The organism is Methanocaldococcus sp. FS406-22 (assembly GCF_000025525.1).
Lineage (GTDB): Archaea > AGJL01 > Methanococci > Methanococcales > Methanocaldococcaceae > Methanocaldococcus.
The window spans coordinates 862,957-1,324,329 of record NC_013887.1; the positions used below are offsets into that span (position 1 = coordinate 862,957).

Below are 461,373 nucleotides of genomic sequence, written 5' to 3' on the forward strand. Positions count from 1 at the left end.
GTTGAAAATGCTGAGTATTTAAAAGAGGTTAAAACTGGAGATGATGTTTATGTATTGCTAAAAAAATAAAAATAATTTAGTGATTAGGCAACTATTTCAATTATTATTAATATTTTTGCTTAAATCTTCTGGAATGGAAAAATCATAATATCCATTAATTCCAGATATTGTTGTTTCAACAACTATATTTCCATTTATATCTCCTTCACTTGAAGTTCCATACAATTTTCCTTTTTTAATAATCTTTATTGGAGTCCCATCTTTGTCTAAGATGATATTTACTTCCTCCCCAGAGATTCTTAAGTCAATTCCAGGAATTTTTATTCCTCTATAGAAGAAAGGATTTAACTGCTTATTAACGGTTTCATCTTTTAATCTTATTATGTAATAACCATCTTCCTCTTCAACTTTTATGTCATTTTTTATAATTAAGTCTTTTATATAGGTTAAAATATTCCAGGTATGGTTACTTAAATCATTATTTGTTATCTTCTGCCATTTCCCCTCTAACTTTATAAATGTTCCTTCCTCATTTACATAGAAAGGAATTGTCTCATTTTTGCTACCAAAGTAATCAGTAGTGTAATAAACGTATATAACTCCTTTAGATTGTTTTCCATTGCTGTAACCGTCAATAATCATTTTCATTTCAATTTTGTTTATCATTGGATTTGAAACACTAAGGTTTATAAACACTTTTGAGTTATAAGAAAATGTGTTAATTTCATCAATCTTTTTAATTATCTCTTCCTTACTTATCTTCTCATTATTTAAACAACCGCTAGATATTATAGCCAATAAAATTAACAACACTACGAATCTCATCGTGCATCACCATTATATAATTATAATAAACATTATATTTAAATCTTTATATTAAAATAAAAGGTGAAACTGATGGAATTAACACCATGGGAGACACCGGCAGTTATTGATTATAAAAAGACGATGGAACAGTTTGGAGTTAAGCCAATAGCTGATGTCTTAGGGGATTTAAAAAATGAACATCATTTTTTCAGAAGGAATATTATATTGGGGCATAGGGATTTTGAGAGAATAGTTGATGCAATAAAGAATAACAAAGAGTTTGCAGTTGTTAGTGGAATGATGCCTTCTGGTAAGATGCACTTTGGGCATAAGATGGTCGTTGATTTGCTAAAATTTTATCAAAAATACACTGACAATATAAACATCCCAATAGCTGACTTAGAGGCATACTGGGCAAGAAATATGAGCTTTGAAACAACAAAAGAACTTGCTTTAAATGAATATATAACAAACTACATAGCCCTTGGCTTAGACCCAGAAAAAATTAATGTTTATTTGCAATCAAAATATCAAAAAGTTAAGGATTTGGCTTTAATTTTATCTAAAAGAACAAATTGGAATGAGATGAAGGCAATTTATGGATTTAAAGGAGAAACAAATATTGGGCATGTCTTTGCCCCAATAGTTCAAGTTGCTGATATACTGCATCCTCAACTTGATGAGAATTTAAATCCAGAACCAAAGCCAGTTGTTGTTCCTGTTGGAATAGACCAAGACCCGCATATAAGATTAACAAGAGATATTGCAAATAGAGCTAAGGAATTTAAGTTCATTCCACCTTCTTCAACTTACCATAGATTTATGACTGGATTGTTAGGAGGAAAGATGAGTTCTTCAAAGCCAGAGACAGCTATATTTTTAACTGATGATGAAAAAACTGTTAAAAAGAAAATATTCTCAGCTAAAACTGGAGGAAGAGAAACTTTAGAAGAGCATAAAAAATATGGAGGAATTCCAGAGGAATGTGTTGTTTATGAGTTATTCTTATATCACTTAATCTTAGATGATAAGGAATTAGCTGATATATATCAAAAATGTAAAAGTGGAGAGCTAACTTGTGGTAAATGTAAAAAAATGGCTTATGAAATGGTTGTAGAGTTTTTAAAAGATTTGAAAGAGAAGAGGGAGCAGGCAAAAGAAATTGCTGTAAAAATCTTAGAAGGGAAGTATTAATTTACTTAATCATTTATTATTTTTTCAAATAGCCCCAATAATTCTTCTTTTGTTTTTGGCGGTTCATTAAATCCTAAATCTTTAAGAGTTTTTATGTTTTTAAATTCTCCATATCCATGTTCTTTACATTTATTTTGTAGTTGTTTTATAACCGGGTCTGGATTAATATCAATAATATATAATGGTTTTCCTTTATCAAAATTTTGGCAGATTGCTTCTACAATATGAGGGTCTGTTCTTAAAGAATTTCCCCAAATTACGAATTTTGAACAATGTTTTAAACTATCTTTAAAATATTCAAAATATTTACTCAACACATCATTCCTTTCTATTATCTTTTGTTTAATCTTAGGATTATTGTATATTATTACTGGAAAATCTACTTCAAAATTTCCATTTTCATATTGCTGTCTTGCATATTCTTGTGTCATTTTTACAGTTTTTTCATAAAGTCGTATAAATTTATAAGAGCCATGTATATGTAAAATCATATTTGTATTCTCTCTGTTAAATATACCGTTAAAATATTTATAATTCTTATCTACTCCTCCAAAACCATCTTTACCTAAAAATTTTGTTCTTTTATCATCAAAATACTCCAACAACAAAGTATCAATTGGGAGTTCTAAGGGATTTTTAGAAGTGTGTTGTGTAGTTTCACTGTCATACATCAACAAGGTATCAATAATACCATCATAGTTAGTTGTATATATGTGGATATATTTTTATTATCTTCATTATCTTTATTGTCAATTAGCTCCTTTATATAATTTCCAAAGGGTTTTTGATTAATAGAAAATTCTTTTTTTAGTTTTCCATGATAATTGTTAAGCTCTAAATTGTGAAATTTCTCTACAATGTCCTTTGTAGATTCATCCATAATTTCATTAAGAATTTTTCTATATTTTGGAATAATCTTATTGTTTAACTCATTTATTTCCTTATATTTCTCTGCAATTTTTGAAGATGAAGAGAATGTTTCTAATAAATTAAGGGCATTTAGGGCATCTATTGCACTATAAACCAATTTAATTGCTTCTTCTCCATTAATTTTATACTTTTTTTCAATCTCTTTGAAATATTTATCAAACTTCTCCCATAAGGATATTATATTTTTAGTTTCTTCTTTCAATTCTTCATTTTCAATTATATCCCTAACCATGTAATTAAACCCATTCCCAATTAAAAAACAGATTAATTCTCCCACAATATACCTCCCCCATTTATAAACAAAAAAGAATCTTAAAAAACAGAAATATATAAAATTTACTTATTAATCTATTCCAATTTCTTCCTACTCTTCAACAATTCAACAACAAAATCTTTCTTTTTAATTGCTTCATCACATGCTTTCCTAACTTTTTCCTTCATCTCCTCAAAGTTCTCTGGTTTTTTCTCACCAACAACCTTTTTAACTGGTGTATAGGCAGATTCTCTAAACATTGGTTTTAATGGAACTCTATTATTTCCATCAACTAAATAACTCTCATTACCTTCTTCAACATATCCAACTTCTATAGCCCCAGTAACTTTTTTTATATCCTCAGCATACTCTTCAGGGCAGATAATCATTAAAGAATCTGTAGAAACTCCAAGAGGGTCTATATTCAATGCCTCAAGCATTTCCAAGACCTTTGGATTGATTGTTTTATAGACCTTCTCTTTATCAAATATTAATGAAACTTTGGCTGTTTTTGATATCTCATAAGCATCTCCTCTTAAACCTCCATTAGTTACATCAGTCATAGCATGAACCTTTTTAATTAACCCACTTCTAATCAAATTCTGACATGCCTTTATAAAATCTACATTTAAAGTTTCATAAATCACATCAAACCATCCATAATACAAAGCAGTTGTTGTTATAGTTCCTCCTCCACTACCTTCAGTCATCAATATAACATCTCCAACCTCGGCATTTCTTCTTGCAGTTGGTTCCCCTTCTTTAATAACTCCTATTGCACCAACAGCACTAACCAACCTATCTCCAATTACCATATCTCCTCCAACTCTCAATGTACTTCCACCAATCAATGGAACATTAACAGCCTCAGAAACAGCACAAATTCCAGCTGTAAAATCAAATATCTTTCCCACATCTCCATCATCAGCTAAATGCACATCACTAATTAATGCTACTGCTTCAGCTCCCATAACATAAATATCTCTTAAAGCAGCTCTTGCAACATGAAAACCTCCCAAAAATGGAAAATCACTCAATCTTGAATGTGTCCCATCTATTGCGGCAACTATATATTTTGCATCTGCTCTAACAATTCCTGCATCATCTTGCTCTTCAGCTGAAACATAAGCTTTAACTTTAGTGCTTTTAACAATCCTTGCTATTTCTCTATGCACGAAAAAATCTCCTTCTCCTCTACTCCCAACTCCCATCTTCCCCATTGTAACGCCAGATTTTGGATAGCTTAGGAGAGTTTTTAAATCTTTATCATCAATCTCTTTAAATTTTTCAGTGGTTTTTACCTCTTCCAATATAGCTTTTATAAACTTTTTTGCAAATTCTTCACCAACATCTTCCTTAATCTCTAAAATTCTCTTAAATCCATCCTCAATAATCTTATTTTCCGGAATTTTTTTCCTTAAACATCTCCTGACATATCCCTCTAAATCCATCATATCACCATAACTAAAAATTATAAATATAAGATTATGATATTTATGATAAAGCATCTCCCTTTTAATATAGGACTTTCGCAATTTATATATTAATTAAGGAACTTAGACATCCAAAGAGTACCAATGTGCAATAGGAAATGTTATTCCTGCGAAAGTCCTAAAGTCCTACAATAGTCTCTAAAAATTTAAAAAATTTGTATATGTTAGTATATATTTACAGAAGATTTCAAGGTGTGAATATGTTTTCAATAAAATTTAAAACTACTGAAGAATTGCCAGAACCATCACCAAGATTAATTGACCAAGTTATTGGGCAGGAAGAGGCTGTTAAAATTGTTTTATCTGCTGTAAAAAATAAGAGAAATGTTATTTTATTGGGAGAACCGGGAGTAGGAAAGTCGATGATAGTTAAAGCAGTCGGAGAAATTTTATCTGATTTTGGAGAATTTACCCCTTATTATGTAATTGCAAAACCAAATTTAAAGAATATGGAAAGACCAATAGTTGAAGTTATAGATGGGGAGTATAAAGAAGATTTAAAAGAAATGCCAAAATTGGATTTAAAAACTCCAAGCTCAACAACTCTCCTCTTAATAATGATTGGTGCTATATTATTATCAGAGTATCTTTTAAAATATTTGCCACAGAATTACTTACTCGCCGCTGTAACTATAACTGCTTTAATAGTATTGATATTTGGCTTTGTGGTTATATTAACAAGCATAATGGGTGCTTCAAGAGCGTCAATGCCAAATAATCTAAATCCAATGGATTTAAAGCCAGTCCTCTTATATGAATGTAAAAAAAGACCTCTTGTAAGGGCAAGTGCTTACAACGTAACAAGATTGTTGGGAGATATAAAACACTGCCCATTAGGTGGAAGACCACCGTTAGGAACTCCTCCTCATAAAAGGATTATATTGGGAGCTATTCATGAAGCCCACAGAGGGATTTTGTATGTCGATGAGATAAAGACAATGCCATTGGAAGTTCAAGATTATATTTTAACTGCTCTACAAGATAAACAACTTCCAATCAGTGGAAGGAATCCAAATTCAAGTGGAGCTACAGTAGAAACAAATCCAATACCTTGTGATTTCATCTTAATAATGTCTGGAAACATGGATGATGTCTATAACTTAAGAGCTCCATTATTGGATAGGATAGATTATAAAATAGTTTTAAAGAATAAAATGGACAATACCTTAGAAAATAGAGATAAGTTATTGCAATTTATAGTCCAAGAGATAAAGAACAACAACTTAAACCCAATGACTTACGATGGGTGTTGTGAAGTTGTTAGAATTGCTCAATACTTAGCCGGCTCTAAAGATAAATTAACTTTAAGGTTGAGATTGCTTGCAAATATTATAAAGATGGCAAATGATGTAGCTATGGGTAGGGATGTTGAGGAATTATTAGGCAATTTTGATGAGAAAGGAAATTACAACCCAGAAACTCAGAAAGATAAAAATAACAAAGTGTATATAACAGCTGAACATGTAAGAAAGGTATTTGACACTGGAATCTACAGCATGGAGAAGCAGGTGGCATTAAACTACATCAAAAACTTCAAGAGATATAAGCATATCGTGCCAAATGATGAACCAAAGGTTGGAGTTGTATATGGCTTAGCTGTTTTAGGGGCTGGAGGCATTGGAGATGTAACAAAGATTATAGTCCAAATATTAGAATCCAAAAACCCAGGAACTCATCTGTTAAATATTTCTGGAGATATTGCAAAACACTCAATAACTTTAGCTTCAGCATTGTCAAAAAAATTAGTAGCTGAGAAAAAACTACCTCTACCTAAGAAAGACATTGACCTAAATAATAAAGAGATATACATCCAATTCAGTCAGTCATATTCAAAGATTGATGGAGACAGTGCTACAGCTGCAGTTTGTTTGGCTATAATCTCTGCCTTATTAAATATTCCATTGAAACAGGACTTTGCTATAACTGGAAGCTTGGATTTAAGCGGGAACGTCTTAGCTATTGGAGGAGTTAATGAAAAGATAGAGGCAGCTAAGAGATATGGATTTAAGAGAGTTATTATTCCAGAGGCAAACATGATAGATGTCATTGAGACAGGGGGAATAGAAATTATTCCTGTAAAAACCTTAGATGAGATAATCCCTCTTGTATTTGATTTGGACAGCATAGATAAAAATAAATCAGAAAAAACAGAACAAGTTAATAAATAATAGCAAATAACTAAAAGGGCTACTATGGATGAAAAAGAGATAAATGAAAAACTCGACGCATTGAGTAAAAAAATTTTAGAAATAGAGAAGAGGGTAGATGCAAAACTAAAGGAAAATGAGAAAAAATTAGATGAAAAAACTAATAAAATATTAAAACAAGAGGCGTTATTAGCTTTTGGCATATACGTGAAAATTATAGATGATTTAAAAAGAAACCTAAAAATAATCCGTATTAACATCCTAATCTTGGGGATTTTAGTTATATTTCTCTATATAACCATTATCATTTTGATGTTAAAACTAATAAAAATATTTTAAGTGAAATCATGGACAAAAAGCTATTTATTGAAATATGTAGAAGATTGTATGATAGAAAATATGTCGTAGGTAGTGGAGGTAATGTGTCTGTTAGAGAGGGAGATAAAATATACCTAACTCCAACTGGTTCTATTTTAGGATTTTTGAAAGAAGATGAAATAGCTGAAGTTGATTTAGATGGTAATGTTATAAAAGGAAAACCCACATCAGAAAAAAATCTCCACTTAATGATTTATAGAAAAAGAGATGATATAAACGCAATAATTCACACCCACTCTCTTATATCAACTTTTTTATCAACTATAGATAAGGAGATTGAACTTTTAACACCAGAGGGAAAAATATTTTTAAAGAAAATTGGATATGTTGATTATTTTGAGGCAGGTAGTTTAAAATTAGCTGAAGAAACTGCAAAGAGAGATGAAGATGTAATTATATTAAAAAATCATGGTGTTGTGTGCTTAGGAAAAGATTTGATGGATGCCTATATAAAAGTGGAGGTTTTAGAAGAACAAGCAAAGCTTACACTTTTAAACCATCTTGTAAAAAGAAATAAAAATCTTTTTTAAATTTTATTTCTATTATTTAACTCTCTCCAACTCACTAACAATGCTCCAAATCTGTGTTCTTGTGTGAAGTGGCATGTTTGGGTCATTGCTAATCTCATCTAAGATATGGATTGCTGTTGCACTTCTAACAATTGGCTCCTCCCCCTCTTTTAAAACAGCTTCTTTAGCCTTTTCAGCAGCAGCTCTAATGTTTCTTGGAACTGTTGTATCGTTAATTATCTCATCTAACATCAAAGCAACTCCCTTTAATATCTCTTCAGGTGTTTTCTCACTCGCTGCACTACCAAATACCATAACTCACCACCTCCAAACAAAACATTATATATAAATTATTTAAAAGAGAAGTTAAAATTAATATTAATATTACTGTTTAGTGGGCTTTAACTATTTATTACTTTAGGAAATATTTAGGTTTATCGGTGAAATTTATGTGTGGTATCATTGGCTATATAGGTAAGGATAAGGCTTCAAAAATCTTATTAAATGGCTTAAAAAGGTTGGAGTATAGGGGATATGACAGTTGTGGGATTGGGGTTGTCGATAATGATAAATTAATCATTAAAAAAAATGTGGGAAAGGTTGAAGAGGTTGCTGAAAGAGAGGGATTTTTAGATGTTGATGGTTGTGTCGGAGTTGGGCACACGCGTTGGGGAACTCACGGTTTTATAACTAAAGAAAACTCCCACCCACATACTGACTGTAAAGAAGAGATAGCAGTAGTTCATAATGGAATCATAAGCAATTATAAAGAACTAAAAGAAGAGTTGATAAAGAAAGGGCATAAATTTAAATCAGAAACAGATACTGAGGTAGTCCCTCATCTAATTGAAGAGGAGTTAAAAAAATTTGAAGAAATTAATGAAGAAAACTACATAAAAGCAGTTAAAAATGCAATTAAAAAATTAAAAGGAACTTATGCATTGGTTATAATAAACAAAAACTTCCCAAATTTGTTAATTGGAGCAAGAAATGAAAGCCCTTTAATATTGGGAATTAAAGATGATAGCTATTTTTTAGGGAGTGATATAACTGCCTTTTTAGACTACACAAATACGGCAATTCCATTAGAAGATGGAGATATTGTTGTAATTAAAAAGAAAGATAATGGCTATGATGTAGTTATAGAAAATAATGGAACTCCTGTAAAAAGAGAAGTAATGGAGATTAACTGGGATATTAGCTCAGCTGAAAAGATGGGGTATCCTCACTTCATGCTAAAAGAGATTATGGAACAGCCAGAGGTTTTAAAGGTTTCTGCTAAGATATCTGCTGAAGAAATTAAAGAACTAGCAAAATGTATTAAAGATTACGATAGGATTTATTTTGTAGCTATGGGAACTTCTTTACACGCGGCAATGGTTGCTGAGTATCTATTTGCAAAACTTGGTAAGTTGGTTATAGCTTGTGATGCATCTGAATTTTTAAATAAGGGAGTTGTTGATAAAAAAACCTTAGTTATAGGCATTACCCAAAGCGGAGAAACCTATGACACATTAAAGGCATTAAGATTTGCTAAAAGCAAAGGAGCAAAAACTGGGGCTATAGTTAATGTCTTAGGAAGCACAGCTACAAGAGAGACAGATATAACCGTTATGATAGGGGCAGGGATAGAGATAGCTGTCTGTGCCACCAAAACTTACACCTCCCAGTTGATGATACTCTATAGGTTGTTTATTGAGTATGGAAAATTATTGGGCAGAGATATGAGCAGATATGAGAAAGAGATTGATAAAATTCCAAATTATATAAAGGAAGTTTTGGATAAAAAAGAAACAATTAAAAAGATAGCTAATAATCTAAAAGTAAATAACTACATATTTATATCAAAGGGAATAAATCTTGCAAGTGCTATGGAAGGAGCTTTAAAATTTAAAGAAATAACTTATTTACATGCTGAGGGAATGAGTGGAGGGATGTTAAAGCATGGAACTATTTCCCTAATTGATGAAAATATGGATACTGTAGCAATAGTCCCTCCAAGGAATTCATCAGTATTCAGCTCAATATTATCGAACATTGAAGAAGTTAGGGCAAGAGGAGGAAAAGTTATAGCTATAACCCCAGTTGAGATAGAAGGGGCTGAAAATATCTTAGTCCCAGAAGTTATTGAGGAGATATCTCCAATTGTTTATGCCCCAGCCTTTCAGTTGTTGGCTTACTATAAAGCTGTTGAATTAGGAAGGGATGTCGATAAACCAAGAGGTTTAGCCAAGAGTGTTACTGTTGAATAACTTTATATAATAAGACGCAAAATAACATTTTAAGATTTGGAAGAGGGAAGGGTTATGGTCATAAAAAAAATTATAAAAAAGATTAGAGGGAATAAAGATTTGCCCACTCCAGTTGAAGTCCCTGATGAGGAGTATATAGTTATTGGAGAAGAAAAACCAGCTTACATATTGGAAAGTGAGGCTGAAACTGAATCAGAAGTTTTAGAACTTAAAGAATCCAAGGAAGAAGAAGTAAAAGAAGTAGAGACAGTAGTTAAAGTAGAGAAAATTCTACCAAAATTGTATGTTGTTAGGGTTAAGCATCCCTTAGACTTTGAAAACATAAAAGATAAAATCCCTGAATATGATGTTGTAATTGTAAATTTTGAGGAAGTGCCATTTGAATCAATTTTAAAAGAACTTAATGAATTTAGAGATTATATGAACGTTTTAAATTATAAATTGGGGCTTGTTGCTGAAAATGTGTTGTTAGCTTATAGAGACGATGTGATGTTGGATAAATATGTCTCAGATATTACAGACGATGCTGAAAATGTGTAAATTTTTTATTTTTTTATTTTGGTGGTTAAATGAGAATAGCTATAACTGGAACTCCAGGAGTTGGAAAAACTACTGTATCAAAAATATTGGGGAAAAAATTAGGGATAAAAGTTATTGATATAACTGAGATAGTTAAAAAATATAAGCTATATAGTGAAAAAGATGAAGATATGGATTCTTATGTTATAGATTTTGAGAAATTGGAAAAATTCATTGATGAGATTGAAGAGAAAGAAAAAACTATTATATTGGATGGACATGTATCCCATCTTTTAAATCCCGATTATATTATAGTGCTTAGATGCAATCCAGAAATCATTAAGGAAAGATTGGAAAAAAGAGGTTATAAGCCAAAAAAGGTTTTAGAGAATGTTCAGGCAGAGATTTTAGATGTTTGCCTTTGTGAGAGTAAAGGAAAAGTTTATGAGATAGATACAACAAATAGGGATGTTGAAGATATAGTTAATGAGATTATTGAAGCTATAAAGCATAAAAAAGAGATGAAAGGAATTGTAAATTGGATAGAGGATTATTTTGATTACCTAACCTTGGAGATTGAATAATTCCCTACAGCCTTTTTAGAAAAGGTTTAATCAAAACTTTGTAATATCCTAATAAAATTAAAAGAAAATTCGATTTATTTAGAAATTAAATAATTCCCCAACAACAAAGCATCAAAATCTGCCTTTAAAAAGCTATTTATTGCATCTCTCTCAGTGCAAACTATCGGCTCTCCATGTAAGTTAAAGGATGTATTTAAAACCACTGGCAGATTTATAGAGTCGTAGATATATTTTATTATCTCATAATATGTTTTATTTGCCTCTCTTTTTAATGTTTGAGGTCTTGTAGTTTTATCTACATGGATAACTCCTTCTATTTCTTTTATTTTGTCTTCTCTAACCCTAAATATCTGAGTCATAAATGGGGAGTATCTTGGGTTTATTAAATAATCATCTACAGACTCATACAGTATTGTTGGAGCAAATGGCATAAACCAGCTTCTTTTTAATCTTTTGTTAATTTTCTCCTTATTTTCTTTTGTTGGTAGGGCAATAATGCTCCTATTACCCAAAGCTCTCGGTCCAAACTCCATTTTTCCTCTTGCTAAGCACACAACCTTATTCTCTAAGATTAGATTTCCAACAACTTCTGGAATATCTCTCTCTTCAACAAACTCTATTTTATAATCTTTAAGCTTATTTTTCATCTCTTCCAGGACTTTTTCAGCTATATCGTTATCTATCTCATATCCAAAGTATGTGTTATCAATATTTATTTTATCTATTCTTTTATCAGCTAAACTTGCCCCTAAGCAAAGTCCTTCATCTCCCATAAACGGAGGGACAAACAAATTGTATCTCTCAGCAATTTTTGAATTCAATTTAACGTTTTGAGCTACTCCACCAACAAAAACGATATTATTTATGTTATATTCATAAGCCAAATCATCAATTGCCTTTAAAACTATATCCTCTAAGGTCCTTTGAGCAAATTTTGATATTCTAACCTTATCTTCAAAAGATAACTGGCTTTTATCCATAACTATAAGTTTTCTTAATGCCTTTGTAGCTTCATAGCCAATAACTCCCAAATAGTTTTTGAATGATTTTAGCTCTTTTATATAGTCAATGGTTTTTAGATTTATATCATCCTCTCCTTCATAAGAGGATAAAGACATTACTTTGCCCTCATTTTCCATTGGTTTAAATCCTAAAAGCTCTGTTATTGAGGCATAGAAATCACCAACAGAATCGATTAAATCACTCTGAGCTATAATATCTAAGTTATTTTTGTTTGCTATGGATGCTAAAAACGATAGTCCATCTCCTCCCCCGTCTATTGAGATAATCAAAGCCTCTTTAAACTCCGACAACTTAAATAAATATGAATGTGCTATGTGGTGATAAACATAGAGGAATTTTTTGTTTATCTTATTTTGGAAGTTTTTTAGTTTTTTTATTCTTTCTCCTCTTCTAAAAACTCCTCCAATTGATACATACTCAATATTATCAGCATTAACCCTACTTAAAATATAATCTAATGATTTTTCTGGAAAACCTCTTTGATTCTTTTTCCTTGTGAATCTCTCTTCACTCATTGCAAATAAGATTTCATCCTTTTTTATTAGAGAAGAGCTTGCATTATGTCCATCACAGATACCCAAAATCATTTATAAACACCAATACAAAATTATAACTCTCCAATAGCTTTTAACTTCCTTTCAATTGTATTTTCTTTATCTTTCCTTTCATCAATTTTTAAGTTACTCACAACTCTATCAACGTCATTTAAAACTATAGAATGAGCTTCTTTAAATGCCTTCAAAATCTCATCTAAGTCCCCCTCTAACACAGTCCCCATGGCATTTGGTTCAACTTTTAAATCATATTTCTTAAAAACCTCAATGGCTTTTTTAACATATTTTGAAACACTAGCTCCTCCTCCTAAAGGAATTATAGAGATTTCAGCAACTACTTTTCTCATAAAAATCACCTAAAAATTATAAAATAAAAATTATCAAGAATAACTAAAACATTAAAAGACAAAATAGAAAGCTTTATTTCTCTAATTCACTTAATAATTCTTTCAACTTCTCTTTAACTTTTTCTAATTTTGCTGCCAATTCTTCATTCTCTTTCTTAAGTTTTTCAATTTCTTCTTCCAACTTCTTAATGTCAGTTAGCTTCTCCAACTCTTCTTTTCTGACAATTGCCTCTAAGAATTTCTCTACCTCTTCAATGTTTAGTTCTCCTCTCTTCATCATCTCATAGGTTTCTTTAACAAGCTTTCCAGCCTTTGTCTCTCCTTTTAAGTGCTTTCTAATTGTTTGTTCAGTTCTTCCCAATTCATCTGCAATTTCTCTTATTGTGTAGCCAGCTTTCTCTCTTGCTAAAGCTCCAGCGGCAATAGCTAAGGAATCAACCCATGTAACTTTCTCTACAGGGTCTTTTATTAACTCTAAAATCTCAGGTCTAAATAATGTTCCCAATATTAAAACATGCTCCAATTTGTCTATTTCTGTCTTTGATGTTGGAACTAATGGTATCATAACTCTCCCCCACTATAACTTTTATTTTTTATTTAGTATTCTATTATTATCTTATAATTTGCTTAGTATTTAAAGTTTTTGCGGATTTCACAAACAATACCTACAACTAAAAACACGATAACAAGAACAACAGACAGTAAAGCAACTTTTATTAAAAGATTTGGATTATATTTACTTATATATTTAAAAATTTGTAGCGTCTCTAAACATGTTGATAAAACAACGGCAATCCAAAAAGCCCTTTTTTCAGAAATGGACAAGGAAGTATCATTAAGAAACAAAAATCTCAACAAAAAATATACTACTATCGAACATATCATGGATAATGTAATTGGATGGATTATTTCAAATAAAAAACTGTAATTTTCTATAATCAACCAATTTATTAGAAAAGCGAGAATCACACTTAATATAATAAAAACCATTTTTAGACGATTCTCTTTGAACGTTGGAAAATAATCTATCAACCTTAAACCCATAAGCTTTATGAATATTAAATATAATCCAAGAATGAAAGAAATTCCTAAAAATATAAAAATATACATCCATATTCATCCCAAAATATCTTATTTAAGGTTATCTGAGCTTTAATACTTTATCTGGGTATACTATTATCCCCTCATTGGTTATATCAAATGGATGCCTCTTCAAAGAGTGGCTTGTTCCTCTCATCTTCCAGACGATTAAACTTCTCTTAAGCTCTCCATCAATTTCATCTAAATCTAACCTAATTATTCCGTCAACTGCATGTTCAACTCCCGGTCCTCCAAATCCTCTCTCTCCAACAGATATTTGAGATGTGAATATAGCAGTGCATCCTAAGCCAGAGATAACCCTCTTTAATAAAAACACTGTCCTTCTTGCCATCATTGGCTTGTTTATATATAATGTTGTGACAGAGTCAATACCTATTCTCTTAGCTCCAATGTCATTTATAGCAGTTTTTAAAACGTCTATTAACTCCCTCTCATCGTTTGGGTCATTTACAACATACTTCTCTCTCTTTGCAGCGCTACCAATTCCATAGGTAAATGCATCAATTATAGCAAATTTTCCTTCCTCCTCTAACTTCCTAATATCCCATCCAAACTGCCTCATGTTCTCTCTAATCTGAACTGGATGCTCTTCCAAAGCTACCAAAATACTTGGCTCGTTGTAATCAACAGCCCCTTTGTATAAAAATTGCTGACAGAATATAGATTTTCCAGTTCCAGGTCCTCCAGATAGGAGAACGACGTTTCTTTCAGGTATTCCACCATGTAAGATTTCATCCATTCCTGGAATTCCTGTTTTTACCCTTTTCATATTCTCACCTTAATTACTTTGTTAATCTTTTAATTAACTAAGAGGACTAATCCCCCTCCCTAAATGACCTCATTTCTAATTTCTTTTCAGGAATATCATCTAAGAACATTAATGACCCTTGTATCTCTACAGCACATACTTTTGATGGGTCAATAATGGCAAATGACTTACTTTCCATATTCCAAATTATTACCGGGTCTTTTTTTCCAGTCCATAGATATTTTAATATACCATTTTTTAAGTGTGTAACTGCATCAAAATCGTATTCTCCCTCTACAACATTACCCTCAAAATAAACTTTTACATATAATTTATCTATTTTTCTTCTTGGCATACTCCCCCACATAGTTAAATTTTGATTTTATTCTAACAGAATAATACTTTATCAATTAGGTATATTTATAAATATCCTATCAATTCAATATAGCTAAGACAAAATGCTAATAGTTTTTTGTAAAACTTATTAAAAAACTAAAAAGACATATTTTTTGCAAAAAACTAATTTTAACATGTGAGAGTATGAAAGCTTATCCTATTAGAACAAAATACATAAAAAGAGGAGAAAATTTTATCCCAATTGTTGTTGAAGCAATAAAAAACAGTGGAATTAAGTTAGAGGACGGAGATTTTGTTGTATTGAGTGAGAAGATGGTATCAACTGCTGAAGGTAACTTTGTTGATGAAAGTAAATTCAAACCCGGAATTTTTGCCTATCTTTGCTACTATTGGTCTAAGTATGTCTGGGGATATGTTCTTGGAAAGTTGTTGAAAGTTAAAGAAGATAAAATAAAAAATTTGAGAAAGATGCCAAAAGAAGAGACTTTAAGGCATAAACAAACAATTATAGAGACTGTTGGATTGAGATATGCTCTAAAGCCCTATGCTGAGGGTGGAGTAGATTTAACAAATGTTCCAGGCACTTATGTCTGCCCTCTCCCAAAAAATCCAAAGAAATGGGCTGAAATGTTATATAAAGAGATAAAAAAAGAGCTTGGTGTTGATGTTGTTGTTATGGTTGCTGATACTGATGCCACTTATAAGGTTTTAAACTTTTATGTTACTGCTTTACCTTATGCAATTAATGGAATAATAAGTGGGATTGGTGTTTTTGGCTTCATTCTTGGAAGATTGGCTGATGTTTTAAAGATTGGTGGATTTGCTGGATGCACTCCATTAGCAATAGCTGGAAACGAAGTTTATAAAAAATATTCGATAGGAGAGCTTGTTAGAATAGCTTTTATCTGTGATAGGGTGCATAAAACAATAAAAAACATTAACGAAGTTTTGGAGAAGTATAACAGCTATATCATAACTGAAGAGATTTTAGAGAAGTTGGAGCACACACCGGTAGTTGTTGTTAAGATTAAGGAAGAATATAAACCAGAATCTCAAAATTAACATTTTTAAAGTCAAATATTTTGTAATCTTTAATGACTCTGCTATTATTAAGCAATTTTACCTCCTTCAGCATTTTCTACTCCTTTTAATTTTCTTCCCAATTCTTTAAGTTTCTTATCATAACTTAATCACTCAATATTAGTTTTTTGCAAAATATCTTAAAGTGAATAAGGAAGAAATAAGGCTCTAAAGAGCCTCAAATATCCTTTTATCTAAAAACTCCTCTAATAATTCTTTTGTATTATAAACTTTAACTTTATTTTGCTTCTTTAAATCGTTATCATTACTCCAAATTGGGCAGTTCAGCTTTAAAGCTAATGCTACATAGTGAGTGTCTTTCTCATCAATGTCTTTCATTATCTCATAAGCTTCTTTAATCTTATCTTCATAATATTTTGAAGGAACTACCTCAACAACTTCAAAAAATGCAACTTAATAGGTAATCATAAGACAACTTTTGTTTATAGTTGTTTCTCTTCTTCAATATGTATGGTTCATACTCCCTCTATTTCTTTTAAACCATCTTCTGGGAAAAATAGAGAGAATTCATTGCTAAATATAATCCTCCCAGTTAATGACTCATCTTTTTATTAATGCTGAAAATATAATATTGGCATCAATTACAATCCATATTTTTTCTTTATCTCCTTCCATGCTTCCTCCCGTGCTTTTTCAAAATCTTTTAAATCCTCCTCTGTTAAATTTAACTCCTCTTTTGCCTTTTCGAATAACTCCCATTTTAATTGCTCTTCTTTAATAAGTTTTTGAATCTTTCTTTTAATAATCTCTACTGGAACATTTTCTGGAACATCTATTGTTATAGTTAGCATAATATCACCATTTTTATTAAATCAAATTCTAATCTTTTCTTCTCCTCTTTCCATACCATCTCCCTAACTTTTCAAACTCTTCTAAATCTTCTTCTGTTAGATTTAACTCTTCTACATTAAATTTTTAATAATATAGTGCCTTTTCAATATTTCCCACAATTATCAATTATTCTAACCTTAGTATGTATATATAAAAATTATTTACTCTCTACCATCCAAGCAATGCAAATATAAATCCAATAACTCCAATTAGTGTTGCTACATAGGAGATAGGATATATCTGCTTAAATAAAAGCACTGGAGAGAATGCCCTAACAAATGTTGCAAATATAGGGAATATCAAAGCTACAGCAAAGTTTTCAACAATTGTTATAGGATTCTCTATATCTGGAGCTATTCCTAAGTATAGGGTTGCAAATAAACTTCCCAAGGCTATTAATAAAAGCTCCTTACTTGCCAAATATAAAGCTCTGTATTTAGCCATCAGCTCCATAGTTGCTCCTTCAATAACATCTGCCTTTGTGTGAGTTATTGAGAATGGATATTCTTTAATCATTATCACATAACCAATGAAATAACACACAGCTCCAAATATTCCAGCCAATGAGAATAAAAACGGCTCTCCAACAATATCTTTTAAAAATATGCTCTTCTTTTGGACAAATGGTAAAAATGTTGCTAAATAAAATGGAAATGAACCAATAGTAATCATTTTAAAGCTCCTTACAGCCCCCAACTGCTCTAATGAGAGTTTTAAAGTTTTTATGTAGGAAGTTCCCTTACATTCATCTATAAATGGCATTCTCCAGCCCATAATTGAACATGATAAAGAGCCTAATATAACATACATCATCTCCTCCAACTTCAGCAAACCAACGATACCAATCTCGTTAGATAAAATATGGAAAGATGTCAATGATGTTATAGCCAACAATGCCCATAACACAGTTATAGATAACAAAGGCAACAAATTATATAACCTTGGCAAATTTGCATCTGGCATTTTTGTCTCTTTAAACAAAAACTTAAAAAATGCCCAAAATCCAGGAGATAGGATGCTCGGTCCTATTCTCTGCTGTATCCTTGCTTCAATCTTTCTCTGGATTCCTGGGATATAGGTAGAGATTGCAAAAGCCAATGCTGGAATGCCAATTATTGAAATAAGTTCATCAATCATAATCTATCCCTCACTCAAGAAATTTTCTAAGAGGCATCACCGAGCGAAGCGAGGTGATGCATCATGGGTATCCGCAACCATAGGGCTTCGCCCTATTGGTATACCCAAATTTCCTAATTTACACCTCCGAGCGTAAGCGAGGAGGTGTTAGGTTTTGATGAACCTTTTACTAAAAGGTTCATACCAATAGGGCGATAGCCCTATGGATTGAGATTAATTCATCAATCATAATCTATCCCTCATTAAAAATCATTTTCCTTCAACAACCTTGGATATTGCCTTAGCTATACCAGCAATAATATCCTCTGGTCTTGGAGCACAGCCCGGCACTTTAACATCAACTGGAATGATGTTTTCAACAGGTCCAGCTACAAAGTCTGAAGTGCCTAAATCCCCTCCAATGTTTTTATAAACTCCCCCCATTAATGCACAAGCTCCAACAGCAACAACAGCCTTAGGTTCAGGGATTTTTTCATAAATCTTTCTCAATGATTCAGCAACAACTTTAGTAACACAGCCGGTAACAACTAAAATATCTGCCTCCCTTGGATTAAAAGTTAAAAAAACATTATATTGCTCAGCATCATAAAATGGGGAGAATATGGCATTAACAACCTCGATATCGCATGCGTTACAACCTCCAGTATAAACAAGCATGACATGAATGCACTTTTTCCTTGCGATTTTTTTTAGCATGTTGCCACCGATAATTTATCATTATCATTAATGACAAATTGAGATAATCAAAATATAAATAGGTTATGGTTGTTTCCTTCCAACGGCTACATAGATGTTATTAGCCCCAATTTTATCTCCGAATTTTGAAAAAATCTCAATACCTTGCTCTTTACAAAAATTCTCCACTTTCTTCCTACAAGCATCTTTTGTCTTCTCTCCAAATGATATAACAACGATATTTCCATCTATTTCCTCAAAACCTAAGACTGGTTTTTTTATTTTTTTATAGAGTTCATCAAAGTCCTTTAAATGAGTAATAATCATCTTTGCATCTTCAATAAATGGAAAGTCCTTTAAATGCTTAGTTATAAATGATATATCCCTCTCTCTATCTTGCCCAAATTTCTTTAAATCTACCTTGTAGTAGTTAAGTTTTCCATCCTGATACTCTTTTATAACTGTCTTAGCTGTTCTAATTAAATCTACTTCTCCTCCTTTGGTTAAATAACCTCTCTTATTTCCAATCTTTTTTAACAACTCCTCATCAACTGTTTCATAATCAACTCCAAAATACTCCCTTAATATTGAGTTATCAAAGTTATCTATCCTACTCAAAATCTTTAAAGCTGGAGGTATTGGATTTTCTACCTTTTCCAATCTCAAAGCTCCACTTATAACCAAATCATCCTCATCTCTCATCTCCAAAACTCCAGGAGTGTCCATAAGTTTAATATTCTTAGTTAATCTAACCCATTGCTCTCCTTTAGTTAAACCAGCTACACTTCCAGTTAAAGCCTTTCTCTTCCCAGTTAATGCATTTATAATGGAGGATTTCCCAACGTTTGGATAACCAACAATGCCAACTTTTCCTTCTTTCTTTCCCATCTCTTTTAAAGATTGTTTTATCATCTCTCTTAAAATTTTTGTTCCTAATCTTCTTTTAGCAGATACAAATACGGTATTTTCTCCAAAAACTTCTTTCCATCTTTCTAAAATATCTTTTGGGACTAAATCAGCTTTGTTTAATACATAAATTACTTTCTTTCCTTTACTTTTAATTTTTTTCTCCAACTCTCTGTTTCTTGTCATCTCTGGGTCTCTCGCGTCTAAAACCAATAAGATGACATCACATTCATCAATAATCTTATTAACTATTTTTTTAACTGGCACTTTCTTGTATCTCATAACTCTCACCTCAAAAAATGTTATCTTCCCTCTCATTTATATTTTTTATTAATAAATGTAACCAAATAAATTTATCAATTATAGAAAAGTATTTATAGAACTTCAAACACATCTAAAGATAGTTAATGAAATTTTCAATAAAAAATATGAATAAAAGGTGATATTGTGGTTGTAGATGCAAAAGAAGTAGAGATGGTAAATACTTTAGTTTTTGAAACATTGGGAAATCCAGAGAAAGAGAGAGAATTTAAGTTAAAATCATTGAAAAGATGGGGATTTGATTTAATATTTGGTAAGATAGATGGGAAAGAAACGTACTTTACTGTTGAGTTGGATGAAAGAAAAGCTGGAGATAAGTTCTCAAAAGATGGAAAGGAATACGAGGTTATTGAAGTTCTCGAAGAATTACCAAAGAATACTGAGCTCTATGCTCATATAGAGATGGAGATGGGTAGGGCATATATAGTTTGCCAGTTAAGAGATGAAGATGGAAAAAATACAGAGGTTTTGAGAGTTCCAGCTGCTACATTGTTGTTAGCTTTCTTTAAAAAGAATAAATTAGGAAATTTAATAAAAGCAGTGAAAAATGTTGGAATTAGCTTAGAAATTTCTATGCAAAATGGTGTTGGAGGGAAACCACTATCTTATGATGAACTTCCAAATGTTGCGAGAAGGTTTATAAGAAGTGCGAGAAAGGTTGAGAAAGAAACTGGCTTTGGAAGGTTGTCATTTGCTTACTATGGAGAAACAAAGGATAAAATGCCAAGATATAGGTTTAGCTGGCTATTGCCAACCATTGCATTATTTGATTTAGATATAGCTAAGAAAGTAGAACAAACCTTGGGAATTTTAAAGGTTTCTGAATAAATAATTATATTATTCTAAATTTAAAATAAAAATTTTTGAGGTGAGATGATGATTTATGGTATTTTATTGAATATTCCTGAAAAACATGCTACAAAGTATGAGGATTTAATTAGGAGAATAATTGGAGAAGGGATAGCAAGGGGAGATATATTATCATTTACTGAGGCAAGATATAAAGGGGATGTTGCTTTTGTTATGCTTGCAAGGTCAAGAAGAGCGGCTGAAAAAGTTTATCAGCAACTTAAAGAGCATCCAATCTATGTTAAAGTTATAGAGATTGAAGGGAAAGGAGATTAATAGTAATAGATATATAGATATAGTAATAGATATATAGATGAACATAAAACTTTAAATATAAGAATTGATACATTTGCTTATCGGGATTTCCCCTATTATTTTTTATGTTTTATAAAATGGTGGAGGTATAGCATAATGGGAAAAATAATATAAAAGGGAGGGGGATTGTGGAACTATTTGATTTTGATAGTATCTTTAATAGTGCTATATGTAATATGAAATATTTTATTAAAAAAGTTAAGAAATATGAAGAGATTAAAAAGCATGAAGATACCTTAAAAAAAGATTTATTAAAGGCAGTAGATGAATTTATTGAAAAATTTAGGAATAACCCATATATATGCAAAAATGGAAATAATCACAATACTTATAATACAAATGCATGTAGGGAGATAGAAAATCGCATGAAAAACTGGGTAGAAAAGCTATTTGAATATAGTGACGATGAAGAAAAATTAAATGAATTTTTTAAAATTATAGCAAGAGATGCAATGAAATTTGTTGAATTGGACTTTGAGCCAGCGTATATACTATGTGCATTGGAGGAAATAAGAGAAACTGCAGAGGAGAAATTGAAAGAAGAACTACAAACTGAAGAATATCTAAAAGTTATGGAAGAGATTGATGATTTAATTGAAAGAATGTCTTTAGTGGCTACTGCTGTTTATATGGAGTTTGAAGACAGAGTTTTTGAAAGAATGGGTATAAACAAAAACTTAAAATATAACATTATTAAGTTAGGGCTAAAAAAGATGAATATTAATTAATTTGGTTATATATTCATATAGTTATTTATTTTTATGTATTTTTATTTAAATAGTAGTGCTTGTTCGTGGCATACTATTAAATAATATAGCAATTAAATAACATTATATAATAGATACCAAATATTCAGAAACTTAAAATTAAATCGGTGGATATTATGGAAAAAATCTTCCCCAATATTTTAGAGGCAATAAAAAATGAAGAAATTATAAAGAAAAGTAAAAAAATACCCGTCCCATATTTTGGATTGTTGGCATTGGTGATATTTGAGAAGGTAAAAGAGCTCGGTTCAGAGATATCCCTATATGAAATAGGTGTAGAATTTGGAAAGATATTATCTCCAAAAAATATAGAAGAGTTGAAAAAAATATTTAAATTAATGAATTTTGGTGATTTAGAGATAGATAAAAATGAAATACTTCTCAAAAATCCACCATACAAAATAAATCTCTCTAACCCTCCATATGGATGGATACATAAAGACGAACCAATCCATGATTTTATAGCGGGAATTTTAGCTGGATGCTTAGAAGAGATATATGAAAAGAAATTTATAGTTAAGGAGATAGAATGCGTTTGTCAGGGAAAGGATAAATGCGTGTTTGAAGTTATTGAAGTCAAGTAAAGGATTTTACAACCTAAGTTATTTCGAAACTTCTACAAATAAATCAACTAATTGCATATCTTTAACCAAACCTTTGTCAGTTATTTTTAGCTCTGGAATTACTGGAAGGGAAAAGAAGCTCATGCTCAAAAATGGATTATCAAAAGAACTCCAACCTTCTATTCTTTTATACAAAGCGTTAATCTTCTCAAATACATATTTTCCATCATCCCCCATTATCCCCCCAACTGGTAAAGGAAGGCATTCAACAACCTCTCCATCTTTAACAGCCATAAATCCTCCACCAATATCTTTTAATTTATTTACAGCCAAAGCTAAATCCTTTTCATCATTTCCTATGGCTATTACGTTATGAGAATCGTGGGCATAGGAAGATGCTAAAGCCCCTTCTTCTAAGAAGTTGTATATCAAACCTTTTCCAATATTTCCAGTGTTTTTATGCCTCTCTATAACGAATATTTTGTTTATAGCATTTTCATTCAATAATATTTTTACTTCTTCAACACTAAATATCAGCTCTTCAGTTATTAAAGAATCTTTTAATGGTTTTATCACTCTAACAAATCCATCTCTCTCCTTATAATCAATCCCTTTAATTAAAAAAGCTTCTCTATCTTTATATGAGTATCTTAAGGTGTTCATGAGTTTTTCAGGAATCTTTCTTTTTCTATTTTCATTTAGTTCATTTAAAACATCATCTAAAAATCTTCCTTTTATAACAATATCATAAACTTTAAAATTGTCTAAATCTTCAAAGATTACAAAACTTGCCTCATTTCCAGCTTTAATTCCTACATCAAATCCAAAATAATTTGCTGGATTTATTGTAACCATTTGAATAGCTTCAATTGGGGAAACATAGTTGGTGGCTTTCCTTAAAATATTTAGCATATAGCCATCTAAGTCCCTAACACAGACATCATCACTAACTAACATTATATTTCTAAAATCTTTTATCTTTTTAGATATATTAAGCAAATAGATGTTTTTTGAGGCAGTTCCCTCCCTAATCATTAATTTTAGTCCTAATCTAAGTTTTTCTAATGCTTCATCTTCATCAACACTCTCATGGTCGCTCATTATTCCATGGGAGATATATTTGTTTAACATCCAACCTTTTAATTTTGGACAATGCCCATCTATTAATTTGTTGTATTTTTTAGCTACTTCTATTTTTCTTAAAACCTCTTCATCTTCATTTATCACTGCAGGATAATTCATAACCTCTCCTAAACCTAAGACATTATCTAAAAGGATGAGTTCTTCAATATTCTCTGCTGTAATCTCTGCCCCACTCGTCTCTAAGCTTGTAGCTGGCACACAAGAAGGGAGCATAACATAAACATCCAAAATTTTGGCATCACTCAACATAAACAAAATTCCATCTTTTCCAGAGATATTGGCTATTTCATGCGGGTCTATAACTACTTTTGTTACTCCACTTTTTAACACAAATTTCTCAAACTCTGAAGGTATTAAATGGGAAGATTCTATATGTATATGCCCATCTATGAATGTTGGAGACAAATATTTCCCTTTTAAGTCAATAACTTTAACATCTTCCTTTATTTTTTCAATTATCTTATCAATTTCATCATTTAAATCTACGAATGATATTTTATCCTTTTCAACTGCAACATTCCCTTTAACAACTTCTCCAGTATATACATCAATAATCCTTGTATTTTTGAAGACAATCATAAAACTCTCCCTTTAACCTTATTTATGTCAAATTTTGCTGTTTCAGCAATAGCCATAACTGCCAAAACTCCTGCCTGCAATGGGTCTCCAACAACTAAATCAGCTACTTTTGGAACAGAGCCAAACATCTTTAAGCTTATTACTGGAATGCCTGTTTTTTCCTTTAACTCTTTAACTGCTTCAGTAATTTTCCCTCCCATTAAAGAGCCAGCCAAAACTAAAATCCCCACTCGTGGGAGAGTAGCTACTGCCTTAACTGCCTCATATAAGTTGTCTTCACCAACTATTGGGAGAGTATCGACACTAATTCTCTCCCCTCTGATATTATGCCTATCTGCCTCACTTATTGCTCCTCTCGCAACTTCAGCAACTTGGGCTCCACCACCAATAATAATAACTCTCTTACCATAAATCTTTTTTAATGAGCTGTGAATTTCAAAGCTCTTTATATGCTCACAGCTTTCCATTCTTCTCTTTAGTTCATCTATATCTTTAATTCCTTCAACTTCCATATAAATAAAGCCAGTTTCTCCATCATTTTTAATAAATTGCTGAGTATAAGTTATATTTCCTCCTAGTTCAGAAAGAATTCCCGTAAGTTTGTGTAAAACTCCAACTTTGTTTTCTGCCTCTATACTTATCCCAATCTCCATGCTCTCACATTAATTTTTATTATTACAAAATTTGAGTATATATAAATAAGATAAAGATGTCAAATAACTAAAAATCAGTTAAATTATCTAAATCGTCAGTATCATCAAAAGCATCTGCCGTTTCAGTAATATCCTCTCCTTCTTTCATATCTTTTCTATTGTCCTCGTCCTCTATCACATCTTCTATAGCATCAGCTATTAATTCTCCAGCTATAACGCCTCCAGCAACAGCTGCGGCAGTACCCAATAGGTTGTTATCTCTTTCGACTATAACTGTTCTATTAACGGTTTCATTTACAGTTTCTTTCCTTCTACCAAATATCAAATATCCCAACATCAATCCAAAACCAACTAAAATAAATGCTAATCCAAAAAATAAAATTAATAAGGTTAATGGTGTCATAACCATCACACAAAAATTTTATTTTAATCTTCTCTTAACAGCTTCAGCATGTCCATACAATCCTTCAGCTTCAGCTAAGGTGATAACAATATCAGCTATATTTTTTAAACTCTCTTTATCCAATTTTTGATAAGTTATTTTCTTTAAAAATGTCTCTACATTTAAACCAGAACTCATTCTTGCAAATTGTGAAGTTGGCAAAACATGGTTTGTTCCTGATGCGTAATCTCCAACAGGAACTGGGCTATATTCTCCTAAAAATACACTTCCAGCATGTTTAATTTTATTTAAAACTTCTTCTGGATTTTTGGTTAATATTTCCAAATGTTCTGGGGCGTATTTATTTGAAAATTCAATACACTCTTCTAAATCACCAATTAATATGGCAGAGTTTTCTAAGGCTTTTAAAATAATCTCTTTTCTTTCAGCTTTTTCTATCTCATCAAATATTTTATTTTTAATTTCCTCTGCTTTCTTTTCAGATGTTGTTGTTATTATGCAAGAGGCATTAGGGTCGTGTTCAGCTTGAGCAATAAAATCTAAGGCAACAAATTCTGAATCTGCAGTTTCATCAGCAATAATTAAAACCTCTGAAGGACCTGCTAAGAAATCTATGGCAACTTCTCCATAAACCATTTTTTTGGCTGTTGTTACATATATATTTCCAGGCCCTACAATAATATCAACCTTTGGAATTGTTTCTGTTCCATAAGCTAAAGCTCCTATTGCCTGAACTCCTCCAACTTTATAAATAGCTGAAACTCCAACAATATCTCCTGCTATCAATGTAGCTGGATTACCTTTCCCTTCTTTTGTTGGTGGGGAGGTGATATATATCTCTTCACATCCAGCTACTTTTGCAGGGATTGTTGTCATTAAAACTGTGGATGGATAGAAAGCCCTTCCTCCAGGAACATAGCATCCAACTTTTTCTATTGCTCTAACAACCTGTCCTAAAACTATACCATTATTTTTAACCTCTAAATCTTTAATTTGTTCCATTTGCTTTTTGTGGAAGAAGTATATGTTATCCTTAGCCTTCTCTATAGCCTCAACAACCTTATAATCTACTGAATTATAAGCCTCTTCTATTTCCTCTTCTGAAACTCTAAAATCTTCTATTTCTACACCATCAAACTTTTTTGTGTAATATTTTAATGCTTCATCCCCTTTTTCTTTAACGTCTTTCAAAATCTCCATCACTGTTGGTAATATTTCCTCAAAGTTAGCTTTATTCCTATTAATTATTTTTTCCTCCTCTTCTTTTGTTAATTCCTTAATTTTTTTGATTATCATCTTTGCCACCATAAATTTTTGATTGACAAACTTTATATATAGTTAGTGCTTATATTATTTACTATTAAGAAAAATTTAGGGTGAGAAAATGATATTGTTTGAGTGGGGGACTTATAATGCTTTATCAACATTAAAGCAGGCAGCATTATTGGGGACAAGAATTACTGAAATTCCACCAGCAGTGTTATCAAGAAGATTGCCATCTGGATACTATGAAAGCTACAAAAAATTAGGTGGGGAATATTTCACCTCAATCTTAGCTCACGGTCCATATTACAGCTTAACGTCAGAGAAAGGATTAAAAGGACATCTCTCAGCCATAGAAAAAGCTACATTATGTGGGGCTGAGATATACAACTACCACCTTGGAAAAAGAGTGGGAGATGATTTGAACTACCACTTGGATGTTTTAAAAAAGTTCAGTGAAGTTAATAATGACATAATTTACTCTCCAGAACCAGCCACAAACATTGGTGAGTTTGGAACATTAGATGAGCTTGAAGAACTTGTAAAGGCAGCTAAAGAGGAAGATATAAAAATCATTCCATCATTACAGTTAGAAAACATATTCTTAAATGAATTGGGTGTTTATGAGAAGGATGATTTAGATGAAGCAGCTGAAAAGGCAGATGTTGATTGGTGGCTAAAGATTTTCAGAAGAATGGATAAAATATCAGATTATATAATGCACTTCAGGTTTTCACAGGTTATAGGGTTAAAATATGGAAGAAGATTCTATAAGAAGAGAGTTCCTTTAGGTAAAGGTTATCCACCAGTTGAACCATTAACTGAAGCTTTAGCTACATACTTAGTAGATAATGCTACAAGAGGGGGCTTTAAGAAAGTTCTATTTGTCTATACTGGGTTACCAGAAGTTAAGTATAGAGATTTAATTGACTTATATGCAATGATTATGAAGAAATCCATTGATAAGTTAATGAGCAAGGAGAGCCAGGTTGAATATGGTGATTTCTACAAATTTATGAGTTCAGAAGAGGAAGAATAATTTTCTTTTTTTCTATTTTTATATTTTTAAAAATTAATTACACTAAACTTAAAATATTATTTCGCATTCTATTTTTAAATAAAACAGAATAAGGTAGAGAATATGATATGTCTACCAGTAGTTGAAGATAGTGTAGAAAAAGCAATAAAAACAGCTGAAAAGTATTTAGAAATAGCAGATATTGTTGAATTTAGGATAGATATGCTTAAAGAAGTTAGTGAAGAAGATATAAAGAAATTTGCTAAATATCCTTGCATAATAACCGTTAGACCAGATTGGGAAGGTGGTTATTGGAAAGGAAATAATGAGGAAAGATTAAACTTAATAAAAAAGGCAATTGAATATAATGCTAAGTATGTTGATATTGAGTTAAGAGAAGAGAAAAATAAAGAAATTGTAAAATTTAGAGATGAAATTGGTTCAAAAACAAAAATTATAATCTCTTATCATGATTTTGAAAAAACTCCGTCAAAGGAAAAATTGGTAGATGTTGTTGAAAAAGCTCTTAGCATTGGAGATATAGCAAAATTTGCAACAATGGCAAATAGTAAAGAAGATGTCCTCAATATTTTAGAAGTGATAAATAAATATCCTGGAAAGATTATAGGCATTGGAATGGGGGAGAAAGGGAAACTAACAAGAATCTTGGGGGTTTATTTTGGCTCAATATTAACCTTTGCTTCTTACAAAGGGAAAAGCTCTGCCCCTGGGCAAGTTGATGTTGACACACTAAAAGAGATTTGGAAGTTAATGAAATTAGAGTAAATTTAAATTTCTTAGCATGGTTTCAGCCAATTGTTTATGCTCTCTACCACCAACTTTTTTAATTATTGAGAAATATTTCTTCATTTCTTTTTCCATCTCTTTTTTGTCTTCTTCATCAATTTTTATGTTTTTGTTAGCTAATCTTGAATAAATAACTGCCATCTCAACCAATAATCCGTCTGCTCTATTGTATGGCTTTGGAACTTTATCTAAATATATTCTTTTTATCTCTTCTCCCTCTACAATCATCAATCTGTTTTTTCCAAATTTATCTTCCTTATCAATAAACTCCCTTTTAACAACTTTATAAAATATAGTATAATAGGAGTTTTTTAAATAGGGGATATCATTGTAGTAGAGATATTCATCATTATCATCTAAAACTGCCTTTGCTATTTCAATTGGTGGAACTACATTAACCGAAAAATAATCTTCAGTTGAAAGATTTTCATAGGTATGAGAGCCAGAAAAAAGATGCATGATAACTTTTTTATCTTTAAAATAAACACCAATTGGGGCTTTATTGTCTTTGTTATCTTTCCTTGTTGCTACAACTACTTCATTTATCATAATTATCCCAATTTAATGTTTAGTAATATTGCTTATAAAACACTAACCCATCTTAGAAATACTTAAAAGTAAAATTTATATATTCCCCTTTTTTTGTATTATAAAAATGCTATATTTTAGGTCACTGATGTGGGGGTAAAGCTTATGGATAACACATATAAATATTTAGATAGTGAATATTTAAAAAAACTTCTTGAGGTAGTTTCTAAGAATCATTATCAGATGCTATTAATTTCAGAACCTGAGAATCTTGATCTTAATCCTAAATCTAAAAAATTAAAGGAAGAAATAATAGACTGGATAACAAAAAATGGTGGAAAATATTATGACATCTCACAAATTGTTGTAGAATTGCTTGAAGAAGATATATCTTCAGTAGAAATTGGGCTGAAACTTAATGATATAATTTATGACATTATATCAAAAAATAGTGGTATTCCTGAACCAATAATATTTGATAATGTTGGATTACTGTTTTCAAAAGATTTTGGGGGATTAGAGCCAATAAGAACATTTAAATACCACTCAAGAACTCATCCAATAGTTTTATTTGTCCCATTAAAATTAAATAAACTTAGACAAACTGCAACATTCGGAAATCCTGGAGATGAGGATTATAGAAGCGACATAGATATCTCAGAAATTATATGTGTAGAGTTAAAGGAGATGATGGCCGATGGTTAAGGTAAAAGAACTTTTTAATTTTCAGGAGATTCGTCCAGTCATACAAGTAGTAAAAGATGATCCAAAAGAGCTTGTTTCAACCTTTGTAGTTTCAGATAAAATGAAGAAAGATATTGAGCTTATAGTTCAGAACTTAAATGATATCCAACATCGTTCAATCTTTATAATTGGTGATTATGGTACTGGAAAGTCACATTTCTTGGGTTTTATTGTAAATATAGCAGGAGATAAATCTCTAATTGATTATATACAAGATGAAGATCTTAAAAAATACTTAAAAGAAAACTTAGAAAAAGATTTCATTATTGTTGTATATGAGTTAAATCCAATTAGACAGCCATTTGGACTCATTTTTTATCTTATAATGCAAATGTACCTTGAGAAAAATTACGGAATAAAAATTAACGTCCCAAAAACAGAGGAAGAATTTAATAGCATTTTAGACCATAAGCAATACATAATCGACAATATAATTAAACCTGTAAAAGAAAAATTTCCTGATAGAGGGATTATAGTCGCATTTGATGAGTTATCCGACTTTCTTAGACAGAAACATAGGGAGGACGTTAATCAAGATATGCAGTTTATAAGGATACTTGGAGAATTATCTGAAAAAGAAGATATAATATTCATTTTTTCAATGCAAGAAAATATCTTTAGAAGCCCTCTTTATGTTGACCAAGCAGATGCCGTAAGTAGAGTTTACCAAAGATACCATATAATCGAAATTACTAAAGAGGACGTTGAGAAAGTCCTTGCACAAAGGATAGTTCCAAAAACTCCAGCCCAAATTGCAAAGCTTAGAGAACTTTTATCACAGTATAAAAAATATTATGAGGATTTTGAAGGAAAAGAAGATGAATTTATCGAACTCTATCCAATTCATCCGTCCGTTTTACATGCATTTAGGCAATTACCTTACTTCCAAAAAAGAGGAATTTTAAAATTTGCGATGGACAAAATAAAGGAAATACTTGATAAAGAATTCCCAGCTTTTGTAACAATGGATTCAATATTTGATGAAATTTATAATAACCCTACAATATCAAATACTGAAGAAGTAAGGGAAGTTTTAGATGTTGTTGAAAGATTGCTATACAAGATACAATCCATTCCTGCTCTTAGAAAAGATAGGGATATTGCAGAGCGTATAATTAAATCTCTTGCAGTATATAAGTTGATGAAACCTGAGGAAAAACCAACTCCCTACCAAATTGCTTATGATTTAATGGTTCTTCCAAGATTAGAATCAATAGAGATAAATGACTATATACTCGGTATTATAAAAAGAATTAGAAGAGAAACTGCTGGACAATTTTTAGGTTATGATGAAAAGGAAAAGAAATTCTATATAGATTTGGAAAGAAAGATTGACTACGATGAAATAATAAACAGAAAGATTTCTATACAGAGTAATGATGACCGCGAATCTTACCTTTTTGAATTTTTGAGGGAGAGTTTAGAACTCTCCAGAGATGACGTAAAATTAGAAAGGCCAAGTATAAAGATTTTTAGAACTACAGCATTCTGGGAAAGTAGAAAGGGATTCCGTAATGGATTTATAATATTTGAAGGTAAAAATCTTAAAAATTCCGCTAAAGAATATAAAAATTTCTTAGGAAATGATTTTGCAGTAGTGGTTGTTTCTCCATATAAGTCAGAATCGATTTTTGAACCATCTGATGCTACCATATTAATTAAGCTAAAAATTAAGGAATCTGAAGAAAATCTAAAGAGATATTCAGCAATTAAAGCCCTTATTGGAGATAGACAGTATGTTAATGTTATGAAAGATAAATTAGCTACAGTAAAAAGAAAATTGGTAGATGAATTAACAAATGATATGCTAAATTCTGTAATTAACTATAATGGAAAAAATATTGTTGTTGGAGACTTAGTTGGTGAAGAAGTTGGAGATATCTACACTATTATTGAAAAGATAAAATCAAAATTGTTGGAAGATTACTTTAGTAGAGAGTATAGTGAGTATCCAAAATTCTCAATAAAAATAACTCCAGAAAATATTGAAGATGTTGTGAAAAGAGTATTGGAGGATATTTTAGCATCTCCAGACCCTGAAAATTATAGGAAAGATACCATTAAAATACTCTCAGACTTGGGATTATATAGCCAAGGCAAATTGAAAATAACTGATAACCCATACATATCAAAAATACAAGATTTATTGAGTGGAAAAACAAAGGATTTCAAGTCAATCCTTGAAAAAATGTCTCAAAAACCTTATGGAATACAAAAAGAGATTTCCTACATTTTTGTTAGTGTTCTACTCATAAATGATGAGATTGAATTAAAGAAATCAACAAAAGATCGTATAGGGCCATTAGAGATACGTGAGCTTTTAAAGAAAAAAGGTTTATCAGCATTTGATATTGTTAAATATATAGAACCTGTTTCAGAATTCCCAGTTAATGACCTTCAAAAGATATTTGATGCTTTAGAATTAGATTCAACAAAAATTAGAATAAAAAATCAGAGATTAGATGCATTAAAGGACTACAAATTCAGAGTAAGTGAATTAGAAGATGTAATTAAAAAACTTAATGACTTACAATCCAAGATTGATAAAATAAAAAATTTAGGATTTACAGTTTCTGAGGATAAAATACAATCATTATTGAACATTGCAAACAATAAAGAGTTATTGAATAAATTAAAAGAAGTTAATTCACTACATGATTTCAATAAGATACACAAAATATCTCCTGAATTAATTAAAGAATGGAGAGAAAGCATAGAAATCTTAGGAAGATTAACGAACGACCTTGAGAAGATAATCCCACTACTTGAGTATGCAAAATCTGCAAAAGACATTATAGATGCATGTGAGGATATATTCTCAGAAATTTATGTCAAAAAGTTGAATGAGCTATACGAAGAGGTAGTTAAAATTATTGAAAGTGATAAATTACTTGATATTCAACATAGGTTGCCTATTCCAGGAAAACTTGAAGAATTTAAGAGACTATATATCGAGGCTTATGCTGAAGCACATAAAAGGTACTTTGAAAAAGAAGAGTGGAAAGAACTTAACAAACTTCTGAATTCTGAAACTTTAAAAGAACTTAAGATACTCTCACAAGTGAGGTGCATAAATGGTTCTATAGTAGAACAAATTGAAAATGAAATTTATGAACTTCTTAAGAAAAGATGTAATATCACTAATCCAGAACAACACTTAACATATATGCCAGTATGTTATTGCGGATTCCCAAGAGATTCTCCTATAGGTATTGATTTATCACAAAAAGTTCAAGAATTAAGTAAAAAAATTGATGAATTAAGAGATGAATGGGAGAGAGTAATTATTGAGGAGATTAAAAAAGTTCAAGATAAAATAGAGTTCTTAAAACCAAATGAAAAAGATGCTATTGAAGATATTATTGCTCAAAACTCACTTGGAGAGGTTGATAGAGAGTTAGTAAGTATTATAAATAAACTATTTGAGGACTTCCAAGTTGTTGAAATTAGACTTGAAGAATTTTATGAATGGTTAGGGGAGGGAGGATACCTATTAACTCCAGAGGAACTAAAAGAAAAATTTGAAGAATTTATTAAAATAAAAGTTCCTAAGGGAGAAAATGTTAGGGTAAAAATTGTAAAATGAGGTGTTTATAATGGAAGACAATATTATTAAAGACATTGAAAAAGTTAAAAACATTGAGGGGTTTCCATTAGGAGATATTGAAGATATCGTTGAGATATCAAACCCCCCAGAATTTACTCTTTACCCTAACCCTTACATTGAAGACTTTATAAAAGAGTTTGGAAAGTCTTATGATGCAGAAAATGATGATTACCAAAAAACTCCTTATGTTTCAGATGTAAGTGAGGGGAAGAACGACCCAATTTATAATGCACATACTTATCATACAAAAGTTCCATATAAAGCAATAATGAAGTTTATAAAGCATTATACTGAGCCTGGAGACATAGTTTTTGATGGATTTTGTGGTAGTGGGATGACTGGTGTTGCGGCATTGATGACTGGAAGACATGCAATCTTAAATGACCTCTCTCCAGTTGCAACATTTATAGCATATAATTTCACGCATCCTGTAAATCCTAAGGAATTTAAAAAAATGGCAGAGCAAATTTTAAAAGAAGTTGAAGAAGAATGTGGATGGATGTATAAGACAAAACATGATGATGGTAGGGAGGGAGTAATAAATTATGTTGTTTGGAGTGATGTTTTTAGATGTCCAAATTGTGGTGCAGAGTTGGTATTTTGGGATATTGCAGTAGATTTTGAAAAAAATAAAGTGAAAAAAGAATTTATCTGTCCAAGTTGTGAAATTAAATTGGATAAGAGGAAACTTGAAAGAGTTTTTGTGAAAAAGTATGATTCTGCTCTTGGAAAAGAAATAGAACAAGCAAAACAAGTGCCAGTTTTAATAAATTATAAGGTTAGAGAAGGTAAAAAATGGAAAACTTATGAAAAAACCCCAGATGATGAAGATTTGAAGTTAATTGAAGAAATTGAAAAAAGAAATATTCCATACTGGTATCCAACATATAGAATGCCAGAAGGATATAATACTGAACAACCTAAAAAATCGCACGGAGTAACTCACGTTCATCATTTTTACACAAAAAGAAATTTATGGTGTTTAGCATCATTTTATGATAAAATCAGAAAGATTGAGGATAAAAATTTAAAATATGCGTTGATATTTTGGTTTACTTCAGCATTACTTAGGACTACCAAAATGTATAGGTGGAATCCTAAAAGACCAACAGGTTTTTTATCTGGAACATTATACATTCCTTCCATAGGTTATGAATTTAATATAATATATATGATGAATTATAGAATAGACCGACTGTGTAAGTATTTGAATAGTTATCCAAAAATAAATAATAAAATATACATAACAACACAATCCTCAACAGATTTAAGGAATATTCCAGACAATTCCATAGATTACATTTTTGTTGATCCACCATTCGGAGATAACCTAATGTACTCTGAATTAAACTTTATCTGGGAATCATGGCTGAGAGTTTTTACAAATAATAAACCAGAGGCAATAATAAATGAAACACAAAATAAAGATGTTTATGAGTATAAGGAACTTATGTATCAATGTTTTAAAGAAATGTATAGAATATTAAAGCCAAATAGATGGATAACTATTGAATTCCATAATTCAAAAGCAAAAGTATGGAACGCAATCCAAGAAGCTTTATCTAAAGCAGGATTTATTATTGCAATGGTATCTACATTGGATAAAAAACAAAAAACATTCAAACAAATAACTGGAACTACATCAGTTGCTACAGATTTGATTATAAATGCTTACAAACCAAAAAAAGAATTTGAAGAAAGATTCTTAAAATCTAAAGGTAAAGGATTTGAAAAAGAATTTGTAGAAGAGCATTTACAACATTTACCATTAGAACCAAATATAGAAAGAACTGATAAAGTCCTTTATTCAAGAATGTTAGCATATTATGTGCAACATGGTTATGAAATTACCATGGATTCAGAAGAATTTTATGAAATGTTAAAAGAAAACTTCATAAATATAGATGGTTATTGGTATACTATTGAGCAGGCAGATAAATTAAGAAAAGAGCAGGAAAATAAATTGGGAGAATTATTAGCCAAAAAGAAACAATTAACATTATTCATTACAAATGAAGAAGATGCTCTTCTTTGGTTATGGAATTTCTTAAAAGAGCCAAAAACTTACAGTGAAATTTATACAAACTATACAAAGTTCTTAGGAAACACTGAGGAAGACATTCCAGAATTGGAAGAACTTCTAAGACAAAACTTTATAGAGGAAAATGGAAAGTGGAGGAGACCTACCGAAGAAGAGAAAAAATCTCTCGAAAAGAAAAAGAGAGACAAACTACTTAGAGAATTTAACAAATTACTTGAAGATATTAAAGCAGGAAAGATTAAAGCTAAAATTAAAAATGTCAAAAAGAGTGTTATTGTCGAAGGATTTAAAGAATTATACAAGAAAAAGTGTTATGAAGACATTATTTTGGTAGCTGAGAAATTACCAACAAAACTTGTTGAAGAAGATGAAGATATTTCAATGTTTGTAGATATAGCATACTCAAAATTAGAGGACTGAAAATATGAGGCTATATTTATGGGTTAAGGATAGGTTAGACCCTGGAAGACCAAATTTAATCCTTGACCCTGATTTTTCTGTATCTTATGATATAATTGATAAACTAAAAAATGAAGGATACATTATTGAAGATCTTAGAGACAAACCAATACAACAACAAAAAAAGAGGATTATTGAAATTTATTCCAAACATTCTAAATTTAGTGGAATAATATTAATCTCAAGTGTCAAAGAATCAAAAATCTATTCAATAATCAAAAATTCTGGAAGAATAAACACACTATCTAATTTCCCTACATCCACAAAAATAAACTTAAATGAAATTCATTCCTATATTGATAAAATTTCTTCAGACATAAATTCAGTATTTAGATGGATTAAGTTAGCAAAAACTATAGGAAATTTAAAATACCAAGCTAAAGATATTGAAAGTCGTAAATCTATAAACCTCTTTTTAGAAAGAGTTGTAGATCCTAAATTCTTTGATTTTGTTTTTAATTCATATAACAAACTTTTTACTTACGGTTCAAAATTTTTAACTATAAATAAAGCTATAGATTACATAATCTCATTAGTGAAAAATAATAGTACAGAAAAAGTGCTTTTGGTTGTAATTGATTGTATGGCATGGGATGATTATTTTTCCATAAAAGACTTCTTTGAAAAAACATGTGATAGAGCCATTTTTGCCATGATTCCTACACTAACGTTTTATTCCCGTATATCACTTTGTTCTGGATTAATTCCAAGAAATTTTGACAATTTAACAATTAATGATGAAAAAAAGTTATTTTATCAGAAAATCAGTAATGAACTTGGAAAAGAATTAGGAATTTACATAAAGAACAATATAGAAGAGTTAAAAAATGCAATTTCTCAAGATAATCACAAAATGATATGTTTTATATATAGCAAATTTGATGAAGTTATACATTCAGAAGATGTAAACAAAAACCATGCCTATCATAAACTCCAAGAACTCTTTAAAAGAGACCTATATGACATTATAAAAACTGCTAAAGATTTGGGATGGAGAGTATTCATAACTTCTGACCATGGGAATATTGAAACGTTTGAAAAAGGATTCCATCTTCCTAAATATTTAGATTATGAAGGTAAACGATGTGGACGTGTGGATGATTTAAATCTAATAGATGAAAGCATTAAAAATCAACTTATAATAGTGGAAGGAAAAAAATTCAGACATTTAAATAACAATGATATTTTTATTTTCCCTAAAAAAAGAATACCCCTCTCAAAAGAGTCATATTCTATTACACATGGTGGTATTACAATAGAAGAGCTGATTATTCCATTTGTAGAGGTTTTAGAGGTGAAGAAAATTGTTAATAGGTCTTGAAATGCCAATAAAAGCTCGATGGGTGTATGACTTATTGAACATATTAGAACCTGGAGATAAAAATGATGAAATAAATAGAAAAATAGATCAAATACTTTTTGAAATTGCTGGAAAAGAAAGTAGAAGAAAAATTAAAACAATATTACTTAGATATTTTGTTGAGACTAAAAAAATTGATGCAAGGACAATTGAAGTTCAAAGTTCTCCATTACTATACTATTCAAAAAATTATGATTTCCAAATCATGAAACCTCTATATTTAGAAGTTTTATTAATAAGAAGTAACTCAATTAGAATCATATTAAACTCAATACTAAAAAAATATGAAAATATAAACTTCAAACGAAAGGATGTTATGGAGATTGTTAGCACAAAATTTGGACAAAGAAGATCAACAGAAAAATTTGTGGATAATTTTCTTAAAGTCATGGTTGAATTTGATATATTTTCAAAAATTGATACTGGCGTATATGCAATAAAACCAAAAATTAAACTAAATGAAAAACAAAAGGTATTATTTATACTGTTATATTCATACTATACAAAAACATCTACAATTGAATTACAAACATTTGATTTAATACAAGAATTTAATGTATTTGATTTAGATTTTGATGAAATCTTACAAAAATATAATGGAAAATTATGGCAGTTAAGTTATAGAGCAGGCGGATATTTAGTATATATCACGCAAAAATTTGATATTATTATATAAAGCAAAATTTAAGGTATTGGCTATAAAGTCGATTTTTATAAAGTTTACAAAGATATTTAATCATATTCTTCCTCCCTCAGTTCTTTTAAGTATGTTGAAGACTCTTTTCCTAAAGGGATTAAATCTTTATATTTTCCAACCATTTTCTTAGAACATCTTTTTTTTATCTTAATTGTATCCATTAAATGGGTTAGTTCTTTAATATTTACTATCATTCTTTCACCACGTTTTTACTTTTATACTCTCTAAATCTCCTCCTCTTCTGTATGATAAGTTTATTTTAACATTTCCTTTATCTACCTTTTTATTTAATGGAATTACCAATGGAGGGTTTAACATTGGTGTTTGTCCTGCTACATGTTTGTCATCTAATATTGTGTATGTCCTTAGCTTTATTCCTAAGTTTTCACAACTTTTTTCAAGCTCTAACTCTATATTATAGCTTACTTCAATAGGATTTATCTTATAGAAATTAACTTCCTCATAAATAACCTCTTCAGAAACTTCCTCTGATTTAATATCTTCATCATAATAGATATGGTTCATTTTTGCCTCTACAAGTTGTATAGTTGATATTGCTTTAGCTGGAATAATTTTAGCATCTTCTTTTAAAAAATCTCTCTCTATTATTGAATTCATAACCTTAACTTGCGGTTCAGTAATTAAAGCAGTGTCTAAAAGCTCGGCTATAATTACATCAGCTTTCTCTTTAAAGTTGTAAGTTGAGGCATCTCCCTCAATAATTTCAATATTACTGAATCCATTAACTTTTATGTTTTCCTTTGCGTAATCATAGGTGAATGGGTCTAACTCAATAGCATAAACTTTTTTTGCTTTCTTTGCAGCAATCATTGCTAAAATTCCACTGCCCGTTCCTAAATCAAAGACAACATCATCTTTATCTACAACTCTCTCTATAGCGTTTTTAAAGATTGCTAATCTTTCATAATCTGTTAGTAAAGAGTAATGCCATTGTGGGACTTTTAATTTTACTTTCATGTTCATCTCCTTCAGGTTTTATGTATTCAATTTAAACTTTAATGTTAATTTTACCTCTACGAAAGTTATATATTAATATAAATAAAAAATTTAATAGATTGAAGAGTGCGTAACCTATATACACTAATTTTCCATATTTTTCAAAAATAAAAAAATATATATAGAAGGTATGCTAACAATATTATTACGTGGGGGCATTAGAATGTCTATTTTTAATTTGAATGTTCAATATTAGAGATATTTTATATAATGATGGGGGAGGGGTTTTACGTCCTGACATTCATATAACATTTTACAGATATGATTTAAAGAACAAAGAGTAATAATTTTTAGTATAAGCATCAATATTTCATTTAAAATGTTATTTTGTGGAAATCCTATATATTTGGCATTTAATCCCTTATCATTCCCCTTTCTTTTTGCCATTTCCTTCTTAGACCTAATATACATCCTCCGCCCCTAACACCTCCAATAGGCACTTGCGGGGTTCCTAAACAGTTCATACACCTTGCCATAACTGAAGCTCCTAAGGCTAATCCATCTTCAACAAACACAACATTCTCCTCAACCTTATCCCAAATCTCCAAGGTTTTGAGCTTTTCAATAATCAACTCCGGCTTTTTTCCAGTAATTCCTGCTCTTCCAGTAATTCCAATAGCCGATTTTTCATTGATTAATCCTTTTTTATAAGCTAACTCCACCAATCTTCTAACGACTTCACTCATAACATAATCCAAACAACACATTAACGTTGGAATATCACTTTTTTCAACTAACTCTCTTCCCAACTCTTCCAATTTTACCAAATCACTACCATTTTTACCAACATCGCATCCAATTAAGGTAGTCCCTGCCTTTTCAGCAGATTTTGGATCTACTGGAACAGTTCCGAATCTATCAACATCCTTTGGAACCTCCTTAATTATAATATACTTATGCATCTCTTCAGCATACTCCTTAGCCAACTCTTCCTTTGGCTTTCCTTTTATATTTGCTAAATCTAAAGCTGCTCCTGTTTTTTCATCTATTTTTCCAGAACCTCTTGCAATTGCATCAGCTATAGCACCAGCTAAACCGCATAAATTACCAATAACCTTTGCATAGGGTAGAGTGTCATTTGTAATCCTACCAGCTAATGTAGTTCCAAAGTCAATACTCATACATGGGTTTCTGAAATCTACATCTGTCCATTTGCTCCCCACTTTAATTCCAGCAGTAACAAGCTCCCCTTCCATTTCGTTGGCAACAACCTCCTTTCCTGTAGGAGGGAGAACTCCAGTAACTGCCCCATCAAAGATAATCTTATCTAAGAAGGAGTATTTATCAAATGGTTTTGGTATTTGCTCTTTGGTCATTGCTGGTGTCATCTTTGCTGGAGGAACGCCAGCTTTCATACATCCTTGAGCTAAGGCAATAATCATCTCTCCAACCTCTTCTGGAGAAGCAAAACCAGCAGTAACTCCAGTACTTCTAACAACAAAGTGTAAGTCATCAACAGTTAGCCCAGCTTTCTTTAAGCTTTCCAACAAAACCTCCTTGACCATATCTGCTACAGCATCTCTTGTTAGTTGAACTCCCCATAATGTCTCTCCAAAGACCTCCTCTCCTTTTTTTGGAGGTCTAACATCTCTCGTCATTTTCACATATTTGCTAACAATGTATGTTTTACCGGTATCCATATTTGTCGCTGTTATAATGGATTTTGTTGTTGTATTTCCCAACTCAACTGATGCAACTATATAGTAAGGATTTCTCTTAAGCTCAATCAAATCAACACTCTGAGATTTTGCATACGCAATTTTTGGCTTCTTTTTAAATATACCAGAGATGATATCAAAGACTCCCATACTATCCCCACCCTAAAATAAATTGCAATAATATTTATCTCTGTTAATTGTAGTTTATAAAACCTCCCTCACAAATTTCTTAGCTAATGCTATAATTGAAACTATTGGCGGAACTCCTAACGCCTCTTTAAATATAGAGGCATCGCACACATAAAGCCCCTCTTTAACCTCAAACTCTTTAACTACCAAACTTAAACTTCCTCCTGGATGAGAACCTCTTGGTATGGTAGTGTATATATCATCAACACCCAACTTGTATAAATACTTTGATGCCTTGGCTATACCCCTTGCAAGGGTTTTAAAATCTTCCTTGGTTATTTCCTTTTTAACATCGTTATCTAAAACTACCCCATTATTTTCATCTTTAATCTTTATCATAATCCCTACAATATCTTTCTCTCTCACATCCTTATAATCCTTTTTTATCTCATCAAATAGGAGTTTTGAGTAATGAGTAGCTAAAATAAAGTTTTTATACCTCTTATAAACAAGCATTGATATGTCTTTGTTTAAATAGCTATCTTCTAAAATTCCACCAACAGTTACAAATGTATCTATGAAAAGATTTTTCCCAATGTTTTCATCGTCAATTAGCTTTTTTAAGATTCTTGGGCTATTTATTCCACCAGCAGAGATTATAAGATTTTTAGCTTTAATCTTTCTGCCTTTATCATCTAAGATTTCATAATAGCTGTTATAGTTTATTGCTTTTATGTTAAATTCAGTAATTATATCTGCTTTTGACTGTTTTAGATAATTTAAAGGTGTCCATTTTGCCTTGCATAGCTTTCTTGCACACTCTCCACACTTATCACATTTGTTAAAGTCTATGAATTTCTCCATCTTTTTAAACCCTAATTCAATAAAAGCTTTATCAATATCATTTAAGAAATCATCTTCTGGGACTTTGATGTTTAACTCCTCCCAAATTTCTTTATAAATATCTTTATCTATTTTGTAGCCTTTAATTTCTGTTTTTATGGCATTTCCTAAGGAATAAACCTCACTCCCTCCTAATCCATAGACATAATTTATCTCTACATGCTTCCCTTCTGAGGCATAAGTTGGTTTTTTCCCTTTTTCTATCACTGCTATTTTATATTTATCCCCTAACTCCTTAGCTAAGGTAGAGCCAGCAACTCCAGAGCCGATAATGGCAAAATCGTACATATCTATCACTAAAAATTAAGTTTTAAATGTCAATATCCTCATCCTCATCAAAATACAGCCTATATGTGTCTATATCATAGCCCATCTTATTTATAAACATTCTAATTACTCTTCCCGGGTCTCTTGATTTTGTAATCGCCCTACCAACAATCAATATTTGATATTCTTTTAATAACTCCTCAACATTCTCTACTCCAACTCCTCCAGCAATTGCTAATAGGCAGTTTCCTTTAAACTTCCATTCTTTTTTAACTCCAAATGTTTCTTCATCAATCCCTCTATGCAAGATAACAACATCTGGCTTTAATTTTAAAGAGTCATACAATTTTTGAGGTTCAGAGACATTCATCATATCTAAGTAGCTAATTAAACCACATTTTTGACACTCATGGATTGCTTTGATTATTGTTGATTTTGGTGCCACTCCACTTATCGCTACCGCGTTAGCTGTGGTTTCAAATGCCAATCTAACCTCAACCCTTCCAGTATCTAATGTTTTTAAATCAGCAACTATAAATCCATCAAAATACTCCCTCATTACCTCAATAACCTCTAAGCCAAATTTTTTAATCAATGGAGTTCCAGCCTCTAAGATAATGTGGTCACTCTTTGGGATTGTTTGTAATAAAAACTCCAAATTCTCCATAGTTGGAACATCCAAAGCAATTTGTAGATATGGCGGATATTCTAATCTAACATCTCTAAATCCAACCAATGGATGCAAAGCTCTGTATTTTTCCTTCTTTACTTTTTCTTTTGAAGGATATTCATTTAAAGCCCTGTTTATAGCCAACCTTGTTGAAGCATAGAAGTATTGGAAGAGTTTTCTTTTATTTAAATTTGTTATTGGAACTTCTGGAACATTGACAGAAACGACGACCTTTAAATCTTCATCTAAATCTAAATCAGCAACTGCCTTAGCAACCGCATATTGAATAACCCCTTGAAATAGCTCATCTTGTATATCGCTCTCTATATTATGCCTTGGAACAACCAAGGTTAAAGGCTTAACTATTAAATTAGGTCTTAAGTTTGCAAAAACGCAGTTACCTCTCGTTAATGCATTAGTGAAAACTTCATCAATCCCTTTATCCTTCCCTAATGCAACATTGACTATTGCTTTAATCTCATTTCCCAAAACTGCTTCTCCAAATTTTATCATACTAATCCCTTGAGCTATTTTATTTAAAATTTAACAATCTTACCACTCGCGTCCCTTTTATACTTACCAAATTCTTTAATAAATTTCAACTTATCTCCCCAAAATACCGGGCCGTCTTTACAAACGCAAAGCCCCTCATCATCTACACAGCATTGCCCACAGATGCCGATACCACACTTCATATATCTCTCCAGTGAGACTTGAACTGGAATATTATATTCGTTAGCAATATCAACAACCTTCTTCATCATTATCTCTGGCCCACAAGTTATAATTAAATCAAATCTCTCATCTTTGAGGACTTCTTTCATTTTTTCAGTTGTAAAACCTTTAAATCCAAAACTACCATCGTCAGTGCAAATCTCTAATCTCCCTGCTTTTTCGAATCTATCTAAAAATAATAACTCTTCTTTAGTTCTCGCCCCCAATATGGTTGTTATTTCAATTCCCTGCTTTGAAAATTCTTCAACTGCAGTAACAATTGGAGCAGCTCCAATACCTCCAGCAACAGCCAAGATTTTATCCCCTATTGGTTCAAAATATGTTCCATAGGGCCCTCTAACTCCTATTATATCCCCTTCTTTTAATTCATGCATTTTTTTGGTAAATTCTCCAACTCTTGCAACGCTAAAACTATTTTTGGAAGAAAATCCAAATGGTTTCTCGTCAACTCCTGGAATCCAAAGCATTGCAAACTGACCTGGCTTAAAATCAAACTCTTTATCTATAACAAATGTTTTTACTGTGGGACTTTCCTCTATTATTTCTTTTATTCTGCAAATAATTGGTTTTTCCATGATATCACCACATAAGGTTATAACAAAAAAACCATATATGGTTTTTGTAAAAATGTTTTGGGATAAATGATTATAGTTGTTTTCGAATTTTATTGGAATCTATTTATATGCCCCAAATTTTTAAATGGTTGTATTTGTTTTAAATTTTAAAATAAGTTGTAATCTTTCTTTAATGCAAACAACTATATATTAGTCAATGTAATGTATATATTGAAGATTTTTATTTTTTTATCTACATCTCAAAAATACATTGTTTGATAATGGTGATGACATGGATATTATAACTTTAACAACTGACTTCGGAACTAATGAGGGATATGTTGGAGCAATGAAAGGTAGAATTCTAGACATTTTAAAAAAGTACGGTAAAGATGCAAAAATAGTTGATATCTCCCATGAAATAAAGCCATTCAATATATATCACGGTGCCTATGTTTTATTAACAGCTATCCCATACTTTCCACCATCAGTTCATGTTGCAGTTATAGACCCAACAGTTGGGAGTGAGAGGAAATCTATTGTTATTGAAACAAAAAATGGACATTATTTAGTTGGGCCTGATAATGGGCTATTTACATATGTAGTTGAGAAGTTAGGGATAAAGAGGATTATTAAAATTGATGAAAACAAATATCTTCCATCTTCAACATTTCATGGAAGGGATGTTTATGCTGTCGTAGGGGCTGAGATTTTAGTTAATAACGGCTATGATGGAGAGGAGCTGGATGAAGATGAAATAGTTAAGATAGACGAAACAAAAAAAAGAGTTATACATATAGACAGATTTGGAAATATAATAACAAACATAAAAAAAGAAGACGTTACATTTAAATATTATGATACCATAATGATAAAGATAAGACATAAGAATGATATTGAAAAGATTATAAAATGCAAGTTTGTTAAGTCCTATTTTGAGGAAAAGAACAACTTTATATGTTTAATAAACAGTGAGGGTTTTTTGGAAATCTCTAAGTTTATGGATAATGCTTCAAAATTGTTGAATGTTGATTATTTGGATGAGATTGAGATTATACATTAAAAATTATTTTTACATTTTTATGAGAATTTACGAAAAATTTACAAATAATTTTTGGTGATAGTATGAAGATTAGAGGAATTTGCTACAGATGTGGGGCTGAAGATGAGCTTATAGACGGACTCTGCCCTATTTGCTATGCTCAAGAGCATCCATTAATTGAAGTTCCAGATAGAGTTGAGATAGAAGTTTGCCACATGTGTGGCTCTTACAAAAGAAAGATATGGCAAACTCCTAAAAGTGAAGAAGCATTTGAGATATTAAATGAAATTGCCTATTATGCTACAAAAGATGCTATTAAAAAGAAGAGTGTTATGGTAGATGTTGAGATTTATCCAGAAGTTACACAACTTCCAGGAGGAAAGAGGAGTAAGCTAATTATTCCAGTGCATATTGTAGCTAAGGGAAGATTACCAGGAGAAAAGGAAGATAGAGTTTATGAGAAAGATATAGAGGTTCATTTAAGGATGGTTCAGTGTCCAAGATGTTCAAGATTTATGTCTAACTACTATGAGGCAACCTTACAAGTTAGGGCTATGAATAGGTATTTAACTGAGGAGGAGAGAGAAGAGTTGGATAATTTTGTTAGAGAGGAGCTTGCTAAAAGACTAAAAAAGGATAGAATGGCATTTATAGCAAAATTCATTCCACAAAAAGAGGGATTGGATTATCAGCTTGGTTCAGTTGGGGCTGCAAGAAATGTAGCTCAAAAAATTAAAGAAAGATATGGAGGAAAGATTACAGAGACAGCAACATTGGTTGGAGTTGATAGAGACAGTGGAAAAGAGCTCTATAGAGTTACAGTCTCTGTAAGAATTCCTGAATATAAAGTTGGAGATGTTGTGGAGTATAATGATAAATACTACTTAGTTACTGCGATAACTGAGGATAAGGTTTATATGAGGTCTATTGATTATAGAAGGGAAAAAATTGGATTAGCTTGGCATATAGCAGAGAAGGAAACAAAAATGGCAAAAAAGAAGGATGAGTTAGATACTGGAACGGTTATAGCAACTACACCAAACATTATGGTTATGGATGACAGGAGCTATGAGGTTTATGAGTTTGACAACATTGGGGATATTGAAGTTAAAGAGGGAGATAAAGTTAAGATATTTAAAAAAGAGGGAGTATCTTATTTGGTAAATAAAGTAGAAAATGAGACCAAACAATGACTTTGGTGATAAAATTGATTAAATTGGAAATAGATAAGAGGGCTTACAATTCAATAAAAAATTTTTCGAGGTTGGTTTATACAAAAGCTATAAAAAACAGAGAAGATTTACCAAAAAAAGAGGAAATTGTTACTCTAACATATAATGGAAAATTTGTTGCTAAAGCTCTCTATAATCCTAAATCAGTAATTCTAAAGATTTTAACTACAGAAGATGAAAATATTGATTATGATTTCTTCTATAAAAGGATATCTAATGCCAAAATTTACAGAGAAGAGATTTTAGGCTATAAAGATACTTACAGATGGATTTACGCTGAAGGGGATGACTTGCCAACAATAATATTTGATAAATACAACGAGCTCGGAGCTATGCAGTTGATGTCAAAGCTCATTGAAAAGGAGTATTTAAAAGATATAGTTAGTATTTTATTTGAGTTGTCTGACTTAGAAACAATATATGTTAAAAGAGGAAAGAAAGGAGAAAAAATTAAAGATAAAATCTTTGGAGACAAAAATAAATTTGAAACAATTATTCGAGAAGGAGATGCCAAATTTAAAGTAAATGTTAAAGGGCATAAAACTGGATTTTTCTTAGACCAGAGAGAGAATAGATTGGAAATTGAGAGGTTTGTAAAAGAGGGAGATAAAGTTTTAGATATCTGCTGTTACACTGGAGGATTTTCTGTTCATTGTGCTATAAAAGGGGCTGAAGTTGTAGGAGTCGATTTATCTAAAAAAGCTTTAGAAACTGCTGAAGAAAATATGAAGCTAAATAATATTCCCAAGGATAAATATGAGTTTATAGAAGGGAATGCATTTGAAGTTATGAAAGAGATGATTGAAGATGGGGAAAAGTTTGATGTTGTTATCTTAGACCCTCCTGCCTTTACACAAACTGAAGAGGATGTAAAAAATGCTTTAAGAGCTTATGCCTCTCTAAATTACTTAGGGATAAAATTGGCCAAGAGAATATTTGTTACATGCTCATGTTCTCATCATGTAGATAAGGAGATGTTTAAAAAAACCGTTATATCTTCTGCCTTTAGAGCAAAAAAAGAGCTAATTATGATTGATTATAGAGGACAAGCTCCCGACCATCCAATATCAATAGCCAATAAAAATCTTGAGTATTTAAAATGCATATTCTTTTATGTTAAAAACTAATTTTTTATAGATATTTAGCAAACTCATCAAAATCTATTTTAGCAAGTTTTAAAATTCCTTTTAAAGTTCCAATTTTTAGACTTTTATGCATTGGAACAACAGTTCCAACTTTTCCATTAGGAGTTTCTTTCGATAACCTAACATGGCTACCTTTTCTTCCAGTTATTTTAAATCCAAATTTGTTACATAAAATTTTGACAACTTCTTCCCCAGAGACATTTCTATACTTTGGCAATATTATCCCCCTTAGTAGAAACCTCAAATGTCGCTAAAATCATTTCTTTTTTATCTTCTATTGGAAATTCCTCTAAATATAGTTCAGTAGCTTCTTTTAAGTTTTTTAGTGCTTCTTCTATTGTCTTTCCTTGGCTAACTGTCCCAACTTCTGGACATTCTGCAATATACATGTCATCTTCCTTATAGATTATTGCAGTTAAAATCATGCATATCACCATATATAATCAGAATTTAAATCTTCTTAGCATAGTCCATCATGCCTTTAAACATCTTCAACCCATCATCTGAACCAAGAATCTTTTCACTTGCTCTCTCTGGATGTGGCATTAATAAAACGCAGTTTTGATTTTCATTACAAACTCCAGCTATATTGTCAATAGAACCGTTTGGATTTGCCTCCTCTGTTATCTCTCCAGTCTCATCACAATATTTAAATACAATCATATTATGTTTATACATATAATCCAACGTCTCATCATCAGCATAAAATCTTCCCTCAGCATGGGCAATAGGTATTTTTAAGACATCTCCTTTTTTATAATATTGGGTAAAAGGTGTTTTGTTATTCTCAACCCTAATATAAACCCATTTGCAGATAAATTTTGCATTTAAGTTATTTGTTAATGTTCCCTTTGAAAATCCTGCCTCTAAACCAATTTGAGCTCCATTACATATCCCTAAAACTGGTTTTCCCTCTTCAACCATCTTTTTTAGACCTTTAATTATTGGTGTTCTTGCACTTATAGCCCCAGCTCTCAAGTAATCCCCATAAGAGAATCCTCCAGGAATAACAGCTCCTTTATAGGCATCTAAATTTTCCTGAGTAAAGAAAACAAGCTCCGGCTCTCCACCAGCTAATTTAACTGCATGGCACACATCCAAATCACAGTTAGTCCCTAAGAACTTCGCCACTGCTATTTTCATATTAATCCCCTTAATCATTCTAATTCAGATGTTATTACATTCAACATCTCTTTAATTAATATTGGCATTTTATCAGTTCTTTCACTAAGTTCCATAATTCTTCTCTTCAATCTTTCATCATCACACTGCTTAATATCCCTTGCTTTGATAGTTTTTCTTCCTTCTTTTCTTGCATTTTGTTCAGCTACTTCAGTTGTTATTTTTATAATTTCTTCGAGCATATTACAGAGTTCATCAACAGCCTCAGCAGAGATATTGAAGTTTGTATACTGCTTCATAATCCTCTTTACTGTAGCTTTTGGTAGCATAAATATATACCTCCAAAAATTTTTAGGATAAAAAAATAAAAATTTAAGAAAATATTTAATTTTTATTTTTCCTCTACATTTACAACTCCCACTCTAATTAGTGGAATTAAAGGAACTCCTTCAATTTCATCCAAGCCACTTTTATCTATTAATACAACTACCAATTTTGGACTGCAGATTTCTTTTAACTGCTTTATACACTCTTTTAATGTGCTTCCACTTGTTACAACATCATCTATGATAACAGCCCTCTTGTAATTTACAGCAGAAAAGTTTTGTGATATAGAGCCAGTTATCTTTTTCCCTTCTTCAGATATATGTTTCTTTGGTATGTAGATAGTTAAATCCTTCCCTAACTCAGATGCAACCAAAGTAGCTATTGGAACACCACTTGTAGAAACTCCAACAACTGTATCAAACTCTATATTCCTGCTCTTTAAAATATCAACGATTATTGAGCTAATGCATCTCAACCTATTAGCTGAGCTACCAATATTTTTCCAATCTATGAATATATCTACATTTTCAAGTTTTATGGCTTTTTCCTCCTCTTTTAACAATTTTTCAGCATTTAAAACCAAATATCTCGCCGTCTCCATTGATACATTTAGTTCTTCAGCAATCTCTCCAATTGTAAGGCCATTATTCTTTAGCTCTATAACCTTTTTTAGTAATTCTCTATTCATAATCTCCCTCTAAGTAAGTGTTAATATTATCGCACTTATACTATTTATAACATCCCCAAATACTTATGCATTTGTATTGTTAGCATAACATTATCTTTTAAATACTCTCCACACGCTTCCATAATTTCAAACAATTTTTTTTGAGAAGGGGATTTTATATTTCCATGAGGTGTTACTGGTTGAATGCATAAAGTTATATTTCCTATCTCACTCAAATCCTTTGCTATTATTTTTACATCATCTACCTTTGTCTCTTCCATTATAACAACCTTTGCATAAACATCAGAATTCAAATTATACAGCTTTTTTATTGTTTTTAGTTCATTTTTATAGAGCTTTTTGTAGTCATCATCTTTTATATACTCAAAATGCTCTTTCAGCTTTATGTCAATGGATGCAATATCAAAATAAAACACTTTCTCTGGAAACATTCCATTGCTCTCTAAAAAAGTTCTATATCCTTTATCTTTTAAAATATCTGAGATTTCTTTTATTTGTTTATGATATAATAATGGCTCCCCTCCTGTAAAAGATACTGCAAATAAATCTGGTGTTTTTAGCTTATCTATGGCATTTATTATATCTTCAATATCAATCTTTTGTAAGGTCTCAAATTCTCCACTACCGGGGGTTTTTTCCACTCTGTTAAAATATCCTTTGCTCTCTTCATCGCAATAAACGCAATTTAATGGACAGCCGGCAAATCTTACAAATATAAACCTTCTTCCAATATACTTCCCTTCTCCCATTATTGAGCTAAAAATTTCTCTTATCATTCTCCCACATATATTTTATTCTTTTTTTAAATCATCAGGTAAAGAGAAATATGCAACAATTTCTAAAATCTGAGCAACAATTATTACTATAATTCCAACAATCACTATTAAAAGTATTGTTCCAATAAAATACAGCAATCCAGAAATTCTAAATGAATCAACGCCAGTATAGGATGAAACCTTCTCGTAACTTTTCTTTATAAAGTAACCTCCCATAACTGAGAGGATATAAAATAAAATAACACCAATTAAAAAAGAAGATATTGAGGTTAATCCATAATCTAATGGAGCGAATGTAAGGGATACAAAGGAAATTCCTATTGCAAAAATTGCAATTACTACTGCTATTATCCATAAAATAACCCCATATAGATATTTTCTAAACACTTCATCATCATTAAAAATCTTTGAAATTTTATTTAGTGCCAATAATATCAAAACATATCCTGCAATAGCCAAAATCCCTCCAACTGCATAAGAAACTAAGTTCAATATAGCTCCAATGCCTCCCAAATATTTAGCTTCTTTTAACTCCATTTTACCCACCTAAAAATAAATACTAAGATTATAATCTTATCCCTACAACTCTACTCAATCCATTTTCCATATAAACACCATAAACAACATCTGCCTTACTAACCATCTGCTCTCTATGGCTTATAACTATAAATTGGCTGTCCTTAGAGGCATTTTTAATCATATCAGCAATTAGAGAGACATTTTTTACATCCAATGCGGCATCAACTTCATCCAATACATAGAACGGAGAAGGATTTAGCCTTTGAATAGCAAACAAAAATGCTAAGGCAGTTAATGACTTCTCCCCTCCACTCATCGCATCTAAGCTTAAAAGCTTTTTGCCCCTTGGAGATGCATCTATTAAAATCCCTCCTTCAAAAGGATTTTTTTCATTTTCTAAGCTTAATTTTCCAATTCCTCCAATCTCCTTATAAACCTCTTCAAAGTTCTTAGCTACCTTGTTAAATACTTCCATAAAGACCTCTTTCTTTTTATTTTCAAGCTCTTCCATTAATTGGAGGTATTTTTTCTCATCTCTTTCATATTCTTCTCTTTTTTCTATCAACTCTTTGTATCTTTCAGCAACATAGTTATAGTCTTCAATAGCCCTCATATTGACAGGCTCTAAGCTTTTTATTTCACTTTCAAGCTCTCCTATATATATCTCAAGTTCTTCAATGTCTTTTTTCTCAAGCTCCTCACTTATATCAACCTTTTCACATAGATAGAGTTTTCTCTCCTCTTCCTCTAACTTACTCTCATACTTTGCCTTTTCAACCATAAGTTCATTTATTTTATTTTCAATGTCTCTAACTTTTCTTAATATCTCTTTTCTCTCTCTTTCTAAGTTTTCTATTTCTTTCTCAAGCTCTTCTTTTTTTGTGGTGAGTTCTTTTAGATTTTTAGCTAATTCTTCATACCTCTTTTTCTTCTCTTCCAATATGGATAGATTTTTTTCAATACTCTCTTTATAGAATGATATATTCTTCTCCAATATGGCTTTTTTATTTATTAGCTCAGAAACCTTCTTATTCAGCTCTTCAATCTTTGGAATCAATATTTCTTTAACTAAAGTAAGTCCTTTATCAATCTCATTCTTTAATTTGGCTTTCTCTTTCTCTAAGATTTTTAATTCATCCTCAATCTCATTCATTCTCTTTAAATTCTCATCGCTTTCATACTCCTTCAACTCATTGATTATCTTCTCTCTTCTTTCAATCAGCTCATTTATTCTGCCTTCAATCTCATTAATCTTATTTAGAATCTCTTCTTTTTTAAGGTTTAACTCCTCTAACTCTTCTAAAATCTCCTTATTTTTCAACTCCAACTCTTTTATCTTTATGGTATTCTTTTCAGCTATCTCCCTCTTTCTCATTTCGTTCTTTTTAATTATCTCCAAGGTATTTTCAATTTCCATTTTTTTGGCTGAACTTCTCTTTATTATCTCATTCAATCTCTCAATCTCATCCTTTATATTTCTCAACTCACTCTCAATAGCTATAATTTCATCAGCTATTTTATTTAGCTTGCTTAAATCAATATCAACCTTTATCTTTGCCTTACTTTTAAAAGTTCCTCCAATCATAGCTCCACTCGGCTCTATAACATCCCCATCTAATGTTACAAATCTCACCTTTCTGTATTTTTTGGCTAATTCCTTAGCTATATCTATATTTTTAACAACTACCGTGTTTCCAAACACATACTCAAAAACTCTTCTATATTTCTCATCAAACTCCACTAAATCAATGGCTCTACCAATAACTCCATCCTCATCTAAATACTCCGCCTCTCTGCCCTCAATCCTATCCAATGGTAGAAAAGTAGCTCTCCCTAATCTCCTCTCTTTTAGATACTTTATAGCTCTAACTGCATCCTCCATTCTCTTAACAACTATATGGTTTAGCCTATTCCCAGCCGCTACTTCAATGGCTGTTTTGTATTCGATCTTTGTCTTTCCCAAATTCCCAACAATATCAATAACTCCCGGTAAGTTTGCATTTAATATCTCTCTAATTGCCCTATCCATAGATAGCTCTTCCATCTCCTTCAAAGCCTTAATTCTTGCGTTCTCCTTAACATATTCAGCATGAAGTTCATCCAATTTAGCTTGCAGTTCTTTCTTTTTTTCTTCAAGCTCTTTAATTCTTCTCTTTGAAAACTCAATCTCAACGTTTAAATTTTCAAGCTCTAAATATAATGGTTTAGTATCAACATCTTCAACAGATTCGAGTTCTTCCTTTAACTTTTTAATCATCTCATTGTTTTTCTCAATCTCAAAATTCTTCCTGTTTATTAAATTCTCTAAGTCGTTTAGTTCTTTTTTTAGTTTATAGAGTTCATTTTGATTTTTGGCTATCTCATCAGCTATCTCCATTTCAGATTTTTTTAAGTGTTTGATTATACTCTCACTTTCAGCAATTGCCTCCTTTAACCTCTCTTTTTCATAGTTGAGATTCTTGATTTTATCCTCAATTTCTTTAATTTTCTGCTCTTTCTCAATGATGCTGTCCCTATTTTCAATAATCTTTTTCTGAGTTTCTTCAATCTCTTTCTTTTTATTTTCAATCTCATTTTCAACTTTATTTAACTCATTTATTGAGTTATTCAGAACCTTTTTATCGTTCTCAATTTCAACCTCAAGCTCTTTAATTGATTTATGAAGCTCTAAAACCTCTTCATTGCCTTTTTCATTGAGTTCATTTATAATGTTGTTCAATCTGAGCTTTAAATTCTCTATCTCTGCATCAATTTCTTTAACTTTTCCTAAAAATTCATCTTTAAGTTCTTCCAAGTTTTTAATGTCATTTTGGATATTTTCTAAAAGAATATTCAGATAGCTAACCTTTTTTAATATTAGAGCATATTTTGCTGCTTTCAGCTCATCATTTAATTTAATATATCTTTCAGCGTCTTCTTTCTCTTTTTTGAGCTTTTTTAAGTTGTTTTCAACTTCACTAATTCTTATGTCAATCATTTCAATTAACTCTCTTGCCTTCTTTAATTCTTCCTCTGCCTTTTTTTTCTTTTCATCAAATTCAGCTATTCCACTGATTTCATCAATAATCTTTCTCCTCTCAATGGGTGAGATGTTGATAATCTTTAACAAATCCCCTTGTGAAATAACATTATCTCCTAAAAGCCCCAATCTCCTAAATAAATCAATAACCTCATGCTTAGCCATCTTTTTTCTTTTTTCTTTTCCATTTTCCTCCCAAATTAAGTAATAATCTGTTTCTCCACTACTCTTTATCCTTCTTAAAATCCCCACTCTATCTGCATTAACATTAAAGGCATTATTTTCATTTGAGAAATATAGGCAGACCTCAGCAAAATCTGCTCTCTTTCCGTTGTGATAGGTAATTAATCCGCTGAATCTATTTGCTCTCAACTTTTTAGCAGAGGTTTTTCCAAGCACAAATAGTATGGCATCAACTATGTTAGATTTTCCACTACCATTCGGCCCTACAATAGCTGTAAATCCCTTTGGAATATCTAAAGATAGTTTTTTAAATGATTTGAAGTTTTTAAGCTCTATCTTCTCCAAAGTAACCATCACAACCACCAGATGATGTAAAACAATTTTTACTTTTTATCATCATCCAATTTAACTTCAAATTGGCAAAATTTATTTCCTAATCCCCAGCAATGAGTTTCTATTACATAGGCCTTTTTATTAAATACATTTTCTATATAGCCCGCTAAAAATCCTGCTTCAAAATGACATAATGGCTTTCCAACATCTGGTAGTCCAGAGCAACTTATGCAATCATAAATCCTAATTTTTATAGGATTTTTACTAATCATCTCAATTCTTCCAAGCTTGTATTTCTCATAAAATTTACATAACTCCTCAAAATTATTGAATTTTAAATTTTTGGCAAGTTCTTTACCATTAATTGTCGCTAAGAAAGCACCGCCCTTTAGGGCGGTGATGAATTAGGGGAGGTGGGTGGGACAAGCGTAATTTTTATATATTCGAAGTTAGAATCTAACGATTGTCCCCAGTCCACGTTATTATGGGTGGGATTCAGGCGAAATCAAAGATTTCGCTACCTGAAGCAGAAACTTCAGTCTCGAAAATCCCACCGCTGGGGACGTTAAGTTGGGAAAAGGTAGTCCCGAACCCCGAAAGGGGTAGGGATAGTGGGCTTGGCAACCCATGGAGGGTGAGGGTTTTAAACCCTCTGCTCTCCTAAAGAAACTCCGCCCTTTAGGGCGGAGAGTATGTCATCAAAATAATACATCAGTGTTTCGTTGTCAATATCTATATATTTTCTCAAATTCATGAATCTTAAAATTCTAAAGATAGAGACATCTACATCTCTTCCAAATTCTCTCCTTTCCACATTTGAAAAAATCAAATCAACAGGAAATTCTAAAACATTTTCAGATATGATGTTACAATAATCTTTTATATCTTCAGCTAAATCATCAGCTATTTTTAAAATATCGTTTAAATTTGCTTTTAAATCTGATATAATCATTAATATAACATCTCCAATGTTGATAATAATGATATTCCTATACCTTCCCCTAATTATAACTTCCTTTGGTGCAATATCTTCGCCCTTAGATAATACCTGCTCCATACATCCATGTATAGCAGACAAAATATCTAAAAATTCATCATCAACATATCTTGGTAGCTGTTTTACAATAATCTCCCCATCTTTTTTTATAATGGCAGAGCCAATAATTCCAGGAGTTTTGTTTAGCTCATTTAATATTTCTTCTAATTTATTCATTGCCATTTTATTTATATCACTCATTCTATCACTCAAAGTTTTCTCATACTGACTGATTGTTGGTATTATAGACTTTCACAGTTTGTATATTAATTTAGAACTTTGATGTTAAAGACATTAAATATTCATTTAAAAACCTGCGAAAGTCCTAATTTATTTAACCAAATTAGTTATGTTGTGGAATCTTCTATATAAAATTAATTTAGACTTACGATAAATCAGTTATTATTTGTTTATAGATACTCATCTAGAGTCCTTTGTGTATCTAAATTCTTTATTTCATTTGGTTCTATTTTAGAAGGTTTGTTGTTTAACGCCTCTCTAATACCATCTCTAATTACCCATACGCCTAAGGGAACATCATAATCTTTTTCAACAGTTCTTTTAACTATAACTGTTGCCTGCCTTTTCATCTTATCTAATTTCTCTAAAACTGCCAATCTTGCTGCATAGTAAGCTCCACCAGTATTTTCAGCATATCTCTTCCTCTCTTTAATTTCAGAATCAAAGACAGTTACATCTCTGCCACTTTTATTCCAAATACACCCTGCTTTATAAGTCTCTATCAATTTAAAGCTCCAAGGCTTTGGTAGGAAGTAGATTTCAAACCTATTGCCCAAATAGTAATTTTCAAATTTTAACGGCTCATCTAAGACTTTATAGTTTTTAATCTTTTTGATATATTCTTTCCCAATGATATCATCAACTGCAGTTATTGCCCATCTTGTTGGAATCAGCTTTTTTTCTTTTCCTAAAATTCCACAAGAAAACAACTTTGATGCATAAATTTCATCAAATCTTTTGTAGATTTTTAAAACCCCCTCAACTGAGTAATCTTCGGCTACTCTATCAACAATCTGCGGAATTTTTGGATTGTCATAATTTAATTTCTTTAGCTCACCAATGGGACCTATAGGAGGAGTTTCACTAAAAAATGGCAATATTATTTTTGGTTTATTGTAAAATTCAACTTCAGAATCTACAGGCTTTATGCTCATGGCTATTTCTTGTAGTTTTTCAACTAATGGAGTTATTTTATAGGCATTTACTTTAATTCTTGGAGAAAATAGGTTTAATCTAATTTTTAATATCTCCTCCTTTTTAAGTCCATATAAATGCTCAGCATCTTCAAAGTTACCAACTAACGGAGATATAAAAATATTCGGATAATTTGCTCTTCCAACTAAAAAAGATGTAGAACTTCCAAATACTTCAGTTCTAACATCTGGTAGATATTTTAAAATTTCCTTAAATTTGGATTTATAAATGTTATGTAAAAGAGGACATGGCTGTTTTCCACAGTATCCCTTACCTTTGCATTTAATGCATAGATGCATAGAACCACTCAAAATAATTAATTAATCTAAATTAACAAATATAAAGTGTTATAAGACAATAATGCTCCGGCCGGGATTTGAACCCGGGTCGCGGGCTCGAAAGGCCCGCATGATTGGCCGGACTACACCACCGGAGCAATTAATAAAAATAGAAAAAATTGGCGGACCCGAGGGGATTTGAACCCCCGACCCCCGGCTTAGAAGGCCGGTGCCCTATCCAGGCTAGGCTACGGGTCCTCTTCATCTCAGCTTGTAAGCACTCTCTACAATGAACTTTCTCCTATATATACTTTTCGTTTCATAACTTATAACAAATTTTTGCGGGAACAATGTTGTGGATAATATTCTATCCTACTATTCTATTGAAATCCTTAGATTAGTATGGTTAATTATAAATATAGGTTTGTGGCAAAATTAATAATTGCATTTTTATTGTTTTTATAATCCTAACACTAATTGTGATAATTAATCTTTATCCTTTTTTATTAAATTTAACTAAACTTAGAGGTGAATATCCCATGTATAAAATTTTAGAGATTGCTGATGTCGTCAAAGTCCCACCAGAAGAATTTGGTAAGGATTTAAAAGAAACTGTAAAAAAAATTCTCATGGAAAAATATGAGGGGAGATTAGATAAGGATATTGGATTTATTTTATCCATTGTAGATGTAAAAGATATTGGAAATGGAAAGGTTGTGCATGGGGACGGTTCAGCATATCATCCAGTTGTATTTGAAACCCTCGTCTATATGCCAGAGATGTATGAACTTATTGAGGGAGAGGTTGTCGATGTTGTTGAATTTGGAAGCTTCGTAAGGTTAGGGCCTTTAGATGGATTAATCCACGTCTCACAGATTATGGATGACTATGTCTCTTACGACCCTAAAAGAGAGGCAATTATTGGGAAAGAAACTGGAAAGGTTTTGGAAATTGGAGATTATGTTAGGGCAAGGATTGTTGCTATTAGTTTGAAAGCAGAGAGAAAGAGGGGAAGTAAGATAGCTTTAACTATGAGACAGCCATACTTAGGAAAGTTGGAGTGGATTGAGGAGGAAAAAGCTAAAAAAGAACAGAAAGATTAAGGTGAGCTTATGAGAGCATGTTTAAAGTGCAAATACCTAACAAATGATGAAACATGCCCAATATGCCACTCTCCAACAAGTGAAAACTGGATTGGGCTTTTAATAGTTATAAATCCAGAGAAATCAGAGATTGCTAAAAAGGCAGGGATTGATATTAAGGGAAAGTATGCGTTAAGTGTGAAGGAGTAGAGGAATTAATATGCTGATGCTTCCAGAAGAGTTGAGGGAAAAATTAAAAAAACCCTTTGGAAAAGTATATAAAACACTACCAGATATAGATGGAGATATCGTAACCGTTGGAGACATTGTAACAAAAACTGTCATCGAAAATAATATAATTCCAAAACTATCCATTTTTGACTTAAAAACCAAAAGAAATATTCCAGTTGAAATAAACCATATATTTAAAAAAATTATTAAGGTAAAAAACCCTGCTGGATGTATATCTGATGAGGCAATAGAAAGTATTAAATATCTATCTACAATAAATGATAAAGACATCGCCCTACTGGTTGATGGTGAAGAAGATTTGCTTGCTTTAATTGTTATCAAATACTTTCCTATCGGAACCTATGTTCTATACGGTCAGCCAGATGAAGGAATCGTTGTATTAAAAATAGATGAAAAACTAAAACAAGAAATTAATGAAATTCTAAAACAATTCAAAAAAATTTAAGAGGGGATAATATGGAAATAAAAATACTATCAGAAAGATATAACCCATTATTGAAGAGAAAAGAATACAGATTCATTGTAGACCACGATGGAGCTACACCAACCTTCAAAGATGTTAAGTTAAAGCTCGCAGCAATATTAAATGCAAATAAAGATTTATTAATTGTTGAAAGAATTGTTGAAGAGGCAGGAATGCAGAGAGCAAGAGGTTATGCTAAGTTGTATGACAACGAGGAGATGTTGAAATTAGTTGAGAGAGAACACATCTTAAGAAAAAATAAAATAGAAGAAGAAACAGCTGCTGAGGAGGGAGAATAATGACAAAGGGTAAAAAAACAGCAAAATACAAATACTACAAAATTGAAGGAGATAAAGTTATTAGATTGAAGAAAACCTGCCCAAGATGTGGGCCTGGAGTTTTCATGGCTGAGCACTTAAATAGATACTCATGTGGAAAATGCGGTTACATGGAATGGAAACAGCCACAAAAGAAAGAGTAATTAATGCTCTAACTCCTCTTTTAATTCCAATATACTCATAGCCCTCAAGATGTCTGTTTTTGATATTATTCCTTTTAACTCATCATTTTCTACAACAAATACTCTATCAGTATGAGCCAATTTTCTTAAAATGTCATTTATGTCAGTGTTTTCACTAACAATAACTGGTTTTTCCATATAATCTCTTACAGTTCCCTCTTTTTTGTGTATATTGCTTATTCCAATACAGCCAATTAACTTTCCATTTTCAACCACTGGGTAGCCAAAGTATTTATGTTTAAGCATAAAATCCAAAAACTCCTCTATGCTCATGTCTGGACTTACACTTACAGGATTTGGTGTCATAATGTCCTTTGCCTTAATGTTTTTAAATATTGTTTCAACTTCTACCACTCTACTCTCCTGTTCAGCTCCAAAATAAACAAACAAGCTAACCAAGATTAATATAATGTTCATAGACAAAAGTCCAAATAAGAGCATTATTAAAGCTAAGCTCTTTCCAATATTTGCTGCTATCTTTGTTGATTTCAAATAACCATATTTTTTTGATAAAATAGCCCTTAATATTCTCCCTCCATCCATAGGGAAAGCTGGGATTAAATTAAAGCTCCCAAGCATTAAGTTTAGCATACTTAGAGTGTATAACAGAGGATATCCATTTATATTGATGTCGAAAAATTGAGAGACAATTAACAAAGCTATTCCAATGATAAAGCTAACTAAAGGTCCTGCCAATCCTATTCTTAACTCTCCCTCTTTTGGGATTTTATCCATCATTGCTACTCCACCAATCGGTAACAGCAGAATTTTTTCTATTTTTACCCCATATTTTTTGGCTACATAGCTATGCCCTAATTCATGCAAAACAACAGACACAAATAGCAAAATAAAGAGAACTGCCCAAAATATGCTGTTATTCATAATAGACAATCCAATTACTACTATCAAAAATAAAATGAAAGTTATATGCAACTCTATTGGAATTCCCATGATTTTAAATAGTCTTATTGAGTAATTCATAATCCCCTCCCCCTATTTTATTTCAAATTACATATTTTATAATCTCATACTATATATTACTATTTCATGGACATAATTTATGATTAAGGTGAAATATATGATTCCAGATGAAGAATTTATAAGAAGAGAAGGAGTTCCAATAACAAAAGAAGAAATTAGAGCTGTAAGCATCGGAAAACTAAACCTAAATAAAGATGATGTTGTTGTTGATGTTGGTTGTGGTAGTGGAGGGATGACCGTTGAGATAGCAAGGAGATGCAAGTTTGTTTATGCTATAGATTATTTAGAAGACGCCATTGAAGTTACTAAACAAAATTTAGCCAAATTTAACATTAAAAACTGTCAGATTATAAAAGGGAGGGCTGAAGATATTTTAGATAAATTAGAGTTTAACAAAGCTTTTATAGGAGGAACAAAAAACATTAGAAAGATAATCGAAATTTTAGATAAAAAGAAAATAAATCATATTGTTGCCAATACAATTGTTTTAGAAAATGCGGTTAAAATAATAAATGAATTTGAAAGTAGAGGTTACAATGTTGATGCCGTTAATATCACCGTTTCTTATGCTAAAAAAATCCCTTCTGGGCACATGTTTTTAGCAAAGAATCCAATAACCATAATAAAAGCTGTTAGGTAGATAGACATGGACGAAAAAATAGTTCTCTCAATTCAGAATCCAGAAGGTGTTTTAATCTCCTATGTTGATGTTTATTTAGGAGATAAGAATGTTTCATTGGAAGTTTTATCTAAGGACACTGCAAAGATAAATCTACCGTTTGACAGGGATGAAGGAGAGGGAGAGATAATAGTTAAAATTAGATATAAAACCCTACCAAACCACAAAAATAATTATAAAAAAGAAGTTAAAAGGCAAGAATACAAAAATTTAACCCCTAATTTTAATAAAATCACTAAAAAAACTAACGATAGAGAAAACAACGATATTATTGTAGCTGATTCTAAACCAGTTCCATTAGATGAGCTTAAAAAAGAAGAGAAAAAGAGAAAATTGAATGATATAATAATCGTCTAATTATAGCCTCTTCCTAATTGGCTCTAAAATCTTTATAAGCTCTTCAGCAACGGCATTTTTTAAATCCATTGGGTGAAGTTCTTTATTTTTAAATAATGTCTCTAACTCTTCATAGCTATTAACAACTAAATCTCCCCCGTACTTCTCTGGTCTGTTTATAGTTAAAGGATATTCAAGGAAATATTTAGCTATCTCCATGATTGGGTTGCCTTCAACAACTCCAGCGGGGCAGTAGGCTTTTTTTATCTTGGCTTTAATCTCTTCTGGAGAATCATCAACAGCTATAAAATTCCCCTTTGAAGAACTCATCTTTCCTTCTCCATCTAAACCAGTTAATACTGGGTTGTGGATGCAAACAACCTTTTTTGGTAGCAACTCTCTCGCTAACATGTGTATCTTTCTCTGCTCCATTCCCCCAACCGCAACATCAACACCCAAATAGTGGATGTCATTAACCTGCATTATTGGATATATAACTTCAGCAACCTTTGGGTTTTCATCCTCTCTTGCTATAAGTTCCATACTCCTTCTCGCTCTCTTTAAGGTAGTTTTTAAAGCTAATTTATAAACATTTAGTGTATAATCCTTATCAAGCTGAAATTCACTTCCATATACATATTTTGCCTTTAATCCCATAGCTTCAAAGACTCTTTTATTGTATTCTCCTATTTTTCTAATCTCATCCAACTCTCCTTTCTGGTTTAAATATGCATGTAAATCAGCTAACAATATAATAATATCAAATCCAGCATTTTGTAAGTCAATCATCTTTTTTATTTGGAGATAATGCCCTAAATGGATTTTACCGCTTGGCTCAAAACCTATGTAAGCAGATTTTTCATCCTTTGTTAAGACTTCTTTTAATTCCTCCTCGCTGATAATTTCAGATGTGTTTCTCTTTATCATTTCAAATTCATCCATTAAGCATCACCATCCATTATTATGCAAAAGTTTATTATATAGAGAGACATAATTTATAAATTTACCTTTTAATCTTATTTTTGGTGATACTATGAGAAAGATTATTTCATCAAAAGTGAGTTGTGATGAAGAACTTTTGGAACTCTGTGAGAGGTTGTCAAGATTAAACATTGACTGCACGATAGAATCAAAAGGAAATCATGTAAAGATATATGTATTTGGTTACGATAAGGATGTTTTAAATGAAAACTATAGAACAGTAATGAACTTAATGGATAAAGTTAGAAAGAAATATTCAGCCGATAGAGAGGGGTTATATGAATACTCATTATCAGAACTTAAATACCCAGTTAATAAAAACTTAGTTATAGATGCACTAAAAACTTTAGGATATAGAGTCATATACTTAGAAGATGAAAACGCTATAAAAACAAACGTAGATATTAATAAATTCAATGAAATATTAAAAGAACTTCATGAATTGTATCAAGAGCTTAGATTTTCAAATCTTGGTTCAAAGCCTGTTAAAAACTTGGTAGTTCTAGTTTCATACATTACCAAAAAACCAATTGATGATGTTATTGAAGAGGCTTTAGAAAAAGGATTCTTTAGAGAAGAAGAAGGAAGAATTGTATTAAACAAAGATATAAACTTAGCTAAAAAAGCTTTATTGGAGGGAGAAAATGGAGATAAAGATACTGGAGAGGAAAGATAATCTGGTTGAGATTGAGCTAATTAATGAAGACCACTCATTGCCAAACTTATTGAAAGATATTTTATTAACAAAAGAAGGAGTAAAGATGGCTTCCTATTCAATTGACCATCCATTATTGCATCCAGAAACTGGAAGATACATCTCAAACCCAAAAATAACCATAATCACTGAAGAAGGCACAGACCCCATAGAAGTTTTAAAAGAGGGATTAAGAGATATTATTAAAATGTGTGACACCTTATTAGACGAATTGAAAGAGAAAAAATAATCAGATATTATCTCGCTGAATAAGTTTATAATTATGAGTAATTCCATTAAATCTTTTATTATCTTATTTAGAGGATTTAAATTTAATTTCTAAGGGTCTGTAAGTTTGATTATTTTAAATATTTATGTCTGTTAAATTATTTAGATTTTTAAAATTTGAGATTAGATATTTAGCTAAATAAAATTTCTCCAACTAATAAGTTAAATTTTCAAATTTAGAAAGATAAAAATGCTCTATTTTATTGATGATAGAAAAGCTTATATAGTGTTGGATTTATAAATAAAGGATGTTATTTACCCTTAGAAAAATACACCACCAAAAATTATAAATATTAGAAAAGTGATAAAAAATAGATTGTGAATGATTGCCCTGTTAAAATAAGACCTCTTGGAGGATGGAAACAAATTTGATGCAATAAAAGGAAAAGAAGAACATATTGTTAAAATAAGACCTCTTGGAGGATGGAAACCACTTTTAAGAAAATAAGCATCTTTAGCTCTGCAAGTTAAAATAAGACCTCTTGGAGGATGGAAACGCTGGTCAAGGACGATTCTTTTCTCTCTGTCGTCCATACCGTTAAAATCAGACCTCTTGGAGGATGGAAACTTTTGTATTATAGTTTTTATACTAACATGTTGGACAATTCTAGTTAAAATCAGACCTCTTAGAGGTTTTATTCTCTTTTAAGGATTAAACCAAAAGTAAAAGAGCTATTTTTATTCTTAAACTCAGTAATACTTACGTATTCAAATATATAACAAACTATTTAAGTTAGTAATACTGAAAGAGAAAAAATCTCGAGAAAATTTTTCAATCAGTATTAAAAAGTAATAAAAAATTCTAATTCTAAAAAAGATTTAGTATAAAAATAAACTGCAATCAATCTTTTATTAAAATTCAGACCTCTTGGAAAATTAAAGCATAATTTTTTATTATTCATTTATAATATTTAAATATAAAAATTAAACTCTATAAGAAATATCTAAATAGAAATTTGCAGAGATGAACTCTTTAAAGGGAAATTAACATCTTTAAGCTCTTAAATATCTTAGTTAAATATACAAGATACGAAAGTTCTATATAGCCAAAACAACAAAATTAAAATTGAATAAAAAATGGTGATATCATGGAAATTATTTTTAGAGGAGCGGCGTTAGAAGTTGGAAGGAGCTGTATAGAAATAAAAACTGATAAAAGCAAAATACTATTAGACTGTGGGGTTAAATTAGGAAAAGAAATAGAATATCCCATATTGGACAATTCTATAAGGGATGTTGATAAAGTTTTTATTTCCCATGCTCATTTAGACCACTCAGGAGCTTTACCCATATTGTTTCATAGAAGGATAGATGTTCCAGTAATTACAACAGAGCTATCAAAAAAATTAATTAAAATCTTATTAAAAGATATGGTGAGAATTGCTGAAACAGAAAATAAAAAAATTCCCTATAACAACCATGATGTAAAAGAGGCAATGAGGCACACCATTCCATTAAATTACAACGATAAAAAATATTATAAAGATTTTTCCTATGAGTTCTTTAGTGCTGGGCATATTCCAGGAAGTGCATCAATCTTATTAAAATACCCAAATAAAACTGTCTTATACACTGGAGATATAAAGCTTAGAGACACAAGATTAACTAAAGGGGCTGATTTAAGTTATACAAGAGATGATATTGATGTCTTAATTATAGAATCAACTTACGGAAACAGCATACACCCAGATAGAAAAGCTGTAGAGCTGAGTTTTATAGAAAAGATAAGAGAAATTTTATTTAGGGGAGGGGTTGCTTTAATTCCAGTATTTGCTGTTGATAGGGCTCAAGAGATATTATTAATATTAAATGACTACAACATAGATGCCCCTATTTATTTAGATGGAATGGCTGTAGAAGTTACAAGATTAATGCTCAACTATAAAAATATGCTAAATGAAGCAACACACTTAGAAAAAGCTCTAAAAAATGTTAAAATAATTGAGAAATCAGAAGATAGGGTTAAAGCTATAGAAGATTTATCAAAAAATGGAGGAGTTGTTGTAACAACTGCAGGAATGTTAGATGGGGGGCCCATACTCTACTATCTAAAATTGTTTATGCACAATCCAAAAAACGCTCTGTTATTAACTGGCTACCAAGTTAGAGATTCTAATGGTAGGCATTTGATTGAGACTGGGAAGATATTTATTGGGAAAGATGAGATTAAGCCGAACTTAGAAGTTTGTATGTATAACTTCTCATGCCATGCTGGGATGGATGAACTACATGAGATAATTAAAAAAGTTAATCCAGAGTTATTAATTATACAGCATGGAGAGGAGGTTCAGGCAACAATTTTAAGAAATTGGGCATTAGAACATGGATTTGATGCAATAACTCCAAAATTAGGAGAAAAGATAAGAATATAGAGAGGAAAGACATGTTAGGACTAAAGATTGAAGATGCTATAAAATATAACGAAAAATTAAAAAAATATGTTTATAAGAAAGGGGATAAGCTTAGAATTGACTTTAAAAATAAGGATGCTTTAATAGAGTATAACAAAACAGTTTTAAAGGTTTTATTTGATTTGGATATAGAATTCCATGAAAATGGGCTAATACCTACACCAATAAACAGATATCTCTTTATAAAATCCACTTTTGAAACTTTAAAAAAGCTCGGTATAGAAAAACCAACTGTTTTAGAGATTGGAACTGGACACTCTGCCATAATCTCCTTATTAATAAAAAAATTTTATGATGCTGAGGTTTATGCCACTGAGGTTGATGAAGAATTTATAGATTTTGCTAAAAAGAACGTAGAAAGGAATAAATTAAATATAAAGATTATAAATTCTAAGGGGAAGGTTATTGAAGGAATTAAAGAAATTAAAGGAAAGAAATTTGATTTAATCATCTCTTACCCTCCCTTTTATTCAAAAAATTCTGTTGCAAGTGGAAGAAAATTTGGAGGGGCTTTAGCTAAGGAAATTGAGCTGATAGGTGGAGGGAAATTTGGAGAGGAGTTTTCATTCAAAATAATTGAAGAGGGAATTAACTTTTTAAATAAAAAAGGAGTTATTGCTTTAATGATGCCAAAGAAACCAGAAGAGAGGAGAGAACTGATAATCAAAAAAATGAAAGAGGTTGGGTTAAGTGTTGAGGTTGATGAAATTAGAACTGGAAATAGGTTGAGATATATTATTAAAGGAATAAAAAGGTGAGATATTTGAATTTAAAAGATACTGTCTTACTTGGAAGGAATTTTAATGAATATGTGAGGATGTTTAATTTAAATGAGGATATTTTAAATAATAAAATATTAGATGTTGCTTCTGGAGTTAGTTCTTTTTGTGCAGAGGGTAATGCAAAGGGTTATGATATTACAGCCTCAGATAAAATTTACAATCTAAAACCAGAAGAAATTGAGGAGAAATGTAAAAAAGATTTAGAGCTTATGGAGATGCATTTGAAAGAAAAATTTAAAGATAATTTCAACTGGAATGAATTTAAGACAATTGAAGAATGGAAGAAAACAAGAGAAAGAACATATAAGACATTTATTGAGGATTATAAAATAAATAGGAAAAGATATGTTTACACAATTTACCCAAAAACAAATTTTAAAGATGATGAATTTGCTATTTCTCTCGTAGGGCATTTTTTGTTATTGTATGATAATATTTTCGATTATAAGTTCCATAAAGAGACAATTGATGAACTTTTAAGGATTTCAGAAGAGATAAGGATATTTCCAATCTTAAATTTAAAAGGTGAAAAGTCAATATTTTTAGATAAGATAATGAATGAATATAATGCAAAAATTGAAAAAACAAAATATGAGTTTATGAAAGGAGGAAATAAAGTGTTAATAATAAAAAGATAGGTGGAAATATGCTAACTATTTTAAAATTAGGAGGAAGTATTTTATCAGATAAAAATATGCCTTTTTCAGTAAAATGGGACAATTTAGAGAGAATAGCGATGGAGATAAAAAATGCCTTAGATTATTATAAAAACCAAAATAAAGATATAAAATTAATACTTGTCCATGGTGGTGGAGCTTTTGGGCATCCTGTAGCTAAAAAATACTTAAAAGTTGAAAATGGTAAAAAAGTGTTTATAAATATGGAAAAGGGATTTTGGGATATACAGAAAGCTATGAGGAGATTTAACAACATAGTTATAGACACTTTACAGAGCTATGACATACCAGCTATCTCTATACAACCATCTTCATTTGTTGTTTTTGGAGATAAGCTAATTTTTGACACCTCTGCTATAAAAGAGATGCTTAAAAGAGATTTAATTCCAGTAGTTCATGGTGATATAGTAGTTGATGACAACATGGGCTATAAAATAATTTCTGGAGATGATATAGTTCCATACTTAGCTAATGAATTAAAAGCTGATTTAATACTCTATGCTACAGATGTTGATGGTGTTTTAATTAACAATAAGCCAATAAAAAGGATAGATGAGAAAAATATCGATGAAATATTAAATTATCTGAGTGGCTCTAACAGCATAGATGTTACTGGTGGAATGAGGTATAAGATAGAGATAATTAGAAAAAATAAGTGTAGGAGTTTTGTATTTAACGGAAATAAAGTAGGAAATGTTTATAAAGCTTTATTGGGAGAAGTTGAAGGGACAGAGATTGATTTCTCAGAATAATTAAATTACTGTTTTAACCACCTATCTAAAGTTATCTCTTCCCTATACCACTCTACTTTTTGTGGTTTAAATGAAATCTTTCCATACTCCCCTCCACCACCTGGATAGATATATATTTTTCCTCTTCTAAACAGATTAATGGTTTCTGCCACTTTTGGATGAATCTTAGCTAATTCCTCAATATCTGCGTTTATTAAAACCTCAATTTCATTCCCATATTTTTTAATAAACTCTTCCCATAAGCTTTGAACAGCCTTTGTAAATATCCCTTTGCCTATAGTTAAGCTAATCATCTCAGCTAATGGAATCAGCTTATAATATGGAGGTCTAAATTCTGGATGCTCTATCTTCCCATCACTCAGCTCTTCAACTCTACTTAAAACTCCCTTTTTTATGCTTCCTCCACACTTTGGACATTTCCAATTATATTTCTTAGCATCTTCCAACTTAAACCTTGTATGGCATTTTGAACAGGCGGTTAAATGATATTTTCCCAATTTTGGGTCTAATCCATAATTAGCCACTATTTTATTATGTTTTATTGCTTTTTTGATTTGTTCAAAGTTATCCTCAACTCCTCCAATATAATCAACCTCTATCTGGTTAAATTCTCTTCCCAATCTATGAGGATGATATGAATGGGCATCAGAATTTGATAAAAATGGTAAATCTCTCAACTCTGGAATCATATCCGCCATATCAGTATCTGCCGATAAACCGAGTTCTACAAAGTCAGGTTTTTTGTTATAGCAGTCGTATATTGAATCAAATGACTTATATATTGAAGTCCATGGAGTAAAGGCGTGGGCAGGCCCTATTAAGCCATCAACATCTCTAACAATTTCTAAAAGCTCAGCTCCACCAATAGATACTCTCGGCCTTCCCTCTTTATCAATATCCTTAGAGTATTTTTTTAAAACCTCTCTAAGCTCTTCAACCTTACTTATTGAAGGCAATAAAATAAGATGATGAACTCGATTCTTATCTTCAATTTCAGTAGTTAAAATTAGTTCTCTATCTTTATATTGCTTTATCTCTTCCAAATAATCTGGATGTGTGCAATCGCCAGTCCCAATGATATTTAATCCCTTTAATTTTCCATACTTTAAAATATTCTCTACATTCATATCCTTAGAAGTCCCACCAGAAAATCTTGAGTGTATATGCAAATCCACATTTGCTATCATTTATATCACCAAAAATTTATAAAAATCTAATAAACCAATTATAAAATTAATCTATTTAAACACTGAATGGGGAGAAAACATGGAGATTATAAACTATGAAATATTAAAAAAATATCCTCTCTGCGATAGGTGCTTTGGAAGATTGTACGCTAAGTTATTACATACAACAAACACTGAAAGAGGTAAGGCATTAAAGTTATATAAAGCTTTGGAACTTGAGGCAAAGATAAAAAAAGCTAAGGAAAAAGGAATAAATTATGAGGAGGAGTTGGAATTATTAAAAGCTTTGGCAAGGAGTGGAGTTGATGAAATAAGATTGGAAGATATAGAGGTAGAAAAAGAAAACTGCCCATGGTGTAAAGGCATTTTTAACAAACAAAAAATGGAAAAGTTGTTAAATAAGGCGATTGAACTTTTAAAAGAATATGATTTTGATACATTTTTAATTGGAACTCATATCCCAAAAGAGATTAAAGAGCTTGAAAAAGAGATTGAAACAGAATTTATGGAGAGTATAAAACAGGAATTTGGGAGAGAATTTGGGAAGATGTTAGCTGTTAGGTTGGACAAAGCCCCAAATAAAGAATATCCAGATATAGTTGTTCATATAAATCCATACACTGAAGAAATCTATCTACAGATAAATCCATTATTTATTAAAGGAAGATATAGAAAATTAGTTAGAGGTATTCCACAAACAAGATGGCCTTGCAGAAAGTGTAGAGGAAAAGGTTGTGAGCTATGCAACTACACAGGCAAAAAATATCCAATATCTGTTGAAGAAATCATTGCTAAACCGTTCTTAGAAGCTACAAAAGGAGTAGATGCAAAATTTCATGGGGCTGGAAGGGAAGATATAGACGTTAGAATGCTTGGAGATGGAAGGCCATTTGTTTTAGAGATTAAAGAGCCAAAGATAAGAAAAATTGATTTAAATAAAATTGCTGAAGAAGTTAATAAAGATGGTAGGGTAGAGGTTTTAAACTTAGAGTTTGGTGTTAGAAAGGATAAAGTTATATTTAAAAACACCCCACATAGAAAAACATATAGAGCCTTAGTTGAATGCTCTGATAAAATTACTGATGAAGAACTAAAACTCCTTGAAAAAGAGCTTGAAAATAGAACTATCTATCAAAAAACACCAAAAAGGGTTTTACATAGAAGAGCTGATTTAGAGAGAATCCGTAAGGTATATAAAGTTAAAACCAGTAAAGTAGATGACAATCATTTTGAGATGATTATATATTGTGATGGTGGATTATATATAAAAGAGCTAATCAGTGGAGATGATGGGAGAACAAACCCATCTGTCTCATCTATATTAAACAAAAACTGTATATGTAAGGAATTGGACGTTTTAAAAATACACGATAATGAAGGTGAGAATTATGGTTCAAATGAGTGAAGGATTTAGAAGAAAAACAAGAAAGAAGTTATCAAAACACCCAAGAGAAAGAGGACTCTACCCAATAACAAGAGCTTTGAGAGAGTATAAAGAAGGAGAGTATGTGCATATAGTTATAGATCCATCAGTCCATAAGGGAATGCCACATCCAAGATTCCACGGAAGAACAGGAGTTGTTGTTGGTAAGCAGGGAAGAGCATTTATCGTTAAAGTAAGAGATGGAGGAAAATACAAACAAATCATTGCTTATCCACAACACTTAAGACCTGCTACAGCTTAAATTTTTTAATTTCTTGAAATGCTTTAATTATTTTTCCATATAATTCAATTTTGAATGTAACTTTAATGACAAATATAATTTTATTTTTACTGCATTAAGTTAAGAGGGAGAGAATGATAGGCAAAAAAATCCTTGGAGAGAAATATATAACAGTATCAGAAGCTGCAGATATTATGTATCAGAGAGCTCAAATTGGAGAATTATCTTATGAACAGGGATGTGCTTTGGATTATTTACAAAAGTTTGCCAAGTTAGATAAAGAAGAGGCGAAAAAATTAGTTGAAGAATTGATATCTTTAGGAGTAGATGAAAAAACAGCAGTTAAAATAGCTGATATTCTACCTGAAGATTTGGATGATTTAAGAGCAATCTATTACAAAAGAGAATTGCCTGAAAATGCTGAGGAAATCTTAGAAGTCGTTAGGAAATATATCTAATTTTTTATTGCTCATTTAAATTTGTAGATTTAAATGAAACTTTTAGAAAAAGTTGAACAAATCCTATGGATTTGTAGCTGGAAAGTTTCACTCTCCATTTCATCAAAAATCTAACACCTCCTCGCTAACGCTCGAAGGTGTAAATTAAGCTGTATAGGTTTTATTATTCCAATATATTTGTAGATTTAAATGAAAGGTGAAATTTTATGGTTAGAGGGCAATATAAAAAAGGAAATGATGAAGGAATGAGATTTCCTAAAAAAAATAAGCCACAAAAATTTGAAAACTATGCATGGGTCTTAGATTATTTACCTTACGGTTATCCTGACAAACCCGATGAACCAGTAGTTCAAGGACTTGGAGAATATCAGTTTTTATTAATGGAGATGATTCCAAAACCAAATGTAGATATTGAATTAGGAGAAAGAGTTTATATTGGAAAGGGAAAGAGAGATAAGATTGACCATGTTAGAAGAATGATTAAATACGAAAACTTAACACCAACAGCAAAATCTGAGCTTCTATATGTTATAATGGAAGCCGTTAAAATGCAGGAAGATAGATTTGTAAGATTCTTTAATGAATGCCCACCAATAACTACACGATTACATACTTTAGAATTACTTCCAGAAATTAAAAAGAAGTATATGTGGAAGATTATTGAAGAGAGAGAAACAAAAAAATTTGAAAGCTTTAAAGATTTTGAAGAGAGAGTTGGAAAAAACCCTGTAAGGATTATAGCTAAAAGAATTGAAAAAGAGCTTTCAGATGATAAAAAAGATAAATACTACCTATTTGTAAAATGGAAAAAAGGGATTATATTGAATGAAGATAATATGACTTTCTACCTAAAAGAATAAAGCTTGGATTAGAGGTGAGTTTTAGCAAACTCTCTTAAATCCCTAAGAGTTCCAAAATTCAGCAAACCAATATCAGTTATTGCTATAACTTCTGAATCTAAATAATCCTTTTTTATAATTTTGGATGATGCTGAATTGTTAATCAAATCATTTCCCGGAGATAAAGGGTTGAAAGCAGGTAAAACAATATATTTTTTGTTTAATAAATAAGCTGGAAATTTCATAATTGCTCCAACTTCATCTCTAAGTTTTATTGATGGATGCTCATGCCCCAAAATCCAAAACTTATCTTTTAATAAATCTTTATCAATATTTAGCTCTTTATCTCCATGGAAAATTAAATAATCATTAATTTCAAAATAATCAAAAATTTCATAGCCAGTTGATGAAATAAAAGTGTCATGATTACCTTTAATTAAAATAATATTAACATAATCATTCATAAAATCAATGAACTCTTTTAAAAACTTAATTTCTCTTGGATAAGGCTTGAAGTTATGCTTTACATCCCCATTAATTATTAGATTGTTAATTTTATATTTTTCAATTATATTTAAAGCTTTTTTTATAACCTCATCTTTTTGCAGTAATGGAAAATTAGCCCCACCTTCACCAAAAAAGACATCAAATCCAATATGTGTGTCAGCTATTATAGCATAATCCTTATAAATTAAACATCTATCAATCGTTATATAAAAATCTTTAATTTTGATTTTCTCCTCCATAAAATCACTTATTAACTTTTAGTTAATTTAAATTTTGAAAATAGAAAGAAAAAGAGAAGAAGCTTTATGCCTGCTCGACCAACAATCTTGCTGTTTCTGGTGTGTATCTCCAATCTGCTGGTAAAACTCCTCTTGACTTGTAGTATTTAACTAATCTTCTAATCTTTGATTCAATTAACTGCAAACCTCTCTTTGAGTGCAAGTCTTTTGGGTGCTGTTCTAAGTGTTTTCTTAAGTTAACAGCTCTTCTCATTAAGTTTAATAAATCTTCTGGAACTTTTGGATATAAACCGTGTTCTTTCATTATCTTACTGATTTTTTTACCAGTAATTAATTTAACATCTGGAATTCCGTAGGTGTCTCTTAATATCAAACCAATCTGTGCTGACTGATAACCTTTCTTAGCTAACTCTACTACTAACTGCTCTACTTGCTCCGGTGTGTATTGGACCCATTCAGGAACTTCCTTCCTGACGGGTCTCTTTGAACCGGAGCGACCTCTTTTTCTTGCGTGCATTCTTGCCATTTTATCACCCGATGGTCGCCAGTCCAAAGAGACCAGGACTTTTGGTTTTTAATTTTTTTATTGATTTTATTATTTTTTATTCTTTGGGAATGGTAATCTTTTTATTGCATAAGCTATTAAAATATATCCGCTTTTAATGAACATTCACAAAAGACCTATTTATAATTTTTGGTGAGTATCATGTTATTAAAGGTAGAGGATTTGCATGTTTATAGAGGGAACAGAGAGATTTTAAAGGGCGTAAATTTAGATATAAAGGAAAATGAGATTCATGCTATTATAGGACCGAATGGAGCAGGAAAATCAACGTTAGCTTACACAATAATGGGAATTTCAGGCTATAACCCAACTAAAGGAAGAATTATATTCAAAGGCGTTGATATAGCAGATAAAAGCATTACTGAGAGAGCGAGAATGGGGATGACTTTAGCTTGGCAGGAACCAGCAAGATTTGAGGGTATTAAAGTGAGAAATTATTTAATGCTTGGAATGAATGAAAAATATAAGAAAGACAGAAAAACTGCAGAAGAAAAAATTAGAGAAGCATTAAAATTGGTTAATTTAGACCCAGATAAGTATTTAGATAGATATGTTGATGAAACATTGAGTGGAGGAGAGAGAAAGAGGGTAGAGTTGGCATCAATTATATGTATAGAGCCAGATTTGGCTATCTTGGACGAGCCAGATAGTGGGATAGATATTGTGTCATTTGATGAAATTAAGAGAGTTTTTGACTACTTAAAAGAAAAAGGATGCTCTTTATTGGTTATCACCCATAGAGAAGAATTGGCTGAACATGCTGATAGAGTCTCTTTAATTTGTGCTGGAGAGATTATAAAGAGTGGAGATCCAAAAGAAGTTGGAGAGTTTTATAAAAAAGAGTGTGGAAAATGCTACAAAAAAGTTCCAGAAGAAAAAGAATAAAAATCCCAGAGGGGGAAAATGAGTATCAAAGAGGAGTTAATGAAGATAATTGAAGCAATTAAATACACCTCTGAAAAACCTGAGGAAATTGTTCATGGTAAAGGGCCAAGAATAATCGTCAAAGAAAGCAAAATTATAGATGTTCAAGGAGATGAAGGGATAATATTAGAAGGTAGAGAAGAAGATGGAAAGATAAAAGCAAAAATTATTGTTAAGAAGGGACATAAATTTAAATACCCAATCCACATGTGCTTTGGAATCACTGAAGAAAATATATCTCAAATCATAGATGTTGAGATTATCTTAGAGGAGGATAGCTCTATCTCATTGATGTCTCACTGCTCATTTCCAAAAGGTAGGGGAATTAAGCATATAATGAACGGTATCATAAAGATTGGCAAGAATGCAAAATTCTCTTATAATGAATTCCACTATCATGGGATGGATGGGGATATTTTAGTTAAACCAACTGTAAAGGTTGAAATTGAAGAGGGAGGCATTTATATCTCAAACTTCACATTAACTAAGGGGAGGATAGGAACTTTAGACATAGAGCAAGAGATTATTGCCAAAAAAGATGCAATAATTGACATAACCACAAGAACCTATGCAATAAAAGAGGATGTTGTTAAGGTTAATGAAGTTGTTAAGCTAAATGGAGAAAATGCAAAATGCATTATAAAGAGTAGAGGAGCGGCGATGGATAACTCCAAAATAAGCTTAAAACTAAAGATTGAAGGAAATGCACCATACAGCAAAGGACATATTGACTGTGCTGAAATAGTTAAAGGACAGGCAGAGGTTGAGTCAATCCCAATAGTTGTTGTTAGAGATGATAGAGCAAGAATAACCCATGAGGCAGCAATAGGAAGCGTTGATAAAAAGCAGTTAGAGACATTGATGGCTAAGGGATTAGATGAAGATGAGGCAACTGAAATAATAGTTAAAGGAATGATAGGTGATTTATAAAAATTTTTTGGCGATGATGACAATTTCGCTAGCTGATTTTTGTGATGACTACTCCCGCAGCTGAGCCAAACTTTTTAAAGATTTTTTATCCATTCATCAACATCATAGTCCAACTTCTCAAACCACATCTTTTTGCCTTTTATAATTATGTTTCCTCTCCATTCTTCCTTTGTTTCTGGGAAATCTTCCCTATAATGAGCTCCTCTGCTCTCCTCCCTATATAAGGCAGATTTTGTAACTAACTTAGCAACAACAACCATGTTTTTTAACTCAAAGTATTTCTGCAAATCAATAATTCCATTAATTTTGACATCGTTTAAGTTTTTCTCAATATCATCAATTTTTTCTAAAGCTTTTTTTAATCCTTCCTCGTTTCTAATAATGGATACATAATCCCACATAGTCTTTTTTAAACCCTCAATTAAGTTATAGATATTTAAATCCCCTTCTAAGCTTTTTATCTCTTCCAGTATTTTGGCAATATCTTCTTCCACATCAATATTATCAAACTCATTATTTTCAACAAATTCCTTAGCTGATTTTCCAGCAATTGAGCCAAAGACCTGAGTATCTGCTAAGGCATTGCCTCCCAATCTATTAGCCCCATGAACTCCTCCTGTAACCTCTCCACATGCAAATAATCCAGCTATGTTGGTTTCACACCTCTCATTAATCCTTAAACCACCCATAAAGTGATGAGCAGTTGGAGAAACAATCATCGGCTCTTTTCTAATATCAACCCCTACTCTCAAAAATTGCTTTAACATTGTTTCTAACCTTTTCTCAATAACTTCATCTGGCAGATGGGAGACGTCTAAATAAACCCCTCCATTAACTCCTCTTCCCTCTTGAATCTCTCTATAAATAGCTCTTGCAACAACATCTCTTGTTGATAATTCCATTCTTTCCTTATCATATCTTGCCATAAATCTTTCTTTATTTTTGTTATATAAAATTCCTCCTTCTCCTCTAACCGCCTCTGTAACCAAAATTCCTGTTCCTACCATTCCTGTTGGATGGAATTGAACCATCTCCATGTCTATAAGCTCAACTCCTTCATTATAAGCTATAGCAAAACCATCTCCAGTCTTTTGTATTGGATTTGATGTTATAGGATAGAGTTGCCCAGCTCCTCCAGTTGCCAATATAGTTGCCTTAGCAAATATTGGGAATATCTCTCCAGTCTTTAAATCTAAAAATATTGCTCCATAGCATCTGTTATCTTTAACAATCAACTTTATTGCCATAACTTCTTCTAAAATCTTAATCCTTTCAAATTTTGAGATATATTCCATTAAACCTCTCATTATCTCGTGTCCTGTTCTATCTCCACAGTAGCAAGTTCTATTAAATGATTGCCCACCAAATGGTCTTTGAGCTATAAATCCCTCCTTATCCCTATCAAACAAAGCCCCAAACTTTTCTAAGTTTAAAAGTTCTTTTGGAGAGTTTTTAACTAAAATCTCCACTAATTTTGGATTATTTATAAATCCTCCACCTTTCACTGTATCATAAAAATGCTTTTTAAAGCTATCATTTGGGTTAAAAACAGCGTTATATCCACCTTCAGCCATAACTGTGCATCCACTTTTTCCAAATAATCCTTTAACGGCTATTATAACATTCTTATCTCTGCATTCTATTGCTGCCCTTGCAGCGGCTCCTCCTCCACCTATAATTAGAATATTAGTTTTCATTTTTATCACCAAAAAATAGGATACTCTCTTTAATATTTAAAACTTATAAATCAAAAAAATATTTTCTAATTGATTATTGAATTGATTATTGATTATTGATTAAAATAGTTCAATAAAAAAGCCATAAAATAAAAAGAAAAATAGTATTATTTAGCATTTAGTGTTTTTAGTAAGGCACTGGTAGTCCGAGCTCTTTCCTATGCTCAATTTCCTTCATGTTCTTCTCTTTTTTCTGTAATGCTAATTTTTCAACTAATCCTAGTCCTGGTTTAACTTCTTCTATCGGTTTAACTTCTAAGTAACCATCTTCAACCATTTTGTTGAATATTTCCTCTCCCTTAGCAGTTCTTATAAACACTGTACTCCATCCGTCTGGGCTTCCAACTGAACCTGTTGAAATATCTGCCAACTCTGCTGTATAATCTGTACAAACGTGGCAGGCTATTTGCTCGTAAGGGTGGGTTTCTTTTAATTTAATTGCTTTTGTCTCTCCCCATCTTGTATAAACCCAGAACTTACCCTTTCCAATATCCATCTTAACAACATCTTCCATTTTAACTCCGCAGTGTTCTTCAACAATTAACTTTAAACCATTATATGGGAAGTTCTCCATACAGAAAATTCCAATAATCAAAGCAATCTTGTCTGGGACATGCCTAAATCCAACTGGATATTTCATCAATTTTCTAACAGCCCTAACTTGGCATGGTGTTCCAACAACTCCAATCTTTTCACAGCCGTATTCTCTAACAGCACTCTTTAATACTGAAATATTAGGGCAGACAGTATATTTTGTTCCTGCAGCCTCTAAAACCTCCTCTGGTGTTGTAGCAACTTTTGGAACTGCTTTAAACTCCCCAGCATTATCTGCAACGATAACTCCATCTAATAAGTTGTTTTCTAAACCATAAATAAAAGCTGTTGAAACAATTCCCCCATCTTGTGCTTTCTTTAAAACTTCTTTTAATGTACTTCTTGCTGAAACTACTTTTTTATAAGCTCCAAAAGGATTCATCCTATTCCACCCCAAAAAAATTATTATTTTATTATTTATTCAATCTTCTCAATTAACTCTGGGAATCTAATTCTTGGACACTGGACAGAACAAGCTCCACATTTTATACAAAGTTCTTTTATTATGTTTGGCCTCCCATCCAACATCTCTATAGCCCTCGTTGGGCAAGCAGCAGCACAAGTCCCACAACCCATACAGAGGGATTTATTAACAACCTTATAGATAACATCACATCCACATGCTTCACTTCCTTTCTCTGCCAATTCAGCATAAGGTTGTAGATATTCCATATCTCCGTTTAATGCAGCGGTTATTACTCCAACAATTGCCTCTGGAGAAGGTGGGCAACCAGGAATTGCTAAATCCACTTTAATAACTTCAGTTAATGGGGAGAACGAGCTATGAACAGGTTTAGATAGCTGATTTCCTTTACAGTATCTTGTAACTCCACCAGTTGCCGCACAAGCTCCTAAAGCAACAACAATCTTAGCCTTTTTTCTAACCTCTTGAGCTACTTCCAATGAATGGTGGTCATCTAAACATACACTACCTTCAACTAAGGCAATATCACATTCTGGAATTTCTCTTGCATCAGCCAATGTTTGGCAATAAACTAACTCAATTGAGTTTAAGACATCTAAAAGCTTTTCATATGTATCTGCTAAAGAAACTAAACAACCACAACAGCTACATAACTGAACGTGGGCAACTTTAACCACTTTAATCACCTCTTAACTCTCTAAGAATTATATCCACTGCTTTATCAACTGCCTTTTCAACCTCTTCACTTAAGCCGATATAAACATCCGGCTCTGAGATGTATTTAGCTTGGCAGCCAACAACTTTAACCTCTATATTGTATTTTTCAGCAACTTCTCTCAATAAAGGAGCTAAAGGCCAGTCATGGGAATCTAATCTATGATATTTTGGATTTGGAAGCTCATCTTTTTTAATTATCTTTATTTCTCCTGGATTTAATCCCCAATCAATCACATCAACAACAATTATCTTTTTTGTTTTAGAGTTTTCATCTATTAATGTTAAAACCTGCTGAGGGGCTCCAGCTCCGGCATCAACCAACGCAATTTTTCGCTTTTCTTCATCAGTTAAGATTTTATCTAATTTTTCAATGACATGAACGCTAAAGCCATCATCAGCGAATAGTATATTTCCACAGGCTAAGACCATTATCTCTTTTTTTAAATATGAGGGAGTGAAATCAAACAATTCATTATCTTGGCTTTCTATCTCTGCCTTCATGGTTTCATTCATTTTAAGTTTTTTAAGATTTTAATTTTAAATCTCAATAGAAGACGCCTCTCGGGTCCCTTTCGGGTTCCCCTCGAGGCTTATAACATTTTTCTAACTTCTATAACCTCTTTTGTCTCCTCATCTTTAACTATAACGTGGGTAGCACATGAAGCTCATATGTCATAAGCTCTCATTATAACTTCAGCATACTGCTGTGGATAGCCTTCAATCGCCTTCTCAACAATTGGGAAGTTCCATGTTGATGCCGCTATAATTCTATAGCTCTTAATTCTTCCATCCTTTCCAACTTCAGCCATGTGAGTGTTTGTAGCCCTTGGTGCTTCATGAACGCCTATACCAACTCCATCTTTATATTCTGGCTCAACTCTTGTCTTTCCATTTAAGTTTAGCTCATCTAAAATCTCTAAAGCCCTATAAACAGCCCCAAGGTTTTCTTGAGCCCTTGCTATGTTGATGTCTAAAGCACTTCCCCCCTCTCTAAAGTTTCCAAATTTAACCATTCTTGCCCTTGGTCCTCCTTCAGCAGGAACTCCCGCATATAAAGGAATTTGAATTGTTGTTGTTTGCTTTGCCTCTTCATCTTCGTAGTATCTTTGAGCTGGAATTTCAGTTACATCATTCCAATTTATTGCATATCTATCTCCATAGGTTGTATGTGTAGCTATGTATGGATATTCATGAGCCCCTAAGTCAGGAATGCCTATCTCTTCCAAGTATCTCTCAATTAGCTCAGTGTATTTTTCATACAACTCATAAGCATCTTTTTCATACTGTCTTAAGGCATAGTATAGCTTTGATTTAGCTCTCTCTGTTATGTTTGTTCTCATTCCACCAATTACAATGTTTGGTGGGTGAATTCCTTCTCCCCCTACAATGTCTACAACTAACTGTCCGACTTTTCTCATTCTTTGGATTAATTTTATTAGTTCTATTTTTAGCTCTGTCTCATCTGGTTTTAAGAAGTCATCAATTGTTAGTAGGTGGTGTAATGGGTGGGAGTGCAATCTATTTCCAATTCCAACTAACTCTCTTAACAACAAACCATCATCTGGGATTTCGCAGTCAATGGCATTTTCTATAGCTTCACATGAAGCAATTCCGTGTGTTGTTTGACAGATTCCACAGATTCTCATAACAGCAATTGGAGCAAACTCTGCTGGCTTGCCTTTCAACATTGTCTCAAATCCTCTAACTGGAGTTGTGTTTAAATAATATGCCTTATTAACAATTCCCTCATCATCAACCTCTAAAATCAATTTAGCATGTCCCTCATGTCTGGTTGTAGGGGCAATTTCTATTCTATTTGTCACAAAATTCACCTCCAAAGTAATAAAGCATTAAAAAATTATTTATCTCGTCAACCATCATTAGGTTGTTTTATATAAGCTTATATAAGCTAATATCTCTTTAAAAATGCCAATATAGGAATTTAGGTTTTTAAATATGTCATATATCGATTTTTAGTAATAAATAGGTAATAAAAAATTATTTTTTGTATGATTAAGTAAATTTTACCTTACTTAAAATTCATTTATTTATATATTTAGTATAAGGGAAATGTCTAAGGGTTGTCCTATAATTAATATATATAATCAAATATGTTATTGGTTATCCAGAAGTTAAAAAACAGAGATTGGAGGTGGGGTTAATGAGAAGTATTGTAAATGAGATTAGTAAATTAAAAGGAGTTTGTGGTGTTTTAATAACAAGTAAAGATGGATTATTTTTAGAAGATAACCTAAATGAAAGTGATATTAATAGAGAATTTCTTAGTAACCTAATAGGAATAGTGTTTGGTTCAAGTGAAAAGACGGGAGAAGTTTTTAATCAGGCTGTGGATTCGATAGAAATAAATGGGAACAGCTTGAAAATAAAATTATTTGATGCAGGAAAATATATTCTTGTAGTTATAACAAACAAAGATAGAGATATTGAGAATGAGGTATTGAAGAAATATGCAAACAAATTAAGAGAAGAATACGACGATTTGTTAAAAATGCCTTACGAAAAAGACACTATCAAAGTTAATTCTTAAATTACACTACAGTAAGGCTATTTTTGTATTATTTTGAGAAATATACAACATATTTCTTTAAAATTTCGATATTCTTTGTAAAATGAAAAAATTTTCTGTTTTCTTTCCAGAATATGGAAATTAAAAATACTTAAGAATTCAAATAAACTATATTTCCAATTTCCATATATTTCAAAAATAAAAAATAAAAAAAAGGTGATGTATTGTGAAAATTTCGGTTTATGGAGCAGGAAATCAAAAACTCTACTTAGAACAACTGAAAATTCCAGAAAAGTTTGGAGGGGAGCCGCCTTACGGTGGAGCAGGGATGGCAATTCAGTTTGCACAAGCTGGACATGATGTTGTTTTAGCTGAACCAAATAGAAATATAATGAGTGAAGATTTATGGAAGAAAGTTGAAGATGCTAGAGTTAAGATAGTTAGTGACGATATTGAGGCAGCAAAGCATGGAGAAGTTCATATTTTATTTACACCATTTGGTAAATACACCGTAAAGATTGCTAAAAACATCCTCCCTCATGTGCCTCAAAATGCTGTTATTTGCAATACTTGCACAATATCCCCAGTAGTTTTGCATAAAATGCTTGCTCAAGAATTAAGGGCAAAGAGAAGAGATGTTGGAATAAGTTCATTCCATCCAGCAGGAGTCCCAGGGACTGAAAAACAGAAAGTTTATGTTATTGCAGGTAAGGCATTTGATGGAACAAGCTATGCAACTGATGAGCAAATAAATAAGTTGGTTGAATTAGCAAAGAGTATCAACAAAATTCCAAAAGTCATGCCTATGGGGTTAGTTTCACCAGTAGGAGATATGGTTTCAAGTGTTGTTATCTCAATAATAGCTTCAATATTGGAATATGAATATAGTGGAAGGAACTACTTAAATATTCCAGAAAAAATGATTGATGACCAAGTTTTATTGGCTCTAACCTCTTTAGCTGCCCTTGTTTATGCAGGAGGGGTTAAAGAGCTTTTATCAGTTATTGACCCAGAGGCATTAATGATTTCTGCTGAAAATATGTTAATTTGTGAGGATCAAATTATGTTAAAGAATGCATTAAACATGTTTAAGGATGCCTATGAAAAAGGATGGATTAATGAATATTCAAAAGGAGGGGAAATAAAACCTGTTAATATGGCTCTACCTTTAGCAACATTCCATATGTATGAGGAAATCAAAAGAATTTTGGGAGAGCATCCTGCAAAAGGTATTGTAAATAGGGCAATAAGAAGTAGATTTAAACATTATTTAGAATAATTTTTTAAATTTTGAATCATTAATTTTAAATAATTGTTGTGAATTATATTATAGTTTGGCAGATGATGACGTTTATCCCCGACTGAGCTGTGATGAGTAGCAAGCCGGCTGATGCCATTTTTCTTTTTTATTTACTATATTGGGGGAGGGAGAATTATGAAAAAGTTTCTTTTATTGCCAATTTTGATTGTCACAATAATATTTTCTGGCTGTATTGTAAATAATAATCAAAATGATTTCAATAATTTAATGGAAACGAAAAGTGATATATCTTCAATAATTTTGGACTTAAATGAGAATAAAGATGAATACATTCTAAAAATCTATTTTGTTGGTGAAAATTCAAGTTTTGTTAAAAAAGAGGGAGTTTTAAAGGTTGGTATTTATGATGACAAGGACAACCAATTATATTATAAAGAAATATCTGTAGATTTAGATAAATTTAAACATCTATCTTATGGTGATGGAATTTTACTAACAATAGAAAAAAATGAAATTAAAAAGAGCTCATCAAACATTGGAAGGATATCCATAGATTTTACCTATGATAATGGAAAAACCGTATGGGTTGATACGCCCATATCTTTATCTTATCTAAATGAAAAAGAAAATATAAATCCACAAACTTCCACAGATGTTTGTTATATGACATACACATGGGAGTACAAAGGAAAAATTCATTATTTAAATTTGTACATCCCAAAATACCTCTATGATTATTACAAATCCAAAAAAAAGAGAATATATTAGGGATTACTCATATTACGTTTTAGACCCTTATGATGATTGGTATTTAAATAGGGTTATCCAAAAAATAGATGAAATTTGCAAAGAAAATAATTATAACGAATATGATAGAATAAATTTAGTTATTTCCTTTGTTCAACAGCTTCCTTACGCTTATGACAAGGTTTCTACTGGATATGATGAGTATCCAAGATACCCAATAGAAACTTTGGTTGATTATGGAGGGGATTGTGAAGATACGTCTATATTAACAGCCGCTTTATTAAAACAGATGGGTTATGATGTTGCATTAATTAGATTCCCAAGACATATGGGGGTTGGAGTAAATTTAAAAGGTAGCTATGGATATTACTTTGAATACAATGGAAAAAAATATTTCTATTTGGAAACAACAGATAACGGATGGAAAATTGGGATGCTTCCAGATGAATTAAAAAATGAAAAAGCTGAAGTATATCCAATAACTGAAAAACCTATTTATTTATGGGACTGGAAGGGCTATTTATATAATGGCTATGCTGAGATAACAGTTAATATAAAAAATGCAGGAAATTTAGAGGGGAAAGTTAAAGTTTATTGTGCATTTGATGCTGGTAATGGATACGTTTACAATCCAACAGAATCTTCCATATTAACGATAAAACCAGGAGAAGAGAAAGTTGTAAAGCTAAAGCTTAATGTTCCTCATAATAAACAGACAAGGTTAATAGTTGGATTGTTAGATGTAAACACAGATAAATTGATAGATGTTAAATACTCTGCTGAATTCAAAACATGAAGGGGCTAAAAAATGGATGAGGTAAAAGTAATTGAAATAATCAAAAAAACTCTAAAATTTTCTAATGAAAATATTGTAAAAGGCATTGATGATGACTGTGCAGTTATAAAAATTGATGAAAATTTTTATTTAGTTGCTACAACAGATATGATGGTTAAAAAAGCCCATATTCCTTCTATCTTATCCCCATACGAAATTGGAGGGAGAATTTTAACTGCGAATGTTTCAGATATTGCATCCATGGGAGCTAAACCATTGGCATTTTTAATATCAATATCTCTATCTAAGGGAGAAGCTAATGAGAATTTTATTAGAGAGCTTTATTCTGGCTTAGATGATTTTTCTAAGCTTTATAACTGCCCAGTAGTTGGTGGAGATACAAATAGAGGAAACGAGCTAACATTATCAGGAACTGCTTTTGGAATAACTGACAATCCTATATATCGGGGAGGGAAAATTGGAGATGATATCTGTGTAACTAATGATTTAGGTAGGGTTTATTGTGCTTTAACTCTATATTATATGCTTAAAGAGAACAAAATTAGCTATAGAGAGTTTGAAAAACTTTGCCAAAAATATCCAAAGATTATTGAAAAATTAAGAAAACCTCTTGCAAGGGTTAAAGAAGGATTATTAATGAATAAACTCATAAATGGTTGTTGTGACATCTCAGATGGTTTAGGAAAGGAAATAACATATTTCAAAAATTTTGAGATATACAGTGATAAAATTTTTAAGCTTATTCCAGACGATGTTATTGAATTTTGTGAAGAATTCAACCTAAACCCAATAAAAGTAGTTTTAAATAGTGGGGAGGAGTTTGAGCTTTTATTTACAACATCCAAGTTTAATAAAGTGAAAGATTCACTAAAAGGTTATTCAAAGATTTATAAAATTGGTAAAATTATAGAAGAGGGGCAGTTTATTGATGGAGAGGAGTTTTATGGTGGAGGATATATCCACAAATGGTAAATCTAAAAAAGGAAAAATCTTGTTTTTAATAAAATTTTATATTATATTTTTAGTAGGGTTTTTTATTTTGGACTATTTTGAAAAATATTTAATAGGAATAGTTACTTATCTAAGCTATGTATTTACAAAAATAATAATCCCAAATGCAAGATTGGTGAATAATTTTATATATTTGCCAAACAACACTGTTGAAGTGGTTGAAGAATGCACGGGAAGTTTTTTAATTGCTGGATTTTTAGCTCTAATTATTGTTTATTCTAAAAGTAGTAAAGAGTTTTTAATTGGGCTCTTTTTTGTATTATTGGCATTTTTTGTAAATATTTTTAGGATAGTGTTGGTTTGCTATTTAGTAAATATGCATCCAGAAAATCCTTGGCTATATCATGAAATTGCAGGATATGGAGTTATATTAACGTTAGTCCCAATATTGGTAGTTAGTTATTTAAAAATTATTGAAAAATTAAGGGGAGAAAATGCAATTTATAAGAGTTAATACTTTAAAGATTAATCCAGAAATATTAAAAGAGAGATTAGAGAATAAAGGCGTTGTTTTAGAAAAAACTTTCTTAGATTATGCTTTTGAAGTAAAGGAAGCCCCGTTCTCAATTGGCTCAACTCCAGAGTATTTGTTTGGCTATTATATGCCACAATCAATATCTTCAATGATTCCACCAGTTGTTTTAAATCCAGAAGAAAATAGTTTTATATTAGATATGTGTGCCGCTCCAGGGGGGAAAACAACTCATTTAGCCCAATTAATGAAAAATAAAGGAACAATAGTTGCAGTTGAAATTAGTAGAAGTAGAGTAAAGGCGTTGAAATCAAATATAAATAGGATGGGGGTTTTAAACACAATCATAATAAATGCAGATATGAGAAAATACAAAGATTACTTATTAAAAAATGAGATATTTTTTGATAAGATTTTATTAGATGCTCCATGCTCAGGAAACATTATTAAAGATAAAAATAGAAACGTCTCAGAAGAAGATATAAAATACTGCTCTTTAAGGCAGAAAGAGTTAATAGATATAGGTATAGATTTATTAAAAAAAGATGGGGAATTGGTTTATTCAACTTGCTCAATAGAAATTGAAGAAAATGAGGAAGTAATAAAATACATACTACAAAAAAGAGACGATGTTGAGTTGATAAATATAAAAACAGATGAATTTAAAGGAATTAATATAAAAGAAGGCCATATAAAAGGAACTTTAAGAGTTTTTCCACCAAATGAACCATTTTTTATTGCAAAATTAAAGAAAATAAAATAATGGTGATGAGATGGATTTTATTGTCATTGATGGAAGTTATTTAGAAGGAGGGGGACAAATTATAAGAACTGCTGTTTCTTTATCAGCTTTAACTCAAAAACCAGTAAAAATTATTAACATAAGGAAAAAGAGAAAGAATAAAGGTTTAGCTCCTCAACATGTATCTGCAGTTAAAGCAGTTAAAAAACTTTGTAATGCTGAAGTTTTTGGATTAAACGTTGGCTCAGAAGAATTAACTTTTATACCTTCAAAATTGGCTTCAAAAGATTTTACAATAGATATTGGTACTGCTGGAAGTATATCCTTAGTTATACAAACCCTTCTCCCTTTATCATTGGGAATCAACAAAAAATTCACTGTAAAAATAAAGGGAGGGACTGATGTTAAACGTGCTCCTCCAATTGATTATATAAAAAATGTAACCTTAAAAATCCTTAGAGATTTTGGAGTATTGACAGAGCTAAAAGTTTTAAAAAGAGGATTTTATCCAGAAGGTGGAGGAGAAGTTATATTTGAAGTTAAACCATCAAAAGTTAAAAAATTTGATTTAATAGAACATTCTAAAAGTAACTTAGTTGAAGGAATTGCTTATGTGCAAAATTTAGATGAGAATATAGCAAGAAGAATGAGAAAAAAGGCGGTGGATTTATTAAACAAAGAAAAACTTATGCCCAATATAAAAATAGAATGTTCAAAAGGTATTTCTACTGGGGCGGGTATAGTTTTATGGAACGATACTTTGGGAGGAAGTTGTTTAGGAGAAAAAGGACTAAGGGCAGAGATTGTCGCTGAAAGGGCTGTTAATGAATTATTGAAAGAAAGGGAAAGTGGAATGGCTTTAGATAAATATATGGGAGACCATATAATTCCATTCTTAGCTTTTGGTAAAGGAATAGTGGGGGTTTCAGAGATAACCAATCACACAAAAACAAACATTTGGGTTGTTAAGCATTTCTTAGATGTAGATTTTGAGATTAAAGAGTATAAAGAAAATAATTGCAATGGATTTACTATTGAGGTGGTTTAAATGTTCAACTATTTTGAAACTACTGCTGATTTGGGTGTTGAAGCAAAAGGAAAAAGTTTAGAAGAGGCATTTAAAGAGGGGGCTAAGGGACTTTACAATATTATGGTAGATATTGATAAAGTTGATAAAAAAGAAAAAATAGAGTTTGAAATAGAAGGGGAGGATTTGGAAGAGCTTTTATACAATTTTCTAAATGAGTTACTTTTTTATACTGATGTTGAAAATCTGGTTTTTAGCGACTTTGATGTAAAAATCGAAAAAGATAATAACGGCTATAGGTTAAAATGCACTGCTTATGGAGAAAAGATAAACAAAGAAAAACACAATATAAAAGAGGAGGTTAAAGCAGTAACCTATCACATGATGGAAGTTAAACAAGAAGAAGATGGATGGAAGATTAGATACATAGTTGATTTATAGCCATAGGGAGCTATGCTCTCTATATTAATAAAGGTTTCATCATATATAGTTTTTTTGCAAAAGTTATTAAAATTAAAAAGGAAAATTTGAACACCTTCCCAAAGGAAGGTGTTCATAAATACCTTATGTATTTCAAAATGTTTTGCAAAAAAACTATAGTTATAAATAACTTCCTAAAACATTTCCTTTCATATCTATAATTATACAGCTGAATTTAATACCTTCCCATCTTTCACTTAACCTTTCAACAACTCTTTTAGCTATAAGGTTGAAAACATCATTTAAAATTCCTTTTTCCTCTAAAATTTTAATAACTTCCTCTGTTGTGCTAGAAAACAATATTTTTTTTATCGCCTCTTTGTCATCAATAAATAGAGATGAATAAGCAGCTAATATCTCATTTCTACAATCAGCTACCTTTGAGTGAGTATTATATATCCCCCCAGCCAACTTAATTATTTTTCCAGCATGTCCAAAAATTAAAATCTCCCCAACTCCTTTTTCTTTAGCTTTATCAAGCATAAATCCCCAAAAGTTTGAAACCTCAATTATCTCATCATCATTGGCATTTAAAAGTTGTTTAGCATATTTGGTTCCAATATTTCCAGGAACAAATATTAGCTTTTTATAACCATTTGCTAATGCAACATCTATTTGTGGAGCTAAAGAGTTCATATATGCTTCATTTGACATTGGTCTAACAATTCCAGTTGTTCCTAATATAGACAAACCTCCGATGATTCCAAGTTTTGGATTCAGTGTTTTTTTAGCCAGTTCTTTGCCTTTTGGTATTGAAATAGTAACTTCAGCAACTTCATCATCATTTAAAAGCTTTAAAAGGTTGTTTCTAATCATCTCCTTAGGTTTTGGATTTATAGCTGGCTCTCCTTTCTTTACCTGCAAACCATCTTTTGTAACTATTCCAACTCCTTCTCCACCTTTGATAATAACATCTTTTTTTCCTTTTTTTAATTCAATCTCTGTAATGATTTCAATTCCGTTTGTTATATCTATATCCTCTCCAGCATCTTTAATAACCACTGCCTTAGCTTTATTTCCACATTTTTCAATGTTTTCTATTGGAATAATTAATTTATCACCATTTAAATTCTCAATCTCAACATAATTAAGTTTTTCTCCAAATTTTAAATAATAAAGGGCTGAATAAGCCCCAGCAACAGCACATGAGCCAGTAGTGTAGCCAAATTTTGATTTTTTCCTAAAATCATAAATCATAATCTCCCATTATCTTTTTCTTCTTCTCCTAAACTTTAATTTTTTAGTTATTAATGGGATTCTCTCTACTTCTAAAGCATCAGCAGTTGGATAAACCTCTGAGATATAAGCTGAGAATGTTATAGGAAATCTTTGTCTTTTCATCTCTTCAATAATGTCCTCTAATATAAATGGATTTAAATATATATTTTTATCGATAATTTCAAACTCAATCTCATTCTCTTCCAAAATCTCAGCCATTTCCTTTAAATCATCCTCATTATCAAAAATCATAATGCCTCTCAATAGCAAGCCATCTTCAGTTATAACCTCATAAGGTTTGGCTACATTCTTAGCTCTATTTATTAACCTATTTCTCATCTGTATAGCATCTTTTAAAACTGATGGGCAGTAGTTAATAAATAAATCTCCTTTAAATTCTTTTATAACTTTTAAAGCTGTTTCTTCACTACCAGCAATTGCATTACTCACATCATCCTTTGGCATAAAGCCTCTTTTTTCCAACTCATAATAATTTTCCTCAGAAAATTCAAGCTCATTTATGTTCATAAATTTGGCAATTCCATCAATTGCCTCAGCCAATTTTAAAATTTCATCTTCCATATTTGGGATTGCTGGAATTTCAACCCCAACATCTTCAATGTATTTGTTGCATAAGCTCAATTTTTCACATAAAAGTTTTATATATTCTTCATCATAGCCATAGTTAAAAATCTTTGTTGGATGCAACCTTATCTCATCTAAACCCGCTTCTTTTAAAAGTTTTAAATTCTCTTCATTTATTGTTTCTGGTGTTGTATATAAGTGGGCATGAAATTCATCAAATTCATTCTTTAATGCCTTTAAGAATTTTACAGTTCTATTTATTTTTAATAAAGGATTGCCACCAGTTATTCCAACTCCTTTACTACTACATAGCTTTGCCTCTTCAATTGCCTCTTCAACAGTTGTTATTAATCTTTCATTTGCATATATGACATCTTTATTCTTTCTTTTTTCAGATAAAGGGCAGTAGTAGCAGTTGTTATTGCAAATTCCTGTAATGAATAAAACTAATTTTTCCCCTTTAACACACTGCTTACATCCCTCTGGAAGTTTATCAAAATTTTCTTCCAAATATTTTTCAATCTCTTCAACGTTCATGTTTTCACCATAAATATTGAGGTAAGTATATATACTTAAAGCTACTTAATATATTTAGGCGGATGATGAACGGAGTAGCTGCTGAGCTATGATGAGTGATGGGCGAACTGACGCCACTTTTTATTTTTATTTTAACCATATTAATCAATATATTTAAACCTATTTTAATTTTTATAATAAAGATTTTTATATTTTTTTGCTTATTTTATAGTGTCTTTCAAAACTTTTATAATAATAAGGCATTAATGAATGCCTTCCAAAGGAAGGCATTCAAATCTTCCTTAATAAATTTTATTAATTTGAAAGACACTATAATTTCTATGAATCTTAAAAATCACTTAAGGTGAAATAATGGATGTTGGAGATATTATAAGAGTAGAAACAGATAAAGGGATTTTTGAAGGTATTTTACTACCTTCAACTGACGAAAATGTCATTACAATAAAAATGAAAAATGGATATAACGTTGGAATATTAAAAGAAAACGTAAAAAATATAGAGATTATTGCTAAAGGGGAAAAGCCAAAGTATGAGTTGCCCCCATTAAACATTGAAAAGAATGAAAAATTAAAAACAATCTCTATTTTATCCACTGGAGGAACTGTTGCTTCAAAGGTTGATTATAAAACAGGGGCTGTTCATCCTTCTTTTACAGCTGATGATTTAATTAGAGCTGTTCCAGAGCTTTTAGATATTGCCAATATAAAAGGAAGAGCTATAATGAATATACTAAGCGAAAATATGAAACCAGAGTATTGGAAAAAGATTGCTGAAGAGATAAAAAAAGAGATAGAAAATGGGGCTGATGGAATAGTTATAGCTCATGGAACAGATACTATGAGCTATACAGCTTCAGCTCTCTCATTTATGGTTAAGGCAGATGTTCCTATTGTTCTAGTTGGAGCTCAGAGAAGTAGTGACAGACCTTCATCAGATGCCGCCCTCAATTTAATAAGTGCTGTTTTAGCTGCAAGAGAGCCAATTAAAGGAGTTTATGTGGTAATGCATGGGGAAAGTGGAGATACATTCTGCTATCTACATAAAGGAGTTAAAGTTAGAAAGTGCCATTCATCAAGAAGAGATGCGTTTAAATCAATAAATACAGTGCCAGTAGCTAAGATAAATCCATTTACAAAGGAAATTATCTATTTGCAGGAAGTTGAAAAATCAGATAATAGCAAAAAGATAGAGATAAACACCAATTTAGAAGAAAAAGTGGCTTTAATAAAAATTTATCCTGGAATGGATGGAGAAATTATTAGATTCTATGTTGATAAAGGATATAAAGGAATTGTATTAGAGGGGACTGGTTTAGGACATGCTCCAGAGTATATATTTGAAGATATAAAGTATGCGATAGATAAAGGAGTAGTAGTTGTAATGACAACCCAAACAATCAATGGAAGAGTAAATATGAACGTCTATTCAAATGGAAGAGAATTACAAAAATTAGGAGTTATCGGTTGTGAAGATATGCCTCCAGAAGTTGCATTAGTTAAATTGATGTATCTCTTAGGAAATCATGAGCCAGAGGAAGTTAAAAAACTAATTAATAAGAATTTAGTTGGAGAAATTGAATATAGAAGTAGGTTTGATGCATACTAATTAATAACAATCAATTTGGTGATAAAATGGAAATTGACTATGAAAAAATAGGATTAAAGGTTGGGTTAGAGATTCATCAACAGTTAAATACAAAGAGAAAGTTATTCTGCCACTGTCCTACAATTTTGAGGGATGATGAGCCAGATGGAGAGATTGTTAGAGTTTTAAGGCCTTCATTGAGTGAGATGGGAGAGGTTGATAGAGCTGCTTTAATTGAGGCAAGGAAAGGGAAGAAGTTTATTTATCAATTTTATAATGACACAACGTGTTTGGTTGAGTTAGATGAAGAACCTCCACATCCACCAAGTGAAGAGGCTTTAAAGATAGCGTTAGAGGTTGCTTTATTGATGAATATGAATGTGGTTGATGTTGCATACACAATGAGAAAGATAGTTATTGATGGTTCAAACACTTCTGGATTTCAGAGGACTATATTTTTAGCAAGGGATGGTTATATAGAGACATCTGAAGGTAAAGTAGGGATAACAAGCTTATGTTTAGAGGAGGATGCGGCAAGAAAGATAGAGGATAGAGGAGATGCAGTTGTTTATAACTTGGATAGGTTGGGAATTCCATTGGTTGAGATTTCAACAGCTCCTGACATAAAGACTCCAAAGATGGCTAAAGAGGCAGCGAGAAGAATTGGAGAGATATTGAGAGCTACAGGGAAAGTTAAGAGAGGTTTAGGGACAATAAGGCAAGATATTAATATATCAATTAAAGATGGGGCAAGAATAGAGGTTAAGGGAGTCCAAGACTTAGACTTAATTGAAAAGGTTGTAGAGAATGAAGTGATAAGGCAGCTAAACTTATTAAAGATTAGAGATAAATTAAGAGAAAGAAATGCAGAGGTTATTGAAGAAATATTTGATGTTACAGAGATATTTAAAGACTGCAAATCAAAGATTATACAAAATGCCTTAAAGAAAAAGAATGGAAAAGTTAAGGCAGTTTTATTAAAGGGTTTTGCAGGTTTAGTTGGGATGGAAATTCAGCCAGGAAGAAGATTAGGTACTGAGTTCTCTGATAGAGCCAAAGTTATAGCTGGAGTTGGTGGATTGTTCCACACAGATGAATTGCCAAAATATGGCATTACAGAGGAAGAGGTTAAAAAACTTAGAGAGTTCGTTAATGCAGATGAACTAGATGCTGTAATTATTGTTGCAGATGAAGAAAGCAAGGTAGACAAGGCATTAGAGGCAGTAATAGAGAGGGCTAAAGAGGCATTGATTGGAGTTCCAGAGGAAACAAGGAGGGCTTTAGAGGATGGAAATACATCCTATTTAAGACCTCTACCAGGAGCTGCAAGAATGTATCCTGAAACAGATATACCTCCAATAGTTATAAAGAAAGAGTTTATTGAAGAGATTAAAGCTAATCTACCAGAACTTCCAGAGGAGAAATTTGAGAGGTTTAAGAATGAGTATAAGTTGAATGATGAATTAGCAAGAAAAATGGTTTTAAGCTATTACGTTGATTTATTTGAAGAGCTTTGTAAGAAATTCAAAAATGTTAAGCCAGTTTTAATTGCTACAACTTTAGAGGGAACATTAAAAGAGATTAAAAGAGAAGGGTATGATATAGACAAATTAGAAGATAGACATTTAGAAGATACATTTAGAGCATTATCTGAAGGAAAAATAGCTAAAGAGGGAATTATTGAAGTTTTAAAAGGTTTTTGTGAGTATCCAGATAAAAGCATAGATGAGATTTTGGAAATTAAAGGATTGAAGGGCTTATCTAAAGAAGAAGTAGAAAAGATTATTGAAGGAATTATAAAAGATCACTTAGATGTAGTTAAAGAAAAAGGAGAAAAAGCTTATGGATTTCTAATGGGTAGATGTATGGCAAAATTAAGAGGAAAAGCAGATGGAAAGTTAGTTAATGATATATTGAGAGAAAAGCTAAAGGAGTTTATTTAATACTTTAAATTTCATTTTAAAAATAGTAAAATTAAAATTTTAGGTTAGAATTTATATTTCTTTTTTAATTTCAATATTTCCTACTTTACTATTTTCGTCTATAATAATTTTTGCTCCATTTTTGTTTTTCTCATCTATGATTATATTTTCAACATTTGAGTTAGTTATTTCTATTATTGCTCCCCAATTCATTCTTTTTACATGCAAAGTTGTAATATTTGCATTATTTATGTAAATAACTGCATCATATCCCATATTTCCATTAATCGTGAGTTTGTTAATTTTTGAATCACCTATAATTAATGTTGAATCTGATTGCATACCTTTTATATAAACCTCTGAAATCTCGCATCCGTCCCAAATATTTAGTGTCGAATATCCTTTTAAACTATCAGATATCCTTAACTTACTAATGTCTGAAGAGGATATATACATATATGCATTTCCTTCAACTCTATTTATGCAAAGATTATCAATTTTATTTTTGATAAGGTCTAATATAGCGTATCCTTTTATTGAACTAATATACATATAATCAATTGTATCTTCTTGACACATAAAGTAACCATTTCCTTCAATATGCTTTGTAACTTTTATAGTATTTACCTTAGAACCCTTTAATTCTAACCAACTATATCCCTTGATACCTTTAATTTCTAGTGTTCCTATTTCTGGAACTTTAATATGTGTCTCAGAATTTCCTTCAGGTGTTAAAGTTAAGGCATTTATTGAATAAAGATTACCGAGATATAATTTTGAATTCCCATTAACTTTTATTTTCCCGCTAATTGTTCCATTTACATTATATTTACCTACTTTTCCACCACCTTTTATTTTCTCATTAATGTTTCCAGAAATATATTTTCCGCCAGAAATAATATCTTTTGTAATTTCTCCAAATGCATATCCCCCTATGTATATTTTTAAGTCACTGGCAATTCCACTGTTTATCTCTTTATTTGCATCTTCATGTCCATGATGTCCATGTCCTTTAGTTATATTGATTTCCACACTTATCTCATTGTTATTTTCATTTGATTCATTTACTGAGTTATATTCATCCACTACGATTTTAATTGTATGCTCATATATTCCTCCACCACAGCCATGATGCTGATATTGTTGCTGAGAGTTTGCTCCATGGTTTTGGTATTGATGCTGATTTTTGCAACCTTTTGATGTTGATATTATATAGTTGAATATAACAGATGTAGTGTCATTTACTCCTAAACCAGATATTGTCTGTTCTGCTACTTTTTCATCATTGTCGTATAATGCTACTACAAACTGTCCTGCCGATGCATTACCCACATTTTTTATAACTGTAGATATCTTCACTTGGGTATTATTTTTACAGCACCCATGTCTGAACTGATTTTGTAGTTGCTGATTCTCTCCACTATTTTGCACATGCTCTTTGCAGTAATGGCAAATTTTAGTTCCATTGGTGTAGGCAACTATTAAACTTATCGGCGTTAAGTCGGGAAGTTCTTGTTTATCTTGAGGGGTTGATTGCTCTTCAGTTTCATTGGTTTCATTTGTTTTAGGCTGTGGATTACTGTCATTAATTATCGTGTCGGAATTAGCAGAATCAAATTTTGCTTCTGTTACAAATGCCCCCATTGATTCTTTTTTAATATTTGAAGCTTCATTTCCAAGGAATTTTGGGCTTTGCTCAACTAATCCCATAGAAACAACAGTCCCTGCAACCATCAAACCTAAAATCAATAAAATAAACTCCAAAGAGAGTTGTCCCTTTCTTTTAGTGATTATCATATAAACCACCCAAATAGAACCATTTATATTATCATATATCTTTTTAGTCTTTTATATAGCTTTTTTCTTCTTCTAAGGTATTAACAACTTACTAAATATTATTATTCGATTTTTTTGGTGTAATATGTCACATACTTCCCATTAATCCAACTATTTTTTATGATTATAGTTATAGGATTATTTCCAGAGTAATTGTTAAAATCAGGATATCCCTCAAGATTATCAATTTCACTATTTTCAATTGTGAGTATTATCTCTCCAGAGGTTCTTTCTAAATTATTAATGTCAAACGTTGATATATTAGTGTTAGATATATAAATCTCAGCATCTGTTTTCTTACCTCCTCCACTAATTTCAAAATTTACTCCATCGACACCTTTGATATATTTAATGTCTCTAATCGTAATTATCTGGGGTAGTGGAATTCCCTTTACAATAAATTTCACATATATGCCTTCAGGGATTATTTTAACATTGTATATTTCCAGAGTATGTTTTCCCTGAGCCCAAAACTCAATATTTGGATAATCTACCACACCATCTACAAAATAGACTATATATTTTTCATCAGGGCTACCTTTAGGTTTAATTATTAGAGTATTTCCCCCCCGAGTTGTAATATCCACATTATCCGTATATCGGATATCTCCATAAGAGTTGTAATCTAAATTTGATGGAGGAGCCTCACCAACAAATAGAATTCTTGCAAATCCTGAAATATTGTTGGACTCATTAACTAACCCTGAACTTTCGTTATTTGGGGTTGTTGTATTTGTAGTGCCTGATATTGCGACATTTTCAATACCATTTATCGCTCCAAATCCTTTATATGTTATTTTTTTAGTACTGTATGTTGAATTTCCAAGAAATTTAGTAATTCCTGCTGAATTAGCTACGTAGGATGATACAATCACTCCAATTAATATAATTCCAAAAATTAAAAGTATAAATTCAAGTGAGATTTGGGCTTTCTTCATAATTTCACCCCAAGTATATAATAATGTCGAAATATACAAATATAATAATTTCAATGAGAAATATAAACATGTTAGTGCCATATATTTATTATATGTATTGCAACTACTATATAAATATAAAATAAGCCAAATAACAAAAAAGAGGTTCAATATGTACAAAGACAAAATAATAAAAAAAAGGGGGCAGTTATCTATTGATTTTATACTTGCAGTATTATTTTTAATGCTGGTTTCGGTGTTTATTTATTACAATGTACTTACATTCACAAATAACACTACAGATGCTTTGATAGTTGATAGGATGTATAGTATTGCGGATACATTTGAAAACTATGCAATCCTCTCCTATACAAAAAATGAAACAATAGTTTTAAAATTAAAACCTATTGGTGATTTAGGGTATACAATACATGTTTCGGATAAGATTATTAATGTAAATTTTGAAACCTTTGTTATATTTGCCCCAACAGATAACGGTGTTGTAATTTCTGGAGATACTGTAAATAATGCTCCTGTTGATATAGGGAAAAATATAAGCATAACTGCAACCATTGGAAAAAATAATGTAACAATACGTAAGGAGTTGATAATAAACATAACATAAATTTGGTGACCATTATGAAAATTTTAAAGCTTCTAATGCCAGTAATTATCCTTATTGCAATCTCAATGGTAAATGGTTATATTATTGTTATACATCCCAACACTATGAACATAACCAACAGTTCTGGAGTTTATAATACAAATTCCAGTATTATTGCATACAATGTAAACGACACTTTAACATTTGAAGCTTTAGCTCCAAATTCTGTAGCTCAGGATATACTAAACAATGGGGTTGTTAAGTGGGATTTCGGTGACTTGAGTGAGACGAATTATGGGTCTAATAAAATAGTTACTCATAAATATACATTTCCATTTCCTTACCCAGTAGCATGGTGTGGCTATCTAAATAATACAGGATATTCAAAAGCTTTAACTTACAATTGGCTTGTTGTTGGAGATGTAGCAAACACTAAATATATATTCAACGGTAGTCCTTCAAATTCAAAAACAAGTTGGGATGTTTATTATAATGCTTCAAATAACACTGTTGTAATAAAATACTATTCAGAAACTACAGTAAACACTGAATTTAATGGTTTAAGTGTAGACACAACTCCAGTGATTGTAAATGTCAGCAGAGATGATATTGTAGAGGGGGATACTGTTAAATTTAATTTTTCAGTTAGTAGAAATATAATATTCTGTGTGTGGAGTTTTGGAGATGGAACATTTTCTTTTGAAAGGTCTCCGGAGCACACGTATAGTGAAGCAGGATTTTACTACCCAAGAGTTTTGGTTATTGACGATTCTGGAAGGGTGATGGTTGGTTATTTAGATGAAGGAATTAAGGTAAATAGACCAAGAGGAGGATATATATACTGGGTTACTGGCCCAAGCCACTATAATGGGGAGGCATATACTTATGTTTATAACAGCTCTGGAGACGATAACGATAATAGGGGAAACGCCTACACTAATCCATACAAAATAACCTACAAAGTTAATGACACTATAAAATTCGAAATGAGTGGAGCTTGGGGATTATATTGGAAGTGGGATTTTGGAGATGGAACAGAGACAGCTTATACATTTAAATCATATTTCACTCCATCATATCATCAATATAAATTTCCATTTATGTGGCCGTTCTTTTGGATGAGTTATGGAGCAGGAAGTTGGTGGAAATCAGATACTTTAAACTTCATAGTAGTTGGTGATGTGGGAAATACAAGATATAATTTTTATCCTTCACCTACTCATGATAAAACTTCATATGATTATGAATATAATAGAGAAAACCACACTGTTAATCTATACTATTACTCAGATGTGATTTCAACACCAAAATTAAATGTAAAATTAAAAGATGGGTATTACATTGATATAACAGCGACTGCTGATAAAACTGAAGTTAATGTAAATGAAAATGTTAAATTTGACTGCTCTCCTTATGGGAATCCAATATTTATAATGTGGTGTTTTGGAGATGGAACCTGTTCATTTGAAAAAAGTCCTACTCATAGATATTCTTCACGTGGATTGTATTACCCTCACGTGCTTATTGTAGATGAAAATGGAAATATTGAGGTTGGAATCCCCCCACCAATTGGAGTGGGAGGTTACAGTAGCTATCCTCAAATTTATGCTTCTCCTACAATAGCACCTACTAATTATCCAATTAATATAACAATAGTCGAGCCTGTATCATGGACATACTTATGGCACCATATATATTTTGGAGATGGTAGCAGTACTTGGATAAAACCTAAACGTTCTCCTTATACTTTCAATCATATCTATACTTCAGAAGGGGTTTATCAAATATATATGAGTGTATCTACTGCACAAAACATGAAAATAGTATATATAATTGACAATAGAAACCCAATAGCTAAACTCTATGTTTATCCAAATCCTGCAAGTTATAAAGATACCATTGTATTTAATCCAATAAATAGCTACGACCCAGATGCAGGCAGAGCTATTCCAGAATATAATTACTATGGTAAGGTAATTGGATACTATAATATACCCTCAACCTCTCCAATGGCAAAAATTTATGGATTCAATTTAACAGTTTATGATTCCTCTGGAAATATTGTATGGAATTACTCATCAAATGAATTAACCACCATATCTAAAAGTTTCCCTATAGGGAATTACACTGCCAAATTAGTAGTTTGGGATGGAATGGGGGGAATTAACTCAACAACTGTTAAGTTTAGTGTAATAAATAGACCACCAGTAGCTCAATTTAAGTATTATCCAAATGTTCCTGAACCTAATGAGGATGTAACATTTGTTTCACAATCTTACGACCCTGAAGGTGAAATTGCATATTATACCTGGAACTTTGGGGATGGGACGGTTGTTAATACTACAGAATCAATAATACACCATAAATATACAAATCCAGGTTACTACACTGTTACTTTAACCGTCTTTGACAAATATAATGCAAGTGCTTCAATATCTAAACAAATATTAGTAGCTGGGATATTAGCTAACTTTACATATGAAATAAATGGTAGCACTGTAAAATTTGAAGATAAGTCATATGTAGCTCCTGGAAAAATTGTTAGCTGGTATTGGAATTTTGGAGATGGTAGTACATCAACGGAACGAAATCCTATTCATACATACAATAAGGAAGGAGCATATTTTGTAACCTTAACTGTTAAAAGTGATACAAACTTAACAGATAGTGTAACAAAGATTGTTATAGTCTCACCTACTCCAAAATATCCTCCAGTTGCTGACTTTACATATATAATAAATGGAACTACAGTAGAGTTTAATGCATCTAAATCGTATGATAAAGATGGACATATTGTCGAATATATCTGGAACTTTGGAGATGGAAATATAACAACTACAACAAGCCCTATTACAATTCACAAATATGAAAAAGAGGGAGTATATGCAGTTACTTTGACAGTTATAGATAATGATGGGCTTTCAGATTCAAGAACTAAATTAATAAATGTAGGAAAATCGTTCATTCATAGTGTCCCAATACCGCCATATATTGAAATATTAGTTATTATTTCAACATTGTTCTGCTTCTTACAAATTATAAGGGGATTAAAATGATATTTAGAAAAACAACATCTAATAGGGCACAATTATCTTTAGAATTGGCGTTATTGTTGGGAGTCATTGTAGTTGTAGCGTCTATGGTTGGATTTTATTATCTAAAATCAGTTACAAGAGGTTCTACAACATCAGAAAGTATTTCAAAAAATATAACATTAGTCGCAAAGAATAAGGCATTGGATATCATATATAAAGTTAAGAGGGCATTGAATGGGCAATAAAAACATCATATACATAATTAGATTTTTAATATATTTTTTTATGTTTTATTGTATCTTAAAAATGTTAGAAGGAAGTATAATGGATTTATTAACAATAGCTCTTTCCAAACTTTTAAATTTGAATTTTTACAAAAATGCAATTATTGTAGGGAATGGTATTATAGAAATTAGCTCACCATGCACATGTTCGTTAGAAATGGCTTTATTTTTAGGTTATATATTTGGAACGCCAGGTGTTCCTGTTAAATATAAAATCTCATATTCAGTATTGGGGCTTTTAATTATCACTATTTCGAATATTTTGAGGATAATCTTAATAATACATTATTCAAATATATTGAATTATAACATTGTTCATGATGTCATAAGCTTTATTATCTTTCCAATAGCTTTGCTGCTAAACTGGCTTTGGATATATTTATTAAAAATAAAGAAAATAATCATGTTCAAGTGAGGGATAGGATGTTTAAAAAAATTATCTCAAAAAGAGGATATATATTCACTTATGAGGCAATAATAATTGCCTTCATCTTCTTGAGTATTTTTTATATAGGGTACATGGTCTATAGCCATAATATGCTCACAGCATTAGAGGAAAAGAAAGATACTGAAAAGTTCCATAAAGCATTATTGCTAAAAGACTTTTATTTAAAAAAATATGAATTTCCTGGAAACTATAACAGTAGTTATATAGAGAACTTTACCAAAGAACTGAATATTGAAGAAAAAACATTTGATCCGATAAACAACTTCAGTGAAGTGAATGGTAGTTTTTACTATATAATATATCCAAATATCTACGATGAAATGTTGGATAATATAAGTGGAGAGTATAACAACTTTTCATTAAAGAAGATAACACTCGAATACAATGATAGTGGTAAGATTATTGATTATTATATATATTCAAATGTATATAAGAATTACAATATTCCGAGTAGTTTTACAAATGATGTAGTATGCTTTAAAGAAAACCTCTACATTCCAAAAATAACTGGTGTTAGTCATGGAACTTCTTTATATCTTTATGGATGTAATGGTGACCATATATACTTTAAAGTTGATAAACCAGTTGTTTCAGCATCTGCAAAAATTATTATAAAGAATAAAAATCCTTTTATAAATTGGGAGAATTGGAAGTATGCATCCCCTATATTAATAGTGAATAGTTTAGATACTCCTTTACAGGATTATGACGTAAAAGTGGTGTTTGATTCTCAAACATATATAAAAGAAGGAGAAATGAGAAACGACTGTGGAGATGTAAGATTTGTCGATGAAAATGGAAATCCTTTAAGTTATTGGATAGAGCCAAACACTATAAATACAACCCATACAGTAGCATGGGTAAGAGTGAATTTAGGTCCAAATGAGCATAAAATAATTTACATGCTTTATGGAAATCCAAATGCAGAATCAGCTGCCGATGGAGAAAATACTTTCCCATTATTTTTCGATGATTTTTCAGAAGGAAACTTGAATAAATGGAATCATAACTTCAACAACCCACTGTTTATAAACGACACTTATGAAAATGGAATAAACTATACATATTTAAGTTTGGATTACAATTATTATAACCCTGAAAATCCTAACGAATATGAGTTTTATATTGCAACGAAGTCTCAGTATCCAACAAACTATTCGGTAAGATTCCGTGCAAATTTCCACAAAAGATATGAAGAGTGGGGAGGGTTCTATTATGGGGATAATAATAAGTTTAATAGAGAAATTATATCAAACTATCACTGGGGAGGAGAATGGCTAAGGGTTGAATCTTCAATATGGGATCAGGATCATATTAGTTATATAGTTCTGCAGAATCCAGATTTGTATGGTAACTGGCACACTTATGAAATTCAAAGAAATGGAGGAAGTTCAGTTAATTTTATAATTGATGATAAAATATATAAAACAATATACTCAAACATATACACATTGGGATGTAATGTATCATTTTATGCGAGAGAGTATGATAGCACTACAAAGTATGGATACTATCCTGTTCCTGAATCTGAACAGAATGGAAATATAAGCATTGATTGGGTGTTTGTTAGACCATATTATGAACCAGAACCAAATGTAACTTTATTATCATCTAATGTAGTATTTTCCGTAAATGGATACGTATATGAAAAACCATTAACTTCAATTCTTAAGCCTATAGATATAACTCCAAACTTAAAAACGGGAATAAATGAGATAAGGATTCTAAGTTCTCCACTACCTGTAGAATTTTTAATAGAGACTGCTGAAGAAAGTAATTTTTACTATGTAACTTTAGCTCCTGAAAATGTCACCATTATGGTGAAACCATGATTAATAGCATAGATTTGGCTATTGGAACAGCAATTCTACTTATTGGAATGGCATATTGGACAGTATCTGTTGTAGAACATAACAACAACTATGTTGATATTATAAAATCTGATTACGTTTTTGATAAAGGAATAAGCACAATGGAACATTTATCGGAAGATGGAACCCTACAAGATGCTGTTCTTCTATATTATTTCAACAAAACTAATGAAGCTAAGGAACTTTTAGAAGAAAGGATCCCATTCAAAAACTATTTACTTTATATAGACAACCATCTTCTAATAAATAAATCTGCTGGAGAGAATCATAAAGATGTATATATTTTAGCTGTCTTAACTTTAAACAGAAGTGAAGGGTGGTATGTTATATATGGTAACGAAAATGATATAAATATTTCAAAGGAAAGATTTATGGATTATGATGAAGCATACAACTATCAAAAGTATGTAAATTATGAAATCCATATGCCAGTTTATCTATCAAAAAATATAACCTCATCAAGAGTTGAATTATACATCTTTGAGAACTAAAAGGGGATTGTTATGTACTTCTCACAAAATGCAATAGTTTTAGTTATGCTAATGTTTGTAATATCTTCGGTGTTCTATGCAACTATCAACTACAAAACAAAGGCTATAGAAGATGAGATGAATATAAAAAAAGAAAGTTTATATGAGAAAAATTTAGTTAATACTTTAAATAGGAATATAGATAAAATCGTTGAAGATGCCTTTGTGAATGCAAGCTATACGATAATGAAAGAAAGGAAGTTTTTTGACAATTCCTATGATGCAATTATGTATATAACTACATATATAAAAAATGGAATAAATAAATCATTAGAATGTGTAGATGAAAAATCATCAAACATATCTTACAATGTTACGTCTGTTAAGATTTATCCAACTGGTGATCCTTTACTCATACACCTTTACTGTGAGGTGGATCTACAATATAAAAAGAAACTAAATAATGGGGAGTTAATTGCCTTAAAACCTATAACTATTGACAAAGACATAAAATTATCAAGAATTCCAGACCCTTATGTCTATTTGAACAAGTTTTATTATGTATGGCATAATGCTGTAACTGTAACGTTAACTGGATTTAATGATAACGACTATCATATATTTTATATAGAATTAAATAAATCTAATTTCCACTATGACCACATGTATAATCCTCAATCACATACAGAGTTGAGAGTAGTGGGATGGAATTCAACAAGTAGTAGATGGAATATTGTCTTACCATATTGGGTACAAACGTGGAGAAAAGGTAGTGATGAAATTTCTATAATATGGGTTAGAGCAAGTAGAAACGAACTATTTAATGGAAATCAACTAAAAATTTTTTACAATTCTACAACCCCAATTGATAGGCAAAATCCCGATGCAACGTTTATATTATTTGACGATTTTGATTATTTCAATCCAAATGTATGGGATTCTGTTGGAGAGTTTTTAATAAACAATAGTAACATTACAGTTATAGCTGGGGCTGGGTCAAGTGTATATACAAAACAAACTTATGGAACTGGATATGAGTTAATGTTTAGGGCTAATTTCACTCCAGTTCATGCTCAGGTAGTTGGGTTTTTTACTCCGTTGAGTGATACTAATGGTATTGGATGGGAGGTATATGATTGGGGAAGTGGTGCTAAACTATATACAAGAGTCAATAATACTGACGAAGGGTTAAGTGAGGTTCCAAATGGGGATAAATATCTAAACAAATTTTATATTTATGATATACTTAGAGACAAATTAGATGGGGATATCACTTTTTACATATTAAATGATACACTAAATCCCGAATATACTAAAACGTATACTGCTGTAGATAACAGAATAAATTACCCAATATCTATAAATGCACTTCCTCCATCTGGAGAAACATCAAACACCAATGTTACAGTAGATTGGATACTTTTAAAAGACATAAACAACATAGAAGTTCTAAATATTGGATCTGAAGAAAGTGTAGATTATTATAAAGAAGAAAAACCAAAAACTTTCACTGGAACTATATACTATGGAAACCCCGCCCAATACACATTAGTTTATAATGGTTCTTACTCTATAATCGGTCTATATACAAATAAAACAGATAGTTGGGGTTCAGTAGGTTATAAGCCAATTATAGAAGAAAACTAATTTTATATTTTTATAAGTTTAGACGCCTCAACCATATTTTTTAACTTATTAAAAGCTACATCTATTGGTAACAACCTCATACCACAATCTGGGTCTATTAAAATATTTTCAGATAAATTTTTATTCAATTTTTCGTTGTTTTTTAGTATTTCAATGCCCTCTTCTATTAAGCTCTTTATCTCTTCAACACTTTCAACCTTTTTAACTTTTGTATTTATACAACCAAAGCCTACTTTCTTTTCTATACTCTCTAAGATATTCAAATTTTTTCTATTTGAGGCAAATTCATGGTCTAATATATCTACGTTGAATCTATTAAGCTCATCAATAATATTATGTACATCTCCACAAACATGCATGGCAAAGGTTATATTTAAACCCTCAACTATAATATCTATAGCCTTCTTAGCAACCTCAAAATCATATAAACCAGTTGATAGTATTGGCTCATCAATCTGTATTATTGGGACATGGTTTTTTATTGCCTCAATTTCTCTCCTAAGGGCTTTGGCAATATCATAGATTAGATTTTCATCCCTATTATCTGAGTAATAGCTCTCAACTCTAACAGAACTTGCTATAGTGCAAGGCCCTGTTATAATGCCCTTAACTTCAACGTTAGGGTTGAGTTTTTTAGCTACGCTCTTAGCATATAAGATATCCTTTAATGTTATTGGTTTTATAAATTCTACCCTACCAACAACTCTCTTTCCATCAAAGCCATACATGTTGTTTGTGAAAATCTCAACCATATCTCCTCTAACTTGCCCATCACTTATAATATCAATTCCAGCCTTAACTTGGTCTTTAACAGCCCTCTCAATGGCATATTTATATTCATCATACAATCCAAAAGCTTTTTTAACTTTATCTAAGAATGTTTCTTCTTTTTTAACCACTGGATAACTACCAACAACAGTTGTTATCATAAACATCACCAAGAGTTTTAGGACTTTTACAGAAATATAATTTTTATAATGAAAATTAATGCCCAAAGGCATCTAAGTTCCAAGTTAATATATAAACTGTGAAAGTCCTAAATTTATAATTAAAATTAACCTTAAAAATTATTTAACATTTTATAGGAGTGAAATTATGAAACCTAAAGTGTTAGATGCTTCAGCTATCATCCACGGATATAACCCAGTTATAGAGGAGGGAGAGCATTACACAACCCCAGAGGTTTTAGAAGAGATTGAATCCATGAAAATCATTGTTGAACAAGCTTTAAGTTTTGGAAAATTAAAGATAATGAGTCCAGATGAAGAGAGTATAAAAAAGGTTGAAGAGATAGTTAAAAAAACTGGAGATGCATTATCTCAACAAGATATTGGTATCTTAGCCTTAGCTTTAAATTTAAACGCCATACTATATACTGACGATTACGGCATTCAAAATGTTGCCAAAAAATTAAATATCGAAGTTAAAGGTATTGCCTTTAAACCAACAGATAAGGATTTTGTTTGGAGGAAGGTTTGTGAGGGTTGTAAAAAGCTCTATCCAGCAGATTATGATGCTGATGTTTGTGAGATTTGTGGTAGCCCTTTAAAAAGAAAAATGGTTAAATCAAGATTAAAAAAGAAAAGGAAGAGAGTATGAAAAAGTTAAGAGCTAAAACAAAAGAAGAATTGATTGAAAAGATTAAAAACTGTGAAAATGAGGAAGAGATTTATATAAACTTAGAGCTAAATAGGGATGTAGCTATAGCTTTGTTAGAAAGCTGCGAACCAAAGAAGATATATCTACCAAAATCAAAATATAAAAGAAGCTCAAAAAAGATTATAAAGGCTTTGGAAGGAGTTGATGTTGAAGTTATTCCAATAAAGCCAAAGACTGGAAGACCTACAAACGTAGATAAGATTGTTAAAAAGTATCTGGACAAAACACCTAAGGAAATTGCTGAAATTACTGGTATAAACTTAAAAACCGTCGAATATCACTATTATAAGCTGAAAAAGAAAGAGAAACAGTGATATGATGATTTCTGTCATCTTAGTTAACCCAAAATACAGTGGAAATGTTGGTAGTATAGCAAGGGTTATGATGAATTTTGGATTTGAAGAGCTTAGAATAGTTGGAGATAGAAGTATAATAAATAATGAAGCCTATATGATGGCTGTCCATGCAAGAGAGATTTTAGACAATGCCAAATTCTACAAAACCTTTGATGAGGCAATAGAGGATTTAGATTTTGTTATAGCAACCTCTGGAGCAAGAGGAGGAGATAGAAACTTAAAAAGAGTTCCAATAACACCAAAAGAGTTGGCAGATAAAATCTTAGAGGTTAAAGGAAATGTAGGAATTGTTTTTGGTAGAGAGGATGACGGGTTAAGGAATGAGGAGATAGATAAATGTGATTTATTAGTTTCAATACCAACATCTGAAAAGTATCCAATTATGAATTTATCCCATGCAGTTGCAGTTATCTTATATGAGATTTATGCAAAAAAGGTTGGAAATAAGTTTTTAGATATAAATATGAGAGAGGCTTCAAAGGAAGATAAAGAGCTATTAATAAAAAAGTTTAATGAATTTATAGACAAAAATGAGAAAATCCCAGAGCATAAAAAAGAACTCTGCAAAATAATCTTTAAGAGATTGGTTAATAGGGCATTTATAAGTGGAAAGGAGGCATGGACTTTAATGAGTGCATTTAAGTAAAATTAAGGGAGGGAAAGAACATGGAAAAAGGCTATATTTTAAAAATAATAATAATTTGCACTATTTTAATTGTAGGATTTTTTATTATGTTTAATAGTTCTTTTTTAGATGCCTCTAAAATAATATCTAAAAATAATATTAGAGATACGAAGAGTCCTATAAATATCAGCAAAAATTCTAACAATTTAAAATTTTTATGGGCATATCAATTACAAAATGCAGATATTGATGAAATAGCAAACTCAAACTTTACTTTAATTGTTATAGATTATTCAAAAGATGGAACTGAAAATGGGAAATATAGCAAAGAAGAGATAGAAAAACTTAAACAAAGTGGGAAAATACCTATAGCTTATATCAGCATTGGAGAAGCTGAAGATTACAGATTTTATTGGGATAATGAATGGCTAAAAAATCCACCAGAGTGGTTAGGAGAAGAAAATGAGGAATGGAGAGGATGTTATGCTGTAAAATATTGGCATCCGGAGTGGAAGAAAATAATTTTTAGATATTTAGATAAAATTATTCAGCAAGGATTCTGTGGAGTTTATTTAGATAAGGTTGATGAGTTTGAATATTGGGCAGAAAATGGCTATGATGAAGATTTCACAGCAAAACAGATGATTAAATTTATAGTTGAGATAGCCGGTTATTGCAGAAACAAAACAAATAGTTACTTTATGATAATTCCACAAAATGGTGAAAGATTATTGAAGTACGATAAACATGGAAAGTTATTAAATACAGTTTCTGGATGGGCTGTTGAAGATTTGTTTTATGACAAAACAGAGAAAAAATCAGATGAAGAAATTAAAGAAAGAACCAAATATTTAGATAAAGTAAAAAATTCTAAAAAATTTGTTTTAGTTGTTGATTACGTTGATGATGGAACAAAAACAAATGAAAATCTGAAGAGAGTTAAAGATTTTATTAATAAAAGTTTAAATTATGGCTGTATTCCTTATGTTGCTAAATCCGATAGAGAGTTGGATGAGCTAAATACATGGTGGCTAAAATTGATGAATTAATTTTTATTTTCTTTCTTTTTCTTATAGAGCTTCCAAACTCTACAGAATGAGCAGATTCTTCCAGCAGAAGTCATTCCGCAGATTTCACACTCTCTAAACTGGAAATCCTCTTCCTCAACTTTAAATAGATGCCTATTCTTCATATAGCCAGATAGGAATTGATACTTAATGCCCGGCCTTTCCTTCTCCAACTCATTTAAATAAGCTCTATGTTTTAAAGTTATTGCTTTCTCTGCATATTTACATTCAACGGTTGTATATGGGATATTTTCGGCCTCAGCATACTTTAAAATCAACTCCTCCTCAATCTCAAAGAATATCTTAACCTTCTTTAAAAATTTATCATGGGCTGGAAGAACTGGCTCATGCTTAGCCAAATATCTAATATTCCAATTCAAAATATTATTTAAGATAAAAGATACCTCATCATCCAAGTTATGCCCAGTAACAATAACATCAAACCCATTTTCATAACCAAATCTATTCATCAAATACCTCTTAGTTATTCCACAGATTGAGCACTTCTTTCCCCTAATATCCTCCATGGTTTTTCCAGTAATGTCTTTTAAATTAACAACATGTAGAGGAACTTCCAATTTTTCAGCTAACTCATTTACAGCCTTTAAGGATTCTTCAGAAAAGCCTTTAATCCCCAAATTTATGTGGAATAGCTCAATATTGTAGCCAAGCTTTTTCAAAACCCATGCTGCTGCATGCCCATCCTTACCTCCAGAAACAGCAACTAAGATTTTTTCGTCTTTATCTATCATCTTATACTTTTCTATGGATTTTTTAACCTTATCTTCAAAGTATTCAACAAAATGCTCTTTGCATAGATACATCTTTGGAGATTTTAGCTTTATGTAGCTATCTTTATCACAAAATTTGCATTTAGCCATTGTTTTCACCGCGATTTTTATTTTTATTAATAATTTTTTTAATTTTTTGTTAATAGTAATTAGCAGTTGGCTTAAATGCTATACAATATAAAGGACTGTTGCGTATATGATGTCTTTGGCATCAATAGTATTTTTATAATATATAAACTGTGAAAGTTCTAAAAAAATAGAACTCTATTTTAAGAGTAAAGTTTATATACTACCAAAATAATGGTAAATTACACCTAAAATGTCACACAAAATAGAGTTCTATTTTGAGATGAAAACATGAGGAATCCCATAATAGATGTAGGAGCTAAGGAATTGAGCTATGAAATTAGAGAGATTGTAGATGTGGCCAAAAAAATAGAGGAGTTTGGAATAAACATAACATGGGAAAATATAGGAGACCCTGTAGCTAAAGGAGAAAAAATCCCAGACTGGATTAAAGATATTATAGCAGAGATAGTTAAAAACGACAACTCCTATGCTTACTGCCCTACTAAGGGTTTAGTTGAAACGAGAGAATTCTTAGCTGAACAGACAAACAAAAGAGGAGGAGTTCAGATAACTGCTGAAGACATCATATTCTTTAATGGATTAGGAGATGCCATAGCAAAGATTTATGGTTTATTAAAAAGGCAGATTAGGGTTATAAACCCCTCTCCATCATACTCAACCCATTCTTCTGCAGAGGCATCTCACGCTGGCTCTCTTCCAGTAACATACTTCTTAGACCCTTACAATTATTGGTATCCAGATATTGATGATTTGGAGAAGAGGATTAAATACAACCCAGCAGTTAGTGGGATTTTAGTTATAAATCCTGATAACCCAACTGGAGCAGTATATCCAAAAAAAATCTTAGATGAAATTGTTGATTTAGCTAATGAATACGATTTATTCATTATCTGCGATGAAATATACTGTAACTTAGTTTATAATGGAAGGAAACAGCATTTGCTGTGTGAGGTTATAGATGATGTCTGCGGTTTATCATTAAAGGGCATATCAAAAGAGCTCCCATGGCCAGGGGCAAGATGTGGATGGATAGAGGTTTATAACGCTGATAAGGATGAGGAATTTAAAAGATATGTTGAAAGCATTTACAAAGCCAAGTTGATAGAGGTTTGTTCCACTACTCTACCTCAAATGGCAATTCCAAGGATAATGGGGCATAGAAATTATAAAAAATATTTAAATGAGAGGAATAAGTTCTTTGAAAAAAGGTCAAACACTGCTTATAAAAAATTAAAGGATTTAGAGGGTATTATAGCAAACAGAACCAATGGAGCTTTCTATATGTCTGTTGTATTTGAAGACAGCTATTTAAATGGGAATAACTCAATAAAAATAGAGAATGAAAAACTAAAAGAGTTTATAGAAAACCAAATAAAAGATGCATCTATAGATAAGAAGTTTGTTTATTATTTATTGGCTTCAACTGGTATCTGTGTTGTTCCTCTAACCTCATTCTGCTCTCAACTTAATGGATTTAGAGTTACTTTGTTGGAGAGGGATGATGAAAAGTTTGAGTGGATATTTGATACCTTAGCAGAAAAAATAGATGAATTTTTAAAGAATTAATCTCTCAAATGCCTATAAAACCATGGTTCTTCATAATTTTTTAAATTTCTGACATAGGGGCAATCTTTTGGAAAAACACCGGCTAAAATGCCTTCCATTACAGTTAAACATCCGTGTTTAAATCTATCTTTATAAACTTTACATAACTTAGTTTCTGGGTCTAAATGTTCGCAATATATTACCTCAACACCTTTCTCTGTCTTATAGGCATGCAATATACAACATCTCCCACATCTCTCACATAACTCATCTGGAAATAACTCTTCACTTATTTTTATCGCTCTATCTTTTTTAAACCTCAATGTATGCAAATTATCCCTCTTTGTAAGGTAGATAAAAATTGGATTAAAAACTGTCAAAGTAATATATAAAGATTTTGATGACAATTGTTAAATATTACTCACACCATTAGAATATCTAAAAATAAATTTTTATTGGGGGATTTTTATGTTCATGAGAGAAATTGAATTAAGAGGGCATATTATTGATAGCTTAATCCTACCAAAGGTTTTCGATAAAATTTTGGATATGGGTGGAGATTATAAAGTTTTGGAGTTTGAGATTGGTAAGAGGAAGATAGACCCAAGTTATGCAAAGATATTGGTTATTGGAAGGGATGAGAAGCATGTAGATGAAATTTTAAATGAGTTGAGAGATTTAGGAGCTGAAATTCCAGAGATTGAAGAGGTTGAGTTACAACCAGCTGAGAAAGATATGGTTTTACCAGAGGGATTTTATTCAACTACCAATCATAAAACCTTTATTAGATTTAAAGGAAAGTGGATAGAGGTAGAGAATCAAAAAATGGATGGGGCTATCGTAGTTTATCCAGATGAAATGAGGGCTGAGGTAAAGACAATTAGAAATATCAAAAAAGGAGATTTGGTCGTTGTTGGGCATAAGGGAGTTAGGGTTATTCCTCCAGAGAAGCCAAGAGAAGCTGGAGGACTATTTGAATTTATGAAATCAGATGCATCCTCAGAGAAGCCAAAGGAAACAATTATTAGGAGGATAGCCAAAGAGATGTATGAAATTAGGGAAAAATATAGAAAAACTGGAGAAGGAGGAATTGTAGTTGTTGCAGGGCCAGCTATAATTCACACAGGAGCTGGATGGGCTTTGGCTAAGCTTATTAGGATGGGTTATGTTCAAGCTTTATTTGCTGGAAATGCATTAGCTACTCACGATATAGAGAGCGTTTTATATGGCACATCCTTAGGGGTTGATTTAAAGACAGGAAGAAGTGTTCCAGGAGGGCATAGCCATCACTTAAGGGCTATAAATACAATAATGAGGGCTGGGAGTATAAAGAATGCTGTAGAGCAGGGAATTTTAAAAGAGGGAGTTATGTATGAGTGTATAAAAAACAACATCCCCTATGTCTTAGCTGGAAGTATAAGAGATGACGGGCCGTTACCAGATGTTATTACCGATGTTGTTAAAGCTCAGGAAATGATGAGGGAACTTTTAAAAGGAAAGGATATGGTTCTAATGCTATCTACTATGCTACACTCAATAGCTACTGGGAATTTGTTGCCTTCATGGGTTAAAACTATCTGCGTTGATATAAATCCAGCAGTTGTAACAAAGCTGATGGATAGAGGGACTTCTCAAGCTTTAGGAGTGGTTACTGATGTTGGTGTCTTTTTACCAATGTTGGTTGAAGAATTGGAAAAATTAGAGAAAGAAAATAAAAAAGAAGGAAATAGAGGAGGAGAGGATGAGAACTGAATATTCAAAAGATTTGATAAGAAAGGGGATTTCAACTATCTCTCAATTAAAAAAAGCTAAGGTAAAGGTAGAGAAAGCTGATAAAAAAATATCTTACAAAGATGCAAAGCCAGGAAAGATAGATGTTGGTGAGTTTAAAAAGGCAGTTTATTTGTTGATTGAGGCGGATGACTTCTTATATAAAAAAGCTCCAAAACATGAATTAAATGAAGAGGAAGCTAAAGAATTCTGCAAACTAATTATAAAATGCCAAGAGCATTTAAATAAAGTTCTATCTAACTTTGGATTTGAGTTTGAAGAAAAGGAGATTAGTGAAGATGCGTTATACATTGTCTCAAATAAAAAGTTATTCAGAAAGCTTAAAAACAAAAATCCTAATTTAAAAGTTGTATGCACTGAGGGAATGTTGGATATAGAGGATATGAAAGCCATTGGAGTTCCAGAAAAAGCTTTGGAAGGATTGAAGAAAAAGGTTGAAATAGCAAGGAAGAATGTTGAGAGATTTATAGAGAAGTATAAACCAGATAAGATTTTTGTTGTGGTTGAGGATGATAAAGATGAACTCCTCTATTTGAGAGCTAAAAATCTTTATAATGCTGAAAAATTAGATGCTGATGAAATTTTAGATTAAATTTCGGTGGAATAATGAATTTGCAGAATGATATTATTGTGAGGGGAAAATCCTATGAGATGCCATTTTCAAAGGGTATTTTAGCAAGGTCTTTAACTGCTGCAGGTTTAAAACCAAGTATTGCCTATAGAATAGCTTGGGACATCTATGAAATGCTAAAAAAAGAGAATATCAGAGTTATAGATAAAGCTGATTTGAGGAGAAGAGTTTATTATTACCTAATTTCAAAAAATTACGATGAAGTTGCTAAAAAATATCTACTATGGAGAATGGTCTTAGATAGGAGGCCAATAGTTATCCTAATTGGTGGAGCGAGTGGGGTTGGAACTTCAACTATTGCCTTTGAGATTGCCTCAAGATTGGGGATTCCAAGCGTTATTGGAACTGATTCCATAAGGGAGATTATGAGGAAAGTCATATCAAGAGATTTAATTCCAACTCTCTATGAATCAAGTTATACAGCCTGGAAGGTTTTGAGGGATGATGAGGGCAACAAATACATTAAAGGGTTTGAGAGGCACTCTGAGGCAGTATTAACTGGGGTGGAGGGGCTTATAGATAGATGTTTGGTTGAAGGGCAGAGTGTAATTATTGAGGGAACTCACTTAATTCCAACATTATTAAAGGATAAATATTTGGAGAACTCTCACATCGTCTTTATTATGCTAACAATTTATAATGAGGAGTTACATAAAATGAGGTTCTATGCAAGGGGAAGGGTTTCGAGGAGACCTACTGAGAGGTATCTAAAATACTTTAAAATCATTAGAATGATAAACGATTATATGGTTGAAACGGCAAAGAAAAAAGGTGTCCCAGTTGTTGAGAACATAAATATTAGTGAAACTGTTGATAAGTGCCTAAATATAATTACTGAGAGATTAAAAACAATGATTGAGTTGGAGGGTTTGAGTGAGGAAGATATGTTAGAGGAAAATTTATAACAGAAAGATGATAAAATGAACAAAAATATTTTTATTGAAGTTCTTTTAATTTCTATCGTTATAATTTTTGGAATCTACTTTAATTTATCAAATTTTAGTTTTAAAGAGATAGAAATAAATAAAAGCACGATTCTGGATATTTAAAAATAAAGAAGCATTTAAGGAGTTTTACAATAAAATGCTCAAAGAATATGGAAATAAATCCTATACTGATGAAAATCCAAAACTCAAATATTACAATATATCCAGAACAGTGGATTTTTCAGTGGAGAAGTATGATAATGATGTTGTTTTAGTTAAAGAGCATATAAAATATAAAAAGGATATTGTGAAAATAAATGTTTCTATGGGTTAAAATATGGGGATTTGCAGACTAACAAAAAAAGATATTGAGGGGATTTTTCACATTTTGGGAGGCATTATACAAATTATTGGAGTGTTTACATTAGTCCCTTGCATAGTTTCAATATATTATGATGAGAATACTCTTTTAGATTTTTTAATTCCAGGGCTGTTTTTTACTATTTTTGGTTTTATTTTAAAAAGGATTACCAAGCCAAGAGTTTTAAAATTACATCATACTATGGTTGCTTCTGCATTATCCTGGTTAATTGCCTCTTTTATAGGGGCCATACCTTTATACTTATCCATACATTATTTTTCTTATGTTGATGCAGTTTATGAAAGCATGTCTGCCTGGACAACAACAGGAATGACTTTAATTCCAAATGTTGAAGTTTTACCAAAATCTATTTTATTTTGGAGGAGCTTTCAGCAGTGGATTGGTGGAGTTGGGATATTGGTTTTATCAGCATTAGTTTTAGCAAGGTCTGGGACTGTTGCATATTTGTTATATACATCTGAGGCAAGACAGGAGAGAATAATGCCAAGTGCCATAGGAACAATAAAAACCATCATTTGGATTTATGTTCTATATACTATTTTAGGAGTTCTTTTATTGTATTTATCTGGATTAAGTTTTTGGGATGCTTTAAATTTGACGATGACAGGTATTAGTACTGGAGGAATGAGTATAAGCAATTATAGCTTTCCATATAACGATTTCGCTAAAATTGTTATGATTGGTATAATGATGGTTGGAGGAGTTATCTCCTTTTCTATTCACCATAGAATATTAACTGGGAAGTATTTTAATGATATTCAAACAAAGTATGCGTTAATTATCATACCAATCATTTCTATAATTATCTCAATAAAAGATAAAGTTCCAATAATTGATTCTCTTTTTACTGTAGTTTCAGCAATGACATCAACTGGATTCACCACTATAAATATAGGCAATCTTTCAGCTCTATCTCTATTTTTAATCATCTTTTTAATGCTGATTGGTGGAGGAGCAGGAACAACAACTGGAGGGGTTAAGATAATAAGATTTTTAGTTATACTAAAAGCCCTCTGGTATGAAATAAAAGAAATTATATATCCAAAATCAGCTGTAATCCATGAACACCTTAATGGTATTGATTTAGATTATAATATAGTTAGAGAAGCATTTGTCGTATTCTTTTTATACTGTTTATCTTCGTTCTTAACAGCTTTAATATTTATAGCTTTGGGATATAGCCCTTATGATTCAATATTCGATGCCATTTCTTTTACTTCAAATATAGGCATATCTTTGGGAGTGGTTACCTTAAAAACTCCAATAATTGGAAAAATAGCTGGAATTATAGCTATGTGGATTGGTAGATTAGAAATCATCCCAGTACTTGTTTTATTTGCCACATTGTATTTAAATTTAGAAAAAACTATTAATAAGCGAAAGAAAACCCATTAAAACTTTTTAGAATTAGAATTTTTTATTACTTTTTAATACTAGTTGAAAAATTTTCTCGGGATTTTTTCTCTTTTAGTATTACTAATTTAAATAGTTTATTATATATTTAAATGTGTGAGTATTACTAAGTAGAAGATAAAAATAGCTTTTTAATTTTTTGATTTTAATGGTTTAAAAAGAGAATATCCTCCAAGAGGTCTGATTTTAACTCAAAATTACTTGAAGAATATAACCTTAAAGTTAGCATGTTTCCATCCTCCAAGAGGTCTGATTTTAACATTTTTAAAGGAGATGTAAGGATTACGGCACGAAAACAATTTCCATCCTCCTCCAAGAGGTCTGATTTTAACATAGATGATGTTCCTTCTGGAATGCCACAAGATATATTTGAGTTTCCATCCTCCAAGAGGTCTGATTTTAACCATTTTAGAAAATTATTTACTAATCTTTTAGCTTATAAGTTTCCATCCTCCAAGAGGTCTTATTTTAACTATTCAAGAAATAATAAAGAGGAGTTTGAGACACTAGTTTCCATCCTCCAAGAGGTCTTATTTTAACTTGCTCGGGGTGAAAGAATGAAGTTAGATGTAATAAGTTTCCATCCTCCAAGAGGTCTTATTTTAACAGGGCAATCATTCACAATTAATTTTTTATTGTTCTTCTAATATTTAAGCTTTTCGGAACCATATTTTTCTAAGGGCAAATAACTACCTTTATTTATAAACCCAACGCTATATAAGCTTTTCCATCATCAATAAAATAGAGCATTTTTATCTTTCTAAATTTGAAGATTCGACTTATTAGTTAGAGAATTCTTATTTAGCCAATTATCCAATCTTAAATTTTAAAAATCTGAATAATTTAATTAACATAAATATTTAAAATAATCAAATCACTATACCCTTAGAAATTAAATAAAAACCCTCTAAATAAGAAAATTTAGATTTTAAAATAATTAAAATTAAATAATGTGATTTATGTGGTTTGGTTCTTCTCCTTCCATTCTTTTAATATCTTATTCCAGTTTTTCCTTAAGAAGTCACCAACTTGGGACGAATCTCTTGTTCCAACAACACAGGTCCAACCAGTTTTATCTTCAATATCTCCCCTTGTAGAAGCTGCTAATGCTGGTAATATTATTATCCTATGGCTAACTTTATCAGCGATTCCTGTTTCTTCAATTAATTTTTTGGCGTTTTCACCATTATACTGCCCTCCTGCAACTGAGACATCAACTGCCCTTCCTCCTGTGTCCATCACTAATAGCCAGCAGGTAACGTTATCTTTCTCAAAGTCTCCTGTAACTGTATAGAATGTTAATGAAAAGTTAGTTGTTAATATAACTGGGCTGTTCTCATCTGGATTACCGATTGGATACAATCCTGGCTCAACTGCTTGTGGTTTTCTTGGGTCAGTGTAGATGCACTGTCTCAATGTTAATACTGGCATTAGCTCCCATATATCTGTTCCATGCATAATTAAGGCATCTGCATATCTATTCATCAACGTATTGGCTATTGTAGCTTCAAACATCTTAGCTACAACCTCTTTATCCTCAAAAAATCCAGATATTGGGCATTCATTATTTAAAGCGTAATAATAAGCGTTAATTGGCAAATTCAATATTGGAAAGCCTAAGTATTTATCCTCCTTCTCAATGGCACTTCTTCTAATCATCACATTCAAATCTAATGTTTCAGCAATATTCTCTGGGTAAGTGTGAGGTTCTAAAACCAAATCTTCAATACCATTAGCTAAGCACTTTGCAGCCATGTTCTTTAAATCTTTAACATTATTTGATGATAACACCAAAACAACATCTTTTTTAAGCTCTTTAATGGCTTTTATGAAGTCATTTAATGTCTCTTTTGTTGCAGCATAAACCATTGGTTTTGATTTAACAACCTTTAAAGCTTCTTTTATAACCTCTGGATTTAGGGAGGCGATACAGATAGGCATCTTTGTTTCTTTCTCAACTATCTCTATAGCTTTTTTGAATTTCTCAACATCTCCGGAAGCATTTCTTATAACAATAAAGTCTAATTTTAGTTTTTCTCCGGTTCTTTCAAATACAAAGTTCTCTATCTCTTTAGCCCTATTTTTAATTTCTTCTTCACTCAACTCATCGCTAATATCAATACCAATTGGTGTAGGGTTGAAGAACGATAACTGATATCTATACATTACTTCGTCTCCACCCATAACTGCCTTTCTTTCTTCATTTCCAAACCATACTTCCTTTACAGGTGGAGAGATGAGCTCTATAATCTTCTTTTTATTTTTTTCAAATTTTGGTGTATTTAGAATTGGACATTGGTCAATTGTAACTTCTTTCTCCAACAATTTTGTAGCAAATGCCATACAAGATGGCTGACCACATTTTTTACAGTTTGTTTTTGGTAATAACTTATAAATATCCATTGCACTAACTTTTTTAGGCATTTTATCACCTTTAAATTAATAAAAATTTATGCTTTTGCTGTAATCCACTCGTAGTTATTGGTGTTTAGCTTAACCTCTCCAGGTTTAGTCGTTAGTGTTTTTCCAATCTCTTTTAGGGTTTTAACTGATATTGGATTGAGCATCATGAACAAATCAACTCCACACATCATCATTGTAATTCCAGTTGTTATCTCCCATAATGGTAATCTATACTCTCTTGGTCCCCACTCTTTGTTGGCCATCCATGCCTCTCTTGCTCCAATAGCATTTGTTGTTCCAGAAGACATTGGCATATTAACTAATTCATCCCCTTTCAATCCATTCAACCTCAATCTAACCATCGCATTAATCGAAAACTCTATTCCATAACCTAAAGCACATGTTGTTGGATCCATAACTATCCTATTTGGGTCTAAACCAGCTTCAACTAACTTTCTATTTAAATCTCTTGCCATGTTTGGATCCATAATACTCCATGCCAATACATTATGGTCGTATTTCATAGCTGCATCAACAATTTTTTTATAATCCAACTCCAAGTTTGCTGAAGCTAATAAACATCTATCTCCTTCTGCAACTTCAGCACACGCCTCTAAAACTAACGGGTCTTTTTGAGGATTTCCACTACCTCCAATAACAAATGGAACGTCAACTGCCTGCAATAAATCTTCCATTAATTTTGCAGCTTCTTTTGGGCTCTTATCTTTAATTTTTGGGTCTGTTGAAATGTGGTGGATTGTTATCATATCTGCCCCAAATTCTTTAACACACTTCTTTGCCCATTCGCATGGGTCTTCCATAACATCTTGGAAAAATTCTCTAATTGGTTTTGGTAGTCCAGGCATTGGGATATCGAATATATCGAATGTAACAACTGGAGGGTTTGGTTGTGGTTCTTCAAATCTGTATAAAGCTTTTTGCCCTCCGATTTTTACAACTTTTCCTCTTCCTCCCTCTGATTTTGGTTTTCCAAATTGGACTTCTCTTATATAACCCGGATATTTTTCAACTGGAGGTTCCCAATCTAACTCTGGGACATCTTTAATTTCTATAATTCCTTCGTCAGCTAATTTCTCTTTTATTGATGGTGTTTGAGGGATAACTATTGGCGGAGCTGATGGAATATTTATGATTAATTCATCTGCTGTAATTGTTATGTTTTCAATTTCAATTCTACCAACTTTTTCGATGATTTTTATTAAAGCATTTAAATCCATAACCTCACCCAATCTGTCATTATAAATCATTATAGATTAAAATTAAGTTATTGCAAAACTTCATATATAAACATTATTATTTCAATTTCTTAAAGGAAAATTTTCAAAAAATAAAGAATATTTTAGTTTATCTTAAGATTGCCAAAGGATATTTGTTATTAGATATCTTAATAGCTACATCATAATTTGTATGAAAAACTTTTATATATTTTTGGTGTCTATCAATAATACTACTCATTATGTGGCGCGGGGTACCGGGCTTGGTAGCCCGGGGCGGACTTCAGATCCGTCGAGGGCGAGAGCCCTCGGGGTTCGATTCCCCCCCTGCGCCGTTATATTTTTTGTGAGATTATGGAAAAAGTATATTCAAAATTTGGGAGAATTGAAGATTTAAAAGAAATTATTTCTGGATTGGCTGATTTTACGGGAATTATTAGAATAGATAATGCTCTTTTATATTATATTAACTCAAAACTTATCTCATCAAAGCTAAATGGTAGAGAAAAAAGTTTAGAGGAGATATTTTCACAAATTCCAGAGGAATTTTTGATAGAGATTTATCAAGGGAATGAAGAGGAAGTGAAAACTGCTCTTAGAAATTTTAAACCAGATAAGCCCATTGTTGAAATTTCTAAGCTAAGTTTGGTTTTTGAAGATGAAGTTATTTTGAATTCTTATAATGATATATTCAAATATTTAACTTACATAAATAAAGTTATTTTTATGCCAAAAAGATTCAAAAATGAAAAGGCAGTGATTATTTACAAAAACAAAAAAGAAGTTTTTGCCGTATATTTTGGAAAGAAAACATTGTTTGGAAAAAGAGCAATTAGCAAACTAAAAACAACATTTGCCGTGAGTGAGATAAGTGCAAAAATTGAGAGAACATCTGATAAAGAGTTAAATTCTTTAAAAAATCAATACCCCAAAGGCGTTTTATTGTTTGGAGAATCAATTAATGATGTTGTTAAGAAGATAACAGCCCAGAAAAAACCAGAGATTTTAGAAAATGCCTCATTAATTGATGCCCTATCTTACGGAACATGTTTAATTAAGATTGAAGGCAGTGAAATCGGATACATTATAGCTAAAGATGGAAAGCCAGTGTATGCATTTTTAAATGAATATGATGGAGATAAAAGCTACAGATTGCTAAAGAGTATGTGTATAGTTGAAGATGTTAAATATTACATTTATAAGTTATCAAAAGAGGAGTATGATATGTTTAAATCATTTGAAGAAAATAGGATAACAACATCTTAATCTTTGTCTATCATTTTTATAGCCATTTCATAGGCTTTCTTTAAATCCCCAGTTTCTAAGATGCATTTTTCAGCAATATCTTTTGGAATACCTTTTTTAACAAAGACATCTACTGCCTCTTTAAAAAACTGACTATTTTTTATAATTTCCTCAGCAAGCTCTTTTTTTAGCTCCATGTATTCATCAGGGCTTATGTTATTTTTAGCAAGCTCATAATCTCTATAAGGGCAAGGTTTTGTTATTTTGCAACACCACACTAAACTACCAAAGCAAGTGTTTTCCCCTAAGCCGAGTTTTGTTCTTTTTCCAAACTCTTCTTTTATTCTTATAAACTCCTCTGGAGACATTTTCAATATAGCTAAAGCTTTATGGATAGGACAGTATTTTATAGGAGGACAGCAGAAGGCTAAACCTCTCAAATCTCCTCCTCTACATATATGTGAAGGAGCATTCTCCCAGCCCATAATTTCACCTTATCATTTCTTTTATTTTTTCAATAACTTTATCAATACTTTCTTTTAGAATTTTCTCTCCAAGTTCTTTATCTAACTTAACTCCAAACTTTTCAACGACTTTTGCCTCTTCATCTATTGCTTTATTGTTTTCTCTTGCCTCTTTTAATCCGACCATACCAACCTCTGGGTATTTGTTAAAGTTGTTGTGCTCTTTCAAAGTTTCTTTATCAGCTTTAGCTATCCCCATAACATAACCAACAGAAACCTCCTCAGTTGAGGCGTGAGTAAAGGTTATATTTATCATCTCAACCTTTACATCAAACTCATACTCCAAATCTTTTAAAAAACTTTCAACTAATACATTCCCTCCATGACAATTGACTATCAAAAACTTCTCTATACCAATTTTCTTACCCTCATTTATCAAAAACCTCAAATAGCTATAAACATCCTCTGGTTTGTTGTGAATGCCGTGTTTAACATACTCATATTCAGTTGATGGAATAACAACTCCCAAAAACTTAGCTCCAGTTAAAATAGATGCCTTTAAAGCTATATAGGAGGCTATCTTTATATCAGTGTCTATTGGCAAAACAGCTCCATGGTTTTCTAAGAACGAGCCAAGGGCTATAATTCCTATTTTATGAACTTTTTCGTTCAATATATTGCCAGATGATAATCTAAGTTGCATGTTATCCCAATATATCATTAAATCTCATACATAAAGGTTATATTACACATTTTATATTTAAATATAAATATTCTCTCATCATGTTAGAAATTGGTGGTGATTTATGAACTTAAATAATTTCTATGAATCTACAATCAATGGAGTATTTTTCCAATATTGTTTTGAAGCTGGTTTATTATATAAAAATGCTAAGTGCTATGAAGTTGAGGGAGTAGGCATTTATGATGAGTATTATGATGACTGTAGGAAATATTATAGAGGTCCAAAATCTAAATTAGATGTGAAATACTATTCCAACATACTACAATTCTATAAAGATTTGGATTATCACACTACAACGTTCAAATCTATAAAGGATGTGATAGAAGAGAATTTAGAAGATATATTAAAAGATTTTAAAAAATATTATTCTACTAAAGAAAGCTCATTCACGGAGAAAATCTCAAATGCTAACGAATTAATTTCTAATTTAGAATATACAAATCTGTATATTATTTTATACTCCGCCTTACATACTTCGATGGTATTTATTGAGGCAATTAATAAACATTTCCCAAACAAAAATTTAGAAATATGGTGTGATATTGGGATTAAAGATGATATTGAATACTTAAAACCAGATATTATAATTGTGGATGAAGATGAAACTGAAAATGAAGCTAAAAATTTTTTAGCTGTTGGGGACTTAAAAGCTCCAAAACAACTCTTAAATGCCTTAAATATGGGAGATATATTTAACGAAAATATGAATTTGATAACAGTTAATGAAGGAAAATTTTTGGAAAAACTACATATCCCAGAATACGTTACTCCATCTCATTTTATGCATATTGCCAATACTCAAAATAAACTCTTTAAAATTATGAGATACGCTAAAAAACTCAAAGTTCAAAAAATCTATTGGATTACTCCACTAAAAATATATTACTATGACAATAGTGATAAATTACAATATGAATTGCTCAAATTTCATGAGGAGCTTATTAACAAATTATCAAAAAATGAATATTTTGAACGTAATGAGCGTTTTGGTATTTTAGATTATAAAAAACATCTTAGTAGTGGAGATTACTACATTAAAAAAGAAGACGGGAAATTAATTATTGGAAATGATGTCATTGGGTATATAAAAGAATATAAGGGTTTTAGCAAAATAAAATTAAAACCTTACAAAATTCGTTCTGATGAAGCAACTTTGTTATTATCAAGAGGTTTCCATAGATATAAATTTAGTGAATTGTTAAATAGTGATGATGATATTATAATAAATGCTTCAGGGCAGGGAGTTGGTAAGAACTCTGTTTTAGAGGATTACTTAAAAAGCACTAATGCCAAAATATTATTAATCACTCCGAGAAAAATTATCATCAATGAGATGTTTAATAGACTAAATGGTCTAAGAAGAAATAACGATGAAAAACTCAAAGTTGCAAAGTGTTATAGAAAAGAGAGATTAGAATTTACCACCAAAAACAGAGTTCATGCATATAAAATCTATGATGCAGAGAATAGTAGTGATAAGTTCTTTAAACTTATATCTGAAAATTATGATGCCATATTAACAACTTCACAAACTTTGAGATTTATATTAACAAAAATTAACCAGATAAACACAGAAATTAAATATGTAGATGATTTAAAAAATAAATTAGAGTATAAAAAATTAAAAAATAGATTATTCGATGCCGAGAAAATGTTAGCATATAAAAAATTTTTCCAATATTTTGATTTGATAGTTATAGATGAATATTCTGCCAATCCAGATGATGTCAAATCATCAATTTTAGAGTTAATTGTTGTCTTAAACGAACTAAAAAGAGCATTTCCAGAAGAAAAATTTGCTAAAATTGTTATAACAGATGCAAGCTTAACGGACTTAGAAGGTTTTGTAGATCAACTACAAAGATTTGTAAAGAAATATAGTAATGGGGAAAGAGTATTTTATGATAAGATAACGATGGATGTTAAACCCAACTTATATACCACTATCAAAAGAGAAGATATTACTATCAACGGCAACGAGATTTATGTTGAAGATATTTTAATAAATGATTATTTAAAAAAGGAAGAGGATATTACCACTATTAAAAACAAAATAACACAGAGCACCAAATTACAATATTACCACAATAATTTTGAGATAGATAACTTATCAATTTCAGTGTTTAAAGTGCATTTTAAACTACCTTTAACTTTATATATCCACAATAGTGAAATAGTAGAGGTTAATAGGAAAGAGGATTTATTGGAAAAATTTGCTAAGAAGATTATTGAACACTGTAAAAATACTTTAAAAGATAGGTTTGATGAGGCAATATTAAATGGGGAGGTAGTGTTTTATTGTGATAATATAATGCTATGCGATGTTTTAGAAAGAGAATTAATTAAAGAGTATGGTAATAGGGATTTGTTTGTTGTATTGCACTCTCAAACTGATGCTGAAAGAATTACAAAAAAATTAAAAGATAAAGATATGAAAATAAATATTATTGGAACGTCATCTTTAGCTTATGGAGTCTCATTAGAAAAGCATAAATTTTTGTTTATAATCCCACCATATCCAGAATCGGGATGGGAATCCACATTTTATAAAGATGTTAGACACATTGAAAAGATAAGACAGGTTATAAATAGACTGAGAGGGTCTAAAATAAAAAGTGTCTATATTAACGCATTGGATTTTATATTTTGTGATGAAAATGAAGATAAGAATATAAAAGTTAGATATAGGTACTATGACATTAAATCAACGTTTAAAAATATTATATTAAATGATAATGTTGTTATAAAACCGCAATGTGTGTATTTACCTTTACAAACATGGAACAGATTGTTATTCAATAATTATGATAAAAAATCAGAATATAAGTTGCTAAGCTCATACATTTTTGCAGTTGAGTTTTTTGCACAAATTAGAAGTGCATTATTACAGTGTGGTTTCAAAGTTAATGATTTCGTAAATGTAAATGTGAAGGATTTGTCAATACTATCTAATTTATATTTAGTAACTTCACCAATGCTTACTCCATTTCAGATAAAGAATATAAAATTGTTTGTTGGTTATGATGCAGTCGGAGGAATAGTTCATTTAAAAAGGTTAGTCGATTATTGTTTATACATATTAAATGAATGTTGTGAAAATCCAGATTTAACAATGCCTAAGGGAATATCACTATTAGCTTACGTAATTCTGAAAGAACTAAATGTTAAAGAATGTAAAGATGGAGATATTAAAGTAAATTTAGATGGGAAAATTAGATTATATAAAAAAGCTGAAATTCATAAAATCATTGATGAAAAGTTTAAGAGCAGTAAGTTGAATGAGAAAGATTTTGTTAATGACATTTTATCTAAAGTATATAGGGAAGTTTTGAAAAATTGTAATATTATAATGACATTATATCTATTTAATGCATTATTCGATGATAAAGAGTTAGTTTCTGAATTATACCCATTTATGCATGCTTTAATACCACCATTATTGAATGTGGATGTTGGAAATTGTATAAACAAATGCATTGTTAAACTAACTATTGAGGATAAAGATTTTGATGAACGTAAAAAAAGTATTGGTATTTTGACAACACATCCATTACTATCGAGAAAAGACGATAAATTGGTAATGAAATTGATAAGAGAGATTTGTTATACACATTGTATTTGTGAAAATCAACTTCCAATACCGAGATTAAATAAGTTAGTTGAGTCTGGCTAATTGCTTATTTATTATTTATTAGCTTACCCCCACACAATAAACAAATTGCTTTTATTCTTTTTTCAACAGCATCTGGATTTATTATTCTTTTTAATCCAACTACTGATGGAAAGTCATCGTCTTCTGAAAAGACATAAGTCATCTTTAAAATATTTTCTACAACATCGTTTAGAGTGCATTTCCAACGTGCAATTTGAGTGTAGATTCTATGTTTATTTTTAGCCCTAAGCACCCCTGCAATAAACATGCTGTTTAATCCTTCAACAACACAAAAATGTTTTTTATCGTCAGTCTTTTCATCACAACTGTAAATACTTTTTTCTAAAACTATATAAACATTTTTGTCTTCTAATAATTTTTTACCAAAATATTCTTTTATAATTGTATTAATGTTTTTAATCATTTCTTCTGCTTCTTCAATACCTTTAACTCTATAAACCTCTAATAATACATTTTTGTGGGGTTCAACCCATTTTTTTAATTTTTTCTTTGCATATTTGGATAGTTTTAATTTATCTCCATCTTCTTCCAATGGTGTTGGTATTATGATGTAGTTTAATTCACCATTTAACAAACTTTTAATTTCAAAATAAGCTATTTTTTCTGATTTTCCTTCAAACTCAAATTCCCTATTGTATTGTGTAATATAACATAAATCAACATTTTTGCATATATTATTAATTGCGAATTCATAAGGATATAAGGATGAGTATAAGTTTCTTTCCTTTGGCAAATATGATTTTTTGAATACTCCACAAATATTTGGAATATCATTAATTTTGTTATTTGCCATTGTAAGAACAGTAGGTATTGATATAAGATACTTTTCTCTTTTTTTAACATCTTCCCCAACTTCAATATACACAAACGGATATGCTATATCCCCATCTTCATAGAGTTTAAACACATCCAATTTGTAGTATTTTCCATTAAAAGATTCAAATATATAGTCTAACTTTTTACATGCTTCATCTAAATTATCAAAACATTCATTGGCATAATTTAAAAACTCATTAAATTTACTATTTGACTTATACCCCAATATTCCTCTATCATAATTTTCTAAAAATTGTATTTGAACTCTTTCACTACCTAAAATCTCCTTCATTTGATAGTATAAATCGTGTATTGTGGTTTTATCGTTAGATTTCTTTGGTGGCAAATTAACAACAATGTAATAATGCTCATCGTTCTTCTTTATGCAATTGTAAATATCCAATGCCAAATATAGTGCGGCTATTGCAGTCCTCACTTCATCTATTTCTTTATTATCATTTATATGACATACTCTCCGCCCTAAAGGGCGGAGTTTCTTTAGGAGAGCAGAGGGTTTAAAACCCTCACCCTCCATGGGTTGCCAAGCCCACTATCCCTACCCCTTTCGGGGTTCGGGACTACCTTTTCCCAACTTAACGTCCCCAGCGGTGGGATTTTCGAGACTGAAGTTTCTGCTTCAGGTAGCGAAATCTTTGATTTCGCCTGAATCCCACCCATAATAACGTGGACTGGGGACAATCGTTAGATTCTAACTTCGAATATATAAAAATTACGCTTGTCCCACCCACCTCCCCTAATTCATCACCGCCCTAAAGGGCGGTGCTTTCTTAGCGACAATTAATGGTAAGATTTATAACCATTTTCGTATAATTTGGATATATCAATATAATATACATTAACTTCATCATAAAGTAGCTTACTACCAACCAATAATTCAAGTGCAAAATAATTAATGTGTTTTTCATTAATAACTGAGTTATTAAACCTTATATCGGCATTTATGAAAATAAAGTGTGCCTTTTTAAATTTATCTAAGGTTTTATCAATATAAAACCTACCTTTAGATTTTCGTCTATTGCTATCAAACATATATGGTGTATAATATTCACCCAATTGCTTCACAGCTTCAATAAATACTTTCTTACGGAGTGTCATTATTTCTTTTTGTAAATTCTTATTAACATTTTTATCAGATTTTCCTCCGTCCTCATTAGAGTTTATGCTCTCAATAACTTTAATGTATGCTTCTGCATAGTCGTCCAATACGGTTTTAATATCTTCATCACATAAATCTGTGTATGTAAAATCTTTGATAAGATTAGCAATATACATTTTAATCTCATCATCTCCATGAACATACATTTTTAATAGATAGTATAAAGGACCATATCCAAAACCTCCCCCATACAACCCAACGGACAATTTTATAGCATTTTCATTTTTATTTAATATTCTACCTATTTTTATTGAAAATGGTAGTGTTGGAGGTGAGTTTGCCTTGTATGTTTTCTTAAGCATTTCAAAGCTATCTTTTACTACTTTATCAACATTATTCTTGTTTTCATTAATATACTTTTTAATATATTCATCAACTAACACTTTATAATTTTTATAAATTTTATTATTTTTCCATTCTTTTTCATCTTTAATAATATTTTCATGCAACCATATTACAAATTCTACGAAATCTTTAACATCTTTATTGGTTATATTGTTAAGTTCTTTTTTTAGATGTTCTAAGGCTAATGACTCTAAATCACTAACTAAATCTTTATCAACTATTACTGTATTACATTTTGAAAGTTCAGATTGTTTCATTTTTTTATATTTAACTTTTAATTCCTTTTTATGAGGATATACTTTATTTAGTTTATCAAATTCATCAATAACTAAGCTTATTGTACCAATTTTGTGAGTAGATAAAATCTTTTCAAACCTACTATTTTTAAATTCGTGTTTAACAATATCTATAATGTCGTTATTATTATCTAATTTATTTAAATATCCAATCCAATTTACTATTAATTCTGGTATTATATCTTTATTAACAACCTTGCCTATCAAATCGTTAAATTTTGCAAATGGGAAGAGAAAAACCTCTTCACCATATTTCAATGAGTATGAATCTATTTGATTATCCAATTCTTTCAATAATTTTAACAATAACTTTTCATATTCCCCTCCAATAACAACCTTTCCGGTTGGACTTGTCATAATTTCACCATTTGTAGTTTGATATTCACACCAACAATAATTTAATTTTGAAAAATTAGAAATATAGACTCCTATCCCAATAATAACAAAGTAATATCAAAATGGTGGATGTTCTGTTAAATACAGTTCTATTTAAGAATATCATTATTTAAAAATTTCAAAATTAAAATAAAAAGAATTATCCAACTTTATTTTTATTTTTTAAAGCTCTCTTTAACATCCTTCTATACTTTCCCCACCTATCCTCTAAAGAAAATTTTGGAGGTTTTGGAATTACGGTTTTTTCTCCACACTTTGGGCAGATTTCTTTTAAAGTGTAAGTTCCACATTTTGGGCATTTTTTCATTCTCATCTCTACCACTTATTTTTATTTCTTACTTTCTCTATAGTAAGTTCCTTCTCCACCGAGTTTTTTAATTGTTGCTATTGCCTTTTCACAAACCTTCTTTAAAACCTCTTCTCCACTCTTGTAATCAGGGGCTATAACTAAGACCCTATACTTTGGAGCTCCTATGTAGGTTATCTTAACCTCAACATCCTCATAAGGGTTGGCTTTTAAAGCGGTTGTTAATGCTTTCTTTATTTGTTTAATTCCATCTGGGGCATAGGATTTCATCTCAATGATTCCCTCAACTTCAACGTTTGTTAATTCTATACTCTCCTTAGCAACCTCATACAAAACATTTTTCCATTCTTCACTTATTTCCAAATCATCTAAAACTTCTTTTCCTTCAATAACCATTGTTTCAAAGGCATTGTACAGTTCTCCAAACTCATCCTCCAACAAGTAGCCAACCTCTTCCCAAGCCTCATCTAAGCTCTTACCCAATTTTTCAGCGGCTCTTTCAAGCATCTTTGAAGCTCTTTGGAATCTCTTCCATTCTTGAACTTTTGCCCTTTTTTGCTGGTCAGTAACTCTCTTTAAAGATAAATCTATATGCCCTTTCCTCTCATCAACTCTTAAAACCTTTGCTACAACTCTCTGCCCAACCTTAACGTGGTCTCTAATGTTTTTAACCCATCCAGATGTAACCTCAGAGATGTGAATCATTCCCTCCTTTCCTGGATATTCTAAAAGCTCTACAAATGCTCCATAAGGTTTAACGTCTTTTACAGTCCCTATGACTATATCTCCTTCTTCTGGAAATTCTCTTCTCATAATAAACACCTCATAAAATTAAATTCTGTTTCTTTAAAATTAATTATGATGTAGTGATATAAAAAGATTGAATTGATGAATTTGCTTTTTTATTATTTGAGTTTAAGAGATATATATTACTTAGGTTTATTTCCAAACTTTATTTATAGATTTGGATAATAAAATTTAAGTTTTTAATTTACTTAAAGTAATACTCAATTCATCGAAAGTATTATAAAGGTTGAGGTAGAAAGTAGGATTATGAAAAATGAGGTGAAATTTATGAGTGAAGAGATAAAGGTCATTGATGTAAAAATATTTCCACACAGGTATTTAAAGGCAGAGACAACAGAAAAGGTGTTAAATGAGATTTACGATTTGGATGGAATTGTTAGGGTTATAGTTCATGGACAGCCATTGCCAAAGACTGTTCCATTCGGCCCTGCAAGAGGTTTACCAGTAAATCATCAAGATAGAAAAGTTATTAAGGTTAAAGGCGAAGAGATGGAGTTGAGGGTTAAAGTTGGGGAAATAATTATAACAGTTGAAGGGGAAAAACTTGAAAAGATAATGGATGGAATAGAAGAGATATGTAAAAGGAATTTTCCTTATGGATATGATATATATGTTGGGGCATTCACCAAAATAAAACCAACTGTAACTGATTATATGAAGTATGGAGATGTTAGCGGAATAGACCCAAGATTAATTGGTATGGTAGATGCATCAGCAAGGTTAAAAGACTCTGTAAAGATGATAAAATAAATAATTAAAAAAATTTTATTTAGAATACTTTCAAATCAATGCCTTCTATATAAACTCTTTTTCCTTCAACTTGCACAACCACTCCAGAATGAACCTTTTGCATCATGCAGTGTTTTGGTATAAATTTTACGGTTTTTCCAACCTCTGGCACTTTTCCCTCCACAATGCCCTCAAATGCAACAACTATCGCTATACCAACATCTTTATACTCTATTTTTTCTCCAGTTATCCTATGGCACGGCCCCACTACGTGGATTATGTATAAACCATGATATTCATCGATTATCTTAGCAAAGTGTGGAATTGAACAGCCTAAAGGTCTATATCTTATATAATCTCCAACTTTAAGCTCTTTTTTATCCATAATTAATAGTGTTTCCCTACAAGAGCATTCATTTGGTAGAGGTTTTAATAGAAAATCTGCCTCATATCCATCAATAACTCCAATGTATTTTTCCTGTTTTTTAATTTCTCCTTTAATCTTTAAAATCTCTTTTAATTTTTCATAGTTTTCTTTATATCTATCTCTAAGCAAAAATGGGCAGTCCTCTAATTTTACATCTTTATTCAATAATGCCTCGGCAAATAAATCACATCTCTTATAGCCACAAGCTCCACAATTGAATCCTGGAAGATATTTGGTAATTTCGTTTACTTCAACCATTTTACTCCCCTTCATACTCCATAAATCCATCTATTCTTCTTAAAATTCCTCTATGATACTTTTTACCAACCCTTGTCTCTCCAACACATAAAGTGCAAATACATAGTGGAGCGTTATGTCTCAACTCCTCATTTTCCAAATTTTTAATATCTTTGCTTTCAATGATTTCTTTCGCTATCTCAACACATCCCTGACCCGTAAGTCCATTAACTTCATAGATTCTACAATTTGGGTTCATCTCTAAAACTCTTTCTCTAAAAACCTCCCTTTCAGCTTGAGAGATGATATCTCCTTTTGTAATAACAACAATATCTGCACTCGTCAAGAACGGCCCTACTTTTCTTGGTGTGTTCGGCCCTGAAGTAGCATCAATGACACATATCCCCAAGCTATTTTTTGTGTAAGGGGCACATCTATGACAGAGACCAGCGGTTTCTATAAGCAGGATATCTCCCTTATCCTTAGCCCATTCAACCATCTCTTCAAAGTTGTATATTGCAAAGTGGTCTGGACACATATCTTTACTTAATCCAACCAAAACTGGGACTCCTAATTTTTTATACCTAATATCATCGTCAGTATATAAACAGTCGATTTTTACAACAACGGGTTTGTATCCTTCATTAATTAAGGTTTTTATTGTATGAATAAGTACAGATGTCTTTCCAGCTCCAGGAGTTCCTGCAACTATAGCCACTTTCATTCTTTCACCATTAAACTTACATCTTCATAAGTTAATCTCTCTCCTAACCTAATTTTTTCTCTTAGAGAGAGTAGCCAATTATCAACCTCATTTATTCTTCTTGCAATCTCCTTCTCTTCTTCAGTAGTCTCTATAATCTTCTGCATTCCACCATTTCTCATTACTATCCTTCTATCAGTCATTAAAGCTAAAACTGGGTCGTGGGTTATAACTAAGACGATCTTTCCATATCCAGCTAATAATTTTAAAGCTTCATGCTTCTTTATTCCAGCATTTTCAATCTCGTCTATTAAAACTATAGGAGAGTCGCTTATAACAGCCACATCAGCAACCATTAAACTTCTTGACTGTCCTCCACTTAAGATTGTTAAATTATAATCTTTTTTTATTGGCTCTCCAGTTAGTTTATTTGCTAATTTTAAGACTTCATCAACAATATTTTCTCTATAAACTCCTCTACTCTTTGCATGCATTAAAATAAACTCTTCTACAGTCATATCAGCTAAAAAATTCATGTTTTGGGATAGTTGGGCAATCCTTCTCTTTTTTGGGTCTCTTCTCATCTCTATTGGAGGGACTTCTCCATTAACTAAAATCTTTCTTTTTGATATAGTATCTCCTTGGGCTAACTGCTCTATATCGCTAATTAAGTTGGATTTTCCACTGCCTGTAGGTCCAACAACGCCAACTATCTCCCCTCTTTTTATTGTAACTTCTTTTACTGGCTCTGGGTTACCGTTCTTGTCATAACCACCAATAATTGTTATCTCCTTAATCTCCATATTCCCATCCTGAAATGTTGATTTTTCTTATAAGAAAAATTGATGCATATGTTCATATGATAAGGTTATTTACAATTACTATTAGATAAACAGTTTTATATAATTTTTGATTTTTTGCAGAATAGTTTAATCCATTAATTTATTAATCTAAATTTATAAATACAAATTGTAAAAAAAGGTAAACTGTCCTTTATCATTTAATTTAAATTTTAATAAAAAAAGTGTATCTACCCTTGGAAAACCGTGGCCTTCATTGAAGCCATAACGGCTACTCGGCACGGCCGCCGTGTGGGTAGAATGCCGAGGTGGTTTCATCCCCTGCGGAAGGTCACCACCCGGGACAATATATTAATTTATGCATAAATGATATATATTTTTTGCTATTACTTCTCAAGCCAGCCAAAGTATTTTTCTATTATATACCAAGCCCCTTGTGGAGGAATTAAGCCAATTTCTGTTATTATAGCATCTATATATTTAGCTGGTGTTACATCAAATGCAGGGTTCCTTATCTTTATGCCTTTGTATTTATCTTCAAATGTTGTTACTTCCTCTGGGCTCCTTTCTTCTATTTCAATTAACTCTCCAACTATGGTTTTTGGGTGAAACTTATATGTCTCAGCAGCTGTTAGAAAAGGCACTCTGCTCTCATTGGCAATTAAAGCAATTTGAGAAGTTCCTATTTTATTTACAAGGCAGCCGTTTGCTGTTATGGCATCAGCCCCAACAACGACAATATCTATCTCTTTTATAAAATACCTGACTGCAGAATCAACTATTAAAGTGACATCAATACCATAATCGTAGAGAGTTTTTGCCGTTATGTATCCTTGATTTCTTGGTCTTGTTTCAGTGCAGAAAACCTTGATATCTTTTCCTTCATCATAGGCAGTTTTTATAACGCTTATCGCTGCTTCAGAATTGCAGTGAGTTAAAATTGTGTCTCCATCCTTTATTCTATTAGCTCCAAACTTTCCTATATTCTCAATGGCTTTTAGTGAGGAGTTTATAAATTCGTCAGCCCTCTCTATAACTTTTTCTTTTGGATTCTCTTCATTTAATCCCTTTAATACATACTTTACAGCATTTGGTAGAGAAACAGCTGTAGGTCTTGCTGATATTAATATATTTCCTGCCTCTTTCATTTTATTTTTGAATTCTTCTTCACTTAAATTGCTGATTTTTAAAGCATATTCTTTTAATGCCTTAGCTGCAGCTCTTCCTATTCTCCCCGCCCCCCTAATCTCCATATTTTTGATTTTTTCATAGGTTTCTTTTATAATGTCCATTTCACTCATTTTAAACACCAAATTTTATTTTATATTATCTTCCTTAATAAATGTTTGTTAATTTTAAAAGATATTATATTTTTCATCAAAATAAAAATTATTGAGGTTCAATCTTCTCCAATTCCCTCATTAATTTTATTGTCTCTTTTATTATATAAACAACTTTGTAAATATGCTCTAATTCATCAATTGTTAATTTTCTTCCTTTTCTGCCTTTTAGATATTTTTCTATAACTTTATAGCCACCGATTTTAAACTCCCAAACGTTTTCATCAATTCCTAATAAAATTGTTTCTTTGTTTATTTTAACTCCTTTTTTCTTTTTATCATATTTTACACTTTCAACTTTTAGATTGTTTCCTTCAATGTCAATGTCTTGAGTTGGGATATTTTTCATTAAGTGGAGTTCAACCAACTTTTTCCCAATCTCTTTGTATTTTTCAAAGGTTTCTTTATCATATAAAGGAATTCTTGGGAAATCTATCTTTAAAAATTCTTTGTATTTCTCCCTATATTTTGGGTCGTGTAAGATTGCATAAATATAATAAAGGAAATCCTCTGGTGTTGCGTTGTATTTCTGTTTGATTAATTTTAGGACATTTTCTTTAATGTTTGGAACTTTTTGAATTTCTTTGGTTATTTTGTTTTCAATGTATTGGTAGAGTGGGAAAATATAAACTCCTTCTCTTGTAGCAGAAGATAACAAACATCTATCCGTAATTTTGTCAGTAATAAGTGTATAATTGAATTCTTTTAGATTGGATGATGATATTTGCCTAACTGATGCCAAACCAATATTTTCTCCTAAAATAAAATGTTTCATAGTGTCAAATAAAGCCCTCTGTAATAGATGATTGTCATAATACACATATCTAATGTCAAACGGTCTATAAAGAATTTTCATTATTTTTTCTTCTTTAAATTCTCCATCTCTTCTGGCTTTTTTTATCCTTTCAGACGGTTTCCATGCAGAAGTATCATTTAATTTATACTTCTCCTGTATTTTTTCAATTGAAACATTTGGATTTAAAATGTCTTTTATAATTGACTTTATTTTTTCTTTTTCAAATTGTATTAATGCATCATCCTTACCTGAAACAATACCACTTCCATAAATCTTAAAAATATCCGTTAATTTCAAAAACTTATTATATTCATCTTCCAAACTCAAATCCTTAGGAACAAAGAAATAATATGGTTCTTTTGGTTTTAACTCTTTCCATTCAACGGTTTTAATTGTATTGTTTTCTAAAAACTCATATTTATCTTCTCTCTTAGTTAAACCAGCATCATGAACAATTGAGTAATAATAAACCTTACAATCCTCTGCTTTATGTTTTCCTTCTCTCAACTTAACAAAAATCCCAATACAAACCCCTTGCTGAATATCAAAGACATTTTCATCCTTCTCTCCTCTTCTAACATTCCCATGCAAATTTAAAATATAAATCTCATCAAAAACCTCCATTAAACACTGTCTCATCCTTCTATGCACTAAACCATCCAAATAAGAATTATTTGTTATAAATCCAACGATTCCCTTTCCATTCTGTTCAATCTTCCACTGTGCAAATCTAATAAATTTAACATACTCATCCTGTAAAGCTCCCTTCTTTTTCTCCTTCTCAACTCCCAAACCTAATAAATAATCCTTCATTAACTCATGTATCCATCCCTCACTTGCTCTAACTTCATAAGGAGGATTTCCAATAACTGCAAAGATATTAACCTCTTTCTTAACTTTATCTGCCTCTTCCCTCTCTTTATCCAAAATCCTCTCAAAAAGCCCTGACTGTTTTGGACTTCTCATTAAATCCAAAGCATTTGTTAAATAGACGTTAAACCTCTCTTCCCCTCTTAAAGTTATGTGCCAGTTGTGTAAAAGCATAGATAGCTTTAAATGAGCAACCAAATAAGGAGATATTAAAATTTCAAATCCATAAATATTCTTTAACAACCTCTCTTTTAAATAAACATGGAACAAAGTATGTTTAACATTCTTATGCACTCTTTCCAAAACAGTTGCTAAAAATGTCCCTGTCCCTGTTGCTGGGTCTAAAATCCTAACATTCTCATCATGCAACCTCTTTCCAAATCTATCCTTCAAAATCTCATCAACTGAATTAACTATAAACTCAACAACTGGCAAAGGTGTGTAATAAACTCCCTTGCTCTTTCTAAGTTCTGGGTTGTAGCTTGCTAAAAAGTCCTCATAGAAGTGCAAAAACGCATCCTCTTTTCCAACAATCTTAAAGCTATCTTCTATCTTCCTAATATCAATGTTATTTAATATAGTTATTATCTCATCAACAATCCAATCTAAATAATCTGGCAAATCAGAAGCAATATGTTTAAAAATTTCATGGATAACTCTCAACGACTTAGGAATTCCTTTAAAAGCAACCTTCTCCTTTGTTAATTCTCCTTCGATATTAAACCTCGCCATAAACAAACCATAAACTATTGTTTGAGCATAGGCATCAGCAAACTCCTCTTTTTTCATATCGCTTATTAAATGCTCTTTAAACGCCTCATACAAAGCTTTAATCTCTTCATTTTCATCTAAATTCTCTAATATTGCATCTCTCAACAATCTTGCCCTCTTTGCCAAAAACTCTGCCAATTTTGTTGGCTCTTTAATCTCTGGAGTGGATAGGGATAAAAATCTCTCAATCAATCTTTCAAACTTCTCAATATTTGCCTCAATTAAATTTAAATTATCATCTAAGATAACAACATCCTCAACCTTCTCTCCATATTGATACAAAATAAACTCCTTATAGTTTGTTAAAATTAAGTTCTCTATATTCTCTTTATACCTCTCTAACTGCTCTTTATCTCTCCCCGACAATTTATGCAAATCAACATCTATGTTTTTTGTCTCAATATATCCAACAATCTTTCCTTTACCTTTTATTTTAAAGTCCGGAGCTCCAAAATCCTCTCTCCCTGACTCATGGATTACTTTAACATCACAACCATTTAAAATATTTTTTAAAAGCTCTTCCAATGGAGTTCTAAAAGAATACTCACTAAACTCTCCCTCGTTATAAATCTCTCTAACTTCTTTAGCATAATTTTTTAAAACTGCCTTCATAATATCCCAATATCTATTTTATTTGCTATAGTTTTATTCCAATTTCATTATTTATTAATTTTAATCCTTCATAGTTCATTGTAACATCTCATCAACAAAACGGCATCATATTCTAACATTGGACTTTCACATATAACAGTTCCAGAGGCATCAAAATCCTTTAAAACTTTTAAAACATCCCTATAATTAAAATTAGATTCTTTTAAAGGTAAATGCCTCCTTTCCCCTCCCTTTCCATACTCTATTCCAGACAAATGGATATGCATATCTTTTATAGCCTCTTTTCCTAAAACACCCTCAACCTTTTCAAGGATTTTATAAAAAGAGTTGTAATCATTTATAACTCCCCTACTTCTTGCATAGATATGAGAGAAATCTATACATGGCAGAATATCCAATTCAAAACAAAGTTTTAAAGTCTCATCAACATCTCCAAATTGTGTAGTTTTTCCAGTAGTTTCTGGTCTTAGCATAACATTTAAATTTAAATCCTCTAACTTATCTAAAATCCTCTGAATATTTGATTTAATTCTATTATAGGCCACTTCCTTGCTCCTTTTTAAATAATATCCCGGATGAAAAACCAAATTTCTCCCACAGTTATTTAAAACCTTTGCAGTTTTAATAATCCTCCTTATGCTGTTCTCTATCTTTATCTCCTCATTAGCATTGAGATTTATATAATGGGGAGCATGGGCAGAGAAGATAATATCTCCCCCATACTCTTTTAGCTTTTTGGCATAATCCTCCTTCATATAAACTCCTTTAACAAACTCCAACTCCATAGCTCCTAAGTTTAGCTTTCTTAAAACATCAACACCCTTAAATTCATCCTCTGCAGATATTGGAACTCCAGCAGTGCCAAATATCAACATAAGAACCACATTTTATTTATTCTTCCTTCTTTTCGTTATCAACTGATTCTGGAGGAACTCTTGCAACCGTTATATAGCCAGTATGTCCAATCATCCTTGTTGATGGCCTAACGCCTTTTTCAGAGACCTCAATCTCCCTCTCAATAATCTCATAGGTATGGATGTCCCAAAATCCTTCTTCTTTAAGCTTTTCTACAGTTTTTTTAACTTGCTCTATGTATGGGAGGTAAGTAACTATCCTCCCCCTCTTTTTATTCAAAGCCTTTTTTGCGTTCTCTACAACGTTCCAAGGGTCTGGTAAATCTAAGACAATAACATCAACATCCTTCTCATCTATCTTCTCCCTAACATCACCAATTTTTTGTATAACATTAAATAACCCATCTTCAATCTCAATTTCATCCTCATCATCAAATTCTTCATCTAAACCAATAATTTTCTGCCCTTTCCTTATAGCCCCAACTCTCAGCAGATTTTTTCGTGCAACCTTGGCAAACTCTGGTCTTATGTCGTAAGTTATAACCTTTCCAGTCTTACCAACAGCATTTGATAGATACATAGTTAAAGCTCCAGAGCCAGTCCCAGCCTCAACTACTGTCTCCCCCTCTCTAATTCCAGCCCTTGCAATAATAAATCCAATATCCTTTGGTAATAGTGTTGTTACTGTTCTCTTCATCCTCTTTAAAACATCAAATAATGTTGGTTCAACCAAATAAAATCTATGTCCTTTATGGGATTTTAGCTCAACTCCCTCCTCAACATCTTTCATATCAATAACTCCCAAATCAGTCCCAAACTTCTCAACATTCTTTTTTAATAAATACCTCTTCCCTCTCTCATCCACTAACAATTTATAGGCAAACATGGTATCACTCTATAATTAGCTTTGTTTGTTTTGATTTTTCTAATATTCTTTTACATGTTTTCCAATGAGTTCTTGCAATATCTGGAAGTTTTTTGTGTTTTTTAAAGTAGTTCTCAAGAAATTTTATAGTCTTTGGGTCTGATGGATAACCGCTCCCAATATCTCCATAAATCTTTTTGTAGTTATCTATTATTTCATCCCTCTCTGCTTTAGCTATTATTGAGGCAGCTGAAACTACCGAATATTTGGCATCTGCCTTATGTTCAGCTATAATTTTGACATTTAAATTTCTTTCTTTAATTATATTATCCAGTTTTTCTTTAAAATCATTTTCAAATTTTTTGGCATTTGTACTACACGCATCTAAGTAGATTTCAATCTTTTCATCTTTTATACCTAATTTTTCTATCAAATTTTCGGCAACCTTAGAAAATGCATTGATTTCAATTTCATTTAAGTTTATGGTGCTCATCAATTGGTTTATTTTCTCTGCCTCTAAGATGAGTTTTTCCACATATCCTAAATCTTCAAGTAACTTCTTTAAATAAGCTCTTTTATTTTTAGTTAGTTCCTTACTATCTCTAACTCCCAATTTTTTTAACTCTTCTTCTTTATCTTTTTCAATTGCAAAGGCACAAACAACCATAGGCCCTAAAACGGGCCCCCTACCTGCTTCATCAATACCTATGACTATCATGACTACACCTCATATTCAAATCTACGAGGCATTGCCGAGCGAAGCGAGGCAATGCATCTGGGGTATACCAATAGGGGGTTTCCCCCTATGGATAGGAAATAGATTTCTGCCCATAAGCTTATTGCTATATAATAATTTCTACTTAGTTTAAGCAGTAAGCATTTTATATGCTTTTTTAAAGAATTATTAAATACTACAAAAAACCTAATTGGGTGAAATAAATGATTTCAAATGATGAGATTTTAGAGATTTTTGATAAATACAACAAAGATGAGATAACAATAGCAACCTTAGGGAGCCATACATCTTTACATATTTTAAAAGGGGCGAAGTTAGAGGGCTTTTCTACTGTCTGTATAACTATGAAGGGTAGGGATGTTCCATACAAGAGGTTTAAAGTTGCTGATAAATTTATATACGTTGATAACTTCTCTGACATAAAGAATGAGGAAATTCAAGAGAAGTTGAGAGAGTTAAATGCTATTGTTGTGCCTCACGGCTCTTTTATTGCATACTGTGGTTTGGACAATGTGGAAAACAATTTTTTAGTCCCAATGTTTGGGAATAGAAGAATATTAAGATGGGAGTCTGAGAGGAGTTTAGAAGGCAAGTTGTTGAGAGAAGCAGGGTTAAGAGTTCCTAAGAAGTATGAAAGCCCAGAAGATATTGATACAACAGTAATTGTTAAATTCCCTGGAGCAAGAGGAGGAAGAGGCTATTTTATAGCATCATCAACAGAAGAGTTTTATAAAAAGGCTGAAGATTTAAAGAAGAGAGGAATATTAACCGATGAAGATATAGCTAATGCCCATATAGAGGAGTATGTTGTTGGAACTAACTTCTGTATACATTATTTCTACTCCCCACTGAAAGATGAAGTTGAGTTAATGGGAATGGATAGAAGATATGAGAGTAATATAGATGGGTTGGTTAGAATTCCAGCAAAAGACCAATTAGAGATGAATATAAACCCAAGCTATGTTATTACTGGAAACATCCCAGTTGTCATTAGAGAGAGCTTATTACCTCAAGTATTTGAGATGGGAGATAAGCTGGTTGCTAAGGCTAAAGAGTTAGTCCCTCCTGGTATGATAGGGCCTTTCTGCTTGCAAAGCTTGTGTAATGAAAACCTTGAGTTGGTTGTATTTGAAATGAGTGCAAGGATTGATGGTGGAACGAACAGCTTTATGAATGGTAGTCCTTACTCCTTCCTATACAACGGTGAGCCGTTGAGTATGGGACAGAGAATAGCAAGAGAGATAAAAATGGCTTTACAGTTAGATATGGTTGATAGGATTATTTCTTAAATATTATCTTACTGAATAGAGGTATAATTAAAAATAGCTAATTAAAAACCTTTATCTTTTTGCTTAAAAGATTTTTATTTAATTTCTAAGGGTCTGTTGGTTTAATCATTTGGAATATTTATGTTTATTGAATTATTTGGATTTTTAAAATTTAAGATTGGATAATAAGTTAAATAAAAATTCCCCAACCAATAAGTTAAATCTTCAAATTTAGAAAAATAAAAATACTTAATTTAACTAAAAGAGAAAGATTTAAATATTAGTGGGTTTATAAATAAAAATAGCCATCTACCCTTAGAAAAATATAGTGCCGAAAAGTATAAATATTAGAAAAATAATAAAAAATAGATTGTGAATGATTGCCCTGTTAAAATAAGACCGATTCGGTATGGAAACGTTCAGACAATTGCGGGTTGGAAATGAGTGCGGGTGTGGTTAAAATAAGACCGATTCGGTATGGAAACTTGCAAGAAGCAATTCCAGACAACTCTTCATTTGCATCTTTGGTTAAAATAAGACCGATTCGGTATGGAAACTGGCTATCTCTTTTAGTTCGTCTTCAGTATATGTGTTAAAATAAGACCGATTCGGTATGGAAACTGGCTATCTCTTTTAGTTCGTCTTCAGTATATGTGTTAAAATAAGACCGATTCGGTATGGAAACTGCATAGACCCATACCCAACAGTCTTTATTCGCCTTAAATGGTTAAAATAAGACCGATTCGGTATGAAAACTTTATTGTATAGTTTTTTTTAATTTACCTCTCGTCGTAGGTTAAAATAAGACCGATTCGGTATGGAAACGCAAAGTGTTTCAAAATCTTTAATACCATTTTTAATTAGTTAAAATAAGACCGATTCGGTATGGAAACTTGTATTTGAATGATTTTCTAAATCCAATGCTTGTGAGTTAAAATCAGACCGATGCGGTATAGAACTCCTGATATATTCAAAAAATGAATGGATTTATTATTTCTAAAACACATTTTATTGATTTAACTATGAAAAATAGTTTAAAAACTTTTTTCAGAATTTATTAAAAAATTATTTTAAAAGAAGATGTTGAATTAGAACTTTTTAAACATTTCTTCCACAATTCTTGCAAACGCAGGTCTTGTTATAAATATACCTATTAAAACCCCTGCTATTGTAGTTATTGCAAATCCTTTTAGCATCCCTACCCCAAGAAAGAATAATGGTATCATAGCAGCTATGGCTGTTGATGCAGAGGCAAATATTATAAAGAAAGCCCTTTTAATGCTTGCTTTTATTTTACCAGCTCCTCTTTTTAATGCCTCATCTGTCATAACAATCTGGTTATCAACTCCAGTCCCCACAGCGGCAATAATCCCAGCTATTGAAGGTAAATCCAATTTCCAATCTATTAAAGATGCAAAGCCCAATATTATGATAACTTCAGATATACAGGTGATTAAAATTGGGACGATTATTTTTGGTTGTTTGTATCTTATACTAACAATTATTCCAACAGCTATAAATGCCAATAATAAAGCGATTGCTGTCCCTCTTAAAAATTCTTTACCAAATTCTGGAGAAATTGTAGAGACATATTCAACTTTCAACTTTACAGGTAAAGCCCCTGACTTTAAAGCTGTATATATTGCCATTGCTTCCTCGATTTCTTCTTTAGTAGGAGGATAATCGCCAAGTGTAATGACTTGCTGTGGATGAGGTTTTCCATCTGCCAAATCTGGAGATAAGACAGGAGCTGAAATTAGCTTTCCATCCATATACATCTCAACTTTATGATATGCCTTACCTTTAGCAACTTCAGCAAACTTTTTAGCCCCCTCTAATGTTAATTCAAAAGGAACTCCATAAGCCCATTTATCCCCTTGTGGAATTTTTGTTGGAAGTTCAACATTCTGCACATCACTTCCAGTGTAAGCAATTATGCCATCTATCTTTGCTACAAAAACCCCCTGTTGTTCTAATATTTTTATTATTCTATCTGCATCACAGCTTTTTGGAATCTCTACAACAATCTCATCATTACCTCTTGGATAAACTGTTACCCCACTTAATCCATTATAATTTAATCTCTCAGTAATAATTTTAACTGTTGCCTCTATTTCTTTATCGTTCATCGGCTTCTCTGCTTTTAAAACAATAATTGTTCCTCCACTTAAATCGATTCCATAATCAAGTCTCTTGAATAATATTAGAAATATGGATAAAGTAACAAATATTACCAATAGCAGTATTCTTTTATCTTTCAGTAGTTTTGATATATCCATTCATCCCACCTATATTCATCTACATTGGTAAGTTTTAATAGGACTTTTGCATGAATAAATGTTTATTGCATTATTGACATCCTCTGGGTATCTCTTTAGCAAATATATATAAAACTGCAAAAGTTCTATTTAACAAACTCTTTTAAAATTTATAACATTTGTGGTGATAGTGTGGATTTTGACATAACAATAATAGGTTATATAGCTGGAACTTTAACTACCTTTGCATCCCTCCCACAGTTAATAAAGTCGCTGAAAGAGAGAGATATGAGTAACATCTCATTGGCTTTTGTTATAACATTCACAACTGGATTGACACTTTGGCTGATATATGGGATATTAAGAAATGATTACCCAATAATAGTATTTAACATTTTGTCTTTAATGTTTTGGATACCAATAACTTATCTAAAAATAAAAGATGAAATGAAAAAAGCATCTTAATATTCAATGTGTTATACTCACTATATAATTAAAACAATACTTAAATAACAAAGGATGAGATGAGAAAATGAAATGGGACGAGATTGGGAAAAATATTGCAAAAGAAATTGAAAAAGAAATTTTACCATATTTTGGTAGAAAAGATAAATCTTACGTTGTTGGAAAATCTCCGAGTGGAGATGAAACAGAGATTTTTGACAAAATAAGTGAAGATATTGCCTTAAAATATTTGCAGCCGTTGGATGTTAATATTGTGAGTGAAGAGTTGGGGATTGTAGATAATGGTAGCGAATGGACTGTAGTAATAGACCCAATAGATGGTTCATTTAATTTTATAAACGGAATTCCATTTTTTGCATTTTGCTTTGGAGTATTTAAAAATAATGAGCCATATTATGGTTTAACTTATGAATTTTTAACTAAAAGCTTTTATGAAGCTTACAAAGGGAAAGGAGCTTATTTAAATGGAAAAAAGATTAAAGTTAAAGACTTCAACCAAAATGATATAACTATAAGCTATTATCCAAGCAAAAAAATGGACTTAGAAAAATTAAGGAATAGAGTTAAAAGAGTGAGAATATTTGGGGCTTTTGGATTAGAGATGTGTTATGTGGCTAAAGGGACTTTAGATGCTGTTTTTGATGTAAGGCCTAAGGTTAGGGCTGTTGATATCGCCTCATCATATATAATTTGCAAAGAAGCTGGAGCTTTAATAACGGATGAGAATGGAGATGAGCTGAAATTTGAACTAAATGCAACGGATAGGATAAAGATTATTGTAGCAAATAGCAAAGAAATGTTGGATATAATTTTAGACCTATCATAATATTTTATTTTTAAATACTCTCAACTTTTATAGTGTTGGTTTTCTTTTGACCCATTGGATGACCCAATGTTATTAAATAAATTCCTTTTTCAATTTCTTTTTTAGCTATTTCTCTACAAGCATTGATTATATTTTCAACATCTTCAAATTCTTTCATCAAACAGCTTTCAACTCCCCAAACTAACCTCAACCTTTTTAAAGTTTTTATATTTGGCGTTGGAGCTATTATTTTACTATTTATCCTTAATTTAGATACTAACTTAGCAGTTCTACCAGAATACGTTGGAGCTATAACTAATTTAGTATTTAGCTTCTTATATAGCTCATAAACAGCATATACTAAACCCTCGTCAATGCTCTCAACTTCTAAACAAACCATATCTCCAAACTCCTCATAATATCTATCTGCTACTTCAGCAACCTTATTTAATACTTTTATTGCCTCTATTGGGTATTTTCCAATAGTTGTTTCGTTGGAAAGCATTAAGCAGTCAGTTCCATCGTATATGGCATTAGCTATGTCTGTAACCTCAGCCCTCGTTGGAAATGGATTATTTATCATAGAATCCAATATCTGTGTGGCTGTTATTGACAAAATCCCATATCTATTAGCTATTCTCAATATATTCTTTTGCTCAATTGGGATATTTTCTATTGGAACCTCTACACCCAAATCCCCTCTTGCTACCATCACTCCATCACTTTCTTTAGCAATTCCTTTTATATTTTTTAGCCCTTCTTTTGTCTCTATTTTTGATATTATCTCACAATCTCCCTTGTATTCAGCTATAATATCTTTTAATTCCTTAACATCTTCTTTATTTCTAACAAATGATAGGGCAATATATTCAAAGTCCTTTTCTACAGCGAATTTTATATTTTTTGAATCAATTTCATCAATTATTGGTAATTCTATCCTTGTATCTGGAAGATTAACTCCCATTCCCTCTTTAACTTCCCCACCAACTTCTACAACAGCAATAATTTTATCATTTTTCTCTATAACTCTTAATTTAATTTTTCCATCGTTGATTAGAATAAAATGCCCTTCTTCAATTGTGTCTATGTTGTAATTAAACTTTATATCCTCTCCAATAACAATTCTCTCCCCCACTTTCAATATTTTATTTTTTAATCTAACCTCCTTAATCCTAATCTTTATTCCCTTCAAATCCATAACTTTAGCAATGTTATTTTTTTCCAATATATCCAAAAATTTTTCACAATAATCTGTTGTGGCATGAGACATATTAAATCTAACTCCATCTATTAAATTTATTGCCTCACTTAATCTCTTTTCTAAGGACGGGCCTAAGGTAACTAAGATTTTAGTTTTTCTCATTATTCCCACCAAAATTCATTGTAGAACAAATCAAAATCTTGATTGTATTTTTTACCTATCCTTAAAGCTATCTCTGCCTTAGCTAACTCTCTACCAAAATAAGCTGCATGGTCTAATTTCTTTATCAAATTTAATCTTATCGCGGTTTCATAAATCTCTTTTGGTTTCTTACCTCTAATAATTAAAACAGGCTCTCTCCTTTTATTAAAGTATATTGCTACAATTTCCTTATTTTTCCTATCAATTTCAATTTTAAAACTTCCTTCATCCAATATCTGCCTTTCATCTTCTTCAGCTTTAATTATTGGGACGTTGTAACTATTGAAGGTTATTTCTTCTTCAAATCTCTTATCTTTATAATTTATCAAATTGTAACCAACATCCTTTGGCAAAGAATTCCTTTTTTTAGCCAAAAACATCATTTTTGAGGCAATCTTTAACTCTTTTATTGAGAATTTGCATTTGGCACTTGCTTCTGGTGTAAATAAAATATTAGCCCCTATCTCTGCACCAATAGCTGCCAACAAAGCATTGACTCCATTACTATCAGCATCAAAAAGCTCTGTAACGTTTCCAACGCCAAAAAATAGTGGCAATTTATTTCTTTTTTTAAATTCTTTGCAGGCAATAACGCTCTCTATAAAACTACAACCACTGTTATTTATTGGCTCCAATATTGGGTCGGCAACTATCTTTTCAATTCCAGCATCAATCAGCTTTTTTATATTCTCTTCTAAAGATTTAATCTTTCCTTCAATTGTTTCTGGAATATAATTTGTTTTATAATTTGTTGGCAATACAACAACTGCTGTTTCTGAATCTTTTAAATAGGGAATTAGCTCATCCAAATTTCCTGCATCAGCACTTAAAATCATATCTGCATCTAATTTTATAGCCTCAATCAACTCTTTTGTGTTTAGAGTATCCACGCTAATTGGATTGTCTGTTATATCTCTCGCTATTTTTAACATCTCTTTAATTTTATCTACATTATTTTCATTACTAACCATTCCTAAATCAATCATATCAGCCCCACTCTCTAAATAATAAATTATTTTCTCCTCCAACTCTTTCTCTTTTAGCCATGGAGCATGGACTATCTCTCCCAAAACTCTCATTGGAAATTTATCTCCAACCTTTAGCTTGCCTATCTTTATATCTCCCTCTCCCAGTTCTTGCTCTTCTGCCTTTTTAATCTCTTCCTCACATCTCTTTTTAATGATTTCTAATAACTGTAAGTCAGCATATTCTTTAGTTGATAACTCTACCTTATCCAAATTTTCAATTAGTATTGGAATGTCAGAAGCTTCTCTCGTAGATTTAAAGCATTTTATTCCCGTTTCTTCCTCAACCTTCTTTAAATCATGCCTTATCAATCCAGTTACCAAAACAAAGTCATAAATATCCTTTAATTTTTTTCCAAATTTGTCTTCTAATTTTTTAATTTCTTTAATTATTAGATTTGGTGTTAAAAAAGCTGCTACTGAAATGTTTGCTACGTGCACATCCACAAAACTGTATTTTTCCACAGCTTTTTTAACTTTCTTTTCAGCCAATTTTCCAGTGATTATTAGAATTTTCATAATCTCCCCCATAAACTTTCATAACCAATACAAAATTTAGGACTTTCGCAGGAATAAATGTTTTATTGAATAATGATGCCCAAAGGGCATTCAAATGCCTTTTAATATATAATACTGCGAAAGTCCTAAAATGAAAACTATAAATGTAATTAAGTTAAAAAATTATTTTATGAAATTTTATATTTAGCTAAATTGGTGGATAGTATGAAGTTCGTTGAAAAAGCAAAAATAGAGTTTGAAAATCCAATAGTCATTGAAGCATTTCCCGGTACTGGGTTAGTGGGTAGTATTGCTGCCTATCAAATAATAAGGGAACTCAACCTAAAATATTTTGGATACTTTGAGATTGACGGAGTTTTTCCACTCACAACTATTGAAAAAGGCATTCCCTACCCTCCAGTGAGAGCGTATGCAAATAAAGATTTCATTGTGTTATTTTCAGATATAATAATTCCTCCATTTAAGATTAATGGATTGGCTGAATTTATAGTTAAGACATTCTCAGACAAAAATCCAAAATTATTTGTTTCTCTCGGGGGAATAATGGCAGGAAAATCAGAAAAAGTATTTGGAATAGCAAATAAAGAAGAATTAATAGAGGATTTAAAAAATTATGTTGAAATATTTGATTTTGGAGTTGTGGGAGGAATTGGAGGAAATTTAATGATAAAATGCCAAGATAATGGGTTTGATGCTATCGGCTTGTTAGCTGAGACCGTTGGAATTAGACCCGACCCAAGGGGAGGGGCTAATCTATTGGAAGTTCTGAATAAAATGTTCAATCTAAACATAAATGTTGAGGGACTGATTAAAGAAGCTGAAGCTATTGAAAGCAAACTTAAAGAACTGGCAGAACAGCAGTTAAAGATGATGTCAAAGAGTAGGAAGGAATATCCAATGTACATTTGAATAATTTTATTTTTGGTGATATTATGAAGGTATATGGGTTATTTGGGATTAATGAAAGTGCGATTGATGATTTTATTGAAAATCATGTTAAAACTTTCACTATAATAAATGCTTTAAACTTGGAGACAGTTAAAAATCTAAAAGAGGGAGATTTGGTTTTTATAACATCAACACTTAGGGAGGACTTGAGGAATGGAACTGAAGGGGTTTTAGGGAGAGTTATAAGCGTTAGCTTAGTTCCTCAAATGATAAATGGCTTTGAAGAGAAGGAGATTATAGCTGGAAGGGTTCAAGTAGAGATGTTGGGCTTTGCTAAGTGTGTTAAGATTGAATCTATTTATGTAGAGATAGCTTTTAGGATGTATTAAACTGTTTCTTTAAATTTTACTTATTAAAAGCTTTAATAAATCTCTTTTTATAATTTACTAAGTTGTTAAAGGTTGTTACAAAAAACGCAACTACTTAGTAATGTTTAAATATTAAAAATTTAAGATGAAATTATCAAATGATTGGAAAATATAACTTTATAAAAGTAAAGTAAAAATAGTTGGTGATGATGCCTTAGAAGGTAGAGCCAAACTAAAGGAGTTGGTGAGAGTATGAGAAAACTCTTGATTTTAATATTAGTTATATTAGGGATTAATGTAGCTTTTGGAGGGGGCGTTATTTCGGGAGTGGATATTAGCCCAAAATACTCAACATTTTATGATGACTATGGAAATATAACAAAGATATCTATAATTCCAAAATACAAGTACATAAGACTACAACCTGGAGATTCTGAAATTATAACTGTCAAACTCAAAAATAAAAATAATAAAGAAGTTAAGATAACTCCAAAAGTTGTAACTCTACCTTATTCAGAAGATGAAATAGACGAAAGTTGGGTTTCATTTGATAAAACTGGCTTTATATTGAAGCCGAATTCATCAGAAACAATAAAAATAACAATAAAAGTTCCAAAGGATGTAGAAAAAGGATTTTATTCAGGAATGATTGTTTTTACAGAGGATAAAACCCAGATGCCCTATGGTATGCCAATGTACGTGAATTCGTTTATGCTCTCCTTAGATGTCTGGATTCCTCCAAGTGTCTATATATATCCAAAATATATCTACGATGATGTTGAACCAGGAAAAACTATAACATACAACATCACAATAAAAAATTTGGGGAATAAAACCTTTACCATAAATCCAAAAATTGATAATCAGGATTTTTTTGCATATGGTGAAAAACCAGTGATGCAACTTGATAAAAGCATGGTTGAGATTGAAGCACCAAAGACCATCCCTCCAAAGTCAGAAGAAATCGTTAAAATCAAAATAAAAGTTCCTGAGAATGCAAAAGGGAGTATTCATGGAACAATTAATTTAGGTATAAATGACCCAGGATTGGATGATTTTCAACAAAGCATTGATATAAATTTGAGAGTTTATAGTAAGCCAAAAGAGCCATTTGTAAAAGAAATTCTAATAAACAATGCAAGTAAATTAACCATAAAAGTAAAAGCAAGCTCATACTCTTGGAAATACAACAATAAAATGAGAGATGTTGATGCAAACGTTGTTATTGAATCACCAAAAGGAGTTTTAAACATAAAACCATCAAAAGTTACTGAAAACTTCAATGTATATATCTCAGATTGGAAACTACCGCCGTGGGAGATGGATTCCGAGGGAATATACAATATAGGGGAATATTCAAAAACAAAGGAATATATCATAGAAAATCCAGTAAATGGAATTTGGAAAGTTAAGATACTTCCAAATTGTGAATCCTTCAATGTAGAGATTGAAATAGAACAGTAAAGAGTGGTAACGATGAGAATAAAAGTAAAATCCATTTTTATTTTTTTATCTATTCTTTTAATTTTTGTATCTGGATGTTTAACTCCAAAGAAGTTCGATAAGAACTCTATTTCAGATAAAGAAGCAGACAATAAAGTTAAAGATATTAAAGACGACTTAAAGGAATGGTTAATTCCTTTTAATGGATATAAATATGATAATATAACTATTTCTAAGATAAATGATGAGATTGTGGTGCATGCAACATCAAAAGATTTAGATGGGGAAGATATCTATGTGTTTATTTATAAAAATGACACGCTTATGCTAAAATCTTACTCACTTGAAGCACTTCCAAAAGATGTGAAAGAAAAAGCTATAAACATTGCTCTAAGAAATGAAGAAATTTACAAAAACGCTGAAGGTTATGTTACAGTTAAAAGAATACTTCCTCAAACGTCTAAAAAATTTTATCTACCGAAGATTTTATTTAGTGTAACTTGGCATTCTAAGGATAAAGTTGTCTCTGCACTGATAGATTTAGATGAAGAAAAGGTTGTTAAAACTTACATTGGATAGAAATATAATAGAACTCAATACCTATTTATGCTCTTTCTCAACCTCCCTTGCCCATTTAATCATCTCATTATAAACTTTATCTTGCTTTAACAAATGCTCATTACCTATCAAAATTAACTTCCTCTTAGCCCTTGTTATGGCAACATTCAGCCTCCTCAAGTCCCTTAAAAATCCAAAGTTTTTTGTTCTTACAAATGAGATAACTATAGCCTCATTCTCCCTTCCTTGAAATCCATCCACTGTATTAACCTCTATATCTATATTATGCTCTTCAAACATCCTCCTCAAATATCTAACTTGGGCATCGTAAGGGGTTATAACGTTTGTTGGTATCTTATACTTTACAAGCTTCTTAACAACCTCTAAAACCTTCTCTGCCTCCTCTATGTTGTAGTAAGAAGGAGATTCTTTGTCTTTCCTTTCAACTCCCTCAACGTGGATAAATTGAACTGGGATTTCATTTATAATATCTCTATCAGCTTCATCAATCTCTTCCTCTTTAACCAAATCTAATAAGGTTATGTTTTTAACGCTTTCATCTGCCTTCAATTTATTGTCATAGAACATTTTATTTGGGAATTCCATGATTTTTTCATTCATTCTATATTGAATTTCCAATATTGAAGAGAACTCTGGATATTTTTTGATTAACCTCTCAAATAGTGTCTTTTTTAACTCTTCATTCTCACTCAATACAGTTGGTGGCAGTTGCTTATGGTCTCCAGCCATAATTAGTTTTTTTCCTTTAACAATTGGAATTAAGCAAGATGGCTCCATAGCTTGACTTCCCTCATCAATAACAACCACATCAAACTCCCATCCTTTTAAGATTTCAGAACCAGCCATTGAATTTGTTGATACAATGACATCAGCCTCACTTAAAATCTCATTCATAATTTTTTCTGTTATTTCATCTAAGTTATTGATAATTCTCTTAATCTTCCTATTTCTTATAATCCACTCTGCCATGCTGATGATTTTTTCTTTAGGAATTCCTCTGTAGGATTTTTTTCTTTTAGCTACCTTTAAAATCTGCTCATCACTCATTCCTCTCCTCCATCTTGGAGAGGGTTTTAAAAATTTATCTCTCTGCTCCTTAATTTCTTTGATTTTTTCTCTTAGGGAGAGGATTTCTTGATATTTCTCATGGTTTTCAATTAAATATGGTAGAGAGTGCTGTATCAAATCCTTTGAAATTCGTGTTGGATGCCCTACCCTGACAACCTTTAAATCGGGATATTTTTTGATTAGATATTCTAAGATGTTATCTGCCGCTATATTTGAATCAGCAGTTGCTAAAACCTTATGCTTATTAAATCTGACCTCTTGGACAATAACCTCTGTTATAGTTCTTGTCTTTCCAGTTCCCGGAGGGCCGTGGATGAGGTATAAGTCCTTGCTTAAAACTGCCTTTTTGACAGCTATTTTTTGAGATTCGTTTAGATTTTTATCATAAAACTCTAATTTGATGTTCTCTCTTAGAGGTTTTTCTGGATGTTCAATGCCTAATATTATATAAGCTAACTTATCCCTCTTTCTTGCAAATTCTCTTAAAGCTTCTTTCATTCTTTTAAATGTTATATCATTAACGTATAAATCAACCCTAACTCTTTCTTTATAAACCCATTTTGGAACATCCACATCAAAAGCCACATCTATAAAGTTTTTTCCTACATAAATGACGTTAGCATACAAATCACTCTGTAATGGATTTTCTTTACTAATTAAAACAACATCTCCGGGAGATATTTCTGTTTTGAAGGGCTTTTTTCTACCAAATCTTACAATGGTGCAACCTAAGCTCTCTCCTAAAAATTTCCCTTTTAAATTTAAAATTGCTCTTCCAACATTTTCTCTCTTTTTGCCTAACTTTATAATCTCATTTTTGTGGAAATCCATTTCACATCTTCTTTCAATCTCAATCAAATCCATAAATTTTTTCACATATAAATCAACTAAATTCAAGCTATCACCATTTATATTTGCTCAGCAACAATTATATTATCCTTATTTCTCAAAATTCTCACTTTAACAGTCTTTCCTATCAAATTTTGCTCATTATTGCAGTTAATTATCTGAATTACTCTATCTTTAGCAACTCCTAAAACCTCTCCTTTAACTCTCCCATCTAAAACAACTTTTACTTTTGTTATCTCACCAACTTTAAACGGATATGGCAACCTCTTCCTTTTATGCGTTCCAAAATCCTTTGGTGAAGTTATGAGTTTAACTTCAATACCTCTCTTCTTGTATTCTAACTCATATTTCCTTAACAAATCATAAAACTTCTCAAAATCCCAAACTTTCATTTTTTTAGGTCTTCTACCTAACTGATAAACCCTACATAATTGACAACCTAAAATAGGGTCTTTTTTACCAGTTAAAGGATTTATAATATTCTGCTTAACTCTTAAATCTAAATCAACAGCATAGTCAATAACTCTCTTAAATTCTTCATCATTTATATTTGGTAGTAGGAGAGGGGCTATCAATAGATGAATCTTAGAGTTCTTTATATATTCGGCAATATCTAAAATCTTCTCAATATCATAATCTCTCCTACCAGAAAGCATTTTAGCCATTCTTTCATCTAAGGCATTGATAGATAAGTTTATCCTATGCAATCCTGCCTCCGCTAACTCATCTATTAATTTATAATTTAAAACCGTCCCATTAGTTTGCATGGAAACAATGCCGTTACCTTTTTTATTTATCTCTGCCAACTCCTGGACTAAATCAACTAATGGATAATAAAGGCTTGGCTCTCCCTGTCCGTCTAAGTGTGCCTCAATAAATTTATTTTCCTTAAAATTAACAATTTTTTTGTAATTTTCAATTAAATAATCTAAATCAACGTAGTAATCATTCTTTCTTGTTTTAGAAAACTCTCCCTCATCTACAGAACAAAAAATGCAGTTTAAATTACAGCCACAATGTCCTCTAACCTGAATTATATTCCTCCCTCTTTCAATTAAACCAAAAGCAGTATGCCCAATCAAAGGAATTGGCTCATTTATATATATAGTTTTTCTTTTTGTTATCTTACTCTTTAAATTGTTGGCAATGCTGTAAGAGATTAAGTTTAGAATCCCAACCTTTATATTTTCAGCTCTTTTTGGATGAGCATTAATTTTTATTATTGAACCATCAATTTCTACTTCTTTATAAGGAATTTCAACCTCAACCTCATAAATTTTGTTTATTTCAAGGATTAAAGTGTTATCTTTGTTTTTAACATCTGTTATCATCCTATATTGTGATAAATCTAAGCTTATCATAATCTCACAATATTTGAATATTTACATTAATTTAAATAAATGGACATTCTCAATTAGAGGAGTTATTTAATTATTCAAAATTGACTAATTTGTGTGTATATTGACTAACATGTGTTTTTAAAATAGCTTAACAAATGGTGCGGGGGACGGGATTTGAACCCGCGAACCCCTACGGGACCAGACCCTCAATCTGGCGCCTTTGACCTGGCTTGGCGACCCCCGCCCTTAATAGGCATAGTTTATTTATAAACTTCCCTATATAAAGATTACGCCGAAAAGTATATATATAGGTTTCTAATTATAATGATGTTGCGTGCCGAGGTGGCTTAGCTGGTTATAGCGCCCGGCTCATACGGATATCCCAGCCCTACGGCTGGGTCCTGGGAAACCGGGAGGTCGAGGGTTCGAATCCCTCCCTCGGCACCATTTATTATTTTATTATAGAGATTTATATTTGTATATTTGGATTTATAAAAATATGAGGATTCTTAACTAACTTATATTCATATAGTATTTATTTAGCTTCAATATATTCAAAATTCAAAATACTAAGGCTATGGTGAATCCATGAAGATTATTGTTTGTATAACTGGAGCAAGCGGAGCTGTTTATGCAAAAAGATTATTAGAAGTTTTAAAAGACAAAGCTGAAATAAATTTAATTATATCAAATTCGGCCAAAAAAATAATTAAAGAGGAACTAAATATTGATTGGAAGGAAATAAAAAAATTAGCAACGAACTATTATGAAAATGATGATTTTTTCTCTCCAATAGCATCTGGTTCAAACAAATTTGATGCCGTTATTGTCATACCTTGCTCAATGAAAACGTTGTCAGCCATAGCTAATGGATACTCAGCAAATTTAATAGTTAGAGTCTGTGACATAGCATTAAAAGAGCGAAGAAAATTAATAATTATGCCGAGAGAAATGCCACTAAATAGCATACATTTAGAGAATATGCTTAAATTATCAAATTTGGGAGCCATAATAATGCCTCCAATTCCAGCTTTTTACCACAAACCAAAGAGTATTGATGATATAATTAATTTTGTTGTAGGAAGAGTTTTAGATATTTTAGGAATAGAAAATAGCTTATTTAAAAGATGGGGAAATGTTTAGGACAAATCCTAAAAAATTTTAAGAGGGATAAACTTTTAATTTGAGGAAAAATATAATATTTTGTTAAGTGTTAGGAGTTTAGTTGGTGATATCATGCTCGATAAATTGGGAGAAAACTTAAACAAAGCTTTAAATAAATTAAAAACCGCTGCTTTTGTCGATAAAAAATTAATAAAAGAAGTTATAAAAGATATTCAAAGGGCTTTAATACAGGCGGATGTCAATGTAAAACTAGTTTTAAAGATGAGTAAGGAGATAGAAAGAAGAGCCTTAGAGGAAAAAACACCAAAAGGGCTATCAAAGAAAGAACATATCATAAAAATTGTTTATGAAGAATTGGTTAAGTTATTGGGAGAAGAGGCAAAAAAATTAGAATTGAACCCAAAAAAACAGAATATTATTTTATTGGTAGGGATTCAGGGTAGTGGAAAAACAACAACTGCCGCAAAATTAGCAAGATATATCCAAAAAAGGGGACTAAAACCTGCTTTAATTGCTGCTGATACTTATAGGCCTGCTGCTTACGAGCAATTAAAACAGTTAGCTGAAAAAATCCACGTGCCAATATATGGGGATGAAACAAGAACAAAATCACCTGTAGATATTGTTAAAGAGGGAATGGAGAAATTTAAGAAGGCGGATGTTTTAATCATAGATACTGCTGGAAGACATAAAGAGGAAAAAGGTTTATTAGAAGAGATGAAACAAATTAAAGAGATAACAAATCCAGATGAAATTATTTTGGTTATAGATGGAACTATAGGACAACAAGCTGGAATTCAAGCTAAAGCGTTTAAAGAGGCGGTTGGAGAGATTGGAAGTATTATAGTTACAAAGTTAGATGGTTCTGCTAAGGGAGGGGGAGCTTTAAGTGCAGTTGCTGAGACAAAAGCTCCTATAAAGTTTATTGGTATTGGGGAGGGGATAGATGATTTAGAACCATTTGACCCTAAAAAGTTTATATCTCGACTGTTAGGGATGGGAGATTTAGAGAGCTTATTAGAAAAAGCAGAAGATATGGTTGATGAGAAAACTGAAGAAAGTATAGATGCAATAATGAGGGGAAAATTTACTTTAAATGAATTGATGACTCAATTAGAAGCAATTGAAAACATGGGTTCAATGAAAAAAATCCTTAGTATGATTCCTGGATTTGGAGGGGCAATGCCTAAAGAGCTTTCTCATTTAACTGAAGCAAAGATAAAGAAATATAAAGTAATTATAAGCTCAATGACTAAGGAAGAGAGAGAAAATCCAAAGATTATCAAAGCTTCAAGAATTAGAAGAATTGCAAGAGGTTCTGGAACAACAGAAAATGATGTTAGAGAGGTTTTAAAGTATTACGAAACTACAAAAAATGCTATAGATAAGCTGAGAAAAGGTAAAATGCTAAGAATTGGAGGACCATTAGGGCAAATAATGAGGCAGTTAATGTTTAAGGAAGGATAATTCCTTTTTTGTTCTCTATTTACCATATAATAATTTAATTTTGAATACTTTAAAACTTTAAAATTTTTATATCTCTTTTTCCATATTTCATGGATTACCCAAAAATTTGTAGAGGTTATGATTATGAAAACAATCAAAGAGATTAATGAAAAAATTAAAAAAGGAGAGGCTGTTGTTGTGACAGCGGAAGAGATGATAAAAATTGTTGAAGAAGAAGGAGCTAAGAAAGCAGCTGATTATGTTGATGTTGTTACAACTGGAACCTTTGGAGCCATGTGTTCATCTGGTGTGTTTATAAACTTTGGACATGCAGACCCACCAATAAAGATGCTAAAAATTTACTTAAACAATGTTGAAGCCTATGGAGGTTTAGCTGCTGTTGATGCTTATATAGGAGCTGCACAACCAAACGAAGACCCAGATGTAGATATTGACTATGGAGGGGCACATGTTATAGAGGATTTGGTTAGAGGGAAGGAAGTTGAGCTTTATGCTGAGGGTTACACAACAGATTGCTATCCAAGAAAGGATGTTAATGTTAGAATAACGTTAGATGATGTTAATCAGGCAATTATGGTTAATCCAAGAAACTGCTACCAAACTTACGCTGCAGCAACAAACAGTAGGGAAGAGAAGATATACACATACATGGGTATTTTGCTTCCTGAATATAATAACGTCCATTACTCAGGAGCTGGGCAGTTAAACCCTCTTCAGAACGATTACAACCCAGAAACAAAATCATTTAACACAATAGGCATTGGAACAAAGATTTTCTTAGGGGGAGGAGTTGGATATGTAATTGGAGAGGGAACACAGCATAACCCACCATTTGGAACATTGATGGTTAAAGGAGATTTAAAGCAGATGAATCCTAAATTTATAAGAGCTGCTACAATGCCAAGGTATGGAAGCACGTTATATGTTGGTATAGGCATTCCAATTCCAGTTTTAAATGAAAAGATAGCTGAGAGATGTGCTATTAGGGATGAAGATATAGAAGTGCCAATCTATGATTACGGAGTTCCAAGAAGGGATAGGCCGTTAATAGCAAAAACAAACTATAAAGTGTTGAGGAGTGGAAAAATAACTTTAAGGGTTAATATAGATGGGAAAGATGTTGAAAAAACTGTAAAAACTGGCTCTGTCTCAAGTTATAAGATGGCAAGAGAAGTTGCTGAAACTCTCAAACAGTGGATTTTGGATGGAAGATTTTTATTATCTGAGAGAGTTGATAATCTTGGTAAAGCTGAAAACAAGCCAATGAAGTCGCCAATAACATTGGTTAAGGATATTTTAAGCAAGCCACCAATAACTGCCCAAAGCAATATATCCATTATGGAAGCTGCTAAAATTCTGATAAAGCATAATATAAATCATCTCCCTATAGTTGATGAACATGGAAAGTTAGTGGGGATAATAACATCGTGGGACATAGCTAAAGCCCTTGCTCAAAACAAGAGAACAATTGAAGAGATTATGACAAGGAATGTTATAACTGCCCATGAAGATGAACCAGCTGACCATGTGGCAAGAAAGATGAGCAAAAATAACATTTCAGGAGTTCCTGTGGTTGATGACTACAGAAGAGTTGTAGGGGTTGTAACATCTGAAGACATCTCAAGATTATTCGGAGGGAAAAAATGAGAAAGAGAATATACTACTGGACAGATTCAGAGCATATAAATAAACCAGTTATCTCTGACACTATATTAAATACAGGAGTTAAAATAAATATATTAAAAGCCAAGGTAGAGCCACAGGAAGCATTTTTAATATTAGAATTGTTTGGTAGTAAAGAAACAATAGAGAAAGCTTTAGATTATTTATCAAAATTTGGAGAAGTTGAAGAAATTTCTAAAGTTATAAAAAGGGATTTGGATAAGTGTGTGCATTGTGGCTGTTGCATAACCCAATGTCCAATTAATGTGATTTATATGGATGAAGAGTATAATGTTGTATTCAAAGAGGAGGATTGTGTTGGTTGTAAAAACTGCCTAAAAGCTTGCCCATTCAAAGCAATTGAGATTTTTGAATAATTTATTTATCTTACTAGATAGGGGCATAATTAAAAATAGCTAATTAAAAATCTTTATCTCTTTGTTTAAAGGATTTAAATTTAATTTCTAAGGATTTATTGGTTTAATTATTTGGAATATTTAGGTTTATTGAATCATTTAGATTTTTAGAAGTTAAGATTGAATAATTAGCTAAATAAAATTTCTCTAACCAATAAGTCAAATCTTCAAATTTAGAAAGATAAGAATACTCAATTTTGTTAAAAAAGAAAGATTTAAATATCAGTGGGTTTATAAATAAAGGTAGTTATTTACCCTTAGAAAAATATAGTGCCGAAAAGTATAAATATAAGAAAAATAATAAAAAATAGATTGTGAATGATTGCCCTGTTAAAATCAGACCGATTCGGTATGGAAACTCTTATGCAAATGAGGACAAAACAAATCCTTACCAACGTTAAAATAAGACCGATTCGGTATGGAAACTAGTGATAAGGTAGGAAAATTGAGATTAAAAAAAAAGTTAAAATAAGACCGATTCGGTATGGAAACTAATCGGAAACACCAAAACCTCCGGAGGGGTAACTCTACATGATGGTTAAAATAAGACCGATTCGGTATGGAAACTAGTGATAAGGTAGGAAAATTGAGATTAAAAAAAAAGTTAAAATAAGACCGATTCGGTATGGAAACTAATCGGAAACACCAAAACCTCCGGAGGGGTAACTCTACATGATGGTTAAAATAAGACCGATTCGGTATGGAAACTAGTGATAAGGTAGGAAAATTGAGATTAAAAAAAAAGTTAAAATAAGACCGATTCGGTATGGAAACTAATCGGAAACACCAAAACCTCCGGAGGGGTAACTCTACATGATGGTTAAAATAAGACCGATTCGGTATGGAAACTTCTTTCTAATTCAATTAGCTCTGTCAAATCTTTTTTTAAAATAGTTAAAATAAGACCGATTCGGTATGGAAACTGGTTTTAGGAACCGACAAAGAACTAAAAGAATTAGAAGAGTTAAAATAAGACCGATTCGGTATGGAAACACTTTATCTAACGTGCTTAATGGCCCTTCTTCAGCGTTAAAATAAGACCGATTCGGTATGGAAACGACATCTTAGAATTAGATGCAATGTTGAGTTATAATGGTTAAAATAAGACCGATTCGGTATGGAAACAACATTCTACCAGTTGTTGTGTATTTTTTAACTCTCAGTTAAAATAAGACCGATTCGGTATGGAAACTCTATTTCTTCTATTATCTTTATTATTTCCTTCTCCAGTTAAAATCAGACCGATTCGGTATGGAAACAAGCCCACAGCAACAAATAGATTGACAAACTTATCATGGTGTTAAAATCAGACCGATTCGGTATGGAAACTTCTCTATTTTCTCCAAATCCAAAATAAATAACTCGTTAAAATCAGGCCTCTTGGAGGATGGAAACTTTTTTAAATAAAAAATAAAGATAAAAACTTCAGTAATAAACTTTACAAACAATAGGACTTTTTAAAATAGATATGGCATCCTCTAAGGTTTCTTTTTTTGAAATGCAGAATAATGTGTTTCCCAACATAGATTGAGATGCTCCAACTGTAAATTTTAAGTCATTACAAACATCTAAAATTCTATCATCTATCAATTCAGTATTTACAGCAAACTCATAAGAAAGCCTAACAAAATTCTCCAACGTTGGATTTTTCAAAAGCTCATTTAAACATTTATTGCCAAATTCATTTATCTTTTTAATCCATTTTTCATTGGTAATTATCTCTTTTGTCTCTTTCTTTCCAAAAATCTCAATTATAACATAGTAATCATCACCAACAACTATTTTTTCAACGTCTATAGGAAAGCCAGGAGCTTTTCTTATAACAAAGCCCTTAACATATTGAGCTATGACATCCCCTAACCCAGTTCCACACTCTACTTCACTTATATGAGCTATCTCCACATAATTATCATTTAGATTTAACATTTCATTTAGTTTTTTAGCTAATACCAAAGCACAAGCTCCAGACATTCCCAATCCACTACCTAAAGGAAAATTAGATGAAAAGATGATATCATAATTCTCATTGTAACCAAATTTTTTATAATGCTCAACAACCTTTTCAACGGCACAGATATCTACTCTCTCATTGTTATAAAAAACATTTCCTCTTCCTTCTTTTAATTCTAAACTCACACCATTATCTACAGTAATTCCGGCTCCTGTAGAACCTGTTTTTAATTTATCAGAGTGTTTATAAATTGTAAAAAATCCTGTTATATGCCCTGGAGCAAACATACTTCAACCTCCTTTAATTTAAGGACAAAAAAGCTAAAATTTTATATTATTGATTAAATTTTAATCTTTATTGTTAATGATAAAATAAAAAATAAAAATTTTTAATTCTTAAGTTTATCTCTCAAAGTTTTATCAACAATTATTATCTACCCATAGGACATCGTTCTTATTGGCACAGTTTAAGCTAACGCTTGTAAGCTTTATATATTGTAATACTCAATATGAATATTTCGAAAATGACTATCCTTCCAATGAAGTCGATGAGCTAAGCGAGGTGGAGGGGGATAGGATTCCAGTGAGTGTTCGGGGAACTCGTCCCCTATAGACGGGGTAACCTGGGCACTCACTGTCGACAGGGGGATGAAATAGCATGTGTGCTCACAAAAGCACACATACTATAGACCCCTTTTATCTCCCAAACGCCCTATCGATAATAATATCAACTATTCTATCATCAGCACCTATTGGCTCTCTATAGATAATTTCAACACCATCTGGAATCTCTAATTTTTCATGTTCGTGATGATGGTGGTGATGATGGTGATGTCCATGGCTGTGTTCATGCTCATGATGATGTTCATGGTTATCTTCAATCAACCCCAACAATCTTGGAATATCTCTTGTTGTATGGATACCATGAGCTAAGAAAACAGGAACAACAATGATTTTTTTAGCTCCTTGCTCTATAGCTTTTTTAACTGCTTGAGGGATTGTTGGTTCATTAAACTCCATTAAACCAATCTCAACAATTGGGAATATGTTCCTTTCCTTGACCTTTTCAGCCAACTTTACTAAAAGCTCTTTGCTGTATGGTAATCTGCTTCCATGTCCTACCAACACTAATGCTTCCATGAACTCACCATTATTATTTTATGGTGTAGGATTCATACCAACTATTATATATAGTCTTCGTTTTTATTTTTAATTTAAAGTTTATAAAGCTATAACATGGAGGATATAACATGGATACATCTAAGCTTATATTAATTATAGCTATAATTATCTGGCTGATTTTATATGGAATCAGAGATTCAATAAATTTAAAAACATATGGAGGAGTTTTTGGAATCTTAAGAACCAAAATAGGAATGAAGACTATAGAAAAACTTGGAAAATATAAAATTTGGCAGAAGATTGGAATTATATCAATACCAATATGTGTAATACTTGGATTTTTAATGCTTCTAAATCTCATAAGCATGAGTATAAAGCTATTATCTGGAACTTTACCAAAGGAGGCAGCTAAACCCGTTGTGTTTTTGTTTGGAGATGTAATCCCATGGATTCCGGGAATTATAGCTCTATTAATAGCCATTTCTGTGCATGAGTTAGCTCACGGCATATTTGCTAAATCCTTTGGAATTAAGGTTAAAAGCTCTGGAATTTTGCTATTATTAGGATTACCATTAGGAGCTTTTGTTGAGTTGGGAGATGAGTTCAAAACTGCAGAGAAAAAGGTTAGGGGAGCTATTGCTTCAGCAGGACCTATGGCCAATTTATTGATTTTTTTGATATCCATTCCTTTACTATCATTTAGCTATACTTTACCAACAGAGCTAAAAATCATTGATGTTAAAGAGCCAGCATCAGAGTTTTTACAGAAAGGAGATATCATTTATGAGATTAATGGTAAAAGAATAAATTCATTGGAAGATTTTAGAGAGTTTGCAAAAACCATAGAGCCAAATAAAGAGTATGAGATAAAAGTTTTAAGATATAATAAAATACTGACATATAAAATCATTAGTTCTGATGAAGGGAAGATAGGAGTTATGGTTTCCCCAACAGAAGGTACGGCATTATTTATAAATACAATATACTGGACATACTGGTTCAATTTCTTATTAGCTTTATTTAACTTACTCCCAGCAATGCCTTTGGATGGCTTCCATGTATGGAATGCATTTCCAGAGCTATTAAAAGAGAGAAAAAACAGATTTATTGCAAAAATAGGGAAAATATTGGAGCTATTTATAAATGAAAAAACCTTAGGTTCAATAACCCTTCTAGTTTGGTGGATTATTTTAGGAAGTATTTTATATTCTATGTGGTAAATTTAACCTTCTTTATTATGAGGCATTGCCGAGCGTAGCGAGGCAATGCATCCTGGGTATCCCAATAGGGCGAAGCCTTATGGTTTAGGAGTATTTTGTATTCTATGTGGTGAAATATATGGATATTCTCAACTTCTACATCTATGGATTTGTCTCTCTCTTTATCACAATAGACCCAATTGGTTTAATCCCTATAGTGCATTCCCTAACCTATCCTTACCCAAAAGAGCAAAGAATTAGGATTATTAAAAAAGCTATCATCTCATCAACGATAGTTTTATTGTTATTTGCGTTATTTGGGAACTATATATTTAGCTACTTTGGGATTACAATAGATGCGTTTAGGGTAGCTGGAGGGATTTTGCTCTTTAAAATAGCTTGGGACATGCTTCATGCAGAGATTCCAAAGACAAAGCACAAACCAGATGAGAGATTAGACCTTGAAGATATTGACAGCATTGTTTATGTTCCTTTGGCTATTCCTTTAATCTCCGGCCCCGGTGCGATAACAACCACTATGATTTTAATTAGCAAATCTCAAACATTTTTAGAAAAAGGAGTAGTTATCCTCTCAATATTATCAGCTATGCTCGTTTCTGGGATTATCTTATCATTAACTGACTTTATAATTAGGAGAGTTAATATTTATGGCATCAATGCCTTTGTAAGGATTATGGGGTTGTTGTTAGTTGCTATATCAGTGCAAATAATATTTACTGGAGTCGTTGGGCTATACAACAGCATGCATTAATTTTATTTATTTTTGCTTTTTAGCAATTTCTTTAGTTCTTTCATTTTTGGTGGCAATTCTTTCCACCTCCAAAAGCCTCTTAAAATCTCATCCTCATCATAGCCAAATCTTTTCAAAACATTAGCCCATCTATTAAACAACTCTGGATAAAGTTCTTTAACTCTCAAAAACTCTACATTTAACGCAGAGGGACACATATAACAGCCAATCCTTTCAAATCCCTTATCATAGAGCTCATTATAAATGATATCATTTAGATATATCCAGCTCCAGACATCAGTCCCTCTCCAATCCAATATTGGAAAGACATTTATCTGATTATTTATAAAGCCACTTTTTCTTTCATATCCTAATTTTTCTCGTGTAAAGCTTTCATATCTCCTTGAGCCATCGATTGTATAAACTCTCTTATATTTTTCTAAATATTCCTTTAAAGGCTCTAATTTGCAGACACTGTTGCACCATCTACAATCTTTTGTAGGAATGCCTTCTTTTTCCAAATATTCCCAAAAATTCTTACCTTTTAAAACAACTAAGTTTAAATCATACTTTTTAGCAAATTTTTTTACAAAATTTATGGTATCTTTAAATTCTAAGCCAGTATCTATAAATATAACCTCTAAGTCGTCTATAACCTTGTTGGCTAATAGAGTAGAGACGGATGAATCTTTTCCACCACTAAAAGAGGCATTTATGGCATAGCCTTTATCTTTGCAGATTTCGTAGTATTTTTTTATGATTGAGAGGGATTTTTTCTCTAATTTTTCAATCCTTTCATGATTTTTTCTTAAATAGTCATCAATTTTTTCAAATTTAAGCTCTTTTTTTAATGTTAAGTCCTTAATTTTTATGGTATCTCCTTTTTTAATAGCAACTCCAACGTAGTTTCCTACTTCAACTCCAACATAATCATTTTCATCAATATCTTTTAGCTCTTCAGCATTTTCAATTAAATCGACTGGCACTTTTTTGCCTTTTAACCTTCTTTTTGTGGGCTTTATTTTAATCTTTGGCTCTTCTATTAGATAATAAGAGGCATAGGGGTGAAATTTCCAATCCAAATCAATTAAATCAAATTCTAAGATGCCTATGCACTCTCCATTAATAAAAACTTTCTTTCTGTAATCTAAGCCACCAATCTTTTTTAAAATTATTGCCAAATCATAAGAGAAGTTTTTATTAAGCAGTTTATTTAAAGTATCTATCTCAAACTTAGAGGCAAATTTATCATCCATTCTATCACTCTAAATTTAATTATTTTAAAACAGCACGTAGCAAAATTTTATAGTTGTGAAAATATTTAAAGGTTTGATTAAAATTTTTAAAATTTGGGCATAACTTTTATAAATCAATGTGTTAGAAAAATCAATCTTAGAGAAATAATTTTATTATTTTTTAATTTAAATATTATTGAAGATAGATTTTTCAGTGAAACTATGGAAAATTGGGCAGAGTTAAAAAAAGGAGCTAAGGTATTGCAAAACAACAAAAACAGCAAAATTTTAATAGTTACCCACATAGATACTGACGGGCTAACATCGAGAGTTATTTTACAAAAATTGGCTGAGAGATTAAACTTAGATGCTGATTTCATGTTTTTAAAGCAAATTACCATAGAGACAATAGATGATATTCCATTTAAAGACTATGACTTAATAATCTTTGCTGATTTAGGTAGTGGGCAGTTAAAGATGATTAAAGAGAAGTTAGATGAACTCAACTTATCAGATAAAAGGGATAAAATCATCATCTTAGACCACCACCAGCCAGAGGAGATAAAGATTCCTAAGACCATTATCCATATAAACCCCCTAACTATTGGAAAAAGTGGAGCTGAAATTTGTGGGGCTGGAGTTTCCTATCTATTTGCAAAAGCTATAAACAATGAATGGATTGATTTGGCTAAATATGCTGTTTTAGGAGCTGTGGGGGATGTGCAAAACATAGAAGGGAAATTAATTGGCTTAAATAGAAAAATACTATGCGATGCCATTATGAGTGGAGATATTAAGGTAAAGACAGATTTACAGATGTATGGTAGGCAAACAAGGCCGTTATTTGTATCTATGAGATATTGGGCAGATGTTAGAACTGATTTGCTAAACAATGACTCAAAGATAATAAAATACATCCAGAGTATCAATAAAAAGTATGATATTGAGATAAATCCAACAATGAGGTTAGCTGAGATTCCATTTGAGCATAAGAGGATTATTGGAAATGAGCTTTTAATAAAATGCTTAAATTATGTTCCAAATCATTGGACACCCTACGTTCCAAAGGTTATATTTGGAGAGGTTTATGAATTTAGAGGGGAAGAATTTGGCTCTCCATTGAGGGATTTGGAGGAGTTCTCAACCTGTATAAACGCATGCTCAAGATATGGAGATTATGAAACTGCTTTAAATGTGTTGATGGGAGATAGGGATAAATACTATAGAAAAATGCTTTCAAATTTGAGAAAGCATAGAAACAACTTAAGAGAAGCTTTAGAGCATGTAAAGAATGATGTTGAGATAATTCAAAAGGATAACTTCCAATACTTTGAGACAGATAAAATTATGCCAAATATTGTTGGAATCGTGGCTGGGATGAGCTATTCTATAGAGGAAGTGGATTGGATGAAGCCAATTTTTGCAATAACAGAGGATGATAATGGTTATAAGGTTTCTGCACGATGCCCTAAGTTGTTATGCTTTGCTGAAGATGTGAATTTAGCTAAAGCAATAAAATATGCCTCAGAGAAGGTTAATGGTAGTGGGGGAGGGCATAAGTTTGCTTGCGGGGCATATATTCCAGATAATAAAAGAGAATTTATAAAATACCTTGAGATTGCTTTAAAGTAAAGGTTTAATATTTTATGGTGGATATTATGCAGATTCCAATTTTAATGTGCCGTTTAAAGACAAACAAACCACTTAAAAAATCACAGACACCATTTTTGAGAGGGTATATTTTAAACAAGTTTGGTAAAGAGGATTATGTGGAATTGCATAACCATAGTGGAAATGGGTTTGTATATACTTACCCAAAGATACAGTATAAGGTTATTGGTGGAGATGCTGTTTTAGTTGGGATAAGGGAGGGAATAAACATTTTGGGGGAGATTATTTTAAATATTAGAGAGCTGAATTTAAAAGGGGAGGTTTATAAGGTTGTTAATGGCTATGCAAGGGTGAAATTTGAAGAGTTTGGAGTTTCTGATGATATGATTAAGTATAAGTTTATTTCTCCATGGATTGCTTTGAATGAGAGGAATTATTTAAAGTTTAAAGAGTTGGATGAGAATGGGAAAAAAGAGTTATTAGAGAGGATTTTAGTTGGGAATATTTTATCCATGAGCAAGTATTTGGATTATACTGTTGATAAAAAGTTAGAGGTGGAAATTTTAGAATTTAATGATTTTGTTGTCAAATATAAGGGGAATAAGTTTATTGGCTTCTGGGGAGAGTTTTTAGTTAATTTCAACATTCCAAATTATTTAGGCATTGGTAGGAAAGTTTCCAAAGGATTTGGAAGTGTTGTAAAGATTGAATAAACATTTAAACTCTTATTTTTCAAAATCTCCAATCTCTTTTTGTAATTCAATAAAACTATAAGTTCAGTGTATATAAAAGTTCTATAGTTGCCAATATCTCTTTCGATTTTTCTAATTCATTAGGTTTCTATCCTTATTTTAATGGACTGCTTTTTTGTTAAAATAGGCAAATAAAAAATTAAGGATTAAAGATAAAATAACAGTTTTTACCATTAATTGTCGCTAAGAAAGCACCGCCCTTTAGGGCGGTGATGAATTAGGGGAGGCGGGTGGGCAAAACTATACATTAGATATTAAACAACAATATAGTAAAATTAATATATAAGTTCATTATATATAATATTCGGTGATAGTTGTGGAATTGAAGTCCCCACCAAAGAAATATCACCACAACAAAAATAAGCACATCGTGTATAGTTGTCAATATCATGTAGTATTCTGCCCGAAATATCGGAGACCAGTTCTAACTGGTAAGATAAAAGAACGATTAGAAGAATTAATTTTAGAAAAATGCAAAGAACTAAATACTGAAGTTTTAGACATGGTTATCGCACCAGACCATGTTCATCTGTTGTTAGATGCCGACCCAACAATCGGAATAAATAAAATCGTTACACAAATAAAAGGATACACTTCGAACAAACTTAGAAACGAATTTCCAGAGCTAAGAAGAAAACTGCCTACACTATGGACTCGAGGAAGATTCATTTCAACCGTTGGAACTGTGACCCTCGATGTTATTAGACAATACATAGATAGTCAAAAAGGTGTCTAAATTGGAAGTAACTCGAGTTCTAACAATAAACCTAACGAGAAAACTAACGAAAGAACAATGGATTATTCTTAACCATTTAACTTACTCTGCATCAAAATTGTGGAACGTGGCTAACTATCAAATAATACAAGGTAATGTTAAATTATCTGAATTAGAAAAGAAGTTAAAGGATAACTTCTGGTATAAAAATCTCCATTCACAATCGGCTCAAGCAGTTCTACAAAAACTAAAAATTGCATGGATTAACTTTTTTAAACAACATGCTAAGAGACCAAGATTCCAACCGAAAGATGGGCATTTTCCAGTCAAATGGAAGAAAGATGGGTTTAGAATTATTGGTAACATGCTAAGATTATCCTTATCTAAGCAGACAAGAAACTATCTAAAAGAAAGGCACGGCATCGAGTCCAAGTATTTATGGGTAGGGCTTCCGAAAGCTCTACCGCTCGATGCCGTGCAGGTTAAGGAAGTTGAAATAGTTCCACACGATATTTATGGAGAAAGATTTTATGTTTTGCACTTGATTTATAAGAAGGAAGTTAATCCTCATAAGCCAAAGGAAGAAAAAGTAATGGCTATCGATTTGGGGGTGAGGAATTTAGCAACGGTTGTTGTCGAAGGGGAGAAACAGCCAGTGATTTTTGACGGGAGAATTTTATTATCTAAGTTAAGATGGTTTGCTAAGGAGACTGCAAGGATTAAATCGATAATTGCAGAGCAGGGGTTAAAGAGTTGTAAGCGATTAGCAAGATTAGCAGTAAAGGAGAGAAATTACGTTAAGGATTATATTCATAAAATTAGTAGGTGGATTGTAGATTTGGCTAATAATAATGGAGTTTCAAGAATTGTTATCGGTGATTTAAGTAAAAGTATAACTAAAATCGATATCGGGGATAGAGTTAATCAGCAATTGCATAAAATTCCATTTGGCAAGCTTATTAATATGATAATGTATAAAGCAGAAGAGTTAGGAATTAAAGTAGAACAAATCGATGAAAGCTATACTTCTCAAAAGTGTAGTATATGCGGAATGATAAGGAAATCGAACAGGAAATATAGAGGTTTGTATGTTTGCTCTAAATGCGGAACAGTAATTAATGCTGATGTTAATGGTGCAAGGAATATTTTGTTTAAGGTAGTCCCGAACCCCGAAAGGGGTAGGGATAGTGGGCTTGGCAACCCATGGAGGGTGAGGGTTTTAAACCCTCTGCTCTCCTAAAGAAACTCCGCCCTTTAGGGTGGAGAGTATGTCATTGATACATGAATACCCTCATCTGTATCTTTATTTATCACAGAAGCAGATATTGTAAGCCATGGGAGGAACAAGGCGATAATTCCTATAACAACGAGGGATATTTTTATATAGTCAATCTTCTTTGGTACCATTTTCTCACCTCACTTTACTTTTTTAAATTTTGATTATATAGTAAACACTACTCTTTTTGTGTATGGGTTTATGCTTTATCTAAGTAATGCAAAAAGTAAAGCTTCTCTAATAATGAAAAACTCATATTTATACTTTACGGTTTTAGTTTAGTTAAAAATATAGAAATATTTAATTTTATGGATTAATGTTTTAAAAAAGATTTTTGATTGTTATTTGTAGACATAAAAAAGAGTAGTTTATCCTTGTTTTAATGGACTAAGAATTCAAACAAAAGTGAAAAAAATTATCTAAAGACTAGATTGAAAGTTTCCATCCTTGTTTTAATGGACTACCGACTCAAACCCTACACTTTGTCCTTATTATATGCCTAAACTCCTATATATATCTTTCTATTTTTGTCCTAATTTTCTTACTACATGATTATTGAATCATTTATAAGATTAAGAAAGGTTGTGCATATACATATATAAATAACACACACAACCATAAACAGAAATTTCAATAATTAGCTAATTTTTACTATAAAATAAGTATTATTTAATCTTAAAACCTACAAAACAAACTTAAACTACCAAAATCTAACAAAAACAAAACCTTAAAATTTAAAAAATTAGTATTACTTTTCATCAATTTTCTAATACAAAATTCCAACAGAGAGTACATAAAAGCAAGAACACAAAATTAAAAACTCCAATATAGACATTAAAAATTTTAATATATTGCTAAAACAAAAAATGTTTAACTTAAAAATCAAATATTTACTTAAGAAATTATATTTTTGCAAAACTATCGAAGGTGAAAATTTGGAATATACCTTTAACAAATTAACTAAAAGGGATGTTAAAAAGTTGAGAGTTGGAGATATAGTTTATTTGAACGGTAAAATATACACTGCAAGAGATGAAGCACATTTAAAGATTATTGAGATGATAAAAAATAAAGAAAAACTTCCTTTTGATTTGAACGAGGCTATTATCTACCATGCTGGCCCAATAATGAAGAAAGTAAATGATAACTGGACTTGTATCTCTATAGGCCCAACGACATCTGCACGAATGAACGATGTTGAAGAGGAATTTATAAAATTAACAAACATCTCTGCAATTGTAGGAAAGGGAGGGATGAAAAAAGAGTTATTGAAAACTTTTGAAGATTTTGGAGTAGTTTATTTAGCAGCTCCTGGAGGTTGTGCAGCTTTATTAGCTAATTCAGTAAAAAAAGTTAATAATGTGTATTTTTTAGAAGAGTTAGGGATGCCAGAGGCTGTTTGGGAGTTGGAAGTTGATAATTTTGGCCCTTTAATTGTTGCTATGGATTGTTTTGGAAACAGCATTTATGAAGAAGTAAATAAGAAAGTTTATGAAAAGCTGAACGAATTAACAAAGCTATAAATACCTTTTTAATATTTCAATGGCTTCATCTTTTTTAATATCCTTTACCAATACAGTTTTTTGTGGATTTAGCTTTCCAGCTACTATTTCAACATCCTTTTTAAAAATATCTTTTAAAAATTTAATTATCTCCTTGTTTGCTTTCCCTTCTGTCGCAGGGGCTTTTATTTTTATAGTCAATCTCTTTCTCCATTCGTTTATACCAATAATTTCATTTTTCTTAGCATTTGCTTGAACATCAATATCAATTAAAACTCCATCTTTGTTCTCTCTAATAATCTTCTCTATCATCCTCTCCCATTTTATGTCTTCGTTTCCATTCCTCTAATGGTATTGAGAACTTCTCCTCAACCTCTTGCCTGTATATTGTGTTGTATGTACAGAATGGGATTATCCTATCGTCAGGGGTTGCGTAGTGGATACAACATCTCATCACTCTTTTAACATCAAAGTTATAAGCATCCATGAAGTGCATACAGCTAATCATCAACATGTGGTAGTGGAGTTCAGCTAAAGCTCTATAATCGCTCTTTAAAACACTTAAGATTAAATCAATTATCTTTTTTATACTTACTGATTTTGGTGCTTTATCTAAATCAATTAAAGATGGCAATTTTAAGGCAATTTCTCCTAAAACTTTAACATCATGTATTTTTGATTTTCCAATTTCCTCAATTTTCTCTTTAACAATTTCTAAAAATCCTTCAACATCTATAAATCTTGTGATTGGAATTAATTTTCCATCCTCATCAACAAATACATATGTTGATGCACCACAGTGTTGGTGAGAACTTAAAGTTGGTTTTTTATCGTTTGTGATTTTTTCAACTAGCACAGAGATTGGAGCTACTGCAGGAACTGGATAAAAATCATCTTTGCAAATCTCCCCATCTGTCTGCTCTTCCACTAACTTTATAAAGTCAGGAATCGTTATTCTCCCCTCTAAAAGTGTTTTTTCATCAACCCTTCCAGTAAATGAAACTGGTTGAAAATTAACTCCCCTAACAATATCTACATTTTCAGCGGCATATCTTATAATTCCTCCAACCTCGTTATCATTAACCTCCCTGACTAAAGTTGGAACTAAAACAACACTATCAAACCCTACTTTCCTACAATTTTCAATAACTTTCTGTTTTATAGGTAGGAGATTTTTACCTCTTGCAATTAAATATGGTTTTTCAGAGATTCCATCAAACTGTAAGTAGATTGTTGATAGACCTGCCTCTTTTAGCTTTTTAAGATAATTTATATTTTTTAATTTTATACCATTTGTTGCAACCTGAACATGCAAAAATCCCATATCTCTAGCTAATTTTATTAATTCTGGTAAATCACTTCTAACAGTTGGTTCTCCCCCTGCAAATTGAATAGCCGGTGTTGGAGGTATTTCTTTTCTCAAATTTTCCATCATCCTCTTTATATCTTCAAAAGATGGCTCATAAACTTTTCCAGATTTGTTGGCATTGGCAAAACATATAGGGCAGTTTAAGTTACATCTATTCGTTACATCTATATTAGCCAGTATAGTTGTAGATTTGTGGTTAGGGCAAAGACCACAGTCATAAGGGCAGCCATTCTTTACCTTTGTATTTGTTACTTCAATCTTTCCAATAAACTCATAATTCTCAAATTTTTTGTATAACTCAGCATCCCCCCAATAGATGTCTTTAAATTCTCCGTGTTCTGGGCAGGTTTTTTTAATAATAATTTTTCCATCTTTCTCTAAAATTGTCGCAGGAATTCTTTTTAAACATATAGGACAGAGTGATAACGTTTTTTTCTCCATTCCATCACCATAAAATACTATTCTGTTATAACTAATAACCATATTATTGATAATAGTTTATTTAATAGAAAGGTTATAGTAACTAATACTTAATAATTGCTATTGCAACAGTTAAATTTTATTAATTATTAATTATTGTTTATTATTGTTATTATAAAAACCCTTTAAATTATATAGTGTTTTTCAAAATACTTTGAATAACTAAGGCACTGATGAATGCTTTCCTTTGGAAGGCATTCAAATCTTCCTTATTAATTAATAAGTTTTGAAAACACTATATATGGATGAGGGATAGCGTGAAGCTTGGCATAATTACAATAGATAGAGATGAAGTTATTAATGATTTAATAAAATCTTGTGAAAAACTTGAGGTTGATTACAAAATTATAAACCCTACAAATATTTCAGCAGGATTTAATTTGGATTTCAAACTAAAATATTATAAATCATTTTTAGATGAATTGGATTGCTGTTTTGTTAGAAATCTTGGCTGGGATAGTTTTTTTAGATTTGATGTTTTAAAATATTTAAATCACTATGTTCCAGTTATAAATCCTCCAGATGGAATAGATAAAGCATCAAATAAATTTTTAACCTCCATATTTCTTGAATTAAATAATATTCCGCAGCCAAAGACTGTTGTTACAGAGAGCATAAACGAAGCGATAGTTTGGATAGATAAATTTGAAGATGCTGTTTTAAAACCAATGTTTGGATGTGGTGGAGAAGGCATTATAAGGGTTAAAAAAGAAATGTCGATATCTACTAAGTTAAAGATTTTAAATGAATTTAAAGAAAAATATAGCACATTCTATATTCAAAAGTTTATAAAACCATTGGGGAATGAACATAAAGATATAAGAGCTTTTGTTGTTGATGATGAGGTTGTTGCAGCAATGTATAGAATTGGGGGAGAAAATTGGAAAAACAATGTTTCTCAGGGTGGAAGAGTAGAAGAATGCGAAATAACTGAAGAAATTGAAAAATTAGCTTTAAAAGCAAAAGATGCACTTGGATTATTTTATGCAGGGGTTGATTTAATTGAGTCAGAAAATGGACTAAAAGTTTTAGAAGTTAATTCAACCCCATCTTGGATAGGGCTATCTAAGGTTTCTAAGGTCAATATAGCTGACAAACTGTTAGAAAAAATAATCCAGTATATTAAATCCTAAAGCTATTCATTTATTTTCTTTGCAATTATTTCTAAAGCTTTCATAAACGCATCTTTCTCTGGAATAATAACAGCAACAGGAACATTAACAATTTTTTCAATAGTTGCACTAACAATAGGAGCACAAACAATGCCCTTAACTCCTTCTCTTTCAGCTCTAACAGCGGCAACAATACACTCCTCTAAAGAACCAGCAGGATATTCCTTTATTAAATAACTTTTCCCATTAATTTCTATTTTTCTTGTTGTAATTTTATTTAAGGCTGGTCTTGCAGCTATAATTGCTATTGTATCAATATCTTCATCTTTCTCAAAAGACCTTATTGTCTTTAAAATCTTTATAAGTGTTGAAACCCTAAAATCTTTCCCTTGAACAACTTTATATAATGTGCTGTAAGGAATTCCGGAAATTTCAGAAAATTCTTTTAAAGTTAAACCTAATTCGAGCAAAATTCTTTTAAATTCTTCTACAAATTTTTCTGGTGACTCAATTTTCAATAACAATCTTTCACATGCCTTCATAAACGACCCCTAATCATTAAAATTTAAAATAAAGAAAATAAAGAGTTAAAGTTAAAAATTATTTAATATTTATACTATAAAGTCAATGCCTCCTATTTTACGTTCTTTTCTTTGACTTTGTTCTTTTGAAATCTTTGGAATTATTCTCTTTGGTTTTGAATCTTTTCCTACGATGTTTGGTGACTTAACTCCTGTAATTATCGCCATAACTCTAATACAGCCTTCCATCTCTGGGTCTATTCTTGCTCCCCATATAACATTTGCCTCTGGGTCTAATTCTTTTGTAATTCCTTCTCCAATATCGTTTGCCTCTTTTAATGTTAAATCTGGCCCTCCAGTTATATGGATTAGAGCCCCTTTAGCTCCTCTATAATCAACATCCAATAATGGACAGCTTAAAGTTTCCCTAACTACATTTTGAACCCTATCTCCTCTATCACTGCTATCAACTTCCCCAACACCAATCATCGCTACTCCACCACCACTCATAACCGCCTTAACATCTGCAAAATCAATATTTATTAAACTTGGAACAGCTATAGTTTCAGTTATCCCTTTTACTGCCTGAGCAATAATCTCATCTGCCACTTTAAACGCATCATTTATTGGGAGGTTAGGAACCAAATCTAAAAGTTTATTGTTATCTATGATAATTACAGTATCACAAACCTCTGACATTCTTGCAATTCCTTCATCTGCCTTTTTCATTCTTGCTCTCTCAATCTTGAATGGGTATGTTACAACTCCAACAACTATAGCTCCATTTTCTTTAGCTACCTCAGCTACAACTGGAGCTGAACCTGTTCCAGTTCCTCCACCCATTCCTGCAGTGACAAATACCAAATCAGCTCCTTTTAACTGCTCTTCCAATATATTTTTTGCCATTTCTGCAGCTTTCCTCCCAATTTCTGGATAACCACCAGCTCCTAAACCTCTTGTTAATGTAGCTCCAATTAAAATTTTCTTATCTGCCTGTATTACTTCTAAGTGTTGCTTATCTGTGTTGATTGCAATTGTTTCTGCTCCTTGAATACCAATCTCCATCAGCCTATTAATTGTGTTATTTCCAGCTCCACCACAGCCAACTACTACGATTCTTGCTTCCCCAAACTCATCCTTTAAATATCTGGTTGTGTCACTTCTTGATAAGGCATCTTTTACGAGTTTCATAATTATCATCCTTCATTTTAATTTATAAATTATCTCTACACTCTTCGCTTAAATTACACATAATAACCTTACAAACTAAAAGTTAAGGTTAAATCAATACCATTAGATGGTTTAGTTGTAAAAAACTATAACAAATTTACTCTATATTTTTCAATTATATATATTTAACTTTTTAACTTAAAAATTAATGTGATAAACTTCTAATGCACTACCACAAACTATATATAAAAAATCCTATTATATTACTAATTGGTGTGCATGGCTAGGCCGGGGGGTTGGGCGTCCCCTGTAACCCGAAATCGCCCTTATGCGGGGGCCGAAAACTTGGGGGCGGCATGCTCTCCAGCCCTTCCTTCCTAGACTCCTCGATGAAGTCTCGTCCCGTGGGGCTCGGCGGTGGGGGAGCATCTCCTGTAGGGGAGATGTAACCCCCTTTGCCTGCCGAACCCCGCCAGGCCCGGAAGGGAGCAACGGTAGGCAGGACGTCGGCGCTCACGGGGTAGCGGGGCTGAGAAGGAGTCTGGGGGCGAGGAAGGGCTGGAGGGCATGCCCACCCCAAGGAAGCCATGCACACCACTTTTTTTATTTTAGGTGAGATTATGCTCATTGGTGTTATATCTGACACCCATCTTTATGATAGAGCCAATGAATTACCAAAATCTGTTTTTGATGAATTTTCAAATGTAGATTTAATTATCCATTGTGGAGATATAACTGATAAAGAGATTTTAGACTTACTAAAAGATTTAGCTAATGTTGTAGCTGTTAGAGGAAATATGGACTATTTAAATCTACCAAGAAAAGAGATTTTAGAGGTAAATGATATCAAGATGGGAGTTATTCATGGAGATGTAGTTTATCCAAGGGGGGATAGATTAAAATTAAGATTGTTGGGCAAAGAAATGGGAGTTGATGTTTTAATATCTGGACACACTCACACACCATTTATAGATGATTGTAAAGATATCTTATTGTTAAATCCTGGGTCTCCAACAGTTCCAAGATGCCCTCTAAAATCTATCATGAAGCTAAGTATTGAAGATAAATTAGAGGCTAAGTTAATTCCAATAGAATAAGGTGCTATAAATGGGGATAAAAATATTGGAGAAATGTGTTGGTTGTGGAAATTGTGTTGTATTTTGCCCAAAAAAGGCGATAAAAACTTATGGAATTGCTATAGTTGATAAGAATAGATGCTCAAACTGTGGGATATGTGTAAGATATTGCCCAATTAATGCAATTAAAATAGAGGTATAAAGGAGGGATTTTTGTGTATATTGGTAGATTCTTAGTTGTTGGGAAAACTAAGGGAGGAAAGGTATTTGGTGCCTATAGAGTTTCAAGTAGAAGCTTTCCAAACAGAGAGGCAAAGAAAATTAATGATAACACAGTAGCAATAATCCCAAAGGATTTAAATGAGATGTTTAAAAACCCATACATCACTTACAACTGTATAAAGGTTGTTGATAAAACCGTTGTTGTATCTAACGGCTCACATACTGACTTTATAGCTGAAAAATTGCATTTTGGAAAGAGGGATGCCTTAGCTTATGTATTGGCAGTTATGGATTATGAAAAAGATGATTATAAAACTCCAAGAATTGCGGCTATTTTAGATGAAAATGAATGTTATATGGGTTATGTTGCTCATGATGACATTAGAGTTAAGAAAGTTGAGTTAAAAGAGGGTAAAGGTTACTATTTAGGAGTCTATAATGCTTGCAAAATAGATGAAAGCCAAGTTATAGAGATTGAAGGAGAGACAGCTGAAGAGATAGCTGATTATATCTTAAATTATGAGGAGTTTGAGCATCCCGTTGCATGTGCTGTAGCAGTTATTGACGAAGATGAGATAAAAATAGCTACTAAGAGTAAATAACAATTTTTTTAGTTTATTTTATTATATTTTGGTGGGATTATGGAGATTGATGTTAAAAGTCCGAATTTAATTACCAATGCCATAAGAGGCAATGAGAAAATATATTTTGATAAATCAATATTTGAAGAGAAGTTGGATAATAAGTTTGAAGTTATCCAATACCTTATGAAAATTCTTGAGAAATTTTTGAAAATCTATGATAATCATATAAAAGAGATAAAATTACTTATAGATTCTGAAAATCATCCAGAACCACATCTAATAGTTGTTATAAAATTTAAAAACAAAGAAAATATCTTTAAAATTTCAGAACAGATTGAAAACAAAATATATGAAAGTCAAATATCTAAAAATGTTTTAGTTTATCCTATCATAGGTGGAATAGATGTTTAATCCCTTAGATTTTATAGATGTTGCTGAATTCTTAGAAGAATCAAAATTGGATAAAAAAGAGGCAAAAAATCGAACAATTATTGGGAGATATTATTATGCATCATTTTTATTTTTAAGAGAAATTTTAAAAGAAAATTTAAAGAATTACAACTCAAAAGAGGTAAAAGAATTTTTATATTTAATTGAACTATCTAATTCTCATAAAATTATTTTAGATTTTCTCAACGTGCTTAAAAAAGAGGATGGAAAATTTAGAAGAGTTTATAATGCCTTATCTATTTTGAGAGATTTAAGAAATGCGTCAGATTATGAATTAGAAAATCCAGCAAGAATTAAGTCTATTAAAGAAATGGTTGATTTTAATAACAATTATTATGTTGGATTATCTAAAAATAAATACAGAATTATTGTAAATTCAAAATCAGACATTGAGAATATTTTAAAAGATATAAGTAAAGTGAATAAAATCTTAAGAGAAATCTAAAATGGAGTGATATCATGTCTATTTTTTTATTTGAGAGGGATGATGAGAAAGGAGTAATTGACAACCTTAGGCTATTAATACAGATGTCTCTGAAAAGCATTGAGTTATTAAAAGAGTATATGGATTCAAAAGATGAAAAAATATTGAAAGAGATTATAAAAATAGAAGAGGAAGGGGATGAGACAACAAAAAATATAAGAATAACCTTAGAAAAGGCATTTTTACCAAATATGAGGAGGGAGTTATCAAGGTCTGCAGAGCTTTTAGATGAGACATTAGACAGCTTAAAGCATGCTGCTATGTTATATGAGTTATTAAAAGGAGAGTTCGACAAATACTTAAAAGATGAAATAGACCTCGTTTTAATGATTACTGTGGATATGTTTGAACACTTAGATAGAGTTTTGGATGTTATTGAAAAAGGTGGGGACTTAGACCCAATTATCAAAGAGATTAAAGATAAAGAAAAATTTATTGATGACATCTATCAAAATAGAATTTATAAATACTTAGTAAATCTTAAAGTTAGCTCTTTCTGGGAAGGCAAAATTTTGTGCGACTTCATAGATAACATAGTTAATATTAGTGACTATATAGAGGATGTGGCTGATGAATTACATATAATCTACCTCCACACAAAATAAAAAAATAGACATAGATTAAGTTTTATCTATTATAATAGGTGGTTATTATAGAGATTTCTATAAATTTAGAGCTAATCATAAGTTTTTATTTATTGTTTATTCTAGGGGCTAACAACGTTGCCAACGCTATTGGCACTGCTTATGCATCAAGAGCAACAACATATAGAAATTTATTGATTTTATTTAGCATTTCTGTTATAATTGGCTCTCTCTTTGCTAAAAATGTTGGAAATACGGTTAATAGCTTATCTTCTGATGCATTAACTGCTTTAACAATCTCAGCGTTGGTTATGACGCTCTCAACGTATAAAAAAGTACCAATATCACTACATACAGTTATTATCTGCTCACTAATTGGGTTAAATTTTAGTTCATCAAATTTAACTGTATTTGCTGAAATTCTATTAAGTTGGATATTATCGCCAATTATTGCTGTTATCATTGCTTATATATTGTATTTAGCTTATGAAAAGGTAGAAATCCCAATTCTTAAAAAGATAACTATGATTAAATATCTCCTATTGATAAGTGCTGGGGTTGTTGCATTTAATTTGGGAAGTAATGACTTACCAACTGTGTTAGGAACATTTACAACATCTCAAATAATTTATATTATTGGAGCTATTTTTTTGTGCTTAGGGGCTTACTTATATGGAAATAGGGTTTCAGAAACGTTATCTATGATAACAAATTTGAGTGTTAGCTCTGCATTTATAGCCCAACTTTCAGGAGGTTTAGCAGTTACAATATTCACTGCTTTAGGAATGCCAGTTTCAACAACTCAGGCAATAGTTGGAGGAATCTTAGGAGTTGGTTTAACTAAGGGGATAAAAACTGTAAGATGGAATATTTTAAAAAATATTATTTTTTGGTGGATAATAGCCCCTATAATAGCTTTAATAATAGGTTTTGTAATAGGATGATAAAATGAAGGAAATGTTATTGGATAAACTAAAGAACTGCAAAAAATTGGTTATTATGGGTATTGGAAATGAGTTGAAGGGAGATGATGCTGTTGGAATATATGTAGTTAAAAAATTGATGAGACATTTTGGGGAAGAAAAAGAGTTTGTAAATGCCAAAAATCTCTATTTAATAAATGCTGGAACTGTCCCTGATTTTTTTACAGATATTTTAAAAGAGATAAAACCTACTCATATTTTAATAATTGACTGTGCATTAATGGATAAAAATGCTGGAGAAGTTAAGATTATAAAAGAGGATGAAATAATAAATTACAGTTTCTCAACTCATACATTACCCTTATCTATAATAGTTAAATATTTAAAAAAATTTATAAATGCAGAGATAATTATTTTAGGAATTCAACCAAAAATAATAGATTTCTGCCCAATATCTGAAGAGGTTAAATTATCTGGGGATAAATTAGTAGATATGCTTATTAAGATTATAGAAGAGCTAAAATTAACAGAATAATAAAAGCTAAAATAAAAATAAACAAAAAGGATGTGATGGTTATGATTGACTTTAAAGAAATAGAGAAAAAATGGCAAAAAAGATGGGAAGAGGCAAAGATATTTGAAGCAAATCCAGATGAGAGAGAGAAGTTTTTCATTACAGCGGCATTTCCATATTTAAATGGAGTTTTACACGCTGGGCATCTTAGGACTTTCACAATCCCAGAAGTTGTTGCAAGATTCCAAAGAATGAAAAATAAGAATGTTTTATGGACTTTTGGTTATCATGTTACTGGAACACCAATTTTAGGTTTAGCTGAGTTGATAAAAAATAGGGATGAAAAGACAATATGGGCATATACTGAATTGCACGGCATTCCAAAAGAAGAGTTATTAGAATTAACAACACCAGAGAAGATTGTTGAATACTTCTCAAAGAAAGCTGAAGAGGCATTTAAAAGAATGGGATTCAGCTTAGATTGGAGAAGGAACTTTAAAACAGATGATAAGGTCTTTAACAAATTTATAGAATGGCAGTTCCATAAATTGAAAGAAAAAGGGTTAATTGTTAAAGGTTCTCATCCCGTAAGATATTGCCCAAGATGTGACAACCCTGTAGAAGACCACGACATATTAGTTGGAGAAAACGCAACTTTGGTTGAATACATCTTAATAAAATTCACAACAGAAGATGGCTGTATAATGCCAATGGCTACTTTGAGACCTGAAACTGTGTTTGGAGTAACAAACGTTTGGGTTAATCCTGAAGCTACCTATGTAAAAGCAAAGGTCTATTTAGAGAAAGAAACTGAAAATGGAATTGAATTAATTGATAATGGTATTTGGATAATGGCAAAGGAGTGTGCTGAAAAATTAAAACACCAAGATAGAAAGATAGAGATTATTGAGGAATTTAGAGGAGAGAAACTTATAAACAAAAAGGTAAAAAACCCAGTAACAGGAAAAGAAGTTCCAATATTACCAGCTAAATTCGTAAAAACAAATATTGGAACTGGTTGCGTTATGAGTGTTCCAGCACATGCACCTTACGACTACATAGCGTTGAGGGATTTAGGCTTAGTTGATGAAATTGGTTTAATTCCATTAATTAAAGTTCCTGGTTATGGGGAATACCCAGCAAAAGAGATTGTTGAAAAGATGGGTATTAAAAGCCAAGAAGAAGAGGATAAATTAGAGGAGGCAACCAAAAAAATCTACAAGGATGAGTTCCACAAAGGAATTTTAAATGAAAACTGCTTAGATTATGAAGGAATTCCTGTTAGAGAGATTAAAGACAAATTAACAAAGGATTTAATTGATAAAGGTTTAGCTGAAATTATGTATGAATTCAGTGAGGAAAAGGTTGTTTGTAGATGTGGAACACCATGTATAGTTAAGATGGTTAAAGGGCAGTGGTTTATCAAATATTCAGATGAAAAATGGAAAGAGTTAGCCCATAAATGTGTAGATAAAATGAAATTCATCCCAGAGAATCTAAGGCAAGTATTCCATGAAAAAATTGATTGGATGAAGGATAAAGCATGTGTTAGAAGAAGAGGTTTAGGAACAAAGTTCCCATTTGAAGAGGGATGGGTTATTGAATCTTTATCTGACTCAACAATATATCCTGCATATTATACAGTTGCAAAATACATCAATGAGCACAACATAAAGCCAGAGCAATTAACTTTAGAGTTGTTTGATTATGTATTCTTAGGAAAAGGAGATGTTGATAAAATTGCTGAAGAGACAGGTATTCCAAAGGATATTATTGAAGGTATGAGGAAAGAGTTTATCTACTACTACCCAGTTGATTGGAGATGTTCTGCCAAGGATTTGATTCCAAACCATTTAACATTCTACATCTTTAACCACGTAGCAATATTCCCAGAGGAGTTCTGGCCAAGAGGTATTGTAGTTAATGGTTATGTCACAATTGAAGGTAAAAAGTTATCTAAATCAAAAGGTCCTGTATTGCCAGTTTTAGAAGTTGCTGAGAAATTTGGAGCTGATGTTGGTAGGTTTTATATAACAACATGTGCTGAATTGCCTCAAGATGCTGATATCAAGTTTAAAGAAATGGAAAATACAAAGAAGGTTTTAGAGAGGTTGTATTTATTTGCAAAAGAAATTGCTGAAAGAAAAGAAGAAAAAGGTAATGAGCTGAATTACATTGATAAATGGTTATTGAGTAGATTGTATAGAGCTGTTAAGCAGTATGATGAATACATGGAGAATTTTGAGCTAAGAAAGGCTGGAATTTTGCTCTATCAGTTGTTGGATGACTTAAAGTGGTATAGAAGAAGAGGAGGAAACAATATAAGAGTTTTAGAAGAATTCTTAGAGGTTTTAATAAAATTGATGGCTCCTTTCACACCACATATATGTGAAGAGATGTGGGAGATTTTAGGAAAAGAAGGGTTCGTTTCATTAGCTAAATTTCCAGAAGTTAAAGAAGAGTTTATAAATGATGAGATTGAGAAGGGCGAAGAGTATTTAAAATCAGTAATGGAGGATATTAAGGAGATAATAAACGTTGCTAAGGTTCAGCCAAAGAAGATTTATCTATATACAGCAGATGATTGGAAATATGAAATATTAAAGATTATTAAAGAAAATGAAGGAAAGACAATTAAAGAGTTAATGCCAATCATTATGAAAAACCCAGAATTTAGAAAGTATGGTAAGGAGATTTCAAAGTTAGTCAATCAATTAATAAAACTCAATGCAGAGATTATTAATGAAGTTGAGGTCTTAGAAAATGCCAAAGAGTTCTTAAAGAGAGAGTTCGGTGTTGAAGAAATTATAATTAATGGAGAGGATAAAGCCAACAAAAAGAAGGTTGCTATTCCATTTAAACCAGCTATCTACTTAGAATAGGACTTTCGCAGGAATAAAATGTTTTTATTGTACATTGATGCCTTTTAGGCATCCAAGTTCCAAAGTTTAATATATAAACTGCGAAAGTCCTATTAGAATAAATTTTTATTTTTCTTTTAAAATGCATATATGGTTTTATCGACAACCGTTTCCCGTTTCCATAGCTTACTATAGCATTTAATAACTTATCATACAAAACGATAAGCTATGGAAACGGGTTGTCCTCAACCTATAGTCTCATCGGGAACACCGTTCCCTCAACTATAGACTCATTGGACTCCGGGCTGAACGGAGACAGCCCCATAAAACCTTTTATCAAATTGAATACAATTACATTAGTCTCGAAGGCAGAGCCTCCTCATCGACCATAATATAAAAATAATGCTACGACTAAGTATTTATATGTTATGGTATGCTACAAAAACTAAGAAACTGTTCCAAACCCTAAATAAATAAAAAAATTTTTATATGATTATCAACATTATTGATATGAAAAAAATACTGATTTTTAAAGGCTCTAAGTTTAGGACTTTTGCAAGAATAAATTAGTGCCTTTAATAGCTAAAGGGGTTTTCCTATTTTTTATTTAAAGATGAGGTAATTTTCAATAGAATCCCTTTATTTATTAACAAAAAATAGTTTATGAAGAAATTTGGAGGCTGTTAATAGAATATCAAATTATTTAAATTAAATGCTATAGAGGTGAAATTATGACAATAAAATCCATGACTGAGTATGAAACCATCAACTATAAAACATTTTTGGATATATTTTCCCCACTTCCAGAGATTGGGGAGATTTTAGAAGAAAGTGAGAGTGTAGAAGAAGCAAGAGAAAAATTATTTGAATTTTGTAAAGAATTGGAATGGAAAATTAGAATGGGAAGGATGAAGTTTAAAAATGAAGTAGATAGATGGCTATCTTTAAAGGCAATTGAGGTATTTTTAAACATAATATCCAAAGATAATGAGAGATTGGCCGGTTTCAGCACACTTAAATATTTATGGAAGGCTTATAAAGGAGATGAAGAGGCATTAAAAGAAATTGGAGAAGGATTTATTGAAGAATTTAAGCATTTATTCTTAGCAATGTCTGGGAAGGCTGATTATTCATTAGGATTTTTAGGAGAGAGATTATTAGAAGAAGGGGCTAAATTTGTAGATTTTAGTGAAATAAAAGGTAGAGAGGCTGGAATAGCAAGGTCTAATTTCTTAGACAAAGTTTATGAGATTATGAGAGAATATATAAGCAGATATCCAAGTGGATTGGATAAGAGAATTATCTTAAAAAGAAAAAAGAATAGAGAAATCTTAGAGGAATTTTTCGGAATAACTGATGAGGAATGGTTTAACTACAAATGGCAATTTAAGAATGTATTGAGAGGATTAAAAGGAGTTAAAATTTTGAGAGAGCTTAGAGAAGAGACGAACTTTAAGATATCAGATGAAGACTTAGAGATTATTGAAAAAGCTGTTAAGAATGGCATACCATTTGGAATAACTCCTTACTATCTCCACTTATTTGACTTTGAAAATCCTTACGTTGAAGATTTAGCTGTAAGAAGGCAGGTTATCCCTCCAGAGTGGTATGTTGAAAAGATGATTGAACATAAGGAAGATAGGAACATAGCATTTGACTTCATGGGAGAGCATGACACTTCTCCAATAGATTTGGTAACAAGGAGGTATGTAACTATAGCTATCATTAAGCCTTACGAATCATGCCCACAGATTTGTGTCTATTGCCAAAGAAATTGGATGGTTCAAGATTTCAGCGAGAAAGCATTCCCAGGATGGGAAAAGGTTGAGAAAGCTTTAGATTGGTTTGCTGAACATGATTCAATGATTGAAATCTTAATTACAGGAGGAGATCCATTCAGCTTAAGCGATAAAGCTATTGAAAAAATGCTAAATAGAATATCTGAAATGAACCATGTTGTAGGGGTTAGGTTTGGAACAAGGACAATAGTAACTGCCCCAATGAGGATAACAGATGAATTAGCTGAGTTATTGGGAAGCTTTGAAAAGAGTGTAATGATTTCAACCCACGTAGAGAACTGTTATGAAATTACTCCAGAAGTTAAAGAAGCTGTTAAAAAATTGAGAACAAACAACATTTATGTCTATAACCAACATGTATTCCATAGATATGTAAGCAGGAGGTTTGAAAACGTAGCTTTAAGAATTGCATTGAAGAAGGTTGGAATTATCCCTTACTATACATTCTATCCAAAAGGAAAGATGGAACATAAAGATTACTTAGTTCCAATTGCAAGATTGGCTCAGGAGGTTAAGGAAGAGGCAAGATTGCTTCCAGGTTCATTTAGAACAGATGAACCAATATTCAATGTCCCAAGAATGGGGAAAAACCACTTGAGGGCATGGCAGGATAGGGAGTTAATAGCAATAAAACCAAATGGAAGTAGGGTTTATTTAATGCACCCATGGGAGAAGGGAATTTACCCAACTAAACTCTACACCTATGAAGATGTGCCAATTAAGGATTACTTAGATAGCTTAAAAGAGATTGGAGAGAATATTGAGGAGTATAAAACAATTTGGTATTACTACTAAATACTTTTTTTATGATTTTTATCAATTGCAAACCCTTTTTTAGTTTTTTTTGCAAAAAACTATTGTTTATCTCATTATATTTATATAGTTAAATTAATTTATAAACGAAAAGTTTATATATTAGTAGTGTAAATCTGTAAGGCTTCACAAATGGAGGTGGTAATATGAAGAAATAAAATAGTATTACTCAAAAGGTACATATTCGATAAGAAATTTATTCCTACGAAAGTTCAATAAGGATGTTGGAGGTGAAATTTATGAGAATAGTTGGAATATTGGCTATTTTATTAGCTATAATTGTAGGAACTTCGTTATGTGGGTGTGTAAAAGACAGCAAAAGTGAAGCTAATGAATTAATCAAAATGGTACCAAGTGATTATAAGGGATTTATATATGTAAATTTTAAAAATATTGAAAATAGCAAATATGCATCAGAGTATCGTTCAAAAATTCTAAACTCTTTAGGATTGAGAAATGCAAACGGTGAAAAAACAGGAATATATATTAATAAAACAAAAAGAATGCTTATATCAGAAAATAGATATGACAGGATAATTTTTATTATTGAGGGAGATTACGACTTTGATAAGTTTAAAAATCATCTTAAAGAAATTGGAATGAAGCCAGTAGAAGAATATGAAGGATTTAAGATATATACAAAACCCAGTGATGATAGGCTCGCATTAACATTCTATAAGGATATGATAATTGCAGGGACTAAGCAGGGAGTGTATGATTGCATAAATGTAATTAAAGGAAAAAGAGATTCTTTATTAAAAAATCAAGAAGTTATGGAAATATACGACAAACTCCCATCAGATGCCTGTGTTATGTCAGTAGCGATAGGTTATAATCCATGGTATAAAACAATAGGGGAAGGAATGTCAATTACTCTTAAAAATGACCATAGGGTTAAAGTTGTTAGAGTAGAAAAATATAAAGATGAAGAAACTGCAAAAGAAAAGTATGAAGAGCTATTAAAAGAAAAAGAAAAGCATGAAGAGGAAATGAAGAAAAAAGGAATTAGTGGGGATATAAAATTAGATGGGCAGTATTTAATTATTACGGTAGAAGGTCCAGAAGAAGAAATTAACCTTTAATTTTTTGTAGTAATCTTTTTAAACTTAAATAAGCAGTATCCATTTTCCTTTTTTAAGAAAAAGTTATTTTCCCAGTTTTCTAATTTGTAGTTTTTTCCAAGTCTATTTAGTGCAGACACTAATACTGAAGGAATCGGACCCACCTTACGAAACATTAATAAAAATTCAAATAATTTTTGAAAGAGATAAAATTAACTTTAAATTAATGTAATAATTATTATATAAACTTAACTTCATTTATTATGGGGTGAAAAATATGACAGTAAAAATAGCTGTTGTTGGAGGAGGACCAGCAGGAAGAACATCGGCTATGTATTTGGCAAAAAATGGATTTGATGTCGATTTATTTGAGAGGGATAAGATAGGAGGAACTTGCTTAAATTATGGATGCACTTATATAACGGGGCTTAGAGAGATGGCTGACATTGTAAATAATTTGAGTATTTTAAATGGAAAAAAAGTTCATTTGGAAAAAATAATATCATTTAAAGAGCTACAGGAAAAGATAAACAAAATCCAAAATAGAATTAGGAACAAATTAGAAGAAGAAACAAAAAATTTAGGAGTAAATATAAAATACAGAGTATTTAAAGAAAAAGATAGAGAAAATTATGACTATATTGTTTATGCAACTGGAAGGAATTATCCAACTTCTTATAATGGATATGAGGTTTTAACTCACAAAGATATTCCAAATTTAAGAGAACTGCCAGAAGATATTTTAATTATTGGTGGTGGGACAGTAGGGGTTGAATATGCCTCAATATTTTCTGATTTTGGCTGTAATGTTGTTTTATATACAAGGTCCAAGATTCTGAAGGAGATTAAGGATGAGGAAATTAGAGATTATCTTATGAAGAAAGTTATAAACTTTAAAATAACTAATGATGAAGAAGAACTTAAAAAGCTCTTAAAAAATGAGGATTATACAAAAATCTTAGCTATTGGTGGAAAAGGTAGATTTGAGACGGATGAATATTTAAGAGTTTTAAATGAAGAGAAGGTTTATGCCTGTGGGGATTGTGTAATAAATAAAGGAGGAAATACACCAATCTCAAGAATGGAGGGGAGAGTAGTAGCTCAGAACATCTACAATGAGATAAACAATAATTCCCTAATAAAGCCAAATTATGAACTAATTCCAAAAACTATAAGGCTGTCTCTCACTATCTCTTATGTAGGAAAGCAAACAAATGAGTATAAAATAATAAGAAGCTGTGTTGGAAAAGGCAATTTCTTCAAAGTTTTACATGGAGTAGGGATAAATAAAATCTACTATGAAGATGGAAAGATTGTTGGGGCTATAATTATGACACCTTGTGCTGAGATTCTTCCATATTTCACCCAGTTAATTAAGGGGATAGATGTTTATAACAACTTCATGGAGGTTCATCCATCAACTGACATCTTTTACAAAGAGTTTAGAGGTTAATCAAAAACAGGATACCTTCCTAAAAGAATAATAAAGGTTGTATGCCTTTCTAAAGCATTTAAAATATCTTCTAACTTTTCCTTGCTATCTTCAAAGTCAATGTAAAATATATAAGCTCCCAATCTCTTTTTTGAAGGTCTTGACTCAATTCTTGTTAAGTTTATATTTCTATCAGCAAACTCCTTCAAAATATGATACAAAGCTCCTGGTTTATCTTCTTTTAATTCAAAAACAATTGAAACCTTATAACTTTTTGGAAGTATTTTGAATTTCACATCTCTGCCAATTAAAATAAATCTCGTTCTATTATTTTTATAATCCTCAATATTTTCATCTAATATTTTTAAGTTATAATATTCTGCTGACTCTTTTGAACCGATAGCCCCTAAAGTTTCATCTTTACTTTCAGCAACAATTTTCACGGCCTTAGCTGTGCTTTCCACTGCTTTAACATCCCAGCCATGTTTTTTTATGTAGTTTCTGCATTGAGCCAATGCCTGTGGATGGGAAATAACAGTTTTTATTTTATTTTTATCATAGCCAATTAAATTGTGGTGTATATCTAAAGCCAATTCCCCCAATATCTTAATATCTTTAAATTGCAATAACAAATCTTGAGTTAGAGATACAGATCCTTCAATAGAGTTTTCTATTGGAACTACTCCTAAGCCATTGTTATCTACCTTTTCAAACACATCATATATGGAATTGCAGTAATCTATTTTGTAATTGCCATCAATGTAGTCTAAAAATTTCTTTGTGGCTATCTCGCTATAAGTTCCTTTTGGTAATGTATAGATTATCGTTTTATCCATTCTATCACTCTTATTATTCTTTCACCATCTCAATAATTAAGAACTGCCCTTTATTTTTAAAAATTTTTGAGAGTTTTTTATCCATAGGTTTCCAATATCCTATAATTTTTGATAAAATTATTGGTGGGAATATCTTAAAAATTGAAGGTAAAAAATATACTGAATTTGAATAGACAATTTTAAATCCATTTACCTTAAAATCTTCAACAGATAACGGCTTATGAAAGATTTCAAAATCATTAAAAATCTCTTCTTTAATTAAGCTGTCTCTATTTATAACAACAACTATTAAATGCCCATTATTTTTTAAAACCCTTTTTATTTCATTTAGAGCTTTTAAATAATCTACATGCTCCAACACATTTATACATAAAACTAAATCAAATGTGTTATCTTTAAAAGGCAAATGTAAGATATTAGCACAAATCTTTCTCTCTTTGAGTTTAAATTTTTTAAGTAAATTTAACGATATATCTAAATATATAGCATTAAAATCTTTTGTTAGATTATAAAAAGCTCCAAAGCCACATCCACAATCTAAAACCAAAAAATCTTCTTTATTTTCAAATTTTTTTAATAATTTTTTAAGTTCATCAAAAATTAGCTCATCAGCAAAATTCATAAGAAGCTTTATATAATTTGGGAAATCTTCTGGTTTCCATTTATCATAAAAATCTTTAACTTCCCTCATAATACCTCACATGTTAGTGTGTATATTATCTCATCTTCAAACAGCTTTTTTATTTTTTCTTTAATCTTTTCAATCTCTTCTCTGTCTAATTCTTCTTTTAGCTCTTTATCAAGCATAAATCCGCATCTGTAATAATAGCTATCCTCTGAAATTAAGGCTAATTCTGGATACTCAATAGATAAGATTTTCACATCTTCTCCCAAAATTTTTAAAACCTCTTTAAATGCTTTTTCAAAGTTAAATCCTTCTCTTACATAAAAAACAGCATCTACAGCTAATTTCATATTATCCCCCAATTTCTTTTAATATTTTATTTTCTCTTCAATGTTTGTCACTATCTTATCTAAAACTTAAAAAAACTAAGATTTATTAAAAATCAACAGCCACAGATAAACTCTTTCTCAAAATCAAAAATAAGCTCTTTCTTTTCACCATCAGTAATATACAATTTCTTTTCAGCTATAACTTCTCCACAAATCTCTGCTGTCATCTCCACATCTTCAAAAATATCTCTAATCTCTTTGAAGTTCTCTTCCTTTGCAGTTAAAACATATCCACTACCTGGATAAACCTTAAGCCAGTGGATTAAATCAATCTCCTCTGGTTTAGGGATTTTAGTTATATCAACAACTCCCCCTTTCCTTGAAACCTCTAACAACATACCCAAAGTTCCAATAGCTCCTGGATTACTGATATCTTTACATGAGTTAGCTAACTTATTCTCTGCAATATAAACTAAAGCATCCATCTGGGCTTTAACTAATTTCTTTGATTTCATGGTTGTTGTGTCCCAATTTAATGGAAATGATTTATAAATCTGCCCAACCAAGTCATAGGCAAAGATTATTTTATCTCCAATTTTTGCATTATCACTTCTCAATATACAATCTTTTTTAGCAATTCCAGTTATAGAAACATCTAAAACATTACACATAGCATCTGGATGTGTGTGCCCTCCAACCATTGGCACGCCAAACTTTTTTACTCCATCTTTAACTCCTTTTAAAACCTCTCTGCAGATATCTTTATCTCTTATGCTGATTATATTGGTCATCCCTATGCACTTTCCTCCCATTGCCGCTATATCCTTACAATTAACTAAGACAGAGCAGTAACCAGCCCACCACGGGTCTGCTTCTAAAAGCTTTCCCCAAATACCATCGGCAGCTAACAAAATGGCGTTATCTCCATCTATGCCTATAACTGCAGCATCATCACCAAAATCAACAATAATGTTGAATTCGTAATCCTCATCATCAAAATCAAACGTTTCAACAACATCTTTAATAGCTACCTTTCTTAAAATCCCTTCAAAGTTTCTTATCTCATCAACAACCCTTTTTAAATCCATAGAATCCCCTTTCTTTTTGGTAATATCACTTACTTAATTTTTAATACCATTTCTTTTAAAACTTTCGATTTGTTCTTATTTCAAATATTTCCAATTCACTCAAACACTAAAAATTATAACAATTTAGAATTAAAAAATTAGAATTAATCTATTGATTTTATCGCCCCTTATACTTCTTATATGATTCCTTAAGCATCTCAATTACTGGCAACTTTTCTCCAGCTAAGAAATCTAAGGTAGCTCCACCTCCTGTACTGACATGGTCTATTTTATCAGCAATGCCAAATAACTCAGCTGCAGCAGATAAATGCCCTCCTCCAATAACAGAAAATCCTTTTGAGTTAGCTATTGCTTTCAACAACTCTTCAGTACCTTTTGCAAATGCCTCTTTCTCAAACACACCAGCAGGACCGTTAGCTACAATGGTATTTGCCTCATTAATAATTTCACTGTAAAGCTTAATAGTTTTTTCTCCAATATCATTAATTAAATGCTCTACTTTTTCATCTTTATTTAAATCAGCTTCAACTCTCTCCTCATCAATATTTAGAGCTACATCAATAGGGACAACAATTTTATCTTCAAATTTATCTAACAACTCTTTAGCAATCTCTATCTGGCTTTTCAATCCAAGATTTTCAATAACTTTTTCATTAACTCCTAAATCATACCCCATAGCTACAAGGAAGATATTAGCAACAATTCCTGAGGTTAAAACCTTATCTGCTGTTCCATTCTCTAAAACATTTTTCATAACTCTTATTGAGTCATCTGCTTTAGCTCCACCTAAAACATAAACGCAAGGCCTTTCTGGATTCTCTAAAACTTTTGATAAAATTCCTACTTCTTTCTCCATCAATCTTCCAGCAATCATTGGCATATAATAGGAAAAACCAACTAATGATGGTTGAGCCCTGTGTGCAGCTGCAAAGGCATCATTAACAAAATAATCGAAAAGAGGAGCTAATCTTTTAATTAAATTTGTCTCTGCCTGTTTTTTTGGTGTAATGTCCTTCCATTTTTTCCAATCACTTAAAACTTCTTCAGAATAAAACCTAATGTTTTCTAATAAAATGACATCTCCACATCTCATATTAATTATTGCTTCTCTCGCTGTAGAGCCTATAACTTCATCAATATACTCAACCTCTTTTCCAATAACCTCTGACAACACTTTGGCATGATTTTTTAATGTTGTGAAATCTTTCTTCCCTGGCCTACTTTGGTGGGCTAAGATAACAACCTTAGCATTTTTGTTTATAAGCTCTGTAATTGTGTTCTTAATCTCCCTAATCCTCTTATCATCTAAAATCTCTCCTGTATTTGGGTCTATTGGACAGTTTATATCTACTCTCAAAACTACTCTTTTCTCATCAAAATTAAAGTCATCCAACGTCAAAAACATGACTATCCCTCAAAAATCTGTAAGTGATATGTTGGGTATTTTTTATTTTAATAGGAAGTTTATAAATTTTATCCAACAACATCCTTTAGCCATTTTATATACTCCTCATTCACATCTTCAACATCCATCTTCATAATTAAGGGGGTTGAGTAAGGGTGCAATTCCTTAATAACATTTTTTACCTCTTCCCATTTATCATCATCTGTCTTTAAAATAGCTCCTATTTCATTATCTTCCTCAATCTTCCCTTCCCACCAATATAATGCCTTATGCTCTCTTAAATTTGCACATGCTATTAGCTTTCTCTCAAGAAGAGCATTAACTACTTTTTCAGCACTTTCCCAATCTGGAAATGTTGTATATATAACAATCATGATAATCACCAAAATTTAATAAATAACTCTCACTTATAATTTAACTAATTTTAACTTTTATAAATTAATTTTTTAAATATTTTATGTGAAAAATAAAAATTAAGGTGAGTGTTAATGTTAATAAGACCAAGGAGATTAAGAAAAAACCAAAAAATTAGAGATTTAGTTAGAGAAACAGTCTTAACAAAAAATGATTTAATAATGCCAATCTTTGTAGATGAACATTTAAAAGGGAATGAAAAAAAGAAGATTAACTCAATGCCGAATCAGTATAGGTTTAGTGTGGAAGGAGCCATAGAAGAAGCTAAGAAGATAGCTGATTTAGGCATTCCAGCTGTAATATTGTTTGGTATTCCAAAATATAAGGATGAAATAGCAAGCTCTGCCTATGACAAAAATGGGGTTGTGCAGAGAACTATAAGGGGAATTAAAGAGGAGTTAGGAGATGAACTTTTGGTTATTGCTGACTGCTGTTTGTGTGAATATACAAGCCATGGACACTGCGGAATAGTTAAAAATGGAAAGATATTAAATGATGCTACCCTCCCTATATTGGCAAAGATAGCTTTATCCTATGCCGAGGCTGGGGTTGATATCGTTGCTCCTTCAGACATGATGGATGGAAGAGTTAAAGCTATAAGAGAGGTTTTAGAGGAAAATGGCTATGATGATGTTGCTATAATGAGCTATTCTGCCAAATATGCATCATCGTTTTATGGGCCTTTTAGGGAGGCTGCTGAAAGTGCTCCAAAGTTTGGAGATAGAAAGAGCTATCAGATGGACATTGGAAATGCAAGAGAAGCAATGAAAGAGATTGCCTTGGATATAGAGGAGGGGGCTGATTTGATTTTGGTTAAGCCGGCTCTACCATACTTAGATATAATAAGGATGGCTAAAGATAGGTTTGATGTGCCTATTGGTGGTTACTGCGTTAGTGGGGAGTATGCAATGGTTGAAGCAGCAGCAAGAAATGGATGGTTAGATAGGGAAAAGGTTATTTATGAAATACTGCTAAGTATAAAAAGGGCTGGAGCTGATTTTATCATTACATATTGGGCTAAGGAGGTTGCTGAAAAATTATAGTTTTGCAAAAGTTATCAAATTAAAAATGAAGATTTGAACGCCTTCCCAAAGGAAGGTGTTCATAAATACCTTATTGTATTTCAAAATGTTTTAACAACCCATAGGACTTCGTCCTATTGGGATACCTAATAAGTTTTTGATGAAACTTTTCCTAAAAGTTTCTTTCAAAATGTTTTGCAAAAACTATATTATAAGGGAGATTTATGAACATCTTAAAAAATTTTTCAGTCCCTAACTTATGTGATGCTGGAGCTAAGCCGTTAAAGGGCATTAAACCTATTTTAGATAATCAAAAGATTGTTTTTGGTGAGGCTATAACTGTAAAAATAAGCTATAATGACTGGGGGACTTTAATTAAAGCTATAAGCTTTGCTAAAAATAAAATTATTGTTGCAGAGGTTGTTGGAGAAGGAAAATATGAAACAGCAGTTTGGGGAGGTTTAGCTTCACTAAATGCCAAAATTAAGGGAGTTAGAGGGGTTGTTATAGACGGATGTGTTAGGGATGTTGAGGATATAAAAGCTCTAAAGTTCCCAGTTTTTGCAAAAAATTTCTGCCCAAATGCAGGAAAACCTTTAAATCTTGGAGAGATAAATGTTGCTGTGAATTGTGGTGGAGTTGTGGTTGAGCCAGGAGATATAGTTATTGGAGATTGCAATGGAGTGGCAGTTATAAAAAAATCCTCTCTTCAAGAGGTTATTGAGAATGCTAAAAATATAAAGGAGAAAGAAAGAAAAATTAAAGAAAGGATATTAAGAGGGCAAGATTTAAGAGATATCTTAAACTTAGAATAAACAGAATAAATAAATATATATAAATATTGAATATAAAGATTATAACAATAAAAATCTGCAGGGTGATATGTGTTGAGAGTTCCGCGTAGTCTGAAACCTATACTAAATAGAATAAACGGAGAGGCAGAAACGAGATACATAGTTAGAGGGCTTATTGATGGTTCTCTATCGGCTCTTGGGGTTGTTATTGGTGCGAGTGGTTCAGCTGATGCATCTGTTATTATTGCAGCAGGATTGGGAGGAGGTATAGCCAACGGTTTATCAAATATCCTTGGGGCATTCACTGCTGAAAAGGCATCATTAGAAAGGGAAAGAATACAGAAAGAAAAAAGCCTTTTAAAAAAGAACGGCTATTTAAAGAAGTCAATAATTTACAAAAAAGCTATTAGAGAGACGATGATTTGTGGACTTATTGATGGAATATCAACAACTATTGGTTCAGCACTTCCAGTAGTACCGTTCTTTTTATTTGATATAAAAACAGCTCTATATGTGGCTATAGGTATAACTATAGCCATACTGTTTATATTGGGAGTGTTTATAGGAAAGATTTCTAAGGAGAATGTTGTAATTTCAGGAATAAAGATGGTTGCTGGAGCTTTAATTGTAGCAGTTCTATGCTTTATGGTAGAGAGGGCTTTTTAATGGGAAGATTATGAAGGCAAAAGAATTATTTGAAAAATTAAAGAAAGAGCTCGATAATTTTAGCATATATGATATAATGATGATTAGAAGCTTTATTGAGAGGGATGCTAAATTTCTTCCAGAAAAATACAAAAATCATTATATTGAGGCAATGATGAAGTATTTAATTGAGACATTTAACGAGATTAAAAAGAAAAGAGTTGAAGAAATCAAAGATGAAGAAATTGACGAGAAGAAGTTAAATGAGATGCTTAATAGGATTGAGAGGTTTAGAAAATATTATACTCCAGATGAGGAGAGATTTATAAACCTTTCAAAAATTCTTTGCCCATACTTAGCTTTTATTGCTAAAAAGCCATTACATCCGGAGTATTTGACATTTCCCGGAAATGTAAGAATTATTAAAAAAGGTAATAGTTATTACTGCCCAGTTAAGAATAAACAGCTTAACGAATACTCCCTCTGTGAGTTCTGTGTTGCTAAAAGTATTGACGAATTGCAGAATTAGTGGTTTTTCAAAATATTTTGAGATAACTAAGGCACTGATGAACACCTTCTTTTAAGAAGGTGTTCAAATATTTCTTATAATTTTAATAAGTTTTGAAAAACCACTATAAAACAAAAAATTAAGTAAAAAATTAAGTTAAGCTTCTTTTTCGTTAATTTTACTTTTTAGATAATTTATTGCCTCTTCCTTAGTAACTTCTATCCAAATTCCTGACATCTCAATATATATCCTCCTCCCCTCTGGAAGAGATTTCAAGAAGTTAATTACTTCCTGAAACTCATTATTCACTGTTTTTTTCATTTTCTTCCTCTTCTGCTTTTTCTTCCTCAGGTGTTTGCTGAGCTTCTGCAATTAAATCCTCTATTTTTGCATACAATTCAGCAATTGCCTGCTCTAAGACTAATCTAAATGCCAACAGCTTTTTAATTTCATCTTCAATATATTTCAATGCCTCTTCATACTCTAACTCTGCAGATATATTCTGCCCAACTGAAACAACAACCTTGTCCATTTTTTCAACTTTCATCTCTACTTGAGCTATACTACCGACAGGGACTAAGACAGTTTTTCCCTCTCCTAAGGTTTTTAAACCTTTTAATGTTGCTAATGACTGTCTCAATGTCGCTATTGTCGCATCCAATCTTCCAATTTCAGCTCTTAGACCTTCAATCTGAGCTATGTATGCTCTAACGGCTTCATTTATGTCTAAGACTTCATTTGCCATATTATACCCCCTCTTTTTGTTATTTATTCTATTTTTCTATTTTTAAGTTATTTTTAATATTTCATAGGAAATTTACTTCACAATTATTGTATTAGTTAGAAGTTCTATAAAAACTTTTTGGTGAAGTTCATATTTGTGACATAACTATAATCATCAAAAAGAATATAAAAGAAACTACTTAATAGAAAGCTTAATATCCTCACAAAAAAAGATGGTGAGTAAATGAGAGCTGTAATTATAGGAAGTGGAGCTGCTGGATTAACAACAGCATCAACGATAAGAAAATACAACAAAGATATGGAAATTGTTGTAATAACAAAAGAAAAAGACATTGCCTACTCACCATGTGCAATTCCCTATGTTATTGAAGGGGCAATAAAAAGCTTTGATGACATAATTATGCACACACCAGAGGACTACAAAAGAGAGAGAAACATCGATATATTAACTGAAACGACAGTTGTAGATGTTGATTCAAAAAATAACAAGATAAAATGCATAGATAAAGATGGAAATGAGTTTGATATGGATTACGATTACTTAGTCTTAGCAACTGGGGCTGAGCCTTTTATTCCTCCAATTGAAGGTAAAGATTTAGAAGGAGTTTTTAAGGTTAGAACTATTGGAGATGGTAGAGCTATATTAAAATACATTGAAGAAAATGACTGCAAAAAAGTTGCAGTTGTTGGAGCTGGGGCTATTGGATTAGAGATGGCCTATGGTTTAAAATGCAGAGGTTTAGATGTATTAGTTATTGAAATGGCTCCGCAAGTGTTACCAAGATTCTTAGACCCAGATATGGCAGAGATAGTTCAAAAGTATTTGGAGAGAGAAGGAATTAAGATTATATTATCAAAACCATTGGAGAAGATTGTTGGTAAGGAGAAAGTTGAAGGAGTTTGTGTTGATAAAAAGTTATATGATGTTGATATGGTTATTATGGCTACTGGTGTAAGGCCAAATATTGAATTGGCTAAAAAAGCTGGCTGTAAAATAGGAAGATTTGCAATTGAGGTAAATGAGAAGATGCAAACCTCTATCCCAAACATATATGCTGTTGGAGACTGTGTAGAGGTTATAGATTTTATAACTGGAGAGAAAACACTATCTCCATTTGGAACAACTGCTGTAAGGCAGGGTAAAGTTGCCGGTAAGAACATAGCTGGAGTTGAGGCAAAGTTCTACCCAGTTTTAAACTCTGCTGTTAGTAAAATAGGAGAGTTAGAGATTGGAGGGACTGGATTAACTGCCTTCTCTGCCAATTTAAAAAGAATTCCAATAGTTATTGGTAGAACCAAGGCATTAACAAGGGCAAGATACTATCCAGGAGGAAAGGAGATTGAGATAAAGATGATATTCAATGAAGATGGTAGAGTAGTTGGATGCCAAATTGTTGGTGGAGAGAGGGTTGCTGAAAGGATAGATGCTATGTCCATAGCAATATTTAAAGGAGTTACTGCAGAGGAGCTTGCAAATATGGAGTTCTGTTATGCTCCACCAGTTTCTATGGTGCATGAGCCATTGTCTTTAGCTGCAGAAGATGCTTTAAAAAAGCTTGAAAAATAAATTTTTATTTTTTAGGTGATGAGAAATGTATCAGTGGTTATATCCCATTATAACAGCAGTTGAAGCATTTTTAATAATCATATTTTTTAATAACCCTATAAATTTCAATTTTTTATTTGTAAATTTATACCTTAGAATTTCAGTAATATTTATTATGCTTTTGTTAATAGTTATAAGTCCTTATATTGTAGAGTGGTTTCTTAGTAGGATATCCTGTATATTTAAAAATACTAAAAATGATATAGACCGTTATTTGCAATTACTTGAGTTGTTTGCAGGATTGATTATTCTACTCAACATTTCGATATTTACTCTATTAGTATACTTAATATGGACTAACAGCACAAGCTTTGAAGTAGTTTCAAATATCCTAGATGCGATATATAACCAAAAATCTGAGATAATAGCACAAATTAGTAGACTATTGATTAATAGTTATAAAAATGACTTAAGATTGTGGATGTTTATTGTCTATTTTGTTTCATCTATTTACTTAGCTATTAAAAAACCGTTGAGAATACTTAACTACAGTATTACCGAAGTTAAAATAATCGGGATGTTGTATCTTCCTTTTATGTTAGGAATTCTTTTTTTCATACTTGCAGGTATATGCATTATAAAAAATTTTTCATTTTTACTATTTTTTTCGATTCCTGTTTTCTTTATCATGGGATTGTCTGGTAAAATATACAATAAATATAAAAAGATTATAAGCAATTATGAAAATGTTGAAAGTCTCTGGAAGAGGTTAACTGATAATCAAAATAATAATTTTAAAAATGTTATTGATGAAATATGTGCGGGAGGAACAACATTACACATATTCTTATGGTCTTCTGCTATAATGTTGTTAATTATGTCATTTTTAGATAGTTGCTGTACAATTATAATTTATATCTTCTTACTGTCTATCATTTTATATCTTCACTGGGCAGTCGCAGTTTTCTTTAACCCTATTCAAAAAATAGAAGAAATTAAAATTATTGGAGAAAATAATGGCCAATATAGTTTAATAAAAGACGCTTACCTTATAGAAGAAACAGATAAAGAATATTCTATAATTTATAAGGATTTTCTTAAAAATAAAAGCAATATCTTGAAAGTCCCAAAAGATTCTTGTATCTTAAAGAATATAAAAACCCCATTAGATGAAATTAATGATAATGAAAATTCAGCTCAATAACTCAACTCTTCCATTAATTTTTTCCATTCCATATAAAACTTCTCCAATTCCTTTTCCAATTCCATAGCCTAAATAGTATGCAATATAGTCAAGTCCAAATAGTCCCCTATTTTCCTCTAAACCATACTCAACAATTTCAGGATTTGAGACATTGGCAAGTTCTTCCAATTTTTTCAAAGCAGTTTCTTCAGTTCCAACCTCATCAACCAATCCAACTTTTTTAGCATCCTCTCCAGTGTATATTTTCCCATCTGCTATTTTTAAGGTGTAATTTATGCTTAAATGCCTATGCTCTGCCACCCATTTGACAAAATCCATGTATGTTTCATTTATCATCTTTTGCAAATATTCCTTTTCTTCTTTAGTCATTGGTCTAAATGGAGAACCAATATCCTTATACTTCCCAGCTTTTATTGTAGTTACATTTATTCCAAGTTTTTTCATTAATCCATAGTAGTGAATTAAATCCATCCTAACTCCAATACTTCCAACTATTGAGTGTTTTTCAGCAACTATATAATCTGCAGGAGCTGAAACCATATAAGCCCCAGAAGCATCTAAACCCTCAACATAAACAACCACTGGCTTTTTCTTTGCCAATTCTTCAACTTTCCTTGCTAATTTTTCACTTGCTATAACTTCCCCTCCAGGAGAATTAACAATTAATAAAACACCTTTAACTGAATCATCTTTTTCTAATTTATCTAATAAATTTATATAATACCTTGCATCTTTTTTAGTTTCTGGGAAGAGGCTATCATCTTGATTATAGTCAAAATAGATTTCATTGCATAAATAAACCTTGGCTATTTTTTCCCCACCAAACAAATCAATATTTTCTCCTGATAAACTTATAACTAACAATATACTTACTCCTACTAAACTAATTAAAATTATAAAAAGAATTAGAAGGATGATATAGATTTTTTTCATTATCTCCCTCAATTATTTATTCTTTAATTGCCTTCTTCTTAAACTTCTCAAATAATTCAATAATTTTCTCATCCTTTTTAACCTTTTTCTTTGGTTTTTTAGCTAAATACTTTTTCCACCCTTCCCTTGGTCTAAATAAAGTTATGACATGCCCAACTACACTAACAACCTCGGCATCACATGCCTTAGCAAGCTTTTCAGCAATTTCATATTTATCTTCATATAATAAGGCAGCTTTTCTTACTTTAACTTTTATCAAACCTCTTTCTTTCAACTGTCTATCAACCTCTTTAATAACCTTCTCACTTCCTTCCTTTCCAACCCATACAACAGGTTCTAAGTGATGAGCTTTAGCTCTAAGCATTCTCTTCATTTTTCCAGTAAGTTTTCTTTTTTGTTCTTCCATAAATATCACCAAAATAGTTTTTAATTTTATTACTGTAAATTTTTATTATTTATGTTATAAAGATTAAAAATAGTTAATGCAAGATATGGGTTTTAAACTATATAAATCTTAATGTTATCCTATTTATTTCTTTCCTTTTTCTTTCATCGAAATGAATTCCATAACCTTTCTATGCAACTCTTCAATCATTTTCTTCTTATCTTCCATAAACACAACATCTGATGAGGCAGAAACAACCAAATTAAATGCAAATGGTGAAGGTGAAGGCAACTCTAAATAATAAACCTTCCTCTTCTTAATTTTTTCAAAGTAATCTAAGGCATTATCAATATCTAAGCTATCCTCTAAAATCTCCCTCAATGTTTCTCTATATAAGGGATGATTAACCTCTTTGCAGTATTTTAAAAGCATCTCAGCATTAAACTGCTGTCTATCAACACTTATCCTCCTATTCATATACTTTCTCAAAATCATAAACCCTCTTGTAGCAACATGCCTAAACCTTCTTTTTAAAATTTCACTCCTCTCAATACTTTCTTTCACATTTTTAACAATATCTAAGTTAAAAAGCTCAACAATATCTGCCCTCTTTATCTTCCTATTTTTTGGGAGTATTAAAGCAAATCCATAATCATTCACTGAAATTCTAACATTACATTTCTTTATTTTTGATATATAGTTGGCAAATGCCCTTGCTAATGCCTCATTAGCTCTCCTTCCAGCTACAAAGTGGAAGATGTAATATCTTCTCTTCTCCTCCTCAAAGCTCTCTATTAGCATTTTTTCATCATCTGGAACTACAGCAAATTTATCCTGCTCATCTATATAGCTTTTAATTGCCTTAGCTGTCTTTTCATCGACCTCATATTTTTCTTTAATATCTTTAATATCTGAAGATAAAACTTCTTTCCTAAATCTTTCAATATCTAATGCTAAGTCATAAGCTAAAGGCAACTGCTCTGAAAACCATGCTGGAATAGTTGGTCTTTCATCAAAAACTTCTTTAACCCTAATTTTATTTCCTCTACCTCCCAAATATTTATAAGTTCTTCCTCCTAATACGAAGATATCTCCTTTCATCAACTTCTCAGCAAACTCCTCCTCAACTTCTCCAACATATTTTCCATCTGCTATAACATCAACTGCTGTCTCATCAGGAATAGTTCCAACATTCATATAATATATAGCTCTAACTGTCTTTCCTCTCTTTCCAAATTTATTATCTTTAAGCCAGATTTTTGCATAGACATTTTTTTCTTCAATTCCACCAGCTAAATAATTTAAGACATCTAAGAAATCTTCTTTACTCAAATCTTTATAAGGATAGGCTTTTTTAATTAGGTTGTATGCTTCATCTACATCCCAAACCTTCTCTAATGCCATTCCAACTAAATGTTGAGCTAAGACATCCAAACAGTTTTTTGGAATATGAACTTTATCTATTCTCCCAATTTTTGCATCATAAGCGAGAACAACATTCTCTACCAAATCATCCCTATCAAATGGAATTATTATCCCTTTACTTTTCTCATGCAACCTATGTCCACTCCTACCAATCCTCTGCAAAGCTCTCGAAACACTCTTTGGTGAGCCGAGAAGAATAACCAAATCAATACTTCCAATATCAACTCCAAGTTCAAGTGATGTCGAACTATTTTTTGAAATAAAGTTATTTACAATGTAATTTCCTGTTTTTGAGTTTATAATTCCATAAACTTTTTTAAGCTTTATAGATTTTATTTCTTTTATTCTATCAAAGAATATATCGCCTTCAGCCAATCTTAATAAGGACTCAATCTCTTCTATTACTTCTTTATTGTTAGTTTTTTTAGCATAATCTAAATATTTGTTCATGAGTTTTATTAAATTCCTTCTACTTATCTGCCTCTCTCCAACTTCAACTCTTTGTGGATTATAGAATTTTTCTTTCTGAAGCTTATATGTGCTTATTCTCAATTTCTCTCTAATTTCTCTCAATTTCTTTCCAATGTTTGGGATAATATCTATATTACAATAACCCGCTGAAAATGCCTTTTTTATTAACTCCCTATCTTTTGTTCTCCAAATGTCCAATATATTAATAGCTTTTTCTAAATACTCTCCTCCTAATATTGATACAGTGTAAGAAACTCCTCTTTTCTTTATAATCCTCCCATTTAATTCATTTTCATAATTTATTTCTTGTTTTCTTACAGATGACATAATCCCAAAATACAGCAATAAATCCCTTATTCCTTCAGCAAACCTCTTATTAAATGTTGAAAATCCAATTGAGTATAGTTTATTATCTTTTTTTATTTCTAAAAACCCGTCACCATCAAAATAACCAGATAAAAATGCCTTTTTATGCTCTAATGGAAGTTTATATAAAATCTCTGGAAACATTCCATTTTTTGATTTTCTCTTTTTATTACCTACCAAATTTTTAAACATGGTTTCTAAAACTGATGAAGATATTTCTAAGCAGTAGGTTGATTTATTAGCTCTCCTATAATGTGGTTTCATATTTAATTCTTCTATTATTCTTTTTTCATATTCTTTTAATAGTTGCAAATCAGAGGAAAATAATCTTAAACATCCTGAAGTCCAAGAACCATCAGCCATCCAAAATCCAAGTAATCTGGCTAAAAATGGTGTAAATGTTTTTATTTCCATGGGATATTTTTTCTTATTTGTTCTTATTATCTCAATATCCTCACTCTCAATTTTTATACTCAATATTTTTTCAATTTCTCTCAATACTTTTAATTTAAATGGACTTTCTCCTCTTAACTTTGCATTAAAATGACTTTTTTCCATCCCAATAATCTTTGAGAAGTTTTTTGAAGTTCCATATTTTTCTTTAATCTTCATCCTAATTTTTTCGAGAGTTGATTTTTTTAATCCAACATAAGCGTTATCTGGCAATAAATCCAGTATATTAATTTTCTCTCCATCATTCGGATACTTTCTTAATACTGCAATATAGTCTCCAACTTTTAAAGTTCTGCTTTCAACCCATTTTAATTCTCCATTAGCAATAGTTAAAAACCTATGTTCCTTTGTGCATTTAATTTCAAAACCAAGATTGGTTTTTATTAAAAATCCGTCATTGTTGTAATCTCTTATATGTGGTTTATCAAATTCAGTAAATTTTCCCTTAAAGTTATCAATTCCCAAGATTTTGTTATTGCTTTTTAAATCTTTTATTTCTATAAGCCCATTATTGGTTAATATCTTAGTATCTGGTGATACACAAACAACTACCTTAAGTTCTCCTTTTTTTAATTTCTCTTCAACTTCCAACCTATGTTCTCTACTTAAAGATGAGTGATGAGTTTCTACTTTCTCAACTCCCAACTGCTTTAAATAAAATGCTACCCTCTCAGTAGCACTTCTCGTATTTGTAAATATTAAAGTTGTTTTATGCTCTTCTATGAGTTTTTTTAATAAGCTATACAACCTTTTACTAATTTCCTCTGAAGGTGTGTAGATAAAATCATCTACTGGTGAAATAACTCTTATCTCAATCTCTTTTTTATAGCTAACATCTACAATATAGCAGTCTCTCCCATTTCCAACTAAAAATTTAGCTACTTCAGTTAATGGGTGAATAGTTGCTGATAAACCAATTCTTATGAAATTGGCAATTCTATTCAACCTCTCTAAAGATAGGGAGAGATGAACTCCTCTTTTGTTTGTTAAAGCATGGATTTCATCAACTATCACATACTTAATTCCACTTAACAGTTGAGAAAATTTTGGTGAATTCAAAGCTATAGCTAAAGATTCTGGCGTAGTTATTAAAATATGAGGAGGTTTTTTCAGCATTCTTTGTTTTTGTGAGCTTGTTGTATCACTCGTTCTAACAGCTACTCTAATCTCATCCAAATCTATATTTAATTCCTTAGCAACTTCATAAATCTCTTTTAAAGGCTCTTTTAAATTTCTTTCAATATCGTTATTTAAAGCCCTCAGTGGGGATACATAGAGAATATAAATTCTATCTTCCAATTTATTTTCCATTGATAATTTTATTAATTCATTTATCCCAGCTAAAAAAGCAGATAATGTCTTCCCACTTCCAGTTGGTGAGCAAATTAAAACATTCTTCCCTTCATGTATCTCCTTAATTGCATATCTTTGTGGTGGCGTAAATGTCTTATATTTTTTTCTAAACCATTCTTTTACTGGCTCTTCTAAAATTTCATAGATTTCTTCATCAGAATACTCTTTTTTTAAATACTCTACTCCTCCCATAATCTCCCAGAATAAATATTAAATTTCCCATTTCTTGCAAAGCCAATTAGTAAGATATCATTTTTTTCTGCCAATTCTATAGCTTTATTTGTTGGTGGAGATTTTGAGATAATAGCACTTAAACCACTATTTACAGCCTTTTTAACAATCTCATAAGGGATTCTCCCACTGTAATGTAGAATTAGTCCATTTAAGTTATAATTGTTTAGGACAGCGTAGCCGATAACTTTATCAACGGCATTATGCCTACCAATATCCTCAACAAAAATTATTCTCTCTCCATTCAAATTAAACAATGAAGCCCAGTGAAAACTCCCAGTAATTTTCCAGTATTTGGCTTCTATTTTATAAGAGATTATTTTTTTGATAGTCTCAATATTTATCTTTGGTTTTTCTCTTTTTTTGTTTTTTTCATTTTTATTTTTTTCTCCAAAAATATATATGCTGTTTTTATCTACCTCAACTTTATCAATTCTATTTAAAAACCCCTCATTAATTGCAAACCCAACCCCAAATTCATTTAAAAAAGAGGGGGATAAAGAAAGATTTTTAACCAACTCTCTATTAATAAAAATATTGTAGGTTTCTTCAACAGCCACGTAATCATAAACATCATAAAAATTTTTACCGTCAAACTTTTTTATTTTTACCTTTTTAATCATATATACCCCCAACTAATATATATTTAGTAGTTTAAAATTCTAACTGGTGGAAATATGATAAAACTTCTATATGAAGGGATTTTAATCAGAGAAAACGGAATAATTAAGAAAGCTTCATCTTCATCAACCTTAATTATTACAGACAACAACAATATAATTGTTGATACTTCAACAAAAGATATGGAAAATATCATTATTAAAAGTTTATCTGAACTAAATCTATCCCCAAATGACATAGATGTGGTTATAAATACTCATCTCCATTACGACCATATAGAAAACAACCCAATATTTAAAAACGCTACATTTTATGCCTCTCCAAAAGAGTTTGGATTTAACGATGATTTTGAAGATTTTAAAAAGTTTAAAGATAAAGAGATTGAGATTATTGAAACTCCTGGACATACTTATGGCAGTATATCAGTTATTTATAAAGATTATGTTGTTGTTGGCGATGCCTCTCCTTTAAAAAACAATATATTAAAAATGATTCCTCCAAAATTAAATGTAGATGAAAAATTAGCTTTAGAGAGTTTAAAAAAGATTAGAGAGCTGAGAAAGAATGTTATCACAGGACATGAAGGAATTGTTTATAAGGAATGGCTCAAATAAGCTAAATTAAAATTTAAATATTCAATTTTCTATTTTTTATATTGTTTGATTTCATTTTGGTTCACATTATCACAAACTTGATATTTTTTCGGCTATTTTTCCTATTATTGGGAATTTAAACTTTTCTCCAATGGATGCTTTGTAAGCTCCAAATATTAGGGATGCTAAGAATATTATAAATCCAAAACTTGTAATATAAACAAATAAATCAAAGTTTCCATTTTCTATAAGATATCTTAGGATATATTCCTTATTTGTTAGAAGTTCTATTGCGATAATGTAGAATATTAGTTGGATAAAAAATGCTTGAATTGAGTGGAATAAGATAAATTTATCCCTACTAAGAATAATTATAAAAATTAATGGAGCAAATACTGGAAATACAAAGAATGAAAGATAAGACAATGAAGCAACAATGTTTTCTATTTTAGTTTTCATACCTTACACCCCTAAAATAAAAAAATTAAAGATTATTGATTTTGTGTTGAATAGAATCTTTTTTTGATAAAGAGATAAGTGCAGAGGATTATAATCATTCCGCCTATCCATGTTATGCCATTGATTGTATTGGGATTGTATGTTAAGATTACATCGCCACTCACTAACACAATAATTAGCAACATTGCAGAATATATTATTGTTCCAACTATTATGGAGATGGTGGAGATTTTAAGGTCTTTAATAGTATCTGGATTACTATCCAAATGTGCTCCAAAGTATCCAAATAAAAATATCATTAAAATTATAAAATTGAATAATAGACATGATTCTATTGGGTAGAATTTATGAGGAATTCTTAAATAAGGGTTTATGAATAATATATAATAAATCATACAAAAATATCCAAACAAACCTCCAAAAATCATTCCAACTATAGAAAAAACTCCAATATTTCTAATCCCTAACAGCTTTTTATCCATTACATCACCTCAAAAATATAAAGAAAAGAAATTATACACCCATAAATTTATGGATTGCCTATATTCTCCCAATCCCAAAGAGTGTATGGGCCAACTCTTTCATTGCCAACATTTTTTACTTTACTTTTATAAAATTATATTCACCAATCATTTGATAATTTCATCTTAAATTTTTAATATTTAAACATTACTAAGTAGTGTTATTTTTCGCAACAACCTTTAACAACAATAGTAAAGTGTAAAAAGAAAGTTATCAAAGTTTCTAATAATTAAAGTAGTTTAAAAAATTAAACTTATAGATTAATCATATAAGGAGGAGTTACTATGAAAGCTCTCATCTTATACAAATCTATACATCATAAAAATACTGAAAAGATAGCTAAAGCTATAGCTGAAGAGTTAAATGCTGATATCTACGATATTGATAAAGTAAACCCAGAGATAATTGAAAAATATGACCTCATAGGTTTTGGTTCTGGAATATACTTTGGAAAACATCATAAATCCTTATTTAAATTTTTAGACAAAATCAGCAAAACAAATAAAAAAGCCTTTATTTTCTCTACAGCTGGTTTTCCATTTTTAAAAAATATTTTTCATAAAGAACTTAGAGATAAACTTAAAGATAAAGGATTTGAGATTGTTGGTGAATTCTGCTGTAAAGGTTACCACACTTATAGCATCTTTAAGCTAATTGGTGGTTTAAATAAAAATCATCCAAATAAAGATGACATTAAAAAAGCAAAAGAGTTTGCTAAAACTATTTTTAAAAATTAAAAAAGTTAAGGTATTTTATTCTACGTCTCCTCTATCTTTTCTTGTAATTCCTCCTTCTTCAATTAATTCTAAACCTTCTAAAGGAATGAATCTATCCTCCAATGCTTCTAAAACCTTTGGAACTGTTGTGTATTCCATCATTGTTGCTGGCAATCTGTGTGGTTGGAATGGACCCATTCTTCTTATTATGTCTGCCATCTCCAATGCTTTTTCTCTTGCCTTATCAAACCCTTTATCTGCAAATAAATCGTTAGGGCCGATTAACATTCCGTCACAAACTTGGAATCCGAGGGCAATAATTCTTGCTGGCCCATCAAATCTTGTAGGTGTTGCATCTTCCTCTCCAACTGGCATTAATGGCCCCCAGTGGCTACCTCTCATCCACCCTGGAACAAAGTGTGGGTTAGCAAATGGCTCTAAAACCTCTCCAACAGCTGGGAATCCACTTTGAGCTCTAACAATGGCTACTGGGTCATCTTTACCAACATACTCCCCAGCTATGTAGTTTAATTTCTCAGTGCTGACAACAGCAGCTATCTCGTTATCTCTTCTTCTATAAACTCTCTTAATTGCATACTTCTCATAATCACCAATTAAAGCTAAGAGCATATACATCTCTTCTGGAGTATCTAAAAAGACCTTTTTATGTCCAACAACATCATGAACTTCAAATTTAAATCCAGAAATCATTGAAGGGTCGAAAACTAAACCAGCTGTGTTGAATGGGTCTGCAAACATCTTGAATAATGGGTAGTTAAATGCTGTTGGATCTGTTTTATCGCAGCAGAAAACAACTATTGGCTCACTCTTTCTTTCAACAAATTCCATCTCTGCACATCCTGGCCCCATCCCTCTAACATTTCCTGAAAAGCTGTCAGCCAATAAATCCTGCCCAGCTCCATACAATTTTAGTTCTTTAGCTACTTTTGTAGCTTCTTCAAAAGCTCTCCATGCCAATCCATGGACTTTCTCATTATCACAGCCTAATTTATGGCTCATGATTAAATCAATGTCATCCCCACATCTTGTAACATAATAATCCAATATTATCTCATCAACTGCCTCCTCTAAAACTGCCTCACATGTTTCTAACAACTCATCTGGAGCTAGTGTATGCCCACATAAACCTCCAACATCTGCCTTTATAACACTGATTGTTACTCTGTTATTTTCCATATAAACCACCATTTTGAATTTTTTACCATTAATATTTCTTAACATTTTTAATAATTGGTATATAAACTTAACCTCATTACTCACATTAACTTTATATATAGGAACTATTAGTTATTCTAATAGGGATTAGGTAATATAGGTGATAATATGGATCCAAAAATAAGTTATTTCCAAACATTTATAGTTGCAAGTAAAACAAAAAGTTTTTCTAAAGCGGCAAAGAGATTGGGAATAACCCAAGGAACTGTTAGTAATCATATATCGGCACTTGAGAAATATTTTGATGCTCAACTCTTTTTAAGAACTCCAGAAGGTGTTGATTTAACTCCTGAAGGAAAGATATTTTATGAGAGGGCTGAAAAAATTTTGGATTTGTTGAATGAGGCAAAATTGTTGATGAGAGCCATACATGAAAATCCAGAGGGGGTTATTAGGATTTATGCCTCTACAACCCCCGGAGAGCATATACTGCCATCAATAATTAAGGAGTATAAAAGCTCATACAAAAATGTTGATTTTGAGATTACAATAACTGATTCTGAGAGATGTTTTAAAGCTTTAGATGAAGGATTAGCAGATATAGCGGCTGTTGGTTATCTAAAAAATAAGAACTATGAATACACAATTATAGGTAAGGATAGGTTGGTTTTGATTGTCCCACCAAATCATCCACTTGCAGAGAAAGGTAGTGCTAAGCTTGAAGATATACTTAAAGAGGATTACATTGATAGGGAGGAAGGGTCTGGGACAAGAGAGGCATTTATAAAAGCTTTGAATGATAAAGGATATTCAATAATGGATTTAAATGTTGTAATGAGATTAGGTAGCCACTCAGCAGTTATAACTGCAGTTTCTGAAGGTTATGGAGTTAGTGTTGTTTCAGAAATCCCTGCTAAAAAGGCAGAGGATGCTGGTTTAGTTAGGATTGTCCCAGTTGTAGATTTGGATGTTGTTAGATATTTATATTTAGTTAAAAGTAGAAGACCAAAGAATCCAAGTGCTGTAAAATCATTCTGGGAATTTGTTACAAAGGTTTAATTAGTTTAATTCTTAATTTTAAAAGCTTATAACCTTTCCGGAGTGTATTCTATCAAAATCTTTTCCAAACTCCTTCATAAACATATTCTCAGCCTTAAATCCTGTGCAATGTCCAGTATAGATTTTTTAACACCCAACGTTTTTAGAGCTTTTATTGTGCTTACAATCCTCTTATCATCAGCCTCTATTAAGTGAAAACCACCTATAACGGCATAGACTTTATTAACCCCACTTATGTTAATAGCTTTTTGCACCATACTAACTATTCCTGGATGAGCACAGCCACTGATAACAACTAAACCCTTTTCAGTAACTATTCCCAACCCAATCTCGTCCTCTACATTATCCAAAACTACTCTCCCATTTTCAAGCTTATAGAGACCAATTGTTGGTTTTTTCTCAAAATCTACTTTTTCTTCATCTTTAATCTCTCCAAGTGTAAAGATGCCTGGCATCAATCTCATAGGGTCTTTACTTAAAATCCACCTTCCCCCCAATTTCTCAATCTCCTCTTTTAATGTTTTGTTAAGAGTTCCAGCAAGCATAAACTCTGGTTCTACAGCAAAGCTAACCTTAAATATGTTTGGGTGGGCAAATATTGGAATTTCTTTGTTTATTTCTTTTATAATTCCAAAAAGCCCACCAGTGTGGTCAAAGTGGTTGTGAGATAAGATTATCATATCTATACTCTTTGGATTAATGTTTAGGAGTTTCATGTTAAAGAGGATTGGTTCTGCATAAGATGCTGTGTCAAACAGTATCCTCCTTTTAATGCCATTAAACTCTGCTTCAATTAAAAGAGAAAGACCATGCTGACTCCAAAATGGGCTGTTGTATCCAGCATAATCCTCAGCTAAAGTATAAATCTTTAGATTATCAACTTTTCCAATGTTCATTGGCATCCTCCCACTGCTATCATAGAGTTCAAAAGTATGTTTTTGCAAAATCCTCTTCTTATTAAAATTAAAATAAAAAAAGATTGTATTATTTCTTTCTTCTTTCAAATTCTTTTAATAATTCCTCAAATTCTATGTTTTTATAAGCCAATAAAACCATTGTATGGAATATCAAATCAGCAGCCTCATAGATAATCTCATCTTTTTTGTCATCCTTAGCTGCCAATATTAGTTCAGTAGCTTCTTCTCCAATCTTCTCACAGATTTTGTTTATTGCAGTTTTTTTGTCATCATCAGTTGTTAGCTTTGCTACATAAGAATTCTCTGGCTTTTCTTTTATCCTCTGCTTTATAACTTCATAAACCTCTTCCAAAATCATAGACATCCCTTATTTCTCCTCTAAAGCTTTTAATCTCTTAACCATTTTAACTGCAGCTTCAACAGCCCTCTTACCATAATCAACTCTCTCTTGAGCCTGCAACCTTGTCATTCCAGGCCCTGAAATACCTAAAGTTACTGGTTTGTCATACTGCAGAGCTAAATCAGCTATCTTCCTTGCTGCATTATGGACAACTATCTCATCGTGCTCAGTCTCTCCTTCAATAACACATCCAATTGTTACAACGGCATCAACATCATCCTTCTCTAACAATTTTTTCACAGCTAATGGCATATCAAAAACTCCTGGAACAATGATTTTGTATTTAACCTTTGCTCCTAAGAACTCCGCATGCTCCTCAGCAACCTTTTCCATCATATAGGTTATATCTCTGTTGAATTCAGCAATAACAAACCCAAGATTAACCATTTATCTCCACCTCAAAATTTATTAACTATTAGATTAAATCCCCTTTATATCTTTTTATAACTTTCTAATGTTTCAGACAACTTAACATATCTCAATGCATTCTCTCTTATACTTTTAATCTCCTCCTCTGTTAATTCTCTAACAACTCTACCTGGAACTCCCAAAACTAAGCTGTTTGGTGGAATCTCCTTATTTTGTGTAACTAATGCGTTAGCCCCAATTATACAGTTCTCTCCAATCTTTGCCCCATTTAATATTGTGGCATTCATTCCAACTAACACGTTATCCTCAATCTTACATCCGTGTATAACTGCCCCATGCCCTATGCTCACATAATCTCCAATAATAGTCGGATAGCCCTTAGAGCAATGAACTACACAGCAATCTTGTATATTTGAGTACTTACCAATTATTATCTTATCTACATCTCCCCTAATAACAGCATTATACCAGACTGATGAATAATCTCCAATACTTACATCTCCTACAATTACCGCCCCTTTAGCTATCCTTGCATTTTCGGAAATCATTCTCCCACCAGAAATTTTAAAAATGAGAAATTTTATAGTTTATTAAAAATTATGGCTGAGGATATTTATGGATATCGTTAATACTCTCAATAAACTTATAAAAATGATAAAATGGATTGGTATTGCATCACTAATAGGGATTGTGGGGGGTTTAAGTTCAGTTATTATGGCTATTATCATTGAATACTTTCCAGAAAAACATAATATTTTATTAATTCCAATTGTCTTTTTTATTGCTGGATTGTTTGTTGATTATATTTATGAGCTGAAAGGTTCTGGGATTGATAGGGTTTTAAAAGCTTTAAATACTAATGAGAGATTAACATGGATAAAAGGGCTTTTAAAAGTTTTGTTAGCTGGGGCAGTTATAGCTGTTGGAGGTAGTGCTGGAAAAGAAGGACCTTGCGTGCAGTCAAGTGCATCTTTTGCAGATGAACTTTATAGATTATTAAAATTAAAAAATAGAGAACTGGTTATTATAACTGGAATCGCTGGAGGATTGGGAGGAGCGTTTTCAGCCCCTTTAGGTACTGCTATATTGGCATGTGAGATTATTGAGCATGAGAATTTTAATTACATCAATTTACTTCCTCCAATTATAGCAAGTGTTGTGGGTTATATAATCTTCTACCTAATTACTGGAAAGAAACACCTCTTTAATATCTCTATATCATACACTGTCAGCTCATCTGACTTTATTTTATTTTTAATGGCCGCATTTTTCTGCTCAGCCATATCTTATTGCTATATAAAAACTTATAGAAAGATAGCTACAAGTTTTGATAATCTTAAGTTCCCATACTGTATTAAAACATTGATTGGCGGGATTTTAGTAGCTATAATTGGCTATTTTATTCCAGAAGTTTTAGGATTAGGTTTAGAGCTTACAAAAGATTTATTTTTCATAAAATTTCCCTTAGAGTTATTGATACTGATATTAATTGGCAAGATATTGGCTACTTCATTCACCGTTGGTTCTGGAGTTCCTGGGGGATTAGTTTTCCCATCTATGTGTGTAGGGGCTGTCTCTGGAATGATATTTAGTTCCTTAGTTGGAGCTAACCCAATCCCATTTATAGTTTTAGGAATAGCTACATCTTTATCAGCATCAACAAACGCTCCATTAGGAGGAGCGGTGTTATGCACAGAGATTTTTGGATTTGATTTTGCAGTCCCAGCATCAATAGGGGCAGTTATTGGTTATCAGATGACAAAATTGGAGACAATATTCAAATATATAAGGTTCTAAAATAGAACTTTCGCAGTTTGTATATTAAATAAAAGATTTTGATGCCAAAAATAAAAAGAAAAAAGAGTTTAATCCACATCTAAAATTCTTTTTAACGTCTCACAGTTTGGAATGATGATTTCATCTATATTATATTCCTCATTCATCATCTTTATCATTGTTATCAAATCCTTCCCCATACAAAGCTCACATTTTATGCAGAGTTCATCGTCTGTAAGAGATTCCTCCTTACAAACTACTCTCAGCTTCATAATCTTCACTATTTTTTATTTAAAGGTTTAAATTAATTACAATCTTTTTTTAATAGCCTCAACTAACGCCTCTTTTGTAGGAGCACCTATAAACTCAACATCCCCATTTATTACAATTGTTGGAACTGCCATTATTCCATATTCTACAGCTTTTTGAGGATTTTCCATAACATTTATATATTCTACCTCAACAGCGTCAGGCATTTCGTTAGCTACTTCTTCAACAACCCTTTTAGCTGCAGGACAGTGAGGACACATTGGTGAAGTAAAAAGCTCTATCTTTACCTTTGACATATTTTAACCCCTAAAACTTTTGAATTGTATAAAAAATAGTTTATTCAAAATTTTATAAATAGTTTTCCCCAAAAAATTTAATGTGGTTACTGTCTTAAATTTACTGAAATTAGAAATTAGTGGCTACCACATGTCCATACTTGTCTGAAATATTCAATTGCTTCGACAATGTCTTTTAATTTCTCTGGTGGGAAGGCAATAACTACTTCTTCTGGCTTTATACCTGCATATTTTCTTGAACCGTTACAACCTAATGTCATATTAGGTGCTTTTCTTGTATATACTGCAGCAACTGCGTCAGCACATAATGACTGAATTCCTGAGAAATCTGCCTGGAATCTTCCACCTTTGTGGTAAAGTATTGCCTGAACCAATCTTAACGCATACAGTGGCTCCCCAATAAATACAATTGAATCTGGGATGAAGTCAGTTTCATCTAATGGAGCATAGACAGTTGCATAAACCTCTTCCTCAACTTTTGGTATTGCATCGACAGTTTTTTTAGCTGCCTCTTCATCTTTAAAGTTTCCTAATTTGACATACAACTTTCCTGTTGCTAATGGTTCTGGTGGGTTCCTAAAGACTCCAATCGCATAAGCCCCTCCCTTACAAAGATGCTTATCAACTGTTGCATATATTTTTTTTCTTTCTAATCTTGCCATTTGAATCATTTCACAATGTCTTTTCTCCTCTTCTAATGTTTCATAGCCTTCTGGAATCTCATCCTTTGATTTTGCTAATTTTACAGCAACAAATGGTTTATCTAACATCATCAATTCCATTAATTTTTTTGCATTTTCTCTTATTTCATTGACATCCATAATCTCACCTGTGAATGGTTGTGTATGTTTTACGAACTTATATTATTCCTCTCATTAGTATATATACTTTTCGATTTAATTTCAAATCACAAAAAATTTAAATCACATCATAGCTTTTCACTAAAAATAATGAAAAATAACATGAATTAGGTGTGTAGGTGGGAAGTATATTTTTAACACTTATGCTCAAAAATTTTATAAAATCATTAACATAAGCTCTCTCGCTATTTTTGCCGCTGTTATTGCTGTAATATTGGCAATATCATAAATTGGTGAAACTTCAACAATATCAAAGCCAATAATCCTATCTTTAACCTCTTCTAATAAATATAAGGACTTAAATAACTCCTTTGTTGAAAAACCGCATGGTTCAGGAGTCCCAGTCCCAGGGGCATAGGCGGGGTCTAATACATCAATATCTATGGTTATATATATCGGCTTATTTAGACTCTTTATATACTCCAAATCCTCCTTATTCATCAAATCCATCTTTAAATAGAGATCGTTTTTCTTTGCAAAATTCCACTCTTCTTTATCTCCACTCCTAATTCCAAATTGGAATATATCTTTAGTTAGTTCATAAACTCTCCTCATAACGCATGCGTGAGATAATTTATTTCCCAAATATTCATCTCTCAAATCACAATGGGCATCGAATTGAATAACAATAAACTCATTATAGATATCTTTTACAGCCTTAATTATTGGATAAGTTATAGAATGCTCTCCTCCAAAGACAATTATTTTCTTGTTATCTTTTAATATCTCTCTTGAAACTGAATGTATTGTATTGAATATCTCTTTTTGATTTCCATACAAATCCAAATCTTTTAAATCACAGTATTTTAAATCTGACAAATCCCTATCTAAGATTGGGCTGTATGCTTCTAATCCCCACGATGCTGTTCTTATAGCATTTCCTCCCTCTCTTGCTCCTGGTTTAAAAGAAGTTGTTTCGTCATAAGGGATTGAGAATATAACTCCCTTAGCTTCTTCATAAGAACTATTTGCCATCATAAATTTAGATAAATCAATAAAATATCCTTCCATTTAACCACCTCAGAAAGAAAATGTGCTAAAGAAGAATAGAAACTGGGTACATATAAAAATATACCTATCACTAAAATAAAACTTTCACATAAAATTTTATTAATGCATAAAATTCTATAAAAATAAAAATAGATATTGGGGTTTTCCCAACGTGGTCATTTATGGACAATTATAGACGTTTAAGATATTTTCTATTTAAATCTACTCCATAAACCATCAGAGGAAAATCTTCGATTTTCCTTATTGGAAGCTTCGCTTCCACGTTGGGATTGGGCGTCATCAGTTTCCCAAGTGAAACCTCTGCCCCTGTCGTGGGAACCCCAACTCCACCCATAAACTCTTTAAATCTTTTAAATCCTCTTTTAAAAATATTAAAACAACCAACTAACTGCCTATTAAAAGAATTCATACAATTATAGCAATAGACAACCTGTCCTTCTTGGGACTTCATTTTACTCCCGCATACAGGACAGGTTGTTGATGTGTAGGCAGGATTAACTAAGATAATAATCGATTTATAGCTGAGTTTTTCAATTATACCCATCCAATTGGCCCTGTCTATCCTTCTATTGTGGTGCTTATTTTTATACATCTTTCGTTTATTTAAATCCTCAAAGACAAAGATAGCATTAGGAAATAATCGGGATAGTTGGATTGTAAGTTTGTGTAAATAATCGTTAACCCTATTTCTCCTCCTTTCGAATAATCTTTTAATCTTTCTTAATGCTCTTAAAGGACATTTTTTAAGTAGTTTTTTAAGAAAATCGATTTTTCTATCATAAACTTCCTTAATTCGGTGTAATTCAGATAAATCTATCCTAATCCATCCCTCTATCGGATGGAATAAATCTAACGACTTTAAGTTGCTATCAACTCCAACGATTATTTCTCTATCTGAATAATTTAAGTTATCTTTGAAGGTTAAAAATGCTTCATTTTCCTTTAAAATAACCTCTCCGACTGTTAAGTTTCTAACCTTATCAAAAAACCATTCGTTTTTAATGTTTAAGGTTAAATACTCCTCTCTCGGTTTTATTGTAATTCGTATAATTCCATTACCTTTATCGTATTTTATTAGAGTTGTCTTAACTCTAACGAACAATCTTTTAACAATCGGTTTTGTTTTAGTCCTATATCCTCTTTTATAATTCGAAGCCCAACTCTCTAAAATAGAATAAGCAGTTTTTATAATCCCATCGATATAATGGGAGGCATAATTCCAATCTTCTAATAGTTTATTCCTTAACTCTCTTTTAAACTCTTTAGATTTTGGTAGTTTTGGTTTATTCTCTTTAGAATATTCGATATTGTTCCAAATTATACTAATGGCTGTGTTTAGTTTGTCCCTACATTCGATTAAAAAAGTTTTAATTGGATGGTTATGACTAACCTTATAGGATAAAACAATTTGATAAGACAATTCTTGGTTATCTTTCGATTTGGTTTTATTCGGCATGATAATCGTTATTTGTTTTTGATAAACTATTTATAACCAAATTATTTAAAAGTTTCTTTTGAAATATTTGCCCATAAATGTCCATATTTGTCTACGAATAATTAAACAGTTTTGGAAGGCAAATTTCATTTAAAACATTGCTTTTATTTTTTCTGCGGCTCTTTTCATTGTTATTCTGATTAATCCTAAGTTAACCTTTGCATCTGTTAAGACTACTAAGATTCCTTCTCCTGCATCGACCATTAGGGTTTTACCATGTTCTCCTTCAATCATTGTTTGTTCTAAAGCCCCCATGCCAATCTCTGCTGCTGTTCTTTCAGCAGCCCCAAATGCTGCTGAAGCCATAGCCCCAACTAACTCAGCATCAACATTCCCAGGCAACTGAGAGGCAATAACCAAACCATCCTTACCAACAACCATAGAACCCTTAATACCCTCAGTCTTATTCAACTCCAACAAAACCCTATCAATCATACTATCCCATTTAACTTCTTTTCATTTTTGGTTTATTTAATCAGACATCTAAAGGATATCAATGTGCAATAAAATGCTTCTCCTGCGAGAGTTCTATTTAAGTATTTCTTTTATTAGAGGAAGAATTTTATAGATATTTTCATCGTCTCCTTTAAATAATATTGCTAAAATACTTCCATCTTTAGAAAACAACTGGATACCATGATTTTCTGCTTTGATAAAAATGCATTCTGTGTTTTCGTTATATATGTCTTTTATTACTTCAGAAATACTGTTTAAAATGATAGACAATCTTGCTCCTAAACTTTCCGTATTTAAATCATCTTCTGGCAAACTGGAGTATTCAACTAATCCATCGTTTCCTATTAGTAAAACCCCATGAACATAATCCAAATCTTTTATTTCTTCAAGAATTTCTTTAGGAATCATACTGTGCCTCCTATATATTATTTTATTATGTTTTATTTAAAAACTAAAAATTGGAAGATTATAATCTACTAACTTCTTTTATTTCAATAATCAATGTCTCTCCATCAACTGGAAGTTTTGTATTTACATTAACCCTTGCTTTTGTATCGCCTCCTGTTCTTTCTCTTAATACTCTTCTAACTATAGAAGCAGATAACAAACCCTCTGGACTTAATGGGAACTCTTTCAACCCTCTATCAATTAAAATTTTATGGACAGGAGCAAATAACGAACCTTTTATATGTAATTTATAAATTCTCATATTGTCTTTTACATCTTTTTCAATTTTGACATCTTCTGCTATTCCTAACTCTAAGAATGCATTTTTTAACAATTCTTCAACATTTTCTAATTCGTAACTTACCTGCTTACTACCTAAGATTTCATCAATCATTGCACTCAAAACTTCTCCAACTTCTGATAATAAGATTTGAGTCATTGCTCCAGCTCCACTACCCAAGGTTTTTGCTAATGCAATGCTGTAGCCAGTTACTAAAGCGTTCAATAGAGGAATCATTCTCTCAGCTGTTCTATTTGCCATATTTCCAACCCCTGTGTTTGTTAATAGTTCATGTGCCTGACTCATATATTTCTCCTCCATAGTTCCTCCACCTTTGGAGGTTTTGGAGATTTACAATATTAAACTATAGGAGTATATTGTATTAAACTATAGGAGTATATTGTATTAAAGCGAGTTGTTGTTATGTGCTAATTAATATATATAGATTTCTGTTCTATTATGGTAAAAAATGTGATAAAATTAGACGAATTCCATATAAAATAGTAAAAATTATTCTAAAGCTTTTTTAACAGCATCTTTTAAAAATTTAGGTGATGCCAAAAATATTCCCTTATGAACTTCTTCATCATAGTATTTAGTTTCTATATCTTTTAAAGCTTCTTTTATTCTTTCTTCATCAACCTCTAATGGATTGTATTTTTTAGATGCTAATGTAAAGCTCCAAAATCCACTTGGATATGTTGGCATTGGGTATGTGTATGGCATAATTATCTTAAACCCAGCATCTTTTAAATATCTGCAGATATTTTGTATTAAATCTAAGTTGTACAATGGACTTTCTGATTGTTGAACCATAATTCCATCATCATTTAAACATTTAAACACATTTTTATAAAATTCTTTCTCAAAAAGTCCCTTAGCAGGCCCAACAGGGTCTGGGCAATCAACAATAATCACATCATACTTTTTATCTGTTTCAGCAACATATCTAATTCCATCTGTTATTATCAAATTAACCTTTTCATTGTCTATCTCACAGCTCAATTTTGGCATATACTTTTTACATGCTTCAATAACCTTTTTATCCAACTCAACAAAATCCACTGTTTCAACTGATTTGTGCTTAACCACTTCCCTAACAGTCCCTCCATCTCCTCCTCCAATAACTAAGACGTTCTTTGGATTTGGGTGGGTAAAAAGAGGTATATGAGATATTAATTCATGATAAATAAATTCATCTCTCTCTGTTGTCTGAAAAGTGTTATCTAAAATTAATGCCTTTCCAAAATCATAGGTGTCAATAATCTCTATCTCTTGAAATTCCGATTTTTCCCTATATAAAATATCCTTAACTCTAACCGAAAGAGCTACATTGTTGTTGTGAAATTCTGTAAACCATATATGGCATTTAAAATTGTTATTTTGATTCACTCCTCATCACCTTCATTTAGCCTTATGCCCCTCTTTAAATCTAAGATTTCAACGTGTTTTGGCTTTAAAAATTCTTTAATAATTGGAATTGCTTTTGCTGGTTCTACATGAGTTCCACATGTAAAAATGTCCATAGCAGCGTATCCAAGCTCAGGCCATGTGTGGATTGATATATGGCTCTCTGCCAAAACAGCAACTCCTGTAGCCCCTTGAGGAGAGAATTTGTGAGTTCTTACACAAATTAAAGTAGCTCCACATGCTTTTACACTATCTACTAACATCTTTTCTATTCCTTCTATGTCATCCAATGCCTTTGGGTCGCAACCCCATAATTCCAATATTAAGTGTTTCCCTAAGTATTTTAACATATTCTCACCTCCAAATGTGGTAAATAAAAATAAATTATTGAAAAATTTTCAAAATCTCAATTATCTTTAAATTATTTACTACCAAATAATTATTAATCTTAATCATATTTAACTGTTAATGTCGTTTTAAATTTTTGGATTTTATTTTTATTATTTTATTATTTTTATTTATACCACAATGCAGCTGCAGCAAATGCACATCCAAGTTTTTCTACTTCATGTTCTATTGCCACTGACTCTATCCTATCCAACTCCCAGCCTCTCATCTCAAATCCTATTTTTGCCATCTCTCTAACAGTTTTTTCAGCCTCTTTTTTTGAACACTTCCCTTCAAACTCCATTATTAAGCCACATAAGCTTTTATCTTTTGGAATAGCAACACTTATTGCAGCTGCTATTGTTTCTCCTGGAACATCACTAATGATATAACCATAAGCTGTTGGGACTAAAGCACCCATTGGTAACTTAGGTAGAGGGACAATTTCAGCTCCTGGAGGCATTATACTGCTTATTCTAATTAAATTGACATTCCCTATCCCTGCATTTAGCAGAGCTCCATCAAATGCGTTTAGTGGTGTTTCTCCTTCGCTACTACCTGCTACTAAAGAAACTGTGTTTGGTAGTTTAAAATAAGCATGGAGAGGGTTTATCTCAGCATTCATTCAACGCACCTCCAAAAATACATGTTTTTCTCAATTTATGAACGAGTATATATAATTGCCATAAGATTTTTTAGTGTAAATAATGATTACTCATATATAAACTCTTCGGTGCTGAAATAAATTAAAATTTTTTGAGCTTTTATGTAAAAAAATAGGATATTATGAACTATTTTTAATTAGATTAGGAAGGTATCAGCAAAAAAGAAAATTTTAAAATTTTTAAAACCTTTAAGTATTAAAAGCAAATTTTGTTAGGTATTTATTGATTATCTTTAAATTAAGAACTCTTTTTCTTTCAATATGTCCTCTACTGTCTTCCCTAAGTAATCATCCTTAGAAACTACTCCATAAGGATAAACAAAAACCTTATTTTCAACATTTATTCTTGGATACTCAGGTTCTATAACAACATCCTCCAATAGACATCTCTTTAAGTGGTTGGCTGTCTTTGTAATATTCATCAATCTTGGCGGCTTATATGGAGGGTTGTTTTTCAAAAACTTCCACTTTGTCCCATAATAAACAATATAGTCCGGATTAAACAACAACACAACCTCTCCGTGTATCTCCAAAACTAAAGTCCATGAAAAAACTCCTCTTGTAAAACCTAACAACCTTCCTAAATAAGATGTCTTTGGAGTTTCATAATAAACTTTCAATGTCCTTCCAACAATTCTTGACAACGCTTCTTTAATATGCACATTCTTTGGGTTTGTTGGGAGAGATGTTTTTGGAATGACATTTATTGGAACACAATTTATTGGCTTAACCATGTGTAAAGCTAAAAGAGGATAGAAATAAATATGTTCTTTTTTATTTTTCATCACTATACCCTCAATAGGGCCATTAAAATCAGCCTTCAAAACTTTGCCTCTGTAAGTATTAAAAGATTTATTTAGTGTAAATTCTCCAATCATATCCTTTCTTAATGCATACTTTGGCTTCAAACCAAAAACCTCCTATATTGGTTTTATTAAATTTTAAATTACTTTCTTATAACCACCCATATAATTTAACTAAGTATAATTTAAATTATTAACTATTTAAATTTTGTTTATATATATCTTTTCCTTATCTATTATAAAAAAAGAAAATTGGAAATGAATTTATTCAAACAACTCCCTTAAGTTGAATTGGTATTTACCCAACTTACCTCCATAGTTTCCAGCTGTAATCTTCTTAACTCCTGGAACTTTTGTAGCTGCTAATATACCCTGCTTCATAGCCTCTTTAACTGCCTCCTCATCAACCCCATCAATAACTATTTCATAAACTCCATTTACATCTTCTGGAATTTCTGAATCTTCAACAACTCCCTTCAATGTTGGACACATCTTGTGGTTTGTTGTAGCAACCATGAACTTGTATTTTGGATTGCTTGCTCCAACCTTACTACCAGAAGCAACAACTCCTCCTGGGAATGGAGTTATAACGCCATCAACACTTGCAATGGCATCAACTGCAGCCTCAGCAGCGATTAAGGCAGAGGCATTTGTATCTGCCATTATAAAGAAGTTTCCTCCAGCAACTCCCTTCTTAATTCCAAACTTAACCTCGGTTATAAATTCTCCTCCCATGATTGGTATCTTATAAACTTTTCTTCCGTATAACTCATCTTTCTTCTCATAACCGTCTCCGAAAAACTTCAACTTAAATCCAACCTTTAATTGCTCATCAGCTTTATCTCCCATAGCGTCAAAAATAGCAGTTGTTGGGCATGTTAAGACACACTGTCCTAATCTCTCTAACATCTGATGCTCTAATTCTGCCTTCTTAGGGTGGCATATTTGTATTATGTACCCTGGTCTTCCATCAGGTGTTTCTGATGGTGGAACATATTTTTCAATCCCTGCCTCTGCTGGACACATGATAACAGAGCAACCAAAACCTGTTGCCTCTGTAGCAGCAATCTTAGCCCACTTCTTTGTAGCAGCTGTTATTAAAACTCTTGACACCCATATTGGGAATGCTTCTGCAAATGTATCTTCAATATATACTCCATTTATCTCCATAGTCTCCCTCCACTAAGATTTTACGTAACCATAGAGCATAGCTTTATGGTGCGGATACCCAATAAAGTGGGGTTGCCTTTGGCAAACCCCGCTCGGTGTATAGCAATAGGGGGCTCCCCTCTATGCGATTTTAACAATTATAGTTTATCCTAAGAGCTATTAATATCTTATCATTTGGTTTTTAATATTCGATAAATCCATAAATAGAAATATATCAACAATAATTTTAAATAATCTAAGTATAGGTAATATAACAATTAAAAAGATTTAGAGGGATAGAATTGAACGGTATTAGAAGGATTGTTTTAGATATATTGAAGCCGCACGAGCCAAAAATAACAGACATGGCATTAAAACTAACATCATTACCAAATATTGATGGGGTTAATATTACAGTCTATGAAATAGATAAAGAGACAGAAAACGTTAAAGTTACAATTGAAGGGAATAATTTAGATTTTGATGAAATTCAGGAAATTATTGAAAGTTTAGGAGGGACTATTCACAGTATAGATGAAGTTGTTGCAGGTAAAAAGATTATTGAAGAAGTTAGAACACCACAAGATAGATATTAAGATTTTAATTTACGCTATTTTACTTATTTTTAAAATAAATTTAACTGTGTGATAACTATGGACTTTTTTGAGAGATATAAAAATTTAAAAGAAAAATATGAAGAAAAAAAGATAAAACCAAAAGTTATTGTGGTTGGGAGGAGTAATGTTGGTAAGTCCACTTTTGTTAGATTAATGACTGGGAGAAAAGATGTTAAAGTTGGAAAAAAACCAGGAGTTACTTTAAAAATTAATGAATATGATATGGGGGAGTATATTTTAGTAGATATGCCAGGTTTTGGATACATGGCTGGATTACCAAAAAAAGTTCAGGAAAAAATTAAGGATGAGATTGTTCATTATATAGAAAATCATGCTGATGAAATAGCTGCAGCTGTTCAAATTATAGATACAAAATCATTTTTTGAGATAGTTGAAAGATGGAAAGGGAAGGGGGAAATTCCAATTGACTTAGAGATGTTTGACTTTATAACTGATTTGAAGATAAGTCCAATTCTTGTAGCTAATAAAATGGATAAGATAAAGAAAGATGAATGGGATGAAGTTTTGGATGGTATCTGTGAATATTTAAAATGCCAACCACCATGGCATCAATGGAAGTTTATAGTCCCAGCTATACTAAAAGAAGGTAAAGGGATTGAAGAGATAAAGAAAAAGATTCTTGAGAGGGTTAGATTATTTAAAAAATTAAGAGGAATAGAATAATTATTGAATTAAGGTTGGTTGTGACAAAATGACGAACAATGATAAAAAATCCAATGAAAATAATACTATAGTTACATTAACTGTTGCAATAGTGACTTTAATAGCCATTACGTGCATATTTTCAATCATTAGGTCATGCGATACTTTAGTAATAGCAATTGGTGTTCCTACACTTGTTTTGTTGTGGCTTGTATTTTTAGGCTGGATAAACAATAAAAAATTAGATAAAGGGGAGATGAGAAGGGCGATAACTGGAAGTATTGTTATAGCATTTTTTATTATATTGATTGCAATATCCAAAAATCCAGAAATATACTCTAACAATAAAGAAATTTTTTCATTATTTTTTGGGATGGTTAGTACGATAATAGGTTATTATTTTGGATATAGAAGTGGGAAAGAATCAGAAGATGAAAAAACCATACTTAAATTTGCTATCACTGAAAAGAAAAAAGATTAAAAAAGGAATTTCGTTGCAATCCTCACTGCTCAGATTGCAACGTTTTTGCCTATGAAAATTTACCTGATAAAATAGCTACACCATTTTTATTTAAACTGTATCTCTATTTGAACATTGTCAGGGATTTTTATTTTCATAATGTGTCTTAAAGCTCTCTCATCTGCATCAATGTCAATTAATCTTTTGTGGATTTTCATTGTCCATCTGTCAAATGTTGATGAACCTTCTCCATCTGGACTTTTTCTTGTAACAACTCTTAAGACCTTTGTTGGTAATGGTATAGGCCCTGAAATATCTACTCCAGTTTTTTCGGCAATCTCTTTTATTTGTCTGCAAATTTCATCTAAAACTTTGTGGTCTGTACTTGATAACTTAATTCTTGCTCTTTGCATACTCTCCCCTCTCGAACTCTTTGAAATATAAAAAATATAAAATGGGATTTAAAAAATTAATTAAAAGGGAAGTTTAGAGAATTTACTTGTTCTTAGCTTTGACATCGATTGCCATACCAGCAGCGATTGTCATACCCATATCTCTGATAGCGAATCTTCCTAATTGTGGAATTTCTCTAACGTTTTCAATGACCATTGGTTTTGTTGGTTTGATTTTGACTATAGCAGCATCACCAGTCTTTAAGAACTGTGGATTCTCCTCAATGACTTGCCCTGTTCTTGGGTCTAATTTCTTCAACAACTCAATGAATGTACATGCAACCTGTGCTGTGTGTGCGTGGAAGACTGGTGTGTAACCAACTGTAATTGCTGTTGGGTGCTGTAAGACAACGATTTGTGCAGTGAATTCTTCAGCAACTGTTGGTGGGTTGTCTGGGTGTCCACAAACGTCTCCTCTCTTAATGTCTTTCTTACTGACTCCTCTAACGTTGAATCCAATGTTATCTCCAGGTTCTGCTTGTGGGATTTGTTCGTGGTGCATCTCGATTGACTTAACTTCTCCGCTAACTCCTGCTGGTTCAAAGACAACTTTGTCTCCTGGTCTTAAGATACCTGTTTCGACTCTTCCAACAGGAACTGTACCAACCCCTGTAATTGAGTAAACATCTTGGATTGGGATTCTTAATGGTAAGTTTGTTGGTTTTTCTGGTGGTTGGAACTTGTCTAAAGCTTCAACTAATGTTGGTCCTTTGTACCATGGCATGTTTTCTGATCTTTTAACAACGTTGTCTCCTTTCAATGAAGCTGTTGGGATGAAGTCAATTTGGTCTGGGTTGTAACCTAAGACTTTTAATAATTGGTCTGATAATAATTTCTTCATTTTTTCGTATTCTTCTTGGCTGTAGTTGACTGTATCCATCTTGTTGATTGCAACAGCGATTTGCTTAATACCTAATGTTCTTGCTAAGAACATGTGCTCTCTTGTTTGTGGCTGAATTCCTGTCTTAGCGTCGTTAACATCAACAACTAAGACAGCAGCATCTGCCTGTGAAGCTCCTGTAATCATGTTTTTAATGAAGTCTCTGTGTCCTGGACAGTCGACGATTGTAATTTCATATTTTTGGGTTTCGAATTTCTTGTGAGCTACGTCGATTGTAACTCCTCTTTCTCTTTCTTCTTTCAAGTTGTCCATGACATAAGCAAACTCGAATCCTGCTTTACCTCTCTCTTGAGCTTCTCTTCTTAACTTCTCTAATAACTGTGGGTCGATAGCTCCACTGTCGTATAACAATCTACCGACTGTTGTTGATTTACCTGCATCGACGTGTCCAATGAATGCTACGTTTAATACTGGTTTTTGCTTTGCCATAATCCATCACCAATCTCTCTTCTTTTTTAATTTTTATTATATCGCCTAAAATGGTGTTAAGTTTTCACTTAACAAAGTAGGAATATAAGAATACAGAATTTGTGGTGATATAACTATTAAATAGGAGGTATATAAATCTTTTGGTTATGTGAAGATTTTGCAATTAACCCTATATTATATAAAATTGTAGTATAAATAAATAGTTTATTCCAATTTTCCAACACCCAATATCCTAATCTTTGCACTACCGTCAACTAAACATAATTTATCTCCAACATCGTAAGCTATTTCCTTTTGCAGTGAAAGCCTTATCTTATTGTTATTTACTTCCTCAACAATACAAGAAACACTTTGCAGACCAACAATTATTTGGTAGTTTTCTCCTTCTTTTACAGTTTTTTGCATGAATGGATTCCAATTAATGTTAAGTTCAATTTCTTTAGTAACTTTTAACTCTCCATTTGACAGTATCATTCCTCTATCCAACTCATCTGTAGTTATTCCTTTTAGAGCTAACCCCACTCTATTTCCAGCCTTTGCTTCTTTGAAATCATTATCATGTATTTGGATACTTCTGACCATTGCCGTTTTATCTGTTGGATAAACCCTCAGATTATCATGAACCTTCACAATTCCAGTTTCAACCTTTCCCAGTATAACAGTTCCTACGCTCCTAACTGTGAAGTAATGGTCTATTGGAATTTTAACAAAGCTATTATAATCCCTATCTACATTCAAATTAATCATCTTCTCTCTAATGTTTATAAAATCTCTCTCCAAGATTTCAAAGTCCTTCATTGATGTTTGGGATATGATATTTTTTAGCATGTCTAAATCAACATATTCTCCTAAAACAAAAGCTCCTCTATTTATTTCAAACATATCCAATGCTAAAAGAGTTTCTCCCAATTCACCTGTAATCTCATCAATAAAAACTAAAGCGTAATCCATCATGTTTATTGCATATATTAAAGGATTTATTCTATCCGGATATCTTGTTGGCTCAACATAGCAAACTGCCTTATTTCCCTGTTTGTAATTATATAAAGTTATATCTGTTGATGTCCCTTTTTTCCCCAACTCTTTTCCAACTCCTTCAATATGCCCAAATAATCCTACTGTTAAACCTTCCATTTAATCACCATTAATAGCAATTTTTAGTAGCCCAATTATATAGTGTTTTTCAAAACTTATAAAATTAATAAAGAAATATTTTGAACACCTTCTTAAAAGAAGGTGTTCATCAGTGACTTAAGTTATACTTACACTAATTACTAAAGTATTTTTGAAAAACATTAATTTTTCCTAAAAATATTGACCATTTAAGAACTAGATTATAATTCTTTATTTCACATTAATGTTTATAAAATACGTTGATTATAGATACAACATATTATTATTCTATTATCAAATATAGTAAATACATTTGGAGGGGTGGTTATGAAATTTGTTGAAAGATACTTTGAATTTGAGAAGTATGGAACTAATCTAAAGGTAGAGACTCTTGCAGGAATAACAACATTTATGACAATGGCATATATAATCTTTGTTAATCCACAAATTTTAAGTGCTACAGGAATGGATTTTGGGGCTGTCATGGTAGCTACTTGTATCGCTTCAGCAATTGCCACATTAATTATGGGTTTATATGCAAGATATCCATTTGCTTTAGCTCCAGGGATGGGGCTTAACGCTTACTTCACTTATGGTGTTTGTTTAGGTATGGGTATTGATTGGAGAGTTGCGTTAGGTGCTGTTTTTATCTCTGGAGTGTTGTTTATAATATTAACGTTAACAAAAATAAGGACATGGATTTTTAATGTTATCCCAAATGCTATAAAGTATGGAACTGCTGTTGGTATTGGACTATTTATTGCATTTATTGGATTAAAAACTGCGGGTATTGTTGTTGAGAGTAAAGCTACACTGGTTACATTAGGGAATTTAATGGAACCATCTACACTATTGGCATTGTTTGGGATATTTTTGACATCAATCTTAGTTAGTAGGAATGTTATTGGCTCTATCTTAATTGGAATTATAGTAACTTCACTTATAGGAATGATTTTGGGCATTTCCCCATTCCCAGAGGGAATATTCTCAATGCCCCCATCAATTGAGCCAACATTCTTAAAATTAGATATAATGGGGGCTTTAAACTTAGGACTTTTGACAATTGTCTTAGCATTCTTCTTTGTTGATATGTTCGATACATTAGGGACTTTAAGTGCTTTAGCTTCTCAGGCTGGCTATTTAGATAAAGATGGAAAACTGCCAAGAGTTGAAAAGGCATTAATGGCTGATGCTACTGGAACTGTTGTTGGCTCATTGTTTGGGACTTCAACTGTAACCACATATATAGAATCTGCAAGTGGTATAGCACTTGGAGGGAGAACAGGTTTTGTCTCAGTAGTTGTAGCAGTGCTGTTTTTATTATCATTATTCTTCTATCCAGTAGTTAAAGCAATTCCTCCCTATGCAACAGCAGCAGCCCTTGTCATTGTAGGGGCTTTAATGATGAAATCAATAAAATATATTGACTTTGATGACTACACAGAAGCAATTCCTGCATTTATAACTCTATTAACAATTCCTTTGACATACAGTATAGCCACTGGGCTTGCTTTAGGATTTATAACCTATCCAATCTTGAAGGTATTCACTGGAAGATGGAAAGAAGTGCACTGGCTTGTTTATGTTTTAGCAGCAATATTCGCCCTAAGGTTCATATATCTCTCAGGGTAAAGTATTTAAATAACCTTAGATTTATTTTCTCTTTCCACTTTATTGATTTTAGAGTTGAGATTATGAAAGTAGCTATTTCAATGGATGTTGATAAGATTAGCAATAGTTTTGAAAATTGTAAGTATTTCTTAATCGTTAGAATAGAAGATAACGAAGTTAAGAGCACAAAAGTTATTTTCAATGATGAAAATGGAAGAAAATCTATTGTAAAAGAAAAAGTCAATGCAATTATATGTAAAAGCATAAATGAGGAGAATTATAAAAAGTTTGGTAAAAAGATAGAGGTTTATCATGCTGAAGGAGATGATGTCGATAAAAACATCTCTTTATTTATTGAAGGGAAATTGACCAAAATAACTAATCCATAATTTCTCCTAAGAATATTACCGTAAAATTTATATACTAAATCATTATATTTTTTATATGCCTGTTTTGTGCAGGGGTAGCCAAGCCAGGACTACGGCGCTGGACTTGAGATCCAGTGGGGCTTTGCCCCGCCTGGGTTCAAATCCCAGCCCCTGCGCCATCTATTTTAGTGTTAAAAACTATCCTAAGAAGGTTAAAAAATACTCCTTTAGTAGCCATTTTTCAACTGGATTAAACCAGTGGAATAACAAAGTCCATTATGGTAATATATTCAACTGGACTAACTATTTTCAAAAAATCACAACAACTTTTTTATCGTCTTCAACATCTTCAAAGCCCTCTCCTTAGAGTGGGAGTAATAAAGCGTTGTATCCAAACTCCTATGACCAAGATACTCTTTTACAATATCTATCGGAACACCTTTATCCAATAAATCTACAGCCCTCCCGTGCCTAAGAGAATGCAATACAATTCTCTTATTTTTAGGTATCTTTCCTTCCTTCTTAAGCTCATCAACAGCTCTTTTAAACACTTTATATATTGTATCCTTACTAACCCTCTCCCCCTTAGGAGTTTGAAATATATAATCATCAGAGTTCTGCCTTGGATTAAACTGCACATACCATCTCAAAGCCTCTAACGTATCAGAAGAACAAACAACAACCCTTTCCTCATGAGTCTTAGTATTTGTAATCCTAAAAGTCCCCTCATCAAAGTCACAATCTTTATACTTTAAATTTAATACCTCACTAATCCTCGCACCAGTATCCCACAACAACCTAACAATCAAACAATTCCTAATACTCATCCTTGAATTCGACTCCATCATTTTCTCCAAGATTAAGTTTAAAGCATTAGCATCAATGGCATCATAATGCTTAACCTCAAACTTGGAGAATCTCCTCCTTTCCTTTGATTCTTCTGCAAACTCTCTAAAATTGTTCAACCTCATTAACCTATAAAACACTTTAAGCAACTTGAAATACTTATCCTGAGAGCTCCTACTAACCTTCCTCTCTTTTTCTAAATAGTTAAAGAACCTCACAAAATCGGCATTAGTCATTGTCTCTGGTGTTTTATTCAACCTATTATAAACAAAATCTAAAAACACTCTCAACCTTAAAATATCACTCCGTATAGTGCTTTCTTTTATTCCATCGAATTCCCTTTCCTCCCTAAACCTATCAACCCACTTTTTAATTTCAGGAGATTCCTCAACCTTCTCCCTCTTTGGTTTCACCAACAAAAGATTTTTAAAATTAAGCCCGTTCCCCTTCATCCTCATTCACCAAAACATAGTTTAACAATAAACCAGTAGCCTTACCAAACCTCTCCACAATCTCTTTTTCTTTGTCAGTAAGAACAATCCTCTTCTTATACCTCTTCTTAACCTCAATAGCTTTCTTTAACCTCTCAGCATCAATGATTTTAATCCCCTCAAGCTTATGCAAAATATACCTAAGCTCCCTACTATCTATATTTTTGCACAAACAAAATGTGGCTTTAGTCATGGGAATCACCATCTACCAACTTCAACTTCTTAACAAGAACCCTCTCTACAATATCCAACCTCCCCAAATACCCGACAATTACATCAAACTCTGGATTTTCCCTACAAAACTTCCTAACCTTATCCAAATAAGCAACAAATAACTTCCTAAACAAAGCATCAACAGAATCTTTAATACAAAACGTCAACTCATAAATCTCCTTATCATTATAAACTGCCCAAATTGTAATATAATCATCGAAACTCCAACCATAATCCCTATAAATATTCGTATCTGCTTCCTTCATTATAAATTCAGCCTCTATAGGATTAATCTCCCTACCCTTAACGCCCATAAGCATCCCCATCTATGAGAATCCCTCCTAAAAGCTTCGATATGCAGGGCAACAGCTGAAACCGTCCCCATTCTTAAATTTTACATCTCTATAGCCACAATCTGGACAATATATAACATACGCCTCCAGTTCTTCGTCATAATATCCTTCCAGCTCTCCACCACACCATGGACATTCACCACATTCTGACATGCTACCACCCCCATCACATCACAGCAACGTTATGCACTACGCCATTACTGTCAATGTAGTAGCTTTGAGCCTCACTCCTAACCCTAACCTTTGATTTATCCCTTCTCTTTTCCCTTCCATCAATTACCCTCGTCCATGTAGAGAGAATTTCCATAACAAAATTATAGGCCTCTTCAACTGCGTCCATTGACTTTGATAGAGAGAAAGCAAACTTTAAAATCTCGTGAGCATTCCTCATCAACTGCATGTCTTGGGAAGCTCTAAACCACATCTCAGGGTCTTCTTGTAATGCTTTAAGATTTACAGCATTGATTGGTTTTTTTAGAAATCTCTCATACTTTCTTTCTATTTTCCACTGTTCAGCTGACAAACTCTCAACCGTCTGCTCCCTATTCAAACCATAAAGCCCTAAAATCTCATGATACTTCATATCCTCAATTTTTGCCTTTGCCAACTCTTCATCGTTGTTAAAGAATAATAAATTCTTCATCTCGCTGTGAAACCTATCACAAACTTCAGTTGGTGGTTCAACTAATTTGAAATTAGAAACATCGAAAACAACTGGCTTATACCCAGAGATGTATTTATACTCTAAAACTCTGATAGGGAGGAATCTAAAAATCAAATCAGATGGGGCCATTTTGCTCAATGGAACTATAGCATAACTATCAAAAGTTGCTGGATTCTCTTTACCCCAACTGTGCCTATACTGCTGTTCTATAATCCTAATGTGTTCCCTAAGATTAACAACGTCTTTTAATTGCTTTCTGTGTAGGTCATATTCAATAAATACCTCATCATTTGGGAAGATTGACTTTATACAGCATGTTTTTCCTATACCTTGAGAGCCAAAAATTAACAACCTTAAGTTTGTAAATTTAGCAATTGCTAAGGCAGTTATCACCAAATCATAATTGCCAATGCTCCAGTTATTGGCTCTTAAGTGGGAGCTAATAGTATCTCTTAAATGAGTTAAAGATTTGATTTTGGAAAGGTCTAACTTAACAACTTTAGAGTTTTCAGAGTGAGTAGATGGTTGAGTTGGAGTTATAGGGATGATGATTGTGTGATTACCTTGTTTTTCTATTTTGATGTAGCCAAGTTTTTGGAGTTTGTTTAAAGAGTTTGTTAAAGAACCACTTTTAACATCTAAACTTTCAATAATTTCCTGTCTGGTAGTTTCTCCATTTTCTAAGATAAAATCAAGAATTTTCTTATCAGTTTCATTAAGTTTTATTTTATTATTCATTTTCACCACCACTTATTTCTTCATCTTCTTCTAAAATTACTAAAACAGCTTTTTTGCCAACATACTCAGCAGGTATTGAAGGATAAAATCTCGCAGAATTTCCCTGTTCTTTTATTTTTCCAAATATTGCTGGGAATATCATCCTCGCTTTAGTCCATCCCTTTTTCTTTATCTCTGGCATGCTATCACTGTTCGAACATCTTTTTACGAACAGTATTATAATTATAGCTGTATAAATATTTTTCGGTCGAACAAAAAAATAGTTTCGAATATTTAGAAGTGCCTATATTCTTTTTATAAAACAAACTCTAAAAATATGATTAGTCACAAAATGGAAAGTAAGAACAAAATGGTGACAATATGGAAGGACTCATAAAGCTATTGGCAAAAAAACACGTAAAAGAAATACTCCAATATTTAGACACTTACGGCGAGGTTCATTTTGGACAACTCCACAAAGATTTAGGAATTCACAAAGGAACATTAGGAAATGTTTTAGAAGAGTTAGTAGATGCAGGACTCCTCAATAAGAGAAGAGAAGACACAGGGACATTATTACCAAGAACATACTACTCACTAACGGACTTTGGCAGGAAAGTATTGATACTCATGAGAGCTATAAACATGTTAGGAACTAATCCAAATATTGAAGTATATCAAAAAGATAATAAAATAATAGTAGCAATTTAGATAAAACTCTTTGCAAACTTTTGCAAATCCAAAAATAAGCCCAAATTGTTGAGATTCAAAACATCCAAAAAATTGCGTTTTGGCAATTTACAGAATAAAAAAGGAAGAAAATTTAAAAAGACAAGTATATATCTCTATGCAAAGGATTTGCAACAAAATCCGTTAGTTTGCAACAAAATTATCGGATTTGCAACGTTTGCAAAATATATAATATAATATAGATATACAATATAGATATACTTTCTATAAATGTTTCTTTTATTTTTTACTTTATTATATATTTATTTAGTATTTAGCTTTGCAAACGTTGCAAATCGTTGCATTTCTTTGCATCTCGTTGCATTTCTTTGCATCTTTTTGCAAAACTGTATATTTCTAATATCTCACAAAAATAAGCCATACTCATTGAGTTTAATAACTTTTTAGGTTAGGGGGAGAACATGGATAAAGCAAAAAGAGGGAGGTATTTTGATTTAGATGTGTTGAACGGTTATGAGTTTGAAGAATTTGTTGCCCGATTGTTGAGATTAATGGGATATGAAGATGTCCAAGTAACTCAAAGAACGGGGGATAAAGGTAAAGATATTATTGCCTATTCTAATCATGGGAAGCCATTCAGATATAAAGTTATCGTTGAATGCAAACACACTAAGAGTGTTGGAAGGCCAGTAATTCAAAAGCTTCAAGGAGCTTTGTTGCATGAGTTGGGAGAGGACAAGTATATAAAAGGTATTGTAGTAACTTCTGGAAAATTTACCAAAGAGGCTATAGAATATACTGAAGAGATTAATAAAAAGCATGGTAGTTGGATGGAGATTGAATTAATTGATGGTAAAAAATTGTATGAACTGTGTAAAAAGCATGGGATTAAGATTGTTAGTGGGAATATTCAAGTAGTTTCAGACATCACCTTTAAACATTTGCCAAAAGAGGAAGTTAAAAAGAGAACTATTAATGAATTAGGGTTTATCAAAGGAATTGAGAAAACTACCTATCAAGTAAAGACGTGGAAGTCTTATTACCCCTATTATTGTGTAAGGTATTCTGTTCACTCCCAAGTCTGCACCAAGGTTGGTTGTATTTATGAGGTTAATGTTGATGATGAATTATTATTTGTGGATGGGGTTACTGGGAAAGTATTGGATAACTTACCACATGGCTTTTTTAGATTTTCTCCTGAGAATATGACTAAAATTCCTGAAGAGGAGAAGAATTTAATTAGACCTTTTAATTTTTCTGTTGATGAGCTTGAACAAAAGGTTATTGACTCTATAATCAATAAATACACTAAAGAGGTTGTTTATAGGGGTAAAAATAATGTTGAATATAGGAAGGTTTGCTCTCCAAAGAAAAAAGATATTTTAATTAAGGAGTCTTATCCAATATATCTGCCTCAATATACTAACAGCATTAAAATTCAGGAGACTAATTATAATCAAAGTATCGTGGCTAATGAGAGGGATATATTTAAGATTAGTGATGATTTGGCTTTTTGTAAGGTTTGTGGTAGGGCAGTTCCTATTGGAGAAAGGTATGTTTGTCCAGTGTGTGGTAGGATTTTAGGAGCTTGCCATGTGATTTTTGATTATTTGGATGAAACTCCAGTGTGTCCAGACCATGCAATTCCAAGAAAGTTATATTTAAAAACAATATACTTTGCCTCTAAGGAAAATCTTGAAAAGTTTAATAACATGTGGGCTACAATGTCTTTATGGGAGAGGATTACTACTGATTCAACTTTAATGAAAGTTCTTATAGTGGTTGGAATTATTACGGTGTTTTATTTGATTAAAATCTTGGGAGGAGGATAAGATGATGGAAAAGGTGAGCAATACTTAAGCAAAGAAACAGACCCAGAGTTTTGGGTTTCATTAGCCCGTAGAAAAGATTAATATTTAATCTTTGGTGATTCCTATGGCAACTACTTATGAGCTAATTATCTATGGGAAGGTTCAGCATGTTGGATTTAGAGATAGAATTGAGAATATAGGTAGAGGTTTAGGCATTAGTGGAGTTGTTTATAATTACAAAGATGGAACTGTAAGAATTTTGGCTAATTTTGATGATGAGGAAATTAAGGAGCTGTTTAAAAAGAGTATTAAAGCTTTGAGTAAGAAGGATAAACTTATTGAAATTGAAAGAATTGAAGAAAGAGAGCTAAATACCTACATTGAGTTTCCAGAGGGGATTAATAGAATTTCAGCAGATGATTTAATTGAGTTGAATAAAAAGCTTGATGAGGGGGTTAAATACATTAAGTTGATATTTGGAGAGTTGGAGGGGCATACTAAAATCTTAGAGAAGATTGACAGTAAATTAGATAAATTGAATAGTATAGATGAGAAGTTAGATAAGATTATAAAGTTGCTGGAGCAAAAACTCTAAAAACTCTAAGCCCTCTCCTTGTCTTTTTCTATTTTGTTGCTTCTATGAGATGCTACAATAGATATATCTAAAATTATAAATATAGCGAAACATTTTAATATTAGTTAAATTATACTAAACATTGAAAGTGATAAATCTTTTATGTTTTTTATATTTGAGGGTTACTGTTATTTTTGTTATTTGGGAGGGGGATTATGGACAAAGACATTCTTTTAGCAGTGTTTTGTGATGTTGTTAATGAGGTTTTTGGTGAGGATGTTAAATATGTCAAAAAGAAAACACGATATATGAAATTGTTTATCCTAACAATGGACAGATTAGGGGAGAGAGTTGGTTATGATGAAATACCAATTGCCTATGGTTGGTATAAATTTGGAATTTTTAGTTTTGAAGCTCATGAGATGTTTAGTAGGGATATTTATTATATCGACCCTATAGCTCCACATCTAAAAATCCCTCAAGAATTTGAGAATATCCAAAAAACTATAAAACATATCGTTAAAAATTTGGCAGGTAAGTTTAAAATGACATGGGATGATTTTGATAAATTCATTCATGAAGAATTGCCTGATGGAGAAGTCAAAGAATTTTACAGAACCGTTAAAAAGGTAAATGATGCTTTTGATTTATTAATATCCGATAAAATAACATTGTCATCTATTTTCAATCTTGGGACTTCAAAAGTCGATGCATTGAGGGAAGCGATTGAGCATTTAGAAAATTCTATTAAATTTAAGTATATGGTAGAGGATAGGGAGGAGGCATTGTATTATTATACCGATTCTTTAATGTTATTTTTAGATAATTATAGAGATAATGCTACTTGTAAAGAGATATTAAAAGATATGAGGCAGATATTTGAAGATGACGTTTTAAGCATTATATCTCCATATCCTGAAACATTGAGAGGCAATGAAGAGAAGAAGGGAGTAGAGTTAGAAAGATGTCTTGAAGTCATTAATAACAAAATAGAAATGCTATATAATAAGATTGATACTATTGAAAATAGATATATGGAATACTTCCCAACTTATGATGATTTAGTTGATGATATCAGAAAAATAGAGATTAGTGAGGAGTTGAATTCAAAAATTTTGGAAATATTGCACAAGTGAGTGAGGGGATAGTGTGGATTTGTTTTTGGATACTTGTGTTATTATATCCTACCATATACCATGTCATCCCCATAATAAAATAGTTTCGGATTTTTATAGCAACAATCATATAAACTCTCAAACAACTTGTCAGAGGGTTGAAAGAGAAGTTAATAAAAAGTTGAGAGAGATTTTAGAAGAGTTTAAGAACTCAGGTGAGCTTTCTGATACTGATATAAGGAAGATTAGGCATGCAGTTAAGAAGTTTCTTAGAAATATTTTTATAGATGACTTTAGTAAATTAGATGATTTTTTATTTGATGATTTAATCATGTTTATTGGAAATACCATACCTAACTCTTCTGATAGAATAATATTTGCTAATGCCGTACTTTGGTGCTGGCGTTATAACCCAGACCATCCAGTTTTCCTAACACTTGATAAAAATGATTATCATGATATTCCAAATATCGAAAATTCCGTGGATAATTGGATATCTGCCAATAAAATTAACATAAATAAACGGCTAAATATATGTATATTGCTCTAATTATTATTACTTAAGGGGCTTACTCTCCTTTTTCTTTCTGTTATATCTATTTTCTCTTTTTAGTTAATGTCATTAACTTTTTTAATATCACATATTAACTTTTTTAGAGAGAAAGGTTTTTATATGGTTATAATTATAATACTGTTCGTAAAAAGATGTTCGAACATAATTTTAATAACAAACTTTATCACATGACCACCCAAGTATATGATGGGTAGGTTCAAAACCTACCCTGATTGGGTGGGATGTAAGCCCGGTATTACTGCTTTCAGTGGGCCTTCAGGTGTTGGTATTACTGCCCCCACTCCCTCCCACTAATATGATTTTTTAATTAATATAAAAGACAGGGCGGGATGAAGCCCACTATTTCTTTAAATCTAAAAATGGAGGGGATGGTAATGGATTCTTGGGAGTATATTAAGAAAAGAGATGAGATGATGGGTAAGCTGCATGAGAGCTACAATATGTTGATGAAGGTTGCAGGTATTGAGAGTGAGACTGCTAAGATTATTGACAAGTTTAAGAAAGAGATTGATAAAATTGATTTGAGAAGAATGAAAGGAGAGATAACCGTTGAAGAGGCTTATAAACAATTAGTAGAGATTGAGAAAAAGATTGTTGAGGAGATTCCAGAGTTCTGGAATTAGACCAGGGGCAGGAATGGTGGGATAGGATGGATATTGATAAGTGGTTTTTTGAAAGAATGATTGAAAAGAATCCTTTTGCGGCTGCATTGTTTGCAATTGAGAGATGTAATGAAAATGAGCAGAAAAAACTGAAGCAGATATTCAAGAAGAAAATTAAGAAGATGTATAAATAGCTAGGCGGGGGGGCTTAAGCCCTGCCACCAGTTTTTTTCTTTTCTTAAAACTACTTTTGGAGGTGGATAATATGTGGATTAGGACTTCTTCTGGTAAAGGATTATTCAATCCAGATGCTGGAGTTATGATTTCTGCAAGATGTAGCATGTTGAAGGATAAAGAGAAGATAGCTGTAATTTCAGTTTCTGCAGAGGGTCTCCATACGGAAGATGTCTATGGATTTGGTCTTGGAAAATTTGAAGTTAGAGTAAAAGGAGATAGGGTAGATGACATGTGGAAAGATGCAGAGGGTATCTGTAAGAAGGTAATTTCTGTATTGTGGGAGTTTTTGAAAGAAGGGAAAGATTTTGACATGGAAGATGTTTTTAAAATGGTTTTAAAGGAGGTGAGAGCGTGAGGTTCTTGGTGGTTAAAACAAGACACGCAGTTAGGAGGATTAATGTTGATAGGATTATTAACATTCAGTCTTTTGATAATAAGGTTAAGATTCTTTATGATATTGGTGGGGAGTGTCATAGTGTGGAGTTAGAGGTTAAGGGCTCTGCTGAGCATGTTGCTGATTATATTATGAACATGATTTTGAGTGATATAAAGTTGATTGATTTAAGAGACATGGAAAGGCTTGAGTTTAAAAAGGCTTCAGAGTTGGCTGGGAAAATTCCTGCATAGGGCTTTTTTTATTTTAAATCTTTTTTGGATAAAAACTTTTTGGTGGTGTTTATGGCTTGGGATTTTGAGTTTGGTTATTCAATCTTGACGTTACATAAAAAAGAAAGTGGGAAGTCGTTAGAAGTTAAGATTTTTGACATTGGGGATGTTGAGAATATACGTATTAGAGAGACTACTTGGGGAAGGTTGGGCACTTCACAAAATGAAGTTAGATTAACATTCGAAGATTTAGAGTATATTTATGAAAAAGCTAAGGCGTTTTTAAAGAAAAATTAAAACTCTTTTTTGGTGATTTTTATGGGAAATATAAGGATTGAGACAAAGCTTAAAGATTTGGAGGGGCTTGGAGATTGGATGCTCAGTAGGAAATATAGTTATGGCTATGTAAGGAATACAATTAAATGGCTTAAGGAGATTTATAATATTTTTGGTAGTTTGGAAGTGTCTGAAGAGGATATTAATATAATTGATGATGTTTTAAAGAGGAAGAGAATGAAAACTGCTTTAAGGAGGTATAAGGAGTTTTTAGATTCAAAATCAATTGTAAGAAAAAGTGCTATTAAAAGTGGGAAATCTGTAAGGATTCCTCTAAAAGAGCTGTTTTATATTAACAATCAAGGTTTAAACATTAATTACGATGTTCTGAAAAAATTAGGTGTAAGTGAGGCAATATTTATGGAAAAGTTAAGAAAGGGAGATTTTAGAGTAGTGTAATTAAAGGTTGTGCTTCATTATACCACAACTACTTAAACTTTATAATGTATAGTGTATAATGTATAATTTAGTATAAAAAATGGAGTTGGTTATTATGGACAACCAAACTTTGTTTATGATTATGGGGTTGGCATCTTTGGGATTAATTGTTTTATTGTCATTAGCTTTGTATGTTTGGTATTTTAAATTGGGGGTGGTAAAAAAGCGTTAGAAACTAACTAAAGCTTCTTATAAATGTCATATAACACAGCACAGAACAGCCAAACTGTTATTAATATTGCTACAATATCTCCTATAAATAGCACTATTCCGATATTTGGTGGGATTTCTCCAGATGCAGTATTTAGAACAACATATAGCATAAATAAAAACTCATATCCAACGAATACTGTTCCAGCGTTTGCTATTTTGTCAAATAAGAGTTTTCGTTTTTCATCCATAATTCCCAACCTTTTGTCTTATATTCTCAAATGTATTTAAATATACTATTCTAAGCTTTTTTATTTTTGTACTGGGGTTTTAACTGTTTTAAAATTGTTGAAGTTTTGTTTTGGTTTGTTGGTTTTGGCTTTTCTCTCTGCTTATTGGTTTTTCCGTAATAACATATAAATCTAACGGAACAATTTTCCCTTATATAATTTAAATAGGTGCGATAATTCTTTAAAATTGTATATAAATGCAGGAGTCTCTTTATTTAATTAAATAATGTAATATAGAAATATTTATATTAATTACAAACATGCCAATTCCTGATGTGCTGGCTATATTTAGTTATTTTTATTTTGAGTTTGGATTTGTAGATTTGAATTAATGAATTTACAGAGGGAAAAATTTAAAGAAGAAAATAAGTAAATGATATTTTTATAAAAGTGGGAGGTGCTGGCATTGAGAATTTTGGGGTTAGTAGCATTTATACTTTGCTTAGTTGTTAGTATAGTTGGATGTGTCTCAGAGCAATCTAATTCAAAACAACAACCTGAATGGTATAAATATTACAATATGGGTGTTCAGAAATATAACAGCCAAGAATATGAATCAGCCATTGCATGTTTTAAAAAAGTAATCTTAGATAATCCAAACTGTGATATGGCTTATTGGTATATTGGTAAATGTTATCTTGAGCTTAAAGATTACAATATGGCAAAAGAGTATTTTAAAAAAGCTACAGAAACCAGGCCAGAAGAAGGTTGGTATTGGTATTGGCTTGGAGTAGCAAACTATCTTACTGAGTCCCATAGCGGTGTTAATGAATGGGGTGTTAAATATGTTAGACCAGAATCAAAAGAGACAGATAGGTATTTCAAAACAGCAGTTCAATTTAGCCCAAATGATTCAAAACTGATAAAGAGCATAGCAGAATTCTATGAAGATACATGGAATGATGATAAAGCTATAGAATATTATGAGAAATATCTAAGCCTATGCCCAAATGATACAAAAGTAGCACAAAAAGTCATTAGTTATTATTTTGACCACATGGATTATCAAAAAGCTTTGTATTATCTAGAACTTATTAATAAATACCATCCACATGAAGCTTATGAACAAAGTATTAGAAATCTTAAGCAGGGAAAACATATAATTGTATTTCCTGATGGTAGTTCAAGGGCTCACTATGATTAATTAATTAAAGAAACCTTATTATCTCTTTTAGAAACTCATAGTAACCACATGTCATTTGATGACAAAATCGATGACAACTAATTTATTCTATTTTTGTTTGAATCTTTTTTTATTTTGAAGATAATTAAAAAAATAACCATATAATCTCATTGTCATTGGGTTATCAACACATATTACAAATATTTTAAAATTTTCTCAATTTTAAACCTGTTTTGAAAATCAATGACACTAATGACACCCAACCCCGCCAAATTTTTTCATCGGCTAAAAAATTTTTATGTTAATTAGGGTTGTCATTAGTGTCATTGGAAAATCTAAAAGTCATTAGAATTGAGATTATATTAAGATACGCAATAATATTTCTTATCACCCCAATGACATTATATTATTTGTCTGTTTTATAATAAAATAAAAACAAATAAGTAAAATTCGGCCAAAATCTGAAAAATCTCATCAATGACAAAACGATGACATAATGTCATTGGTGTCATTGAATTGTCATCGGTAAAATAGTGATGCCTTCAATGTAAAAATAACAAATTAGAAAAGAGTTATTCTAAAATTTTGTATGTTTGGAATCTTACTTCTTGTATATCTCCTAACTTTTTCAATTTGTCAATTATTTCTTCTAATTTTTCATCACATAATCCTGCCTTTTCTTTTAATTCATCAAATCCAATCTCTCCACTTTCTTTTATAATATTTAAAACTTTTTCTTCTAAAGTTTTTCCACTTTCAGCAGTCATGTCATTAAGTTCTATAAAGAATGCTCTGCAAGTTATACCATGGATTGTCGTTCTTTTATATTCAAACTCAATGCCATTCTGCCTTAAATAGCTCTCAATATCTCTCTTATTATCTAAATCGGGTAGTTCTTTGATTTTATTTGTTAGGTTTTTAAACCCTCTAACTGAGAGTATTATATAATATTTATTGTCTTTTTGATATATTGAATATCCTTTAGATGCGAGTAGTGATTTTATCACATTTCTTTCAGTAACCATGTCTAACATGTCTGTATCACATTCTATCCCTAATGTTCTTGCTATATGTATTGCATCTTCAATTATTGCTCCTTTTATTAATTCTAATAAGCTTATGTCTCCAAATCCCAATACTTCTTTTTCACTTTCTTCAAACCTTTTAATAAGGTTGTCATAATCTATATTTAATTCAATATTATATTTCTTACAAATTGTTTTCCAGAGTTCAAGACCTGTAAGCAGTAATTTATATTTTTCCCTCACGGTAAATTGTTTATAAATTTCCTTAATTTCTTTTTCAGAGAATGATATTATTTCATCAAGCAGTATTTTAATCAAATCATCCCTGTATATGTCCAACACTTCATAAGCTTCATTAATGTCTTTGTCTGTTATTTCATCAAGCTCTTTTATGACTTTTAAAAATATTGCCCTCCTTAGAAGCCCCTTTAAGTCTTCAAGCCCTTTTGTTTTGAATTTTGGCTGGGGATTTGATGTTGCTAAAAACATGACATTTGCAATATATTTTTTGTTATGGCTGATTCTGTGCAAGTATCCATAATTAGTAGCTGAATACTTTAAATCTTGGGTTAATTGTGCTGAATAATCAATTTTTTCATCAAAATAAACTAATCCACATCTAAACCCAGAAATTTTTTGCATTAATTGATGGCTTGTAGTTTGAGAACTTGAAGGATTTACATAGCTAAGCAACATAGCAATACTTGTCTTTCCTACGCCACTATCCCCCCAGATGAAGACGGGAGAAACAATTTTTGGTTTTATAATATGTATTAAATGACTTGCAATGAATGCTCCTATGATTGTTAAGTTATGTGTTTTATTAAACAATGCAAGATATTTTATTAAATCCTCTCTAATTAAATTATCAATGTTTTTTGATAATATTCTATCTAAATGTTCTAAATTTTCACAAAATACGGTATCAGGAGTTTTATATCTTTTTGGGATAATTAAGCGTCCATTACGAGAAATTATGGCAAAACCTTCAGTTTTTATACAATCTTTAGCCTTTTGAGAGATTAAGTATTTTAAGACATTTTTTAATTCCATATATAGTTCTTTGTATTTCTTACACAGGTTAATAACTGGAGAACTTAGTAATTGACCTATATCATTGATGTCTATGATTTCAACATATTTTTCTTCACTACCTTGTAATTTCCATCCAGCTACATAAAATACTGTTTTGTCTTCTATTGGGTCATAAATCTTTTCACACTTGTCTAAATGGAACACTGGAATATTTTCTTCAGCAGTTATAACTTGTCCATCTTTTTCTACGGTTTTTATTGCATGTAAATAAACAAGATTATTGTCATCAATTTTTAGATGATAATTAATTGTCATTTTTGGAGTTTCAATCTCAATAAGTCTCCAAGTATTTACATCCCCATATAGATTGTCTCTAAACTTTATTACAATTGGAACATCTTCAAATTTACTTATTCCATGTAATTTTGTATCTTTCAGTAGTGATAATATTGAGTCTACAAAAAATTCTTCAAAACTTTTCTTAATAGTTTTTCCTTCTTTTCTGGCTTTTTCTATAGCTTGGTTGTAGTCCCACTCATGAACTTTTATTAGAGTTTCCAAATCTATTAAACCATACCATTTGGACTCTTCATCGAAATCAATAAATACCTGATATTTGGTAAAGAAATGTTGTTCTATAATCTCTGGGAAATAGAAATCTAAACTTTGGTAATACTTTTTAATGTTATCTTCAGAAGCCAATACTACTTTATAATGAAGTTTTAGAGTTCCCATAGAAGGAATAACTTCAACTAAATCTTTTATTGTCTCTGCATGTTTTTCTCTTAGTTCGTTAAAAAATTTTTTAAATATTGGATTTTTCAGGAGCTCTCTAATATTGTGAATTACTTCTGACATAGGCTTTCTCCTCTTTAATTTTTTTAGCTACCTCAAGAACAATTCTCATTTTTTGTTCCTCTGTGAGTTTTGAAACTTCTAAAAAGAAATCATATAGGTCTGATGTCATCATATTTGGCGTTTCAGAGTTTAGTATTAAGAAGGCGTTGTATGTGAGGTCGTTTAAATGGTCGAGAGTGTTTTCCAAGTAATTTTTATAAGCCTCAAATGGATCCTGATATTTGATAAAATAAATAACTGGAATAGCTTTTGTAGGCATAGTTTTGTATTTTAATATATATTCGTATAAGAGTAATATTTCTCTATTCAAATTCTTTGTATTAATGGCAACGAAAGTTTTTAATATGGCATATATCATAAAATATGTTAGCGGGTTGAATTGCATATTGGCATCACCTCTAAATATGCAAAGGTTGGGTAATTTTCTTTTTTATTGAATAACTAAATCCATAGATTTAGATTAAACACTAAAAAGAACAAAATAAATTGGCGAAATTTATCGCCTAATAACATTCAACTTTAACTCTTTCAAATACTGCCTTACTTCATCCTCTAAACTGTTAAACAAATTATCAATAATCTTAATTAATAATCTACCAGCTGGATTTTGTGTATTAGTATCAATTTCACAAATACTTTCTCCATTTTTTGATACAGTGTAGAATTCTTTATTTATTTTCCAAATTTCGTATAAATTACCATTATTCTGGATTTTAATAAACATTCCATCTTTATCAAATATATCAAAATCTACAACGATACCTTTATTAATTTCCTCAACCAATTCTTTAACTGCCCCTAAGGATTCGATTGTCTGGACGTCTATAACTAATGAGAGAGCTACTTTCTTTTGTGGTATGGTAACGCCTATTTGCATATATATCCACCTTTTAATCTTTTTGAATCTCAAGAGTTTCTTTGTCATTATCAAGAACTGTAATTAAAAGTTTCTTTCCACAATATTCTGGTGGTAATGCTGGAGAAATCATTGTTGAATTGCCTACTGGCTTTGCTACAGCTACAAAAGTTAAATATGCGTTTCGTGGCTTTTTCCAGTGTTCTTTTTTTACTTTAATCATAGTTCCACCGTTAGGTAATATTAGGTATGTTCGAAATTTTACGAACATTACTATAATTAAGGAACTATATAAACTTTTCGGTAAAATTGTAATATTCATATTTATATGGTAAATTCTAAAAAATTGTAAAAAAACAAAAATGTTTGGAAGTGGTATAATGTTACTAAAACTGTTATCAAAAAAGAGGGTTAAAGAGATTTTAACATTACTCGATAAACACGGAGAAATGTATTTTGCACAGATTAATGAGCATATTCCTATCAGTAAAAGCACATTAAGTGCTATTTTAAGTGAGCTTGTTTTGGCTGGATTGCTTGAAAAGAGGGAAGGTAGTGATAAACAAAAATTACCCAAAACCTATTATAAACTCACAGATTTTGGAAAAACTGCATTAATATTATATGAGATTGAAGAAAAGCTTGAAAAAATGAGAAAAATACCAGATGTTAAACTTGAGTATAAGATAGTCTCTAAAATGAGTGAAAATTGTGAAGATTTTAAATAATAAAATAGATAAAAAGTAAAAATAATCACTATCTTTATGGAAAAGTTAAGAAAGGGAGAGTTTAGAGTAGTGTAAAGTCAGGTTGGGCGTTAGGTTTTTTATTTTTTATTTTGAGTTTGAATTTGTAGATTTGGATTTTAAATTATATGCAAGCTTGTAAGATTATTTTTGTTATCTCGTGGAAATTTTTTTATTTTTAATTTAAAGCTTTTTAAAAACTTATTTTTTGATTTTAAGAGATAAATCAGTTTAAAATATTCTGTATTAAATGTTTCGGTAATCGAAAACTATTTAACATATTATGTAATTATACATTACATAAATGTAATTCTGATACGATAACAGTATTACTTTTTAATGTTGAGTAGGATTAATTCGGCACTTGATAGATATAACAGTTTTTTACTACTGTTTGGTATATTAATAGGTATGTTTGTAAGCTTTATGATTTTATTGGTGAGGGGGATGATTGCCACAACAAATGAGGAAATTATACAAAGTAATATAGATGAATTCGGAAGACTTACATTATACCCATTAAGACCAATGATAGGAGCTGAAAATGAAATAATCAAAATGAGGAGAAAACAGTTTTTGAGATTATTGGAAAAAATAAAAAATTGGGATGATGAAAAAAAATTTAAGCTTTTAGATATATTAACTAACATAGTATCAGTTCCTTATTTTTCAATTGATGAGTATATGAAATGGGTAGACACGATAGAAAAAAAGATAAGTGAGTTAGATGAATATAAAGAACTCAAAATGTTAAAAGATTTAGAAAAACTAATTGATTACAGACAATTAAAGAAAATTAGAGAGGAAGCTATGGAGAAACTTAAAAATGATTTAGAAAAATTTATGAATAATATTTGCTTAAATATTGAAAAATTGGAAAATCAAGAAAAAATTGAGGAATTAGTTGTCTTAGGTTCAATGGTGCAACATCTAATTGACTTAATTGAGCAAAATTATGAAAAGAATATGGAAATAATAAGCATATTTGTCCTTAGAATTATCGCTTACTTGATGGGTAAAATAGATTTAGATTCTCTACAACTTGATTTAATGAAACTAAGTCATGAAATCCCAAAAGTATATGTAGGTGATGATTATATCACCGAATGCTTTATCAAGCCATAATACTTTAAATTGCTCAGTTGATACGAATATTCTTATTGCAATATATAATGAAGAAGATAGATTGCATCAAGATGCTTTAAAATTAATAAATCATGTTAATAATAATCTATATATTGGATTTGCTGTGCTTGATGAGACTGTTATAACATTTGGAAGAAAGATACGAGAAATTATGGGAAAAATTATATCATTTTATAGCAAACTAAACTTAAAAATTCCAAAAGAAAAAATCATTGATGAAGAAGAAAAATTACTATCGCAATTAAACTCTGAGAATCCGAGAAATGAGAATTTTCATAAATTCATCATTAAAAAGGCCAGAGAAATCAGAGGAAAATGTTCTTCCAATATGGAAATTATTCGTGAGTTACTTAGATTACACAAAGAACTTAATGATGCAAATCATATATTGTGTGTTATTACCAATAGAATTTTAAAAATAAACAATAACATTAATTTTTGCTTATATACTTTTGAATACATTAACAGTTATAAGGAAAAAATTAAAGAAATTCTTGATGTAATTGATGATATCAAGTTTAAAGATGATAATGATAAAAAATATTTGTAGAATTGGTTGTTTGCTACCCTACTCAATTTGAGTTACCATTGCTCTTTGTTACTGACGATAGAGAATTCATAAAAAAAGCACATAGAGCTATAGAGAAATTAAAATCGAAATATGGAAATGGATATTTTAATGATTTAAAACTTAAAAGATTACCTAATTTATTATCAGAACTAAATTAAATTTTGAAGTTTTATTATGTTTGGCTAATTTTTCATAGTCAAGCATCATCCCCCTCATCCTCCTCTTCATCTTCTATGTATATTATATTCTCATGTCTATATTCTATTATTTTTCTTAGAGCTTCATTGGCTTTCTCTATGTTATTGCTCTTTATATATGCTTCCAGTTCTGCGAATAGTGCTTTTGCATAATTATCATACCAGCCTTCTTCTATTGCTAATTCTTTAAATTTCCATATATCGTTCCACAACCTTTCATATAGAGTTTCATCTTTAATTTTAGCCAGTTCTTCTCCAACATTGTCCCAAATAGTGCTTTTTGGTATTCTTAAAATTTCTGAGATTTCAAGAATTGTTTTTCCATTTTTATATAGTTCTAAAATTTTCTTCTTTAGGTCATCATTTACTTTCTTTGGTCTTCCTCTTCTGTCTCTAATTTCAATATCTATTCCACAAATGAGTAATCTTTTAATCCCATTGGGATTTTTCTTTAACATTAGTTCATAGTGGGATTTTGGAATTACAACTTTCTTTATTTTTGGATTTTTAATAATTTCATCAATTATTTTATTGTTAATGTATTTGGGGCTGTAGTAAATTTCGTCGGGATTATAAATCATAATAATCCCCAATTTTTCTCAGTTCTGCTTTTAGGTCTTCAACTGTGATGTTTAAGTATTTCATTGTTGTGTTTATGGATTTATGCCTTAGATACTTACTGACCTTTTCTAATGGGACTCCATCATTAAGTAGATGTAATGCTCTGGTCCTTCTAAATGTGTGGGTTGATAGTTCTTTGTTAATTCCTGCCTTTTTTGTATAGTATTTTACGAGTTCCCATGCATATTTTCTATTTTTGAAATTAAATAGTCTATCATCATCTTTCAATCTTTTTTCTCTAATGTGTTGTCTAATGTCTTCAATTAGCCATGTTGGGATTACACACACTTGAAATGATTCCGTTTTGGTGTCCCAGAGTTTGGCTACTTGTTCATCCAAGTTTATGTCTTTAACTCTTAGGTTTAGAAGTTCTGAGACTCTTAGTGCCATCCCGTATAGCATTTTAAAGAATAGTTTGTGTTCTGGGTTTTCTATGGTGTTGATGAATTTTTTTAGTTCTTCTTTGGTTAGCCAGTCTTTGCAGTAGTGTCTTTTTTGTTTTGTCATGTGAGCCACCATAATGCAAGATTTATTCCGAAAATTTTAACCTGACAAAAGAGACAAAATGTCAGTGTCTAAAAAACACTAACTCAAAGTAACCTTATGGGGATATGATTACCTTGCAGAGATGGTAAAAAAATAGAGAATTAAAATCACATTAAAAACAGTAATAGCAATTATTATATAATCAGCCCAATTGGGAGTTTTCTCTAACTCTTTTAATTTTTCCTCTGATTTTTTCAACTTCTTCATCAACGTATTTTAGCAGTTCTAAGATATTTTCTGATGTTTGTATATCTTCAAGGGCTTTTTCTCTCTGTTTTTTAACAATATCTTCTAAAGTTTGTGGGCTTTGTCCAAGCATCCTTAATAATCTTTTTAGGATGTATTCTAATTCTAACACTCTCCCCATGTGGTAGTCAATTAGAATTTCTGCACTTTCTACTCCCCCTGCATGAAGCAACCTGTTTAGGGCTAAGTAATAAGCATGCTTCTCAAACTCTTCTTTTAAGTCCTCCACTAAAAATGATATATCTTCTACCAACCTTTTGTATTTCATTTCAAAATCTGGCTGAACTTGCATTTCTGGGATTTGAGCATACTCTTGCCTATTTCTTTTTAAGATGCTTAAAAATCCCATTTTACTCACCTCCAAGTTTTAATTTTATAAGTTCATCAAGTAATTCCAAATCTCTCCCAATTTCTCCAGCCAATAGCTTAATCCTGTCCTGATAAGTTATATTGTGTATTATCTCCAGCCGTTTTACAATCCTAATCATTATTTTCTTATAAAGAGTGTTAAAATCTAAGATTGGCTGTTCATCTTCTGTAGGTTTTTTAGGGCTGGCAGTTTTATCTTCTGATTTGGTAGTGTTAGTTGGAGGGCTCTCTTCATCATCTTCAAAATTTGGAAAATTGTCTTCATCCTCACTAACCATTGGAACATCTTCAAAACCTTCAAAATCTTCATTCTCGTTCATCATCATACCCACCTAAGGATTTTAAAAACCTATCAAAAGAGAAACTCATGTCAAATCCTGCAAACTCTTTGGTTTTAGACGTCTTTTTCTTCTTATCACTCATTGTTTCTTTTCCAATGTATGCCCTCATTGTTGGGTTCAAATTAAGTGCAGAGTCGGTAACATTTGGAAGCTCATAGCCAATCTTTTCAAGTGCGTTCCTATACATTTCTGCCTCTTGTAGTGCAAGGAAGTATGCCATTCTTTCTTTTGGGTCTTCTCCCAGAGGTATGGCTATCTCAGTGTAACTATTGACTATGAAAAAACTGTGTGCGTATATGGTGATTAGCTCTTCTGAAATGTCTATACAAGATTCTGGAACATGCACTGCCCTATATTGCTCTTTTTTACCAGTGATAATTGATTTTAGTGTGGTTATAAGCTCATCAAGCCAGTCATAATATCTTTTCCTGTATAGAATGACATACATTTCATTTGGTTGGGGTATTATTGCAATAGGGTAACCGAAGATTTTTTCTCCCCTTCCAGAGTTCCAGATAATTGCTTTTTGATGGGCTTTATATGGAGCTAATGCATTTAGTGCAATACTCTCTTTTTCTTTCTCAATTTGCTTCTTTTTCAATAATTTAATAGGATTTGACAATCTTTTTTTATCATGTGGATTACTCTCGGACTTAGTTTCAGTAGAAAGATTTTCTGGTTCTGTTTTAATTTCTTGAAGTAAAGATTGGTTTTGTGTAGTAGTATAGTTGGTCTTAAATTTTCCAAAGAGTCCCATTTCCTCCACCTATAAGGATTGTGGATGCCTATAGGCAATTCTCTCACAAAATTGTTTATCGTAAATAAAATAGCCACGGAATTTGTTTTTCTGCTTAATTTTTAGGTATTCGTCTATAGAGTTGCACTCTTCCATCATAATGTCATCAATGTCAAGGTTTGGAACCATGTTTGCCAGTAGCTTGGCATCATCTAACCTTACTATTTTTCCAACAATGGCCACATGCATGGCACCGTCAATCAATATTTTATCCAGCCCTGTCAAGAATTGGGTAGCTCCAAACAAGTTTATTCCCAGCGACCTCCCCTCTCTGTATATTTTAGTAATTGCTGCTTTACCGTGAGAGTTTGTTATGAAGTTTTGAATTTCATCAATGAAGAAAAAGACTGGGATTTTATACTTGAATGCTACTTTTATCGCCCAATCAACAATCATTTTAAAAATGAGGTTCTCTTCTTCATGTGTTAAATCAGAGTTCTGAGAAAAGTCTATAATATTGATTCTTTTGGGAGTTATGTGTTTGAAAAAGTTTTCATCTGGAGAAAATAGCTTATCCTTTTTCAACCTGTCCATTGTTTCTTCTATCCTCATGTATGTCCTTGATGGGCTTTCTGGGTTTTTCTCATGTTTTAATGCAATTTCTAAAACTTTATCAGGGTCTCTAATGCCTTCAATATCCCATATTCTTTTTAATCTTTCCCCATGTAGTGTTCCAGTTCCAACATTTGTTAGGTTTTCCAAAAATGCATAGTTTATACTGCTGTATTTTATCTTTGCATCTACAACTTCAGTTTTCCAGCCGTTATCTGCTTTTATGTGGTTTAAAGGCCTTCTTGGCCTAAATACAAATCTGGTAACTGGGTATGCTTTGGGTTCTAATCCAAAGTATCCTAATATGGAATTGGCTCCAGACCATCTTGTGTATTTTCCTAAAACATTTGGCATTCCCATTGCAAAATCTCCAGGACTTCCATAAAAGTGAGGATATTTTTTCATTTGTTGGACATACCATTCGATATATTTCCATGTCTTTTCTCCGTATTTTTTCATGCATTCTGCTCTGGAATATTTTTGGGTTTCAATATAATAAATTTCTTTTATTTTTTCAGCTTTTGAAACGTCAATTTTTCTTTCAAAAACAAAGATTAGTGGATAAATTCCCTTCTCAGTGTATGCTGTCCATATTGCCTCTACCATTCCTCTCATAACAGTTGTTTTTCCAAATCCCGAACCTCCAATGAATAATGTATGGTTTGCTTCTTCTGTTTTTAGTGGAAGGGTTCTTATTGTTCTATCCCCATATTTTCTCCAGCCTAATGCCCTACCTCTGCCAAGATATATTTGCACTTCCATAAGCATCCCTATTTAATAGTTGAAAAATAGTATTTCTGTTTATATTGCATATTTTCAAAAAATAGAAGTTTTCAGTTGAAATTGTGAATAAAAAAATATATAGCACCGTGTAGTAGTTGAAGAAAAAAGCAATTAAAAATCCTTCATAATGGGCATTCGTGCCTCTTTATGTATCTTCTTAAAATCAGCCCTAATGCACATACTCCCACCACAGCAATCCCTAATGCTGTAAAAGTAGCATTCCATCTTTTATTCTCAGCTTTTTCCTTCTCTATGGCTTCTTGAAGTGTTGAATTTGAAGATTTTTCAATTAAATCAGTTATCAAATCTTTATACTGTTTATTTTGTTCTTTTAATAGCTCATTTTCAGCTTTTAACATTGTTATTTCACTTTTCAACTTGCTAATGTTCTTCTGCAATTCAATATTCTTTTTCTTATAAGTTATCAACTCTGCAAGCTGCTGATTCTTATGATTCAATTCTTCTTGCAATCTTGTTATGTTTCTTTGTAACTCTGCTATTAGGGCTTGATAAGCAGCAATCATGTTAGCATCATAAACTATCACTGTCTGATTTCCTTCCACTTCAACTACATGCTTAATAACTATTGTAATATTGTCTGGAAGTGTGGTATCGTTTGTTTCATTAATGTAGAATGTTTTTGTTTCCCCCGTTTCTGGATTTACAAGTGTTATTGTCTTTGCTATTGCTGGAGTTATTAATATTAATAATATTGTAAGTATAGGCAACTTTTTCATCTAACCACCAAATAGGCCTCTCATTTTTACATAGCCAGTAGCCCTATCTACAAGAATATAACCCATCCAATCCCCTTTTGAGCTTCCTTTTCCAAAATAGAGTTTAAACATCCAATAATATTGCCCGTTTTCTTCATATTCAGATAAATCTTTAGCATCAATGTTTAGATGATAATTATACTTTGAAAGCCCATACTCTTCTTCTTTCTTTTTTAGGAATTCTTTTGCTAAGTTGTATGCTTGAATTCCACCAATTGGATACTTTTTTGGTGGTGTTGATAGGACCACAAAAGAGCCATCACTATACCTTATAGTGTTATTTATAATCACATAACCATGCTCTGGATATCCAAACTCAAGTAATTTTTCTCTAATAACGTCTTCATCTGATTTTTGAATGCTTAAAATAGCAAAAGATATTAAAAAGACAGTTAAAAAAGAGAAAAATAGAATTCTCTTCATAATCTCACGTGGTTATGTTATAAGCTCCTTCTGCTGGTAGTCTATAAGCAGTTCCATTATACATTATATCTATGTAGTAATATACAGTGGCATTTTGTGTAATATTTGAGATTTCAACAACTGTTGGCAATGTAACATTTGCTAAGCTTGCAGCTTCAGTGAAGTTAATAGCATCAAATGAAACAAATGCAGTTATTGAATCTGCAGTAATGTTCTCCTTTGAAGCAGATACTGAAATCAATACAACACTATTATTAGCATCATAAACAGCACTTGCATCAAATGAGATTGTTGAGTTATCTGTTATATTCTCAGTTTGGTTTATTGGAGCTGTCTCATTTATTGTAGTATTTATTACATCTGTTGAGTTTGTTGAGGCATTTTCAGTGTGATTTTTCAAGAAGTCAAGCAAGAATCCAGCTCCCCCATCACTACTATGGCTCATATAAAAAGCTCCTATTATTGTTAGAATAAAAGCAATTATCAGCCCTATTGTGATATTTCTTTCCATGCTATCCCTCTGTTATCTTTTTTTCTTTTTCTTAGATGATTCTCTTTTCTTTAGTAAATCTTTCCTATCTGCTTCAATAATCCTCCCTCTCTTATCGATATAATAGAATTTTCCTTTTTCACGTTTGATTTTTCCTACAACCTTTTTTGCCATTTTTATCTACCTCCAATAGCTTTTAAAATCTCTAAAATGTCTATTTTTGAGATTATATTTTCAAAAACACTTTTGAGATTGTCAATATCTAAGATTCCAAAATAAGAAAGCCCTAAAACAATCAAAATAGCTATTATAATGTATTTCAAACTTCTCAAAATGAAAACTATTCCCAGAATAAGTAAAATCTCAAACCAATGAGCTTTTAACAATTCTATTATCACATTAACATCCATTTCACCCACCTTAATCATCACCTTTAGCAAGATAACCAATTATAACCCCGACACTAATCCCCAAAACAATTTTTGAGATTTCTAAAACAATTTTCCCAATGTCTTGAGTATAATACAACATTATTAGAATGCAAATTACAATTGCAGCAAGAGCATCTCCCAAACCCCACTTATCTTCGGCTATTTTCCAAACACATAGTAAAAAAATAAGTGTAGGAACTGCCCATGCTAAAACATCGTTATTAATGTCTAAAATATGCCCAATTTGTTCTATTTGATTCCTATATGCAAAACAAAGCAAAAAAGTCAGTATCGAAGCTATTATTTGCTGTATCACCACACTATATCACCTAAAATAGTGTTGTTCCAACTCCAGGCATTTCTGGAAGTCCAGGAATTGGTGGGAGTAGCATAATATACTGCCCACCAGTAGCAATTGTAGCACCAATCCAGAAAAACAATATCAATTCATCGTCTCCAGTTTCAGGAGCCAGTATGTAAATTGCATATAGTGCTGAGACGATAAGCACTCCTGGAGAGAGTGTTCCTAACGAAAGTGTAAATGTTCCAGTTAAAGCCCAAAGTATTCCTAAAAATGCCAAAAATGCCATTAGTAAAGCTAAACCAACTTGTTTGTATGAATTATCAATATCTTCAACCGTTCCTATCCTAATATACATTTTTGCATAGACATCTTTCATATCAACAAACTTATCAATGAGTTCTATTAAAATAACAATCACTAACGGAGTTTTAGCTATTGTCGTTACTATATCGTTCATAGTTACTGAAACCGTCGAAGAATACCAGAACACCGCCCCTAACGCAACACTAACAGCTATAGTTTTTAATATCCAAACTTTGTAGTTAGTTTGGAAAATATTCCTTGCCATAAAATCCACCTCCAAAAGTAGTTATTTCTAAAAAAAGAATTAAGAAAAAAGAGCATTAGAGTATTTTAAGCACAATTATTGCCCCTCCAACAACCAAAATAACCACTATAAGAATTATTGCCCAATCTGGAATCCAGTCAATTCCTAAGCCGCTCTTAAACTGAGACCACCATTCTCCAAGTGTTGAACCTAAACTGAAAAACATACTTGGTTCATATTGCTTTGTATCATCAATAATCTTCTCTGCATTATTTACATCAGCCTCTGCTTGGTCATGCTGTCCATAGAACTCTTTTTGTGCAGCATCATAGTAGTAATCTCCAGCCATTTCGTAGTTTTTACTAACTTTATAGTCCCTCGCTACTGTGCTTGCATCATTTGAAGCCATCATGTCTTCTAAGTAGCCTATTGCCTTATCATAGCATTCTACAGCTTTCTTAGCATATTCCTGAGCTTTTGGATTACTTGAATATCTCTCTACAAGGTGTTCTGCAGAATATTTTTTCTGCTTTAATGCTGAAATTGCACTTTCTGCAATGTTCTTAAGCGATTGTGCTTCACTTTCAGTTATTTTTCCATCATCAATAATTGATGCTATTTCTTCTGTTTGCTTATCACCTAAAACGACCTCTGTATTATCTAAAACACTAATTTTTGGTTTTACAATAATCCAAATTGGAATTTCATTTACATTTCCACAGTCATTATGTGGTTTTAAAACTGCATACACTACAAAATAAGTGCTATACCCAACAGTATTATTGTCATGTTTATATGTCAGAGTTGATGCTACTGTTGAAATGTAATCTCCCATATTTCCAAAACTTCCAGGAATCTGGTCTGCTATTACCCAAGTTCCATCAGCAAATTCTCTAAAAACTACCATTTTGTAGTCATCAATGATGCTGACATTAATTGGCTTCATATTGTCTCTATTTGCAATTACGACGAACTTATAATCTGCTGTTGAATCAAACAAATGCACTGGAGTAGCCCAACATCTTGCAACAATTAGAGAAGTCGCACCATTAGCATACATCCCATAAGCAGTAAATTCCCTAACATCTCCAAATCTTGCAGGTAAAGAACCTTCAGTACCCCCGATGAAATACTTACCATTTTGAAGATGATTGTATGCTGATAAAGATGATGCTTTTACATTTAGTTCTACATTTTTAACAAATTCTGGAGTGTAAAATAATCCTTCACCAGTCTCTGGGTCTGTTTCATGAAATTCTCCAACTGGTGTCCCTTGTGCAGTATATACATGTGTCCCATCAATCCTGTAGCCTCTCTCTTTTAAGTCTCTCCATGTAGTATATTCACTTTCCCATCTCCAAACTTCTCTATAACCTTGAACTTCAACTACAACTTCAAACTTAGAAATGTTTGCATTCAATAATTCCTCTGCTGTTTTATAATCTGCAGTTCCTTGAACAATGTTCTTTGCCTTACCAACATATTTGTCTGGTGCTTTTAAAGTAAAGTTAAAATCCCAATCCTCCCCAAGTGCGTCTGGATACCACCAACTTTTTGGCCTTAAAACTAAATCCCCCGTCCAAACGTCCTCATACCACTTTCTTCCACTGTCATCCACAACATACGCCTTAACTGATGTTATATGGACACAATTTTGAGGAGGTTCTTTACTTGATGGAGCGTGAATATGTACTTGTAATGGAAATGGGCTAAACCCGTATATCTTCTCCGGTCCTTTTATAGTAATCCTTATATCGGCAAGAGCTCCCTCTGTTTTAAAATCATAAGTTGTAAGTGAGGAACTCAGTTGCTGTCTCAGCTGGAAAAGGTCTTTAGCTGCTTCTGATTCTGAATATGCTTGTAGATTTGCCAATTTATTTTTGACATCCGTATCGTTGATTAACTCATCTTTTGTTGGTGTTTTTGCACCAGTATTAACAGCTGTAGGGGTGTCATACTTTCCAGTTACTTTTCTATAAATTAAATCACACAACCCCCCGATTGCTATTGCTCCACCAATTGCTACCAAGTCAAGCCCACCAGTTGCAACAGTAGCGGCTACAAGAGCTACAGCTGCTGCACCACTTGCAACCCCTGCATCATCCCAACCAATTTCATGCCCAAAAATCTCAAAAGCATTAACAGGAGCTAAAAGATACATTATAATTATAAAAACTGATAAAATCCTCTCAAACTTCATTTTAATCACCTAAAAAAAGAGATTTTGAAAAAAAGATTATTTTCTTCTCATTACAAATACAGCCCCAACTACTAAGAGAACTCCCACAATAGCTATTAGCCACAATGGAATGCTACTATCTCCTCCTATTGGAATAAATGATGATTCTTTTATGTTTAATATTACATCATTTTGGAATATTGGCTCTGCTTCTCCTTTTTCAAACACCTCTACTGTTAATTCATAGTTATCATACGTTATATTCTCTGGCACTTTAAACTTCAATTCAACTATTTTTGTCTCTCCTGGTGCAATTGAGAATGCCTGTTTTGGAGTATTATTAACATCAAAGATTTCGCCAAGAACTTCTGCATTATAATACTTTACTTCACTTGTTGGATTCTGAATCTCTATTTTAATTGTTGCTACACTTCCCTTACTTGCATTGACTTCTGGAGTTAAGAGCTTAATTGGTTCTACAACATGCACTGGAACATAAGTTTTTACCTGCCCTCCTTTTGCCAAGATTTCTAAAACATAATCCCCACTTTGATTTATTGGAACTACAAAATCGTGGCTGTCATAGGCATCAAACCCTTGTGACTGACTCCAAACTTCAGTTCCATTTATGTCCTTTAAAGTGAGCAATACACTGTAATCCTCTCCACTTTGGTCAGTTATAGTCACTGTGTTATCTCCAATCTTCCATTGTGATGGTGTTTGCAGTAAAAATGGCAACTCCTTAACCTCATAAGTTATCTGCTCTTGGTTAGTGTATTGGTTCCCTTCAATGTCAGTTGCTGTTATAGTCACTGCAAATGAATGCTCTCCCCAAGTTGCTGGTGTCTTAAACTGAATTTCAACATCCACAGGGCTATCTACTGTTCCCAGCACATAAGCACCATTACTTTCAGCTAAATAGCTGTTTTTGTAATATACTTTTACAACATCTACTCCTGAAATTTGCATTTGGGTTCCATAAGCTGTTCTAATTGGATATAAGGTTAATTTAACCTCCCCAATGCTGTTTGGATATAAATCACTGGTAACGTTCTTTTCAACTCTGAATAAACTTGTTTTTGGTGCTAAATCAATGTGCAATGTTGTATCATTTTCTATTTGCAATTCAGTGCTGTAATCCCAAAAGTCTTCTTTAGTTATTTTAAGCTGATGTTCCCCTTTTTCAACTAATACTTTTGCATAACCCCCATTGTCTGTTGTTCCAGCCAAATTATTATCTATGTAGATATTTGCTTTTGGCTCGGTGTAGATGTGAAGAGAATACTCTGGAATAGTTTGCTCAACATCTATTTTTTTCAAATATGTCGCAGAATACCAGCTACTATCAGCCCCAGCCTCTTTTTTAAGCACAACTGTTTTCACACTTGTCATACCATTCAACGTAATTGTCTTTACCTTGTCAGTTTTACCGTCAATGTACACATCTGCGACCCCATCATGAATATCAAATTGAACCCAGTGTGCTCCGCTATACCACGTCACACCCAAAGGTTTCCCGCCATCCCAATGATTATTGTCCATATACAAATCTCCAAAAATGTCTTGTGTTAAAACAAATCTAATATACTTCATATCATCTTGCTTTAAATACAGTGCAAAAGCAAATTTTTTAGATGTTGTTTGGACATCAACTTTAATTTTTGTATGATTCGCATTTTCAAAGCCAATATTGACATTAGCAGGAACATCAAAACCAGCCGTTCCCAACCATGCAGTCCATGAATTTGATTCTGCATTAACAAAACATAATACAAAACCTGAAAGCAATAGCAATAAAAGCATAATCTTCCTCATTTTGAATCACCCTTCAACAAAATAATCTAAAACTATCAATCCAGCAATAATCAAACATAAAAACGTTAAATCCTGACTAAAACCCTCTAAAAAACCCTTTATGAGTAATGTAGAAAGGTATATGTCATACAAAAGAACTCTGAAAGATGCTGATAAGGGTTTAATATTCACAATGTTATGATTTCCCTTATTTGTCACTGACCAATGAATTATCAAACCAATTATTGTTCCAAACACTGCATACTCTGTTAATATAAGACCTTTATAGATTAAATAAAAAGAAACTGCTAAAAACAGAACAATTTGAATAATACTTAAAGCCCTCAATTTAACCACCCTCAAGAGCATATCCTAAAACAGAGTTAATAGCTATTTCTAAAACCTTCCAATCTGGCCAATATCTATTATTCTTCCTCAACTCTACAACCTTTGAAAGATATTCTTTTCTTTTAGATTCATCAAAACTAACTCCTAAAAGCTCCTCAACTCGTTTTAATATAGCCCCCGCACGAATCCTAAGCTTTTGAACATTAGAACAAGAAGCATTCTTATAAACATCCCTTCCCAACAAAACATGACACTCTTTATTTTCTAAATCAACCCTAACTGGTTTAACATGCCCATCTAAGTAATCTTTTGAATAACACAAAACAGGACTAAGACAATAAGGGCAAATATGGATATAGACTCCAGTTTCCATCAATAACACCCCACAAAATAGATATACCACCCACTACCACAACTGCCCCCTTCATCGTCGCAACTCTGGGGGGAGAACCTAAAAGAGCCAACAATACTTTCTTTGAATAAAATATAACCACAAAAGATATATTTATACATTTCGATATACTCATAAAAAATTTAGTCCTGCATACTGTAACTCCAATTTTTAGAGTCCTCTAACCAGATAGCCGAGATTATTAAAAATAGAAAATGATAACCCCATTGGACATATACCAATCTCAATTAATAAAACTTATTTTCCAATAAAAACAGTTATTTTTTAATTTTATATATCCATTTCATGAGGCAGTCCTTGAGATCCAGTGGGGCTTTGCCCCGCCTGGGTTCAAATCCCAGCCCCTGCGCCATACCTATTTTACCACAAAGAAAGTTAATTTATCACTCTTTTAGAGATGATTAATCAATTGGATATATCCAGAGGACTGATAAAACCAGTGGTTTTAAAAACTTCTGGATATTATTGGTTATTTTAAATGTTTGAATTATTGCATCTTTGGAGCTTCATGGTTTTATGATGACTCGGAGATAAATAGCAGAGATCGTATGCAGGATTTAAATTATATCCCTCCTATTAAATAAATTAGTATGAAATGACATTAATAACTCACAAAAAAAACTTATACAGGAGACAAAAATAGGAGACATTTTGGACATTGGATAATTGTCCTCATTATGTCTCTAATGTCCTCTATATTGAGAAACAAATATATTAAAAATAAAGAAAAAAGGAAGTTTATTAGAAATACACTTTAAAAAACATAAATTAAAAGTTCCTTAAGTTCTAACTCCAAAAGAATTTATCAAATTCTTAGAAAAATTAAATCTCAAATAATCCATCTATACCCTTTTCTTTATATGCTTTAATAGCTTTTTCTAACCATTCTTTTTCTTCTTCTAATGTCATCTTTTCTTCTTCCTTTTCAGCTTCAATTAACCACTTTGGTTTTTTATACTTAACTCTTTTAGTTTTTCCAGCTAAATAGTCAAAATATTCGAACACATCTATCATTAGTTTTGGCTTTTCTTTTTTTATTTTTCTTTTTAAGAATTTTTTTATAATCCTCTTAGTTTGTTTTTTCATAATCTCACATCGATTATTTGTTTCTTCTCTCTTTAAGCTCTATTTCAATTTCCTCAATATCTTCTCTATTCAACAACTTATAAAGTTCTTCAGCTAAAAGTTTATATTTATCATAATCAAGGATTACTGGTAGGTTTTAAATTTAAAATTTCTTTGAATCCCCCTTTTTTTGTATGCTTTAATGGCTTTTTCGAGCCATTCATCATAATCATCATCACTCATATTCTCAACGATATTTCTTGCTTTTACCAACCACTCAGGAATTTTAAATTCTACATTTTTAGTGTCATATTTTCCAGATAAATAATCAAAATAATCAAACACATCTATCGTTAAACTATCCTCTTTTCTTTTAGATTTCCTTGTAACTCTTTTAGTTTGTCTCCTCATAATCTTACCACATCTGTCATCAAACTATTTACTTAAAAATATAAAAAATATTAAATACTTAATGCCTCTCGCAATCCTCCTTTTTTCAATTTAGAATATGTAATCTCGAATAACTCATCAAGTTCTTCATCACTCATATTTTCTATCTTATTTTCCACGTTCAAAAGCCATGCTGGTTTTTTATATATGTCTTTTTTGGTTTTTATGTTAACTACCCTTTTTTGCATAATATCGCCGTTAATTTATTATTATAAAAAATTAAATCTTAAATAATCCATCTATGCCCTTTTCTTCATACGCTTTTATCGCTTTTTCTAACCATTCTTTTTCTTCTTCCAATGTCATTTTTCTACTCTTTTTTCTGCCTTAATAAGCCAATCTGGTTTTTTATACTTAACTCTCTTAGTTCTTCCAGCCAAATAGTCGAAATATTCGAACACATCAATCATCAATTTAGGTCTTTCACTCTTTAAGAATTTCCTTATAACTCTTTTAGTTTGTTTTTTCATAGTTCCACTCCCAATAATAAAATAAATTGAATAGATAAATCCTTTTTAATGACTCCAGAAGAATATAAATTTATTAAACATCTCCAAATAATACTTTTTCAACTCCTTCCTTTTCCAACTCTTTAACAAAGTTTTCTACATCTTTAATATATTCCTCATGACTCATATTTTCTATCTCATTTTTTACTTTTTTAGTCCACTCGAGTAGAATATCTTCTTTCTGTATTTTTTTAATTTTTATTGTTTCCTAAAAATTTTCTTATAATTCTCTTTGTCTGTGCTTTCATAGCCATCATCACCGATATTTTATTTTATCATCCTTCAAAATTCATTCTTAAGTGATTATAATGTAATTATTACTGATTACAGTGATAGATAAGTTTAATATTGAGAGTTAAATAGCTACTTTGTTTTTTGTATTCATTTTTGGTATATCCTCATCTTAAATTTATTTTATATCCTTAAATACTAAATTTTTTACTCCTCCAACTTTTTTAGCTTTTAATCCAAATTTTATCATCTCATCACAGAACTCTTCATGGCTCATTTTATTAATCTCTTTTTCAACTTCTTTAATCCATGCAAGATGCTCACTATAGCTAATAAATTTCGTTTTCATGCTAATTTCCCTCTATATACATAATGTTAATAATTTCCGTCAGATGAAGGTCGGTTTATCCAAATCAGAAGTGACGATTAAAACTCCCTCCATATCTGGAAATTTTTTATTAACTTCTTTCCAAGCATCGAATACCATTTCTTTTATTTTCCTTACAATGGATTTTATATCCTTTAATTTTCTCTTATCCAATTTTTTCTTAAACATCACTTCTACGATTACCTTCTCATCAATTCCATCATAATCTAAAACAATCTCAAACTCTTCTTTTGGATATTTTTTCTTTAAATATTTCTCAACATAATCAGCAATTTTATAAATCTTCATCTTAAAATCCTCATCCTTAACAAATAATTTAAAATTATCCGTCTTTTTGTATTTCTCTTCCAATTCTAATCTTTTAATTGCCTCTTCAATTTTCTTTTTAGAAATATTTGAAGGAACTTTTAAGGTTATTGTCTTAGTTGGCATAATATCACCATAATATCTGTTAAAAAGATGAAAAGTTGATTTTATGGCTCATAGTTAATGTAGTCATTAAACTTGTCTATTGGAATTTCAGTTTCCTCAAATATGAATATACCATCTTGATGTGCATTTATTTTTCCATTCCATTCGTATCTTACTTTATCCATCAGTTTTAAATAATAGTTGTCAAAATCTTGCTCTGCAGTGTATTCATCTGGATATTTTGCAACAAATTTAATGATTGCTTTGTTATCGTTAAATATTATTACTCCATAAGCACAGTCATAATTTGAGGAGTAGGTTTTTGGAGGATAGAATTCAGCACATTCAACATCATAGTTATTTACATTAATGTAGGATTTTAATTCTTCGTATTCTTTTTTTCTAACATCCAATAATGATTTTTTTCCAAATAATGTTAGTGTATCAATGCAATCTTTAAGAAGCTTTGTACTATTTGATATTATTAAATAATTCCCAACTACGCAACTGTATTCTGTCTGCTTATTTCCATCAACATCTTCATAATCTAATTTATATATTATAATATCATTATATCTTTCATAACTATGGGGCGTTGGATAAGCCCCTTTTGTCCAATAATTTTTTAGGTTTTCTTTACTAAATTCTAATAGTTTTTTTAGATATTCTTTCTGAGAATAGGATTCTCTTAATTTATAAATTGTAAGATAATTTCCAGATCTATCCCACGCTTCTACAAACTCTTTAACTTCACTTTTTTTAATAGGATAACATGCTAAAATATCGAGACAGAATTTTACGAAATCAACCTCATCATAAACATAAAACTTATTTGCTAAAGTATTCTCAGTCACATAAATGTAACCAATACAGGATGATGGGATGCAATCTTTTATATCTCCTTTCACAAACATCCCATTGAGACATCCAGAGGACATTAATATTAACAAAAAAGTGAGTAAAATTGTAGCGTATCTCATATTATCACTCTATTTTTAAATTTCAGCATTTTCAAACGCTTTTGGGATGTGGAATTCAATAGTAATTTTTTCAATATTATGCCTCTTCATAAAATCAGCTAAAATGTATGCAAAGAACTCGTTATGACTTTTGAAGTTGTATCCCTGCTTTTTTTAATGCATCATACAGCAAATCAAACTCATCCTTAACTTCCTTTTTTACTCTTATTGACGCCCATGCCATTACCATCCCTCAAATTATATTAATACATCAATTATATATAATGGCAATATAAAAATTTTATTTGGTGATTGTTATGGCATCTAAAGTTAAAGTAACCATAGAACTTCCATCAACATTAACAAAAAAGGAAGCAATAGAGATTTTAAAAAGAGAGGCATTAAAAAAGAAATTCAAAAAGACAGAATTATTTGAAAAATATTCTAAGAATAAAGATATTGCTTATAAAATTGCTGATTATGTTGAAAAATATTTGAAGAGGTATTATAAGGGCTTAAAGTTTGAGATTTTATTAGATTATGATTTGGATGAGGATGTTAATGAAATATGTGTTTTAGCTGATGAGTCAGTAGATGAAGATACATTATTAAATGCTGTAAGAAAAGTTAGAAAGAGTGCAATTAAGAGATTTGGAAATTTAATTGATTACAATGTGATTATTGCTGATTACAGGTGATGGAATGACGTTTAATGTTGAAGAATTTAAAGAAATTGCCGATAAAATTCCAAATTTTAAGTCACTCCCAAATGAAGGTAGATATAGGACTGCAATAGGTAGATACTATTATTATACGTTTTTAAAAATAAGGGACATAATTTTAGAAGTTGATGAAAGAGAAGAAATTCGTGATTATTTCAAAACAGGGAAATCCCACCACTTAGTTAGAGTTTATCTATCAAAACTGGGAGATATTTTAAATTTAGATATTTTAAAAGAAATTTCTTCAGATTTGTATAACCTACATAGGATTAGAAAATTGGCAGATTATAACACAGATAGAACCGTTAAATATATTAAGGTTAAAATAGCAAGAAAGCTATCTTATAATATAATTAAAACACTCAACACTTTAGAATACAATGGAGTTATTGGCTTTGAAAATATTTTAAAGCACTTAAAAAAGATTGGAGAGGAAGAAGGAGATGAATATAAATACTTTCCAAGAATTAATCAGTTAGGATAAAACCTACAATAAAAAAATAATATAGCAGTTATTATTGCCCCTACGAATCCAAACATTCCGATAGCAAAGAACAAAAAATTAATAATGATACTATATACAAAATTCCATAGAGAACTCCTATTGTCCCCTACTTATCCCAAATTTAACAATTACTTTAAATTATGGTTTTGTCCGTTTATATCCACCACCATCTTCATAATCATTAAATTATCAAATAAATTTAACAAGCTTTTTTCTTAGATAAAAAATACATTGCCATAAATTTCGTTTTTCCCCTGTAAGCTTTCTGGAAGAGATTTAAAAGTTGAAAAGTTTTCAGCTACTTCTTTAAATTCATCAACATTTAACACTTACAACACCTCCAAATCAGAAGTAACTAATACATAATACATCAACTCATTAAATTTCTCATGACATCTTAAACTGACATTATCTATAATCTCGTTGATCCTATCAATTTCTTTTTCAGTGTTTTTTGTCATTTTTAGTTTTTTCTTAAATACAATTCTTATAACTGCTCTTTCATCAATTCCATCATAATCTAAAATAATCTTAAACTCTTCCTTTGGATATTTTTTCTTTAAATATTTCTCAACAAATTCGGCAATTTTATAAATCTTCATCTTAAAATCCTCATCCTTAACAAATAGTTTAAAATTATCCGTCTGCATGCTCATCCCAAATTAACTATAATGTTTTTTTCAATCAATAAAATTTATTGTTTTTAAATGTATAAATATCTTTCTCAAGATGCATAAAAATTAATATCCAAGACATCTATGGGATTTTATATCTAAAATAAAATACCAATTTAGAAAATATCTAATAAATCCATAGATTATTGAGATTTAAACGAAAATAGCCGAAAGATTTTTATAGATGGATGAGAATTTATAAAATAAAAGTTTTGAAATTTAATAATTATCCCCGATTAACTACCTATATGTTCACTGACTTAAAAATCTGTTTTTATTTTCAATTATTAAAATTGAATAATCCAAATATAAAGATTAATATTAACTGGTGATAACATGGCTTTTGACGAATTCGAAACTTTAAAAAATTACCACCCTGAGAAATTAATAAAAGAAGAAAAAAGGGTTTTCAATCCAAAAAGTATTGAATTAGGAAAAAATTTTATAAAAATAGATGACATAAAGATTGTATTCTCAAAAGATATTGAAAAAGGAGAGGAAGAGTATCTATTGATGGATGTAGTTCTCTTTTCTCTTGAAGGAATCTACAACCTTGTAGAAGATGAGGAGTATAAAAAAGAAATTAAAAAGATATGGGAGAAAATTAACAAAATGAGAAATTATTACAACCCAGAATTTTTATAAAATTTAAAATTTATGGTAACCATGTGCTCTCATCCTTAATTTTTTCAGGTAAGTAAGTGTTGACAACATACTTTAAACCATACTTTGCCAAAGACTGCTGTTCCGCCCTAACTCCCATATCGAGCATCTGTTTTAAAGCTTTCTGCCATTCTGGGAAACTCCTTACAAAGTCATCATTTTTTAAACCATCTTTTATCCTTTTAATATCCTGCTCCTTTAATGGATGAGTTGGCAAATCATAATCAATGATATCTTGTGGAGTAACTCCAATCAACCTCGCTGCAGGAATTGACAGCTTATCAGCTAAGTGTATTGCCTTACCACTCCCAACTTTTAGAGTTCTGTAAATGTTTAAATACCCATAAGGGTCTCCGTCTGTAAATACTAAAACAGGTAAGTCATGTTCTTCATGAAGCCTTTTTATAAACCTTCTTGTAGCCCTTGCCGGAACTCCCTTTAACGAAACCAATATGCAGTTGTGCTTATCCCAAAATCTCTCTGCATTCAACCTTGCAAACATACCCGATGTTTCTATTGCCAATATAAAGTCAGCATCTGTCTCAAGATTTAATTTTGTTACATCGTTCGGGATGTTGTAAGCTCCAGTCCCCAATTTTGAGCAATCAACAACGAGCTCACCCTCTGGAGTTTCTTCAATAATTTTTAACGGCCCAACTACTGAAGAACCATCCTCTTCAGGAATAAATCCTAAATGTTCCCTCAAAACTCCCAAAGCTGCCTCTAAATCCTCAATAACGTTGTTTGATGCTTGTTGGTCATCAAATCTTGCCTCTCCCCAGTTTTTTGAAACATAGTAGGCTTCCCTTAGAGTTGAAAAATCGTCAGTTTCCAATAACTGCTTAGCAAATTCCAACATCTTTGTTGTTTGTGCAAAAATCTTTGCCTGATTCACAGTTAATGTTCTTGCCTTTTCTTTACCAACTAAAGTAAATGAACCCTTTTCTTTATCAAACATTGCATTGGATAAGCTTCTAATTGGCATTGTTATCTTTGGTCTCTTCCCTTTCATTAAATCTTCATACATTTTTTTAGCCAATTCAATAATTTTTTGTTTTGCAATCTCTCTTGGTTTTTTTGGAATAGCAGGAAGTTTAACCATATAACCTCACCAAATAATTTTTAATGAAATTTTTTATATGTTTATCCTCGACTATAATTTGTTTGTTGTACTATTATAAATTTCAAATGGAACATAAAAAACGTAAAATCCCTAATCATGCAAAGTCATAACCAATAGATTTTTATACCTAATTTTAAAATTGAATAATAATAATATACACCACCATGATAACCCTATGGGTAACCATATAGAGGAATACTATATAAAATATTCATATATAATTATTTAGGTTATGATAGCATTACGTGTAAAATCCATTATTGTGTTTATAAGTTGAAATTTAAAAATAATATTATGGAGGTCATAACGTGAAATTTCTAAAAAATGTTTTAGAGGAAGGGAGTAGATTAGAGGAGTTTAATGAATTAGAATTATCTCCAGAAGACAAAGAATTATTAGAATACTTACAACAAACTAAGGCAAAAATTACAGTGGTTGGTTGTGGTGGAGCAGGAAATAACACTATCACAAGGTTGAAGATGGAGGGTATAGAAGGAGCTAAAACAATAGCTATTAATACAGATGCTCAACAATTAATTAGAACAAAAGCAGATAAAAAGATTTTAATTGGTAAAAAATTAACAAGAGGTCTTGGAGCTGGAGGTAATCCAAAGATTGGTGAAGAGGCTGCAAAAGAAAGTGCTGAAGAGATTAAAGCGGCAATTCAAGATTCAGACATGGTGTTTATTACTTGTGGATTAGGTGGAGGAACAGGGACTGGATCAGCTCCTGTTGTAGCTGAGATATCTAAGAAGATAGGAGCTTTAACCGTTGCTGTAGTTACACTGCCTTTTTTGATGGAAGGAAAAGTTAGGATGAAAAATGCGATGGAAGGTTTGGAGAAGTTAAAGCAGCACACTGATACATTGGTCGTTATTCCAAATGAAAAATTGTTTGAGATAGTTCCAAATATGCCGTTAAAATTGGCATTTAAGGTAGCTGATGAGGTATTAATTAATGCTGTAAAGGGTTTAGTTGAGTTAATAACTAAGGATGGATTGATTAACGTTGATTTTGCTGATGTCAAGGCAGTGATGAGTAATGGAGGCTTAGCGATGATTGGTATTGGAGAGAGTGACAGTGAGAAGAGGGCTAAAGAAGCTGTCAATATGGCATTAAACTCTCCATTATTGGATGTTGATATAGATGGAGCTACTGGAGCTTTGATTCATGTAATGGGACCTGAAGATTTAACATTGGAAGAGGCAAAGGATGTTGTTGCCACCGTGTCTTCAAGATTAGACCCAAATGCTACAATTATATGGGGAGCTACAATAGATGAGAACTTAGAGAACACTGTGAGAGTACTATTGGTTATTACAGGAGTTCAGTCAAGAATCGAGTTTACCGATACAGGATTAAGAAGGAAAAAAACTGAATTACTGAATATTCCAAAAATTTAATGGGGATATTATGAAAACAGATTTTAATCAAAAAATAGAACAGCTTAAAGAATTCCTTGAAGAATGTAGAAGAGTTTGGTTAGTTTTGAAAAAGCCTACAAAAGATGAGTATTTGGCTGTTGCAAAAGTTACAGCTTTGGGAATATCTTTATTAGGGGCTATTGGATACATAATCCACGTTCCAGCAACATACATTAAGGGAATATTAAAACCCCCAGCAACTCCAAGGGTATAAGTAAATTAAATATCAAAAAACTTTTTTATATTTAAACCTTTTACAAAAATTCTATTTTATTATTTAAAATTTATTAGGTGAGATTATGATTTTTGCAGTTAGAACTATGGTTGGACAGGAAAAAAATATTGCTGGATTGATGGCAAGTAGAGCTGAGAAAGAACAGCTAAATGTTTATTCAATATTGGCTTCAGAGTCATTGAAGGGCTATGTTTTAGTTGAAGCAGAGACAAAGGGAGATGTTGAAGAACTAATAAAAGGAATGCCAAGAGTTAGAGGAATAGTCCCAGGAACAATAGCTATTGAAGAGATAGAGCCATTACTAACTCCAAAGAAAATCATTGAAAATATTGAGAAGGGAGATGTTGTTGAAATCATTGCTGGGCCGTTTAAAGGAGAGAGGGCAAAGGTTATTAGAGTTGATAAGAATAAAGAAGAAGTCACATTAGAACTTGAGAATGCCGCTGTCCCTATACCGATAACCTTACCTGTTGAAGGTGTTAAAATAGTCTCAAAGCATAAAGATTAAAATTTTATATAGGGCATAAGTTTATATACCAAATATATTAATTTTATCTACACATCATTTCTTTTAATGAAACACTCCAAACATTGAGGTGAATAATTATGGCTAAGGAGGTTGTTGAAGTATTGGTTACTGGAGGTAGAGCAACAGCTGGACCACCATTGGGGCCTGCTATTGGACCTTTAGGAGTTAACGTCATGCAAGTTGTTAAGGAGATTAACGAAAAAACAAAGGACTATGAAGGAATGCAAGTCCCAGTTAAAGTTATAGTTGATACCGAAACAAGAAAGTTTGAGATTGAAGTTGGAATTCCTCCAACAACTGCTTTAATTAAAAAAGAGTTGGGAATTGAAACAGCTGCTCATGAACCAAGACATGAGATTGTTGGAAACTTAACATTGGAGCAGGTTATTAAAATAGCTAAGATGAAAAAAGACGCTATGCTATCTTACACTTTGAAGAACGCTGTAAAAGAAGTTTTAGGAACCTGTGGTTCAATGGGAGTAACAGTTGAAGGAAAAGACCCAAAGGAAGTGCAGAAAGAAATTGATGCTGGAGTTTATGATGAATACTTTAAAGAAGAATAAATTATCTTTTTTTATTTTTCTTTTGATAATATGGTTTTCATGTATTTTTTAGATGTATCTACTAATTTAGATATATCGATTTTTATTAGATATCCGCATAAGATTCCAATAACAACTCCAGCAAGAACATCAAAAGGATAGTGAACTCCTACATAAATTCTACTATAAGCTACAAGAATCGCCCAAATTAAAAATAGTATTCCAAGTTTTTTTGAGTAAAATAGCAGTGATGTTGCTAACGTAAATGCCAAGGTTGTGTGCCCACTTGGAAAGCTTGGCTCATTTCCTTCATTACACAACAGATGGACATTATCTAAAACTAAATAAGGCCTTGGCTCATTTACTAAATACTTTAAAGAAAACGCAATTATAAAAGCCAAACATAGAGCGGAAATTAGCTTTATTCCAAACTTTCTATTTTTTATAAGTATAATTATGGATGTTATAGCAATTAAAGGATATGCTGTTTTAGAGATAATTAGCATAACTGTATCAAGTATAGAATTGTAGTGAGAGTTTATTAGATAAAAGAGCCAAATATTAAACTTATTCAATTTACCTATGTTTCCTAAAATGTTTCCAAAATAGGCTACAGCCAAAAATCTTGGAAATCTTCCAATTATTGTCCCAATTGTAAATAACAATTTATGCATTTCAAAAATTCCTGAGAGCCAGGCTATGACCTTATAAGGCAGGGGGGTGAATCCAGCTATAACAACTCCATAAATTCCATACTTATTAAAAAATCCTTCCCCTTTATGCAAATATTTCTCTCCAAATATTTTTACAAAAATTGGATGCCCTAACTTATCCCCCAAAAAATATCCAAATAATCCCCCCCAATGTTGTGCCAATAGTAGCAACTATTGCAGAAATTATTGGGTTTAAGCCAAAAAAAGAAGCTCCAATTATAAAAACATCTGGTGGGATGGGTTGTATAAATGCCTCTGTAAATGAGATTATAAATATCCCGAGATAACCATAATTCATTACAAGGTTTTCAGCTATTGTATATAAATCCATAAACATCACCTAATTTATATTTTGGTATGTAACTATTTTAATACTATCGGCTCCCATGTCTCTATAAACCTATCAATAATCTTATCAAGAAAGCTTTCTTTATATGTTATCAAAATATCAACAATCTTTTCAGGGTTTTTGATTTTAAACAAACTTTCCCGTCCTATTTTTTCTTTCTCAACAATCCCTGCATTAATTAAATTATTTAAGTGCCAAGATACGGTTGATGGTGATAGATTTAAGTCTTTTGCAATGTCTTTGTTATTAGCAGATTCTTTGCTTAATAGGTATAAAATAATATGTCTTGATGTCTTTCTTCTCAAGAATGACATTATCTTTTTTCCATTTTCATCTAATTTACAATCTTTTGGGAAATATCTTACATAACCGCCATCATTTTCAGATTTTATCAAGTTTTTCTTTTCTAAATATTGAAGATGATATTGTAAATTACCGGTAGCAATGTTTAGTTTTCGTTCCAATTCTCTAAAGTGAATTCCCGGATGTTTTTTTATTAAGTTGTAAATCTTTCTTCTTAATTCAAGCTCTAACTCCATACTTTCCCTACTTATCCATAACTATCGCCATAAAAAATAATGCCAATATTATAAAATCAAGTAAATTAGCAAAAATTTCAATAAACTCTCCTTTTTGTGGTATAAAAATATCTGAAACTTTTAGAAATCCTTTCAATGCATAAAAAAAGAATGCTAACGATACTAAAAAAAGCTTTTTCCTACGTTCTCTATGGTATGCAATTATAGATATGGTAAATATTAGAAGTGCAAGAATGCTTGATAGTAATCTTATTATCTCATCAACATCTACAACCATTATAAACACCTCATCTAACCAATTAAAAAATAAAAATCAAAAATTGTTAATATATCTTGGTTTAAATAAATCTTTTGGTGCAAAAATCGAATAATCCATATAATAAAAAATAAAGTAAATTTTAAATTGTTAAATACGATTAAAAGTTCATAAAAAAAGGGAAGTTTTATGTTTTATCCACTATTGCCTACTTATTGTGTATTATCATCATTTGTTTCTTTATCGTTATTTGCTTTATCATCGTTTATTTCATTGTCATTTTTGTCATCATCTACTTCTTTATCATTGCTGTCTTTTTCGTTATAATCTCCGTCAATCTTCAATATCTTCCCATTTTCAGCATTTACTTTAACATCTTTTATTCCGTTAGATGTTGAGATTTCTACACCATACACAACATAGCCATCTTCATTTTCAAGTTCAACTTTAACAACTTTTCCCGGAACTTTTGAAAGTGCTATATTCTTTGCTTCTTTTTCTGTTATTTTAGTATATTTTGCAAGCATAACATTTTCAGAGTTCTCAGATATTTCAGAATTTAATGTTGTATTGTTCTTTGAGTATGTAGCAGCAAATACTCCTCCAACTCCCAATAGAGCTATTGATAGCAGTATAGCAAACAGCTTTTTAAATCCCATGTTTTCACCACTTTAAAATTTTTACGTGTTTCATTGGAGCCACAACACGTGGCTCCACGATTATTTGTATTAATCTTCTGTTAATAAATTGTTTTTGGTGCAAAAATCGAAAATTAGTACAATTTTCGAAGAATTGCCCCATAAAGTAAATCTATTAATTAGAACACAAAAAATAATAAGTGGGAGATAACAAGGTATTTCTGAAAAATATTTTACGAGGGATAGTATGAGGATTGAATTAGAGTTGCAGACGGATAACTTTACAGTAATTCCCTATAATCATCAGTATTATTTAGCATCAGCCATATACAATAAAATCCACTCTGTAAATCCTATCTATGCTAAAAGACTGCATAATTATCAAAAGTTTAAGTTCTTTACATTCTCTTTGCTGCAAATTAGAAAGAGGGTTATTAGAAAGGAGGGGATTGAAACTATAGATGGAAAAGCTTATCTCTATATTTCTTCTCCAAATAATGAGTTTATTGAAAACTTTGTTGCTGGGTTATTAGAAGATGGGAAGTTAAGAGTGGGGAATGTTGAATTTTTTGTAAGGAAAGCTAAAATTTTACCAATCCCAAAGAAATTCAATATCTTAAAAACGATATCTCCAATATATTTAAAGACTATGATTGAGACAGAAAATGGGTTAAAAACCTATGACTTACTTCCAAACAACTCAAAATTTTATGAGAATTTGAAAAATAATCTAAAAAAGAAGTATGAGGCATTTTATAATGAAAAGTGTGATATGAACTTTGAATTTGAAATTTTGAAATATAGACCTAAGAGGATGATGATAAAGAATATTTATTGTAGATGCTCTGAAATGGTGTTTAAGGTTTGGGGAGACTATGATTTAATAAAATTTGGTTATGAGTGTGGTTTTGGAGAGAAGAACAGTATGGGTTTTGGGATGGTTGTGAATATTGAGTAAGCTATTTTTTATTTTTTAATTTTTAAACTATTTTACTTATGTAAATTAAATTTTTATCGATAAATTTATATATGAGTTTAGACAGTGTATATTATTATATGTTATATTTTAATTATTGTAAAATTATAAATTAATTTTTGGTGAGTTAATGTCAGTAAAAACTCTTGATGAATATATTAATCAAAGTAGTATAGAAAGTAAAAATTATACAAAACCCAAGAATTTTTTATTTAAAGTTTCAATTTACCATGATGTTTGGATGGACAATGCATTAGAAAACTTTTATCGAATTTTAAAAAAGATAGACAATGAAGACTTCAACGTCTCATTAAGCAGTGATAAGATAACTTTTGAATTTGATAATTTTGAGGGGTTTAAAAATGCATTAATTCAACAGATAAAGCATAAATACAAGAATATGATTGTAATGGGGGAGGACAAAAAGACTGGAATTACAAAAGAGATTAAAAAGGACTTTATTTTACTTCAAGAAGGTAAAAAAGAAGGTGGGACTGTAAAATTAAAAGAGGAAGTATTTGATTGGAATAAACTGCCAAAAATATTAGATGAGATAAAAGAAAACAAAAAAGGAGATAAAATCTGTATAATGTGTGGAGGTAGATACAAAAAAAGCTATACATTAAAACAAGCAATTTATCCATTTGTAACAAAGAATAAAAGCTTAAGTGGAATTAGAACTATCAAATCACTTCCAGAGTATCACAAAAATCTATGTTTAATGTGCTATTTATTGGGAGTTTTAGAATGGACTGATGAGGGGTTAATATATCACACATCACAAAAAGAAAATAAAACTTTCTTGTTCCTCCCAATATTTGAGAACTTAATAGAGCTTAATAAGTTTAAAGAAGAAACATTACGTGCTGGAATCCTGAAAGTTTCAGAGAGATATAAAAATTTACTTAAAAATCCAAATTCTGACGATATTGAAGAAACATTTGGAGAATACACAACCTTATTAGCATTTTATGAGAAATTCATTTTGAATGTAAAGGAGAGTGAAGTGTTATGCAATAATTGGGGAGTGCTACACATTCCATTGGGTAAAGTTAAAAATGTCAAATTTGAGACGATAAACGTTGATAAAGGAATTTTGGAGGTGATAAGTGAGCTAATAGAGGATGGCTATCTAATATATAACGATATGATAAAGAGAATATACTTCAAAAAGAAAACCAATAAGGGATTTGTTACTGATTGGGATATAACTGCTGAAATTAAAGAGAATTTAGCAAAATCTCTATTAATAGATGACTTTAGAACTTTCTCAAGGCAGTTGATGCCAAGAAAAGGGGGCTTTGTTATTTTGTCATCAGATGCCTATGAAATCTTAGATGAACTCATCTATCTATGGAGGTTGGTAAATATGGGAATTCCTAAGGAGAAATTAGACACAATAAAAAGTGTTGGGAATATTATTGCAAAAATATCCCTTGGAAATTCCTCTCTATTGTATAAACTTGATAAAGTTAGGACTATTGATGAGTTTTGGAGTGTTTTAAGGGAAATATCAAGAAAAATGGCTGGAATGGAAAAAGATGAGCTTAGAGAAATAAAACCAACTGCAATAGATGAACTTGTAGTTATGGTTAAAGAACATGAAAAAATCTGGAGGGAAATTAGAGATTTGTTGGTTATCTACTCATCCATGTATCTTGCTATCAAAAAATTAAAGAAGGGAGGGGATTAGATGAAGGGCATAGAAATCGTTTGGTTATCAAAAACTGATTTAACAAATTTAAACTCTGGTGAAGGGGAGAGTAACTTTATTGATGTTAAGAAATTTAAGAAAAATGGGGTTGAATATCCTTATGTTTCAGGACAGGCAATGAGATATTATATAAAAGAGGCAATTAGAAGGAATTTAGATGAAAATGAATTTATGTGCGTTCCAGATGATAAGGGGGAAACTTGCGGAGATATTAAAAACTGCATAGGATGCGACCTCTTTGGATTCATGAAGCCAGAGAAAGACGTTGGAGCAAGAACAAGAGTTTCACCAGTTAAAGTATCTCCAGCAATAGGGTTATTGCCATTTGATGAAAACTCAACAGTTGATTTTTTAACAAGAAGATACAGAGGGGGAGAAAAGTCTGAGGGGGATATAGTAAATGTTGAGATTGGAGTTAATGTCTACAAAGTTGGGGTAGCAATCGATGTTAAAAGAGTTGGAGGAGAGGAAAAGATTGAAGATGGAACTGTTAAAATTGATTATCTCATAAATGATGAAGAACGTAAAAATAGGATTTCAAAGGTTATCGAATCTTTAAGATACTTGTCAGATTACTCAAAGCAGGCAAGGTTATTAACTGATTTCACCCCAGACTTCATAATAATTGCATTCCAAGACATATATTCCCATAGATTGCAAAAGGCAATTGATTTGAGAGATAATACAATAAATGTTGATGTATTGGAGGTAATTCTCAAAGATGTTTTAGAATATTCACCAAAAATATTTGTTGGGCTTGTTCCAAACTTCTTTGAAAATGAGGAAGATGTTAAAAAACTATTTGAAGATTTAAATATAGAGGTTAAAGCTCCTCATGAGGCAATAAAAGATGCATTGAGCTATTTAAAGGAAATTAACTTATAAACTGGTGTTTCTATGTGGGGATTGAAGTTTAGATGTGAGGGAATGTACTTTGTAAGCTTTAGGAAGCCAGTTACAACCTCTTTATCTTTAACTTATAAACTTCCTCCATTCACAGCAATTAGGGGAATGATAGGCAATGCCTTAGGGATGCCAAGAGATTCATTTGAGATTCAAAATTGGTTTAAGATTGGGATGAGGGTTGAAGGCAAAATAGAGATTGGTAAAGAAATGGCTAAATTCTTAAAGATGATTTCAAGAAAATCATGTTATAAGTGTAAGGATTGTGGATTCGAGAAAATATCGGAGTCAAAGCCAAAAAAATGTCCAAACTGTGGAAAAGAGAATATTGTAAAAGTAGAAAAAATTATTTATGAGAGGGCATTTCCTTCATCACCAATGCATAGAGAGTTTTTAATAATGCCGAAGTATTGGATTTATCTTGTGGGGGAAGAGAGGAAGGTAAACAAAATCTATAATGCCTTAAAAAATCCAGAGAGGCCTTTATATCTTGGAACTTCTGATGATTTAGTAGATATTGAGGTATTTGAGCCAGTTAAAGTAAAAGAAGTTGAAGAAAATGAGATAAATAGCATCTTAGACGGAATTTATGAAAACTGCATCCTTGAAAAACTACCATATAAATTTATTCCAGTAAAAGACAGAAAAGGTAAGTTAAAAGAGGTTTATTCTGAATATAAACTCGTCTCTATTCCAAGAAAGTTCCCATATTTGTCTGAAAATCCAATAAAAGTTTGGGACTTTGGAGATGAGTTTATTAGGGTGTTTTGATGATTCTTGCCAAAAGGGAGGGGAAGGCATTTCAGACATTAAAAGGACACACTTATGATGCATTAAAAATATATAAGGAGTATTTGGAGAGAAATTTTGATGTAGTTGATGATTTCTGTAATAGATGGGGAATTCCCACTGAAAAATTTATAAGAAATATTTTTTTCACAATTTATTTGCATGACATTGGGAAGATAACAGAAGAATTCCAAAATAACATAAAAAAGGGCAAAAGAAGTAATAAACATCCACATCCACTTTATGCCCTTCCAATTATAAACAGTATTGAGTTTGATTATCTGCTTGATATTCCAATTGAGGTTTTTGCTATTCTATCTCATCATACACAGCTTTATGATAACCTCTATTCTGATTATCAACAATATAAAAAAGGAACTTTTTTAACTAAGGATATTGAGAAATTTCTAAAGGATGCAAAAGATGCTTACAACTCTCTTGGATTTTCAAAGTTTTTTGAATTTGAGGAATTAAAAATAGTTGAAATTCCAAAAGAGGCAAAACCTTTAGAATTACATAAGTTGAGAAGAAAATATTGGATAGAAACAAATAATTACATCGAATCATTAAGTTTTGATGAAAAAATAAAACTAAAGTCAATATTTTCATTTATGTTTGCTATTCTTCAATTGTGTGATGATTTTGCAAGTTTAAACTTCAGTGAGTATGCAAAGGATAAAGAAGGGACTTTCGATGATGTTTTGGAAAATCCAGAGATTTATGTTCCAACTTTAGATATAGAGAATCCAATATCATTTATATTAAAAGATTATGAGCCATACAAATTTCAAAAAGAGCTTTACAGCTCAAAAAATAAGTTTATAATGTTGTTTGCCCCTTGTGGAAGGGGGAAGACAGAGGGAGCATTACTTTGGGCATTGAATGCATTAAAAAACTTTAAAAGAAATAAAATCATCTTAGCAATGCCTACACAGGTAACAAGCAATGCAATGTATGACAGATTAATAAAGATTTTTGGAGAGGAGAATGTTGGTTTATTCCATGGAAAGAGCTTTATAAAATTGAAAGACTCAAAAGAAATAGAGGATGAAGAGGACTTAGAGGAGATTAAAGATGAGAACTTTAAAGGAAACGTATTTTTTAAACCAATAACGATAACAACCATTGACCATGTTATATACTCTTTTGTTCATGGATTCTCTCAAGCAGATTTTGCTTTGGGGAATATTCAAAATTCAGTTATAATCTTTGATGAAGTCCATTACTATGAGAAATACACATTAGAGCATTTACTAACTCTTTTTGAGATTTTAAAGAAAATGGATATTCCTCATTTACTTATGAGTGGGACACTGCCAAACGTTTTAATGAACAACCTTGAAGGTTATGAGATTATAGTTGATGAAGAGGGATTGAATTATAAACCTTTTAAACTTGAATGTTCAGAAAATCATCTAATTTGGAAAGAGAATGATGAGTGGAAAGTTAATGAAAGCATAATCAATGAAATAATAGACAATTATAAAAAAGGGCTTTCCCAAGCAATTATTTTAAATACTGTTGAGAGGGCAAAGGAATTTTATAAGGCAATAAGAAATAAAGTCCCAGCAATTCTCTATCATTCTCAATTTGCCTATAAAGATAGGGTTAAAAAGGAAGAAGAAATTTTTAATTTGGAGGAGATGAGAAAAAGCCTAAATAAACCTTATGTTATTGTTGCTACACAAGTTATTGAAATCTCTCTTGATATGTCTGTCGATGTTATGTATTCTGAGTTATCTCCACCAGATGCACTTGGACAGAGGGCTGGAAGACTGCATAGAAAAGGAAGGGATTGGAAAGAGAATGGGAAAGAATATAAGCTAAAAATATTCCTACCCTACAAACATCTGCCATATAGCAAGGAATTGATTGAAAAAACAATCGACCATATAAAATTTTATGAAAAACCTCTAAACTATAGAGATATTAAAGATTTCGTTGATAACGTTTATAAAGATTACAATCTCAACATTCCAAGTGACTTAAAGCTATTTTTTGATGAGGCAATATTATTTGGGAGGCATTGGACAGACATAGCAACAATGGATGAGGAAGGAAAGTTCTTTAAAGTTAGAGACGATAAGTTTATGAAGATTGAGGTAGTTCCTCAAGTTTATTTTGATGAATTAAGAGAAGATGCATTGAGAGCAGAATATATGGCAAAAATCCCAGTTTATTTAATTTTAAATGAAATAAAAAATGAAGAGGGGTTGATACATTTTTACCCTTATGATAAGAGAGTTGGAAGAAGAACCAGAAGATATTGGATTTGTTCATTTAAATACACTTATGAAATAGGATTTGACTATAAAGAGGAAGAGGAGTTTGAAGACATCCTATAGGGGGTGAAATTATGGAAAATTATTTAGAAGATGAACTTATAACTAGAGGCATTGAGATAAATTACCTCTATGTATGTAAAACAAAGCTTTGGTATTTTGTAAGAGGCATAACTATGGAGCAAGAAAGTGATTTTATTGATTTGGGAAAATTTTTACATGAAAAGAGTTATTTTGGAGAAGAAAAGGAGGTTCAAATAGGAAGTATAAAGATTGATTTTATTAAAAAGAGGGATATTGTTGAAATTCATGAAATAAAAAAGGGAAAGCAAATGGAAAAAGCCCATATCATGCAGGCGTTATATTATATTTATTATTTAAACAAATTAGGAATAAAGGCTAAAGCTATTCTTCACTATCCAAAACTTAAGGAAATTAAAGAGATTAAGTTAAAAGAAAGTGATAAAGAGGAGATAAAGAGAGCAATAAAAGAAATTGAGCATATAAAATCACTAAAAGAACCCCCAGCTCCAATCTATCAGAAAATCTGTAAAAATTGTGCTTATTATGAACTATGCTTTATTTAGGTGATGTCTATGAGAAAGAAATCCCTAACTCTATTATCAGACGGCTACCTATTCAGAAAAGAAAATACCATATACTTTGAGAATGCAAGAGGAAAGAGACCATTAGCTATTGAAGGAATTTATGACATCTACATCTATGGGAAGGTTAGCATCAGCTCTCAAGCTCTCCATTATTTAGCTCAAAAAGGCATTGCAGTTCATTTCTTTAACCACTATGGTTATTATGATGGCTCATTTTATCCAAGAGAATCTTTACACTCTGGTTATTTGGTAGTTAATCAAGTTGAGCATTACTTAGATAAGAATAAGAGGTTAGAGTTGGCTAAGTTGTTTGTCATTGGAAGCATAAAAAATATGGAGTGGAATCTATTAAAATTCAAAAACAAGGCAAAATTTAATAGCTATATTGAAGAGCTAAACAACTGCAACAAAATCACTGAAATTATGAATGTGGAGGGAAGGGTTAGAACTGAATACTACAATTTATGGGATGAAACTTTGCCTGATGATTTTAAAATAGTTAAGAGAACAAGAAGACCTCCAAAGAATGAAATGAATGCATTAATAAGCTTTTTAAACTCCCGTTTATATCCAGCTATAATAACTGAGCTTTATAATACTCAACTAACTCCAACTGTGAGCTATTTACATGAACCTCATGAAAGGAGATTTTCCTTAGCTTTAGATTTAAGTGAGATATTTAAACCAATGATTGCTGATAGATTGGCTAATAGACTAGTCAAACAAGGCATCATCCAGAAGAAACATTTTAGGGAGGAGTTAAATGGGGTTTTGTTAAATAAGGAGGGAATGAAAATAGTTTTAGAATACTTCAATAAAGAGATGGAGAAAACCGTTCATCATCCAAAACTAAAAAAGAATGTCTCAAAGAGGAGACTAATAAGATTAGAAGCTTATAAATTGGTTAAGCACTTAGTTGGACAGAAGAAATATGAGCCGTTAGTTGCATGGTTTTAATGAAACAGTCAAATAAATGTTCCATTGTAGTGGATAGTTGTAGAGAATTACATATCTTTTAACATTTTTTAATGAGGATTTGCTTTTTATTATTTCTTTTTTTGTTTTAAAGCTACGCTGTATTTGATATTTCTAAATTTGTGGAATTATTTTTGCCTTATTAAATTTGAGATAATTTAAGAACTGAGACTAATCCATTTTTGTTTCATAATAATGAAACACTATCTAATTCCTAATGAATCAAATTTGCCGAGGAAACCAAAAACTATATATACTATAATATCCCATACAATATACTCGGAGGTGAGAATGTGAAATTCATAGAAGAATTCAATGGGTTAATAAAGATGTTGAGATTCTTTGTAAGAACGAAAAATTTCAGCTATATTGATAGAATAGGCAACGCCCTAACCTATGAACCAGTTGAAGTAGCAATAAAAGATGCATTAAGAGACTTTCAATCACTACACAACAGTGCAAAGACTGAAGATGGTAAAAAAGTCATCTACGATAAGCAGACAAATAAACCAATATACTTGCCAAGTATCCCAAGCTCAGAAGAAGTTGAAGCATTTTTGAAAAAGGCTAAGGAAGATATTAGCTATGCAAGAAAATTGGCAATCTTTGCATTAACAATTCCACAGAAAGGGGGTGAAGAGTAATGTTCATAAGCATTGGTGTTAGATTTGAGGCAAACGTTGAAGCTTTGAATATGGTTGAAACCGCTGGAAACTACTCAAAGCATAGAAGAGTACCATACATCATAGAAGAGGATGGGAAGTTAAAAACTATCTATGTTCCAGCAATAAGTGGGGAAAGTTTGGGGCATGCATATCAAGAGCTGTTGGTTAAAGAAAGTAAAGCTTTAAACTTACCAGTTTGTGAAGATTGTGAAAAATTTGAGTTCTTTAAATCAATGAACAAAAATTACTTAAAGAAGAAAATAAATCCAGTCCCAAAAGATGATAAAAAGAAAATAGAAGAGGCTATAATAAAATCATGTGTTATTGAGGATGTTGGTGGCTTTTTATATGCTGAGAAACCACCAGTAAAAAGAACATCAGCATTCCAGTTTAGCTATGCACTACCAATAAAATCCATAGCCGTTTATGCAACAACAGAACCTCAACTTCATGCAAGACATGCACAAACTGGAGAGGGGAAGAAAGAGGGAGTAGCTGAGCAGATGATTTACTATGTAGAAACTGGAACTGCAGTTTATGGCTTTACCTTTAACATTGATTTAGATGCTATTGGAATTAGTAGCTTAACTAACAAAGCCGTTGTTGATGAAGATGGCATTAAAAAAAGAAGAGAGGCATCTTTAAAGGCAATATTCAGAATGTTGTCATCTCAACAGTTTGGAGCAAAACTTTCGAGATTCTTCCCAGTTGGAAATATAATGGAAGTTGCAATAGCAATAACTGAGCATCCGTTTAGTGTAACCTCTCCAATATATGATAACTACATGGAAAAAACTGAAAAGAGATTGAAAGTCATTGCAGATACGTTTAGAGAGGAAATAAAGTTTATGACAACAGATGGTGAAAAGACACCAGAGGAGTGTTTGGCAGAGATGATTAACTATGTAAAAGACAAAAATATCATCTGAGGTGATTTTCCTTGCCCTACTTTTTAATTATTGAGGCAAAGCCAAGTGGTATATTGGCTTTACGTTCATCTCCGCAGAGTAAGATGCGTTCAGCATTTAGATATCCAACTCTAACATCTTTAATTGGGGCAATAAGCTATCCTCTGTTCCATGTTAAAGGATTGCGTAGAGAGGTTATAGATGGGGATAGATGCTCTGTAGAGATGTTAAAGAATTTGTTTAAAACTGTTGCTGTGAAAGTTGAGGGGAATCCAGTGATATATGGTTCTATATTGAGGATTAATAGAATTTATAGAAAAGATGTGGAGAGTGCTATAACATCTCTACCAATGAGTATAATGTATGGAGAAATGGACTTTAAAATAAAAATTGCCTATATATTCAACGATGAAATTTTAGATAATTCAGAATACACAATAAAAGATTTTGAAAGGGCCGGGTGGGGAATTGTAAGGATTGGTTCAAGAGAATCTGTCGTTTCTGTTGAGGATGTTGTTACTGGAAAGAGTGAGATTAAAGAAGGGAATGAAGTTGAGACTGAATATTCATTTGAATTCAAAAATATATCTGATTATGATGGGAGAAGTTTGTTACAGGCAGTAGTTGATTGGAGAGAGGAGCTAACAAACTACACCAACGCAAAGAAGATGATTATTGTTTATCCGTTTGGTAGAGTTAAGGTTTTTGGAGATTTGAGATTTATTGATGCTAATGGAGAGGTGATTCTATTATGATTCCCATAGATGGATTTACAAAAGATATTCTAATGCATGGATTATCTCGAATAATAGTCGAAGATGTTGATGAGATTGATAACTCCACTTTGGCAGAGATTTTTAAAAATTATGTTGATAGTTTCAAAGAAAAACTCAAAAATGCAGGTTCAAGTAAGCTATCAAGAAATGATAAAGAATCTTATACAAAAACTTATCAAAAATGGTTTAACATAAATCCACCAGAGGAATACGTATCTTTAATGCTTGATATTATTGAGAAAACCATAAATCTCTTAGAAGACAATAAAATCGATGCAAAAAAATCTTTAGAAACTATAAATGTGGGAAAAAACTCTGTTAATTTTGGAATTCCATATAATGAAAGCTATGCAATTCTACCAGCAATCATAAAACAAGTGGAATATTATGAATTTCTAAGTGAGTTTTTAACACCAACAACTGGAAAAAAATCGATGATAAACCTTGACCCTATTTGGTTTAGCATATTAGCCGTTGGATTTTTAACATGCTTTGCTGGATACTATGGAGGGAAATATTATTTAATGCTAAAAAATGATATTGAAAGGTATTATTTGGCAATAAAATGTGGCTTGGAAGAGGAAAAATATGAGTTGTTAGACATTTTAGAGGATTTAGAGATATTAACAGATATAAATATTCAAAGAAGATTTTCACTCGAGGTAGAGGAGGTTTATGAGCTATTATTATCAATGGAGCTTGCAAAGAAAAAAGCTTCTGGTAGGATATTTCCTATAACCCTATATGTTATTGAACTTAGTGGTAATGTATATCTTGCAAAAAATGTCATTGAACTTGATTTAAGAAATAGCTTGGAGTTTATGAAAAAATATATTGACAGAATTAAAAACTATTTCATGTTTGATACATCAGATGCAAAAGCTCCTCTTGAAGAACTATTAAATTTGGCATTGAGTGAGCTTAAAAATCCAGTAAATGAAGATAATGAAAATCTTGCATATATCATGGTTAAAGATTTGTATAGAGCAATAAATTCTGGTAAAGTTGAGATTTTAGAAAATACTCTCTATTTATTGCTTAGAAAGGGACATTCTATTATGTCATCAAAAAGTAAAAGCAAATCAAAACTAAACTTAGAAAAAATCTTCAAAAACTTTGCTAAGGAGGGGAATGTCATCTCCATACTGGAGGGAATGTTATGATTAAATACTATGACTCAATCCTTAAAAGACTTGGAGAAATAAAGGGGTTTCAACCAAAAAGAAGACCATTGATTGAAAGGATTTTAGAGGATATTAAAAACTCTGAAAAGCCTTTCTTTATTGTAAAAGCTCCAACTGGTTATGGAAAAACCACTATAAGTTACACTTTAGCTTTATACTCCCTTTATAATGCAGATAGGTTTGATAAGGTAATACATATCTTACCAATGCGTTCAATAGTTGAAGATTTATCAATGTCTGCAAAAGAACTTTTTGATTTTTCAAGGGCAAAGATGATGGGAGTTAGTGAGGAAGTTTTTCATCTCTTTCCTTTAAACTTTACAACAATCGACACATTTATATGGGATGTTTTAAAGTTAAATACTAAAAAATTTAGCAGAATAAAGGATAGGAAAGAATTTGGGTATGATTTCTTTACTCAGGCATCGATACTAAACTCAATGCTCATCTTTGATGAAGCACATTTTATCTTGGAGGATGACAAGTTAAAGAGCATATTTCTCTGTGTTTTGAGATTTTTACTTGAAAATGATGTTCCTATTTTAATACTAACTGCAACACTTTCAAAGGGTTATGAGGAACTTTTTAAAAGATATGCAATACCAAAAAAGTATGACTTTAGAGTTTATGAGCTATCTGATGAAAATGAAAAATCTTCAAAATTCCACATATTTGTGGAGGATAAAGAATTTTTAGAAAGAGAGAGGAAGAAAGATTTTAAAATCTCCGTATATGATGAAAATTCTGTGGAAGATTATTTAAAATATGTTGAAGAAGGTAAAAGAAATATCATTGTTGTCAATAGTCCAAAGAAATGTATAAAAATCTACGATATGGCTTTAGAAGATGGTAGATTTGAAAATATATCTATAATTCATGGAAAGATGACATACAACCATAGAAAGAGGATTGTTGAAAAAATTAGAAAGATGAAAAATGAAAAAGAGTTTTTAATAATCTCAACTCAAGTTATTGAGGCTGGAGTGGATATTTCATCAGATTTGATGGTAACAGAAATTGCTCCACCAAATTCATTAATTCAGAGGTTTGGTAGAGTAGCAAGATATGATGAAAAAGAAGGAAAAATAGTCATTTTAAAATCAGAAGGAAAGCCATACAGCAAAGAAAAGATTGAAAAAACTTGGAAATATCTTAAAAGTCATATAGATATTCATCCAAGAATCTTTAAAACTTACCAAGAATGGATAGATGAAGTTCATGGAAAAAGATTAAGTGATGCTGAAGCTAAAATTGGGAAGTATAAAAAAATAACAAACACACTAATTGAAAAACTAAGGGATTTCAGAACAAGGAGTTTTGAAATACATGAAATAATCACTGAACATATTTCCAAAGGAAATGCATTTTTAAGAGATTTTTTAATACCTGTCGAAGTTGAAAATGATGTAGTTTTAGTCAGTCCAAGGGAGTTGTTTAAACTCTATGAATTGGAAAAAGTTGAAGTTATTAGAATAAAAAAGCTTGAAAATAATATTATAGAGGAAAAATTAGAAATTAAAAATGAAGATGAAGCATTTAAAATAGCAATAGATATTGCTTGTGGGGAGCATATAATAATTAAACTATTAGATGGATATAACAAAGAAAGGGGGCTTGTATTATGACATGCTATGCTTTCTTTGATAGGGAGGGGAAAGGATTAGAGACAATGGAAGAACATATTGAAAAAGGCTTGGAAGTTATAGATTTTTACATTAAAAGGAATTATCATAAAAAACTTGCCAAGTGTTTGGGGGTTGATAATAAAGTGGGAAAAATTACATTGGAAACATCTTATGTGTTGCATGATAGTGCTAAAGGACTAGAATATTATCAAGATAAAAAAACATTTCGTGGGCATGAGTTTTATTCTGCATACATTGCCTATAATTCAATAGATACAATCACAGGAGATGAAAAGAAAGATAATGAGATTAAGAAAACTATAGCTTGTGCAATTGCATTACATCATCATACTATGGTGAATAGATTCAAACCTATAACAAGCTCTCCAAAATTAGAGATGTGTGAAGAGGGTATTGAAGTTATTCAAAAATATTCTCCAATTGATGTTAATATCCCTTCTGAAATTCCAAGTGATGTTATACATAGCATCACAGAACTCTTTAAAGATAGTGATAGGATTTTTAGAGGGGTTTATTTAATTTTAGTTCCTTTAATGGTTGCAGATAACGTCTCGGCAATTTTAAATAGAGGGAATAACAATGAAAATTTGGGAGTTTTGGGTAGAGAGGTTATAGAGATTTACAACATCTATAAAAAATATCTTGGAGATAACTATGCTATACATAATAACTTTAGGATTTGATGAAAAATTTGCCATTAGGTTTTTACTTAGGCATGGAATTAAAAGAGAAGATAAAGTCCTCATAATTCTGCCAGATGATTTAAATAACAATCAAAAAGTTCAGAATGCATTAAACAATATACTTTCTCTTTTAGATAATCTTGTTAAAAAAGAAAACATTTCTATACTTGAGGTTAATGTAAAGGATTCAGTGCTTACAAATGTCAAAAAAATAAAACAAAAGATTTTAGAGAGTGGAGAGAATTCAATATATGCCAATCTCTCTGGAGGTATGAGAGTTTTGGTTTTACTTGTAGTTTCGACACTTTTATTGTTAAAAAATCTTGATGTAAGGGTGGAAGTTGAATTTGAAAACTTTGAAGGTTATACAGAAATACCAATAAAAGCATTTTTAGTTCCAGAAAATGATAGATGGATTAAGATACTAAAATCTATTTATAACGGTTGTGGGATTAGAGAGACGGCAAAAAATCTTGGTTTATCTCCAGCAACGGTTAGTAGAGAAGTTAAAAAACTTCAAGAGTTGGGACTTGTTGATAAAGAATTTAATTTAACTGAGTCTGGAAGGCTTTATTTAGAGCTTTATGAATAAAGCTTATATAATATCATCAATTGGATTCTTTTCTAAACCCAAAATCTCTCTTTTTGGCATAAAATCTAATGGAAATCGATAAATAATTACTGAATCTTCATCTTCATCAATAATCCTTAAAATGCCATCTTTTATCCTTTCAAACTCTGCCTTTGTAACCTCTCCTTCAAAAACACTATTTTGAACCCAATTCAAATGCTTTCTAAGGAAGCTTTTTATTTTGTTTACTCTTGAAACATTCACATCATAAACGATGATAACATACATATTCTCATCTAAAAAATTTTCTTACTTATAATTCTTTTCATCCTCTAAGGAGTCTAATTAAAACTTTTAGCAAAGGTTAGATAAAAACCTAACGGTTTTCATTGTTCAAAGCTAAAGCTTTCGGTTAAACAAAAGTTCTTTGAGTTTTCATAGCCAGAAAGTAGAGTTTTGTCTCACCAAAACGGATGCATTAATCAATATATCAAAAGTTTTTAAGCTAATGTAGTAGCCCTAAGTCTGATATAGCTGTTTCCATACCGAATCGGTCTGATTTTAACCTAACATCCCTATGCCCAATATAATCAGACACTATTTCGATGTTTCCATACCGAATCGGTCTTATTTTAACCGGCGTATTTTAATGAATACTGCAACTTCTCAACAGTAGCGTTTCCATACCGAATCGGTCTTATTTTAACCGTTATTGTTGTTTTTGCCAGAATTATTCAAAAATACACAAATGTTTCCATACCGAATCGGTCTGATTTTAACTATACACTTTATATTTCTTTTTCTACCTTTTTTTAGCAATCCAATCAAGTTTCCATACCGAATCGGTCTTATTTTAACGACAGTTACAAAAACTGTGAGTATATGAAGAGATTACGTTTCCATACCGAATCGGTCTGATTTTAACATTACTATTACTCAGCATCTCAAAAATTATTCTAGTTTCCATACCGAATCGGTCTGATTTTAACATGATTCTCTCCAGCAGATTTATTTATTAGAAGATGGTTTCCATACCGAATCTGTCTGATTTTAACAGTTGGAAAAGTATCATAGAGGAATATTACAAAACAAGTTTCCATACCGAATCGGTCTGATTTTAACGCCAGTGTGTAATGACGGGCTTAAGAGGACACTATTGTTTCCATACCGAATCGGTCTTATTTTAACGGGATGCATTATGGTCCTGTGATTCAGTGGCATATAGATATAGTTTCCATACCGAATCGGTCTTATTTTAACGCTATTGAAATGTCTCTAATTCTGACTTTAGAGATAGCGTTTCCATACCGAATCGGTCTTATTTTAACAGTAACCGTAATTTAAACCCAACATACATCTGATTGCAAAAGTTTCCATACCGAATCGGTCTTATTTTAACCGGAACACACTTTAAAAAAGCTGTTGCATTAAAAGCCAGGTTTCCATACCGAATCGGTCTTATTTTAACTTGATGCAGTAAAAGTAAGCGTTGATGGAAAAGTATTGACGTTTCCATACCGAATCGGTCTTATTTTAACGTAGATAGATGCTTATAAATGTAATATAAATACATAAAGTTTCCATACCGAATCGGTCTTATTTTAACTCCTCCTTATTATTTTTTGCAAACTCTACCGTGTCTGTTTCCATACCGAATCGGTCTTATTTTAACCGCAAATATTATTGCCATTAATACTGGAACAGTAACTTCGTTTCCATACCGAATCGGTCTTATTTTAACAGGGCAATCATTCACAACCTATTTTTTATCACTTTTCTAATATTTATAATTTTTGGTGGTGTATTTTTCTAAGGGTAAATAACATCCTTTATTTATAAATCCAATGATATTTAAATCTTTCCCTTTTAATAAAATTGAGTATTCTTATCTTTTTAAATTTGAAGATTTGACTTATTGGTTGGAGAAATTTTATTTGACTTACTATCTAATCTTAAATTTTAAAAATCTAAATAATTCAATAAACCTGAATATTCCGAATAATCAAATCACTATACCCTTAGAAATTAAATTTAAATCCTCTAAATCCTTAAATACTAATTAATCATTAACCTTATCAAATTCCAAGTTTATTCAACGAGACAAACACAACAATATAATAAACACCTAAAAACATCTCAATCAAAAAATATCGACAAACTCATATAAGTAGTTTTCTGAAAATGCTTTTTTAAATAAATCATCAAACTATAAAAATCATTAACAATTAATTGAAACTTAATTAAATAACAATCATGGTGAAAAAATGGCTGTGCATCCAATTGATTATAGATACGGAACTCCAGAGATGAGAAGAGTTTGGGAAGAAGAAAATAAATTAGAAAAAATGTTAAAAGTAGAGGCTGCATTAGCCAAAGCTCAAGCAGAACTCGGCTTAATTCCAAAAGAAGCTGCTGAAGAAATTAACAGAAAAGCATCAACAAAGTATGTAAAATTGGAGAGGGTTAAAGAAATTGAAAAACAGACAAAACACGATGTTGTTGCAATGATTAGAGCTTTAGCAGAGGTCTGTGAAGGAAACGCTGGAGAATACATCCATTTTGGAGCTACATCAAACGATATTGTTGATACTGCCAACTCTCTACTGCTAAAAGAATCAATTGAAATTATAGAAGAAAAATTAAAACAGCTAAGAGACATCCTATTAGACAAAGCAGAAGAACACAAATATACTGTTTGTGTTGGTAGAACACATGGACAGCATGCAATTCCAACAACCTATGGGATGAGATTTGCTTTATGGGCAGCTGAAATAGACAGACACTTAGAGAGGTTAAATGAAGCTAAGAAAAGAATCTGCGTCTCTATGATTACTGGAGCTGTTGGAACAATGGCAGCTATGGGAGAGAAGGGTTTAGAGGTGCATAAAAGAGTTGCTGAAATCTTAGGATTAGAGCCAGTTTTAATATCAAACCAAGTTATTCAGAGAGATAGACATGCTGAATTTGTCTTTTTATTGGCTTTGATAGCTCAAACATTAAACAAAATTGGAGTTACTGTTAGAAATATGCAGAGAACAGAGATTGGAGAATTGGAGGAGGAGTTTGACCCAACAAAGCAAACTGGCTCATCAACAATGCCTCATAAGAGAAACCCAATAACATTTGAGCAAATATGTGGATTATCAAGAGTTATAAAATCTCTATGCATAGCTGAAATGGATAATATTCCATTATGGGAGGAGAGAGACCTCACTAATTCATCCGCTGAAAGGTGTATATTTGCAGAGGTTTGCGTTTTAACAGACCATATATTAACCTTAGCAATTAAAGGAGTCAAGAAGTTAAAAGTAAATAAAGAAAATGTTGAGAAAAACTTAAATTTAACAAAAGGGCTTATAATGGCTGAGAGAATAATGATTGAATTAGCCAAAAGAGGAATGGGTAGGCAAACAGCCCATGAAATAGTAAGAAAATGTGCAATGAAGGCTTATGAAGAGAAGAGGCATTTAAAAGATGTTCTATTAGAAAATGAAGAAGTTATGAAGTATTTAACAAAAGAAGAATTAGAGGAATTAATGAATCCAAAGACATATATAGGTTTGGCTCCAAAGATTGTGGATGAAGTAATTAAAACATTAAGAAACAAATAAAATCAAAAACAAACATTATTGTTTTTCTATTTTTAACTTTTTTGCTATTTTTTTAATCTTATGGGTGATTTTTATGGATTTTATGGGAGCTATATCAAAAGATGGGTTAAATATAGCAAATAAATCGAGAGAAATTGTTAAAAATAAAATAAAAGAGGTTTTAGGAGACAAAATAAACAATTTTAATGAAAAAGAATTAGGAATTATTGAAAGGGTTGTCCATGCCACAGCAGACCCAGAGTATGCCAAACTTTTAGTATTTAATAATAATCCAATAGAGGAGGGAATTAAAGCTATAAAAGATAAAAAGCCAGTAGTTGTTGATGTAAATATGATTAAGGCTGGGATTAGATATAATGATGTTTATTGTTTTATAAATCATCCAGATGTTTATGAAATTGCTAAAAAAGAGGGAATAACAAGAGCTGTAGCTTCAATGAGATTGGCTAAGGATTTTATAAATGGAGGGATTGTAGTTATTGGAAACTCTCCAACCGCTCTGTTTGAGGTTATAAGATTAATTAAAGAAGAAAATATAAATCCAAAATTGGTTGTTGGGGTTCCAGTGGGGTTTGTTCAAGCATCAGAATCAAAAGAAGCACTTAGAGAGTTAAATATTCCAAGTATATCAACTATAGGCCCAAAAGGTGGAACTCCTGTAGCTGTGTCCATAATTAATGGAATCATTGCTTATGCAAAAGATGAAAAAGCTTAAGGTGAAACTATGGAAATATTAGTTAGATATGGAGAAATTGGATTAAAATCTCAACCTATAAGAAAAAACTTAGAGGAAATATTAAGAAAAAATATTATAAAATTGCTTAGAAAATATGAGATTGACGCAGAGGTTAAAATTTTACATAGAAGATTGCTGGTTAAGGTAAATACAAAAGGTAAAGAAGATTTAGCTTTAAAATTATTAAAAAAAGTTGCTGGTATCGTTTCTTACAGCCCAGTTTATGAATGTCCATTAGACATTAATGAAATTGTAAGTTTTGCAGTTCAAATAATTAAAAAGAAGGTAAAAACCATAGATAAAGAAAAGGTAACATTTGCAGTTAAGACAAAAAGAAGTTACAAAAAATTCCCATTTACATCAGTTGAAGTGAATAAAAAAGTTGGAGAGGCAATAGTTGAAAAACTTGGATTAGAGGTTGATTTAGATAATCCAGATATAGTTTTGGGGATAGAGATTTTAAACGATAGGGCTTATATCTTCACAGAAAAATATGAAGGCATTGGTGGGTTACCAGCTGGTAGCCAGGGAAAAGTTCTCTGCTTAATATCTGACGGGATAGATAGCCCTGTAGCAGCTTTTATGATGATTAGAAGGGGATGTAGAGCTGTTTTGTTACATTTAAAGATGAATGAAGAGGCATTAAATAAAGTTAGAAAAATAGTAGAAATATTAAGCGATTATGATACTGAATTAGAGTTTGTTGTCTATGATTACTCAAAGGACATAAAAGATATTGTAGAAAAACTCAAGAGCATTAAAAAAGAAAACTACACATGTATATTCTGCAAAAGAAAAATGCTAAAAGTGGCTGAAAAGTATGCAAAATATTTAGACTGTGATGCCATTGTTACTGGAGATAATTTAGGACAGGTAGCTTCACAAACATTAAAGAACTTGAGAGTCATAAGCGAAAATATAAGTTATCCAATTTTAAGGCCTTTAATTGGTTTGGATAAGAACGATATTGTAGAGATAGCCAAAGATATTGGGACTTATGAAATATCTACAGAAAAAGAAATAAGATGTCCATATCTCCCAAAGCATCCAAAAACCATTGCTAAACCAGAAGAAATTAAAAAGATAAAGGAAAAAGTTAAGTTACCTTAATCTTAAGTTGAAATTTCAACAGTTTATACAAATAGATCTTTAAGAATTTATTGTATATATACAAACTGTGGAGCTCCAATATCAAAGGGCATTAAAATTCAATATAAAATTTTATTCCAGCGAAAGTTCTATTAAAACCAAACCGAAAATTTTAAATACTTTATTTTCATAAGAAAATGGTTGTAAAACTCTGAGGTGGTATTATGGCTGAGCTTCCAGTTGCACCATTTGAGAGAATATTGAAAAAGGCTGGTGCTGAGAGGGTAAGTAGAGCTGCTGCAGAATACTTGGCAGAGGCAGTTGAGGAAATTGCATTAGAAATAGCAAAAGAAGCAGTTGAATTAGCTAAGCACGCAAAGAGAAAAACAGTAAAAGTCGAAGACATAAAATTAGCTTTAAAACAGTAAATTAATGAATTCTCTAATTTTTATTTTTGTTTATTTTATCTTGAGTGGGATTTTAGTGTTTATTATTTGTTTAACTTTTGTACTGTCATCAATTTAATTTTTAGAGAATTTAATCTAGTATTCTAACCAAATTTTATATAAATGATTTATCGAGCCCTGGTGGTGTAGGGGACAGCACGGGGGACTTCGGATCCCCAAGCCCGGGTTCAAATCCCGGCCAGGGCTCTAATTAACCCCGCAGTATATACGGTTTAACTCATATACAGTTAAGGGAACGTTGATAAAATGGAATCTCTAATAAGGTTGTTTATTTCTATCCTAATTATATGTGTATTGGCATTGTTAATTAAAAAGAGCGGATGCTTAGATAACGAGGGAGTCATTGGCTCGTCAATTATGGGTTTTATATTACTTTATTTTTGTGGATTTAAATATTTAATATTACTTTTGTCCTTTTTTATTTTGGGAGTTTTAGTGAGCAGAGTTGGTTTAGAAAAAAAGAAAGCTAAAAAAATGGCTGAAACATGTAGAAGTTTAAGAAACGTATTGGCTAACGGTTTAGTTCCAATATTGTTTGCAATCCTAACCATATTTGGGCTTAACTGGGCTTTAGTTGGATATATATCATCAATAGCTGCTGCTACGTCAGATACCTTTTCTTCAGAACTTGGGATTTTATCTAACGAAAAGCCGAGATTAATAACTACCTTCGAAGTTGTTGAAAAAGGGACTGATGGAGCAATTACAATATTTGGCACATTAGCTGGAATTTTAGGAGCGTTTTTGATAGGGTTGTTTGGATATTTATTATTTGGTGACCTTAAAATTGTTTTATGTGGCACTGTTGGGGGAATAGCTGGGAATTTAGCTGATAGCTTAGTTGGGGCGTTATTTGAGAGAAAAGGGATTTTAAACAATGAACATGTTAATTTAATAGCCACCACTGTTGGTGGAGTAGTTGGAGTCCTAATTTACTACATAGTATAAAAATAAAATCCTATAATATAACTAAATAAATGAATAATCTGATTACCGAAAAGTTTATATACTACATCTGTAATTTACTAATACTGCAAACGAGCCTCGGTGGCTCAGCCTGGTAGAGCGCCTGACTTGTAATCAGGTGGTCGGGGGTTCAAATCCCCCCCGGGGCTCCATTTTTCCTTTAGTGGGCCTGTGGGGTAGCCTGGTCTATCCTTTGGGATTTGGGATCCTGAGACCCCAGTTCAAATCTGGGCAGGCCCACCACTTCGTGTCCGGCGGTAGTTCAGCCTGGTAGAACGGCGGACTGTAGATCCGCATGTCGCTGGTTCAAATCCGGCCCGCCGGACCATCTCCCATTTATGGGGGGAACCGAAAAGTATATATATGAGAAACGCGATATGTTTGGAACGCACACGAGCTAAGGGCTGAAGAGGGCCCGTAGCTCAGTCTGGCAGAGCGCCTGGCTTTTAACCAGGTGGTCGAGGGTTCAAATCCCTTCGGGCCCGCTATTTCCTTTGGTACGGCGGTCATAGCGGGGGGGCCACACCCGAACCCATCCCGAACTCGGAAGTTAAGCCCCCCAGCGATGCCCCGAGTACTGCCATCTGGCGGGAAAGGGGCGACGCCGCCGGCCACTTTTTATTATTTTAAATTCTCAAGGTTATCCTTGGCATTACTATGCCCTGGTGGTGTAGCCCGGCCTATCATACGGGACTGTCACTCCCGTGACTCGGGTTCAAATCCCGGCCAGGGCGCCAATTTTTATTTTAGAACAATTAATCGATAGATTTAAATATTTCTAAAATATTTTGAGTGAGGCTTATGGAAGAAGAGTTTTATAAAATTTTTAAAGGGGTAGGGTTGATAAAAACTCTAATAAGAAGCATTTTTTTAACAAATAGGAATAAGTTTTCAAAACCTTCAAAAACTAAGCCAATACAATTAACTGAGTGTATCGGCTGTGGTCTTTGTGTAGATGTCTGCCCAACTAATGCAATAAAGATATTTGATTTTAGAGAAACAATATGCTCTGTCTGTGGAACTTGCGTAGAGATTTGCCCAAACAATGCAATAATAAAAGATAGGTTTACTATAGATGCCGATAAATGCACAAAATGCGGAATCTGTGTTTTATTTTGTCCAATTCCTATAATAAAAAATGAGATTCCAAAACCAAAAACACCAGTTATTTTAAAAGATAGATGTAATAGCTGTGGTTTATGTGAATGTGAGGCAATTGATATAATAAATAAAGAAATTAATCCAGAAAAATGCAAACTCTGCTTAAAATGTATTGAAAAATGCCCTTTACAGGCAATTTTATCACCAGATGAGTATATAAACTCTCTAATTGTTAAAGTAGATATAGATAGCTGTATATTTTGTAGAGAGTGTGAAGAAGTTTGTCCCATAAGATTTTCGCAGAAAATAGAATTTTAAGGTAAATAGATGCCAAAGGCATCAATAGTTTTTTGCAAAACATTTTGGAATATATAAGGTATTTATGAACGCCTTTCCAAAGGAAGGCGTTCAAACTTTCCATATTAATTTTAATAACTTTTGCAAAAAACTAAAAATTCCTTATTAAATGTATAAACTGCGAAAATCTTATGCCAATAAGGGGAAATTATGAGTATAGAGAGGGCTAAAGAAGATTTTAGGTATTTGATAAATAGAGGATATAAAAAGGATGTTGCTTTAAATTTTGTAGCCAATCATTATAAGTTGAGTAAAGAAGATAGGATTAGAATTATTAGAACTACTCACAGCGATAAAGAAATTGAATTAACCAAAAGAAAGCTTAAAAAATTAAAAGATTTTAAAGGAAAAACAATATATATTGATGGATTTAATGTTCTTATCGGCTTAGAGGCGTTAATTAAAGGTAATAAAGTTATTTTGTGTGATGATAACATTTATAGAGATTTTGAAAATGTATATGGCAAATACAAGATAAATGAATACACTGAAAAAGCCATATCTCTTTTATTGGAGATTCTTAAGCATTATAATGTCAAAGCTGTTATTTATTTAGATGCACAAGTATCAAAAAGTGGAATATTAGCTAAAAAGATTAGAGAGAAGATGAAGGCTTTAGGTATAGAGGGGGAGGTTTTTTGTGTTAAAAATTGTGATTACGAGCTTAAAAATAAAGAAGTTGTTGCAACATCAGACAGTGTAATAATAAAGAGCGATAACGTAAAGTATGTGGTTGATTTGATAGCTGAGGTAATTGAACATTTTAAGAAAAAATAATTTTTCCTTCATCAAAAAATTATTATAGAAGGATTTAATAAATGTAAGATTGTATAAAATATCTTTGGGGGAGATAATGAAAATTGGAATAATGAGCGACACTCACGACCATCTGCCAAATATAAGAAAAGCTATAGAGATTTTTAATGAAGAAGAAGTTGAGACAGTTATACACTGTGGGGATTTTGTTAGTTTATTTGTTATAAAGGAATTTGAAAACTTAAACGCAAATATCATAGCTACCTATGGAAATAACGATGGAGAGAGATGCAAATTGAGAGAATGGTTAAAGAATATAAACGAAGAAAATATAATTGATGACTTCATATCAATTGAAATTGATGGACTAAGATTTTTTATAACCCATGGACATCATCAATCTGTTTTAGAGATGGCTATTAAATCTGGTTTGTATGATGTTGTTATTTATGGTCATACTCATGAGAGGGTTTTTGAAGAGGTTGATGATGTTTTAGTTATAAACCCAGGAGAATGTTGTGGCTACTTAACAGGCATTCCTACCATTGGAATATTAGACACTGAAAAGAAAGAGTATAGAGAGATTGTCTTAGAGTAAAAGATTTAAATCAGTTCTTTTATTATTTACCTTAATCTCTAAAAAATAAAAAGGTGAGGTTATGAAAATCTTATTGATTGGAGGAGGAGCAAGGGAGAGTGCAATAGCTCATGCTTTAAAAAAGAATGCGGATGTTAAGCTCTACACATTGATGAAAAACAGAAACCCAGGAATTGCAAGATTATCAGAGGAAATAAAGTTGGCAAAAGAGACAGATTTAGATGCGGTTAAAGAATTTGCTGAAAAGATTAAACCAGATTTAGCTGTTATAGGTCCAGAAGCTCCATTAGATGTTGGGGTTGTTGATTTGTTAGAGGAGATGGGCATTCCATCAGTAGGGCCTAAAAAGGCAGCTGCTCAAATAGAAACAAACAAAGAATTCATGAGAAATTTATTCAAAAAATACAACATAAAAGGTTCTTTAATGTATAAAGCATTTGAAGAGTATGGGGAGGAGTTAGAGAGCTTTATTGATGAATTGACTGAAAAAGGCATTAAGGCAGTTGTCAAACCAGTTGGATTGACTGGAGGTAAAGGGGTTAAGGTAGTTGGAGAGCAGTTAAAAGATAACGAAGAGGCAAAGAAATATGCTAAAGAGATTTTTGAAACTGGATTGGGAGGAGGAAAGGTTTTAATTGAAGAAAAATTGGAGGGAGTTGAATTCACATTACACGGATTTGTTGATGGAGACACTATCAAATTTACACCATTTGTTCAAGACCACCCTCATGCATTAGAGGGAGATGAGGGAAGTATAACAGGAGGTATGGGTTCTTACTCATGCCCAGACCATAAACTGCCATTTATGACAGAGGAGGATGTAAAGTTAGCAAAAGAGATTATGGAAGAGACAGTTAAAGCATTAAAAGAAGAAGTTGGTGGCTATAAAGGAATTTTATATGGGCAGTTCATGCTAACAAAAGAAGGGCCTAAAATTATTGAATACAATGCAAGATTTGGAGACCCTGAGGCAATGAACTTATTGGCTATATTAAAGAATGATTTCTTAGATGTTTGTGAGGCAATAGTAAATAAAAAACTCAATACTATAGATGTTGAGTTTGAAAACAAGGCTACAGTTTGTAAGTATGTAGTTCCAAAGGGATATCCAGACAACCCAGTTAGGGGGGAGCCAATAACCGTTGATGAAGAAGCAATTAAAAAGACAGGAGCTATCTTACACTATGCATCAGTTAATGAAGATAATGGAAGTTTATACATGACAGGTTCAAGGGCTGTTGCTGTGGTTGGAGTTGCTGACACAATTGAAGAAGCTGAAAAGATAGCTGAAGAGGCAACCAAATACATCAAAGGAGAGGTATATCACAGAAGTGATATAGGTAAGAAGGAGTTAATTAAGAAGAGAATAGAGAAGATGAAAGAACTTAGGGGCTATTAATTTTATTATACCCTAATAATTTCTTTGTACATTAAATAACATATTAAAATTCCAGAAATTATCGCTGAGCTTAAAACCATCCACATAATGATAATTTGGATTTCTGCTGCATATATGGGATTTGCTCCACTCAACAACATCCCAACCATTGCTCCAGGGATGAAAATAACTCCAACAGATTTTGTTCTATTCATTTGGGGGATTACTGCTGATTTTACTGCATTTTTTATAAATGGTCTCAACGCCTCTATCTCAGAAGCCCCTAATGCCAAATATCCCCACAAAATATCCCTTTCTGATTTAACCATATCTATTATTTTATCCAGTGCTAAATGAATTGTGTTCATTGTATTTCCAATAACCATCCCCATTAATGGAATTACATATATTGGCTCAAATTTAACGACCTTAGGGATTATTAATATTGCCAATGAGACAGTTGTAGTTGTTAGAAATGTAATAAATAAACTTATAAACAGCTTTGTCTTATTTTTTAATTCAATTTCCCTCATAATAAGATAAGATGCCAAGATAATCATTACAAAAATCATTAAAAATGCTCCAATCATTCCAGAAGCAAAAATATAAAGCAGAACAAACCCTAAGATAAACAGTTGGATTAGAGCTAAGATTGATACATATAGTATTTTTTTCTCAATGCCTAATTTTTCTCTATATGCAATTAATACCGCAACAATAACAAACATAAATGCATAAGTAAGCTCTATCAATGACATCACCAATTTTTTATAAATTACATTCTGTTAAACATTTTATATAAAATTTTATAGTTTTTTGCATATGTCTTAAATAAATATGCACTGATGAACGCCTTCCTTTGGAAGCGTTCAAATTTTCCTTTCTTAATTTTAATAAGTTTTGTAAAAAACTATATTGAGTGATGCCCATGGAGTGGGAGATAACATTTGAGGGGATAACCTATAAGTGCATAAATTGTGCATATTGCTGTTCTTGTGAGAGTTGGAGGATATATCTAAACTATTTTGACGTGCTTAAACTTAAAGATTATGAATATGCTATAGAGAGATGTGAGGGGGAGTTTAAATATAGGCTAAAGGTTAATGAGAAGGGATGTGTTTTGTTAAATAATAACAATTTATGCAGAGTTCATTTAGAAAAGGGTTATGAATTTAAACCATTAATGTGCAGAATTTTTCCTTTTAGTTGTATGGTTAAATGGGATGGAACTCCTCTCTTAATAATAAAGCACTATTGCAAAGGAATAAAAAAGGGAGATATTGATAAAAAAGTTGTTAATGAGGCTATAGAATTGATAAAAGAGCTTTATTTTGATATGTTTGAAGAAATTATAGAAAATGGGATGGAACATAGTAGTAAGACAGAAATATTTGAGAATTTTAGGGTTGATTGGGAAGATAGAGAGGAATTTGGGAGGTATATTTTTAGCAGCAAAACATTTGACGAATTATCTGAAAGATGCAAAGAAATTTTTGAAAGTAATATAAATAAATTAAATCTCAAAGAACTTAGTGAAATAAAGAATAATCTACAAAAATACAACACCAAAGAAAATGAAGAGGAAATCTTGAGATATTTATTAGAGTTAAATAGGAGGGAACATTTTAGGAAACTCCCTTTCTATAAGGAGGTTAATAAGCTTTTAAATATAGGAAATTATTTAACGAAATACAAAAATATATTTGAAGGGGAAGGAGATGTTGATAAAAAATTATTCTTGAAATAGCTATAACTTCAATCTTCTCGTATTACTGAAAACAATACATAGAATAATTTTAATATAAGATATGAAATATGAATGATAGTAATATGTTGAGTATCCTAGATATTGTGATATGGAAATATTACAAAATAATCTAAACTCCTTATTTGGTGAATAAATATGGAAAACAAAAATAAAAAAGTAAAAGAGACTTCTGATGTTTTATTATCACTAACTTATCTAATAAAATCATATGAATATAGGGACAAAGGGAATCTTTTGGAATCATTATATTATCTTGATAAAGCATTAGAGTTAAACCCTGATTTTAAATTTGCAAAATTTTTAAAAGCAATATCTTTAGCTACTTTAGGTGATATCAATAAATCTATAGAATGTCTTGAAGATATTACAAAGGATTCTAAAGACCCTATAGCTTATGCCCTTCTTGGCCAACTTTACGAGTTATTAGGGAATTTTGATAATGCTTTGGAATGTTATGAGAAATCATTAGGTATTGAAGAAAAATTTGCTACAGCATTTTTCTTTAAAATCTTATGTTTATGGCTTTCAGGGAAATATGACGAATTAATAAAATGTTGTGATAGACTAATATCATCCGCTCCAAATTTCATTCCGGCGTATACACTTAAGGCAAATATTTTACGTAAATTAGGAAAATATGAAGAAGCCCTGCTATGTATAAATAAAGTGTTAGAGTTAAAGGAAAATGACACAAATGCAATATATTTAAAGGCGTTAATATTAAAGAGAATAGGGAAATGTGACGAAGCATTAAAATACTATGAAAAGCTTATTGATGATTTAAATGTAACATGGATAGAAGTTATTAGAGAAGCGATTTACTTATTATTCCTATTCAATAAACTGGAAAAAGCTGAGAAATATATCGAAATGGGACTAAAGTTGAGACCTGATGATGCAAGTTTATGGTATTTTAAAGGCAGATTATACGAAAAACAAAATAAATTTGAAGAAGCTTTGGAATATTATAATAAAGCTCTCCAACTAATGCCCCACCATACAAAAGCTTTACTTGCTAAAGCAAGGGTGTTAGAAAAGCTTGGAAGAATAGAAGAATCTGTAGAATACTACAATAAGGCACTTGATAGATAAAAAAGTTATCTCTTATCGGTGATATACATATGGACAGAAAGAGAACCCCAAGAGTAGATGCATTAGAAGCGGTAGCTAATGTTTTAAGAGCTTATAGAGAATTATTTGAAGGAAATTTGATAAAAGCACTTTATTATGTTGATAAAGCATTGGAATTAGAGCCAGACTTCTACTTAGCTTTGTTTTTGAAGGGATTGATATTGTATGCTAAAGGAGAAGTGAAAGAGGCAATTACAACATTTGAAGAATTGTTATCCTATGAGTCAAAAAATCCTATAACATGGGTATTTGTTGGGCAACTGTATGGAATGTCAGGAAATTGTGATGAAGCATTAAGGTGCTATGATAAAGCATTGGGAATTGAAAATAAGTTTCTATCGGCGTTTTTACTTAAGACGATTTGTTTAGAGTTCTTAGGAGAGTATGATGAACTATTAAAATGCTACGATGAGATATTGTCATATGTTCCAAACTTTGTTCCAATGTGGGTTAAAAAGGCTGAGATATTAAGAAAATTAGGAAGGTATGAAGATGCATTACTATGTTTAAACAGAGCCTTAGAGTTAAAACCCCACGACAAAAATGCCTTATATTTAAAAGGCGTTTTGTTAAAAAGAATGGGTAAATTTAGAGAGGCACTTGAATGTTTCAAAAAATTAATAGACGAATTAAAGGTAAGATGGATAGATGCTATAAGACATGCTGTTTCTTTAATGTTAGCTCTTAGCGATTTAAAAGAGGCTGAGAGATATATAGACATGGGCTTGAAAATAAGAAAAGATGATGTGGCTTTGTGGTATTATAGAGGGGAATTGTATGAGAGATTAGGAAAATTAGATGAAGCATTAAAATGCTATGAGAAAGTTATTGAACTACAGCCACATTACATAAAAGCACTTTTGAGTAAAGCAAGAATCTATGAAAGGCAAGGAAATATCGAGACAGCAATTGAATACTACAATAAAGCTGTAGAAAATATACATAAAGACCATGGAGAATAAATATAGGACTTTTACAAAACTTATTAAAATTAAAAAGAATATTTGAGGCTCTAAAGAGGCTCATCCCTTCCTTATTCATTCAAAGACATTTTGTAAAAAACTGTAAAATGTTTTATTGTTATATTGACATCCTTTGGATGTCCAATTCCAAAGTTGATATATAAACTGCGAAAGCCTATAAATATCTCTTTTTTATTTTTATTTTTGTGATTATAATTTTTATAATTTTAAATTAAAGGTGTTTTTATGGAATTTGAAAGCTACATTAAAGAGAAGTTCCCATATCCCAAAGTTAGAGAGCCACAAAAAAGGATGATGCTGAAAATTTACGAGTGTATAAAAAATAGGAGAAATTTGATAGTTGAAGCTCCAACTGGAGTTGGAAAAACTCTTGGCTATTTAATTCCAGCTTTATATTTTGCTGAGAGAGGGAAGAGAGTCTTAATATTAACAGAGACCATAGACCAGCAAGTTAGGATATATGAGGATTTAAGCTCTCTAAAGCATAATTTAAAGGTTGCATTTTTAATGGGGAAGAGCAACTTTATCTGTAAATCAAAAGGAGGAAAAGCTAATAGATTGTATTGCCAATTAAATAAAAAATGCCCTTATAGGCCAAATAAAAGACCAATTTGCTATTGTGGAACAAAAAAACAGCCAGTAAATTTGGGGGATAAAGTTATCTATTACTGCCCATACTGTACTTGTGAATATCAAAAAGCAAAAGTTGAGAGTATTTTAGCTGATATTGTGGTTATGAATAACAGTATGTTTTACTATGCGAAGGAAGATATTGAGGCAAAGAGAGATATAGACATAATTATTTGTGATGAAGCTCATAAACTGGAAAACAGTATAAGAAACACATCAACAATAATTATAAATCCTGATTTATCAATTAATAGATTAAAATATATGGCTATATATTATGCCCCCAATATTTTAAAAAAGAGATTGAATATTGAAGATGAAAATTTTTGGGAAATTATTGAGAGATATTTAACAAGCAGAGACATCAATATAGATATCTGCAAAGAAACAATCATTTTTGATGGAGAAAATTTAAGCTCTTGGAAATATAAAACAGAACTTGCTGTGTTGGGGGCTATCTTAGATGCTTATTATCAAATAAATAATATAAAGAACAAAATATTAAGATTCAATGAAAATGAGGAGATTGATAGAGAAGAACTTAGATTTGAAATTGATAATAGAGCATTAATTGCCATAGAGCTTGATTTTATCCATAAAAAGAAACTGTCAGAGATGTATCTTTTAGAATTCATAGAAAATATTAAAAATTTGAGATATATTAATGATAACTATGTAATCTATAGAAGTGGAAATTCCCTACTATGCGAGCCGGTTTTTGTAAGCTCCCATTTAAAAGAGCTTTATGGTAATGCTGTAGTTATTCACTGCTCAGCAACAATTGGGAATTTAAAGATGCATGCTTTAAAGACAGGAGTTGATAATCCTGACTTTTTAATTTTAGAAAGCCCATTCCCAAAGAATAGGAAGAAAATTATAGCCCTAAAAGATGGCGTTGATATGAAGTATGAAAGGAAAGATAGGGAGAAAGCAAATGAAAATTTATTGAAGATATTGGAAGCAATAAATGGAAACTCTTTAGTTTTATTTAAGAGCTTTGAGGACTTAGATAGCTTTTATAAATATTTAAAAAGAGAGATTACAAAAACAAACATTAAAAATAAAAACATCCATGTATATGAGCAAGGTATGGATGGAAAAGAAGCTAAAGAGTTAAAAGAGAGGTTTGAAAAAATTGGTGGGATTTTATTAGCCACTGGGAGGTTTGCTGAAGGAGTAGATATTCCTGGAGAGGCTTTAGTAGGAGTTGTTATTGATTCTTTGCCGTTTCCAGTTCCAACACCTCTAATATTGAGAGAACAGAAAATATTAGAAGAGAAATTTAAAATTAGGGGGATTAAAGATGCTCATTGGAGAGCTTTTTTAATGACATCATTTGATAGAATGGCAAGGACATTGGTTCAGATGATTGGAAGGCTAATAAGGACTGAAAATGATTATGGTGTTGTAGTTATACAAGATAAGAGGTTTGCAGATTGGGTAGGAAGAGTTATGAGAGAAAAAGGTTATCTAAAAGATAACTATGAGGTTATGAGTTTAGATATGGCTATAAAATATATTCCAAAGTTCATGAGCCAGTTTAGAAACTAAAATTTTTATTTTTAATTTTTACATTTAAATTAATAAATGTTATTGCCCAAAATAGAAAATGGTAGGGCGGCGGGGATTCAAACGAACCTTTTACTAAAAGGTTCATCAAAACAGGATGCATTGCCTCGCTTCGCTCGGCAATGCCTCTTAGATTACAGTGGGGCTGAACATAGTGAAGCCCCGCTCTGGGGTATACCAATAGGGGCTTTGCCCCTATGGAAATAAAATTATGGTAGGGCGGCGGGGATTCGAACCCCGGACCACTCGGTTATCAGCCGAGCACTCTAACCAGGCTGAGCCACCGCCCTACAACCACCAGAAGCAAAAATTAAATAATAATAAGTAATATATATACTTTTCGGTTATTTGTTAATTTGAATGTGTAAAAAATGTAAAGGATTGAAAATTTTGTTATTCAGTTGGGAATGGTGGTAATGGAGGGAGTGGAACTGGTGGTTTAGGCAATGGTGGTAGTAACTCTCTTTCTCCACTAAATGGAATTTCTTCGTCTCCAATATATGCACTTCCAGATATTTCAGCAAAAACTTCTTCACCATTTAATTTTCTAAGAATCTCATATCCCATCTTATTAATTGGTATATCTACTTTAACAGTTACTGGGTTTTCTCCTGGTGTTATTGTTATATCAGATATTTCTCCTTTTCCTAAACTATGACCTTCATCATCAACCATATTTAAAATTAATTTATCGATTGTAACGCTTTTTGAATTTGGATTGTATATTATTAAATCTACATCCATAGAAATATATTTTAAATTTATTTCTTCTCCATTTTCCATAGTTATTTTTAATTCAGGAGGCATTCCAGCCAACATTAATAATAAATCAGGACTCATAACTATTTTTTTAATTATTAATTCATTATGTAGGGTTATATCATCTACACTTATTTTAATTTCTGACTGTTGAGTTTGTGTTTGTTGTTGGTCATAGCTTTCATAATTATTACCATACTCATCATAAGATTCAGATTTTCCACTGTTGTATTTAGTCACTTCCTCAACATATACAGTTTTAGATGCTAAAACGTCTCCATTATATTCAGCTGTTATTGTATAATATCCCGATTCACAGAATATACAAGGCAATATTCCAGATTCATCGATTGTTCCCATATATTGACCATTAATGTAAATATCAACTCCCTCTGTTAAATTTCCATTAGAATCTATAACTACAATATAGTATGGTTTTTGTGCATATATTGTATCTGGAATATTACCATTTTTATCTATTATTCCAATATAATATTGAGAATATTCATTATTATTAGCGTTACTTGAAGATATTAACTCATTTAATATTTCTAAAGGGTCTGGTAGTTGTGGAGGTTGTGGAAGTGGTGGAATGATAACTGAAATATTAGGCAATTGCGGTGGTTGTGGTGGATTTGGAAGTGGTAGTTGTGAATTGTCAGATAATTGGAATGGAGATTCAAAAGTTGTTTTTCCAGTAATTGGAATTTTAATTTCTTTTATTTTTGCATCAACTACTGCATATCCGTCCACTCCTATGATTATATTCCCACCATTTTCTATAACATAATCTGGAGAAGGTAAATCATTTAATCCAATTGTTATTGGAATATCTATTGTTGTTATGCCATTTTCTTTAATGTATATGTTTTGTTTTTCAATATGTTTTATTTGTTTTACATTATTCCCATAGTTATCCATATAATAAACATCTGCTACAAGTTCTTTTATCTTCACTCCAATGTTATTTGGATTGTTTATTGTAATCTTTGCATCTATTTTTGTAGGAACTCCTGGCTTAACATTTATCTCAACATTGGTTATTGGAGATTTTATATTAGGTATTGCTATTTCAGTTTCTCCTTTAATAGGAACTTCAATTTCACTGATTTTTGCATCTACAAGAGCATATCCATCCACTCCAATAGTTATTTTACCATTTTTTGAGTTTTTTATTGCTGACATTATTTTGTCATTTGGTATGGATATTTGGAAGTCTATTGGCGTTGTTCCACTTTCTTTAATGTCTATATCTGATTTTTTCACTTGTTTAAGGATTACTTTTTCACCATTGTCCAACAAATAAACATCAAATTTAACCTTATTTATATGAATTCCAATAGGATTCGGATTATCTACTATAACTTTAACATCTAAGTTTGTTGTTTTTAAATCATCACTAAAACTACTCTTTATTTTAACATAGGTTGTTGGTGATTTTATTTCAGGTTCTGAAGTGCAACCTGCAATAATACACAACATTGCTACTAAGCTAAACATTATCCCCTTTTTTAGCGAATCCATGCTCTACACCTCATCATTTTGAAATTATAAAGCAATTTAAGGGTTTTTTCAATCACTTTGTTTTTAACATTTTTGTTAAATTTAGTATATTTACTAAAGTAGATATAGCTATGCATAAATATAAACTTTTCGCTTTTTTGTTAAATTTAGCAAAAATGTTAATTATCGTATAAATATGAAAATTCTCAAAAAAGCAAACATAAAAAATCATAAAAGGGCAGAATCATGCTTATTGAAGTATTAAGTAAAAAATATGTAAAGGAAATTTTAGAACTACTTAACGAAAAAGGGGAACTCCATTTTAGCCAAATTCATAGGGAGATTCCCACACACATGAGCAGTTTAAACAGAACATTAAACGAATTGGTAAAATTGGGATTAATATCAAAAAGAAAAGAAAACAACAAACAGGCATTACCAAAAACATACTACAAACTAACACCATTAGGAAAAAAGGCACTATTGTTGTATGAAGTAGAAAAAATTATTGAAAATTCAAAGAATAATCAAAATATTACTATTCAAATTATTAGCGGAAACAACCACAATATTATTAATGCAAAAATTGTTAATATTCATAATAAGTAATTGAAAATCAAAAAGATAGTTAAATACATTTTTATTTATTGTATTGGCTCTACCCTAACATTATCATAATAAGCCCTACCCCCTCCAATTCCTATTCCACCTTTAAGTATTGGAGTATTGTTATCAGTATATTCAATATATTTCTGTCCCCCTGCAAGGAAGATTATCTTATTACCTTTTGCTATAACCTCATACCTATAAAAATCTGTACCAGCAGGAGCCGCGTCGTAAGATTCAGCCAATTTTTCAACTTTAGTCCCATTAAATTTATAGAGGGCATATCCCATATCATACCCCTTTATTTCTATATAGTACCCAGCTTTTGCATGATTTGTCAATCTGAAATATATTTTTGGACTGTCCTCATCCTCCAATCGTTTTATATCAACAGTAAATATAAAATTAGTATAGTTCCTGTCAATATAAATTATTCCATTGTTTATTGGCATTGCAACTTTGTTTATTGATTTTTTATCCTCACTCATTACAGCTTCAATTTTAAAACCCCCCTTCTTAACCTTCCATTCTCCAAATGGGGCTTTTTCTCCTACAGAGTATGAAGAAAAATCATCATAAAATGATTTCGGGACAATTTCAAAACAACCACATAATCCAAGACATACAATTGGAATTACTAAAGCCACAATTAGTTTTTTAAAATTCATTATATTCACCTGATGTTGACACATCTATATATTGCTTCAATAACATCCTTTAATGTTGTATTGGTTTTTATTCCTTTCGGATTGTAATGTGTCACAGTAGCATTAAATCCCATCTCTTTTAATTGCTTTATAATATCCTGCATTGGTGGAACTGAAATCTTTAACATTTTTCCGATTTGGTGAGTGTCATAACATCCAACTTGATTTATAGCAGATTCTCCTTTAATGGCATTTAAAATCTTTAGAACTCTTTCACTAAATTTTCTTTCCCCAGCTATTTTTAAAGCCTCTTCAACAAGGTTTTTATCATACAAGTTACCAATATACAACGGTCCAGAGAAACCTTTCTCATAACCTTCTTCAAATTTTCTAATTATTTTGATTCCATTAACATCTTTAACATAGCCAAGCATGTCAAATATTTTATCGGCTCTCTTAGCCCCCCTATCTGTAATTAAATAAACTCTAACATAATGGTCGGTTGCATGGCAAAATACTGGCTTTAAGGCAAGCTCATATTTTGTAGCCATTCTCATAACATATCCAACTAAAACCCTCAATGCAAATTCATGACAATCCCTACCAAATAAAGGATAAGCCAAATATTTCCTTAAGCATGATTTTTTAGCTCTTCCACATAAAGCAGCAGTGTCTGTTGCAGTTAAACAGAGCAAACCATTTCTTGTTACCAAAGCCCTAATTGCCTGGTCTATATAAGGAGCTGGAGAACCAAACGGGTCTACATCAACAACATTGAAAAATCTAAAGTGCCTTGATAAAAATGTGTTGGCATCTTCATTAAAGACCTCTATATTATTAATTTCATTTAATTTGGCATTATTTAGTATCTTCTCATAAGCTTTTGGATTTATATCATTTAGAAAAACTTTCAAGTCCCCATTAAAGTTGAGTTCTTTTGCATATCTCAACCCTCTAATCCCACTTCCAGCCAATGCATCGGCAATATAAAATTTATCTTTTTTATGATACAAATTTAGAAATGCCTGAATTACTGCTATACTTATATCCCTACAGGTTTTCATTCTTGGATTGTAAAAGACCTCATCCTTTTTTGTAACTGTTAATTTATCTGGTACTTCAAAAACTACATCTCCTTCTTTTAGAATCATATTATCACACAGAATAAATTGTTTTAGTTTTATAAATTAAAATAAATTTAAAAATAGAGTCATAAAAGGTAGAAAATCTTAAAGAAATTTAAAAAGAAATTTTTATTTATTTATCCTCTCAATGGCTATCTTAACATTATATTTCTCTCCATTTGGTGTCTTTATCTCCCAATCTTTTTCATAATCTGCCTTTATCTCATCAACAAACTGCCCTCTAACCTCTCTCTCAATAATCTCCTTAAATTCATCTAAGTCAATGCCTTCAACCTTAACCTTAATTTTCTCCTCAATGTCTAAGTCCATATCCTTTCTCATTGCCTGAATTCTTCTTATTACTTCTCTCATCAATCCTTCTCTTATTAAATCATCAGTAATTTCAGTATTTATAAAGACAGTTCCTTTTGAGAACTCAACTCCTGCAATGTGTTCAGGAATCTCTAATCTAATCTCAACATACTCTGGTTTAATTTCATATCCATCTAATACAACAGCTCCTTCTTTCAATTTTTCCATCAACTCTTTAGCATCTGCTTTATTTAATGCCTCAACAACCTTTGGAACCTCACTTCTATATCTCTTACCCAACTCTCTGTAGTTTGGTTTTATTATGTATTTACTTCCCTCTACTTCTCCAAATTTGATGTTTTTGACATTACCTTGCTCTTTTATTATGTATTCAAATCTTTCCACTGCTTTTTTAACTTCTTCTCCACCAGCAATGGTTATTTCTTTCAATGGATATCTTAAGGTGTATTTTATTCTATCTCTTCCTCTGTAGATTGCATCAACTATATCTCTAACTATTGCCATGTCTCTCTCTAATTCCTCATCAATAAACTCCTCATCAACCTCTATTTTATTCATGAAGATACTTTCTTCCATATCATCTGTCTTTAGGTTTTGATATATTGCCTCTGCAGTGTGTGGGGCTACTGGAGCCAATATTGTAGCCAACTTTAATAAAACATAGTAAAGTGTTTGATATGCCGCTAATTTATCAACATCCTCTTTTTCCTTCCATGTTCTGTCTCTAATCAACCTAATATACCATCTACTTAGGTCATTTAATATGAAATCCTTTAATGTCCATGTGTAAGTGTGGAAGTAAGGAACTTCAAGGTTTTCAATTGCTATCTTAGCAACTGTATTTACTCTACTTATAATCCATTTATCTTCATCTTTTAAATGCTCAAAGTATTTTTCATCTGGTTTGAAGTTATCTAAGACCATGTAATTTACAGCAAACATATAGGCATTCCATAATGTGTTGAATAAGCTTAGAACATCATCCATCTCACTCCAAACAAACCTCAAATCCTCCCAAACCTTGTTTGCACTCAATAAATAGAATCTCAACAAATCAGCCCCATATTTTTCAACAACATCGTCTGGATTAACTATATTTCCTAAACTTTTACTCATCTTGTCTCCATGCTCATCCAAGGTAAAGCCATGCATTAAACATTTTTTGTATGGAATGTCGTTGAATACAATAGCTGAGAGTGCATGTTGTGAATAAAACCACTTTGTAACTTGGTCATGCCCTTCAGTTATAAAGTCAGCTTTTTTAAGCTCTTTTACTCCAATTGAAGCATAAGGTGCTAAACCAGAATCAAACCAAACATCTAAAACATCTGGGACTCTCTTCATTTCTCCTCCACATTCACATCTCAACTTTATTTTATCAACTGTTGGTTTATGTAAATCATTAATTTCTCCAACTTCATCTTTATTTATCATTCTTTCCTCTAATTCTTCAACACTTCCCACAACTATATATTTTCCACACTTCTCACAAACCCAAACTGGGAGAGGAATTCCCCAATACCTCTGCCTACTTATATTCCAATCCCCAACAAACTTAACTCCATTTATATATCTTGTTTCAACCCAGTGTGGAATCCACTGAACTGTTTTAGCATGCTCTATAATGTTATCTTTAATCTTTGATATCTCCAAGAACCACTGCTCTGTAGCTCTAAACAGCAATGGTGTTTTACATCTCCAACAATGTGGATAACTGTGCTTTATCTTACCAGCATAAACTAATAATCCTTTATCTTTTAGAGTTTCAATTATTTCAGCATCTGCATCTTTAACAAAAATGCCCTTCCATTTTCCTTCTGTATATCTACCTTCATCATCTATTGGTGAATAGATTGGTAAATTGTATTTTTTACCAACTTCAAAGTCCTCTTCCCCATGCCCTGGAGCTGTATGGACTAAACCAGTTCCTCCCTCTAAGGTTACATGCTCTCCTAAAATAACTGTGTGGGCATTTTCCAATTCTGCAAATTCTTTTTGCCTCTCATTCTCTTCTAACAATGGATGAATATATTTTATTCCCTCTAATTCTTTTCCTTTAACTTTTTTGATTATTTTGTAGTTTTTGATGTTGTGGGCTTTTTTAGCCTTGTTTATAACCTCATCAACTAACTTTTCAGCAATAATCCAAACCTCTTTTTTATCATCAAATTCAACTTCTACATAGGCGTAGTCATATTCTGGATGAACGGTTACAGCCAAATTAGCTATTAAAGTCCATGGTGTTGTTGTCCAAATTACAACATAAGTGTTTTCATCATCCTTTAATTTGAATTTCACATAGACGGATGGGTCGTAAACATCTTTATACTCTCCTCTAACCTCATGCTCAGCTAAAGCCGTCTCACATCTTGGACACCAATAGACAACTCTCAAATCTTTTGTTAATAATCCCTTCTCATGAGCAACCTTTAATGTCCACCAACCAATCTCCATGTATTCCTTAGTTATTGGCATATAGGCATTTTCCCAATCTAACCAAACTCCTAAGTTTTTAAACTGACTTTCCATAATCTCTTTATGTTTTAAAGCAAATTCCTTACATTTTTCTATAAATTGCTCTACACCAATTTTTGTTTCTATCTCTTTTTTGTTTTTTATTCCAAACTCATTTTCAACTTTAACCTCTATTGGAAGCCCATGCATGTCCCATCCAGCTTTATCTAAAACATTATACCCCTGCATTCTCTTAAATCTCAAATAAGTGTCTTTAATTATTTTATTCCATGCAGTTCCTAAGTGTATAGCTCCGGAACAATATGGTGGCCCATCAACAAAGTAAAATTCTTCATTTCCTTCATTCTTTTTCTTTACCTTTTGATATATATCGTTCTCTTCCCAGAACTTTTTTATCTTCTTATCCAATTCTCTAAAATTAACTGGTTCCACCTTTTTCATTTACTCACCTCATGTTTGAGATTATATCTGAAATTATATCATCCATGTTGTTTTTAAATTCTTTTAAGCGAGTAATTCTTGAAATTATCTTATTCAAATATTTATTCTGAAGTTTTGGGTCTTCTTTTGTTTCCTTAGGGTAGTCGTCTGGCAGATTTTGAATTTTCTTTAAAATATTTTTATCGTCAATATTAGCAAGTTTATATAACTCCATGCACGTCTTTTTTACACTTAAGCCATTTTCAACCACAATATCTAATAACTCCTCATACGGAATTTTTTCTTCTATTATCTTCCAATAATCCCCAAATATATTATTTTCCATTATACATTCAAGCACTTCTAAGATTTTTATACTTAAATCTAACTTTAAGATTTCTGATATTAAAGAACTCTCTTTTTCTTCTAATTGAGCAATCTTATCCAAATCATTTGGATTGTTGTTTCTCAATTCTTCCAATTTTACTCGAACACTATTTAATTCCCTAAGTTTAAGCTCCCCCTCTTCAATCATTTCTCTTTTTTTGTCTTTTATTTCAACTAATGTTGGATATTCAGTAATATTTTCCATAAAATCACCCAATAATAATGAAAATCCAATAATAATGGGAAATTAGTAGATTATTTCTTTTTCTTCTTATCCTTTTTCTTTGATTTATAATAACCCTTCAATACCGGAAGTTTTGGGAAATCATCCAACAACTTATAATATATGTCTCCATATCTCTCACTAATCACCACAATATGAGCTGGAGGATGAATTTTTCTAATCCTATCTATTGCCTTTGGAGCTTTTTCAGCAACCTTTGCTAAACATGCTGTCTTACATGGCTTTTTCACTTCTCCTAATATAGCCCCCAGTATCTCATCAGCTGCCTCTGGAACGATAATTTTTGGCTTTCCAATGATTGTTAGCTCAGCATGCCTATCAACATCAGCTAAGGCATTCTTTAATTTTTCATAACTATCTCCTCTAATCAACAATATCGTCATAACTATCCCTAAACGTGTTTTTTCTAATTTAACAATAATTTTATCTTTCGATAATTTTATCTTCTATGTCTATCATTATGTTTTAAATATTCTTCAAGCATAAATGGGAAGTCGGAGGCATCAACGAATCTCAATCCTAATCTTTGAGCCCATTTTTCAATGCCTCCATCACTTGCCACTACCGCAGCATCTAACTCCTTGGCTAAAAGTAAAACATCTAAGTCCGGGGCACTATCTAAAGTTCCCACTCTTAAAGCACTCCTATATTTATTTCTAAAGGTATTTATTGTTTTTGATAGCACTTTATTTATGATTTCATTTTTACGCATCTCTGGATGTTTCTTTGATAATTCATAAACCATATCTGTGGCTTTTATTATATGCTCTTCTCCAATTCTCATTCCTTTATTTATCCTCTCTCTCAAATCTTTAACATACTCATAAAAAATCTCCGAAGGGATTTTTATCTCATACCTATTTGGAGTTTTTTTAACAAGCCATGTATCAACTTTAACTATCACATCTCTTGGACATCTCTCGTTTTCCAAAAACCCCATCAACTCATTATATACCGTTGGGTATGGGATATGACAGGAAATATTTAATTTTATCCTCGCTTCAGCTATCAAATCCATGATTTTATCTGTTAGCTCTGTGACTGTTTTAACTCCTAACGCTTTCCTAACTGATGGTTCAGTAAAAGCACTTGTATCTAAGCAGAATCTCTGTTTTTGCATGATTCTCCCCAAAGATTCAATTTCTTTAATTTTTTGATATGATTTTTTTAATTTTTAATCGTCTCTGTTGTCATCTCTAACAGCCAATATCCTTATCTTTGCGGGATAGTTATTTATATATTTTGATAGAGTTTCATTTGGAATCCTTGCCTCCAATTTGGATAAAATCCTCTCCTTAAAATGTCTTGAAAATCCATAAGGTAGAGAGTTTTTTATCTCCTCTATGTTGTTAAATGGCTTCTTCTTTTCTAAGATTTCAGCCACATTGCTTGGTAAATATTCATATAAATCATATTCATTGGCTGTTTCTAAGATTCTATCTTCAAATCTTTTCAATATCGATTTGTTGAGCTTTCCACTTTCATAAAGTTCTTTTAAAATCTCTAAGGTGGTTTCTGGAAGCATATCCTTAATATCTTCAAATCTTCCGCTGAATATTGCCTCTCTAATCTTTGTTCCACTTATTCCCTCTAACCTCTTAACAAAAACAAACTTTGGATTAAACTCTAATCCTTCTTTATTTAGCTTATAAATCATCTGAGACATTGAGGCAATGACGTAGTTATCTATATTTAATTTTTCTCCTAAAATTTCACCTGTCTCTATACAGATAATTTTATAGGGCTTAACTTGTATGTGGTAACCCTTATTTATACAGTCTATAACCCTCTCCATAGTTTTCTCTGGAATATAACCCCTTGGAATTATCTCAGCCCCTAAGCTATAAAACATCTTTATTAAGCATCTCATATACTGCCCAGAGCCCATAATACCCATTGGAGGGCCTTCAACAACAATATCTGCCCCAGCTTTTATCGCCATCTCTGCCCTTATGTATCTATTTAAGAAATAAGGAATACCTCTCCCACTTCTCTCTAATGGGCCGGGCAAAACGCTAATAAAAATTCCATGCTTCTTTCCTCTCTCCAATGCATACTTATGCCCTTTATGTAGAGGGTTGTATTCAGTAAAATCACAGACAATTTTATCTTTATTTTCCCTTTCTTTTATTTCTTCAACTATTTTTTTAAAATCTTTGAAGGATTTTTCATCCTTTCTTTTGGCATCTTTGATTATCTCCTCTTTATCCTTCAAAAAATTTTTTAAATTTAAATCCATAATTTCACCAATAGGCATAAACTTTATATATGATGAGTTAAATTGTTATTGATGCTGAGGTGCTGAGGGCCCATGGTCTAGCTGGCTATGACGTCGCCCTTACAAGGCGAAGGTCGCCGGTTCGAATCCGGCTGGGCCCACTATTTTTTATTATGGGAATAATCATCCATTAATTTAGATATATAGTTATTATTTAGTCTTGAAGTATTTATTCATAACAAGTTCTATATTAGAAATTAAAAAAAGATAGAAAAAAAGCAATAATAAGGCAATTATTCGTTTTCTTGAGCTTGTTGAGCTTTTTGTATTCCTGCCTGCAGTTCTTTTCTTAAAGCAGTTATTGCCTTAGCTAATTCTTCAGCTTTCTTCATGCCTTCCTTTTCTGCTTTATCTAAATCTTCAATAGATTTTTTTAAATCTTCAATAATCTCACTAAATGATTTTTCAACATAGATATCTGACTTTACTCCAATTAATGCCTTATCGTCAACAATTTTTGCCTTTAAAAATACTCCGGGTCCTACGGGAATTAATGTTTCTTCATCTGCCTTTATATTCTCAATTGTCTTAATTGAATTCATTATTTCAGATTTTAACGCCCTTATTGACACCAATTCACTTTGAATCATTTGCAATTGTTGATTGTATATTTCTAAAGCCATTGCTTTCTGTCTTAAATCTTCACTCATATTTCCACCTCAACAATTAAGCATTTATTAGCAACACATATATATTTTAGGGTGCTTAATAAAACTTATTGTAAGCATAGTTTTGTGGGTGTGTATGTTATGAGATTATTAGGAATTATTGGATATTTGGCTGTTTTAATTAAAGCTATATGTGAATCCTGGGTTGATGTAGTTAAAAGAAGCATAAACGGGGAAATAAATCCTCAAGTTATAGAGATTGAGTCAATCATTAATAATCCCACCGGCTTAGTTCTGTTATCATGGTCTATAACAGCCACACCAGGGACTTTAGTTATTGATTTAATTCCAGAAGAGAGAAAATTAAAAGTAGCTACAATAAGTCCAAGAAGTAGAGAAGATATTGTCCCATTTGAACCATACATTAAGAAAATCTTTGATTAAACTTTAATTTTATTTTTTATTTGATAATATTTACTTTTCCTTTATCCCACTCCACCATTAATGTATCTTCATCATTATATTTTGTTAAAAATGCCAATATCGCTGCTTTTGTTCCCCACCTATCAGAACCAGCTAAGATATAGATGTTGTTATCATTGTAAGGGTTTTTTATTTTTTGTATAATCCCTATATGATTCCCAAGATAATTACCAGTTATATTCACTTTTAATAATCCTTTATCCTCAAGTTCTTTAACAAATTTATTAACTTTTGGACCACCAATAAGGATTATATCCTTGTTTATGTTTAATGGATTAATATCAAATACATCCAATGAGTTAAAATAAATTTTTTCATGATTTTTGAGCTCTTTTCCTTTATAATAGACATGAGTAGTATTGTTTATTTTTATGGCGTAAATACTGTCTCCAAGATAAGCAATGTCTTTATTTTTGATATTTACGGTTTTACTTTCTCTCTTTATAATTTTAAATAGAACATAATCTTTATAGCACTTTTCAGGTATTATGGTGTAATTAAACAAATTTATTTTAGTTCCTAACTTATTTGTATTTTTATATTCAAGCTTTATTTTGTCGCCACTAATATCCTTTACTTTAAATCTATTATCCAATGGGAAATCTTCATCTTCTTCAATTTTTATTGTAGAATATACATCAAACGTAAAATAATAACCCTTACCACTTTTTGTGCAATTTTTATAAATAATTCCAAGCATTCCGTCTTTTGTATAACTAATCTGACCTTTATTTAATTTAAGGGACTCCATAAATTTTCCATTTTTGTATATATTAACAAATATATCATTCAAATCAGAGGAAACCAGCTCTACAACAACTTTATACCCATCGTATTCAAATGAATCATTTGTTGTTATTTCTTTTCCATCTTTTTCTTTCAATATTACATAATTTGAAGTAATATCTTTAACTATGTAACTTTTGTTGAATAAGCTTATCTCCTTTCCCTTTTCAAGATTCAAATATTCTATACACTCAACACTTTCATACTCCACCTTATCTCCATCTCTATTAAATTTTATGTTTAGCTTTAGCTTTTTATCCTTACTCTCAATCTCAAGATTATCTATAGCTGGAACGTATGTAATATCGTTAATGACAACTGTTATATTATTTCCATCAACATTTATCTCTCTTGAGGGGTAAAAATTGTCCATTAAAATTTTAGCATTTTGGTAATCTACCGTGGATTTATTTACAAATATAACTGGCTCCGTAGGTAAAGCATTGCAAACACTTATAACTGATAGGAGTATAAGTAAAAGTATCTTCTTCATTTCAAATCCCTCCATCATTTGTAATAATATATAAAAATCCAAGAATCATATTTAAAATATTTTTGGTTAAAAATTTTGGGTGATTAAATGATAGAAAATAAAGTAAGAGAGGCGGTTAAAAAACTAAAACCCTATGTTCCTGGAAAATCAAAGGAAGAGATAGCAAGAGCTTATGGAATAAATCCAGAAGAGATTATAAAGCTTGGTTCTAACGAAAATCCTTGGGGAGCATCACCAAAAATAAAAGAAGAGATACTAAAGGAAATTGATAAAATTCACCAATACCCAGAGCCAGTAAATCCAGTTTTAATGGAGGAGTTGAGCAATTTCTTAGGTGTAGGTAAAGAAAACATCATAGTAGGAGGAGATGGAGCTGATGAAGTTATAGATGCAATATTTAGAACGTTTGTTGATGATGGAGATGAGGTTATAATCCCAATTCCTACCTTCACTCAATACAGAATTTCAGCAACAATTCACAACGCTAAAATAAAATACGCCAAATATGATAAAGAGAAAGACTTTAAATTGGATGTTGAGAGCATCCTATCTAATATAACAGATAAAACTAAAGTTATCTTCCTCTGCACTCCAAACAATCCAACTGGGAATATAATTGAAAATAAAGATATAGAGAAGATTATTAATGAGACAGACGCCTTGGTTGTTATAGACCATGCATACATTGAGTATGCCAAAAAAGAATACGATTGGACGCAAAAAGCTCCTGAATATGATAATGTCATTGTTTTGAGGACATTCTCAAAAGTATTTGGCTTAGCTGGGATGAGAATAGGCTATGGAGTAGCAAACAAAAAAATCATTGACTACATGATGAGGGTTAAGCCAGTATTTAGCTTAACAAGGTTGAGCCAGATTTGTGCCATAACTGCTCTAAGAGATAAAGAGTTCTTTGAGAGATGTGTTAGAGATGGAATAAAAAGTAGAGAAATGCTCTATAATGGGCTTAAGAGATTTAAGGACATTAAAGTTTATCCTTCAGAGGCAAATTATTTACTGGTTGAATTAAAGACCATGAAAGCAAAGGAATTTTGTGAAGAGTTGTTAAAAAGAGGCGTTATTGTTAGAGATTGCACATCCTTTGATGGTTTAGGGGATAACTATGTTAGAGTATCAATAGGAACATTTGAAGAGGTTGAGAAATTTTTAAAGATTTTAGGGGAGATTATAAGCTAAATATTTATTTTATTTAGATAAAAACTCATTTTATTACTCAGATAATTGATAAAATAAAAAAATAATTAAAAAGAGATTTTATTCTTTTAGTAAAACTTCTTTTGCAGCTTCTACACCACTCTCTTTAACCTCAAATCCAAGCTCTTTTAAAGTTAGCTCTATACAAGCCAATGTTGCTAAGATCTCTTTTTCTCCACAGATTCCCATGTGTCCAATTCTGAATATCTTACCAGCTAAGTGCTTCTGCCCACCAGCAACAACTATGTTATATTTATCGCTTAATATGCCTCTAAATTTGCTGTCTTCAATGCCCTCTGGATATTTTGCTGATGTAACTGTTACTGACCTTGCTCTTTCTTTAGCAAACAACTCTATTCCCATTGCCTCCAAACCAGCTCTTGTTGCCTTAGCCAATCTTTCATGCCTTTTAACTCTATTCTCAATTCCTTCCTCTAAGACTAAATCTAACGCTACATTTAAAGCATAGGTTAAATTAACTGATGGTGTGTATGGGTTTTGCTTCTTTTCATCATAGTATTTTTTGTAAGCCAGTAAATCTAAGTAGAAGCCAACTTTGTCATCATTCTTCTTAATGACTTCCCATGCCTTCTCGCTGACTGTTATTGCCGCCAATCCTGGTGGGGCAGCTAAACACTTCTGTGAGCCTGTAACACAGATATCTATATTAAATTCATCAACATTTACGTAATCTCCTCCCAATGATGAGACAGTATCAACAATGTATAAGGCATCATAATCCTTAACAACTTCTCCAATCTCCTTTATTGGGTTTCTTGCTCCAGTTGATGTTTCATTATGCACAACTGTAACTGCCTTAATATCATCATATTTATCTAATATCTCTTTAACTGCCTCTGGTTCAGCCATATCTCCCCATTCAACCTCTAATTTAATTGCCTCTCCTTTGTATGCATTGACTATATTTGCAAATCTCTCTCCGAAGTTTCCAGTGATTATGGTTAAGACCTTATCTCCTCTTTTTATTATATTTGAGATTGCCATATCCATTGCTGCTGTTCCTGAACCAGTGATTACAAAGGTGTCATTCTCTGTCATAAAGACCTTTTTTAACTTCTCAACAGTATCTTCTAACAAAACTCCATAATCCTTTGTTCTATGCCCAATAACTGGCATTGCCATTGCATTTAAAACCTCTGGTGGAACCATCGTAGGCCCTGGAATCATTAACAATTTTTTAACTGCATCCAATTTCATAATCTCCCTCCATAAAAATTATTTATTTAAATTATTTATTTGAAAGAGTAATGCCCTTATTTCCTACTTTTTAAATATTCATCCCAATCCTTTAAGAATCTCTCTAAACCAATGTCTGTTAGTGGGTGATTAAACAATTTGTCCATAACTGCTGGTGGCATTGTTGCAATATCTGCCCCTATTTTTGCAGCCTCTAAGACATGCCATGGGTGCCTTATAGATGCAACTATAACCTCTGTCTTAATATCATAGTTTCTATAAATCTTTACAACATCTTCAACCAACTTCATCCCAACATGTCCAATATCATCCAATCTTCCAACGAATGGAGATACATAGGTAGCTCCTGCTTTAGCGGCTAATAATGCTTGTAATGGTGAAAAGACCAAAGTTACATTTGTCTTTATACCTTCAGCTGAGAGTATTTTAACTGCCTTCATTCCATCTTTTGTCATTGGGATTTTTATAACTATGTTGTCAGCCAATTTGGCTAACTCTCTCGCTTCTTTGACCATTCCTTCTGCATCTGTTGATATAACCTCAGCACTTACTGGACCGTCAACGATTTGGCAGATTTCTTTAACAACCTCGTAGAAATCTCTTCCTTCCTTAGCCACCAATGTTGGGTTTGTTGTAACTCCATCAACTAAGCCGAGTTCTGCATACTTTTTAATCTCTTCAACGTTTGCTGTGTCTAAGAAGAATTTCATCTTCATCCCTCTTTGTAAGTTTTTAAGGAAATATATGCATAAGGGGTTAAAAAGTTATCTGTTATTATAGATTTGAATATACAAAAATTTTATAAGAAATAGTTTTATAGAATATTCCATCATCTTATATATGGTTTTAATCATCAATTTACCTTTTTGAATACCAAAACTATTTTTTAATCTAAATAGGCAATTTACGTGATAACTATGGCAAATTTTGATGAAGAAGTTTTTAGGGCGTATTATGAGCATAAAATAAAGAGCTTTATAAAAGAAGAGTTATCTAAAAATTTAATTAAAGGAAATATCTTCGAATTTGACATAGAGAAATTTTTAATGCACTTTCCAGATGCGTGTGAAGTTAATGACATAATAGTTGAGAGACCAAAAGAAGTTGAAGAGATAATATTAGATATATTTAAAGAAGCTTATGTTGAGCTATTTGGAGAGGATAAAGAGTTAGAAAAGATACAAATTGCCTTTAAAAATCCAAAAGGTTGTGAAAAATTAATTGAAGAGATTTCTGCTGAAGATATTAATAAATTGGTTAAATTTGAAGGAAATATATTGCAGGCAGGAAAAGTTAATGCACTTTTAAAAAAAGCAGTATATTATTGTAATAAAAGAATAAAAGATGAAAATAACAATTTTTTATGTAAATACACTTATACTCCATGTAATGGATGTATTGAAATTGAGATTGATGACTACTTTAGTGAAGGAGAATTTATTAAGGATATGTTGTCTCCAAGAGATGTTAGAAAAATTTTAGAAAATAAAAAAGTTTGGGATAAGTTGGTAGAAAAAGGGAAAATCCCAAGATGTGTAGATTTAAAGGAAAATGATGAAATTTTTAAAGAAAAACTAAAAGAGATAAAGTTTATTTTGGATGAATACGACTCAGTGTATGTGAATATTCAAGAGATGGAGATTCAACAGCCAATTGATTTAATGAAAAATCCTGAAGAGCCAGCAAGAAGTATTAGAGTTTTCTTAGAAAACACTCCAGGGATATATGCAGGGAGAGTAAATGTCGTAGGAAGAGTTATGAAGAGAGAATACAGGCAGAATCTCCCAATCTATAAAATATACATTAAAAGTAATTATATTAAAATTTCTGAAAGTTACAATAAAATCGAAGTTAAAGATATACTAAGAAACGAGGAACTTATAGAGACACTAAACGAATTAGGTAAGAAGAAAAATATCATTGATATGCTATCTAACTTTTTAATCTCCCAGATAAAAGGTTATGAATTGGTTAAAAAAGCAATATTCCTTCAACAAATTAAAGGAGCTTTTAAATTCTTACCAGATGGAACTCCTTTAAGGAGAGATAGTCATATTTTATTAATCACAGACCCGGGGATTGGTAAAACCACAATGCTTAGAAGAATAGCAAGATTATTCCCACAAAATGCTTATGCATCTGTAACTACTGCAACTGGAGGAGGTTTAACTGCTATAGTAACAAGAGAAGCTACGGAGATTGGAGATGGATGGGTTGTTAAGCCGGGAGTATTTGTTAGGGCAAATGAAGGAACTGCGTGTATAGATGAGCTAACCGTTGATAAAAATGTGATGAAATACATCTTAGAGGCTATGGAGAGCCAGACAATCCATGTCAATAAAGGAGGAATTAACGTTAAACTCCCAGCAAGATGTGCAGTTTTAGCTGCATGTAACCCAAAAAGAGGAAGATTCGACAGGAATTTAACTGTTATAGAACAGATAGATATTCCAGCTCCATTACTCAGCAGATTTGATTTGATATTTCCATTAATGGATAAGCCAAATAGAAAGGGAGATGAGGAGATAGCTGAGCATATTTTAAATACTCACATTGAAACTGCTACCAAAGATTATAAGATTTTAGGAGCTATTGATATTGACGGCATAACGGTAGATGAGAAGCTTTTAAAATATTATATTATATATGCAAGGAGTTGTGCATACATAGAGGAGAATCAAGATTTATACTTAGGAGAGTTTGATGAGACAAAGCTTATTATGCCATATTTAACTGAAAGTGCCAAGAAGAAGATTAAAAAATACTACTTAGAGATGAGGAAGTTGGGAGAGGGAGACAATCCAATACCAATAACTGCAAGGCAGTTGGAGGCAATTATTAGAATTGCTGAGATGCATGCAAAGGCAAGATTATCAGATAAGGTTGAAGATATCGATGCAGAAGTGGCAATAAACATTATTGATGAATGCTTAAAGCAAGTTGCCTATGACCCAGAGACTGGAACTTTAGATTTGGATAAGATAGCTGGAACTCCAAAATCAAGAAGAGATAAGATGGATGCTGTCCTCAACATTATTAGGGAGATTGTTAACTTAAGAGATGATGGCTTAGCACCAGAAGAGGAAATATACGAGAAGGCAATGGAGATTGGGTTATCTGAAAAGGATGTTAATGATGCCTTAGAATATTTAAAGAAGGCTGGGGATATATACAATCCAAGATATGGATTCTGGGGTTTATTATGAAAAAGTTTTTAGAAAAGAAAATAAAGAAGATAGCTTATGAAAGAATTGATATATTGATGAGCTTAGCAGAAGAAGAAGCAAAGAAAGGAAATTGGGAGAGAGCTAAGAGATATGTGTATTTAGCAAGAAGAATAGCCATGAAGATGAGAATAAGATTCCCTAAAAAATGGAAAAGGAGGATATGCAAAAAATGCGGAACTTTTTTGTTGTATGGAAGGAATGCAAGAGTTAGAGTTAAAAGCAAAAGGTATCCTCATGTTGTTATAACCTGCTTAGAATGTGGGGCAATATATAGGATACCAATGATTAGGGAGAAGAAAGAGAAAAGAAAGAAAAAATTAGAAGAAAGATTAAAAGCAAAATCAAATTCACAAACTTCTTAACTTTTTTGTTTCTTCAATATCAACAACAAAATCATCATCTTTTTTAACAATTTTTACTTTATAATCTCTATATGCTGATTCAACAGATATTTTCCCATCTTTAACATCCTCTAAGATTAAATTTATATCTCTTTCATAAGGAGAGCCATAGCCCCCACCACCGGGAGTGTTTATCTCAACAACATCTCCACAACTTAAATATAAAGTGTCCTTTCCAGATAAGGGTATTTTTCTACCCTCTTTTATAACATAATGCTCTCCACAAGCTCCACTATAGCCATTATTAACTCCCCAAGGAGCAATTTTAATTCTCTCAGCAATTATGGAGAGCATGCAGTCGGATAGCATTTTATAAACCCTCCTTATACCTAAACCTCCCCTATACTTTCCAGCCCCCCCAGAATCTTCTCTTAGAGAGTATTCAAGAATCATTATTGGATACTCGTTCTCTATAACTTCAATTGGAGTGTTTAGAGTGTTGGTCATATTTGCATGAACTCCATCAACTCCATCTTTGCCATTTCTTCCTCCAAAACCTCCTCCAATTGTTTCATAGAATGCCCATCCTTTTCCTCCAATAATAACATTATTCATACTTCCGTTTGATGCCGCTGGCACTCTATCTGGGAATTCATGATAAAGGGCTTTAAATATCACATCTACGATTCTTTGGGAGGTTTCAACATTACCAACAGAAACTGGAGCTGGTTTCTTTGGATTAACAACTGTTTCCTCTGGAGCCATGATATTTAAAACTCTAAAAATACCATGATTCATTGGTAAATCTGGGTCTATAACTGCTTTTATTGCAAAGGATGTTGATGCTACTGTAACACCATAAACAGCATTTAATGGAGCATCTAACTGTCTATGCGTTCCAGTGAAATCAACTGTTATTCTGCCCTTATTTATCTCAACTCTCACATTTATGTTTATCAATTTATCCTTATATTCAAGATAATCAACTGCCTCACATACACAGCTAATGTCCTTAATCTTTGATTTTAAATATGTCTCAGAGTAGTCTAAGCTCTTCTTCCATGCCTCTATAACTTCTTTATCTCCATACTTTTCAATTAATTTTAAGATTCTCTCAACACCAATGTTCAATGATGATATTTGGGCTTTTAAATCACCAATTGTAAATTTCGGCACTCTAACATTTGATGTTATTAAATTTAAGAGTTGTTTGTTTAGATTTCCGTTTATAACAAGTTTTGTTGGAGGAATTATCAAACCTTCATGATAAAGCTCTTTCACACTACTACTTATACTTCCGGGAGCATAGCCACCAACATCTACATGATGAGCTTTATTTGCCACGTATCCAATAATTTTATCGTTATAAAATATTGGTTTTAATAAAGTGATGTCATTTAGATGAGTTCCAGCTATGTATGGGTCGTTAAGGATAATTATATCATCCTTCTCAATCTCTATATCTTCTTTTTCTATATAGTCAATAGCATTTTTAACTCCAATAGCCATGCTTCCCAAATGCACTGGAATGTGTTCAGCTTGAGCTATCAGCTCTCCATCTGATGATAAAATAGCACAGCTAAAATCCAACCTATCCTTAATATTTGGAGAGTAAGCTGTATTTCTTAAAACAATCCCCATCTCCTCTGCAATATAGGAGGTTGAGCTTTTAATAACTTCAACAGTAATTTTGTCCATAGTAATCCCTTTGATAGTTTTAATCTAATATTGAATCTTAATCATCTTATCATTCCTAATAAAAATAGAAATAATTCATTTAACTCCAAATAACAACTTTATTAACTCAATAGCATTAGGATTTGTTGTTATATAAAGCAATATCAAAATTACAAAGCCAATTGTCATTTTTTTATCTAATTGGTTAAACCTATTATCTACATATCTTAAAATCCTTTCCTCCATAGCATTCATCTTTTCCTCCAAAATGGCAATATCCTTTTTAGTTGCTAATTCATCTTTTAGCTCTTCTTTTACTTCTGTTTTAACTTCTATCTTACCCTCTTTCACTAACTCAATAATCACATCATAAAATTCTTTAGCCTCATTCTCATCCTTAACTTTTTTAAGAATCAACTCATACAACTTAGCATAAGCAATAGCCATAATTCCACCAAATTTTAAATATCTCCCTATGCCTTTTTAAAGTTTCTCAATCCTCAAACATTCATATTTATCAACAAAAGCCATATAATCTGGTGGAATCACTATAGTTGAATCATACTCCTCAACAATTGCTGGCCCTTCAAATATAGCTCCTGGTTTAAGCTTATCCCTATTATAAACTGCTGTCTCTTCCCATCCACTACTGAAATAAACCTTTCTATAGCTTTCTGGCTTTGGTGTGTATTCTTTAACTTCACTGCATTTTATCTCTGGCTTTGTCAATAAACCAATAATTGTAACCCTTGCATTAACTAACTCAATCTCCTCCTCTAAAGAACTAAACTTATAAACTGCCTCATGTTTTTTGTGGAAGTTATCTGCCAATTCTTTTAAATCTCCAGTCCATGGGATTGTTAATTCATAGGACTGCCCTTTATATCTAACATCAATCTGCTTAACTATCTTTATCTCCTCAAAGCCCTCAACCTCTTTAATTCCCTCCTCTATTAACTCAATAAATATCTCCTCAATCTCTTCCTCATCAACTTCATTTATATCTTTTAATATACTTTTAACCTTATCAACTCTACAATCAGCCAATAAAAGCCCTAAAGCAGAGAAAACTCCACATGAAGGAGGAATTAAGATTGATTTAATCTCCATCTCCTCTGCCAACTCAACTCCATGTAAAGGGCCGGCTCCACCAAATACATACATAACAAAGTCCCTTGGGTCATAGCCTCTCTCAACAGTAACTATTCTTAATGCCTTTGCCATGGTTGTGTTTGCTAACCTTATTATTCCATAGGCAGTTTCTTCAACACTCTCTCCAATCTTCTCTGCCAATTTTGATATCGCCTTCTCAGCTAAATCTTTTCTTAATGTTAATAATCCTCCACTAAGCTTTTCTCCCAATCTACCAAGGATTAAGTTTGCATCCGTTATTGTTGGCTTATCATTTCCTTTTCCATAACAAACAGGCCCAGGGTCAGCTCCAGCACTTATTGGGCCGACTCTTAAGGCGTTACCTTCATCAACCCAAGCTATTGTCCCTCCCCCAGCACTAACCTCAGCCAAATCAATAAATGGAAATCTAACTGGATAACCAGAGCCTTTAATTAATCTTCCAGCATGAACCTCTCCTCCAACTTCATACTCATTTGTTACTAAAGGAGAGTTATTAATTATAGTTGATGCCTTGGCAGTTGTTCCACCCATATCAAAGCCTATAACTTTGTTATCATTTAAAATCTTTGAGAAATAGGCAACTGCAATAGCCCCAGCCGCTGGACCGGATTCAATAAATGCCGCTGGTCTTTCAGTGGCATATTTTATGTTAGAGATGCCTCCACTACTCTGCATAACATAAAATTTCCCATTAAAGCCGTTATTTTTTAAAGAGCTTATAAAGCTCTTTAGATACTTTGACATTAATGGCTTTAGATATGCATTAACTACAGTTGTGCTTGTCCTCTCATACTCTTTATATTCAGGATTAATTTCATGAGAGGTTATAACATCCACATTAGGGCAGAGATTTTTTATTATTTCCTTTGCCTTCTTTTCATGAATTGGAGTCTTATAGCTATGTAAAAAAGAGATAACAACTACTTCATAACCTCTTTTTTTAATTATCTCAGCTATTTTTTGCAATTCTTCTTCATTTAATGGGATGATTATATTTCCATTTGCATCTATTCTCTCTTCAACCTCATATCTATCTCTCCTCTTTATTAATGGCTTAGGTTTTTCAAAGAATAAATCATACAGCTTAGGTCTTCTCTGCCTACCAATTTCAATAACATCCCTAAATCCTTTTGTTGTAATTAGTGCAATTTTTGGAGGGTTTAGATGCTCTTGCCCTAAGAACATGTTTGTTCCTAAGGTTGTTGCATGGATTAAAATATCTATCTTATCATAAGGTATTTTAGCTGTTTCTATTGCATTTATTGCTCCAATAGCCGGACTCTTTGGAGTTGTTGGAACTTTAACTACCTTAAACTCTCTGCTATCTTCATCAAAATAAACGAGGTCTGTAAATGTTCCTCCTATATCAATCCCCACTCTATAGCTCATAGCCATCCCATAATAATTAGTATTAGAAGCTATAATTTATTTTAATGCCAAAAAATATAAAATTTTGTGGTGAAAGAATGACTGGCAAAGTTATCTTAGTAGGAGCTGGGCCTGGAGATCCAGAGTTGATAACAATAAAGGGCTTAAAAGCTATAAAACAGGCGGATGTTATTGTTTATGATGATTTAATATCAAAAGAGTTGTTAAATTATGCTAAAGAAGATGCTGAATTAATTTATGTCGGAAAAAGAAAGGGAAAACATTCATTTAAGCAGGAAGAGATTAATAAAATATTAGTAGATAAGGCAAAAGAAGGAAAGTTAGTTGTTAGATTAAAAGGTGGAGACCCGTTTGTTTTTGGTAGAGGTGGAGAGGAGATATTAGAGCTGAAAAAGCATAATATACCTTATGAAGTAGTTCCGGGTATAACGTCAGCTATAGCAGTTCCAGAGGTTGCTGGAATTCCAGTAACCCATAGAAAGGTAGCCACTTCCTTTACAGTAGTTACTGGACATGAGGCAGAGGATAAAAAAGAGAAACAGGTTGATTTGAGTAAATTAAATGCAGATACTATTGTAATTTTAATGGGAATAACTAATTTGGAAAATTTGGTTAAAGAGTTGTTGCAAAACCCAAAGAGAAGCAAAGATACACCAGTAGCAATTATTATGGAAGGAACTACAGAGAATCAGAGAGTTATAAAAGGAACTTTGGGAGATATTGTTGAAAAGGCAAAGAAAGAAGGAGCCAAACCACCGGGAGTTATAGTTGTTGGTGATGTTGTTAATGTGTTGGATAGTCAATAAATAATATTCTGTGATTAAAATGATAAAAAATGTTGCTATAATCTATCCAAACAAATTTAAAGCAGGGATTTCTTGCTTAGCTGTGCATGTATTGGCTAATCATCTAAGCAAATATAGAGATTTAAATGTAGGAGTGTATTTCTTAGAGAATTATGAAAGGATAAGGAATTTTGATGCAATTTTTATCACTCTGCAGTATGAGAATGATTACTTTAATGCAATAAAGATAGTTAAAAATTTAAGAAAAACTAATCCTAATGCCGTCTTTGTTGCTGGAGGGCCATGTGTAATGGAAAATTTCTTTCCAATGGCTGAGTTTTTTGATGCATTTATAGTTGGAGAGATTGAAAATAGTGATGTAATGTTAAAAGTTATAAATAGAGAGTTTGATGTTGAAGGAGTTTATTCAAAGTTTTTAGATAAAAAGAAGGTTAAAAGAATCTATCCAAAAAAATTGGGAGTTGAGGATTATCCAATATATCAGCCAACCTCTGAAGAAGGAGCTTATGGAAAATCCTTCTTATTGGAGATTGGGAGAGGTTGCCCAAGAAGATGTAGATTTTGCTTAGCAAGAGCTATTTACTACCCACCAAGGTTTAGAAAGCTTGATGATTTGATGTATTTGGCAGAAGAAGGAGTTAAGGTTAATAAAGTTAATAAAGTAGCATTAATAGCTCCATCAGTTGGAGATTATAAGTATATAGTTGAACTCTGCAATTTTTTAGATGAGAAGGACATTCAAATATCTCCATCATCTTTAAGGGCAGATACTTTAAACGATGATTTAATGAGAATCTTAAAACCAAAGACCTTAACCATAGCTCCAGAGGCTGGAAGTGAAAGGTTGAGAGAATTTATAAAAAAAGACATTAAAGAGGAAGATATAGCCAATGCTATTGATTTGGCTAAGAAATTTGGAGTTGAGAAGATTAAACTCTATTTTATGGTTGGAATTCCAACAGAGACAGATGAGGACATTGAAGAGCTTATAAATTTAACAAAGAAAATAAAAAAAGACATTAGGAGAGTTGAAATCTCTATCAATCCAATGATTCCAAAGCCACATACGGATTTTGAGGCAGAGGAGTTTGATTTATCCTCTAAGAAAAAAATTAGGTATATTGAAAAATCTTTAAGAAGAGAAAACATCAAAGTGGAGTATGAGAACTTCAACTCCATGATTTGTCAGTGTGTGTTGGCAAGAGGAGATGAAAATCTTAGCAAATATTTAGATACTTCAAAAAATCCAACAAGCTTAGTTAGTGCTTTAAAGAAAGATAAATTATTGGATAGATACTTAGGAAGGTTTGAAGAGAAGGGAGTTTGGAGAAACATTATTATCTAAATTTTTGCTGTTAAAAAACTTAATATTAATATTAAATTTGTCAAAATTATAAAAAAGTATTCATTTATTGTTTATTTTTTTCTATTGCCTTTAAAACCTCTAAACCAAACAATCTTGCATACTCAGGGGATTTTGCAGTAACTACATTACCATCAACAACAACCCCTTTATCTTCATAAATAGCTCCAGCTTTTTTCAGCTCTTCTATCGCCTCTGGAGCTGGATATACAGTAGCTTTTTTGTTCTTTAAGATTCCTGCTCTTGCTAAAACTACTGGAGATAAACAGATTGCCGAAACAACTTTATTTTGGTTGTAAAACTCTTTAACTAATTCTATTAATCTTGTATTATTCCACAAATACTCTTTTGAACCAATTCCCCCCACTATAACTATTGCTACATAATCGTCAGGGCTTACGTCATAGATAGTTTTTTCAACAGTTATCTTATTCCCCAACATCCCCACACATTCTCCTTTTGTTGTTGAGACAACATCAACCTTCAACCCATTAGATTCAAATACAGCCATTGGTTCAAACAACTCTTCATCTCTAAAATCCTTTGGAGCTATAACCATTAAAACTTTTGCATTTTTCATATTTTCCCTCTTTTCGTTGGGATTAGTTATGCACATTGAAGACATTAAGGTCAGGGTTATCAATATTGCTGCCAACCTCTTCATGTTCCCACAAATAATTCTTTATACTTGAACATATATATCTAATTAATGGGGTAAGTATGAAAGTGGCTATAGTGTTTGATAGTGCTGGGACTCTTGTAAAGATAATGAGAGTCATTAAAGATTTAAAGAAAAATAAGTTTATTTGCAACAGACAGACTGTTGACATTGTAGATGAAAAAAAGGGTAGAGCTTTAGTTATAATTAAAGAAGACCCTTTAAAAGTTGTAGATAAAGAAGACCCAGAAAAATTAATATCTGATTTACTAAAAGAGGTTGAAATTGGCATATCTTATTGTAATCCACCGATAAATAGAGAAGGGATTTTCAAAGATAAAAAAGCCAAGGTTAAAGAGTTGCAGGAGCCGTTGAATATTTTAAAGAGGTATGAGGTAGAGACAGGATATGGAAGTGCTTTAATTGTAGATACTTATGCTGGAGAGATTGAATACACTATAACAACTGCTGGATGTTTATTTAAAGAGGTTAAAGAAACAATTAAACAACTGAAAGAGTTGGGAGTTAAGGTTTTCATAGCCTCTGGAGATAGAAAAGGGTTTATAAAGAGATTGGCTGAGATTACGGGAGTTAATGAAAAATACATAATGGCAGAGGCCCATCAAGAGTTAAAGAGAGATTTAATAATAAACCTAAAAAAAGAGGGGTATTTTACAATAATGGTTGGAGATGGAGCTAACGATGTCCCAGCAATGATTGAAAGCGATTTGGCAGTTGTCACATTACAGAATGGAAATGTATCAAAGAAAGCCCTTGAAACAGCAGATATAAAGATTTACAATATAAAGGAAATTGTTGATGTTTGTAAAAAAGTTATTAGTGGAAAGATTAAAGGTAGAAAATCAAGTTAAGGAGTATTTTGGTATGGAAAAATATTTATATGTGTTTCTTGATATTTTTATTTTAAGTTTTGATAATTTTTGGTTATATTGTTGGAAGTTTATCTCGTTGGATGTGTTTAAAATTTGATAGAGGTAACAATTAGTTGGCATTTGCTTATTTAGAAGATTTAAATTTAATTTCTAAGGGTATAGCAATTTAATTGTTTGGAATATTTAGGTTTATTGAATTATTTAGATTTTTAAAATTTAAGATTAGATACTAAGTTAAATGAAATTTCTCCAACCAATAAGTCAAATCTTCAAATTTAGAAAGATAAGAATACTTAATTTTGTTAAAAGGGAAAGATTTAAATATCAGTAGGTTTATAAATGAGGATAGTTATTTACCCTTAGAAAAATATGGTGCCGAAAAGTATAAATATAAGAAAGATAATAAAAAATAAGTTGTGAATGATTGCCTTGTTAAAATCAGACCGATTCGGTATGGAAACGACTTAAACTTATTGCAAGTAATATAATCTTTTAAAATGTTAAAATCAGACCGATTCGGTATGGAAACCTGTTGGAGAAGGAACATCCTCAGGATTTAAAGGTTAAAATCAGACCGATTCGGTATGGAAACCTTTATTCTGGAGGGCTACTTGAAACAGTAGATAGTGTTAAAATCAGACCGATTCGGTATGGAAACATATTAAACCGAAATAAGCACAGTCCATATGTATTTTGTTAAAATCAGACCGATTCGGTATGGAAACTTGACTTTGAATCTAACGATTGTTATCGGTACACGTATTGTTAAAATCAGACCGATTCGGTATGGAAACTCAGTAGATTTAAATGCGTTCTTCGACATTTCAGGAGCTAAGTTAAAATCAGACCGATTCGGTATGGAAACTTAATTTGGACTGTTATTGCAGTTGGCAAGGTTACATTATGTTAAAATCAGACCGATTCGGTATGGAAACCTAAATAAACAGGTTCAGAAGATACGGGCGTATTGTTTGTTAAAATCAGACCGATTCGGTATGGAAACGTTGGAATCTAAAAAACTTATCAGAGTGTCCAAAACGTTTGGGTTAAAATCAGACCGATTCGGTATGGAAACCTGTGCTACATTTCTGTCAATCCAATATGCTGGTGGCAAACAGATGGTTAAAATCAGACCGATTCGGTATGGAAACAAATCAGCAAGGATTATTGCCCAATGGTTTGCCTGGAAGTTAAAATCAGACCGATTCGGTATGGAAACTCCAACACTGTATTCTCACTGTAAGATATGTCGACATCGTTAAAATCAGACCGATTCGGTATGGAAACATTAATCAAGTTAATCTTGCTCTGATTCGTGAATTTATAGCGTTAAAATCAGACCGATTCGGTATGGAAACTTCGTTTCAGACCACATTATCCACGACCCTGACAGCTAGTTAAAATAAGACCGATTCGGTATGGAAACTTGGATGTTGCACAATTAAACTTTAACGCTTATTTGCAGTGTTAAAATAAGACCGATTCGGTATGGAAACATTACAAAGATTGATAATATAATTCGCTCAAAAGTTCCAGTTAAAATAAGACCGATTCGGTATGGAAACGAGATGGAAATGTTAGAGAGGTTTTATGATAAGCCAGTGTTAAAATAAGACCGATTCGGTATGGAAACTTCTCTTCAACTATCCAACCGATTCTTCTCTGCCCATCCAGTTAAAATCAGACCTCTTTGAGGATGGAAACATTTCACAGTAATACCATCCAGACCACGTGCAGTCATCCCAGTATATGTATATGGTTAAAATCAGACCTCTTAGAGGTTTATTCTCTTTTTAAACCATTAAAATCAAAAGTAAAAAAGCTATTTTTATTCTTAAACTCAGTAATACTTATACATCTAAATATATAACAAACTATTTAAATTAGTAATACTAAAAGAGAGAAAATCCCCAGAAAATTTTTCAACTAGTATTAAAAATTATTACAATTTAGAAAAAATAAAAGATTTATGGATTCAACCCTATTTCAAATAACCCTTCTTTTTCATCAAATCCAAACATTATATTCATGTTCTGTATTGCCTGCCCACTTGCTCCCTTAACTAAATTATCTATTGCTGAGATAACCACCAATCTACCATGTTCATCAATCTCAAACCCACCAATATCACAGAAATTAGTTCCTCTAACCCAAGTTAATTTTGGCAAAACATCTGAAAACACTCTAACAAAAATCTCATTCTCATAAAACTTTTCATAGAGCTTAATTATCCCCTCTCTATCAACATCTTTAGCTAAGAATGTATGTGCAGTTGTTAAAATTCCTCTTGTTATTGGGGCTAAGTGAGGAGTGAATGAAACTTTAGCCTTTCCAAGTTTTTTTAATTCCTTTTCAATCTCTGGGGTGTGTCTGTGGGTAGTTATCTTGTAAGGGTTTATATTTTCATTTACATTTGGGAAGTGGGTTGTTTCCGTTGGATTTACTCCTGCTCCACTAACTCCAGTTTTTGAATCAAATATAATTCTCTCCTCTATAATTCCATCTTTAACTAATGGAGCAACAGCCAAAATAGCCCCTGTTGGGAAGCAGCCAGGATTTGCTACAAGTTGAGCTTTTTTTATCTCCTCTCTATGCAATTCTGGCAATCCATAAGCAATTTTCACATCTGGCAATCCTTTATGTTTTATTTTATAATATTTTTCATACAAGCTTAAATCCTCGAATCTGTAATCTCCACTTAAGTCAATAACTTTCATTCCCCTCTCAATAAAATCTGGAACTATATCCATTGAAGCTCCATGTGGTGTTGCAGTAAATACTAAATCAGCATCAACCTTATCAATATCTCCAGTAAAATAAAGCTCTTTATATTTTCCAATACCTTTTAAATGTGGGTGAATTTTGAAAACATGCTTTCCAGCTTCTTTTCTTGAGGTTATATATGCTACATTAACTTTTTCATGATTAGCCAATAATCTCAATAATTCAGCTCCTGTGTATCCAGTAGCCCCAATTATAGCCACTTCTTTCATAACTATCACACAATTTCATCAATTGTTTATATCGTTTTATTTATTTAGCATTAATTAATAGTTAGGTATTACCTACTTTAATCTTTTAAGCTATGGCTAAAAAATTAAAAAATACTCTTTGGAATGTTTTTTAGAAAAAATAAGATTAAAAATTAAAATGGATTTATAGTAAATGAGGAGGAACTATATCCTTAGCAATTAAATCAGCATAAGTTTCTCTCTCCCTTATTAAAAATACTCCCTTCTTACTTGTTAAAACCATTCTTGGTCTTCCTCTTGCGTTATAGTTGTTAGCCATGCTAATTCCATAAGCACCAACATCAAATATAGCCAATATATCTCCAACCTCTACCTTGTCAAGCTCTCTATCTCTACCAAAGACATCACTACTCTCACAAAGCCCTCCAGCTACACTCACAACCTCTTTTTCATCCTTAACTTTACAGTTTATTATGTGATGATATGCCTCATACATTGCAGGTCTCATCATATCGTTCATTCCAGCATCAATCATAACCCATTTTGTTACTGGTGTTTCTTTTATATGATGAACTTTTCCTAACAAATAGCCGGCAGTAGCTACCAAACTTCTACCTGGCTCTAATATGAGGTTTGGCATCTCTACCTTGTCTTGATATTGAAGCATTGTGTTTATTATTGCATCAGCTAAATCTTTTTGAGTTGGGATTTCTTTATCCTTATAGTAAGGAATTCCTAAACCTCCCCCTAAATTGACATCCTCAATCTCAATACCTTCTTTCTTTAATTCAACAACAAAATCCATAACCTTTCTTGTTTCTTCAACAAATGGACTTATATCTGTTAATTGAGAACCAATATGACAATGGACTCCAACAACCTTCACATTCTCCATCTCTAAAGCCATTTTTATTGCTTTCATTGCAATTCCACTCTCAACATCCAAACCAAACTTATTTTTCTTTAAACCAGTTGAAATCTTTGGATGTGTTTTTGGGTCAACGTTTGGATTTATTCTAAAAGCTACATTTGCTATCTCTCCAATCTCTTTTGCTGTTTCATTGATTAAGATTAGCTCACTTATGCTATCAACATTAAAAGCCCTTATCTTTGCTTCAATACCCATTATAATCTCTTCCTTTGTTTTACAGTTTCCATTAAAGACAATTTTATCTGAAGGAACTCCAGATAGCTTTGCTATATACAACTCTCCTCCACTAACAACATCTGCCCCACAACCTAATTTAGCTAACAATCTTGTAATAGCTAAGTTTGCATTTGCCTTATATGCATAGGCAACAATAAACTCTTTTCCTGTCTCTTCCTCATATCTTTTAAATGCCTCAACATATCTGTTGTAATTTATCTTTATTTGCTCCTCTGACATCACATATAGAGGGGTTCCAAACTTCTCTGCTAATTCAATTGCATCATAACCATCTATAAACATTCTTCCATCTTTTATCTCTACCGTATCGTTGCCTAAAAACATTTTTTCACCTAACAATCTCTTAATAAATAAAAATAATGCCCCGGAGGGGATTTGAACCCCTGTCTGAGGGTCCGCAGCCCTCTATGCTATCCTGGCTACACCACCGGGGCTCTCTCATTCTAAAAATTAAAAATTAAAAAAATTTTTTATTTACAAAGCTCTTTCAACTCTCTAACTAACTCTCTATCTATTCTACCGTTATTTCTATCTCCTCCTTTACATGCAGCCCCCCTAACACCAACAATATCTGTTCCAATCTCCTTCAAGATTGGTATATGTTCCTTCTTTATTGAACCAGCTAATGCACACTTCAACCCATAGCTATGGGCTTCATCAACGAACTCAGCTAAAATCTCTTTACTTTGGAAATCAAATAATGTCTTCCCATCTTTTATTGCAGTATCTAACATAGCAACATCGCATCCAGCATCTCTCGCAATCTTTGGGATTATTAATGGTTCAACAGCTCCAACTCTATAAGCATCTGCATAACCAGCAGCTACAACTATCTTATCTTCATCAATATCCTTAACAGCTTTAACAACATTTTTCATTAACTCAACTGCCTGATAATAATTTTTAACTCCATACAATCCAACTTTTATATAATCAGCTCCACTTATAGCCGCTCCAACAGCAGCTAAAGAAATTGTTCCTGGTTTGTATGGAACATCTCCAACTGTAGCACTAACCAACAAATCTTTTGGAGTCACTTCTCTAATTGCCTTAATCATCCATGGAAAGTTAGCTCCTAAAGAACCTTCTTTTGGATTCTTTACATCTATAATGTCTGCTCCTCCAGCTATAGCCTCTTTTGCTTCTTCAACGTCTATAGGACTTACCAATAGTATCATAACATACACCTATGATATTGATTTTAATGAAAATTAATAGGACTTTCACAGTTTTATATATTACTTTGGAAATTGGATGCCCTTTGGGCATCTTTATTCAAATAATTATTTATTCCTGTGAAAGTCCTATTAACAACAATGTATATAAAAACTTAATGTTTCAATATGAACCTTATTTAATAATTTATTGTGTATTATGATGTAAGATTTATCCCTTTAGATTTTGTGGTAAAGGTGATATTATGGGAAAATTATTTGGAACTTCTGGAATAAGAATGAAAAACTTATCCCCAAAAATTGCTTATAAAGTTGGCTTAGCAGTAGCTAAAAAGTATAAAAAAGTTGTAGTTGGAAGAGATACAAGGACTACTGGGAAGTTAATCGAAACAGCATTAACAGCTGGGATTTTAAATGGTGGTGGAGAGGTTACAACTATAAATATAGTTCCAACACCTGTTTTAGGTTTTAACGCGAGGAATTATGATGCTGGAGTTATGATTACTGCCTCTCACAATCCTCCTGAGTATAATGGAATAAAGCTTTTTAATAAAAATGGTTTAGCTTTTAATAAAAAAGAAGAGGATGAGATAGAGGAAATTATATTCAAAGAGGATTTTATTGAAGTTGAGTGGCATAGTGTTGGCGAGATTTGGGAAGATAGTAGGGCAATAAGAAATTATATGGAGCATATTCTTAAAAATGTTGAAGTAAATGAGAAATTTAATGTGGTTGTTGATTGTGCAAACGCCTCTGCTTGCTTAGTATCACCATATCTATTTACAGATATTGGCTGTCATGTTATATCAGTCAATAGCCACATGGATGGAAGATTCATTGGTAGATTGCCAGAACCTGATGAAAAAAACTTAAGAAAGACAATGGACATGATTAAAGGCCTAAATATGAGTGGAGAGAGTTATATAGGCATAGCACACGATGGAGATGCAGATAGAATGGTAGCAATAGATGAAAAGGGAAGATTAGCTGATTTTGATAAGTTGTTAGCTGCTTTTTCAAGATATATGGTTGAAAAAACTGGCAATAAAACAATAGTTACAACAGTTGATGCCTCAATGATTATTGATGAATATTTAAAGGATTTAGATGTAAAAATTATAAGAACAAAGGTTGGAGATGTGGCTGTTGCTGAGGAGATGATTAAAAACTCTGCTGTTTTTGGTGGAGAGCCAAGTGGAACGTGGATTCATGCTGACATACATTTAACACCAGACGGTATTTTGAGTGGATTGAGAGTTTTAGAGATGTTAGAGTTCTACAATAAAAAATTATATGAAATATTGGATGAAATCCCATCTTATGTAAATTTAAGAGAGAAGATTCCATGCGAAGATAGCAAAAAAGAAAAAGTAATGAATTATGTTATTGAGAATGGGGAGGGGATATTTAAAACAGTTCCTGAGACAGTTGATGGAGCAAGGTTTAACTTAGAGAATGGATGGGTTTTAATAAGACCTTCAGGGACCGAGCCATATATAAGGGTTAGAGTTGAGGCAAAAAATAATAAAGATGCTAAAGAGTTGTTAGAAAAAGGGATAAAGTTAGTTAAAGATGCTTTAACCTCTTCATAAAATTATTTTTTATAATTGGTGATAGAAATGGATGCTATAATACTATGTGCAGGGAAAGGAGAAAGGTTAAGACCGTTAACTGAAAATAGGCCAAAACCAATGATTCCTATAGCCGGAAAGCCAATTTTGCAACATATCATTGAGAAAGTTGAGGATTTGGTAAATAATATCTATCTAATTGTTAAGTATAAAAAAGAAAAGATTGTTGATTATTTTAAAAATCATCCAAAGGTTAAGTTTTTAGAGCAGGGAGAAATAGATGGAACTGGACAGGCAGTTTTAACTGCTAAGGATTACATAGATGATGAGTTTTTGGTTATAAATGGAGATATTATCTTTGAAGACAACTTAGATGAGTTTTTAAAATATAACTATGCTATTGCTATTAAAGAAGTAAAAAATCCAGAAAACTTTGGAGTTGTGGTTTTAGATGAAAATAATAACGTTATAGAACTCCAGGAAAAGCCAGAAAATCCAAAATCAAATCTAATAAATGCTGGAATATACAAATTTGATAGAAAGATTTTTGAATTAATTGAAAAAACAGAAATTTCTGAAAGAGGGGAGAGAGAAATTACAGATGCAATAAAACTTTTAATTAAAGAAGAAAAGGTTAAAGCTATTAAGTTAAAAGGATATTGGAACGATGTTGGAAGACCATGGGATGTATTGGAAGCAAATAAATATCTACTGGATAAGATAAAAACAGACATTAAAGGAAAGGTTGAGGAGAACGTTGTTATTAAAGGAGAGGTTATAATAGAGGAGGGGGCTGTTGTTAAAGCAAATTCAGTTATTGAAGGGCCAGCAATTATTAAAAAAGGAGCTGTTATAGGGCCGTTAGCTTATATAAGGCCATATACTGTTTTAATGGAAAATACCTTCGTTGGAAACTCATCTGAGGTTAAGGCAAGCATAATCATGAAGAATACAAAAATTCCTCACCTATCTTATGTTGGAGATAGTATAATTGGAGAAAACTGTAATTTTGGCTGTAATACAATCACTGCCAATCTAAGATTTGATAATAAACCAGTTAAGATTAATATAAAGGGTAAGAGAGTTGAGAGTGTTAGAAAATTGGGAGTTATAATGGGCGATAACGTTAAAACAGGTATTCAAGTTTCTTTTATGCCTGGGGTTAAAATTGGAAGTAACTGCTGGATTGGAGCAAGTTGTTTGATTGATAGGGATGTAGAGAGCAACACTTTTGTTTATAAGAGAGATGAATTAGTGTTTAAGAAGCTAATCAACAAATAAATAACCGGTGGGAATTAATGATTATAGGAGCTAATACATCAAAAAACTTTTTTGAAAATTTGAAAGAGGAGCAGATTCAACAATGTGGAATTGATTTGAGAGTTTGGAAGATATTTAAGATAGAAGGAGAGGGAGTTATTGATTTCTCAAATGAAAAAAGAAAGTTACCAAACTATATTGAGGTATTCAGTTCTGAAAAAGATGAATGTATAAAATTAGAGAGTGGAGTTTATATTGTAAAGGTAGCTGATTATATAAAAATCCCAGAAAACGTTGCTGGCTTTGCATATCCAAGAAGTTCTCTATTGAGAATGGGAGCAACCTTATATTCTGCAGTTCATGACCCTGGCTATGAAGGAAGGCCAGAATATTTACTGCAGGTTTTTAATCCAATAACTATCTACAGATATGCAAGAATCGCCCAAATTGTTTTTGTTGAGTGTAAGGATGTTAGAGGAGTTTATGAAGGAATTTATAAAGGAAAATAAGATAAAATAAAATTATAAAACCCCAACTCCCTTACCAACCTCTGTTCTTATTGTATTTTCATAATAGCCCCTCAAAATCTCTTCAACCTCATCAATAAACTCCTCTTTTGGAAATGCAATGATTGAAGGGCCGGAACCACTAATTGTAATGCCATAAACTTTGTCTTTAAGCTCTTCTTTGACTTTAAAATAGTTAGGGATGAGTTTTCCTCTAACTGGCTCTATAACTTTATCAGACATCATATACCTTCCAAATAATGATTTATCTTTATTATAAAGGGCATAAACCATTCCACAAGCCTTTCCAACATTATTTACCAAATCTTTTAAGCCAACACTTTTTGGCAGTATTTCCCTTGCTTCCTTTGTGTTTATTGAAATGTTAGGAATAGCTATTAAAATATCAAGCTTGAAATCTATTGGTATATGTAAAATCTCTAATGGCTCATAGTTTGTTACCATTGTAAAACCTCCAAATATAGCCGGAGCTACGTTGTCAGCGTGTTTAGCTCCTGAAGATGCAAGTTCTCCATAAGAGGCATAATCTACCAACTTTAATTTATCCAAATTAAGCTTAAATAACTCATTTATAGCATAGGCAGTCCCTGCTGATGAAGCTGCTGAACTCCCAAGACCACTACCTGCTTTAACTCCTTTTTTTATTGTTATCTTAACTCCTCTATCAATATTAAAATCATTCAGCATCTTCTTTGCAACAATCCCAGCAACATTTTTATCTGGGTCTGTAGGGATGTTTTTGTCATCTACTTCAATAATAATTTCTTTATCATCTATTGCCTCAACTTCAACTATATCATAAGGTTCTTTTAGGCATAAACCAAATACATCAAAGCCTACTCCTAAATTAGCAGATGTGCAAGGGGCTTTTACTTTAATTTTCATAATGTTCCCTCCTTAAACTACTTTTAATTTATTCTTCTAAAAACATCTTTCTTATAGCATCAGCGGCATCTTTCTTAACTAAAACTAAAACTCTATCTCCTGATTTTAATTCAGTGTCTCCACTTGGGATTTTTAGCTCATCCCCATCATAGATGGCAATTATTAAATAATCTTGTGGTCTTCCAAGCTCTTTAATCTTCTTATTAACTACCTTGGACTTTTCTGGGATTATAAACTCTAAAATCTCTGCTTCTCCTCTACCAACAATAGTTAAATCTAAAATTCCTGGTCTTTCTATTAATTTTTCTATATAGTTAGCAGCTATCAATTCTGGGGAGATAACTACATCAACTCCAAGCCTTTCAAAAACATCCTTATACTCAATCTCTGAAATCCTTGCAATGGTTTTCTTAACTCCACAACTCTTAGCTAATAGAGTGCTCATTAAATTAACCTCTTCCTTTCCAGTAACCGCTATATACATATCTGCATCCTCTATTCCAGCCTCCTCCAATGTTTTTATCTTTGTGCAGTCCCCATTAATCACTAAAGCATCTATATCTGCAGACGCCTTTTTGCACTTCTCCTTATCTATGTCAATTAAAACAATGTCATGCCCTTTTTCAGATAGAGATTTAGCTAAAGTATAACCAACTCTACCAATCCCAGCTATTATTATATACATAGTTTAACACCACACGAAAAAATTATTTATATGATTATCTTTTCATAATAATCCTCATATCCAAAATGCCAGTGTTTAATCTTTTCTTTCAACTCTTTCTCAAGCTCCAATATTTTATCAAACTCCTCCTTAGTTAGATATCCAATAAATCCTCTTTTTATTGCCTCTTCACATTTCAAACTGCAAGGAATGAAACCTGAAGGCAGAACAATGGCATAAACTCCCCTATTTTTTAACTCTTCTCTCATTTCTTCAACTTCTTTTAAATGCTCTCTATCTATTGCCACTCTAACATCTTCAACAAAAGATTTTATACAGCATTCTGGGTAATCTAAAAGCTTTCCTATTTCAAAATCATCCAATCTTCTATAAATTCCGAGTTCTGTTGATACAACTGGGTCTATAGCTGGTCTAACCTTTGGTTTGTATTTTTCAACAATTTCAATTTGGAACTTTAATCTATTGACTATATTTTGATATTGAAACTCATCTAAGCTCTGTATATGTTCCTTTAGAGTTTCAAATCCCTCTAACTCTCCAGTCCTTAATTTTTCAATTTTATATAAGAGTTTTTTAAGCATGTTTTCACTTAAAAAATTTTTATTGAGGCATTACTAATATTATTAGTTGATAATTTATTGTCCATCAATCTCTAACTCAAACCCAACAACTGGAAACTCTAACTCAAAGTTGGTAATAACCTCTGGATGAATCTCTCCAAAGTAGCCAATAATTTTGCCATCTTTTATTATTTTAGCACATCTTCCTTTAATGAATGATGGATGTTCAAAATTATCAAGCTCATACTCAATTTTAAGTTCTCTTAACAATCCCTCAACGTAGCTCTTTATCTCATTAAAGTTTGTTTCATTATCTACAATAACTCCAGCTATTTTTTTGATTGTCTTTGCTCTTGTCTCAGAATTTTCATCAATAACAACACAATCTCCAATCTCAAATATTTTTTGTGGCAACTCTTTATGTTTATTTATCCTCAAAGTTTCCATTAATAATGGTAGAATGCTTTTTCTAACTATTCTATGCTCAATTGATGCTGGTTTCAAAACTTCTATATAGTTGTTGTCTTCAATTCTCATCTTTTTAAATAAAACCTCATCATTTGAGAGCATTAAGTTTATAACCTCGTAGAATCCAAATCCAACCATAATTTCTCTTATAAAATCACACTTCTTTTCTAATTGGTTGAGTTCCCCAATAGTTCCAATAATTGGGTATTCTCCAGAGAATTTATTATAACCGTAAGCGATAGCTACTTCTTCAGCAATGTCAATCTCTCCAAAGACATCTACCCTATAGGCTGGGATATAAACCTTTATTTTGTTATCCATAAATTGGGCATCCAATCTACATCTTCTTAAGTAATTTATTATAGACCCAGGGGTTAAGTTTGTTCCTAAAACTTTGTTTATGTATTCAGGAGTAGTTTCTAAGACATCCTCCTTTAAATTTGGATAAACTACACTCTCTCCATTTTTAATTACTTCAACGGCATGTATTTTTCCATATTTTCTCTCTGCTAATGCGGTAACAATAATATTTAGAGTTTTTTCTACTGCATATTTATCAGTTCCAGTAACATCAATCAACAAATTCCTTGTTTCAGTTGTAACTCTTGTTAATTCTCCGTTAATTATTGGTGGCATTGATAAAACATTATTTTCACTATCTAAAATAATTGGAAACTTATCATCTTTAATTAAATGGGCATATTTTATTCCTTTTTCATGTTTTTCTAAAATCTCTCTTGGTGTCATTTCCTCATCTGAGTTTAATGGAACAAACTTAATCTCATCCCCACTAACTTCTTTGTAGTAGAATGGGGGCTTAACTTTATCTGCATCGTGAATTCCTATTGCCACTTTTTTCCTATCTCTCCCCATAACCCAGTGTAATTTCTCTTGAAGGTTAATAATGCTCTCTAAAACATAATCATCAACAATAACACCCTTAACTAAAGCCATAGCTATATAAGGCCTTGTTTCAACATTTTCAACATATAGTTTTATGTCTGAACTCTCAATGTCATATTTTTTTAATCCTGTTTCTATCCCAATAATTCCTCTAAAACCTCTTGCTAAACCTTCAGCACTTAAATAATCTGGCCTATTTGGGTTTATTGAGAACTGAATAATTTTTTCTCCATCTTCTTCAAAGATTCCTTCAACCTCAACACCCATCATAGGGAATTTTTCTTCAATAAATTCGTCATCTAATGGCATATTAACTAATCTCTCTAAATCAGCTTTTTTTACATTTATTGTTGGCATCTTCTCACCAGCAGTATTCTTTATAAGTTTATTGTAATAATAAGCTAACTAGCTTAATAAAGCTTTATTACTGCAAAATATTTATATATGAGTTTGTCGATATTTTTTGATTAAGGTGTTTTTAGGTGTTTATTATATTGTTGTGTTTGTCTCGTTGAATAAACTCGGAATTTGATAAAAGTAATAATTAATTAGTATTTATCAATTTAGTGGATTTAAATTTAATTTCTAAGGGTCTGTTGGTTTAATCGTTTGGAATATTTAGGTTTATTAAATTATTTGGATTTTTAAAAATTAAGATTGGATATTTAGCTAAATAAAATTTCCCTAACCAATAAGTTAAATCTTCAAATTTAGAAAGATAAGAATACTTAATTTCGTTAAAAGAGAAAGATTTAAATATCATTAGGTTTATAAATAAAGATAGTTATCTATACTTAGAAAAATACACCACCAAAAAGTATAAATATTAGAAGTGTAATAAAAAATAGGTTGTTGATGATTGCCCTGTTAAAATAAGACCGATTCGGTATGGAAACAATCTACATTAACAGGTAATGACTGTCCTGTATCTGAACGCTCGTTAAAATAAGACCGATTCGGTATGGAAACAATTGTTTAGCAACATTTAAAGCAGTTTCTAATGTTAAAATAAGACCGATTCGGTATGGAAACTTGGTCAATGGCATTGATTGAGAATTCAATATCAACTGTTAAAATCAGACCGATTCGGTATGGAAACACTATTTTCATAGCTGTGAATAAAAAAGAGCGAGTTAAAATCAGACCGATTCGGTATGGAAACATCTACAAACTCTAAGTCTAATCCAAAAACTACGCAATAATTAAAATCAGACCGATTCGGTATGGAAACCAGGTTTTGGCAAAAATTACAAAGCATTCATCTTTAGACAATTAAAATCAGACCGATTCGGTATGGAAACTGATATTTTCTAAAATGTTTGAGTTTTACTCTATGATACATTAAAATCAGACCGATTCGGTATGGAAACCAGTACTTTGCAGAAGTGCAAAAACTGGCTGAAGCGATAATTAAAATCAGACCGATTCGGTATGGAAACGCCTTTTGTCTTTGTGGCTCGGGGAGGGCATTTCGCCCTATTAAAATCAGACCGATTCGGTATGGAAACGTGGTAGTTGCTATTTTAAATCTTAAGTATCTTAACGATAATTAAAATCAGACCGATTCGGTATGGAAACAAGCTTCTTACTCAAAAATATGCTCTTCAAGTATTAATTAAAATCAGACCGATTCGGTATGGAAACTGGCAATATTTACCAGTAGGGCAACTAAGAATGCGATTAGATTAAAATCAGACCGATTCGGTATGGAAACATGTTTGAACGCTCGTTGGATATAGGTATATATTTGCTCCATTAAAATCAGACCGATTCGGTATGGAAACATGTTTGAACGCTCGTTGGATATAGGTATATATTTGCTCCATTAAAATCAGACCGATTCGGTATGGAAACATGTTTGAACGCTCGTTGGATATAGGTATATATTTGCTCCATTAAAATCAGACCGATTCGGTATGGAAACAAGCTTCTTACTCAAAAATATGCTCTTCAAGTATTAATTAAAATCAGACCGATTCGGTATGGAAACACTTCCAAACTTCTTTCCTACCTTCAACCTTGACAGTAATCTCAAAATCATTAAAATCAGACCGATTCGGTATGGAAACTCAGCCACTGCCCCACCACCAAGATTAAACCACTTAAGTTAAAATAAGACCGATTCGGTATGGAAACATGACAACCTATAGGCCGACCGAAAGCTTTATATAGTGTTAAAATAAGACCGATTCGGTATGGAAACGAACCTCCAGAAACTAACTCCCTGTGAACTAAATCACCAAGATGTTAAAATCAGACCTCTTGGAGGATGGAAACTGATTTTCTTCCTTCAGTGGGTGCCTACTTATCCACACTATTTTAGTTAAAATCAGACCGATTCGGTTATATTAAAAGAGATTATGTGGGGCTGAAAGCCCCACCTTAATCTATTCTGGGTATACCAATAGGGCAAAGCCCTATGGAATTAGACCGATTCGGTATAAAAATTATTAGGAGATTTGGATTATTATTTATTTTTACCATTATAAATCCACACATCTAAAGATATAATAACAAAATTTAAAACTCCCAACTCACATATCTCTTTTTGGTGAGAACTGATGATAATAGAAATTGAAGGGATTAAACTAAAACTACACCCAGAAGTTTATGAACCAGCTGAAGACTCTATCTTATTGCTAAAAAATCTCGTCAATGTTAAAAATAAAGAGGTTTTAGAAATAGGTATTGGAACTGGATTAATTTCAATTGCATGTGCAAAAAAAGGGGCTAAAAAAGTCGTTGGAGTTGATATAAATCCTTATGCTGTAAAATTGGCAAAAGAAAATGCTAAGCTAAATAATGTTGATGTTTTATTTTTTGAAAGTGATTTATTCGAAAATGTTAATGGAAAATTTGACATCATCTTATTCAACCCCCCATATCTGCCAACCTCTGAGGATGATAAAATAAACAGCTACTTAAATTATGCATTTGATGGAGGAAAAGATGGGAGAGAAATTTTAGATAGGTTTATTTACAACTTACCAAACTATTTAAAAAAGGGAGGAGTGGCTCAAATTCTACAGAGTTCTTTAACTGGAGAAAAGGAAACAATAAATAAACTGAAATCTCTTGGTTTTAAAGTTGAAATATCTGCCCGTTTAAAAGTTCCATTTGAAGAACTTATAGTTATAAATGCATGGAGGTTATGAATATGAAAGCTAAAGAAATTATAGAGTTTATTGAAAGCTTTGCTCCTAAAGATTTAGCTATTGAGGGAGATAACATTGGTTTGCAAGTTGGAGATGATTTAAATAAAGAAGTAAAAAAATTAGGCATTGCTTTAGACCCTTCACTATCAGTGATTAAGAAAGCAAAAAAAGAGGGAGTAGATTTTCTATTCACTCATCATCCTATATTAAAAGACCCAATAAGAAATTTCACTGGAGTTATTTACAAAAAATTAAAGATATTGATGGAAAATGATATCATCCTTTACTCTGCCCATACAAACTTGGATATCTGCAAAAATGGGTTGAATGATGCTTTAGCTGAACTTTACAATTTAGAAAATCCAAAACCATTGTATGATAATGGACTTGGGAGGGTTGGGATTTTTAAAGGAACATTTGAGGAATTTTTAGAGATAACTAAAAAACACATCCATGAAAATCCTATTGTTGTTAAAAGTAAAGAAGTAGGAGATAACTTTAGATTAGCCGTTTTATCTGGTTATGGTTTATCTCAATCATCTATAAAGTATGTTGCTGAGAAAGCAGATGTTTATCTTTCAGGAGATTTAACTCACCACTCAAAAATTTTAGCTGAGGAGCTTGGTTTAGTTGTTGTTGATGCTACGCACTACTCAACTGAAGTGTTTGGATTAAAAAAATTTAAGGAATTTTTATCTTCAAATTTGGATTTGGAGATAGTTAGCTTAGATTTTTAAATTTTTAGTATAGTTTAATGTTAATTTCATATTCCATATTGTATGGCTTAGAGTTTAAAATTTCCATTATTCTATTTTTTATAGGCTCAGTTTTTATAGGTTTTTTAATAATTCCCAAAGATTTTTTCTGTATTATTATTATATCGCACTTGCAAATATATCTATTATTATATCGTCCAATTTTAATTTTTAAAGCGTAATCTTCAATTAAATCTTGGTCTTTTAAAATTGACAATACATTTTTATCCAATTCATTTTCAATTGAAAGCTCTATATCCTTTATTTCATCTTCTGTTAATAATGTATCTTCGCCATAGTCAAAAGTCTCTTTTATTAGATTTTCTATAAATTCCTCATCTGGTTCTTTAATTCCCAGTTGTTTTAAAAGTTCATCCCTTGACAGTGTTCCACTCTCAATGGTGTTTAATTCCACAGTGTTTGTTTTTTTAATTTTCTTTTTTTGGACTCTTGGAATCGTATCCAATACATCACAAACAATTATTTTTTCACATCCATTTTCTGATTTTAACACTTCAAGTAAATCTTGTATGGCATCATTTAATTTCTCTTCATCTACAATAGCTTCAATTTTTGTAAATTCTTCTAACACCTCTGTCTCATATATTTGCCCCCTATATTCAATGACAATTTTTTTATTACTTTTTTCTTTTATATCTGAAAGAACATACTCGTCTATAATGGCATATCTTTTCAAAATATTTAAACAGTACAAAATTTTGTTTTGGGGGAGAATTATCTCTATTTTTTTCATTCCATCACCCTGCCAAGATATTACGGAAAGAAATTTCCTTCCGTCCATGGTGTTATACACCAAACCCCTATAAAAAGATAACCTAACCAACATTCTATTATTATGCACTTTAAAATAACTGAAAAGTTTTATATATGATTTGAAATTTAACTAAAATTATTAATTATTAAATACCAAAAATTATCAAAGTTTAGTAAATTTTTTTATTAAAATAAATTTAGTGTGAGAGTATGTCAATCTTCTATGTTCTTGGAAAGAAGGGAACGATAGAGATATTGTATAAAATTAAGGAAGGTGTAAATTCTTTCACAAGCATAAAAAATGCTTTAGATATGGAAGGATGTGGGGTAAGCACAAGAACATTAGCAGAGAGATTAAATGAATTAGAAGAAGAAAATCTAATACAAAAAGACGGAAGTAAATACTATCTAACAAAGAAAGGACAGGAGGCAATAGAGATTATTGAAGATATTATGAAATGGGAGGCAAAGTGGAAAGAAGCAAAGATTCCTAAGATTATAATAGGAATGCTTGGTGATAAAGAGAGATAAACGTTACAGGTGGATACAAATGAAGGTAATCACATTCTCAATTGCAAAAGGTGGAACTGGAAAAACAATTATTACAGCAAATGTTGCAGCAGCTTTAGCAACCAGAGGTAAAAAAATCTTACTAATTGATGGAGATATAGGCTCAAAGTCTTTATCCCATCTTCTAAATGTGAAATCAAATATATTTTTAGCGGACATTATCGAAGAAGAACGCCCAATAAAAGATGCCATTATCAAAACTCCAATTAATAACATCGAATTATTGGTAGTTGGAAAATCACTTGCTGATTATCTAAAATTCGACATAAATATTTTAAAGAGATTCAAAGAGTTGGGGGATTATGATTATGTGTTTATAGATGCTCCATCGACATCAAGTGGTGTTGAAACGTACTTAGCTTTAGGTCTTTCTGACTACTTCATCCCAGTTTTAGATTACACTGCCTTTGGTCCAAGTTTGCAAGGGGCTATAAATACAATAGTCATTGGAAAGAACTATCTAGAAAGCATACCTGCAGGATTTATAATAAACAAAGCCGAGGATTTACCGGAGAGTGTAATTAACGATATCAAGAAAATATTAGGATTGGAGTGCATCTCCATAATCCATAAAAATTCTCTCGTAGAGCAATCTTATGCAAAAAAAGAAATAGTCTATCTAACCTCTTTAGACAGGAAATTTGCCGAAGAAATTAACAAAATCGTTGATGCTTTAGAAAAGCTAAAAGAGGTAAAAGAAAGGGACATTCCAAAGGTCATTGAGAAAATAAAAGAAAGTACATTACTATAAGGACTTTCTCAGGAGCAAACTCTTAATTCTAATTTAATTAGTTTTTGTCTTTATCATTATTTAATATCATTACCTCTGCAAGTGTCTTCAAAATTTCTTTTTGTTCTTCTTCTGACGGTATTTTAACATTATATTTCTTTAATAGGTCTTCATCAATATTGAATGTATTTTTGTAGTTTATTTTTATCTCCTCATCAATATAGCTTTTTATCAATTTTTCCTTTAATTTTGTAGCATGTTTTAAGAAACATTTACTAATTTCCACTGCAAAAATTACAAAAAATGCTCCTATTAAAGTCATTATTAATCTTTCTTTAACAAAGATAGGTATTACTGAAATGTAATCCTCTGCCGATAAGTTTAAATACACAATTCCCAAAATTGAGCCATATAGGTGGTCTACCATTACTGATGTGAATGATAAGATTATTGCCCCAACTATCAATTTTTTATAATCTTTGTTAAACAATAATTTGCTTATCTTTTCTCTGAAAATGAGGACAAGTAATAAAGCAAGGATTGAAAGACAGGGATTGCAAAAAGCCACTCTACCGACATCTGTTAAATAGAATAGCAATAAACCCATAATTAAAATTATAGCAGCATATTTCCATTTTCCTTCAGATAACGCTCCCGCAGATATAACAGCCAATGCTGGAGGGATTAAAGAGTAAATCCCAAAATAAAATGCCTTCGAATTAAAAAAGAAGTAAACTAATGTCACTAACACGACTGCAAAAAATCCGTAAATTGGACCCAATAAAAGACCACACACGGCTGATAAACTTGGATATGCACTTATTTTATGGGTTGAACCAATCATTTGAAATTTAAGAAATGGGATAAATATAAACATAAAAGTAACAGTCCAGACAAATATTAAAAATAGCATTTTTTATCTTTTCTGAGGAATTTGAATATGTTCATAGTAATCCCCTAAAATATTAATCAAAAATTAAACGTTTAGTTTTTTATTTTATAAATATATTTCTATTTTACTTTCGACCATTCTAAGTTATATACATTAATACTATAAAAAATTTTAGTAAAAATATTACTTAAAAATTTTTGTTTCAAAACTTTAAAACTTTTTTTAGGTGTTATAGATGATTGATATCCTTAAAAATATAAAAGTAAAAGATATAATGACAAAAAATGTAATAACTGCAAAAAGAGATGAGGGTGTAGTAGAAGCATTTGAAAAAATGTTAAAATATAAAATTAGCTCTTTACCTGTAGTAGATGATGAAAACAAGGTTATTGGTATAGTAACAACAACTGATATTGGGTATAATTTAATAAGGGATAGATACACATTAGAGACAACAATAGGAGATGTGATGACAAAGAATGTAATTACAATACGTGAAGATGATAATATATTAGAAGCCATTAAAAAGATGGATATCAACGGAAAGAAAGAGGAAATTATTAACCAACTACCAGTAGTCGATAAAAATAACAAATTAGTTGGAATAATTTCAGATGGAGACATAATCAGGACTATCTCAAAAATTATATAAATGTTATTAATAAATATCTAGCTATTTTCATTATATTATTACAATTTTCGTAATTTTTAAGTATGCTCTCCTCCGAGCTAAAGCTCGGAATTCCTTAGTAACAAATAATGGTGAAACTATGTCAGTAAATTATAAAAGTGTCATTGCAATGGTAGATGATGCCTTAAACCTTGTTGAAATAGTTGAAGAACACCCATGCCCAAACGGTAGTGAATGGGTTATCTACCAGTATAAAAGAACCTCTCCTTTAATATTATCAGCATGGAGAGAAGGAAATAAACACCACTTTGTAACAAAAATTGGCAAAGAGAAATTAAACTTAGTTCCTTCATTATCAGCTGCAGGGATTGAAGAAGTGTATGTAGAAAATAATAGGGTTCATATAGTTTATGCGGGATTGGCTGGAGGAGGAGTAGGAACTGAGCTAAGGAAAGGGGCTAAAAACGTCCTTGAAGTAAATATTTTAGAGAAAGGAGGGGGTTCAAAACTTGGGAGAGCAGAAGTTGTAACCCCAAAAATGGAAAAGGTTATCATTGGTATTGATGACACTGACACAAAAGAAGAAGGAGCTACTTGGGTTTTAGCACATGAAATTGGTTTAGAAGTTGAGAAAAATAACTTAGGTTATTATTTAGACCATACAATTGTTCAACTCTATCCCGGTAACCCAAACAAAACTCAAAACTGTGTCTCTATCGCTTTAAGTTTTGCTGTCTATCCAGAATATAAATATAAGTTAGATAAATTTATTAAAAAATTATTAAAAGAAAGAAGTTTATCAGATGAAACAGCAATGGCTGTTTATTATGGCCTCTTTCCTTCAAAGAGCATGAAATTGTTTGCATTAAAAGCTAAAAAAGAAATGGTCAAAATAGAGGAAGCAAAATCCATAGCTTTAAGAAATAATATAAAAATAATTCCAATTAATGGAGAAGGAGGGATTATAGGAGCGGTTGCTGCTTTGGGTTTGGCAGAGCATCACTCATTAGCTCCAAAGTTGTGCGAAGATATCAAATTATAATAAATTTTGCAAAAACTATTAAATATTTTGTGGGACTATGGAAGACAAAGAGTTTAAAATAGCCATTATCGGCCCCGAAAATGCTGGTAAATCTTCAATAATGAATGCATTGTTTGGAAAGTATGTTTCATTGGTTTCTGAAGTTGGTGGAACTACAAAAATGCCAATAAAAAGATACTGGGGGAAATTAAAGATTGGAAGAATCAAGGAAGAGCCAGAATTTGTAAATTTGGTGTTTGTTGATTTGGGAGGTTTATATACAACGACAGACAAACAATCACCAATTATGACACCAAAAGTTTTAGAAAAGACATTTGAAGAAATTAACGATTCAGATATGATTATACATGTAATTGATGGTAGTGTTGGATTATTAAGAAGCTTTGAGAGACTCCACCACTTATTAAAGTTCAGATACCAAAAACCTATTATAGTAGTAATCAATAAATGTGATTTATTAAATGATAGTAATAAAGAAAATTTAAAGAACTACGTTGAAAGAAGAATAAAAAATAAGCCCATATTTGTATCAGCAAAAACTTTTGAAGGAATCCCGGAGTTATTGGACATCATTATTAAGTATTTAAAAAGGTGATGCAATGTTAGAAAAGTTAAAGAAGCTATTAGACAAAAAAAAAGGAAATCTTTCAGCACCAGCTCCAGTATCTATAGATGACTATTTAGGAGAAATTGAAGAAATTCCCATAACTCCAGCTGAAGAAGAAAAGGTAACAATAAAGGTTTGCAGTATCGAAGATGAAAAAGACGCTGTAAATGCCATAGTAATGGCTGAAGCAGGATATATCGTTATAGCAAAAACTCCCAACTTAGAGAAAGAGATTGACGATGAGTTTATTGAAATTATCAGAAAGATGAGAAATGAGGTTGCAAAATTCGGAGGAATGTTATTGGCTTTAGGAGATGAACATTTATTGATAACTCCAAAAAATGTTATAATAGAAAAACTTATTAAAGAAAAGAAGGAAGAAAATAACGCTATGAAAGAAAATAAAAAAGTAAAAGGAGAAAAAGAAGAGAAAAATGGATAAACTGTTATTTTTTAAATGTTTCTAAAATCTCAAATATGAACTCTTTTTTCATATAGTTTTTTACAAAATATCTTGGGAAGAAACTTTTAAAAAAGTTAGATGAAAACCTAACGGTTTTCATTGCTCGAAGCTAACGCTTCGATTAGATAAAAACCTTTAATGGTTTTCCCTTTCTTAATCTTAATAAGTTTTGCAAAAAACTATAAAATGTGAGACTATGAAAGTCTTAGATGAAATCGTCAAAAATAGAAAAAAATTGATTGAGATAGAAAAGAGGAAAGACATAATCAAAAACTTAAGGAGTCTTATTGATGAATTAAATATAGATGTAGAAAAAAAGAAAAAATTAAAGTTATCAAAAGCGATAAAAAAAGCCAAAGAAATAAAAAATCCAATAATCACTGAAATTAAACCATCATCTCCATCAAAAGGAAACATTAGAGAAATGAATCTTGAAGATGTAAAAAATATTGCCAAAGAAATGGTAGAAGGTGGAGCAACTGCTTTATCTATCTTAACAGAACCGAAATATTTCAATGGGAGTTATCATAATTTAATTGTTGCGAGAGAAGTAAATATTCCCATATTAATGAAAGATTTTATTGTTGATTTTTATCAAATCGATATAGCCAGTGAGATTGGAGCTAATGCAGTTTTATTAATTGTTTCAGCATTAAAAGAAGATGTTGGGGAGTTTTTAGATTACGCTAAAGAAAATAATTTGGAATGTTTAGTTGAGACACATGACAAGGATGAGATAGAGATAGCCTTAGATGCTGGAGCTAAGATTATTGGCATAAACAATAGAGATTTAAAAACATTAAAGATTGATTTATCAACAACTGAGAGATTAGCTCCATTAATCCCTAAATCTAAACTAAAAGTTGGAGAAAGTGGAATATATACAAAAGAGCAGTTAAATTATATTTTAAAATTTACTGACGCTGCTTTAATTGGTTCTTCAATAATGGAAAGTGAAAATATAAAAGAAAAAGTTATGGAATTGGTTGAAAGGTGAAACTATTTTTTCTTTTTTATTCTATATTTAATTTCGTTTAAAATCTTTTTTGCCTCATCAAACTCTTTATTGTTAATCTTTAACTCCAACTCTAAGAATTTCAACTCCATTTCAGCATTATAAAAGCCCTTATTTATAATCATCTCCTTATACTCCCAAAGCAACTGCTTTAATTTTTGCATTTTAAACTCTTCCCTCTCTTTATTAATTTTTTCCTTGTGTTTTTCAAAATGGTAGTAGAGAGTTGTTTCGGGAATAGCTAAAAGCTCTGCTACCTCAGTTAAACTTCTCTCCTTCAACAAATCAATGGCTTTATTTAAAACACTCTCTGGAATTTTTATTTTTCTCCCTCTTGGTTTTTCCTCTATATTTATCACAACGGTGGGAATTTCTTTTAAAACTTCTATTTTATACTTCATTTTTTTGTTGTTATAGACACTTTTAGGTATTCTAACAATAACAATGTCATCTTTAGCCATTTCTTTTATTTTTTCAATCTCTTTCCAGCTAACAATTTTATTTAATTCAACAATCATAAAAATCACATTATACCAAAGCATCTATTCAACTTATCATAAAAACTCTGCCCCTTTACAAAATAAGCGTAACTATCAGATTTTTCAAAGATTAGCTCATCATCTTTATTTATTTCATATTCAACACTTCCATCAATCACTAATAAAGCTGGTTTTTCTAATTTAAGCTTTAGTTTAATCTTATTTGAACCAGAAACTACTAAAGGCCTTGAAGATAACTTAAATGGACATATTGGAGATATTATAAAGCAATCAACGTTTGGCTCAACTATAGGGCCTCCAGCACTTAAAGAATAGGCTGTTGAACCAGTTGGTGTTGAGATAATTATCCCATCCGCCCTAACATTTTCAACAAACGTATCATTAACATATACATCAAATTCTAAAATTTTTGCAGGGTTTTTTGTAATAACCACCATCTCATTTAAGGCAGAGGGCGTTTTTATAACTCTATTGTCTTTTATTATTTTACACGACAGTTTGCTTCTTTTTTCTATCTCGTACTCTCCTTTAATAACTTTATCAATTACTTCAAAAATCTCTTCTTTATAAAACTCAGCTAAAAACCCAACTTTTCCCATATTTACTGCTATTATTGGTATGGTCTCTCCATTAACCAATCTCGAAGCCCTAAGTATTGTTCCATCTCCACCAATGGCTATGATATGAGAAATTGTTGATATATCAAACCTATCTCCTCCAACTCTCTCCCTTAAAAAGTCCTCAACACAATATGGGATATTTCTATCTTTTAGATATTTACAAATCTCTATAGCTAAGTTAATTGCCTCTTCTTTATCCTCCCTAACAACTATTCCAAATTTCGCTGGTTTTATAGCCCACTTATTACCAAATAGGGCTATAAGCTTTTTATGCAAATATTTGTTGCTAACGATTAAAGATGTTCTCTCCATTAAATGTAATTTCATATTTAATGGCTTCCCATTTTTGTTTGTTATTATAACATTTCCCTCTCTGCAGATAACATAAGCCCCAGCTATATCGCAGAGTCGAGAATTTTCATTTACATTTATATAAGCATCCAACGCCCCACTAACAACATAACACATCTCCAAAGCCATAGAGCCAAATAGCCTAATCCTCCTAACCTTTCTCCCTTTTAAAAATTCCAATAAATCATTAGACAGTCCATAAACAAACAATCCAACAGATGCTTCTTTTAAATCTTTTGTATCTTTTGCCTCTATTCTAATTTTTTCTCCATCTTTTTCTAAGAAACTTCCCTCCCCTTTAATAGCATAATATAAATCTTCGGTGGCCAAGTTCTTCACAATTCCTACATATAAGTCATTTATTGTATAGTTATTGGATATAAAACTTTTAATCCAATCAACATTGTTAATATTTTCTCTAATTAACTTTTTATCCTCTCCTTTAATTTTTGCTACTGCTATTGAAGTTGAATATATGGGGATAGATTTTAAAGCGTTGTATGTTCCATCTATTGGGTCTAAGACAAAGATGTAATCTAAATCATTACCCACAACTTTCAATCCAATTTCTTCACTTATTAAAATTCCTCCATTAAACTTCTCTAAAATATTTATTGCCATATTTTCAGCAATTACATCTATTCTTTTTGTTGGTGTTCCATCTGCCCCTATCTTAACCACTTCATCTGCCTTTTCCCAGCCAATTAAGGGTTTTATCTTTTTACCAATCTCCTCAACTACCTTCATCGCAATTTTAAAGCCTTCCATAATTACCACACAAAACATTTAAATAAACATAGCTAAATAGAATTTTTTAAGTTAAAGGATTATAAAAATTAGGGGGATAGTAATGGCAATTAGAGTTAGTGACATTTTAGATAAACCAATATACACAACGACAGCCATATACGTTGGGAAGGTCTATGATGTAATGCTCGATTTGAATAAAGGGGTTATCAGTGGAATAATTGTCTCAGACATTCAAAATGGATGCCTAAAAGATTATGTTACCGACCCTTCTAAGAAAGTTGTTTTACCATTCAATTTAATCACAGCCATAGGGAATATAATATTGGTCAAACCACCTGCAGATTCTGGTTATGGATTTTTAAAGAAATAATTTTTGTTTTTAATAGTGGTTTTCAAAAGTAATAAAATTCACAAGATAATATTTGAATAAATTAAATCAGGAATAGACATTATTTATCAAGAATTTTGTTTTATTGTTTTTTAGGAGGGATAGATAATGCTTAAAATTGGTATTGTTGGCTGTGGAGCTATTGGCAGTTTTATTTCAAAAAAGGTTTTAGATGGCACTATAAAAAATGCTAAAATCTCTGCTGTCTATGATAGAAATTTAGATAAAGCTGGAAAACTATCTGAGATGACTGGAGCTAAGATTTGTGGTAGTGTAGATGAGTTGGTTAAAGAGGATTTGGATTTAGTTGTTGAGGCAGCATCAATAAAGGCAGTTGAAGAAATTGCAGAAAAATCTTTAATAAACAATAAAGATGTTTTAATAATGAGTGTTGGAGCATTAGCAGATAAAGAGCTGTTTTTAAAATTAAAAAACTTAGCTAAGAGTGTTGGAAAGAAAATTTATATTCCATCTGGAGCTATTGGTGGCTTAGATGCCATAAAAGCTCTGAGATTGGGAGAGATAGGAGAGGTTGTTTTAAAAACTACAAAACCAGTTGCTGCCTTAGAGGATGCCTTAAAAAATCTTGGTTATAAGGTAGATGAGATAAAAGAGCCAGTTGTAGTTTTTGAAGGAGATGTTTTTGATGCAATAAAGAAATTTCCAGCAAATATAAACGTTGCAGTTACTTTATCATTGGCTACAGAGTTTCCAGCAAAGGTTGTTATTGTTGCAGACCCAAATGCAAAGCTAAACAGGCATGAGATATTAGTTAAAAGCTCTATAGGAACTTTAAAGGTTTGTGTGGAAAATGTTCCATTTGAAGAAAATCCAAGGACTTCTGCATTAGCTGCCTATTCTGCCGTTAGATTGATTAGAGATTTGGCTGATCCTATAAAGATAGGTGTCTAACTATGGAAGAGATAGAGAGCTTTACAGTTATTGATTTAGATAGCTTAGATGACTTTATAAAAGAGATTAAATGCCCAAACTGCTCTTATGAATTTAAATGTGTTGGAGAAAGAGTTATTTGCCCAAAATGTCGGAAGGTTATAAATTTAAAAGAAAAATAGTGAGATCATGCATCCAACTAAACTATTAAAAGGGACTAAATCAAAACTCTTAGAAGGTAAAAAAATCTTGGTTGCTGTAACTTCATCAATAGCCGCTATAGAAACACCAAAGTTGCTGAGAGAGTTAATAAGGCATGGAGCAGAGGTTTATTGCATCATTACAGAAGAAACTAAAAAAATTATTGGCAAAGATGCTTTAAAATTTGGTTGTGGAAATGAGGTTTATGAGGAGATAACTGGAGATATTGAACATATACTGCTTTATAATGAGTGCGACTGCCTCTTAATATACCCAGCAACGGCCAATATAATCTCAAAAATAAACTTAGGAATTGCTGATAATATTGTAAATACAACAGCTTTAATGTTTTTTGGAAATAAACCAATAATTATTGTCCCAGCAATGCATGAAAACATGTTCAATGCCATTAAAAGGCATATAGATGAGCTTAAAGAGAAAGATAACATTTATGTAATATCACCAAAGTTTGAGGAAGGGAAGGCAAAAGTTGCAAGTATAGAGGACGTTGTTAAAGCAGTAATTGACATCATTGGAAACAACTTAAAAAAAGAGGGAAACAGAGTTTTAATATTAAATGGAGGGACTGTTGAGTTTATAGATAAAGTTAGAGTTATAACAAATTTATCATCTGGAAAGATGGGTGTTGCATTAGCTGAGGCTTTCTGTAGAGAAGGATTTTATGTTGAGGTCATAACAGCTATGGGTTTAGAGCCTCCTTATTATATAAAGAGCCATAAGGTTTTAACTGCCAAAGAGATGCTAAATAAAGCTATAGAGCTTGCTAAGGACTTTGATATTATCGTCTCATCAGCAGCAATATCTGATTTTACAGTTGAGGCATTTGAAGGAAAGTTGAGCTCTGAAGAAGAGCCAATATTAAAGCTAAAGAAAAATCCAAAGGTTTTAGAAGAGTTGAGGAAGATTTATAAGGATAAGATAATTATTGGATTTAAAGCAGAGTATAATTTAAATGAGGAGGAGCTTATAAATAGGGCTAAGGAGAGATTAAATAAATATAACTTAAATATGATTATTGCCAACGATTTAAGTAAGCACTACTTTGGAGATGACTATATCAAGGTTTATATTGTAACAAAAGAAGATGTTAAAAAAATCTCTGGCTCTAAAAAAGAGGTTGCTGAAAAGATTGTGGAAAAAGTTAAAAAATTGGTGAAATCATGAGTAAAAGAGAAGAAACTGGATTGGCAACAAGTGCTGGATTGATAAGATACATGGATGAAACATTCTCAAAGGTTAGAGTTAAACCAGAGCATGTTATTGGGCTTACTGTAGCATTTGTAATTATTGAGGCAATTTTAACCTATGGTAGATTTATTTAAAATTATCTTCCTAAAAATAATCTCTCTCCTAACCATTCTGGCAATCCATTTTTAACAATTTTCTCATAAGCCTCTTTGATGTCATATTCAACTCTAACAATCTCTATTTTAAAATTTTCTTCATCAAAGATACAATAACTTGCCTTATTTATTCCATCCCTTGGCTGTCCTACACTTCCGGGGTTTATTAGATATTTTTTATCATCATCTAAGTATATCTTCCCTTCATGAACCAATAAATTTCCTTCTTCAGAATTTACAAATGGTATATGAGAATGTCCAATAAATATCAAATCTCCGCAGTCAAAGGCATCATCAACGTAATCTGGAAATAAATATTCCCAAATCTCTGGATACTTAGGATTTGCATGTGAAAAGATAACTTTTTTACCTTTTATCTTTTCTTCAATAATCAGAGGCAGAGAATCTAAAAAGTTTAAATTTTCAGGCTTTATAACATTTTTAGTCCATAGTATTGCAATAATTCCATAGGTATTGAAGTAATCTAAGCTCTCTTTTCCTAAAACTCCATAGTCATGATTTCCAACTACACACTTACATTTGAGTTCTTTTATTAATTCAATGCATTCATTTGGATTTGCTCCATAACCAACAATATCTCCTAAGCACACAATTTCTTTAATGCCCTTACTCTTTATATCTTCTAAAACTGCCTTTAAAGCCTCTAAGTTAGAATGAATGTCACTAATTACTGCAATCATATTTATACACCTTTAGGATTATCGCTAAAATTAACTTTATCTCAGTAACATTTAAATATAAGTTGAGCTAACATCCTAAGATAATATAAAAAGTATTATTGTCATCATAAAAATTAAAAATTAGTATTAAAAAGTGTGATAATCATGCAGTATATTTATCCATTCACTGCAATCGTTGGACAGGAAAAGATGAAGAAGGCTTTAATTCTAAATGCTATAAATCCAAAGATTGGTGGAGTTTTAATTAGGGGAGAGAAAGGAACAGCAAAATCCACTGCAGTTAGAGCTTTAGCTGATTTATTGCCAGAGATTGAAGTTGTTGAAGGATGCCCATTCAACTGCGACCCAAATGGAGAGTTGTGTGATATCTGCAAAGAAAAGAAAGAGAGAGGAGAGCTAAAAGTAACAAAAAAGAAGATGAAGGTTGTTAATCTTCCAATTGGAGCTACTGAAGATAGAGTTATTGGAACTCTTGACATAGAAAAAGCTATAAAAGAAGGAATTAAAGCATTAGAGCCGGGAATTTTGGCAGAGGCAAATAGAAACATCCTCTACATTGATGAAGTTAATTTATTGGATGACCATATAATTGATGTTTTATTGGATGTTGCAGCAATGGGTTGGAACATCATTGAGAGAGAGGGAGTTAAGATAAAGCATCCTTCAAGATTTATATTAGTAGGAACTATGAATCCAGAGGAGGGGGAGTTAAGACCTCAAATTTTGGATAGATTTGGTTTAATGGTTGATGTTGAAGGATTAAATGATGTTAAAGATAGAGTAGAGGTTATAAAGAGGGTTGAGGAATTTAACAACAATCCAGAAGAGTTCTATAAAAAATTTGAAGAAGAACAGAAAAAATTAAGAGAAAAAATAATTAAAGCAAGAGAAATTTTAAATAAAGTTGAGATAAGCGATGAACTCTTAGAATTTATATCAAAAGTTTGTATTGAGTTAGGAATTCAAACAAATAGGGCCGATATAACTGTTGTTAGAACAGCTAAAGCTTTAGCTGCCTATAACGGAAGGACTTATGTAACTATAGATGATGTCAAGGAGGCTATGGAGTTAGCTCTACCTCACAGAATGAGAAGAAAACCATTTGAACCACCACAATTAAACAAAGAGAAGTTGGAGCAGATGATTAATGAGTTTAAACAGCAAAAAAATAATAATGAAGAAGAAAAGGAAGAGCAAAAAAATGATGACGTAAAAAAAAACATGATGAAATAAGAAATGAGTTTGAAGAAGAAAATGAGGATTCAAATAATCAAAATAATAATAACAACTCTAATAACCAAAATGAAGATACACCCGGGGACTTTGAAAGAACGTTTGGCATAGATGAGAGCTTTAAAGTAAATCCCAAGCTTATACAATTTAAGCTTAAAGATAATATCCATAGATATGGCTCTGGAAGGCATATTAAAAGCTACAGCAAGAGAGGGAGGTATGTAAAATTCAAGCTCCCAAAGGATAAAACTTCCGATATTGCCTTCGATGCTACATTTAGAAGAGCGGCAATACACCAAAAAAGAAGAAGAGAAAAATCCAATAAAAAATTAGCTATCTACTTAGAAAAAGAAGATATTGTAGAAAAGGTTAGACAGAGGAAGATATCATCCCATATATTGTTTGTTGTTGATGTGAGTGGTTCAATGGGAGCTATGAGAAGAATGGAAGCCGCAAAAGGGGCTATAATCTCTCTACTCTTAGATGCCTATCAAAAGAGGAACAAAATTGGAATGATTGCATTTAGAAAAGATAGAGCTGAGTTGATTTTACCTTTTACATCCTCAGTAGAGCTTGGAGAGAAACTACTTAAAGATTTACCAACTGGAGGGAAAACTCCTTTGGCTGATGCATTTATTAAGAGCTATGAGGTCTTTGACAGAGAGCTTAGAAAAAATCCAAATATCATCCCAATAATGATTGTAATAAGTGATTTCAAGCCGAATGTAGCTGTTAAAGGAGATTATGTTAAAGAGGTTTTTGATGCGTGTGAGAAGATAGCTGAGAAGTGCATTAACGTTATATTGATAGATACTGAGCCGCAATCATTTATAAAAATAGGGATTGGAAGAGAGATAGCCAATAGATTTGGATTTAAGTATTATAAAATAGAGGAGTTAAGTGAAGAAAAAATCTTAGATATTTGTAAGAGCTTAGAAATCAACTTCTAACTTATTTCAATAAAATCTATCTTCTCAATCAGCTTAGATAATAATTTAATAAACACCACAGATGAATCAACAAAATTTTTGATTGGCTCATAATAATCCTCTTTTGATTTTTTATAATCAATATCCTTACACTTTTTATTATCGTTATAATCTAAGATAATTTTTAAATCTTAATTTGAAAGGTTATTTAAAGATTAAAAGTTTATAATTTGTCTTCTATCATACCCTCTATCTCTAAATATTTCTTCCTCAACTTCTCTTTCATCTCCTCATCTGCCTTCCACATTCCCCTCTCTATTGCCTCCAACAACCTTTCAGTAATATTTAGCAAAGCATAAGGATTGTTTTCTTTAAAGAACTCCTCCATATCTTTATCAAACACATATTTTTCAGCTATCTTTTCATACATCCAGTCATCTATTATTCCAGAGGTTGCATCCCATGCGAACATATTATCAATATACTTTGAGAAATCTGCCGCCCCTTTATACCCATGCCTTTTCATCCCCTCAATCCACTTTGGATTCATTATTTTTGTTCTAAATATCTCCTTACCTTCCTCTTTTAAGTGCTTAGTTCTTATATTATTTGGATTGGAAGTATCTCCAACATAACTCACTGGCTTTTTACCAGAGAAATGAGTTACAGCAGCAATTAAACCACCGTGATAGCTGTTAAAGTCATCTCCCTCAAATATATCCCATTCTTGGCTATCTTCATTTTTAACCGTTAGTTCAATCTTAGAAAGCCTATTTATAAACTCCTCCTTTGCCTCTACTCCATAAATACCTTTTCCATAAGCATAGCCCCCCCACTCAACATAAACCTTGGCAAAATCCTCTATAGATTTCCAATTCTTCTCATCTATTAAATGGGAGACACCAGCCCCATAACAGCCCGGTTTATCACTGAATATTCTATATAAAGAGGTTTCTTTGGCTGTCTTTTCATCAATTCCCTTCTTTATCTTTTCTTCAACCTCTTCTTTATAATGTTTTTTTACAAAATTCATTTCATCTGGTTCATCTAAGTTAGCTACCATCCTTATTGCCTCATCTATAAGCTCAACAACGTTTGGGAAAGTATCCCTAAATAATCCACTAACTCTTAAGGTTACATCAATTCTTGGCCTTCCTAACTCCTCTAATGGGATAACTTCTAAACCAATTACTCTCCCCATTTTATTCCAAACTGGCTTAACTCCCAATAGATACAAAATCTCTCCAATATCATCTCCTTTCGTTCGCATAGTTGGAGAACCCCAGACAATAATGCCAATATACTCTGGATACTTCCCCTCCTCTTTCAGATATTTTTCAATCAACTGTTCTGCCAACTTTTTACCCATTTCATAAGCAGATTTCGTTGGAATCTCTTGAGGATTACATGAATAAAAGTTTCTTCCAGTAGGAAGGCAGTTTATATCTTTTGTAGGAGCACCAGCAACTTTTGGTGGAACATAAAAGCCTTCTAAGGCATTAACCGCATTTATAACTTCCTCATCAACCCTCATTAAGTTTCTATAGATTACTGAGACAGTTTTTAAAACCTCTCTTAATTTAGAGTTTATTTTTACTGTTTTTAGCTCATCGATTTTATTTTCATCAAAGTTGTATTGCATATACTCTTTTAACAAATTCAATCCAATTCCATTTATTTTATCAATAATTTTATGATGTTTTCCTTTGTTATTATTTAATTCTTCCCAATTATACCCTAAAATCTCAGCCAAAATCTCTAAGTAATTGAATTGATACCTAATAATCATAAATAGCATGTTAATTAATTTCTCTCCTTCCAAAGGCACTCCCATTATATGTAATCCATCGTTTATCTGCCTATTCTTTAAAATCTCTAAGTAATCGTGGATTTTATTTAACAGTTTTTCAAAATTTTCATCATTTATCTCTTCATCTATAACCTTTCCATCCAATAAATCTCCATCTAACTTTAACTCTTTAATTTTATTCAAAATCTCTTTCTTTAAAAATTCTTTTTTCTCTTTATTCTCTGTTTCATAATAATCATCAATACTCTTTTCTAACCCTACTAAATCACCATACAAATCAGATATTGTCATTGGTGGGATTAAATGGCTTATAATTGTTGCATAACTCCTTCTCTTTGCCTGAGTCCCCTCTCCAGGATTATTTACAATAAATGGATAGATATTTGGCAATTCCATACAGATGTCTGGATAGCATTCGTTAGATAATCCAACACACTTTCCAGGAAGCCATTCTAAATTGCCATGCTTTCCTATATGCATTATTGCATCTGCTTTGAAAACCTCTTTAATCCATTTATAAAAAGCAATGTAATAATGAGTTGGTGGCAAATCTGGAGAGTGGTATATAGCAGAGGGATTCTCTCCAAATCCTCTTGGTGGCTGAACTGAGATAAAGACGTTTCCATTAATTATTCCAGGAATAATTAGCTCTCCATTAAAGTTCATAACTTCTCCAGGAATGGCTCCCCAGTTTTTTATCAACTCTTCTTTAACTTTATCTGGTAGGGAGTTAAACCATTTCTCATAATCTTCTTTCTTTATTTTCCCTACGGCCTTTTTTATTATCTCTTCAGTTAAAAATCTCTTATCATTTGTAGCATAGTTCAGCATTTTCTTTATTAGTTTAGTCCCATTTTCTGGGATTTCATCAACTATAAAACCCCTCTTCTTCATCTCCTTCAAAATATTAACAACACTCTCTGGACTATCTAAACCAAATGCACTTGCTATCTTGTCATTCCTTGGCGGATAATTGTGGAAAATTATGGCTATTCTTTTGGCTTTATTTGATTTTAATTTTAGATTTGCATACCTTAGGGCTAAATCAACTATCTTCTCAGCCCTATCCTTTATAGCCTTGTACTTAATAATTGGGACTCCAACTTCTCCATCCTTTATCTTCTCCTTTCCTCCTATTGGGAAATGTATTATTGCTCCATCAAACTCTGGCATTGCCATGCCAATGATTAAATCAATTGGGTTTAAGCCAGAGACTGAATTTTTCCATTCTTCAATAAATCCTGTTGATATAATCCCCTGCAGTATTGGAGCATTAAGTTCTTTTAAAAATTCTGGCTCATCTTTTAACAACTCTGCCTTAACTCCCATTGAAAGAGTGAACATTGTAGTATTGATTAATGCATGAATTATTGGCTTTCCATCTTTGTAGAAAAATCTTTTGAATGTTTCTAAAGTTCCTATAGAGCCGAGTTCGTTCTTTAAATGAGAGCTAAAAACAGCTATTGGTATTCCTCCTTTATTCTCAATAATATCAATTAAATCATTGACATAGTCTATGTTGTTGGCTACAAACCAATTTCTATAAAACAAAATCCCTATAATTGGCTTATCCAAATCTCTACCCAACTCTTTTAAATAGTTGAGATAGTCATCTAAAGCTTCAAAGTATTTTCCTCTATAATAGATACCTTGCCATGGCATTGGTTTTGGCTCCTCATAATCTACATCTAAATTCCCAAACTTATTTGCCAAATATAAGAGGAGATTTTTGTAGTTATAGATTCCTTCATAAGCTAAATATTTAACAACTTTATCCTTTACCTCATCATCTACTGTCCTATCTTTTTCTAAATCTGGATGAACTTCAGTGATTGTTGGTAATGGCAAAAATGGGATGTTATGCTTTTTACAAAACTCAGCTAACTCATCATAATACTTGAAGGCATTTTTCCCTCCCATAAGTTTTGTAAAAACAATATTTGCATCTTTAATAAACTCTAAAAATTCTTCAAACTCCTTTCTGCTACATTTATAATCCAATATTTTAAATTCAATGCCATATTTTTTAATCTCTTTATATGCTTCTTCAAAAACTAAGTCATCACTATCTATTGTTGAAACAAAGCCAATCTTTACCATAGATATCACCAGCTATCTTAAGTAAAATTTAATTAACTTAACAATATCTTTAGTTTATTATTTATTTATCATCTTTTTATCACTTTTTATAATAAAAATTTGGTGAATGGTATGAAATATTTAATATTAAAGGTAACAAATAGATGTAATCTTAACTGTCTCTACTGCTATGCAAATAATGAAAATAATAAAGATATGGATTTTAAAACAGCTAAAAGTGCTATTGACTATTTACTAAGCTTAGATAATAATTTGAAGATACAATTTACAGGTGGTGAGCCACTATTAAACTTTAAATTAATTGAAAAAGTTGTTGATTACTGTAATAACAATTATGATAATAAAAATATAAAATATGCAATCCAAACCAATGCAACCCTTATAGATGAAAAAACAGCTGAAAGGATTAAAGAACTCAATATAAAAGTTGGAGTTAGTATAGATGGATTAGAGATAAATGATACTCTAAGACCCTACAAAAATGGAAAGCCATCAACCTTAGACACATTAAAAGGCATGTATCTCTTAAAAGCTTATAATATCCCTTATGGAGTAACAACCGTTGTTACAAACAAAAATCTTCCATACTTAGAGGAGTTTGTTAATTATTTAATTGCCTTTGGTGTAAAGAGCATAAGCTTTGACTTATTAAAGCCAAAGAAAAAAGAACATTTAAAGTTAATGCCAAATATTGAAGAATTTAATAAACTGTTAAATAAATTTGGAAGATATCCAATCTATATAAAGAACTTACAAAAAAGACCTAAGGGAAGATACTGCTATCTAAATTCTGGAGATTTGCTGTTTGTTAATGAATTTGGGGATGTATACCCTTGTCCTACATTAGAAGGACTTTCCTGTTTAGGAAATATAAATGGTAATAAAATAGAACTACCAAAAATAGGAAGTAATAAATGTTATGCAAGAGAGTTTTTGACAAAACATTTAAAATAAATAAAGTTACTTAAATCTTTTCAATAACCAAAATTCCGTTTCCTAAGCTTTCAATTTTGAAATCATATCCTAACGATTCGAGAATATTAACTATATCCTTCTCTGAATAATATCCTCTGAATCTTCTATTTAACCTATTATAGAACTCAAATACTTCTTTACAAATATTCTCATTTTTATCCAGTATAAATTCTTCTGAAATGAATATTTTTCCCCCACTATGTATAGAAGACATCATCTTATTTAGAAACTGCTTTAATGACGGAGCATATTTCATTGTATGTGAGCATATAACATAATCATACTTTTCTTTAGGAATTATGTCAGCAAAATCTATATTTTTAAGTTCATAGGAATCACAATACAATCTTTTAATCCTACATTCTGCAATCTGTAAAAGCCCCTTAGATATATCTACCCCCATGTAATGTCCTTCTGGATATACTATATCTATAAAGTATTTTGGAGACCGTGAACCACAGCCAACATCCAAGATGTAATCTCCCTTATCAATCTTTAGACAGTCGCTGGCAATCTCTCTGCATAATGAATAGTATGGGCTACTCAATATCATATCCCAGATGTCAGGGTCTTTTTTAAAGCTTATAGCAATCTTTGGATGACTATAACTTATTAGAGCATATCTTGACACATGCGTTATAAAGTTATATTTCATCACATAATCACTAATAATCTTATCAAATTTTGGCATTTTTATATTTAGTTCAAAATCTTCGTTTATCTTAATTTTTTCATCTTCATATTTTAAAATTTCCAATTTCAAAGCTGTTTTTATATAGTCAAGAATAAACTGCTTATTTGGATATTTCACCAATAATGGAATATCATCGATTTTTGGAGAATATTTAGCAATAATTGGGAAGATTCCAAACTCTACACCCTGCTTTATAAATGTAACAAGCAATTCATAACTTAGATATTCTATAGTGTTATCAATCATTTCTATTTTCTTTTTTAGTTTTATTTCAGATGGCATTATATCGTTTATAACCTCACTAATAATCTCATCCAATATTTTTGAGTCATCATCTCCTATGTCAAATGACCCTCCCCCAACTACATTCTCAATTGAATCGAATTTCATATTACCACCTTAAAGATTCTATAAAGTCACTATCCTGGTCTTTTAACACTTCAACTATTTTCTTTCCATAATCGGTTAGCTTATATAGCTTTATCCCTCCCCTCTCTACACATTCAACTAATCCTAATTCTATAAGCGAGAAATGACCGTTATACCTTCCATTCATACCTTTTAGACATCCAAGCACGTTACTTGGGTCTGACTTCACCCTTCTCGAGATTTCAGAAAGATAAATGCCATGAGGATACATCTTATACAGCAGATATAATATCTTCTTTCTTAATTTACTTTTATTTAGTGACCTAATAATCATCGGGTCAATAAATGCCAAGCTCATACTAATCCCTCCCCCACAAGGTATCCTAAGAACAGTTTTGAATTGATGAGTGTGATTTTAAAAACTAAAGAAAATAGTTTTATCTAAACAACCCAAGAATCGTCGAAATAACCCTCCCCACAATTTTTGATATTTTACCAAATATCGACTCATTTTCAACATTAGATCCAGTATAATTGGTGTTATTAAATTCCTTAATGTTTGATTCATTATTATTCAGAATATATGTTTTATTATGGGTACTTTCTGTCATATTTTTGTAAGATTCGGAAGTTCCATTGATTTTTTCATTCTTTTCAGAAAACTCATGCCCCTCCACCCCTTTACTTCCATTTATTTCGATAGATATTGATTTTTTTAGGATTACTGGAACTTTTTGATAATTGAAGAGTGCAAAGTCATTAATTCTAACATATAATGTTACATTATACGTTCCACTCTCTAAACCCTCCAATCTTAAAGGAATCATTAATTCCTTCTCAGATTTTGGATAAATCTCTGTTTGGAAAATGGAGCTCTTATAGTAGATATTTGAACCCTTGCTAACCTCAACCCAATACTGAACTGTTAAATTCACTGGAAACTTATCATTTCTAATTTTTGCTTTTAATATATTATTGTTATAGTTTAAGTCTTCAATATTCACTGGAGAAATAACCTCCGTAACCACATGTGTCCCTGTAGGTATTTCATCCCCCAATATATCAATTGCTGAGTATCTTCCAACCCTGTAATAATTTGATATTTTAACTAAGTGGATTCCATAACCTTCAGTGTATATAATATCAACATTCTCTACAGATTTTGGAATTATATGGGCTACAGTATATCCTTCAAACCCTTCATCGAAAAAGATTGGAAATTCTACTTCAACCTCTGAATAATTATTTAGATGAACCGTCTTAGCACTACTTTTTGCTCTAACATTTCCATCTTTGTCAATAACCTCAATCCAAATATCGCAATCAACTTTAGAGTTTAAATTATTTCTTAATACAACTACACATGTGTTGTTAAATCCTGCAATAGGTTTGGCTGAGTATATTCCCCCATTTCCTTTTATTACATTTATTCTTCCTAATAATAACGTGTTATTGTAATATATTCTAACAATGTCTATTGGTGATATTGCATAGAAATGAGCAAAGCATGTATAATCTTTAGCCCCTCCCTTAACCGAAACTGTAATTTTTAAGTCACCATTTACTTCCTTGTAAAAGACTATAGGAATACTTATCTCTTTAGTTTGATGAGGTGTTATAGCAAATGGAATTTCCTTAGAATAATTTACTACTCCATATTTAAAATTATCATCTACAATAATTTTTCCCGATAATGTTTTATTATAGATATTTTTTAGAATAATGGACATATTGTATTTCTTCCCAATTAATACATATCCTCCTGGACCCATTTCCTCATTTATTTCTTTATCTTTTGGTAAGATAATTTTTTCAATAATTACTGGCGGTATAGGTTTTGGCTCTATGTTAATACTGTAAGATTTACTAAAAATTAAAGTATTTACATCTATAGGATGTATAGTTATTTCTATATTCTTACTACCTCTCTTTGTATATATTGGGACAAATATATCTTTTTTCTCCTTTTTACCAATATTAATTATTTTATTGACAGATCTATTCCCATATTTGACAGTCAATATAGCTGTGACATCTTTATTATATTTATTCTCTACAGTAATTTTTAAAATAGCCAGTGTTGGGTCATCTTTAACATAATATCTTGGTAATACATCATCTTTCTGTAAATATTTATCTGATAATACTTCTCTTATTTCGTTATCTAAAATGCCTGCCGAGTCATAGAAATTCTTTACAATCTTTGAAGTGTTTTCATCAATCTTCCTATAAAGTTCTACATTCTTTACAACAACTGGAAGATAATAATATTTTGTTATACTTTTATAGTCATAGTATATTCCAGAATCATCCCTCTTTTGGACAGTTTCTTCAATACCATCAATAGTATGTGTAACATTCATTATTTCTACGTTTGTTTCAACTGTAAATTTCTCTTTGTCGAGGACAATCTTAGGAACTTTAAACGATACCTTCACTTCCTCTCCAAAAGGAATATATACTGTCTTAAAATCGTTTTTACCATTGTAAATTACATTATCTCCATCTTTTATATTTATCCAAACTTTAGCAATATAGTCACTCTTTGCTGTAGGATTACTTTTTAGAGTTACATCAAACCAGTTAGAATAGCAAATTTCAGTATTTCCAATTTTGTATGAGTCCTCACATGTTACATTTTTAACGTCTACTGGAAAATACTGTTTCACTTTAACTGTTGTTGATGCTATAGTTTTTCCATTTTCAATCAACGATATCTTAGCATCATGTTCTTTATCGTCACTAATCGGAACTCTAACTTCCACAATTTTTTCTACATGACTATTTGGTGGCAAAGGTATTAAACCAGACTCCCAAGTTTTTCCTTCACATTCTACTTTAACTATGACATCATGCTCATATTCATCCTTATTTACAATCCCTAAATATAGAACTTGCTCACTAATATCTACATGTAATATTGGTGAATTTGGTGGGTCATACGGTGACCATACCTTATATACACTGACATCTCCACATACTACTGGCAATAATAACAGCAAAAGAACCAATGCTACTTTTTTCATGCCCCTCCCCCCCTATAAAGACAATGAAAGATTATTTTTACTAATCTATCTAAAATCCTTTCCCCCACACTACAGTTTGTATTTTTATTTTTTCATTATTTTAATGTATAACGAACATAGATAAATTTTTATTATATGTTATATAAATTATTTAGCACAAATTAATTTCCACATTCATCGAAGTTACAATTAAATAATGACATATTCGTAGGGGAGGGGAAGATGATAAATTTTATTGTTGGGGCAATAGGGCTATTAATAGCTTCAATCTACGATTTAAAAAGTAGAGAAATTGAAGATTACATCTGGATATCAATGGTCATTTTTGGATTGATATATCATGGCTACTTATCATTTATTTCACATGATATGTCATATATCATTCAATCGATTGTTGGATTTATAGTCTGTTTCTTTTTAGGGTTTTTTATGTTCCTATTGGGCGTTGGGGGAGGTGATGGAAAACTAATAATGGGACTCGGAGCTTTAATTCCAAAATATAATATGCCAATATACACACCGTTAGGTTTAATCTTAAATTATTATTATATCCCATCCTTTCCAATAATGGTAGTAATTAATGCAGTGTTCTTTTCAATTATACTTCCAATAATTATATTTTTAAGAAATGTAATTAGAGGAGTCAAACCAAAGACAAAAAAAGAGTTTCTATGTATGTTCCTTGGCGAAAAAATGAAAGTTTCTGAAGCCATGAAAAAGGAAAGGTTAATCCTTGGAAATCATGAAAATTTAAAACTACTCCCCAATGCTGAAAAAGATTATGATTTCTCAAAGTTTGATAAAAATGAAGAAATCTGGGTAACTCCAGCTATACCGTTCGTTGTTCCGATATTTTTGTCCTATCTGCTAACACCAATCATAGGCGACAAAATTATCGATATCTTTCTATCAATTCTTAGACTATAAAATAATAAAAATAATAATCCATATTTCTTAATATATATTTCTTAATTTTTTAATAGATAGGTACTGAAACCCCTAAAACCTGTGAAACTATTAGCTTCGTTATATAAGCCACTATAGCACATATCCAAAGTATCGCAACAAAGTGCAGTAGAGAAACAAACTTATGCCCTCCGTCCATAATTTTGATTAATATACCAGAAACTGCAGAGTAAATAATAAGAGATCCAAATATTATATACTCTATAACATCTGAATTGCTTATTGGTGCAATATTCAAGATATGAATAACAGTTTCAGGAATACTTAGTGATGAATACAACTCATTAATCATCTTAGCTACTCCTAATGAGGCAAATAATGCTAAAGTTATACCACCCCCAAGACCATAAACTACCCCAACAAACTGCTGTATATTTTGGTATTTGGATTTTCTTAACTGCACTATTTTACGGAAATTCTTACTTATTATTTCAGCTGCTGTTTTTGGGTCACCTCCAAAGTATATACATCGTGAAAATATGTCAGAAAAAAGCTGTATCAAATAACTACATGAGTCAAAGCCAAACAACCTCCAAGATTTATTTGAATCAATACCCAAAGCCAATCTTTTGTATAACTTCTTAATATCATGAGTTAGTGGTCCAAAATCATGGTTTGAGAGATATTCTAAAGAACTAACCATTCCCCCTCCTTTAGCACTTACTGAATCTCCCAAAGACCTTAAAAAATCAGGAAATACGAATTCCTTTCTTTTTACTTTTTCTTCCTCTTTTAATGCAACAAACCCTCCAATAGCTAATGGTGTAGCTCCCAAAGCCACTAATATCATATACGGTATTTGAGAAAAAGGAGACAATCCAATCACATATTTAGCCCATAAAAGAAATGGTAAAAGTATTATAGTCAATATAACAGATATTATTAGCCATTTTCTAAGTTTTTTATCAGTTTCTGTAGGTTTTTCTCCCGTATGCCACAGTCTATCAAATGGGAGTCTATTTTTTATCACAATAACAATAAGTAGCTCAACGGCAAAAAATGAAAATAACGCTATAGTAGCCATAAACACAAAATTATATGGCAATAAGAATGGAACTAAAATTGAAAAAGCCATGAAAAATGCTACAGATGTCATTGCACTAACATATAATTCTTTATATAAGTCAAGGGAATACAACATTCTTTTATAGAATGCAGCATAATCATCCATAACAATATCTTGCTCTTTTATTAAAAACTCTTTAAGTTCCTCCCCACTATCTAATGCATAAGCCAACCTATCTAAAAAATCTGCAAATTCACTGCTTGGTGTTCTCTGAGCTAAAAATCTGCAGGCTTCAGCCAATGAACGCCCCCACTTATCTGTCAAGACATATAATTTTTCAGATTCTTTTGCCAGTTCTCCAAGTTCTTCTTTCTCTTCTGAGAGTATCTTTAATAAATCTTTTCTATTTAAATCAGTTATAGACAAAGTCCCAAATTTTGTAATAAAAATATGCAATCGCTCATTTATCTTGTTTTTTTGAGAATCTAAAACAATATATGGATACCCGATTGCACTAGCAAGTATTATAATTGGTAGAAATAAATATATATATAAAATAATACCACTAAACAGCATAAAACCTAATATGGTTAAAACAATAGAGGCAATAACCGCAGGCAATACAATTTTTAATAAATAATCTCTGGGCTTAAGCCCAATTCTTGGTAGTAAATCAAATACCACAATAACCACCTCAAATTGGGAATGGAAGTCCCTCTAAACCTTTTTCGTAAAATGCCCATATTATATCTCTAACCTGATAGTAATCGAAAATTTCTCTTGCAATCATTTCCTCTAATATTCTTGCTCTCAATTCTAACTCGTTATAAATATCTCTCGGGTCTTCATATCCTGCTGCCTTAGCTATCTTCTCTTCCAAGATATAACTGTTATTTCTTCCCGTAAATACATGCCTATCCTTATCTGGCTCCCATTGGAACACCGCCCTTGTAATAACCCCATCTACCTCTTTGTAATATCCTTCAATTTCTTCAATGGTAACTACTCTTCTCAAAACCTTACCTCTCTGATAAACAGCGAGTTGGAAGAGTGCAACATTTAGGTTGTCCATAAATGTTAATGGAACGTTGATTGGGTCTCCGTTCAACCTCTGTATCATTTTTCTAACATTGGCTGCGTGGAATGTTGAAAGGACAGGGTGCCCTGTCTGCATAGCTTGGAAGGCAACTGCTGCCTCGACACTCCTAATTTCTCCAACAATAATGTAGTTAGGTCTTGACCTCAACGCAGCTCTTAACAAGTCAAAGAGCGTAACCCTACTCTCTTCTGGTCCTCTTTCTCTTGTAACTAACTGCTGCCATACTGGATGAGGTGGTTTGACTTCTGGAGTATCTTCACAGGAGAATATCTTCGAATTTGGTTTTATAAATGGTAAGATTGCGTTTAATGTTGTTGTCTTACCTGATGCTGTTTCCCCACAAATAAAGATACTCATACCATACTCCAAACACAGCCACAAATATGCTGCAACTTCAGCTGAGAATGTTCCCCAGCTAATAAGTTGTGTAACACTGATAGGAACATCTGTAAATTTCCTAATTGTAAATGATGGACCCTTTGGAGAAACATCAGTAGAGTAAATAATGTTAATTCTTGAACCATCTGGTAGTGTTCCATCAACTATTGGGTTAGCATCTGAAACTGGCCTACCCATTCGTTCTCCTATATTTTTTAAATAGTCGGCAAGCTCAATCTCATCCTCCCATGTAATATTTGTAGGCAACATTCCAAAAATTTTATGAACAACATGACAATTTTTTGGACCAATAACGTGAATATCCTCTAAGTATGGATCTCTACCAATAGGTTCAAGATTACCCAAACCTATTAAATCCCTCTTTAATATGTAAAGGAACTTATCCCTCTCCTCTGGTGTGATTTTAATTTTACTATCTGCAAATCTAAATATCCTTTGAAAAAACCCCTCCTCCCCAACTGTCTCAGTAACCTTTGTGCATGCATTAAATAATCTCGTTAAAACTTCTTCAAATTCTTCCACACTCTTAGGAGTTTCTTCATAAGGGGCAAGCTCCAAAATTTTGTGCAATATCATCTTATACTTTAATTTTTCTTCGGCAGTTTCTAATTTTGGCTCAATAACTATATATTTTGTCTTTGTCTCTGGAGTTCCAAATATATGGATAAAGATTGGATCTCCAACAGGATAGATAATATTTGGATATTTTAGCTCCTTTAATTCTCTTGAGAGTGAGACCATAAAGTCTGGAATTCGCATATAGGTTCTTTTAAAGTTCTCAATGTATCTTCGTAAATGCGGATTTCTTTTCATTGCCTCTTTTAATTCCGCTTCGCTCATTATTATCACCAAAATCTAAAATTATGCAACAGATGCAATCTCAATAGCAATACCAATCTTAGGTTCAACCCTAAACACAATATTTTTCTGATATGGTCCAGGAGCCATATTGTATTTTAGTATCTTGGCTAAGTTCTTCAAATCCCCTCCAAATGTGAATAATTCTGTTTTTATTAACATTGTTGCCGATGTTCTTATAATAGTTAAAATCGATTCTGGTAGTTCTTTTGGATTTACTGTGCAAATTATTATTTTCTTTAAAGCTGTGATTCTCTTAAAAAAAGCCATTAAATCATTAACATTAACTTCACTGGCATCATTTGCTATTAATGCGGATATTGAATCAAATATAATAACATCTTTTTCATAAAATGCTCTAGTTTCCATAACTTTTTTTAAAAATCCATCCTTTTTTTTATTATCTGCAATTAAGGGATAGACTGGAATGTACAACAAAGCTCCTGATAACAACTTTTTATTGATTGAGTAATTCAAAGAATTCATCTGTTTTATAAATTCTAAGGTTGTGAGTTGAGTAGAGACATAAGTTACTGAATATCTATTCTGTAAAAATCCATATGCCAATCTCTGGCATAAGACAGATTTACCTGTACTCTCCTCTCCCTCAATTATTATCAGGCTACCATGTGGAATACCACCCCCAATTCTTTTATCCAAATCATCTCTACTCAAATCAATTCTTGCTAATTCCATAATCCCCACCTAAAAAATTTAGGAAATATAACCCTTAATTATCCTTGAAACCCCACATTCAGAAATAACCTTTATCCTGTGATATCCAGTTTCATTATAATTTACAACAATCTCCCCCACGTCTCCAGGAGACAACACATTACTTCCAGGAGATGTTAGCTGATTAGTGGTATTGATATCTACGATACTCCCATCAATGATTATCGTAAATGAATCATTCGTAAATATAATTGGGTCTTTACCAGTATTTTTAATGTAAAGAGCAATAGTACCTGCTGAAGAATTTCTAACGATATCTCCTGGGTCATTTATAATCTCAAAATCTTGAGATAACTTTGTGGCTAACGCATCACTTTTTTTCCCAATATTTAAAGAAATCTTATAGGTAGAGGTCGTTAAAATCCCTGCCACAAATGCAGCGATTAACAATACAGCAACGAACATGACTATTTCAGACATTGCACTTGATGCCAATTAAATCACCCTAAACCCACACAAGTCAAATTTTATTTTATAGAAGATTATAGAAGAATAAATCATGCAGGGGTCGCCAAGTTATGTTAATGAATAGAAATACTTGTTCCCATTATCTGAGACAACACATATCCTACTTGGCTGTGTCCAATTTACTACAATCGTTATACTATCCAATGGAACGAGATATTTTTTCAATTGAGGGTAATAAGAAATATTCTCTTCTGGCACCACTGTGCCATCAAACAGTATGGTAAATTTGCCAGGTTCAACTACAACCGAGCCATTATTATAGATGGTTATATTTGTTTGTGATGGACTGGTCTTAACATCAGTAATTACCAACTTTTCATTTAATTTGGCATATATATGACTATAATAAGTTGTATAAGCCTCATCGACATTTTCGTAATAACTGTCCATTGTCACATAAAGGTAAGCTCCACATACAAGCAATGCAATAATCATTACTGTTGCCCCTACTACTGAGCTAAATCCCATAGAACTGTTCAGCCCCCTTCTTTATTTTTCTTAATTCCCATTCAATTTTATCCAATAGTTCAGCAGATATCTTTTTTCCATTTAACCTTTCAATAAATAAGAGTGAGATTATATGGTCGGTAATATTTAACTTTCCAGAACCTTCAACTACATTTTCTTCATCAACTTTTATTCCCTTTAAGAATTTTAATAGTTTTGCTAATGCTTTATCACCTAACCATCCTAACATGTAATAGAAGTCTAACACATCAGACACATTTTCAACACCTATCCTCTCACATAAATATTCCAGCCATTTTAATGCCAATATAATTGCAATTGGGTCCTCATCAGGAATGTCCTCTAATTTAGCAGGTTTATGGACTTCTAATATTGTTGAAGTTAATGCATCCATTTTAAACACCTCCCCCAAATATTTTTTAGATAAGTTAATAATCTTAAGTAGTATTTTTAGATTGATTGTAATTCCATAGCCCATTTTTTTATTCTTCTAATTTCTATCTCTAACATTTCAAGAACCTCGGGATCTATTGGTCTTCCTGCAAGCTTTTCTATATACAATAATGAAACTATATGGTCACTTGGTGATAGCTTATCTCTTGGTCTTAATTCTTCCTCATCATATGTTATTTTCATATTCTTAGCAAATCTCAATAACTTTAATATAACTTTATTAGATATCCACCCAATCTTATTGTAATAGTCTAGAATGTCTGGTAAATATGTCACACCTGATTTGCTAATTAAAAATTCCAGCCATTTAAATACTAAGGTCATGGAAACAGCATCTTCAGGGATATCGTTCAGTCTATACTCTTTTTCTCCTTCAATAGGTGTCATAAAGCCTCCCCCCATAGATAATTCTTTAGGTAGTTCATACTTTTCTAATTTAGCTTCTTTCTTAATCTCTTTCTTAGTTTCTTCAACTTTAACTTTTTCATGGGTTTCTTCTACAGGTTTTTCTACAGGTTTAGGGACTTCAATCTCTTTAACTTCCTCTTCAGTTTTTTTACCAGCGTCTATTGGCTCTTTTTTCTTACTTACTTCAATTTCTTCAATTTCTACTGGCTTTTTAGGTTTTTCTTCACTTTTAATTTTAATAGGAACGTTTTCTATTTCCTCAGTAGCTTTAACTTTTTCAATTTCTTCTGAAGTTTTTGTTGAAACAGCCATTGTAGTGAGCTTCATTATAGCATCAAGCTTCTGTTCGAGAGTTTGAAGCTTTTTATTAAGCTCCTCTGTTTTATCTTCTCTTCTCCCTTTTGATAAAACCTCTGTGATTCTCTCAACAATCTTATCAAGTTGTTTTTTTGTAACCCTCTTGCCTCTTAAATTGTTTTTTAATAGAATGATAACGAAAGATGGCAATTTTGATTTTAAATTATCTAAATATTCCTCAATTTCATCCTCTGTAAGAATCTCCTCATCAGAGAACATAGGAGAGGGTGATGTTTCACTTATTGTCTTTTGTATCATGAGTATCCTCCCCAGACATTGACTTTATAATCTCCTCCTCCAATACCTCTTCAATAATTTCATCAAGGTTAATATCAAGTTGATGCAAATATAGGGAACCAAGGATTATCAAATCATTTGTAAGTTCTTCAACAGTTTTTTTAAGCCTTTTATATTCTGTTTCTAATCTTTCAAGCTTTTCTAAACTCGTTGCAGTAATTTTTGAAACTCCAATAAACGGATTTATTTGATTTGATACAACTTCATAGAGAGCCATTATATCCTGCAAATTTTCGTTAATTTTGCTAAGTTCAACCCTTAGCATTTCATTTTCTTTCCTTAAGTTGTTTATTGAAGATTCTAACTTTGGTAGTTTGGATTCAATATCATTAACTTTTGCTAACAAACCTTCTGTAGTTTCCATTAGGTCTTTAACTGTTCGCTCAAGTTCATCGTATTTTTCAGTCTCCAATGGGTCTTCGAGTAAATTTTCCTCCTCTTCAGGAGGAGTATCATCTTCTAATTTTTGTTTTTTTTTAATTTTGGTAATTTACTTTTTATTGAGGCAATTATATCTTTTATCCCCATAAGGATTCACCTTAAAAAGTTAATATGGAAACTTCCAAAATTACTGAAGCGTAACTACATGCTCGCTGAATGTTGATGGTGCCCTAAATTCGATGATTCCTGAAGCTCCAAATTCTGGAATAACTTCTCCATATATTCTCTCTCTTGGCGTAATACCTCCAAATACATCTCCAACATCTACAGCAATAATGGCTTTATCTCCAAAATTCATTGTTGGATGCTCTGTATTGTTCATTGATCCATCTTCATCTTGTAAGACAATAACACCAAATTCTGTGGATGGATTAGATATACTTGGCCATGATTTACTAAATATATCTTGGGTTCCATTAGTGTTTACATATACAATTGAATTCTGTCCTCCATATACTAATGAAGCTTTATAATCACCGTTGGAAATAGTAACTATTACTGATGATAAATCAATCTCATCTCCAACATTAGGAGACACAAGTATTGCAAGCTTTGTTATATTTTTTGTATCATTTGCATAGCCAATAACTTTTAATACCTGAATTCCACTTGCTACCTGTCTTGTACTTTCTTCGCCAACCCTAGCAGCTTTGTGCTGAAGGTTGGCTGCCGTGTTTATTATAACCGCCGCTGCTACTGCAGCGACTAACACTAAAGCGATGAAGATGATGAGCGTCCCTATACCAATTGCCCCTCGGCGACTTTTAAGGTAATTTAACAACAACATATTCGGCCACCTCAATTTCAAAAAATATTTATATTATTTATATACATTATTATAATGGAATCTCATAATTTAAATATCGAATAAAAAAAAATTAAATTAGGGGCTTATTGAAGTTGTATTACCTCTTGTGTACCTAAGTATGCAGCTGGTGTTGTGAATTCAATAACTGCTGGAGCACCAAATTCTGGAATTACTGAACCAGTTACTGTTGTTCTTGGAGCTAAGTTAAGTCCATCTGCTGAAGCATTTATTGTTAAAGCAACAATATCTCCTTTATTAATTACAGGAGTAGTACCCTTACATGAACCATCTGCATCTTGCAATACAATGATTCCAAATTGCCCAGCACTTAAATTCCATGCAGCAAGAGATAAGTTAGTAACTTCTCCTCCAGTTGTTAAATCCACATATGCATTTGGATTGTATTTTAATACTGCTTTCTTATTACCGTCAGTAATTAATATCTTAGTTTGATTTAAGTCGATTGCAGCACTTCCAGCATTTGGTGAAACATAAATTGCCAAATAGTTAATTGTCTTATTGTCGTGCATTCCGATTACTTGAAGTGTTGAAAGTCCACTTGCGACTTGTTCGGTGCTTTCTTTACCTGTAGCCATTGCTTTTTGTTGGAGGAATCCACTTGTGTTGATTAAGACGGCTGCTGCTACTGCAGCAACTAAGACCATGGCTATGAAGATTATCAAGGTTCCTATACCCATAGCCCCTCTCTTACCCTTTAGAAATTCAAGAACTTTCATCTTGTATCACCTTTGTTAGTTATCTAAATTGTGAAAGTAATTATAATTTCCAGGCAATTTACTGTAGTTCAACTATAGTTTGTGTGTATGCAGCTGGTGTTGTGAATTGGATAACTGCTGGAGCACCAAATTCTGGCTGGAACTGTCCTGAAACTTCTGCTCTGGTTGGTATTGGTTTGCCAAATACTGCACTTGCATTAACTAATAAGACAGCAATATCTCCTTTGTTAATAACTCCATTTGATAATGAACCGTCAGCATCTTGGATAACCCCCACAACATATGAAGAACCATCTGCTGAACTCCATGCAGATATTGCTGTTGAGTTGAATAAGTCAGTAGCTCCTAATGTGTCAGTTGTAACTGTGCTGTAGTTTAAAACATGTGACTCTCCGTCATAAATTAAGAACAACTTAGCATTCTTTAAATCAATTGGAGCACTTCCTGCATTTGGAGTTACATAAATTGCAAGTTTATCAATTCCGTTAGCTCCATCATAGTGTCCTGTAACTCCCAAACACATTAGTCCACTTGCGACTTGTTCGGTGCTTTCTTTACCTGTAGCCATTGCTTTTTGTTGGAGGAATCCACTTGTGTTGATTAAGACGGCTGCTGCTACTGCAGCAACTAAGACCATGGCTATGAAGATTATCAAGGTTCCTATACCCATAGCCCCTCTCTTACCCTTTAGAAATTCAAGAACTTTCATCTTGTATCACCTAATGTATTAATCTCTCAATTGCTTGTAGTATTTTCCTCCCCCACACAAATTCCCCCACACTTTCCTCAATCCACCTCACTATAAACTGTAATTTTCCTAAAATATATTCTTTTTGCGTAATTTATTGCGTAGCCAATTTTATCGGTGTTTATGTAGCGGTTTATGTAGGTAAAACGATAGTCGAATCTTAAATAGCAAATTAACGTAACGATTATATTAAATCCAAGATTCAGAAGTAAATCTAAAGAAAGGTAAATTTATATAGACTAATAAATAAACATAACAAAAAAGATGTATTGATAGATTATAGTTTTTTGCAAAAAACCATATAGATGATTTGAATGGTGAAAATATGAAAAATGATGAAATAATAAAAACCCTATCCAGTGAATTGCTAAAAGGGGCAAAAATGTTATCAACTCATTGCTCAAAGTGTGGATGCCCATTATTTGAAAAGGATGGAAAGATATATTGCCCTGTCTGTGAAAAACTTAAAAATAAAGAGGTAACTGAAAAAATTGAAAAAGGGATTGAAAGTAAGGCAGATATAAAAAAGGCTGAGGCTAATGAAATGTTAAATTTAGATGAAGTATTGGCGGATAAAATAAACTATTTAGTAATGAAACTAAAAGAAGAAACTGAAATTAGCAGAATCAAAGAAATAGCAGAAGCTATTTATATATTAATCAAAATCAGAAAGAAAATTGGATAATAACTTATTTTATTATTTTTATTTTAGATATTGAAACGCCTATTCCTTCTTCTGGAAGGATTTCAGAACCGTTATATCCAACTATTAAGTTGTAAGTTTTTTCTTTTTTCTTAATTTCTTCAAAGAGTTCAATTAAGGTGGTATTTTTATATATAACATTTCCATTTTCTACATCAATCAGTCTTAAGTCCTTATTTTCTGATTTTATTGAGATGTAGTAGTATCCCTGCTCTGGGAACATTATAGATATAGGTATTATTTTTGTGTCTTTTGAGATTTTATCTATCTGAAACTTTACTAAAATCTTTAAATTGTCTTTATCATCAGATTTAATGCTTATATTATTTATATTATCTAAAGAAGATTTTGATTCGATAATCGGAGATGAGTTATTGAAAATATTTACTGATTCATTTTCACTATCTACGGTTATTATTGGAATTTTTGAAATATTTGGTTGATGTGATAAGTTGTTAGTACTGTTATTACTAATATTCCCGCTACTATTAAAATTATTTGAGTTGTTAGAGTTTAACATTACAAACAATCCAAACATAAGAATTAAAATTAAAACGCATCCCAATACAACATTTTTAATTACTTTTAATTTAATATGTGACGATATTTTTTCTTTTTCTTTTAATAATGTAGGTTTATATTTCCCCATGTTTAATTTCGGCTTTCCTACTTTAACTAATTCGTCATCTATTGGTTTTTCATCAAAAGATGCTACAAAAAGAGGAATATTATCTCTTAAATTTAGAGTATTTTTTAGCTCTTCCTTTATCTCATCAATATTTTCTCTATTAGACACTATGCTATTTATCAAGTGTAAAATTCTATATTTAAATGGTTCAGCAATTAGTTTGTTATTCTCATTTTTAAATTTAAACACTTTTCCATCGAGTTTATTGCTACACGCAATAACACTTTTTGGATTTTCTATCAATTCACTGAATTTTATGAAATTTTTCCAATATTTTAAATTGCAGTTATTATTTAAATCAAGGGGACAATATAGATAATAATCTTTGTCAATAACAAATACTGGAGAGCTTCCTAAAGAAAATAGCATTAATTTGCCATTCCTATATACTCCCCCAGCAACAGATAGCTCCAAAGTTTCATAATTAAGCCCTTTTTGTTTTAAAAATTTATCTATTTTTTTAAAACCTTCATAAACTCCAACTTCTATGAGATTTTTTAAGTTAGTTATGTATCTGTTGTTATAAACCTCATTGCAAAATGTTCTTGAAAAAATTTCAGATATTTTAAATCCATATCTCAATGTAGTTGGCTCATCACATATAACAAAAACGAGAAAGTTCTCGTCCTCATCTAATATATAGTAGGAACACTCACTATAATTACTATCAAGCAGATATCCACTTGAAACAGAGAGGGCAATCATAAACCCCACCATAATAAATTTGAAAATTTAATTAACTTAAGTTTTTGATGATATTTATATCTTTACCCAAATTTGTTGGTGAGAGAATGATTCTAAAACTTAATGGATATGGTTATAGCTCAAACTCCTATCTGATAATTGGAAAAAAGAACATACTTATAGACCCTGGAACTCCTGGAACTTTTAATATGCTAATGGAAGAAATAGAAAGAAGTGGGATAAAAAATATTGATTTAATAATAAATACTCACTGCCATTACGACCACACATCTGCAGATTACTTGATTGAGGAGCATTTCAACTGCCCAACAGTAATTGAGGATAAGGAGGTTAAACATTTAAAAGAAGGAGATAAAGTAACTGTATCCTCCCTATTTGGAGCTAAGCTAAATCCTCCAAAGGAGATAATCCCACTATCAGAAATTGAGGAAGAGCTAAAAAGCTATGGTTTGGAAGTTATAAGAACTCCAGGACATACCTACGGCTCTATATCAATAATCTATGAAAATGGCTTAATAACTGGAGATACAATCTTTGCGTATGGAGTGGGGAGATGGGATTTACCTACTGGAAATGTTGTTGAGCTAAGAAATTCTATAAATATGTTGGAGAGAATAGCTAATGAAAGAGGCATAGATGTTATATATCCTGGACATGGGGAGATTGGAGATAGAATGGCATTTAGCTATGCAAAATTATTTTTGTAGGGATAATAATGAAAGTGCTAATCCCAGTATCACCAATAAACTCACTAAAAACCAGATTATCAGAGTTTTTAAGTAGTGAGGAGAGGAAGAATTTGTTATTGAACATGCTTAGGGATATTAATAAAGCTTTAGAGGGCTTAGATGTTGTTATAATTAGCAGAGATGAGGAGATACTAGAGTTTGGTAAAAATGAATTAAAGGCAGAGACTATTAAAGAAAAATATAAAGGATTAAACAAGGCAATAAAGCAAGCATTTGAGGAGATTGAAGATGATGAAGTTATAATAATCCCAGCAGACATCCCTTTAATTAAAAAGAGGCATATTGAAGATATTTTAAAGCTCTCTAAGGATTATGATGTGATTATAGCCCCTTCAAGAGGAGGAGGGACTAACTTATTATATTTAAAATCAAAAAACTTAATTGAGATAAAATATGAGGGTTTTAGCTTTTTAAAGCACTTGGAGGAGGCAAAGAAGAAGAATTTGAGATATTATATTTATGATTCTTTTTTAATTTCTGTTGATATTAATACACCAGAGGATTTGGGAGAGATATTTATCCATGGAGACAGCACTTACACAAAAAATTATCTAAAAGGTCTTGGCATTGAGGTTGAGTCAAAGCACTCATCAGCTGGAAGATTTGTAGTTAAAAGAGGGGGAGATAATGAGGTATCTAACCCTATGTAGCATAGAGGAGGCAAAATCTATAGTTGATGAACATATAGAAAAACTAAAAAACAAAATTGAAGATGTTGATTTATTCAATGCCATTGGAAGGATTTTAGCTGAAGATGTTTTTTCAGAGATAGATGTCCCTCCCTACGATAGGGCAAAGATGGATGGTTATGCAGTTAAAGCAGAAGACACTTACGATGCAGAGGAAGATAATCCTATAGAGCTAAAGGTTATTGGTTCTCTAAAGGCAGGGGAGATTAAAGATTTAAAAATAAATAATGGGGAGTGTATAGAGATAGCCACTGGAGCAATAATACCAAAAGGGGCTAATGCTGTTGTTATGGTTGAATACACTGAAAGAGACAATGGCAAAGTTAAGATATACAAACCAGTTCCACCAATGGAAAATATCCAATTTACTGGCTCTGATATAATGGCTGGAGAGCTTGTTTTAAGAAAAGATACCAGATTAACACCAAGGGACATAGGGGTTTTAGCTGCTATTGGAAGATATAAAGTTAAAGTTTATAAAAAACTAAAATTTGGGATAATATCCACTGGAAATGAAATTATAAGCCCAGAAAAGCCATTAGAGTTTGGAAAAATCTATGATATAAATACCTATACCTTAGCATCATATATAAAAAATCTTGGCTATGATTTTGAATTCTTTGGAATTGCTAAGGACGATAAAGATGATTTAAAAGAAAAGATTAAAAAAGCTTTAAAATGCGATGTAATCCTATTGAGTGGTGGAACTTCTGCCGGTGTTGGGGACTTAACTGAAACAGCAATAAAAGAGCTTGGTGGAGAGATTTTAGTCCATGGAATAAAGATAAAGCCAGGAAAACCAACAATAATTGGAAAAATTGGAGATAAGTTAATTGTTGGACTACCGGGATATCCAACTTCATGTTTAACGATATTTGATGTCCTATTTGGTGATGAGAAGAACGTTGTAAAGGCAAAATTCCCAGTGAGATATATATCAGCAAAGGGGAGAGTTGAATATCTACCAGTTATATTAGTTAAATATAAAAATGGCTATTCTGCCTATCCAATAACTAAGGGAAGTGGAGCTATAACATCTTTATCAGAGGCAGATGGATACATCATTATAGAGGAAAATAAGGAGATTTTGGAGAATGAAGAAGTTGAAGTTCATCTATTTGGAGATATTAAAGTTGGATTAAATATTATTGGCAGTCATTGTATTGGGGTGGATATAATCTTAAAAGAGGCAAAATTATTGGCAAAGACAATAAACGTTGGTTCTTTGGGTGGTTTGTTAGCAATAAAAAGAGGAGAGGCAGATATAGCTGGAGTTCATCTATTGGATGAAAAAACTGGTATCTACAATATCCCATTCTTAGAGAGGTATAAAGTTAAAGATGCAGTATTAATTAGAGGCTACATTAGAGAGCAAGGATTTATGTTTAGAAAAGAGCATGGCTTTAAATCTATAGAGGAGATTATAGAGAATATTTATAATTTAGAGCTTATAAATAGAAATAAAGGTTCTGGGACAAGGATACTGTTTGATAAGTTTTTAAAGGATAACAACCTTAATCCAAATAAAATTAAAGGTTACAACATAGAGGCAAAAACACATTCAGCAGTAGCAACAGCCATAGCTATGAAGAAGGCAGATATTGGCTTAGGGATAAAGACAGTTGCAGAGCAATATGGTTTAGAGTTTATTCCATTAGCTAATGAGCATTATGACTTCTTAATTAGGAAGGAAAGATTTAACGATGAGGATGTTCAAAAATTCATTAAAGGTTTAAAAACTGCCAAACTACCATTCAAAAAACCAGATAATTGTGGAGAGATTATTTGGGAAGGGTAAAAAGAACTACTGATTAATTTTACTCTTTTTTATTAATTCTATTCCCTATGAAAGTTCTGTTGGATTTCCATTAAATTATTTAAATTATTACTCTCAAAATTAATTATCGGGGATAAGTATGGGAAAAATAAAAATCGATGCCTTAATAGACAACACATATAAAACTATTGATGATAAGGCAATTATCTACCTCTATCTAATTAACTCTATTTTAAAAGATAGGGATTTTAAACCATATTTTTATGTAGAATTAAACAAAGACAAGGTTGAAGATGAAGATATTGAGATAATAAAAGACTTCCTTTTAAAAAATGATTTATTAAAGTTTGTTGAAAATATTGAGGTTGTTAAAAGAATAATTCTTAGGCATGAAAAAGAAATTATTAAAATCATTGCCACACATCCACAAAAAGTCCCAAAGCTTAGAGAAATCAAAAAATGCCCAATTGTCAAAGAGATTTATGAGCATGACATTCCATTTGCCAAAAGATATTTGATAGACAATGAAATAGTCCCAATGACATACTGGGACTTTGAAAATAAAAAACCAGTTAGTATAGAAATTCCAAAATTAAAGGCAGTTGCTTTTGATATGGAAGTTTATAATAGAGATACAGAGCCAAATCCAGAGAGAGACCCTATTTTAATGGCAAGCTTCTGGGATGAAAATGGGGGAAAGGTTATAACCTACAAACAATTCAATCATCCAAATATAGAGGTTGTTGAAAATGAAAAGATGTTAATTAAAAGAATCATTGAAACTTTAAAGCAGTATGATATCATCTACACGTACAACGGAGATAACTTTGATTTCCCATATTTAAAGGCAAGGGCTAAGCTTTATGGAATAGATATCAATTTGGGAAAAGATGGAGAGGAGTTAAAGATAAAAAGAGGAGGAATGGAGTATAGGAGCTACATTCCGGGGAGGGTGCATATAGATTTATACCCAATATCAAGAAGATTGCTAAAACTAACAAAATACACCTTAGAGGACGTTGTTTATAACTTATTTAGCATTGAGAAGCTAAAAATTCCTCATACAAAGATTGTAGAGTATTGGGCAAATAACGATGAAATATTAATTGAATATTCATTGCAAGATGCAAAATACACATACAAAATAGGGACTTACTTCTTTCCATTGGAGGTTATGTTCTCAAGGATTGTTAATCAAACCCTATTTGAGATTACAAGGATGACATCTGGACAGATGGTTGAATATCTCTTAATGAAAAATGCATTCAAAGAAAATATGATTGTTCCAAACAAACCAGATGAAAAAGAGTATAAAATGAGAGTATCAACCACTTATGAAGGAGGATATGTTAAAGAACCAGAAAAGGGGATGTTTGAGGACATAATTAGCATGGACTTCAGATGCCATCCAAAAGGAACAAAGGTTGTTGTTAAAGGAAGAGGCATAGTTAATATTGAGGAGGTTAAGGAAGGAGATTGTATATTGGGCATTGATGGTTGGCAGAGAGTAAAGAAGGTTTGGGAGTATGATTATGAGGGAGAGCTAATTAATGTGAATGGGTTAAAATGCACTCCAAACCATAAAATCCCATTGAAATATGACTATTTAATAAGAGACATATACGCAAAATCTCTATTAAATAAATTCAAAGGAGAGGGGAAACTAATCAGATGTAAGGACTTTGAACTCATTGGAAACTATGAAAAATATATTAATGACATAGATGAGGACTTTATCTTAAAAAGTGAGCTTATTGGCATTTTATTGGCAGAAGGACATTTATTAAGGAAAGATATTGAATACTTCGATTCTTCAAGAGGAAAAAAAAGAATCTCCCACCAATATAGAGTTGAAATTACTGTTAATGAAGATGAAAAAGACTTTATTGAGAGAATAAAATACATATTTAAAAAACTGTTCAATTATGAATTGTATGAAAAGAGAAGAAAGAACTCAAAGGCAATAACACTTGGTTGTGCTAAAAAAGATATTTACTTGGAGATTGAAGAAATTATGAAAAACAAGGAAAAATATCTCCCAAATGCAATATTAAGAGGATTTTTTGAAGGAGACGGTTATGTAAATACAGTAAGAAAAACAATAGTTGTAAATCAAGGAACAAATAACTACGAGAAGATTAAATTTATTGCCTCACTTCTTGACAAATTGGGAATAAGATACAGTTTCTACGAATATAATTATGAAGAAAGAGGAAAAAAACTAAAAAGATACATTATTGAGATTTTCTCAAGAGGGGATTTAATAAAGTATTCAGTTTTGGTTGGCTTTATTAGTAAAAGAAAAACCGACTTGCTGAATGAAATTATAAGACAAAAAACCTTGTATAAACTTGGAGATTATGGATTTTATGATTTAGATGATGTTTGTGTATCAGTTGAGCATTATAAAGGAAAAGTTTATGATTTAACCCTCGAAGGAAGACCATATTACTTTGCAAATGGCATTTTAACCCACAATTCTTTGTATCCTTCAATAATCATATCCTACAATATAAGTCCAGACACCTTAGATTGCGAATGCTGTAAAGATATTAGTGAAAAAATCTTAGGACATTGGTTCTGTAAGAAGAAAGAGGGATTAATTCCCAAAACTTTAAGGAATCTAATAGAAAGAAGAATCAACATTAAAAGGAGGATGAAAGAAATGGTTAAAATTGGAGAAATTAATGAAGAATACAACCTATTAGATTATGAGCAAAAGTCATTAAAGATTTTAGCTAACAGCATTTTGCCAGATGAATATTTAACAGTAATAGAGGAGGATGGTGTAAAGATAATAAAAATTGGTGATTACATAGACGATTTAATGAGAAAGCACAAAGACAAGATTAAATATGATGGGCTAAGTGAAATCCTAGAGGTTGATAATCTAAAAACCTACTCATTCAACAGAAAAACCAAAAAATGCTCAATAAATAGAGTTAAAGCTTTAATTAGGCATCCATATTCTGGAAAAGCTTACAAAATAAAACTAAGGTCTGGTAGAACAATAAAAGTAACAGAAGACCACAGCTTATTTAAATTTGAAAAAGGAAGGCCTGTATGTGTCAGAGGGGATGAGATACAGCCTGGTGATTTAATTGTAGTCCCAAGAAAGCTAAAGTTTGTTAATAAAAAGGATGTTATCATAAATATTCCAAAGAGGTTAGTTGATGCTGATGAGGAAGAACTTAAAGATTTAACCATAACAAAACATAAAGACAAGGAATTTTTAGTTAGATTGAGAAAAACACTTGAAGATATTAAAAATAATAAGTTAAAAATTATATTTGATGATTGTATTTCATATTTGGAAAACCTTGGACTAATAGACTACAGCATTATTAAGAAGATAAACAAAATTGATATAAAGATATTAGACGAGGAAAAATTCGATGCTTATAAAAAATATATTGACACTTTCGTAGAGTATGGGACGTTTAGAAAAGACAGATGTAACATCCAATACATAAGAATTAAGGATTATATACCAAATATTCCAGATAAAGAGTTTGAAGATTGTGAGATAGGAGCATATAGTGGAAAAATAAATGCTCTTTTAAAATTAGATGAAAAATTGGCTAAATTTTTAGGATACTTTGTAACAAGGGGAAGATTAAAAAAACTAAAAATTAAAGGAGAAACAGTCTATGAAATCTCAGTATATAAATCCCTACCAGAGTATCAGAAGGAAATTGCTGAAGTATTTAAAGAGGCGTTTGGGGCTGGTTCTATAGCTAAGGACAAGGTTACAATGGATAATAAAATCATCTATTTAGTATTAAAATACATATTTAAATGTGGAAATAGAGACAAAAAGCATATTCCCGAGGAGATATTTTTAGCAAATGAAAATATTATAAAAAGCTTCTTAGAAGGATTTTTAAAGGCAAAGAAAAACTCTCATAAAGGAACTACAACATTTATGGCTAAGGATGAGAAATACTTACATCAACTAATATTATTATTCAGCTTAGTTGGAATCCCTACGAGATTCACCCCAGTTAAAAATAAGGGTTATAAATTAACGTTAAATCCAAACTATACAATAGTTGAAGATTTAATGCTTGATGAAGTTAAAGAGGTCGAAGCATTTGATTACACTGGCTATGTCTATGATTTAAGTGTAGAAAAGTATGAAAACTTCTTAATTAATAACATTTATGCACATAACAGCTCTGTTTCTGAAATTGATAACATTAGGGAATTATACAATCTATTGGATTACGAGCAAAAATCTTTAAAGATTTTAGCTAACAGCATTCTACCTAACCAATGGATGCCGATAGTGGAAGACAACGATATAAAATTTGTCAAAATTGACAATTACATAAACCAATTAATGGATAGGAATAAATATAAAATTAAATTTGATGGAAATAGTGAAATCTTAGAAGTTGATAATTTAAAAGCATTTTCATTTAATAGACAAAGTAAAAAATGTGAAATAAAGAGGGTTAAGGCATTAATTAGACATAAATACTCTGGAAAAGCTTACAAAATAAAATTAAGGTCTGGAAGAGAGATAGAGGTTACAATGGGACATAGTTTATTTAAATATGAAAATGGAAAAATTGTAGAGGTTAAAGGGGAGGATGTAAAAGTTGATGACTTAATTGTAGTGCCAAAAAGTATTGTAGCTATTGAAGAAGATATAACGATAAATATTCCAAAAGTGTTAGCTAAACTTGATGATGACTCTTTAATCTTAGAAATTCCAAAAGAAAAAAGAAATGAGATTAAAAAGAAGATTAGCACAATTAAAGATAAATCTCTACGTAAATTCTATGAGTTGATATTGAAGCATTCTAAATACACAAAAAACGGTAACTATATTATTAAATTGTCAAAAGTAAAGGATATTATCGACTATATTCCAGATAAAGAATTTATCAACTTTAAAATTGGGACACGTGGGGGGAAGAGGATAAATGCAATAATAAAACTTGATGAAGATGTTGCAAAGTTTTTAGGGTACTATGTAAGTGAGGGCTATGCAAGATGTTCAAAAAACCAGAAAAATGGCTACAGTTATGAAATCTATATTGCAAATCATGATAAAGACATCTTAAAAGATATGGAAAGAGTAACAACTAAAATCTTTGATAAATGTAAGGTTTGTAAAGATAGAGTAAGAGTAATGTCAAAAATTGCATATCTGTTTGTTAATTATGTTGTCCCTTGTGGAATAAAGGCAGAAAATAAACAAATTCCAGAGATTATATTCAAAGCAAAAAAATCTATAAAATTGGCATTCCTTGAAGGGTATTTTATTGGAGATGGGGATATACATCCTTCTAAGAGATTAAGATTATCTACAAAAAGTGAGAAATTGGCATATCAGTTAATGTTTCTTTTAAACTCTTTGGGTATATCTGCAGTTAAAATAGGATTCGACAGTGGAGTTTATAGAGTTTATATAAATGAAGATTTGCCATTCATAACAACAAATCGAAAAAGAAATAAGTATTACTCTAATGTGATACCAAAAGAAATTTTAGAATATATATTTAACAAAAAGTTTCAGAACAATATGAGCATAGACAAATTCAAAGAGTTCATTAAGGACAAAGATATAAATGGTTTTGAATGGTTGTTAAATGGAGATATAACCTTTGATAGAGTTAAAGAAATTGAAGAGTTTGATTATAATGGATATGTATATGATTTAAGCGTTGAAGATAACGAAAACTTCTTAATTAATAACATTTATGCACATAATAGCGTCTATGGCTATTTAGCTTTTCCAAGGGCAAGATTTTACAGCAGAGAGTGTGCAGAGGTCGTTACATACTTAGGGAGAAAGTATATCTTAGAAACAGTTAAAGAGGCAGAAAAATTTGGATTTAAAGTTTTATACGTCGATACTGACGGTTTTTATGCAATTTGGAAAGAAAAGATTAGCAAAGAGGAGTTAATAAAAAAAGCTATGGAATTTGTTGAATACATAAACTCAAAACTCCCTGGCACTATGGAGTTGGAGTTTGAAGGCTACTTTAAGAGAGGTATCTTTGTAACTAAAAAGAGATATGCCCTAATTGATGAGAGTGGGAGGGTTACAGTTAAAGGGCTGGAGTTTGTTAGGAGAGATTGGTCTAACATAGCAAAGATAACGCAAAGAAAGGTCTTAGAGGCTTTATTGGTTGAAGGTAGTATAGAGAAAGCTAAGAAAATAATTCAAGATGTTATTAAGGATTTGAGAGAAAAGAAGATAAAAAAAGAGGATTTAATAATTTATACTCAACTAACAAAAGACCCTAAGGAGTATAAAACCACAGCCCCACATGTTGAGATAGCCAAAAAATTGATGAGAGAAGGAAAGAGAATTAAAGTTGGAGACATTATTGGCTATATAATCGTCAAAGGAACAAAATCAATAAGTGAGAGAGCCAAACTTCCAGAAGAGGTTGATATTGAGGATGTGGATGTGAATTACTATATTGATAATCAAATTTTACCTCCAGTTTTAAGGATTATGGAGGCTGTAGGAGTTTCAAAAAATGAGTTGAAGAAAGAAGGAGCTCAATTAACTTTAGATAAGTTTTTTAACTAAAATTATTTATTTGAAGAATGCATCTAACGTTAATTGCTTACCTTTATCTTCTTTCTTTTTCCTCTCTTTCTTTTTCTCTTTTTTAGTTTTTTCTTTTACTTCTTCAACCTTTGGTTTTTCCTCTATCTTTTCTTTAATCTCTTCTTCCTTCTTCTCTTCTTCTATTTTTTTCTCTACTTCAGCTTTTATTTCCTCTTTTTCTTCAACTTCCTTAGGTTGTATAATTGGTTGTTCTTCCTTAGCTTCTTCTTTCTTTTTTTCTTTCTCTAATTTCTCTTTTTCTTTTTTCTTTTTCCTCTCTAATTTTTTCTTTTCTTTCAATATCTTTAAGATTTCTGAAGCTAACTTATCTCCAACCAAAACTTTTAGCTCATCTTCCTTTATTTCAAAATAATCAACTAAATCAGCAGCTATAGAAGGATTTTCTTTAGCTAAGATTTTAAGCATCTGCAAATCAAACCTTGCCCTCTTTGATGATGTATGGGTTTTTTCTCCTATCTTTTTTAATATTTTATTTAATATCTCTCTCTCAGCTTTTGTTTGAGTTAATAATCTAAAAATCTTTGGATAGCTGTAAGGTGTCCATTTTCTATACTTTTCATGCTTTGATAAGGCTACCCCAGCAGTCATTAACGTTGTTGCATACTTCCAAAAACTGTAGTTCTGCCTTCTCATAACTCTGCCTAAATATCTATCTGCCTTTGAGAGGTATTCAAAAGCTCTTGCAACTTCTTCTGGCTTCTCATACTCTTTTGGAACGTTTTCAGCTATCCACTCTATAACGACATCTGGTGTTTCATCCACATTCATTAAAGCAGTTGTAGCTATCCCATAGTGGGTAGTTTTTAAAATAACCCTTAAAGCATCAAATATATTTGCCTCTCTCTTCCTATCCGGCAATTTTTGGGCTGCCTCATAACTCAAATCTCCAGATAATGCTAAAGCCTCTAAGTCATTTATTGCACTCCTCAAATCTCCAGCTGAATGCTGGGCAATCATCTTTAGCGTTTTGTCATCCACATCAAGCCCCTCTTTTTGTGCTATCTTTTTTAGAACTTTATAAACAGAGTTTGTATGGACTGGGTTTAGCTGGATTACCTCAACATAAGGGAGGAGATTTCTTATTGCTGGAGCGTAAGCATCATTTGCAGTTAAAATTATTGGGTTCTTTGCCTTCTTTATAACTTTTATTAGCTCAGAAACCCCTCCGGCATCCTCCTTTCCAGAGATTCCGTCAACCTCATCCAGTATAATTAAAAATTTTTTTCCAAAGATAGATGATGAAGTAGCAGCGTGTCCTACAACCTTTTTTATGACTGAAGCACTTCTTTTATCACTCGCATTTAGTTCAATAACTTCAAATCCGTAATCGTTTGCTAATGCATAAGCTAACGTTGTCTTTCCACAACCTGGAGGCCCCACCAATAAAATTGGTTTTGGATGCTCCCCTTTTAAATAACTCTCAATCCATGTTTTTAGCTTTTCTTTAACTTTATCATGCCCAGCAACTTCTTTTAAAGATTTTGGTCTATACTTCTCTACCCAACTTAACATAGATTATCCCAATTGTTATTTTTTATTAATTTTAAAGTCCAAAGCTAATATATATTCTCTTGGTGCATAGCTCTTTACTATTCTTTTTTCTAAAACTTCACAATCACACTTTTTTTCAAATAATTTTATTGCATCATTAAAATCTTTTCCAATCGTGTAATAGTGTATAACTCCTCCTTCCTCTACAATATCTAATGCCTTATCAACAAATTCATGGGCATATTTTGGTAGATTCATTATAACCCTATTCCCCTTAACGTCAACTTCTCTTACATCACTCAATATAGGTATTATCTTATGTTCCAACTTATTTAACTTTATGTTTTTCTTTAAAAGCTCTATGGCATGAGGGTTTATATCTATGGCATAGATTTTTTTGGCATTTTTGCAAGCTATTGAGAAAGGCCCAACACCGGCAAACATATCAACAACCACGTCATCCAAAGAGACCTTTTTCATGATCCTTGCTCTCTCTCCACTTAATCTTGGTGAGAAATAGACCTTTGCAATATCAACATAAAGCCTATAGCCGTTTTCTTTGTGGATTGTTAAAGTTCTATTCTCCCCAGCTAAATGCTCCAACTCCCTAACTCTAAACTCTCCTTTAACTTCACTCTTCCTCCTAAAAACTCCCTTGCATGGAATTAATTTATAGGCAAGTTCTCCAATCTCCTTTCTTGTTTTTTCATCAATCTCATCTGAAATTTGCAGTATTACCAAATCACCAATAACATCATAGGAGAGAGATATTAATCCCTCATCAACTTCCTTTCTATATTTTTTTGATATTATTTCTCTAAAACTTGGTTTTTTAATGATTTTTTTCTCTTCAAGGTCTTTTTCAACTAACTCAAACTCAATATCTAAGATGCTCTTTAAAATCTCCTCATCAATATGTTTTATTGGTAGATATAGGTAGTTTCCTTCAGATATTATTTTATAATCTTTGTTTAATAGGTTGTTTTCTATCAGTATTCTTCTTGTTTTTTCTCCATGTTTTTTATCTATTTTTAGGCATAATGGCATAGAATCACCAAATCTTATAATTTTTTACTCTTTAAAACCCTATAACCTCCTTTTATTGTAACCGTCTCAACGTTCCCAAAAACTTCTTCCATAAACTTTGCTAATGACTTAGCCCCTTGCTTTGTTTGAATAACTACCCAAATCTCTCCCCCTTCTTTTAAAATCTCCTTCCCTTCTTTGATAATTTTATGCAAAACCTCCTTTCCAGCTCTTATTGGTGGGTTTGTTATAATCTTATCATACTCTCTATCTCTAACATTTTCATACAAATCACTATGAATTACTCTAATGTCATAACCCTCCAAGTTATTCAGCTTTATATTCTCCTTAGCTAACTTTATAGCTCTTCTGTTTATATCAGCCATTGTAACGGATTTAACCTCATCAGCTAAAGCTATTCCAATAACCCCATAACCACAACCCAAATCTAAGATGTCATCATCTTTATCAACTATAACATTCTCAACTAAAATTTTTGTTCCCTTATCAACCTTTCCATAAGAGAAAACTCCAGCATCTGTTTTAAATTTCAATCTCTTCCCTCTTAAAATGTCTTCAACAATTTTTATATCTGATTTGGTTGTTGGCTTTTCAGAGAAATAGTGCATTTTATCACCAAAATGTTTATAACTAAGTTTAAATTAAAATAACAACTTATTTAAAATTTAGCTGGCAGAATAGATTATATTAATCATGCCAATTTATAGGTGGTAACATGCATCTCTTAGATTTGGATGTATTAAGTAGAGAGGATGTATTAAAAATTATTGAATATGGTATGTACTTCAAAAAAAACAGAAGAAAACATGAAAAAATCTTAGAGGGGAAGAGTGTAGCAATTCTGTTTGAGAAACCCTCAACAAGGACAAGGATGAGTTTTGATATTGCAGTTTATGAGTTAGGAGGGCATCCACTAATAATGAATCAGAATGAAATACACTTAGGAAAGAAAGAATCTACAAAAGACACTGCAAGGGTTATGAGTAGATATGTAGATGCAATAGTGGCAAGGGTTTATAAGCATAGAGATTTAGAGGAGATGGCTAAATACTCATCAGTTCCAGTTATAAATGCATTGAGTGATTTAGCTCATCCTTGCCAAATATTGGCTGATTTGATGACTATAAAAGAGTATAAAGGCAAATTTAAAGGATTAAAGATAGCATACTTAGGAGATGGAAACAACGTCTGCAACTCCTTAATCTTAGGTTCTGCATTAGTAGGAATGGATATTTATGTAGCAACACCAAGAGGTTATGAGCCGAATGCTAAAGTTGTATTAAAAGCTAAGGAGATTATTGACAGCTATGGAGAAGGCTCATTAACATTAACAAACAACCCAATAGAGGCTGCTGAAGATGCTGATATATTATATACTGACGTATGGATTAGTATGGGAGATGATAAAAGCAAAGAAGAGGTTTTAAAAATCTTCCCACCATTCCAAATCAATAATAAACTCTTAGAATATGCTAAAGATGATGTCATAGTTATGCACTGTCTCCCAGCAAATAGAGGGTATGAGATAACTGATGATGTTATTGATGGAGAGCATTCAGTTGTCTATGATGAGGCAGAGAATAGATTGCACGTTCAGAAAGGAGTATTTAAGTTTATATTTGAGAGAGACTAATTTATCTAAAGCACCAAAATAAGCAATAAAATCAGCAGTATCTTAACCATAACACTCACAGCATAATTTATCATTGCCAACTTTAATCCAAATCTCCCAAATAAAGCTATGTAAGTTCCAATGGAGTGTTTTAAATAAATCATTGTAACTCCAATGATATTGGCAATTAATAAAACTATTAGAGCTTGCTTCTCGTTTAAAATGCCATTTTTTATTAAAATATCAACTGTGGCATATCCAGCAGAGAAGTGAGCAAGGTTCGCAATTAAAACAGCTATTGCCTCACCTGGCAAATCAAGAATCCTAAATACTGGGCTAAATATCCCTCTAACAACATCCATTAAACCAAGTTTTATTAGGTAGTTTATTAATATAGTAAAGATAACAATCATTGGAATAACCTTTTTTAAAATTTTTAAAGATTTTTTAAAGCCTTTAATTATAACCTCCCTATTAAATACTAGTTTTTCATTGTTATCATTGTTTATCTCTATCTGTCTTCTTTTAAAGAATATGTTTGCATACAAAATCCCTATTAAAGCCTGCAAAAACCCAGAGATAACGTTGAGAGAGACATAGATAAGCCCCAACTTGTAGCCCAAGATAACAACAGCTAACGGCAGTTGAACCCTGAAAATGCTCTCTCCTAAGATTGTAGGTAGAGGGCTGATTATTGTAGTTACTATAACCTCCTTTTCATTGATTTTATTTTCTTTATAAAACCCAGCTAACATTGACTTTCCGACAGTTGGATTTATAAAGTTACCTAATAAAGATAAAACACACTCTTCTGGAAGATTAGATATTAAGCAGATTGGCTTAGTTATCCTTTTAATTTTGCTTATTAAATTAGTTTCCTCAATAATACTTGCAACTATAATCCCAATGGATGATAAAGCTATTATTTTAAATAAATATTGAAGTATATCCATACTATCACAAATTATTCTTTAACACTCTCCTTTAACAGTACATCAATCTTTTCAGTAATTTCATCCAACTCCTCCTCTGATAACGGATTTGGGACAACTCTACTTTCATTTTCATATATTGCCCTTGCAATCTCTCTAAATATATTTGCTATCTCACTGTCTGGGGCATATTCAATAACTGTCTTTTTGTAAATCTCTGCCTTTGTTATTAAATTACTCATTGGGATTTTTCCAATAACTTGAGTTCCAATTTTTTTGGCAAATTCTTCAACAATCTCTGGGGCATCTATAACACTCCTTCCATTGTAAATTATTCCTCCCAGTGCAATCTTTCCTCTGCTTGCAAACCTCTTTATCCCCTTGCATATATTGTTTCCCGCATAGATTGCCATTGGGTCGCAAGTGGTTACAATATAAACATCATCAGCCAAGTGCTTTTGTAAAGGCATTGCAAAGCCACCACAAACAACATCTCCCAGAATATCATAGATAACCACATCTGGCTTTAGTTCTTCAAAAACCCCTAATCTATTTAGCATATCAACTGCCGTTATAACTCCCCTCCCAGCACATCCTATTCCAGGTTCAGGCCCTCCAGATTCAACACAATAAACTCCACCAAAGCCTTCAAAAACAATATCTTCCAATTCCATATTGTCCGGCCCTTTTTTTCTAAAGACATCTAAGACAGTTGGAATCTTCCTCCCTACTAAGTTTCTTGTTGTATCTGCCTTTGGGTCACAGCCAACAACCAAAACCTTCTTTCCATCCTCTGCCAAAGCTGCTGCTATATTACTCACCGTAGTGGATTTTCCAATTCCTCCCTTTCCATAGACACAAAATTTCCTCATAATTCCACCAAATTTTTATTATTTAATATTACGTCCTACAATAATGTTAATAATCTTTTCAGTTAAATGAACTTTCTATAGTCTATTTAAATTTTTTAGATTTTATTCCTTATACAGTCAATTAAATCTTATTACATGAATTTGGAGTTTAAATTATGTATTCTGCTCAGAATTATAATCATAAAAAACACTTTGACATAAAATTTAAAGTGAGGTCTGAACACATCATCAACATCCAATAATAACACTTTAAATATTTTTCTCCTGTTCTTGTTTATAATACTGCAAAAAATAGCACAAAAAATAATAGAACAAGTACTTTGGTTATTTAGCAATAAATGGAGTTGCAGTGTTATTCTCTATGTTGTATTTTAGGAAAAAGTGTGTTTTTCTTCCTTTGAATGCTTCTGGGTGTAATATAGTTGCTAAGTCCATTATAACCTCATCAGTTTTCATTAATCCTAACTGCCAGTAATCATCACTTGTACAAAATACTCTTCCATTTTTCACTGCTTTAAATGTCTCATATCCTGGATTGTCTTTTTTAAATGTTGATAACCATGTTGTTGATGATGGAATAATCCAGACATCAGCATCTTTTGCTCTCTCAGCGAATGTTTCATAATCTATTTTTACACTACCTGTTCCGTTGAGATCTTTAAAGAGATAATCTCCATTACAGTAAAACATTATTTCTTTAGCAACGTAGGAATCTTTTCCTGGAACATAACATCCCCATTGGGAGTTGTAACCCCATACAACTGAAACTTTTGGGTAATCTTTGGTTTTATTTATAACTGCTAAACAGTTACTTTCAACTTTATTAAAGTATTTCTTTGCTTCAGGCTCCTTATTGTAAAAGGCGGCAAACATCTTAACCCATTCACATCTACCAAGCGGGTCGTTTTCTAAATACTCTGCGTCAGCAACATACGTTATTCCTAACTCCTTACATTTTGCTATAATTTTATCCCCATCGTAACCTGGATAAACAAATATAACCTGTGGATTGATTTCAATAATTTTGTCCCAGTTTGGGTTTGAAGGGGAACCAACATCAATTATTGAACCATTTTTAAGACCCTCTTCTATATTTCTAAAGTACCATTTGTATTGACCACCCCACATAATCCCCTTTACAGAACCAATAACTGAACCATCATCATTTAACGGCTCCATTAATGCGATTTGGGTAGAGCTCATGACAATAACCTTCGTTAAAGGCACATTTATAACTTTAAAGTCATCCCCCAGTTTCTTTTTTGCCCAACTTGGGACTGGGTCATCTTTATTCTTTAATAAAAACTTCTGCCCTGTTGCATCAACAAAGACCTTATATTTCCACTTGTCTCCATTGGTGTAGGGATTCACAGGATTACCATTTTCATCGTAATATGTTAAATTCATTCTCTTGGCATATTTGGCAACATCTAAGGTAGTAGTTGTAGTTGCGGAAATATGGGATATGACGGTTTTATTAACCTCTTCAACTTTCTGCTCATTTACACATCCAGCTATCATAACTGCAACTAGCATTATAGAGAATATTCCAGCAACCAAAAACTTTCTCATGATATCACCACTTAGCTAATTAAAGGAAATTTTATAAAATTTTCGGTAATGTTTAATTTTTAATTTTAGAAGGAGTATATATAAGTTATTGTAACTGTTAAGAACGCAACAGGTGTGAATAAGGGGCTGTTCATTGCGAATATTTGCATAGTTTGGATATCTCTCAAGATACTACTTTTATATTTTTGTTAAACTTATTATCAAAAATTATGATTAAAACAAAATATTTATGAATCATTGCAGCCACATAAAATGAGTAAATCCAAGTTAAGGTGATACTATTGAAACTTAAAAGATTTTTAGCCTTATCAATAATTCTAAGTATTTTGTTAATGATTTCTTCAATTTACAGCATTACTCTGGGAACTATTCCCATAAAAAATAAAGAATTGACTGATTATCTACTAAAAGGCACTACTGGAAATAAAATAAAGGATAAAATCATCTTCAAGTTGAGATTGCCGAGAACTATTGGAGCAATTGTTGCTGGAATTGCCATAGCATTAGCTGGGATTTTAATGCAAGGCTATTTTAGAAATCCACTGGCAGACCCCTACTTAATGGGGGTTGCAAGTGGAGCATCGTTAGGGGTTGTTTTATACATCTTCACCTACATGCTCTTCAAATTGGGAATCCCACACAACATTTATGGATTTATAATCTCAGCTTATATTGGAGCATTTGTGACAATGTTTGTTGTAATAAATATTGCAAGGGTTGTTAAGCAAGTATCAACATTATTAATTTGCGGTTTAATGATTGGAGCAATTGCTTCTGGATTTTCTACCATTATTATTTACTTGGGAGATTACATTGGTGAAGAAAACAGTAATCTCTCTGGCTTTTTGATGTGGGAAATGGGTTCAGTAAATAATCTAACATGGGACATGATTACTATAATGGCCCTAATTATAATCCCGCTTTCAATTTTAACTTACATTTTCCTTTCAAAAAAATTGGACGCAAATTTGTTAGGAGAAAAGTATGCAATCAGTGTGGGAGTTGATATCAAATCATTAAGAACATGGCTTATTATTCTCTCATGCGTTTTAACTGCGACAGTTGTAGCATTTACAGGGCCGATAGCGTTTGTTGGAATAACGTGCCCAATAGTTGCACGAATGATTTGTGGAACTTCCAAGCATATTTATGTAATTCCAGTAACCATGCTTTTGGGGGCTGTGTTTTTAGTTATTGCAGATATCTTAACAAGACCAGGGGTTTTGATACCCTCAACCAACGTTCTCCCTCTGCTTTGTCCATTATCAATAATAGGAGCTCCAATAGCAATTATAATATATCTAAAAATAAGAAAAATGGGGATTTAAATGAACAGAATAGGGATTTTATTAATTTTATTCATCCTCTCATTAATATTGCCTTTTACTGCATTATACATTGGTGGAAATGCAAAATCAATAACATTGGAGGATGTGAGTAATTTTTTATTGAAGGGAACTACTGGAAATGAGTTTAAAGATATGTTGTTGAGAGATATTAGACTGCCTCCAATAATTGGAGCGGTTCTTATTGGATTAACTATATCTGCAGCAGGTTTAATGCTTCAAACGTTATTTAGGAACTTATTAGCATCTCCATACACAACTGGAATATCGTCTGGAGTTTTGATGGTTGTTGCATTGGTTATATTTATAGATTCTCTCTCACATCTGTTTGAGATTTTTGGAGAAAATAGCATTTTAGTTGCTGGTTGGTGTGGAGGAATTTTTTCAATGATTTTGCTAATTATCATTGCCTTGAGAGTTAGAGAAGCGAATGGAGTCATAATTGTTGCTTTATTGCTAAGCTATTTCTTTATGGGTTTGAGGGCATATCTCATCGCAAATGCTGAAGAGTTGAAGATTCAAGAGTATTGGGGATTTACAATTGGTTCTTTATCTAAGATAACTTTGGGAGACATTATGCCAATGACAATCTGCTCAATCATATTTATTATTGGAGTTATGTTTTTAATAAAATCTTTAAACGCTCTATTGTTTGGAGAGCAGTATGCGAAAAGTTTTGGGTTAGATATAAAAAAGACGAGAATTTTAATTTTATTCTTTGCATCATTTATAACTGGAGCTATAATTCCTTACGTAGGTTTAATTGCATTTATTGGGATAATTGCCCCATATTTAGCACGACCCTTAATAAAAACCTCTGACCATAGATATTTAATGCCAGCAACAATGCTTTTAGGCGTTATTTTAATGGTTTCATGTCATATCCTTTCATTGAAATACTATCTTCCAATCCACTACATCTATGGAATAAATAGACCTGCCTCTCCTCTTCCTATTGGAGCAGTTTTAGATATATTAGGAGGTTTATTGGTTGTATATTTAGTCTATAAAGGAGAAAAGAAAATAAAGATTGACCATTAATTATTAACAAGCTCCGGTGCTTTAGCACGGAGACAAATATTTATCGCAAGTGTTCAAGTCCATATCAATTTCTAAACCGAAGTTCGGGCAAATGAAGATTTCTCATGCCATTATATCCTAACGACCGAAAAGTTCATGAATAAGAAGTAGCATACAAACTTTTCGAAGGCCACCTGACCTGGCCTGATGAACATAACCTGCCCGATGACTCCTCGGCGACGGGGACGGGAGGGTGTTCCCTAGGGGAACCTCCGCCCTTTAGGCAGAGAGGAGGTCAGTAACAGAGCTTATGCACTTTATATGATTTGAAATATATTTATCACTACAGAAATCCACTTAAATTTCCTTTAAAACTGAAATATCATCTTTGTAAAAAATCATTCTCTTTTTTAATTTTTTTGCCTCTTCAATAAGGTTTAAATTTAATTCATTCATCTCACCAATTGGAAAATTCGTATAAACAACAACATCTGAATTTTTTAATTCTCTCAGTGCCTCTTCAAATTTTTCTTTTGATATCTTTTTATATGCCTCCTCCTCAATTATCCTAACTCCCATCGCCTCTGCTATAAAGTAGTCGGCATCATTTTTATGCAAAATACCAACAACAACCTCATACCTATTTTTAACCAAATATCTCAAAACATTTGCTCCTGTTCCTCCTCCACATATAACAAATACTTTTTTATTTTTTATTGGATTGCTCTTTAATTCAAAGTAACCAATCACCCTACTATAATTGGCATTTTTTAAGTCGTATAGATCATTAACTATCTCCCTTTTCATAACATTCTCAGGATATCCGTAGGCTATAACCTTGTGATTCTTTATTAGAGCCATCTTGTCAGCAATTCTTAAAGCAAGTTCAATATCATGTAAGGTAACAACGATGGCCAAATTTTTTTCATCTGCTAACTTTCTCAGCAATAAAGTTAATTCAATTTTATGCTTGGCATCTAAGAATGATGTTGGCTCATCCAAGATTAAAACCTTTGGCTCTTGAGCTAAAGCCCTTGCTATCATTATCTTCTGCCTCTCCCCATCACTCATTTCAAAAAAATTCTTCTCCAATAAATATTCTGCATTAACTGCCCTTGCCGATTCGATTATAATTTCTTTATCTTTTTCAGTCAATCTACCAAATAAATCAGTATATGGATGCCTTCCAATTGCTACAACATCAAAACCTGTCATATTTCCCGGATTAACCCTCTCTGTTAAAACAACAGCCATCTCCTTTGCTAAGTCTTTTGGCTTTAAATCATGAATTTTTTTTCCATTTAAATAAACTACTCCTTTCTTTGGTTTTAAATAGGTCGCTATCGTTTTTAAGAGCGTTGATTTCCCTGCTCCATTCGGACCTATAATACACAAAATCTCCCCTTCGTTTATATCCAAATTTATGCCCTCAACCACGATATAATTTCCATAACCAACAGATAGATTTTCTGCTTTCAACATTACTATCACTCAAAGGATTTTTAAATAAAATAAGGTTTTTCTGAATTTATACTTTACGATATGCTTAATAGTCCTCAAAATGATAGTAAAATTTATATTAGACAATCCTTATAGTCCTAAATGTTATTAAATTTTTTTAATAAAATATGTATTAGGTGATATTGTGAGGAAATTCTTCCTACTGTCAATTTTGATGATTGGAGTTATAGTTGCATTTGCAGGATGTGTTGAGGAAAGTAAAACTACAACTCAACCTCAGCAAACTACTCAATCTGAACCACAAAAAGCTGAAACTCAGGTAAAACTAGGTATCAATGTAGTTAGATATGCAGAAACATTTAAACTCTATCCTCATTGGGATGACGGCTATTGTGTGGTTGTCGATTCTGTAGGTAACAAGTTTGTTTTGGTTGAAGGAAATGCTAAAGCTCCTAACATTCCAGATGCAAAAGTAATAAAAGTTCCTGTAAAAAGAATCGTTACAGATTTCTACTGTCCAATTATATCAACAGCAGATATATTGAACGCTTATCATGAAACTATAGTTGGAGCTCCAAAATATGCTATAGAGGACTCACCAAAACTTAAAGAATTATTTGAAGAAGGAAAGGTAGTAAATATAGGAAGTCCTGGTAGAGGGGTAAATTATGAATTAATAGCAAACTTAACACCGGATATAGTCTTCTTAAGTGACTGGAGTAGTGAAGACAAAGTTGAAGAAAAACTAAAAGAGTTGGGTATAACCGTTTCAAGATTCTATACCTACAAAGAACCAACATACATGGGAAGGATAGAGTGGATAAAATTTGCCGCTGCATTCTGGGGAAGTGACGCTTACAGAAAGGCTAATGAATGGTTTAAAAATGTAGTCAAAGTAAGAGAAGGCATCCTAAAAAAAGTTCAAAATACAACAACTGAGCCAACAGTTGTTATTTTTGGCTGGTCAAAAACTCTAAATATGCCCGGAATTTATGGAAATGACCACTATTACAGCAAAATGATTTCTGAATTTAAAGGTAAAAATATCTTTGCTGATTACAATGGGACATATCAACGCATAGATAAAGAAACATTCTATGAAAGGGCAATAAACGCAGATGTTGCAATACTGATATGGTTCTATGGAGATGTTAAGACAAAAGAGGATTTATTAAAAATAAACCCAGAGTTTGCCAAATTTAAGGCATTCAAAACAGGAAGATTCTACGTATCCCATCCTGACTATTATGTATGGGAGGCGAGAGACCCTGCTGGCTATATGATGGACTTTGCAAAGATGCTTCACCCAGAGTTGTTTGGAGGAGACGATGATTTAAAATACTTCTATAAAATCAAATAAACTTTAATTAAATCTTTTTTATTTTTAAATAAACTCTAAGCTAATAAAAGCCCGGCTATTATGATAATATCCAACAACAAAGTGATAACTGCGTTAATCATAACTATTTTAGTCCCCAATTTAGCTCCAAATAGGGAGATATGCAAAGGGAGAGAGTGCTTAACATATCTTGTTGAGAACGTTAAAACATTCCCAATAATTAATCCAATTAAAACCTCTTTTGAACTCAAAATACCTTCATTTAAAAACCCACCAGCCATAACTATCGCTGCCTGCACATTCATAATCTCTGTCAGTGCTAAGATGCCAACATTGGGATTTAAATTTAACAGATTGGTTATTGGCTTAACGAATCTCTCAACATAATCAAAGAATCCAACTTTAGACAGATAGATAACCAATGTCATCATAAGGAACAGTATTGGAATCAACCTTTTGGCAAACCTAAGTGTGCTTTTAAAAGATTTCTTTGCATTTTCTTTTTTGTTCAATTTATTTATATCTGGCATTTCAAAGGAGTAATCTTTTGATATGATTGATAGGTAAGTAAATCCAATTATTGTCTTTGCTAAAGCAACTCCTAACCTTATTAAGACATATAAAACTCCCGTCCAACCTAATATAGGAACAACAACTGGAATAAAGAACGTAAATGTATGTGATAAAACTGAAGGGAATGAATTTGCTAAAGAAGTTCCTATAATCTCCTTCTCATTTATCTTATTCTCCTTTAATCCCTCTGCCAAGATAGAGTAACCAACAGTTGGGCTGAAAAAGCAGGCTAAGGTAGATGATATTGAAAGAGGGTTTATTCTCAACCTCCTCAAAATTGGAGATAGTAAGTTGCTCAACTTCTTCATAACACCAGTGTTCATGATATAATTAACAATAAATACCGTTGTTAAAACAATAATGGATATTTTTATTGTGTAATAGGCAGAGATTTTTATACTCTCCACTAATGGAGCTATATAATCCACAACCATCACCTATATATACCATGTATATAGATATGTCTAAAGATATAGTATAAAAAACTTTGGTGAAAGTGTGAAACATGAGCATATAAGAGGTTCTTTAAAGCTTCTCATTCTATATCTCTTAGATAAAGAAGAACTGCATGGCTATGCATTGATGCAGAAGTTAAAAGGAATATTTGTCTATTATAAACCAAGTTCTGGAGTTATTTATCCAACACTGCAGAGTTTAAGGAGAAGTGGATATATCGAGGTAGTAAAAGCAGAAGACGGAGACAAAAAACTCTATAGAATAACTGATAAGGGAAGAGAATATTTAAAAGAAAATGAGGAAAAATTGAAAAAGATATTCTCCCATATTGAGGCAGTTAGGGGCTTTCATGAGCTTGGAGGAAAGGAATTGAAGGAATCAATTAAATTGGTTATAAAAAACTTTCAAAACCTTAATGATAAGCAAAAAGAGGAGCTTAAAAAGATTTTAAAAGAAACATCAAGAAAAATTAACCTAATTATCTTTGGGGGAGATTAGATGGAGTATGTTATTGAAGTTGAAAATTTAACAAAAAAATTTGGTGATTTTTATGCTGTAAGAGAAATTAGCTTTAAAGTTAAAAAAGGAGAAGTTTTTGCCTTTTTAGGACCTAATGGAGCTGGGAAGACTACAACAATAAATATGATTACAACCTTGTTAAGGCCAACATCTGGGACAATAAGGGTTGCCGGCTATGACGCAATTAAAAATCCAAATGAGGTTAGAAAAAGGATTGGGATAGTGTTTCAAGACATGACATTGGATAGGGAGTTAACTGCCTATGAAAACCTCTATATCCATGGGAGGATTTATGGCTATAAAGGAGAAGAGCTAAAAAGAAGGATAGAAGATATGCTGAATTTCGTTGAACTCTATGAGCATAGAAATAGGGTAGTTAAATACTTCAGCGGAGGGATGATAAGGAGATTGGAGATTGCAAGGGCTTTGATTCATAAACCAGAGATACTGTTCTTGGATGAGCCAACCGTTGGTTTAGATCCTCAAACAAGGGTGCATATTTGGGATTATATTAAGGAGATGAAGAAAGAGCATGATATGACCATTTTTTTAACAACCCATTATATGGAGGAGGCTGAGAACTTAGCCGATAGGATAGCAATTATAGATAATGGAAAAATCATTGCCATTGGAACTGTTGATGAGCTAAAATCCATAGTTGGAGATGATATAGTTTATTTAAAATTTAAAAACAGTTATTATAAGAAGATAGAAAACATTTTATCACAATTTGGTAACTGCAAAATAGTAGATGGAGTTTTTGAGCTAAAGGTTAAAAATGCCTCTGAAACAATCCCAAAAATCTTTGAAATTGCTCTAAAAAACAACTTAGAGATTTTAGAGGTTAGCTATAGGAAACCAACATTAAATGATGTCTTTATCCATTTAACTGGAAAATCCATTAGGGATGAAGGGGGCAGATTTGACCTTAGAAAGGTTATTTTAAAAAAGAGGGGTTTTGCATGAATGTGATTATAACAATGGCTTATAGGCAGATTTTAAGATTTTTAAGGGCAAGGTCAAGAGTTGTTGGAACTATACTGCATCCAATAATTTGGATTGCATTCTTTGGATTAGGTTGGAGTAGGGCTTTAAATTTCCCTCAAGCAAGGGAGATATTTGGAGGAGTTGATTACCTCACATACTTAGTTCCAGGTATAGTTGCTATAACAATATTTACAACAAGTTTTATGAGTGGTGTATCTGTTATTGTTGATAAAGACTATGGATTTTTGAAAGAGATTTTAGTTGCTCCAGTCTCAAGGAGTAAGGCAATATTTGGAAGGATTTTGGGGGATTCAGTAACTTCTCTGTTAAGAGGGATGATTATATTAACAATTTGCATGTTCATTGCTTCAATAAACGTCTCTGCCATAATTCCAGTTTTAATACTTGGAATTTTATTAGCTTGGACGTTCTCATCAATTGGTATAACGTTTGCCTTAAGAATGTCAAGCTTAGAGGGGTTTGGTTTGATAATGAACACTCTAACTCTTCCATTGATGTTTTTGAGTGGAGCTTTTTATCCAATAGATGCGTTACCTTCATGGATAAAAATCTTTTCATATATAAATCCTTTAACCTATGCAGTTGATGGGATGAGATACTTTTTAATTGGGACTTCAAAATTTTCCATAGTTGTGGATTTTGCTGTCTTAGTGGTTTTGTGTGCTGTCTCTTTATTAATTGGTATGCATTCCTTTGAAAAGGCAACAATTGAGTGATTAATTTATTATTTTTTACAAAAAACTTTATATATTATTAACATTACCTAAATTTTTAATAATAGTTCAAAACATTCTAAACATCCTAAATATTCTAAACTATAACCTCAATTAAAAAATAATGCAGTGATACACATGGTAGATAAAAAAATAAAAATCCTTCTCATTTCAACTGTTGTAAATAGAAGCATTGTAAGGGCAATTGAGAATGTTAAAGATTATGCAGATGTTAAATTAATATTTGCCCATGAGATGAACAAATACAACCTTCAAGAACTTATTGATTGGGCAGATATTGTTTTAATTGATGTTAGAGGAGATGCATTAGCACTTACTGAACTTGATTATAAAGATAAGGATGTTATTGCATTGGTTGGAGGTTCATCTTTATTTTCCATTGCAAAACTTGGCAGTTTTAGGATGAGTAGAGTGAAAGGAGCTAATATGTCTTATGGAGGAAATCCAGAAAGCGTAAAGAAATGGATAAATAGAATGCAGAAGATTATAGAAACTGCTGGGAAGATTTTGCCTTTTGGTGTCTTTAAAGATGCAAGAAATTATATTAGAATTGTAAGATACTGGGCAAATGGGGGCTATGAGAATTACAAAAACATGTTTCTATTTATTTGCAAAATAAAAGGAGTTAAAGTTAAAGAGAAAATTAAAGACCCAATAGAATACCCAGAAATTGGCTTATATCATCCAGATTACGGCTATAATTATAAACCCAAAATCGACCCAAATAAACCAACTGTTGGAATAATCTTTTACGGTGGGATGCATTTAGAGTCTTGTGAGCCAACATTAAAAGAGATTATAGATAAATTAGATGCAAATATCATTCCAGTCTATTCTGATGGGATTGTAAATTTAAAGGCAATGAGAAAATACTTTAAAGGCAGAGATTTAGATGCAATAATTAGTTTGTTGTGGTTTAGGTTGAATGGAGGGCCGTTAGGAGGAAATTCAGAACCAACAATTGAGCTTTTAAAGGAGATGAAGGCAAAGCTATTCTGCCCAGCAATGATGATAATGCAAGAGATAGAGGACTGGGAGAGAAGTGAGAGGGGATTAAACATCCTTCAAACAATAACTACCGTTGAGATGCCAGAGATGGATGGTGGAGTTGAACCAATTCCTGTTTGTGGTGTAGAAGGTTGTGATGTTATTCCAATAATGGATAGGGTTGATAAATTTGTTAGTAGGGTTGAGAGATGGATAAATTTGAAGAGAAAACCAAATGCAGATAAAAAAATAGCAATCATTATTTATAACTACCCTCCAGGGGAGGAAAATCTGGGAAGTGCGGCATATATAGATACGTTTGCAAGTGTTGAAAGAATCCTTGAAAGGTTAAAGGAAGAAGGCTATAGAGTTGAAAAAACCAAAAACATAAAGGATTTATTTGTAGAGAAAAAGCTATTCAATCCAAAACTTTATCCACCAGAGAAAATTGAATGTCCAAGGATGAGTGTTGATGAATATTTAAAATATTTCAATGAACTACCAGAAGAGTGCAAAGAAGAGGTTATAAAGTATTGGGGAGAACCACCAGGAAACATAATGGTTGATGATAAGGGCATTTTAATTCCGGGAGTTGTTTTAGGAAACATCTTCATTGGTGTTCAACCTTCAAGACCTCCATTAGGTAATGAGGATATAAATTCAGCAATACACGACCCAACTAAGCCTCCTCATCATCAATATATAGCATTTTACAAGTGGATTGAGCATGTTTTTAAAGCTGATTGCATCATTCATCTCGGAACTCATGGATTGGCAGAGTTTATGAAGGGGAAAGAGGTTGGATTGAGTTCAAAATGCTTCCCAGACATTTTAATTGGAACTATGCCGCATCTCTATGTTTATCATGTTATCAATACCTCAGAGGCAACGATAGCAAAGAGACGGCTGTATGGGACATTAATAAGCTATAACTCTCCTCCTTACACAACATCTGGGCTTTATGATGAATATGCAAAACTTGAAGAGCTTTTAAATGAATATAGAGATGCATTAATAAAAGATAAGCCAAGGGCTGAGATAGCAAAGAAAAAGGCATTAGAGCTTGCAGAGAAGTTGAATCTTGGAGATGATTTGGATGAAATAGAGGCAAAGATTTATGAATACAAGAGGGCAATAATCCCAAAAGGTTTGCATGTAGTTGGAGAGAAATACAGTTTAGAGGATTTAGAGGAATTTATAGCCATTATAGCAAGATACGATAGAGGGGAAATAAAATCACTAAATAGACTAATTGCTGAAAAGAAGGGATTAAAATATGAAGAACTAAGTCCAAAAGAACTTAAAGAAATTGATGAAGAAGCAAAAGAAATTGTAAAAAAATTCTTAAAAGGAGAAAGATTCCCAGAATATGAAAAAACATTAAAATATGCCTATGATGTTGCTAAAAAATATGCAGATAACAGCTTAGAGCTTGAAAATTTAATTAATGGGCTAAATTCATTATATATAGAGCCGTCTGTTGGAGGGGATGTTATAAGAAACCCAGAAGCATTGCCAACTGGAAGGAACATATATGCATTTGATCCATTAAAAATTCCAACAGAGGCAGCAGTTGAAAGAGGGAAGTATATAGCCAAAAAAACCATTGAGGAGTATTTAAAAAGGCATAACAAATATCCAGAGTCCGTTGGTGTGGTTCTTTGGGGATTTGAAACTGCAAAGACCTATGGGGAGACAATTGCCCAAATCTTGGAATATATTGGAGTTAGAGTTATTCACAAAACTCCTTGGGAGAAAGAGCTTGAGATAATCCCACTTGAAGAACTTGGAAGGCCAAGGATTGATGTTGTTGTTACAATCTGCGGTTTCTTTAGAGAGATGTTCCCAAATGTTATGGACTTGCTTGATAAGGCATTTAGAATGGTTGCTGAATTAGATGAGCCAGATGATATGAATTTTGTTAAAAAACATGTAAAAGATATGGCCAATTATGGAGATTTAGCTAAAGCAAGGATTTTCGGCCCAACAGCAACAGAATACAACACAAGGGTTTTAGAACTTGTTGAGGACAGTGCTTGGAATGATGAGAAAGATTTGGCTGAAGCTTATGTATCATCAATGTGCTATGCATACACAAAGGGGTATTATTCAAAAGAGGCGAGAGGAGTTTTTGAAAATTTATTGAAGAGTGTTGAGCTTGTCTCACAAGTTAGGGACTGCCATGACTATGAGATAACTGACTTAGATCACTACTATGAGTTCTTTGGAGGCTTATCAAAATCAGTAGAGATTTTGAGAGGAAAGAAGCCAGAGATGCTCATAGCAGATACTACAAAGGAAGTTGTGAAGGTTGAGAGTATCAAAGATTCAATAGAAAGGGGGACTATAACAAGAACCTTAAATCCAAAGTGGATTAATGAGATGTTAAAGCATGATTTCCATGGAGCCCAAAAGATTGCTGAAAGGATAGAAAACCTCCTTGGATTGGCAGCAACAACTAATGCCGTTGAAAATTGGATTTGGGACAGAGTTGCTGAAAGACTGGTTTTTAATGGAGAAATTTTTGAGAGATTGAGAGAAAACAACATCTATGCAACTAAGGAAATTCTTGAAAGACTTATAGAGGCAGAGAGAAGAGGGTATTGGAAGACAGATAAGGAAGTGATTGATAAAATAATTAGAAAGTATCTTGAGTTAGAGGGGATGTTGGAGGAGGACATATAATAATTTAATTATCTTTATATATTTAGATAAATAAATTTTAGTAATCTATTTTATAGCAATATTATCAAAAAATATAAATACACATTTGGGGGAAATTTATATGTGCGTAATTCATGCACACATTAGTAAGTTTTATATATAGTTAGGTTAAATAGCATTAAAGTGTGAGTGATACAATCACACATTTCAGGTGAAAAAATGTACGAGTGGAAGTTAAATGAGATAGTCGATAGCGGAATATGTGCAAGATGTGGGACCTGTACAATAGTATGTCCTAATAGTATATTAACTTTTGATGAGAGACCTAAATTAATAGAAGAATGTTTAAGAAAAGGTCATGGAATGTGTTATGATGTTTGTCCAAGAGTTTCATCAGGAAAATATCAAATAAAAATAAGAGAGAAGTTTAAAGAAGAATATTACTATGGAAAAAGTGATATTGAAGGGCAAGATGGGGGAGTTGTAACTGCATTCCTAAAATACTTATTAGAAAATGGAAAAATTGACGGGGCAATTGTTGTTGGAGATGAATGCTGGAAACCAGTTTCATTAGTTGTCCAAAATGCAGAAGATTTATTAAAAGCTGCAAAATCAAAATATGCAATATCAACATTAGATGCATTAAGAAAAGCTGGAGAAATGGGTTTAGAGAAGGTTGCAGTTGTTGGTTTGCCATGCCAAATTAATGGGTTAAGAAAACTGCAGTACTTCCCATACTTAGCAAAGCATGATGGAGAACTTGGCAAGAACGGAAAACCAGCTAAATTACCAAAAATTGAATACTTAATTGGTTTATTCTGTACTGAGAAATTTAGATACGACAACATGAAGGAAGTTTTAGCGAAGCATGGAATAGATATTGAAAAAGTTGATAAGTTTGATATTAAGAAAGGGAAACTTCTCGTTTATATAAATGGAGAGAAGAAAGAGATTGACTTAAAAGAGTTTGAAATCTGCCCAGGATGTAAGATGTGTAGAGACTTTGATGCTGAGCTTGCGGATGTTTCAGTAGGATGTGTTGGAAGTCCAGATGGTTACTCAACAGTTATCATAAGAACTGAAAAAGGGGAAGAGATTAAAAATGCTGTTGAATTAAAAGAAGGAGTTGATATTGAAGCAATTGAGAAGTTAAGACAGATGAAATTGAAGAGATTTAAAAAAGAAATTGAGAGAAGAAAAGAAAATAACGAATATATCTCATTCTACTGGACTGCTGATTATGGGGGAATTGGGAAGAGGGCAGATGGAACTTATTTCATAAGAATTAGGGCAAAACCAGGAGGATGGTACACTGTTGAAGAAATAAAAGAAATCTTAGATATTGCAGAAAAATACAATGCTAAGATAAAAATAACTGATAGGGCTGGTTATGAACTTCATGGCATTAGTGGATTTGATGTGGAAGACATTGTTTTAAGGTTGAGAGAAAAAGGACTCATAACAGGTTCAGAGGGGCCGTTAGTTAGGGCAACATTGGCATGTCCTGGAGCTGGAAACTGTAGCAGTGGTTTAATAAACACAACGGAACTTGCCAAAATCATTGAAGATAAGTTTAAAGAAAGGCCAGCTCCATATAAGTTTAAGATTGCAATTAGCGGATGTCCAAATGGATGTGTTAGGCCACAAGTGCATGATATTGGAATAGCAGGGGTTAAATTCCCAGCTGTCAATGAAGAAAAATGTAATGGCTGTGGAAGATGTGCTGAGGTTTGTAAGGTTGAGGCAATTGATGTTAGGGGAGAAATCTCTTACACCAACTACAACGTATGTGTTGGTTGCGGTAAGTGTATTAAAAACTGTCCAAATGAGGCGAGAGAGGTTAAAGAAGAGGGATACATGGTTTATGTTGGTGGAAAGACAGGAAGGGAGGTTGTTGAAGGAATTAAAATGAAGTTAATGAGTGTTGATGAAATTATAAACTTCATTGATAAGGTGTTAGTTGTTTATAGCAAATATGCTAAAAAACCACAAAGAGAGAGATTAGCTGCTGTTATGAAAAGAGTAGGATATGGGAAGTTCTTAGAAGAAGTTATGGAATTGATGGAGAATAAGGATTAAAATATTCCTATTTTTTATTTTTAATTTTAAATTAAAATTTAAAAATCATTAATTGTTAATTTTCATCAAAAAATTTATATTATATTTTGGGTTAGTCATGAATTCCCTTTTCAGTTATTCTAAACATTGCCTCAGCATCTGGTAAATGAGGAGAGTCATAAAGCTTGGCAACTCTTTTATCTCCTTTTGCCTTTCTTAAGAATATCCTAAAAGTTGCAGCGTGCCCAACTATGTGCCCTCCAATTGCCTGTTCTGAAGGTCCAAATAAAGCATCCGGTCTTGCTGCTACTTGGTTTGTTACTATAACAACACAGTTGTATAAATCAGCTAATTTATTGAGGGTAGCCATGTGCCTACCTAACTTTTGCTGTCTCTCTGCTAATTTACCCCTACCAATGTATTCAGTTCTGAATGTTGATGTTAATGAATCAACTATAATCAGCTTTATATTATGCCCCTCTCTTATCAAATTCTCTACATTTTCAGCATATAGCATCTGCATATCTGAGTTGTAAGCCCTTGCAACAAAGATGTTGTTTAAAACCTCCTTTCCATCCAAGCCTAAAGCTTCTGCCATCTGAATAATTCTTTCTGGTCTGAATGTCCCTTCTGTGTCAATATAGACTGCCTTTGGTTCATTTAAAATCTCATCTTTTATTGAGTCATCAGCTATTATCCTATCTGGGCATTGGAGATTAACGCATGCTTGATGAGCTATCTGGGTTTTACCAGAACCAAACATTCCAGCAAACTCTGTAACTGACTGGCTCTCTAAACCTCCTCCTAATATTTCATCTAAGTTTTTACTTCCAGTTGATAACTTCCACATATTCTTTCTTTGTGATAGAACTTCAGTTCCACTCTTAAATCCTAAATTACATAGTTCTCTTGCAGCCTCAATAATTTTAGCTGCAGCTTTCTCACTAATTCCATCTATTTCTGTTAGCTCACCAATTGATGCAGTTGCGATTTTCATAAAGTCAGTATAACCAGCCTCTTTTAACTTTTCTGCAGTTGTAGGACCTACACCAGGTAGTTGAGTTAAGTCATCCATTATTATCACCATAAGCATGAATTTATAATTGTTAATATATGAATAAATTGGGAGGTAATAGATGATATTGCTAAAGAAATATATGAAGATTATCATACATCAATTGTCATATTTGACTATATAAAGATTTTGGTTTATAACTATAGTGTTTTTCAAAACATTTTGAAAGAAGCTTTTAGTAAAAGGTTCTCGAACAACCTATATTTTGTAAAAATGGCAGTTACATAAAGATTTCGAAAAAATAAATGTTTTATTGCTAATGGGCATTCTTTGGATGTCTAAATTCTAAATTTAATATATAAACTGCGGAAGTTCTAATATAAAATAATAAAAATAGATAAAAACCCATAAAGAGATAACTATAATTGTTAGGGGGTGTAAATATGATATCAAAGTATTTGGTTAGAGATGTAATGAAAAAGGGAGTCGTTGAAGTAACCTTAGATACAAAATTAAGTGAAGTTATTAAAACAATGGCAAAATATGACATATCTTCTGTTGTAGTTTCTGATGGAGAGAGATTTTGGGGGATTATAACCGATACAGATGTATTAAAACACTATCAGGAATTGGATAAAACTGCAGAGGAGATAATGACAGTTAATCCAGTAACTGTAAGTCCTGAAGCTCCATTAGAGAAGGCTATTGAGATTATGGCTGAAAAAGGCATACATCACCTATATGTTAAATCACCATGTGAAGATAAAATTGTTGGTGTTTTAAGCTCAAAAGACATTATAAAACTATTTTCTGATTTAATTGGATAGGTTTATAAACTTAATGCCTTAATTTTATTTTTTGCTTTTTTAGTAATGATTATAAGTAGTATAACATAAAAATTTAAATATATGATTATATAATTTATATTGTGGTGATAGCATGAAAGTTTATGTTGAAGGTTATGGATGTGTTTTAAACACTGCCGACACTGAAATCATAAAAAACTCTTTAAGAGAGCATGGATTTGAAATAACTGAAGATTTAGAAGAGGCTAATATAGCAATAATAAATACCTGCGTTGTTAGATTGGAAACAGAAAATAGAATGATTTACAGAATAAATGAACTTAAAAATTTAGGAAAAGAGGTTGTTATTGCTGGATGTTTACCAAAGGCATTAAAAGAGAAAGTTAAAGGATTTCTACATATATATCCAAGAGAGGCTCATAGAGCTGGGGAGATATTAAAAGATTACATTGAAAAACACTACAGAATGCCTTATATTGAAGAGGATATTAATAAAACACTCTACAAAAAGTTGGATTATCTAACACCATCTTTAATCTCTCCATTACCAATATGTGAAGGGTGTATAGGAAACTGCAGTTATTGCATAGTTAAGATAGCAAGGGGAAATTTAATATCTTATCCAAGAGAAAAGATTGTAAATAAAGCCAAAGAATTGATAAACAAAGGAGCTAAATGCTTATTAATAACTGCCCAAGATACTGCATGCTATGGATTTGATATTGGAGATAATTTAGCTAATCTATTGAATGATTTAACTCAGATAGAAGGAGAGTTTATAATGAGAGTTGGAATGATGCATGCTAAGAACGCTGAGTTGATATTGGATGAGCTTATAGAGGTTTATAAAGATGACAAGGTTGGAAAGTTTCTGCATTTACCTTTACAGAGTGGAGATGATGAGATTTTAAAGAGAATGAAAAGAGGTTATACAGTAGACGAATTTAAAGACATTGTAAATGAATTTAGAAGAAAAATTAAAAATCTCTGCTTTACAACAGACATAATAGTTGGATTTCCGGGAGAGACAGAGGAGCAGTTTCAAAATACCTTAGAGGTTTTGAAGGAATTGAAGCCAGACTATATCCATGGAGCTAAATATTCCCAAAGAAAAGGAACTGAAGCGGCAAAGATGAAGCAGGTTGATACAAAAATTAGAAAGCAAAGAAGTGAAATCTTAGATAAATTGAGGAGAGAGTTGAGCTATCTAAACAATAAAAAATATGTTGGAAAGACAATGAGGGTTTTAATTTTAGATGAGGGTAAAGGTTATACTGACAACTTTAAAGTTGTTAAATTTGAGGGAGGAGAAATAGGAGAGTTTAGAAAAGTGAAAATTACAGATGCCAAGACATTTGGGTTAAGGGGGGAAATAATATAGAACAATTTATTTTAAATTGTTAATGAATATATTGTCAAGTAAAATTTGATTACTTTTAAACTAAATTACTTTACTTTTTTATAGTAATTAAGTTTTTAATAGGTAAGGAAATTTACTATTTATATTTTACTATTTAATTTAAATCATAATATATATATAGGAGTTTTACTTATTATATTTATGAAAAATGATAAGGGCGTTAAAAGATGTATTAAAACACTCTTTAAAAAATTTAAAAATAGTTGGCGATGATGCCCTTTATAGGGCGGAGCCAATAAGGACAGTAGAACCACTAAAGGGTGGCATTATGAAACTATGGTGTAAGGGAATATTTAAAATTTTTGCCCTATTGGCTATACTATGCGTTGTAGGAAGTGCCTTTGCCACATCAACAAGTTTGTCAGAGGCAAGTAAAAAACCAGTTGAAGTGGAGAAAATAGATAAAAAGGTTAAAATATATAAAAATAAAATTGAAATCAATAATTTAGTTGGAAGTACAAAAATTAAATCGACAATCTCAAAAGATTTTTCCATGATGAATGTTATTTTATCTGACGATAAATATAACTTAAAAAAGAAATATACTATTAAAGTTAAAAAAAGTAAGAAAGGATATATCGTATTTGTATACGAAAATAATAAATTAAAAGAGGTTAAAACAACAAATATAAACCCTATCGAAATAGCCGCACATCGTATCATATTACTATCAAATTCAAACTTATCAGAAATCCAAAAGTCATCGATTAGGAGCATAATCCCAGTAACTCCAAGAGCCAATATTGAACTTGATTTACCAAGTTATATTGGTCACGTAGGGGACTCAGAATACCTTACAGTATCTGTAGAAGGTAGATATAATCTTTTAACTATGGTGTTTATTGGATATTACGTTAGATTGCCTAGTGGAGTAGAATATACTTGTGGAGGTGAAAATCCAACTGTAATTAGGTTATCTGCGGGAGAATCTCGTAAGTTACCATTGAAGTTAGGAACTGTTAAAGGCCCATGCACTATATTACTTTGGACAGCTTTTGATATATTAGGAGATGGATATTCCGAAATTCGTAAACCTGTGATAACATACGTGAACACTGGAAAAAAAGAAATTTCATCAAAAGTTGTCTTTAATATAATTGGAGACTCATATTGGTATGCTTGGGATACCTGCACAATATATAAATACATAAAATAGGACTCCATTCCCTACTATATTATTAAAAGCTATAATTCAGTGAAAAATGGAAAATCTAAATAAAGAATATATTTTAGCTGCCTTATCTTATCTTTCATTTTTTGTATTTCCGGTATTTGCTCCATTAATTTTTATAATTATTTTTAGTAGGAGCAAATTTATCTTATTCCACTCAATCCAAGCATTTTTTATCCAACTAATATTCTACATTATTGCAATAGAACTTCTAACAAATCAGGAATATATCCTAAGATATCTTATAGAAAATGGAAACTTTGATTTATTTGTCTATATTACAAGTTTTGGATTTATAATATTCTTAGCATCCCTAATATTTGGAGCTTACAAAGCATCCATTGGAGAAAAGTTTAGATTCCCAATAATAGGAAAAATAGCCGAAAAAATAGCAAATCTTTAAAAATTAATCCTTAATCTCCCTTAAAACTTCATCCAAATCAACTTTTTTAACCTCACCAAATTTAACAACCTCTCCATCTCCCTCATACCTTGGGATTATGTGGAAATGGACATGATTAACCTCTTGCCCAGCTACTCTGCCATTGTTATTAACTATGTTATAACCATCAAATCCAAGCTTTTTTAACACTTCAACAGTCTTTTTAACTCCTTTTATAAAATTGCAAAGCTCATCATCTGGCATTTCATCAAATCTTTCATAATGCTTCTTTGGAATAACTAAAGTATGCCCTTTATTTCTTGGGTTTATATCTAAGAAAGCCAAAACATGCTCATCCTCATAAACAACCTTTGCTGGAATCTCCCCATTAACTATCTTACAGAAGATACACATTTTCCCACCAAAATTATTTTTTTAGCAATAACTCTTTATACTTAAACAATAAATCCGTTATAACCCTTCCATAGGGCTATTGCCCTATTGGTATACCCAGAGCGGGGCTTTCAGCCCCACTTTAAAATTTACCTTTATATCTAAACAATAAATCCGTTATGGCTCTTATATCTTTCCCTTGCATCCTTGCCTCATTTAAATATAGGTTATAGAGTTGAGGAGTTAAAGGTCTCGGCATAGATTTCCACATCTCAGCATGGATTAACAAATCAAAGCATCTTGCTTCAGCCTCACTCAATCCAAGATGTTTATACTCTCCCTCATGAGCTTTATATAACAGATTATCCTCTTTAGGCATAGATAAGACTAAATCACACAACTCCGTTGTTGGTATAGGCTCAGCAATAGAGACAAAGACATCATCCAACTCAGCATCTACAATAAAATCTTTTGTTAGCAGATAATCCATATCTGTCTCTGTTGGATATGCAACTATAAAGCTTCCTGCTACTTTAACTCCACAATCCTTTGCCAATTTTATTGCATCTAAGTTTTTTTCTCTGTTAGTTCCTTTCTTCATATCTTTTAAAATTTTATCACTTCCACTCTCAATCCCATAAAACACCCATCCAATTGTATAGTTTTTTATAGCCTCCAATATATCCTCATCAACATAATCAACTCTCATATCTGGAACTGATAAGTTGTTTTTACCAACAACTTCAGATACCTTCTCTAAAAGTTCAAAAAACTTCTCCCTATTTACTGATTTTTTAAAGGCATATAAACTCCCAGTTCCACCACTAATTGCTATCCTCTTAGCTCCAGCTCTTTTAAATGCCTTAACCTCCTCAACAACATCCTCAACTTCCCTACTTCTAATGGTCTTACCAAAAAACTTTGGAACTTGGCAGAATGTGCAGTTTCCTAAGCAACCTCTGTGGGTTTCAATATAAACGTTAGCCCCTCTAATTGACTGCTGTCCAATGTCCTTTGGTATCAGTGGGAGGGGATGATTTAAATCTGGCCTCTCCTTTGGGTAATTTACTACTATCTCATCTCCTTCTCTATAGGCTAAGCCCTCTTTATCCCCCTCAATAATTCTTGGGGTGGTTATCTCTCCCTCTCCAACTATAACTCCATCTACATTTAGTTCATTTAAAATAATCTCTGGATATGTTGAGATGCATCCAGCAATATAGACTTTGGTTTTATTTTTTCTAACTTTTTTTATAAAGTCTATAGCCTCTCTGATATTTTTGTTCAATATATGCAAAGTTGAATATAAGCTAAAAATAACAACATCTGACTTTAAAAATAGTGTTTTATCAATCTTTCTAACTAAATAAACATTATAACCCTTATGTTTTAAAATCCCACCAATAAGCATAGAGCCATAGGTATAAACTCCTGGGCTGTAAATTGTAATCCTCATCTAATCCCCTTTAATTTTATTCAAAGGAATTTTAACTGGGAAGTCTCATACCTTTAGTCTAAATTTATCCTAAATTTTTATTTATAGCAGGGTATTATACAACTGTCTAATACCAATGCATGAGGTTTGTAGGTATTTATATAGCCATCTCCAACCTTAATGTGAGGTGATATTATGGCAGTAATAAAGTTGGATGAGGTAAATAAAAACTTTGTAAATGAGGTTATTGAGGCTGGAAAGTTAGTCTTAGGAGAGGATGTTGTAAAATCAATAAAAGCTTGCTATCAGTGTGGAACTTGCACTGGAAGCTGTCCAAGTGGAAGAAGAACCGCTTACAGAACAAGAAAAGTTTTAAGAAAGGTTTTATTAGGTTTAGATGATGTTTTAGATAGCGATGATATTTGGTATTGCACCACTTGCTATACTTGCTATGAGAGATGTCCAAGAGACGTAAAGATAACAGAAATCATAAAAACCTTAAGAAATATGGCTGCTAAGAAAGGAAATATGGCTTTAGCACACAGAAAAACTGCATCTTATGTCTTAAGATTTGGACATGCTGTTCCAGCAAATAACCAAATTGTTGAATTGAGAGGAAAACTCGGCTTACCAGCAAAATCACCAACAGCTCAATTTAGTGAGAAAGACTTAGAGGAAGTTAGAACATTAATTAAAGAATTGGAGTTTGATAAATTAATTGGATTTGACTGGGAAAAGATGGACTTAAAGGAGTAAATCCCTAAAATTTGGGAATTAAAACTAAATAATAAAAATTAGGGAAATAATAAAACTTATGGTGATAGGATGAAATATGCGTTTTTCTTAGGATGTATCATGCCTCACAGATATCCAGGGGTTGAGAAGGCAACAAAGATAGTTATGGCAGAGTTAGGGGTTGAGTTAGAGTATATGCCTGGAGCATCATGCTGCCCTGCTCCAGGGGTCTTTGGTTCATTCGATCAAAAAACATGGCTCACATTGGCTGCAAGAAACCTATGTATAGCTGAAGAAATGGGATTAGATATTGTAACAGTATGTAATGGTTGTTATGGTTCATTATTTGAGGCAGCACACATATTGCATGAGAATAAAGAGGCTTTGGACTTTGTAAATGAAAAGTTAGATAAGATTGGTAAGCAATACAAAGGAACTGTTAAAGTTAGACACTTTGCAGAGCTAATCTATAAAGACATTGGAGTAGATAAAATAAAGGAGAAGGTTGTTAAGCCATTAGATGTTTTAAATGTCGCTATCCACTATGGATGCCACTTCTTAAAGCCAAGTGAAGTTAAAAAATTAGACTCCCCAGAAAGACCAAAGTTGTTGGAGGAGATTGTTGCAGCAACAGGAGCTAAGCCAGTTATGTATAGAGACTATTTAATGTGCTGTGGAGCTGGAGGAGGAGTTAGAGCAAGATTCTTACCAACTGCACTGGATATGACAAAGGAGAAAATAAGAAACATGCTTGCTGCAGGAGCAGATTGCACCGTCAACGTTTGTCCATTCTGCCACTTACAGTTTGATAGGGGACAAGTAGAGATAAAAGAGAAGTTTGGTGAAGAATACAACCTCCCAGTCTTACACTTAAGTCAGTTGTTAGGTTTAGCATTTGGCATGAAACCAGAAGACTTAGCTGTCAGTGTTCATGCAATTTCAGTAGACCCAGTTTTAAAGAAATTGGGCATTGAATAAAATTCTTTTTTTTAGTTGGTTTTAAAAAATAATCAAGGATGTTAAAAAAACATTAAAGATAGTTAGTTCTTTTGTATCTCCTTTTTTGAATGTTTACAATAAGTTAGGATAAACCTTTTTAAATATTATTCTTAATATCTATTTTCAAATTTCATTGAGCACTAACAAATAAGTTTATATATCTTTGGTGAAATTATGATTAATAATAGGAATGAGATAGAAGTTAGGAAATTAGAGCATATATTTTTATGTAGTTACTGTGATGTTGAATATGAAAAAACAACACTATTAGAGGATATCGAACTAATCCATAAAGGAACCTGTGGAATAAATTTTAATGACATAGAAACAGAGATAAAACTATTTGGAAAAAAGCTCGCTGCCCCTATAATTGTATCTGGAATGACTGGAGGGCATAGTAAGGCAAAAGAAATAAATAAAAATATTGCCAAAGCTGTTGAAGAACTCGGCTTAGGAATGGGAGTTGGCTCTCAAAGGGCAGCTATTGTTAATGATAATCTGGTGGATACTTATAGCATTGTTAGAGATTATACAAATAATTTAGTTATAGGCAACTTAGGGGCAGTTAATTTCATTGTTGATAATTGGGATGAGGAAGTTATAGATAAGGCAGTAGAGATGATAGACGCCGATGCAATGGCTATACACTTCAACCCTCTCCAAGAAATTATACAGCCAGAAGGTGATTTAAACTTCAAAAACATCTATAAACTTAAAGAACTCATCTCAAATTACAAGAAAAACTATAAAAATATCCCTTTCATTGCTAAACAGGTTGGAGAGGGTTTTTCAAAGGAAGATGCAGTAATTTTGAAAGATATTGGCTTTGATGCTATTGATGTTCAAGGAAGCGGAGGCACATCATGGGCAAAGGTTGAGATTTATAGGGTTAAGGATGAAGAGCTTAAAAATTTAGCTGAAAAATTTGCCAACTGGGGAATCCCTACTGCTGCATCAATATTTGAGGTAAAAAGCATCTATAACGGCATAGTTATTGGTTCTGGAGGTATAAGAAGTGGTTTAGATATAGCCAAATGTATAGCAATTGGCTGTGATTGTTGCTCCATATCCCTACCAATATTAAAAGCCGCTCTAAAAGGCTGGGAAGAGGTTGTTAAAGTTTTAGAGAGTTATATAAAGGAGTTAAAGATTGCAATGTTCTTAGTTGGAGTTGAAAATATTGACGAACTTAAAAAAACTCCTTACATTGTTAAAGGAACTCTAAAAGATTGGATTTCTCAAAGATTATAACAATGTTGGTATTGTTAAGTGCTTTGTTATTTACTGTTAAAGTAAAATATTTTATTACCTTAGATGTATCTCTATAAATTTGAATATTTAGTTAGATTAAACAGAGATATCCAAATATTAAAATTAAAAAACAGTGAGGAAGTGAGAGTGTGAAATTGGAGATTATTGCCATTGGTGGTTATGAAGAAGTTGGTAGAAATATGACAGCAGTTAATGTAGATGGGGAAATAATAATATTAGATATGGGGATAAGATTAGATAGAGTCTTAATTCACGAAGATACTGACATATCAAAGCTCCATAGCTTAGAGTTAATTGAAAAAGGTATAATTCCAAACGATACAGTTATGAAAAATATTGAGGGAGAAGTTAAGGCGATAGTTTTATCTCACGGGCATTTAGACCACATTGGGGCAGTTCCAAAATTAGCCCATAGATATAATGCCCCAATCATTGGAACTCCATATACAATTGAGTTAGTTAAAAGAGAGATACTGAGTGAGAAGAAATTCGATGTAAGAAATCCACTAATTGTTTTAAATGCTGGAGAATCTATTGACTTAACTCCAAACATAACATTAGAGTTTATTAGAATAACTCACAGTATTCCAGACTCTGTTTTACCAGTTTTACATACCCCTTATGGTTCTATCGTCTATGGAAATGATTTTAAATTTGACAACTTTCCAGTAGTTGGTGAGAGACCAGATTATAGGGCAATAAAGAAGGTTGGTAAGAATGGAGTTCTCTGCTTTATCTCAGAAACCACAAGAATAAATCATGAAGGTAAAACACCGCCAGAAATTATTGCCTCTGGTTTATTGAAAAATGATTTATTGGCTGCCGATAATGACAAAAACGGCATTATTGTGACAACATTTTCTTCCCATATTGCAAGAATAAAATCAATTACAGACATAGCAGAAAAAATGGGAAGAACTCCTGTTTTATTAGGAAGAAGTATGATGAGATTCTGTGGAATAGCTCAAGATATTGGTTTGGTTCAGTTTCCAGAAGATTTAAGGATTTATGGAGACCCAAGTTCAATAGAGATGGCTTTAAAGAATATAGTTAAAGAGGGCAAAGAGAAATATTTAATTATAGCTACAGGACACCAAGGAGAAGAGGGGGCGGTATTATCAAGAATGGCAACCAACAAAACTCCATACAAGTTTGAAAAATATGACTGTGTTGTGTTTTCAGCAGACCCAATTCCGAATCCAATGAACGCAGCTCAAAGATACATGTTAGAATCAAGATTAAAGTTATTGGGGGTTAGAATATTTAAAGGAGCTCATGTTTCAGGGCACGCTGCAAAAGAAGATCATAGGGATATGCTAAGATGGTTAAATCCAGAGCATATAATCCCTTCACATGGGGATTTTAATTTAACTGCTGAATACACAAAATTAGCTGAAGAAGAGGGATATAGATTAGGAGAAGATGTTCATTTATTAAGAAATGGGCAGTGTCTGAGTTTTGAAAGAATTATTTAAAAGAGGGGGTGTAATTATGCTCTTTGATAAAAATATTTTACAAAAAATAGATGAAGAATTAAAAACTTATGTAGATAAGAATGATAAATTATATAATGCATCAAAACATCTTTTATTTGCAGGTGGAAAGAGAATCAGACCATATTTAACTGTTGTAACTTATATGTTAAAGAAAGATAATATTAGAGAGGTTTTACCAGCAGCTGCAGCAGTGGAGTTAATTCACAACTACACCTTAATACATGATGATATAATGGACAACGACGATGAAAGGAGAGGAAAACCAACAGTCCATGTAGTTTATGGAGAACCAATGGCTATCTTAGCTGGAGATTTGTTATACGCTAAAGCTTTTGAGGCAGTTTCAAGAATAAAAGATAATAAAAAGGCTCATGAAGTTTTAAAAATTTTATCAAAAGCGTGTGTTGAAGTCTGTGAAGGGCAGGCAATGGATATGGAATTTGAAAACTACTACCCTACAATGGAAGAATACTTAGAGATGATTAGAAAAAAGACAGGAGCTTTATTAGAGGCTTCTGTAGAGATTGGGGCAGTGATGGCTGATTGTAATGAGGAGGAGAGGGAGGCATTAAAAGAGTATGCAAAAAGAATTGGGCTAACTTTCCAAATACAGGATGATGTCTTAGATTTAATTGGAGACCAGAAAAAGTTGGGTAAGCCAGTTGGGAGCGATATAAGGGAAGGAAAGAAAACCATAATTGTTATTCATGCCCTAAAAACATTAGATGAAGAGAAAAAGAAAAGATTATTAGAAATTTTAGGAAATAAAGATATTGGAGATAAAGAGATTAAAGAGGCAATTGAGATATTGAAACCATCAATTGAATATGCCAAAGAACTCATGAAACAAAAGACAGAAGAAGCTAAAGAATATTTAAAAATATTTGATAAAGATAGGAGGAAAGTCTTAGAAGATTTAGCTGATTTTATAATGAGTAGAGTTTATTAATTTTTATTGGGTGATATATATGAGAATTCCAAGATTGTACGTTGAAAATGCAGAAAAACATGAAGATAGGAAAGTAGTTATTGAAAATGATGGGAAAGTTATAAGATTTTTAGACAAAGATGAAAAATATGAAGGAGATGGAAAGGTTTTATATCAAGTCATATACGATGATTTTGATAACTATGTATTGATGGGACAAGTAACAAGAGATATACTTATCGAATATGAAGTGGGAGGAGTTAAGCAATTAACTTACATCAAAAAAGGAACAAGATTATTAGAAATCCCTGCTGAAGGTTACAAAGTTTATCCAATTGTAGATTTTGGCTGTAGAATTTTGGAAGGACATAGAGTAGCTGCTTTGCAGAGCAGGAAGGGAGATATAAGGTTTGTCAATACTCCAGTTAATGGGATTGTGTTGTTTTTAAAAGAGGTTCCAGCAAAGAGAGAAAATTATGTATTCTATATATTACCAGAAGAAGAAATTAAATTTGAGGAAGAGTAACTTATAATTAGTTTGAGGGATATTATGGATAACGACAAAATGGAATTTGTCGCTACTCTAATATCAATATTAACTGTTAAAGAGGCATTAAATAGCGAAATGGAAAACTTTGTTAAAGTTAGAGCTGCTATTGATAAGAGAGAGTTAAATGATGAGGATAAAGTAGCAATCTTTAATATAAATTCTACAACAAGCTACCAAGTATTTTTTATAGATAAAGACACAGATATAGAAGAGTTGAAGGAAGAGTTTAAGAAGATGAATGTTAGAATTAATTATGATAGTGAGCAAGTTCTAAAAAGATACATTGAGAGGTTAAGGGAATGAAGGATGCAAGAAACTTAGATAAGCAGTGGGTTGTATTGGCTGAGTTATCAGCTGAATTGGTTAATAGGGGGGTTAAAGTTCCTGAAATTGTTTTTGAAAAGCTTAGATTAGCTAATGCTCTCCTTTCTTATTACATTTTAGACCCTCATACATCCATAAATATATTGACAAATGTTGAAAGAGAACTAAATTATGTCCAATCTCAATTATTTAGCTTATGTGACCCTGAGTTATCTGAAAAATACTTAAATAAGATGATAAAAGCCATTAGGGGAGAGATTAACGCTAAATTCCCAATAAGTAAAAGTAACTATAATAAGGAAGTCAAAAAAAGAGGGAAAGTAGAAGCAATAAGGGTGAAGTTGCAGAGAGAGATACAGATTGAAAGATTAAGTGACTTAGGAGAGTGGCACGGAGTTATATTTGAATACAGTGACGAGAAAGATAAAGTAATTATTGAAGGAAATATAGATAGGGTAAAAAAAGCTTTAAAGGACTTTGCAATTATGTGGAAAGAAGATTAAACATAAAAAAGAATCAGTCCAATCTTATTGATTTTTTTGCAATAAATACACAATACGGGTCTCCAATAGCCTGACATTTTTCTTCTGTAACTTCTACAATGTATGCCCTATTAGCCATATTTTCTAAACAGCCAGCTATAAATCCCGCCGTTAAATAGCATACTGGCTCCGATGCCTTACAGTTTTTACATTCCTTATTATCTTTAACTACAATCGTTAAAGGTTCAGATTTTTCAATAATCACTTCCCCAAAATCTTTTTTCATAAACTTAATCATATCGTCATATGTGTTAATTCCCAATCTAATCGCGTAATCTTTGCCAATATCATAAAAAATCCTTTTTACATTATTTCCTAAATAATATTTCCTTAAATATTCTTTTATATAGGTGATAAGAGACACTGGACCCTCAAAAGTACAGAATTCTTTTTTCTCTTTCCCCTCCCCACTTTCAGAAGTTAGTTTAATATCATATTCTTCTTCCATAATTTCTTTTTTTAACTCTTCTAAAGGAGGATATGCTTCCAATATAAGTTCATGAAGTCGTGTTCCTTCTGTTAATTTCAAAACTTCTTTTAGTAATTCCTTATTGTCTTTGTATTTTTCCAATAAATTTTTCATCATAGTTAATTTAATACCCATAAATTTCGCTCTGTTGTCAATAATCCTCAACATTTCAATAATCTTCATCGCATTTGTCATTTAAACCACACATATATCTATTCTCTACAATCCCCCCACAAGTAAAATAAAAATTATTCCAACACTATTTACAAAAATATAACTGCCCCACAAAAACTATTATATTAGATTTTAGCCATAATCCCTACTACATTCAATAATATCATAAATATTATACTATCCAAAATTTAATTTGTTAGAAGCATTATAAATAATTTTTCAATTTTTCTATAAAAAAGTATATCATAAGATAACATATATTTAAGTTCATTGTAAAAGCTACTTCTCAAAAAATGATTACTAACATAGAACCTCCAATCAAATTGTGGGAATTTTGACACCAAAAAACTGTCAAATGCAAACTAAAATAAAAAATAAAAAGTTATCTATCAAAAATTTCAAAAATTTTTTATAATAATTTCTTGAATGGATGGTTATCTACTGGTTCGATTCCTAACTCTTTTGCTGCCTCTGCAATAATTGCATCAACCATAGCTACTGCTGGGAATGTCATATATGCGTTGTCAATTGGTCCATAAAGGACAAAGTCTCCTGATGCCATAACTTGGACTAAGTTTGCCCCAATATCACAAACATGGTGGATGTCTTTTGCTTTTTCTTTTTCTCCAGCTTCTCTTAACTGTTTTCTAAACTCTCTTAACCAGTCCCATGCTGATGGAATGTTGTGAATACCACTTCCTACTGGGTATCCAAACAGTGCCTTAACAGCGAATGACGCTCTAACAGCAGCTCCTGCACCATTACCCAATGGTGTTACTGCTGTATCGATTAAAGGATACTTAATACCTGCTTTTTCAGCGAGTTCTAACATTCCCTTATCTGCTGTTTTCCCACCATTTGTTAAGACATTTATTTTTCCTTCAACTGTTGGATCCATTGGGTCGAAACATAAAACTATAGATGCCTCTAAGTCACTTTCAACTAAAACTTGATATTCTTGCTCATCAATAGAAACGTTGATAGAGTTGTAAATACACTGTTTAGCATAACCTGCCTCTGTTGCTCTCTTTGCAGCAGCCATTCTTGCTTCTCCTGATGTAGAGTCCAATAACATTGGACCGTCCCAAACCTCAGCAACAAAGTCAATATAATTAACTAACGCCTCTGGGGTTCCTCCAAAGACCTGAACCAATGCTGGATTTCCAGTTATATCTTCCATCTCTGCCTGTTTGTTAATTAAATCCTCTGCTGCCGCTTTGTCAAAAATACCTTTTCTCTCGTCTTCAACAATCTTGTGTCTTGCATAGAATATAGTCCCTGCTAAAGCTGTTGGATACTCCCCTGGCTGACCTCCAATTTTTCTCCCCGCAATTTCAACGACCATCTGCTCTCTGTCAAACTTAAACATAACCTTCCACCTCACTTAATTGTTATTTTTAAGCTTAATATTTGAATGATTTTTATTAATGCTGGAAGTATGTAAGAGAGTATTATCCCTATAACTAAACCATACAATATTCCAATATCTCTTCCAACTTTCTTTCCAGCTAATTGGAAGAGTTCAGCATTTGTGTTTTCTATTTTTTGCTCCAACTCATCCAATCTCTTTTTTAATGCCTCATAATCAGCAGGATCCATTATCACTTGTGGTAACTTTTCATCCTCTGCCATCTAACTCACCTCATTAATAAATAAATAGCTAATGGAATACCCACCAAAACCAGAGCAGAAACTGCTCCAATTATTAATCCTTTTGTTCCAGCAGATTCAACTCCACTTTCCAAACCTCTGTTTCTTGTTATTAAGCCAACTTTGTATTCTAAATCCTCAACATAACTTTCTATTGATGATACATTTGGTTTGTTAGATATCTCAACACCCATTCTCCCACCCTAAAAACTTAAATTTTAAAACATTAAAATTCCCATAATTAATAGCATTATGAACAGACCTGTAGCAATTCCTTGGATTTTACCATTGTAATAACCTGCCTGCCACTTTGCCAACAATCCATTATAGCACATTTCATTTCCAATCAATCTTATTCTACTTTCAATTATTGCCATTTCTGGAGTTATTGGTTTTATTACTCCTTCTTCCTCTTCTCCTCCTCCTTTTCCTCCTTCTAACTCAATTATAAATGGATCTTCATCAATAGCCCCAGGGTCTTTACTCAAACACTCTTTTATTGCCTGTGTTATTTTACCAACATCTTCACAGTCAATCAAATCAATAACTTCAACTATTTGTCTTTGGAATCTCTCAACAGCATCTTTACTAACATTCTCTAAGAATGGTATAGCTCCTTTAGCTCCAATAATCTGACCACTATCATCAATACCGTTTTCCCATAATGCTTTAAAGCACTGTCCAGTTATATGCCCCTGAACCTCTGAACCGCAAAGAATCATAAATCTAATGTTTGGGTTTGATATATAGTTTGCTACAACCTTTTCAATACCCAAGTTTTCTGTGTGGCAAGGCCCTGCTATAGCTGCCCCAGCATCAATGCAAGCCTGCTCTAAACCGTGAGAACCGAGAGTTACAACTCCAACACAACTTTCTGGATTACCGACAACATACTCACCAGAGACTATTGGCCATCCTGGTGCAGGTTCTTTTTTGTTTGCCATAAATATCACCGTAAAAAGTTATTTTAGAATTTTACCCCCAATATTATTGCAAGCAAAGCCATCACTCCCAAAGTTATCCAAAATCCAAAGAATGCACTCTTGAAATATCCTGCTATTACATAAACTCCATCTCTATTTGGGAAGGAGTTAAGAGGAGCATGCCTTGGGTCTAAAGAGTTTTCATAAGCTTCAACCAATGTTTCTAATTTTTTTATTTGCTCTTCTATTGGAGATACATCAACAAATAACAACTCTCCAAATCCTTTTGTAATAACCCCTGTCTCAACAGTATAAACAAGCGGAATGTTTTGGTCAATAAATACATAAGTCGCCATTGTCTCACCTTACTCTCCCTTCTTAGGAATTTCTGGAACATGTAATACTGCACATGCATCTTTGAATGACATCTTAACAAACTTCACATACGCAATTGCCCACAATATTATTGAAACAACCATGGAGATAATGTCTAATTTAACCACAGAGAAAACAAACCAAGTTATTAGACCACATGCAACTGCTAATGTTAATGTTCTTCTATGACTTTCATTTGGTCCTAAACATGCGTTGAAAGGATGTAATATAGCCATACCTGCAGTTATAAATGCCAAAGCCATAATTCCAGTGTTTAAAGCACCATTAATAAATGCTTGTGGTTCTAGGCTTCCAACATAAGCTGTTGTAAATCCTAATAGGGCCATTGCTCCTGCTACTGATAAATAAGTCATACTTCTGACCATGATAGGAATTTTCATCCCAACCGGGTTAACTGTTAATCTTCCTACGATATATCCAACAACTAATGCAATAATTAATGTCAATATAGGAGCCACTAAATAGGTAATTCCCAATGCCTTTGGAATTAAAACTCCCGCTACAGCAGCTAATGTCCCCATACCTAAACTAATCATACCAATTGATGGAACCCCAGTACCAAGACCATAAGCGGCTACTTTTCTAACAGTGTTTGCTCCTGCAACACACGCTGCTGAAACTAATAAACCCCCAATTAACATTGACAAGTTATCTGGTAGGAAATTTGCTAAGTAAATACCTACTAATGACAAAACTACTCCAACTGCAAATATCTGGTTTTCAGGATAAAGCTCAGTTGCATGACCTCCTCCTCCATGTGACATATTATCACCAAAAATTTTTTTATAATGCCATTGCTACTGCAATAATTCCAAATAACAAAGATGCTACTGTGGATGCAATAACACCATTTGGCATTTTCTTGAATTTTGGATCGTGGAAACCTTCAATAGTACCTCCAATGTTATACGAAGCAAGAACTGCATTTATAAAGAAGAACCCTACTGCTAACATTCCAGCAAGTGCAGGACTCAATCCCAACTTCAACATAGCAATATATGCCAAAGCCCCTCCAATTCCTCCCAATGCCGCTCCTATCAAACCACTAATAAAACAAACTGTTGGAACTCCATGCCCTGTAGTACCTGGAGTAACATAAGGTTTTTGTGGATCCTTTGTTATTGGGTCAATTTCACACTTATCTGCAGCTGGAACAACTCCAACTCCAAATACATAAATTAATTGCCCAATCAACATTGTAACTCCAAGCATAATCATTGAGCTTATAGCCCCAGATACCAAAATCAAAGCAATGCCTGTTAAAGATAAACCTACAGTCGCCGCCATTACTGCAGCTCCCATTAATCCAGTGAAACCTGCTCCTGCCGCTAACTGGGTTGTACCAGTACCAACTCCAGTTGAAGTTGCCATTGCCGCAGGAGCTCCTCCCACAGGAATAAAATGGACGCTCGCGTTAATTATTGCCCCTGCAATTGTCATTTCAATCAATGGAATGGCTAAACTTACAGCATCCATAAAATATCACCCTTATTTTGTATATGGTCCGTATTTGTTTCTTGCAAATACTTCAACTTTTCTATTTACTACAGCCAAAATAGCTACAATTATCAAACCAATAACAATTGAAATTACTGAAGCAGTCGTAACATTTCCGCCTTGTAGTATATTTCCTAAAATACCTCTCCATCCATCTAAGAATACAATTAAACCAAAACATAAACCAGTTAAAACTCCCCCCAATCTTGAACAGAAGTATGATGAATCCATTCCGTTTCTTAAACCATACTCTGCCTTAACATCAATGTCCCCATGATTAGCAACTGGAACTCCTCCTCCAAATGGATATTTCTGATACTCTCTTTCAGCACCATAATGAACGTCTCCAGTTGATGAACCAATTGCCCCAACAGTAATACCGAAGATCAATGCAATCAATGGCAATGGGAATGGATTTCCTAATATTGTGTTAGCTAAATAAGCCATTAAAACCATACAAAATACAGCAATAAAACCATGTCCAACAATTGGGCCAATGTGACTCATTACAATATCCCAATAAACAGGTTGTCCAAAGTTTTTTGATTGTCCGACAATTCTACCCAAGTATGCTGAAATAGCATAAGCTCCATGAACAAAGGCAGCAACTCCTGCTCCTAAAATTAATGCTAAAATTGGGTTTAATCCCATTTGCATAATGGCATAAGCAACTGTTCCTGCAACTGCAACATACAAACCGTAGGAAACTGGCTCCCCTGATATAGCTTTGTTAAAGTATCTGTGTATATTCCCCATCTGAGGTGCTAACTGAACCTGTGAGTTTGGGTTTGACTGAGAACCAACATCTGATTCTAAATCTTCCGCACAACCTGCAACTGTTGCCAATGCTCCACTCAACGCTAAAGCCCCTAGGGCTATTAGTGTTGGATCCATCCTATCACCTCATTTTTACATAAGACTTAGTTTTATTAGGTTAATATATAAGGTTTTCTATTTGATTCAGCTAAAATTTTCTTAATCTCTATTTAACTTAATTAGAACAAACTATTTTTATGTAATTTATGTAATTAACACATCATGTTCTAAAACATATGTTTTAATATGCTTAACAATATCAACATAATAAAAAATTAAAGATTAAAGTTAGTGAGCTGGAATGATTGGGTCTCTTTCTCCAGCTGGTTCGAATTCTCTTAAAGCACCTCTAGCAAACTCTTTTCTTGGATGTGTGAAGTCAAAGACTAATGATGGATCTGCGAATGCAACCTTAATTAATGGGTTCAATGCAAACGCATCTCCTCTAGCTGAGTGTGCTGCCTGTGTAATTCCAGCATACTCTCCTTGGTGACCAACGTTCATTGCATAGTTTGGATAGTTAGGTCCTCTCAACTCTAATGGTGAACCTTCATCGTTTCTAAAGGATAATGAGTTAGCTGCTCCACACTGGTCTTGCAAGTCGTAACCATAGAATCCTAATCTGCTGTGGTACTCTTTGTGCAAGATTTGACTTAAGTACCATCCGTTAAGTCCAGCGTTTGAGTTTCCTGTAGCTAATGCTGTTGTAATACCTGCTGCAGCTGCTGTAACCCCTGCTCTTTGTGAACCTCCGAAGTGGTCTTCTAACAATGCTGGGAAGCTGTCATACTGTTCTAAACCGTATAAGGTAACTTCAGTAGCTATATCTTCAACAACATCCATTGTTGGTTTTACGCTGTTGCATCCTCCGTATTTCTTAGTTATATAGTCATATCCGTAGTATGAGAAGTCATCCAAGATGTCATCTGTATATGTTGCTGTAGCATACTGTGTGAATCCAACTCCTCCAGACATGTATCCTCCTAACCAGATTTGGTCATATAACATAGCTCCTGAAGCGACAACCTCTAATGACTGCTCAACTGGGTCATCTGAAACTCTTGATGTTTGGACGATATCTGCTAAGACTCCAAAGAATATACCTCCTGGCTCGTTTGGACCTCTTGCTCTTCTTGCTGGTAAGAATGAAGCCATTTGTATAACGTCAGCGTGCTTTGCAGCGTAAGCGAAGTCAGCAATTGCTGCTTCCCCAGCACAGAGCTTGTATGCTGTAATGAATGACATTCCAATCTGCATTGCACTCCATCTTGCAATTGTACCTCCATCACAGACTCTACCAACTAATGTTGGAACTCTTGAAACTTGGTATGTTCTTTTACCAATTGCTTTCTTGATTTGTTCTGCCTGCTCTTCTGGGAATAACTTGTTGATGTCGATTAAGAATCTCTTGTCAATCTCATCTGCTAATTCATCATCTCCAGTGAATATCTTAGCGTAACAGTCCCAGACTAATGCTGGGTGAACCTCAACCATGTGCTCCTGAACAACTGCCCCTCCTGGGAGAGCGTGGTTAATTGTTTCCATGTATTCGTTAATTGTTTCTGGAGTAACCTCTACCCCTAACCTCTTCTCTAAGACAGCATGAGCAGTGTCTAATCCAACAATAACTGTTCTTCTTATGTCATCCCAGAACTGCTGCATTGCAGCGTTGTTCATGAAGTGTAAGTCATCTCTTTCAACAATTACATCTGTATTTGAAACTTTATAAGGCATTAATTTTCTTTGTCCTAATGGAACCCCAATGTCTGGGTTGTAGAATGGAATTCCTCCTCTCTTTTCAATTAATTTTTGTGCTGCCTCAACAAATTCTCTCTTTCTTGCTGACTGTCTCCATCCACCAAAGACGTAGAACTTAGTGTATTTCTCTCTTGGATCTTCTTCAAACTTCTCCTTTAATGCCTTTAAGAATAATCTTTTTTCAGCATCCATCGGGCTCACCTCTGTGAGGAATTTTATTATTTTTTATTTTATTGTTTTTTTATTGTTTAATTTTACTTCAAAGCTTATATTCTTGATTATCCATGAGAAAGTGGAAGAGCTAATGGGCAAAGCCCAAAGCTTAGAGTTTCTCGAAGACATCTTCAACTGGCAAGAATCCTCCTAATGTTCTTGCTCTGTGGATTCTCTTAACGACTGTTAATAGCTCTTCATCCTCTCTCATTGGAACTCCATCAATTCTGTAGATTGTTGTAATTTCTTTCAATTTTTCTTCTGGTAATGGTTCTCCAACATCTACTGGCTCATCTAATGGTCTTCCAACCTGATCTTTAACGTATAAAACGTGTCCTGTTTTCTCATCATAGACATATCTCTGGAGGGCATCGAACATTAAACCGTTTTCGTCCAATCTTAATGAGTGTCCGTGGACAGTAGCTCCTCTGATACCAATTCTTGCTGGGTCAAAGAATGCTGTATCAATTAAGAAGTTCTTTGACAATGCTTCTAAGTCACTCTCTCTCATCTCAATAACTTGTCTTCCTGATAATGTACCTGTATCTACTCCTCTAAATCTCCACATGTATGTTCTTGCTCTGTCGTATGGTTGAGCTGGAGCAAAGTACATTGAATCAGCGAACTGAATGTATCTAATTCTGTGCCCTTCTTTAGCTCCGTTAATTGGCTCAACTAAGTCTCTAACATAGTCTTCTGGTAAGTCCATCTCTTCTAATGGAGGGTGAACTGTTTTGTAATCTTCTCCTGGTTGTCTGTGACCCATTATTTTAACAACATCATCATCTGGAATGTCTCTCAACTTTTCTAACTGAACATCTGGGTTCATGTGGTCTCTTCTATTTTGAGCAATTTTTGTTTGACCTGGGTAGAACTGTGGCTTGTATGCCATACAATCACCTCAATTTAGGTTTAAGTGAAGTTTTATTTTTCTTATTATTTCATCAATTTTAGTTTGAGGACAGGATTCTCCTCTAATCACCCCGGTTACAATATCAACAACTGTCCCTTCAGTTTTAGGTTCTAAAGGCATAACATCTCTTGTCTTTATTCCATATTTAGCAAGATCTTCCATATCTACGGGAGCTTGGCAAACAATAATTGTTGGAATTTTTACATACTTTAAGAGAAGTCCTGCCTTATAGACAATATGGCTGATAACATTTCCGAAATGAACAACGCAGAGCTTATGTCTATTTATTTGCTCTGCTTCTTCTGGCTTTATACCAAAGGTTGAACCTAATGCTCCTCTTGGAGCGTCATGTGGAATTCCCGAACCAGCATTTAAAACTAAAACGCTTGTTTGAATCCCTGCCTCTCTTATCCCATAAGTTATCTCACAGACAGGTTTTGTTATATGCCTCCTCCCTGGTGACATCGCTACAACTACTACATCATTTTTTAATGCCTCTGCAAATGTCCCTCTCTGTGCTAATCCTCCCCCCTCTCCTAAACCCATCACTGACCTACAATCCACTATTTGCTCTCTTCTCCCTACTGGCATACTATTCCTCTTTTTCTTCTTTTTCCACAACTGTAACGGAGTTTGCCATTCTACTTCTTGGGTCGACCATTCCTATCAATCTTCTATCCATTTCATTTATTAGAAAGACCCCATCTTCACCATATTTAATATAGTCAGTAACTGTTGGTCTATCCTTTAGGAATTTTCCAACTCTTAAGTCATAGCCAAATGGAAACATTTCTTTGCATATAGCATCTAACTTGTCCAACTCACTGTCATTGCTAAGGGTTATCCAAAACCTCCCTGCCATCACTGTTAACTCTACTGGAACTCCTTTAACATTTATTATCTTTCTCTCTGTATGATTCACTGGCAAACCTCTTGCTGGTCCATAAGTGATAACTTTAGGAAGAGGCTGACCGTGGATTACAACTCTCTCCACGGTCTTTAAATCATAGATTTTGTTAAGAAATTTTTCAGTTGTAGAGGCTTTCAAATACCTGTGTGGAAAGATTTCGACCTCAACCATAAACAATCACTTAAAATTTAGATTTTGTCTTTAACTTCTAATGCTCCTTTTATGACATACTTCAATGGTTCTCTGAACTCATCAATTGCACTGAAGACAGTTCCAACTAATGCTGATGTTCTCTCTGGTGAGAACATCTGTGTTCCAGCGTCTAAACACATTGCAGCTGCAACTGGTGGAATAGCAAATCCTTTTGAGTGTCTTGTAACGATGTGGTTTCCGTTGAAGATTCCAGGCCCTCCTCCTCCGTAGATTGAGTGACTGAAGAATGAGAATCCAACTGCTGTACCTTCACATCTACCGAAGTCAACTCCTGGTAATCCAGTTTCGTATTCTAAGATGTCGTTGTAGTATAAAATTGTTGATGCAACATTTTGTGCTGCTCTTGCAGCTCCACAGTTTACAATGACAGCTGCAACTAAACCTGCAGCTGCATAAGCGTTCCACTTAGCAACATCAACTGGTTTGTACATTGTGAATCCTGAAGGTAGTGTTTTGTCTTCCTTAATAATTCCATCTTCTAAAGCTCTCTCAACAACTGAAGCTACTACTGTACCAACAGTTCCATTCTTACCGTTTGCTTTTACTAAGTCAATTACTAAGTTGTCTGCGTTTAATCCTTGGTAAGCTAAACCTAACAAGTGTAATCTTTCAAACAATCCTACAGCATCTCCCATTTCGAACATAGCTGTTTGTTCCATAATTGAAGCGAATGCAACTGCGTTCATAACATTTTTCTTTGTACATGCAGCGAAGTGGTTTGCCATGATATTTCTTAACGCATAACCTGGACCTTCTAATGATAATGGGCTACCTAATAAAGCAGCGATGTTTGAACCTTTCATTGTAACTTCGTGTGGGTAACCACCAACAACAGCTGCATGAACCATTGGAGCGTCGAACATGTCAACATCGAATGTTCTAATTATGGCCTCTTTTAATGCCTGAGCTGTGACTAAAACAGAAACTGAATACTCTGCTGCAACATCTAATCTCTTTGATGGAATTTGAACAGCCATCTGTTTTCCATCGTTAATTAATTTGATGGATGTGTCGTCATCTTCTGAGACTCTAACAACTTTTTCAACATATTCAGCAATTGTTTCAGCATTTTCAACAATTGGCAAATCTAACTCTCTTCCTTTAATCATGCAACCTTTTCCACCAACTTGCCCAGTCCTTAAAGCGTTTTCTATTCCTGCTAAGTTAACTGCTACTGTCCTCTTAACATCTTTAACTAACATCTGGATTGTTGGGTTGTGTAATGGACTGATAGCTTCTAAAGGAACGTTTTCTTCTACTAATTTACCTTTTTCATCATACAAGTTTATTGTGTCTTTGTACTTTACCATAGGAATCACTCCCACATATTGGTTCGATATTAGTTATTCGCAGTTTATATATATCCAGTTTTTCATTTGAACGAAATCGTAACATTTATATAGTAGATGGATTTGGAATCTACAAGCAAACTTTTAAATTTAAAATTGATATAAACTCCAATAATTTTTGGTGAGAAAATCCATTATAAAATTTTCTCTTTGAAATTTTTTATTAAAAATATTTGTTATAGTGTGAAATCATGAAAGAGGCTAATCTATTAATAGATTTAAGAGGAGAGCCAGGAATCAACTGCAATGGCTTTTGCAAGTTCTGTTATTTTAGAAAAGTTGATAAACAAAATCCTCAACCATTTGGATGTAGATATTGCCAATTTACAGTGGGCTGTGATTACTGCACTTATTCAGTTAGAGAGATTAATGGTGATTTTATCCCTTTACCATTTGCATTGATGGAACTTCAAAGTAGTTTGCTCTTTAAAAGATACAGCAAAGTTAATTTAACTGCTGGTGGAGATGTTAGCTGTTATCCTCAATTAGAAGAGTTATGCAAAGCTATAAGCAATATAGGTTTAAAAATACATCTTGGCTATACATCAGGAAAAGGATTTAACAAAGAGGGGATTGCAAAAAACTTGGTTGATTATGGAGTTGATGAAGTTACATTCTCAGTTTTTTCAACAAATCCAAAGCTTAGAAAGGAATGGATGAATGATAAAAATGCTGAAACTGCTTTAAAATGCCTAAGATATTTTTGTGAGCATTGTGAGGTTCATTGTGCAATAATTGTTATTCCAGGGGTTAATGATGGTGAAGAATTAAAGAAGACAGTTTCTGATTTAGTTGATTGGGGGGCTAAGGCAGTTATATTAATGAGATTTGCAAATAGTGAAGAACAGGGATTAATTTTAGGAAATGCTCCCTTAATTGAAGGTTTGAGAACACATACAATTGAGGAATTTAAAAATATTGTTGATGAAATCCATAATGAGTTTGGGGATTATATTAGGGTTACTGGCACTCCTTTACACGACCCAGTAGCTGGAACCCCATTTGCATTAGCTAAAGAAGAAAATAAAGGTATTTTAGAGAGATTAAAAGATAAAATAAATGGAGAGGCAACAATAATTACTGGAAATGTAGCATATCCATTTTTAAAAAAGATTTTTGATGAAACATCTGTAAATGTTGTTAAAGTTGATAAGGATATTGCCGATTTAATAACAGCTAAAGATTTAGAAAAATTGGATTTAAAGGATGTTAAAGAAACTGTCTTTATCCCACCAAAGGCTTTTGTGCATGATAGGGTTGCTGAAGAGATTTTACGAAGGGATGGAGTAGATAGAATAGTTGTTAGAGGAGTTGAGCAATTAACATTAGATGGAGAGGTTAGTGGAATCTATACAAAAGAAGAAGCATTAAAATTTGAAATTGAAGCATTTGAAGAATTAATTGGCATGATTAATTTCTTTGGAATGAAAAAACAATAAAATATTATTAAATATTATTTTACTCATTTAATTGTTTTTGCAATAATTTAGCTACAGCAAAGCTTGGAGTTGCTAAAGAAACATCCTTACCATAGGTTTCTTTTATTGATATTATATTATAGCCATCTAAAGCATCTTTTAAAATTTCTTCTCCCAAACCAGTAATAACTACATCATTTAAATTGTATCTTTTTGCAATAGCATCAACATTTTCTCTAATTAATTCTAACAGCTTATTATAAAGCCTATTAACAAAATCTATTAGCTCATTATCACTAACCATTTCTCTATCAGCACATAAAACTCTTGCTAATCTTGTTAAGCATGAATCTCTATCCTTTCCAGCTCCATCTGGAGTATCACAGGTATAATCTTCTTCTGCAATTTTATTTAGAATTAAAGAAATATCCGCTGTAATGGCAAAGTATTCTGAGGATAAATTTGTTAATTTCCCTCTAAACATTATTTTGTTAGTTAAAAAAGTAACAGGAGTTCTTAAAGTTCCAACATAAACTAACTGATTATTCATTAATCTATCCAAATCTGTTTTTTCAGATAGAATATTCTTATTTTTTATTGGAATTATATCTGTGGTTGTAGAACCCATATCAACCAAAATACAGCTATCTTTTATAAACTCTGAAACAAATTTGGCAGTAGCCATCCAATTTGATGCTGAAACATCTAAATAGTTTTTCTTAGCTTCTTCTGATGTCAAAAAGTTTCCATTAACATCAAACACATATATTGGACAGTCAAAGGATTTTTCAACTTTATTTATTATATCCTCAACTCCTTCTTTTTTTGTTTTGTAGCAGTCAGCTAACTCAGCAGTCATAACTAAGGCAACATAATCAACATCATTATTGTAGTTTTTTAATAAATCTTCTAATTCATCTTTTTTCTTCCACATAGGAAAATAGATATGATGGATTTTATAATTTTCTCCTTCAATCTCTGTGATTTTTGTATTAGCCCCACCAATATCTATTCCCAAAATCATTGTATCACCGTGAAAAATTTTATAACTCTCCAAATAATTATTGTTAATTCCTAAGCCAATACTAAAAGTTGAGGGATAGATATATGAATACTTTTGTTGAGGTTCAAAAATTGTATAGAGAATATTATAACTTCGCAATAAAAAACAATATTCTTGAAATCCCTGAAGGTATTGAATATAGGGAATTTGGATATGGTTATTTAAAAAAAGTTGATAATAGAAACCTTTCTTTTAAAAATGAGGGAGAATATAAAGATTGGGTACTAAAAAACGCACCAATGCACTTTTACAAATCTTTAGCTTATATGCTTTACCCAAACAAATCAGGTGGAGCGGCTAAAAAAGGTATATTTAGAAGAGAATTAGCGTTTGATATAGATGTGCATAAAACAAAAAAATGTAAGCACGATGAAGATTGGATTTGTAAAAATTGCTTAGAGGAGGCAAAAAATCAAGCTATTTATTTAATTGAAGAATTTTTAATTCCTGACTTTGGTTTAAATGAAGAAGATTTAAAGATTGTATTTAGTGGAAATAGGGGCTATCACATCTATATAAAACCAAAGGATGAAAACATTAGAGATATTATTGAAAAGTTCTCAAAGGAAGATAGAAGGTTTTTAATGGACTATATAATGGGAAAAAATTTGTATTTAGAATCGGTCGGAAGTGGTTGGAGAAGAAGACTGATAAAAGAGTTTAAAAAAGCTGGAATTGGAATAAAACAGTTTGAAAAAGAAAAAAATTGGAAAAAAATAATTGAAAAAAGAAAAAATAAGGATAAAATCTACAATATTATCGAAAAAACTAAAAATAAACTTGAATTGGATGAAAAGGTTATGGACGATGACATAAGGCTTTTGAGGGTTATAAATTCTCTACACGGTTATACTGGCTTTGTCGTTAAGCCACTAAATGGTTTAGATGAGTTAAAGAGATTCAACCCATTAAAAGATGCCATATTTAAAGAGTTTGAAAATAAGGTGTATGAAGTTAATATATTTGATGATAGAAAATTCGAAATCGAAATTTGTGGAAAAAAATATAACAATAAAAGCAAAAAAATTACTGGCTCCGCTTTGTTATATTTATTTGGGCACAATATTAAATTTGAATTACTTCAATAATCATGGGAGATGAATTACTTCAATGCCTTTAACTAAAATTTTTCCTGCCTTTGTTTTCTTTCCTTCTTTCTCTACAAACAACCTTATTTTTCCAGCCCTACAAAAGTGTTGAACCCTCAACCCAATATCTATTAACACTTTATCATCAAACTCTCTCCCAATAAATTCTTTTAATGTTTCAGAAGTTGAACCACATGGAGCTTCTCTTAAAACATCAATTTTCTCAATTTTGTTATTCTTAATAAATAATTTCACTTTTGGCCTTCCAAAATATTTTAGAAATTCTCTCAATTGAGGATAGTTATTTAGATAATATTTTAGCTCATCTTCGTCAATATCACACATTAAATATGGACAAAAAGCATTTCCAAAACTCTCTAACTGTTTTTTAAATCCCTCTCCTTTCCAAGCTCCAACAAGAACAAAAGCTTTATCATTAAGTTCTTTTATATTTCTAATAAGTTCATAAGTTAAGTCAGGGTTTAAGGTGTAAGTTATGAATAAATCATAATCTTTTAATTTTTCAGTTGTATCTTTGCTTATTGTTATCTCATCAAAATCTCCATAATATTTAACAATTATAAAATCACATGGAAATTTTGATTTGATTGTTTTATAAGCTCTGTCTCCATAAGCTCCATCGGTTAAAATAGCAACCTTCACACTTTCACCGTATATTTAAATTAATAAATATATTCTGCTAAAAATAAAAATGGTAGCCCGGCGCGGATTCGAACCGCGGTCCCGGGGTCCAAAGCCCCGGATGATAGGCCACTACACCACCGGGCTACATCAAACGTAAGCAATTTAGTAAATACTAAGAAGGGGTATATATACTTTTCGGCGTAATGTTTATATATAAGTGATAGTAATTTAACTATGCTAAGGTGCCTCGGTAGCTCAGCCTGGCGGAGCGCCTGCTTGGTAAGCAGGAGGTCGCGGGTTCAAACCCCGCCCGAGGCTCCATTTTTTATTTTGGAATATTATATCAATAAAATTAAATATATAAATTAGTTTTAATTAGATTCCTTATTCTCTAAACTTTCATTACTTTCCTCTTTTTTCTCATCTTCAGAAATTATTCCAATAGATTTTAAAATATCTTTTAAAAATTCTATAGTTTTCATTTTTCCTTCTCTACTTCTAACTTCATAAACCTTCAAAGGATTAACTGCTTTATATATCTCTTGTTCAGAAACTCCCAAATCTCTACTTCTTGCCTGACAAACTCTCACAGCAACATCGTTAATCTTTGAATCTGCCTCATCAGCGTAATGAACTATATATGCCTCTATAGAGTTTGGTCTTGTTGGAGAATGGTCTCCATGATGAGAGGCAACTATCTTTATAACCTCAATTGGAAAATCTCTTTTGTAGAGCTCAGCAACAGCTAATGTTAGATGGTCTAAGTTAAACATATCATAGTGGTCAAAAGTGCCGTCTTCTTTTCTTATATAGTTGTAGGGTTTCATTATATCATGTAATAGAGCTCCAGCGATTATATAATCCCTATTAACCTCAACGCCATAAACCTCCTCCAAAACATCAGCCATCTTTAAAGCCATCTTTGTTACTGATATTGTATGCTCTATTAAGCCACCTTCATATCTATGATGCCAATTTATACTTGCTGGAGCTTCTTCAACACTAATTCCAGTATCTACAATCCCTGGATGTGTTGCCTTAGGATTTTTTAAAAATTCAATAACCTTTTTTCTTAACTCTTCATCCTTTATTTGCTCTGCAAGTTTTATCAACCTCTCCATTTCAATCCCCCTAAACTTTTAAATACATCTAAAAGTAAAAATAATATTTAAGCTATTTAAAGGTGTTGTGTAATGATAGAATTAGCTAAAAACCATCTAAAGAAGGTTTTGGAAGTTTGTGGAGCTAACAGAAATTGTCCCTATTATCCTTGTCACTTTGATGGGCAAGTTTGCTTATGGTGTTACTGCCCATTCTACCCATGTGAAGATGAAGAATTAGGAGAGTATGTTGAAAGAAAAGATGGAACAAAAATCTGGAGTTGTGTGAAGTGCTTTTGGATTCATAGGGAGGATGTTGCAACTGAAATATTGAGGGAAATTTTAAATTTAACCAAAGATAAAAGTATAGACGAAGCTCTAAAACTCTTAGATAATCATGAGTTAATGTTGAAAATAAAGGAGAAAGTTAAAGAAAAATATCCCCCAAATAGGTGAAATCGTGGATTTACTAAGTGTAGTTTATATTATTAACTTTATTTTACTTATTTTAGCGTCAATCACTGACATTAAAGAAAGAATAATCCCCCACAAATATACAATTGCCATGATTATAATGAACTTAGTTGTTGGCTACTACTATTTTGGATTTAATGCCATTATCGCATTTTTCTCTACTCTAATACTATGTTTAATACTAAGTGTTGGAATGGGAGGAGGAGATGTTAAGCTATTTACAGCCTTAGCTCCAATTTTTGCTTATCCAAACTCGTTTGTATTTTATATCCCAAAATATATCCTCTACCTAATAGCAATCAGCATGTTTATTGCCGCAGTTTTTCCGATGTATAAAATTTTAATGAGATATTGGAGAGATATTCTACCTTCAGCTTGTTATTTAACTATGATTCTTGGTATATTATACTATTTTACACATGCCTATAAAATTCCATATGCTTCAATAATTATATGGGTTTATATAATAATATCCATATTCATCTCGCGAAAAATCCCGAAATATAAGGAATATACGAAAAAATTGGGATATTTATTCCCTGTTTATTTGTTATTCATATATATCATTGATAAAACTTATTTTATTAAATATAATGTGCTATTAACCTCCATAATATACCTTTGCGAAATAGTACTGATATCTATCGTTATTTATGCACTTACAGGTGTAGAAACCTCTGACAAAAAACATATTGATGAATTGAAAGAAGGAGATATTCTAAGGGATGTTATAATTATAGATAAAGATGGTGTTGAAGTAAAAAACTTAAATATAATGAAAAGAATAAAATTTCTATTAGAACATGAAATTAAAGACAATGAAAAAGAAATAATAATCACCGATGGAGAGGGATTATCCAATGAAGACATTCAAAAAATAAAAAAACTTTATATGGAGGGAAAAATCCCTGATAAACTAAATGTTATAAGAACCTACCCATTTGTCCCGTTTGTTGTTGTTGGTTACTTAATAGTTCTAATATTGATGAACTCCTCTATAATCTAAAGCGTGAATACCATGAAAAATAAAATAACAAAACCAAAAAAAGCTCAGGTATCTCTTGAATTCTCATTTCTATTCCTTGCTATATTGTTGGCATCTATTATAACAATAACTTATTTCCTATCACAAAATTTCTCAAAGGATGACAAAATTATAAGTGACGTTGAAAATGCAGCAAAAACTGCTGTAATATTAGCAAATTCGGGATATAATGGAATCAACCCAAATGTTACTTTAATTTATGGAGGTATTTCATGGTCAGAGGATAAAAAAAATATATACATTTATATTTCACCAAAATCATATATTACTCCAGAAATAGAAAATTTTATTGTAGGCTACATCTATAATACCACAAAAATAAACCAAAGCGAATACAACATAACAATAAATCCATAGTTATATTTAAATTTTAATCCTTATTGATAAATTTGGGTGGTTACATGGTTGATACATCAAAAATTAGAGCATTAAAAGAGAAAAGTAGGAGAACAGTAAAACCCAGTTTATTAAAATTTATATTGATAATATTGGTTGTTGTGATTCTTGGGTTATTGGCGTTTATCGCATACAATGAAATTAGTAACATGCAGTTTCAAGAAAAAATAAAACTTGAAAACCAGAAGAAAGCAGCTATTGAATCTATAAATCAGATGTTTGCTAAATACCCTAACGACCCACAAAAGCTAATCTATATAAACAAAATACAGATGGCAAATAGTATAGAGGAGATTAACAAAGTATTAGAAGAAGCTAAAAAGTACATTAGTTTTAAAGATTATAAAATTGAGACTATCAACCAAATAAAAAGTATGTATGGAGAGTACTATCCTCTAAGTTTATCTGCTCAGGAATTAGTGCATAAAATAAGTTTGGCACAATCTACTGAAGAGATTGAAAAACTATTAGAAACTGTTAATATAGAAAAAGACATTAGGGGCATTATAGAAAAACAAATAGATCAAGTCTTAGCATCAGGAGATAAGTACTATTATGTAGAAATTGATGGAAAATCAATGTTTATGACAAGAAACGAAATCCTTAAATATAAAAATTTTTGGACATTACCTGAGCTTAAATCTCTAAAAATAACACCAGTGTCACAATTAAGTAAAATAGCTATTGAAATATCTGCAAAACAGTGTGGTGAATTGCCACTCAAAGGAGATATAGTATCTATATATAACAAAAACGGTTCATTTATTACCTATGCAATTGTAGATTCGTCTTATGTAGTTGTATCATCAATAAGTTATAGTGAAAGTAAATCGACATCAAATAGTGTAAATGAACTTGGAGAATCATACACATCATCATCTTCATCAAGTATATCTTATTCTTTAAATAATATTCCAGGCATATTACATGCAACGGTCATTGGTAAGTTAGACTATAATAAAATAGAAAAGATATTTGGAGAGTATGGGAAAAAATTAAATAAAATTGAGGATAAAACCCAAATATTTGATGGAAATGTTAATTATTTCTTAATTATGTCGATTCCTAACGATAAAGTTTCTGATGTCATAAAATTAAACTCTAAAGATATAATTATTGCAATAAATTCAAAAAATCAGAGTTAAATATTTAAGTTATGGTGATTAATGTGAAAAGGCTTTTAAAATTATTAATGTTAAGCCTATTATTTTCTTTATTATCTTTAAATTTTGGAGAAGAAACTATTGCAAAGATGAGCATAACTTATACACTTACTGGAGAAATAACCAATACTAATCCCTACTCAATATTTGTTGCTGTTCCTTCAAATATAACATTTGAAGAGAAAACATTACCAAAACCTAAAGATTTTTTAGATGTTAGTGTTTCCACTACACAAACTCCTGGAATTGTCTTTTATGAGACCGTATTTAATGGAAAAAAAGGATTTTGGATTCCTCCATATACAACCATAAAGATTGGCATATATCACTATCTTCCGATAACCTATGACATAAAGGTCGATGAATCTCAAGAAAACTATGATGTAGTTGGTCCTGCTGTAGTTAATAAAGTGGATGTCATTGATTTAAACAAACTTTTTCCTGATGCGAAGTATAAAGGAATAAAAATCGGAAACTTCAAACTTTATGTTAGGGGATATATCGTAAAAGGAAATGACACTAAATCATTAAGTATTATTATACCTGCCCCATTGGTTATAGAAAATTATGATGAATTCTATAAAATTCTTGGAAAGGGAGATGTAGATATATGGGAGCGTTCATACAATGATTGGTATAAAAACCAGATGAAACGAAAAAATATTAATATAGATAATAACGACCCACTAGTCCCAAAAATGGATGATAGCTTGTTATTGGATAATAACATAAATTCCGAATTTAAAATATTTGATGTTCCTATAATGGCTTTTACAACATCATCAAGTCAGCCGATAAACTTTTATTACATAATCTATAAATATACTAATTAACTTACTTGGGGAGTTTTATGCTCAAACTTAAAAAAAATGGTCAAATATCTTTAGAATTTTCCCTATTATTTTTAGGAGTTTTACTTGCAATTGTCATTGCCGTTGGTTATCCTGGAATGTTTGGATTTAAAAAGACAGTATCTATATCTTCCATGAGTTTAGCTCACGCCGCTGTGTCCAAAATGAAGCAAAACATAGAATTAGTAGCTGCTGCAGATGAAGGAACTACAAAGATTGTTTATATAAAATGTCCTCCAGGATATTGGGGAGCTAATAAGAATATTGTATATTTCTATCGCGATGGTGATATCAAATTCAACATAACAGCAAACTGTAATATTAATATAAACTTAAATGGAAATAAAACTGTTTCTACTGCCAAAATAATTATAGCAAACATAACAAAAATAAACGAATCTTATGTAAATGTCACTATATGGTCATAAATTAGTCAAAAATAAAAAAAGATAATTTAAATCCTTGGTAACCTCCTATCTTCTAACTCTTTTTGTTTTGCTTTATTCCAGTTTGATATATTTTGCAAGTATCCTGTTATTCTACTAAACTTGGCAATATCCTCAGAACCACAATTTATACATCTATCTCTTAGCCCTCCCATACTTAAACCACATTTATTACAAACACTTAGATTTTTTGTATATGTCCAGAAACCTATATCTGTTTTCGTTATCTTTTTTGTTATATCCATCAATACATCTGGATCTGCAGCACTCTCAATATTCCAAACATGCATTATATGCCCACCATTACACAAAGGATGGAACTTCTCCTCAATTCTAACTTTCTCCCCTAAGGTTATTGGAGCATCAACCCTAACATGGGATGAGTTTGTGTAATAAAGACTATCTACATCATTTAAGTCTCCTCTAACCACACTTATAGTCTCTTCTTTATAGTATTTGTAATCCAATCTTGCCATCCTTCCAGCACAAGATTCAGCCGGAGTTTGAGTTACTGTCCATCTTAATCCAGTCTCTTCTTTCAACTTATCAGCATATTCCCTAATATAGCCAATAATCTTCTCACCAAACTTAACAGCATCTTTTGACTCATGCAACTCTTCTCCCAAATGATATTTAAGCATCTCATTCAATCCAACGAATCCAAAGGTTTTCGTTGTGTGTTCATACCTATAGTATGACTCTCCATCGAACTCTTGTGTTAAGAATGGCATTAAATTATCAACATATAGCCTTTCTTTTGTAACTTCATGTTTTATTAATAAGGCCTCTTTAACTAACTCTAATCTTTCATGTAAAATTTCAAATAGCTTATCATCATCCCCATTAGCTTCATAGGCTATTCTTGGTAAATTTAGAGAATACCACTGCATATTTCCAGTTCTTAATGTATCAATCTCAGCATCTCCAGTCCAATTTCCACTTAATCTTGTTCTACAACCCATCGCATTTGTATTGGTTACTTGCCAATCTGGAAGCATATTTATAAAGTAAGGAATTCCAAATTTGGCTGATAATTGGTGAATTTTATACATAAGCTCTTTATTTTCATCTCTAAAAGCATTTTCTCTCAACTTAATTATAAAGTTCGGGAATAAGAAAGGTTTTCCCATTGCATCTCCTTCCATCATCACATCAACTAATGCCTCTAAGATTAGTTTTGCCTCTTCCTCATAATCTCCATAAGTTCCTCTTGTAGTCCCAGCCATTACTGCTGGCTTATCCTTTAAAAACTCCGGAATTTCCAATTCTAAGTTAATGGAACTGAATATTGTATTGTGGCATAAGATACCAGTAGCTGTTATAAAGTTTTCGTTATCTTCGACACTCAAATCATATACATAGCTGTTGTAGTCAATTTCTTTAATCTCTTTTATTTCTAATTTTGATAATTTTGCTTCATCTAAGTTATCTATATTTTCAACTTTTACTAAATGTTTTAATTCTAATGGTTTAACTGCAACTAAGTTATTGTTATCATCAAAATGATATAGTGAATGGTCTTCTGTTACCGTTATTGATGTTCCATCCTTACCAATAACTTTATAAACCTTTCCTCTTGGTTTATGTCTTGATATTGCATAAACTCTCTTAAACTCTGCCTTTCCAGTTTTAACATTAACTGATATTGTATATACTTCGGCAGTGTTATCTAAATAGAGAATTTCTGTATCTCCATCTACTACAATCTCATCTGCATATTTCTCCATGAATTCATCAATGAACTCCCCAATTTTGCAAACTTTTAAACTATCTCCTTCTTTTATGAAAATTAATTCATCTTTGCTAAGGGATTGCCCACCCCTGGCTACATACATTTGATTTAATTCATAAATAAACATCTGCATTAATTGTTTTATCTTTTCATAGCTTAGTCCTCTAACATAAGGAGCGAGCCAAACATTAAATTCATCAATACTCTGCCCCCCACTCATGTTTGTCTGGGCTGCCATCATAACCTTAGCTGCATGCTGAATAGCAACCTCTGGATGCTTAGCTGGCTTTGAGACACTTGTATGCAATCCAGTTCCATCTACTTTCAATCCATACATAAAGAAAGGTCTTAAATCGTGTTGCAAACAAACAGGTCTTGTTGCGGCATATTCCAAATCATGCAAGTGGATATCTCCCTTTAGGTGTGCATCAGCTATGTGTTTTGGGAAGATAGCTAATAATGCATATTGCTTCATTGTTTCATCAGCAACCCATTTATGGATTGATTCTGGATTATACATCAAATTGGCATTCTCTCTTGAACCACTTTTTATTAATTTGGTTATGTCATAGACAGGCATTCCTAATCTTGTATGCTTATGCCTTAACTCCTCAAATCCATACTCTATTAATTTATAATTAACTATCTCCCTAATCATTGGTGCAGTTAAATACTTAACTTTTAATTTTTTTAGCTCTCTCTCAACTTCATCAGCTATTTTTTGAGCTGTTTCTTTATCTGCCCCTGTTTCTCTAATCAGTGCTTTGACTATTTTCTCTTTATCAAATGGCTCAAATTCTTTTTCTGATGTTCTGACTTTTAGTATAATGCCCTTTCTATAATTTTCAGCTACATCCTTATCAATCTTTTTTAAAATATTATAAACAACATCTTTTAACTCATCGGTTGTTATCCCGTTATAAACTTTGGTACAAACTTCAGATATTATTTGGTCTAAGTCACCATAATTTACTCCACTGTTTATTAAGGATTTAGCCAATTTATTCACATTGAATTTCTCCTTTCTTTTGTCTCTCTTTATTACATAGAGTTCCATAACTTTCTCTGCAAAATCTTTAGCACTTATCATTTAATCACCCAAAAATAGGTAAAATAAAAGTATTTATAAATTTTAATAAACTATTTCGTTATTCCCTTTAGGAATGTGTATGTAGTTTTTCCCTAATACAATATAAATCTAACGGAACGATTTCCCCTTATATTACTTTAAATAAGTGCGATAATCCCTTAAAATAGTATATAAATGCAGGAATCTCTTTATTTAACTAAAGAGCAATTTATATTGATTTATTATGTTGGAATATTAGTAACAATTAATTTATGTTTTTATTTCTTTAACTGCTCTCCAATAATCTCATCAACTCTCTTTAAAAACTCCATAATCTTATCTTTTGGAACTACAGCACCAGAGGCAACATCATGCCCTCCTCCATTACCACCAAACTCCTTAGCAACAGACATTGCTATACTTAAATTTAACCCTCTATTTACTAAATCTCTATTTCCTCTTGCTGAAAACTTGGCTATCTCTCCCTCAATATGATAACCAATAACTGGCCTATCATCAACCAATATAGATGCTATGATTCCAATCATCCCTTTTTTGCCCTCAAAGTAATAGATGTTGTTTAGTTTTTTTAGTTTGACGCTTTTAAGCTCGTTAATTAAGTTCTTTTTATACTCCCATAAAATTTGGTTGCCAATCTTTATACACTCATCGTCCTCTAAGCATATTCCAATACCCACAGCAAATAAACCATTTCTACCAACGGCATTTAACATCTCTGACAATAAAAAGGCATCTCTAACCTTATGTTCAATCAAATACCTATCAATCATTAAATTTTCAATCTTTGGATATTTGAAAATTATTGCTGATAATAATTTCTTCTTGTCTGTATCATCCAATTCTTTTTTATTTGGGTCAATACCAATATCTTTTAAAAACTTAAATGCCTTTCCTTCAGAAGCCAACTCTGGGATGTAAGGTTTTGTGCAGTAAGCAATTGCCTTGTAGATTTCTACGTTGTAGATATTATAGACAATATCGTTCATTATCTTAACATATCTATACTCCCTTGCCTCATTCACTATAAACTTGTTTAAGCCCAAAAGGGGATTGTATTGCATATCTCCAATAATCCCAACTATTGCTAAGACGCTTAAATCATAGTAGCCAAACTCTCTCGCCACTAAATAGCAAACTCCGCTTGCTGTTATCTCCCTTGCTCCATCCACTCCAAAGATGTGGGGATTTAGCTGAATTATGTTTTCATTAACAAAGCTCTCCTTTATAACTGGTGGATGGTGGTCTAAGATTATTGCATTGAAATTATGTTTTATTATATCTTCTATTTGTCCGCTTCCCATATCTGCAAATATAAAGAGGGGTTTATTTACTTCATTTTCCTTAGCTAATTTTTCAATAACTTCTTTAGAAAGATGTTCAACAACAGTTAAATGAAATAATTTGTTTGTCCTCATTAGCATCTTAGCTAAAATTCCTCCACTACTCAATCCATCTGTGTCGTGATGAGTTATAACCCTAATATATCCATAGTGATTTAATATCTTCTCCTTAATTGCTTTAGTTACTTTTTCTATCTCTTTGAGTTTTTCCATCATAATTTTCCCCTTTTTTAACTTTTAAATATTTATAATAAACTGAATTTCCTATAAAAATATTAATGTTATGAAATCGAAGGATATATTTAACAATTTCTAAAAAATTATCTAACGGTGATATTTTTGGAAAAACTAAAGAAATTAAAAAATAATCTTAAAGAAAAATTTGAAAATAAAAAGGTTATTGTTGCTTATTCTGGCGGGATTGATAGCTTGCTTTTATCTATACTACTATCAGAGATTACTGAAACTCTATGTATTTTTATAAAAACTCCTTATATTTCAAGATGGGCTTTAAATAACGCAATTATCAATGCAAAAAAATATAACCTAAATTTAAAGGTTATTAAAATTGACAAAATTATTGAAAATATTCCAGAAAGATGTTATTTGTGCAAAAAAATGTTTTTTGAAATCTTAACTAAAGAGAAAGGAAAATATAACTATGATGTTATTGTTGATGGAACTAACTATGACGACTTGTTTGAAGATAGGCCCGGCTTAAGAGCTAAAGAAGGATTTAATATAGTTTCTCCATTTGCAGAGTTTAAGATTGGTAAAAAAGATATCTTAGAGATTGCTAAAGAGCTAAACATGGAAATTCCTCCAAAAGAAACGTGTTTATTAACAAGATTTGAATTTAATAGAGAAATTTCAATAGAAGATTTAAAGAAGATAGAAGAATTAGAAGAATTTTTAAAAAATTATGTAAAAGGAGCTATAAGAGTTAGAGATTACAAAAATTTGGCTGTTATTGAGATTGAAAATGACTTAAATAAGATAATTAACAAAAAAGAAGAAATCATCAAAAAATTTAAAGATTATGGATTTAAAAAAGTATGTGTAAATTTAGAAGAATATAGGGGTTATTGATGAATCTTGTATCTCAATATAGCAGCTATTCCCTTAAATGCATTTAAAATCATAGCCCCTTCTTCTGTTTCTGACGAAACTGTTATAAGTTTAGCTCCACTCTGCTCACATAATTCTGAAAGATATTCAATATAATCTTTTTCTTCAACAATACTTAAAGCCCCTCCACATTTTGGACATTGAGCATTTTTAAGCTCCTCCTCTAATTTGATAAGTTCGAGTTTTGTAACTGTTTTCTCCTCTAAATAATCACAGTTGTTACATGCTATCTTTACCTTATATTTTTCTAATTCTTCAGAAACAATTAAAGTATCGACAGCTCCCATCATTAAAGCTTCTAAAACCTCTTTTTCTCCATAGCATGCCAATCCTCCATCTTCCTTAATTAATTCCTTTAAAAATCTTTGAACAGCCTGTCTTTCTTTCATCAACTCAACATCCTTCAATAATGGGGCTGCCTTCTCTAAAAGCTCTCTTATACCAAACTCTTCTGTATAGCACAAATCAAATGTATCCAATACAATCTTCTTAAGTTCATGGTGTAAGTAATCTCCTTCAACAAACTCGTTTTTAGTGTGGCCTGGCCCTCCAACTAAAATTCCTCTAAGTTTTTTCTCTTGCAATAATGGAAGGAATTGTTCATTAGCTTTTTGCCCTACTCTCTGCAAGAACTCATGAGCGGCTAAATCTATAAGCCTTTCTAATCTTCTTGCTGACTGCCCTCCTGCCTTAAACTTTCCAGGAACCCCACTTGTTAGTTTTTTTAAGATATTTATGTTTCTTCCTTTAACTAACGCTATTGTTGCCTCGTTTCTATCAACCAATATTATTCCATAAACATCTTTATCCTCTAAAAACTCTTCTAATGGTTCTAAATAAAATTCTGAATCACACCTATAGATGTATGTTTTTATTGGTTCTGGTGGCTCTATAACATAGGTCTCCATTTTTTCTGTTCCCGGCCCACTTCTTGGAACCATTCCAGCAAATATAACAACTCCTTTCTCTAAAGGTTCTTTTAATAGCTTTAATCTCTGTAAAATTGCCTCTATTGCTGATTGAACATTTTTTCTTGTGCTTTTACTTTTAATGTTTGACGCCTGTGACATCTCTTCCCTTAAATGCTGAGCCACATCAGATATTCTTCTACCAGCTGGAATATAAAGGCTAATAAGTTCAGTTCCTTTACCTTTCTTTGTTTTTAGTTCTTTTAACATCTTTTTAAATAAATATAGTTGTTTTGAATCAGTTGATGCCATAACTATCACCATAAAACTTTTATTTTTAAATTTGTTTTTGACATATTGATTTCTAAAATCGTAAAAGTGGTTATTGTGTTTTTTCTATTTAATATTTATAAAAATGAGATATTAATGTGAAGCGTAAGATATTATAAAAAAAGATTTATATATAATTTTGCTAAGCTAACTTATCCTTTTTAATGAAATTTTTAACAACATCCAATATATTTTCTGAGATAACATATTTCGCATTATCTTTCAACACATTGTTAGCTACTTCTAAAGCTTTGTACAATTGAGCTTCATCTTTAAAATATTGTCTTGCTGCCTCTGCTACTATTTGTATTGCCTTTGCCTGCCCCTCTGCCTCAATTCTCAAACTTTCAGCAATTCCTTGAGCTCTCAATATTCTACTCTGTTTTTCCCCCTCTGCTTCCAATATGGCAGCCCTTTTCAATCTCTCTGCTTTCATCTGCTGAGCCATTGCATTTTTAATATCTTCTGGTGGGTCTATTTCTTTAACTTCAACCTTTTCAATCCTAACTCCCCAAGCATCTGTTTCTCTGTCCAAAATTTCTAATAACTTTGAGTTTATGTACTCCCTTTTATTTAAAACCTCATCCAACTCCATACTACCAATTATAGCCCTTAATGTTGTTTGTGCTAAGTTTATTAGGGCATATTCATAATCCTCAACTTCCAATATTGCCTTTTCAACATCTATAACTCTATAATAAACAACTGCATCTACTTTTACAACAGCGTTATCCTTTGTAATCATCTCTTGAGGAGGAATGTCGGTAACTTTCGTTCTCATATCAACCTTAACAGGCACATCTAAGAATGGAATTATTATATTTATTCCAGGTTTTAATTTCCCAATAACCCTACCTAATCTAAAAATTAACCCCCCTTCATATTGATTAACAATAACTATTGATTTTACCATAATAAATAACACTATAACTCCTAATATTAGCCAAAACCAAAACATATCATTCACCTTCAGCTTTTTTAACTATTAAAGAAACCCCTTCAACCCCTATAATCTCAACTTTATCTCCATTTTTTATTTTATCTTTGGATTTTGCCAACCATATTTGATTTTCTATCTCAATCCTTCCATAACCATTTTCTTCAAAATCTTCTACTGCTATTCCAATCTTTCCAACGAACCTCTCAGCTCCCACTTTTATCTCTTTTCCTACACCATACACAAATTTATGTAGGATGATTATGGTTAAAACTCCAGCAATTATTGCAGAAATAAATGCATATTGTGGGATTATTAATAAAACTACTCCATATATTAATAAAGCCACTCCCCACGCAGGAAAATATAGCCCGGGTATTATGGCTTCCAATGCTATCACTAAAAAACCCGCCAATATAAAGATATAGCCAATCTCCATCCATATCCCAAGCTATGATTTTTGAAAATTCTCAGTTAGATATCATTTATTATAATATTTAAAATTTTTCGTTTTTGTTCAGTTATGTTTATATAGGGTTTATATTAAAAATTATGAAAACATTTTAAACTCATCAAATCATTGAAGTTTGGTAAATTAAAAGAGGTGAAGGATATGGTAGAAAAGGGTAAAATGGTAAAGATTAGCTATGATGGATACGTTGATGGAAAACTCTTCGACACAACTAATGAAGAATTAGCTAAAAAAGAGGGAATTTACAGCCCTGCGATGGTTTATGGTCCTGTTGCTATCTTTGCTGGAGAAGGACAAGTGTTGCCAGGATTAGATGAAGTTATATTGGAGATGGATGTTGGTGAAGAGAGAGAGGTTGTTTTACCACCAGAAAAAGCATTTGGTAAGAGAGACCCATCAAAGATAAAATTAATCCCATTATCAGAATTTACAAAAAGAGGAATTAAACCAATAAAAGGATTAACAATAACTATCGACGGAGTTCCTGGAAAGATTGTTAGTATAAACAGTGGGAGGGTTTTAGTTGATTTTAACCATGAATTAGCTGGAAAAGAGGTAAAATATAGAATAAAAATAGGGGAAATTGTTGAAGATAAAAAGGATATAGTAAAAGAAATTGTAAGGATGTATGTTCCAAGATTAAGTGATGTAAAAGTAACTATTAGAAATGGGACAGTTAAAATAGAACTACCAGAATTTGCTCCATTTATCCCAAACATCCAAACAGCTAAGATGGCTATTGCTAATGAAATATTGAAGAGATTAGATGATGTTGAGAAAGTTAGCTTTGTTGAGTCATTTGAAAGAAAAAAAGAAGCTAAAGAATAGAATAAATAAATTTATATATTCTAATTAATCTAAAACCATTACGTAGCTTTTTTATAATTAATCCTCATACCTATTTTTTAAATCCTCTAAATTTTTAGTAGTGGATAATTATGAAAGATAGATTTGGTAGAGAAATTAGGTCTTTTAGGATTTCTATAACAAATAAATGCAATTTACAGTGCTTTTATTGCCATAGAGAGGGGCATGATTCAAACAACAACAGATATATGACAGCTAAAGAAATTGGAATTATAGCAAAAACTTCAACAAAATTTGGAGTTAAAAAAATAAAAATCTCTGGTGGAGAGCCATTATTAAGGAGAGATATATGTGAAATTATCGAAAATATCAAAGATGAAAAAATAAAAGACATTTCTTTAACGACTAACGGAATCCTTTTAGAAAATTTGGCTGATAAACTTAAAGATGCTGGGTTGGATAGAGTTAATGTGAGCTTAGATACCTTAAATCCTAATCTTTATAGAAAAATTACAAAATTTGGAGATGTGGAAAAGGTAATAAATGGAATAAAGAGGGCAATAGATGTTGGATTAACTCCATTAAAGGTTAATTTTTTAGCTATGAGCATAAATATTAAAGATTTACCAGAAGTTATGGAATTCTGTAGGGATATTGGAGCTATTTTGCAAATTATAGAATTTATTCCATTAAAAGAAGAGCTTAAAAAATATTATTATAACATTTCTCCAATAGAAAACGAAATTAAAGAAAAAGCTGATAAGGTTATTACAAGAAAATTCATGCAGAATAGAAAAAAATATATCGTTGATGGGTTAGAGATTGAGTTTGTAAGGCCTATGGACAACAGTGAGTTCTGCATGCACTGCACAAGGATAAGATTAACTTACGATGGTTATTTAAAACCATGTTTGTTGAGGGATGACAACTTAGTTGATATTTTAACTCCATTAAGAAGAGGAGAAGAATTAGAGCCTTATTTTATTGAATGTATAAATAGGAGAGAGCCATATTTTAGATTGTAGAATTTTTTAATTTTAGAATGTAATCAAATACTTTCTCTATCTCTTTTACAGCTTTTGAATCTAAATTAACTGGTTTTCCTATAAAATCACTTTTTATAACCTCCTCATCATAAGGAACAAATCCTAAAACTTCTAAACCAAGTTCTTCTTTAATGATATTTTCTAATAACTCTTTATCTTCATCTCTTACCTTATTAACAATAACTCCTAAGTTTTTTATTCCTAAATCGTTAGCTAATTTTTTCATTCTCTTTGCAGTTATTAAAGATTTTTTTGTTGGTTCTATAACAATAAGCATTAAATCAACAGTATCTATTGTCTTTCTTCCAAAGTGCTCAATTCCTGCTTCCATATCCAATATAACAACTTCATCCCTCTTCAAAATTAAATGTCTTAATAATCTTCTCAATAAAACAGAGGCGGGGCAAACACAACCCTCCCCTCCCTCTTCTATAGTTCCCATAACTAAGATGGTTATATTTCCTATTTTATAGCCGACTTTATCTATTAAATCATCAACCTTTGGGTTTATCTTAAAAATATTTCCATAAGTTCCCGGTTTAGCTCCAGTTCTTTCCTCTATTATGTCATGTCTTTTTGATAAAGGGATTATATCCTTTTCAATTCCAAAAGCTAATGCCAATGTAGGGTTTGGGTCGCAGTCAACTCCAATAACTTTAAAGCCATTTCTCTCAAATAATCTCATTAATGTTGAGGCAATGAATGTTTTTCCTACTCCTCCTTTTCCAGTTATTGCTATTTTCATTTTTATCACAATGATTTATTTTATTTATATGTTTGTTGTTAGATAATTCTTTTTATAGCATTCCACACTAAAAATGATTGAGGTTTTAGAGTCCCTTCAATAGGATTTAGGAATAATATATTTCTTTTAACTAAATAAATATAAACTGGCTCTGGTATTTCATCATCGCTAATTTTGTAATTATCTTTAAATAATTTTAACGCTTTAATGATGTCTTCTTTTTTAATCTCTATAACCTCATCCCCAATAGCAACCTTTGGTTTTATATAATCTAACTCTTTCAAAAAATATTTTAATTTTTGTTGTTCATTCATCAGCAAAGTTTCTAAAATCTCTTTTAAATCCTTATTTTTTAATTTATCAATAACATAAATTATATCTATCGGCTTCCCACCAACATAGTTGTAGATAAGCTCTTTATCCTCATCAGAGAGTTTTTTATTTAAAATCTCTTCAGATAGAGAGTCCATAAACTTTAGGGCATTTTCTTTATCAAAATCATCAACTAAAATATAATCTACTCTACCTTTTAACATTGCCTCATTATAAACTCTCTCAATAAATAAACTATCTGAACTTAGGCAAAAAACATGACATAGATGTTTATGCTTAGTTAGAGAGACAAAATAATTAAAAAGCTCATAAATTAAAAATCCATTTAGTTTTAAATCTCCTATTTTTTGTAGTTCATCAATAATAATTATTGGCTGTTTGCCTTCTTTTTTAATTTCCATTAAAACATTAGTTATATATCTAAAGACGTTTTTAACTTCTTTGTCTTTCAATAGTTCATTTAAGGTATTCTTTGGTATGGGAATGCCATCAATAACCCCTCCCGAAATCTTTAATAACATAAAATTTTTAACAACATCTGGAGAATCCCTAACTAGAGATAAAAACAATTTCTTTACTCTATCAATAAACGATTCTTCATAAACCTCAAACAAAACCTCAATAATTAGACGAAAACCTTCGGTTTTCGTTGCTCGAAGCTTCGCTTCGAAATCATCATATTTCGATATAAAAATCTCCCTCAAATCAATGTAAAAAACAACATACTTATCTTTATCTAATCGATTATTAATTATCTCATTTATTAAGGCAGTTTTTCCTGAATTTATAGAGCCAAAGATAAAATTAATTCTTTGTGGCTCAGATTCAATGATTGAGAGAATTTCTTTAATCTCTTTTTCTCTATTAAAAAATTTCATAAATATTCACCAAAATTAATATTTATTTTTGGTCTTTTTTAACATTATTCCTCATAGGTTTTATAAATTTCTACTAAATATTTGGATATATCAAAATTCGTTTTTAACCATTTAAAAAA

The 461,373-nt window shown here is 31.7% G+C and carries 473 protein-coding genes, 17 tRNA genes, 1 rRNA gene, 1 other RNA gene, 2 pseudogenes and 7 CRISPR repeat arrays (1 of these 501 only partly in view); of the genes and pseudogenes, 247 read left to right on the forward strand and 247 right to left on the reverse strand.

The genetic code is table 11. The annotated features are described in order from the left end of the window. On the forward strand, window positions 1–69 hold the final stretch of the coding sequence (locus MFS40622_RS04290; RefSeq protein WP_012980452.1) for a methanogenesis marker 3 protein. It extends 1,428 nt beyond the left edge of the window; the window shows 69 of its 1,497 coding nt (coding positions 1,429–1,497); its start codon lies off the left edge, out of view; it ends in the stop codon at window positions 67–69. Window positions 70–96: 27 nt separating this feature from the next. Here MFS40622_RS04290 and MFS40622_RS04295 read toward each other — a convergent pair whose 3' ends face one another. Beyond that, on the reverse strand, window positions 97–825 hold the full coding sequence (locus MFS40622_RS04295; RefSeq protein ID WP_012980453.1) for a hypothetical protein: 729 nt from the start codon (window positions 823–825) through the stop codon (window positions 97–99). 72 nt (window positions 826–897) lie between these two features. Between MFS40622_RS04295 and MFS40622_RS04300 the strand changes: the two genes are divergently transcribed. Next, window positions 898–2,001 carry a tryptophan--tRNA ligase gene (locus MFS40622_RS04300; protein WP_012980454.1) on the forward strand — a complete coding sequence of 368 codons (1,104 nt, stop codon included), beginning with the start codon at window positions 898–900 and terminating at the stop codon, window positions 1,999–2,001. 5 nt (window positions 2,002–2,006) lie between these two features. On the opposite strand, the gene MFS40622_RS04305 is transcribed toward MFS40622_RS04300, so the two are convergent. The 3 genes from MFS40622_RS04305 to MFS40622_RS04315 form a co-directional block, all read right to left on the reverse strand. Further along, window positions 2,007–2,678, reverse strand: a complete 672-nt coding sequence (locus tag MFS40622_RS04305; RefSeq protein ID WP_156769993.1) for a hypothetical protein — start codon at window positions 2,676–2,678, stop codon at window positions 2,007–2,009. Continuing rightward, window positions 2,672–3,208, reverse strand: coding sequence for a hypothetical protein (locus MFS40622_RS04310; RefSeq protein ID WP_012980456.1), 537 nt, complete (start codon window positions 3,206–3,208; stop codon window positions 2,672–2,674). The genes MFS40622_RS04305 and MFS40622_RS04310 overlap by 7 nt, the downstream gene beginning before the upstream one ends. A 71-nt stretch (window positions 3,209–3,279) precedes the next feature. Next, a complete protein-coding gene (locus MFS40622_RS04315) occupies window positions 3,280–4,635 on the reverse strand; it encodes an AIR synthase-related protein (RefSeq protein WP_048197467.1) in 1,356 nt (451 codons plus the stop codon). A gap of 242 nt (window positions 4,636–4,877) precedes the next feature. On the opposite strand from MFS40622_RS04315, the gene lonB reads away from it, so the two are divergent. From lonB to fucA, 3 genes are read left to right on the forward strand one after another with little or no spacing between them, the layout of a single operon-like run. Continuing rightward, the gene (gene lonB, locus MFS40622_RS04320) at window positions 4,878–6,845 is read left to right on the forward strand and encodes an ATP-dependent protease LonB (protein WP_012980458.1); all 1,968 of its coding nucleotides are present in this window, start codon (window positions 4,878–4,880) and stop codon (window positions 6,843–6,845) included. Window positions 6,846–6,869: 24 nt separating this feature from the next. Further along, window positions 6,870–7,163, forward strand: a complete 294-nt coding sequence (locus MFS40622_RS04325) for a hypothetical protein (protein ID WP_012980459.1) — start codon at window positions 6,870–6,872, stop codon at window positions 7,161–7,163. A gap of 8 nt (window positions 7,164–7,171) precedes the next feature. Further along, window positions 7,172–7,732, forward strand: coding sequence for an L-fuculose phosphate aldolase (gene fucA / locus MFS40622_RS04330; protein ID WP_012980460.1), 561 nt, complete (start codon window positions 7,172–7,174; stop codon window positions 7,730–7,732). Window positions 7,733–7,744: 12 nt separating this feature from the next. Here fucA and MFS40622_RS04335 read toward each other — a convergent pair whose 3' ends face one another. Beyond that, window positions 7,745–8,026, reverse strand: a complete 282-nt coding sequence (locus MFS40622_RS04335) for a UPF0147 family protein (protein ID WP_012980461.1) — start codon at window positions 8,024–8,026, stop codon at window positions 7,745–7,747. A gap of 134 nt (window positions 8,027–8,160) precedes the next feature. On the opposite strand from MFS40622_RS04335, the gene glmS reads away from it, so the two are divergent. Genes glmS through MFS40622_RS04350 form a run of 3 tightly spaced genes read left to right on the forward strand, consistent with a single transcriptional unit; the run spans window position 8,161 to window position 11,066 of the window. Then, on the forward strand, window positions 8,161–9,963 hold the full coding sequence (glmS, locus tag MFS40622_RS04340; protein ID WP_012980462.1) for a glutamine--fructose-6-phosphate transaminase (isomerizing): 1,803 nt from the start codon (window positions 8,161–8,163) through the stop codon (window positions 9,961–9,963). A 54-nt stretch (window positions 9,964–10,017) separates the two neighbouring features. Further along, window positions 10,018–10,503 carry a hypothetical protein gene (locus MFS40622_RS04345; protein ID WP_012980463.1) on the forward strand — a complete coding sequence of 162 codons (486 nt, stop codon included), beginning with the start codon at window positions 10,018–10,020 and terminating at the stop codon, window positions 10,501–10,503. A 29-nt stretch (window positions 10,504–10,532) separates the two neighbouring features. Beyond that, window positions 10,533–11,066, forward strand: a complete 534-nt coding sequence (locus tag MFS40622_RS04350) for an adenylate kinase family protein (protein WP_012980464.1) — start codon at window positions 10,533–10,535, stop codon at window positions 11,064–11,066. Window positions 11,067–11,140: 74 nt separating this feature from the next. Here the strand turns inward: MFS40622_RS04350 and MFS40622_RS04355 are convergent, their stop codons facing one another. The 5 genes from MFS40622_RS04355 to MFS40622_RS04380 all read right to left on the reverse strand — a co-directional run bounded on the left by MFS40622_RS04355 (window position 11,141) and on the right by MFS40622_RS04380 (window position 15,194). Continuing rightward, window positions 11,141–12,676, reverse strand: a complete 1,536-nt coding sequence (locus MFS40622_RS04355) for a carbamoyltransferase (protein ID WP_012980465.1) — start codon at window positions 12,674–12,676, stop codon at window positions 11,141–11,143. Between the two features lie 20 nt (window positions 12,677–12,696). Then, on the reverse strand, window positions 12,697–12,990 hold the full coding sequence (locus tag MFS40622_RS04360; protein ID WP_012980466.1) for an MTH1187 family thiamine-binding protein: 294 nt from the start codon (window positions 12,988–12,990) through the stop codon (window positions 12,697–12,699). A gap of 73 nt (window positions 12,991–13,063) precedes the next feature. After that, entirely contained in the window at window positions 13,064–13,555 is a 492-nt protein-coding gene (locus MFS40622_RS04365) for a hypothetical protein (protein ID WP_012980467.1), read from the reverse strand. A gap of 576 nt (window positions 13,556–14,131) precedes the next feature. Next, window positions 14,132–14,860 (reverse strand): KaiC domain-containing protein, encoded by a 729-nt coding sequence (locus MFS40622_RS04375; protein WP_012980469.1) that lies wholly within the window; start codon window positions 14,858–14,860, stop codon window positions 14,132–14,134. Window positions 14,861–14,906: 46 nt separating this feature from the next. Beyond that, window positions 14,907–15,194 carry a hypothetical protein gene (locus MFS40622_RS04380; RefSeq protein WP_012980470.1) on the reverse strand — a complete coding sequence of 96 codons (288 nt, stop codon included), beginning with the start codon at window positions 15,192–15,194 and terminating at the stop codon, window positions 14,907–14,909. Window positions 15,195–15,379: 185 nt separating this feature from the next. On the opposite strand from MFS40622_RS04380, the gene MFS40622_RS04385 reads away from it, so the two are divergent. Next, window positions 15,380–16,258 carry a coenzyme F420-0:L-glutamate ligase gene (locus tag MFS40622_RS04385; protein WP_012980471.1) on the forward strand — a complete coding sequence of 293 codons (879 nt, stop codon included), beginning with the start codon at window positions 15,380–15,382 and terminating at the stop codon, window positions 16,256–16,258. A gap of 186 nt (window positions 16,259–16,444) precedes the next feature. Here MFS40622_RS04385 and MFS40622_RS09400 read toward each other — a convergent pair. The 5 genes and pseudogenes from MFS40622_RS09400 to MFS40622_RS04410 form a co-directional block, all read right to left on the reverse strand. Beyond that, window positions 16,445–16,669: pseudogene (locus tag MFS40622_RS09400) on the reverse strand (PIN domain-containing protein); the annotation flags it as partial. Between the two features lie 209 nt (window positions 16,670–16,878). Further along, a complete protein-coding gene (locus tag MFS40622_RS04395) occupies window positions 16,879–17,088 on the reverse strand; it encodes a hypothetical protein (protein ID WP_012980473.1) in 210 nt (69 codons plus the stop codon). Window positions 17,089–17,296: 208 nt separating this feature from the next. Continuing rightward, on the reverse strand, window positions 17,297–18,265 hold the full coding sequence (locus tag MFS40622_RS04400) for a respiratory chain complex I subunit 1 family protein (protein WP_012980474.1): 969 nt from the start codon (window positions 18,263–18,265) through the stop codon (window positions 17,297–17,299). Window positions 18,266–18,514: 249 nt separating this feature from the next. After that, the gene (locus MFS40622_RS04405; RefSeq protein ID WP_012980475.1) at window positions 18,515–18,961 is read right to left on the reverse strand and encodes an NADH-quinone oxidoreductase subunit B family protein; all 447 of its coding nucleotides are present in this window, start codon (window positions 18,959–18,961) and stop codon (window positions 18,515–18,517) included. 63 nt (window positions 18,962–19,024) lie between these two features. Next, window positions 19,025–20,128, reverse strand: a complete 1,104-nt coding sequence (locus MFS40622_RS04410; RefSeq protein ID WP_012980476.1) for a GTPase — start codon at window positions 20,126–20,128, stop codon at window positions 19,025–19,027. Window positions 20,129–20,293: 165 nt separating this feature from the next. Between MFS40622_RS04410 and MFS40622_RS04415 the strand changes: the two genes are divergently transcribed. From MFS40622_RS04415 to MFS40622_RS04430, 4 genes are all read left to right on the forward strand, one after another. Continuing rightward, the gene (locus tag MFS40622_RS04415; protein WP_012980477.1) at window positions 20,294–20,995 is read left to right on the forward strand and encodes a TIGR00703 family protein; all 702 of its coding nucleotides are present in this window, start codon (window positions 20,294–20,296) and stop codon (window positions 20,993–20,995) included. Window positions 20,996–21,043: 48 nt separating this feature from the next. Next, window positions 21,044–21,292 carry a hypothetical protein gene (locus tag MFS40622_RS04420; protein WP_012980478.1) on the forward strand — a complete coding sequence of 83 codons (249 nt, stop codon included), beginning with the start codon at window positions 21,044–21,046 and terminating at the stop codon, window positions 21,290–21,292. A 167-nt stretch (window positions 21,293–21,459) separates the two neighbouring features. Beyond that, entirely contained in the window at window positions 21,460–22,059 is a 600-nt protein-coding gene (locus MFS40622_RS04425) for a hypothetical protein (protein WP_012980479.1), read from the forward strand. Between the two features lie 155 nt (window positions 22,060–22,214). Beyond that, on the forward strand, window positions 22,215–22,682 hold the full coding sequence (locus tag MFS40622_RS04430; protein WP_012980480.1) for a V4R domain-containing protein: 468 nt from the start codon (window positions 22,215–22,217) through the stop codon (window positions 22,680–22,682). Between the two features lie 18 nt (window positions 22,683–22,700). Here the strand turns inward: MFS40622_RS04430 and ade are convergent, their stop codons facing one another. The 4 genes from ade to hisD form a co-directional block, all read right to left on the reverse strand. Beyond that, entirely contained in the window at window positions 22,701–24,383 is a 1,683-nt protein-coding gene (gene ade / locus MFS40622_RS04435) for an adenine deaminase (protein WP_012980481.1), read from the reverse strand. Further along, window positions 24,380–25,036, reverse strand: coding sequence for a DUF5612 domain-containing protein (locus MFS40622_RS04440; RefSeq protein WP_012980482.1), 657 nt, complete (start codon window positions 25,034–25,036; stop codon window positions 24,380–24,382). Before MFS40622_RS04440 ends, ade begins: the two co-directional genes overlap by 4 nt. Window positions 25,037–25,103: 67 nt before the next feature. Further along, entirely contained in the window at window positions 25,104–25,439 is a 336-nt protein-coding gene (locus MFS40622_RS04445; RefSeq protein WP_012980483.1) for a hypothetical protein, read from the reverse strand. A gap of 18 nt (window positions 25,440–25,457) precedes the next feature. Next, the gene (gene hisD / locus MFS40622_RS04450) at window positions 25,458–26,735 is read right to left on the reverse strand and encodes a histidinol dehydrogenase (RefSeq protein ID WP_012980484.1); all 1,278 of its coding nucleotides are present in this window, start codon (window positions 26,733–26,735) and stop codon (window positions 25,458–25,460) included. Window positions 26,736–26,823: 88 nt separating this feature from the next. On the opposite strand from hisD, the gene MFS40622_RS04455 reads away from it, so the two are divergent. Further along, window positions 26,824–27,741, forward strand: a complete 918-nt coding sequence (locus tag MFS40622_RS04455) for a hypothetical protein (RefSeq protein ID WP_012980485.1) — start codon at window positions 26,824–26,826, stop codon at window positions 27,739–27,741. A 102-nt stretch (window positions 27,742–27,843) separates the two neighbouring features. Next, on the forward strand, window positions 27,844–28,506 hold the full coding sequence (aroD, locus tag MFS40622_RS04460) for a type I 3-dehydroquinate dehydratase (protein ID WP_012980486.1): 663 nt from the start codon (window positions 27,844–27,846) through the stop codon (window positions 28,504–28,506). Here aroD and MFS40622_RS04465 read toward each other — a convergent pair. Continuing rightward, the gene (locus MFS40622_RS04465; RefSeq protein WP_012980487.1) at window positions 28,498–29,076 is read right to left on the reverse strand and encodes a DUF447 domain-containing protein; all 579 of its coding nucleotides are present in this window, start codon (window positions 29,074–29,076) and stop codon (window positions 28,498–28,500) included. The two genes, aroD and MFS40622_RS04465, sit on opposite strands and share 9 nt — an antisense overlap. Before the next feature lie 144 nt (window positions 29,077–29,220). Here MFS40622_RS04465 and MFS40622_RS04470 point away from each other — a divergent pair, with 144 nt between their 5' ends. From MFS40622_RS04470 to MFS40622_RS04490, 5 genes are read left to right on the forward strand one after another with little or no spacing between them, the layout of a single operon-like run. Next, window positions 29,221–29,760, forward strand: coding sequence for a hypothetical protein (locus MFS40622_RS04470; protein ID WP_012980488.1), 540 nt, complete (start codon window positions 29,221–29,223; stop codon window positions 29,758–29,760). Next, entirely contained in the window at window positions 29,753–33,385 is a 3,633-nt protein-coding gene (locus MFS40622_RS04475) for a DUF6079 family protein (RefSeq protein ID WP_012980489.1), read from the forward strand. The genes MFS40622_RS04470 and MFS40622_RS04475 overlap by 8 nt, the downstream gene beginning before the upstream one ends. Window positions 33,386–33,395: 10 nt before the next feature. After that, window positions 33,396–35,867: a DNA methyltransferase gene (locus MFS40622_RS04480; protein WP_012980490.1), complete on the forward strand. Its 2,472-nt coding sequence runs from the start codon at window positions 33,396–33,398 to the stop codon at window positions 35,865–35,867. 4 nt (window positions 35,868–35,871) lie between these two features. Next, complete coding sequence (locus MFS40622_RS04485) at window positions 35,872–37,227, forward strand: PglZ domain-containing protein (RefSeq protein WP_012980491.1); 1,356 nt, start codon at window positions 35,872–35,874, stop codon at window positions 37,225–37,227. Then, window positions 37,211–37,942, forward strand: coding sequence for a hypothetical protein (locus tag MFS40622_RS04490; protein WP_048197468.1), 732 nt, complete (start codon window positions 37,211–37,213; stop codon window positions 37,940–37,942). Before MFS40622_RS04485 ends, MFS40622_RS04490 begins: the two co-directional genes overlap by 17 nt. Before the next feature lie 56 nt (window positions 37,943–37,998). On the opposite strand, the gene MFS40622_RS09460 is transcribed toward MFS40622_RS04490, so the two are convergent. The 6 genes from MFS40622_RS09460 to MFS40622_RS04515 form a co-directional block, all read right to left on the reverse strand. Next, window positions 37,999–38,157: a hypothetical protein gene (locus tag MFS40622_RS09460; RefSeq protein WP_012980493.1), complete on the reverse strand. Its 159-nt coding sequence runs from the start codon at window positions 38,155–38,157 to the stop codon at window positions 37,999–38,001. 4 nt (window positions 38,158–38,161) lie between these two features. Next, complete coding sequence (locus tag MFS40622_RS04495; RefSeq protein ID WP_012980494.1) at window positions 38,162–38,941, reverse strand: 50S ribosomal protein L11 methyltransferase; 780 nt, start codon at window positions 38,939–38,941, stop codon at window positions 38,162–38,164. Window positions 38,942–39,333: 392 nt separating this feature from the next. Continuing rightward, window positions 39,334–40,788, reverse strand: coding sequence for a methanogenesis marker 14 protein (locus tag MFS40622_RS04500; RefSeq protein WP_012980495.1), 1,455 nt, complete (start codon window positions 40,786–40,788; stop codon window positions 39,334–39,336). A 54-nt stretch (window positions 40,789–40,842) separates the two neighbouring features. Continuing rightward, window positions 40,843–41,958: a hypothetical protein gene (locus MFS40622_RS04505; protein ID WP_012980496.1), complete on the reverse strand. Its 1,116-nt coding sequence runs from the start codon at window positions 41,956–41,958 to the stop codon at window positions 40,843–40,845. 22 nt (window positions 41,959–41,980) lie between these two features. Continuing rightward, complete coding sequence (locus MFS40622_RS04510) at window positions 41,981–43,120, reverse strand: bifunctional 5,6,7,8-tetrahydromethanopterin hydro-lyase/3-hexulose-6-phosphate synthase (RefSeq protein WP_012980497.1); 1,140 nt, start codon at window positions 43,118–43,120, stop codon at window positions 41,981–41,983. 23 nt (window positions 43,121–43,143) lie between these two features. After that, window positions 43,144–43,917, reverse strand: coding sequence for a dihydroorotate dehydrogenase electron transfer subunit (locus tag MFS40622_RS04515; RefSeq protein ID WP_012980498.1), 774 nt, complete (start codon window positions 43,915–43,917; stop codon window positions 43,144–43,146). A gap of 271 nt (window positions 43,918–44,188) precedes the next feature. Between MFS40622_RS04515 and MFS40622_RS04520 the strand changes: the two genes are divergently transcribed. The 3 genes from MFS40622_RS04520 to MFS40622_RS04530 all read left to right on the forward strand — a co-directional run bounded on the left by MFS40622_RS04520 (window position 44,189) and on the right by MFS40622_RS04530 (window position 47,297). After that, window positions 44,189–44,959, forward strand: coding sequence for an S-adenosyl-l-methionine hydroxide adenosyltransferase family protein (locus MFS40622_RS04520; protein WP_012980499.1), 771 nt, complete (start codon window positions 44,189–44,191; stop codon window positions 44,957–44,959). 62 nt (window positions 44,960–45,021) lie between these two features. Beyond that, window positions 45,022–46,131, forward strand: coding sequence for a 60S ribosomal export protein NMD3 (locus MFS40622_RS04525; RefSeq protein ID WP_012980500.1), 1,110 nt, complete (start codon window positions 45,022–45,024; stop codon window positions 46,129–46,131). Further along, entirely contained in the window at window positions 46,128–47,297 is a 1,170-nt protein-coding gene (locus MFS40622_RS04530; protein ID WP_012980501.1) for a class I SAM-dependent rRNA methyltransferase, read from the forward strand. Before MFS40622_RS04525 ends, MFS40622_RS04530 begins: the two co-directional genes overlap by 4 nt. A gap of 4 nt (window positions 47,298–47,301) precedes the next feature. On the opposite strand, the gene MFS40622_RS04535 is transcribed toward MFS40622_RS04530, so the two are convergent. The 13 genes from MFS40622_RS04535 to MFS40622_RS04595 form a co-directional block, all read right to left on the reverse strand. Beyond that, a complete protein-coding gene (locus tag MFS40622_RS04535) occupies window positions 47,302–47,532 on the reverse strand; it encodes a type II toxin-antitoxin system HicA family toxin (protein WP_012980502.1) in 231 nt (76 codons plus the stop codon). Then, on the reverse strand, window positions 47,519–47,740 hold the full coding sequence (locus tag MFS40622_RS04540; protein WP_012980503.1) for a type II toxin-antitoxin system HicB family antitoxin: 222 nt from the start codon (window positions 47,738–47,740) through the stop codon (window positions 47,519–47,521). Before MFS40622_RS04540 ends, MFS40622_RS04535 begins: the two co-directional genes overlap by 14 nt. Before the next feature lie 25 nt (window positions 47,741–47,765). Then, complete coding sequence (purQ, locus tag MFS40622_RS04545; RefSeq protein ID WP_048197469.1) at window positions 47,766–48,458, reverse strand: phosphoribosylformylglycinamidine synthase I; 693 nt, start codon at window positions 48,456–48,458, stop codon at window positions 47,766–47,768. A gap of 14 nt (window positions 48,459–48,472) precedes the next feature. Then, window positions 48,473–48,766 (reverse strand): DNA-binding protein HmvA, encoded by a 294-nt coding sequence (gene hmvA, locus MFS40622_RS04550; protein ID WP_012980505.1) that lies wholly within the window; start codon window positions 48,764–48,766, stop codon window positions 48,473–48,475. A 62-nt stretch (window positions 48,767–48,828) separates the two neighbouring features. Then, window positions 48,829–49,452: an orotate phosphoribosyltransferase-like protein gene (locus MFS40622_RS04555; protein ID WP_012980506.1), complete on the reverse strand. Its 624-nt coding sequence runs from the start codon at window positions 49,450–49,452 to the stop codon at window positions 48,829–48,831. A 44-nt stretch (window positions 49,453–49,496) separates the two neighbouring features. Beyond that, entirely contained in the window at window positions 49,497–50,228 is a 732-nt protein-coding gene (locus MFS40622_RS04560) for a 7-carboxy-7-deazaguanine synthase QueE (RefSeq protein ID WP_012980507.1), read from the reverse strand. Between the two features lie 15 nt (window positions 50,229–50,243). Continuing rightward, the gene (locus MFS40622_RS04565) at window positions 50,244–50,765 is read right to left on the reverse strand and encodes a DUF996 domain-containing protein (protein ID WP_012980508.1); all 522 of its coding nucleotides are present in this window, start codon (window positions 50,763–50,765) and stop codon (window positions 50,244–50,246) included. A 28-nt stretch (window positions 50,766–50,793) separates the two neighbouring features. Continuing rightward, window positions 50,794–54,303 carry a chromosome segregation protein SMC gene (gene smc, locus MFS40622_RS04570; protein WP_012980509.1) on the reverse strand — a complete coding sequence of 1,170 codons (3,510 nt, stop codon included), beginning with the start codon at window positions 54,301–54,303 and terminating at the stop codon, window positions 50,794–50,796. 29 nt (window positions 54,304–54,332) lie between these two features. Further along, window positions 54,333–54,554, reverse strand: a complete 222-nt coding sequence (locus MFS40622_RS09710; protein ID WP_232217797.1) for a V4R domain-containing protein — start codon at window positions 54,552–54,554, stop codon at window positions 54,333–54,335. A 371-nt stretch (window positions 54,555–54,925) separates the two neighbouring features. Further along, entirely contained in the window at window positions 54,926–55,519 is a 594-nt protein-coding gene (locus MFS40622_RS09340; RefSeq protein WP_012980510.1) for a roadblock/LC7 domain-containing protein, read from the reverse strand. Window positions 55,520–55,728: 209 nt separating this feature from the next. Beyond that, the gene (locus MFS40622_RS04585) at window positions 55,729–56,832 is read right to left on the reverse strand and encodes an Nre family DNA repair protein (protein ID WP_012980511.1); all 1,104 of its coding nucleotides are present in this window, start codon (window positions 56,830–56,832) and stop codon (window positions 55,729–55,731) included. 62 nt (window positions 56,833–56,894) lie between these two features. Continuing rightward, window positions 56,895–56,969, reverse strand: a tRNA-Glu gene (locus MFS40622_RS04590). A 22-nt stretch (window positions 56,970–56,991) separates the two neighbouring features. Next, window positions 56,992–57,069 (reverse strand) — tRNA-Arg (locus MFS40622_RS04595). A gap of 281 nt (window positions 57,070–57,350) precedes the next feature. On the opposite strand from MFS40622_RS04595, the gene rpoE reads away from it, so the two are divergent. The 5 genes from rpoE to MFS40622_RS04620 are packed head-to-tail and all read left to right on the forward strand — an operon-like array spanning window position 57,351 to window position 59,089. Further along, complete coding sequence (gene rpoE / locus MFS40622_RS04600; protein ID WP_012980512.1) at window positions 57,351–57,914, forward strand: DNA-directed RNA polymerase; 564 nt, start codon at window positions 57,351–57,353, stop codon at window positions 57,912–57,914. 9 nt (window positions 57,915–57,923) lie between these two features. Next, window positions 57,924–58,103: a transcription elongation factor subunit Spt4 gene (gene spt4, locus MFS40622_RS04605; RefSeq protein ID WP_012980513.1), complete on the forward strand. Its 180-nt coding sequence runs from the start codon at window positions 57,924–57,926 to the stop codon at window positions 58,101–58,103. A gap of 10 nt (window positions 58,104–58,113) precedes the next feature. After that, window positions 58,114–58,590, forward strand: a complete 477-nt coding sequence (locus MFS40622_RS04610; RefSeq protein WP_012980514.1) for a GTP-dependent dephospho-CoA kinase family protein — start codon at window positions 58,114–58,116, stop codon at window positions 58,588–58,590. 11 nt (window positions 58,591–58,601) lie between these two features. After that, window positions 58,602–58,907 (forward strand): 30S ribosomal protein S24e, encoded by a 306-nt coding sequence (locus MFS40622_RS04615; protein WP_012980515.1) that lies wholly within the window; start codon window positions 58,602–58,604, stop codon window positions 58,905–58,907. Continuing rightward, entirely contained in the window at window positions 58,907–59,089 is a 183-nt protein-coding gene (locus tag MFS40622_RS04620; RefSeq protein WP_012980516.1) for a 30S ribosomal protein S27ae, read from the forward strand. Before MFS40622_RS04615 ends, MFS40622_RS04620 begins: the two co-directional genes overlap by 1 nt. On the opposite strand, the gene MFS40622_RS04625 is transcribed toward MFS40622_RS04620, so the two are convergent. Further along, window positions 59,090–60,109, reverse strand: a complete 1,020-nt coding sequence (locus MFS40622_RS04625; RefSeq protein ID WP_012980517.1) for a site-2 protease family protein — start codon at window positions 60,107–60,109, stop codon at window positions 59,090–59,092. A gap of 97 nt (window positions 60,110–60,206) precedes the next feature. Between MFS40622_RS04625 and cbiT the strand changes: the two genes are divergently transcribed. After that, complete coding sequence (cbiT, locus tag MFS40622_RS04630) at window positions 60,207–60,749, forward strand: precorrin-6Y C5,15-methyltransferase (decarboxylating) subunit CbiT (RefSeq protein WP_048197471.1); 543 nt, start codon at window positions 60,207–60,209, stop codon at window positions 60,747–60,749. Between the two features lie 6 nt (window positions 60,750–60,755). Beyond that, complete coding sequence (locus MFS40622_RS04635; RefSeq protein ID WP_012980519.1) at window positions 60,756–61,145, forward strand: hypothetical protein; 390 nt, start codon at window positions 60,756–60,758, stop codon at window positions 61,143–61,145. On the opposite strand, the gene MFS40622_RS04640 is transcribed toward MFS40622_RS04635, so the two are convergent. Beyond that, a complete protein-coding gene (locus MFS40622_RS04640) occupies window positions 61,146–62,066 on the reverse strand; it encodes a tyrosine--tRNA ligase (protein ID WP_048197472.1) in 921 nt (306 codons plus the stop codon). Window positions 62,067–62,157: 91 nt separating this feature from the next. On the opposite strand from MFS40622_RS04640, the gene MFS40622_RS04645 reads away from it, so the two are divergent. The 6 genes from MFS40622_RS04645 (at window position 62,158) to MFS40622_RS04670 (ending at window position 67,709) form a co-directional block, all read left to right on the forward strand. Then, window positions 62,158–62,781 (forward strand): DUF2067 family protein, encoded by a 624-nt coding sequence (locus tag MFS40622_RS04645; protein ID WP_012980521.1) that lies wholly within the window; start codon window positions 62,158–62,160, stop codon window positions 62,779–62,781. Next, window positions 62,750–63,049, forward strand: coding sequence for a DNA-directed RNA polymerase subunit L (locus MFS40622_RS04650; protein WP_012980522.1), 300 nt, complete (start codon window positions 62,750–62,752; stop codon window positions 63,047–63,049). The genes MFS40622_RS04645 and MFS40622_RS04650 overlap by 32 nt, the downstream gene beginning before the upstream one ends. A gap of 371 nt (window positions 63,050–63,420) precedes the next feature. Beyond that, a CRISPR array of direct repeats spans window positions 63,421–63,728; the repeat unit is 31 nt; unit sequence GTTAAAATAAGACCTCTTGGAGGATGGAAAC. Window positions 63,729–64,175: 447 nt separating this feature from the next. Beyond that, the gene (locus MFS40622_RS04655; protein WP_012980523.1) at window positions 64,176–65,459 is read left to right on the forward strand and encodes an MBL fold metallo-hydrolase; all 1,284 of its coding nucleotides are present in this window, start codon (window positions 64,176–64,178) and stop codon (window positions 65,457–65,459) included. A gap of 11 nt (window positions 65,460–65,470) precedes the next feature. Continuing rightward, a complete protein-coding gene (locus tag MFS40622_RS04660) occupies window positions 65,471–66,256 on the forward strand; it encodes an RlmF-related methyltransferase (RefSeq protein WP_012980524.1) in 786 nt (261 codons plus the stop codon). Beyond that, window positions 66,253–66,918: a hypothetical protein gene (locus MFS40622_RS04665; protein WP_012980525.1), complete on the forward strand. Its 666-nt coding sequence runs from the start codon at window positions 66,253–66,255 to the stop codon at window positions 66,916–66,918. The genes MFS40622_RS04660 and MFS40622_RS04665 overlap by 4 nt, the downstream gene beginning before the upstream one ends. 8 nt (window positions 66,919–66,926) lie before the next feature. Beyond that, window positions 66,927–67,709 (forward strand): isopentenyl phosphate kinase, encoded by a 783-nt coding sequence (locus MFS40622_RS04670; protein WP_012980526.1) that lies wholly within the window; start codon window positions 66,927–66,929, stop codon window positions 67,707–67,709. A gap of 5 nt (window positions 67,710–67,714) precedes the next feature. Here the strand turns inward: MFS40622_RS04670 and MFS40622_RS04675 are convergent, their stop codons facing one another. Next, window positions 67,715–68,896: a TIGR00375 family protein gene (locus tag MFS40622_RS04675; protein ID WP_012980527.1), complete on the reverse strand. Its 1,182-nt coding sequence runs from the start codon at window positions 68,894–68,896 to the stop codon at window positions 67,715–67,717. Window positions 68,897–68,975: 79 nt separating this feature from the next. Here MFS40622_RS04675 and MFS40622_RS04680 point away from each other — a divergent pair, with 79 nt between their 5' ends. The 4 genes from MFS40622_RS04680 to MFS40622_RS04695 all read left to right on the forward strand — a co-directional run bounded on the left by MFS40622_RS04680 (window position 68,976) and on the right by MFS40622_RS04695 (window position 71,878). Then, window positions 68,976–70,301, forward strand: coding sequence for a tRNA pseudouridine(54/55) synthase Pus10 (locus tag MFS40622_RS04680; RefSeq protein ID WP_012980528.1), 1,326 nt, complete (start codon window positions 68,976–68,978; stop codon window positions 70,299–70,301). Then, complete coding sequence (locus MFS40622_RS04685; protein WP_012980529.1) at window positions 70,285–70,581, forward strand: 50S ribosomal protein L21e; 297 nt, start codon at window positions 70,285–70,287, stop codon at window positions 70,579–70,581. Before MFS40622_RS04680 ends, MFS40622_RS04685 begins: the two co-directional genes overlap by 17 nt. Window positions 70,582–70,694: 113 nt before the next feature. Next, complete coding sequence (locus MFS40622_RS04690; protein ID WP_012980530.1) at window positions 70,695–71,018, forward strand: RNA polymerase Rpb4 family protein; 324 nt, start codon at window positions 70,695–70,697, stop codon at window positions 71,016–71,018. Between the two features lie 206 nt (window positions 71,019–71,224). Further along, entirely contained in the window at window positions 71,225–71,878 is a 654-nt protein-coding gene (locus MFS40622_RS04695; RefSeq protein WP_012980531.1) for a DUF655 domain-containing protein, read from the forward strand. An 8-nt stretch (window positions 71,879–71,886) separates the two neighbouring features. Here MFS40622_RS04695 and MFS40622_RS04700 read toward each other — a convergent pair whose 3' ends face one another. Together MFS40622_RS04700 and MFS40622_RS04705 are read right to left on the reverse strand one after the other, a co-directional pair. After that, window positions 71,887–72,603, reverse strand: coding sequence for a metallophosphoesterase (locus tag MFS40622_RS04700; RefSeq protein ID WP_012980532.1), 717 nt, complete (start codon window positions 72,601–72,603; stop codon window positions 71,887–71,889). A gap of 64 nt (window positions 72,604–72,667) precedes the next feature. Further along, window positions 72,668–73,129 carry a 30S ribosomal protein S15 gene (locus MFS40622_RS04705; protein WP_012980533.1) on the reverse strand — a complete coding sequence of 154 codons (462 nt, stop codon included), beginning with the start codon at window positions 73,127–73,129 and terminating at the stop codon, window positions 72,668–72,670. A 180-nt stretch (window positions 73,130–73,309) separates the two neighbouring features. Between MFS40622_RS04705 and MFS40622_RS04710 the strand changes: the two genes are divergently transcribed. After that, window positions 73,310–74,053 carry an ABC transporter ATP-binding protein gene (locus MFS40622_RS04710; protein WP_012980534.1) on the forward strand — a complete coding sequence of 248 codons (744 nt, stop codon included), beginning with the start codon at window positions 73,310–73,312 and terminating at the stop codon, window positions 74,051–74,053. Between the two features lie 18 nt (window positions 74,054–74,071). After that, window positions 74,072–75,022 (forward strand): SufD family Fe-S cluster assembly protein, encoded by a 951-nt coding sequence (locus MFS40622_RS04715; protein ID WP_012980535.1) that lies wholly within the window; start codon window positions 74,072–74,074, stop codon window positions 75,020–75,022. 74 nt (window positions 75,023–75,096) lie between these two features. Here MFS40622_RS04715 and tfrA read toward each other — a convergent pair whose 3' ends face one another. The 5 genes from tfrA to frhA all read right to left on the reverse strand — a co-directional run bounded on the left by tfrA (window position 75,097) and on the right by frhA (window position 80,316). Next, on the reverse strand, window positions 75,097–76,719 hold the full coding sequence (tfrA, locus tag MFS40622_RS04720; RefSeq protein WP_012980536.1) for a fumarate reductase (CoM/CoB) subunit TfrA: 1,623 nt from the start codon (window positions 76,717–76,719) through the stop codon (window positions 75,097–75,099). 166 nt (window positions 76,720–76,885) lie between these two features. Continuing rightward, window positions 76,886–77,734 carry a coenzyme F420 hydrogenase subunit beta gene (frhB, locus tag MFS40622_RS04725; RefSeq protein ID WP_012980537.1) on the reverse strand — a complete coding sequence of 283 codons (849 nt, stop codon included), beginning with the start codon at window positions 77,732–77,734 and terminating at the stop codon, window positions 76,886–76,888. 35 nt (window positions 77,735–77,769) lie between these two features. Beyond that, entirely contained in the window at window positions 77,770–78,453 is a 684-nt protein-coding gene (gene frhG, locus MFS40622_RS04730; RefSeq protein ID WP_012980538.1) for a coenzyme F420 hydrogenase subunit gamma, read from the reverse strand. Window position 78,454: 1 nt separating this feature from the next. Continuing rightward, window positions 78,455–78,994, reverse strand: coding sequence for a coenzyme F420-reducing hydrogenase, FrhD protein (gene frhD / locus MFS40622_RS04735; RefSeq protein WP_012980539.1), 540 nt, complete (start codon window positions 78,992–78,994; stop codon window positions 78,455–78,457). Window positions 78,995–79,083: 89 nt separating this feature from the next. Beyond that, window positions 79,084–80,316, reverse strand: a complete 1,233-nt coding sequence (gene frhA / locus MFS40622_RS04740) for a coenzyme F420 hydrogenase subunit alpha (RefSeq protein ID WP_012980540.1) — start codon at window positions 80,314–80,316, stop codon at window positions 79,084–79,086. 338 nt (window positions 80,317–80,654) lie between these two features. On the opposite strand from frhA, the gene MFS40622_RS04745 reads away from it, so the two are divergent. From MFS40622_RS04745 to MFS40622_RS04780, 9 genes are all read left to right on the forward strand, one after another. Continuing rightward, window positions 80,655–81,041, forward strand: a complete 387-nt coding sequence (locus MFS40622_RS04745; protein WP_012980541.1) for a roadblock/LC7 domain-containing protein — start codon at window positions 80,655–80,657, stop codon at window positions 81,039–81,041. 205 nt (window positions 81,042–81,246) lie between these two features. After that, window positions 81,247–82,299: a H(2)-dependent methylenetetrahydromethanopterin dehydrogenase-related protein gene (locus MFS40622_RS04750; RefSeq protein ID WP_012980542.1), complete on the forward strand. Its 1,053-nt coding sequence runs from the start codon at window positions 81,247–81,249 to the stop codon at window positions 82,297–82,299. Between the two features lie 156 nt (window positions 82,300–82,455). Continuing rightward, window positions 82,456–83,049 (forward strand): hypothetical protein, encoded by a 594-nt coding sequence (locus tag MFS40622_RS09345; protein ID WP_052292130.1) that lies wholly within the window; start codon window positions 82,456–82,458, stop codon window positions 83,047–83,049. Then, entirely contained in the window at window positions 83,012–83,824 is an 813-nt protein-coding gene (locus MFS40622_RS04755) for a transglutaminase-like domain-containing protein (RefSeq protein ID WP_052292131.1), read from the forward strand. The genes MFS40622_RS09345 and MFS40622_RS04755 overlap by 38 nt, the downstream gene beginning before the upstream one ends. 12 nt (window positions 83,825–83,836) lie before the next feature. Next, window positions 83,837–84,796 carry a thiamine-phosphate kinase gene (gene thiL, locus MFS40622_RS04760; protein ID WP_012980543.1) on the forward strand — a complete coding sequence of 320 codons (960 nt, stop codon included), beginning with the start codon at window positions 83,837–83,839 and terminating at the stop codon, window positions 84,794–84,796. After that, window positions 84,768–85,289, forward strand: coding sequence for an archaeosortase family protein ArtE (artE, locus tag MFS40622_RS04765; RefSeq protein WP_012980544.1), 522 nt, complete (start codon window positions 84,768–84,770; stop codon window positions 85,287–85,289). The genes thiL and artE overlap by 29 nt, the downstream gene beginning before the upstream one ends. Next, window positions 85,270–86,070 carry an NOL1/NOP2/sun family putative RNA methylase gene (locus MFS40622_RS04770; RefSeq protein WP_012980545.1) on the forward strand — a complete coding sequence of 267 codons (801 nt, stop codon included), beginning with the start codon at window positions 85,270–85,272 and terminating at the stop codon, window positions 86,068–86,070. The genes artE and MFS40622_RS04770 overlap by 20 nt, the downstream gene beginning before the upstream one ends. Window positions 86,071–86,080: 10 nt before the next feature. After that, the gene (gene rtcA / locus MFS40622_RS04775) at window positions 86,081–87,097 is read left to right on the forward strand and encodes an RNA 3'-terminal phosphate cyclase (protein ID WP_012980546.1); all 1,017 of its coding nucleotides are present in this window, start codon (window positions 86,081–86,083) and stop codon (window positions 87,095–87,097) included. Continuing rightward, the gene (locus MFS40622_RS04780) at window positions 87,098–87,517 is read left to right on the forward strand and encodes an archease (RefSeq protein ID WP_012980547.1); all 420 of its coding nucleotides are present in this window, start codon (window positions 87,098–87,100) and stop codon (window positions 87,515–87,517) included. Between the two features lie 159 nt (window positions 87,518–87,676). On the opposite strand, the gene cbiD is transcribed toward MFS40622_RS04780, so the two are convergent. Both cbiD and MFS40622_RS04790 read right to left on the reverse strand, forming a co-directional pair. After that, window positions 87,677–88,753 (reverse strand): cobalt-precorrin-5B (C(1))-methyltransferase CbiD, encoded by a 1,077-nt coding sequence (gene cbiD / locus MFS40622_RS04785; protein WP_012980548.1) that lies wholly within the window; start codon window positions 88,751–88,753, stop codon window positions 87,677–87,679. A 9-nt stretch (window positions 88,754–88,762) separates the two neighbouring features. Then, entirely contained in the window at window positions 88,763–89,896 is a 1,134-nt protein-coding gene (locus MFS40622_RS04790; protein WP_012980549.1) for a radical SAM protein, read from the reverse strand. Window positions 89,897–90,247: 351 nt separating this feature from the next. Here MFS40622_RS04790 and gatD point away from each other — a divergent pair, with 351 nt between their 5' ends. Both gatD and gatE read left to right on the forward strand, forming a co-directional pair. Beyond that, a complete protein-coding gene (gene gatD, locus MFS40622_RS04795) occupies window positions 90,248–91,501 on the forward strand; it encodes a Glu-tRNA(Gln) amidotransferase subunit GatD (protein ID WP_012980550.1) in 1,254 nt (417 codons plus the stop codon). Window positions 91,502–91,527: 26 nt separating this feature from the next. Then, window positions 91,528–93,423 carry a Glu-tRNA(Gln) amidotransferase subunit GatE gene (gene gatE, locus MFS40622_RS04800; protein WP_012980551.1) on the forward strand — a complete coding sequence of 632 codons (1,896 nt, stop codon included), beginning with the start codon at window positions 91,528–91,530 and terminating at the stop codon, window positions 93,421–93,423. Between the two features lie 51 nt (window positions 93,424–93,474). Here gatE and MFS40622_RS04805 read toward each other — a convergent pair whose 3' ends face one another. Further along, window positions 93,475–95,199, reverse strand: coding sequence for a CARDB domain-containing protein (locus MFS40622_RS04805; RefSeq protein WP_012980552.1), 1,725 nt, complete (start codon window positions 95,197–95,199; stop codon window positions 93,475–93,477). A 101-nt stretch (window positions 95,200–95,300) separates the two neighbouring features. Then, on the reverse strand, window positions 95,301–96,176 hold the full coding sequence (locus tag MFS40622_RS04810; protein ID WP_048197474.1) for a class III signal peptide-containing protein: 876 nt from the start codon (window positions 96,174–96,176) through the stop codon (window positions 95,301–95,303). A gap of 151 nt (window positions 96,177–96,327) precedes the next feature. On the opposite strand from MFS40622_RS04810, the gene MFS40622_RS04815 reads away from it, so the two are divergent. The 7 genes from MFS40622_RS04815 to MFS40622_RS04845 are packed head-to-tail and all read left to right on the forward strand — an operon-like array spanning window position 96,328 to window position 104,514. Continuing rightward, complete coding sequence (locus MFS40622_RS04815; protein ID WP_012980554.1) at window positions 96,328–96,780, forward strand: hypothetical protein; 453 nt, start codon at window positions 96,328–96,330, stop codon at window positions 96,778–96,780. A gap of 14 nt (window positions 96,781–96,794) precedes the next feature. Beyond that, complete coding sequence (locus tag MFS40622_RS04820; protein ID WP_012980555.1) at window positions 96,795–99,815, forward strand: PIP-CTERM sorting domain-containing protein; 3,021 nt, start codon at window positions 96,795–96,797, stop codon at window positions 99,813–99,815. Next, window positions 99,812–100,039 carry a class III signal peptide domain-containing protein, archaeosortase D/PIP-CTERM system-associated gene (locus MFS40622_RS04825; RefSeq protein WP_012980556.1) on the forward strand — a complete coding sequence of 76 codons (228 nt, stop codon included), beginning with the start codon at window positions 99,812–99,814 and terminating at the stop codon, window positions 100,037–100,039. Before MFS40622_RS04820 ends, MFS40622_RS04825 begins: the two co-directional genes overlap by 4 nt. Beyond that, window positions 100,029–100,493: an archaeosortase D gene (artD, locus tag MFS40622_RS04830; protein ID WP_012980557.1), complete on the forward strand. Its 465-nt coding sequence runs from the start codon at window positions 100,029–100,031 to the stop codon at window positions 100,491–100,493. Before MFS40622_RS04825 ends, artD begins: the two co-directional genes overlap by 11 nt. Window positions 100,494–100,501: 8 nt before the next feature. After that, window positions 100,502–102,358 (forward strand): DUF2341 domain-containing protein, encoded by a 1,857-nt coding sequence (locus MFS40622_RS04835; RefSeq protein ID WP_012980558.1) that lies wholly within the window; start codon window positions 100,502–100,504, stop codon window positions 102,356–102,358. Further along, window positions 102,355–102,888, forward strand: a complete 534-nt coding sequence (locus MFS40622_RS04840; RefSeq protein WP_012980559.1) for a hypothetical protein — start codon at window positions 102,355–102,357, stop codon at window positions 102,886–102,888. Before MFS40622_RS04835 ends, MFS40622_RS04840 begins: the two co-directional genes overlap by 4 nt. 12 nt (window positions 102,889–102,900) lie before the next feature. Then, window positions 102,901–104,514 carry a DUF2341 domain-containing protein gene (locus MFS40622_RS04845; protein ID WP_012980560.1) on the forward strand — a complete coding sequence of 538 codons (1,614 nt, stop codon included), beginning with the start codon at window positions 102,901–102,903 and terminating at the stop codon, window positions 104,512–104,514. 2 nt (window positions 104,515–104,516) lie between these two features. On the opposite strand, the gene MFS40622_RS04850 is transcribed toward MFS40622_RS04845, so the two are convergent. Further along, on the reverse strand, window positions 104,517–105,443 hold the full coding sequence (locus tag MFS40622_RS04850; protein ID WP_048197475.1) for a methionine synthase: 927 nt from the start codon (window positions 105,441–105,443) through the stop codon (window positions 104,517–104,519). Between the two features lie 166 nt (window positions 105,444–105,609). Here MFS40622_RS04850 and MFS40622_RS04855 point away from each other — a divergent pair, with 166 nt between their 5' ends. From MFS40622_RS04855 to MFS40622_RS04870, 4 genes are read left to right on the forward strand one after another with little or no spacing between them, the layout of a single operon-like run. After that, a complete protein-coding gene (locus MFS40622_RS04855) occupies window positions 105,610–106,113 on the forward strand; it encodes a type II toxin-antitoxin system VapC family toxin (protein ID WP_012980562.1) in 504 nt (167 codons plus the stop codon). After that, complete coding sequence (locus MFS40622_RS04860; RefSeq protein WP_012980563.1) at window positions 106,110–106,487, forward strand: hypothetical protein; 378 nt, start codon at window positions 106,110–106,112, stop codon at window positions 106,485–106,487. Before MFS40622_RS04855 ends, MFS40622_RS04860 begins: the two co-directional genes overlap by 4 nt. A 4-nt stretch (window positions 106,488–106,491) precedes the next feature. Continuing rightward, entirely contained in the window at window positions 106,492–107,175 is a 684-nt protein-coding gene (locus MFS40622_RS04865) for a TrmJ/YjtD family RNA methyltransferase (RefSeq protein WP_083771414.1), read from the forward strand. A 20-nt stretch (window positions 107,176–107,195) separates the two neighbouring features. After that, window positions 107,196–108,203: an MJ1477/TM1410 family putative glycoside hydrolase gene (locus MFS40622_RS04870; protein WP_012980565.1), complete on the forward strand. Its 1,008-nt coding sequence runs from the start codon at window positions 107,196–107,198 to the stop codon at window positions 108,201–108,203. Here the strand turns inward: MFS40622_RS04870 and MFS40622_RS04875 are convergent. After that, window positions 108,200–109,102, reverse strand: coding sequence for a TIGR00269 family protein (locus MFS40622_RS04875; RefSeq protein ID WP_012980566.1), 903 nt, complete (start codon window positions 109,100–109,102; stop codon window positions 108,200–108,202). The genes MFS40622_RS04870 and MFS40622_RS04875 overlap by 4 nt on opposite strands. A gap of 267 nt (window positions 109,103–109,369) precedes the next feature. Here MFS40622_RS04875 and MFS40622_RS04880 point away from each other — a divergent pair, with 267 nt between their 5' ends. Continuing rightward, complete coding sequence (locus MFS40622_RS04880) at window positions 109,370–110,668, forward strand: pyridoxal phosphate-dependent aminotransferase (protein WP_012980567.1); 1,299 nt, start codon at window positions 109,370–109,372, stop codon at window positions 110,666–110,668. Here MFS40622_RS04880 and MFS40622_RS04885 read toward each other — a convergent pair. Beyond that, the gene (locus tag MFS40622_RS04885; RefSeq protein WP_012980568.1) at window positions 110,665–110,979 is read right to left on the reverse strand and encodes a hypothetical protein; all 315 of its coding nucleotides are present in this window, start codon (window positions 110,977–110,979) and stop codon (window positions 110,665–110,667) included. The two genes, MFS40622_RS04880 and MFS40622_RS04885, sit on opposite strands and share 4 nt — an antisense overlap. A gap of 136 nt (window positions 110,980–111,115) precedes the next feature. Between MFS40622_RS04885 and MFS40622_RS04890 the strand changes: the two genes are divergently transcribed. From MFS40622_RS04890 to MFS40622_RS04905, 5 genes are all read left to right on the forward strand, one after another. Continuing rightward, window positions 111,116–112,399 (forward strand): TIGR00300 family protein, encoded by a 1,284-nt coding sequence (locus MFS40622_RS04890; RefSeq protein ID WP_012980569.1) that lies wholly within the window; start codon window positions 111,116–111,118, stop codon window positions 112,397–112,399. After that, complete coding sequence (locus MFS40622_RS04895) at window positions 112,389–113,030, forward strand: DUF2100 domain-containing protein (protein ID WP_012980570.1); 642 nt, start codon at window positions 112,389–112,391, stop codon at window positions 113,028–113,030. The genes MFS40622_RS04890 and MFS40622_RS04895 overlap by 11 nt, the downstream gene beginning before the upstream one ends. A 14-nt stretch (window positions 113,031–113,044) precedes the next feature. Beyond that, window positions 113,045–113,974, forward strand: coding sequence for a 2-phosphoglycerate kinase (locus tag MFS40622_RS04900; protein WP_012980571.1), 930 nt, complete (start codon window positions 113,045–113,047; stop codon window positions 113,972–113,974). 178 nt (window positions 113,975–114,152) lie between these two features. After that, complete coding sequence (locus tag MFS40622_RS09465; protein WP_012980572.1) at window positions 114,153–114,329, forward strand: hypothetical protein; 177 nt, start codon at window positions 114,153–114,155, stop codon at window positions 114,327–114,329. 3 nt (window positions 114,330–114,332) lie between these two features. Continuing rightward, entirely contained in the window at window positions 114,333–115,772 is a 1,440-nt protein-coding gene (locus MFS40622_RS04905) for a TrkH family potassium uptake protein (RefSeq protein WP_012980573.1), read from the forward strand. A 183-nt stretch (window positions 115,773–115,955) separates the two neighbouring features. Continuing rightward, a CRISPR array of direct repeats spans window positions 115,956–116,397; the repeat unit is 26 nt; unit sequence CATCCTCCAAGAGGTCTTATTTTAAC. Window positions 116,398–116,747: 350 nt separating this feature from the next. Here the strand turns inward: MFS40622_RS04905 and acsC are convergent. Together acsC and cdhD are read right to left on the reverse strand one after the other, a co-directional pair. Further along, the gene (gene acsC, locus MFS40622_RS04910; protein ID WP_012980574.1) at window positions 116,748–118,214 is read right to left on the reverse strand and encodes an acetyl-CoA decarbonylase/synthase complex subunit gamma; all 1,467 of its coding nucleotides are present in this window, start codon (window positions 118,212–118,214) and stop codon (window positions 116,748–116,750) included. Between the two features lie 26 nt (window positions 118,215–118,240). Next, complete coding sequence (gene cdhD, locus MFS40622_RS04915) at window positions 118,241–119,461, reverse strand: CO dehydrogenase/acetyl-CoA synthase subunit delta (protein ID WP_012980575.1); 1,221 nt, start codon at window positions 119,459–119,461, stop codon at window positions 118,241–118,243. Between the two features lie 213 nt (window positions 119,462–119,674). Between cdhD and MFS40622_RS04920 the strand changes: the two genes are divergently transcribed. Further along, a tRNA-Sec gene (locus MFS40622_RS04920) sits at window positions 119,675–119,763 on the forward strand. 19 nt (window positions 119,764–119,782) lie between these two features. Next, a complete protein-coding gene (locus MFS40622_RS04925; RefSeq protein ID WP_012980576.1) occupies window positions 119,783–120,694 on the forward strand; it encodes a hypothetical protein in 912 nt (303 codons plus the stop codon). Here MFS40622_RS04925 and MFS40622_RS04930 read toward each other — a convergent pair. Continuing rightward, on the reverse strand, window positions 120,691–121,158 hold the full coding sequence (locus MFS40622_RS04930; RefSeq protein ID WP_012980577.1) for a methanogenesis marker 9 domain-containing protein: 468 nt from the start codon (window positions 121,156–121,158) through the stop codon (window positions 120,691–120,693). The genes MFS40622_RS04925 and MFS40622_RS04930 overlap by 4 nt on opposite strands. Window positions 121,159–121,162: 4 nt before the next feature. Then, window positions 121,163–121,840, reverse strand: a complete 678-nt coding sequence (gene arfB, locus MFS40622_RS04935; RefSeq protein WP_048197477.1) for a 2-amino-5-formylamino-6-ribosylaminopyrimidin-4(3H)-one 5'-monophosphate deformylase — start codon at window positions 121,838–121,840, stop codon at window positions 121,163–121,165. A gap of 103 nt (window positions 121,841–121,943) precedes the next feature. Between arfB and MFS40622_RS04940 the strand changes: the two genes are divergently transcribed. Next, a complete protein-coding gene (locus tag MFS40622_RS04940) occupies window positions 121,944–125,555 on the forward strand; it encodes a DEAD/DEAH box helicase family protein (protein WP_012980579.1) in 3,612 nt (1,203 codons plus the stop codon). 4 nt (window positions 125,556–125,559) lie between these two features. On the opposite strand, the gene MFS40622_RS04945 is transcribed toward MFS40622_RS04940, so the two are convergent. From MFS40622_RS04945 to MFS40622_RS04960, 4 genes are all read right to left on the reverse strand, one after another. Beyond that, entirely contained in the window at window positions 125,560–126,906 is a 1,347-nt protein-coding gene (locus MFS40622_RS04945) for a hypothetical protein (protein WP_012980580.1), read from the reverse strand. Between the two features lie 263 nt (window positions 126,907–127,169). Next, window positions 127,170–128,546 (reverse strand): hypothetical protein, encoded by a 1,377-nt coding sequence (locus MFS40622_RS04950; RefSeq protein ID WP_012980581.1) that lies wholly within the window; start codon window positions 128,544–128,546, stop codon window positions 127,170–127,172. 178 nt (window positions 128,547–128,724) lie between these two features. Continuing rightward, window positions 128,725–128,898 (reverse strand): RNA-protein complex protein Nop10, encoded by a 174-nt coding sequence (locus tag MFS40622_RS04955; RefSeq protein ID WP_048197478.1) that lies wholly within the window; start codon window positions 128,896–128,898, stop codon window positions 128,725–128,727. A 15-nt stretch (window positions 128,899–128,913) separates the two neighbouring features. Continuing rightward, entirely contained in the window at window positions 128,914–129,705 is a 792-nt protein-coding gene (locus MFS40622_RS04960; protein ID WP_012980583.1) for a translation initiation factor IF-2 subunit alpha, read from the reverse strand. 261 nt (window positions 129,706–129,966) lie between these two features. Here MFS40622_RS04960 and mcrD (MFS40622_RS04965) point away from each other — a divergent pair, with 261 nt between their 5' ends. Continuing rightward, on the forward strand, window positions 129,967–130,449 hold the full coding sequence (gene mcrD / locus MFS40622_RS04965; RefSeq protein ID WP_012980584.1) for a methyl-coenzyme M reductase operon protein D: 483 nt from the start codon (window positions 129,967–129,969) through the stop codon (window positions 130,447–130,449). Window positions 130,450–130,468: 19 nt separating this feature from the next. Here the strand turns inward: mcrD (MFS40622_RS04965) and MFS40622_RS04970 are convergent, their stop codons facing one another. The 8 genes from MFS40622_RS04970 to rnhB all read right to left on the reverse strand — a co-directional run bounded on the left by MFS40622_RS04970 (window position 130,469) and on the right by rnhB (window position 139,421). Next, window positions 130,469–131,113 carry a (Fe-S)-binding protein gene (locus MFS40622_RS04970; protein WP_048197479.1) on the reverse strand — a complete coding sequence of 215 codons (645 nt, stop codon included), beginning with the start codon at window positions 131,111–131,113 and terminating at the stop codon, window positions 130,469–130,471. A 1-nt stretch (window position 131,114) separates the two neighbouring features. Next, window positions 131,115–131,816, reverse strand: a complete 702-nt coding sequence (locus tag MFS40622_RS04975) for a GTP-binding protein (RefSeq protein ID WP_012980586.1) — start codon at window positions 131,814–131,816, stop codon at window positions 131,115–131,117. After that, a complete protein-coding gene (locus tag MFS40622_RS04980; protein ID WP_012980587.1) occupies window positions 131,813–132,598 on the reverse strand; it encodes an ATP-binding cassette domain-containing protein in 786 nt (261 codons plus the stop codon). Before MFS40622_RS04980 ends, MFS40622_RS04975 begins: the two co-directional genes overlap by 4 nt. A 383-nt stretch (window positions 132,599–132,981) precedes the next feature. Further along, window positions 132,982–133,887 carry a ribose 1,5-bisphosphate isomerase gene (locus MFS40622_RS04985; protein ID WP_012980588.1) on the reverse strand — a complete coding sequence of 302 codons (906 nt, stop codon included), beginning with the start codon at window positions 133,885–133,887 and terminating at the stop codon, window positions 132,982–132,984. A 97-nt stretch (window positions 133,888–133,984) separates the two neighbouring features. Beyond that, window positions 133,985–136,984 (reverse strand): type ISP restriction/modification enzyme, encoded by a 3,000-nt coding sequence (locus MFS40622_RS04990; RefSeq protein ID WP_012980589.1) that lies wholly within the window; start codon window positions 136,982–136,984, stop codon window positions 133,985–133,987. Between the two features lie 68 nt (window positions 136,985–137,052). Next, the gene (locus tag MFS40622_RS04995; protein WP_012980590.1) at window positions 137,053–137,859 is read right to left on the reverse strand and encodes a deoxyribonuclease IV; all 807 of its coding nucleotides are present in this window, start codon (window positions 137,857–137,859) and stop codon (window positions 137,053–137,055) included. A 16-nt stretch (window positions 137,860–137,875) separates the two neighbouring features. Further along, window positions 137,876–138,724, reverse strand: a complete 849-nt coding sequence (locus MFS40622_RS05000) for a tRNA (adenine-N1)-methyltransferase (RefSeq protein WP_012980591.1) — start codon at window positions 138,722–138,724, stop codon at window positions 137,876–137,878. Between the two features lie 4 nt (window positions 138,725–138,728). After that, window positions 138,729–139,421, reverse strand: coding sequence for a ribonuclease HII (gene rnhB / locus MFS40622_RS05005; RefSeq protein ID WP_012980592.1), 693 nt, complete (start codon window positions 139,419–139,421; stop codon window positions 138,729–138,731). Window positions 139,422–139,642: 221 nt separating this feature from the next. On the opposite strand from rnhB, the gene MFS40622_RS05010 reads away from it, so the two are divergent. Further along, window positions 139,643–140,728 (forward strand): formate--phosphoribosylaminoimidazolecarboxamide ligase, encoded by a 1,086-nt coding sequence (locus MFS40622_RS05010; RefSeq protein WP_012980593.1) that lies wholly within the window; start codon window positions 139,643–139,645, stop codon window positions 140,726–140,728. Between the two features lie 366 nt (window positions 140,729–141,094). After that, window positions 141,095–141,667: direct repeats of the CRISPR family, unit length 30 nt; unit sequence GTTAAAATAAGACCGATTCGGTATGGAAAC. Between the two features lie 128 nt (window positions 141,668–141,795). On the opposite strand, the gene MFS40622_RS05015 is transcribed toward MFS40622_RS05010, so the two are convergent. Then, window positions 141,796–142,986, reverse strand: a complete 1,191-nt coding sequence (locus MFS40622_RS05015) for a preprotein translocase subunit SecD (protein ID WP_012980594.1) — start codon at window positions 142,984–142,986, stop codon at window positions 141,796–141,798. Window positions 142,987–143,157: 171 nt separating this feature from the next. Between MFS40622_RS05015 and MFS40622_RS05020 the strand changes: the two genes are divergently transcribed. Beyond that, window positions 143,158–143,430 (forward strand): SemiSWEET transporter, encoded by a 273-nt coding sequence (locus tag MFS40622_RS05020; RefSeq protein ID WP_012980595.1) that lies wholly within the window; start codon window positions 143,158–143,160, stop codon window positions 143,428–143,430. 67 nt (window positions 143,431–143,497) lie between these two features. Next, on the forward strand, window positions 143,498–144,256 hold the full coding sequence (locus tag MFS40622_RS05025; RefSeq protein ID WP_012980596.1) for a bifunctional fructose-bisphosphatase/inositol-phosphate phosphatase: 759 nt from the start codon (window positions 143,498–143,500) through the stop codon (window positions 144,254–144,256). A gap of 10 nt (window positions 144,257–144,266) precedes the next feature. On the opposite strand, the gene pyk is transcribed toward MFS40622_RS05025, so the two are convergent. Together pyk and MFS40622_RS05035 are read right to left on the reverse strand one after the other, a co-directional pair. After that, on the reverse strand, window positions 144,267–145,598 hold the full coding sequence (gene pyk, locus MFS40622_RS05030) for a pyruvate kinase (protein ID WP_012980597.1): 1,332 nt from the start codon (window positions 145,596–145,598) through the stop codon (window positions 144,267–144,269). Further along, window positions 145,598–147,181 (reverse strand): dihydropteroate synthase-like protein, encoded by a 1,584-nt coding sequence (locus MFS40622_RS05035; RefSeq protein WP_012980598.1) that lies wholly within the window; start codon window positions 147,179–147,181, stop codon window positions 145,598–145,600. Before MFS40622_RS05035 ends, pyk begins: the two co-directional genes overlap by 1 nt. A 204-nt stretch (window positions 147,182–147,385) precedes the next feature. On the opposite strand from MFS40622_RS05035, the gene MFS40622_RS05040 reads away from it, so the two are divergent. The 4 genes from MFS40622_RS05040 to MFS40622_RS05055 all read left to right on the forward strand — a co-directional run bounded on the left by MFS40622_RS05040 (window position 147,386) and on the right by MFS40622_RS05055 (window position 150,459). Then, window positions 147,386–148,090 (forward strand): proteasome assembly chaperone family protein, encoded by a 705-nt coding sequence (locus tag MFS40622_RS05040; protein WP_012980599.1) that lies wholly within the window; start codon window positions 147,386–147,388, stop codon window positions 148,088–148,090. A 23-nt stretch (window positions 148,091–148,113) separates the two neighbouring features. Next, window positions 148,114–148,458, forward strand: a complete 345-nt coding sequence (locus MFS40622_RS05045) for a DUF473 domain-containing protein (RefSeq protein WP_012980600.1) — start codon at window positions 148,114–148,116, stop codon at window positions 148,456–148,458. 231 nt (window positions 148,459–148,689) lie between these two features. Then, window positions 148,690–149,901, forward strand: a complete 1,212-nt coding sequence (locus MFS40622_RS05050; protein ID WP_012980601.1) for an Fn3-like domain-containing protein — start codon at window positions 148,690–148,692, stop codon at window positions 149,899–149,901. Between the two features lie 12 nt (window positions 149,902–149,913). After that, on the forward strand, window positions 149,914–150,459 hold the full coding sequence (locus MFS40622_RS05055) for a hypothetical protein (protein ID WP_012980602.1): 546 nt from the start codon (window positions 149,914–149,916) through the stop codon (window positions 150,457–150,459). Window positions 150,460–150,480: 21 nt separating this feature from the next. Here the strand turns inward: MFS40622_RS05055 and MFS40622_RS05060 are convergent, their stop codons facing one another. The 3 genes from MFS40622_RS05060 to MFS40622_RS05070 form a co-directional block, all read right to left on the reverse strand. After that, window positions 150,481–152,424, reverse strand: coding sequence for an IGHMBP2 family helicase (locus MFS40622_RS05060; protein ID WP_012980603.1), 1,944 nt, complete (start codon window positions 152,422–152,424; stop codon window positions 150,481–150,483). Between the two features lie 11 nt (window positions 152,425–152,435). Beyond that, the gene (locus tag MFS40622_RS05065; RefSeq protein ID WP_012980604.1) at window positions 152,436–153,737 is read right to left on the reverse strand and encodes a radical SAM protein; all 1,302 of its coding nucleotides are present in this window, start codon (window positions 153,735–153,737) and stop codon (window positions 152,436–152,438) included. 135 nt (window positions 153,738–153,872) lie between these two features. Beyond that, window positions 153,873–153,960: transfer RNA gene (locus MFS40622_RS05070), tRNA-Leu, on the reverse strand. A gap of 92 nt (window positions 153,961–154,052) precedes the next feature. Between MFS40622_RS05070 and MFS40622_RS05075 the strand changes: the two genes are divergently transcribed. From MFS40622_RS05075 to MFS40622_RS05095, 5 genes are all read left to right on the forward strand, one after another. Continuing rightward, window positions 154,053–154,163 (forward strand) — tRNA-Met (locus MFS40622_RS05075). A gap of 141 nt (window positions 154,164–154,304) precedes the next feature. Next, window positions 154,305–154,859 carry a UbiX family flavin prenyltransferase gene (locus tag MFS40622_RS05080; protein WP_012980605.1) on the forward strand — a complete coding sequence of 185 codons (555 nt, stop codon included), beginning with the start codon at window positions 154,305–154,307 and terminating at the stop codon, window positions 154,857–154,859. A gap of 93 nt (window positions 154,860–154,952) precedes the next feature. Beyond that, on the forward strand, window positions 154,953–156,308 hold the full coding sequence (locus MFS40622_RS05085) for a signal recognition particle protein Srp54 (RefSeq protein WP_012980606.1): 1,356 nt from the start codon (window positions 154,953–154,955) through the stop codon (window positions 156,306–156,308). A gap of 123 nt (window positions 156,309–156,431) precedes the next feature. After that, window positions 156,432–157,955: a homocysteine biosynthesis protein gene (locus tag MFS40622_RS05090; RefSeq protein ID WP_012980607.1), complete on the forward strand. Its 1,524-nt coding sequence runs from the start codon at window positions 156,432–156,434 to the stop codon at window positions 157,953–157,955. Beyond that, the gene (locus tag MFS40622_RS05095) at window positions 157,952–158,347 is read left to right on the forward strand and encodes a 4Fe-4S binding protein (RefSeq protein WP_012980608.1); all 396 of its coding nucleotides are present in this window, start codon (window positions 157,952–157,954) and stop codon (window positions 158,345–158,347) included. The genes MFS40622_RS05090 and MFS40622_RS05095 overlap by 4 nt, the downstream gene beginning before the upstream one ends. A gap of 368 nt (window positions 158,348–158,715) precedes the next feature. Beyond that, window positions 158,716–159,780: direct repeats of the CRISPR family, unit length 30 nt; unit sequence GTTAAAATAAGACCGATTCGGTATGGAAAC. Between the two features lie 31 nt (window positions 159,781–159,811). Here MFS40622_RS05095 and MFS40622_RS05100 read toward each other — a convergent pair. Both MFS40622_RS05100 and cfbA read right to left on the reverse strand, forming a co-directional pair. Beyond that, entirely contained in the window at window positions 159,812–160,624 is an 813-nt protein-coding gene (locus MFS40622_RS05100) for a pantoate kinase (RefSeq protein ID WP_012980609.1), read from the reverse strand. Between the two features lie 408 nt (window positions 160,625–161,032). After that, window positions 161,033–161,476 (reverse strand): sirohydrochlorin nickelochelatase, encoded by a 444-nt coding sequence (gene cfbA, locus MFS40622_RS05105; protein WP_012980610.1) that lies wholly within the window; start codon window positions 161,474–161,476, stop codon window positions 161,033–161,035. A gap of 110 nt (window positions 161,477–161,586) precedes the next feature. Between cfbA and MFS40622_RS05110 the strand changes: the two genes are divergently transcribed. Both MFS40622_RS05110 and MFS40622_RS05115 read left to right on the forward strand, forming a co-directional pair. Beyond that, window positions 161,587–162,678: a site-2 protease family protein gene (locus MFS40622_RS05110; RefSeq protein WP_012980611.1), complete on the forward strand. Its 1,092-nt coding sequence runs from the start codon at window positions 161,587–161,589 to the stop codon at window positions 162,676–162,678. A 118-nt stretch (window positions 162,679–162,796) separates the two neighbouring features. Then, window positions 162,797–163,429, forward strand: a complete 633-nt coding sequence (locus tag MFS40622_RS05115) for an NAAT family transporter (RefSeq protein ID WP_012980612.1) — start codon at window positions 162,797–162,799, stop codon at window positions 163,427–163,429. Window positions 163,430–163,431: 2 nt separating this feature from the next. On the opposite strand, the gene MFS40622_RS05120 is transcribed toward MFS40622_RS05115, so the two are convergent. Then, window positions 163,432–164,664, reverse strand: a complete 1,233-nt coding sequence (locus MFS40622_RS05120) for a phosphoadenosine phosphosulfate reductase family protein (RefSeq protein ID WP_012980613.1) — start codon at window positions 164,662–164,664, stop codon at window positions 163,432–163,434. 201 nt (window positions 164,665–164,865) lie between these two features. On the opposite strand from MFS40622_RS05120, the gene recJ reads away from it, so the two are divergent. From recJ to MFS40622_RS05140, 4 genes are all read left to right on the forward strand, one after another. Beyond that, complete coding sequence (recJ, locus tag MFS40622_RS05125; protein ID WP_012980614.1) at window positions 164,866–166,275, forward strand: single-stranded-DNA-specific exonuclease RecJ; 1,410 nt, start codon at window positions 164,866–164,868, stop codon at window positions 166,273–166,275. Between the two features lie 26 nt (window positions 166,276–166,301). Next, window positions 166,302–166,967: a CRISPR-associated endonuclease Cas6 gene (locus MFS40622_RS05130; protein WP_012980615.1), complete on the forward strand. Its 666-nt coding sequence runs from the start codon at window positions 166,302–166,304 to the stop codon at window positions 166,965–166,967. Between the two features lie 355 nt (window positions 166,968–167,322). Further along, window positions 167,323–167,742 (forward strand): IS200/IS605 family transposase, encoded by a 420-nt coding sequence (gene tnpA / locus MFS40622_RS05135; RefSeq protein WP_048197480.1) that lies wholly within the window; start codon window positions 167,323–167,325, stop codon window positions 167,740–167,742. 1 nt (window position 167,743) lies between these two features. Continuing rightward, a complete protein-coding gene (locus MFS40622_RS05140; protein WP_012980617.1) occupies window positions 167,744–168,961 on the forward strand; it encodes an RNA-guided endonuclease TnpB family protein in 1,218 nt (405 codons plus the stop codon). 14 nt (window positions 168,962–168,975) lie between these two features. On the opposite strand, the gene MFS40622_RS09470 is transcribed toward MFS40622_RS05140, so the two are convergent. Continuing rightward, window positions 168,976–169,128: a hypothetical protein gene (locus MFS40622_RS09470; protein WP_012980618.1), complete on the reverse strand. Its 153-nt coding sequence runs from the start codon at window positions 169,126–169,128 to the stop codon at window positions 168,976–168,978. A gap of 804 nt (window positions 169,129–169,932) precedes the next feature. Between MFS40622_RS09470 and MFS40622_RS05145 the strand changes: the two genes are divergently transcribed. Beyond that, entirely contained in the window at window positions 169,933–170,520 is a 588-nt protein-coding gene (locus MFS40622_RS05145; protein WP_048197481.1) for a FumA C-terminus/TtdB family hydratase beta subunit, read from the forward strand. Here MFS40622_RS05145 and MFS40622_RS05150 read toward each other — a convergent pair. After that, window positions 170,515–170,811: a DUF167 domain-containing protein gene (locus MFS40622_RS05150; protein ID WP_012980620.1), complete on the reverse strand. Its 297-nt coding sequence runs from the start codon at window positions 170,809–170,811 to the stop codon at window positions 170,515–170,517. The two genes, MFS40622_RS05145 and MFS40622_RS05150, sit on opposite strands and share 6 nt — an antisense overlap. After that, the gene (gene tes, locus MFS40622_RS05155; protein ID WP_048197482.1) at window positions 170,792–172,309 is read right to left on the reverse strand and encodes a tetraether lipid synthase Tes; all 1,518 of its coding nucleotides are present in this window, start codon (window positions 172,307–172,309) and stop codon (window positions 170,792–170,794) included. The genes MFS40622_RS05150 and tes overlap by 20 nt, the downstream gene beginning before the upstream one ends. A gap of 296 nt (window positions 172,310–172,605) precedes the next feature. Between tes and mptN the strand changes: the two genes are divergently transcribed. After that, window positions 172,606–173,481 carry a tetrahydromethanopterin:alpha-L-glutamate ligase gene (gene mptN / locus MFS40622_RS05160; protein ID WP_012980622.1) on the forward strand — a complete coding sequence of 292 codons (876 nt, stop codon included), beginning with the start codon at window positions 172,606–172,608 and terminating at the stop codon, window positions 173,479–173,481. A gap of 2 nt (window positions 173,482–173,483) precedes the next feature. On the opposite strand, the gene MFS40622_RS05165 is transcribed toward mptN, so the two are convergent. Both MFS40622_RS05165 and ftsZ (MFS40622_RS05170) read right to left on the reverse strand, forming a co-directional pair. Continuing rightward, window positions 173,484–174,002 carry a helix-turn-helix domain-containing protein gene (locus MFS40622_RS05165; protein WP_012980623.1) on the reverse strand — a complete coding sequence of 173 codons (519 nt, stop codon included), beginning with the start codon at window positions 174,000–174,002 and terminating at the stop codon, window positions 173,484–173,486. A 69-nt stretch (window positions 174,003–174,071) separates the two neighbouring features. Then, entirely contained in the window at window positions 174,072–175,172 is a 1,101-nt protein-coding gene (ftsZ, locus tag MFS40622_RS05170) for a cell division protein FtsZ (protein WP_012980624.1), read from the reverse strand. Between the two features lie 255 nt (window positions 175,173–175,427). Here ftsZ (MFS40622_RS05170) and ffs point away from each other — a divergent pair. The 13 genes from ffs to MFS40622_RS05235 all read left to right on the forward strand — a co-directional run bounded on the left by ffs (window position 175,428) and on the right by MFS40622_RS05235 (window position 187,975). Beyond that, an RNA gene (gene ffs, locus MFS40622_RS09405) (signal recognition particle sRNA) lies at window positions 175,428–175,743 on the forward strand. A 28-nt stretch (window positions 175,744–175,771) separates the two neighbouring features. Continuing rightward, window positions 175,772–176,248 (forward strand): metallophosphoesterase, encoded by a 477-nt coding sequence (locus MFS40622_RS05180; RefSeq protein WP_012980625.1) that lies wholly within the window; start codon window positions 175,772–175,774, stop codon window positions 176,246–176,248. Window positions 176,249–176,258: 10 nt separating this feature from the next. Then, complete coding sequence (locus MFS40622_RS05185; protein WP_012980626.1) at window positions 176,259–176,429, forward strand: 4Fe-4S binding protein; 171 nt, start codon at window positions 176,259–176,261, stop codon at window positions 176,427–176,429. Window positions 176,430–176,442: 13 nt separating this feature from the next. After that, a complete protein-coding gene (gene purO, locus MFS40622_RS05190; RefSeq protein WP_012980627.1) occupies window positions 176,443–177,051 on the forward strand; it encodes an IMP cyclohydrolase in 609 nt (202 codons plus the stop codon). Window positions 177,052–177,090: 39 nt separating this feature from the next. Next, window positions 177,091–177,444, forward strand: a complete 354-nt coding sequence (locus MFS40622_RS05195) for a hypothetical protein (protein WP_012980628.1) — start codon at window positions 177,091–177,093, stop codon at window positions 177,442–177,444. Beyond that, window positions 177,437–177,928, forward strand: coding sequence for a hypothetical protein (locus MFS40622_RS05200; protein ID WP_012980629.1), 492 nt, complete (start codon window positions 177,437–177,439; stop codon window positions 177,926–177,928). Before MFS40622_RS05195 ends, MFS40622_RS05200 begins: the two co-directional genes overlap by 8 nt. 14 nt (window positions 177,929–177,942) lie before the next feature. Continuing rightward, window positions 177,943–178,572 (forward strand): TIGR00153 family protein, encoded by a 630-nt coding sequence (locus MFS40622_RS05205; protein WP_012980630.1) that lies wholly within the window; start codon window positions 177,943–177,945, stop codon window positions 178,570–178,572. A 38-nt stretch (window positions 178,573–178,610) separates the two neighbouring features. Next, window positions 178,611–179,495: an inorganic phosphate transporter gene (locus tag MFS40622_RS05210; protein WP_012980631.1), complete on the forward strand. Its 885-nt coding sequence runs from the start codon at window positions 178,611–178,613 to the stop codon at window positions 179,493–179,495. 4 nt (window positions 179,496–179,499) lie between these two features. Then, window positions 179,500–180,009, forward strand: coding sequence for a hydrogenase maturation peptidase HycI (hycI, locus tag MFS40622_RS05215; RefSeq protein WP_012980632.1), 510 nt, complete (start codon window positions 179,500–179,502; stop codon window positions 180,007–180,009). A 17-nt stretch (window positions 180,010–180,026) separates the two neighbouring features. After that, complete coding sequence (leuS, locus tag MFS40622_RS05220; RefSeq protein ID WP_198003863.1) at window positions 180,027–182,870, forward strand: leucine--tRNA ligase; 2,844 nt, start codon at window positions 180,027–180,029, stop codon at window positions 182,868–182,870. 710 nt (window positions 182,871–183,580) lie between these two features. Beyond that, entirely contained in the window at window positions 183,581–185,443 is a 1,863-nt protein-coding gene (locus MFS40622_RS05225) for a KamA family radical SAM protein (RefSeq protein WP_012980634.1), read from the forward strand. A 257-nt stretch (window positions 185,444–185,700) separates the two neighbouring features. Beyond that, window positions 185,701–186,543: a hypothetical protein gene (locus MFS40622_RS05230; protein ID WP_012980635.1), complete on the forward strand. Its 843-nt coding sequence runs from the start codon at window positions 185,701–185,703 to the stop codon at window positions 186,541–186,543. 256 nt (window positions 186,544–186,799) lie between these two features. Further along, a complete protein-coding gene (locus MFS40622_RS05235) occupies window positions 186,800–187,975 on the forward strand; it encodes an NAD(P)/FAD-dependent oxidoreductase (protein WP_012980637.1) in 1,176 nt (391 codons plus the stop codon). Here MFS40622_RS05235 and pheA read toward each other — a convergent pair. The 6 genes from pheA to cutA form a co-directional block, all read right to left on the reverse strand. After that, entirely contained in the window at window positions 187,972–188,790 is an 819-nt protein-coding gene (gene pheA / locus MFS40622_RS05240) for a prephenate dehydratase (protein WP_012980638.1), read from the reverse strand. The genes MFS40622_RS05235 and pheA overlap by 4 nt on opposite strands. A gap of 13 nt (window positions 188,791–188,803) precedes the next feature. After that, window positions 188,804–189,481, reverse strand: a complete 678-nt coding sequence (locus MFS40622_RS05245) for a class I SAM-dependent methyltransferase (protein ID WP_012980639.1) — start codon at window positions 189,479–189,481, stop codon at window positions 188,804–188,806. Beyond that, window positions 189,478–189,765 carry a hypothetical protein gene (locus MFS40622_RS05250; protein WP_012980640.1) on the reverse strand — a complete coding sequence of 96 codons (288 nt, stop codon included), beginning with the start codon at window positions 189,763–189,765 and terminating at the stop codon, window positions 189,478–189,480. Before MFS40622_RS05250 ends, MFS40622_RS05245 begins: the two co-directional genes overlap by 4 nt. A 92-nt stretch (window positions 189,766–189,857) precedes the next feature. Beyond that, window positions 189,858–190,832, reverse strand: coding sequence for a methanogenesis marker 2 protein (locus tag MFS40622_RS05255; RefSeq protein ID WP_012980641.1), 975 nt, complete (start codon window positions 190,830–190,832; stop codon window positions 189,858–189,860). Between the two features lie 157 nt (window positions 190,833–190,989). Beyond that, on the reverse strand, window positions 190,990–192,237 hold the full coding sequence (locus tag MFS40622_RS05260) for a phosphoglycerate kinase (protein WP_012980642.1): 1,248 nt from the start codon (window positions 192,235–192,237) through the stop codon (window positions 190,990–190,992). Window positions 192,238–192,305: 68 nt separating this feature from the next. Next, on the reverse strand, window positions 192,306–192,611 hold the full coding sequence (gene cutA / locus MFS40622_RS05265; RefSeq protein WP_012980643.1) for a divalent-cation tolerance protein CutA: 306 nt from the start codon (window positions 192,609–192,611) through the stop codon (window positions 192,306–192,308). A gap of 114 nt (window positions 192,612–192,725) precedes the next feature. Here cutA and hemB point away from each other — a divergent pair, with 114 nt between their 5' ends. From hemB to MFS40622_RS05285, 4 genes are all read left to right on the forward strand, one after another. Beyond that, window positions 192,726–193,694: a porphobilinogen synthase gene (hemB, locus tag MFS40622_RS05270; protein WP_012980644.1), complete on the forward strand. Its 969-nt coding sequence runs from the start codon at window positions 192,726–192,728 to the stop codon at window positions 193,692–193,694. A 203-nt stretch (window positions 193,695–193,897) separates the two neighbouring features. After that, window positions 193,898–194,488 carry an RraA family protein gene (locus MFS40622_RS05275; RefSeq protein ID WP_012980645.1) on the forward strand — a complete coding sequence of 197 codons (591 nt, stop codon included), beginning with the start codon at window positions 193,898–193,900 and terminating at the stop codon, window positions 194,486–194,488. Between the two features lie 69 nt (window positions 194,489–194,557). Next, entirely contained in the window at window positions 194,558–195,133 is a 576-nt protein-coding gene (locus MFS40622_RS05280; RefSeq protein WP_012980646.1) for a TIGR00267 family protein, read from the forward strand. A 10-nt stretch (window positions 195,134–195,143) separates the two neighbouring features. After that, the gene (locus MFS40622_RS05285) at window positions 195,144–195,641 is read left to right on the forward strand and encodes a DUF2115 domain-containing protein (protein ID WP_012980647.1); all 498 of its coding nucleotides are present in this window, start codon (window positions 195,144–195,146) and stop codon (window positions 195,639–195,641) included. A gap of 135 nt (window positions 195,642–195,776) precedes the next feature. Here the strand turns inward: MFS40622_RS05285 and MFS40622_RS09475 are convergent, their stop codons facing one another. Together MFS40622_RS09475 and pfdA (MFS40622_RS05290) are read right to left on the reverse strand one after the other, a co-directional pair. Next, a complete protein-coding gene (locus tag MFS40622_RS09475) occupies window positions 195,777–195,941 on the reverse strand; it encodes a hypothetical protein (RefSeq protein WP_012980648.1) in 165 nt (54 codons plus the stop codon). Beyond that, complete coding sequence (gene pfdA, locus MFS40622_RS05290; RefSeq protein WP_012980649.1) at window positions 195,922–196,365, reverse strand: prefoldin subunit alpha; 444 nt, start codon at window positions 196,363–196,365, stop codon at window positions 195,922–195,924. The genes MFS40622_RS09475 and pfdA (MFS40622_RS05290) overlap by 20 nt, the downstream gene beginning before the upstream one ends. A gap of 222 nt (window positions 196,366–196,587) precedes the next feature. On the opposite strand from pfdA (MFS40622_RS05290), the gene MFS40622_RS05295 reads away from it, so the two are divergent. Further along, on the forward strand, window positions 196,588–197,931 hold the full coding sequence (locus MFS40622_RS05295; protein ID WP_012980650.1) for an FAD-dependent oxidoreductase: 1,344 nt from the start codon (window positions 196,588–196,590) through the stop codon (window positions 197,929–197,931). Window positions 197,932–197,956: 25 nt separating this feature from the next. Further along, a complete protein-coding gene (locus MFS40622_RS05300) occupies window positions 197,957–199,114 on the forward strand; it encodes a hypothetical protein (protein ID WP_012980651.1) in 1,158 nt (385 codons plus the stop codon). Here MFS40622_RS05300 and sppA read toward each other — a convergent pair. From sppA to fdhD, 4 genes are all read right to left on the reverse strand, one after another. Beyond that, window positions 199,103–200,047, reverse strand: coding sequence for a signal peptide peptidase SppA (gene sppA / locus MFS40622_RS05305; protein ID WP_012980652.1), 945 nt, complete (start codon window positions 200,045–200,047; stop codon window positions 199,103–199,105). The genes MFS40622_RS05300 and sppA overlap by 12 nt on opposite strands. Window positions 200,048–200,063: 16 nt before the next feature. Further along, the gene (gene yhbY, locus MFS40622_RS05310; protein WP_012980653.1) at window positions 200,064–200,453 is read right to left on the reverse strand and encodes a ribosome assembly RNA-binding protein YhbY; all 390 of its coding nucleotides are present in this window, start codon (window positions 200,451–200,453) and stop codon (window positions 200,064–200,066) included. 123 nt (window positions 200,454–200,576) lie between these two features. After that, window positions 200,577–204,692, reverse strand: a complete 4,116-nt coding sequence (locus MFS40622_RS05315) for a DEAD/DEAH box helicase (RefSeq protein ID WP_012980654.1) — start codon at window positions 204,690–204,692, stop codon at window positions 200,577–200,579. Next, entirely contained in the window at window positions 204,680–205,354 is a 675-nt protein-coding gene (fdhD, locus tag MFS40622_RS05320; protein WP_012980655.1) for a formate dehydrogenase accessory sulfurtransferase FdhD, read from the reverse strand. Before fdhD ends, MFS40622_RS05315 begins: the two co-directional genes overlap by 13 nt. Window positions 205,355–205,408: 54 nt before the next feature. On the opposite strand from fdhD, the gene MFS40622_RS05325 reads away from it, so the two are divergent. Next, the gene (locus tag MFS40622_RS05325; RefSeq protein ID WP_012980656.1) at window positions 205,409–205,966 is read left to right on the forward strand and encodes an MBL fold metallo-hydrolase; all 558 of its coding nucleotides are present in this window, start codon (window positions 205,409–205,411) and stop codon (window positions 205,964–205,966) included. 69 nt (window positions 205,967–206,035) lie between these two features. Here MFS40622_RS05325 and MFS40622_RS05330 read toward each other — a convergent pair whose 3' ends face one another. After that, window positions 206,036–206,404 (reverse strand): hypothetical protein, encoded by a 369-nt coding sequence (locus MFS40622_RS05330; RefSeq protein WP_012980657.1) that lies wholly within the window; start codon window positions 206,402–206,404, stop codon window positions 206,036–206,038. Between the two features lie 32 nt (window positions 206,405–206,436). Beyond that, on the reverse strand, window positions 206,437–206,886 hold the full coding sequence (locus tag MFS40622_RS05335) for a hypothetical protein (protein ID WP_012980658.1): 450 nt from the start codon (window positions 206,884–206,886) through the stop codon (window positions 206,437–206,439). A 324-nt stretch (window positions 206,887–207,210) separates the two neighbouring features. Between MFS40622_RS05335 and MFS40622_RS05340 the strand changes: the two genes are divergently transcribed. Beyond that, window positions 207,211–207,663 carry a flavodoxin family protein gene (locus MFS40622_RS05340; RefSeq protein ID WP_012980659.1) on the forward strand — a complete coding sequence of 151 codons (453 nt, stop codon included), beginning with the start codon at window positions 207,211–207,213 and terminating at the stop codon, window positions 207,661–207,663. 15 nt (window positions 207,664–207,678) lie between these two features. Here MFS40622_RS05340 and fbp read toward each other — a convergent pair whose 3' ends face one another. Further along, the gene (fbp, locus tag MFS40622_RS05345; protein WP_012980660.1) at window positions 207,679–208,839 is read right to left on the reverse strand and encodes a fructose-1,6-bisphosphate aldolase/phosphatase; all 1,161 of its coding nucleotides are present in this window, start codon (window positions 208,837–208,839) and stop codon (window positions 207,679–207,681) included. Window positions 208,840–208,986: 147 nt separating this feature from the next. Between fbp and MFS40622_RS05350 the strand changes: the two genes are divergently transcribed. Further along, entirely contained in the window at window positions 208,987–209,877 is an 891-nt protein-coding gene (locus MFS40622_RS05350) for a selenium metabolism-associated LysR family transcriptional regulator (protein ID WP_012980661.1), read from the forward strand. An 18-nt stretch (window positions 209,878–209,895) separates the two neighbouring features. Here MFS40622_RS05350 and MFS40622_RS05355 read toward each other — a convergent pair. From MFS40622_RS05355 to MFS40622_RS05370, 4 genes and pseudogenes are all read right to left on the reverse strand, one after another. After that, window positions 209,896–210,779, reverse strand: a pseudogene (locus MFS40622_RS05355) (MBL fold metallo-hydrolase). A gap of 82 nt (window positions 210,780–210,861) precedes the next feature. Then, window positions 210,862–211,152 (reverse strand): phosphoribosyl-ATP diphosphatase, encoded by a 291-nt coding sequence (locus MFS40622_RS05360; protein ID WP_048197484.1) that lies wholly within the window; start codon window positions 211,150–211,152, stop codon window positions 210,862–210,864. A gap of 9 nt (window positions 211,153–211,161) precedes the next feature. Beyond that, window positions 211,162–211,581 (reverse strand): 6,7-dimethyl-8-ribityllumazine synthase, encoded by a 420-nt coding sequence (gene ribH, locus MFS40622_RS05365; protein ID WP_012980664.1) that lies wholly within the window; start codon window positions 211,579–211,581, stop codon window positions 211,162–211,164. A gap of 44 nt (window positions 211,582–211,625) precedes the next feature. Next, the gene (locus tag MFS40622_RS05370) at window positions 211,626–212,111 is read right to left on the reverse strand and encodes a gamma carbonic anhydrase family protein (RefSeq protein WP_012980665.1); all 486 of its coding nucleotides are present in this window, start codon (window positions 212,109–212,111) and stop codon (window positions 211,626–211,628) included. Window positions 212,112–212,178: 67 nt separating this feature from the next. Between MFS40622_RS05370 and MFS40622_RS05375 the strand changes: the two genes are divergently transcribed. Next, window positions 212,179–213,360: a chloride channel protein gene (locus MFS40622_RS05375; protein ID WP_012980666.1), complete on the forward strand. Its 1,182-nt coding sequence runs from the start codon at window positions 212,179–212,181 to the stop codon at window positions 213,358–213,360. Between the two features lie 68 nt (window positions 213,361–213,428). On the opposite strand, the gene MFS40622_RS05380 is transcribed toward MFS40622_RS05375, so the two are convergent. The 13 genes from MFS40622_RS05380 to fhcD form a co-directional block, all read right to left on the reverse strand. Then, window positions 213,429–213,611, reverse strand: coding sequence for a hypothetical protein (locus tag MFS40622_RS05380; protein ID WP_012980667.1), 183 nt, complete (start codon window positions 213,609–213,611; stop codon window positions 213,429–213,431). Between the two features lie 36 nt (window positions 213,612–213,647). Beyond that, the gene (locus tag MFS40622_RS05385; RefSeq protein ID WP_012980668.1) at window positions 213,648–213,905 is read right to left on the reverse strand and encodes an MJ0307 family thioredoxin; all 258 of its coding nucleotides are present in this window, start codon (window positions 213,903–213,905) and stop codon (window positions 213,648–213,650) included. A 116-nt stretch (window positions 213,906–214,021) separates the two neighbouring features. Next, window positions 214,022–214,726: a DUF169 domain-containing protein gene (locus MFS40622_RS05390; RefSeq protein ID WP_012980669.1), complete on the reverse strand. Its 705-nt coding sequence runs from the start codon at window positions 214,724–214,726 to the stop codon at window positions 214,022–214,024. Between the two features lie 195 nt (window positions 214,727–214,921). Further along, complete coding sequence (gene speB, locus MFS40622_RS05395) at window positions 214,922–215,776, reverse strand: agmatinase (RefSeq protein ID WP_012980670.1); 855 nt, start codon at window positions 215,774–215,776, stop codon at window positions 214,922–214,924. Between the two features lie 169 nt (window positions 215,777–215,945). Continuing rightward, window positions 215,946–217,232, reverse strand: coding sequence for an RNA-guided endonuclease TnpB family protein (locus tag MFS40622_RS05400; protein WP_012980671.1), 1,287 nt, complete (start codon window positions 217,230–217,232; stop codon window positions 215,946–215,948). Window positions 217,233–217,361: 129 nt separating this feature from the next. Beyond that, on the reverse strand, window positions 217,362–217,706 hold the full coding sequence (locus MFS40622_RS05405; RefSeq protein WP_012980672.1) for a roadblock/LC7 domain-containing protein: 345 nt from the start codon (window positions 217,704–217,706) through the stop codon (window positions 217,362–217,364). Window positions 217,707–217,799: 93 nt separating this feature from the next. Then, entirely contained in the window at window positions 217,800–218,135 is a 336-nt protein-coding gene (locus MFS40622_RS05410; RefSeq protein ID WP_012980673.1) for a roadblock/LC7 domain-containing protein, read from the reverse strand. Between the two features lie 58 nt (window positions 218,136–218,193). Further along, complete coding sequence (locus tag MFS40622_RS05415; RefSeq protein ID WP_012980674.1) at window positions 218,194–218,775, reverse strand: hypothetical protein; 582 nt, start codon at window positions 218,773–218,775, stop codon at window positions 218,194–218,196. A gap of 189 nt (window positions 218,776–218,964) precedes the next feature. Then, window positions 218,965–219,846 (reverse strand): spermidine synthase, encoded by an 882-nt coding sequence (speE, locus tag MFS40622_RS05420; protein ID WP_012980675.1) that lies wholly within the window; start codon window positions 219,844–219,846, stop codon window positions 218,965–218,967. Then, entirely contained in the window at window positions 219,843–220,214 is a 372-nt protein-coding gene (gene speD / locus MFS40622_RS05425; protein ID WP_012980676.1) for an adenosylmethionine decarboxylase, read from the reverse strand. The genes speE and speD overlap by 4 nt, the downstream gene beginning before the upstream one ends. 164 nt (window positions 220,215–220,378) lie before the next feature. Then, window positions 220,379–220,876 (reverse strand): pyruvoyl-dependent arginine decarboxylase, encoded by a 498-nt coding sequence (locus MFS40622_RS05430; RefSeq protein WP_012980677.1) that lies wholly within the window; start codon window positions 220,874–220,876, stop codon window positions 220,379–220,381. A gap of 272 nt (window positions 220,877–221,148) precedes the next feature. Beyond that, a complete protein-coding gene (locus MFS40622_RS05435; RefSeq protein WP_012980678.1) occupies window positions 221,149–221,823 on the reverse strand; it encodes a hypothetical protein in 675 nt (224 codons plus the stop codon). Between the two features lie 159 nt (window positions 221,824–221,982). After that, window positions 221,983–222,888: a formylmethanofuran--tetrahydromethanopterin N-formyltransferase gene (gene fhcD, locus MFS40622_RS05440; protein ID WP_012980679.1), complete on the reverse strand. Its 906-nt coding sequence runs from the start codon at window positions 222,886–222,888 to the stop codon at window positions 221,983–221,985. A gap of 281 nt (window positions 222,889–223,169) precedes the next feature. Here fhcD and MFS40622_RS05445 point away from each other — a divergent pair, with 281 nt between their 5' ends. The 3 genes from MFS40622_RS05445 to MFS40622_RS05455 are packed head-to-tail and all read left to right on the forward strand — an operon-like array spanning window position 223,170 to window position 224,628. Beyond that, a complete protein-coding gene (locus MFS40622_RS05445) occupies window positions 223,170–223,463 on the forward strand; it encodes a DUF211 domain-containing protein (protein ID WP_012980680.1) in 294 nt (97 codons plus the stop codon). A 57-nt stretch (window positions 223,464–223,520) separates the two neighbouring features. Continuing rightward, window positions 223,521–224,168, forward strand: coding sequence for a GTP-binding protein EngB (gene engB / locus MFS40622_RS05450; RefSeq protein WP_012980681.1), 648 nt, complete (start codon window positions 223,521–223,523; stop codon window positions 224,166–224,168). 28 nt (window positions 224,169–224,196) lie between these two features. After that, complete coding sequence (locus tag MFS40622_RS05455) at window positions 224,197–224,628, forward strand: hypothetical protein (protein WP_012980682.1); 432 nt, start codon at window positions 224,197–224,199, stop codon at window positions 224,626–224,628. 86 nt (window positions 224,629–224,714) lie between these two features. Here MFS40622_RS05455 and rpsJ read toward each other — a convergent pair whose 3' ends face one another. The 3 genes from rpsJ to MFS40622_RS05470 all read right to left on the reverse strand — a co-directional run bounded on the left by rpsJ (window position 224,715) and on the right by MFS40622_RS05470 (window position 227,523). Next, on the reverse strand, window positions 224,715–225,020 hold the full coding sequence (gene rpsJ / locus MFS40622_RS05460; RefSeq protein WP_012980683.1) for a 30S ribosomal protein S10: 306 nt from the start codon (window positions 225,018–225,020) through the stop codon (window positions 224,715–224,717). 82 nt (window positions 225,021–225,102) lie between these two features. After that, complete coding sequence (gene tuf / locus MFS40622_RS05465) at window positions 225,103–226,389, reverse strand: translation elongation factor EF-1 subunit alpha (RefSeq protein WP_012980684.1); 1,287 nt, start codon at window positions 226,387–226,389, stop codon at window positions 225,103–225,105. A 204-nt stretch (window positions 226,390–226,593) separates the two neighbouring features. Beyond that, complete coding sequence (locus MFS40622_RS05470) at window positions 226,594–227,523, reverse strand: EF-Tu/IF-2/RF-3 family GTPase (RefSeq protein WP_012980685.1); 930 nt, start codon at window positions 227,521–227,523, stop codon at window positions 226,594–226,596. Between the two features lie 306 nt (window positions 227,524–227,829). Here MFS40622_RS05470 and MFS40622_RS05475 point away from each other — a divergent pair, with 306 nt between their 5' ends. The 3 genes from MFS40622_RS05475 (at window position 227,830) to MFS40622_RS05485 (ending at window position 229,660) form a co-directional block, all read left to right on the forward strand. Continuing rightward, window positions 227,830–229,134: an NCS2 family permease gene (locus MFS40622_RS05475; protein WP_012980686.1), complete on the forward strand. Its 1,305-nt coding sequence runs from the start codon at window positions 227,830–227,832 to the stop codon at window positions 229,132–229,134. A 62-nt stretch (window positions 229,135–229,196) separates the two neighbouring features. Continuing rightward, window positions 229,197–229,502: a NifB/NifX family molybdenum-iron cluster-binding protein gene (locus MFS40622_RS05480; protein ID WP_012980687.1), complete on the forward strand. Its 306-nt coding sequence runs from the start codon at window positions 229,197–229,199 to the stop codon at window positions 229,500–229,502. A gap of 68 nt (window positions 229,503–229,570) precedes the next feature. After that, window positions 229,571–229,660, forward strand: a tRNA-Ser gene (locus MFS40622_RS05485). 138 nt (window positions 229,661–229,798) lie between these two features. Here the strand turns inward: MFS40622_RS05485 and MFS40622_RS05490 are convergent. The 6 genes from MFS40622_RS05490 to MFS40622_RS05510 are packed head-to-tail and all read right to left on the reverse strand — an operon-like array spanning window position 229,799 to window position 232,967. Beyond that, a complete protein-coding gene (locus tag MFS40622_RS05490; RefSeq protein WP_012980688.1) occupies window positions 229,799–230,779 on the reverse strand; it encodes a tyrosine-type recombinase/integrase in 981 nt (326 codons plus the stop codon). Continuing rightward, on the reverse strand, window positions 230,760–231,011 hold the full coding sequence (locus MFS40622_RS05495; RefSeq protein WP_012980689.1) for a DUF2540 domain-containing protein: 252 nt from the start codon (window positions 231,009–231,011) through the stop codon (window positions 230,760–230,762). The genes MFS40622_RS05490 and MFS40622_RS05495 overlap by 20 nt, the downstream gene beginning before the upstream one ends. Beyond that, window positions 231,004–231,345, reverse strand: a complete 342-nt coding sequence (locus tag MFS40622_RS05500; RefSeq protein ID WP_012980690.1) for a hypothetical protein — start codon at window positions 231,343–231,345, stop codon at window positions 231,004–231,006. The genes MFS40622_RS05495 and MFS40622_RS05500 overlap by 8 nt, the downstream gene beginning before the upstream one ends. Window positions 231,346–231,372: 27 nt before the next feature. Continuing rightward, window positions 231,373–231,537 (reverse strand): hypothetical protein, encoded by a 165-nt coding sequence (locus MFS40622_RS09585; protein ID WP_012980691.1) that lies wholly within the window; start codon window positions 231,535–231,537, stop codon window positions 231,373–231,375. A 13-nt stretch (window positions 231,538–231,550) separates the two neighbouring features. After that, the gene (locus MFS40622_RS05505; protein ID WP_012980692.1) at window positions 231,551–232,786 is read right to left on the reverse strand and encodes a winged helix-turn-helix transcriptional regulator; all 1,236 of its coding nucleotides are present in this window, start codon (window positions 232,784–232,786) and stop codon (window positions 231,551–231,553) included. Continuing rightward, window positions 232,779–232,967 carry a DUF2080 family transposase-associated protein gene (locus MFS40622_RS05510; protein WP_012980693.1) on the reverse strand — a complete coding sequence of 63 codons (189 nt, stop codon included), beginning with the start codon at window positions 232,965–232,967 and terminating at the stop codon, window positions 232,779–232,781. Before MFS40622_RS05510 ends, MFS40622_RS05505 begins: the two co-directional genes overlap by 8 nt. 179 nt (window positions 232,968–233,146) lie before the next feature. Between MFS40622_RS05510 and MFS40622_RS05515 the strand changes: the two genes are divergently transcribed. The 11 genes from MFS40622_RS05515 (at window position 233,147) to MFS40622_RS05560 (ending at window position 239,709) form a co-directional block, all read left to right on the forward strand. Then, a complete protein-coding gene (locus MFS40622_RS05515; RefSeq protein WP_012980694.1) occupies window positions 233,147–233,476 on the forward strand; it encodes a helix-turn-helix domain-containing protein in 330 nt (109 codons plus the stop codon). Window positions 233,477–233,916: 440 nt separating this feature from the next. Next, window positions 233,917–235,287 (forward strand): restriction endonuclease, encoded by a 1,371-nt coding sequence (locus MFS40622_RS05520; RefSeq protein WP_012980695.1) that lies wholly within the window; start codon window positions 233,917–233,919, stop codon window positions 235,285–235,287. Between the two features lie 103 nt (window positions 235,288–235,390). After that, the gene (locus MFS40622_RS05525; protein ID WP_012980696.1) at window positions 235,391–235,861 is read left to right on the forward strand and encodes an acylphosphatase; all 471 of its coding nucleotides are present in this window, start codon (window positions 235,391–235,393) and stop codon (window positions 235,859–235,861) included. Window positions 235,862–236,055: 194 nt separating this feature from the next. Next, window positions 236,056–236,976, forward strand: coding sequence for a hypothetical protein (locus MFS40622_RS05530; protein WP_012980697.1), 921 nt, complete (start codon window positions 236,056–236,058; stop codon window positions 236,974–236,976). Window positions 236,977–236,989: 13 nt separating this feature from the next. Further along, window positions 236,990–237,505, forward strand: a complete 516-nt coding sequence (locus MFS40622_RS05535; RefSeq protein ID WP_012980698.1) for a hypothetical protein — start codon at window positions 236,990–236,992, stop codon at window positions 237,503–237,505. Window positions 237,506–237,903: 398 nt separating this feature from the next. After that, complete coding sequence (locus MFS40622_RS05540) at window positions 237,904–238,152, forward strand: hypothetical protein (protein ID WP_012980699.1); 249 nt, start codon at window positions 237,904–237,906, stop codon at window positions 238,150–238,152. 26 nt (window positions 238,153–238,178) lie between these two features. Further along, window positions 238,179–238,325, forward strand: coding sequence for a hypothetical protein (locus MFS40622_RS09480; protein WP_012980700.1), 147 nt, complete (start codon window positions 238,179–238,181; stop codon window positions 238,323–238,325). Between the two features lie 71 nt (window positions 238,326–238,396). Then, window positions 238,397–238,723, forward strand: coding sequence for a hypothetical protein (locus tag MFS40622_RS05545; RefSeq protein WP_012980701.1), 327 nt, complete (start codon window positions 238,397–238,399; stop codon window positions 238,721–238,723). Continuing rightward, the gene (locus MFS40622_RS05550) at window positions 238,720–238,995 is read left to right on the forward strand and encodes a hypothetical protein (RefSeq protein ID WP_012980702.1); all 276 of its coding nucleotides are present in this window, start codon (window positions 238,720–238,722) and stop codon (window positions 238,993–238,995) included. The genes MFS40622_RS05545 and MFS40622_RS05550 overlap by 4 nt, the downstream gene beginning before the upstream one ends. A 51-nt stretch (window positions 238,996–239,046) precedes the next feature. Further along, window positions 239,047–239,271 carry a hypothetical protein gene (locus tag MFS40622_RS05555; protein WP_012980703.1) on the forward strand — a complete coding sequence of 75 codons (225 nt, stop codon included), beginning with the start codon at window positions 239,047–239,049 and terminating at the stop codon, window positions 239,269–239,271. Between the two features lie 21 nt (window positions 239,272–239,292). Further along, a complete protein-coding gene (locus MFS40622_RS05560; protein ID WP_012980704.1) occupies window positions 239,293–239,709 on the forward strand; it encodes a hypothetical protein in 417 nt (138 codons plus the stop codon). A 218-nt stretch (window positions 239,710–239,927) separates the two neighbouring features. Here MFS40622_RS05560 and MFS40622_RS05565 read toward each other — a convergent pair whose 3' ends face one another. Then, a complete protein-coding gene (locus MFS40622_RS05565; protein ID WP_012980706.1) occupies window positions 239,928–240,149 on the reverse strand; it encodes a hypothetical protein in 222 nt (73 codons plus the stop codon). A 445-nt stretch (window positions 240,150–240,594) separates the two neighbouring features. Between MFS40622_RS05565 and MFS40622_RS05570 the strand changes: the two genes are divergently transcribed. Next, window positions 240,595–241,332 carry a tetratricopeptide repeat protein gene (locus tag MFS40622_RS05570; protein ID WP_012980707.1) on the forward strand — a complete coding sequence of 246 codons (738 nt, stop codon included), beginning with the start codon at window positions 240,595–240,597 and terminating at the stop codon, window positions 241,330–241,332. 551 nt (window positions 241,333–241,883) lie between these two features. On the opposite strand, the gene MFS40622_RS05575 is transcribed toward MFS40622_RS05570, so the two are convergent. The 4 genes from MFS40622_RS05575 to MFS40622_RS05590 form a co-directional block, all read right to left on the reverse strand. After that, window positions 241,884–244,229 (reverse strand): RNA polymerase subunit sigma-54, encoded by a 2,346-nt coding sequence (locus tag MFS40622_RS05575; RefSeq protein ID WP_012980708.1) that lies wholly within the window; start codon window positions 244,227–244,229, stop codon window positions 241,884–241,886. Continuing rightward, the gene (locus tag MFS40622_RS05580) at window positions 244,204–244,614 is read right to left on the reverse strand and encodes a hypothetical protein (RefSeq protein WP_012980709.1); all 411 of its coding nucleotides are present in this window, start codon (window positions 244,612–244,614) and stop codon (window positions 244,204–244,206) included. Before MFS40622_RS05580 ends, MFS40622_RS05575 begins: the two co-directional genes overlap by 26 nt. Before the next feature lie 111 nt (window positions 244,615–244,725). Continuing rightward, complete coding sequence (locus tag MFS40622_RS05585; RefSeq protein WP_012980710.1) at window positions 244,726–245,106, reverse strand: hypothetical protein; 381 nt, start codon at window positions 245,104–245,106, stop codon at window positions 244,726–244,728. Between the two features lie 13 nt (window positions 245,107–245,119). Further along, on the reverse strand, window positions 245,120–245,308 hold the full coding sequence (locus tag MFS40622_RS05590) for a DUF2080 family transposase-associated protein (RefSeq protein WP_012980711.1): 189 nt from the start codon (window positions 245,306–245,308) through the stop codon (window positions 245,120–245,122). Window positions 245,309–245,465: 157 nt separating this feature from the next. Here MFS40622_RS05590 and MFS40622_RS05595 point away from each other — a divergent pair, with 157 nt between their 5' ends. From MFS40622_RS05595 to MFS40622_RS05605, 3 genes are all read left to right on the forward strand, one after another. After that, entirely contained in the window at window positions 245,466–245,813 is a 348-nt protein-coding gene (locus tag MFS40622_RS05595) for a winged helix-turn-helix domain-containing protein (RefSeq protein WP_012980712.1), read from the forward strand. A 465-nt stretch (window positions 245,814–246,278) separates the two neighbouring features. Next, window positions 246,279–246,956: a hypothetical protein gene (locus MFS40622_RS05600; protein ID WP_048197488.1), complete on the forward strand. Its 678-nt coding sequence runs from the start codon at window positions 246,279–246,281 to the stop codon at window positions 246,954–246,956. Next, a complete protein-coding gene (locus tag MFS40622_RS05605) occupies window positions 246,922–247,527 on the forward strand; it encodes a PIN domain-containing protein (RefSeq protein ID WP_012980714.1) in 606 nt (201 codons plus the stop codon). Before MFS40622_RS05600 ends, MFS40622_RS05605 begins: the two co-directional genes overlap by 35 nt. Window positions 247,528–247,744: 217 nt before the next feature. Here MFS40622_RS05605 and MFS40622_RS05610 read toward each other — a convergent pair whose 3' ends face one another. From MFS40622_RS05610 to MFS40622_RS05710, 24 genes are all read right to left on the reverse strand, one after another. Next, entirely contained in the window at window positions 247,745–248,326 is a 582-nt protein-coding gene (locus tag MFS40622_RS05610; RefSeq protein WP_012980715.1) for a hypothetical protein, read from the reverse strand. Then, on the reverse strand, window positions 248,316–248,873 hold the full coding sequence (locus tag MFS40622_RS05615; protein ID WP_012980716.1) for a tyrosine-type recombinase/integrase: 558 nt from the start codon (window positions 248,871–248,873) through the stop codon (window positions 248,316–248,318). Before MFS40622_RS05615 ends, MFS40622_RS05610 begins: the two co-directional genes overlap by 11 nt. Before the next feature lie 181 nt (window positions 248,874–249,054). Continuing rightward, complete coding sequence (locus MFS40622_RS05620) at window positions 249,055–249,507, reverse strand: hypothetical protein (RefSeq protein ID WP_012980717.1); 453 nt, start codon at window positions 249,505–249,507, stop codon at window positions 249,055–249,057. 1 nt (window position 249,508) lies between these two features. Further along, on the reverse strand, window positions 249,509–249,850 hold the full coding sequence (locus MFS40622_RS05625) for a DUF5102 domain-containing protein (protein ID WP_232217803.1): 342 nt from the start codon (window positions 249,848–249,850) through the stop codon (window positions 249,509–249,511). Further along, window positions 249,834–250,625, reverse strand: a complete 792-nt coding sequence (locus tag MFS40622_RS05630) for a hypothetical protein (protein ID WP_012980719.1) — start codon at window positions 250,623–250,625, stop codon at window positions 249,834–249,836. Before MFS40622_RS05630 ends, MFS40622_RS05625 begins: the two co-directional genes overlap by 17 nt. A gap of 9 nt (window positions 250,626–250,634) precedes the next feature. Further along, window positions 250,635–251,978, reverse strand: a complete 1,344-nt coding sequence (locus tag MFS40622_RS05635) for a hypothetical protein (protein WP_012980720.1) — start codon at window positions 251,976–251,978, stop codon at window positions 250,635–250,637. A 143-nt stretch (window positions 251,979–252,121) separates the two neighbouring features. Beyond that, window positions 252,122–252,736 (reverse strand): hypothetical protein, encoded by a 615-nt coding sequence (locus MFS40622_RS05640; RefSeq protein ID WP_012980721.1) that lies wholly within the window; start codon window positions 252,734–252,736, stop codon window positions 252,122–252,124. Further along, window positions 252,737–253,198 (reverse strand): hypothetical protein, encoded by a 462-nt coding sequence (locus MFS40622_RS05645; protein WP_012980722.1) that lies wholly within the window; start codon window positions 253,196–253,198, stop codon window positions 252,737–252,739. A 4-nt stretch (window positions 253,199–253,202) separates the two neighbouring features. Further along, entirely contained in the window at window positions 253,203–253,709 is a 507-nt protein-coding gene (locus MFS40622_RS05650) for a hypothetical protein (protein WP_012980723.1), read from the reverse strand. A 12-nt stretch (window positions 253,710–253,721) separates the two neighbouring features. Further along, a complete protein-coding gene (locus tag MFS40622_RS09590) occupies window positions 253,722–253,862 on the reverse strand; it encodes a hypothetical protein (RefSeq protein WP_012980724.1) in 141 nt (46 codons plus the stop codon). Between the two features lie 2 nt (window positions 253,863–253,864). Then, the gene (locus MFS40622_RS05655) at window positions 253,865–254,098 is read right to left on the reverse strand and encodes a hypothetical protein (RefSeq protein WP_012980725.1); all 234 of its coding nucleotides are present in this window, start codon (window positions 254,096–254,098) and stop codon (window positions 253,865–253,867) included. A gap of 10 nt (window positions 254,099–254,108) precedes the next feature. Next, entirely contained in the window at window positions 254,109–254,438 is a 330-nt protein-coding gene (locus MFS40622_RS05660) for a hypothetical protein (RefSeq protein WP_012980726.1), read from the reverse strand. A gap of 10 nt (window positions 254,439–254,448) precedes the next feature. Next, on the reverse strand, window positions 254,449–254,991 hold the full coding sequence (locus MFS40622_RS05665; RefSeq protein WP_012980727.1) for a hypothetical protein: 543 nt from the start codon (window positions 254,989–254,991) through the stop codon (window positions 254,449–254,451). A gap of 55 nt (window positions 254,992–255,046) precedes the next feature. Beyond that, complete coding sequence (locus MFS40622_RS05670) at window positions 255,047–257,170, reverse strand: hypothetical protein (protein ID WP_012980728.1); 2,124 nt, start codon at window positions 257,168–257,170, stop codon at window positions 255,047–255,049. A 36-nt stretch (window positions 257,171–257,206) separates the two neighbouring features. Continuing rightward, window positions 257,207–258,964 (reverse strand): PEGA domain-containing protein, encoded by a 1,758-nt coding sequence (locus MFS40622_RS05675; protein ID WP_052292132.1) that lies wholly within the window; start codon window positions 258,962–258,964, stop codon window positions 257,207–257,209. A 6-nt stretch (window positions 258,965–258,970) separates the two neighbouring features. Continuing rightward, on the reverse strand, window positions 258,971–259,300 hold the full coding sequence (locus MFS40622_RS05680; protein ID WP_369750820.1) for a hypothetical protein: 330 nt from the start codon (window positions 259,298–259,300) through the stop codon (window positions 258,971–258,973). Continuing rightward, window positions 259,293–259,664, reverse strand: a complete 372-nt coding sequence (locus tag MFS40622_RS05685; RefSeq protein WP_012980731.1) for a hypothetical protein — start codon at window positions 259,662–259,664, stop codon at window positions 259,293–259,295. The genes MFS40622_RS05680 and MFS40622_RS05685 overlap by 8 nt, the downstream gene beginning before the upstream one ends. 861 nt (window positions 259,665–260,525) lie before the next feature. Further along, complete coding sequence (locus MFS40622_RS05690; RefSeq protein WP_012980732.1) at window positions 260,526–260,789, reverse strand: hypothetical protein; 264 nt, start codon at window positions 260,787–260,789, stop codon at window positions 260,526–260,528. Between the two features lie 123 nt (window positions 260,790–260,912). After that, window positions 260,913–261,179, reverse strand: coding sequence for a hypothetical protein (locus tag MFS40622_RS05695; RefSeq protein WP_012980733.1), 267 nt, complete (start codon window positions 261,177–261,179; stop codon window positions 260,913–260,915). A gap of 50 nt (window positions 261,180–261,229) precedes the next feature. Continuing rightward, a complete protein-coding gene (locus tag MFS40622_RS09485) occupies window positions 261,230–261,406 on the reverse strand; it encodes a hypothetical protein (RefSeq protein WP_012980734.1) in 177 nt (58 codons plus the stop codon). Window positions 261,407–261,520: 114 nt separating this feature from the next. Further along, window positions 261,521–261,688 carry a hypothetical protein gene (locus tag MFS40622_RS09490; protein WP_156770001.1) on the reverse strand — a complete coding sequence of 56 codons (168 nt, stop codon included), beginning with the start codon at window positions 261,686–261,688 and terminating at the stop codon, window positions 261,521–261,523. Window positions 261,689–262,136: 448 nt separating this feature from the next. Beyond that, complete coding sequence (locus MFS40622_RS09495) at window positions 262,137–262,307, reverse strand: hypothetical protein (RefSeq protein WP_012980736.1); 171 nt, start codon at window positions 262,305–262,307, stop codon at window positions 262,137–262,139. Window positions 262,308–262,346: 39 nt separating this feature from the next. Next, window positions 262,347–262,778 (reverse strand): hypothetical protein, encoded by a 432-nt coding sequence (locus MFS40622_RS05705; protein ID WP_012980737.1) that lies wholly within the window; start codon window positions 262,776–262,778, stop codon window positions 262,347–262,349. A 41-nt stretch (window positions 262,779–262,819) separates the two neighbouring features. Continuing rightward, window positions 262,820–263,665 carry a hypothetical protein gene (locus MFS40622_RS05710; protein ID WP_156770002.1) on the reverse strand — a complete coding sequence of 282 codons (846 nt, stop codon included), beginning with the start codon at window positions 263,663–263,665 and terminating at the stop codon, window positions 262,820–262,822. A gap of 368 nt (window positions 263,666–264,033) precedes the next feature. Between MFS40622_RS05710 and MFS40622_RS09715 the strand changes: the two genes are divergently transcribed. Then, window positions 264,034–264,414: a hypothetical protein gene (locus MFS40622_RS09715; protein WP_012980740.1), complete on the forward strand. Its 381-nt coding sequence runs from the start codon at window positions 264,034–264,036 to the stop codon at window positions 264,412–264,414. Between the two features lie 4 nt (window positions 264,415–264,418). Then, entirely contained in the window at window positions 264,419–264,922 is a 504-nt protein-coding gene (locus tag MFS40622_RS05720) for a hypothetical protein (protein ID WP_012980741.1), read from the forward strand. Window positions 264,923–265,272: 350 nt separating this feature from the next. Here MFS40622_RS05720 and MFS40622_RS05725 read toward each other — a convergent pair whose 3' ends face one another. Continuing rightward, window positions 265,273–265,593, reverse strand: a complete 321-nt coding sequence (locus MFS40622_RS05725) for a hypothetical protein (protein WP_012980742.1) — start codon at window positions 265,591–265,593, stop codon at window positions 265,273–265,275. Between the two features lie 360 nt (window positions 265,594–265,953). Here MFS40622_RS05725 and MFS40622_RS05730 point away from each other — a divergent pair, with 360 nt between their 5' ends. Continuing rightward, the gene (locus MFS40622_RS05730) at window positions 265,954–266,262 is read left to right on the forward strand and encodes a hypothetical protein (protein ID WP_012980743.1); all 309 of its coding nucleotides are present in this window, start codon (window positions 265,954–265,956) and stop codon (window positions 266,260–266,262) included. Window positions 266,263–266,272: 10 nt separating this feature from the next. Here the strand turns inward: MFS40622_RS05730 and MFS40622_RS05735 are convergent, their stop codons facing one another. Then, entirely contained in the window at window positions 266,273–267,382 is a 1,110-nt protein-coding gene (locus tag MFS40622_RS05735) for a DNA topoisomerase IV subunit A (RefSeq protein ID WP_012980744.1), read from the reverse strand. 329 nt (window positions 267,383–267,711) lie between these two features. Here MFS40622_RS05735 and ftsZ (MFS40622_RS05740) point away from each other — a divergent pair, with 329 nt between their 5' ends. From ftsZ (MFS40622_RS05740) to MFS40622_RS05755, 4 genes are all read left to right on the forward strand, one after another. Then, the gene (gene ftsZ, locus MFS40622_RS05740; RefSeq protein WP_012980745.1) at window positions 267,712–268,806 is read left to right on the forward strand and encodes a cell division protein FtsZ; all 1,095 of its coding nucleotides are present in this window, start codon (window positions 267,712–267,714) and stop codon (window positions 268,804–268,806) included. Window positions 268,807–268,816: 10 nt separating this feature from the next. Next, window positions 268,817–269,041 carry a protein translocase SEC61 complex subunit gamma gene (locus tag MFS40622_RS05745; protein WP_012980746.1) on the forward strand — a complete coding sequence of 75 codons (225 nt, stop codon included), beginning with the start codon at window positions 268,817–268,819 and terminating at the stop codon, window positions 269,039–269,041. An 85-nt stretch (window positions 269,042–269,126) separates the two neighbouring features. Then, window positions 269,127–269,570, forward strand: a complete 444-nt coding sequence (locus MFS40622_RS05750) for a transcription elongation factor Spt5 (protein ID WP_012980747.1) — start codon at window positions 269,127–269,129, stop codon at window positions 269,568–269,570. Between the two features lie 98 nt (window positions 269,571–269,668). Continuing rightward, complete coding sequence (locus MFS40622_RS05755) at window positions 269,669–270,154, forward strand: 50S ribosomal protein L11 (RefSeq protein ID WP_012980748.1); 486 nt, start codon at window positions 269,669–269,671, stop codon at window positions 270,152–270,154. 11 nt (window positions 270,155–270,165) lie between these two features. On the opposite strand, the gene MFS40622_RS09800 is transcribed toward MFS40622_RS05755, so the two are convergent. The 5 genes from MFS40622_RS09800 to MFS40622_RS05775 all read right to left on the reverse strand — a co-directional run bounded on the left by MFS40622_RS09800 (window position 270,166) and on the right by MFS40622_RS05775 (window position 272,649). Further along, a complete protein-coding gene (locus tag MFS40622_RS09800) occupies window positions 270,166–270,972 on the reverse strand; it encodes a phosphatase PAP2 family protein (RefSeq protein WP_369750789.1) in 807 nt (268 codons plus the stop codon). Further along, window positions 270,962–271,177: a hypothetical protein gene (locus tag MFS40622_RS09805; RefSeq protein WP_369750790.1), complete on the reverse strand. Its 216-nt coding sequence runs from the start codon at window positions 271,175–271,177 to the stop codon at window positions 270,962–270,964. The genes MFS40622_RS09800 and MFS40622_RS09805 overlap by 11 nt, the downstream gene beginning before the upstream one ends. 32 nt (window positions 271,178–271,209) lie before the next feature. Then, window positions 271,210–271,734 carry a winged helix-turn-helix transcriptional regulator gene (locus MFS40622_RS05765; protein ID WP_012980749.1) on the reverse strand — a complete coding sequence of 175 codons (525 nt, stop codon included), beginning with the start codon at window positions 271,732–271,734 and terminating at the stop codon, window positions 271,210–271,212. A 7-nt stretch (window positions 271,735–271,741) separates the two neighbouring features. Continuing rightward, on the reverse strand, window positions 271,742–272,011 hold the full coding sequence (locus tag MFS40622_RS05770; RefSeq protein WP_012980750.1) for a hypothetical protein: 270 nt from the start codon (window positions 272,009–272,011) through the stop codon (window positions 271,742–271,744). Between the two features lie 191 nt (window positions 272,012–272,202). Beyond that, the gene (locus tag MFS40622_RS05775) at window positions 272,203–272,649 is read right to left on the reverse strand and encodes a PepSY domain-containing protein (RefSeq protein ID WP_012980751.1); all 447 of its coding nucleotides are present in this window, start codon (window positions 272,647–272,649) and stop codon (window positions 272,203–272,205) included. A gap of 226 nt (window positions 272,650–272,875) precedes the next feature. Between MFS40622_RS05775 and cas6 the strand changes: the two genes are divergently transcribed. From cas6 to csa3, 14 genes are all read left to right on the forward strand, one after another. Next, window positions 272,876–273,586, forward strand: coding sequence for a CRISPR-associated endoribonuclease Cas6 (gene cas6, locus MFS40622_RS05780; protein WP_012980752.1), 711 nt, complete (start codon window positions 272,876–272,878; stop codon window positions 273,584–273,586). Between the two features lie 148 nt (window positions 273,587–273,734). Further along, on the forward strand, window positions 273,735–275,297 hold the full coding sequence (locus MFS40622_RS05785; protein WP_012980753.1) for a hypothetical protein: 1,563 nt from the start codon (window positions 273,735–273,737) through the stop codon (window positions 275,295–275,297). After that, on the forward strand, window positions 275,298–276,203 hold the full coding sequence (gene cas7i / locus MFS40622_RS05790; RefSeq protein WP_012980754.1) for a type I-B CRISPR-associated protein Cas7/Cst2/DevR: 906 nt from the start codon (window positions 275,298–275,300) through the stop codon (window positions 276,201–276,203). Window positions 276,204–276,215: 12 nt separating this feature from the next. After that, on the forward strand, window positions 276,216–276,992 hold the full coding sequence (cas5, locus tag MFS40622_RS05795) for a CRISPR-associated protein Cas5 (RefSeq protein ID WP_012980755.1): 777 nt from the start codon (window positions 276,216–276,218) through the stop codon (window positions 276,990–276,992). Next, on the forward strand, window positions 276,992–279,355 hold the full coding sequence (locus MFS40622_RS05800; RefSeq protein WP_012980756.1) for a CRISPR-associated helicase/endonuclease Cas3: 2,364 nt from the start codon (window positions 276,992–276,994) through the stop codon (window positions 279,353–279,355). Before cas5 ends, MFS40622_RS05800 begins: the two co-directional genes overlap by 1 nt. 11 nt (window positions 279,356–279,366) lie before the next feature. Continuing rightward, window positions 279,367–279,879: a CRISPR-associated protein Cas4 gene (cas4, locus tag MFS40622_RS05805; RefSeq protein ID WP_012980757.1), complete on the forward strand. Its 513-nt coding sequence runs from the start codon at window positions 279,367–279,369 to the stop codon at window positions 279,877–279,879. A 9-nt stretch (window positions 279,880–279,888) separates the two neighbouring features. Continuing rightward, window positions 279,889–280,857: a type I-B CRISPR-associated endonuclease Cas1b gene (gene cas1b, locus MFS40622_RS05810; protein WP_012980758.1), complete on the forward strand. Its 969-nt coding sequence runs from the start codon at window positions 279,889–279,891 to the stop codon at window positions 280,855–280,857. Window positions 280,858–281,168: 311 nt separating this feature from the next. Then, window positions 281,169–281,519, forward strand: a complete 351-nt coding sequence (gene csa5, locus MFS40622_RS05815) for a type I-A CRISPR-associated protein Csa5 (protein ID WP_012980759.1) — start codon at window positions 281,169–281,171, stop codon at window positions 281,517–281,519. Next, on the forward strand, window positions 281,519–282,469 hold the full coding sequence (gene cas7a, locus MFS40622_RS05820) for a type I-A CRISPR-associated protein Cas7/Csa2 (protein WP_012980760.1): 951 nt from the start codon (window positions 281,519–281,521) through the stop codon (window positions 282,467–282,469). The genes csa5 and cas7a overlap by 1 nt, the downstream gene beginning before the upstream one ends. Before the next feature lie 11 nt (window positions 282,470–282,480). After that, on the forward strand, window positions 282,481–283,203 hold the full coding sequence (cas5a, locus tag MFS40622_RS05825; protein WP_012980761.1) for a type I-A CRISPR-associated protein Cas5a: 723 nt from the start codon (window positions 282,481–282,483) through the stop codon (window positions 283,201–283,203). Beyond that, entirely contained in the window at window positions 283,200–284,387 is a 1,188-nt protein-coding gene (gene cas8a2, locus MFS40622_RS05830; RefSeq protein ID WP_012980762.1) for a type I-A CRISPR-associated protein Cas8a2/Csx9, read from the forward strand. Before cas5a ends, cas8a2 begins: the two co-directional genes overlap by 4 nt. Next, window positions 284,384–286,033 carry a CRISPR-associated helicase Cas3' gene (gene cas3 / locus MFS40622_RS05835; RefSeq protein ID WP_012980763.1) on the forward strand — a complete coding sequence of 550 codons (1,650 nt, stop codon included), beginning with the start codon at window positions 284,384–284,386 and terminating at the stop codon, window positions 286,031–286,033. The genes cas8a2 and cas3 overlap by 4 nt, the downstream gene beginning before the upstream one ends. Beyond that, window positions 286,030–286,737, forward strand: a complete 708-nt coding sequence (locus MFS40622_RS05840) for a CRISPR-associated endonuclease Cas3'' (protein WP_012980764.1) — start codon at window positions 286,030–286,032, stop codon at window positions 286,735–286,737. Before cas3 ends, MFS40622_RS05840 begins: the two co-directional genes overlap by 4 nt. After that, the gene (gene csa3, locus MFS40622_RS05845; RefSeq protein WP_012980765.1) at window positions 286,709–287,329 is read left to right on the forward strand and encodes a CRISPR-associated CARF protein Csa3; all 621 of its coding nucleotides are present in this window, start codon (window positions 286,709–286,711) and stop codon (window positions 287,327–287,329) included. Before MFS40622_RS05840 ends, csa3 begins: the two co-directional genes overlap by 29 nt. 3 nt (window positions 287,330–287,332) lie before the next feature. Here the strand turns inward: csa3 and cas2 are convergent, their stop codons facing one another. Next, complete coding sequence (gene cas2 / locus MFS40622_RS05850) at window positions 287,333–287,596, reverse strand: CRISPR-associated endonuclease Cas2 (protein WP_012980766.1); 264 nt, start codon at window positions 287,594–287,596, stop codon at window positions 287,333–287,335. A 247-nt stretch (window positions 287,597–287,843) separates the two neighbouring features. Next, window positions 287,844–289,049: direct repeats of the CRISPR family, unit length 21 nt; unit sequence GTTTCCATACCGAATCGGTCT. Window positions 289,050–289,572: 523 nt separating this feature from the next. Between cas2 and purB the strand changes: the two genes are divergently transcribed. The 16 genes from purB (at window position 289,573) to purD (ending at window position 298,388) form a co-directional block, all read left to right on the forward strand. Further along, window positions 289,573–290,919, forward strand: coding sequence for an adenylosuccinate lyase (gene purB, locus MFS40622_RS05855; protein WP_012980767.1), 1,347 nt, complete (start codon window positions 289,573–289,575; stop codon window positions 290,917–290,919). A gap of 82 nt (window positions 290,920–291,001) precedes the next feature. Further along, on the forward strand, window positions 291,002–291,634 hold the full coding sequence (locus tag MFS40622_RS05860; RefSeq protein WP_012980768.1) for a cobalt-precorrin-8 methylmutase: 633 nt from the start codon (window positions 291,002–291,004) through the stop codon (window positions 291,632–291,634). Between the two features lie 9 nt (window positions 291,635–291,643). Then, window positions 291,644–292,765 (forward strand): tRNA uracil 4-sulfurtransferase ThiI, encoded by a 1,122-nt coding sequence (thiI, locus tag MFS40622_RS05865; RefSeq protein WP_012980769.1) that lies wholly within the window; start codon window positions 291,644–291,646, stop codon window positions 292,763–292,765. A gap of 203 nt (window positions 292,766–292,968) precedes the next feature. Next, window positions 292,969–293,172 (forward strand): histone family protein, encoded by a 204-nt coding sequence (locus MFS40622_RS05870; RefSeq protein ID WP_010870446.1) that lies wholly within the window; start codon window positions 292,969–292,971, stop codon window positions 293,170–293,172. A gap of 153 nt (window positions 293,173–293,325) precedes the next feature. Then, window positions 293,326–293,397: transfer RNA gene (locus tag MFS40622_RS05875), tRNA-Arg, on the forward strand. Window positions 293,398–293,457: 60 nt separating this feature from the next. Continuing rightward, complete coding sequence (locus MFS40622_RS05880) at window positions 293,458–294,159, forward strand: TIGR00297 family protein (RefSeq protein WP_012980770.1); 702 nt, start codon at window positions 293,458–293,460, stop codon at window positions 294,157–294,159. A 93-nt stretch (window positions 294,160–294,252) separates the two neighbouring features. Beyond that, window positions 294,253–294,329, forward strand: a tRNA-Thr gene (locus MFS40622_RS05885). A 13-nt stretch (window positions 294,330–294,342) separates the two neighbouring features. After that, a tRNA-Pro gene (locus MFS40622_RS05890) sits at window positions 294,343–294,420 on the forward strand. Window positions 294,421–294,428: 8 nt separating this feature from the next. Further along, window positions 294,429–294,505 (forward strand) — tRNA-Tyr (locus MFS40622_RS05895). 83 nt (window positions 294,506–294,588) lie between these two features. Continuing rightward, window positions 294,589–294,662: transfer RNA gene (locus MFS40622_RS05900), tRNA-Lys, on the forward strand. Window positions 294,663–294,675: 13 nt separating this feature from the next. After that, window positions 294,676–294,790: ribosomal RNA gene (rrf, locus tag MFS40622_RS05905) — 5S ribosomal RNA — on the forward strand. A 46-nt stretch (window positions 294,791–294,836) separates the two neighbouring features. Beyond that, a tRNA-Asp gene (locus tag MFS40622_RS05910) sits at window positions 294,837–294,914 on the forward strand. A gap of 64 nt (window positions 294,915–294,978) precedes the next feature. Then, window positions 294,979–295,596, forward strand: a complete 618-nt coding sequence (locus MFS40622_RS05915; RefSeq protein WP_012980771.1) for a 4Fe-4S binding protein — start codon at window positions 294,979–294,981, stop codon at window positions 295,594–295,596. 189 nt (window positions 295,597–295,785) lie between these two features. Next, window positions 295,786–296,412 (forward strand): DUF434 domain-containing protein, encoded by a 627-nt coding sequence (locus MFS40622_RS05920; protein ID WP_012980772.1) that lies wholly within the window; start codon window positions 295,786–295,788, stop codon window positions 296,410–296,412. Between the two features lie 76 nt (window positions 296,413–296,488). After that, the gene (locus MFS40622_RS05925; RefSeq protein ID WP_012980773.1) at window positions 296,489–296,989 is read left to right on the forward strand and encodes an MJ0936 family phosphodiesterase; all 501 of its coding nucleotides are present in this window, start codon (window positions 296,489–296,491) and stop codon (window positions 296,987–296,989) included. Between the two features lie 61 nt (window positions 296,990–297,050). Next, the gene (gene purD / locus MFS40622_RS05930; RefSeq protein WP_012980774.1) at window positions 297,051–298,388 is read left to right on the forward strand and encodes a phosphoribosylamine--glycine ligase; all 1,338 of its coding nucleotides are present in this window, start codon (window positions 297,051–297,053) and stop codon (window positions 298,386–298,388) included. Between the two features lie 5 nt (window positions 298,389–298,393). Here the strand turns inward: purD and MFS40622_RS05935 are convergent, their stop codons facing one another. Next, the gene (locus MFS40622_RS05935; protein WP_012980775.1) at window positions 298,394–299,125 is read right to left on the reverse strand and encodes an ABC transporter permease; all 732 of its coding nucleotides are present in this window, start codon (window positions 299,123–299,125) and stop codon (window positions 298,394–298,396) included. 170 nt (window positions 299,126–299,295) lie between these two features. Between MFS40622_RS05935 and MFS40622_RS05940 the strand changes: the two genes are divergently transcribed. The 4 genes from MFS40622_RS05940 (at window position 299,296) to MFS40622_RS05955 (ending at window position 304,430) form a co-directional block, all read left to right on the forward strand. Then, complete coding sequence (locus tag MFS40622_RS05940; protein ID WP_012980776.1) at window positions 299,296–300,114, forward strand: YkgJ family cysteine cluster protein; 819 nt, start codon at window positions 299,296–299,298, stop codon at window positions 300,112–300,114. A 156-nt stretch (window positions 300,115–300,270) separates the two neighbouring features. Then, complete coding sequence (locus MFS40622_RS05945; protein WP_012980777.1) at window positions 300,271–301,227, forward strand: lipopolysaccharide assembly protein LapB; 957 nt, start codon at window positions 300,271–300,273, stop codon at window positions 301,225–301,227. Between the two features lie 29 nt (window positions 301,228–301,256). Next, window positions 301,257–302,228 (forward strand): tetratricopeptide repeat protein, encoded by a 972-nt coding sequence (locus MFS40622_RS05950; protein WP_012980778.1) that lies wholly within the window; start codon window positions 301,257–301,259, stop codon window positions 302,226–302,228. Between the two features lie 246 nt (window positions 302,229–302,474). Beyond that, on the forward strand, window positions 302,475–304,430 hold the full coding sequence (locus MFS40622_RS05955; RefSeq protein ID WP_012980779.1) for an ATP-dependent DNA helicase: 1,956 nt from the start codon (window positions 302,475–302,477) through the stop codon (window positions 304,428–304,430). 230 nt (window positions 304,431–304,660) lie between these two features. Here MFS40622_RS05955 and MFS40622_RS05965 read toward each other — a convergent pair. After that, window positions 304,661–304,738, reverse strand: a tRNA-Ile gene (locus MFS40622_RS05965). A gap of 103 nt (window positions 304,739–304,841) precedes the next feature. Then, window positions 304,842–306,731 carry an LEA type 2 family protein gene (locus MFS40622_RS05970; RefSeq protein ID WP_012980780.1) on the reverse strand — a complete coding sequence of 630 codons (1,890 nt, stop codon included), beginning with the start codon at window positions 306,729–306,731 and terminating at the stop codon, window positions 304,842–304,844. Window positions 306,732–306,956: 225 nt separating this feature from the next. Between MFS40622_RS05970 and MFS40622_RS05975 the strand changes: the two genes are divergently transcribed. Further along, on the forward strand, window positions 306,957–307,319 hold the full coding sequence (locus tag MFS40622_RS05975; protein ID WP_012980781.1) for a helix-turn-helix domain-containing protein: 363 nt from the start codon (window positions 306,957–306,959) through the stop codon (window positions 307,317–307,319). A 35-nt stretch (window positions 307,320–307,354) separates the two neighbouring features. Here MFS40622_RS05975 and MFS40622_RS05980 read toward each other — a convergent pair whose 3' ends face one another. The 7 genes from MFS40622_RS05980 to MFS40622_RS06010 form a co-directional block, all read right to left on the reverse strand. After that, window positions 307,355–307,984 (reverse strand): family 16 glycoside hydrolase, encoded by a 630-nt coding sequence (locus MFS40622_RS05980; protein ID WP_012980782.1) that lies wholly within the window; start codon window positions 307,982–307,984, stop codon window positions 307,355–307,357. 5 nt (window positions 307,985–307,989) lie between these two features. Further along, a complete protein-coding gene (locus tag MFS40622_RS05985; RefSeq protein WP_012980783.1) occupies window positions 307,990–309,114 on the reverse strand; it encodes a tRNA (guanine(10)-N(2))-dimethyltransferase in 1,125 nt (374 codons plus the stop codon). A gap of 102 nt (window positions 309,115–309,216) precedes the next feature. Next, window positions 309,217–312,336 (reverse strand): isoleucine--tRNA ligase, encoded by a 3,120-nt coding sequence (gene ileS, locus MFS40622_RS05990; protein ID WP_012980784.1) that lies wholly within the window; start codon window positions 312,334–312,336, stop codon window positions 309,217–309,219. Window positions 312,337–312,340: 4 nt separating this feature from the next. Further along, the gene (locus MFS40622_RS05995; RefSeq protein ID WP_012980785.1) at window positions 312,341–312,907 is read right to left on the reverse strand and encodes a hypothetical protein; all 567 of its coding nucleotides are present in this window, start codon (window positions 312,905–312,907) and stop codon (window positions 312,341–312,343) included. Window positions 312,908–312,957: 50 nt separating this feature from the next. Next, entirely contained in the window at window positions 312,958–313,329 is a 372-nt protein-coding gene (locus tag MFS40622_RS06000; RefSeq protein WP_012980786.1) for a DUF356 domain-containing protein, read from the reverse strand. Window positions 313,330–313,385: 56 nt separating this feature from the next. Beyond that, entirely contained in the window at window positions 313,386–314,066 is a 681-nt protein-coding gene (locus MFS40622_RS06005) for an RNA ligase partner protein (RefSeq protein ID WP_012980787.1), read from the reverse strand. A 54-nt stretch (window positions 314,067–314,120) separates the two neighbouring features. Beyond that, window positions 314,121–315,203: a nucleotidyltransferase family protein gene (locus MFS40622_RS06010; RefSeq protein ID WP_012980788.1), complete on the reverse strand. Its 1,083-nt coding sequence runs from the start codon at window positions 315,201–315,203 to the stop codon at window positions 314,121–314,123. A 48-nt stretch (window positions 315,204–315,251) separates the two neighbouring features. Between MFS40622_RS06010 and MFS40622_RS06015 the strand changes: the two genes are divergently transcribed. Beyond that, window positions 315,252–315,325: transfer RNA gene (locus tag MFS40622_RS06015), tRNA-Val, on the forward strand. Between the two features lie 132 nt (window positions 315,326–315,457). Here the strand turns inward: MFS40622_RS06015 and pfdA (MFS40622_RS06020) are convergent. Then, window positions 315,458–315,874, reverse strand: a complete 417-nt coding sequence (gene pfdA, locus MFS40622_RS06020) for a prefoldin subunit alpha (protein ID WP_012980789.1) — start codon at window positions 315,872–315,874, stop codon at window positions 315,458–315,460. Window positions 315,875–315,973: 99 nt separating this feature from the next. On the opposite strand from pfdA (MFS40622_RS06020), the gene MFS40622_RS06025 reads away from it, so the two are divergent. Then, window positions 315,974–316,276, forward strand: a complete 303-nt coding sequence (locus MFS40622_RS06025) for a monovalent cation/H+ antiporter subunit E (RefSeq protein WP_012980790.1) — start codon at window positions 315,974–315,976, stop codon at window positions 316,274–316,276. 16 nt (window positions 316,277–316,292) lie between these two features. Here the strand turns inward: MFS40622_RS06025 and MFS40622_RS06030 are convergent, their stop codons facing one another. Continuing rightward, the gene (locus MFS40622_RS06030; protein WP_012980791.1) at window positions 316,293–317,594 is read right to left on the reverse strand and encodes an S-layer protein; all 1,302 of its coding nucleotides are present in this window, start codon (window positions 317,592–317,594) and stop codon (window positions 316,293–316,295) included. Window positions 317,595–317,681: 87 nt separating this feature from the next. Here MFS40622_RS06030 and hisC point away from each other — a divergent pair, with 87 nt between their 5' ends. After that, window positions 317,682–318,791 (forward strand): histidinol-phosphate transaminase, encoded by a 1,110-nt coding sequence (hisC, locus tag MFS40622_RS06035; RefSeq protein WP_012980792.1) that lies wholly within the window; start codon window positions 317,682–317,684, stop codon window positions 318,789–318,791. 78 nt (window positions 318,792–318,869) lie between these two features. On the opposite strand, the gene MFS40622_RS06040 is transcribed toward hisC, so the two are convergent. Together MFS40622_RS06040 and fsa are read right to left on the reverse strand one after the other, a co-directional pair. Then, complete coding sequence (locus MFS40622_RS06040; protein ID WP_012980793.1) at window positions 318,870–320,027, reverse strand: alanine--glyoxylate aminotransferase family protein; 1,158 nt, start codon at window positions 320,025–320,027, stop codon at window positions 318,870–318,872. Window positions 320,028–320,083: 56 nt separating this feature from the next. Next, window positions 320,084–320,737 (reverse strand): fructose-6-phosphate aldolase, encoded by a 654-nt coding sequence (fsa, locus tag MFS40622_RS06045; protein WP_012980794.1) that lies wholly within the window; start codon window positions 320,735–320,737, stop codon window positions 320,084–320,086. 207 nt (window positions 320,738–320,944) lie between these two features. On the opposite strand from fsa, the gene MFS40622_RS06050 reads away from it, so the two are divergent. Together MFS40622_RS06050 and MFS40622_RS06055 are read left to right on the forward strand one after the other, a co-directional pair. After that, the gene (locus MFS40622_RS06050; protein WP_012980795.1) at window positions 320,945–323,233 is read left to right on the forward strand and encodes a minichromosome maintenance protein MCM; all 2,289 of its coding nucleotides are present in this window, start codon (window positions 320,945–320,947) and stop codon (window positions 323,231–323,233) included. After that, a complete protein-coding gene (locus MFS40622_RS06055; RefSeq protein WP_012980796.1) occupies window positions 323,230–323,616 on the forward strand; it encodes a ribonuclease P protein component 4 in 387 nt (128 codons plus the stop codon). Before MFS40622_RS06050 ends, MFS40622_RS06055 begins: the two co-directional genes overlap by 4 nt. Here the strand turns inward: MFS40622_RS06055 and MFS40622_RS06060 are convergent. The 3 genes from MFS40622_RS06060 to MFS40622_RS06070 form a co-directional block, all read right to left on the reverse strand. Next, window positions 323,602–325,293, reverse strand: a complete 1,692-nt coding sequence (locus MFS40622_RS06060; RefSeq protein WP_012980797.1) for a hydantoinase B/oxoprolinase family protein — start codon at window positions 325,291–325,293, stop codon at window positions 323,602–323,604. The genes MFS40622_RS06055 and MFS40622_RS06060 overlap by 15 nt on opposite strands. 75 nt (window positions 325,294–325,368) lie before the next feature. Then, entirely contained in the window at window positions 325,369–325,719 is a 351-nt protein-coding gene (locus MFS40622_RS06065) for a hypothetical protein (protein ID WP_012980798.1), read from the reverse strand. A gap of 36 nt (window positions 325,720–325,755) precedes the next feature. After that, window positions 325,756–327,801: a hydantoinase/oxoprolinase family protein gene (locus tag MFS40622_RS06070; RefSeq protein ID WP_048197491.1), complete on the reverse strand. Its 2,046-nt coding sequence runs from the start codon at window positions 327,799–327,801 to the stop codon at window positions 325,756–325,758. 71 nt (window positions 327,802–327,872) lie between these two features. Here MFS40622_RS06070 and cobA point away from each other — a divergent pair, with 71 nt between their 5' ends. Together cobA and MFS40622_RS06080 are read left to right on the forward strand one after the other, a co-directional pair. Then, the gene (gene cobA / locus MFS40622_RS06075; protein WP_012980800.1) at window positions 327,873–328,601 is read left to right on the forward strand and encodes a uroporphyrinogen-III C-methyltransferase; all 729 of its coding nucleotides are present in this window, start codon (window positions 327,873–327,875) and stop codon (window positions 328,599–328,601) included. A gap of 19 nt (window positions 328,602–328,620) precedes the next feature. After that, a complete protein-coding gene (locus MFS40622_RS06080) occupies window positions 328,621–329,946 on the forward strand; it encodes a radical SAM protein (protein WP_012980801.1) in 1,326 nt (441 codons plus the stop codon). Window positions 329,947–330,010: 64 nt separating this feature from the next. Here the strand turns inward: MFS40622_RS06080 and MFS40622_RS06085 are convergent, their stop codons facing one another. Further along, entirely contained in the window at window positions 330,011–330,628 is a 618-nt protein-coding gene (locus MFS40622_RS06085; protein WP_048197492.1) for a DJ-1/PfpI/YhbO family deglycase/protease, read from the reverse strand. A gap of 56 nt (window positions 330,629–330,684) precedes the next feature. Between MFS40622_RS06085 and MFS40622_RS06090 the strand changes: the two genes are divergently transcribed. Further along, the gene (locus MFS40622_RS06090) at window positions 330,685–331,494 is read left to right on the forward strand and encodes an HAD family hydrolase (RefSeq protein ID WP_012980803.1); all 810 of its coding nucleotides are present in this window, start codon (window positions 330,685–330,687) and stop codon (window positions 331,492–331,494) included. Between the two features lie 452 nt (window positions 331,495–331,946). Continuing rightward, window positions 331,947–333,303: a CRISPR direct-repeat array (repeat unit 30 nt; unit sequence GTTAAAATCAGACCGATTCGGTATGGAAAC). Between the two features lie 179 nt (window positions 333,304–333,482). Here MFS40622_RS06090 and argC read toward each other — a convergent pair. The 4 genes from argC to MFS40622_RS06110 form a co-directional block, all read right to left on the reverse strand. Continuing rightward, on the reverse strand, window positions 333,483–334,508 hold the full coding sequence (gene argC, locus MFS40622_RS06095) for an N-acetyl-gamma-glutamyl-phosphate reductase (RefSeq protein ID WP_012980805.1): 1,026 nt from the start codon (window positions 334,506–334,508) through the stop codon (window positions 333,483–333,485). A gap of 163 nt (window positions 334,509–334,671) precedes the next feature. After that, window positions 334,672–335,979, reverse strand: a complete 1,308-nt coding sequence (lysA, locus tag MFS40622_RS06100; RefSeq protein ID WP_012980806.1) for a diaminopimelate decarboxylase — start codon at window positions 335,977–335,979, stop codon at window positions 334,672–334,674. Between the two features lie 36 nt (window positions 335,980–336,015). Then, window positions 336,016–336,089: transfer RNA gene (locus MFS40622_RS06105), tRNA-Arg, on the reverse strand. 36 nt (window positions 336,090–336,125) lie between these two features. Beyond that, window positions 336,126–336,833, reverse strand: a complete 708-nt coding sequence (locus MFS40622_RS06110) for a (5-formylfuran-3-yl)methyl phosphate synthase (protein ID WP_012980807.1) — start codon at window positions 336,831–336,833, stop codon at window positions 336,126–336,128. A 242-nt stretch (window positions 336,834–337,075) separates the two neighbouring features. On the opposite strand from MFS40622_RS06110, the gene glmM reads away from it, so the two are divergent. Genes glmM through MFS40622_RS06125 form a run of 3 tightly spaced genes read left to right on the forward strand, consistent with a single transcriptional unit; the run spans window position 337,076 to window position 340,170 of the window. Further along, entirely contained in the window at window positions 337,076–338,422 is a 1,347-nt protein-coding gene (gene glmM, locus MFS40622_RS06115; RefSeq protein WP_012980808.1) for a phosphoglucosamine mutase, read from the forward strand. A 27-nt stretch (window positions 338,423–338,449) separates the two neighbouring features. Then, entirely contained in the window at window positions 338,450–339,682 is a 1,233-nt protein-coding gene (glmU, locus tag MFS40622_RS06120) for a bifunctional UDP-N-acetylglucosamine diphosphorylase/glucosamine-1-phosphate N-acetyltransferase GlmU (RefSeq protein WP_012980809.1), read from the forward strand. A 17-nt stretch (window positions 339,683–339,699) separates the two neighbouring features. Next, window positions 339,700–340,170, forward strand: a complete 471-nt coding sequence (locus tag MFS40622_RS06125) for a deoxyuridine 5'-triphosphate nucleotidohydrolase (RefSeq protein WP_012980810.1) — start codon at window positions 339,700–339,702, stop codon at window positions 340,168–340,170. A 12-nt stretch (window positions 340,171–340,182) separates the two neighbouring features. Here the strand turns inward: MFS40622_RS06125 and MFS40622_RS06130 are convergent, their stop codons facing one another. From MFS40622_RS06130 to pheT, 4 genes are read right to left on the reverse strand one after another with little or no spacing between them, the layout of a single operon-like run. Continuing rightward, on the reverse strand, window positions 340,183–341,073 hold the full coding sequence (locus MFS40622_RS06130; protein ID WP_012980811.1) for a homoserine kinase: 891 nt from the start codon (window positions 341,071–341,073) through the stop codon (window positions 340,183–340,185). Between the two features lie 28 nt (window positions 341,074–341,101). Next, window positions 341,102–341,758 (reverse strand): TrkA family potassium uptake protein, encoded by a 657-nt coding sequence (locus MFS40622_RS06135; RefSeq protein ID WP_012980812.1) that lies wholly within the window; start codon window positions 341,756–341,758, stop codon window positions 341,102–341,104. 26 nt (window positions 341,759–341,784) lie between these two features. Beyond that, entirely contained in the window at window positions 341,785–342,339 is a 555-nt protein-coding gene (locus MFS40622_RS06140) for a DUF483 domain-containing protein (protein ID WP_012980813.1), read from the reverse strand. Between the two features lie 54 nt (window positions 342,340–342,393). Further along, a complete protein-coding gene (gene pheT / locus MFS40622_RS06145) occupies window positions 342,394–344,046 on the reverse strand; it encodes a phenylalanine--tRNA ligase subunit beta (RefSeq protein WP_012980814.1) in 1,653 nt (550 codons plus the stop codon). A gap of 510 nt (window positions 344,047–344,556) precedes the next feature. Continuing rightward, window positions 344,557–346,137: direct repeats of the CRISPR family, unit length 29 nt; unit sequence TTAAAATCAGACCGATTCGGTATGGAAAC. Window positions 346,138–346,250: 113 nt separating this feature from the next. Here pheT and MFS40622_RS06150 point away from each other — a divergent pair. Continuing rightward, window positions 346,251–346,844, forward strand: a complete 594-nt coding sequence (locus MFS40622_RS06150) for a HemK2/MTQ2 family protein methyltransferase (RefSeq protein WP_012980815.1) — start codon at window positions 346,251–346,253, stop codon at window positions 346,842–346,844. A gap of 2 nt (window positions 346,845–346,846) precedes the next feature. Further along, window positions 346,847–347,581, forward strand: a complete 735-nt coding sequence (locus MFS40622_RS06155) for a Nif3-like dinuclear metal center hexameric protein (RefSeq protein ID WP_012980816.1) — start codon at window positions 346,847–346,849, stop codon at window positions 347,579–347,581. Between the two features lie 4 nt (window positions 347,582–347,585). On the opposite strand, the gene MFS40622_RS06160 is transcribed toward MFS40622_RS06155, so the two are convergent. Further along, window positions 347,586–348,353, reverse strand: coding sequence for a DUF2226 domain-containing protein (locus tag MFS40622_RS06160; RefSeq protein ID WP_012980817.1), 768 nt, complete (start codon window positions 348,351–348,353; stop codon window positions 347,586–347,588). 230 nt (window positions 348,354–348,583) lie between these two features. Here MFS40622_RS06160 and MFS40622_RS06165 point away from each other — a divergent pair, with 230 nt between their 5' ends. After that, window positions 348,584–348,904, forward strand: coding sequence for a winged helix-turn-helix transcriptional regulator (locus tag MFS40622_RS06165; protein WP_012980818.1), 321 nt, complete (start codon window positions 348,584–348,586; stop codon window positions 348,902–348,904). 19 nt (window positions 348,905–348,923) lie between these two features. After that, on the forward strand, window positions 348,924–349,694 hold the full coding sequence (locus tag MFS40622_RS06170; RefSeq protein ID WP_012980819.1) for a ParA family protein: 771 nt from the start codon (window positions 348,924–348,926) through the stop codon (window positions 349,692–349,694). A 37-nt stretch (window positions 349,695–349,731) separates the two neighbouring features. Here MFS40622_RS06170 and MFS40622_RS06175 read toward each other — a convergent pair whose 3' ends face one another. Continuing rightward, window positions 349,732–350,418 (reverse strand): hypothetical protein, encoded by a 687-nt coding sequence (locus MFS40622_RS06175; protein WP_232217804.1) that lies wholly within the window; start codon window positions 350,416–350,418, stop codon window positions 349,732–349,734. 382 nt (window positions 350,419–350,800) lie between these two features. Here MFS40622_RS06175 and MFS40622_RS06180 point away from each other — a divergent pair, with 382 nt between their 5' ends. From MFS40622_RS06180 to MFS40622_RS06200, 5 genes are all read left to right on the forward strand, one after another. Further along, window positions 350,801–351,217, forward strand: a complete 417-nt coding sequence (locus tag MFS40622_RS06180) for a CBS domain-containing protein (RefSeq protein WP_012980821.1) — start codon at window positions 350,801–350,803, stop codon at window positions 351,215–351,217. A 118-nt stretch (window positions 351,218–351,335) separates the two neighbouring features. After that, window positions 351,336–352,238 (forward strand): methanogenesis marker protein 11, encoded by a 903-nt coding sequence (mmp11, locus tag MFS40622_RS06185; protein WP_012980822.1) that lies wholly within the window; start codon window positions 351,336–351,338, stop codon window positions 352,236–352,238. A gap of 37 nt (window positions 352,239–352,275) precedes the next feature. Next, a complete protein-coding gene (locus MFS40622_RS06190) occupies window positions 352,276–352,833 on the forward strand; it encodes an Era-like GTP-binding protein (protein ID WP_012980823.1) in 558 nt (185 codons plus the stop codon). Between the two features lie 4 nt (window positions 352,834–352,837). Continuing rightward, a complete protein-coding gene (gene sepF / locus MFS40622_RS06195) occupies window positions 352,838–353,287 on the forward strand; it encodes a cell division protein SepF (RefSeq protein WP_012980824.1) in 450 nt (149 codons plus the stop codon). 217 nt (window positions 353,288–353,504) lie between these two features. Further along, window positions 353,505–354,305, forward strand: coding sequence for an indole-3-glycerol-phosphate synthase (locus MFS40622_RS06200; protein WP_012980825.1), 801 nt, complete (start codon window positions 353,505–353,507; stop codon window positions 354,303–354,305). A gap of 2 nt (window positions 354,306–354,307) precedes the next feature. Here the strand turns inward: MFS40622_RS06200 and MFS40622_RS06205 are convergent, their stop codons facing one another. Together MFS40622_RS06205 and MFS40622_RS06210 are read right to left on the reverse strand one after the other, a co-directional pair. Continuing rightward, window positions 354,308–354,841: a hypothetical protein gene (locus MFS40622_RS06205; RefSeq protein ID WP_012980826.1), complete on the reverse strand. Its 534-nt coding sequence runs from the start codon at window positions 354,839–354,841 to the stop codon at window positions 354,308–354,310. Between the two features lie 5 nt (window positions 354,842–354,846). Then, window positions 354,847–356,562 (reverse strand): bifunctional NADP phosphatase/NAD kinase, encoded by a 1,716-nt coding sequence (locus MFS40622_RS06210; protein ID WP_012980827.1) that lies wholly within the window; start codon window positions 356,560–356,562, stop codon window positions 354,847–354,849. A gap of 82 nt (window positions 356,563–356,644) precedes the next feature. On the opposite strand from MFS40622_RS06210, the gene MFS40622_RS06215 reads away from it, so the two are divergent. The 5 genes from MFS40622_RS06215 (at window position 356,645) to MFS40622_RS06230 (ending at window position 359,367) form a co-directional block, all read left to right on the forward strand. Further along, window positions 356,645–356,914, forward strand: a complete 270-nt coding sequence (locus MFS40622_RS06215; protein WP_012980828.1) for a PRC-barrel domain-containing protein — start codon at window positions 356,645–356,647, stop codon at window positions 356,912–356,914. Between the two features lie 126 nt (window positions 356,915–357,040). Next, window positions 357,041–357,844 carry an aspartate dehydrogenase gene (locus tag MFS40622_RS06220; protein WP_012980829.1) on the forward strand — a complete coding sequence of 268 codons (804 nt, stop codon included), beginning with the start codon at window positions 357,041–357,043 and terminating at the stop codon, window positions 357,842–357,844. A gap of 2 nt (window positions 357,845–357,846) precedes the next feature. Next, window positions 357,847–358,005 (forward strand): hypothetical protein, encoded by a 159-nt coding sequence (locus MFS40622_RS09595; protein ID WP_012980830.1) that lies wholly within the window; start codon window positions 357,847–357,849, stop codon window positions 358,003–358,005. Between the two features lie 7 nt (window positions 358,006–358,012). Further along, a complete protein-coding gene (coaBC, locus tag MFS40622_RS06225; protein ID WP_012980831.1) occupies window positions 358,013–359,209 on the forward strand; it encodes a bifunctional phosphopantothenoylcysteine decarboxylase/phosphopantothenate--cysteine ligase CoaBC in 1,197 nt (398 codons plus the stop codon). Then, window positions 359,206–359,367, forward strand: a complete 162-nt coding sequence (locus MFS40622_RS06230) for a preprotein translocase subunit Sec61beta (RefSeq protein ID WP_012980832.1) — start codon at window positions 359,206–359,208, stop codon at window positions 359,365–359,367. Before coaBC ends, MFS40622_RS06230 begins: the two co-directional genes overlap by 4 nt. A gap of 2 nt (window positions 359,368–359,369) precedes the next feature. Here the strand turns inward: MFS40622_RS06230 and MFS40622_RS06235 are convergent, their stop codons facing one another. After that, window positions 359,370–360,089, reverse strand: a complete 720-nt coding sequence (locus MFS40622_RS06235) for a metallophosphoesterase (RefSeq protein WP_012980833.1) — start codon at window positions 360,087–360,089, stop codon at window positions 359,370–359,372. A gap of 144 nt (window positions 360,090–360,233) precedes the next feature. Here MFS40622_RS06235 and MFS40622_RS06240 point away from each other — a divergent pair, with 144 nt between their 5' ends. Continuing rightward, entirely contained in the window at window positions 360,234–361,322 is a 1,089-nt protein-coding gene (locus tag MFS40622_RS06240) for an ATP-binding protein (protein WP_012980834.1), read from the forward strand. Window positions 361,323–361,429: 107 nt separating this feature from the next. Then, window positions 361,430–362,272, forward strand: a complete 843-nt coding sequence (locus MFS40622_RS06245; RefSeq protein WP_048197494.1) for a VWA domain-containing protein — start codon at window positions 361,430–361,432, stop codon at window positions 362,270–362,272. A 202-nt stretch (window positions 362,273–362,474) separates the two neighbouring features. Here MFS40622_RS06245 and cobN read toward each other — a convergent pair whose 3' ends face one another. Beyond that, window positions 362,475–366,161, reverse strand: coding sequence for a cobaltochelatase subunit CobN (gene cobN / locus MFS40622_RS06250; RefSeq protein ID WP_012980836.1), 3,687 nt, complete (start codon window positions 366,159–366,161; stop codon window positions 362,475–362,477). A gap of 111 nt (window positions 366,162–366,272) precedes the next feature. Here cobN and MFS40622_RS06255 point away from each other — a divergent pair, with 111 nt between their 5' ends. Continuing rightward, window positions 366,273–367,115, forward strand: coding sequence for a radical SAM protein (locus MFS40622_RS06255; RefSeq protein WP_012980837.1), 843 nt, complete (start codon window positions 366,273–366,275; stop codon window positions 367,113–367,115). A gap of 10 nt (window positions 367,116–367,125) precedes the next feature. Here the strand turns inward: MFS40622_RS06255 and MFS40622_RS06260 are convergent, their stop codons facing one another. From MFS40622_RS06260 to MFS40622_RS06270, 3 genes are all read right to left on the reverse strand, one after another. Further along, window positions 367,126–368,220, reverse strand: a complete 1,095-nt coding sequence (locus tag MFS40622_RS06260; protein WP_012980838.1) for a class I SAM-dependent methyltransferase — start codon at window positions 368,218–368,220, stop codon at window positions 367,126–367,128. 1 nt (window position 368,221) lies between these two features. Continuing rightward, window positions 368,222–368,557 carry a helix-turn-helix domain-containing protein gene (locus MFS40622_RS06265; protein ID WP_012980839.1) on the reverse strand — a complete coding sequence of 112 codons (336 nt, stop codon included), beginning with the start codon at window positions 368,555–368,557 and terminating at the stop codon, window positions 368,222–368,224. Between the two features lie 79 nt (window positions 368,558–368,636). Beyond that, entirely contained in the window at window positions 368,637–371,225 is a 2,589-nt protein-coding gene (locus tag MFS40622_RS06270) for a hypothetical protein (RefSeq protein ID WP_012980840.1), read from the reverse strand. A 222-nt stretch (window positions 371,226–371,447) separates the two neighbouring features. Here MFS40622_RS06270 and flaK point away from each other — a divergent pair, with 222 nt between their 5' ends. Then, a complete protein-coding gene (flaK, locus tag MFS40622_RS06275; protein ID WP_012980841.1) occupies window positions 371,448–372,152 on the forward strand; it encodes a preflagellin peptidase FlaK in 705 nt (234 codons plus the stop codon). A 49-nt stretch (window positions 372,153–372,201) separates the two neighbouring features. Here flaK and flaJ read toward each other — a convergent pair whose 3' ends face one another. From flaJ to MFS40622_RS06330, 11 genes are all read right to left on the reverse strand, one after another. Then, window positions 372,202–373,881 carry an archaellar assembly protein FlaJ gene (flaJ, locus tag MFS40622_RS06280; RefSeq protein WP_012980842.1) on the reverse strand — a complete coding sequence of 560 codons (1,680 nt, stop codon included), beginning with the start codon at window positions 373,879–373,881 and terminating at the stop codon, window positions 372,202–372,204. A 10-nt stretch (window positions 373,882–373,891) separates the two neighbouring features. Then, the gene (locus MFS40622_RS06285) at window positions 373,892–375,535 is read right to left on the reverse strand and encodes a type II/IV secretion system ATPase subunit (protein WP_012980843.1); all 1,644 of its coding nucleotides are present in this window, start codon (window positions 375,533–375,535) and stop codon (window positions 373,892–373,894) included. 21 nt (window positions 375,536–375,556) lie between these two features. Further along, window positions 375,557–376,249, reverse strand: a complete 693-nt coding sequence (locus MFS40622_RS06290; RefSeq protein ID WP_012980844.1) for an ATPase domain-containing protein — start codon at window positions 376,247–376,249, stop codon at window positions 375,557–375,559. A gap of 18 nt (window positions 376,250–376,267) precedes the next feature. Then, window positions 376,268–376,723, reverse strand: a complete 456-nt coding sequence (locus MFS40622_RS06295; protein WP_048197495.1) for a flagellar protein G — start codon at window positions 376,721–376,723, stop codon at window positions 376,268–376,270. Between the two features lie 81 nt (window positions 376,724–376,804). Further along, window positions 376,805–377,224 carry a flagellar protein F gene (locus tag MFS40622_RS06300; RefSeq protein WP_012980846.1) on the reverse strand — a complete coding sequence of 140 codons (420 nt, stop codon included), beginning with the start codon at window positions 377,222–377,224 and terminating at the stop codon, window positions 376,805–376,807. After that, window positions 377,214–377,618 (reverse strand): FlaD/FlaE family flagellar protein, encoded by a 405-nt coding sequence (locus MFS40622_RS06305; protein WP_048197496.1) that lies wholly within the window; start codon window positions 377,616–377,618, stop codon window positions 377,214–377,216. Before MFS40622_RS06305 ends, MFS40622_RS06300 begins: the two co-directional genes overlap by 11 nt. Before the next feature lie 56 nt (window positions 377,619–377,674). Beyond that, the gene (locus MFS40622_RS06310; protein WP_012980848.1) at window positions 377,675–378,700 is read right to left on the reverse strand and encodes a FlaD/FlaE family flagellar protein; all 1,026 of its coding nucleotides are present in this window, start codon (window positions 378,698–378,700) and stop codon (window positions 377,675–377,677) included. Beyond that, a complete protein-coding gene (locus MFS40622_RS06315; RefSeq protein WP_048197595.1) occupies window positions 378,678–379,103 on the reverse strand; it encodes a flagella accessory protein C in 426 nt (141 codons plus the stop codon). The genes MFS40622_RS06310 and MFS40622_RS06315 overlap by 23 nt, the downstream gene beginning before the upstream one ends. Before the next feature lie 204 nt (window positions 379,104–379,307). Further along, entirely contained in the window at window positions 379,308–379,967 is a 660-nt protein-coding gene (locus MFS40622_RS06320) for a flagellin (protein ID WP_012980850.1), read from the reverse strand. A gap of 104 nt (window positions 379,968–380,071) precedes the next feature. Continuing rightward, window positions 380,072–380,725 carry a flagellin gene (locus MFS40622_RS06325; protein WP_012980851.1) on the reverse strand — a complete coding sequence of 218 codons (654 nt, stop codon included), beginning with the start codon at window positions 380,723–380,725 and terminating at the stop codon, window positions 380,072–380,074. 58 nt (window positions 380,726–380,783) lie between these two features. Further along, window positions 380,784–381,434, reverse strand: coding sequence for a flagellin (locus MFS40622_RS06330; RefSeq protein ID WP_012980852.1), 651 nt, complete (start codon window positions 381,432–381,434; stop codon window positions 380,784–380,786). Between the two features lie 364 nt (window positions 381,435–381,798). Here MFS40622_RS06330 and MFS40622_RS06335 point away from each other — a divergent pair, with 364 nt between their 5' ends. Further along, window positions 381,799–382,158, forward strand: coding sequence for an Sjogren's syndrome/scleroderma autoantigen 1 family protein (locus MFS40622_RS06335; RefSeq protein ID WP_012980853.1), 360 nt, complete (start codon window positions 381,799–381,801; stop codon window positions 382,156–382,158). A gap of 4 nt (window positions 382,159–382,162) precedes the next feature. On the opposite strand, the gene MFS40622_RS06340 is transcribed toward MFS40622_RS06335, so the two are convergent. Next, window positions 382,163–383,569, reverse strand: a complete 1,407-nt coding sequence (locus MFS40622_RS06340; RefSeq protein WP_012980854.1) for a hypothetical protein — start codon at window positions 383,567–383,569, stop codon at window positions 382,163–382,165. Window positions 383,570–383,655: 86 nt separating this feature from the next. Here MFS40622_RS06340 and MFS40622_RS06345 point away from each other — a divergent pair, with 86 nt between their 5' ends. The 4 genes from MFS40622_RS06345 (at window position 383,656) to MFS40622_RS06360 (ending at window position 393,337) form a co-directional block, all read left to right on the forward strand. Next, window positions 383,656–384,276: an MBL fold metallo-hydrolase gene (locus MFS40622_RS06345; protein WP_048197498.1), complete on the forward strand. Its 621-nt coding sequence runs from the start codon at window positions 383,656–383,658 to the stop codon at window positions 384,274–384,276. A gap of 8 nt (window positions 384,277–384,284) precedes the next feature. Then, complete coding sequence (cofC, locus tag MFS40622_RS06350) at window positions 384,285–384,968, forward strand: 2-phospho-L-lactate guanylyltransferase (protein WP_012980856.1); 684 nt, start codon at window positions 384,285–384,287, stop codon at window positions 384,966–384,968. Next, window positions 384,946–386,805 (forward strand): molybdopterin biosynthesis protein, encoded by a 1,860-nt coding sequence (locus tag MFS40622_RS06355; protein WP_012980857.1) that lies wholly within the window; start codon window positions 384,946–384,948, stop codon window positions 386,803–386,805. The genes cofC and MFS40622_RS06355 overlap by 23 nt, the downstream gene beginning before the upstream one ends. 118 nt (window positions 386,806–386,923) lie before the next feature. After that, window positions 386,924–393,337, forward strand: a complete 6,414-nt coding sequence (locus MFS40622_RS06360; RefSeq protein ID WP_012980858.1) for a DNA polymerase domain-containing protein — start codon at window positions 386,924–386,926, stop codon at window positions 393,335–393,337. A gap of 6 nt (window positions 393,338–393,343) precedes the next feature. Here MFS40622_RS06360 and MFS40622_RS06365 read toward each other — a convergent pair whose 3' ends face one another. Genes MFS40622_RS06365 through MFS40622_RS06375 form a run of 3 tightly spaced genes read right to left on the reverse strand, consistent with a single transcriptional unit; the run spans window position 393,344 to window position 396,525 of the window. After that, on the reverse strand, window positions 393,344–394,891 hold the full coding sequence (locus tag MFS40622_RS06365; protein ID WP_012980859.1) for a replication factor C large subunit: 1,548 nt from the start codon (window positions 394,889–394,891) through the stop codon (window positions 393,344–393,346). A 15-nt stretch (window positions 394,892–394,906) separates the two neighbouring features. After that, entirely contained in the window at window positions 394,907–395,917 is a 1,011-nt protein-coding gene (gene trm5b / locus MFS40622_RS06370) for a tRNA (guanine(37)-N1)-methyltransferase Trm5b (protein WP_012980860.1), read from the reverse strand. A 14-nt stretch (window positions 395,918–395,931) separates the two neighbouring features. Next, complete coding sequence (locus MFS40622_RS06375) at window positions 395,932–396,525, reverse strand: class I SAM-dependent methyltransferase (protein ID WP_012980861.1); 594 nt, start codon at window positions 396,523–396,525, stop codon at window positions 395,932–395,934. A 107-nt stretch (window positions 396,526–396,632) separates the two neighbouring features. Here MFS40622_RS06375 and argF point away from each other — a divergent pair, with 107 nt between their 5' ends. Beyond that, window positions 396,633–397,550, forward strand: coding sequence for an ornithine carbamoyltransferase (gene argF, locus MFS40622_RS06380; protein WP_012980862.1), 918 nt, complete (start codon window positions 396,633–396,635; stop codon window positions 397,548–397,550). Window positions 397,551–397,555: 5 nt separating this feature from the next. On the opposite strand, the gene MFS40622_RS06385 is transcribed toward argF, so the two are convergent. The 3 genes from MFS40622_RS06385 to MFS40622_RS06395 all read right to left on the reverse strand — a co-directional run bounded on the left by MFS40622_RS06385 (window position 397,556) and on the right by MFS40622_RS06395 (window position 400,905). Then, window positions 397,556–398,482: a nucleoside recognition domain-containing protein gene (locus MFS40622_RS06385; RefSeq protein ID WP_012980863.1), complete on the reverse strand. Its 927-nt coding sequence runs from the start codon at window positions 398,480–398,482 to the stop codon at window positions 397,556–397,558. Window positions 398,483–398,493: 11 nt separating this feature from the next. Then, the gene (nifH, locus tag MFS40622_RS06390) at window positions 398,494–399,333 is read right to left on the reverse strand and encodes a nitrogenase iron protein (protein WP_012980864.1); all 840 of its coding nucleotides are present in this window, start codon (window positions 399,331–399,333) and stop codon (window positions 398,494–398,496) included. Window positions 399,334–399,657: 324 nt separating this feature from the next. Beyond that, window positions 399,658–400,905 carry an ABC transporter substrate-binding protein gene (locus MFS40622_RS06395; RefSeq protein WP_012980865.1) on the reverse strand — a complete coding sequence of 416 codons (1,248 nt, stop codon included), beginning with the start codon at window positions 400,903–400,905 and terminating at the stop codon, window positions 399,658–399,660. Between the two features lie 281 nt (window positions 400,906–401,186). On the opposite strand from MFS40622_RS06395, the gene MFS40622_RS06400 reads away from it, so the two are divergent. Together MFS40622_RS06400 and MFS40622_RS06405 are read left to right on the forward strand one after the other, a co-directional pair. Continuing rightward, on the forward strand, window positions 401,187–402,233 hold the full coding sequence (locus MFS40622_RS06400; protein WP_048197499.1) for an iron ABC transporter permease: 1,047 nt from the start codon (window positions 401,187–401,189) through the stop codon (window positions 402,231–402,233). Continuing rightward, window positions 402,234–403,292, forward strand: a complete 1,059-nt coding sequence (locus MFS40622_RS06405; RefSeq protein ID WP_012980867.1) for an iron ABC transporter permease — start codon at window positions 402,234–402,236, stop codon at window positions 403,290–403,292. A gap of 336 nt (window positions 403,293–403,628) precedes the next feature. Here the strand turns inward: MFS40622_RS06405 and MFS40622_RS06410 are convergent, their stop codons facing one another. Beyond that, window positions 403,629–404,753, reverse strand: coding sequence for an ABC transporter ATP-binding protein (locus MFS40622_RS06410; protein ID WP_012980868.1), 1,125 nt, complete (start codon window positions 404,751–404,753; stop codon window positions 403,629–403,631). 163 nt (window positions 404,754–404,916) lie between these two features. Between MFS40622_RS06410 and MFS40622_RS06415 the strand changes: the two genes are divergently transcribed. Beyond that, window positions 404,917–406,092: an ABC transporter substrate-binding protein gene (locus tag MFS40622_RS06415; protein ID WP_012980869.1), complete on the forward strand. Its 1,176-nt coding sequence runs from the start codon at window positions 404,917–404,919 to the stop codon at window positions 406,090–406,092. 35 nt (window positions 406,093–406,127) lie between these two features. Here MFS40622_RS06415 and MFS40622_RS06420 read toward each other — a convergent pair whose 3' ends face one another. After that, complete coding sequence (locus MFS40622_RS06420; RefSeq protein ID WP_012980870.1) at window positions 406,128–407,078, reverse strand: nucleoside recognition domain-containing protein; 951 nt, start codon at window positions 407,076–407,078, stop codon at window positions 406,128–406,130. Window positions 407,079–407,142: 64 nt separating this feature from the next. Between MFS40622_RS06420 and MFS40622_RS06425 the strand changes: the two genes are divergently transcribed. From MFS40622_RS06425 to fsr, 5 genes are all read left to right on the forward strand, one after another. Next, a complete protein-coding gene (locus tag MFS40622_RS06425) occupies window positions 407,143–407,598 on the forward strand; it encodes a PadR family transcriptional regulator (RefSeq protein WP_012980871.1) in 456 nt (151 codons plus the stop codon). Then, window positions 407,599–408,585, forward strand: coding sequence for an ATP-binding cassette domain-containing protein (locus MFS40622_RS06430; RefSeq protein WP_012980872.1), 987 nt, complete (start codon window positions 407,599–407,601; stop codon window positions 408,583–408,585). Then, window positions 408,582–409,343 (forward strand): ABC transporter permease, encoded by a 762-nt coding sequence (locus tag MFS40622_RS06435; RefSeq protein WP_012980873.1) that lies wholly within the window; start codon window positions 408,582–408,584, stop codon window positions 409,341–409,343. The genes MFS40622_RS06430 and MFS40622_RS06435 overlap by 4 nt, the downstream gene beginning before the upstream one ends. Before the next feature lie 135 nt (window positions 409,344–409,478). After that, window positions 409,479–413,033: a magnesium chelatase subunit H gene (gene bchH, locus MFS40622_RS06440; protein WP_012980874.1), complete on the forward strand. Its 3,555-nt coding sequence runs from the start codon at window positions 409,479–409,481 to the stop codon at window positions 413,031–413,033. Between the two features lie 198 nt (window positions 413,034–413,231). After that, window positions 413,232–415,091 carry a coenzyme F420-dependent sulfite reductase gene (gene fsr / locus MFS40622_RS06445; protein WP_012980875.1) on the forward strand — a complete coding sequence of 620 codons (1,860 nt, stop codon included), beginning with the start codon at window positions 413,232–413,234 and terminating at the stop codon, window positions 415,089–415,091. Between the two features lie 91 nt (window positions 415,092–415,182). Here the strand turns inward: fsr and radA are convergent, their stop codons facing one another. After that, entirely contained in the window at window positions 415,183–416,148 is a 966-nt protein-coding gene (radA, locus tag MFS40622_RS06450; RefSeq protein ID WP_198003864.1) for a DNA repair and recombination protein RadA, read from the reverse strand. A gap of 380 nt (window positions 416,149–416,528) precedes the next feature. Between radA and MFS40622_RS06455 the strand changes: the two genes are divergently transcribed. The 4 genes from MFS40622_RS06455 (at window position 416,529) to MFS40622_RS06470 (ending at window position 419,885) form a co-directional block, all read left to right on the forward strand. Continuing rightward, window positions 416,529–416,912 carry a cyclic nucleotide-binding/CBS domain-containing protein gene (locus MFS40622_RS06455; RefSeq protein ID WP_012980877.1) on the forward strand — a complete coding sequence of 128 codons (384 nt, stop codon included), beginning with the start codon at window positions 416,529–416,531 and terminating at the stop codon, window positions 416,910–416,912. A gap of 112 nt (window positions 416,913–417,024) precedes the next feature. After that, window positions 417,025–418,272: a tRNA (N(6)-L-threonylcarbamoyladenosine(37)-C(2))-methylthiotransferase gene (locus MFS40622_RS06460; RefSeq protein ID WP_012980878.1), complete on the forward strand. Its 1,248-nt coding sequence runs from the start codon at window positions 417,025–417,027 to the stop codon at window positions 418,270–418,272. Between the two features lie 187 nt (window positions 418,273–418,459). Further along, window positions 418,460–419,467 (forward strand): hypothetical protein, encoded by a 1,008-nt coding sequence (locus MFS40622_RS06465; RefSeq protein ID WP_012980879.1) that lies wholly within the window; start codon window positions 418,460–418,462, stop codon window positions 419,465–419,467. Between the two features lie 46 nt (window positions 419,468–419,513). After that, window positions 419,514–419,885, forward strand: a complete 372-nt coding sequence (locus MFS40622_RS06470) for a hypothetical protein (protein ID WP_012980880.1) — start codon at window positions 419,514–419,516, stop codon at window positions 419,883–419,885. Between the two features lie 3 nt (window positions 419,886–419,888). On the opposite strand, the gene MFS40622_RS06475 is transcribed toward MFS40622_RS06470, so the two are convergent. Next, on the reverse strand, window positions 419,889–420,278 hold the full coding sequence (locus MFS40622_RS06475; RefSeq protein WP_012980881.1) for an HIT family protein: 390 nt from the start codon (window positions 420,276–420,278) through the stop codon (window positions 419,889–419,891). Between the two features lie 121 nt (window positions 420,279–420,399). After that, window positions 420,400–421,713 (reverse strand): methyl-coenzyme M reductase glutamine C-methyltransferase, encoded by a 1,314-nt coding sequence (locus MFS40622_RS06480; protein WP_012980882.1) that lies wholly within the window; start codon window positions 421,711–421,713, stop codon window positions 420,400–420,402. A 174-nt stretch (window positions 421,714–421,887) separates the two neighbouring features. On the opposite strand from MFS40622_RS06480, the gene hdrC reads away from it, so the two are divergent. The 8 genes from hdrC to MFS40622_RS06520 all read left to right on the forward strand — a co-directional run bounded on the left by hdrC (window position 421,888) and on the right by MFS40622_RS06520 (window position 428,499). Further along, window positions 421,888–422,448 carry a CoB--CoM heterodisulfide reductase subunit C gene (hdrC, locus tag MFS40622_RS06485; protein ID WP_012980883.1) on the forward strand — a complete coding sequence of 187 codons (561 nt, stop codon included), beginning with the start codon at window positions 421,888–421,890 and terminating at the stop codon, window positions 422,446–422,448. 69 nt (window positions 422,449–422,517) lie between these two features. After that, window positions 422,518–423,405, forward strand: a complete 888-nt coding sequence (hdrB, locus tag MFS40622_RS06490; RefSeq protein WP_012980884.1) for a CoB--CoM heterodisulfide reductase subunit B — start codon at window positions 422,518–422,520, stop codon at window positions 423,403–423,405. A gap of 195 nt (window positions 423,406–423,600) precedes the next feature. Further along, window positions 423,601–424,677: a type 2 isopentenyl-diphosphate Delta-isomerase gene (gene fni, locus MFS40622_RS06495; RefSeq protein ID WP_012980885.1), complete on the forward strand. Its 1,077-nt coding sequence runs from the start codon at window positions 423,601–423,603 to the stop codon at window positions 424,675–424,677. A gap of 149 nt (window positions 424,678–424,826) precedes the next feature. Beyond that, window positions 424,827–426,173 (forward strand): RNase J family beta-CASP ribonuclease, encoded by a 1,347-nt coding sequence (locus MFS40622_RS06500; protein WP_012980886.1) that lies wholly within the window; start codon window positions 424,827–424,829, stop codon window positions 426,171–426,173. Window positions 426,174–426,189: 16 nt separating this feature from the next. Beyond that, window positions 426,190–427,143 (forward strand): polyprenyl synthetase family protein, encoded by a 954-nt coding sequence (locus MFS40622_RS06505; RefSeq protein ID WP_012980887.1) that lies wholly within the window; start codon window positions 426,190–426,192, stop codon window positions 427,141–427,143. A 19-nt stretch (window positions 427,144–427,162) separates the two neighbouring features. Continuing rightward, window positions 427,163–427,648 (forward strand): DUF2118 family protein, encoded by a 486-nt coding sequence (locus MFS40622_RS06510; RefSeq protein ID WP_012980888.1) that lies wholly within the window; start codon window positions 427,163–427,165, stop codon window positions 427,646–427,648. A gap of 24 nt (window positions 427,649–427,672) precedes the next feature. Then, window positions 427,673–427,975, forward strand: coding sequence for a DUF749 domain-containing protein (locus tag MFS40622_RS06515; RefSeq protein ID WP_012980889.1), 303 nt, complete (start codon window positions 427,673–427,675; stop codon window positions 427,973–427,975). Further along, a complete protein-coding gene (locus MFS40622_RS06520; RefSeq protein WP_012980890.1) occupies window positions 427,972–428,499 on the forward strand; it encodes a DUF2096 domain-containing protein in 528 nt (175 codons plus the stop codon). The genes MFS40622_RS06515 and MFS40622_RS06520 overlap by 4 nt, the downstream gene beginning before the upstream one ends. A gap of 13 nt (window positions 428,500–428,512) precedes the next feature. Here MFS40622_RS06520 and MFS40622_RS06525 read toward each other — a convergent pair whose 3' ends face one another. From MFS40622_RS06525 to mcrB, 14 genes are all read right to left on the reverse strand, one after another. Further along, complete coding sequence (locus tag MFS40622_RS06525) at window positions 428,513–429,202, reverse strand: V4R domain-containing protein (protein WP_012980891.1); 690 nt, start codon at window positions 429,200–429,202, stop codon at window positions 428,513–428,515. A 388-nt stretch (window positions 429,203–429,590) separates the two neighbouring features. Then, window positions 429,591–430,550 carry a tetrahydromethanopterin S-methyltransferase subunit H gene (mtrH, locus tag MFS40622_RS06530; RefSeq protein WP_012980892.1) on the reverse strand — a complete coding sequence of 320 codons (960 nt, stop codon included), beginning with the start codon at window positions 430,548–430,550 and terminating at the stop codon, window positions 429,591–429,593. 11 nt (window positions 430,551–430,561) lie between these two features. Beyond that, window positions 430,562–430,813 (reverse strand): tetrahydromethanopterin S-methyltransferase subunit MtrG, encoded by a 252-nt coding sequence (gene mtrG, locus MFS40622_RS06535; RefSeq protein WP_012980893.1) that lies wholly within the window; start codon window positions 430,811–430,813, stop codon window positions 430,562–430,564. Window positions 430,814–430,818: 5 nt separating this feature from the next. Continuing rightward, complete coding sequence (locus tag MFS40622_RS06540; RefSeq protein ID WP_012980894.1) at window positions 430,819–431,025, reverse strand: tetrahydromethanopterin S-methyltransferase subunit F; 207 nt, start codon at window positions 431,023–431,025, stop codon at window positions 430,819–430,821. A gap of 24 nt (window positions 431,026–431,049) precedes the next feature. Next, the gene (gene mtrA, locus MFS40622_RS06545; RefSeq protein WP_012980895.1) at window positions 431,050–431,775 is read right to left on the reverse strand and encodes a tetrahydromethanopterin S-methyltransferase subunit A; all 726 of its coding nucleotides are present in this window, start codon (window positions 431,773–431,775) and stop codon (window positions 431,050–431,052) included. 23 nt (window positions 431,776–431,798) lie between these two features. Continuing rightward, the gene (locus tag MFS40622_RS06550) at window positions 431,799–432,110 is read right to left on the reverse strand and encodes a tetrahydromethanopterin S-methyltransferase subunit B (RefSeq protein ID WP_012980896.1); all 312 of its coding nucleotides are present in this window, start codon (window positions 432,108–432,110) and stop codon (window positions 431,799–431,801) included. A gap of 9 nt (window positions 432,111–432,119) precedes the next feature. Next, window positions 432,120–432,914 (reverse strand): tetrahydromethanopterin S-methyltransferase subunit MtrC, encoded by a 795-nt coding sequence (gene mtrC / locus MFS40622_RS06555; protein ID WP_012980897.1) that lies wholly within the window; start codon window positions 432,912–432,914, stop codon window positions 432,120–432,122. Window positions 432,915–432,933: 19 nt separating this feature from the next. Further along, on the reverse strand, window positions 432,934–433,626 hold the full coding sequence (gene mtrD, locus MFS40622_RS06560) for a tetrahydromethanopterin S-methyltransferase subunit D (protein ID WP_012980898.1): 693 nt from the start codon (window positions 433,624–433,626) through the stop codon (window positions 432,934–432,936). Between the two features lie 12 nt (window positions 433,627–433,638). After that, window positions 433,639–434,541 (reverse strand): tetrahydromethanopterin S-methyltransferase subunit E, encoded by a 903-nt coding sequence (gene mtrE / locus MFS40622_RS06565; protein ID WP_012980899.1) that lies wholly within the window; start codon window positions 434,539–434,541, stop codon window positions 433,639–433,641. A 210-nt stretch (window positions 434,542–434,751) separates the two neighbouring features. Continuing rightward, window positions 434,752–436,413: a coenzyme-B sulfoethylthiotransferase subunit alpha gene (mcrA, locus tag MFS40622_RS06570; RefSeq protein WP_012980900.1), complete on the reverse strand. Its 1,662-nt coding sequence runs from the start codon at window positions 436,411–436,413 to the stop codon at window positions 434,752–434,754. Between the two features lie 130 nt (window positions 436,414–436,543). Then, window positions 436,544–437,326 (reverse strand): coenzyme-B sulfoethylthiotransferase subunit gamma, encoded by a 783-nt coding sequence (gene mcrG, locus MFS40622_RS06575; RefSeq protein WP_012980901.1) that lies wholly within the window; start codon window positions 437,324–437,326, stop codon window positions 436,544–436,546. A 9-nt stretch (window positions 437,327–437,335) separates the two neighbouring features. Beyond that, window positions 437,336–437,938 carry a methyl-coenzyme M reductase I operon protein C gene (mcrC, locus tag MFS40622_RS06580; RefSeq protein WP_012980902.1) on the reverse strand — a complete coding sequence of 201 codons (603 nt, stop codon included), beginning with the start codon at window positions 437,936–437,938 and terminating at the stop codon, window positions 437,336–437,338. Between the two features lies 1 nt (window position 437,939). Continuing rightward, entirely contained in the window at window positions 437,940–438,428 is a 489-nt protein-coding gene (gene mcrD / locus MFS40622_RS06585; protein WP_012980903.1) for a methyl-coenzyme M reductase operon protein D, read from the reverse strand. A gap of 17 nt (window positions 438,429–438,445) precedes the next feature. Beyond that, window positions 438,446–439,780 carry a coenzyme-B sulfoethylthiotransferase subunit beta gene (gene mcrB / locus MFS40622_RS06590; protein WP_012980904.1) on the reverse strand — a complete coding sequence of 445 codons (1,335 nt, stop codon included), beginning with the start codon at window positions 439,778–439,780 and terminating at the stop codon, window positions 438,446–438,448. Between the two features lie 230 nt (window positions 439,781–440,010). Between mcrB and mmp10 the strand changes: the two genes are divergently transcribed. Beyond that, window positions 440,011–441,258, forward strand: a complete 1,248-nt coding sequence (mmp10, locus tag MFS40622_RS06595; protein ID WP_012980905.1) for a methyl coenzyme M reductase-arginine methyltransferase Mmp10 — start codon at window positions 440,011–440,013, stop codon at window positions 441,256–441,258. Window positions 441,259–441,277: 19 nt separating this feature from the next. Here the strand turns inward: mmp10 and mfnF are convergent, their stop codons facing one another. After that, window positions 441,278–442,261 carry a (4-{4-[2-(gamma-L-glutamylamino)ethyl]phenoxymethyl}furan-2-yl)methanamine synthase gene (gene mfnF, locus MFS40622_RS06600; RefSeq protein ID WP_012980906.1) on the reverse strand — a complete coding sequence of 328 codons (984 nt, stop codon included), beginning with the start codon at window positions 442,259–442,261 and terminating at the stop codon, window positions 441,278–441,280. An 83-nt stretch (window positions 442,262–442,344) separates the two neighbouring features. Between mfnF and priS the strand changes: the two genes are divergently transcribed. Next, on the forward strand, window positions 442,345–443,388 hold the full coding sequence (gene priS / locus MFS40622_RS06605; RefSeq protein WP_012980907.1) for a DNA primase catalytic subunit PriS: 1,044 nt from the start codon (window positions 442,345–442,347) through the stop codon (window positions 443,386–443,388). Here priS and MFS40622_RS06610 read toward each other — a convergent pair whose 3' ends face one another. After that, on the reverse strand, window positions 443,389–444,051 hold the full coding sequence (locus MFS40622_RS06610; RefSeq protein ID WP_012980908.1) for a DUF166 family protein: 663 nt from the start codon (window positions 444,049–444,051) through the stop codon (window positions 443,389–443,391). A gap of 50 nt (window positions 444,052–444,101) precedes the next feature. Further along, window positions 444,102–444,177: transfer RNA gene (locus MFS40622_RS06615), tRNA-Gln, on the reverse strand. Between the two features lie 100 nt (window positions 444,178–444,277). Here MFS40622_RS06615 and MFS40622_RS06620 point away from each other — a divergent pair. After that, window positions 444,278–444,354 (forward strand) — tRNA-Thr (locus MFS40622_RS06620). A 50-nt stretch (window positions 444,355–444,404) separates the two neighbouring features. Here the strand turns inward: MFS40622_RS06620 and mptB are convergent. Continuing rightward, entirely contained in the window at window positions 444,405–445,154 is a 750-nt protein-coding gene (mptB, locus tag MFS40622_RS06625; protein ID WP_012980909.1) for a dihydroneopterin 2',3'-cyclic phosphate phosphodiesterase, read from the reverse strand. Between the two features lie 72 nt (window positions 445,155–445,226). On the opposite strand from mptB, the gene MFS40622_RS06630 reads away from it, so the two are divergent. Genes MFS40622_RS06630 through MFS40622_RS06655 form a run of 6 tightly spaced genes read left to right on the forward strand, consistent with a single transcriptional unit; the run spans window position 445,227 to window position 449,490 of the window. Next, entirely contained in the window at window positions 445,227–445,589 is a 363-nt protein-coding gene (locus MFS40622_RS06630; protein ID WP_012980910.1) for a cysteine-rich small domain-containing protein, read from the forward strand. 4 nt (window positions 445,590–445,593) lie between these two features. Further along, a complete protein-coding gene (locus MFS40622_RS06635; protein ID WP_012980911.1) occupies window positions 445,594–446,613 on the forward strand; it encodes an A24 family peptidase C-terminal domain-containing protein in 1,020 nt (339 codons plus the stop codon). Window positions 446,614–446,625: 12 nt separating this feature from the next. Beyond that, window positions 446,626–447,009 carry a class III signal peptide-containing protein gene (locus MFS40622_RS06640; RefSeq protein WP_012980912.1) on the forward strand — a complete coding sequence of 128 codons (384 nt, stop codon included), beginning with the start codon at window positions 446,626–446,628 and terminating at the stop codon, window positions 447,007–447,009. Between the two features lie 44 nt (window positions 447,010–447,053). Continuing rightward, a complete protein-coding gene (locus MFS40622_RS06645) occupies window positions 447,054–448,193 on the forward strand; it encodes a DUF515 domain-containing protein (protein WP_012980913.1) in 1,140 nt (379 codons plus the stop codon). Between the two features lie 23 nt (window positions 448,194–448,216). Then, on the forward strand, window positions 448,217–449,044 hold the full coding sequence (locus tag MFS40622_RS06650; protein WP_232217806.1) for a hypothetical protein: 828 nt from the start codon (window positions 448,217–448,219) through the stop codon (window positions 449,042–449,044). A 17-nt stretch (window positions 449,045–449,061) separates the two neighbouring features. Continuing rightward, a complete protein-coding gene (locus MFS40622_RS06655; RefSeq protein WP_012980915.1) occupies window positions 449,062–449,490 on the forward strand; it encodes a class III signal peptide-containing protein in 429 nt (142 codons plus the stop codon). Between the two features lie 26 nt (window positions 449,491–449,516). On the opposite strand, the gene nrdD is transcribed toward MFS40622_RS06655, so the two are convergent. Both nrdD and MFS40622_RS06665 read right to left on the reverse strand, forming a co-directional pair. Continuing rightward, window positions 449,517–452,330 carry an anaerobic ribonucleoside-triphosphate reductase gene (nrdD, locus tag MFS40622_RS09600; protein ID WP_012980916.1) on the reverse strand — a complete coding sequence of 938 codons (2,814 nt, stop codon included), beginning with the start codon at window positions 452,328–452,330 and terminating at the stop codon, window positions 449,517–449,519. Window positions 452,331–452,587: 257 nt separating this feature from the next. Continuing rightward, a complete protein-coding gene (locus MFS40622_RS06665) occupies window positions 452,588–453,886 on the reverse strand; it encodes a DHH family phosphoesterase (RefSeq protein WP_048197501.1) in 1,299 nt (432 codons plus the stop codon). 114 nt (window positions 453,887–454,000) lie between these two features. Between MFS40622_RS06665 and larE the strand changes: the two genes are divergently transcribed. Further along, entirely contained in the window at window positions 454,001–454,759 is a 759-nt protein-coding gene (gene larE, locus MFS40622_RS06670) for an ATP-dependent sacrificial sulfur transferase LarE (RefSeq protein WP_012980918.1), read from the forward strand. On the opposite strand, the gene prf1 is transcribed toward larE, so the two are convergent. From prf1 to MFS40622_RS06685, 3 genes are all read right to left on the reverse strand, one after another. Beyond that, window positions 454,753–456,018, reverse strand: a complete 1,266-nt coding sequence (gene prf1, locus MFS40622_RS06675) for a peptide chain release factor aRF-1 (protein ID WP_232217807.1) — start codon at window positions 456,016–456,018, stop codon at window positions 454,753–454,755. The two genes, larE and prf1, sit on opposite strands and share 7 nt — an antisense overlap. Before the next feature lie 160 nt (window positions 456,019–456,178). Beyond that, the gene (locus MFS40622_RS06680; RefSeq protein WP_012980920.1) at window positions 456,179–456,994 is read right to left on the reverse strand and encodes an SPFH domain-containing protein; all 816 of its coding nucleotides are present in this window, start codon (window positions 456,992–456,994) and stop codon (window positions 456,179–456,181) included. A gap of 1 nt (window position 456,995) precedes the next feature. Further along, window positions 456,996–457,412, reverse strand: coding sequence for an NfeD family protein (locus tag MFS40622_RS06685; protein ID WP_012980921.1), 417 nt, complete (start codon window positions 457,410–457,412; stop codon window positions 456,996–456,998). A gap of 174 nt (window positions 457,413–457,586) precedes the next feature. On the opposite strand from MFS40622_RS06685, the gene MFS40622_RS06690 reads away from it, so the two are divergent. Together MFS40622_RS06690 and moaA are read left to right on the forward strand one after the other, a co-directional pair. Next, the gene (locus tag MFS40622_RS06690; RefSeq protein ID WP_012980922.1) at window positions 457,587–458,273 is read left to right on the forward strand and encodes a peptidylprolyl isomerase; all 687 of its coding nucleotides are present in this window, start codon (window positions 457,587–457,589) and stop codon (window positions 458,271–458,273) included. 110 nt (window positions 458,274–458,383) lie between these two features. After that, a complete protein-coding gene (gene moaA / locus MFS40622_RS06695; RefSeq protein WP_012980923.1) occupies window positions 458,384–459,277 on the forward strand; it encodes a GTP 3',8-cyclase MoaA in 894 nt (297 codons plus the stop codon). On the opposite strand, the gene MFS40622_RS06700 is transcribed toward moaA, so the two are convergent. Continuing rightward, the gene (locus MFS40622_RS06700; protein ID WP_012980924.1) at window positions 459,267–460,043 is read right to left on the reverse strand and encodes an AAA family ATPase; all 777 of its coding nucleotides are present in this window, start codon (window positions 460,041–460,043) and stop codon (window positions 459,267–459,269) included. The two genes, moaA and MFS40622_RS06700, sit on opposite strands and share 11 nt — an antisense overlap. A gap of 38 nt (window positions 460,044–460,081) precedes the next feature. Further along, on the reverse strand, window positions 460,082–461,254 hold the full coding sequence (locus MFS40622_RS06705; protein ID WP_012980925.1) for an ATP-binding protein: 1,173 nt from the start codon (window positions 461,252–461,254) through the stop codon (window positions 460,082–460,084). Window positions 461,255–461,373: the final 119 nt, after the last annotated feature.

What these genes read in the sequence shown, in the direction of transcription:
- MFS40622_RS04410 (WP_012980476.1), bottom strand. Translation starts at nt 20,128, where the DNA reads ATGAGATACAAGAAAGTGCCAGTTAAAAAAATAGTTAATAAGATTATT.
- MFS40622_RS04960 (WP_012980583.1), bottom strand. Translation starts at nt 129,705, where the DNA reads ATGAGAAGAGAATTTCCAGAAGAAGGAGATATAGTCATAGGGACTGTA.
- MFS40622_RS04315 (WP_048197467.1), bottom strand. Translation starts at nt 4,635, where the DNA reads ATGGATTTAGAGGGATATGTCAGGAGATGTTTAAGGAAAAAAATTCCG.
- MFS40622_RS05755 (WP_012980748.1), top strand. Translation starts at nt 269,669, where the DNA reads ATGGCTAAGGAGGTTGTTGAAGTATTGGTTACTGGAGGTAGAGCAACA.
- MFS40622_RS06310 (WP_012980848.1), bottom strand. Translation starts at nt 378,700, where the DNA reads ATGATACAAAAGACAATAAGTGAAACATCACCCTCTCCTATGTTCTCT.
- MFS40622_RS06665 (WP_048197501.1), bottom strand. Translation starts at nt 453,886, where the DNA reads ATGATGGAAAAACTCAAAGAGATAGAAAAAGTAACTAAAGCAATTAAG.
- MFS40622_RS04680 (WP_012980528.1), top strand. Translation starts at nt 68,976, where the DNA reads ATGGAGATTATAAACTATGAAATATTAAAAAAATATCCTCTCTGCGAT.
- MFS40622_RS05580 (WP_012980709.1), bottom strand. Translation starts at nt 244,614, where the DNA reads ATGCAATTCAACCCGCTAACATATTTTATGATATATGCCATATTAAAA.
- MFS40622_RS09805 (WP_369750790.1), bottom strand. Translation starts at nt 271,177, where the DNA reads ATGGATTTATATACAATAGCTGAAAACCTTGTAATGAATTATGGTTAT.
- MFS40622_RS05235 (WP_012980637.1), top strand. Translation starts at nt 186,800, where the DNA reads ATGACAGTAAAAATAGCTGTTGTTGGAGGAGGACCAGCAGGAAGAACA.
- MFS40622_RS05260 (WP_012980642.1), bottom strand. Translation starts at nt 192,237, where the DNA reads ATGTTTTTGACGTTGGATGACTTTAATTTTGATGAGAAAAGAGTAGTT.
- MFS40622_RS05800 (WP_012980756.1), top strand. Translation starts at nt 276,992, where the DNA reads ATGATTCTTGCCAAAAGGGAGGGGAAGGCATTTCAGACATTAAAAGGA.
- yhbY (WP_012980653.1), bottom strand. Translation starts at nt 200,453, where the DNA reads ATGGAAGAACAAAAAAGAAAACTTACTGGAAAAATGAAGAGAATGCTT.
- MFS40622_RS06235 (WP_012980833.1), bottom strand. Translation starts at nt 360,089, where the DNA reads ATGATTGCAGTAATTAGTGACATTCATTCTAACTTAGAGGCTTTAAAG.
- MFS40622_RS04865 (WP_083771414.1), top strand. Translation starts at nt 106,492, where the DNA reads ATGATTTCTGTCATCTTAGTTAACCCAAAATACAGTGGAAATGTTGGT.
- purQ (WP_048197469.1), bottom strand. Translation starts at nt 48,458, where the DNA reads ATGAAAATAGCAGTGGCGAAGTTCTTAGGGACTAACTGTGATTTGGAT.
- MFS40622_RS04385 (WP_012980471.1), top strand. Translation starts at nt 15,380, where the DNA reads ATGAAAGCTTATCCTATTAGAACAAAATACATAAAAAGAGGAGAAAAT.
- MFS40622_RS05745 (WP_012980746.1), top strand. Translation starts at nt 268,817, where the DNA reads ATGAAAACAGATTTTAATCAAAAAATAGAACAGCTTAAAGAATTCCTT.
- MFS40622_RS05035 (WP_012980598.1), bottom strand. Translation starts at nt 147,181, where the DNA reads ATGAAAATTCTAATAATCACTGGAAAATTGGCTGAAAAGAAAGTTAAA.
- MFS40622_RS04690 (WP_012980530.1), top strand. Translation starts at nt 70,695, where the DNA reads ATGATAGGCAAAAAAATCCTTGGAGAGAAATATATAACAGTATCAGAA.
- MFS40622_RS05870 (WP_010870446.1), top strand. Translation starts at nt 292,969, where the DNA reads ATGGCTGAGCTTCCAGTTGCACCATTTGAGAGAATATTGAAAAAGGCT.
- MFS40622_RS06525 (WP_012980891.1), bottom strand. Translation starts at nt 429,202, where the DNA reads ATGACAAATGCGATGAAGATTATTGAAATGTTGAGGATTATTGACAAC.
- MFS40622_RS05200 (WP_012980629.1), top strand. Translation starts at nt 177,437, where the DNA reads ATGTTTAATCCCTTAGATTTTATAGATGTTGCTGAATTCTTAGAAGAA.
- mcrC (WP_012980902.1), bottom strand. Translation starts at nt 437,938, where the DNA reads ATGCCAGTAGGGAGAAGAGAGCAAATAGTGGATTGTAGGTCAGTGATG.
- MFS40622_RS05555 (WP_012980703.1), top strand. Translation starts at nt 239,047, where the DNA reads ATGGCTTGGGATTTTGAGTTTGGTTATTCAATCTTGACGTTACATAAA.
- MFS40622_RS06540 (WP_012980894.1), bottom strand. Translation starts at nt 431,025, where the DNA reads ATGGGTGTTGAGATATCTAACAAACCAAATGTATCATCAATAGAAAGT.
- MFS40622_RS06360 (WP_012980858.1), top strand. Translation starts at nt 386,924, where the DNA reads ATGGGAAAAATAAAAATCGATGCCTTAATAGACAACACATATAAAACT.
- MFS40622_RS04835 (WP_012980558.1), top strand. Translation starts at nt 100,502, where the DNA reads ATGTTTAAAAAAATTATCTCAAAAAGAGGATATATATTCACTTATGAG.
- speB (WP_012980670.1), bottom strand. Translation starts at nt 215,776, where the DNA reads ATGGAAGGATATTTTATTGATTTATCTAAATTTATGATGGCAAATAGT.
- MFS40622_RS05325 (WP_012980656.1), top strand. Translation starts at nt 205,409, where the DNA reads ATGATAAAACTTCTATATGAAGGGATTTTAATCAGAGAAAACGGAATA.
- MFS40622_RS06315 (WP_048197595.1), bottom strand. Translation starts at nt 379,103, where the DNA reads ATGGAAACTACAGAAGGTTTGTTAGCAAAAGTTAATGATATTGAATCC.
- MFS40622_RS06365 (WP_012980859.1), bottom strand. Translation starts at nt 394,891, where the DNA reads ATGTTAAGTTGGGTAGAGAAGTATAGACCAAAATCTTTAAAAGAAGTT.
- MFS40622_RS05595 (WP_012980712.1), top strand. Translation starts at nt 245,466, where the DNA reads ATGTTACTAAAACTGTTATCAAAAAAGAGGGTTAAAGAGATTTTAACA.
- MFS40622_RS05045 (WP_012980600.1), top strand. Translation starts at nt 148,114, where the DNA reads ATGAAGGTATATGGGTTATTTGGGATTAATGAAAGTGCGATTGATGAT.
- MFS40622_RS05065 (WP_012980604.1), bottom strand. Translation starts at nt 153,737, where the DNA reads ATGATAAGCTTAGATTTATCACAATATAGGATGATAACAGATGTTAAA.
- MFS40622_RS04405 (WP_012980475.1), bottom strand. Translation starts at nt 18,961, where the DNA reads ATGCTAAAAAAAATCGCAAGGAAAAAGTGCATTCATGTCATGCTTGTT.
- MFS40622_RS05300 (WP_012980651.1), top strand. Translation starts at nt 197,957, where the DNA reads ATGTATCAGTGGTTATATCCCATTATAACAGCAGTTGAAGCATTTTTA.
- mtrA (WP_012980895.1), bottom strand. Translation starts at nt 431,775, where the DNA reads ATGGCAAACAAAAAAGAACCTGCACCAGGATGGCCAATAGTCTCTGGT.
- MFS40622_RS04470 (WP_012980488.1), top strand. Translation starts at nt 29,221, where the DNA reads ATGGATAACACATATAAATATTTAGATAGTGAATATTTAAAAAAACTT.
- MFS40622_RS06550 (WP_012980896.1), bottom strand. Translation starts at nt 432,110, where the DNA reads ATGGCGACTTATGTATTTATTGACCAAAACATTCCGCTTGTTTATACT.
- MFS40622_RS06155 (WP_012980816.1), top strand. Translation starts at nt 346,847, where the DNA reads ATGAAAGCTAAAGAAATTATAGAGTTTATTGAAAGCTTTGCTCCTAAA.
- MFS40622_RS06455 (WP_012980877.1), top strand. Translation starts at nt 416,529, where the DNA reads ATGATATCAAAGTATTTGGTTAGAGATGTAATGAAAAAGGGAGTCGTT.
- mmp10 (WP_012980905.1), top strand. Translation starts at nt 440,011, where the DNA reads ATGAAAGAGGCTAATCTATTAATAGATTTAAGAGGAGAGCCAGGAATC.
- MFS40622_RS06025 (WP_012980790.1), top strand. Translation starts at nt 315,974, where the DNA reads ATGAGATTATTAGGAATTATTGGATATTTGGCTGTTTTAATTAAAGCT.
- MFS40622_RS06405 (WP_012980867.1), top strand. Translation starts at nt 402,234, where the DNA reads ATGAACAGAATAGGGATTTTATTAATTTTATTCATCCTCTCATTAATA.
- MFS40622_RS04365 (WP_012980467.1), bottom strand. Translation starts at nt 13,555, where the DNA reads ATGATACCATTAGTTCCAACATCAAAGACAGAAATAGACAAATTGGAG.
- nifH (WP_012980864.1), bottom strand. Translation starts at nt 399,333, where the DNA reads ATGAGGAAATTTTGTGTCTATGGAAAGGGAGGAATTGGAAAATCCACT.
- MFS40622_RS06065 (WP_012980798.1), bottom strand. Translation starts at nt 325,719, where the DNA reads ATGGCTATTGCTTATGCTAAGTTGTATGAGTTGATTCTTAAAAAAGTT.
- MFS40622_RS06040 (WP_012980793.1), bottom strand. Translation starts at nt 320,027, where the DNA reads ATGAAATTGGATGCAGTTAAAAAATTGTTAATGATTCCAGGGCCTACG.
- MFS40622_RS05195 (WP_012980628.1), top strand. Translation starts at nt 177,091, where the DNA reads ATGGAGATTGATGTTAAAAGTCCGAATTTAATTACCAATGCCATAAGA.
- artD (WP_012980557.1), top strand. Translation starts at nt 100,029, where the DNA reads ATGGGCAATAAAAACATCATATACATAATTAGATTTTTAATATATTTT.
- MFS40622_RS06205 (WP_012980826.1), bottom strand. Translation starts at nt 354,841, where the DNA reads ATGATTGTTGAATTAAATAAAATTGTTAGCTGGAAAGAGATTGAAAAA.
- hisD (WP_012980484.1), bottom strand. Translation starts at nt 26,735, where the DNA reads ATGATAATCAAAAAAATTAAGGAATTAACAAAAGAAGAGGAGGAAAAA.
- MFS40622_RS05340 (WP_012980659.1), top strand. Translation starts at nt 207,211, where the DNA reads ATGAAAGCTCTCATCTTATACAAATCTATACATCATAAAAATACTGAA.
- MFS40622_RS05750 (WP_012980747.1), top strand. Translation starts at nt 269,127, where the DNA reads ATGATTTTTGCAGTTAGAACTATGGTTGGACAGGAAAAAAATATTGCT.
- MFS40622_RS04880 (WP_012980567.1), top strand. Translation starts at nt 109,370, where the DNA reads ATGAGGAATCCCATAATAGATGTAGGAGCTAAGGAATTGAGCTATGAA.
- MFS40622_RS05250 (WP_012980640.1), bottom strand. Translation starts at nt 189,765, where the DNA reads ATGAAATTAGCTGTAGATGCTGTTTTTTATGTAAGAGAAGGATTTAAC.
- MFS40622_RS04525 (WP_012980500.1), top strand. Translation starts at nt 45,022, where the DNA reads ATGAAGATTAGAGGAATTTGCTACAGATGTGGGGCTGAAGATGAGCTT.
- MFS40622_RS05935 (WP_012980775.1), bottom strand. Translation starts at nt 299,125, where the DNA reads ATGTCATTGATAGAGCTTACTTATGCATTTATGTTTGTTATTGTTGCG.
- MFS40622_RS09475 (WP_012980648.1), bottom strand. Translation starts at nt 195,941, where the DNA reads ATGAAAAAAACAGTGAATAATGAGTTTCAGGAAGTAATTAACTTCTTG.
- mtrC (WP_012980897.1), bottom strand. Translation starts at nt 432,914, where the DNA reads ATGTCACATGGAGGAGGAGGTCATGCAACTGAGCTTTATCCTGAAAAC.
- MFS40622_RS06130 (WP_012980811.1), bottom strand. Translation starts at nt 341,073, where the DNA reads ATGAAAATTAAAGTAAAAGCCCCTTGCACATCTGCTAATTTAGGAGTA.
- MFS40622_RS09460 (WP_012980493.1), bottom strand. Translation starts at nt 38,157, where the DNA reads ATGATAGTAAATATTAAAGAACTAACCCATTTAATGGATACAATTAAG.
- MFS40622_RS05600 (WP_048197488.1), top strand. Translation starts at nt 246,279, where the DNA reads ATGATTGCCACAACAAATGAGGAAATTATACAAAGTAATATAGATGAA.
- MFS40622_RS04325 (WP_012980459.1), top strand. Translation starts at nt 6,870, where the DNA reads ATGGATGAAAAAGAGATAAATGAAAAACTCGACGCATTGAGTAAAAAA.
- MFS40622_RS04995 (WP_012980590.1), bottom strand. Translation starts at nt 137,859, where the DNA reads ATGTTGATATTTGGCACTGCTGGAGTTCCAATATCTGCAGAGGATGAA.
- MFS40622_RS04815 (WP_012980554.1), top strand. Translation starts at nt 96,328, where the DNA reads ATGTACAAAGACAAAATAATAAAAAAAAGGGGGCAGTTATCTATTGAT.
- MFS40622_RS04870 (WP_012980565.1), top strand. Translation starts at nt 107,196, where the DNA reads ATGGAAAAAGGCTATATTTTAAAAATAATAATAATTTGCACTATTTTA.
- MFS40622_RS05275 (WP_012980645.1), top strand. Translation starts at nt 193,898, where the DNA reads ATGAACATCTTAAAAAATTTTTCAGTCCCTAACTTATGTGATGCTGGA.
- MFS40622_RS05470 (WP_012980685.1), bottom strand. Translation starts at nt 227,523, where the DNA reads ATGGAAGGTTTAACAGTAGGATTATTTGGGCATATTGAAGGAGTTGGA.
- hdrC (WP_012980883.1), top strand. Translation starts at nt 421,888, where the DNA reads ATGGCAGTAATAAAGTTGGATGAGGTAAATAAAAACTTTGTAAATGAG.
- MFS40622_RS04925 (WP_012980576.1), top strand. Translation starts at nt 119,783, where the DNA reads ATGGAAAAAGTATATTCAAAATTTGGGAGAATTGAAGATTTAAAAGAA.
- MFS40622_RS06435 (WP_012980873.1), top strand. Translation starts at nt 408,582, where the DNA reads ATGAATGTGATTATAACAATGGCTTATAGGCAGATTTTAAGATTTTTA.
- engB (WP_012980681.1), top strand. Translation starts at nt 223,521, where the DNA reads ATGGACTTTTTTGAGAGATATAAAAATTTAAAAGAAAAATATGAAGAA.
- MFS40622_RS06355 (WP_012980857.1), top strand. Translation starts at nt 384,946, where the DNA reads ATGAGGTATCTAACCCTATGTAGCATAGAGGAGGCAAAATCTATAGTT.
- cbiD (WP_012980548.1), bottom strand. Translation starts at nt 88,753, where the DNA reads ATGATTTATGATTTTAGGAAAAAATCAAAATTTGGCTACACTACTGGC.
- mmp11 (WP_012980822.1), top strand. Translation starts at nt 351,336, where the DNA reads ATGTCAGTAAATTATAAAAGTGTCATTGCAATGGTAGATGATGCCTTA.
- mtrG (WP_012980893.1), bottom strand. Translation starts at nt 430,813, where the DNA reads ATGGCAGAGGATGAAAAGTTACCACAAGTGATAATGGATCCTGCTGAT.
- pyk (WP_012980597.1), bottom strand. Translation starts at nt 145,598, where the DNA reads ATGAGAAAAACTAAAATCTTAGTTACCTTAGGCCCGTCCTTAGAAAAG.
- MFS40622_RS05765 (WP_012980749.1), bottom strand. Translation starts at nt 271,734, where the DNA reads ATGGAGTTAGAGCTTGAATTAAGAAGAAAGATTTACAACTTAATAAAA.
- MFS40622_RS05585 (WP_012980710.1), bottom strand. Translation starts at nt 245,106, where the DNA reads ATGCAAATAGGCGTTACCATACCACAAAAGAAAGTAGCTCTCTCATTA.
- MFS40622_RS05770 (WP_012980750.1), bottom strand. Translation starts at nt 272,011, where the DNA reads ATGGTTGTAGATGTTGATGAGATAATAAGATTACTATCAAGCATTCTT.
- MFS40622_RS04500 (WP_012980495.1), bottom strand. Translation starts at nt 40,788, where the DNA reads ATGGGAGTCTTTGATATCATCTCTGGTATATTTAAAAAGAAGCCAAAA.
- cofC (WP_012980856.1), top strand. Translation starts at nt 384,285, where the DNA reads ATGAAAGTGCTAATCCCAGTATCACCAATAAACTCACTAAAAACCAGA.
- MFS40622_RS05100 (WP_012980609.1), bottom strand. Translation starts at nt 160,624, where the DNA reads ATGTTTGCTCCAGGGCATATAACAGGATTTTTTACAATTTATAAACAC.
- MFS40622_RS05295 (WP_012980650.1), top strand. Translation starts at nt 196,588, where the DNA reads ATGAGAGCTGTAATTATAGGAAGTGGAGCTGCTGGATTAACAACAGCA.
- gatD (WP_012980550.1), top strand. Translation starts at nt 90,248, where the DNA reads ATGGATGTTGGAGATATTATAAGAGTAGAAACAGATAAAGGGATTTTT.
- MFS40622_RS04455 (WP_012980485.1), top strand. Translation starts at nt 26,824, where the DNA reads ATGATATTGTTTGAGTGGGGGACTTATAATGCTTTATCAACATTAAAG.
- cas7a (WP_012980760.1), top strand. Translation starts at nt 281,519, where the DNA reads ATGTTCATAAGCATTGGTGTTAGATTTGAGGCAAACGTTGAAGCTTTG.
- MFS40622_RS06055 (WP_012980796.1), top strand. Translation starts at nt 323,230, where the DNA reads ATGAAAAAGTTTTTAGAAAAGAAAATAAAGAAGATAGCTTATGAAAGA.
- MFS40622_RS04875 (WP_012980566.1), bottom strand. Translation starts at nt 109,102, where the DNA reads ATGGCTAAATGCAAATTTTGTGATAAAGATAGCTACATAAAGCTAAAA.
- MFS40622_RS05390 (WP_012980669.1), bottom strand. Translation starts at nt 214,726, where the DNA reads ATGGATGTCAATGAAATAAGAGAAAATGCAAAAAAATTAATGGAATTG.
- MFS40622_RS09470 (WP_012980618.1), bottom strand. Translation starts at nt 169,128, where the DNA reads ATGGTACCAAAGAAGATTGACTATATAAAAATATCCCTCGTTGTTATA.
- thiI (WP_012980769.1), top strand. Translation starts at nt 291,644, where the DNA reads ATGGAAATATTAGTTAGATATGGAGAAATTGGATTAAAATCTCAACCT.
- ileS (WP_012980784.1), bottom strand. Translation starts at nt 312,336, where the DNA reads ATGAAAAAGGTGGAACCAGTTAATTTTAGAGAATTGGATAAGAAGATA.
- MFS40622_RS05690 (WP_012980732.1), bottom strand. Translation starts at nt 260,789, where the DNA reads ATGAAAAAACAAACTAAGAGGATTATAAAAAAATTCTTAAAAAGAAAA.
- glmM (WP_012980808.1), top strand. Translation starts at nt 337,076, where the DNA reads ATGGGAAAATTATTTGGAACTTCTGGAATAAGAATGAAAAACTTATCC.
- MFS40622_RS04705 (WP_012980533.1), bottom strand. Translation starts at nt 73,129, where the DNA reads ATGGCAAGAATGCACGCAAGAAAAAGAGGTCGCTCCGGTTCAAAGAGA.
- MFS40622_RS05185 (WP_012980626.1), top strand. Translation starts at nt 176,259, where the DNA reads ATGGGGATAAAAATATTGGAGAAATGTGTTGGTTGTGGAAATTGTGTT.
- MFS40622_RS04675 (WP_012980527.1), bottom strand. Translation starts at nt 68,896, where the DNA reads ATGATAGCAAATGTGGATTTGCATATACACTCAAGATTTTCTGGTGGG.
- MFS40622_RS05360 (WP_048197484.1), bottom strand. Translation starts at nt 211,152, where the DNA reads ATGATTTTGGAAGAGGTTTATGAAGTTATAAAGCAGAGGATAAAAGAA.
- MFS40622_RS04755 (WP_052292131.1), top strand. Translation starts at nt 83,012, where the DNA reads ATGATTATTACAAATCCAAAAAAAAGAGAATATATTAGGGATTACTCA.
- MFS40622_RS04440 (WP_012980482.1), bottom strand. Translation starts at nt 25,036, where the DNA reads ATGGAGATTGGGATAAGTATAGAGGCAGAAAACAAAGTTGGAGTTTTA.
- MFS40622_RS06430 (WP_012980872.1), top strand. Translation starts at nt 407,599, where the DNA reads ATGGAGTATGTTATTGAAGTTGAAAATTTAACAAAAAAATTTGGTGAT.
- MFS40622_RS06505 (WP_012980887.1), top strand. Translation starts at nt 426,190, where the DNA reads ATGCTCTTTGATAAAAATATTTTACAAAAAATAGATGAAGAATTAAAA.
- MFS40622_RS04465 (WP_012980487.1), bottom strand. Translation starts at nt 29,076, where the DNA reads ATGATAAATGAAGTAGTTGTAGCAACAAGGAAAGATAACAAAGACAAT.
- MFS40622_RS05775 (WP_012980751.1), bottom strand. Translation starts at nt 272,649, where the DNA reads ATGGGATTTAAAAAGCTGTTTGCTATACTGCTATCAATAGCTCTATTG.
- MFS40622_RS06070 (WP_048197491.1), bottom strand. Translation starts at nt 327,801, where the DNA reads ATGGCTATGAGCTATAGAGTGGGGATTGATATAGGAGGAACATTTACA.
- MFS40622_RS06030 (WP_012980791.1), bottom strand. Translation starts at nt 317,594, where the DNA reads ATGAAGAAGATACTTTTACTTATACTCCTATCAGTTATAAGTGTTTGC.
- MFS40622_RS05255 (WP_012980641.1), bottom strand. Translation starts at nt 190,832, where the DNA reads ATGGATTTAAAAAGGGTTGTTGATGAGATAAGAAACTTTGAAGGGATT.
- MFS40622_RS05615 (WP_012980716.1), bottom strand. Translation starts at nt 248,873, where the DNA reads ATGACAAAACAAAAAAGACACTACTGCAAAGACTGGCTAACCAAAGAA.
- MFS40622_RS04565 (WP_012980508.1), bottom strand. Translation starts at nt 50,765, where the DNA reads ATGGAGTTAAAAGAAGCTAAATATTTGGGAGGCATTGGAGCTATATTG.
- MFS40622_RS04345 (WP_012980463.1), top strand. Translation starts at nt 10,018, where the DNA reads ATGGTCATAAAAAAAATTATAAAAAAGATTAGAGGGAATAAAGATTTG.
- MFS40622_RS05095 (WP_012980608.1), top strand. Translation starts at nt 157,952, where the DNA reads ATGAGAAAGAGAATATACTACTGGACAGATTCAGAGCATATAAATAAA.
- ribH (WP_012980664.1), bottom strand. Translation starts at nt 211,581, where the DNA reads ATGGTTAATCTTGGGTTTGTTATTGCTGAATTCAACAGAGATATAACC.
- MFS40622_RS05840 (WP_012980764.1), top strand. Translation starts at nt 286,030, where the DNA reads ATGACATGCTATGCTTTCTTTGATAGGGAGGGGAAAGGATTAGAGACA.
- MFS40622_RS04555 (WP_012980506.1), bottom strand. Translation starts at nt 49,452, where the DNA reads ATGAATAGAGAATTACTAAAAAAGGTTATAGAGCTAAAGAATAATGGC.
- MFS40622_RS05860 (WP_012980768.1), top strand. Translation starts at nt 291,002, where the DNA reads ATGGGAGCTATATCAAAAGATGGGTTAAATATAGCAAATAAATCGAGA.
- sppA (WP_012980652.1), bottom strand. Translation starts at nt 200,047, where the DNA reads ATGAAAAAAATCTATATCATCCTTCTAATTCTTTTTATAATTTTAATT.
- MFS40622_RS06320 (WP_012980850.1), bottom strand. Translation starts at nt 379,967, where the DNA reads ATGTTGTTGTTAAATTACCTTAAAAGTCGCCGAGGGGCAATTGGTATA.
- MFS40622_RS09490 (WP_156770001.1), bottom strand. Translation starts at nt 261,688, where the DNA reads ATGAAAAAACAAACTAAAAGAGTTATAAGGAAATTCTTAAAGAGTGAA.
- bchH (WP_012980874.1), top strand. Translation starts at nt 409,479, where the DNA reads ATGGTAGATAAAAAAATAAAAATCCTTCTCATTTCAACTGTTGTAAAT.
- MFS40622_RS04645 (WP_012980521.1), top strand. Translation starts at nt 62,158, where the DNA reads ATGAGAAAGATTATTTCATCAAAAGTGAGTTGTGATGAAGAACTTTTG.
- MFS40622_RS05730 (WP_012980743.1), top strand. Translation starts at nt 265,954, where the DNA reads ATGGCTTTTGACGAATTCGAAACTTTAAAAAATTACCACCCTGAGAAA.
- cbiT (WP_048197471.1), top strand. Translation starts at nt 60,207, where the DNA reads ATGATTCCAGATGAAGAATTTATAAGAAGAGAAGGAGTTCCAATAACA.
- MFS40622_RS06140 (WP_012980813.1), bottom strand. Translation starts at nt 342,339, where the DNA reads ATGCTTAAAAAACTCTTATATAAAATTGAAAAATTAAGGACTGGAGAG.
- MFS40622_RS04615 (WP_012980515.1), top strand. Translation starts at nt 58,602, where the DNA reads ATGGAAATAAAAATACTATCAGAAAGATATAACCCATTATTGAAGAGA.
- MFS40622_RS09465 (WP_012980572.1), top strand. Translation starts at nt 114,153, where the DNA reads ATGCTCAAAGAATATGGAAATAAATCCTATACTGATGAAAATCCAAAA.
- cobN (WP_012980836.1), bottom strand. Translation starts at nt 366,161, where the DNA reads ATGGTAAAGATTGGCTTTGTTTCAACAATAGATAGTGATGACTTAGTT.
- MFS40622_RS06345 (WP_048197498.1), top strand. Translation starts at nt 383,656, where the DNA reads ATGATTCTAAAACTTAATGGATATGGTTATAGCTCAAACTCCTATCTG.
- MFS40622_RS06255 (WP_012980837.1), top strand. Translation starts at nt 366,273, where the DNA reads ATGAAATATTTAATATTAAAGGTAACAAATAGATGTAATCTTAACTGT.
- MFS40622_RS05955 (WP_012980779.1), top strand. Translation starts at nt 302,475, where the DNA reads ATGGAATTTGAAAGCTACATTAAAGAGAAGTTCCCATATCCCAAAGTT.
- MFS40622_RS04845 (WP_012980560.1), top strand. Translation starts at nt 102,901, where the DNA reads ATGTACTTCTCACAAAATGCAATAGTTTTAGTTATGCTAATGTTTGTA.
- MFS40622_RS05410 (WP_012980673.1), bottom strand. Translation starts at nt 218,135, where the DNA reads ATGATTCCTAAAGAAATTCTTGAAGAAATAAAAGATTTGGATTATGTT.
- coaBC (WP_012980831.1), top strand. Translation starts at nt 358,013, where the DNA reads ATGCATCCAACTAAACTATTAAAAGGGACTAAATCAAAACTCTTAGAA.
- MFS40622_RS06515 (WP_012980889.1), top strand. Translation starts at nt 427,673, where the DNA reads ATGGATAACGACAAAATGGAATTTGTCGCTACTCTAATATCAATATTA.
- MFS40622_RS04620 (WP_012980516.1), top strand. Translation starts at nt 58,907, where the DNA reads ATGACAAAGGGTAAAAAAACAGCAAAATACAAATACTACAAAATTGAA.
- MFS40622_RS05050 (WP_012980601.1), top strand. Translation starts at nt 148,690, where the DNA reads ATGAGAAAACTCTTGATTTTAATATTAGTTATATTAGGGATTAATGTA.
- MFS40622_RS06190 (WP_012980823.1), top strand. Translation starts at nt 352,276, where the DNA reads ATGGAAGACAAAGAGTTTAAAATAGCCATTATCGGCCCCGAAAATGCT.
- MFS40622_RS06335 (WP_012980853.1), top strand. Translation starts at nt 381,799, where the DNA reads ATGAAAAATGATGAAATAATAAAAACCCTATCCAGTGAATTGCTAAAA.
- MFS40622_RS06165 (WP_012980818.1), top strand. Translation starts at nt 348,584, where the DNA reads ATGTCAATCTTCTATGTTCTTGGAAAGAAGGGAACGATAGAGATATTG.
- MFS40622_RS04685 (WP_012980529.1), top strand. Translation starts at nt 70,285, where the DNA reads ATGGTTCAAATGAGTGAAGGATTTAGAAGAAAAACAAGAAAGAAGTTA.
- MFS40622_RS05980 (WP_012980782.1), bottom strand. Translation starts at nt 307,984, where the DNA reads ATGAATTTTAAAAAACTAATTGTGGCTTTAGTAATTCCAATTGTATGT.
- purB (WP_012980767.1), top strand. Translation starts at nt 289,573, where the DNA reads ATGGCTGTGCATCCAATTGATTATAGATACGGAACTCCAGAGATGAGA.
- prf1 (WP_232217807.1), bottom strand. Translation starts at nt 456,018, where the DNA reads ATGGCATCAACTGATTCAAAACAACTATATTTATTTAAAAAGATGTTA.
- MFS40622_RS05205 (WP_012980630.1), top strand. Translation starts at nt 177,943, where the DNA reads ATGTCTATTTTTTTATTTGAGAGGGATGATGAGAAAGGAGTAATTGAC.
- MFS40622_RS09485 (WP_012980734.1), bottom strand. Translation starts at nt 261,406, where the DNA reads ATGCAAAAAAGGGTAGTTAACATAAAAACCAAAAAAGACATATATAAA.
- MFS40622_RS05315 (WP_012980654.1), bottom strand. Translation starts at nt 204,692, where the DNA reads ATGGGAGGAGTAGAGTATTTAAAAAAAGAGTATTCTGATGAAGAAATC.
- MFS40622_RS04860 (WP_012980563.1), top strand. Translation starts at nt 106,110, where the DNA reads ATGAAAAAGTTAAGAGCTAAAACAAAAGAAGAATTGATTGAAAAGATT.
- sepF (WP_012980824.1), top strand. Translation starts at nt 352,838, where the DNA reads ATGTTAGAAAAGTTAAAGAAGCTATTAGACAAAAAAAAAGGAAATCTT.
- MFS40622_RS05480 (WP_012980687.1), top strand. Translation starts at nt 229,197, where the DNA reads ATGAAAGTAGCTATTTCAATGGATGTTGATAAGATTAGCAATAGTTTT.
- lonB (WP_012980458.1), top strand. Translation starts at nt 4,878, where the DNA reads ATGTTTTCAATAAAATTTAAAACTACTGAAGAATTGCCAGAACCATCA.
- MFS40622_RS06330 (WP_012980852.1), bottom strand. Translation starts at nt 381,434, where the DNA reads ATGAAAGTTCTTGAATTTCTAAAGGGTAAGAGAGGGGCTATGGGTATA.
- tes (WP_048197482.1), bottom strand. Translation starts at nt 172,309, where the DNA reads ATGGAGAAAAAAACGTTATCACTCTGTCCTATATGTTTAAAAAGAATT.
- rpoE (WP_012980512.1), top strand. Translation starts at nt 57,351, where the DNA reads ATGTATAAAATTTTAGAGATTGCTGATGTCGTCAAAGTCCCACCAGAA.
- MFS40622_RS04710 (WP_012980534.1), top strand. Translation starts at nt 73,310, where the DNA reads ATGTTATTAAAGGTAGAGGATTTGCATGTTTATAGAGGGAACAGAGAG.
- MFS40622_RS06385 (WP_012980863.1), bottom strand. Translation starts at nt 398,482, where the DNA reads ATGGATATACTTCAATATTTATTTAAAATAATAGCTTTATCATCCATT.
- mtrH (WP_012980892.1), bottom strand. Translation starts at nt 430,550, where the DNA reads ATGTTTAAGTTTGACAGAGAGCAGATGGTCGTTGAAATTGCGGGGAGA.
- MFS40622_RS05975 (WP_012980781.1), top strand. Translation starts at nt 306,957, where the DNA reads ATGCTTATTGAAGTATTAAGTAAAAAATATGTAAAGGAAATTTTAGAA.
- MFS40622_RS09590 (WP_012980724.1), bottom strand. Translation starts at nt 253,862, where the DNA reads ATGGCAAAAAAGGTTGTAGGAAAAATCAAACGTGAAAAAGGAAAATTC.
- MFS40622_RS06375 (WP_012980861.1), bottom strand. Translation starts at nt 396,525, where the DNA reads ATGCACTATTTCTCTGAAAAGCCAACAACCAAATCAGATATAAAAATT.
- MFS40622_RS04890 (WP_012980569.1), top strand. Translation starts at nt 111,116, where the DNA reads ATGTTCATGAGAGAAATTGAATTAAGAGGGCATATTATTGATAGCTTA.
- MFS40622_RS09595 (WP_012980830.1), top strand. Translation starts at nt 357,847, where the DNA reads ATGGAAGAGATAGAGAGCTTTACAGTTATTGATTTAGATAGCTTAGAT.
- MFS40622_RS06480 (WP_012980882.1), bottom strand. Translation starts at nt 421,713, where the DNA reads ATGAGGATTACAATTTACAGCCCAGGAGTTTATACCTATGGCTCTATG.
- MFS40622_RS04395 (WP_012980473.1), bottom strand. Translation starts at nt 17,088, where the DNA reads ATGCTAACTATAACAATAGATGTTCCAGAAAATGTTCCAGTAGAGATT.
- MFS40622_RS04895 (WP_012980570.1), top strand. Translation starts at nt 112,389, where the DNA reads ATGAGAACTGAATATTCAAAAGATTTGATAAGAAAGGGGATTTCAACT.
- MFS40622_RS05415 (WP_012980674.1), bottom strand. Translation starts at nt 218,775, where the DNA reads ATGGAGGAGAAATATATGAGTCAGGCACATGAACTATTAACAAACACA.
- MFS40622_RS06680 (WP_012980920.1), bottom strand. Translation starts at nt 456,994, where the DNA reads ATGTTTTGGTTTTGGCTAATATTAGGAGTTATAGTGTTATTTATTATG.
- cfbA (WP_012980610.1), bottom strand. Translation starts at nt 161,476, where the DNA reads ATGGAAGCATTAGTGTTGGTAGGACATGGAAGCAGATTACCATACAGC.
- MFS40622_RS04375 (WP_012980469.1), bottom strand. Translation starts at nt 14,860, where the DNA reads ATGAAAAGGGTAAAAACAGGAATTCCAGGAATGGATGAAATCTTACAT.
- MFS40622_RS09340 (WP_012980510.1), bottom strand. Translation starts at nt 55,519, where the DNA reads ATGAGTGATATAAATAAAATGGCAATGAATAAATTAGAAGAAATATTA.
- MFS40622_RS04380 (WP_012980470.1), bottom strand. Translation starts at nt 15,194, where the DNA reads ATGCCAAGAAGAAAAATAGATAAATTATATGTAAAAGTTTATTTTGAG.
- hisC (WP_012980792.1), top strand. Translation starts at nt 317,682, where the DNA reads ATGATAGAAAATAAAGTAAGAGAGGCGGTTAAAAAACTAAAACCCTAT.
- MFS40622_RS05090 (WP_012980607.1), top strand. Translation starts at nt 156,432, where the DNA reads ATGAAAACAATCAAAGAGATTAATGAAAAAATTAAAAAAGGAGAGGCT.
- MFS40622_RS06200 (WP_012980825.1), top strand. Translation starts at nt 353,505, where the DNA reads ATGAAAGTCTTAGATGAAATCGTCAAAAATAGAAAAAAATTGATTGAG.
- MFS40622_RS05120 (WP_012980613.1), bottom strand. Translation starts at nt 164,664, where the DNA reads ATGGATGATAAATTTGCCTCTAAGTTTGAGATAGATACTTTAAATAAA.
- rpsJ (WP_012980683.1), bottom strand. Translation starts at nt 225,020, where the DNA reads ATGCAAAGAGCAAGAATTAAGTTATCAAGTACAGACCACAAAGTTTTA.
- pheT (WP_012980814.1), bottom strand. Translation starts at nt 344,046, where the DNA reads ATGCCAACAATAAATGTAAAAAAAGCTGATTTAGAGAGATTAGTTAAT.
- mtrD (WP_012980898.1), bottom strand. Translation starts at nt 433,626, where the DNA reads ATGGATGCTGTAAGTTTAGCCATTCCATTGATTGAAATGACAATTGCA.
- MFS40622_RS05520 (WP_012980695.1), top strand. Translation starts at nt 233,917, where the DNA reads ATGGATAAAGCAAAAAGAGGGAGGTATTTTGATTTAGATGTGTTGAAC.
- glmU (WP_012980809.1), top strand. Translation starts at nt 338,450, where the DNA reads ATGGATGCTATAATACTATGTGCAGGGAAAGGAGAAAGGTTAAGACCG.
- MFS40622_RS06630 (WP_012980910.1), top strand. Translation starts at nt 445,227, where the DNA reads ATGATAGAATTAGCTAAAAACCATCTAAAGAAGGTTTTGGAAGTTTGT.
- MFS40622_RS06160 (WP_012980817.1), bottom strand. Translation starts at nt 348,353, where the DNA reads ATGAAAAAAATAGAGATAATTCTCCCCCAAAACAAAATTTTGTACTGT.
- MFS40622_RS06230 (WP_012980832.1), top strand. Translation starts at nt 359,206, where the DNA reads ATGAGTAAAAGAGAAGAAACTGGATTGGCAACAAGTGCTGGATTGATA.
- MFS40622_RS06410 (WP_012980868.1), bottom strand. Translation starts at nt 404,753, where the DNA reads ATGTTGAAAGCAGAAAATCTATCTGTTGGTTATGGAAATTATATCGTG.
- MFS40622_RS06645 (WP_012980913.1), top strand. Translation starts at nt 447,054, where the DNA reads ATGGTTGATACATCAAAAATTAGAGCATTAAAAGAGAAAAGTAGGAGA.
- MFS40622_RS06300 (WP_012980846.1), bottom strand. Translation starts at nt 377,224, where the DNA reads ATGGGATTTAGCTCAGTAGTAGGGGCAACAGTAATGATTATTGCATTG.
- MFS40622_RS09585 (WP_012980691.1), bottom strand. Translation starts at nt 231,537, where the DNA reads ATGTCAGAATGTGGTGAATGTCCATGGTGTGGTGGAGAGCTGGAAGGA.
- MFS40622_RS05785 (WP_012980753.1), top strand. Translation starts at nt 273,735, where the DNA reads ATGTCAGTAAAAACTCTTGATGAATATATTAATCAAAGTAGTATAGAA.
- MFS40622_RS06690 (WP_012980922.1), top strand. Translation starts at nt 457,587, where the DNA reads ATGGTAGAAAAGGGTAAAATGGTAAAGATTAGCTATGATGGATACGTT.
- flaK (WP_012980841.1), top strand. Translation starts at nt 371,448, where the DNA reads ATGATAAATTTTATTGTTGGGGCAATAGGGCTATTAATAGCTTCAATC.
- MFS40622_RS05940 (WP_012980776.1), top strand. Translation starts at nt 299,296, where the DNA reads ATGGAGTGGGAGATAACATTTGAGGGGATAACCTATAAGTGCATAAAT.
- MFS40622_RS06180 (WP_012980821.1), top strand. Translation starts at nt 350,801, where the DNA reads ATGATTGATATCCTTAAAAATATAAAAGTAAAAGATATAATGACAAAA.
- MFS40622_RS05920 (WP_012980772.1), top strand. Translation starts at nt 295,786, where the DNA reads ATGAGTATAGAGAGGGCTAAAGAAGATTTTAGGTATTTGATAAATAGA.
- frhB (WP_012980537.1), bottom strand. Translation starts at nt 77,734, where the DNA reads ATGAATCCTTTTGGAGCTTATAAAAAAGTAGTTTCAGCAAGAAGTACA.
- fhcD (WP_012980679.1), bottom strand. Translation starts at nt 222,888, where the DNA reads ATGGAGATAAATGGAGTATATATTGAAGATACATTTGCAGAAGCATTC.
- MFS40622_RS05625 (WP_232217803.1), bottom strand. Translation starts at nt 249,850, where the DNA reads ATGATGAACGAGAATGAAGATTTTGAAGGTTTTGAAGATGTTCCAATG.
- MFS40622_RS05735 (WP_012980744.1), bottom strand. Translation starts at nt 267,382, where the DNA reads ATGGTTAAACTTCCTGCTATTCCAAAAAAACCAAGAGAGATTGCAAAA.
- MFS40622_RS05675 (WP_052292132.1), bottom strand. Translation starts at nt 258,964, where the DNA reads ATGAGGAAGATTATGCTTTTATTGCTATTGCTTTCAGGTTTTGTATTA.
- MFS40622_RS06470 (WP_012980880.1), top strand. Translation starts at nt 419,514, where the DNA reads ATGGAAAATCTAAATAAAGAATATATTTTAGCTGCCTTATCTTATCTT.
- MFS40622_RS04400 (WP_012980474.1), bottom strand. Translation starts at nt 18,265, where the DNA reads ATGATTGATGAACTTATTTCAATAATTGGCATTCCAGCATTGGCTTTT.
- MFS40622_RS04350 (WP_012980464.1), top strand. Translation starts at nt 10,533, where the DNA reads ATGAGAATAGCTATAACTGGAACTCCAGGAGTTGGAAAAACTACTGTA.
- MFS40622_RS04635 (WP_012980519.1), top strand. Translation starts at nt 60,756, where the DNA reads ATGGACGAAAAAATAGTTCTCTCAATTCAGAATCCAGAAGGTGTTTTA.
- cas1b (WP_012980758.1), top strand. Translation starts at nt 279,889, where the DNA reads ATGAGAAAGAAATCCCTAACTCTATTATCAGACGGCTACCTATTCAGA.
- MFS40622_RS04850 (WP_048197475.1), bottom strand. Translation starts at nt 105,443, where the DNA reads ATGATAACAACTGTTGTTGGTAGTTATCCAGTGGTTAAAAAAGAAGAA.
- MFS40622_RS04610 (WP_012980514.1), top strand. Translation starts at nt 58,114, where the DNA reads ATGCTGATGCTTCCAGAAGAGTTGAGGGAAAAATTAAAAAAACCCTTT.
- pfdA (WP_012980789.1), bottom strand. Translation starts at nt 315,874, where the DNA reads ATGAGTGAAGATTTAAGACAGAAAGCAATGGCTTTAGAAATATACAAT.
- MFS40622_RS05645 (WP_012980722.1), bottom strand. Translation starts at nt 253,198, where the DNA reads ATGAAGAGAATTCTATTTTTCTCTTTTTTAACTGTCTTTTTAATATCT.
- MFS40622_RS04480 (WP_012980490.1), top strand. Translation starts at nt 33,396, where the DNA reads ATGGAAGACAATATTATTAAAGACATTGAAAAAGTTAAAAACATTGAG.
- fni (WP_012980885.1), top strand. Translation starts at nt 423,601, where the DNA reads ATGATTAATAATAGGAATGAGATAGAAGTTAGGAAATTAGAGCATATA.
- MFS40622_RS09480 (WP_012980700.1), top strand. Translation starts at nt 238,179, where the DNA reads ATGGATATTGATAAGTGGTTTTTTGAAAGAATGATTGAAAAGAATCCT.
- hemB (WP_012980644.1), top strand. Translation starts at nt 192,726, where the DNA reads ATGTTAATAAGACCAAGGAGATTAAGAAAAAACCAAAAAATTAGAGAT.
- MFS40622_RS05180 (WP_012980625.1), top strand. Translation starts at nt 175,772, where the DNA reads ATGCTCATTGGTGTTATATCTGACACCCATCTTTATGATAGAGCCAAT.
- MFS40622_RS04300 (WP_012980454.1), top strand. Translation starts at nt 898, where the DNA reads ATGGAATTAACACCATGGGAGACACCGGCAGTTATTGATTATAAAAAG.
- MFS40622_RS04585 (WP_012980511.1), bottom strand. Translation starts at nt 56,832, where the DNA reads ATGCATCTATGCATTAAATGCAAAGGTAAGGGATACTGTGGAAAACAG.
- MFS40622_RS04430 (WP_012980480.1), top strand. Translation starts at nt 22,215, where the DNA reads ATGGAAAAAATCTTCCCCAATATTTTAGAGGCAATAAAAAATGAAGAA.
- MFS40622_RS05225 (WP_012980634.1), top strand. Translation starts at nt 183,581, where the DNA reads ATGACAATAAAATCCATGACTGAGTATGAAACCATCAACTATAAAACA.
- MFS40622_RS05605 (WP_012980714.1), top strand. Translation starts at nt 246,922, where the DNA reads ATGATTATATCACCGAATGCTTTATCAAGCCATAATACTTTAAATTGC.
- MFS40622_RS05610 (WP_012980715.1), bottom strand. Translation starts at nt 248,326, where the DNA reads ATGATTTATAATCCCGACGAAATTTACTACAGCCCCAAATACATTAAC.
- MFS40622_RS04420 (WP_012980478.1), top strand. Translation starts at nt 21,044, where the DNA reads ATGATTTATGGTATTTTATTGAATATTCCTGAAAAACATGCTACAAAG.
- MFS40622_RS06240 (WP_012980834.1), top strand. Translation starts at nt 360,234, where the DNA reads ATGCAGTATATTTATCCATTCACTGCAATCGTTGGACAGGAAAAGATG.
- MFS40622_RS05010 (WP_012980593.1), top strand. Translation starts at nt 139,643, where the DNA reads ATGATTTCAAATGATGAGATTTTAGAGATTTTTGATAAATACAACAAA.
- MFS40622_RS06150 (WP_012980815.1), top strand. Translation starts at nt 346,251, where the DNA reads ATGATAATAGAAATTGAAGGGATTAAACTAAAACTACACCCAGAAGTT.
- MFS40622_RS04475 (WP_012980489.1), top strand. Translation starts at nt 29,753, where the DNA reads ATGGTTAAGGTAAAAGAACTTTTTAATTTTCAGGAGATTCGTCCAGTC.
- MFS40622_RS04700 (WP_012980532.1), bottom strand. Translation starts at nt 72,603, where the DNA reads ATGGAGGAGAAAATCAAAATTAAAGATTTTTATATAACGATTGATAGA.
- purD (WP_012980774.1), top strand. Translation starts at nt 297,051, where the DNA reads ATGAAAATCTTATTGATTGGAGGAGGAGCAAGGGAGAGTGCAATAGCT.
- acsC (WP_012980574.1), bottom strand. Translation starts at nt 118,214, where the DNA reads ATGCCTAAAAAAGTTAGTGCAATGGATATTTATAAGTTATTACCAAAA.
- MFS40622_RS06705 (WP_012980925.1), bottom strand. Translation starts at nt 461,254, where the DNA reads ATGAAATTTTTTAATAGAGAAAAAGAGATTAAAGAAATTCTCTCAATC.
- MFS40622_RS05230 (WP_012980635.1), top strand. Translation starts at nt 185,701, where the DNA reads ATGAGAATAGTTGGAATATTGGCTATTTTATTAGCTATAATTGTAGGA.
- MFS40622_RS06005 (WP_012980787.1), bottom strand. Translation starts at nt 314,066, where the DNA reads ATGCAAAAACAGAGATTCTGCTTAGATACAAGTGCTTTTACTGAACCA.
- MFS40622_RS05085 (WP_012980606.1), top strand. Translation starts at nt 154,953, where the DNA reads ATGCTCGATAAATTGGGAGAAAACTTAAACAAAGCTTTAAATAAATTA.
- MFS40622_RS04905 (WP_012980573.1), top strand. Translation starts at nt 114,333, where the DNA reads ATGGGGATTTGCAGACTAACAAAAAAAGATATTGAGGGGATTTTTCAC.
- MFS40622_RS05720 (WP_012980741.1), top strand. Translation starts at nt 264,419, where the DNA reads ATGACGTTTAATGTTGAAGAATTTAAAGAAATTGCCGATAAAATTCCA.
- MFS40622_RS06060 (WP_012980797.1), bottom strand. Translation starts at nt 325,293, where the DNA reads ATGGACAAAATTACTGTTGAAGTTATTAAAAGCTCAACCTCCTATATT.
- MFS40622_RS09715 (WP_012980740.1), top strand. Translation starts at nt 264,034, where the DNA reads ATGGCATCTAAAGTTAAAGTAACCATAGAACTTCCATCAACATTAACA.
- MFS40622_RS04745 (WP_012980541.1), top strand. Translation starts at nt 80,655, where the DNA reads ATGAGAAGTATTGTAAATGAGATTAGTAAATTAAAAGGAGTTTGTGGT.
- MFS40622_RS05695 (WP_012980733.1), bottom strand. Translation starts at nt 261,179, where the DNA reads ATGAGGAGACAAACTAAAAGAGTTACAAGGAAATCTAAAAGAAAAGAG.
- MFS40622_RS06270 (WP_012980840.1), bottom strand. Translation starts at nt 371,225, where the DNA reads ATGAAAAAAGTAGCATTGGTTCTTTTGCTGTTATTATTGCCAGTAGTA.
- MFS40622_RS05945 (WP_012980777.1), top strand. Translation starts at nt 300,271, where the DNA reads ATGGAAAACAAAAATAAAAAAGTAAAAGAGACTTCTGATGTTTTATTA.
- mcrA (WP_012980900.1), bottom strand. Translation starts at nt 436,413, where the DNA reads ATGGATGCTGAAAAAAGATTATTCTTAAAGGCATTAAAGGAGAAGTTT.
- MFS40622_RS05525 (WP_012980696.1), top strand. Translation starts at nt 235,391, where the DNA reads ATGGCAACTACTTATGAGCTAATTATCTATGGGAAGGTTCAGCATGTT.
- MFS40622_RS06640 (WP_012980912.1), top strand. Translation starts at nt 446,626, where the DNA reads ATGAAAAATAAAATAACAAAACCAAAAAAAGCTCAGGTATCTCTTGAA.
- MFS40622_RS05385 (WP_012980668.1), bottom strand. Translation starts at nt 213,905, where the DNA reads ATGTCAAAGGTAAAGATAGAGCTTTTTACTTCACCAATGTGTCCTCAC.
- MFS40622_RS05880 (WP_012980770.1), top strand. Translation starts at nt 293,458, where the DNA reads ATGGAATCTCTAATAAGGTTGTTTATTTCTATCCTAATTATATGTGTA.
- MFS40622_RS06465 (WP_012980879.1), top strand. Translation starts at nt 418,460, where the DNA reads ATGATAAGGGCGTTAAAAGATGTATTAAAACACTCTTTAAAAAATTTA.
- argC (WP_012980805.1), bottom strand. Translation starts at nt 334,508, where the DNA reads ATGAAAGAAGTGGCTATAATTGGGGCTACTGGATACACAGGAGCTGAA.
- MFS40622_RS05405 (WP_012980672.1), bottom strand. Translation starts at nt 217,706, where the DNA reads ATGATTGATAGGGTTTTGTTGGAGTTGAATAAGACTGAGGGTATTAAG.
- MFS40622_RS04510 (WP_012980497.1), bottom strand. Translation starts at nt 43,120, where the DNA reads ATGATAAAATTTGGAGAAGCAGTTTTGGGAAATGAGATTAAAGCAATA.
- MFS40622_RS06420 (WP_012980870.1), bottom strand. Translation starts at nt 407,078, where the DNA reads ATGGTTGTGGATTATATAGCTCCATTAGTGGAGAGTATAAAAATCTCT.
- cas3 (WP_012980763.1), top strand. Translation starts at nt 284,384, where the DNA reads ATGATTAAATACTATGACTCAATCCTTAAAAGACTTGGAGAAATAAAG.
- MFS40622_RS04515 (WP_012980498.1), bottom strand. Translation starts at nt 43,917, where the DNA reads ATGGAAAAACCAATTATTTGCAGAATAAAAGAAATAATAGAGGAAAGT.
- MFS40622_RS04695 (WP_012980531.1), top strand. Translation starts at nt 71,225, where the DNA reads ATGGTTAGAGGGCAATATAAAAAAGGAAATGATGAAGGAATGAGATTT.
- MFS40622_RS05635 (WP_012980720.1), bottom strand. Translation starts at nt 251,978, where the DNA reads ATGGAAGTGCAAATATATCTTGGCAGAGGTAGGGCATTAGGCTGGAGA.
- MFS40622_RS05375 (WP_012980666.1), top strand. Translation starts at nt 212,179, where the DNA reads ATGGATATCGTTAATACTCTCAATAAACTTATAAAAATGATAAAATGG.
- MFS40622_RS05655 (WP_012980725.1), bottom strand. Translation starts at nt 254,098, where the DNA reads ATGGATGTTAATGTGATAATAGAATTGTTAAAAGCTCATTGGTTTGAG.
- MFS40622_RS04355 (WP_012980465.1), bottom strand. Translation starts at nt 12,676, where the DNA reads ATGATTTTGGGTATCTGTGATGGACATAATGCAAGCTCTTCTCTAATA.
- MFS40622_RS04975 (WP_012980586.1), bottom strand. Translation starts at nt 131,816, where the DNA reads ATGAAAGTGGCTATAGTTGCAGGAACTCCTGGAGCTGGAAAGACATCT.
- mcrD (WP_012980584.1), top strand. Translation starts at nt 129,967, where the DNA reads ATGAGTGAAGAGATAAAGGTCATTGATGTAAAAATATTTCCACACAGG.
- MFS40622_RS05110 (WP_012980611.1), top strand. Translation starts at nt 161,587, where the DNA reads ATGGATACATCTAAGCTTATATTAATTATAGCTATAATTATCTGGCTG.
- cutA (WP_012980643.1), bottom strand. Translation starts at nt 192,611, where the DNA reads ATGATTGTTATATATACAACATTTCCAGATTGGGAAAGTGCTGAAAAA.
- MFS40622_RS05530 (WP_012980697.1), top strand. Translation starts at nt 236,056, where the DNA reads ATGGACAAAGACATTCTTTTAGCAGTGTTTTGTGATGTTGTTAATGAG.
- MFS40622_RS05670 (WP_012980728.1), bottom strand. Translation starts at nt 257,170, where the DNA reads ATGAAGTTTGAGAGGATTTTATCAGTTTTTATAATTATAATGTATCTT.
- speD (WP_012980676.1), bottom strand. Translation starts at nt 220,214, where the DNA reads ATGTTAAAATACTTAGGGAAACACTTAATATTGGAATTATGGGGTTGC.
- glmS (WP_012980462.1), top strand. Translation starts at nt 8,161, where the DNA reads ATGTGTGGTATCATTGGCTATATAGGTAAGGATAAGGCTTCAAAAATC.
- MFS40622_RS04855 (WP_012980562.1), top strand. Translation starts at nt 105,610, where the DNA reads ATGAAACCTAAAGTGTTAGATGCTTCAGCTATCATCCACGGATATAAC.
- MFS40622_RS04640 (WP_048197472.1), bottom strand. Translation starts at nt 62,066, where the DNA reads ATGGATGAATTTGAAATGATAAAGAGAAACACATCTGAAATTATCAGC.
- MFS40622_RS05620 (WP_012980717.1), bottom strand. Translation starts at nt 249,507, where the DNA reads ATGGGATTTTTAAGCATCTTAAAAAGAAATAGGCAAGAGTATGCTCAA.
- MFS40622_RS06135 (WP_012980812.1), bottom strand. Translation starts at nt 341,758, where the DNA reads ATGTATATAATAATAGCTGGGATTGGTAGAGTTGGTTATACTTTAGCT.
- MFS40622_RS04540 (WP_012980503.1), bottom strand. Translation starts at nt 47,740, where the DNA reads ATGATTTTAACTGCAATAATCTATAAGGAAGATGACATGTATATTGCA.
- MFS40622_RS05665 (WP_012980727.1), bottom strand. Translation starts at nt 254,991, where the DNA reads ATGGCAAGGAATATTTTCCAAACTAACTACAAAGTTTGGATATTAAAA.
- cas8a2 (WP_012980762.1), top strand. Translation starts at nt 283,200, where the DNA reads ATGATTCCCATAGATGGATTTACAAAAGATATTCTAATGCATGGATTA.
- MFS40622_RS04650 (WP_012980522.1), top strand. Translation starts at nt 62,750, where the DNA reads ATGGAGATAAAGATACTGGAGAGGAAAGATAATCTGGTTGAGATTGAG.
- MFS40622_RS06285 (WP_012980843.1), bottom strand. Translation starts at nt 375,535, where the DNA reads ATGAGCGAAGCGGAATTAAAAGAGGCAATGAAAAGAAATCCGCATTTA.
- MFS40622_RS05505 (WP_012980692.1), bottom strand. Translation starts at nt 232,786, where the DNA reads ATGAATAATAAAATAAAACTTAATGAAACTGATAAGAAAATTCTTGAT.
- MFS40622_RS05335 (WP_012980658.1), bottom strand. Translation starts at nt 206,886, where the DNA reads ATGGATAAAAAGCTGTTAGGGATTAGAAATATTGGAGTTTTTTCTATA.
- cas6 (WP_012980752.1), top strand. Translation starts at nt 272,876, where the DNA reads ATGAGGATTGAATTAGAGTTGCAGACGGATAACTTTACAGTAATTCCC.
- MFS40622_RS04980 (WP_012980587.1), bottom strand. Translation starts at nt 132,598, where the DNA reads ATGGAGATTAAGGAGATAACAATTATTGGTGGTTATGACAAGAACGGT.
- MFS40622_RS05590 (WP_012980711.1), bottom strand. Translation starts at nt 245,308, where the DNA reads ATGATTAAAGTAAAAAAAGAACACTGGAAAAAGCCACGAAACGCATAT.
- thiL (WP_012980543.1), top strand. Translation starts at nt 83,837, where the DNA reads ATGGATGAGGTAAAAGTAATTGAAATAATCAAAAAAACTCTAAAATTT.
- recJ (WP_012980614.1), top strand. Translation starts at nt 164,866, where the DNA reads ATGGAAAATTGGGCAGAGTTAAAAAAAGGAGCTAAGGTATTGCAAAAC.
- MFS40622_RS05475 (WP_012980686.1), top strand. Translation starts at nt 227,830, where the DNA reads ATGAAATTTGTTGAAAGATACTTTGAATTTGAGAAGTATGGAACTAAT.
- MFS40622_RS05500 (WP_012980690.1), bottom strand. Translation starts at nt 231,345, where the DNA reads ATGGGCGTTAAGGGTAGGGAGATTAATCCTATAGAGGCTGAATTTATA.
- MFS40622_RS09710 (WP_232217797.1), bottom strand. Translation starts at nt 54,554, where the DNA reads ATGATTAGTAAAAATCCTATAAAAATTAGGATTTATGATTGCATAAGT.
- MFS40622_RS06340 (WP_012980854.1), bottom strand. Translation starts at nt 383,569, where the DNA reads ATGATTGCCCTCTCTGTTTCAAGTGGATATCTGCTTGATAGTAATTAT.
- MFS40622_RS04805 (WP_012980552.1), bottom strand. Translation starts at nt 95,199, where the DNA reads ATGATAATCACTAAAAGAAAGGGACAACTCTCTTTGGAGTTTATTTTA.
- MFS40622_RS06290 (WP_012980844.1), bottom strand. Translation starts at nt 376,249, where the DNA reads ATGGAATTAGCAAGAATTGATTTGAGTAGAGATGATTTGGATAAAAGA.
- MFS40622_RS04945 (WP_012980580.1), bottom strand. Translation starts at nt 126,906, where the DNA reads ATGGAGGGTGAGGGTTTTAAACCCTCTGCTCTCCTAAAGAAACTCCGC.
- MFS40622_RS05130 (WP_012980615.1), top strand. Translation starts at nt 166,302, where the DNA reads ATGCAGATTCCAATTTTAATGTGCCGTTTAAAGACAAACAAACCACTT.
- fucA (WP_012980460.1), top strand. Translation starts at nt 7,172, where the DNA reads ATGGACAAAAAGCTATTTATTGAAATATGTAGAAGATTGTATGATAGA.
- MFS40622_RS04335 (WP_012980461.1), bottom strand. Translation starts at nt 8,026, where the DNA reads ATGGTATTTGGTAGTGCAGCGAGTGAGAAAACACCTGAAGAGATATTA.
- mptB (WP_012980909.1), bottom strand. Translation starts at nt 445,154, where the DNA reads ATGGAGAGGTTGATAAAACTTGCAGAGCAAATAAAGGATGAAGAGTTA.
- MFS40622_RS05430 (WP_012980677.1), bottom strand. Translation starts at nt 220,876, where the DNA reads ATGAATGCTGAGATAAACCCTCTCCATGCTTATTTTAAACTACCAAAC.
- MFS40622_RS05080 (WP_012980605.1), top strand. Translation starts at nt 154,305, where the DNA reads ATGAAGATTATTGTTTGTATAACTGGAGCAAGCGGAGCTGTTTATGCA.
- MFS40622_RS06305 (WP_048197496.1), bottom strand. Translation starts at nt 377,618, where the DNA reads ATGGATGCATTAACTTCAACAATATTAGAAGTCCATAAACCTGCTAAA.
- MFS40622_RS04625 (WP_012980517.1), bottom strand. Translation starts at nt 60,109, where the DNA reads ATGAATTACTCAATAAGACTATTTAAAATCATGGGAATTCCAATAGAG.
- MFS40622_RS06475 (WP_012980881.1), bottom strand. Translation starts at nt 420,278, where the DNA reads ATGTGTATCTTCTGTAAGATAGTTAATGGGGAGATTCCAGCAAAGGTT.
- MFS40622_RS05640 (WP_012980721.1), bottom strand. Translation starts at nt 252,736, where the DNA reads ATGAAAAAGTTGCCTATACTTACAATATTATTAATATTAATAACTCCA.
- MFS40622_RS05040 (WP_012980599.1), top strand. Translation starts at nt 147,386, where the DNA reads ATGAAGTTCGTTGAAAAAGCAAAAATAGAGTTTGAAAATCCAATAGTC.
- MFS40622_RS04940 (WP_012980579.1), top strand. Translation starts at nt 121,944, where the DNA reads ATGAACTTAAATAATTTCTATGAATCTACAATCAATGGAGTATTTTTC.
- MFS40622_RS06080 (WP_012980801.1), top strand. Translation starts at nt 328,621, where the DNA reads ATGATAAAAAATGTTGCTATAATCTATCCAAACAAATTTAAAGCAGGG.
- argF (WP_012980862.1), top strand. Translation starts at nt 396,633, where the DNA reads ATGCATCTCTTAGATTTGGATGTATTAAGTAGAGAGGATGTATTAAAA.
- MFS40622_RS05540 (WP_012980699.1), top strand. Translation starts at nt 237,904, where the DNA reads ATGGATTCTTGGGAGTATATTAAGAAAAGAGATGAGATGATGGGTAAG.
- MFS40622_RS05650 (WP_012980723.1), bottom strand. Translation starts at nt 253,709, where the DNA reads ATGGAAAGAAATATCACAATAGGGCTGATAATTGCTTTTATTCTAACA.
- cas5 (WP_012980755.1), top strand. Translation starts at nt 276,216, where the DNA reads ATGTGGGGATTGAAGTTTAGATGTGAGGGAATGTACTTTGTAAGCTTT.
- arfB (WP_048197477.1), bottom strand. Translation starts at nt 121,840, where the DNA reads ATGCAACTTAGATTATCATCTGGCAATATATTGAACGAAAAAGTTCAT.
- cas7i (WP_012980754.1), top strand. Translation starts at nt 275,298, where the DNA reads ATGAAGGGCATAGAAATCGTTTGGTTATCAAAAACTGATTTAACAAAT.
- MFS40622_RS06110 (WP_012980807.1), bottom strand. Translation starts at nt 336,833, where the DNA reads ATGATACTATTGGTAAGTCCTATAGACGTTGAAGAAGCAAAAGAGGCT.
- moaA (WP_012980923.1), top strand. Translation starts at nt 458,384, where the DNA reads ATGAAAGATAGATTTGGTAGAGAAATTAGGTCTTTTAGGATTTCTATA.
- MFS40622_RS06050 (WP_012980795.1), top strand. Translation starts at nt 320,945, where the DNA reads ATGGCAAATTTTGATGAAGAAGTTTTTAGGGCGTATTATGAGCATAAA.
- MFS40622_RS05630 (WP_012980719.1), bottom strand. Translation starts at nt 250,625, where the DNA reads ATGGGACTCTTTGGAAAATTTAAGACCAACTATACTACTACACAAAAC.
- MFS40622_RS04485 (WP_012980491.1), top strand. Translation starts at nt 35,872, where the DNA reads ATGAGGCTATATTTATGGGTTAAGGATAGGTTAGACCCTGGAAGACCA.
- MFS40622_RS05285 (WP_012980647.1), top strand. Translation starts at nt 195,144, where the DNA reads ATGAAGGCAAAAGAATTATTTGAAAAATTAAAGAAAGAGCTCGATAAT.
- MFS40622_RS04790 (WP_012980549.1), bottom strand. Translation starts at nt 89,896, where the DNA reads ATGAACGTTGAAGAGATTGAAAAATATTTGGAAGAAAATTTTGATAAA.
- lysA (WP_012980806.1), bottom strand. Translation starts at nt 335,979, where the DNA reads ATGTTTTTAGGCAACGATACGGTAGAGATAAAAGATGGAAGAATGTTT.
- MFS40622_RS05400 (WP_012980671.1), bottom strand. Translation starts at nt 217,232, where the DNA reads ATGCCGAATAAAACCAAATCGAAAGATAACCAAGAATTGTCTTATCAA.
- MFS40622_RS04970 (WP_048197479.1), bottom strand. Translation starts at nt 131,113, where the DNA reads ATGGTTGAAGTAAACGAAATTACCAAATATCTTCCAGGATTCAATTGT.
- MFS40622_RS05545 (WP_012980701.1), top strand. Translation starts at nt 238,397, where the DNA reads ATGTGGATTAGGACTTCTTCTGGTAAAGGATTATTCAATCCAGATGCT.
- fsa (WP_012980794.1), bottom strand. Translation starts at nt 320,737, where the DNA reads ATGAAATTCTTCTTAGACACAGCAAACGTTGAAGAGATTAAAAAGTAT.
- MFS40622_RS05330 (WP_012980657.1), bottom strand. Translation starts at nt 206,404, where the DNA reads ATGAAAACTAAAATAGAAAACATTGTTGCTTCATTGTCTTATCTTTCA.
- MFS40622_RS05915 (WP_012980771.1), top strand. Translation starts at nt 294,979, where the DNA reads ATGGAAGAAGAGTTTTATAAAATTTTTAAAGGGGTAGGGTTGATAAAA.
- MFS40622_RS09495 (WP_012980736.1), bottom strand. Translation starts at nt 262,307, where the DNA reads ATGAAAACGAAATTTATTAGCTATAGTGAGCATCTTGCATGGATTAAA.
- MFS40622_RS05515 (WP_012980694.1), top strand. Translation starts at nt 233,147, where the DNA reads ATGGAAGGACTCATAAAGCTATTGGCAAAAAAACACGTAAAAGAAATA.
- ftsZ (WP_012980624.1), bottom strand. Translation starts at nt 175,172, where the DNA reads ATGAAACTCGTAAAAGATGCCTTATCAAGAAGTGACACAACCAGATAT.
- spt4 (WP_012980513.1), top strand. Translation starts at nt 57,924, where the DNA reads ATGAGAGCATGTTTAAAGTGCAAATACCTAACAAATGATGAAACATGC.
- MFS40622_RS04990 (WP_012980589.1), bottom strand. Translation starts at nt 136,984, where the DNA reads ATGAAGGCAGTTTTAAAAAATTATGCTAAAGAAGTTAGAGAGATTTAT.
- pfdA (WP_012980649.1), bottom strand. Translation starts at nt 196,365, where the DNA reads ATGGCAAATGAAGTCTTAGACATAAATGAAGCCGTTAGAGCATACATA.
- MFS40622_RS04655 (WP_012980523.1), top strand. Translation starts at nt 64,176, where the DNA reads ATGGAAATTATTTTTAGAGGAGCGGCGTTAGAAGTTGGAAGGAGCTGT.
- MFS40622_RS04825 (WP_012980556.1), top strand. Translation starts at nt 99,812, where the DNA reads ATGATATTTAGAAAAACAACATCTAATAGGGCACAATTATCTTTAGAA.
- MFS40622_RS05150 (WP_012980620.1), bottom strand. Translation starts at nt 170,811, where the DNA reads ATGATAGAGAAGATTATTAGAGAGAACAAAGATGGAGTTTTAATTGAT.
- MFS40622_RS05705 (WP_012980737.1), bottom strand. Translation starts at nt 262,778, where the DNA reads ATGCCAACTAAGACAATAACCTTAAAAGTTCCTTCAAATATTTCTAAA.
- MFS40622_RS04295 (WP_012980453.1), bottom strand. Translation starts at nt 825, where the DNA reads ATGAGATTCGTAGTGTTGTTAATTTTATTGGCTATAATATCTAGCGGT.
- fdhD (WP_012980655.1), bottom strand. Translation starts at nt 205,354, where the DNA reads ATGATTAAAAAGGTAAAAATAAAAAAGTTTGACGGTAAAAATTTTTAT.
- MFS40622_RS05165 (WP_012980623.1), bottom strand. Translation starts at nt 174,002, where the DNA reads ATGAAGGCATGTGAAAGATTGTTATTGAAAATTGAGTCACCAGAAAAA.
- MFS40622_RS05245 (WP_012980639.1), bottom strand. Translation starts at nt 189,481, where the DNA reads ATGAGGGAAGTTAAAGATTTTTATGATAAATGGAAACCAGAAGATTTC.
- tuf (WP_012980684.1), bottom strand. Translation starts at nt 226,389, where the DNA reads ATGGCAAAGCAAAAACCAGTATTAAACGTAGCATTCATTGGACACGTC.
- MFS40622_RS05995 (WP_012980785.1), bottom strand. Translation starts at nt 312,907, where the DNA reads ATGGAAAATATTACTGAATATCCAACATTAGTTGAAATAAAAGACAAA.
- MFS40622_RS06010 (WP_012980788.1), bottom strand. Translation starts at nt 315,203, where the DNA reads ATGCCTATTGGTGAAATTATGGATTTAAATTTAAAAAATTTTTTGAAG.
- MFS40622_RS04505 (WP_012980496.1), bottom strand. Translation starts at nt 41,958, where the DNA reads ATGTACGATTTTGCCATTATCGGCTCTGGAGTTGCTGGCTCTACCTTA.
- MFS40622_RS06325 (WP_012980851.1), bottom strand. Translation starts at nt 380,725, where the DNA reads ATGAAAGTTCTTGAATTTCTAAAGGGTAAGAGAGGGGCTATGGGTATA.
- cas4 (WP_012980757.1), top strand. Translation starts at nt 279,367, where the DNA reads ATGGAAAATTATTTAGAAGATGAACTTATAACTAGAGGCATTGAGATA.
- tfrA (WP_012980536.1), bottom strand. Translation starts at nt 76,719, where the DNA reads ATGAAAACTAATATTCTAATTATAGGTGGAGGAGGAGCCGCTGCAAGG.
- mtrE (WP_012980899.1), bottom strand. Translation starts at nt 434,541, where the DNA reads ATGGATCCAACACTAATAGCCCTAGGGGCTTTAGCGTTGAGTGGAGCA.
- MFS40622_RS04985 (WP_012980588.1), bottom strand. Translation starts at nt 133,887, where the DNA reads ATGGACATTATAAAAGAAACCTATGAAAAAATCAAAAATATGGAGATT.
- trm5b (WP_012980860.1), bottom strand. Translation starts at nt 395,917, where the DNA reads ATGCCATTATGCCTAAAAATAGATAAAAAACATGGAGAAAAAACAAGA.
- pheA (WP_012980638.1), bottom strand. Translation starts at nt 188,790, where the DNA reads ATGGATAAAACGATAATCTATACATTACCAAAAGGAACTTATAGCGAG.
- MFS40622_RS04670 (WP_012980526.1), top strand. Translation starts at nt 66,927, where the DNA reads ATGCTAACTATTTTAAAATTAGGAGGAAGTATTTTATCAGATAAAAAT.
- MFS40622_RS05000 (WP_012980591.1), bottom strand. Translation starts at nt 138,724, where the DNA reads ATGTTTGCCTATAAATTGTTAGTGGATGAGAGAGGGAAGAGGTATTTA.
- MFS40622_RS06125 (WP_012980810.1), top strand. Translation starts at nt 339,700, where the DNA reads ATGATTATAGGAGCTAATACATCAAAAAACTTTTTTGAAAATTTGAAA.
- cobA (WP_012980800.1), top strand. Translation starts at nt 327,873, where the DNA reads ATGACTGGCAAAGTTATCTTAGTAGGAGCTGGGCCTGGAGATCCAGAG.
- csa3 (WP_012980765.1), top strand. Translation starts at nt 286,709, where the DNA reads ATGCTATACATAATAACTTTAGGATTTGATGAAAAATTTGCCATTAGG.
- MFS40622_RS05925 (WP_012980773.1), top strand. Translation starts at nt 296,489, where the DNA reads ATGAAAATTGGAATAATGAGCGACACTCACGACCATCTGCCAAATATA.
- MFS40622_RS05455 (WP_012980682.1), top strand. Translation starts at nt 224,197, where the DNA reads ATGACGAACAATGATAAAAAATCCAATGAAAATAATACTATAGTTACA.
- priS (WP_012980907.1), top strand. Translation starts at nt 442,345, where the DNA reads ATGAATACTTTTGTTGAGGTTCAAAAATTGTATAGAGAATATTATAAC.
- MFS40622_RS04820 (WP_012980555.1), top strand. Translation starts at nt 96,795, where the DNA reads ATGAAAATTTTAAAGCTTCTAATGCCAGTAATTATCCTTATTGCAATC.
- smc (WP_012980509.1), bottom strand. Translation starts at nt 54,303, where the DNA reads ATGGTTACTTTGGAGAAGATAGAGCTTAAAAACTTCAAATCATTTAAA.
- MFS40622_RS04445 (WP_012980483.1), bottom strand. Translation starts at nt 25,439, where the DNA reads ATGACACCATTAACCTTATTAATTTTATTTTTTGGATTAGCATTTATT.
- hycI (WP_012980632.1), top strand. Translation starts at nt 179,500, where the DNA reads ATGAAGGAAATGTTATTGGATAAACTAAAGAACTGCAAAAAATTGGTT.
- MFS40622_RS05685 (WP_012980731.1), bottom strand. Translation starts at nt 259,664, where the DNA reads ATGGAAACTGGAGTCTATATCCATATTTGCCCTTATTGTCTTAGTCCT.
- MFS40622_RS06260 (WP_012980838.1), bottom strand. Translation starts at nt 368,220, where the DNA reads ATGAAATTCGATTCAATTGAGAATGTAGTTGGGGGAGGGTCATTTGAC.
- mcrB (WP_012980904.1), bottom strand. Translation starts at nt 439,780, where the DNA reads ATGGTAAAGTACAAAGACACAATAAACTTGTATGATGAAAAAGGTAAA.
- MFS40622_RS06220 (WP_012980829.1), top strand. Translation starts at nt 357,041, where the DNA reads ATGCTTAAAATTGGTATTGTTGGCTGTGGAGCTATTGGCAGTTTTATT.
- MFS40622_RS05725 (WP_012980742.1), bottom strand. Translation starts at nt 265,593, where the DNA reads ATGCAGACGGATAATTTTAAACTATTTGTTAAGGATGAGGATTTTAAG.
- MFS40622_RS05025 (WP_012980596.1), top strand. Translation starts at nt 143,498, where the DNA reads ATGAAATGGGACGAGATTGGGAAAAATATTGCAAAAGAAATTGAAAAA.
- MFS40622_RS04950 (WP_012980581.1), bottom strand. Translation starts at nt 128,546, where the DNA reads ATGACAAGTCCAACCGGAAAGGTTGTTATTGGAGGGGAATATGAAAAG.
- MFS40622_RS05970 (WP_012980780.1), bottom strand. Translation starts at nt 306,731, where the DNA reads ATGGATTCGCTAAAAAAGGGGATAATGTTTAGCTTAGTAGCAATGTTG.
- hdrB (WP_012980884.1), top strand. Translation starts at nt 422,518, where the DNA reads ATGAAATATGCGTTTTTCTTAGGATGTATCATGCCTCACAGATATCCA.
- MFS40622_RS04715 (WP_012980535.1), top strand. Translation starts at nt 74,072, where the DNA reads ATGAGTATCAAAGAGGAGTTAATGAAGATAATTGAAGCAATTAAATAC.
- MFS40622_RS05560 (WP_012980704.1), top strand. Translation starts at nt 239,293, where the DNA reads ATGGGAAATATAAGGATTGAGACAAAGCTTAAAGATTTGGAGGGGCTT.
- MFS40622_RS06655 (WP_012980915.1), top strand. Translation starts at nt 449,062, where the DNA reads ATGCTCAAACTTAAAAAAAATGGTCAAATATCTTTAGAATTTTCCCTA.
- mcrG (WP_012980901.1), bottom strand. Translation starts at nt 437,326, where the DNA reads ATGGCATACAAGCCACAGTTCTACCCAGGTCAAACAAAAATTGCTCAA.
- MFS40622_RS05115 (WP_012980612.1), top strand. Translation starts at nt 162,797, where the DNA reads ATGGATATTCTCAACTTCTACATCTATGGATTTGTCTCTCTCTTTATC.
- hmvA (WP_012980505.1), bottom strand. Translation starts at nt 48,766, where the DNA reads ATGCTACCAAAAGCTACAGTAAAGAGGATTATGAAGCAGTATACAAAC.
- MFS40622_RS06510 (WP_012980888.1), top strand. Translation starts at nt 427,163, where the DNA reads ATGAGAATTCCAAGATTGTACGTTGAAAATGCAGAAAAACATGAAGAT.
- MFS40622_RS04900 (WP_012980571.1), top strand. Translation starts at nt 113,045, where the DNA reads ATGAATTTGCAGAATGATATTATTGTGAGGGGAAAATCCTATGAGATG.
- MFS40622_RS04770 (WP_012980545.1), top strand. Translation starts at nt 85,270, where the DNA reads ATGCAATTTATAAGAGTTAATACTTTAAAGATTAATCCAGAAATATTA.
- MFS40622_RS05495 (WP_012980689.1), bottom strand. Translation starts at nt 231,011, where the DNA reads ATGACTAAAGCCACATTTTGTTTGTGCAAAAATATAGATAGTAGGGAG.
- MFS40622_RS06685 (WP_012980921.1), bottom strand. Translation starts at nt 457,412, where the DNA reads ATGGAGATTGGCTATATCTTTATATTGGCGGGTTTTTTAGTGATAGCA.
- MFS40622_RS04520 (WP_012980499.1), top strand. Translation starts at nt 44,189, where the DNA reads ATGGATATTATAACTTTAACAACTGACTTCGGAACTAATGAGGGATAT.
- MFS40622_RS05510 (WP_012980693.1), bottom strand. Translation starts at nt 232,967, where the DNA reads ATGCCAGAGATAAAGAAAAAGGGATGGACTAAAGCGAGGATGATATTC.
- MFS40622_RS05490 (WP_012980688.1), bottom strand. Translation starts at nt 230,779, where the DNA reads ATGAAGGGGAACGGGCTTAATTTTAAAAATCTTTTGTTGGTGAAACCA.
- fbp (WP_012980660.1), bottom strand. Translation starts at nt 208,839, where the DNA reads ATGGAAAATAACAGAGTAACAATCAGTGTTATAAAGGCAGATGTTGGA.
- MFS40622_RS05565 (WP_012980706.1), bottom strand. Translation starts at nt 240,149, where the DNA reads ATGGATGAAAAACGAAAACTCTTATTTGACAAAATAGCAAACGCTGGA.
- MFS40622_RS04955 (WP_048197478.1), bottom strand. Translation starts at nt 128,898, where the DNA reads ATGAGAATGAAAAAATGCCCAAAATGTGGAACTTACACTTTAAAAGAA.
- artE (WP_012980544.1), top strand. Translation starts at nt 84,768, where the DNA reads ATGGTGGAGGATATATCCACAAATGGTAAATCTAAAAAAGGAAAAATC.
- rnhB (WP_012980592.1), bottom strand. Translation starts at nt 139,421, where the DNA reads ATGATAGTCATAGGTATTGATGAAGCAGGTAGGGGGCCCGTTTTAGGG.
- MFS40622_RS04495 (WP_012980494.1), bottom strand. Translation starts at nt 38,941, where the DNA reads ATGAAAGTAAAATTAAAAGTCCCACAATGGCATTACTCTTTACTAACA.
- MFS40622_RS04360 (WP_012980466.1), bottom strand. Translation starts at nt 12,990, where the DNA reads ATGAGAAAAGTAGTTGCTGAAATCTCTATAATTCCTTTAGGAGGAGGA.
- MFS40622_RS05350 (WP_012980661.1), top strand. Translation starts at nt 208,987, where the DNA reads ATGGATCCAAAAATAAGTTATTTCCAAACATTTATAGTTGCAAGTAAA.
- MFS40622_RS05015 (WP_012980594.1), bottom strand. Translation starts at nt 142,986, where the DNA reads ATGGATATATCAAAACTACTGAAAGATAAAAGAATACTGCTATTGGTA.
- MFS40622_RS05950 (WP_012980778.1), top strand. Translation starts at nt 301,257, where the DNA reads ATGGACAGAAAGAGAACCCCAAGAGTAGATGCATTAGAAGCGGTAGCT.
- aroD (WP_012980486.1), top strand. Translation starts at nt 27,844, where the DNA reads ATGATATGTCTACCAGTAGTTGAAGATAGTGTAGAAAAAGCAATAAAA.
- MFS40622_RS05380 (WP_012980667.1), bottom strand. Translation starts at nt 213,611, where the DNA reads ATGAAGCTGAGAGTAGTTTGTAAGGAGGAATCTCTTACAGACGATGAA.
- MFS40622_RS06085 (WP_048197492.1), bottom strand. Translation starts at nt 330,628, where the DNA reads ATGAAGAGGTTGGCAGCAATATTGATAACCCTGACCTTAATGTCTTCA.
- fsr (WP_012980875.1), top strand. Translation starts at nt 413,232, where the DNA reads ATGTACGAGTGGAAGTTAAATGAGATAGTCGATAGCGGAATATGTGCA.
- MFS40622_RS06520 (WP_012980890.1), top strand. Translation starts at nt 427,972, where the DNA reads ATGAAGGATGCAAGAAACTTAGATAAGCAGTGGGTTGTATTGGCTGAG.
- MFS40622_RS04840 (WP_012980559.1), top strand. Translation starts at nt 102,355, where the DNA reads ATGATTAATAGCATAGATTTGGCTATTGGAACAGCAATTCTACTTATT.
- MFS40622_RS04930 (WP_012980577.1), bottom strand. Translation starts at nt 121,158, where the DNA reads ATGGGCTGGGAGAATGCTCCTTCACATATATGTAGAGGAGGAGATTTG.
- MFS40622_RS06170 (WP_012980819.1), top strand. Translation starts at nt 348,924, where the DNA reads ATGAAGGTAATCACATTCTCAATTGCAAAAGGTGGAACTGGAAAAACA.
- cdhD (WP_012980575.1), bottom strand. Translation starts at nt 119,461, where the DNA reads ATGATTTATAATGACAGATTGGGTGAGGTTATGGATTTAAATGCTTTA.
- gatE (WP_012980551.1), top strand. Translation starts at nt 91,528, where the DNA reads ATGGAAATTGACTATGAAAAAATAGGATTAAAGGTTGGGTTAGAGATT.
- MFS40622_RS05055 (WP_012980602.1), top strand. Translation starts at nt 149,914, where the DNA reads ATGAGAATAAAAGTAAAATCCATTTTTATTTTTTTATCTATTCTTTTA.
- MFS40622_RS06700 (WP_012980924.1), bottom strand. Translation starts at nt 460,043, where the DNA reads ATGAAAATAGCAATAACTGGAAAAGGAGGAGTAGGAAAAACATTCATT.
- MFS40622_RS06090 (WP_012980803.1), top strand. Translation starts at nt 330,685, where the DNA reads ATGAAAGTGGCTATAGTGTTTGATAGTGCTGGGACTCTTGTAAAGATA.
- MFS40622_RS04660 (WP_012980524.1), top strand. Translation starts at nt 65,471, where the DNA reads ATGTTAGGACTAAAGATTGAAGATGCTATAAAATATAACGAAAAATTA.
- MFS40622_RS05575 (WP_012980708.1), bottom strand. Translation starts at nt 244,229, where the DNA reads ATGTCAGAAGTAATTCACAATATTAGAGAGCTCCTGAAAAATCCAATA.
- cas2 (WP_012980766.1), bottom strand. Translation starts at nt 287,596, where the DNA reads ATGTATGTTATCATCGTTTATGATGTGAATGTTTCAAGAGTAAACAAA.
- MFS40622_RS09345 (WP_052292130.1), top strand. Translation starts at nt 82,456, where the DNA reads ATGAAAAAGTTTCTTTTATTGCCAATTTTGATTGTCACAATAATATTT.
- MFS40622_RS04810 (WP_048197474.1), bottom strand. Translation starts at nt 96,176, where the DNA reads ATGAAGAAAGCCCAAATCTCACTTGAATTTATACTTTTAATTTTTGGA.
- MFS40622_RS06395 (WP_012980865.1), bottom strand. Translation starts at nt 400,905, where the DNA reads ATGAGAAAGTTTTTGGTTGCTGGAATATTCTCTATAATGCTAGTTGCA.
- MFS40622_RS06000 (WP_012980786.1), bottom strand. Translation starts at nt 313,329, where the DNA reads ATGACGATATTGTTGATTAGAGGAGATAGTTATGAAAAATTAAAGAAT.
- MFS40622_RS04780 (WP_012980547.1), top strand. Translation starts at nt 87,098, where the DNA reads ATGTTCAACTATTTTGAAACTACTGCTGATTTGGGTGTTGAAGCAAAA.
- MFS40622_RS06460 (WP_012980878.1), top strand. Translation starts at nt 417,025, where the DNA reads ATGAAAGTTTATGTTGAAGGTTATGGATGTGTTTTAAACACTGCCGAC.
- mfnF (WP_012980906.1), bottom strand. Translation starts at nt 442,261, where the DNA reads ATGATTTTGGGAATAGATATTGGTGGGGCTAATACAAAAATCACAGAG.
- frhD (WP_012980539.1), bottom strand. Translation starts at nt 78,994, where the DNA reads ATGAAGGCAGAGATAGAAAGCCAAGATAATGAATTGTTTGATTTCACT.
- MFS40622_RS06215 (WP_012980828.1), top strand. Translation starts at nt 356,645, where the DNA reads ATGGCAATTAGAGTTAGTGACATTTTAGATAAACCAATATACACAACG.
- mcrD (WP_012980903.1), bottom strand. Translation starts at nt 438,428, where the DNA reads ATGGTTGAGGTCGAAATCTTTCCACACAGGTATTTGAAAGCCTCTACA.
- rtcA (WP_012980546.1), top strand. Translation starts at nt 86,081, where the DNA reads ATGGATTTTATTGTCATTGATGGAAGTTATTTAGAAGGAGGGGGACAA.
- MFS40622_RS06265 (WP_012980839.1), bottom strand. Translation starts at nt 368,557, where the DNA reads ATGAGCTTGGCATTTATTGACCCGATGATTATTAGGTCACTAAATAAA.
- MFS40622_RS04530 (WP_012980501.1), top strand. Translation starts at nt 46,128, where the DNA reads ATGACTTTGGTGATAAAATTGATTAAATTGGAAATAGATAAGAGGGCT.
- nrdD (WP_012980916.1), bottom strand. Translation starts at nt 452,330, where the DNA reads ATGATAAGTGCTAAAGATTTTGCAGAGAAAGTTATGGAACTCTATGTA.
- MFS40622_RS05985 (WP_012980783.1), bottom strand. Translation starts at nt 309,114, where the DNA reads ATGATTCTAAAAGAAGGAGATGTAGTTTTTGAAGTACCAGATAAATTA.
- MFS40622_RS05370 (WP_012980665.1), bottom strand. Translation starts at nt 212,111, where the DNA reads ATGATTTCCGAAAATGCAAGGATAGCTAAAGGGGCGGTAATTGTAGGA.
- ade (WP_012980481.1), bottom strand. Translation starts at nt 24,383, where the DNA reads ATGATTGTCTTCAAAAATACAAGGATTATTGATGTATATACTGGAGAA.
- MFS40622_RS04560 (WP_012980507.1), bottom strand. Translation starts at nt 50,228, where the DNA reads ATGATAAGAGAAATTTTTAGCTCAATAATGGGAGAAGGGAAGTATATT.
- MFS40622_RS06210 (WP_012980827.1), bottom strand. Translation starts at nt 356,562, where the DNA reads ATGGAAGGCTTTAAAATTGCGATGAAGGTAGTTGAGGAGATTGGTAAA.